This window comes from Clostridium sp. 10cd*, from assembly GCF_044336395.1.
In the GTDB taxonomy this organism is placed as follows: domain Bacteria; phylum Bacillota_I; class Bacilli_A; order Erysipelotrichales; family Erysipelotrichaceae; genus Clostridium_AQ; species Clostridium_AQ innocuum.
On sequence record NZ_CP172347.1, the window covers coordinates 3,454,986 to 3,916,358 of the forward strand.

Sequence of the window (461,373 nt, forward strand, 5' to 3'; positions counted from 1 at the left end):
CTGATCAACCTCATTCAGCTTCAGGCGGATCACCTCACGGACACCCTCTCTGTTCACAACTGCAGGTACGCCGATATACAGGCCCTTCTGTTGATATTCCCCTTCCTGATAAGCGGAAACGGTCAGAATGGCATTTTCATCGTCCAGAACAGCATGCACCAGACGGTTTAAGGAAAGCCCGATACCATAGAAAGTCGCCTTCTTGCGATTGATAATTTCATATGCCGCCTGCTGCACATTAGTATAGATGTCATGCAGGTCGGACAGCGGCTTTCCTTTTTCATCCAGCAGCTCCAGCAGTGATTTGCTTCCGACATAGGCATGTGTCCACGGAACAAAGCTGGAATCGCCATGCTCTCCCATGATATAGGCATGCATGTTGGAGCTGGATACATCCAGATACTCACTCATCATATAACGAAGGCGTGCCGTATCCAGAATCGTTCCGGAGCCGATGACACGCTCTTTTGGCAGACCGCTGACCTTCTGTGCGAGGTATGTCATGCCATCCACCGGATTGCTGGCAATGATCAGTATACCATCAAAGCCGCTTGCCATGATGCTTTCCACAACACTCTTCATAATTTTTGCGTTCTTCGCTGTCAGGTCCAGACGTGTTTCCTCCGGCTTCTGGGCAGCTCCTGCTGTAATCACCACAATACTCGCATCTCTGCAATCCGCATAATCTCCTGCATAGATTTCCATTTTACCTCTGGCATACGGCAAGCCGTGCTGCAGATCCATCGCCTCTCCGACTGCCTTTTCCTTTGCGACATCAAGCAGCACCAATTCGTCAATTCCTCCGGTGCTCAGAAAACTATATGCCATGCTCATACCGACAAAGCCGGTACCAACCAGTACGATTTTTCTTTTTTCACTCATTGTGAAGCCTCCTTTGCATGGGTTTTCACTATATGTTACCCATATCTAACCAAAATATACCACGCACTTGAAAAAAGTGAAAGAAAGATGACCGAAAAGCTGTACGACAGTAACCATGACGAACAAAAACCGGTATATGAAAAGACCGTATGGAATTTCCAATGGGTTTGCAGAGAATTTCAATTAAAGGAGAAATCCATACGATAGTAGCTTATCATCAGAATCTGAATCCTTCCTTTTGCATACACCCTAAGGTAAGAATAGAACCTTTCCTCAGGCATAATCAGTAGACAATTTATATTTGAACCATACATTTGTTCGTATCGCCTTCCTTTGATTACAAAAAAAAGATCAGAAGCTGCATACAGACTGCAGGCATCCAATCCTTCTTGTGACCGCATAGATTATGCGGTCATACTTAGCGAATCATCTGTTTTATTTTCTCAACATCCTCTTCACTGCCCTCACCATCGACCTTGTAAAGACAGGGAACATTGTATTTTTCTGAGATGATATCCCCCGCCCAGCCAAAGGTTGCGGCATGGCGCTCTCTGCTTCCTCCGGCTACAACCCCCTTTAAGCCGTCAGGGTTGTTTTCCAGGAAGCTCTCCACGATGTTTGGAACGACACCATTCCCATCCGTATAAGTAAATAGAATGTAATCACCCTTCACCGTTTCTGTACCGTTTTCTATTTTCATTGCGTCAATCGCAAGCTTTTCGATCAATTTCTCTGTTTTACCCATTCTGGATGCATATACATATGTCATACTGTGACCTCCTTGTTTATCTGCATAAATATTACCATAGGCTAACAATCAAAGCAACTCTCATGCCCCGCATTGTATATGCTTGAATATGAGAGCAGGTGTATGCATCGCTTTTCAGGATTACAGCTAGTTGCTTGTGCAGACCTTTTGCATATATCATGCCTGCAATTTCAAACCGCTTTATAGCTGCTTACTTTTCTTCTCTGTCTTCCTGCAATTCATACCTGTACTTTACATTGCCTGTACAATTACGGTATCCGTATGAAACCGCAGTACGATGAAGTATGCTTTTCCATTAGAAAAAAGGATTCCATACGATTACATCCGCATCCTATGAAATCCTTTGCATGATGTATTAAAAAAACAAAGGATAGTAGAAACATGGTTTTTATAGCTGCCTACAGATCATCCACCAGCGCACTGCTCTTCGCATAAGCGGAGGAGCGTGCTTCAAAAAAATCGGTTTTGATCAGATTGGCATTCGCATACATGGATACCCATTCCATGGATTTCGGTTCATTTTCAAAGCCGTCATACAAGGAACCGAAGCCAAGAGAATTGCTGCGAAGATTTCCCAAGTAATGAATGTAATCGGATACCATTTCCATTGTCAGTCCTTCGATATGATTTCCTATCACATACTCTCCCCAGCGAATCTCCTCCTCCACACCATGGCGAAGCATGTCCTTATATTCCTCAATCAGCTCTTCCGTAAACAGCTGCGGCTCCTCTTTTTGCAGCTCCAGAATCATAGAGCGAAACAACCATAGATGCGTATTTTCATCCCGGTTGATATAGCGGATTTCCTGTACGGAGCCCGGCATTTTTCCCATGCGTCCCAGATTATAGAAAAACATAAAGCCGGAATAAAAGTAAATACCCTCCAGTATATAATTCGCCATCATCGTTTTCATCAAATGTCTGCCGTCTCTATGTGTCTGGAAATCATTATACAGATCCCCGATGAATTTGTTTCGATTCAATAAACGCTCATCGTCCTTCCACTGGTACAGAATATCCGTGCGTTCCTGCGGTGAACAGATGGAATCCAGCATATAGCTGTAGCTCTGAGAGTGAACAGCCTCCTGAAAGGCCTGTATCGTCAGACACAGATTCACCTCATTGGCGGTTATATATTCCCCTACATTTGGCAGATTCGCTGTCTGAATGGAATCCAGAAAAATCAGAAAGGACAGGGTTTTGTCATATGCCGTTTTCTCTGCCTCACGCAGCCTGCGGTAGTCCTTTACATCCTGATTCAGGTTGATTTCCTCAGGAATCCAGAAATTGTTCATCGCCTGACGATACCAGTCGGATACCCAGGTATATTTCATGTTGTTAAAATCATTCAGATTGGTCGTATTGCCATTGATCATGCGGCGCTTTCCGACCTCGCAATCCCCGTGTTCATTAAACAGAGGCTTTCTTACTAAATCACTCATACATACTCCCTTCTAGGATGCGCAGGATTCGCATTCCTCTACTTCCAATGACTTGCTGCGAACATAATAAATCGTTTTTACACCATATTCCCATGCGTGAATATACAGCATCAGAACCTGGCGCAGGGTAAATTCATTGGTAATATACAGATTGACAGACTGTGCCTGGTCAATATGACGCTGCCGGATACCGGCCGAGCGCACCACCCATTCCTGATCGATCAGATGGGCATTCTTATACAGCCAGAAGGTTCTCGCATCCAAATCCGGTGCAACACGGGCAATCATACTGCCCTTTTTTTCTTCCAGAAAATATTTATTCATAATCGGATCCACACCGGCCGTTGTTCCTGCGATGATGGAGGTGGAGCTTGTCGGTGCGATTGCCATCAGCCATGCATTGCGCATTCCCTGCTCACGCACCTGCCGAAACAGCCGGCTCCATGCATCGGATGTATAGCCTCGCTTTGTGAAATAGGCACCGCTTTGCCAGTCACTTCCTGCAAACATGGAATAGCTGCCCTTTTCCCTAGCCAGTGCAGTGCTTGCCTGAATCGCATAGTAATTGATTTTTTCAAAAAGGGTATCCGCAAATTGCAGATGCTCCTCGGACTCAAACCGCAGATTCTGCTTAACCAGCATATGATGATAGCCGCTGACTCCCAAACCGATTGGGCGATATTTGCGGTTTGTGATTTTCGCATAGGGAATCGGATAATAATTCAGATCGATTACATTATCCAATGCGCGTACAATAACATGAATGATATGGGAAAGCTCTTCCTCGTTGTTTACATCAATATTCCCCAGCGACAGACTTGCCAGATTGCAGACGACAAAATCTCCCGGCTTACTTTCATTAACTACCACGCTCTCTCCGTCAATTTCCACAATGCGGCTTTCTTCCAGCTTTAGCGCCTTCATATTCTGTGCGATTTCTGTACAGAGATTGCTGCAGTAAATCATACCGGCATGTGCATTTGGATTCATACGGTTCACATGATCACGGTTAAAGGTAAACGGTGTACCGGTTTCCACTGCCGATTTCAGAATCAGACGTACCAGATCCTTCAGCACCATGGTGCGCTTGGGAACACGCGGGTCCTGCACACAGTCAAAGTAGCGCTCTTCCCATTCCTCACCATAGAAATCCTCCAGGTGATAGCCCTTGATTTTATGAATTTCATGCGGACACATCAGATACCAGGTCGCATTCAAATCCTCTTTTGCCATCTTCCAGAACAGGTCCGGATAACAGACAGCAGGAAACACATCATGTGCCTTCATGCGGTCATCCCCGTTATTGGTTCTCAGATTCAAAAACTCGGGAAGATCCTTGTGCCAGGCATCCAGATAGACAGCGACTGCCCCCTGACGAACCCCCAGCTGATCGACTGCGGTCGCCGTATCATTGACAAGCTTGATCCAGCGTATCACACCCCCGGCAGCTCCCTCAAAGCCGCGGATATCACTGCCGTTTGCACGAACCTTGCCAAAATACAGTCCCATTCCACCGCCGTATTTGGAAACCTGTGCGAAATTATCCACACTCTTATAAATATTGTTTAAGGTGTCCTCTACCGTATCGATGAAGCAGCTGGAAAGCTGATGATACGGCTTGCGGGCATTGGACATGGTCGGTGTTGCCATCGTTACCTGCAATTGAGAGAGAATATCATAGATCTGCTTCGCCCAGTACATGCGATTCTGTTCCGGCAGTGCCAGATGCATAGCGATACCCATGAACATTTCCTGCGGTGTTTCCAAAACCTCATGGGCATGGGAACACATCAGATACCGTTTTTTCACGAGCTCCAGACCGCTGTAGGTAAACAGGTAATCGCGCTCATCCTTCAGATATGCGCCCAGCTCATCAATCTCCGCATCACTGTATGCCTTCCGTATATAATCACCGTAATATCCCTGTTCTTCCAGATATTTCAGTTTTTTACTGAATACGGGAAGCTCCAGCTTTTGCATGCGGGCACTGATTTCCTCATGCAGCGCATAGGAAAGAAAGCGGGAAGCGATATATTCCCATTTGGGTGCCTCTTTACTGATTAACTCAACACTTGCCTTCATCAGCATATGCAGCCGCTCATCACTTTCCATATCCTCTTTCAAAAAGGAATGAAATTTCATGAGCAGATGACGCAGATCATAGCCCTCATCCGGATAACGCTGCTGAATATCCGCCAGTATGCTGTAAAGGTCTTCCTTTTGCAGTGCATGGACAAGATCCTGTACCACCTTCCTGGATTCCGTTCGCTTCTGACGATACAGAATATAGTTTTTTGCTTCTTTATAAAACTGATGCTGCATCAGTTCTTCTTCTACAAGATCCTGAACGACCTCTACACTCAGCATCGGCTTGTCTGCCGCTGCTGCTTTTGTTATGTCCTCAATAATTTCCTTAAGTACCGACTCTTCAATGAGCGTCCCGGTACTGCGGAATGCTTTTCTGATTGCCTGTGCAATCTTCTCTCCTTCAAATTCCTGAAGTTGTCCATCTCTTTTCTGTATCTTCATATACATACCACCTATCTTGTATTAGTATAGGTGGATTGTGACAGTTCACGCAACTTAAATGCCTAAGAAAAAACTGCCAGTTCCTGACAGTATTCCTGAACATAGCAGCTCATATTCCGTTTGCTTCATAAAACATCAGTTCTTTATTAAAAAATTCATCACCAGTGCTATCATGATTTCCTTTTCTTCCGGCTTAGATTCAGCAACCATCAGTGTGATGGCAACCAGTGCACTATCACTGATAATTTTTTCACCATTATGAAGCAAGGCATTATTCTTATTTAAAAATTCCAGAAACAATGCTGCTGCTATTCGTTTGCATCCATCAGCGAACGGATGGTCCTTAATAAGAAAGTATAAAAGGTTTGCCGCCTTTTCTTCAAGTGTTGGATAAACCTCCTGGCTGAATACATCCTGATATACAGCCGCCAATATACCGGCAACTTTTCCAGGCTCTTTTTCCACTCCGAACACATCCGAATCAAAGCTCATTTTGTCAATGAATTCTCTGCTTTCTTCATAAGTCAACTGATAAACACATTTGGTTCCATCCGGTTTTTTCAAGCTCTGGTGATCATAACTGTCAAGCAATTCCAAGGCTGCAGTGTATTCTTCAACCACCTGAAGAACCGAGTCTGCATCAATACCGGCGATTCCGGCAATAATGCCGGATTGCAGTCGTATTGTTTTATTTAAATATTGCAGCCTTTTCTCATTAACTGCATAGCCTTGAACCATGTAATCTTTTAGGATTCCATTTGCCCATTTTCTAAATTCAATACCGCGTTGTGATTTGACTCTATATCCTACTGATATGATGACATCAAGATTATAGTTGTCCACTTGATACGTTTTTCCGTCAGCGGCAGTTGTCGCATATTTTGCGACAACTGCTTCTTTGTCCAACTCTTTCTCTTTAAATATGTTATTGATATGTCTACCAATCGTTTTGATATCCCTGTCAAACAACATGGAAATCTGCATTCTGTTTAGCCAAACCGTGTTTTCTTCGGGACATACTGATACATCCAACTGTAATTCTCCATCTTTGAATACCACTACATTTAAATCACGATTCTTAAAGTTCTCTACCATTTTTTCACCTGATGCTATCTTGTCAGCATCTACCTTTCTATAATATTCTTTTCATCTGGAACAGCGACAGCAGACAGCAATCTGATTTCGTGTACTGCCTTATAATTTTCTTGAAACAGCATGGCATTATTTTTCTTTTTATATTTTGGACACAAGGCAGTGGGTAGTCGCTTTCATATTCAGAAAGAACCTCCTTGATAAGCAGAGAACAAAATTTATCCCTTTCCTATCATGTATCAACTTGATTATTTTTACAGCGTGATATGAAGTGAAATGTACAAAACCTTAAACTATGAAGCTCACATATTTTCCAATTATACTTATATTACAGATCAGCCTGCGAATAAACTCATGTCAAGGTTATAGTGTGTCAAGGCTCTTTGAATATTTCTTTATCCTACTTTACGAACTACCGGGTAATTCTCGGTAGTTTCTAATTTTATAAATTTTAACACGGTCCTCTTTTTTACTTTAAAATGAATCGTATAGCTTATATCCTCTCTTAAGATGTATTTTGTAATTGTAATTCATTCTACTCAACAAATAGCCCTCTGCATGTCCTTCAGCGGTGATATAACGTTCCATACGCAATATGAAAAAGAGATTTCAGAAATGACGGTATTCGGCATTCAAGAAATCTCTCTATCTATCACTTTTACATAAAATAAGAAGAGATACACAATTGCTGCTTTCCTATTTTTTCATCAACTGGTTGATTTTCATCTCATACGGAGTTCCCTTAAGATCCTTTGACGCCGCCTGCAGATGTTCCTTCTTTTTCTTTTCATCCTTCAAATAGCTGTACTGCAGCGCCAGCATATAATGGAACATACCCTTCTGCGCTTCCTGCAGCTCTTCATTCTTCAGCTGTTTCTCCATATCATCGATATAGCTGGTCTTTTCTTCCAGCAGAATATCATAGATGACCTGACACTCCTGAGTAATGCTCTCATCCGCAATCTTTTTCATACGCTCCAGCAATGTTTTACATTTCTTTTTGCTATCCTCGTCCAGATAGTAATAAAATGCTTTTATGACAACATCCAGCTCCTGCTTTTTATTCATCCGCATGCTCAGAATCAATTCAAAGCACTCTTCGATTTTTTTCTTATCCGCTTTCATGATATAGCCGTTTAAACGCATATATTCACGGTTGAACGGAGGATAGAAATACTTGCAGGGAAGAGAATCCAGAAGCTTGAAATACGCATTGAAATCACCCTGCTGCATATGCTTTAACAGCTTCTTCAAAATACTCTGCTTCCATACCTGCGTGCCGACAATCAGTACGATTGTAATAACGACGGCCAATATAATAATTTTATAGTCCATAGTACACCTCAGTTTTCATTAAGATTATTGTACTATATCTTGTCGCCTTTTTCACTTAAAATTTTCATTTTCTGCATAAAAATTAAAATTCCTATACAGCGATGTCTTTTTTGATTGCGGCTGAAAGCCTTGACAGCAGATACTGCATTCATGGCAGAGCATATAGTCATTCGTATGATAAAAGCATTTTGTATAAGCTCATGTAAAGTTACGAAGGCGAAGCGCATTGCTGACAACGCTCACTGAGCTGAACGCCATCGCAGCACCTGCGAATACCGGAGACAGCAGCGGTCCGCCAAACAGATGCAGCACACCGGCCGCAATCGGGATACCCAGCGTATTGTAGAAGAATGCCCAGAACAGATTCTGCTTGATATTGCGTATAACTGCCTTAGATAAACGGATTGCCGTCTCCACATCCTGAATATTATCCTTCACCAATACGATGTCAGCACTCTCCACCGCAACATCACTGCCGCTTCCGATGGCAATGCCGACCTCGCTTTGTGTCAGAGCGACTGCATCGTTGATGCCGTCCCCGACCATGGCAACGACTTTCCCCTGTGCCTGCAGCTTTTTGACCTCCTCCCCCTTTTGATCTGGAAGTACCTGTGCTATCACATGTTCGATTCCTGCGGCTTCCGCAATCGCTGCCGCTGTGATTTCATTATCGCCTGTCAGCATGACCACATCGATTTGCTGTTGACGAAGACGTCGTATGACATCTTTCGTCTGCGGCTTCAGCTGATCTGCAATGGCAATAATCCCATATATATGAGAAGACGTGCCGATCCATACGACTGTTTTTCCCTGCTGCAGCCAGGCCAGCTCCTGTGCGGCATATGCATCACAGGAAGCTCCTGCCAGCTCCAGAAAGGTGCGGCTTCCCGCATACCATGTCGTATCATCCCGAATACCGCTGAGACCGCGCCCGTTATGTGTTTCAATATGCGTTAACGCAGAACCGCTGATATTTTCTTCCCTCGCTTTTTCCAGAATAGCCGTTGCCAGCGGGTGACGGCTTCCTGCCTCCAGAGATGCCGCAATGGAAAGAAGCTTTTGCTCATCCTTGGCTGCGATATCGGTTACAACCGGCTTACCGATTGTCAGTGTTCCGGTTTTATCAAACACAATTGTATCAATACTGCTCGCTGTTTCCAGTGCCTCTCCACTCTTCATAAAGATACCGAACTGTGCCGCCTTTCCGGTTCCCACCATGATGGCGGTCGGTGTTGCCAGACCAAGCGCACACGGGCAGGCGATAACCAGCACACTGACAAAGATCGTCAGCGCAAAGGCAAAATCCTGTGTGGAAAGATACCAGAGCAGTGCTGCTACAAAGGCAATCGCCATAACCGTTGGCACGAAATACAGGGAAATCTTATCCGCAATACGTGCAATCGGCGCCTTTTTGCCCTGTGCCTCCTCGACCATACGGATGATTTTCGCAAGTGTGGTATCCTCCTCAACCGCATTGCATTCCATCACGATTCTGGCATCCAGTGCAATCGTCCCCTGGATCAATGCATCCCCCTGCTGCTTGGAAACCGGCATACTTTCCCCCGTCAGCATGCTTTCATCCACACTCGCATGTCCTTCCTTTAAGATACCGTCTACCGGAATATGCTCTCCCGGCTTTACCACAAGCAGATCACCGATCGTGATTTCCTCTGCCTGAATTTCCACCTCTTTCCCGTCTCTCAGCAATGTCGCATTGCTTGGACGCAGCTGCAGCAGTGCAGAAATCGCCCCTGTGGATTTCTTCTTCGAAATGCTTTCCAGATGCTTTCCAAACTGCACCAGCGCCACAACGACACCGGCAGATTCAAAATACAGGCTGTGAACGGCATGCAGATTGCCCTGCAGAATGGAAATCAGAGAATACAGGGAATACAGATAGGCGCTCCCTGTACCAACCGCCACCAGCGTATCCATATTGGGCGCCTTGTGGAATAATGCTGTAAACCCTCTGGTAAAGAAATGACGTCCCAGAAGGAGAATCACTGTCGCAAGAAGAAATTGGATGAGCGCAAAATGAAAGGGATGTGTGTCATAATGAATGATATCCGGCAGCGGCAGCCGGATATTGCCCAGCATATGCGACATACCGATATACAAAAGGATAAAGGCCAGAGCCAGGGTGGTATAAATTTTTATGGATGTAGAATCCTTTTTCACAGCTTCTTCCTTTCGCTCCACATGAAGCGTGCCGTGATACCCGGTATTCTGAATAATTGCCAGAATCTCCGACAGCTTGATTTTATGCGGGTCTGCTTCCACTGTTGCCGTATTTGTGACAAGGTTGATGCTGACAGCGGATATTCCTTCCGCTTTATTCAATGCATGCTCCAGCGCTGCGCTGCAGGACGAACAGGTCATTCCATCCACATCGATGCGATATGTCTTCTTCGCTTCCTCCAGCAGCGTGAAGCCGGCCTTTTTCACTGCCGCTGCCCACGCCTCGAAATTCTTTTTCGTAAATGTAATGCGCACGGTATTCATTACCAGATTCACACTCGCCTGCTCAATTTCCTCAAAGCGGTTCAATACCCGCTCTACAGCTGCACTGCAGGCGGCACAATGCATGCCCTCAACACGATAGGTCTGCTGCTTGGCAGCATCGCGCTCCTTCATATGAAAGCCGCCCTTTTCCACAGCCTGCATGGCCGCTTTTTCGTCAAAGCCGTCCGTGAAGCTGACCACCGCTTCTTCCATAACCAGATTTACGGAAGCATCCTCTACCGCCGGCTGACGCTTCAATATTTTTTCTACCGAGGCTGCACATGCTGAGCAGTGCATCCCTTCTATTCTATATGTCTTGTTCATAAGATTTTCCTTCCTTCTATTTCAGCAGTGCCGCAATTACAGCTTCGATTTCGCTGACCTTTTCCTCTGCATCCCTTTCTTCAATAGCAGTCAGTACACAGCTGTGCAAATGTCCGCTCAGAATATGCTGATTTGCTTTTTTCAGCAGAGCCGTCGATGCTGAAATCTGATTTGATATATCGATACAATAGCGTCCTTCTTCCATCATGCGAATGATACCATCCAGCTGACCGCGTGCAGTCTTTATCTTCTGAAGTGCTTTTTTACGTTCATCGTTCATCCTCTCACCTCCCCCAGGGGGTGCCCTGGTACATTCCTATTATAGTAGCTGCCTTTTCTGCTGTCAACTCCTATGCCTTTATGAATTCCTTTGTTGAAGAGGATGGCGGAATACCACCTGCTTATGTCCGCATGCCGCTTTCTGAGCGTAGCAATCAAGCGTTCCTGTATTCCTATTCCAATCACGCATCCTCTTTGAGCAGGCATTTAACAAGGATCCTATCTATGCTATCCTTTCATAAAATATGCATTATGAAATCTTACAATTTCAATATATTTCTATACTTTCACATGTCCTGCACACGATTGTACGATATAATAAAGACATGTGTGGAGGTTATCGACATGATTAAGAAAAAACTGTACATCCTTATGCTGAGCCTTTTGATCACGGCATCCCTTACTCCGGTATCAGCCAGTGAAAAGACGCTGCAGGATGATGGAACATATCACATTGTCAGTGTGGAAAAGGATGGTACCTATACAATCCTTGAGGACTGTGACACCTATGCCAGGGCAAAAGTTCTCTATACACTTCGTAAACGCAGCTATGACAATCTCGCAATCACCTATGGCAGCAGCTTCCTGAGTCTGGAGCAGGGCGTTGTGGAATTTGCGACAGCCAAAGACTGCACGCTGAACATTACCTACACAAATGATGAAAATGGTGAAGAGGGCTATACCAACGGCTGTTATGGCATTGACGCGGCATTTCTGGAATACAATCCCGGAACACAAAAGGTAAAGTTTCGTTTGTCCGGTGTTACCGGATGGGCAGATGCAGCCGATGTCACCATCTATCCGATTGAGCAGGTTCCCAATGTTTCCTCATTTACGGTAAAAAACAACACTCTGCAGCATCAGCTGAAATCCTCACTCGCAACCGCTGCCTATGACAATATCCTGCAGCTGGGAAACGCTCCGCAGCAGCTAAAGGAGGGCGTTACCTACTATAGCTATGATACCCATTATTTCTATGATGATTACGCTATGATGATCGAAGATTACCGAAACAGCAGCTTTTCTCATGCGGTGAATGCCAATGCCCCCTATTATAATTATTATCAGTATCTGAATCATCGATCCACCAGTGCCTATTCACAAAAGGATGTGGACCGGTATCTGAAGGATACGCTGGCTCTGCGTCATACAATAACCGGCTTTTACGATAAGGATAACTATATCCATGATGTTTTAACGCAATCTTTGCTTTTACAGGCGGAAGCTGCATTTTTCCAGTATCAGAATCAATTCGGGGCAAATGCGCTGATGATGCTTTCACTGGCGGAGAATGAAAGTGCTCTGGGAAGAAGCTATCTCGCCTACACCCGCAACAATCTGTTCGGACATGCTGCCTATGATTCCGCTGTTGAGGAAAATGCCTCCCGCTATGCCAGCACCTCAGGCAGCGTATACTCCCATGCCCTGCATTACCTGTCCAATGCGTATATGAATCCCAGCCAGTTTCAGTTTCACGGCGGCTTCTTCGGAAACAAGGCAGGCGGTATGAATGTATCTTACGCATCCGATCCCTACTGGGGAGAAAAAGCAGCCCAGTACTTTTATGAAATGGATCACGCCATGGGGGACAGGGATCACAACCGCTATGCGCTTGGTATCGTGAAAAATACCGGTGTTTCCATATATAAAAACGCTGATAAAAAAAGTGATGCCGTATACAGCATCAAAAAAGGCTATGATGCAGCCCTGATTCTGCTGGAAAAGCTGGAGAACAGGGATGGCGTCTGGTATCGGGTACAAAGCGACCCTTCCCTTGACAAAGAGCAGAAGCAGCAGGAAGGAAGCTACAATTTCAAAAACAGCTATGGCTTCGTGAAGGCAGAAGATGTTTCCACAGTGCTCAACAGCAAGCACATACAGGATAAAGCCTATGTGGATATCACCTTTGATGCGAACGGCGGAACATTTTATCCCAATGATAAGAAAATCACCCTGCAGGTGGAAACCGGAAAGACACCGGTGATCCAGGCACCGGTTAAGGATCATGCCCTCTTTTCTTCCTGGGATATACAGCTAAAGCCCGCAGGGGAACCGTTGACCTACAAGGCAACATACAGGGATGTCAAGCAGATTGTGCTGACACAGATGCCGCTTACCACCTATGATTTAAATGAATCCCTCGATGTCAGTGATGGCAGAATCCGCGTGGATTTTGCGGATGGTACAAGTAAGGAGGTTTCCATGACCACCGATATGGTGGAGGGCTTCTCCAGCAAAAAGACAGGAACCAAAACACTGAAGGTGACCTATGCCGGCTGTACGCTGAATTATGAAATCAGGGTATCCGACGAGCTGACGAAAAAGCAGGAAAACATGCAGCAGCGAGCTGCGGCAGTCATTAAGCTGTACGACGGGAAAACGGATTTAAACGAGGAGGCTCTGCAGGAGCTGGAGCAGCTCCGCAAGGATGTCACTGCATTCCCTCTCACACCGCTCGCAAATGAGCAGATCCGTCTTATCGACCGGATACTGCAGGAGAATCTGAAGCCCCGCTACAGTGTCATCATTAAGGATGACAGCCATGATCTGCAGGTATCCGGCTTATCCATGGCACGGATACAGGAAACCGGTTTCCTCAATACCTTCCTGCCAAAAACGATTGTCCTCAAGGTAAAGAATTCCATAGATGAGGAGCAGCAGGCACTTGCAAAAAAAGTAGCCCGGGCAAACGGAACCACTGTTGAAGAAACCTTCTCTATTGAAGGAACGGATGATTTCTCCTCCCTGAAGCTGAAGCAGGAGGCTGTCTTCTCTATCAAAAAGCCGAAGGACAGCAAAAACAAACGCTATCATATATATTATGTGGATGGGCAGGATGTCTATCAGATTCCCACCGAGCAAAGTAAAAGCCGCATCCGCTTTACAACGGAAAAGCTTGGCAGCTATGTTCTGGTATCCGCAAACCAGCGCAGCATACAGGAAGCAGACGATATTGCAGAGGTGAATACGATCGCCTTGAACGGAAAGAACTATATCCTTCGCTATGTCCTGTTGCCATGTCTGCTGCTGGCACTGCTTGTATGTCTGTTCCTCACACTCTTTGTATACCGCAGACGGCATCCGAATCTGCGTCTGAAAAAGCCGTGGAAGAAGGCAGGAACGGAAAAATCGCAGTACAAAAAAGATGAAGATGATATGCTGTAGGAAAGAAAACGGAAGAAATCACACGCCTCCTTGTGATTTCTTTTTTTTTGACATACAATACTATATGAGGTGATCATACATGAAACGTAACGAAATAGATTCACAGCTGACCTGGGATCTGCGCTTTCTCTTTGAAAATCAGGAGGCCTTTGAAGCTCAGTTTGCACTGGCACAAAAGGAAATCAAATTATTGCAGGCTGCACTCTCATCCCTTGCGGATGACAGAGCCAGCTTCATCAGCTTTATGGAGCATCAGGAAACACTGGAGCGCTATCTGGATAATCTTATCAGCTATGCTAAGATGAGCAGTGATGTCGACCCTGAAAATATGCAGAACCAGGAAAATCTGGCACGCAGCTATACCCTGTATCAGCAGGTGAATCAGGCATTATCCAATCTGCCTTTACTTCTGATTCAAAACAGGGAACAAATTGAGCAATGGCTGCTGGAGGATGACTGTCGGGACTTCCGCTACCCGATGGAAGAGGTATTCCATACGATTCCACACCGGCTGAATGAAGAACAGGAGGCTTTGCTTGCACAGGCGGGCGAGCTGATCCGCAATCCGCAGAAAACCTTTGAAAGCTTCCGTTTGCAGTTCGAGCCTGTTCTGGTGGATGGAAAAGAGGAATTCCTGAATGAAGGAACCTATCAGCAGTTCCTGAAAAACCGTGACCCAAGAGTACGTAAGGAAGCCTTTGAACATTTTTTCACCGCCTATAAAACCTATCAGAATGTATTTATGAATCTGTTGAGCGGGCATGCCAGGGGACAGATATTCGAAGCCGGATTACGCAATTTCTCCAATGCTCTGGAAGCCTCCCTGTTTGAAGACGGCGTTGACCGGTCGCTGTTTGACAAGGTGCTTTTCATGGCAAATGAAAAATACATCAATGGCATTCACCGTTACTTTGCGCTTCGCAAGCAGGTCAGCGGACTTGCTGTTCAGCATGTGTACGATATTCAGATACCACTGGTGGATGCGGTGGATATCACCTATTCCATCGATGAAAGCTTCGATATTCTCAAGCATGCCCTTGCACCGCTTGGCGAAGACTATGTGCAACTGCTGGATCAGGCAAGAGAGGAGCGCTGGATCGACTTTCTGCCATGTGCAGGTAAACAGGGTGGAGCATATTCCGGGGGGACCTATGATTCCCGCCCGTATGTACTGACCAATTTCACAAACGATTATCCTTCCCTGAGCACGCTGGCGCATGAGCTGGGACATTCCATGCACTCCTGGTATTCCCGTCACCATAACCGGCCAATGCTTTCTCAGTATACGATTTTTGTTGCCGAAGTGGCATCCACTGTGAATGAGATTCTGTTGAACCGTTATTTGCTGGATCACAGCGATAGTGAGGAAGAGAAAGCATATCTTCTTTCCAATCTGCTGAATCAGCTTGTCGGCACGCTATATCGGCAGCCGATGTACGCAGAATTCGAAAAGCAGCTGTATGCCATGCTGGAAAACAAAGAAGCAGTTTCCTCACAGAAGCTGACCTCCCTGTACATGGAGCTGTCCAGGCAGTATTACGGGGATGCTGTTGAGGTGGATGATCTGCAGCGCTATCATTGTTACTACATACCGCACTTTTATTTCAATTTCTATGTATATAAATATACCTTGGGTATGTCGGTGGCATTGAGCTTTGCGAAGAAGATACTTGCCGGAGATACAACGGAGTATCTGGAGTTTCTCACCAAGGGTGGCAGCGAGTCACCGCTGGATGAGCTGATCCATGCCGGTGTTGATCCGAGAGTGGACAGTGTCTACGACGATGCCTTCACCTTTTTCGAAAAAACACTGGATGAATTCAGTGAACTGATGAAGGTAAAACGATAATCCCTTTATAACAGGGCAACTATTGCAGGGAAGCCTTGATGTTCCCCTGCGGCTGTACCGATAGCTTAACAAATATTATCCATGTAGCTGAAAAAGAATGCAGAACCTTTGGATGGTAAGCGTCCGTAAGGATTTTGCATTCTTTTCTTTTACTGTATCGCTGTTCTATTTCTGCTTGCCTCTGCTTTGCTTTACTTTCTAAATATCGGTTCGATCTGCTGTTTAATCAAATCCATGCTGTCTTTTGCTTTAGGATCAAATCTGCACATGAGGGATACAACCAGTTGTTCTCCGGTATTCACATAAATAATGTTTCCTCCATCCCCCATTGCCGCAAATCCGTCTTTCTGCTCATCGATCCACCATAAATAGCCGTATGGCAGATTGCGTTTTTTCCAGCGGCTGTGCTCCTTTGTGCTTTCCTCAATCCAGTGCTTTGATACCAGCTGTTTTCCTTCCCATACACCGCCATTCAAATACAGCTGCCCGATATCTGCCATTTCCTTTGCCGATAACGCCAGTCCCCAGCCTGCGGATTGCAGTCCCTTTGCGTCTGCTGCCCAACCGCTGATGGAGGCTGACTGATTGAATGCCATCTGTTCTTCCTTATCTTTAAATATCAGTTCCTTTTCCACAGAAATTCGCAGCGGGACAAATAATTTCTCACGTGCAAAAGAAAGCACAGATTGCCCGGTTGTCTTTTGTAAAATACCAGTCAGGATATCCGGTCCAATCAGCGGTGTATAACGGAATTTCCCGCCCCTTCCCTTCAGCTGCTCCAGTGAAAACCGCAGCCAGTCATCACTTGTAAAATATTTTATATAGGGTGGAATTCTATATTTATATGCCGCTGTCATGGTGATGACATCCTCCAGTGTTACTTCACCCTTTGCATACTCTTTCTCCCGGGCTGCATACTCCGGAAAAAAATCCAGAACCCTTTGCGACACATCCGCAAGGTACCCTTCATCCATTGCGATTCCCAGCAATATGGATACAATACTTTTGGTCACGGAATACACATGCATTCTGCTTTCGGAAGTACATCCCTGAAAGTATGCTTCATACACGGACACACCGTTTTTTAATACATTCATCCCACAAATATTCTTGTAATTCCTGTTGATCAATGCTTCCATTTCTGTTATTTTCATCTGTTCCACGCAATTACCTCCGTAGTTTCTGCCTATATCTTACAGTTTTCCCTCAGGGGAAGGTCAAGGGGGATAATGCAGAAAGCTTCGGCGGCATAAATACAATGCTCATAGGGCTGGTATTTCGTTAGCATATCAACGAATCTCGCACGTTTTCTACTGATAAAAGCCTTATGAAGATATCCTTTTTTCGATTGTGCAGATTTCTTTTAGCTTATGCTTGCTTATCTACACAAGGCTTTAGTAGAACCATATTCTCATTCCAGATTCTCTTTTTGCATTGCTATGCTAAGGAAAAGATGTACAGTGTTTCCCCTCAACCCGTTTCACAAGACGCAGCAGCTTTTATCTGCTTATGAGCACAGAAAAGCCTGTGGTACACAGCAGTATACACACAGGCCTTCATTCATAATCTAAAGCAAAGAAATTTACATTTTTTCAGACTGTCTCAATATGAGAATTTCTCGTAGTATTCCATATCCTCAAGAACTGTGATATCCTCGATTGGGTTTTCATCCAGACGAAGCTCATACAGATTCTTCAGTCTGGTCAGCGGTGTCACATCTGTTACATAATTCGCCTTCAATGTCAGGGAGCTCAGATAGATGCATTCCTCCAGCGGAGACAAATCCATTACGCCATTGTGATCCAGCCGCAAAGAGCTTAAATTGATCAGCTTCTTCAGCGGTGAAAGATCTGTAATGACATTGTTGTATAAATCAATCGTACTCAGATTAGTTAAATCCTTTAATGGCGTCAGATCAGAAATATTGTTGTGGGAAAGCCCCAGACATTCCAGATTGATCATATCCTCAAGAGAATCAATACTGCGTATATCGTTGTTTCCGACATCCAGGGTTGTCATATGCTCACAGCCCTTTAAAACCTCGATATGCTTGATATGATTGTTGAAGACATTCAGCTCTACCAGATCCTTTGCATTCTTCAAAAAGTCGATGTCCTTCAGGAAACAGCAGCTGGCCTTGAAAAAGCGAAGCAGCTTCATTTCTTTTAAAATTTCCGTATGCTCCACACGGTTTTCACTGATATCCAGCTTCTCCATCCTGATCAGACCCTTCAGATTACGCAAATCACAAAGTCCGCTCTGCGTAGCACGAAGATCCTTTAAATTCTTCAGCTTCTTCAGGAATGAGAAATCCTTAATATGATCAAAGGAGATATCAAGGACCTCCAGATTCGGAAATTCCTCCAATATACTTAAATCACGCAAATATTCACAATTTGAAATATTCAGATTGCGCAGGGAATCCTTCATATACTGCAACGGAGATAAATCACAGAACAGATTGGTCGATACATCCAAAACCTCAATGTGCTTCAAATAGGTCAGATCGGCAATGTCATACAGCCACATCTTGTTCATATGAAGCTCCTTCAGCTCCTCCAGCATACCGAGAATGCTGAGCGGGAACGGTCCGTTTTCAATTCCGACATACAACTTCTTCAGCTTCTTGACATTTTCCAGATATACCAGATTGTCCACCTTGCTGCGTTCCAGATTCAATTCTTCCAGATTGATCATGCCGGCCAGTGCACTGATATCCATCGTATACAGGTTATTGCGTGAAATGTCCAGCCGCAGCAGCTGCCGGAATTCCCTCAGCGCCTGGATGTCACGCAGCATATTCTTGGACAGATTCAAAACTTCAATCTCCCGCAAATCACGGATCGGTGTCAGATCCTCAATGGCATTTCCGCAAAGGTCCAGATACTTCAGATTAACCGCATATTGCAGTCCTTCCAGAGAGATAATTCCACTGCTTCTGGCAGAGAGTGTCGTCAGCTCTTCCAGCTTTTTTTCTGTGATATCCGTTTCCTCGATCTGCAGGGTTCTGGCGATTGCAGCTCGCAGCATTTCATCCTGTATGATCATAAACATTCCTCCGTTTCTTTTCTTGTATGCCTATATTATACCCCAAAAGATTAAAATCTGAAACAGCTTACACAAAAAAACACGAATCATGAAAAAAGAGAAAAACAAATCCTTCCAATTCACGAAATAATGATTGACTTTCGGTTTTGAAAGTGATATTGTTTAAGAGTAATAAAAAGCAATAATTATGATTTCACAAGTCTGGAATTGTATTTATGTGTTTCAATGTACGAATATCCAGTTTTGTGATTTTTTTATACATTGGAGGGCTTCTTATTGACACACGTATAGGAGGTACTAAAATGAGTACAGGTAAAGTAAAATGGTTTAATGCAGAAAAAGGTTATGGATTCATCACTTCTGATGAAGGTAAGGACATCTTCGTTCATTACTCAAGCATCCAGAGCGACGGATTCCGTACACTGGAAGAAGGACAGGCTGTAAACTTCGACGTTGTTGAAAGCGATCGTGGACAGCAGGCTGCTAACGTAACTGTAGCGTAAGCAAAACCGTTCTTGGATCATGACCTCGTGCATGATCCTTTTTTTTGACTGTGCATATCCTGTACGGAAATGATACAATAGAAGAAAGGATGTGATGTCATGGATCGCTTAGAACTTATCCGTGAACAAACGGATGCCGTCATTCAAAAGCTTGTCAAGGAAGAGGAACGCAAATTTGCATATATCCACACGTACGGTGTTGCACAGGCTGCAGCCATGCTGGCCACTTTGCGAAAGCTGGATGTGGAGCTGTGCTGTATTGCCGCCATGCTGCATGATATAGCACTTTACGCCCAGAATTGTCCGCATCTGGGTCATGCACAGCGCAGTGCGGAATATGCGAAGCTGCTGCTGGAGAAGATGGAGGTATTCAGTGAAGAGGAAATCCGGATACTGACTCATGTTATATCGGTGCATTCCGATAAAATGAACCGGCATGACGGACCGATTTCAGAGCTGCTGAAGGATGCGGATGTTTTGCAGCATTATCTGTATAACCCGAAAATTGAGTTATCGGAAAAAGACAAGGTACGGCTGTTTTATCTGCTGGAGGATTTGAATTGTGCGCAGGTAGAAAAATAGCTGTCTATATCTGCAAGCAGATTACGCGTAAAAAGGAGTATTCACAGGGGATGTCCCTTGCATACTCCTTTTCCTTTTCTAATTTGCCCTAATTGTTCCGTTTTTAAGCTACAATTCTGTATTCAGGATAGCTGCGGCTTTCCTCATACTGCTGCTCTATAAGCTCACCTCTTTTTTTTCATTCTTTCGTCGGTAACAGATAGAGCATTTCTGCATGAGAGGAAAGGAGACAGCCATGGTATTCCCCAAAACAAGCATACTGATCCAGGTACCTTCGCGCAGCATTGTAAAATCCAGGGAAAACACAGCAACAAGCAGCAGACTGCAGGTGATGAAGACAGCATCTGCACCGCAGCGCAGAAAATTGAAGGGCTTTTTATATTTTTTTGAAATCACGACAATCAACTGTTCAAACGGCTGTTTCACAAGATCAGCAGCCATGGTAAGCGCAACACCAAAGGACACAAGGATCATCCCCGCTGCCAGAAACACCCATTGCATAGGATACGATACAGGGCGAATATCCGCAAGAAACGCTATATCATAGCAGGTGAGATTGATGATAATTCCCTGAATCCAGCACACCGGTAGCTGTAAAACCTGAAGCTTATCAAAGTCCTTCCGCTGTATCAGCAGCTGCAATAAAACACATAGCAGATAAAAGCACATAAGAAGTGTGCCGCTTTTCATACCACTGATAAGTGAAATACATTGCAGAAAGGCTGTCAATGCAGTTTGTCCAAGACCGGATTTCATCATGAATGAAAGTCCCAGAGCTACCCCTGTAACACCAAGCAGCATTTCTATGAATTGCTCTAATTACCAAGCGTTAGCCATATATGCCCGTAAGCTAATGAGGTATGAAATCGATATCCTCATCCGGACAGCTTTTCAGCATCGCATATACATGGGCACTGCTTTCCATTTCTTCAATAAGATCAAACGCATGATACACATCTTCTGCTCCTGCCATGATTCCGTGATGTTTCAACAGCAATATCCTCGGCTTCGTCCCTGTTTTATCCTTGAAATGAAAAAACAGTGCATCACTTCCCGGCGGTGCATACGCAACACATGGGATATTTCCTTTTGTTTGCATATACAGATAAGGTGTATATGCAAACAGGTTTTTGACATGAGATTCTGTATCTGTATAACAGGACAGTACGCTAGCATAGAAGCTGTGTGTGTGAATCACCGCCTTATATTCCTCGCTTTCCCGATACAATGCCAAATGCATGGGATATTCCTTGCTTGGCTTTCCATACAGAATTGTTCCCTGCATATCCACCTGTGCGAAATCTTCCTGTCGCAATCTTCCAAAGCAGCTTCCGCTCCTTGAAATATACATACGATGCTCATGGAGAAAGCTGATATTTCCTGTTGAGCCGCTAACCAGTCCTTTTTGAAACAAGGTATGCGCACTCCAGATAGCGGCATCCAGCTTTTCCTGTAATTCACTCATGTGTGTTTCCTCCAATCGCCTTGATGAAGAAATCCTCAGCACCGAAATTACCAGATTTCAGAATAAGAGTAAGGCGCTCATTCTTCAATGGAATCAGTTCAGGAACACCGGGATCAACACTTTTTCCGATATGAAATCCATCAAAGCCCAGCTGCTGTATGACAGCCCCGGAGGTTTCTCCGCCCGCAACTACGATACGTTCATATCCGAACGACAAAGCAGCACTGCTTATCTCCCCCATGATCTGTTCTATGCACTTCGATGCTTGATCGAAGGTTTCATCCTTTTTTAGCTCACGCATATCCTGTTCCACCGCATCACTGTATATCAGCACCGGCTGTGCCTGTTGGTTTGCATATGTCAGAATGTCTTGGGCGGTAAGCTCTTTATTCATCACACGGTTTGCATTTACAGGATAACAGCAGCCTTGATGCTTTCGAAAATACTCAATTTGACATCTGGTCGCAGCCGAGCAGCTTCCACATAGCAGAATCGTCCGCCCGTGCTTCCGTATCTGATTTTTTTCCGGATGCAGCAAAGCATCGTTCTCTAAGACATAGGGAAGCAGACCGGATCCCCCGGTAAGAACAGGCAGCTCCTTAAACGCTTCCGCTATCCGTATTCCATCCTGCTCTGTTTCATAATCCGGCACGATATAAAACCTCTCATATCTGCATTTCAACGCATGTATCGTTTGTTTCCATTCTCCCTCACAAAGCTCCTTCTGCCGCATAATAAAGCAGGGGTATTTGCTTTGCGGCTTCATCAGATTGGGGATATAGGAATCCCACATTGGATTCAAGGGATGATTTTTCAACGGACTATCACTTAATTTTTCACCATTGACGTACAAATTTCCATCCTTTACTATGCGCTGATTCACGGGTAAGGAGGGGCATAGAATTGTAAAGGGCTGTGCCAGATATTCCAATAAGAAATCAGCTACAACTCCGATATTCCCCTGAGGAGTGGAGTCAAAGGTTGAGCAGTATTTGAAATATATTCGTTCACATCCGTTTTCCTTTAGGAAATCAACAGCCTTTTTTACTTCCGCAACAGCTGCATGGGGAGTAACGCTCCTTGTTTTTAAAGCGATAACAGCCGCATCACACACCTGCAGCTCGTTTGGAACTGCGTTGTACATTATGGTTTCAGCACCGCTTTTTTCTAAAAAGCTGGCCGCATCCCCCGCACCTGTAAAATCGTCTGCGATAACACCGATTTTTATATTTTTCATTTCCATATATAGCTCCTTTTTCGGTAAGAGGATAAGTTCCCGTTTACAGGAAACAGTTCCCGGTTCAGGAACAACTTCCATACTGCGGGAACTGCTGTACGCTTCCTTTACCCCCAGGCCTTTCCAGCCTGATCAAACAATTCAACGTAATGAGCCAGACGATCCTTATACCCTTTTTTGAAGGCAGGTATCAGCTTCCATTTATCAAAATTCGGATCCTTGATGAAGTCTTCCAGCTCCTCTTTTCCTGCAACGATCAGCTCAGTAGCCAGATTAACCTTCTGAATTCCTGATCGAACTGCTTTTCTGAGATTCTCATCCCCCGTTCCACTTCCGCCATGCAGGACAAGCGGTGTTTCTCCACATGCTTCAACGAGCTGCTTTAATCGCTCGAAGTCAATATGTGGTGTTCCCGTGTAGCGTCCATGTGCGGTTCCTATGGCAACTGCCAGACAATCCACACCGGTTTCCTTGATAAAATCTGCCGCTTCTTTTGGAACGGTAAGATTATTTACTCCGTCTACAGCATAATTGTTTCCCATACCGACATGTCCCAGCTCGGCCTCAACACTGATTCCCAGCGGTCTGCACATTTTTACGACTTCCTTTGTCTGTTCCACATTTTCTTCATAGGATAAGCTGGAACGATCAACCATGATGGATGTAAACCCGGAATTGATAGCGAGCATAATATCCTCATAGGATTTTCCATGATCCAGATTGATTGCGACAGGTACTGACACCTTTTCTGCAAGATCCCGTATCATATGTATAAACCACGGAAGATCCGTATGAATAAACGCATTGACATCTACAATCATGGGAGCATGGTATTCCTCAGCTACCTCCAGCACGGCCCTTACCGTATCCTCACTTTGTACATTGGGGGCAGTAACACCATAGCCTCCTTTCTTTGCATGATCGAGTATTTCTTTCATTGTAACTAACATAATAAGCACCCTTACCTTTCGTTATCCTCTGGCCTGCAGTTATCACCCTGGCCATATATAAAGACGATTTCTACGCATCCACCTTCATCATAGTGGAAAGCATGCCATTCATTTTCCGGGATATGAAGAATCATCCCCTCCTCTAATGCAATGGTTCTTTGCAAATGATGCGCATCACTCCCCCAGGATACATACCCGTTTACCGATTTTGTGATGATCACGGTTTCCTCTGCATGTGCATGCGGCTCCATGATGCCATATTCTTTTCTGTATAACGCATATCCCACTGTCATTTTATCGCTGTCAAAGCAGCTGTTTTTACCAACTGCGCGTATCAGTCCACGTCCGCAAAGTGCATCCACGGTGATGCTATTTTTATTTATATACTCCATACAGACTCCTCGCTTTCCCTACTCATATCTCCTGCAGCTGCTTAAGACCCAATGGCAGACTCGTTACTATTTTCTCTCTGCCCTGCGTGATATACTGTATCGCATTCGCCATACTTGCCTGCGCCAGTACGATCACATCATATGTATTCCAGTGCTCCTGTATCACTTCTGCGATTTTTTGATCATGCCGTTCTCTGTCAATTTCATATAGTTCAAACACATCGGGTATCAGGATACAGGTGACACTTTGCTCCTGTGACTTCCGCTTGCTTCTAATCAAATCGGATGTCGGCTCCAGCGTACTTTTCACCGTTCCCAGAACGAGGATGTTATTTCCTGACTCCACCGCTTGATCTGCCATTGGCTCATCGATTTTATATAGCGGTATATCCAGAAGCTCTCTGGCGATATCCGCTGCTTTGCCAAGCGAAGAACAAGCCAGTAAAAGCGCATCGCTGCCATTGTTTTTCGCAATACATGTATATTGAATAAATCGCTCTATTACGGATGCACTCATTCTCCCGCTGCACTTTATATCGTTTAGTAAAGAATCATCCAACATGTTCACAATATCAAATTTATCTGGATACAGCTCCCGTATCATTGCGGGTATCGTAGTGGTTGTCGCAAGGGTGGTGTGCAGAATCGTCAATTTCTTTCGCATATAGATTTCCTCCTTTTCCCGTCATGAATACTTCATTTTGAAGTCTAAACGATATGCACCACAGCCATCATAAGGGAAAGAACAAAGATTCCGACCATGATCCAGTTGATATTTACATTTTTATCAAGCAGTTTTTTACAACCGAACGTCAGCAGGAGTGGAACAAGTCCTAAAAATAAGGTATCCAAGGAGGACTGTAATGCGACCGCTTCTCCACCAGGAATCGGAATGGAAATCGCTGTTGTAAATTTTACAGTAGATGCTGTCATTGCGCCAACCATAATCAGACCAAGTATACCGGCGCATTTTGTCAATATCTTTAGGGTACCATTCTGATACATATTCGTGATAAAGCTGGAACCGCTGATAAAGCCGACATATCCCAAAGAGAAGCGCAGTGCCATCGTACAGCCGTTATAAATCAGAAAGAAGAGAATCGGCCCAAGAATAGAACCCTGCAATGCAAAGCTGATACCAATTCCTGCCGCGATGACACGTACGACACTGAACAGCAGGGAATCTCCGATTCCTGCCAGCGGCCCCATAAGCGCTGCTTTGATTGCGACGATAGAGCTTGTATCAAAGTCATCTACTTCACTGTTTTCTTTTTCCATGGAGGCGACAAGTCCTGCCAGGAACGGATAGATAGCATTGGATACATTACAAAATTGAACATGACGGTAAAGTGCTTCTTTTTTCTTTTCCGGCTGATCTTTATAATAACGGTTCAGTGCCGGCATAATCTGCCACAAGAATCCGATTGCCATCTGTCTGGCCTGCCCGCCTACCCGTGAACAATGTGCATTTAGTGAGCGCCAGCAAATGGAGTTGATCATTTTCTTATCTTCTCTTGATAAATTATTTGTTAGTTTCATTGTAAGAAATCCTCCAGTTCCTCATTTGAATCATTTGTGTCAGCACATGCGATTGGGTGCTGTTTCATTCTATTGATTTCAAAATCACGCATGGCTGTCGCTACCACGATGACAATACCGATGACTGCAATCGCGATGATTGGCAGCTTCATATAGATAAACATAACGAAGCCGAGCAGATAATAAATACCGATTTCCTTTGTCCAGATCATTTTCATCAACAAAGCCAGACCAACTGCTGGAAGCAGCTGTCCGCAAACGGTAAGTCCGGTCATGACAACATCCGGGATGGAATCCACAAATGCTTCAACTGCATTATAGCCAACATATACACCGAAGAATACGATAGCAGCAAAGAACAGATTTTTAACCAGCCAAACGCCAAAATTCAAGTAGATGAGAAGTCCTCTTTCATTTCCCTCAAGTGCCCATTTATCCATTAAGGTTGTGAATACAGTCAGGAAAATATTATTTACAAACATCGTTACAAATCCCATCAGAATTCCGATAGGTACAGCAATCGTCAAGGCTGCCTCCGGATCCAGTGTGGCGTTGGTTGCGAAGGCTACCGCAAATACGGTTGCCGCAGAATGATCTGCTGATATCTGTCCACCGATATTGACAGACCCCATAAATACAGCCTCCAGTGTTGCCCCGATAATCAGCCCTTGTTGCAAATCCCCAAGCAAGAGTCCTGTAACCGCCCCGATAAAGATTGGTCTGTCTGACATGCTTTGACCAAACATCCAGTTTCCGGCATAACAGATGAAATAGGACAATGCAGATAATAAAGCGACGTTTAACATATTCAATTCCCTCCTTTAATTGTTTTCCAGCAGCTTTTTCACACTGATTTTAGGATTTGTCGGTATAACCCAGTGAATGGTTTCCATATCAAGCTTGGCGATTTCTTTCAATGCTTCCAATTCCTTTGGTGTACAGCCGACATCCGCATTCAGCTGCTTCTTTTCCGATGCTGCTTCAAAGCGTCCGACATTCGCTACATTTATCGATTCCACCTTGCAATTGGTAGCGATTTTCAAAGCATCCTGAATACTATTGGTTAAGACAAACATCTTAACAGTCTCAGATTTGGGATTATTAAACACCTTGATGGCATCATCAACACTGCGAATTAAAACCTTCACGCCATTTGGAGTTGCCATTTTCAATGTCATCTGCTGTACCTCGTTTTTTGCCGCCTGATCATTTGCCACTACCAGATGACTGGTAGCGAAATGCTTTGACCATACGACTGCTATCTGCCCATGAATCAAACGATCATCTACTCGAATTTGAATTATCATACGTTCCTCCTTAGATGCAGCTTTTATAAATCGCTGCTAAATCATTGCTGTTTAATACGCAGGGTGAATTGACAAGCAGCCGCTGTTGCTTTTCATACACGCTGACTGCCCATGTGTCACAAATCCCCTCATCGATCCCCAATGCTTTGAAATCCGGACATGGATAGATTTCAGTTAACAACTTTTGTAGTCCTGAAACAGAAGAAATATCTGCTGGCAGATCCTTCAAAGCATTTTCAAGCTTGTATAGTGGTATATTCTTTTTTTGATAGTATTGCAGAGTCTGTGCAAATACGGCATAGACTGCTTCTCCATGGGCAAGCTGACAGTTCGCACCCAAAGGAAAGGACAGTGCATGCATGGTGGCACATCCCGCTATACTGAAAGCGACTCCTGCCATATTGGCACAGATCAGACTTTTCTGCATATCCTGAGGGAGCTTCTTTGTTTTTCGTGTCTCCTGCAGATTTTCCACAATACCTGAAATCGCGCTTCTAGCATACATATCTGTATAGGGGTTTGCCTTGGGTGAAAGCAAAGCCTCAATCGCATGTGCCAATGCATCGATGGATGTGAGTGCAAATGTCTTATACGGCAGCGAGGTCAGCAGTTCTCCAATCAGAATCGCTTTATCCGGGAACAGTGCATCCATCTGCAGACCAAGCTTACTGTGCAGGGAAGGAAATTCCACAACGGAAACATTGGTTACCTCACTTCCGGTTCCACAGGTTGTCGGCAAAGCAATCAGCTCCCGCGTTTTGCGTACTTCTCTTTTATCGCTGTACAATTCCTGTACGGATCGGCCATCACCGAATACACAAAGCTTTGAAACATCAATCACAGTACCACCGCCGATTGCGATTATTCGCTCATATGGATACGCATTTGCTACTTTTAATATGTCATCCACCCATTCCTCTTTGGGCTCCTTCGTACCGTATGCATCCATATTCAGAAGAACAGCCTTTCCCAATGCATTTGTCTCTTTGATTTTTTTCATCTGGGAATTACTCGTGATTACCAAATCAGTTTCCTGCAGCTTTAAGTTCTTCAAACAGACATTCAGATCAGCTTCCTGATAGATTTCCCCTTTCATACGAAATAGCAGATGCAGCTTTGTCTCATGCGAAGAATTCATCCTCATCACCTTCCTTTGTCTCGCATGAGGACATCTTCACAAGCTGTAACTGACATTCCTTCAGCATGCTTTCCATTCGTTCAGCAGTTAAACTATCATCGGTCATAGCCGCTGATAAAACAATCGGCAGATTCATACCGGTAACGATCGGAATATCCTTTCCGCTTTCCATTACCATTGCACTAACCTGCTGATTCACACTTCCTCCATAGATATCCGTGAATATGATCGCTTTCCCCACTTCTGCAGAATCCACAAACCTCTGGAGCTGTTGCAGATAATCACTGGAAGTGTCTACATAAGCATCTACCGCAGCAATCATTTCTGATTGTCCCAGGAAAAACTCCAAGGTATCCTTTAATCCGGAAGCTAATCTGCCATGCGACGTTAATAAAATCCTTTTCATTTCATCACCTCTCGTCCACTTTATACATCTATATAACCACAACTTAACAACAATTTCAACATATTTTTAGTATTTTATTGTTATTTTTGTTATTTTTTATTTTCATATTTTGGATAAATTGGTATTATGAAGAATGAATTTGGTTATTTTATAGGTAAATTGTTGTTATTTTCATATCGGTTTGATATAATATACTCAGCAAATGCATAAATTTATATCATTTATAAGCTGGAGGGAAGGATTGCATATGATAAACAGCCAAAGAAAAAAAGAGATTATAGAGTATTTAAGTGATACAGATTACCGAACATTAAAGGATATAGCTGATAAATTTGCTATATCGATGAATACTGCACGAAGAGATATCAATGAATTAGCAGAGGAAAACCTGGTTAAGAAATTTTATGGCGGCGTCAGCCTGGCTAGGAAAAAGGACAGCACCTTTCAAAGCAGAATCGCCTCACATATCGAGGAAAAGCAAAGAATTGCGAAATACGCTGCAGCACTGGTGAATGATAATGACCTGCTGTACATTGATTCAGGATCCACCACTTCCTTGTTGACAGATTATCTGCACAGGGATTTTCATTTAACAATCGTTACAAACAACATCTATGTTATTACAAAGGTGATCGAGGTCGTGAACTGGGACTTGATTGTTGTAGGATCAAGATTGAAGCATTCTTCCTGTTCCCTCATAAACGTGTATGACTGGGATTATCTGAATTCTTTAAATGTAAATAAAGCTTTTCTAGCCACAACCGGATTAACCATACAGGGTGGTGCTACAAATCCGGATAATGCGGAAACAATTATTAAAACAAGCATGATGAAAAGAAGTCAGGAGAATTTTCTACTGACCGATTCATCCAAATTTGATCGAACTTCCTTAAGAACCTTCGCCAATATCGAGGACTTCGATAAAATTATCACATCCGGATCTGTACCAAAGCATTTTGTAGAATACTGCGCAGCTGGCAGCACACAGCTCATCATTGCATAAGGAGGAGCACCGTATGAACATAGGCTGCTGTATTGCCACAAAGGACATACCCCTGGCAAAGGAATTCGGATACGATTATGTTGAATTATCCGCAAAAGAAATTATGAAAATGGATACGGAGCTATGGAAACTAAAACGTAAGGAAATTTTGCATCCGGGTATTCCGGTATTGGGCCTCAGTGCTTTTGCAGATGAGCAGACGCCCTTGATTGGCCCATCCGCACAGGAGGAGGTCTGGAGTGCTTATTTGGATATATTATTGGAAAGAGCCTCACAGCTTCATATAAAAAACATCGGTATCGGCGCTCCAAAAGCCAGAATGATACCATCGGAGTATGATTATGGGCTTGCAACACGGGAAATGGAATATTTTCTATATACGGCGGCTAGGAAAGCAAGCTCCTATGATATCACGATATTGTATGAAGCGCTGCATCCGAAAGAATGTAATTTTGGTAATCATACGCAGGAGTGCTATCAAACTGTACAGCATATCCATTCACCAAATCTGAAGCTGGTATATGATGTATATCATGCGATAAACGCCGGTGAACAGTATGCAGACAGCCGTATGTGCTTTGATGAAATAAGACATGTTCATATCAATTCTTGGGATCAAGGACTGCAACGATATTTCTTATTTGAAAAGGATTTACCCTATGTAAAAGATCTCTGTGTATTTCTGCAATCCGTGGGATATGATAACACGATTTCCGTGGAAGCCTTTGATGCGGATTTCCCAGAAACAGGGGCTGCCTCGGTATCTATTATAAGGGAGGCGTTATACGAGGCAGAAATCAAACATCCATTATCCCGTACACCTTCTCTTTGATAGAGCTCACCTTTTTCTAGGTTCCTATAATTTTTTCATTCTCTGATGAGATATGAATACCGTATGCATCAATTTCTACGAAGAGTCAAGCATAGCAAGAAATGTATACTTATAAGGTGGTAAAGCGATCAGAGGATATTGTGTCTGTGCAGTGCTGTAAAACGAAGAAAGAAAAAGAATGATTTACATAGCAATACAGATATCTATGAAAAAAGGGTATTCCGCTCTATTGTCAATCGGCTGGAATACCTTTTTTTGCTCATAACTGGTAGGAAGCTGTTTTTTTTAGAATATTGCAGGGTTAACTGCGAATAGCCTGTGCGAAGGCTCTTTCTGACTTTCAAATCCTTCCTATATCTGTTGCAGTGCCTGTTCCCCATGTATCTGTGCCTTTTTCTGGCTGCGCAGCATACACCATATACTGACCACCAGTGTACTGCTTTCACATACAAGCGTTGCATACCAGATTCCTTCACCCTGAAACAGCTCCCCCATGATCCATATGGATGCCGCAATCAGCACAAAGCCGCGCAGCAGCGATATGGTAAAGGAATAGCCGCTTTTCTCCACAGCCGCAAAATAACCGCTGCATACGATATTATAGCCGATTACCAGATAGCACAGAGAATAAATGCGAAAGGCATGAACAGTATAGGTGAACAGCTCGGCTCGTGATGCATCAATGAAAATCGAAACAAGAGCCGGTGTCATAAACAGACAGATTGCCAGCGCCAGCATTGACATCGCAAACGTGGAGTACAGGGCATAGCGCAGGAATAAACGGCAGGTGTTTTCCTCCCGGCGCCCTCGGTAAAAGCTGACCAGTGGCTGCATCCCCTGTGATATTCCCGTAAAGGTCATCATGACAATATTGTAGATATACGTGATAACAGTATAGGTCACCACTCCGTTATCTCCGATATGCTTTAAAATTGCATGATTGAACAGAAAAATAATCGTACCGGCAGACAGCTCGGTGATAAAATCCGCAGTCCCGATGGGAATAATACGCTTGTAAACCGATAAGTCCATCGTTGTTTTACACCAGTGAATCGTCCCTCTTTTCCCAAGAAAATGAATGGTAAACACGGTAAATGTCAAAACCTGGGACAGACCGGTCGCAATCGCTGCTCCCCGAATCCCCATCCCCACATGCACGACCAGCACATAGTCCATGACGATATTCGTCACCGCACCAACCGTTACAGCCGCAGTTGCCAGCTTTGGGAATCCATCCGTTTTGACAAGCACCTCCATGGAATAGGATACGATAAAGAAAAACGTAAACCAGATCAGCACGCCAAGATAATCATGGACATAGGGCAATGTTACTTCACTGGCTCCCAGAAACAGGGCAAGTTCATTTTGAAATACCAGCGCCAGCAAAGTGATGATCAAGGCACAGACGGTCAGAAAAATCGTGTTCCTCGTGAATGTTTCATTTGCGCTTTTCATATTGTTTTCTCCACGGAAGATGGCTACAACTGTACTCGTTCCAACAGAGAAGAGAATGGAAAATGCAAAGATGAAATTGACATATGGCATGGAGATATTCACTGCGGAAAGTGCATGCTCGCCAACAAAACGAGCTACGTAAATACCGTCCACCATCGTATACAGATTGAAGACCAGCATGGATACCACGCTGGGAATTACAAATTTAAAAAACTGCTTTTTATGATTCATATTATAACCTCACTTGCATAGATATCATAAACCCTGGTATAATACCAGAGTCAAGAGGTAAATATGAAAACATACTATAAAATCAATGAAATTTCAAAATTATACAACATCGGACAGGATTCCCTGCGTTATTATGAAGAGCTTGGTATTCTTCATCCCATGCGGGACAAAAACAACTACCGCCAGTATACCACCAGTGATATTCATCGTCTGAATGTGATTCGCGATCTTCGTAATCTGGGGTTTTCCATGAAAAGTATTCAGGACTATCTGGAGAACCGAACCATCGCCAACAGTCTTTCCTTCATGGAGGAAGAAGAGCGCATCATCAATCAGAAGATTCAGGAGCTTTATCAGCTAAAGGTTGATATTCTGCATCGCAAGGCGTCACTAAAAGCGTGTCAGCAGCTGCCGATGGAGGCGATAGAGCTGATGCGCCTGCCTCAGCGCAAATGTGTAGCCTTAAAAACGGATGCTGTTCATGATGATGTGGAATATCAGCTGATGAAGCTATCAAAGGAATACGAAAAAAACATTTATACGATTGCAAATTTTAATACCGGCTTCTTTCTGGATGTATCTGATCGTGAACATATTCACGCTTCCTCTGTTTTCATTGCGGGGGAATCCCTGCAGGACTGGGAATTCACACTGCCTGCCGGAACCTATTTGAATCTTTATTATCAGGGTGCACGCGATAAAGCGCATGAGCATTTAAAAAGGATGCTGAAATACTGTGATGAAAACGGATATGCCATTGGACGCCATATTATGGAATTCTTCGTTATCGATACGCATGAGACCCGTGTGCAGGAGGAATATATCACGCAGCTGCAAATCGAATTGGAAAATATATAGATTATTGGTATAAAACTGTACAGGGCACACAGCTTTGTACGGCTTTTCTTATCGTCTTTTCCTTTAGCAGGTAATGTCATACAGGAAGAACTTCATCGGTGCCTGTTGTCCGGCCAGCTTCACAACCATCTCTATTTCTCCTCTTCGCTGCATTCCACGGTGCTCATAAAAGCCGTAATTACAGCTACTGTCTGTATATAGTAGATAAAAGCTTTGAATATTCTCCTGACGCATATAAGTAAGCGCAGCTGCATAGAGCTGTTTGCCGATTCCCAGACCACGCACAGCTTCATCCAGGACGAAGAATGACAATTCTCCACCATAGGTTTTCCCGCTACCGTCTAACAGCACCTGATCAACATTCCGAATCTTCCCGTAAAAGGAACAGATTTCTCTGCCTTCTCTTGTTATAAGCAGATGCACAATAGCAAGAAGGCTTTGCAGCTTCAGGGAAAACGGACAGCGGTGCTTCTGTATATGTATACCACAGGGCTTTCCGTCAACGATCGCCACGGCAGTGAAGGTCTGATTGGCTAGACAGGAGTACAAATATACATGTGCCAGTCTGGCTGCTGTTTCAGAAGAACAGAATGCATCATATTTCCAGGTTTTGCGTATCACATCCTCCAGAGCAAGTGCATCCTCCTCGTAAAATCTACGAATATCGACAGTTTTGTTCATGATGTTCACTTCTCCTTTATCCTTCATTCGATCAGGTGTAGAATCATCTTAAAGTATCCAGTAACTGTAAAGTCAAGAAGAAACATGCCGATTTTTTGTGTATTCGGACGGCTAGTATGCCACTTTAGCGCTAAGACTATTTCCAGATTCAGTTCTGAGACTTTCCACCTACTGTACACTATACACTGAATAGGAAAAGGAGGTGCCGAACGAATTTTTCGAGATACTCCTCCTTCCGATTATGATCAAGCTTTTACGGTGTTCTTGTCCTATTGTTTCTGCTGCTATGCTTCCGAGTGAAAAAGTAGTTCTTTCCTATGAATGAGGATAACTGAAACAGCTGTTTTTTTTACTATGTCGAATACTGGATATCTCATCTGATTTAGCGCTGTTTCATCGCTATACAAATCATGAAGAGATCACAAAGAAAAACAGCAGTCATGTACCGGCTGCTGTTTTCATTCATTTACGTATCATAGGGGCTCTGTTGCCCTTTATCGTATAAGAAAGCTTAGCAACTGCTTCCAGTGTTTCCTGCATACAGCTGCGTATATCCTCGCAAGCATAGCCCTGCTCTTCACATTCCGAAAGGAATTCTTCTATGACTTCCTCATAACGGTTTTTATGCTCAGTGTTGCGTTTTTTCCAGTTGATTCCGGCAAAGGCAGGTAGGATATTCCAGTTCACAGAAAGAATTCCCAGCTTCATCCATACTGCCAGAATAGGATAGCCTGGATAATGCTGCCAAACGGTCGCATTGTCATTGCTTGAAACCTCATCATCATGAAATCTGACAGTATACGTCTTTGCATAATCGCTGCTGTCAACAAGCGCCTCCTGCTCCTTCACTACAATACGGTCATCTGCCAATGCACTGTATGCCTCATATACCTTTGCTATCGGGGGTAGCTTTTCCACATCATCACCTTCTTTCTATTAGAATACCACGATATATACTGCCTATAAAGCAGTTTTCCACTTTCCCACATTGTTTTCCACATTTGGTGGAAAACTAAAAAAAGACCGATACCTGTGATGAAATACCGGTCTTGCAGCGATTTCCTTTCCATGAGGAAAGAAAGCATCTTTCTTTCCTATTCTTTATACATTCCCATACACCGCCATACCATACGATATCCGGCTGCCAGATACTGCATGATATGGAGGCTTCACCGTACAACGTATCTGAAAGAGGAGGGACGATTGCACTGAACGGCGTCTATGTGGAATGCCTGCACCCCGTAAGGGATGAAAGAACCTAAATAATTGTTTCTTCTGTTTCCTTATCGAAGAAATGAACCTTGCTAAGATCCATAGCCAGCTCGATATCCTCATGCGGTCTTGCTTCAATGCGGGCCGCTACCTTTGCCTCCAGACGCTGTTTTCCAAAGCGTCCGTGCAGGATAAACTCATGACCGAGCAATTCACTGACCTCAACATCGAACATGAAATGTGAGGTAGGATAGGTGTCCGCAACAATGCCTTCGCCATGCAGATCCTCCGGACGGATACCCATGACAACCTCTTTGCCGTCATACGGCTTCATAGCCTCGCGGAACATATCCGGCATTTCGATGCGCTGATCGTTACAGATAAACGCATTTCCCTGATAGGTTCCCTGCAGGAAGTTGGTCGCAGGTGCTCCCAGGAATCCTGCAACAAACATATTCTTCGGATTGTTGTAAATTTCCTTTGGTGTACCGATCTGCTGGATATAACCGGCCTTCATCACAACAATGCGATCCGCCATGGTCATCGCCTCTGTCTGATCATGGGTTACATAAATCGTTGTCGCATTGATGCGCTCATGCAGCTTGATGATTTCACTTCTCATCTGTACACGCAGCTTCGCATCCAGATTGGACAGTGGTTCATCCATCAGGAAAACCTTCGCATTGCGGACGATGGCACGCCCCAGCGCAACACGCTGACGCTGACCGCCGGATAATGCTTTCGGCTTACGATCCAGATAGTCTTCAATTTCCAGTATACGGGCAGCTTCCCGTACACGCTTGTCGATTTCTTCCTTCGGCGTCTTTTTCAGCTTCAGACCAAACGCCATATTATCATAAACACTCATATGCGGATACAATGCGTAGGACTGGAAGACCATGGCAATGTCACGATCCTTTGGTTCTACATCATTCATCAGCTTGTCATCGATATAAAATTCCCCGGCGGAGATATCCTCCAGTCCTGCAATCATACGCAGAGTTGTTGATTTTCCACATCCGGACGGACCTACGAATACAATGAACTCCTTATCCTTGATTTCCAGATTGAAATCAAAAACGGCCTGTACATTATTATCATAGATCTTATCTATATGTCTTAATGATAAATCTGCCATTTTACTTCCTCCTTCTTATTTGTACTTTCGATTGTATACATACAGCTCTGCGAGCAGTCCGGCCAGTCCGGCAATCTCCAATCCCAGATTTCCCAAACCAACGGTTTTCTGTCCGATGACGATCATGCCAAGGAACACAAAGAACAGAACTGCCATGATGATATTCTTCACAATATTGGTTTCCATTATTTCATCACCATCCATCGTATTTCCCCAGGCTGCAGTGTGACATGTTTGCAGTTACCTTCTCCGTCATACACACCGGTTTCCTGGATTTCATTTGTATTATTCAAAATCGCATACTGCTTTGACTGCGGATATGCGTGAACCTCACAATACAGGTTGTCCGCATACCATTTCTTGAATGCTTCCTCCTTGCATGCCGCATAATAGAGGGCACGCAGCAGGATTCTCGTATTCTGGGTGCTGTATGGAAGTCCTGCAATATATACACAGCGTCCTTTTCCATACGCATGGGCTGCCATGTTCACTTCGCCATCGTTATATGCGATGATTTCCGTATCCTCATACAGCGCATAGATATTCTTCATTCCTTCACCGAAATCCAGCGGCTCCACAACATCCTCTGTTATGAAGTGACTGTCTGCCGGTGTATGGAAATATTTGTCCGTATGCAGTGTGAAGCCAAGCTCCTTATCCACACCGAATGCATCTGCCAGCTGGAAGAAACGTCCGCCATGCTCACAGGCTGTCGGCTCTCCGATACCAACCAGACCATGTCCGCTGTATACCCATGCCCGCAGCATGCTAACCAGCATTTCATTTTTCCATATATCTCCACCGGAGAATGCCGTATTTGCATCTCCCGCATTGATGATAACATCAATATCCGCTGGAATGCCATGCTCCAGCAGCTCGTCAAAGCTGATAAAGGTAACATCCACACTGGCTCCGCTCAAGGATTCCAGCATTCCGTTATAGGAATAAATCTGTTTGCAGTACAGACCATGCGCCACCATATAGGCATGCCAGCTGCGCAGCGCTCCCCAGTGATTGAGTATGGCTACCTTCAATCCGCAGTATGGTGTCTGTTCATGGACGATATCATAAATCTGACGGAATTCCTCACATACCTTTTCGATGTATTCCACAAATTTCGGGAACTTGTAGGCAAGGCTTGGATAACCGCCATAACCGATACGGTCGATTGGCTTGCGCATGATGGCACGTCTGGCACTCAGCCAGTTGTCCACCGCTTCGATGACCGGATCATTTCCTTCATGGAAGGTATCCGGGAAGAAATACGGAAGGAATCGTCCTTCATGATATTTCACACCGGGTATATCGGAAATCAGACGAAGGGTTGCACCGCCGCCGACACTGCCGACCACGGCATCCAAACCGATGGAAGGAAAATATGCGCCATACGGCTCGGTACCGATCCAGTTATCACCGAGAAACATCATTGCTTCCTTGCCGGCTTCATGCACCAGATCCACCAGCTCTTTTGCTCGTTCGCTTACGAAGCGCTGTGTAAAATCGATATAATCACGGTATTCCTTTGTCGGAACACAGAACGTGGAGTTATAATAACCGTTTTGGACAAATACCTCCGGACGCAGGCGATAGCCCAACTCCTGTTCGAATGCCAGTATCGCTTCTGTCGATACGCTGGCACCATAGCCGCACCAGTCAACGAATTTTTCCTTCGCATGCTGATTGAAAATCAACGTGAAGTGATAGAAGAAGGTTGTGAATCGTACGATATCACAGCGCTTGTTTTCTTCCTCCTGCAGCCAGTGTTTCAAATATTCCACAACATAGTCCCTGCTGTAGGGCTTGCGTACATCAAACGGTATTTCATGAGGCTTGTCACCCCAGTCATTGGTGATGTGATTATACATCTGCGTCGGATCCCAGAGGATATAGGCCAGAAAGCTGACGGTATATTCATGGAACGGCTGTGCATGATGCACAATAACCGTATGATGCTTTTGATCCAGCTCCCAGTCATCTGCTGCAACCACAGCTCCGCTGGTACGGTCGATAACCTCCCACCACTGCTTGGGATCATGGTCATAATCCGGTGTAACCTGCTGATCGAAGTATTCCGCCGCAAATGCAATTCGAACATCTTCACCGGCTGCCAGTGTATATGCGCTCATCAGATAGATCTGCTGGCATTCCTCCATGTGCTGTTCAGCGAATTCATTATGTCCTCTGGCTACGAAATACGTGGTATATATCTTTGCATCCAGATTCCGGATTCCTTCATCAAGCTTTGTGCCGTCGCTGTCACGGATCGCATCCGCACCCCAGCGTTCCAGCAAATCCTTTGTTTCTTCCAGAAAATTGCTTTCTCCAGGCAATGTTACTCTGCCGAATGTTTTTTTCATAGTCGTGTAGCTCCTAATCTTTCAGACCTCCAAGGCTCATACCCTGGGTCAGTTTCTTCTGTACACAGATGTACAGAATCAATGTTGGTACCATAACGATAACAAGACCGGCATACATGACACCGTAATTCGCCTGTGAACGCTGATCCGCCATCAGGAATTTTAATCCGACAGCCAGTGTCGCATTGTCCTTATCCATCAAGGTGAACGCCATGATATATTCATTCCAGAATGCCAGGAACTGGAACAGAATAACGGTGATGATACTTGGTCTGGCCATGGGAATCATGATTTTCGTCATGGTTTTAAAATAGCCGCAGCCGTCAATCAGTGCTGCTTCCTCATACGCCTTCGGCAGCGTCTTGAAGTAGCCGCTCAGCAGATAAATCGTGAACGGAAGACTGGTAGCTGCATTCACCAGTGCCAGCATGACCTTATTATTCAGGAACACCTCCACACCGAGCAGCTGATCCGCCTGAAACAGCATCAGATAAATCGGCAGCACAATATAGTTTACATTGACAAACAGTCCTGCCATAAACAGGGCATTGAAGAACTTCTTGCCCTTGAACGGATATCTTGCCAGAACATAGGATGCAGGCAGTGCCAGCACCAGCAGGAAAATCAGACCGAGCACGGTGACAAATACGGAATTGATGAAATACTCTCCCATGCGGGCCTTTTCCATCGCATCAACGAAGTTACTCCAGAGAAACTGCGTCGGCATGGACCATGGATCGCCAACCAGATCCAGCTGTGATTTCACACTGGACAGAAATACCCAGGCAACCGGAACGATGATGCTGATGGCGAATACGATCATCGCCACGTAGACGAATATCTTATACCAGGCATGAGAGGACATTTTTTTCTTATTCATAGCTCACACCTCCTAGAATTCCAGAACATCACGTTCTGTGATTTTGTTCAGTAAACCGGACAGGGCGAAGGAGAAGATAAAGGTGATGACACCGATTGCCATACCATAGGAATAATTTCCTCCAAATGCCTTGTTGTACATATAATTCAGCGGTACTTCACTTCCAAGATCTCCATTCGTATTGATCTGAATGAACATGAAGCTTAGATTGATCGTGGAAATAACGAAGAAGGTCAGTGTCGTTCGGATATTGTTCCAGATCAGCGGTAATGTGATCATGAAGAACTGCTTTACCTTTCCTGCCCCTTCCAGAGCAGCCGCCTCATACAGATTTTCCGGAATGGAGGACATGCTGGCCATATACATAACCATGTAGTAGCCGATTGCCTGCCACACCAGTGCAAAGATGATGGAATACAATATGATACCGGAATCTCCCATCCACTGCTTCTGCAGCATACCGAGTCCGATCATTTCAAGGAAGCTGTTCAGCAGACCGTTATCCGGTGCATAAATTGCCGAGAAGATACCGGCAATAACAACAATACTTAAAATATTAGGAATGTAGAAGATGACACGGAAGAAGTTTTTCCCTTTGAATTCTTCTCTTGTCAGCAAGGTCGCAAACAGAACAGCAAGTACGACGGTAAACAGCGTCACCATCACAATGATCAGAATCATGTTCTGCATGGATTCAATAAAACGTGAATCGGTAAATAAAATTTTAAAGTTGTTCAATCCTACAAACGGGGCATCGCCGACGATTCCCGTTTTCCCGTACAGAGAGTAACGGAATACGTTGAAGGTAGGAATCACCATAAAGAGAATCACAAGAATAACGGCCGGTGCCAGACAGGCAAAGACAAATCTTCTCTGTGCTTTCTTTTTATTCATTACTTAACCCTCCTTTTCTAAAAAGCAGTGAGCGATTCGCTCACTGCTAGTTCAATAAATCATGCTCACAAATTTATTTTACTGGATGCTCACTAATCGTTTTCCAAGTTTTCACTAATTCACTGTTCCACTTTTCAGCAGTAGTCTTACCAGTATTGATATCATCAGCTGTGAAACATAATACCTTCTTCATGTCTACATCAGGGATAGCTGCAGAGTCAAATGGTGCAAATGCGCCGATAACTGCAGTAACATTCTCGTCATTGTATACATTGTACAGTTCTTTGTTAACGCCTGTCAGCTTATCTGTAATACCGTTAACAGGTACAACACAGTTATATTTCAGCATGATGTTTGCGCCTTCCTCAGAATAGATGAATTTCAGAAATGCTTTTGCGTCATCCTTGTTTTTAGCTTCAGAAGGAATCCAGCACTGCTCTGTAAAGGTCGTGATGGCTTTCTTTCCGTCTTTTGTCAGTGCAGGTACTGCGCTTACGCCCCATTTGAAGTCTTTTGGAGTTGTTTCTTCCATTTCAGCAACTACCCAGCTTCCGTTTGGCATAAACAGAGCCTTACCGTCGATAACAGCCTGCTGGTTCTTTGTGAATCCGTCTTTTACGTTTGCATTCGCAACCGTATTTGGTTCCATGTAATCTTTTACAAGACGTCCAATCGTATCGGTAACCATCTTACCTTCTTTTGAGTTCCAAGCCTCAGCATCATAGTTTAATAACTTACTCAGCAGCTCCTGTCCGCCGGCTTCCTGAATAACAGAAAGGATTGTGTTATCCAGATATCCTGCCTGTGCATAGGTAAACAGAGAAATCTTGCCTTCTTCTTTCAGCTGGTCACCAAGCTTGAACATATCATCCCAGGTCTGAGGAATTTCATATTTCTTTCCTTCGCCAACCAGGTTTGCATTGTAATATAAACCACCAGGTGTATACATGATTGGTGCCAGATAATTTTTGCCGTCACCATAGAACTGAGATACCGGGTTGTTTACGAAATCCGGATTGATGTTTTTCTTAACATTTTCATCTGCGAATACATCAGAGATGTCTTCCACCTTCTTGCTGTTCAGCTGCGTTTCTGTAAACTGGCTCTGCTGTCCCAGGTTGTAATAAACGATATCGGAATATTCCCCTTTGCTGTTTTCCTTGTTCAGAACTGCTGGTAAGTCCTTCTCAAAACGAAGCTCAATCTTGACATCTTTATTTTTTGCTTCGAATGCCTTCGCCATTTCCTTCCAAACTTCTTCACCGTTTCCTCCAGAGAACGCATCAAATTTAACGATACGTTTTTCGCCGTCACTGCCAGAAGATGCATCATCCTTCTTGCTGCTGCAGCCTGTAACAACGCTTGCGGCCATTAACCCTACACAAGCAAGTGCTACCATTTTTTTCATAATGAATTTCCTCCTTCATCTGGATATGTTTTCCATACCTAAATATTACTGAATGTAAGCGTTTTATGCAATGCATATATTGTTCTGTTTTTTATAGATATTGCTTTTCAAACAATAAAATGCAAGAAACTGTAAATCTTTTCAGAAATCACGTTTTTTACATTTCTTTACATTCAAAGACAACCATCATTATATAAGATAAATCGAAGAAAATAAATAGTATTCATACAGTTATTCTTCGATACAAACAAAAATACAAGAAATTTTAACAAGAAATACCAATTTACAAGAACTACATATAAATTAAATTCCTTTTTATTGATGCTGTATATGAAGTCAGTACTTATAAAATAGCTGTACATGATGAAAGAGCAGGCTAGCAACAATCAGAAATCAGGTGACAAATTGTTTGTCAGAAAACATACAGTCAGCAGGCTGCACAAAAGCATAGCCGCTTTTTCGCACGACATTCCACACCCTCCGGTTTCCATTTTTCCCATTTTTTATTTTTGTGTCAAAATCGTGCTATACTATAGATAGAGAGGAGGGATTTTCATGAAGTACGCCAGCTATCTCTATTATCTTCTATATCCGTATCTGATGCTGTTATCTCAATATCCTATTCATACCGCCTATAAGAACATGATGCAAACATATGATTTCACCGAGTACTATCTCGTCTTCAGCACTGTATTTCTTCTGACTGGTATCTCCGTATTCCTCCTGTATCACTGTTATCAAGCGATACAGCCCCGTATACGCTATGGAATTGAGCTTGTAAACCTCATTCTTTTCGGCTCGTACGTTTACAGCTTTTTCAGTGGGAATCAGCTTCTCCCGGTATTCTCCATCCTTCTGGTCAGTGACTTTGCTCGGGGATTGACCATGGTGTACGCCGGCTTTACTCTCTGTGATGTTATCAAAGGCGCCATTTCAAAAATTCATCCTGTTTCATAGTATTATCATACGGTATCCGCAGAGGATACCTTTTTCAACCTGCAGGTTTCTTGTCCAGTTTTTTCATATAATTGCCACAAAGAACGTTACACATTTCCTTTTTCCACTCTTTCCTATATAATGAACGTTAGAAGGTGAAATTATGAAACAGAATGTGAACGTACTATTGATTGTCTGTGATCAGTTTCGCGGGGATGCTTTATCCTTTGCGAACCATCCGGATGTTAAAACCCCTTATCTGGACTCCCTGGCTGCGGATGGTGTCTTTTTCTCCCATGCTTATTCAGCCACGCCAAGCTGTATCCCCGCACGGGCCGCCCTGATGACGGGAAGAAGTCAAAAGCGGCATGGACGCGTCGGTTATCTTGACGAGGTGGAGTGGCGTTATCAGCATTATATGGCTGAGGAATTTTCAAACAGCGGCTATCAGACGCAGTGCATAGGCAAGATGCATGTACATCCTCCAAGACTGACCTGCGGCTTTCAGAATCTGCAGCTCCACGACGGTTATCTGGGCTGTTATCGCAGCCTGAATATCCCGCACTGGATGCATCAGGATGTCAGTGATGATTATTTGCAGGATCTGCGCAATGTGCTGGGAGAAGATGCAGACATCAATACCAGCGGAGCGGAATGCAATTCCTGGGTAACGCATCCCTGGATTTATGAAGAGCGCCTGCATCCGACCAACTGGGTTGCAGATAAAAGTATTCGCTTTTTAAAAACACGGGATCGCACCCGGCCGTTTTTCCTCATGTCCTCCTTTGTTCGTCCGCATCAGCCATTAGATCCTCCTAAAGCATATTTTGATATGTATAAGGATAAAGAGCTGCGCTCACCGGCTAGCGGTGACTGGGATCCGCAAAACGGAGCAGGTGCGGCTGGCAGAATTTCAGACTCCATATACGGCTGCTGTGATGCTGCTATGCGAAAGGATGCCATGGCCGGCTACTATGCGGCAATCACCCATGTCGACCATCAGCTGGGCCGCATCCTGACTACGCTGAAGGAAGACGGCGTCTATGACGATACCATCATCCTGTTTACCAGTGATCACGGAGAGATGCTGTTTGACCATAATTTATGGCGCAAGGTCTTTCCATATGAAGGAAGCACCCATATTCCGTTCCTTGTGCATATCGGTAAGCATATAGCGGATATCGTACCACATACTATCAATGGCATTACGGAGCTGCGCGATGTCATGCCGACGCTGCTGGATCTGTGCGGGCTGCAAATCCCTGATACGGTGGATGGATGCTCTTTGAAAGGCTGTATCCTGCAGGAAGCCGAATCTGTGCGAAGCTATCTGCACGGAGAACACAGCTTTCACGATAAGCTCTCCAATCATTATATCGTCACTCAACAGGATAAATTTATCTGGTACAGTGAAACAGGCGAGGAACAGTATTTTGACCTGAGCCGGGATCCGCAGGAAACACACAACGCCATCCTGGATGAGGAGTATCAGTCACGTATAAGCGAGCTTCGTGGCATCCTCATTCAAACACTAGAGAATCGAGAGGAAGGGTTTAGCGACGGCACCAGACTGATCTGCCGCAAGGCACAGGACATTCTACAGAATGTGCATGATTACTAACCGCAGGAAACTGCGGTTTTTTTATGCCCTGGGCAACTTGCTGTTGATACATACAGCGGTATGATGGATAACGTGCTGCATATCTGTTTACCTTGAAGACCTCACCCTCATGATAAAGTCCAAGAGCCAAAGCAGCCACAATAAAAAAACAGGCGCGGCATGCATATGAATGGAAAGCACAGGCAGCCTCCTGTACAAAGCATGAGTAGACAAGAGTCGGGTATTCCATTGTACGGATAACAACCAAGAAGGTCTGCGCCGATATGGGTTCCTTCTTACTTTAGGTGTTGGAAAAGGGAGAATTCAACTTCTATTGATAATTACAATAGTGTTACATTCTCCCTGTTTTAAATTTACCCTCAATTGAGTAAGAACTTCGATATCATCACAGACATTTTCCAGCTTTCCTACGCATGAAAACTGAAGCACATGGTATCCGAGCGTTTCTACCGTCCTTTTTTCACCGGATTTTTCGGCTTGTAAATACGGAAGATAACTCCCTCTGCCATATTCTCTCCGACAACCTCATAGCCATTGGCACTGACAACCTTTGCCACAATCGACAGACCCAGACCGAATTTTCCGCCCTTTCCCATCTCATACGGCTTAAACAGCACCTTCAGGCGATCCTCATCCATACAAGGTCCGTCATTGGAAATGGTCAGACCCTCTTCCTCACTCAGATGGATATCAATCGTTGTTTTCGCATACCGCAATGCATTTTCAATAATATTCTCCACGACTACGCGCCACGGCTCTGCCAGTCCATCAAAGTAAACCTCCTCCAGATTTGTCAGGATCTGAATATCCGAGCGGATGAATCTGGTGTTCTGCACAACCGTTTCCACGATTTCCTCCATATTGGAGCCGATTCCCTCACAATCCTGAGAAATCAGATATTCCACGCGGTTCATGAACAGCAGGGAATGTACCTTCTGTTCCAGCCGGTCGGCATTTTCAATAATAACATCGACGCTTTTCTCCAGTGTATCATACGGATAAATACCGTCCTTAATACTTTCGCCGTAGCTTTTGATCGTCGCAATCGGTGTTTTCAGGTCATGGGAAATATTGTGAATCATTTCTTCCTTCGTCTTTTCCTGCTTGCGCAGCTCTTCCCGCATGCTTACAAGTGCATCCGCCAGTTCACCGATCTCATCCCGCCGGTTTACACGCAGGTCCGCATCCTTGCCAAGCTTGACACGTTCGATATAGTTTCGTATCTGATTCAGGGGGTGAATCAGCGTCAGTACCCACATCATCATAATGATGAAGAAGAAGCCGACAACTATCACCGTGATATAGACAACGCTGTTAATCAGTGAGTTCTCCAGCTTGCCCATATTGTCGCTGTACATCTTGCTAACCAGCAGCGGTCATCTGCCACCTTGTAAATACTGTAGTAGGAATCCCGATCTCCGCTGACCTTCTTCACGATCCCGTGATGAATCTTATCGCCTGCCGTATAACGGGCATTGATACTCAGAATGTCCTGTGCAATGGCTTTCCATTCGGAGCTGTTCAAATCCATATCCGAGGTGTTTTTACCTGCCAGCGTAACATGCGTGGCACCATCCAGCGTCTTATCCACCCGCACCATAAAAATATCGATACCGGCTGCGGAGTTGATCAGCTGGCGCTGTTCATCATTGGTACTATCACTCATAGCCCAGCTTTGCAGCGTCGAATCCAGAGTACCATACATCTGTTCACGTATCACGGTGGTCACATTGCCGTTGATGTAGACAAAGAAGAAGACCGCAAAAAATGTGACAAAGAAAAAGATTAGGGCAAACAGCTGCTGTGTCAGTGACAGCCGCTTGACAAATTCATTAAAACGCTTCATTATCCTAAACGGTATCCGTAACCGTAAATGGTATGAATGTTCAGATTCGGAAGCTTCTTACGCAGTCTTCGCAGCGTATCATCCACAACACGGTCACTTCCGAAATAATTTTCCTCCCATACACTGGTCAGAATCTTATCCCGGTTGAACGCCATTCCCTTGTTTTTGATAAACAGCATCAGCAGATCAAATTCCTTGGTTGTCAGATCGATTTCCACACCGTGATCAAACACCTTGCGCTGTTCCTCATCCAGCTCATAGCCGTCCACCATAATCCGGTTGTTGTCATCCTTATAGACGCGCTTGATGACATTGTTTACGCGCAGCACCAGCTCCTTTGGGGAAAAGGGCTTCGTGATATAGTCATCGCTTCCTTTTTCCAAACCGATGATACGGTCAAATTCCTTATCTCTGGCAGACATGAAAATAACAGGGATATCCCTCCCCTGAAGGCGGATTTCCTCAATCAGATCAAAACCGCTCTTGTCATCCAGCATGATATCCAGAATCCATAAATGCACATCATCATCCATTACATGCGCACTTGCTTCTTCATATGTATAATAAGAACGTACTTCATAGCCTTCCTTTTTTAAATACTGATTCACCAGGTCGTTGATGGCCTTTTCATCCTCGACAACGCAGATTACTTTCTTCATTAACATCACCTCATACCCCTATTTTAGACTAAATTATGTGAAAAAAAAAGCTATTTTTCAAAGTAGCTGCTTTTCACATGGATTTCTCACATTTGCCGCTGTGTTTCCACTCAATTTCCGACATTTCTCGACATTTCCCGGGAAACGTAAAAAGACTCCCCCAAAGGGAAGAGCCTTTCACACAATATGTTATAGTCCTTTTTCTTTAATGAAATCCACAATACGGTTTACATATTCCGCACACAGTGCATCGGTTTTGGCTTCCACCATAACGCGCACCAGCGGTTCTGTCCCACTAGGACGAACAAGGATTCTTCCCTCGTCACCAAGCTCCTGCGCTACTGCATCCACTGCCGCAAGCAGTTCCTTATCCTCCAGAGCGGCATGCTTGTCATGTACCGGCGTATTGATCAGCAGCTGCGGATAGATAAACAGATCTGCACACAGCTCCTTCAGGGATTTCTTTGTATCCACCATAATTTCCAGCAGCTTCATCGCAGTCAGAAGACCGTCTCCTGTATTCGCATGAGCATGAAAGATGATATGTCCGCTCTGCTCACCGCCGATGGAATAGTCATGCTCCTTCATACATTCAAACACATATTTGTCACCGACAGCCGTCTGCTCATATTTCAGACCCTTGGCCTTCAGTGCGTGATACAGACCAAGGTTGCTCATCACCGTGGTCACAACGACATCATCATGCAGAATTCCCTTATCGTACATATAGCAGCCGCAGATATACATCGTGTGGTCGCCATCAATCAGGTTTCCGTCCTCATCAACAGCAATCAGACGATCCGCATCTCCGTCAAAGGCAAAGCCGACATGGTAATTGCCTTCCTTCATCATACTCTGCAGCTCCTCGGGATGTGTGGAACCGCATTTGGTATTGATATTGATACCGTTTGGCGCAGAATGAATCACCTCAACGGTTGCCCCCAGCTCGCTTAAGGTTTCCGCAGCACAGCTTGTTGCACTTCCGTTGGCAAGGTCCAGCAGAATGTTCATGCCGGAAAGATCCATCGGAACAATTTCCTTCAGCCAGGATTCGTACAGCTCCAGACCTTCCTCCCATTCGATCACACTTCCGATTTTCTCATTGTGTGCAACTTCGATTGACACTTCGTTGTCGATATATTTCTCAACCTCCAGCTCAATCTCCGGATTCATTTTACAGCCGTCTCCATTAAACAGCTTAATACCATTGTCATGGAATGGATTATGACTGGCGGAAACCATGATTCCACAGTCGAAATGCTCCTTCTGAATCAGACAGGAAACCGCAGGAGTCGGGCAGACTCCCAGCAGATATACACTTGCTCCGCAGGATGTGGCACCAGCTGCCAGACCCATTTCAAACATATCGCTCGAAAGCCGTGTATCCTTTCCAATCAGAATTTTCGCATGACGGTTTTTTCCATAGTACCATCCCAGGTACTGTCCGATTTTTACCGCCATATCCAGTGTCAGCGTATCATTGGCGCGTCCTCTGGCACCATCTGTTCCAAAATATTTTCCCATATGTGTTACTCATCCTTTCCTATTCGTCGGCTACACTGCCTGTCGCAGTCACCTTAACACTACCATTCTTCAATACGTAGGTTGCCAGCTTGTTCTTGCCCTCTACGATCAAAGGCTGTTCATACGTACCTGCTTTCTCAATCTTTGAAAGATCGACATACACCTGCAGCTCCTCTTTCTTGATTTTGCTGATGATATCCTTCGCTCCCTTGACCGTTACATCTACACTGGAGGAGCTTCCCTGCGCAACCGTGAAATTCAGTCCGTCAATGCTGTTTTTAAAGGCAATCGGCACATCCCTGATGACCCGCTCCTTCGTATCCGTCAGCTTGATGGAGATGTTGGCAATATTGCTGGAAATCTTCGTTACACCGTTCGGCATAATGATCGGCATGGAAATCTCACGATCGCTCGTCAGTGTAGAGGCCGGTATGGTAATCGGTATCTCGTTAATGTTATCGAGCACAGACTGCTTCGCATAGATTGTCACATGATCCTTATCCAGCTTATAGGATTCTATTGATTTATCATTTGGAATCACACCGGTTGGATTCAGTGTGATCGGTACGTCTTTGCTTGGTTTGGTTACCTTGACACTGGCTTTCAGTGTATCCGGTATAATGTCCACCTTCATAAGGTTTCCATCTGCATCATATGCAACGATGTTCGCTTTGGTTTCAAAATCTGTTTTCACATCCTTATCCACCTTGATCAGTGCTTTTACAAATGCAATTTTATCCAGGGTATCGCTATCGGAGCGAACCAGAACCTCACCCTGCTGCAGCTGCGGTTCCCCCAGGTCATATATGGAATCCATCTGCTGGCGGTTGACGAAGTCATAGCCGACGGTAAAACGCCGTATGGATTTCTTTTTTATCGTAACAACGACGGTGGAAGGCTCCAGCACAACCTCCACACGCGCAGGCATCGCCTCCGTTGTCAGCTTCACCTCATGCGTGCCCTCGGTCAGATCGGTCATATTCGCTATCACCTTGAAATTCTTCTGCTGTTTAACGCTCTTGATATCCGTCAGATCTCCGATGATGCGCACCTTGACCGTCTCCGGCAGACCGCTTACCTCATAGGCCTGATTCGATAAGACCTGAGATACCGGAAATTCGCCCAGATCCTCAGCACTCTTCACATTCTCGAGAAAGTTCGCCCCCTGGGAATTAAAGGTCACGTAAAACAAAATAGCCAGTATCAGCGCAACGACCTTGCCGTGCTTCTGATTAAACAGCAGCTTATCCAGCCATCCGCTGATCCAGCGAAAGAACTTGCCGACCTTGATTTCCACATTTGCATAGGTTCTGGCAAACGTCTGACTCTTTTCGGCAATCGCCTTGGCCAGTTCGGTCTTACCTTCCGAGCTTAATTGTGTTTTCTTTTTTTTCTTTGCCATTAGGAATCTCTCCTTTCTTTAGCTTTCTCAGGAGTTTCTTCATCCTCATCCGCTTTCACATAATGCAGAACGATCGCCTCAGGTTCAATAACATCATTAAACAGATCACTTGCCATATTCGTCATAATGGTTTTCCCTGTTTGCTCTTTCGGCGGCTCCTTCTTCGGTTCTGCTTTTTTCTTACGGCGTGTTTTTTTCACAGGCTTCGTTTCCTCTGCCGCTTTTTGTGATTCCTCTTTTACAGCGGCAGCCGGCTTTTTCCTTACTGCCGTTTTTCGCTTCTTCGGCTTTGGTTCATCCGCTTCCGCAGCCGATTCTTCCTTCTTCTCCGAGTCGGTTACGATATTTTCAAACAGGGCGTCCAGCTTCTCATCCTGTTTCTGTGTGAGGTCCTCGATATGCAGTCGATCCACTTCCTGTTCAACGACAACAACATCCTTTTCCTTCTTATCCTGTTCTTCGCTCTTTTTCTTTTTTGTATAACGCTTGTCTGCCGCTTCCTTCTTTGTCCGCTTGTTTTTCCCCTTAAAGTAATGCGCAAATACGCCCGGCTTCTTACCGTCGTAAGGCGGCGGTGTGCTGACCTGCTCGGCAGGCTCCTCCTGATTGTCATGCACGGCAGTGCTTTGCTGCTTACAGACAACATTCATTAAGAATTCCCGCAGACTCGCTTCGGAAATTACGGTCAGCTTACCACCCTCCGCTATGGAAATATTACCTGTTTCCTCACTCACGACAATGGTGATGGAATCGGTGATTTCGCTGATTCCCACCGCAGCGCGATGTCTTGCTCCGTAGCTTGTCGGAAGCTCTCTGGTCGTTGGTGGAAAATAGGCAGCCGCACAGGCGATTTTCACACCCTGAATGATCACGGCACCATCATGCAGCGGCGTTCCGTATTGGAAAATGGAACAGAGCAGCTCGCTGGATACAACGGAATTCATCGGTGTCCCGGTTTTGATATAGTCACTGAGAGAATGTCCCTGTTCGATGGATATCAGGGCACCGGTCTTAGTCTTCGACATTTCCGCACAGGCCTTGACCAGCTCATCCACCAGATTTTCACGTTCATTGATCGTCAGCGTGGAAATACGGGAAAACACATTGGTTTTACCGATTTTCTCCAGAATACTACGAATTTCCGGCTGGAAGATAATGATGACCGCAACCACACCCCAATTCATGATGGAATCCGCAAGATTTGCGACGGTGTGAAGTCCCAGAAAGCTGGCAGCGGAACGTATAATGACTATGAGCAGTACCCCCTTGAATATCTGGATGGTACGCGAATTGTTTTTCACGATTTTCAGGCAGTAATAGACAAGTGCCCAGACACAGGCAATGTCCAGCAGCTGCTGAATCAATTCCCGTAAATTGTTCAAAGTGAAATAATTGAGCATAAAAACACTCCTCTCGTATTTTATATTATAGCACAAAGTGCTTCGTCTACCTATAGTTTTCTGATGTTGGTTAAGCCTTTCAGAAGCATTTTCCGTTCTGAAAGGCCCGTTTTTTATTGATATAAAAGAAGCTGGAATAAAAACAGAAAAATCTGATACGGAATGCATACTTCCTCGACACAACCTGACACCATCATACAGCCGCCTTATATTCCTGACTGTAAGAAAGACACAGGGCGCTCTCGATCGCATACCGTATCAGATACAGGATGTATCCTATACCATGTAGGAAAAACTGCTTTAAAATCATCAAGGAGGACTGCATCCCTCATGAAACTGGTACAGTGCTCTGTAGCATCATAATCCAAGGTGTAGCACACCTTCAGAAAGACACAGTTTACAATCCCTAAGCGCAACGCCGAAAAACCTGCAGCTACCTTCTGCCTCACCCGGTGGATTGCTGCATCGGACACCCCCAAAACTTATGATCCTCTGTGAAGCCCTCCGCTGCAAAACACGGTACCGCTGATTATCGGGCGCCATTTATTATGATCCTTAAGCTTTGCGTATCCACCAGAAAGCGTACCCTTTTTTCTTTGGATACATACTCCTGCTGTCATACATATTGACATGCAGCAATTCACGCATGGCTTGAGGTTGTGCAGCGTTACGCTTCCTCCTGCATCCCCCGATATAAACGAAACTGCTTTTCTAATAGAAAATGATAGGCAATCCAGGATAGAATACAGCTAATCGCCAGAAGCGCAAGCAGCCACAGTGGTATGGAAAGCATCCCTGTGGAAACATGAAAGCAGGAACTGAGTAGGTAGAGAACAAATTTGAAACCCACAGCTAAAACGCCATATGCGATCAAATATGTGTACCATGCGCCCAGAATACGATGAAAGCTGCGCCGGTTATGCCATTGTACTAGCACAGTGCTTCCTAGAATGAGCATGATATAAAACATGATGGTCTTCCATGACACAAACAGCATACCGTTTTTCACATATTCGCTCTCATCGATTCCGATTCCGATAACATCAAGCAGCGCCCACAATACCAAAAGGGAGGACAGCAGCCTCCACCAGCGCAGCAGCTTTTCCAGCCGTGTTTCCTGTACCGCATTCGCACAGACGGCATCACAAAATTTCTGATAATCGCCAAATGCCTCCTCTACCTTGAGTCCGCGCGTTTGACTTTCCAGTGCCATAGCCAGAATATCGTCTCGAATATCCCTTGCGACCAGCAGGGAAATGTCCTTACTGCTCAGATAGCGCAGCATATCCTGATATACGATCATGTATTCATGGTTGAGATTTGCTTTGTCGTTATATTCATTACCGGTCATCGTTCACACCTCCTTCAAACAGCTTGTCGATCGTTTTTGCCAGCTTACTCCATTCCGTATAAAAATCCCGAAGATACACGCGGCCTTCTGCTGTGATCTGATAATATTTGCGCCTGGGTCCCAGTGGAGAATCCCTTTTTTCCGCACGGATATAGTGCAGCTTTTCCAGCCGCAGCAAAATCGGATACAGCGTTCCTTCTGTGACATCAATCCAGCCGGCTTCCTTCATATTCATGAGGATTTCATAGCCATAGGTCATATGCTGTTCAATGATTTTCAGGATACAGCCCTCCAGACTCCCTCGCATGAGCTGTGTTTTATCGTACATGGACTCACCTCTACTTTACGACACAAGGTACTTCCTTCATCTATATTGTACCACAAGGTAGTGGAGAGTCAACAGGAATCGTGAAGGCAGAAGCATCTCTATGCATGCATATATGCATTCCTATTCCACTAGGAAAGTTACATATACATTTTCATAACCTACATATGGGTATTTAGCATAGGTACAAGTTTTATTGTCAAATTGAGAAATGCAGATCATACCGTCTTCCCCCTGCTATATTTTTACGCTGTAAAGGCAGAGATTGCACAGTATCAATCCTATAACATCATCCATAGTCCACAAAAAAAGAGCATATGAGATGCCCTTTCAGATGCAAGCAATTGTCTTATATATAATATAAAGAAAGCTCCTGCCGCTGTCTTCTTGTTACAGCTTCATCAGAAATGCAATGCATTCCTCAATACTGATAAACACATGCTCTGCCGGCTCCACGATTGCACTTCTTGCATGCATCATGGCACAGCCGTGAAATTCCTCAATCATGGGAATATCATTAAAGGAGTCTCCGATGGCATAGATGGCATCATGCTCCAGACCAAGATGCTGTTCGATGAAATACAGTCCCTCTGCCTTGGAAACACCCTCCGGCACGATATCCACACAGTTCACATTCACATAGGCAACAGCATAGCCCTTAAAGTTCGTATTGATGTAATGACTGATCTCCTCCGCAAGCATGGTGTCGTTCAGGGAAACAACCAGCTGGGATATCTTCCCGCGGTCCAATACCTCCTCCTCATGCTCGTTTGTATCCGGCATATTGCCGTATTTATGATCAATCTGATTCTCATCCACGGAAAATTTAAACCGGTGGAAGCCGTCATTGATAACATACGATACACAATCCAGGGTTTTGATATATGCGATGATATCCAGCGCCTTGTTGAAATCCATATACAGCACCTGCAGACGTTGAAAATCACGGTCATAGATCACACCGCCGTTATTTGCCACAATGAAATCAAATTCTATCTTATTTTTTTGAATCTCCGTCTGTATGGACTCCATACTTCTTCCCGTAACCAGACCGAACATGTTTCCCGCTGCACGAAATTCATGTATCGCATGGACATCATTTATATCAACCAGCTCCTCTGTTCGAAGAGTCCCATCATAATCACTAGCCAGAATTTTCATACGCATATCCTCCATCTACATTCATTTTACCAAGTTTCAATAAAAAAACAATGTTTATGTATAAGATTCATAAGCTTTTCCCATACTACTATCAGGAGGTGTTAGAAATGGCACAGAAGAAATACCGCCCAGGAATGAACTGCGAAAAAACCGGCAAATACACATGCTATGACAAAGATGGCAATGAAATGTACGGTGACGTAGACGTTGAAAAGGGCAGACGTTTTCCTCCTTCACAGGAAGAAGGATGCTACTACGAAGAACAGTAGTATCTGTTCGGCTCTGTAGAACTTATACAATGGTATAAGAAAAAAAATTCCCATTCTCTTTATGAGATTGTGGGAATTTTTTTATGTCTTCTTCTGCTCCGCATGAAGGGCTGCTTCTGCATCGGACTGTTTTGCGGACGTATCCTTTTTCGGCACATCCACCAGACGGTAGACTGCCCGTCCGTTTCTGACACCCAGCTGCAGCACCTTAATGATTTCCTGCTCGCCCTCTTTCAGCTTCACCAGGCAATATTTATCCTTCAACAGCTTTTCCGCCATGGGTAGGGTTACCTCTTTTTCAATCGACTGAAAAAAACGGTCCTCCTTCCACAAAGCGAATTTACAGCCGTTGCGATAATTCACACAGCCAAAGCCCTTGCTGTTTTCAACAATTTTATTCCCACAGACAGGACAGATACCGACCGCCTTGCGATCATCGTCGATTTCCACCTCACCGGATACACGAAGATGGGAGTAATCCTTTTTCAAATGCGGCACAAAGGCTTCCAGCACACTGTCCACCAGGGTTTTCACATCGGCATTGCCTTCCTTGATATCCTCCTGAATCACCCACCATTTTGCGGTCAGATCCGGCTTTTTGATCTCCTCCGGCAGCAGGTGGTAAAAGTCCTTTCCCAGCTGAGTAGAGATAATGTTTTTCCCCTTCATTTCCACATACCGGCGTTTGATCAGCGTCTCCACGATCTGTGAGCGGGTCGCACTTGTTCCGATCGATCCGTTCTCTCCCTTTTTATCCTTATCCTTCTTCTTCAGAATATCCTTGATTTCCTTATCCTGTACATATTTGGCAATACTGGTCATATCCCGGATCAGACTGGCTTGGGTATAGCGCTTCGGCGGATTGGTTTCCTTTTCCTGTAGTTCACTGCTTACCAGCTGTATCGGATAGGTGCCCTTCGGCAAATCGAAGCGGCTGTCATCCTCTTCCTCCTCCTGGCTGTCCTCCTTCTCCGGCGTAAAATATTTCTTATAGCCCTCATCCAGCACATAGGTACTGGTCGCTCGCAAATCCCCATATTCCGTTTTGATTATCGCACTCAGCTGCCGTTTACGAATCGGCGGCAGAAACTGCATGATGTAGTACCGGCAGATTTCCTCATACACCCTTCGCTCATCCGGAAGCAGCTGCGCGATATTGAAATCCGACATGGTTGGAATAATGGCATGATGTGCCGTCACATATTTGTCGTTAAAGCATTCGGAATGCAGCTTGTAATCCACCGGATACTGCTCATTCAGCTTGCTCATGACATGCGGCAGCACCTTGTCAGCCTCCTGAAAATGCTCTTCCTTTAAATACTGAGAGTCACTTCGATTATAGGTAATGGCCTGATAGCGGTCACGCAGTGTCTGGGTAATCTGGTCCGTTTTGCTCAGATCAAAGCCATATCTGGCATTCATATGTGCCTGCAGCTTCGCAAGGTTAAAGGGCAGCGGCGGCTTCACATCCATGAATTTCTCATCGATTTTCACCTTCTGATCCGGCTTGGCCATGATATCACGTTCCATATCCTCCATGATATTGCGATGCAGAATATGCTTTCCATCATCCAGCAGATCACTTTTCGGCTTCAGCTGAAAGCGGATGGATGTATCGGGCTCTGCGATATGTCCACCGGTATGCAGCTCATAATATTTCTGCTTCACATGATGATCAATGGCCTCATCACGCATGACGATCAATCCCAGCGTTGGACTCTGCACACGTCCCACGCTCATGCCTTTTCTTCGCAAAAGCAGGGAAAACAGGCGGGAATAATTGATTCCCACTACATAATCCGCAACTGCACGGGCATAGGCGCTTCTACCCACAGCACGCAGTTTTTCATCATTATCGATCAGATCATGAAAGGCCTTTTTGATATTTGCCGGCGTATTGTCATTGATATATACCCGTTTGACCGGCTTTTCATTTTGTGCGTAATCCAGAATTTCGTCAATCAGAAACTGTCCCTCATCATCCGGGTCACCTGCATGGATGATCTGGTCACACTCCTGCATCAGTGCCATAATCTGTTCCACACGGTCCTTTTTATTTCCATCGGGAACCAGCTTCCAGTTTTCAAAGCAGATCGGAAGATCCTCTTTTTTCCATTTTTTATATTTCCCATCATACTCATCCGGTTCACACAGGCGCAGAAGGTGTCCGTATGCCCAGGTGATAATGACATTCTGCTTACGTATGACGCCGCGGACTTCCTTACCGCTGCCGTCAATCGCAGCCGCAATCGCTCTACCCAGCTCCGGCTTTTCCGCAATGATCAAAGAACGCATCGAATTCCTCCTTTGCACGATCCTAAACAAATACATAGAATTATATCAGAATTCTCTGAAAATTTCTAATATTTTTCAAATCAGGGTGACTGGCAATGAGACGATAACCTGTACATAAAAGATAATCTGTATATATAATAAGAAAAGCAAGCAAGCTCATCAGCAATTCGTATGGAAAAGCAGCTGCTATCAGCAGGATATCTCCTGTAATCAGCGAACGTCATCTCCAGTATGCTACACTCCCTGTATACTTTGACAGCCTATGAAAGCTTACAGTGAGGTCATCGATAGTCTGTACTGACATCTCCTGTAACGAAAATCATATTTTTTTCTGTTTATACCTTTTAAAAGAAACTAAAAAAAAGGCACCTTGTGAAGCGAATCCCTTTCCTTTGACTGTTCAAGCTTTGGGGTTCATTTCATTGAGGTGCTTTTCGTTGCGTTATGCCTTTGCAGTAATCAAACGCGCATTGATAATGCCTTCCCGGCTGCGCAGTCGTTCCATCAGTTCTTCACTGACTTCATCATTGGTATCAAGGATCATATATGCATAATCCTTTTTCCCCTTATTTGCCATATTTTCGATATTCACACCGACATTGGCAAGTGCCGTGGTAATGGCACCGACCACATTCGGCACATTCTTATTGATAATGCAGATTCTGTATTTGCATTCCTGTGCAAGCTGCATATCCGGAAGATTCACAGAATGGGTAATATTTCCCGTTTCCAGATACTCCATGATTTCATTGGCAGCCATAACCGCACAGTTTTCTTCACTTTCCGGAGTGGAGGCCCCAAGGTGAGGAACTCCGATCACCTGTTCATATTGCAACAGCTCCTTTGTCGGGAAATCCGTTACATAGGCTGCAATCTTTCCTTCATCCATCGCCTTCATCATCGCCTCATCATCGATCAGACCGCCGCGTGCAAAATTCAGCACACGCACATCGCTCTTCATTGCCGCAATCGCTTCCGCATCAATGATATTTGCGGTTTTATCACTGAATGGAACGTGTACGGTTATATAATCGCATTCCTCAAAAATCTGCTTCAGATTCTGTACATGGTGCACCCTTGCCTTTAAGGTCCAGGCGGCTTTTACAGAGATGAACGGATCATATCCGAAAACCTCCATATCCATGGCGGCTGCGGCATTGGCAACCAGTACGCCAATCGCACCAAGTCCGATAACGCCCAGCTTTTTACCTGCAATTTCCGGACCGACAAAATTGCTTTTTCCTTTTTCCACAGCCTTGGAAATATCGTCACCCTCCAGAGTCTTGACCCATTCGATGCCCTTTGTAATCTTACGGGAGGACATCAGCAGTCCTGCCATTACCAGCTCCTTCACGGCATTGGCATTGGCCCCCGGCGTATTGAAAACGACAATTCCCTGTTCACTGCAGCGATCCAGCGGTATGTTGTTTACCCCTGCTCCGGCTCTGGCTATACATTTCAGATCGGCGGGAAATTCCACATCGTGCAGCTTCGCACTACGCACCATAATGGCATCATACGTGTCAAAATCCTCAGAAAATTCATATGCAATCGGATCAAACTGATTGATTCCGGCATCCGCAATTTTATTAAACAGCTTTATTTTCATAATTATCTCCCTTATTTATGTTCCTCTTCAAATTTTTTCATAAATGCAATCAGTGTCTGCACACCCTCCAGCGGCATGGCATTGTAGATAGATGCACGCATTCCGCCAACTGCACGGTGCCCCTTCAGATTGCTCATACCGGCTGCGGCACTTTCCTTGGCAAACAACGCATCCAGCTCTGCATTCGGTGCACGGAAGGTTACATTCATCAAAGAGCGATCCTCCCTGCGTACGGTGGTTGTATAGAAAGCACTGTTATCCAGATAGTCATACAGCAGCTTCGCCTTTTCTTCATTTCGCTTCTGCATGACCTCGAGTCCGCCCATTTGTTCAATCCATTCCAGCACCAGCCCCAAAATATAAATTGCATAGGTCGGCGGTGTGTTGTACATGGAATCCTTGTCGGCAAGGGGAGCATAGTCCATCATCACCGGTGTGAAATCCTTTGCATATCCGATCAAATCTTCACGAACGATTGCGACTGTCAGACCGGCACACCCCATATTTTTCTGTGCTCCGGCAAAAATGATGCCGAATTTGGATACATCCACCGGCTTGGACAGAATGTCACTGGACATATCGGCAACAATCGGCACACCGTTCGTTTCCGGAACATATTTCCATTCGGTACCGTAAATCGTATTGTTCGCACACAGATATACATAATCTGCATCCTTATTCAGCTGCAGCTCCTGCTGTGCGGGTATATAGGAATAATCCGCATCCTTGCTGGAGCCTGCAAGAACGATTTCCCCGTATTTTTTTGCTTCCGCATACGCCTTATTTGCAAAATATCCGGTCACGATATAATCTGCCGTACCCTTCTGCAGCAGATTCAGGGGAACCATGGAAAACTGAGAGGTTGCTCCTCCCTGCAGGAACAAAACCTTATAGTTATCCGGTATATTCATGATGGAACGCATTCGTTCCTGTGTTTTTGTAATTATCGCATCATAGGCTTTGGATCGATGACTCATTTCCATAACCGACATGCCACTTTCCTCGTAATTCAGCATCTGCGATTGCGCTTTTTTCAACACCTCCAGTGGCAGCATGGATGGACCAGCTGAAAAATTGTAAATTCTGTTTTCGGCCATAATCAGGCACCTTCCTTTCCTCTTATACTTCATCCAACAGCATGTTTTTCTGTTAGTAAGCACTATTATAGCACAAATGAAATAAAATGAAAGTTAAAATGAAAAATTGATGTAACATTTATGAAAGAGTTTTCTCAACGTAAACAAAACAAGTACATCTGTACACATATTAAAGACACCTGTTTTTCTTTCGCTCTTCTTTTATTCGTGGTATACTTACCTTACAGAAATTGGGAGATGAGAACATGCTGGATTTTCGTTTATATACATTCCTTACGCTGTCTGAAACATTAAATTATACGAAGGCTGCGGATATCTTATGCATTACACAGCCTGCGGTTTCGCAGCATATCAAATATATGGAAAAGGAATATGACTGCAAATTGTTTTTTTATGACGGAAAGCAGTTGAATCTGACGGCTCAGGGTAAGCTGCTGGCTGAGAAAGTGCGTACCATGGTTGCGGATGAGAAAATGATCCGCAGTCTGCTGAAGCAGAATCAGAAAACACCCGCCCTGCGCTTTGGTGCCACGCTGACGATTGGGGAGTTTATCCTGCCACAGCGCTTGAACAGCTTTCTCGCTGAGCATACGGAGACCTCTTTGTGCATGATTGTGGAAAACACAGCAACCCTTTTACAGATGCTGAACAGCGGGGATATCGGCTTCGCCTTTGTTGAGGGATATTTTCCAAAGCAGACCTATGACTGGAAGCTGCTGTCGCAGGAGCGCTATGTTGCGGTAAAAGGAAAGCATTATACCTTGCAAAAGGAGGTACGCTGTTTGAAGGATCTGGTGCAGGAAACACTGATTGTTCGGGAAGATGGCAGTGGTACCAGAGAAATACTGGAGCGCGGCATGCAGGAAATCAATTTATCCATTGCCTCCTTTCAGAGGGTGATTGAAATCGGCAATGTACAGGCTATCAAAACGCTCGTCAGAAACAATCAGGGAATCAGCTTTCTGTATGAAGCCGCCGCAAGAGAAGAGATAGAAAAAGGAGAACTGGAAGTGATCGACCTGTATGATTTCCATATTCTCCATGAATTTAATTACATTACACTGAAGGATTCGGTATTCAAGGAACAATATGACGCCTTCTTTGCATCTGTGTGCCGGCCATGATGATTGTCATGGCTTTTTTTATTTGAGTTTTTCATACTTGCTCAGCACCCTGACACCGTGCTTCGTTACCTGACAGAATTTTCATACCGTGACGGATATCCAGAAGCCAAAAGATCAGACTGCTCTGTGTGGTAAAACTGCGTAAACAAAGCGCGGTATAAGAAATTTCCCTGAAGATCTGCGGCTTATAACTGTAAAATGTGATGTGTCTGTGTCCCATTTCTAAAGCACACACAGCTTTCACTGTTTCACAGAAAAAGGGTGTCCCTGTACAGAATTCATCAATACGGAACACGCCTTTCCTTATCATTACGTTTTTAGTTGGTTCAAAGCATCCTTCAAAGCTATACAAACACCAGCTGTACCAGCACCATATAAAGCAGGGTTCCTCCGATGATACTGATCATATTATTGCGTTTCCACACATGAAGAAGTACGACACTCCCGATTCCCAGCAGCTCCGGCAGACCGTACGGATATTGAAAAAAACTCGTATTGCGTACACAGTAGACAATCAGACAGAGCATGATCGCCATAGGCAGCACATTCCCCAGATATACAATCTTCCGCGGGAGTGCTTCTGCGTTCTTGAATATCATAAAGGGAAGCGCACGTGTCAGAAAGGTGCAAACCGCCGCAACTGCGATAATCAGCAGGCTATCCGTAATACCTATCATGATGCATCCTCCTTTTTTTCCACCTTGTCCTGAAAGATGACAAGCAGAATGACCAGCAGTATGAGCGCCGGCAGCAGAAAGTTAGATAACTGAAACAGTGCAGTGGAAATGAGAATCGCGGCTATTGCGATATAGACAGCACCATGCTGCTTCGCTGCCAGCCACTGCTCCACAAAGATGACAGTAAACAAAGCCGTCATTGCAAAATCGATTCCCGTGGTATCAAAGGCGAGCAGAGAGCCGATGGTTGCACCGAGTACGGAACCTATTATCCAATACAGCTGATCAAATAACGATATACAGAACATCAGCTGTTTCCCCTCTCTGCTTTCCTTATTCGGAATTGCACACAATAAGGAATAGGTTTCATCTGTCAGGGAAAACATCATATACCAGCGTTTCTTTCCCATCGCCGGAAAGCTCTTCAGAAATGAAAGACCATAAAACAGCTGCCTTGCATTTACGGTAAGTGTGACCAGTGCTACCTCCACAAGTGAAAATCCGGCATGAAAGAATGTCAGTAAAACAAACTGCATACTTCCGGCATACACACTCAGACTGATCAAAAACGCCCAGAGCATGGAATAGCCCTGCTGCTGGCAGAGAATACCGAAAGCGATTCCGAGGAATACATAGCCGACCATCACAGGAAAGCTGAGCCGCAGTGCCTCCTTTGCTATTTTCATACAACATCACCCCTCAAAAGTTTTCTTATATTTTAGACGATTTCTCTTTCGCTTGCAATCCCCTATTCTTTTTACGGATATATCATAAGCATGCAGTCTGCTTATCTCCAGTCGACCGTCTTGCCGGGAACACTCTGACTGGATGGTAGCCAAATTATCACGAATCGTGTAAAGCATGGAAGCTGTATGCTTATGTATGCAGATTACATACCTGCCTTTGCATACACGTTACCGCTATGGCTTTAAGGACAGCTTTGAAGAGGGGATGGAAGAAGGAATCATAAAAGGTTTTAAGCAGAAAGTAGAGAGGAAGGGAAAAAGAGGAATCAAAAAAGGCAGATTGGAAGGCTCATGTTACTTTCGAAGCCGACAGTCGGAAACCAAGTTTCATGATATCCGCTTACCGCGGCTGTATACCTTACAGCAGAGCAGATTGAACAAATTTTCAGCCTTATGTTTACTGTCATAACTGGAGGAAATAAAAAATTAAATCAAAGCTTCAAGTAATCCATAATAACTTTATGTGAAAAACTGCTTTTATTAAATGATAGAGCATATAGATAAAAACAAAAAAACAAAGCTTCCTTGCAAGTGAAGGATTGCTTTGACTTTCAGGGATTCCCTTGGTAATCGATACGATTCCGTTTATCATTTTATCAAAAAAATCAAAAAAAGCATTGACAAGGCTATCTGCTGCATGATATATTTATTAAGCAATCGAGATGGGGTGTTAGCTCAGCTGGGAGAGCACCTGCTTTGCACGCAGGGGGTCATCGGTTCGATCCCGATACGCTCCACCATGATAGATCAGAAGAGATTCCTAACGGAATCTTTTTTTGTGCTTTGTTTAAATGGTATAAAAAAATAAGCCGATTCCACATTCTTCAGCAGGAGAAAATACGGGAATACGGCTTTTTTATTTCATCTTATATATACGATTTTGCGTACAGGCATCAAACAGAAGTACATATTCCCAGTCAATCCAGAACCGGATATTCTCCATGCGCTGATGGATATGGGAAGTATCTGACTTCATAATAACGACTCCCTCTTCATATTGGATATGATAATACACCTGCTCACCGGACTGTTCAACCAATACAATGCTGCCGCATATACCACCTGTTGATACCTCAATGACATGTTCACAACGCACCGCCAGTATTACGGAAAGATTTTTATCATCTGACAGCCATGGTATCTTCTGCTCATGAAAGAAAAGCTCCCCTTGTGCAAGGACTGCTGTAAACTGATTGATATCATATACACCTAAAAAAGAGGCAGTAAACAGATTGATTGGATTTTGATAAATGGCAATCGGATTTCCCATTTGCTGAATCTCTCCATCCTTCATAATAATCAGAATATCCGCCAGTGTCATTGCTTCCATTTGATCATGTGTTACATAGAGAAAGGTGGCACTGTTTTTCTGATACAGCTGCGCAATTTCAATTCGAAGCTGTGTCTTAAGTCTCGCATCCAGAGAACTCAGAGGCTCATCCATCAGAAACAACGATGGTTTTCTTATGAGTGCACGGGCAATCGCACAACGCTGTTTTTGCCCACCTGATAAATCACGCGCTTTGCGTTCCAGTAAGTCACAGATACCCAGCACTTCACATATCTGATAGACAGCTTCCTTTATATCCTGCTGCTTCATTCCGCTGTGAGCAAGACCGAAGGTTATGTTCTCCAAAACACTCATATGAGGAAACAATGCAGCTTCCTGAAATACCATGGAGATACTTCTCTGAGCAGGTGTTTTCTGATTGACAAGCTGATCATCAATATATATTTCTCCTGAATCCGGAGTCAGAAATCCTGCGACAAGCTGAAGCAATGTCGTTTTCCCACACCCGGATGGACCTGCAAGCACAATAAAGCTTTTTTCCGAGAGCTCGAGATGAAAATCGCGTACTGCCTTAATATCCCCATAGGATTTTGTTATATTTTTCAATAAGAGTTTACTCATGCACATCTCTCCATATTCCACATTAAGTGTAGCCGAAGAAAACAAAAAAAGCAACCTTGTCGAGCAAAGCTGCTGTTCTTGTAATCCCCCATTCGTATTGATTTTGTAAACAGTATCAGTTTATTTACTAAGAGTGTACATGAGAATAAACGGGCTTGGGGAAGACCATTTTCACAATCTCCATCAATACGATTCCCATATGATCACCGAAGTGATCCCCAGTGTCTCGAAGCCCACCCTCTTCAAGACACCTATATGTTACTAGAAATAGTGAATTTATACAATGGATTTCATGTAAGTTGACATTTAATAAAAATTTTGGCGATTATTACAGTTTTTCAAGAAAACCGTCAACTCGGGCTGTAAAAGAAAAAACTTCTTATGAAAAGAAGTAGTTTTCAACTTTAGACTCTAACATGTATGTTTCCACCAGAACCAGCTACATTAAGATTTGGTTTTGTTTCTAATCCGAACGCACATGCAAATAACAGACTTAAACCACATGCACCAGCTAAAATTACCTTTTTCATTTAATACACCTACAACAAAGTAGACCATATGCATATCATCATCGACATCCATATATTAAATGATTTAATAATTCTATTCAATGAAAAGGGAAACAGTTAACATAAAACTTTTTTTTGATCGATTAAATGCTTTTTTAGATAAAACCGTCAACTTCAATTTAAAATTTTTGCTGAATTCCTGTCTCAAAAACATGTAAAAGTTTATATTGATTCGTGTAATTTAGTAATTTCAGTAGCTCAAATCTAAATATCTCAATTAGTTCTTTATCATGTAAATACGGTAGAATTTTCTTTAAAATATAATTTTGCTTTATAAAAACCGGAGTATCTTCACTTAAAGTGAAATATTTAAACATACATTTCAAATCTATTGGGTATTTATCATACTCAAAGTTCTCGATGATAGGCATTTTAATAGGCCTTCCTAATCTATTTTGGCAATCTGCCATATAAATTAGATTAGTTAATGTATTGAATCCGTAAGTAAGCATTTTCTCATAATATACCAAAGATTTTGCATAATCTTTTATCATATGAAATATACATCCTATATTAGCATATACTTCACATATTTTAATTTTTGGTAAGTTACACTCAGATACTAACTCCTCAATCCTATTAAGATATTTTGAACTCCAATCTATATTCACATCTGTCAACATCACAATAGCATAATTATATGTATCTAATAACCTAATATGATTGGATTCTCTCATGAAATGGCTCTCTAAAGATTCAATTTCGTTTTTCATTTCTAAATACTTATTCTGTGTATAATAGTAATGCAGAAGATTTAGTCTTATACATGACAATTTAGCATCAGATAATTTTATGAATTCTATCTCTTCTATATATTCATTGTGGTTATTTATGCTATTACATTCAATTTTTGGAAACATTAAAATTCTTAATAGATCCATATATTTTAATTCAAACTGATAAAGAATACTTCTGTATTTCTGATATACAACATCATCAATATATCCATCCTTGAAATAATAATCTCTCAAATCATTTACAATTGATTCAACTTCTGAATAGTAAACATATTTATTAACTTCTTTTAATACACGTATCATTTTATCAGAAACTAATTCTATTTCATCAATATCATAAAATTCTATAGCTTTATATAATTTCATTAAAAGTCTATCTAGCACTTCATCTATAACAGGAAATTCGCCAAACTTCAAATCCAGCTTATCCAACAATTCAATATAAACATCCTCAGATCTGCTCAATCCGCCAGCTTCGATATTCTTTAACGTATTTATACTGCAAATGCCATCACAAAATTTCTTCAGAGTAAAACTATTTTGTGTATTACCCCGCCGTTCTTCTCTGTAAATGCCAATCAGTTTACCGATAACTGATAATCTATCTCTACTAACATTCATATATATCCCTGCCTTTAACTTCACTCTCTAGTAATGCTACTCATATATTATAGAGGTAATTTCCAATATTTGGAAGTTTAAATCACATAAATGTCACATTCTTACTTCTTTACTATAGTTTTTCACAGATTATCGTCAAAAAGATAGTAAATCGATGATGATTAAAGGTTAGCTAATGCCTCTTATCGCTTCTGTAATGTATGCAGAAAAAGAGCTGTGATGAAACAGCCCTTTAAAATATTGTAGGTATAGCTTTTTAGGATAGTTGTAGAGATTGCAAAATCGCAGGTCGAATATCATCTTCAACATCCAGCATATTCATGGCATCCACTGCACTGACATCGATTTTCTGCATTAGTTTTTTTACATATAGCAGTGTTGTTTCCACTTTGCCTTCAGCTTTTCCCTGTAATAAGCCTTTTTCCAGTCCTTGCTCCAACCCCTTTTCAATCCCTCTTTGTTCAATGAAATCGCTAAAGTTGCACATATCCATAACCTCCTTATCTATCTCCTTCTCCATTAGTATACCATACGTCTTTTGTAATTGTTCCTTTTTATCCTCTATAACGAGATTTTTTATAAACAAAATCTTTAACAGCTCCAGCAGTCTCTGCTTGTTCTCATCCTCCTGCTCTACCGCATTCGGAATATTCTGCGCTTTTCGTATGCCTTCCTTCTTTGGATACACCATGACTGCTGTGAGCAAGTCATAATCCTCCCTTGCGGCATGCCATATCATTGTTTCACATGTTTCCTGTATCCTATAGGTGTTAATGACATCATTCTTTTGATTGTTATGTCCGATACAGATCCAGATGGAACAGACCTTTTTGATCCTGTCATAATCCGAATGCTGAAATCCATTCTTTGGATGCTTCTGCTTTGCCATCAATCTACTGCAATAATACAAAGCACGCTTGATCAGAGGATAACCGGGATCATCCTTTGCCTGGCTTTCCAGATTGATGATCATGCGAACTTTCTTATCCGCAGGTGTGCTCTTATCGTCTTCCTTCTGCTTCATGGGGATTGTCGCCTCGAACTGAATGTCGTATTTGATCTGTGCCCCCGGTATGGCTTCATCCGTGACCTCAATCTGATGATCATCGATATATTCACAGTCTGCTGTGTTTATGGAAGACATTTCGATATAGGACGGTATGTCCGCCAGTGGAGTATCTGCGTATTCCGGAATACAGCCCTTCATCACATAGGCGAGAATCTGCTTGTTTGATAATAGCTTTTTACAGTACATGTCATATTTCTTTTTATTATCATAGCAGCTAATCATAGCTGCTGCTTCTGTTTTCATTTTTGTTGTCATAATCATATCCTTTCTTTCTCCTATTGCTATCTGTACTTTAAGGATATGATCTGGTGGTGCTCTTGTTCTGCTGTTGTTTTTATTAGCAAATAGAAGTATCTGCTGTTTCGTATCATACGCAGGAACGGATGCAACAAAAACAAGGCAGTCCTTACCGCCGACAAGCGGTGTTCAGCTGCTGTAAGCTATTTAATAACTGTAAGGAATGAATGAAAGCATAAGAAAAAACGCTTCTAGCAAGCGGTTGAGCTACTGAAAGGCCGGGACTTTTGCGGATAAATTAGATGTGAATGCAATGTATTATTTATATAGTTTCTCATAGACCGACCTCTCCTTTTTTTGTATTTACAGTGTAGCATAAATCCTGTCGGAAATACAGAAAATTCTATAAAATCTCTACGTCATAAAAGAAGTGAAAAGCTAGTTTTCTGCCTCTCTGTAAAAAAAGCACCCACCTGGATGCCAATATACGTTCGCAGTCTTGTTTTAACCATTCGCTTCATTTTTTACCAGAAAGATATGCAAATACTCCATCGGCTGTACAACCTTGGAAATGATACGGTATATATAACCGGCTTCCTCCAGACTGCCTTCCAGGGGAAGCCCCTGTGTTACAACTGCATTCATGCTTCTGTATGTCAATATATCATATAGAAAGCTGTTCTTTTCCTTCAGTAGCGAAATCATCTGCTTTGCCTGTTCGAAATCCTCCTCCTTCATAAGATAAAGAAATCGAATAAAACAGCAAAACGCATCATTCCTTCGATATTTATCAAGCAGCTCTCTGCAGGACTCCAGCTCCTCAAAATACAACGCAATGCTCATGAGATAGTGCCGCACCTGAAACAGATCCTCGGGATTCAGATTTAAAATCTCCTGAAACTGTCTTTGCGCCTTCCTCATATATCCGGCCTCGTACAAAGATGCCGCATAAGCGAACTTGATATGAAACAACGGCTTTGCTTCATCAAATTCAAAAAAATCAGATGCATCCCGCAGAAAAAAATCCTTTCCCAGATTCATAGTTGCCAGCTCCATGCCCTCTTTCAGCATACCGAGCTTTCTGTACATATTCTGTTCATTGATTCCCAGCACTAGGTAAGCCTCGATACAGTCTGTGCAAATCCCCAGCGCTTCTCTTGCAATCGTCTGTTTCTTTTGCGAGCTGCGGCAGTGATTGGCTTCCTCCAGCTTTTTCAGTGCGTCGCGATACGTATTCTGATTTGTATCCTTTACCGGATGTGTTTCATCCAGAAAGGCATCCAGTGTCATCTGGAAGGTAATGCCGATATCTGTTGTATCTGAAATATGATTCATATAGAGTCCCTCATCATTTCCCTTATTATATGCCAGTTCCCTATATTACTCAATGACTTTCGTTCGACTGTTTCAGATAATCTACTGCCCAGTAACTGTCAATTTCCTCAAACTGATTCTTTTGCGGCGGCAATTTCGAACAGATTGCATCATAGGATGTCTTCCATATTCCAATCACATCCTCTACTTCATCATGCTGTACATGAAACCAGACCGTATCTGTCTCCTGATCCTGATAGACGACATTCTTCGGCAGCCTTCCCTTTTTCTTCTCCCGCAGAATGATTTTTAATTTCAGTAGCTCCATCGCCCGATCATCCAGCTTATCCTCCAGCATTCTGATTTTCTCTGCGACCTGTGACGGATCGCAAAGGTAGCGGCGGATACAATTTTTTTCAGACTGAAAAATAGAAAAGTCCTTATCTGTCAAATCACTTTTTGGCTTAACCAGCAACACAAAGCGATGCTTTTTATCAACATATATCATCGTATGGAGAAAGGTATTGATTTTTCCACAGCTTGGGCAGGCTTTTTTAAAGAATACCCCCTCCAGCAGCTCCTTCCGAAACTGCGGCTCCATCTCCGGCATGATCAAGGTTTCACTCTTTTTATGTGTTTTGTAAAAGCAGCGGGGACAGGTAAGCTCCACCAATATAGATTTCATAATATCACCATATGTAACATTATACCTGTAAGCGGGCATATTGCAATAACAAAACACAGGAAGGATGATTGTTCCATTCTATAATAGCGCCAGCAATACGATATCAGTGCTCCTGTTCCGCTACCACATCCAAAAAGCTTCCTGACATCAAAAAGACAGAGCGACCGCCCTGTCCTGTTTATTAAATTTCTCTGGTTGCGTATTTCAGCCATTCCTTTTCCGCTTCATTCAGATAAGGAGAAACCTTGTCATACACCTCTTTGTGATATGCATTCAGCCACGCAATATCATAGCGCGTCATCAGATCAACGTCTAGCCCGTCCAGATCAAATGGTACGAATGTGATCGTTTCAAAATACATGAACTGTCCATATTCGTTTTTCTCACCTCTGCGTACCACCAGCTCATTTTCATGCCGGATACCATGGGAGCCTTCCACATAAACACCGGGCTCATTGGACTGGGTCATCCCCTCCTCCAGAACACAGCTGTCATTTCTTTCCGGTACCACTTTCCAGCGGAAGCCGTTTGGCCCCTCGTGTACATTCATCAGATGACCAACACCGTGCCCTGTTCCGCATTTATAATCAATTCCCATTTCCCATAACGGACCTCTTGCGAGAATATCCAGATTCATACCGCGGCAGCCTTCAAGAAATTTTGCCCTGCTCAGCTGAATCATGCCACGCAGTGCACATGTATAGTGTGTACGGATTTCATCGGAGATCGGTCCGAGGACAAAGGTTCTGGTGATATCTGTTGTGCCCTCCAGATACTGTCCTCCACTGTCAACCAGCAGCATCCCCTCCGGCTTCAGCTCGACATTGGTTTCCTCACTGGCACTGTAATGCATCATTGCGGCATGCTCCTTGTATGCGGAAATTGTAGAAAAGCTCAACCCCAGATTGTGTTCCTGTTTTCGACGCAGACTTTCCAGATAATCACTGGCACTGATTTCCGTAATTGTTTCCTTGCCGATGTTATTCTTTAGCCAGTACATGAATTTCGTCATGGCAACAGCATCCTTGATATGCGCCTTGCGATTATTCTCCAGCTCGATTTCATTTTTTCTTGCCTTCATCAGCTGAGAAGGATTCGGACAGTCTATGATGCGAATCTCCTTCTTCAGATTCTGTGTGATTGCATAGTTTACAACACCTGTATTCAGCATAACGCACGCATCTGCCGGAATGGTTTTCACAAACGCATAAATATCATCATATGCATGTACCGCTACAGCATTTTCCCTGAAGTTCACAAGCATCTGCTCATCCAGCTTATTCTCATCAATAAAGATATGGTTTTCATTGTGGGTGATTACCAGATAACACAGCATGACAGGGAAACAGCTGATATCCCAGCCGCGCATATTCATCATCCATGCGATATCATCCAGAGAGGTTACGATGTGATGTGTTGCGTTTTGTTCCTGCATTACTGTACGGATATCCGCCAGCTTATCCTTTGTGCTTTTTCCACTGTATGTCTCTTCCAGAAAGAAGCCTTTTTTCGTAGGCAGCGGCGGGCGGTCCTTCCAGATCATCCCGACAAGGTCTTCCTGTGCGGAAATAGTAACATCCTTGTCCTTCAGCTCCTCCATAATGTCATGTACAAGTCTGGTGTTCATGACACGTCCGTCAAAGCCAAACACACCGTTTTCCCTCATATGCTCACGGATATATGCAGGAATCTCAGGCACGCCTTCCTCTCCCTGCTTCATCAAATCAATCGTGCTGTCCTTCAGCTGATTTGCCGCCTGAATGAAATACCTTCCATCTGTCCATAGGGCAGCACAGTCCCTGCATACGATCAGTGTTCCTGCCGAACCGGTAAAGCCGGACATAAAGCTTCTCGCCTTAAAATGCTCTCCGACATATTCCGTTTCATGAAAATCGGATGTTGGAATCATGTATACGTCCATATTTCTTTCATTCATCAATGTTCTTAATTGTTTCAGTTTCTCTATTACCGTCATAAGTTCCTCCTTCAATCATCACTAGTAACCATTGTACTCCAAAAGAAGGAAATTGAATATAGATTTCACCTGAAAAATTATGGTTTGTTTCTCTGTTATCGTATGGTACGCATTAAAAGTTTGCCTGTTCCAGCTGTGCAGTGAGCTGGATCATGATTTCCCTGTCATTCAGCCTGTCAGCATCTCCCTGCATGATGATAACGATGGGATGTGCCCCCTTCAGCTGCATGCCGGTGTCGTATATTTTCGTATCCAGTGTGTCACTGACATCCTGTTTGGTTTGTGTATCATATGCCGTTACCTTCATATCCAGATATGTATTTTCAAGATTGGCAGTATCACCCTCCACATGAACACAGGTTGTGCCCTTGTAGGTCAGAATGCTGTTTAGCTTCTGCTTCATTTCCATATGCAAGGCATCGGTTGTGACCCGTATCCCCTCTTTCAGCGCGATACTGTTCTCCCATAAGCGAAACATTGAAAACGTAATCAACAGCACAGACAGCGCAGTCGCGATTCTTATATATACCATATCTCTTTTCATAGCCATATCCTCCCAAAAAAAACCAGTCATTTAGAGTATGACCGGTTTCTTATTTTTTATAGCTCAGGATATGAATTTTGTAGTATCTAGCATCCTTTACATCATAAATAGTATAGTTGAATTGCTGATGAGTTCCTGCAGGAATGCTGTCCTTTCCGGTTAAGAACCATTTATCAGTTTTTATCAGGTTCCTTTGTTCATCATACAGCTGAATTTCCGCTTTTACAAAACGCACTGCAAATTTGGTATCATTATGCAGCTCCCCATTCAAAACGCAATGTCCCTCCAACTCCTCAAATTCCACTGCATCCACATAGAGTGTTTTCTGTTTTTTCAGTACCTGCTCTTTCTCTGCCCATCTTGTGCGTATGGTCTTATTGAACAGCCAGATTACGGCAAGCTCTGCATATAACAAAATACCGAATTTGCTTTTCAGAAAGAGAAAGATTTTACCGATAAAGGGGATATGAAACACATAGGTTCCAACAATATCCTTGCGCAGTGTCTTATACATGTCCAGGTTATCCTTACCCTCTGCATTGGTGCGGTATATGGTATTTCCCTGGAAATCTTTTTCTGTTTTATTAAAATGATGTGTTAATAGAATATCGTCACCAAAGCGGTCTGCTTTAAAGGTAATGATATCACCTTTTTTCAAATGCAGTGGTTCTTCAGGATCAAGTACCTTCGTACACACAAGCGAGAAGGTGGGAATACGGGGCTCCATACTGTCCGTTAGTACAGCATATAGGCGATAGCCTGTAATCTGTGCTGTTTCCTCCGGATATTTTGCCATAAGAAAAGTATAGGCTGCCAGTAATAACACAACAACCACAAACACAATATTTGCAATGCGCTTGATTACGTTTCTCATATGCGATCCTACTTTCCTCATCTTCTATATTTTATAAGATTTTTGGAGGGGTGAAAAGATTTTTTTAAAAAAGCCGTCGAATGACGGCTGATTCTAATATTCTAAGCTGCGCTGTTATCAGGAGTTAATTCCGCAACAACTAAGATGTAAGCAGTTGTTGCAGTACCAGCTGTATTTTCAGTATCATTTGTAGTAGTTGCAGTAATTGTCGGTGTTATCTTGCCATTGGTGGCCTCAGAAAGCTTTTTCTCCGAATCTGTAACTGTGGTAGTAACCGATGATAAGTATCCCGTAGAAGTAGACGGATCTGAAACTTTAGCTGCATCATTAGCATGTGCAACTGTATCAAAAGCATATGCCGAAACCTTGATATTATAAGCAGTTGGATCAACACTATCTGGTATGTTCTTTACTTCTATTGTAGGTGTTGATGTGAACTTTGGATCTTCTCCTATTACTGCATTTGTTTCAGTAAAATTCGCTGCAGTAACTGTTGTCGTAACTCCTGCACGGAAATTCAACACCTCTGATGTTGCAGTACCTTTTGTCTGATCCCATGCAGCGAATGTTCCTGCGGATGTAGCGATAACAGCACCTGCTGTTAATAACGATAATAGTGTACTCTTTTTCATATAATTGTTCTCCTTTTCAATGGTTTTAAGAATAGGTAATATTTTTTGTTACCTTTTACACTATTATTGTAATCCTTTTGGGAAACTTTGTATAATACCAATAACCCGCAAGCCGGTTATGCATTTTAGGTATAGCTACATATCTGCATAGGTTTCATGAATAATATTAAGAAACACCTTTCCTGCTTCGCTCAGCACTTCGCGCTTTCTTCGGATGATAACAAAATACTTTTGAATATCACAGTTTCTGATGCGCATGCTGTGGATATGTGAATGCTTTAATTCCTCAATCTGCCATTTATTCCCCAGCATAAAGGCATCCGTATGATTCAGCATGTTGATAATCGCATGGTAGTTGCTCATTGTGATCGTTTTCTTAAAGCTGCTCAGCTGCACACCATCCATTGTCAACGACATATTCAGATTCGAGAAAAAATCATATGGCAGATGAATCAGTGTGAAATCCAGAAAATCCCTTGCCTCCTTCTCCTCCACCAGCTCATCCAGATTCTTCTCGTTGATATGAACGTACAGCGGTCCTTTTCCAAGAATATTCAATTCAATTTCCTTGGCATCCGCCATCTTACGATAAATACTCAATTGATAATCATTTAGAATCATGATTCCGATTTCCGACTTCATTTCACTGACATTGGCCAACACCTGCTCCGCCGTTGTTTCTACCATATGAATCTCTGTAGTTGCTGATTTCATATGCTTGTAAAATTGTAAAATCAAATCATCCCGTAGGAATACAGAATCCACGGATACCGTCAGCTTGCTATACAGCTTTACCTCACTGACATCCTTTAAACGCTCCAGCACCTGAAACTGCGAGAGGATTGACTGTGCATAATAGTACATCAGTCTACCGGTCGGTGTCAGCGTAACTCCGTTATTGCTGCGGATAATCAGCTCTTTCCCCATTTCTTACTCTAATGACTGTATACTTCTGCTCAGACTTGGCTGGCTGACAAACAGCTTCTCCGAAGCCTTGTTGATGCTTCCACTGTCGACCACTTCAACGAAGTAGCGTAATTGTTGGTTTTTCATCTCTCATTCTCCCTAATTGTGGACATTTATGCTCATTATTATGATAACATAAAAGACAGATTTCTACGTATGCAGATTCTGCCTTTTTCTGTAAAATTATTGTTTTGTATTCATAATATAGGAACCATTCGCTGTTGCGACCACCTTGCCGCTTTTCTTTGAGCGTGCAATAGCTCTGGTCTGTGACATTCTGCTTCCTGCATGATCACAAATTCCTTCCACCAGCAGCGTATCGCCACTGCTCACACCGCCAACATAGTTAACAGCCATTTGTATCGTTGGTGTAAACACTGCATTCCCGCTCACATACGATATACATCCCATCGTAATATCCAGTGCTGTCGCAATGATGCCTCCATGCAGATTTTCCGCCGGATTCATTTGCCAGTCTTTCACCGGAAAAGCCAGAACCACACTTTTTGTATGAAAATCCGCGGTTACCAGCTCCATATCCATCATGGAATTTATCGTACCTTCATCGCGTACTCTCTGCTTTACAAAATACTGAATACGTTCATGGAACTGTTTTTTATCCATATATATCACATCCTTACCTGCCTATTATACTCCTTACAGGAAAGAATTCACACAGTTTGCACAATGAAATCATTTCTGCTTCCAGTTCAATATCCGGATTTTGTAATCATAAACACCATATACTTCATAAGCTGTATAGGAAAATTCTCTTGTTTCTTCCGGCTGTAAAAAATCTCTGCCGCAAAGATACCATTTCATTGTCTTTATCACATTACGGAAATCATCATACAATTCAATTTCCGCTTTAATATACCGTACAGGAACAGGTGTTTTATTGATTACTCTGCCGGTTAATACAGCAAATCTGCTGCTGCAATCAAATTCCATATCTTTTAAAAGGATTCCCTGTTCTTCCTGCGTTTCCACAATTGGTGCTTCTTCCACCTTTGGTTTTTCTATTTCCTCAGGTTCAGGCATTTCCTCCTGCTCATCCGTCTGCCTGCTCTTGTTGATATCATATTTTCTGTTGAAGTCCGGATATTCCTGTTGTTCTGCTTCTACCCGCTGTGGTGCTTTCACACCGTGCAGCAGCTCCTGCACCTCTTTTCGGACTTCCTCCAGCAGTTCCTTATCTACACCGGCATCCGCAGTGTAAACATCATTTGCTGTTACCTGTTCTTCATGAGGTTCCTTCTCTGCAATTTCATCATTTTCCATCATTACTTCGTCTGGATCGCTGAATGGATCTTCTGTTTCCTCCGGATTTTCTTCTACCACAGGACATTGTCCTTCTTGCAGTGTTTCCTGTATACTGGTTACTATCGGTTCCAGAATACCGATTGCCTGAATATGCAGTTGATTGGCATTTGGTATTTTCTTTTCGAATTTTGTCGCACCGGAGTTATACAGTCCCTCTATATCCTTTTGCGTATCCTTCGGATACCGTACAACCTGTGGAACGACATGATGCGGTGTATCGATTACCGGATGCTCATTTAGTTGGTACTGCTCTTTTTTTTCTTTGACAGCTTACGCAGGACTTGCCGTAGCGGTATCCTGATCCGATTCCTCTTCGTTTGTATTGATTGCAATCAGTATATCCTGTAGCTCAGCCTGTGTAAATGTAGCTCCCCCCTCTCGCAGATCAATCGTTTGTTCTGGCTTTGATTTTCCAGAGGATGTATGCTGAACCAGAGACTCCTGCGTAATCTCTGATTTCTGTACATGCTTCCCCTGTGCATCCGGGTGCTCCTGGATTTCCTGCTGGATTTTCGTTGGGCCTGCCGGCTTCTGATGCTTCTGCTTGTACACAATCGGCAGCAGCTCCTCATCATCAGCCGCTTTCCTTTGTTCCACCGGTGCTGTTTTCAGTGCATGGCGCTTGCGTAAGCGCTGCTTTCCGGTCTGTTTCGGAATCTGCTGTTTTGAAGCCGTGCCTGCTTCTTGTAAAATACTGTCGGTAGCTGCCTGCTGTTTGGCTTTCGCAGTCTTATCTTCTGTTCCCTTTGCCTGTCTTGAAATATCTTCCTTTGGAGTCTTTAGCAGCGGCTTCTCTGCATCTGGCTTCACTTCCTGCCCGCGCGTATCCTCTTTCTTTTCATCCACGAAGCGTTGATCAGGATCCAAAGCATTCTTTTTCGCAGATACCTCTATACCCGCTTTTCCTTTTCGCTCCCGCAGCACACCCTTTATCAACAGCAGCATGGTGCTCAGTATACAAACGCCCAGCACCACGGCATACGTGATTTTTCCATAGCTGCTTTGCAGAAATTCATACACCCTGCCCATATACTTCATATGAAAGAGATAGGAGCCTACCAGATCCTCATGTCTGGTTTCATAGGTATCATAATAGCTGCTGTCAGGGGCCTGCGTAATGTAAAAGGTTTCCTGATTTCGAACTTCACTTTTCACAAACATATGCGTTAAGATAACCAATTCCCCAAACCGCTCTGCCCGAAAGCTGATCAGCGTGTTATTTTTTGGTTCCTCGTTATCTTTGAAGGTCTTTACAAAGATGAGAGAATCCTGTTCGATCGCTTTTTCCTTGTTTTTACCGGTAACCTGTATCATCCGGATATGCAGAAGATGCTCGCTCTGTTTTGGAACATAAATCAGAATCGTTACCAACAGTAAAAGTATTAGAAAAAAGCCTTCCAGAATCCATGACAGTTTTTGCTTCATATCGTATCCACTCCTGCTTGCACTGCTGTATTGTCTACCGTTATTCTATCATAGATTCCAGCTTATAAAACGCCCAGAAAGTCCTTATTTATAAGGTTTTTACAATTTCTTTCCGCAAATCTCAGCGTAAACATAACTTTGTGTTTTTATCTTAAGATTTACAAAAAAAAGCCTCCGACAAGCAGTCGCAAGGCAGCCTTAAGCAGCATTGTGCTCAGACTCAAAAATATCTTCATCCAGAAATACCATACGCGGTTCATGGCAGCTTTGCAATACATCCGGAATCCCCATTAAATCCACACCGCAGAAATGGGATGCAGCATGCAGTGCGGCGTTTCCTGTGAGGGGTACATACAGATAGGCTATACCGCAGCAGTAAGCGGATGCTATAAAGCCTCCCAGCTCTTTTAGTTGCTGATTCCCTATAATCAGCAGGCTGCTTTCCTTTTGACATCCGCTTTGATACAGGAATCGGACGATTGCCTCCAGATTATCAAAGGTCTTGATATGTGCTGTACCGGGAACAGTATAGCATGCAGCTTCAGGAAATTGCGCTGTGATGTCCTTTTTTATTTCCGCCGGTACATCGGATTCACAAAGAATCAAAAGCTTATCCGCTTTGATATAGGCGTTAAGTTGTTTTACGATTCCCCGGCAGTGATATACCTGCTGTTTTTCTGTTTGCATCCTGCTTCACCTGTTCTTTCTCTTTTCATTGATCAGCTTTGGGAAATAACCGCTGATACGCACATGATCGAAGAAGATCACAAAGGCCTGTTCATCACAGCCCTGCACCTGTTTTTTTAAATGACCGTATTGTCCTCTCGTAATTGCCACCATCATGACCTCCTTCCTGCGTCCGCTGTAGCCGCCTGTTCCATCCCAGACAGTAACACCACGCCCCACATCCAGGATCAGCTGCTGCTTCAGTTCATGATTTTCCGTGATAATCAAAGCAGCCGATTCTGCATTATCCTCGTGAATGCGATCCAGCACGAAGGACAGGATACAGCTGTGTACGATGGAATATAAGGCTACCTGACTGTCGTAAATGAGAAAACAGAGTAGATAAATCACCGTATTGACCAGCAGATAGATACTGCCGACACTTCCTTTTCCTGTTTTTGTCAGATACAGTCCGATGATGTCAATACCTCCGCCGCTCCCGCGCCCCTTGAAGAACAGCCGTGTACCATATGCACATAGAAAGGAGCCAAGCAGGACAGAGATAAAGACATCCTCAACCAGAGACGCTTTGGGCACCGGAATCAAAGACAAAAACAAAGATTCAAACAGTATGACGATTGCCGTATGCACGGCAAATGTTTTCGCCAGCACCCTGGCAGCGAGAATGATCATGAAGATATTCAGGATCAGATTTATAATCCCGGCGATATCAAAGGAAAGTCGATAGGGCAGGATATGGAGCAGCAGGTCCCTGAGCAGCTGGGCGATTCCTAAAAACCCGGCACTGTAGATATGCAGCGGAACCAGAAACACATTCATCGAGAAGGAAAACAGCAAAGCTCCGCTGATACAGTACAGCCAGTCCTGTGCTGTCTTCATACGATATAGCGCTGTACGCGATCACTCATTCCCACCGCGATTTCTCCTGCCGTCCCCTGTATGATTTGGCCAAGCAGATAGCTGCTGACTGCCCCGGTTCCATCATCACCACTCAAAAGCGCATATTCCCCGACCTGCACTGCTTCTATATCGGTCACATCCACCATAAACATATCCATGCATACCTTTCCAATCAAAGGTGCCGGCCTGCCATGTATGGAAACATAGCTCTGCGGGGACTGTGCGATACAGCGTCGGTAGCCATCCGCAAAGCCTGCCGCCAGCACTGCGATTCTGACAGGCTGTTTTGCGATAAATGCATGACCATAGCCCACCCCTTCTCCCGCTGCAATATCCCGCAGCAGGACGATTCTCGCTTTCCAGACAAGCACCTCCCGCAATGGTATCAAGCGCTGCTCCGAGGCTGAGGCAAGACCAAAGATATAGGCACCGACACGCACCATGTCCATATGCATATCTGGTGCATGTATCGCTGCCTTACTGTTGCATATATGACAGATGCCCGTATCGATTTTTCGTTCCTGCAACGCCCGGATGCAGCTTTGAAAGCGCTGAAACTGCAATTCGGTAAACGCCAGCTCCCTTTGATTGCTGCCGGCACCGTATACCAGATGGGTATACATCCCTGTTATTTCTATATTCGGAAGCGAAAACAGAGAAAGCAGCTGCTCCACGCAGTCTGCTGTAGAACTACAGCAGTCGATTCCCATGCGGTGAAAGCCGGTATCCAGCTTCAAATGCACGGCAGCCTTCAGGTTCATGCCTGCACAGCACTCGGAAATATGGGAAAGAAACGTTGCGGAAAAGGCACTAAGTGTGATGTTGTTTTCCGCAGCCAGACGTATTTCCTCATCCGATACATAGCCAAAAACAAGAATCGGCTTTTCTCCTGATACGCTTCGCACACGCAACGCCTCCTGCATGGTGGCTGTTCCATACCAGTCGCATAAATCGTCCATCGCCTGTACACACGGCTCGATTCCATGACCGTACGCATTCCCTTTTACGACTGCCATAAATCTCGTTCCTGCTGTGAGATGCCGCTTCAGCTGCATCACGTTTTCCCGAATTCGCGCTGTATGGATTTCTGCATAGGTTCGGCAGCTGATGTTTTCTTCCATACCTATTCGGCTTTGCCGCACTCCGCAATGATGGCGGCTTCATATGCTTTTTGCAGCTGCTTCAAAATCGGTCCCGGCTTTCCATCCCTGATCGTATGCCCGTCCACCTTTAAAACTGCACTGCATTCCGTATTCGTATCAGCGACAATGACCTCATCTGCGGCATACAGCTCATCCAGTGTAAAATTGCCTTCACGAAATGGTATCTGTTCCTGCTCACACAGTGCTTCCAGTATTTTCTTCGTCGTGCTGGGCAGAATATCCTCATTTTCAACATGTGTCAGTATACAGCCGTCCTGAACAATCAGGATTGAGCCGGATTTTTCTTCCGTGACAATACCGTCCTTTACCAGAATCGCCTTCCCTGCCCCTTTTCTCTTTGCCTCAGAGCGCGCCATGCAGTTTGGAATCAGATTCAGTGTTTTTACATGACAGTATTTCCAGCGGATATCCTCCACACTGATCGCAGTTGTTCCTGCCTGAATTTTCTCCACATTGCGGGGAGCATGTACCGCAAAGCCGGACAGCACCGGCCTTTGATCCTCACGCCCGGGATACAGATGGTTTCGGATGCCGTCATCCCCTCTTGTCAGCTGCATATACACATAACCGCTGTGCAGATCATTCTCCTCAACCAGCTGCTGAAAGAAGCCTTCGAATTCCTCCCTTGTATACTGCAGATTGAAATCAATGACATCCGCCCCCTGAAACAGACGGTCGAGATGCCGCTTTAGACCAAACAGCTTCCCATTGTATACACGGACGACCTCATACAGACCGTCTCCGAAGACATAGCCGCGGTCCTGCAGAGAAATGTGGATATCCTGCTCTTTGACCATAGCTCCCTTCCATAAATATCGTTCCCCGATTCCTTTTTTTCCTATTCCATTCATCCTTATATCCTTCTTTCTATTCCTTGCATGCCGAATAGCTTATTTTCCCGCTCAGCATCCCGTATGTTTCTTTGAACACCTCATCCATGTGCTCCTTCAGCTCATCAAAATTCATGAATTTACGGGAGGTCACAGCTTCCAGAAAAATCGGAAGGTTGATACCGTAAAAGCATTCCAGCTTTTTCTCTTTATACAGTCTGCCGATTGCCTTTGCTGTGACATTGCAGGGGGAGCCTCCCAGTAAATCTGTCAAAACGATCACACCGTCCCCTTCATCCGCCTGTTCGATTGCCTTGTATACCTTCTGTTCAAACTGTTCAATGCTGTCTCCGTGAAACAGTCCCAGATGTGCAACATTCCCGATATTTCCGACAATCAGCTTTCCGCTGCTGACAAAGGCTTCTGCCAGGGGTCCATGTGTGGCGAGTACCAGTCCTATCATACGACGTGTCCTCCCCTAGGCTGCGTCTTTGATTTCGATTCGCTTATCATCCGGTACGACTCGAATATAGACGTCCATGCCCTTGCTCTGCATAGCCTTGATGCTATTCATTTCTTCCTCATTCACCGCAATGTTGCGATACAGCTTTCGTCTGTCTGCCCGGGCACCGATTCCTCCGATTCCCACTTCCTGTATCGGAACACCCGCATCATGCAGATCCGCGAAAACCATCGGTGTTTTCGCAAGCAGGAAGATTCGTTCATCCTCACTGCCTGCTTCCTTGAGATAGGAGATGGCACTGCTTACGGAAAGCACCTCCAGCTCCAGACTGCTCGGCATTGCGGATTTCATGATCATTTTCATAAAGGAATCCTTTGCGGCCTTATCATCCACAATAATCACCTTGCTTGCTTTGGTATGCAAGACCCAGGCCGTCATGACCTGCCCGTGTACCAGCCGGTCATCAACGCGTGCATATACAATATTTTTCATACAATTATTCCTCTTCCTTCTGCAGACAGGCGATAAATGCCTCTGCGCGGTGCTGCAATTCCTCAAAGCGGCCTTCCTGAATCACACGCTTATCCATCAAGCGTCCGCTGATACCATAGCCGGTGCAGCCGACAGCCGCAAATTCTGCGATATTTTCCTCGGTGATTCCCGCAGTCGCAATGAATTTCACATGGGAAATAGGTCCCATCAGATCCTTAATGTAAGAGGCTGTCATTCTGGCAGCCGGAAACAGCTTAACATAATCCGCCCCGTATTCATGTGCATCCAGTACCTCGCTGGGGCTCAGTGCTCCCGGAATGGACAGCATGCCCAGCTCCTTTGTTTTACGAATGACCGCTTCATTGACATTCGGTGAAATGATATAGGCAGCCTTTGCCTGATAGGCAAGCTCCACCTGTGCAGGATTGACAACCGTCCCTGCCCCGATCGCCATACGGCCTCGAAAATGCTCCTCCAGCATGGTGATCGCATCCAGTGTTTCCTTATAATCCCTGCTTTTCTGATCAAAGGTGACCTCCGCCAGACGGATGCCGCCCTTATACAGTGCTTCCATCGTCTTGAGGAGGGTGTCACCATAGACACCCCTGCAAATCACGATAAGCTTATGCTCCTCCAGCATGGCTCGAATTGTATCCATATAAACTCCTTTCTTCGTTCATTTTAGAAGAATCCAATCAGCACACCGACAATAGCGATGGCAATCAGAATCAGTATGATCTTAGATGTTGAAAGCTTTTTCTGCAGCAGGAAGTAAGAGAGAAAGACAAAGCCAACCGGCAGTAAGCCCTTGAATATCGCATCGAAGATGGTTTCCTGCAGGACCATGTCCGAGCTTCCCAGATGCAGCACCGTGGAAGAAGTGACCGTTACCGTCGTGGCCTCAAGCCCTCCCAGGGTAATGGCTCCAACTGCCATAGCCAGCGTCATAAAGCGCTCCAGCTTTCCGCTCGCAAACAGACCGTTGACAGCTTCCTTTCCCTTTTTATAGGAGGTCTGGAACATCCAGTAGCAGGGCACCATGACATAGAGAACGGTAACGATCATATAGAAGATCGGACCGAAGAAGTTGCCGTCCATTCCCATACCAATCGCAATGGAGGCAACGATAGGGATTGCCGTTCCCTGGCGCAGAGCATCAAATACACCTGCCAGCGGTCCCATCAGTCCGGTTTTGATTGCACTGATGTCCTCGCCTTCAATCGGCAGCCCGTTCGCACGCTCCTCCTCAAGGGAGCATACCAGCCCCATGATGATGGAGCCGCCTTAATACCCGGCTGTATTAAAGAATTCCATGTGCCGCTGACATGCATTCACAAATTCTTCCTTATCATCGCCATACAGCCGCTTCAGCACCGGTCCCAGACAGCCCAGCACACCGGGCGTCTGCAGACGCTCGTAGCTCAGCGTTGCTTCTCCAAGCAGATGCCAGAGAAGAAAGCATTTATTTAAATCGGTCTTTGTCAGCTTTTTCTCAGTCTGTACGTTGGTATCTGTTATCTGACGTTCCATACTCTACACCTCTTCCTTTGCTCGGTTGAATTTGAGATCAGCATACAGGGATGCAATAATGAAGGCTACAACTGCGATGACAATCATTGGCACATTGCCGTAGATAGAAAGCACGAAGCCCAGCATAAACAGCTGAATAATATTCGGACGGTTGGACAGCAGCCGCAGGATGATCGCAATACCCATCGCCGGCAGTATCTGTCCGATTACGGTAAGAATCTGCATCGGCGTTCCCTTTAAGGCGTCCAGCACCTGTGTAGCGACATCTGTTCCGAAATACAGGATTCCGAAGACCGGTACCGCAGAGATACAGAAGGTTGCAATCTGTGCAAGTACAAATTGTACAAAGTAAATCTTTTTCATATCCCCCTGTGCGGCGGCACTGTCCACCATGTGTACGAATACGGAGTTGATGGTGCTTCGCAGATTCCATACGATGGTCCCGACAAGACCAAAGGATACGGCAATCGTAACTGCGACCTCCGGAGTGGCTCCGGTTGCTATAGCCAGAGATGTTCCGACAACCCCTGCAATGCCGGGATCGCTTGGAATTGCACCTCCGACATTCAGAAACCCAAGAACTACGGTATTGATCGTCGCACCGATGATCAGACCATTTTGCGGATCCCCCAGAATCAGACCGACGATGGTGCCGGATACGAGCGGCTGGCGAATGGATACGTGTACGATTCCTGTAAGCCAGGGTGGTGAGCACAGCGTCATATAATACAAAATTCCGATAAGCGCTGCCTGTAAAAAGTTAATTTCCATGTTTTTTCTCCTCTCATGTTGTTTGAAAACCTAGTAGCTACTGACTGTTTACACACATACTATAATCGCTCAAAAACCTCCCGTCAAATAACGCAAAAGCACAGTTTTTTTTACATTCGTGTCACTTAAAAGATAGAAAAAGACGGTGATATTTTCCAATATATGCAAATTATTCCGATATCCGCGTATGTGTGCTTTCATTACCCGCACAAACTATATCCGTGCTATAATAAGTGTGCAAGCAGACGGCATGCGTGCATTCTGCAGCCCGGAAATTCAGCACCAAAAAGTGGTGGAAGTGTGAAAGAAAATCAAATTTGTAAAAAGACAAGTAGCTTGAAACGTCTTTCATGCAATGCCTGTGTCCGCGTGCAAAACGCGGGGAGTGGAGGAAACTATGAAAAAAGCACCTCGAATGAAGGATATTCAAAACCTGATTGCCAGCTATACGGCAAACGGCATTACAGCACACACCTATGATTTCAGCAGCTGTAATGCGCATGACATCGCATTGATTCTGAAAATTGATCGAACCAATGTATCCCGTGTTCTCAATCAGCTGCATCGTGAAAACCGGCTCATCAAGCTGCAGGGACGCCCTACCCTGTATCTCGACGCCGGTGTCATTCACTCATTTTCTACAGAGCCGGTTCCGTATACACTGCCGGTGGGAAGAGATATTCAGGAATACCTGCATCAGGATAAGCCTGTGCGCGTGCGGGAGCACAGCAGCAGGCAAACGCTCACCTACACCGGTATTCATGCGAACGAATCTCTGCATTCCCTGTATCAGGAGCTGTTGGCGATTCTCATGTATCCCCAAGCCCTTCAAAGCTTGGCGCTTTGTGCCCCCTATGGAGAAGGCAAGCATCATTTTCTGAAATTTTTTATAGAAAAGGCGAAGGAGCTGCAGCTGCTTGGCAGGCATACACAAATACTGGAGCATGTGCTAAGCGATGCGGCAGATGAACAGAATCAGATTTATAACATGCATCCGGAGACCCCCGCCTTCCTCATTCTGGATGTACAATGCAGTGATATGCACATTGTACAGCAGGTGGCAGAAAAGCTGCAGAAGCAGCATGCCGCCTTACACAGCAGCTGGAAAGTATGTTACCTGTTTCATGATGCAAATGCGGATATCGCACAGCTGCAGCGGTTTATAGACTATCCGATGGTGTTTCCCAGCTATGAGATGCGTACGCTGAAGGAACGTCTGGAAATCATATTCGCCGAAATACAGCGGCAGTCCGATATTCTGAATCAAACCATCTGTCTGCATAAAAATGTAATCACCTGTATGGCACTTGCAGACAAAGCATATACCACACACATTTCCCTGCAGGAGCTGCGCCGTTCCATCATACGGGCACATTACAGCTTTATTCAGCGCAAGGCCAATGTCATCGATATCACCTTTGAGCATCTGTCCGATGGTATGCTGAACAGCATTCGGGATGTATCCTCCCGCTTTGCACAGCTGCACAGTATCCTCGATCTGTTTGACGGTGATGTGCTTTATTTCATACCGCAGACCTCCTGCCGCTTCTTTACCGCACTGCATCATGCCGTCCTGAATGAGCAGCATCTGATTGACAGCAACGATGATGAGCAGATCGTTTCCATCTGTAATTCCATGCTGAAAAAGACAGAGAAAATAGAGATCAATACAATTCGCTCCATCTTTGTGAAAGAGCTTTACGATCTGATGTTCCCGCTGCTGGCATCCACCCCGCTCAAGCAGAAGGAGACGATGATCTTCGTTTTATTTGAATATCTGCAAAATCTCATAACGGAATTAAAGAATAACACCTATACCCGCAGCTTTACACCGTCACACGGTCTTGGGACAAAGCGCACGGATGCTGTTACGGAGGATATCGCACAGATCATTCAATCCAAGATGGAGGTTGTACTGCCGCAGGATGAGCGCATTCTAATCAGCACCTACCTGCAGCTGGCCATTCAAAAGCTGGAGGCCAAAACTCCGATACTGTTTGTATGCCACGGGGAGGATATCGCCGCAAATTATGAAAAATACATACGCTCAGCCAATCTTTATGAAAACTGTCATTCGCTCGATTATTCCGAAGCTTGGCGAAGAAAGGAATTTCACCTCTTCCTCGATCACGTATGCGACAGGATCCAGCAGATCGATAATCATGAGACCCTGCTGCTGTTTAGCGATATCGCTCCGTTAACAGAGATTGGCGAACAGATCAGCAGCCGACTGCATATCGATGTACAAAGCTATGCCCCTATCTCGCTTCCGCTCATTCTCAATACCATATCCGCAATGAAGCACGGACATGCACAGGAATACTACAGCCAGCCGCAGACACCAAGCTTTCCTGCTTCCTCTCTCAGTGAGAATTCCCGAACACTGATTGACCGTATTTCCCGTCAGATACTCCAGCAGTCCCTGGTCTTTCTGGATGCGAACAAGGCTTCCTCCTCTTTGATGGTTGTCCTGTTAAATATTTTGAAAAAGCTGAAGCTCGGTTATAGTGATGAAATTACCATCCGTTTTATCATACACGGTGCATTCGTCATCGAGCGTGCCATCCGCAGCGATCCCCTGCCAAACAAAAAAAACACGGGAGATTATCAATTCCCATGCCGATGTGTACAATACGATCAGTCTTGAGCTGAATGAATTGAACAATATTTTCAACATCAGTATATCCAAAGCTGAAATTGCCACGATTACACAGATCTTTCTGGAATATATGTAATCAAAAAATCGTGCGCCCCGCTTCCGGCTTATACTTTCCTATTTCATATCACAAAAAAACGGACCGCTGCGCTATACCGGCAGTTGTCCGTTTTCTTTATGTATGGATGGAAAAATCAGGCAAGCTCAGCCTCGAGCTTTTCAATCCCCTTTGCAATACGCTTCAGGGTTTCCTCTTTTCCAAGGATATGAGCGATTTCAATGGCACCGCCAGGTGTAAACTGCTTTCCGGTGATGGCAGTACGAACCGGCCATAAAATCTGCCCGTTCTTCATTTCCATCTGCTTCGGTAAAGACAGCAGCAGCTCATGCAGATTTTCTTCGCTCGACCAGTCATTCAGCTCTGACAGGGCACTTTGTGCCGCCTGCAATGCCTTATATGCAATTTCATAGGTCGTCTTCATTTTCTTATGAATATACATGGCATTATCATATTCCGGCAGCTCGTCAATGAAATCCAGACTTTCCGGAATAGAGGTCAGAATATCACATCTTGGCTGCAGAATGCGTGCAACCGCCATAATATCCACCGGTCTGTGAACGGATTCCTCGATATACGGCTTTGCCAGCTCACAGAATGTTTCCGTGCTCATCGCGCGCAGATACATACCGTTCATCCATGTCAGCTTGTCAATATCAAAAATAGCCGGTGATTTGGAAATACGCTTAATATCAAACACCTTGATCAGCTCATCCAGTGTATAGATTTCCTGCTCTGTTTCCGGTGACCATCCAAGCAGAGCGATGTAATTCAGAATCGCTTCCGGAAGATACCCTTTCTTCACAAGGTCCTGAAAGCTGGCATCCCCGTTACGCTTACTCAGCTTGTGCTGTTCATCCTTCATAACCGGTGGAACATGCACATAGGTTGGAATATCCCAGCCGAAGGACTGATAGATCAGATTATATTTTGGAGTGGAGGACAGATACTCGTTTCCACGCACAACATGCGTGATACCCATCTGGTGATCATCCACGATATTGGCAAAATTATAGGTTGGATAGCCGTCGCTTTTCAGCAGCACGGATTCATCCAGAATACTGTTATCCACCTCAATGCGGCCATACACCTCATCATCAAAATACGTTTCTCCATCGTGACGAATCGTCTGACGCACAACATATTTTTCTCCCTTGGCAATACGTTCTCTGGCTTCTTCCACAGACACATGCTTGCATGGATCATCGTATTTGAAAGAGATTCCCAGACTTTCCGCCTCTTTTCTCTGCTTTTCTATTTCTTCCTCACCGCAGAAGCAGTAATGTGCGCCTCCCAGATCAACCAGCTGATCGGCATACTCCTTATACATCGGCAGTCGCTCAGACTGTACATACGGTCCGAAATCCCCTCCGATATCCGGTCCTTCATCATGATGCAAACCGACTTCCTTCATGGTATCGTATATGATTTCGACAGCGCCTTCCACGTAACGTTCCTGATCGGTATCCTCGATACGCAGAATAAAATCTCCGTCCTCATGCTTGGCAATCAGATATTCGAACAATGCTGTTCTCAGATTTCCGATGTGCATATACCCGGTAGGACTTGGTGCAAATCTTGTTCTTACTTTTTTCATACGGGCCTTCCTTTCCATTTATTGGTTTCTATATATAGCAGCAGCTTGGCATTTCCACACAGGGTGCTTCCCCGCAATAAAACAAAAAAGTCGCCGAAGCGACTCTCGTTTTTTATTGGCTGGGGTACTTGGATTCGAACCAAGGAAATGCCAGATTCAGAGTCTGGTGCCTTACCGCTTGGCTATACCCCAATCTCTCAGCGGCAACGACATTATTCTACTTGTTTTCCATGCTTTTGTCAATAGCTTATTTTAAAAAATTCAATTTTTTTCAGAAGACGGTCCCTATTCACCGATTTATAGTATAGAAAACAGCTTATATTAGGTAAAAAAACAAAACTATCGCATAGCAGTTGTCTCATACATAAAGAAGTCCCCTCTATGGTATCCTTAATTGATTTGTTATCTTTCGATAAATTGAAACAGGAGCTGCTCACCGAAAGGTTAAAAGCAGGAAAATGGCTAATCAAATACAGATATAGCACGAGATCGGTTTTCATGACTTGTATATATAGTAGAGCACTATCATCGCTAAATTGATAATACAATGCAAAAAGAATTACCTTTCCGCATGACATATCCTTATGCAAACAGCCGCTTGAAACGCATCCTCTGAAAAGCTATCCATAATATCTGTATAAGGAATCTAAAAAAAGACGATTATCAACGAATAGAGTATGCAGACTTTCTCAAAAGAGAAACCGATAAAATGCAGGAAAGCCATACTCGCATACGGTGTATATCACCCTGCTGGGTCTCTTGCATTTTGTTATCCTATTATATTTTACATTCTCCCTTTTCACGCGATGCTTGACAGCACTTCAAAATCGTGGGATAATTTTGACGAAATCGATGAGAGTAACTCACCTGAGGCTTAACCAGAGATTTGTGCATAGTACTACGCAGTAAATGAAGGAAGCAAGGAAGATATTTGTTTTCTAGATTAGGAGCGATTATGTTCGGATTGAAAAAGAAAAGCAGAAAAGTGGAATTGGTTTCACCGGTTAACGGAAAAATGATACGCTTACGTGATGTACCGGACCAAGTTTTTGCATCTGAAATGATGGGCCCTGGAGTTGCTTTTATTTCCAACGACGGAAACATATGTTCCCCATGTGATGGTGAATTGATGACTGTATTTCCCACAAAGCATGCGATTGGAATAAAGGCAGAGAATGGAGCCGAAATACTAATTCACTTTGGAATAGATACTGTCCAATTAGAAGGAAGTTGTTTCCATCAAAAGATAGATGCAGGAAACAAAGTAAAAAAAGGTGATTTGATTATAGAAGCTGATATCGAAGCAATCCTCGAGCAAGGGTATAGCATCGATACACCTATGATTATCACAAATGCAAATGAATTCCATGTTACGATTCATCAGGCTGATGCCGTTACTGTAAACACGGCTGCAGTCATATCGATAGAAAAGAAGTAGAGCATATGGAAGTTATAAAAAAGCTGGGAAATAACGCGGCTATATGCAGGGATCATAGTGGCAGAGAACTGATTGCGATCGGATTGGGCATTGGATTTCCAAAATGTCCTTATATCTTAGATGATTTGAGTAAAATTGACCGCACGTTTTATAACGTTGATGCGGAATATCTAAGTCTGTTTGAAGATATTGATTCAAAAATCTTTCGTATTTCTGCCGATGTTATTGATTTGGCAGTTACCATGCTCAGTGTTCCCTTAAAACAAAACGCTGTATTTGCATTGGCGGATCATTTAAACTTCGCTCTTGTTCGTCTGAAAAACGGAATGATATTTACAACACCGATAGCAAATGAATTAAGAGATTTGTATCCGGTAGAAGTAAAAATCGCAAAATATACGTTAAATTTATTACATAAAAATTTAAATGTACAATTACCGGAATCCGAAATATATGCAATTGCCATGAATATTATCAATTCTGAGGAGACCTACACACGGAATAATCAAATCAGCCTTACAGCAGAATTCATTCAGGAAATCGTGAAGATTATCGAAGGACAGATGAAGGTTTCGATTGATACAAATTCATTTAATTATTCCAGATTTGCTTCTCATATGCAGTATTTATTCAGAAGAAAAAGCCAGTACAGTGAAATCAGCAGCACCAATAAAAAATTATTTGAAGTTTTGAAAAAGGAATATCCAGATACCTTTGCCTGTGTGCTGTTGATCAAAGAAATGATATTTCATAAATTTAGCTGGAGTATTGAGGATGAAGAATCCTTATATTTAATACTCCATGTAAATCGATTGTGTTCCCATGAGGGTGTAACGAATGAGTCGGCATAACCTTTGCACAATATAAACATCATCTGATGCTTATCGTGTAAAGGTTTTTATTTTATAGAAAATCAGAGAGGATAAAACTATTATGAAAAAAGATAAAGCTTTAAAAATTGCAGAAAGTGTATTAGAACAAGTCGGTGGAAAACAAAACATTGCGAAGGTGTTGCATTGTCAAACACGTCTTCGCTTCAATCTAAAGGATGAAAGCATTGCAAATCATGAAAAAATAGAAGCGGTACAAGGTGTTTTAGGTGTTGTAAGAGCCGGTGGACAGGTACAAATCGTAATAGGTCCAGAGGTAAAGGATGTATATAACGAACTGTGTGAGCTGGGTGATTTTGATAACACGGACAGAGAACCTGTTTCTGCCGCAAAAGAAAAAATCACACTGAAATCTATCGGAAATGGAATTTTAGATGCTATTTCCGGAAGCATGGGACCTGCGATTCCAGCCATCGTCGCCTCCGCATTCTTTAAAATGCTGACAGCTATTTTAGGTCCAGAGCTGTTAAATGTCATTGGTGAAGGAAACGATCTGTATACATTATTCACCTTCGTGGGAGACGCTGCATTTTATTTCTTTCCGGTAATTGTCGGCTATACAAGTGCAAAAAAATTCAATCTAAATCCGGTAATGGGGATATTGATGGGCGCAATTTTGATACATCCGACATTTGTCGGTCTGGTGGGTAAACCATTTACTGTATACGGTATTCCCTGCAATGTTCAAAGCTATGCAAGCTCCATTGTTCCGATAATTTTATCAAACTGGGTAATGTCCTATATCGCTAAATTCTTCGATCGTATCGTTCCGGGGGCAATCCGTTCTGTATTTGCACCAGCACTGACAATCGCTGCCATGCTGCCGATTGCATTATGTGTCTTCGGTCCGGCAGGAGCATTCATCGGGCAATATGTAGTAGATGCATTATTCTCGTTGGAAGGAATTGCAGGATTCATCGGGATCGGATTGATTGCGGCATTGTATCCTGTTCTGGTAATGACCGGTATGCATATGGTACTGATTACAACATTATTTCAAATTTTTGCTACCTATGGAAGTGATGGATTCGCCGCAGTAGCTGTTTCCGTCTCCAGCTTCTCTATTATGGGGGTAGGAATCGGTGCTTTCTTCCGATTGAAAAATAAAGAACAAAAGGCACTTGCCCTGTCTTATGGGATAACCGCCATCGTCGCAGGGACCTCGGAGCCGACGATTTACGGTATCTGCACAAAATACAAAAAGCCATTTATCGGACTTTTGGCAGGTGGTTTCTTAGGTGGAGCATATGCCGGTTTAACCGGTGTTGTCGATGCGACACTGGTACCATCCTCCAATGTATTTGCAGCATTATGCTTTTTAGGAGGCTCTCAGGCAAATGTAATCAACGGTATCATCGCATGTGCAATCGCTTTTATATCAACCGCTTTATTCGTTTACTTTTTCGGATTTAATAAAAACGAAAAGGATATCCAACGTTAATATCAATGCGATTAGAGAAGGAACTTCTTCCTATAGCTCAGATACACAAAGGAGTGTTCTATGATAAATACAAGGCTTACATTACCGAGTGGTGCGTATGCTGATACGTATATTATGGATTCGGAAATCAATTATCGTGAATACAGAAAGCGACCTGCAATCCTTGTGGCACCGGGTGGCGCGTATGCCGTTCATGCGACAAAGGAAAGTGAACCGGTGGCTATTCAATTCATGCAAATGGGGTATCAGGTATTTGTTTTAAAATATTCGGTAGGCTCAGATCGCTCGCGACCGGAAAAAGGCATTATAAAATCCGCAGTATATCCGCTGCAAGCTGTTGAAATGCTGGAAGCTTTACATATTGTAAAAGAGCATGCCGATGAATGGAACATAGATAAAAACCGAATTTTCTTAATGGGATTTTCTGCAGGCGGACATGTGTGTGCGTCTTGTGGTGTACGATGGAATGACCCCGCAATCGTAAAGCAATTAAGCTTTCGCCCGAAAAAAGATGAACTGAAGGCAGCCGGAATTGTTTTAGGCTATCCGTTCCTGGTTCCGAATAGTGATGAATTTTTCAAAAAGCATCCTTTAAAAGCTGTCGAAAAGGTACAGCATATTATGAATTATGTTCTTTATCAATCAGATTTTCCATCACAGAAGGATGTCGAAAAAGTGAATTTGATAAATTATATTTCACAGGATACCGTACCGATGTTTCTCTGGCATTCCATTGATGATCCAGTCATTGATGCTGGAAATTCCACACGCTTTATTTCAAAGCTGTTGGAATATGGCATATCTGCGGAGTATCATTTATTTGGTCATGGCGAGCATGGAAAAGCATTGGAAAACAGTTTAACGCATAAAAGGGATGAGATGATCGATCATCATTTGAACAGTTGGATTTCTCTGGCAGATTATTGGATGAACAGGATAGGTGAAAAGTAAGATGAGAAAAGAAGACTATACGATTTTTGAATATCGAATGAGCAAAGAAATAAAATATGCTGATCTGATTTATAATGAAAAAATGAATGGTATATTCGAAAAAGTCTGTGTAAAAACAAAAACCGCAGGATATGTGGATATGTCGATTTATCGTCCCTTGAGTTGGGATGGGAAGCAGATTTTAAAGCCGGTATTTAACTTTCATGGTGGAGGCAATGTATTGGGATACTATGAGCAGGATGGAAAATATTGCCGTTTATTGGCGGATTTAACCGGCTGTGCTATCTTTAATGTAGACTATGTTGTTGCCCCGGAATTTAAATATCCAAAGCCTTTATTTTCCAGCTATGAAGCAATCGCTGAAATACGAAAACGCTGTGATGAAGTAAGGATTGATAAAGAGCATGTTGTCGTAATGGGACATAGTGCAGGCGGTTATATTTCCGCCTGCTTGACACTGATTGACCGAGACAGAAAAGAACTCGGTATCAAAGGAGCCATTTTAGATTATCCGCCATTGCGACAGGAAATCCGTGCAGAATTCAGAAAAGCGAAGGACCCTTCAAAGGCGATATCCGAAAATAGAATGCTGCAGTATATCAACTGGTATTATAATAGCTTTGATGAGCTGAATGATGAACTCGCCTCTCCCCTACTCGCTGATTTGCATGATTTGCCGAAAACCCTGATCCTGAGTGCGGAATACGATTCTTTAAAAAATGAAGAAAAGGCATATGCAGATAAAATGCAGAAGGCGGGAGGAGATGTAACCTATGTTGAATTTGCAAATTGCCGCCATGGCTTCACCCATGAATGGTTTGATGAATTTATGCCAGAGGAATCCGAAAAAGCATGGAATATGATGGCAGCATTTATCAGAGGGATAATGTAGAAGCATGGCGCAGAAGAACTTAAACTATCATGTAATGCCTCGAAGGGGCTGGCTGAATGATCCGAACGGCTTGGTTTATTTTAAAGGAAATTATCACATTTTCTACCAGGCAGATGAAAACAGTATGGATGGAAGTGTCAATAAAGCATGGGGTCATTATGCAACGAAGGATTTTCAAACATATACACGTCATGCTACGGCTGTTTCTCCGGATTCCAAATACGATAAGAACGGCGCATATTCAGGAAGTGCAATCATCAGAGATGACATACTGTATGTATTTTATACCGGTAATGTAAAATATGAGGGCCCCTATGATTTTATTCATGAGGGAAGAGAGCATAATGTAATGCGAGTGGAAAGCCGTGATGGAATAACCTTTGAACATAAAAAATGTTTACTGCGAAACAGTGACTTTCCAAAGGATTGTACAAGGCATGTCAGAGATCCCAAGCTGTTTATGAAGGATGGCCGCTATCATTTAATTTTAGGTGCAAGATTGAAAAATGACACCGGCTGTGTATTGGAGTATGTGAGTGATGATTTAGAATCATGGAAGTATGCTCATCGCTATGTACCGGCAAAAGATACAGGATTCATGATAGAATGTCCGGACTACCTGCAATTACAAGGAGAAGCATTCCTTTTATGCAGTCCGCAGGGTTTAAAAAAGCAGGGCTATGAATTTCATAATGTATATGATTGCGGATATTATAAAATCAGCAATCGGCAACTGATTGATTATCAGACACTTGATTATGGATTTGATTTTTACGCAGCGCAAACGTTTTACAACGCAGATCGTAATATACTGATTGCCTGGATTGGGATGCCGGATAATGCATATATCGATCGTTATGAAGCATGGAATCAGACCCTGACGATGCCCCGCTCCATTTTCTTTGATAAGCGAATCATCCAAAAGCCGATACAGGAAATCCTGGATTTGAGAACAGATAGGAAGCTGTATACGAATGATTTTGTAATCGGTAAATCCTGCAATATCGAATGGGATGCAGACTCCGATTTTTCGCTACAAATGAATGCGATACGCTGCGTGTATAGAAATCATAAATTCACACTGGATTTATCTGCATGCAGCTGCAATCGGCAGGAAAGATGCATTACGCCCATAGAAATCCGTCATGTTTCTGTATTCATTGATGAATCTGTATTGGAAATTTTCATCAATGAAGGTGAATACACAATGACCTCACGATTTTATGATGATGAGCACAGCTTACACGTAACAAGCGAGAATATAAAGCGATTTGTAACATACAACATGAGAGGATTCAATATACTATGAAAAAATTATTAGCAATCGGAGAAGCGTTGATTGATATGATTCCAAGCAATACAGGAAGAATTATGGATGTAGAAGGCTTTCAACCAAAAGTCGGAGGGGCACCGTTGAATGTATGCGGAGCATATACCGCATTAGGTGGAGAAAGCGCTATGATTACCATGCTTGGCAAGGATGCCTTTGGTGAAAAAATCATAAAGGAAATGCAACGATTCCATATTCATACAGAGTATATAAAACAAACGAATGCCGCAAATACATCTTTGGCATTTGTAGCCCTGGACGAACATGCAAATCGAGAGTTTTCATTTTATCGGAATATGGGTGCGGATATGCTTTTATCAGAGAAGGATATAGAGGAAAGCTGGTTTGAAGATTGCTATGGTTTGCATTTCTGTTCGGTTTCCCTTGGTGATTTCCCTATGAAAAAAGCTCATAATCGAGCATTGGAACTGGCAAAGAGGAAAAATCTACTTGTATCCTTTGATCCGAATGTCCGTCTTCCTTTATTCGACGATCACGAATATCTGAGAAGAACGATTCACGAATATATGCACTTTGCTGATATCTTAAAAATCAGTGATGAAGAGGTTTCCTTTATATTTGGAAGCGATCATATAGAAGAACATGTACAATATATATTTGATTCCGGTGTAAAATTACTGATTTACACTGCCGGAAAAGACGGTGCAGCTGCCTATACGAAATACAATACGGCATACGCGGATGGTATTGAGGTAAAAGCAGTTGATACCACCGGTGCAGGAGATGGTTTTATCGGATGTTTACTGTATCATCTATCCAAAGATGATATTCATGCTTCTGATTTGGATGGATTAAGCGAACACCAATTAAAAAGCTACTTGGATATGTGTAATAAATTTTGCAGTATTTCTGTAACAAAGGAAGGTGCTATCGCAAGCTATCCATCCCGGTAGGATTCACGTTAGGCTATCATCAAAAGCATCCTGTAAGCAAAACCCGCCCACACAGCGTTGTGTGTTTCTGTGGTATCTGTTTTACAGGATGCTTTTTACAATATACGAAAAGCCGATTCCATTGATAACGTACAGTTCTTTTCCATTGGAATTAGAAGGCTTTCACTATGCATGCTCATTTGCTTGAACATACTTTGCGCTGGATATAGCGGTACAAAATATGAACGCATCCTCCCTCTTTTCGCGAGGATGTGCTTTCATTTACTGACAGCTTGCAGATCGCAGTTGAATGACATGTTGACTATATGCTTTTTGACATATTCTTGGCAAGGTAAGGTTCTCATATGGGGTTCGTATCTTTGTGCAATCCCCATTAACAAATAAAACCACATTTCCATACTTTCGTACAGTTGTGTTTTCTGGTACAATAGCAGAAGATACAGGAGGGATCTCATGAAGATACTTGATTCTGAAATTCAGCGTTTTTTCAATACCAAAAACTGGAAGATCGCATTGCGTTACCATGATCAGGATGTTGTGGATGAAATTGTGATTAAGGAAAGCATTCCTGGCTTTCTATATGAAATAAATGCTGTCGTTAACGTGTACGGATACGAGAATCACTGCACCGTTCTGCTGAATAGTGCGGGTGAAATTCTGGATTTCTCCTGTGAATGTCCGTATTGCGAGCAGCAGGAGCTTGCCTGTGGACATATCGGTGTTGTCCTGCTGATTGTGTACGATCTAAAGCCGGAGTCCTTCCCCTTCACCTACAGCCCGCTGAACCAGAGGGAGGATGCCTTTCGCCGCTATCTGGAGCAGCAGATGCTGGAGCGCTCGCGTTCCTTTATCGACCGCTACGCCCGAAAGGATCTGGCGAAATTTCAGGCGAACACTCTTCTTGAGAAGGTACAGCTGCACGCTCATGCCGTATATGACCATGAGCTTACACTGGATTTTAAGATTGGTATTCAACGAAAATATGTCATACGCAGCATCAGCGGATTTCTTGATGCCATAGACAGGCAGCTGGAAGTTGATTACGGGCGCCAGCTGAAATTCACTCATCACATGCAGGCCTTTGATGAAGCTGCTCAGGCACAGATCAATTTTTTAAAGCAGTATGTCAAGGAGCATGAAACACAGTATTCCTATGGCTACGGCTCCAGCCGCAAGCAGATTACAATTGATTCAAAATCGATGGATGATTTTTATGAGCTTTACAGCAATGATGCCACGGAGTGCATCGATCTGCAGTTTGCGGATGAAGACCGGCAGGAAATCGGACTGCGCATCGATATGCAGGAGGACTTTTTTGTCATCACCACGCTGCTGTCCCTCGATCAGCTTCTGCGTGGAGAAAACCGCTGGTATTATATGGAAGACGGTGTTCTGCAGCGCTTTTCCTCGGTGCTGAGCGAACAGCTGCATGATATGCTGGAGGAGCTGCGTGAGGATCGTCAGATTCTGATACATAAGGATGATATGATCCGCTTCTGTACCTATGTCATTCCGGCAATACGGGAATACGTGCATTTTGAAGGTATTTCTCTGGATACCTTTATGCCGTATCCAATGGAGATTGACTGCTATGTCGATTTGGAGGATAACGGTGATATCTCCATCCGCCTGCTCTATCATTACGAGGACAGCCCCTCCCAGAATGCGTTTGCACCGCATGCCGATTCCTCTTTGGAGCTGGATCATATCCGCCAGTATATCGAAACCTATGCAACACGTCTGGATCCGGATTCCCATATAGCCTATATTGATGAGCATGCCGTATATGCACAGGCATTTGTCAAACAGGGGCTGGAATACCTGAATCAGATGTGCACTGTATATATCAGTGATGCGCTGAAGCAGATGGAGGCACCGAAAAAGGTACATATGAATGTTGGTGTCCGTATGAAAAACCGTCTGCTGGAGCTGGATGTCACGAGTGTGGATATTCCAAGAGATGAATTATACAGTGTTTTGCGTTCTTATCGTAAAAAGAAAAAATATCACCGACTCAAAAACGGCGACCTCATTTATCTGCAATCCGAGGGTCTGCAGGAAACCGACGAGCTGCTGCAGCAGCTGCATCTGACACCGCAGGATTTAAAAAATCATACCCTGCAGGTGGATACGTTCCATGCCTTTCAGCTGGATGATTTCGCAGAGCACAGCGATCATGTCGAGGTCATGCGGGGAACTGCCTTCCATACGATGATGGAACAGCTGCGCAGTGTGGAAGCCGGAGCCTATCCATTGAACCCGCATTATGATGCCATCCTGCGCGATTACCAGAAAACAGGCTACCAGTGGCTGAAAACAATGAGCGCCTATGGATTCGGCGGTATCCTCGCTGATGATATGGGTCTGGGAAAAACACTTCAGGTCATTGCATGGCTGGAAAGCATGCATCAGGATCATGATCTTCCCTGCTCCATCGTCATCTGCCCTGCCTCTTTGATTTACAACTGGAAGGATGAGATTCAGAAATTTGCCGTTGATCTGCGTGCCCTTTGCATACAGGGAACCAATACGCAGCGCCAGCAGAAAATCAGAGAGCTGCACGGATATGATGTCATCATCACCAGCTATGATTATCTGCGCAGAGATTATGAGCGCTATGACGGGCACACCTTTACCGCCATTCTGCTGGATGAAGCGCAGTATATCAAAAACCATACAACCAAAAATGCGATTGCAGTGAAGCAGCTGAAGGGCTCCTACCGGTTTGCATTAACCGGAACACCGATTGAAAATTCCCTTTCCGAGCTGTGGAGTATCTTTGATTTCCTAATGCCGGGTTATCTGTATAACTATCATCGCTTCCGTGAGCTGTTTGAACGTGAAATTATCAAAAACGGGAATGAGAAGGCACAGACACAGCTGAAGCGTATGGTGGAGCCGTTTATTCTGCGAAGGATCAAGAAGGATGTGCTGCAGGATCTTCCGGATAAGATGGAACAGGTATATTTTCAGGAATTCAATGCAGAGGAAAAGAAAATCTATTATGCCAATCTGGTATCCATCAATCAGGATTTACAAAAGAAAATGCAGATGGAGGAGGTTGATAAATTTCAGGTACTGGCCATGATGACCAGACTCCGGGAAATCTGCTGTGATGCGCGTTTGCTGTATGAAAATGTCACGCTGCCCTCTACCAAGCTTCGCGGCTGTATGGATCTGCTGCTAAACGCCCGAAACAGCGGCCGCCGTGTATTGCTGTTTTCCAGCTTCACCTCCATGCTGGAGCTGATTGAGGAACAGCTGAGTGTAGAAAATATACGGTATCTGAAGCTGACAGGGGAAACAAAAAAGGAGCTGCGGCATGCCTATGTGGAAAAATTTCAGAACGGGGAAGCTGACGTCTTCCTGATTTCATTAAAGGCAGGCGGCACCGGCTTGAATCTGACCAATGCAGAAATCGTCATTCATTATGACCCGTGGTGGAACCTTTCCGCCCAGAATCAGGCAACCGACCGCGCCTATCGCATCGGTCAGACGAAGGATGTACAGGTATATAAGCTGATTATGAAGGATACCATCGAGGAAAAGATCATGAAGCTGCAGGAGCGAAAGCATATCCTGAGCGACACCTTCATCAGCAGCAGTGAATCAAGCATTACCAGCATGAGCAAGGACGAAATCATGGATTTGTTTACGATGGAGCCCTTTGTACAGGAAGCGGATTTTGATGAAGCCTATGCCGATTAACATCCCTCCCTTCTTGCGGGTTCAGGAAAGCTTCCTTTATACAATAATACATATAGAAAATCAGACGGCTGTCAAAGCAGCCGTTTTTCTTTGCGGCATAAGCTCTGTTGAAGGCACGCCACCATAGATAATCTTATAGCGAATATAAAGCAAAGCGTATCTATCAGATGTTACAAACCGGTTATTCATGACCATGTCCCCTAATGCATCGTCAATACATACTGCAGGAACCATATCAGCCGTATTCATAGTATGCTCTGATTGGAACCACCGCTCCTTATAGCTCCTTCATCCCCCGGCAGGTAATTGCCGTATTCTTATCCGCTATTATGGAGTAACAAAAAGCTGTACAGATGAAGTATACAAGTGTATATCATCCATACAGCATTGACGGTATATAGAAAGCTTATGCGTGCTTCAGGAATGCCTTATAGCCCTTAGTCGCTTCCCAGATATCAATTTTGCTGGCAATCTCCCATGGTGCGTGCATATTGTGCAGTGCGATACCGCTGTCAATGACCTCCATGTTATACTGTGCCAGAATATAGGCGATTGTTCCTCCGCCGCCCTGGTCAACCTTACCAAGCTCTGCAGTCTGGAAGGTTACATTTTCAGAATCCATGATGTTTCTCAGCTCTGCCATATATTCAGCATTGGCATCATTGCAGCCACCCTTACCGCGGGAGCCTGTATATTTATTGAATACCAGACCATGTCCCATGAATGCAGAGTTTTTCTCTTCGTTTACTGCAGCATAATTCGGATCAAACGCAGCAGAAACATCACTGCTCAGCATCTTGGAATTTTTCAGTGCACGACGCACATTCAGCTCGCTGTACTCACCAAGACGATCCATAACCTCTGCCACGGTGTTTTCAAAGAAGCGGGAATGCTGACCGGTAGCACCGATGCTTCCGACCTCTTCCTTATCAACCAGCAGTGTCACAGCCGTGCGTTTAACGGATTCTGTTTCCAGCTGTGCCATCATAGAGGTATAGGCGCAGATGCGATCATCATGTCCGTATCCGGCCACCATACTGCGATCCAGACCGTAATCTCTTGCCTTTCCGGCAGGTACGACCTCGATTTCCGCAGATACAAAATCATCCTCTTCAAAATCATATTTTTCCTTCAGCAGCTTCAGAATGTTTGCCTTGACAGCATCCTTTTCCTCACCATCCAGCGGCATGCTTCCGATGGTTACATTCAGGTCTTCACCCTCGATGACGTTGCTTGCCTTTTTGCTCATCTGATCCGCTGACAGGTGTACCAGCAGATCGCTGATTCCTACGATTGGATCGCTGTCATCCTCACCGATATTCAGCTCGATAACCGTTCCGTCCTTCTTCACGACTACACCATGCAGCGCCAGCGGCAGGGTTACCCACTGATACTTTTTGATACCGCCGTAATAATGCGTATCCAGCATTGCGAATTCCTTATCCTCATACAAAGGATTCTGTTTGATATCCAGACGCGGAGAATCCACATGTGCTCCCAGAATATTGCATCCGGCAGCCATCGGCTCCTCACCGATCAGAAACAGTGCAATTCCCTTGCCCATATTGTTGGCATACACCTTATCACCGCTTTTCAGCGTTTCTTTGTTTTTGATGACATCCTCCAGATTGCGATATCCGTAGGTTTCCGCAATCCGGATACTTTCACTTACACATTCACGTTCAGTCTTGCAGTCGGAAATATATTTTTTATATCCTTCACAATATTCGAATACTTCCTTCAATCCTGCTTCATCATACTTTTTCCAAGCATTTTCTCTCATAGTCTACCTCCGTTGTTCACTGTCTTCTATTATAATTCGTATTCATGATAAAGACAACTCCAATACTGCCGATTTACCTTATCTTTCCAGAAGCTCGCGGGAAAGCTTCAGAATAGCCTCCTTGTTCAGGGAATTGTATATGCGTACCTCACCTGCGGCAGAGGAAGGCTTTCTGCAAACGCCTCGTTCCTGCAGCAGCTCCTGCACATGACGTGCAGTACCTGCATTGCCATCCACAAGTGCGATATGATCACCGATGAGATTTCGAAGCTGGCTGCGGTAGAACACAAAATGTGTACAGCCCAGGACAATGCTGTCCATGCGTTCCATATCGTAGGGCTTTAGGTATTCACGAAGCGCACTGTTTACCGCTGCTTCATCCTCCAGTCTGCCCGCCTCAACAAGCTCCACCAGCTTTGGACACGGTTGCCGGTAAATGGTATTATCTTCATCAAAGCGGGACATCAGCTGTTCAAACTTTTTTTCCTTCAGTGTAAACTGTGTTGCGAGTACAAGAACATGCTGCTGATGTCTGCCATCTACAGCGGGCTTTAATGCCGGTTCCATTCCGACAATCGGAAGATCGGGATACAGGGTGCGAAGCTCCTTCACACAGGCACTGGTTGCCGTATTGCAGGCAATGACAACGGCCTTGACACCCTGGCTGATAAAAAACGCACAGATGCTGCGACAACGCTTCGTTATTTCCTCTTTTGTTTTTACACCATAGGGAGCAAAGCTGGAATCACCGTAATAGAGGTAATCCTCCTGCGGCATAAGAGAACGCAGTTCCTTCAACACGCTGATTCCTCCCAGACCTGAGTCAAAGACACCAATCGCCTTGTCTATGCTGGACATATGTATCAACCTCCAAAATCATATACAATAAACATTATACCCTTTTTTTGGAAAGCTTGCATCTGTTTTGAAGAAAATCAGACACGTTTGCAAAGGAGTAACGATAGTCAGGTAGAACACGCTTCTTTCGGCATAGAGCCAGCCGGCAAACAGTTCATTGTATCAGCGGTTGTATGGAAAGAAAAAAGCAGCTGTATGCGATACAGTTAGAAAGACAGCCGCAAGGTGCTCTTACAAATAGAAACATTCCCGCACACAGAAACAGAACATATGAAAAAAGAAACCGGATAGTATTTTCAAAGCCATACCATCTTGGTTCCTTTATCCATAGAAATATTATGAAAGGAAAAACCAGACAGAGCGAGTGACATTTCCTTTTTACAGGAGCTTCATCAATGGAAGACAGCACCTATTCAATCTGACGATTCCTATCCTTACGCATACGCTGTACAGGGATGGGAAGGCCTCCAGACGAAATGTATGACAGCAAGCTTAAATTCATGATACTTTTCTTCATAAATAAGCAGTGCTGAATATCCTCCAGCATCAGGGCACGGCAAACACCAAGTCAATACGCTTTTATATTTTTCTTCATAATTGTTTAATCTGCAGTATATCCGCTTTCTATGATTATAGGTAGAGGCATGAACTAGCTATCTTTTTCACGTGTTCGCATCTCTTTCAAAGTGAACTACCGCCTTCTCCACCCTCTTATCCCAGATAAGCGGAATATAGCTTGTGTAAAGATATATGAATCGGTATAATGGACATATGAGGTGAGCATAAATGCTACAAATGACAAAACGACAGAAAAAACTGGTTGCATGTCTGCACAATCATCCCAGTGAATTCCGCAGAGCGGACGATTTAGCAAAGGATCTGCAGCTATCGCAGCGTACCATTCGCAATGAAATTCGGCAGATCAATGATCTGTTCGACGAACCGTTCATACTCTCCTGGAAGGGAAAAGGCTATCAATTAAATCCAAATAATCAGCTTCCAGACGACGTGATGGATGTAGAGTCTGATAGTGGCAGCCGAAAGTTTCATATTCTGAAGCAACTGCTTTCCTGCGATCAGGTGAATTACTATGAACTGGCAGATGCATACTACATCAGCGAATCAACGCTGGATAAAACCCTGCAGGAATTGAATCACATCATACATACACGATACGAAAACATTAGCATTCAGCGAATCAACAGTCAGGTACAGATAGACTGTGATGAGAAACAGAGAAGACTTGTATATTCCTGCTTCCTCGTTCATGAGATTCAGGAATATGATTTTGATATCCGCAATTACACAGGCTTCTTCAGCTCCTGCAATATTTTAGAATTAAAAAGCTACATCGTAAGCTTTAATCGAAAGCACCATCTGGGCATGCGGGATTTTGAGATTTTTTCATTTATTCTTCATATCGCTGTTATGATGGAACGCATTGCAAAGGGCTGGGACATCAATAACCCCAAAGAACAAGCAGAAGAAAAATCACAAAAGCTGGCTGAAGAATTTTACAAAGGCTTATATGAACAGCAGCATATCATCCTGTCCTCCTCGGAATTAAATTATCTAGCCTTGCTGTTTTCAGGGAAAATATCTCGGATTACATCAGAAAAAATTCAGGATTACGAACAGTTTATTGAGGATATTATAAGGGATATCAAGCAGATTTATGATATCGACCTGTCACAGAACGAATCCTTCCGTGACAGCCTGCTTGTTCACCTACTGGGTCTTGATGCACGTATAAAAACCAATTCCTTTTTAAGCAATCCTCTCATTCAGGATACAAAACAGCATTTTCCACTTTTATATGATATGAGTGTTTATGTAGCATCCCGTATACAGCAAAAATTTCATTGTGCGCTGATTGAGGATGAAATAGGTTATCTGACACTGCACCTCATGAATGCGGTAGAAAAAATCCAGCAGAAACTGACCAGAAAAATCATATTGATCACCTCTTTGGGCAGAGCACAAAATCAATATTTGATATCAAGGCTGACAAATGCTACCAGTCATTTTCTTATTGAGGTCATTCGATGTGTATCCATCTTTGAAACATCTCAGATTGACGAGCTTACAGCAGATCTAATCGTTTCAACCATGCCTATGAAGCTGCATACAGATATCCCGATATACACCTGCAGTAATTTCTTGCATGATGCGGAAATCGAACAGATTCTCATGCTGCTATCAAAGGAAGAACATCCCTCCAAGCGGTTGCAGCAGCTTGGACAGTTTTTTGATGAACAGCTCTTTTTTACAGAAATGGATTTTACCAGTGATCGGGATGTAATCCGTTTTTTATGCGACCGACTCATGGAAGCAGGCTGCTGTGATGAAGAATTCTATGACAAAGTCATAGAAAGAGAACGGATCGCCCCCACAGCATATGGGAACCTGTTCGCGATACCTCATCCCATTGAGAAATGTGCATTTCGCAATGCTATTGCCGTATGTACACTTAAGCATCCTATTGTATGGCAGAGTAAGAAGGTTCGTATCATTTTTCTATTCTCCTTATGTCCCGGGCATAATCGTGATTTCGAGGATATCTTTGAACAGCTGGTAAGTCTTCTCAATGATGTCAGCAACGTCAAGCTGCTGCTGCGTCAGACCACATTATCCGGCTTTCTGGATACCTTCAGCTCACTTTAGCTATTTGTTGTATAATAGTGAATCGTGTAACCTTCATCCAGATAACAGATGGAACTGCTGTGTAAATGTCTCATCAGCCATGGCACCATAGCCTTGCATCCCGCTATCTCACAGCCTGCGTGATTTACAACAATCATTGGAATATGCTGATCGATTGCATACTGTGCAGCATCATAATTGTTGATGCCGTCGTCACTAACGATGACCGCATCCGGATAAAATTCCAGAAGCTCATAAAGATTCGTTGCGGCGCCACATCCGATGGCAATTCGATGAATCTTTTTTTGTGGATCCCCAAACATATAAACTCCTTGTTCACCATCCTGACGTAAGACTTTAGCGACATGATGTGCCAGTGCCTCCGCAGTCATTTCAGGTATGGATGCCGCCTGATAGTAAGAGGATACAATACGCTCTTCAAATTTGAATCCAAGCCTGAAAGCCCATTGATCTGCAACGCCGTATTCCTTAATACAGTCCCACACATCATGACAGCGGTAAACGCTGATTCCATGCTCCTGCAATATCCTTTTCTTTTCTTCTGCCGCTTTGATTGCAGCTGTATGCATCTGTGTAGAGCATTGATAAAACGGATTTTCATGCGTTATGATGAAATTGACCTTTTGTTTCACTGCTGCCAGTATCGCGCCTTTGCTCGCTACCCAGCATATTCCGATTCGTCCCACTTCCTGCTGATCATCTCCAAACAGAAGATGATCTCTTGTTTTCATATTGCGGCGCACCCAGGTGCCCTCCTGTTCCAGCAGTGCTGTAACTTCACATATCTTCATAGCAATAGTCTCCTCTTCATAAATTTCAGATATCGAAAAAACACATCAGAGATGTGCTTTTCACATAGTTTTATTCTTCTGTTTCTTCCATGGCTTCCAAACGAACACACTGTTTTTCATGTGCCTTGAAGAACGGATAATACATGGCAATGTCAAGAATAATCAGAGCAATAATCAGGAACAGTGCACGAATATCCATCGTTGACAGAAATGCTCCCGGAAGGGATGGCATCTGCCACGAAAGCATGGCAAATGTTCTTCCTATGATGTTATACTTCATCAAGGTAAAAGCTATGACTGCATTCACTGTTGATGTCATAAGAAACGGTATGAGATAAAACGGATTCAGCATAATCGGCACACCGAAGATAATCGGTTCACCAATACCGAAGAAGGATGGGAGTATGCCAATACGCCCCACTGTTTTCAGCTGCTTTGATTTTGAGCGGACAAGCAGAATCGCTAATGCTAATAGAGAACCGCAGCCTCCGATAATGACGAAATATACCCAGAATGGTGTTGTAAATACATGTGGCAGAGCTTCTCCGGCAGCTTTCGCCGCTGCATTGATTGACAGATTTCCATCACGAATCGGTCCCAATACACCAGCTAAGGCAGCATCATGGATACCGAAAAACCAGAAGAAGTGTACCAGCAGGGTCATAATCACTGTAAACAGGAGACTGTCCGCTGCCTGGAAAGAAGGAGCCATCGCCCCGTATATAAACCCCGGAAAGGTTGTGTTAAACGCATGGAATACAGCATACACTGCCACATAGCATGAAATGATGATAAAGCCCGGTACCAGTGATGCAAATGTTTCAGATAATGATGCCGGTACGCTTGGCGGTAAGGTTATCCTTCCCCAATTATGGGAACGCATGAAATGGTATGCTTCTACTGTGAAAATCGCAATGATGATCGCCGGCAAGAGACCGCGCCCATCCATATAGGAAATCTCCGCAATCTTTCCATCCCAGCCTAATTGCTGCGGTGTTAGTACGAGCATTAGAAACCCACATACAGAAAGCATGGTAGGCATCAATACATCGTGCTTGAAATGCTTCGTCAGAAAATAGGTAATACCAATACATACATAAACCGCCATTCCCCCCAGTGTTAATGCGTTGATCCATGACAGCAGCGTAGCATTATCCTGTGCAAAGGATGCCCATGCCAGAAGAAAGCCGTTTGTTGTCTCCTCTGTAACCGGTGCTGCACCGATGACGGCAGCCACCCCACCCATCAGTGTAATCGGCATTAAGGAAATGAATGCATCACGTATTGCTTTTAAATGCCTTTGTGAACTTAACTTATTAGCCAGCGGCAGAATATGTTTTTCTATCTTCTCGTTAAATGTAGCGAAACTCATAACTGTTCTCCTCCTTCTATACATCAGTCTTTCAGTATTTTTTTGATTTCTTTATATACACCCTTGCCATCCATCATCCCGTAATGCTGTGGTGCAATGGCTTTAACCGGAACTGCTACCTGTGCTTCTATTGTCGGAATCTGATGACGAATCTGCGGACCCACCAGAATCAAATCCACTCCATCCATATAATTGATGAACTCTGCCTCCCCATAGGCATGAACCTCCATCGTACCTTCACTCGCCTCCTGAATACGTTTCGCCAGCATTCCTGTTGACATTCCCGCATTGCATACCAGCATAATCTTTTTCATAGTCTTTCCTCCCTGTCTCAGCTCTTTTGCTGCTCAATCATATTTTTAAACCAGTAATAGCTCTTCTTCGGTTTGCGCTGCAACCCGTTTTCAAAATCTACGGCAACCAGGCCATACCGCTTTTCACAACCATTCTTCCAGGAATACAAATCAAAGGAGCTCCATGCGAAATATCCGCGTACATCAGCACCGGCCTCCATCGCCTCATGCATTGCCTGCAAATGATCCTTCATAAAGGATATACGATAATCATCCTCCACTTGTTTCACTGTAACATCCTCATACATTCCGATTCCGTTTTCTGTAATATAGACAGGTAGATTGTATTTCTTCTTCACCTCAAGCAGACCATCCTTTAGTCCCTTTGGATAAATTTCAGTATCCCATTCCGTATAGGTACTGGCAGGATCATGCATAACCTGTTCAAACCAGCCTTTGACAATCACTTTGCTGCTTCCCTTTCCCTGCTTTCCGCTATTGTTCACAATAAAGGTGGTTTCTCCTTCTGTATACGGCTTGACCAGCGTACGCGAGTAATAATTCAATCCCAGGAAATCAACGGTGTAATCTTTGATAATCTGCAGTTGTGCGGGCTTTATCATTGAAAGATCATACGTTTTAGACAGCTCACTAAGCAAATCAACCGGAATTTCTCCTTTGGCGGCAGTATCCAGAATCCAGTTGTTGCAATAATTATCTGCATAGCGCATGGCGATCCTTGTATTTACCGTGTCATCGACCCCGTTCACCGGTGTAAAGCTGTGCACAATACCAATCGTTCCGGGATATTTTCCCTGACGGAATGCACGAACACCAAGTGCACTGGCATACATAACATGATAAGCCGCATGAATCATCGCCTGTGGATCCTGTCTGCATGGCGGATAATTACCAATTAAATAACCGCTTGCTATAAACCATTTCGGCTCATTGAACGTAACCCAATGATTTACCTTCTCATGAAAATTGTCAAAGCATACTCTGGCATAGGTTTCAAAGGCCTCACAAACTTCTTCATTCTGCCAGCCTCCGCAATCCTCCCAATACTGTGGAAGATCCCAATGATACAGTGTTACAAACGGTTCAATTCCATATGTATGACAGGCATCCAGCAGCCTGTGATAAAAAGCAATTCCTTTTTCGTTTATCTCACCTGCTTTATTTTTAATGATTCTAGGCCACGATAACGAAAAACGGTATGCATTCTGCCCGCCCTCTTTCATCATACGAATGTCCTCTTCAAACCGATGATAGTGATCACTTGCAATATCTCCGTTTTCCAGCCCTTCTTCATGCAGGTAATGATCCCACATAGATTCTGCTTTATCATCCAGATTCCATGCCCCCTCACATTGGTAGGAGGCACTCGCACCACCCCATAAAAATTTATCGCTCATAGTTTTCCATCCTCTCATATAACTCAATCAGCTCTCCACTCATCTCCACAGCGATGGAGGAGGAAGCAATGTGATCTTCTGCGTGAATCAGTAGAAGATTCATATCCAGCTCACCTTCCTGATTAGCCATGATGCGCAGCAGCTTCGCATGGAGCTTTTGTGCCTCCACCATTTCTTCTTTCGCTATGCTCAGCTTTTTTTCACCTTCCTTAAATGCATTGCTTTTTACAAGCTGTAATGCTTCATAGGCAGTGCTGCGCGCATTCCCGCTGTGTAATATCAGCTGAAAAGAATATTGCTCGGTATCAATCATCATAATCTCACTCCTTCTTTAACTGCCTTTATCTTACACCTTTATTTCATTCATTAAAAATTTACATTTGCCGCTGTGCAGCGGTAAATTCACAACCTATTTTAATAGCTGATTACAGATTACACGAAAGACATAAAAATACAGTTGACTTCCTTTCCAGAAAAAGGTAAAATTAAATTACAATTAAGAATCATTCTTAATTTAGTTATAGAGGAGATAAGCATATGAGTAAACATTTATCCATGGATGTACGGGTTCCAATCGAGGAAGGAAACCCGGCCATTCGCAGAATCGAAAGTCTTTGTATCAAATGCGGACAGTGCCGGGACGTATGTCAGAAACAGATTTCCGTCGGTCATCATTACGACCTTTTAAAAACCGGTGACACAGCTATCTGCATTCATTGCGGACAATGCGCCAATGTCTGCCCTACCGGTGCCATCACAGAAATTCAGGACTGGATGCAGGTACAGTCTGTCATTCAGGACAGCAGTAAAACCGTAATCGCCATCACATCGCCAAGTGTCCGCGTTTCTCTGGGAGAGGAATTCGGTATGCAGCCGGGAAGCTATGTAGAAAAGCAGATGGTAGGCAGTCTTCGTGCACTTGGATTCGATTATGTGTTTGATACCACCTTTGCCGCAGATTTAACAATCATGGAGGAGGCAAGTGAGTTAATTGAGCGTATACAGACGAAACAGCCGCTGCCGCAGTTTACCAGCTGCTGCCCTGCCTGGGTGAAATTTGCAGAAACCTATTACCCGGAGCTGCTGCCTAACATATCCACCAGCAAGTCCCCGATTTCCATGTTTGCGCCAACCGTCAAAACATGGTTTGCGGAGAAGGAAAGTCTGGATGCAGATGATATTTACGTTGTAGCCATCACGCCATGTACAGCGAAAAAGTTTGAAATCATGAGAGAGGAATTGAGTGATGCCGCAAATTATCTGGACCGCAAGCCAGGACAGGACTGCGACCGTGTCGTCACAACAAGGGAACTGGCGAGCTGGATGCGAGCGTGCAATCTGGATTTGGAAAGCGTAGAGGAAAGCGATTATGATTCTTTAATGCCAAGAGGAAGCGGTGCGGGCATTATCTTTGGAAACACCGGCGGTGTTATGGAAGCGGCGATTCGCAGCGCATATTATTTTCTGACAAAAAAGCAGCCGCAGGAAGATCTTCTCCAGCTGCAGGCTGTGCGTGGTTTAGAGGGTGTTAAAACGGCTGAACTGACGATTCAGGAGCTGCCTTTGAAGGTGGCGGTTGTTCATGGAACCGATCATGCCAGAAAATTTCTGCATCATATAAAAGAGAGCGGTGAGCATTTTGATTTTGTCGAGGTTATGACTTGTCCGGGCGGCTGTATTTCAGGCGGCGGACAGACAAAGCATATCGGCGAGGATATGGATACTGTTCGGAAGGCAAGAATTCAGTCCCTGTATGATAAGGACAGCACCATTACACTGCGCAACTCCCATGATAATCCGCATATACAACAGGTATATGAAGAGTTCTATGGAAAGCCGCTGAGTGACCTTGCTGAGGCTCTGCTGCATACAAATTATGAAGCAAGAAACGATTTACAGGAGGATCCATCCCGCTATGAAGCTATGTATCAAGCGGATGCACCTGTACAGGAGCCCGTCAAAGAGCAGGCTGCGGATGTACGCTATCGCTGTACCATCTGTGGTTATATCTATGAGGGCGATATCACGAAAGAAAGTGATGATTACAAATGTCCGATCTGTACAGTTCCAAAGGATATGTTTGAAAAGGTGGAGGATGCATCTGCACAGGAGCCCGTCAAAGAGCAGGCTGCGGATGTACGCTACCGCTGTACCATTTGTGGATATATCTATGAGGGCGATATCGCAAAAGAAAGCGATGATTACAAATGTCCAATCTGTACAGTTCCAAAGGATATGTTTGAAAAAGTATAATGTTTATTTGAGCGCAATACCTGTGCATTAACACAGGTATTGCTTTTTTTCGGTAAGGCGCAGAGTATTTATACACAAAAATCAAGCAGCTGATGTTGAATAATTCCAATGTATCTTATTTCAGAAGCTTCGTAATGACAAAAATCATTACGCGGGCATTCCCTGTTTCTTATCGAATATCCCTTGTCTACGCATATATAAATTTCTCTTTTAGGCATGCAGAAGAAGTATGCTTAAAATCAAAAAAAGGACACTCAGGTCCTTTTTGCTCACTTCAGAAGCATTCATTCAGTCATTCAACCTTTTCATATCCTTCAGTAGTTCTTCCAGCTTCTCTTCCATTGTATCATCCGAAAACTGGCAGGTACCGACAACACGGTGACCGCCACCGCCATATTTCAGCATCAATGCCCCGACATCAATCGTACAGGTTCTGTTCAGTATACTGTAGCCAACAGCTGCAGAACAGCCCTTCCCACCCTTACCGTTCACAATCCACACAGAGATATTGGCATCTGGATACAGACTGTAAATCAGAAATCGATTTCCGGTATAAATAGGATTTACACCTCGCAGATCTGAGATGATAATCCTGTTTTCGACGGTTGTATGTGCCTTCAACATGTCGATAAATTTATCGTTCTGGTCCCAATACAGTTCAATTCTCTCTCTGACATCTGCTTCTGCCATAATTTCATGGATATCCTTTGTCCTGCACCAGTCAATCATTTCTTCCATTAAAGCATAATTGCTGATTCTGAAATCATGAAACCGTCCCAAACCGGTACGGGGATCCATAATAAAACCGAGCAGAATCCAGTCATTGGGATGCAGCACCTCATCTATGCTTAGATTGGCGCTGTCCACCTTATCCACTGCTTCCAGTAAATCATCATATCCTGGAAACCGCTCTCTGCCACCATAATAATCATATATGATATGCGCACAGCTTGGAGATGTTCGACTCTCTCCCCTGTATTTTCCTTTGTATGCAGCATTACGTTCATCTTCACTGGAATGATGATCAAACCACAGACCGCAGCCTTCCACAAACGGTACGTTCGCAAGACAGTCCTCCCTCGTAACCTCAACCAGACCATCCTGCAAGTCCTTTGGATGTACAAATTCCAATGATCGATAACGCCTGCTTCCTTCAGAAACACGGCACACGCCAATCCATCGAAATCCGACCTTGTTAATAACCTCATGTGAGCTCCTCCTTTGATATATACCATCAGTTTACCACTTAAGATAGGCACAAACAAGAGAAACCCCTTACAACAAGGTCTTCTTTTCCGGAAACAAATCTTTTTCAGGAGATATGCTATCCTGATAGCATCTACATCGATTTCTGAAGGCGGGAACGATAAAAAAGCAGCAGGAGCATATCCTATAGATCCATGGATAAGCGGTTATTCTATCACCCACAGACTACCATGAGAATCTGCCTGTTAATATATAGAAGCTGTCCTCTTTTCCCCAGCATCAAAAGACAGCATCCGCGCTGTGCTGTCTTTTTGTGACATGAAATAATAAAGTTCTTATCTATATGAAGTCTTTATCAATCTCTTTTGTATATTCAATTTATTGTTTAACGGAAGTGCTCCAGCAGCATCTTCTCTGCCTCTGCACTCCACAATCCCCTGTTTTTCTTACATACAGCATCCAGCTCCTTAAAGAACGGATCCTGTTCTCCCAGCTTAGCGAAATCATCGATAGCCGTCATTGGCATATTGATGTGTGTGTAAACAAGCTTTTTACCACCGGGAACATCCGGCAGATTCTTTGTTGTTTCCACTACGGAATCCAAGCCTCCGACATGAGTGATCATGACCGCAGATTTGATCAGCCCCTGTGCCTCTTTTTCAATCGCTTCCTTCATATCATCAATCGTTCCACCGGTAGAACCGATAATTTTACTTCTGGAATAATGGCAGTCATACAGATTGATCATGGATGAGAATTTCATATCCGTCGGTCCGGCAAACAGATTCATACAGCCGTCATATGCCATGATACTGTTTCCCATTTCACAAACCGCACGGTTTGGAATATACACAAAGACATCATCATAGCCTTTTCCATCCGTCAGTGCCATGAGCTCCTTTACCTGATCCTGCATAGTGGCAGTATTTACGTATATAAGCTCCACTCCATGCGCTGCCGCTTCTTCCTCGCTGATGACTTCTCTTGCACGATTGATACGCTCATCATTGATTTCTGTAACAACGATACGCTTTGGTTTATTCTCAAAGGTAAGTCCATAGCTGATTGCCCCCAGTCCCATCGGTCCGCAGCCGCCAAGGATAATGATATTACCGCCTTTTTTGGTTCCCATCACATGCTGATAGGTGCCTGGTACCGTATGGTAATTGGTATGGTAGCCACCGATTACACAGCTGACAGGCTCTGCCACACTGCTTGCGAAATAGCCGTCCCCTTCAAATGTCCAAAGACATCCTGCTTCAATGATATCATTTGGGAAGATACAGTACTGCGTATCGCCACCGCACCACGCATAGGAATATCCCGGACTTTCCATCTGTCCCGGAATAGCCGGCTGCTGTGCAAACTTCTGACCCGGCTGAAAATTATCCTGCCATTTCTTTCCTACCTGCACAATATCCCCCGCAAACTCATGTCCGATAATAATCGGATGATCCGCCACATCATTGGGAACACGCTTATGATTGGCCCCCTGCTTTACTGTTTTCCATGTAGACATACAGATGCTGTCACTGACAACCTTTACCAGAATCTCATCATCCTTTATTTCCGGTAATTCAAATTCATCCAGACGGATATCATCAACGCCATACAGGCGTACTGCTTTTGTTTTCATATCAATTTTCCTCCAGTTTCTTGATTGTGACCTGCTTCATCAGCTTTTCGACAACTGCCTTTTCCGCAGGCTGTGTTCCCTTCGTCATAACAGCTCCCGCACTGCAGGCAACTGCCAGAGCGATCAGCTGTTCCATTGGAGTATCCTGTTCCAGCGCATAGGCGATGGCAGCCACCATCGCATCCCCTGCACCGACACTGGAATGTGCCTGAATGTGCAAAGCCTCTGCCTGATAGATTCCCTCATGACTCAGAAAGATACTGCCTTGCTTTCCCATGGATACGACAACAAGACGGCATTCCTCATTCAGCAGTGTTTTCGCGAGTGAAATCATTTCCTCATTCGAACAGTCCTGTGAAACACCAAAGTAGGTCGCAAGCTCGTATTTATTCGGTTTGATCACATACGGCTTTGCCTGTATCCCCTGGGCAAACAGCTCCCCATCCGCATCCAGTATCACACGGGCTCCCTGCTGCTTTACAAGTTCAATCAGCTCACGATAAATATCCTTACGAACCTGTGCAGATACATTTCCACTCAAAACCACGAAATCATTCGGATGCAGGAGCGACAGAATTTTATCCTTCAGCTGCTTGATTTCCGTTTCCGTGATAACAGGTCCTGCTTCATTTAATTCGGTAAGCTCCATTTCATGATCCAGTACCTTCAGATTGGTCCGTGTCATACCTTCCACCCATACAAAATCATTATCAATTGCAAGCCCGTTTAAAACCTTCCGGATATATTCACCGGCTGAGCCTGCCAGAAATCCTGTCGCAACACTTTTTCCCTGCAAAGCATATATGGTTTTGGATACATTGATGCCCTTCCCCCCCGCATCCTGCATAACATTGCGCAGTCGATTCAGTCCACCGGGAATCAGTTCATCCACCTCTGCTGTTTTATCAATTGCCGGATTAAAGGTTACCGTAAGTATCATGCCGCATCACCTGCCAGAATCTCATACACGGTATCAACATCGCCAGCGACAACCTTTTCGACCATTTCCATTTCTCCAAGCTTCTCTGCAATATTGGCAAGGATCGCCATATGATCATCATTTTTAGCGGCAATGCCAATCACAATCCGTACTCTGCCATCCGCCCACCTGATGCCATCCGGATAAATCATCACAGCAATCCCTGTCTTTTTAACACAGTCCTTTACCTCATATTCCCCATGGGGAATCGCAATGTCGTTTCCGATATAGGTTGTCAGTGAGTGATCGCGGTTCAGCATGCCCTGAATATAGCCTTCGTCGATATATCCCGCACCCTGTAACAGTTTTCCCATAGCCACGATGGCTTCATCACTGTTATCTGCACGGCAGTTAAGCAGAATGTTGCTCTTTTCCAGTATGTTGTTTTTCTTCTCTTCCTTTTTCTTTCTGAATATCATAATATCCTCCACTATGTTTTCGTATTCTTCATCGTTCATAAACCCCTGTACACTGTAGTAACGTACAGTAGGAAACTGCTTCTGTATCCGCTGTGCAAAGTTATGATGGGATATCAGAATTTCTGCATCCGGTGCCACTTCATCAATCGCACAGTTTTTCACACGGCAGCTGATGCCATGTGCCTTCAGCTTTTTCTGCAGCTGACCTGCGGCCATTGCGCTGCTTCCCATGCCTGCATCACATACAAAACAGATATGCAGGTCCTCCAGAGCCGCGCGTTCTTTATGTTTATGAAATAAGCCCATCACAGTCTCCTTTCTACCATGCAACCGCTGTATCCATGTACTCCATGATCAGCTGACTCAGTGCCTCTTCTATTCGTTCGATATCCTGTGTGCAGACGGCTTCCAGCAGCGTTTCAGATTCCACAAGACCTCTGGAGAACAGGGACAACAGCTCCTTCCGAACCCTGCCGGCCTGTGTATTCACAAGCATAACTACGGCAAATTTCAGATTCTCCGCCTCTGCGCTCCATGCATGCCTGGGATATTGAAGAAGAATTTCCATCGTATCCACTGCACTGGTTGCGGCATGCAGCAGGGCAAATTGCAAATCCTGCATAATCACCGGCCCCATGCTCTCACGCTTTTGTAGATCGGCACGTATCTGCTCAACTGCGGCTGCATTCTTTCCGATATATTCTGCACTTTCAATCAGGAGCTGGGACAGTGTGTCACTGTCGCTGATATGCAGCCGGATGTGGTCCAACAGAAGCAGACTTTCCTCACTGATGGTATGCAGCAGGCGCAGCTGTTCGCGAAATTCACTGACTGGCTGCACTGCTTTTTGAATCGGCTCACTCAGCTCCTGACGGCAGGTAAGTGCCGTTCGTATATTGTGAATATCCTGCTGATTCAGCAGCGGTGTTACGACAATCACTTCCCGGTCCGCAACATCCAGCGAGAAGGTGGAAACCAGCAGCTCTGCATCGTCATATGCATGGCGCTGGACATCCTCCATGGAAAATATCTGCAGCCTTACATCCGGATGAAAGCTTTTCTGAATACGCGCGGACAGCATGGCGCTGACACCGATTCCACTCGCACACACAACACCGATGGGAATCACACGGCGATGAATTGCGGTATGCTGCATACGCTCCAGTGATGCCCCGATATGCATGGTGATAAAGCCTGTTTCATCCGCACTGATTGACACGCCGCAGTAATTTTCAAGAACACGGCATGCCTGCTTCGTCTGTTCATATAATTCCCGGTATTCCGTTTGTATCTGCGAAAGCAGTGGATTATAGATGCGCAGATCATGCTGCAGACGGGTGATCGTCGGTGACAGATGTGTCAACAGCCCCTGAAAGAGCTCCTCATCCTCCAAAAGAAGATAGCGTTTTTCCTCATCATAGGTCTGCAGCATGGCATACAGAACATCGCGGAGCTGCCGTGCCGGTTCATCCTGCAGACTGTCGTATTCGACCCTGCTGATTTTAGCTCCCCGGATATGCAGTGCGATAAATGCAATTTCCACATCGGGTATATCGATATCAAATTCCAGCTCCAGAACATGTGCCATCTGCTGTGCCTGCTGATAGCTGGCATCCTCCTGCACCATGGCTACAACATCACCGCCATCCTTCAGCTCCTCGTTTTTCAGGATGCGTTCGATAGCAATCACCAGATGCATAATCAGACCGATATAGGATGCCTGTGCATAGCGGTCCAGATTCAGCTCATGCTGATTTGTTTGAAACACGTCCAGAATCCGCTTCAGAATATCCTGATTCAGCATATTCAGAATACCTGCGTCTTGATGGAGAAATATCTCGGTAAGCAGTGTCTGGGAATCCAGAAAATTCACACTTTCATAGCTTTCCTTGCTCTGTAAATCCTCCTGCAGAAGCTGTGTCATCGCTTTTCGCAGGACAGCCTCCTCCCCCTGAACACCCACACCGACGCCCGGCTTGCGAATCAGAGACAGATCATGCTGTCGAAACCACGGCTCTATACTGTCCAGATCATTGGATATGGTAGCTTCACTCACCTGAAACAATGCGCCGTAATGCAAAAGCTTTTGAACCTCATCACTTCGCAGCAGCTCGAATATCAAAAGGTGCTGGCGTTCCTCCTTATTCAGATACTGAATCTGCTCGGTATTCAGCTCCTGACGAAGCGCCTCCTTATCCTCATACGAGCCCTCCATATGAATCCCCATACCGGCCTTCGATACCAGACGGACATGATATTCCTTTAATTCATCATCGATATGCCGAAGCTCCCGAAAGATGGTTCTTGAGCTTGTTTTCAGCCGTTTGGCAAGCTCCTCCACCTTGACATACCCGTCTGTTTCTATGATTATTTGTAATATTTTCTTTAACCGTGACGAATAGATCATGCCCTTCGGATAGCTCATAGCAATCAATTCCTTTCTTATAACGGATATACTTGTCAGTGATATACCGGTGTTATATTATTTTGTAAGCTGTGCTACGATTTCATCGTACTCCTTCCCGCCCATGAAATTGGTGATTGGGAAGATCAAAGCGTTTGGACAACGGGTTTCAGCCCGCTCCACCAGGGATTTATGCGTAACAATAACCTGGGTATCCTTTGGAACATCATCCAGCGCGAAATGCTCAACCGTTACCTTCATTCCCGCCGCATTGAGCTTCTTTGTCAGGGTTGTTGCCCCCATGGCACTGCTTCCCATTCCGGCATCACATGCAAATACGATTTTGCTTACAGTACCCGCAGGCTTTGCACCCTTGGCTTCACTTTTCATGGAGCTGACGGCGGCACTTGCTTCTTCCAGGGCATTGTCGTCTGTGTTTTTATTACTGAATTTCAGGATGAAGGCTGCAATCACAAAGGATACGGCAGCTGCAACGATTACACTCAGAATCACACCGATATAGCTGTCCTTCGCACACATTCCCAAAATTGCGATGATGCTTCCCGGAGATGCGGCAGATACCAGACCGGAGTTGAAGATACTGTTGATAAAGACACCGGACATACCGCCTGCCATCACCGCCAGAACAGTCAGCGGATTCATCAGTACATAGGGGAAGTAAATTTCATGTATACCGCCAAGGAAATGAATGATGACTGCACTTGGCGCACTGCTTCTTGCAGCTCCCTTTCCAAAGAAGCTATAAGCAAGCAGCAGTCCCAAACCAGGACCCGGGTTAGCTTCAATCAGGAAGAAAATCGATTTTCCTGCTTCCGCAACCTGGTCCATTCCCAGTGGTGTGAAGACACCGTGATTGATTGCATTATTGAGGAATAAAATCTTCGCAGGCTCCACAAACAGAGACGTCAGCGGCAGAAGACTGCGTTTCACCAGGAAGTCAACACAGATTACCAGAACATCCTTGATACCGACACAAAGCGGTTCGATTGCAAGGCATCCGAAGACAGCAAGCAGTGCACCAAGAATTCCTGCCGAGAAGTTATTGACCAGCATTTCAAAGCCTGCCGGTATTTTCCCCGCAAACAAACCATCCACCTTCTTCATGAGCCAGCCGCCCAATGGACCGGCAATCATGGCACCGATAAACATCGGATCCTCTGTTCCCGCCAGAATACCGATGGCAGCGGCAGCTCCTACCACACCGCCCCGCACATCATAAACCATTTTACCTCCGGTATAGGCAATCAGTGTCGGCAGCAGGAAGCGCTGCATTGGCGCAACCATCTGTGCCAGTGTTTCATTCGGCATCCAGCCGGTTGGAATAAACAAAGCAGTGATAAATCCCCAGGCGATGAATACTGCGATGTTCGGCATGACCATTCCACTCAGGAAGCGGCCAAACCTCTGTACGTTTTCTTTCATAAATAGTTCCCTTCTTTCTGTAAACCTTTCCTCTTTACACTTACAGTATAAAAGGGGGAGAGGGGAAAAACAACGAAATGAAATTCATGTTTGGCACACCCTTGTATGACAATTTTTAACATTTTAAAATAAGCCTGTATTTACCGTGTTTTCATGAATTTTATTATAGTTATTATACTATGAAAACGCTATCCTGAATAGTATTGACAAGATAAACATGTTCCAACTTTATCACTTATTTACTACTGTCTGCAGTTCTTATATATACTTAAAACAACTAGATTTCTCCTAGATTGTTAAAAAAGACGCATTCCGCGTCTTTTCCAGATATGTAAGTTATCTTATATCATGCAATCGGTTCACTGTATACCCCAAGCTCTTCTCCGCTTTCCTGTACTATCTGCACATCCAGCTTCTTCATTTCATGATGAATAAAGAAGAAAATGATGACAGCACTCGTGATATCCGCAATCGGTCCGGCATACAGGATACCGTCCAGCCCGAAATGCAGCGGCAGAAGGAGAATCAGCGGTATCAGCAGTACGAGCTGTCGCAGAGAAGACAGTATGCTTGCCTTCATCGGCTGTCCGGTCGCCTGGAAATAGGAGGTGGAGGTTACCTGAAAGCCTGCGCAGAATACTCCCAGATCAAAGATACGCATCGCCTTGATTGCGAATTCTGTAAAATTGGCATCTGCACTACCAAACAGCATCAGAATGATATGCGGAATCAGCATAAACATCGCCCAGCCTACCGTTGTGACAGCTGTTGCGATATTGCTTGCGAGCCGATAGCATCGCTTGATACGCTTCGGCTGATTCGCTCCTCTGTTAAAGCCCAAAATCGGCTGTGCACCGATACCGATACCGATACAGATGGATACGATGATCATGGATATCTTCATGACGATGCCCATTGCGGAAAGTGCAACATCCCCAGTGACGCTTGTCTGATTTCCATAATATACCAGCGAATTATTCATGGCAATCTGCAGAATTGTCGAGGACAGCTGTGTGATACAGCTGGAGATTCCCAGAGAAAACGCCATTTTACAAATGGTTGGGTTCAACCGCGTATGTGTCAGACGCAGGCGCATATTTCCCTTTCGCGTAAAATAATACAGCAGGATTATTGTTGCGATAATCTGTGAGGTGATGGTCGCAATCGCAGCTCCCTGCACACCCCAGTGAAATACAAATATATAAATCGGGTCCAGAACACAGTTTAACAATGCCCCTGCGACCATGCTGTACATGGCAACATTCGGACTGCCATCACAACGCGCCATATTGCTGAGACCGATACCGAGCAGATTAAAAACCGTACCAAGCAGTATGATGCTCGCATAATCCTTCGCATACCCCATATTCTTCGGCGTTGCACCGAAAATTGTCAGAATCGGATCCAGAAAAACCAAACCGATCACGGTCAGTACAATCCCGATTCCCACCAGCAGAATAAATACATTTCCCAGTGTATTCTCCGCTTCCTCTTCCTTCTTTTCCCCCAGCTTGATTGCCGCATAGGCACTTCCGCCTGCCCCCAGCATGGTTCCTACCGCCAGTATAATCGTAACAATAGGAAATGCAACCGTTGTAGCCGCATTCCCCAGATAGCCTACTCCCTGTCCGATGAATATCTGATCCACGATATTATATACTGCATTCACCAGCATAGAAATCACAGACGGGATGGCAAATTTCATCAGCAGTCTGCCAATCGGCTGATATCCCAGCGGATTCTTTGTTCTTATTTCCTTCATGGTCTGTTCCATAATTCTGCACTCCCTTTCATCGTTTTATGTACGCTGCTGCATTTCCTGCAATTTCATCCAGCAGCCTTTCTGCCTGTTCCTTTTCATCCGCCTGCAGGGTACGGCAAAGGATTGCATTCCATTCCAGAAGCATACCTTGTATCACCGGTACCAGCTGCTCTCCCTGCCCTGTCAGGTACAGCTGCACGCTTCTTCGGTCACTGCTTCTTGTTTCCCGCCGCAGATAGCCGAGCTCCTCCAGCTTCTTTACGGCTCTGGCACAGGTTCCCTTATCGAAGCTTCCGGTTTCCGCCAGCTCAAACTGACTGATTCCCGGCTGTTCATAAATTCGCATCAGAAAAAACTGCTGGCCGCAGCCAATTTGATACGGCGCCAGCGTTTCATCGAAAAAGGCCTGTGAGCTGCGATATACGATGGAAGCATTTTTACTGATATGTGCCATTGTCCTACCTCTCATAAAAAACAACTACCTTAGTATAGCAGACAATAGTTGCGCATGCAACTATTTATATAAAATATTACCAATCCGATAAGCAGGGCTTTTCCACAAGCTGACACATGCCGAAAAAGAAAAAACCGCATGGCTTCATGCGGCTGATGCTGTCTGCTGTTCTCTTGCGATGACCTTGCGAATAAGCTTCAGAATATATCGCCCCGTCGCTACATCCTCATGATATGGTGAAAGATTGGGACGTATGATGTCCCTGGAAACATACCCGTATACCCTGGTATCATCCTTCAGCTTCACTTCAATGCAAACCCGAAGCTCCTGATTTTCACTTGCCAGGATCCCATTGATTGTAAACAGATTGGCAAGCTGAGATACCGAGCTTTTCTTGTAATACTGATTTTTCAATGAACAGCTGCTGATTTCCCGGTAGGGTATGACCTTCTCCTCATCCATCAGAAAACGTAACTGCTTATGCTCCTTATCAAATTGAATAACATCGCGAACAGTTTTACTGGGAGTAAATTTCGGATTCATCGCCTTCTCCTTTCCGGGTTTCCCCTTCCTACACCCTCATTATATTACTATTCTTATTTTTCTTCAATATCTTATTCAACATTTTGAAATTCTATTCAGCGCTTAGGTATCGCCTTAACCTGTTCATGTATAAGCAAAAAAAGAACAGACAAGCTCATAGACACTGAAGCACGATAAAATCACAGCCTGTCGGGTATGTCCGTGGCTGTGACTTCTTATCATAGATACTGTTTCATCCTCCCCTGCCGATCATTCACCGACAAACGGTAAAGGCCACTCTCCTATCCTCAGCTTTCGCTGTCCACACGGTCGAGTTCCTTATGTAAAAGCTGCAAAATATACGGATGACTTTCCTCATTTAAGGTCAGAAGGAACGCCATGTAGCGGCATTTCTGATACTGCTCACGCTCCATTACAAAGGTGTAGCCCATCCTGCACCTTGGATTGCAGTCATTTGGATCCAGCAGCCGTTTACATACTGAGGCCTTACGGATTTCCGTTTTCATTCTTCTTGGAAATGCATTTAAAAGCTCCTGAAACTCAGCGATATGATCTGCGAAAACTCGAAGCTTTATACCTGATTTACGTTGAACAAAGGTAGCCAGTGTTCTTTTCGTATCCTTACGTATATAGGAAACAACAAAACCGCTTTTGGCTGTCTTCATCTCAAGCCTGCATCCCCGCTTCATCAATTCTGAATGAATTTCCGAAACATGGCTCTGATAGCGGGGATCCACACGATCCACAAATAGATCAAATTCTCCACACATATATACTTCCTCCATTCGCCGCGTGCGGGCATGTTATCATGGATGCCATTTTAAATCGTCTTACCAATTTTGAAATACGCACCTCTGTTTCTCCATCCCACACAGCTTCATGCCTGCATACATCGTATCAGAAGCATGCTTTTCTGTCCTCTCTTTTTACGTTCATGAACTGCGAGCTGCTGATAACCATACCGATATCCGGATGCTGCCGATAGGGCAAAGCATCACCATAAGCAAAACATCAGGGAAGCAGAAAGTGATAGGAAACCGTTCTCCCTTTGCAGGTAACTGCACCGACAGCACACTGTATATTATGAAGTACTCTCTGCACGCTCCAAGGCAGAATGAATCATCCGTTTTCGCAATATTCCAAAAGCTGAAAGGCAACGTGTACGATCCGGATTCTTTCTTACGTTAGCGGGTTTACGAAAAGGAGAATTCAATTCCGATTGATACATACAATCGTATGGAATCCTCCATGTTTTGATTATACCCGCATTTGAGCATGAATCACTGCCTTTCGGTTACCGGCCTGTTTATGCTTTCTATGCTACGCCTTTGCACGGCACTTCTTCAGTAAACTTACAATTTCCCGAGCTGTACGCATGTCCTCATGATACTGCAGGGTACCTTTATCCACGATGTCCTCAGATACATGTACAAAAACAGACTGTCCCATCCGCACCTTCATACGAATACCTACGCGCACAAACTGCCTCCCTTCCGCATAGGTGGGAAACACCAGATTATGCGCAAGGGCTTTTTTCAGATTATGATGATACTCGCAGGATATACCGATCGTCTCCAAGTCCTTGTAATAGTATACCTGATCTCCCTCATCTAGCAGGAATCTCAGCTTTTTGTTGGTTTTATCAAACTCAACCACATCTTTCATCCGCTTACTGACAATAAATTCAGACATATGACCACATCCCTATCATCTTCATTATATAGTATTCAAGGGGCCTGTCAATGCTTTTCCTGTTACTTCTTGTTATCCTGTAATGTTTATGCTGTTCCTGTTACTTCTGTGTATTTTATATCTTGCGTATGATAGCTTCCCCTGTATATCGGTAAAGCTATTGTATGTTACAGTAAGTTTTCTAAACCGCTTTCTTTCATTACCTTTCGGCGTTTGTTCCTGCTTTTCCTTCGCCGCTTGTTCATGATTTTTTACACTGACATAATTTCACGAACATGCGTACAAGATATCAACCTGCCGGAAAGCCGCAGCAGCTCCTGCGTAAAACTGCTAGTCCTCTTCCATGATATCAACGATTTCACCGCGCAGAAGCTTGTTCATATTGCGGATAGCACACATTTTCCCGCACATGGTGCAGGTATCCTCACGCTCCGGTGCAGACTGGGCACGGTATGCTCTGGCCTTATCCGGATCCATTGCTAAAGCGAACATACGTTCCCAATCCAGATTACCGCGTGCTACAGCCATTTGATGGTCCCAATCCATAGCTCCCTTTACTCCCTTGGCGATATCCGCCGCGTGTGCAGCAATTTTACTTGCAATGATTCCTTCCTTAACATCATCGACATCAGGAAGAGACAAGTGCTCTGCCGGTGTCACATAGCATAAAAAGCTGGCTCCGTAGGCTGCCGCCATTGCACCGCCGATCGCCGCAGTGATATGATCATAGCCCGGTGCGACATCGGTAACAATTGGACCGAGCACATAAAACGGTGCCCCCTTGCAGATTGTTTTCTGCAGCTCCATATTCGCCTGAATCTGATGAAGCGGCATATGTCCCGGTCCCTCGATAATGACCTGCACATCCTGTGCCCATGCACGCTGCGTCAGTTCTCCCAGCGTAACAAGCTCCTCCATCTGTGCAATATCCCCGGCATCCTCCAAGCAGCCAGGGCGGCAGGCATCTCCGAGCGAAAGCGTGACATCGTGCTCTCTGCATATCCTTAAAACTTCATCAAAATACTCATAAAACGGATTTTCATTCCCGGTGATTTCCATCCAGGCAAACATGATGGAGCCACCGCGGGATACGATGTTCGTAATTCGCTTCTGTTGTTTGAAGCGCTGTGCAGTCTGCCTGTTGATTCCACAGTGAATTGTCATAAAATCAACACCGTCCTCTGCATGCATACGAAAGACATCCAGCCATTCCTGTGCAGTGATATCCCTCAATGCCTTATGGTAATATACCAGGGCATCATATATCGGCACGGTACCAAGAATTGCCGGGCATTCCGCAACCAGCTTTCTACGGAATGTCTGCGTATCGCCAAAGGAGCTTAAATCCATAATGGCCTCAGCTCCCATTTGCACGGCATGCCGTACCTTTTCCATCTCCATGTCCAAATCAAGACAATCTCTGCTCGTCCCCAGATTCACATTGATTTTTGTCTTCAGCATGCTTCCGATTCCATAGGATTTCCGGCATGTATGATGTCTGTTTGCCGGGATCACCACCTGTCCGGCAGCGACCAACCGGCAAACCTCTGCCTCCTCCATCTGTTCATAGGCAGCGACAGCCTTCATTTCCTCAGTGATGATATGCTGTCTGGCAGCATCCATTTGTGTAGTGTACATTGTGTTATCCTCCTATATGTAAAAAAAGCTGTACGCCCGCTACGGTGTCAGCTTCTATGATTTTTTCCGGATGATAACAGCATAAGCTTCCGTCCTGCTGTGCTTCCCTATAAAATCCCTACGCCGGCATTACCCGTATCAGGTTCCTTGGGTCCCGGATGATCTCCGATCTCAGCCATACGTAGGCACCCCATTTTTTGTACGAAAATATTACACCACAAAATGACGGGGCTGTCAATGCTAATTCTGCAATGGCTTTGCTTTGTGTATGCGATCATTTTCCAGAAAACAACAGATCGACGCAGCGGGAGGCATTCCCCGTTTGCATTGCCATACCATGAACAGCCTGTATAATCCGTGTTAGCCCAGTGCTTCCATAAATTGTTCGGTTTCCAGCACCTGCAGCTCCCCCTGTGCAACATACAAAACAGAATCAAACACCTCCTGTATAAACAGCCGGTCATGGGATACAGCCAGAATACAGCCTGGAAAGTCCTTCAGAATACGGCGTATGACAGGACTTGTCAGCGGAGACAGATTCCGTGTCGGCTCATCCAGCAGAAGGACATTGCAGCCCTGCTTAATGAACCGCAGCAGATACAGCTTCGCCTTTTGCCCTTCACTCAGCTGATATACGGAATGCTCCATCTCCTCTCTGGTGAACTTCATCCGTCCGAGCAATTCCCGCGCTCTTGTTATATCGTCCCTGTCACAGGCTTCCAGCAAAAATGTCACCGGTGTGTCCTTTGCTGAAAATGCTTCTGCATAATTCTGCGGCATATAGCCGAGACGAATATCCGTATGAGATTTCAATACTTTATGAATTTCCTTCATCAACAGACTTTTTCCACATCCGTTTTCACCGGCTATCACCGTCTTCTGTCTACCATAAAGTGTTATGTGAATATCCTGCAGAAGCGTACTTACGTCTGTTTTCAATTCCTCCAAATGAAACTCAAGGATACGTCGGCTTTTCGGAAAGCCTTCACACTGGAAGAAAACATCGATCGCCTCCTCCACGCTGTCCACATGCGCATAGCCCTCCTTCTCCAGCCTGCGATCCTGTGCCTTCAGATTTCTCATTTTTGTCTTTAGGGCAGCCGCATAAAACGGACTGCGCACCGTATCGTTCTGCGCATCATGCACCGCATTCATAAAGTCATTCAGCTTCTCTTTTTCCTGCGGTATTCCCGCCTCTGTGCGGATGCCTCCTGTGCTTCCTTTTTTAGCCGGCTGCACCTCTGCTTCACATATTCCTCATAATTCCCGTGAAAAATTGTATGACGGCATTGGGTTTTCTTATTCAGCTGCTCCAGATGCAGGATTACAGTTGCACACCTGCTCAGCAAAATTTCATCATGCGATATGAACAATACAGGAATGTGCAGATTTTTCAAAAAATCCTCCAGCCACTGTAAAGTTTGAATATCAAGATCATTGGTTGGCTCATCCAGCAGAAGCAGCTTTGGCTTACGCAGCATCAGCTTCAACAGCTGCAGCTTCACCTTCTCTCCACCGCTTAATGTTCCTATCCTCTGTTCTCCATACAAAAGTTCATTTTTTAAACCCAGCTGTGCGCACAGTGTTTCACAGCCCTGCAGATCATTGTATCGTTCCGGCTGGATTTCATCTTCACTTTTTTCCTTCAATAAATAATCAAAAAGAAAAGCATCCTCCCATTGACTGGAAAGCTGCTGTTCAAAATATCCGATTTCTTTATAATCTGTGTCAATTTCACCACTCACAGCTGCATAGTCTTCAATTAGATTTCGGTTATAAACCGCCTTTAGCAGTGTGGATTTTCCATTCCCTTCCTCGCCGATAATTCCTACCTTATCGTCATTTCCCAGGGAATAATTTAAATCGTTAATCAGTGTGTGATGTTTACTATCACGGATAGTAAGGTGCTTTAGAATAAGCATGAGCATCGCCTCCTTTTAAGCAGGCTGTAAGCAGATAATTGACACATACGAAAAAAGTTTATTTTAAACAGTTCGTTTGCTGGGTCTCTTATCTATTTGCTCATCTTCTCACTCTCCATTCCTCTCTATTCTACTATCGTATGAATTTACTGTCAAGCCCAAAAGTGATTTTCTCAGGACTAAATGAAAAAGTGTTTTGATTCTGTAACCCATATGATAGAAATGCCTTAGACTCTGAAAAAAAACATATAGATCATATGGTATGAACGCATTAAGGGATAAGGCCTTATGACACGGAAAGAAAAAGAGATTTCTTCAGCTGATTTCCCGGCTGTTCAAAATCCCGTTATTCTTCTTCAAAAAGATATCTGGTTTCAGGTATGTTATATTATTAAGCTATGCGCCTTTTTTCCCATTCTGCTTTTGTGACATACAGGATATGCTCTGTAAGTGTCTGCTGAATCAGTGGCCATTCCCTTACCTCACTGCGTAAATAATGGAAGCCGCATTTCTCCTGTACACGTTTGGATTTTTCATTACCGTCGAAATATCCGCACCATAATGTTTTTAACTGACAGTCCTCAAATCCAAAGCGCATAAGCTCCTTCACCGCTTCCGGTATCAGCCCCTGACCCCAGTACGGTTCTCCGATCCAATAGCCGATTTCTCCTTCATCATCCGCAATCGCCAGATTACTCTGCTTACCAATCATCAGTCCGATGCTTCCCACAGGCTCCATGGTTTCCTTCAGCACAACGGCAAAGGTATTCGGCGCAGACAGCACTGTCCGTATGATTTCCCGGCTGTTTTCCACACTATCATGCACCGGCCATCCCGCTTTGGGCCCGATGTTTGGATTTTTCGCATACCGATAGCAGCTTTCCGCATCCTCAACCTGCCATGGTCGAAGAATGAGTCGTTTTGTTTCCAGCATAATCTCCCTCTTTTCTGTAATTCTCTATATTATATCAAATATCCTTTTATTAGCAAGAAAAATAAGGCAATACAACAGCCCGCTGAAGTGAAAAGTTAAATTCCACTTTCAAAGTAGCCAAGTAGAAAAGACTCTTACACAACAATCTAGTTGAATTTACACTTACAATTGCATTTAGTCTTTCATATATCCTTTTTTATATCTATGATGAAGGTAACCGCTGGTTATTATCATACACATTACAAAGGGTGATGAATATGGCAACGAACAAAAACAAACATCTGACTCAGGACGATCGCAATGTCATCGCGATCGGCATCGTTAATGGTTCTTCTAAAAAAGCTATTGCTGATAATCTAGGCAAAGATAAATCTACGATAGGTAAGGAAATCCGTGCTCACCGTTATCTCTCTCATAAATCTACACTTTCTCTAGAATGTGAGAACTATGCTCACTGTAAGTTTAAGAGAAAGAATTGTACTGTCAACTGCCCTGATTATTCTAAGTTCCGCTGCAAACGCAGAGATCGTACTCCGGGAGCTTGTAATGGCTGTGAGAAACTGAAAAGCTGCCGCTTTGATAAATACCTCTATAAACCTACGATCGCCTATGAGGAATACCGTAGCGAACTCGTTGAGTCTCGAACCGGAATCAATCTGACCTCATCAGAAGCTGTAGAGCTAGGCAATACCATCAAGCCTCTTCTATTAAAAGGTCATTCACCTTATCAGATCATAGCTGCACATCCCGAACTTGGAATCAGTGAGAAGACACTCTACAACTATATTGAACAAGGTGTATTCGAATGTGTTGGCATTGCTAATATTGACCTTCGTATAAAAGTCAAAAGAAAAATGACCGCTAAGAAGAAGACGATCTATAAAAAACGACAAGACCGTAAATTCCTTGTTGGACGGCTTTACACAGATTACCAATCCTATGTTGAGTCTGAGGAAATCACTCACATTTTACAAATGGATACAGTCTACAATGACATTTCCAATGGACCGTTTATCCAGACTTTCAAATTCATCAAATATGGGCTCCTGTTTGCTGTATATCACGACACGAAGACTGCTGCAGATATGGTTGACGGACTAGCTGTTCTTGATTCCATCCTTGGAAAAAGCCTGTTTGAACAGGAAGCTCATATAACACTCACCGATCGCGGAGGTGAATTTACTGATGCTGAGCATATGGAAAAAAGAGACGATGGTACCAGAAGGACACGAGTCTTCTATTGCGACCCTATGCAGTCCGGGCAGAAAGGAAGCCTGGAAAATATGCATCGTGAATTACGTTATATATTACCTAACGAAGTAGACTTACGCAGTATCGGCCTGACCGATCAGACTTCCTTGAATGTAGCCATCTCACATATCAATTCCAGTGCCAAGGAACATTTGAATGGAAAATCCCCATTTGAGCTATGTGAGTTCATGTGTCCGGAATTAGCGCAGAAACTTTATGAATTTGGTCTACAGAAAATAGATAAGGACGAAGTGATACTTCGTCCAAGCGTATTGACTCATAAGTAACAAACAGATGATATAAAGAATGATAAGAGCAGCGGCAAAGAACAGTTATTTATAGTGTAACTATAAAATAGAAGTGGAATTTAGTTATACATAGGCATAATGGAGCCTATTTTCAGTGCGCTTATTCATTTTATCTATCATTCGCACAATGACCACTTTCTTCACATTTTTACTTACTTCTACCTATTTGAAACCCTTTCTAACGCTATATTTATGCTCTGTATAGACTTTTGTAGAAGAAAGTTCCACATTTTTTATTCGCCTTTTGAAAGTGGAATTTAACTTTTCACTTCAGCAATACAACAGCCCTTACGCATCCATCTGTATTATGTATTCATGCAAGAGATACCTTCCTATATTTTCAGATGACTTATAGGAAGAAATGAGCGGAAATAAGAATTTCCTTCAAGGGATATATTCAGATGTGGGATTCTTTTTCTATATTCAGCTTCATTTCCGCTATCAATTTTTCACTTCCTGCTTTGTTTAATCAGTACCTTTGTTTTAGGTGATTCCGAAGCCTATTAGCAGGGCTTGTTATCGCTCAGCGCTAACGCATGCAAAACAAGGATACACCTGCAGCTTCCATAAAATCGAGGAATTCAAAAGCCGGTGCCTTCTATCCTATATTGCCTGCATACGCTGCATATCTGTTACAGCATGTCCTGATGCCTGCTATTCTCTGAGAATTTCACGGGTATTAAAATCATTCAGACTGTGAAAATGAAGGCTCTCGTTTCGAAGCAGATAAGGAAAACCTATTGCGGTCTGTTTTTACTAGCAATTTGAATCCTGCAGCCTGCCATAAATATAAAGACATATTCCATTCCGCTGCTGAACAGCCCTTTGAAAAATGTCAAATATTCTCTTTAAACAATATATAAAGCATGCTTAATTAGTTTCCGTGCCGGTAGAATGTTTCCATTCCTCTATGGTAAGACTCATAATATGCCCGGTAAGTGTTTTTTGAAGCAACGGCCATTCTCTTACCTCTGACCCTGCATAATGAAAGCCGCATTTCTCCTGTACACGTCTGGAATTATGATTTCCTTCAAAGGAACCGCACCACAGTTTTTTCAAACAGCAGTCTTCAAAGGCATATCGTATCAGACATTGAACTGCCTCCGGAATAAATCCCTGTCCCCAGTACGGTTCCCCCAGCCAGTAGCCGATTTCACCCTCATCAGCTGCATTTGTCAGATTACACTGCTTTCCGATCATTAAACTGATATTGCCAATGGGCTCCATATTCTGCTTCAGCACAACGGCAAAGGTATTCGGTGCAGACAGCACAGTCCGTATGATTTCCCGGCTGTTTTCCACACTTTCATGCACCGGCCATCCCGCTTTGGGCCCGATGTTTGGATTTTTCGCATACCGATAGCAGCTTTCCGCATCCTCAACCTGCCATGGTCGAAGGATAAGTCGTTTTGTTTCCAGCATAATCTCCCTCTTTTCTATAATTCTCTATATTATACCAGATTCCTTTTTAATGACAAGCAATCGGCAGAAGGAACAGACACAGAAAGAGCTGCTATGAGAATTCATACCAAATAACAAAGCACACGTAACTTTGACATTCATAATATTCATTGGTAGCCTTTGTTTAATTGTATATTTCAAAAAATAGACAGCGGAAGATAAGGAGATTCTTACATAACCGTGGTAAATTCAAACTATGGAGAATTCAACATACTTATATTTATCAACAGAATTCATAGTCTCCCTTTGTAAATGCCTGAAAGTAAGAAAAATACGATAAGAACACCTGTTTGTTCAGATAAAGGAAGCTGCTACTTCAGCCGAAATTGCTCAATCCGTTCGATTGCAGAAATCAGGGCATTGCGAAAACCAAGACGCTCCAGCTCTGCAACTCCCTGAATCGTCGTTCCCTTCGGAGAGCTTACGCGATCCTTCAGCTGTCCCGGATGCTGTGGATGAACCAGTAGCTGCTTTGCAGTGCCAGCCATCATCTGCGCACAAAGCCGGTAAGCAGCCTCACGTCCAAGCCCATATGCCACTGCGCCATCCCCCAGCGCTTCTATAAACATGGCCGCAAAGGCAGGACCGCAGCCTGCCACGGTTGCACCAATTGTCATTTGATCACTTTCCAGCTTTTCTATGAAGGCAATCGCGGAGAAAAGCTGTTCAACGGCCACAGCCTCCTCTGTTTGCAGAGAATTCCTTTGTTCCCATAACATGACACCTTCACAAACGGATACCGGCATATTGGGGATCACGCTCAAATGTTGTGTATGTGGTGGAAGCAGTTGTTCATACGTTTCAAAGAACATACCGGCCGCAATAGAAACTACGGCTTTTCCCTGCAGGTGCTCTTTCACTGTGGAAATCGCCTCACTCATCTGTGCAGGCTTCACTGCGAGCAGGATGATGTCACACTGCCGTACCATATCAATTGCATGTTTGCATGCATGCATCCCACGCACTTCTGTATTTCTGCACAGCTTATCCCATTGCCTGGCACAGGCATACAGCTGCTCTCCCTTTACAATTCCACTCGCAAGCATTCCATCTGCCATGGCCTGTGCCATATTTCCAAATCCGATAAATCCTATGTTTTGTTTCAAATTCATCACCTCTGTATATCGTATGCAGAAAACGACAGCTGTGCACTGTCGTTTGGTAAATTCTGAATTTTATATCAGTTATTTCATCCACCGCTTCAGTGTTGGAAAATACTGCGTCATCATTTCCCGCGCTTTATCTTCACTCATCCCCGGATTTTCCTTAACCATGACAGGAACACAGAATTCAATCATTTCCTCCATTGTACAATCTGATGTAAATGCACCATGTTCATAACAGTATTTACAATAGTCCACAGACCTTGATCCGTCCTTTTCCGTTCCATATAACTCCTTTGTATCTCCCATTGGCATTCCACAGCACTGACAATATCTCTCTTCCATGATATGTCCTCCTTTATATGCCCACATGATATCATGAGAAATATGACAGCAGCCTGTCCTATTCCAAAAGAAATGACTCTATTTTTCTTTTTTCATATAGAAATTTGTCAACAGCTGTCCCTGCCGCTCCACCTGCTGTGCATAAATCAGCCGATAGCCACGCTGCAGGAAAAAATTCCTTGCCGTTATCGATGCATGCACTGAAAGAGTAGGTGATGAGGTTTCCGTTTCCAGCAAATCGCAAAGCATCGTGGCGATTCCCTGCTTCTGATGCTGATGGTGAACATAGAGGTGATCCAGATAACCGGTTTCATCCATATCCGCAAATCCTACCATTTTCTGATTGCTTGTGGCAACAAGAGTGGTATGCGCCAACAGCGCACTTTTCATTCGCTTCTCCTTGACACCCAGTACCCAGGCCGAAATCTGTTCAGTCGTATAATCCCTGCTGTTAATATTTCTCACGGTATCATAAAACAGCCGCAGCACCTCTGCAAAATCTTTTTCTTGAAATGTACGCAGCTTTACATGATTTCTGCTTTCCATACACTGACTCCTTTCTTATACCGGGCTGTATTGCACAGATTCAGCCTCATTTCAAATCTGTTATCTAATATGCATCCTTTTTTTATGGTATCTATCGGATATATTCAAAAGCTTAGCAGATTCTAATAGAAAAGTACAGGAGCCGATGCGAGGAAAAGGCATGCAAATATATAAAGAATCATGGAAAACATAGCAATCATAATTCTTATAAACGTATTGAATGCATTATTTCCTGTTCTGCCTTACATACTGCAATAGGAAAAACAGCAGTCCCATTCCTGCGATGATCAGGATATGATCCAGTGTATCGGTCGTATGTCCGCCATAGCTGTAGACAAGGCCAAACTGCTTTTTGAATGCAGTCAAATGCTCCGGCGGTATTGACTGAAAGGTTTTCGTTAAGACATCATCCATCATGATATTGCGAAACAACGCGGCACAATGACTCGGTGGAAACAGCGATATCACGGTTTGAAGCAGCTTGGGAAGTGCTCCTACCGGCACATAAATCCCCATGAGAAATCCGGATAGTGTGCCGATAATGGTCGTGACATTGCTGAAGGATGTTGCACTTTTAAAAAATGACATGAAGAAAAAAAGCATTGCCGTACAGGCCAGGATAGACAGCACCATGCATGCAAGCACCTTTAACAGTGCGGACAGTGTTAAGAAGGAGCCTCCATAAGCAACGATATAAAGCTCTCCGATTATCAACGTTACAACGGATACCAGAAATGTTATACATATGGTAGAGATGAGATAGGCACCGGTGACCTTCATTTGCGAAATGGGCGCAATATAAAAGTCATTGAGTATGGACCTGCTTTTATCCTCGATAATAATTCCAAGTACACTTAAAGAGGTTGTCAGCGAAACAATTCCCAGAGTTCCTGCCATGATCCAGGTATCACTCAGTTCTCTTGCCGTATCCGGGAAATCCTGCTTTAACGGCTGGATCATCATGTCACCTAGAAAGCATACATACAGTCCCAGTACAACAAATACTGCCATAAAGGAAAAAAATACCGAAGTCTTATCCTTGAAAAACAGCAGCATATTCCGTTTTATTAAAGAAATCATACCTGTTCCTCCTGAAGCATTTGCAGATAAAGTTCTTCAATATTACCGGGATGGTTTTCAAAGCGCTGAATATAGCGTTCGCAGAGGCGCAGGACAGACATCGTTTTCAGCATGCCTCCCGTGTGTATGCAGAGAGCCTCGTTTTGCTCATGAAATGGTATATGGTGTCGGTTTAGTTCTGCAATCAGCTGTGCTTTACTGGCCGGATAAAGCAGCAGCTGCTCTGCGGCATACTGTTTATGTACCTCCTTCATAGGCTTATCAAAGATGATGTTTCCCTGCTTGATAATGCATAAATGATCAGCAATTTCAGCCTCTTCCATATAATGTGTGGTCATAAATACGGTCATATGACGTTCCTTATGCAATGCGCTGATTGTGTCCCACAGCTGCTTTCTCGCCTTGGGGTCAAGACCGGTGCTCGGTTCATCCAATATGAGTATTTCCGGTTCCGGAATCAGTGCTCTGGCTATATCGCAGCGTCTTCGCTGACCGCCGGAAAGGGTTCCTACCGGCTGATGCATAATATCGTGCAGATCACATATGTCACATAGCTTCTGTACACGCCGGCACGCCTGTTTATACGGCAGATGATAGAGGGCACTGCGCAGAATCAGATTCTGTTTGACTGACAGCAACTCATCAAGGACACTGTTCTGAAAGACGATGCCGATACCTGATCGAATACGTTCATCCTCCTGTCCCAAGCGGAAGCCATTGATTATAACCGTCCCGCTGTCCTTTTTCAGCAAGGTGCTGAGAATGGAGATCGTTGTGGATTTTCCTGCGCCGTTTGGACCCAGAAAGGCAAAGATTTCCCCTTTATTCACCTGAAAGCTGATGTTTTTGACAACCGTTGTTCCCTGATAGGATTTACAGAGCTGCTCAACGCGGATACTTGTCTCCATGATATTCCCCCTTTACAAAATGCATGCTTCAGTGCAGTATATGCAAATCAAGAGGGAGATATTTCACAGAATACATGCGGTAACAGTGGTGTCTTAGGCTACATGAATTATCGACTATAACAGAGCAAGGAGAAAATTGCTGGTTTTCAGAACATCTTATCCATCAAATGGAAGACACAAGGTTCTGCAGGAGAAGAGAAAACGGCCTAAGTCCTTTATGTAAGTGACATAAGCCATGTTTTCCCATAACCGATTTTTAAAGACAGTCTAGGGGTACATAGATATATGGTCTTCTGCCTTTTACCACATGGATTTGCAATTACATGCAGTTCTCCACATATTCAATGCCATGCTCCTGGCACCATGCAATTGCCAGATTTCTGTAATAATCTGCCTGAAAATCATACCATTGCTTAGTAATTCCCCTTCTGTTTACCATATCCTTGAATCTTCGAAACGCTCCACGTCCCTGTATGACTTGTTCCAGTTTATCAGCATCTTCACCTTTTAATGTCTGAATAAACTCTTCCATAATATTATACTCATGGATTTCAAATTTTGTTGGAAGCCTAAAAAAACGCTCAGGGTTATCTTCAATTTCATTTTCCAACCCCTCATTATCCATACCGGTACTTAATTCATCAGCAAGCAGCACACTTTTTCCAGTTTCTAAATCTAAAAAAAAATGTAAAATTATCATCTGCCATTTCAATCGCTTCTATAATGGTACTTATATTAATCTTCATCTTGACATTCTCCTATTCCATTTTAAATGTGTTTTCTATTCTATATCGAGCATAACATAATTTTTTATTAAAATACAAATGAAAGCAGTATTTTTGAATAGACATAAATAAAAAAAAGCCTTTTTTATCAGGCTTTAACTCCACATACAGTAAAATAAAGGCCTTATACAACATGACAAAAGTATTTTCATTACATAATGGTGGAGTAAATTTATTCGTTAAAATTCACGGGGATTCTCCACTCGCATAGGCAAGCGATAATGTGTCCTACTCCACTATCCGTATTGATATGTTCCATGCCCTGATTTACAAGCATTATCGTGATTTCAATGTACTCAAAAATTACAATCTATTTTTGAAACAACCTATTTTCAAGCCTTTTTCACATGTTACTTCTGAACCCTTGACATCAAGACAACACTCTCAACGTGACTCGAACGATTAAAAGAGATAAGCAATGTGTATAGTAATCCCTTGTTGAAAATATTAGATTAAGCTTCACAAATATCATAGGTATATTATTTCTATCTGCTAATAATTCCGCTAAAAGTTGAAGATTTACCCATTATCGAGTAAAACTTTTTTAATATACAACTTCATCTTCTCTGATAATCGAATGGTATTTTTCAGAAATTTCATCAAAACAATCCTTACAAAGATCACCAGATAACACTCCATCTTCTTTATTGCTAAAAATATCATAATACTCGCTACACTCATCTAATACATCATAAAGACCATATAAATCATTTGTTTTCTTTAAACATCTAGCACATCTACATCCATCAAAACATCCAATCGCTTCATACGTATTTCCATCACAATAATGTACAGCATTTCTTGTGGTGTATAATAAATCTTTCGCAACACTAAATTCAAATTTCCCTTCATCATACAACTCTAATACCTTTTTAGACACTGAATTTAATCCATGCCCAATACTATGACAACTCATATTTTTAGCTCCTTATTTTTTTTATTATCACTAATCTAAATATATCATATTTTTTTATTTTACTACAATGCTTTATTATAAAACTGTATGATCTTCTTTGGTAAAGCATTTAGTTTTTTTCAAGTATACAAATTCTTTACTAATCTGAAATAAGGATAAACATCATTTTTCATTTATTACTTTCATTGATACTAAAAATTAGTTTATTTTCTAAACCTCTACTCTTCCAATATGTTCAAAGTCTTCATCAAAATTTCTACTATTTTTTTCTTGCGCAATAATTTCATTTACATCATTCTCTTTTAATGTTATTGAATAAGGGCATTTACCTCTTCCTTTATCCATTCTTGTTGCACATCTATAAACAATCTCACCTCTCTCAGTTCTTCTTCTATATGGTGCTCCACAATATCCACAAACAAGCACATTAGAATAAATCGACTTACTTCTGTATTGATTATGTCTTATTACTTTGTTTCCTTTTTCATCAAAAATACATCTTGATCTCATCTTCTTAAATTTTTGAACCTTTTCAAAATATTCTTTTGAAATCATGATTATTCTTAATATAGACTTTTTCGATTTGTCCAATATTTGCTTCCCTTTTCCCAGTCAAAGCATCTGATACAAATGTTTTTTGTTGAAATACATTTCCAATATATTTTTCATTTGATAGTAGATTGTTTATTGTTTTGCAATCCCATTTATCTTTTCCTGATGGTGATTTAATATTGAAATTTTCTAATAGTTCTTTTATTTGCTTCAAAGTTCTTCCTCTTAAATATTCATGAAGAATTCACTTTACTACATTGGCTTCTTTATCAAATATGGTTAATTCATTATTAATTTTTCTATATCCATACACTGTCTTCACAGGTAATTCACCTCGTTTCATCTTTACTCTCATGCCCTATTTCACATTTATACTTTTCGAAAGAGTCTGCTCTTGCTGTATCTATTTTCTCTTTATCAAAATACACATTATGTTTACGTAGTTCCCTCACATCTTTCAAAATATCCAATGTATTTCTTGCAAACTTACTAACTGATTTTGTAATAATGTAATCAAATTTGCCTTCTAATCCATCTTCGATCATTTTTTTATAGCTTGTTCTTCCATTCTTTCTTAACCCGCTTCTTCCAACATCGTAATACACTTCAACTTAATCGATTTCTATTACTTTATTAGAAAGTTCTTTAAAATATGCAATTTGAATATTTAAACTCGAACGTTGTTCTTCTACATTTTTACTTACTCTACAATATACTGCAATTCTTACTACTTCTTTCTTTTTATTTTTAACTGGTATCTTCTCTACATGTATCATTTTTTATTATCCTTATCACTCCAATCTTAACATATGAAAAAGATGCAAGTTATCATCAACAACTTACATCTCTATAAAACTGATTTAATTTTTTATCTTTTTCGCAACAGAACAATGGACTCAACATGGCTTGAGCGGGTAGTCTTGATAGCAATCTTGGAGCCTAACCGCTCATTATAGTGGGTAATAAGTCCACCAAATCCACTGATTATTAACGAACAAGTCAATGCCTAAATCCCTAGAAAATTCCTGTATTTCAGTAAATAGGTCAAAGGAGATTTATGGCTTTTTCATAGTTCTGGGCGTTCTCCAGTTAGCAATCGGTCAACAGCATTTGGGGAATTGAGGTCTGTTCATAGGGGAACCGGCAACTTAATTTCTATTGTTTCTTCAATAATTTAATGTCAAATTTACCGCCCAATGCCGCTGTGCCTATTCCGACCGCTGTCATTAAAACAAAACTTGCAGCACTAATGATCTTCCAGTTAAACTCTTTCTTTTCAGTGTCCTTCTTGTCAGCCATGCAAGCAGATTTCATTTCCTGCTCTCGTATCTCGGTATCTTTTTTATCTACCGCATGAAAAATTTCCATTTGGCGGTCAATAACATCCTTCTGTTGTTCTGGAGTCAAATTAGGATTATCAAGACACTTACTTAAATCTGCACGTACTTTATCAGCATATTCAATGAACTCTCTTCTGCTTTCAGATGCGGCATCAATTTCTTTATTTAAAATGGCATAAACCTGTTTAGTGCTTTCATCATCACTTGCAACAATTTTTTCAAGAATGCCTTGATACTCGACCATTGTCGCTTGAATTAATTTTGCCAGTTCGGGAAATTGAGCAAGTACCTGCTGTGCTACTTCTGGGCGAAGTTCGTTCAGTTTTGATGCATAACTTAATATATCAATTTTTGATAAATTTTTAAAATCTGTCCTATCCATAAGTGAGAGAACGTGTTTTTCATTGTTTGTATATTCCATCCTATTTTCTCCTAACTTCATATTAAGCATCCATAACCTTGAACTGTTCGAAATTACCGAACAGTTCAACGGAGCAGTTACTCAAATTTTCCGAACAACTTACTTTTGTTGTTTCCCTTTTTGTTCCAGTAACTTTATACTTTCCAAATAGTCCTTTTCCACACTGCTAAGTGTTTTTGCCTTATACTTTTTATACTCCGTCTTAGCCTTTTCCATCGCCTGTAAATGACTAACCGTGCCATTTCCAGTGAGAAGATTTTCTCCTGTAGAAGTCAAAATCCCGTCCAGATGCTTTGCCCAATCCTCCATTGTCATAGGCACTTCTCGTTCTGCCTGTCTTTCAGCAAAATCCAAATACCCCGAAACCAGTTGACCCATTGAACGCAGTTCTTTCTCATCCAAATAATTCTTTGCAATTTTCGCTTCCTTTAAAGTCGGTTGTTCTCCTGAAAATGACATCAATCCCATGAAGTCTTTTTCGGCATCCGCACGATGATAGATTACCTCTGCCGCTGTTTCTCCGGAAACAGCATAGTGAATTTTATTCTGCACTTTCTTAAAAAACTGAATAGAAACCTCTGCTTTGGGATCATAGTCAATGCTTGTTGCATAGATTTCTAATACCTGACGATAAAATACCTTTTCTGATGCCCGGATATCACGAATCCGTTCCAGCAGTTCTTTGAAATATCCGCCACCGCCCAGTTCCTTTAGGCGGTTATCATCCATTGTAAATCCCTTAATCATATATTCTTTCAAGCGTTCTGTTGCCCATCGTCTAAAATTAGTTGCAATGGAAGATTTTACTCTGTATCCAAGGGAAATAATCATATCAAGGTTGTAAAACGGCATCTCTCTTGCAACTTCACGATTTCCTTCTTTCCGAACTTGTCGGAATTTCCGACAGGTTGAATTTTCATCAAGCTCACCTTCATCATAAATATGTTTTATGTGTTCCACAACATTAGTACGAGATGTCCGAAATAAATCTGCCATCTGTTGCTGTGTAAGCCACACCGTTTCATCCTGGACTTTAACCTCAATATTTGTTAATCCATCATCAGACTGATATATAAGTATTTCTCCATAATTATCCACTGTGGTGTCCTCCTAATCCTCTCGCTTTACATAGGTTAGTTCAATATCATACCCAAGGGCTTCCAGCATTTGTACAAAGGTCTTGTTCACAACACCATCTTGCTTTTTGATGATGCGGTTGACATACGGGCTTGTTGTTTTAATCTTCTCTGCAAGCTGTGCCTGCGTCATACCGCTTTCTATACATTTTACTTTTACGTCTACTTCTATATTATTTTTCAGCATTTAAATCTCCTCTGTCTGCATTCCCTTTACTAAATTACACAAATCAGATAATTTATTATACCATACTTCTTTAGCTTTTTCAATGCATTCCAAAAAAGTATTATTTCGGGCTTGTTTTTTTAAATTATTACGATAACATTTATAAATTCATATTGTAAAACAACTTTAATTGTTCGATGGTATAGGTGTAATTCTGAACTTGAACCTATTTGACAAGGTGATAAAACTCTCTACAAATGCTTTTGCAGAACAAATTCTTCATATGCATAAAGTGACTATAAAATAAAACCATTTATTTCCAACAAAAAAGTCGCAGATTTTCTGGAGTATAAAAAATCTACGACTCTCTATTATTTGTGAATCACAATCTAATTTTAGCTATTTTCAACATCCTTCAAAATCTTACCCTCATCCGTTCTCCATTCGATATTTCCGTTTGCTGATGCACCAAGTACAAAAGCAGCTGAACTTGATGGCGATTTGAATAATATCTCGTTTTTAATAATACTATTCTCGTCTATATTATCCTTATTGTTTTTCCTCTCAGTTTTCACATAATCTGGGCAACTTGGAACAATATCTGCTCTAATTTTGCTACCAGCTAAAACAACAAAACCTTCACTAGTTAACTTGCCCTTTGCATCTGCACCGCTACGTCTTATATAAAAAATCTTATTATCGCTTTCTGCACTATCGCTATTTGGAGCAACCATTGTTTTAGAGTCTGTAAGGGGTTCAAACACCTTATGCCCGAGCGTACCCATAATTATTTTTGCATAATCAATGAATTCCTCGAGTTCGCTTTCCTTTTCCTCTGTAATGTTGCCGGGTGTAGGGTCATTACCATTTTTCACAACATAACGTTCTGTCTCTTTAGCTATATTTGTAAATCTATTTTCAAGATAGCTTATCTCTGTGGGTCCGAAAGAGTTATTTGAAGTGGTAAACACCACAGTTTCCGTCCAGTAATCTTTCTCAGGATTGCGTTTATGCTCTTGCAAGCGATATAGTATCCCTTCGCCATTTTTACGAACGCCAGCCTGTCCAATATAAACTACATTTTCACCTGTTTGATCAGATATACCAAAGAGAAAATACACACCACTTTGCGAAAGGTCATCACGTCCCTTACAGCTATCAAGCTTTGTTCGTGGGATTTTATAAGCAACTCCTGTCCAATTAGCAAGAGTGCATTTCATTCTGCCATTTGGTTCTCCATCCATCAAAAATAAATTTATACTTTTCCCTCGCATATCTTTTCAAACCTCTTTTCATCTATTCTCTTACATACGTTTTTGTGTCTCTGATTGCTGTCAATAATCCCACACACTCGCACTATGCCAGCAGTCCTAAACACTCACCAATCCATAATTGAATAATAAGTCATAGGGCAGATTACAAAATTCCACCAAGTCATTTCTGCAATCTCGCCCCGCTTTTAAAATTTACCGCTCGGTTGCTCACTACACCGACTTCTGATAAATGCCCATTTTATCGCTTTTTCGGCACTTTTTCTACTTGTTTCGGGTGAGCAAACAAACGCACTCAACATGATGCGTGAACGGAAACATATCCAGAGGCTGCACAATTTCTGTACGATACCCCTTCTCCTCCAGCAGCTTTAAATCCCTTGCCAGTGTCCCGGGATCACAGGACACATAAACAATCCGTTTTGGCTGCATCATCACCATACTGTCAATCGTCTGCGCATCACACCCCTTGCGCGGCGGATCTACCACAATCACATCCGGATGTGCCCCCTGCTCACACAGCTTTTTCGCATAGTCAGCCGCATCGCTGCACACAAACTCAATATTCGCAATGCCATTTAATGCCGCATTCTTTCTCGCATCACGAATCGCCTGCGGTACAATTTCAATTCCCGTCACATGTTTTGCCCGCTGTGCTAAAAACATAGAAATCGTCCCGACTCCACAATACAGATCCAGCACCGTTTCCTTTCCCGTAAGCTGTGCAAACTCCAGAGCCTTTCCATATAATATCTCCGTCTGTCTTGGATTCACCTGATAAAAGGACTTTGAGGATATGGAAAACTTCAAATCATGAATACTGTCAGTGATAGCACGCTCCCCAAACAGCAGCTGTTCCTTATCCCCCAAAATGACATTATCATCCCGCACATTCAGATTTAATATGACACTCTTCACAAACGGCAATGCCGCAGTCAGCTCCTGTACCATCTCCTTCCCATGTGGAATCTGAAAGGAACGCACAATCCAGACAACCATTACCTCATCACTGGAAAATGCATGCTTGATCAACAGATGACGAAACAGCTTCGCATTCTGATACTTCTCAAATAATTTACGCATTTCCTGTAATACCGCATTGATTCGTTCACTCTGAATCAGACACGTATCCGTATCAATGATGGCATTGGAATTGATACGATAAAAGCCAGTAACCGTTTTACCTTTCTCAACTCCGACCGGAATCTGCCCTTTGTTGCGATAATTGGTATAGCAATCCTGCATCCCCAGCACATCCCGCACCTCAATATCAAGGTGTGCTATCCGCTGCATCACATCCTGCACCTTCTGCTTCTTAAACCGCAGCTGCTCCGCATAGGACATATGCTGAAGCTGACAGCCTCCGCACTGCTTTGCAATCGGACAGGGTGGAGCAACACGCTGTGAGGATGTTTTACTTCTCTTCATCAGCCTGCCATAGCCAAATTTCTTTTTTGCCATCGTGACAACCAGCTCTCCCGCTTCCCCCTCCAGCATGCCTTTCACAAACAGCGGAAAGCCGTCTATCTTTACAACCCCGTGCCCGTCGTGCGTATATCCGCTGCAGACACCATATACCTGATCATTTCTCTTCATCTTCTCACCTCATTGAAAAAAGGGCAGGCCGCCCTTTTACTTGTTTTTCTTAGCTGCTTCTTCCTGCTGCTTTAACAGCTTTTCTGCGACGGATTTATTTTTCGGAGATGAAGGTGTAGAAACATTCGGCTTCTTCGCTGCCGCTGTCTTCGTCTTGATCTTATAAATCTGATCATCCGCAGAATGCTTGTCATCCGGAATGAAATTATAAACATGCACTTCCAGATCATACATCTTATCGGAATCGTTATTTGTAAAATACTTCTTGATAGGAAGAATATCATTCACCTTATCATAGGCTTCATTCATAATACTCTTCACCTTGGCACTGCTGGCATCATCCTTTGTATCAATATTGATACGCAAGGTAGCACTGATCAAATTGACTTCAACGCTTTCAACACCATCCAGCTTCATTGCGGACTTCACCTTGTCCAGCTGCTCTTCTGTTATGGCCGGATTCAGTGAATTGTCAAAACGGCTGCCGACCGTAGGACTTCCGCTGCTCTCCTTGGCACTCAGATAAATCCATCCAAGCAGCAGTACAGGAATCAGAATAACAATACCGGCAATCCAGTATAGTATCTTGCTCTTTCCGCCGCCTGCTTTTGTTTTTTTCTTCTTTTTACTCATGGGGTTCACTCCTGACTATATAGACAATGAGCATACTCCTTAGGAGTCATGCCTGATTACACGATTGTGTTTCTAGTATAGCACATTTACCAGTATAACACAAAACCGCGAGAATTACAGCGGGAATCTTCTTACGATTTCCTAAAATTGACAGCTTCACAGACAGGCTTTTTCAAAAGCTACCCTGCAATATATAAACCGGTGTTTCGCATAGCATCCGTGCCTTACGCTCGCAGGCCTCATCACCGGCTGGCGCAACAGAATGCTAGCGCTTTTTCAACTCCTCCTGAATCAGCTTATTCGTCATCGCCGGATTCGCCTGTCCCTTGCTGGCCTTCATTACCTGACCAATCAGGAAGCCGACAGCACGGTCCCTACCGTTTTTGAAGTCTTCAATGGATTGCGGGTTGTTATCCAGAACAGCGCTGACCATAGCAAGCAGCTCACTGCTGTCGCTCATCTGCTTCATACCCTTTTCTTCCACGACCTTCTTCGGATCCTTGCCCTGCATGATGTCCTCAAACACAATTTTTGCCTGCTTGCCGCTGATTTCACCGGCATCCACCATATTTACCATATCCGCAAGATGCTTTGGATTACACGGATTATCCACCAGCTTGATATTTGCCTTATTCAATGCAGCTGTAACCTCAACGATCACCCAGTTTGCTGCCTTCTTATAGTTCTTTGTATACTGACATACCTCATCGAAAAAGTTGCTCAGCTCACGATTGGCAACGAGTACATCAGCATCGTATTCCTTCAGTGCATAATCGTGCATATAGCGTGCCTTACGCTCATCCGGAAGCTCCTCCATATTATCCTGAATGTCTTTGATCCATGCCGCATCCAGACGAATCGGTGGAATATTCGGTTCCGGGAAGAACTTGTAGTCCACGTTTCCTTCCTTTTTCCGCATCAGAATCGTTGTTTTCTGCGTTTCATCATAACGACGGGTTGCCTGTACGACTTCCTCACCGTTTTCCAGCAGCTCCCTTTGACGTGCCACCTCTGCATCAATCGCCTTCTGTACATTGGAAATGGAATTCAGGTTCTTGACCTCGGTTTTGGTACCAAGAGCTTCACTGCCCTGCGGACGTATGGAAACATTGACATCACAGCGCATGCTTCCCTCTTCCATTTTAACATCACTGACTCCAAGGTAATACAGCATACTTCTCAGCTTTTCCACATAGGCAGCTGCCTCTGCCCCGTTTCGGATATCCGGTTCACTGACGATTTCCACCAGCGGTGTTCCCGCACGGTTGTAGTCTACCAGTGTCCCCGCATCGCTGTGAAACTGCTTAGCGGTATCCTCTTCCATATGAATACGGTTGATGCGGATATCCTTTTCCCCGTCATCCGTTTTAATGGTGATGACACCGTTGGAGCCAATCGGGTGAAACTGCTGGGTTATCTGGAAGCCCTTTGGAAGATCGGAATAATAATAGTTCTTGCGATCAAACTTCACCAGCGGATCGATTTCACACTTCAATGCCGTTGCGGCCAGAATTGCCAGACGCACAGCATCCTTATTTACACAGGGGAGTGTTCCGGGATGTCCCAGATCCACTTCATTTACACAGGTATTCGCTACCTCTCCAAAGGATGTCGGTGCCCCTGAGAACATTTTTGTTTTGGTTTTCAGCTCGCAGTGGATTTCAATCCCTATGACTGTTTCGTATTTCATGCGTCTACCTCCACATCATTACCTTTTAATCCTGTTTCCTCTTCAATCGCCAGTCCGATATTAAACAATGTCTGCTCATCAAATGCCTTCGCCGTCATATTGATACCGATCGGCATACCTTCCGCAAAGCCGGTCGGCATGGTCATGCTCGGATATCCGGAGAAGTTGCCCAGCACCATATGATTTTCAGCCACATTGTTATCTGCCCCAAGATGAGAATCCTTGGATTCCTCTGCCAGCGGCGCGATTGTTCCTGCAGCAGAGGCAATGACAACATCGCTGTTGGCAAGAACACGGTTCAGCTCCTCCACAATCAGGCGGCGAACCTTCTGCGCCTTGCGGAAGATCTTATCCTGATTTTCCACAAACAGAGAATAGCTTCCGATGACAAAACGCTTGCGTACATAGGAACAGAAGCCCTTTGTCCGGGTGTTGATCATGACATCCTCCACGTTTTCTCCAGCCTCACGCATACCAAAACGGATTCCATCCAGATTGGAATGGTTGGCTGTAGCCTCGGCATTCGCAATAATATAGTAGGTAGGCATCAGTGCCTTCATCAGCTTATCATCCATGCGCACATGTGTAACAGTAGCACCGCGTGCCTCCAGCTTCTTCATCAAAGCGTCAAAATTCTCACGGATTGCAGGATCCGCAACCGCCTCCTGTACATTATCCAAAACAGCAATGCGCTTTCCGCGAAGGTCATGATTCAGGTTAGCAGCATAGGCCTCCACTGCACGGTTGGATGAGGTCATGTCACGGTCATCGCGACCAGCCAGCACCTCCAGTGCAACCGCTGTATCCTGTACGGATGTGGTAAAATAACCCACATGATCCAGGCTGGATGCATACGGAATGATACCATAGCGGGAGATTCTTCCATAGGTTGGCTTCATGCCGATAATCCCCTGGTATGCGGCCGGCTTGCGCACACTGTCACCGGTATCCGTACCAATGGCAAACGGAACGACTCCAGCCGCTACAAGTGCTGCACTGCCGCCGCTGCTTCCTCCGGAAATTCTGCTTTCATCCCAGGCATTGTTAACTGGTCCTGTGTAGGCATTGCGGTTGGTTCCGCCCATGCCCAGCTCATCCATACTGGCCTTTGCTATTACAACTGCGCCTGCAGCTTGCAGCTTATCAACGATATGCGCATTGTATACCGGGATATAATTATCCAGAATGCGGGAGGATGCCGTGGTACGGATTCCCTTCGTATTCACGTTGTCCTTTAAAACAACTGGCATGCCATACATCGCTGCATCTGCGCCGATTGCTTCCAGCTCCTTCAGCTGCTCTTTCGGGTCTACAAAGGTAACAGCAGCATTTAAACGCGCCTGTGCTTCCTTCGCTTTTTCCAAAGCCTCGTAAACGCGGCCCTCCACGTCCTGCTTTCTCGCTCTTTCAAAATCCATTTTACTTCACCACCTTTGGCACATGTACATGCCCTGCTTTTGCACTTTTCACATTCAGAAGCGCGGCTTCCTGTGATATTACATTATCTACGCTGTCCTCACGCAGAAATGTCGTTTCTGCTTCAAACGGGTAGATCATTTCTTCAACACCCTCTGTATCAATGCCGTCCAGCAGCTCGATCTGCTGCAGCAAAACCTTAAATTCCTCCTGCAGCTCACTGACCTCTTCATCATTCAGATCAAACATGATGTCATGTGCCAGCTTCTTGAAATATTCTGCACTAAATTCTTCCATGATTGCCTCCATTCCTTCGCCTTGTGCGATTCAGGTTTCTGAAAAAGAGAATGCGTTTTGTTCAATACCGTCACATCTCTTTTCGATCTTCCCTTTTTTATTTATACCGTTGCATGAAAATCTTGAAAAGGCGTAGCAACAGTTCCTACGAAATTCATTTTATTCTTCTTTTCTATTTCCGGATTAATACAGCAGTGTCTGTGCAACCGTACTGCTGGTACCCTTGTTTCTCGTAATGGTGGCGACATCTACATCATCCGCCTTGACTACGACCGTGATTTTAAAATTATTGCTGGAAAAGATGGAAAGCCGCTCATCCAGCAGCTGCACCGCCGCAATGACCTCATCCGCACTCTTGGCATGCAGCTTCACATTGATGCGCAGATCTGTCAGCTCATTATCCATGAAATGACCTTTGCCGATCATGTCGATATCCTGTCCCAGAAAATCCTGAAAGCTCGCCTTGTAGCGGTCGAAATAGGTTGCGTTTGTCCCGTCCAGCTTGGTTGCCGTGCTTGTCGGAAACAATGCCCATTTCTCATTGATCGCCTTGAATTCCGCATTGGTCTTGGATTCAAAATAGGCTTCCTCAAAGTACGTTCCCGGCAGCGTCGCATCATCGCTGGAGGTATTATACAGCGCTACATAAATCGGTGTGTTGTTTCCGATTTCCGGCTTTGCCTTTCGCAGATAATTAACCAGCTTACGCGCACATTCCTCGCCATACAGCTTCATTTTATCGCTGTCGATGGTTGCCTCCTTTGGTTCCGTACCGATTTTATCATTGAATACGAGCGCCAGTGACAGCCCTTTCAGCTCCTTGTTCTGATACCAGTCATATTCAAAGATATCCAGCAGCAGCACATCATTGGCTGTTATTTTTTTATCCCCGTCATCGGTTGGAAATACATCACCCACTGCAGGATTTAAACCGTTTGCATTTTTCTTGCTCGTTCTCCCCAGCAGTCCGCTGTTATCCGCGGAGGCATCCAGTGTATTGTAATCCAGATATTTTCCACCCCGAAAGGCATACGTCTTACTGGAGAAATATTCCTTGGAAAGCTCCATCAGCCCTGTACCAATGGTCAGGGTATCACTCAGATTGGTTTGCATCTGGGCATGCTTCTGCCCCGCATCACTCACTGAAAACGGCAGCAGTGCAGAGTATTCCCCTTCGTTGATGGCCTTTGTTTCCTCACTGCTTTTATCATTGTCCGCCTTGTTTTTATCTTCCTTATTACAGCCGCCGAGTACCAGCATACAGCTGCAAAGAAGCAGAATCGGTACTGCTCTAGGTTTCCTGTTCATTTCCGTTCACCTCTTTCATAAAGGTATCCTCATCCATCGTCATGACACCGAGGGAATTCGCTTTGGTCAGCTTGCTGCCGGCCGCCTCGCCGTAAATGACAAGGTCGGTTTTTTTGGAAACAGAGCCGCTGACATTGGCCCCGAGAGATTCCAGCAACGCCTTGGCATCATTTCGTGTCATCTGCGTCAGCGTACCGGTCAGTACGATGGTTTTGCCGCTGAATGAGCTTTCCTGAATCTGCTCAGCCTCGGTATCCATCCGCAGGCCATAGCCCTTTAAATGGGCAATCAGCTCCATGTTCTTCGGCTCATGGAAAAAGGCGGTGATGCTCTCTGCCGTAATCTGTCCGATATCCTTGATTGCCACAAGCTCTTCCTCATTCGCTGCCATCAGTGCATCCATGCTCAGAAAATGCTTTGCCAGAACCTTTGCGGCTTTCTTGCCGACCTGGCGGATGCCCAGTCCATAGATCAGATCCTCCAGCGGATTCTGCTTGCTGTCCTCAATGGCATCCAGCAGCTTATCTACCGACTTTTCTTTAAAGCCCTCCAGATCGATCAGCTCCTGCCGATGCTCCTTCAGGCAGTATATATCTTCAATGGTATTCAAAAAGCCCTGCTTATGGAAAAATTCCACTTTCTTATCACCCAGTGTATCGATATCCATCGCATCCCGACTCGCAAAATGAATCATGCTTTCCACAACACGGGCGGGGCAGTCCTGATTGATGCAGTAATGGGCAGCTTCCTCAGGAAAGCGTACCAGCTCACTTCCGCAGATCGGGCAGTGCGTTGGAAAGTGGTAAACCGCCTGCGTATCGTTTCTTCGCTCAAGCAGCGGTCGAACGACCTCCGGTATGATATCTCCGGCCTTGCGTACCACGACATCATCATGAATACGGATGTCCTTTTCCTTAATCATATCCTCATTGTGCAGCTGTGCCGCCGATACCGTTGTACCCGCAACCCGCACCGGCTCCAGTACGGCATTCGGAGTAATACGTCCCGTTCTTCCAACCGTTACCACGATATCCAGCAGCTTTGTGATAACCTCTTCGGCAGGAAATTTATATGCAATCGCCCAGCGCGGCACCTTGACCGTGGAGCCCAGACGATTTTGTGCGTCCAGATCATCCACCTTGATGACCATACCGTCAATCGCGTAGGGCAGATCATTTCGCTGCTCTGTAATTTCTTCGATAAACTGCCACACCTCATCGATGCGCTCACACACCTTACGAAGCGGATTCACCCGCAGATGCATTTCACTCATCTTCTGCAGTGCCTCTTCATGGGAATGAATATCGTATTCCTGTGCATTCACAAAGTAATACCAGAAGGCATCCAGCTTACGCTTTGCCGCAACCGAGCTGTCCAGCTGACGGATACTTCCCGCCGCCGCATTTCGCGGATTCGCAAACAGTTCTTCCCCGTTCTTTTCCCGTTCCTCATTCAGCATCTGAAAGCTGGCATTGGGCATATACACCTCTCCGCGCACTTCCACCTCACCCTGTAGCGGGATATGCATCGGAATGGATGGGATTGTTTTGACATTGTGCGTAACATCCTCACCGACAACCCCATCTCCGCGGGTCAGTGCCTGTACAAAGCGCCCGTCGCGATAAATCAGGGACATGGCAAGTCCGTCAATTTTCAGCTCCACCACATAGCGTGCGTTTGGCACCACTTCCCGCACACGCTCGTCAAAGGCATGCAGATCCTCCAGATTGAAGGCATTGCCCAGACTCAGCATGGTGCGCTTATGCTCCACCTTCGTGAATGCATCCAGTACGACACCGCCAACGCGCTGCGTAATGGAATTGGGGTCGCGGTACTGTGGGAATTCATCCTCCAGTGCCACCAGCTCCTGATAATAGCGGTCATATTCCTGATCGCTTTTACTTGGCTGATCCAGTACGTAATATTCGTACGCCAGCCTGTCCAATATACTTCGTAATTCTAAAATCCTCTGCTGACTCATTAGAAACCTCCTATTTTTTCGATAAAGCCGGATGGTCGATCTTGATCTTTCGGATTCCGAATTTCTGTTCGAAGGCAATCGTTGCCAGCTGTTCCTCCAGCTTGATGACAACGCCGTCTCCGAAGCTTTCGTGATGAACCAGATCGCCTTTTCTTATTTTACCCTTTTTCTTAGGTTTCCTATCCTCATTTATGATTGGTGCTCCGTCAAATGAATCTGCAATGCGTACATCGCTTAATTTTCGCTCGGCCTGTCTTGCATAGCCGCTGCTTTCCTGAGGACGATGCTGTACCATGTCACTGCTGTGCATGGACAGAAAGTCACTGCCGCTGAAGGTATCGACATCGCTGGAAAATGTATTCCGCGGTTTTGCGCCGACATCCTCGATACAGTCCTCGGGAAGCTCCTTGATGAACCGGGAGGTTGTTTTGATTTTATCCAGTACATAGCTGTAGCCGTAGGAGTCGGATAAAAACAGCTGTTTTTTAGCCCGTGTAAAGGCAACATAGGCAAGACGGCGTTCTTCCTCCAGCGCCGGTTGTCCGCCTTCTCCCACAGAGCGTTCATTCGGGAAGATTCCCTCGCACAGGCTGTACACAAAGACATTATCAAATTCCAGACCCTTTGCGGCATGAATCGTCATCAGCTGTACAAAGTCCCCGTTCTCCTGTTCCTCCTTATCGGAATACAGGGAGATTTCCTGCAGGTATTCATTCAGGGTACCCTCCGGATGTGCTTCCACATAATCCGAGATATCCCCGATCAGTTCCTTGATATTTTCCAGACGCTCGATTTCCTTGTCTTCCCGCAGCATATCCAGATAACCGCTGTCCTCCAGCACCTTCTCCAGCAGCTGATCGATGCTGATAGTATCCACCAGCATGCGGCATTCCTCAATCATCGCAACAAACGCCTGTATGTTGGCTCTTGCCTTGCCCTTTCCGATTTCATATTCGCACAGGACATCATACATATTCGTTTCATCATGGTTTGCCTGCAGCTCGATGGTTTCCAGCGTCTTTGCACCGATTCCTCGCTTCGGAGAATTGATGACGCGCTTGACGGCAAGATTTTTGTACAGCGCCTTGGGATCCTGTTCATCAAAGGGAGCCAACAGACGCAGATAGCTTAAGGCATCCTTGATCTCCGCACGGTCATAGAAGCGCACACCTCCATAGATGCGATACGGAATATGGAAATCCAGCAGCACTTTTTCCAGACCTCTTGACAGAAAGTTGGAGCGATACAAAATCGCAATATCCCGATAGTCAACATGATCGTGATGCAGCGTCATGATTTTGCTGGCAACCCAGACCGGTTCGTTTGCATCATCCATAGCAGAGAAATGAATGATTTTATCCTCACTCTCCACACGGGTGAACAAATCCTTATCGATACGGTTGCGGTTATTCTTGATCAGTGCATTCGCACCGTTCAGAATCTGCTGGGTGGAACGGTAGTTCTCATTCAGCACAACGGTATGGCTGTCCGGAAAATCCCTTTCAAAATTCATAATGATATCCACCTGTGCACCACGCCAGGTATAAATCGTCTGATCGGGATCGCCGACCACGCACAGATAGCTGCCTTCCTTTACCAGCAGCTTGATGATGGCATACTGCAGATTATCGACATCCTGAAACTCATCGACATGCAGATACGTGAAGCGGCGCTGCCATTTTGCGCGTACCTCTTCCTTGCTTTTCAATATACGGTGGGCAAAAATCAGCAGATCATCGAAATCCAGCGCATACATTTCCTTCAGGCGCTTCTCGTAAAACTCGTAGACATCGGCCTTGATCTGTTCACCCGCCCATTTGCCGGCACCCGCCTTGGCTGTTGCGGCATCAATAAAATTCGTTTTGTTGTTGCTTATGTACGACAGCACACTGTTGTAGCTGTAGCTTTTGACATCGATATGCATCTGCTTGTAGGCATCCCGCAAAATGCTCTTTTGGTCATCCGCATCCAGAATCGTGAAATTCCTCGGATATCCCAGCTCCAGAATGTCCTCCCGCAACAGACGCACACAAAAGGAGTGAATGGTGGAAATCGTAACCGCCTTGGCTACATCTCCCAGCAGATTTTCCACTCGCTCTTTCATTTCTCTAGCCGCCTTATTCGTAAAGGTGATGGCTAATACTTTATTCGGATATACTCCGCAGTCATTGATCAGATATGCAATTCTGGTCGTTACCACCCGGGTCTTTCCACTTCCTGCCCCCGCAATGATCCGCAGGTGATGATCCACACACTGTACTGCCTCTAACTGATGCTCATTCAATTGATCTAAAAACGACACAACATCACCTCTTATTTACCTTCTCGACTATTATACTATACTTTGTCTTCCTTTTCTTTAGAAAACAACTTCAATTATAACCCAAAACGGCATGGTACTCTATAGTTATTACGAAATTTTCAGAAATCCGCCATAGTATTTTAAATTTGTTTATACTATAATGTAGACTGACTAACTGAGGTGTGATACATATGGCAAAACAAAAACCGAAACGATACTATACCCGCACGATTGACCTGCTGTTTCTGCTGGTGTTTCTGATTGTGGGAATCGTATCCTTTACCATAGCATTTACCTTTGGCATCCTTCCGGTGAAATGGACGATGGCAGCCGCAGGTATTCTGCTGATTCTGTTCCTTATATTATTTATGCTGTCCATGAAGAAGCTTCCCAAGTGGGCTGTGATCGTCAAGCGTCTGTTTATCCTTCTTTTGACGGTGGTTATCGGTACCGGGGGATATTTTCTGGATAAATCACGAAGCACGCTGCATAAGATGAGCAAAAATGCGGCAGGCTCCACCACGGAAATCTATGTGGTCGTGAAAAAGGGCAGCGGTATTGATTCCCTTTCCCAGCTGGAAGGCAAAACGATCGGCTATCAGAAGGGCGTCGATAAGAAAAATGCCGCCTATGCAAGGGAAAAGCTGGACAGCGAGGTTGGCAATACCACGCCCAAGGAAGAGCTGGATTATACAACGCTGTACAGCGATCTGAATCTGGAAACGGTGAATGCCTTTGTTATTTCCGATTCCTATTATGATATGTCCAAATCCAATATTGACGGCTTTGCGGACAGTGTGGATATCATTCAGACCTACAAAAAGAAAAATGATGCCGCCAGCGGTCCCGATATCGATGTCACAAAGGATACCTTCACCGTCTATCTGAGCGGACTTGATAATATGGGAAGTCCGGACCAGCAGACAAGAAGTGATACGAATCTGATTCTGATTGTCAATCCGAAGGCGAATCACATTGATATGGTGTCTCTGCCAAGAGACGGCTACATACCGAATGCCGCCTACGATTATAAAAACGACAAGCTGACGCATACCGGAAACGACGGGATTGAAAACAGTGTGGAAACGATACAGAACTTCTTCGGTATCCCGATTGATTACTATGCCCGTGTAAGCTTCAATTCCCTGATTGAAATTGTCGATACGATCGGCGGTATTGATGTGGATGTGGAAATTGACTTCTGTGAACAGGATGAAAATCGAAGCTTTAAGAAAGAGGACCTGATCTGTCTGAATAAGGGCAAGCAGCACTTAAACGGCAAGCAGGCGCTCGCCTATTCCCGGCACCGTAAGACCAAGGGCTATGACAATGCCGGAAGAGAGCGTGCACAGCAGCGCATTATCAAGGCAATCATCAATAAGCTGATCTCCGCAAACGGGTTAACCAAGGTGAATGATCTGATGGATATTGCACCGAATTACATTATCACCAATATGCCGGCAGAGAAGATTGCGGATTTTGTATCCGGTGAGCTGAATGAGCTGAAGCCATGGACGATTTCCTCCATCACCAGTGATAACGGTGTCTATGAAGACCTGTATGTGGCAAGTCTGGATCCGTCCCTTGGTGTAAGCAATGTGTATCTGTTCAGCCGGGATGAGGTGCATGCGGTTGTGAATGCCTATGATGCGGCACGCAGACAGCTGCAGATGAACAGCTTTACGTTTAATTTGAATGATCTGTATGCGAATACTCCGAAGATCAATACCTCGGAAAACATACGCTATGCGGATATGGCAGAGAATCCGCAGTAGACTTTTCAAGAGCTATACTGCTGAATGATAAGTAAAAGGATATATACCCTCTCATGTAGCTTGGTATATATCCTATTTTTGTGTCCTTTTTTTCCTGCATTACATACCCGGCACCGTGCAGTTTTTTATTTCTGACGATTGCTGCTTTATTGAATTCAATCTGCATAGACGAAGCCAACGCAAGCCTCCTGTATGCTTTTCATACGCGTGCCATGCAAATCCACAGCTCAATAAAACGGATAGATAGTTTGCGAAGAGTCTGCTGTGCAGCATCCGGCAGAATACAGACAGCACATAAACTCGTGGACAAATGTCCTTGAAAACGCTATCACAAATTGGCATAATGTCCATGGTCGTAAATATGTAAAGCGAGGTACAGACAATGCATGTAAGAGAAGAAATCAACGAAGCGTACGAGTATATCAGAAAGCGTACGCACTACACTCCCGCAATCGGAATCATTTTAGGGACCGGATATCATCAGCTTGCTGATATGATCGAACAACCTGAGCAGTACCGATATGCGGATATCCCCCATTTCCCGGTGCCCGGTGTCGCAGGACATGAAGGAACCCTGATCATCGGGAGAATACAGGGGAAAGAGGTGGTAGTCATGAAAGGAAGATGCCATTGCTATGAAGGCTATTCACCCAGCAGGGTAACACTTCCTGTTCGTGTCATGAAGCGTCTTGGTGTAGAAACCATCATCATTACAAACTGCAGCGGGCAGGCCGGTGAATCCGTAAAGGCACAGGATTTATTCGTCATTCGCAACCATCTGAATTTCTCCGGCTTCAATCCTTTGATCGGAGAAAATTTAGAGGAATACGGAGAGCGGTTTCCCGACCTTGCCTATCCATATGATCGAGACTGTATACAGCAGATAAAAGAGCTTGCAGCACAGGAACACATTGAACTGAAGGAAGGCGTTTATGCAATGTTTTCGGGGCCGAGCTATGAAACCGTCATGGAAACCTATATGGCGGCAAGACTGGGCGCCGATATTGTCGGAATGTCCACCATTCCGGAGGTTATCATCGCCAATCACTGCGGGATGAAGGTTTTAGCCTTATCCGGTGTTCCATGTCCGGCAGCCGCCTATTCCGATCAGGAAATCACACATGAACAGGTAATGGAGAATTGTCAGAGCATTTCTGACAAAGCGATGATTCTGATTGGAAGATTCATCAAAGAATTATAGGAGGAGCCCATATGAATATCATTAAGAAGTCAACCGAACTAACCAAAAGCCCGATTTTTGCCATACTATCCTGTCTGCTCTGCATCCTTGCAGGCTACAGCATAAAGTCCAGCCTCATTGAAATCTTCGCCTCGGTGATGGGCATTATCAATGTATGGCTGCTATCAAAGGAAAAAATTTCAAACTTCATATTTGGTATTATCACCGTGCTTGCATATTTGTATATCTATTATACAACAGGCTTATACGCACTGGCGATTCTGGCCTGCTTTCAGGTCATCTTCAATATCTATGGATGGTATTACTGGGGAAAGGGGGATGACGGCAACAGCACAAAAACATCCGGCTTAAACAGACAGGGGCAGCTTCTCTGGATTGCGATCATCCTACTTCTGTGGGCTGTATGGGGTTATGTGGAAATCAATATCCTGCATGCTCAGAATGCCATCCTGGACAGTCTGACAGCTATCCTTGGCTTTATCGCTCAATACTGGCTGAGCAGAAAGCTGTATGAAAACTGGATTTTATGGATTATAAGCAATCTTCTCTTCATGGTAATTTATGTCCTGAACGGCTATTTTATCATGCTGATTCTGGTGATTATTCAATTCATCCTCTCCATTGCCGGATTGATAGAATGGTACGAAAGCTATCTCGAGCAGGGCAGAAATAAAATCATGTTCTGATTCGCATGGAAATACTTATATAATCTGTGATATTATACATATGATACACGTTGGAGGTACGTATGAAACCTGATCTGACAACCTTTATAGCCGCCTGTCCTGCCGATATCCGCTCTCATTTTCAGGAACAGACCTATTCCTTTCAGGATAAGCTGATGGAACAGAATAAAAAAAGTGACTGCATCTACATCCTGTTGAACGGAATTGTAAAAAACTATCACTCTGAAATCAATGGAAATGTCTACATAGAGGATATTGATACCGGTGTGACGATTTACGGAGAGCTGGAGGCACTCATTGATAAAGAGACCGTCTCCACCGTGGAAGCCGTTACGGAATGCAGGGTGCTGAAGCTGGAAAATGCACAATTTCTAAAATGGCTGCGTGCAGATAATGCATTTACCTTATATATTACGACGTTGATTGCACAGAGGAATTACGATTGCAGTAAACGGGAAAGAGTAAATGCCTTTTACCCCCTGAAATACAGGATTATGTATATGATTTACAACACCCTGTGCAAAAAAGACCTCACGATCACCAAGGATCTTCTGGTAGAGGGAACGGGCTCCAATATACGCAGCATCAACAGGGTTGTGCATACATTGATCAGGGATGGGATTCTGGATTATAAATCGGGTATTATAACGGTTCATTCCATGGAACGCCTGGAGGAAGAAATAAAGCTTTACAGCTAACGCAGCACTTGTTCACGCGTTGGATGAAATCAAATGTGTTTCCTATCGCTTATGCATCGGATATGAATCAAACAGCTGCAGTGGATTTCTATCTGTCTGATGAAAGCTTTTCTGATTGATTTTTCAGTAAACATGGATTTCCTGACAGAAAGCTCCACCGTTGATTATCAAAACAGCTTTTCCATTGTCATAAGGATTTCCCGATAGGATGTTTTATGATAACCGGAAAGGATTGCTCTCAGGTGCAGCCTAGGCTGCACGTTTCGTAATGGCAGCTTTTCTTTTTTGAATATGTAAAAAGGCAGGACGAGAGCTGAGATTTGTAGTATACTGTACCTGCAAGCTATCAGATCGTTCTGCCCTGTTCTTTTACAGATGGATGACGTTGCCGCTTTCTGCGGATGCATGCACTGCGGCAGCGATTCTTGTCGCCTGTAAACCATCATACGCATTTGTCCGGAAGGAGCGCTGGTTTACGATGTCACTGACGAAGTCCTGCATCGGCTCCAGTCCAAAGCCGCTTGCATGATGTTCATCAAACTTCATGAAGATATAGTTTGGCAGACTTGCCTTTTTGTCAGTATAGGTTTTAACTCCCCGATAGGATTCATTCTTCAGATACTTGTGCTCCGTCACGATCACAAGCTGTCCGTCATTTGATTTCGGATACGTATTGGGAAGAATCCAGGAGTTTTCCACCGTCCAGCTGCTTCCATCCTGCATCGTCAGAATGGCCTGGATACTGTCATAGGTCTGATAGCCTTGCTTTTTTAGTACCTGTTTATTCCCGACTGCATACACGCTCTCCACCTCACTGCCGCTTACATAGCGAATCAGATCATAGCAGTGCACACCGAGAAACCAGGAGGGTGAGGATTGATCAGTCCAGGTAAACCAGTTCATAGGAACATCGATCACATCATCCAGTGACATATAGCCGCGGATGATGTTTTCTTTATCCATCAGGATTTCATCACGCATATTGTTATAGGCCGGATCCCAGCGTTTATGGAAGTCCACGGCAATCTGCACACCGTACTTCTCTGCCATGGCAATCAGTTCTTCACATTCTTCTACGGAGGTTGCCAGCGGTTTTTCAATCATCAGATATTTGATACCTGCCTCCATGGCAGCCCTTGCCGGTTCATAGTGATAAGGGTCCGGTGTCGCAATGCTGATAGCATCCAGCTTCTCTGCCGTAATCATTTCCTTGACATCTGCATAGCCTCTGATCTGATAGCGGTTTTGTGTGGCTGCTCTGCGCTCCTCGTTCAAATCACAGAACACCACCGTTTCCACATGCGGGTCACAACTATACGTACGGATATGATAATTACCGTAAATTCCGGCTCCTACCACTCCGATGTTAACTTTTTTCATACTACCTACCTCTTTCCTTTACCTATTGAGATACGAAATTTTATGTCGTTCATAACGCATCAGACAATCTCACTTTGCCTGTTTCATTTTTTAAATTCCATTATACTTTATACAGGGTTCACCTTATTCATAATACTTCGCTTCAAATGCCGCATCCTCTTTCGCATAATAGCGCTCGATAACCTTTCCGCCAAACAGTACTGCGATATCAATGATAATCAGGATGCCTGCACCGATCACCGGTGTCTGAGCCAGGACGGTCGGCAGCCAGATAAACATATTTCCAAGAGCCATGGTCGTTGCCTGCTGTCCGGCCTGTACATAGCTCAGTCCGGCATTGGAGGCGAGCTCCGTGAACAGCGGTGCTGCCCAGCTTGAAATCCACAGCACGATCGGAATAAAAATCAGGCTGGATATAATTGTTCTTTTACGGTTACCGCGGTGAACGATGGTCGCAAAGCACACATAGAAGGCCGCAAACGGTACCTCACCAAGGGGCAGCGTGGTATTGCCGGGAAGAATTGCCGCAAAGACCATGAAGACCGGAATCATCAGAAAGCCGACACTGATTGTCACAGGATGTCCGATGGTTACCGCAGAATCCAGTCCGATATACAGTTCTCTGTCCTTAAAATGTGTGGTGAAGAATTTCTTTGCCTGATTGGATATCGGAATCAGACCGTTGACGATCATTTTTACCATTGTCGGAAACAGCATCATGATCGCAGCTGTCTTCATCGTCACATCCGCAATCCCCTTGAAATCATAGCCGGCTACCACGCCGAACAGCAGTCCCATGATCAATCCCAGATAGATTGGCTGTCCCAGCACAGAGCCGATCACCTTTCCGATACCGTGCTCTCCACTCTCCTCTTCACTTTCCTTACGGTGCTTCAGATAGGGAATCCGGTCATATACCTTATCCAGCAGCATGAACAGCGGTGCACTTGCCGCCGCAAAGCCGTGTGGAATGGAGATGGCATCAATACCGATAATTTCCTGTGTGCGATGTGCCATGACATCTGCGACCTTCAGTCCCAGAATGGCATGTGTGACTCCTGCCAGGATTGCCAGCCAGTAGCTTCCGGTAAGGAGCTGAACAAAGCCTGCTGTTATAGCAAAATACCAGAAGTTGTAAATGTCGACATTCACTGTTTTGGTCAGCTTTAAAGCGACCAGAACGATATTGGTAATCAGAATGACGATAATCAGCGCAGCCCCAAGCAGACTTCCGAAGCCAACAGCTGCCGCCGGTGATCCGCCAACATCGATTGCGGTCAGATTCAGATTCAGCACCTTGACCATTTCATTGATGACCGGTGACAGGGAATCTGCCGTTAGGGTTGATACAATACTGACTCCGATGAGTCCGATTCCCACCGTTACCCCCGCTTTGATGGCCTTGGAAGGCTTCAGTCCGAAAATCAATCCGATGATGCACATCAGAATCGGTACAAATACATAACTTCCCAGGTCGACGATATACTGAATGATGTCTAATACTGTCTGCATAATTTTCTCTCCTGTTCTTATCCGCAAGCTACGCGAGAATATCCATAATCTGTTGCGTAACTGCTTCCTCATTGATGCCTGTCAGGTAGGCACTGCCGTGAACGAGCGGTGTTGTGAATTTCTTCTTTACCTTCATCGTCGTGATGATCAGATCCACCTGACCGTCATAGCCCTCTACCTCGTGCAGGGTGCATTGCATGATTTCACAGGAAATCCCATGCTCCTTCAGTTCCTCCTCCACCTTTTCACGAACCATGCTGGAGGTTGCCAGTCCTGCCCCGCAGGCGATTACAATTTTTTTCATACTCGTAGCCTCTCCTTTTCCTTATGATTTCTGTCCTTCTATAAATGCATTCAGCTGCCTGCATACCTCATCTGCATCATGCAGCTTCACAAGCCGGGTAAACAGCGTGTCATCCCCCAGCATCCGCATGATGGTCTGCAGCATTCCCAGCTGCTCATGGGCACTGCTGATTGCCATGAGAAACACCATGTCAACGTCAATTTCACTGTCCATATCCTCCATGTTGCAAAAGCGGATCGGCTGCTGCAGGATAGCCAGTGCGACATGATTGCCGCTGACTGCCGGATCAAAGGCATGTGGTATAGCGATTGCCGCACATTTGGTACGCAGCCCGGTTGGATATTCCTGCTCCCGCAGCAGCACCTTATCCGCATATGCCGCATCACTGCATCCATGTGTTTTCAGCTTGTCCGCCAGATAGCGGATGACCTCTTCCTTGTCCTTTACACATACATCCGTTTCAATCAGTTGCGGTATGAATTGAAATCCCATCTTCTCTCCCTCCCTTCGATTCCTTTGCCTGAAAACATTGAAACAGCTCCTGCGGCGTGTTGCTTTTCAGCAGGCTTCGCAGTGTTGTCTCATCCGTTACTACACTCGCCAGCATCTTCAGGATTCGCAGATGTGATTTTGAATCTACAGAAGCCAGAATCATCAACAAGCGGATCGGTATGCTTCCATCGTCAAAATATACCGGTTTTTTTAATGACAAAATGGAAATCTGATTTTTCCGCACGCCCTCCTCAGGTCTTGCGTGTGGAAGTATGATGTAGGGTCCGGCCATGAAGTAAGGTCCCCATGCCTCAATATTGCGAAGTATGGCGGCTGTATACTTCTCTTCCACAAAGCCGTTTTGAATCAATGGCTTCACTGCGGTTTCTATAGCGGATTTCCAGTCACAGGAGCGCTCCTGTATCTGAATGTTGTCAACGGACAGCACTTCTTCTTTCATTGCCTTCACCTCCATGCCTGAAAGATATGCATCTCTTTACAGGTTCATTATACAAATGACAGCGTATAGAAAAAAGTCCAACCTGACCGAACTTGAAAGTGCAAGTCGTTGGACTCTATTGGAATTAGGAAAATGCATGCAGCAGTGCCCTGCGTACCTCGGCTGCGCTTGTGCATACATCCAGCTGTGCAAGCAGCGTGCTGTTTCTGCTCAGCTGCAGGATTTCGTGCAGGACATTCAAATGCTTGTCATGAGCAGCATCCGATAGTACAAACAGATACCGCACTGCGGACACCTCATCAAGATATACATCCTCATGACAGATCAGAAGAGACAGTCCCAGACGGAATGCCCCGTGCTCCGGCTTCGCATGGGCTACGGCAACGGAATTCGCCAGCAGGATATACGGTCCGTACTCATCCACCAGATGGATCATTTCCTGTACATAGCTGTTTTGAATGACACCGCGGCTCAGCAGCGGTGCGGATGCCGTCTGAATCATCTCCTTCCAGGAATCCACCTGCTCCAGAACCTGTATATCCTCCTTTTGCAATATATCCAGCAGACCGAGCTGCTCTTTATCATGAATACCGACAAAGGAGTTTCCCCGGTTGAGATAGGCCAGAACATCCCGCTTCAGGGCGTCCATATCCGTTTCCTTCACATAGGAGGCGATGATGGAAAACAGACCGCCCAGCTTTTCATTGTTGATTTCATAGCAGTCGAAATTCAGCATCATCATGGAAGCGATTCGTGCCTTATCCTCTCTGCTTAAAATCGGATGCACCCGGATTACCGGCACCTCGCTTTGTACATCGATTGTCGATACAATGAAATCCACCTGCTGCTCATATTCCTGCACGTGCTCCAGACTCGCGGTATCCACAACCCGCACATTCGCATACAGCCCCTCGATTTCCCGCTTGAGAAGCATGGATGTGGAAATACCGCTGGGACAGACAATCAGAATACGGATTTCATCATAGCAGCGCACTCCCTGCTTCAGATGTCCGCCGAAGTGCATGGTCAGATAAGCGATTTCACTATCTATGATCGGCATCTGAAACAAATCCCTGAGGTCTTCGCATACCAGCTGTGTAATCATATAAATATCCTTGTACTGCTTCTGTATTTCATCGATCAGCGGGTTTACGACCTGGATGGAAAGACGGTTGTAATACATGGACAGCTTTAAATGCATATAGATGGAATTGATCAGGTCATTTTTATCATCAAAGGATACACATGCCGTACGCTCAAAGGTTTCCACAAGACGGCTGGATAATTCAAAGATGCGGATATCATGCTCATCATCCTGCGGACACAGCTCCCTGCTTGCCTTGGAGCCCAAAAGATGCAGTGCGAGATACAGCCGCTCATGCACATTCAGCTCCTGAAAATAACGGTCAATCAAATCCAGCTCCTGTGTTTCACACAGATCACGCAGCTCCATGAGAGAAAAATCATACTGCTCCGGTGAATCGCGGATAATGCTCAGCATACAGGCGATGGATAGCAGATTGTCCTGTCGGTATTCATGCTCACGCTCACTGGATATTTTCTGTAGTCTTCCATAATAATCGTCCACCAGCGCTGTGTCCAGAAAGGGCAATGCGTGATAATTCACCTCATCCAGCAGCTGCTTCAGAAAATACAGCAGAACCGCCCGCTTGTTGAATGCCTTTCCCTCGATGCCGTATCCGTTTTTCAAATCGATGCGCAGCTCCAGACCATAGGCTTTCAGCTGCTCCTTCACATTCTTCAAATCACTGAACACGGTATTGCGGCTGCATTTTAACAACTGCATGATATCCTCCACATGAATAACTGCTTTGGGATAGATCATATAGCAGATCAGAAAGCTGACACGCTGCTGAGGTGTCAGTACATCCGGCTGCAGCTGCCGCTTTTTCAGAAGGGCGGATAGCTGCTGCTTCTGCTCATCCAATAGAAAATAACCGACTCCCCGTTTGCACATCACAGGCTCCAGTGCATTCATCTGCAGCACCTCATTCGTTTTATTCACGATATAATACACACTTCGCCTTCCTGCATGCAAAAGCTGTGATATTTCATCCAACGCAATCGGTGTGCTTTGTTCCATAAGCAGCTGAATCAGCTGCAGCTGTTTTCCTGTAAACGGTATCATAACGAATCCCTCTTTCAATTCAAGTATCCTTATTCTATAATATTTGCGGCAAAAAATGCAAATCATTCCAAATTTTGCATGATTTATAGTTTATTTTCATAAAATTCATAAAACGTTCACATAGAGTAATTACAGGTAATCTGGAATTTCCGTACTTTTTATACTATAATGTAGATTATTGAGGTGTTTTCATGGAAAATAAAAAACTAAAACGCAGGAGCCTGATTATCGATATCATCATGCTCGCTGTATTTCTGATGGTAAGTATTGTATCCTTCTATATCGCCTACAGCTTCGGACTGCTCCCAATCAAGTGGGTTACCATAGCAGCAGCAATCTTCGGACTGCTGTTTCTGATTTTACTGCTACTCGCATTTAAACAGATGCCGACCTGGGGCTTAGTCATCAAGCGGCTGTTTTTGATTCTGCTTGTCGCAATTGTTGGCACCTTCGGCTATTTCATGGAGAAATCCCGTACGACCATCAACAAAATGAGTAAAACGACCAAGGTCAATGATGACGGTACGACAACCATTACCACAAACCTGTACCTGATTACATCAAAAACCAGCGGTATCAGGAGTGAGGCAGAGCTTGCGGATAAGATTATCGGATTTCAGAACGGAAGTGATGCAGATAACCTTTCCTTTGCCAAGACCTCGGTATCCAAGGACATCAGCTCCTATACTGCCAAAGAGGAAATGGATTATACGACACTCTATGATCAGATGGAGCAGGGAAATGTATCCGCAATGGCAATCTCTGAAACCTTCTACAATATGTCGAAAGCAAACATCAAGGATTTTGAGAAAAATGTACAGATTCTGAAAACCTATTCCAAAACCGATACCATTAAGACCAAGGAACAGAAGGACATTACCAAGCAGACCTTTACCGTTTACCTGAGCGGTCTGGACAGTACCGGTTCTCCGGATCAGCAGACGCGTACCGATACCAATCTGCTGCTGATTGTCAATCCGGTCGCAAATCATATCGATATGGTTTCCATACCAAGGGATGCGCTGGTACCCAATACGGCCCTGAACAATGCCAATGACAAGCTGACGCATACCGGCATCTATGGAATCGATACGAGTGTGGACACCATCTCACAGTTCTTCGGCATTCCGGTTGACTACTATGCACGTGTCAGCTTTAATTCCATGATTGAAATCGTCGATACGATCGGCGGTATTGACGTGGATGTGGAACTTGATTTCTGTGAGCAGGATGAAAACCGCAGCTTTAAAAAGGACGATCTGATCTGCCTGAAAAAGGGAGAGCAGCATCTGGATGGAAAGCAGGCGCTCGCTTATTCCCGTCACCGTAAAACCGAGGGCTATGACAACGCCGGAAGAGAACGTGCACAGCAGCGTATCATCAAGGCAATCATCAACAAACTGATTTCCCCGTCCGCACTTGGCTATGTCAATGATCTGCTGGATGTCGCTCCCAATTACGTGATTACCGATATGCCGGCAAACCAGATTACAAAATTTGTTTCCAGTGAGCTGGATAATATGAAGCCCTGGACAATTTCCAGTGTCATTTCCGATACCGGTGTCTATGATTCACAGCAGGTCGCAAGCCTGAATCCGCTGGAGGGACCATATGATGTATATCTCTTCAACAAGGATGAGGTACACGCTGTCGTCAATGCCTATGACGGCGCAAGCAACCAGCTGCAGATGGAGAGCTTTCATTTCAACATGGATGATCTCTACAGGGATACTCCGCCAATCAACGATGATCCTAATATCATCTGGGACACCATGGCAAGCACGCCGCACTAACAGCCATACGAAAACACCCTATGACAGGGTGTTTTTTATGATTTCTTATACTGCACGAGTTGTAGCTGTGAAGGATGGGAAGGATAAAAGACAGGACAATGGAATGAGGATGTGCCTTTTGGCATAGCCTGCAGGCAGTATAAAAAAACGCTCTTTAAAGGATACTCTGCCTCCTTTAAAAAGCGTGATCAGCCTATTCAGCTGTGCAGCTCATCGCTGATGGTAACACGATGCTTGATTCCCTGACACCATTCCTTCAGCATCGCGATATCCTGTTCATCACGCACAATGCACTCAAGAAACAAGGTGTCCTTTTCACAGTTTGCCTGTACAACCACGGTATAGTATTCATCCAGATTCTCCACAATTCCCTTGCAGATCACCGCTTCCTTTTCGAAGCTGAAGGCGTCCATGACATCGACCGGCTTCTCCAGCTTTTCCAGGAATGTCGGAATTTCCTTTTCGAAGGTATAGGCGTTTGCCTTGATCATCCATTTCCAGGGCTCCTTTGCATCCTTGTACGGTGCCATAAAATGCATCGTCTGTGTTGTCTCATCAAAGCTTTTTTCACTGCAGCCATGAGCAGGAATACTCCAGCTTCCGAAAGGATAGGAAACTACTCCGTTTCGATAGCCCAGATGCGCGATCTTCAGCTCATCCGCATGCTGAATCAGAATCTCACGGTGGATTGCCGTACAGATACTGCGATAGGCATCCATCGGCAGCGGAAGCAGGTCATCCTTCTCATACGCCGCCTCCAGATAATCCAGAATGCTGTTGGCAATCTTATCCGTATATTCATTCATAGAGCTGTATGCAAAGTAACATTCCTTCCACAGCAGCACCATGGCGCAGTTGCGATAATAGCGTGCAGTACGCTTTCGATCATTCCATACAAAGAAATCATCTGCCAAGTCCTCGACATCCCTTGTCTGAAAATCATCTCTGTGAATATAACCCAGCGGTGTGACGACAAAGCCCTCTCTGTAGACAGGGTGATAATACTCCTGCGGCCAGGAGATGCATAATTCCTTTTCCTCATCGATATGATCCAGAACATAGCCCTGTATATCCTTCAGCCAGCGGTAAAAGTACTTGTATTTCAAATTTTCAAAATTGCGGTCCGTATAATATCCCGTCGGATCGTTTACCTCCAGCGGAATCTGGGAACCGCTGATAATCTCATCAAAAACAGTGCAGACAAAAGCATGGAATCCGGGTCCTGCGACATTGGTCTGTGCCGCAATACTCACAAAGCGGTCCTCATAGCCGCATTCAATATACCCCTCCGGACAAATATCAATCATGACGGTGGCATCATAATCCTCCAGCTTCAGCTTTTTCTCATCGCATACCTGCTTTAGAAAAGCACTGAATGCCTCTTTGTCCGTTTCCTTTTCCAGCTGTCCTTCCAATACAATTTCAATAGACATTGTCAAAACCCCTTTCAAAAAGGAACTGATTTCTCAGTCCCTTATTCAACTGCCAATACACGATAGACATTTTTCATTTCCCCATCGTAGATGACATCTTTCTTGTAATTCTTTGTACGGTCATATTCATAATCCTGAATTTCGATAACGCTGATCGTCATGGACTTCTTCAGACTCTCCACTTCCGTTTCTGCATAGGTCAATGTCAGCTTGACATCGTATCCCCTGCAGGCAGAGCCGTTATAGGTAAAATCCTTGGCTTCTACAGCATCCACCTTATAACCGGATACCTCCGGCAGGCTTTTCTTCCCGTATTCGTTTACGATGGTCGGATAATTTCCATAGTAGTATGCCTGTGCAAACTCCATGAAGTTGCGGATCTTATCGCTTGGTATGAACTGCAGTCCGCCAAGATCCTGGGCATCCTCTTTGTTGGATAATGTAAAGAAATCAAATGCAAAGCTGACTGCTACCATGGTAGCTTCCTCTTTTCTGTCCTCGCTGGTAATTGCTTGCGACAGCTTGTTATACGCCTCGATTTGCGCCTGCGTTGGATTCAAGGGCTCCACATATAAATCATTGGCAACCATTTTCACTTCCGCCTTCTCTTCATTTTTCGCTGTTTCTTTTTTCTTGCTGCTGTCGTCAGAGCTGCATCCGCTAACCATAGTTACCGATAGGATTCCGACGCAGAGAAGTAATTTCTTTGCTATTTGATTCATACAGACCTCCACAAAACGTTTATTAGTATATCATAATTTTTCAGGAAAACCTATGCGTTTTGACAAATTTAATAATTTCTTCAGAATACATGCCGCCTCCCTGAGAAAGCCGGGCACTTCCGCCTCCCTTCAGGTGATAGGCATCCGCAATTTCTTTGAATACCTTTGCGGAATCAAAGTCCATATCCTTGTGAGAGGCTACGACTACATGAACATTGTCATATGTCTTTGCCACGAAGATGACCGCCTTTTTGTAATTCTCCGTTACATATTTTGCGACATCCGCTTCTGATTTCACATCAATATCATCAAAGAAATGGATGATGATATCCTCCTCGCTCTGTCCAAGCTCTTTTCCAAACATCTCATAATACTTCTGCTTCCAGACAACGATATCCCGATTCAGCTGACGTGTTTCATTGATTAAACGGTTGACACCGGTATTTACATAGAGGTGGGATACAGCCAGGGAACGGCTTGCTTCATCCAGCACCTTATAGCGTCTGGAAACGCAGTCAAGCAGCTGATCGCCGACCAGATATTTAATTTTATACCCCTTTGCTGTTTTTTCATACCCGCTGATGTACAGCATCTGCAGGTAGCGAAGGGATGGAACATGCATACAGCCGCACATATTGTAATCCAGTGCCCCAATGCGTACAACACGCAGATCATCGCGGTCAAGGTTTTTACCCTTGGCCATTTTGCTTGCCTCTACCCTTGTCGGATACTGTATACTGACTTCAAGATCATCGCGAATCAGACCATTGCACAGAACCTGCAGCTCAAATGCCATCTTATCGGTGAAATCCTCAAAGCTGAATTCAATATCATTTTCCTCATCCCCTACATGATGAGCCAGTGTCTCCACCTTATAAACATTGCCGAGAACCGCACTGATCAGATGCTGTGCCGTATGAATCTGACATTTACGGAAACGTTCATGCAGGTTCACACTCATAAAGACCGTACCCTCAAGTCGGGTATCCAGAAGGTGCCACATATGACCTTCCTCATATTTCAAATCCAGTACCATGTGCTCGTCGATCATACCGATATCACTGGCCATTCCGCCGCCTTCTTTATAAAAGATGGTATCCTTGCAGGCATGCCAGAAGAGGCCGTTATCTTCCCGGACTTCCAGAACCTTGGTGGAAAGCTCCGTTGTAAAGCAATTATCATACAGTTTGTTGATCATAAGTATCCTCCTTTTCCAGTGTATTTTCTTATATTCTACCACACTTTTATGTCTTTTTCTCAAGAAACTCATGTAACTAACACGTTATCTCATGATATAATGGTATGCGTCAGGAGTTGATGAAATGAATCAGGTAGCGAAACATTGGAAGGACTATGAATGCATCGATGCCGGCAGCGGGGAAAAGCTGGAGCGATGGAAGGATATCATACTGCGCCGCCCCGATCCGCAGGTGATCTGGCCGATGGAGGAAAACAGCATGTGGAATTCACCGCATGCACATTACCACCGTTCAAAAAGCGGTGGCGGTAGCTGGGAATATAAAAAGAAATTCAAGGATAGCTGGACGGTCTCATATGGCGATCTGCGCTTTAAGGTTTCTCCAACCGGATTCAAGCATACCGGCCTGTTCCCCGAGCAGGCTGCGAACTGGGACTGGATGATGGATACGATTCAAGGCAGCGGACGTGAGGATTTGCGTGTGCTGAATCTGTTCGCCTATACCGGCGGGGCAACCATGGCATGTGCCAGTGCGGGAGCGGCAGAGGTCGTACACGTTGATGCCAGCAAGGGTATGGTGAACTGGGCCAAGGAGAATATGATGCTCTCCCATCTGGAGAATCATAAAATACGGTTTATCGTGGATGATGTGCTGAAGTTTGTTGCCCGTGAAAAAAGAAGAGGCAGAACCTACCATGCTATTATCATGGATCCGCCAAGCTATGGCAGAGGACCGAATGGAGAAATATGGAAAATTGAGGAACAGTTGTATCCGCTGATCTCCGCATGTATGGAAATACTGGATGAGAACCCGCTGTTTTTCCTTGTGAATTCCTATACCACCGGATTTCCGCCAACTGTTTTATACAACCTGCTGCGTACCACCGTTGGTAAAAAGCACAGGGATGGTCAGATTGATGCCGGAGAAATCGGTCTGCCCATTACAGCCACAGACAGTGTGCTGCCATGCGGAATCTATGGAAAATGGGTTAGCAGTAAGCGATGAAAGCATTGTCAAAATACCATATGAATTACGTTTGCATGTTTATGAATAAAGGAATCCGAATTGCTATGTGTATACAATAGCTCTGGATTCCCTTTTTTTTATTATTTCAGTATCTTCCTGCGTCTTTTATCATTTGATAGTGTAAGCAAATCATGAGCAAAAAATGAAAAAAAGCAGATTGCATGGAATTACAATCCGCCTGTCTACTTCAGATAAGACTTCCAGATATTCAGCTCACGCTGAGCACTTTCATGGGAATCGGATGCATGGATCACGTTGTTCACCAGGCGTACAGCTGCAGATGCCTTTTCATAGCTGTCATCGCTGTATTTCCCGCGGATCGTATCTGCACCGGCATCCTGCGGATTGGTTTTCCCTGCAAGTGTCCGTGTAAGCGTGATAATATCGTCACTTCCCTCATAGCTGACCTCCATCGGCATGATGGTATGCGGTCCGTCATAATAAAAGGAATTAAAAAGTTTTCCCGGGAAATTAAAATCCTTACTCATGGAATCGATCACACCTGCGTAATGATCAATCAGCGTCTTCATAACACCCATTGTAACCGTAAGTGTACAGCTTTTCTCAATCACGAGTCCATGAGAGCGCAGCTCCCTAAGAACCTCCTGTGCATGTCCGCCTGCAAACGCATCCGGCTTCAGCATCAAAAATGTTTTCTGTTTCATAGTGACCTCCTGTTTTTCTTTAGTATACACCATTATTTCAGAAATTTGTATCCCCTTTCCTGCTTCCGTACAAAAGGATTACTGCTTGTGGATATACGTAATCATATCAGCGATGATTTCCACGCGGTTAAAGGGTGTGATCAGATAATAGCCATCGATATAGGGCCGCATTTCATCCATGGTTTTACAGCTGATATCTACTGCCAGTTTCTGTGCCTCCTTTCGCGTTGTTCCCTCATACATTGCGACGATTTCTTCATCCACTTCGATTCCGGAAATTTCATTGTTCATATACACCGCATTGCGATGGGATACAATCGGTAGAACACCGCCCAGAATATAGGCCTGCAGCTCTTTTCTTGCTCTTTTCAGATTGAAAAGGGCCTGTCGTGAATGTACCGGCTGTGTTAGAAAGCCTTCCATTCCCTGCGTGACCTTGCGCTTTGCTTTGGCAAGCTCAGCTTCGAAATTGACAGCGTTCAGATTCAGTGCTCCAAAAACCATAAAGGGACTGGTGAACATCGTTGCATTCAGATCACGGATATAGCCTGCCAGAATCTGCGAATTGAAATTGAAGACTCCCTTGACCTCCTGACGGTCCTCACTGGGAATTGGATCGCCTGTAACAACCAGTACATTGCGAATCCCTTCAATCTGCAGACCGAACAGCAGTGCCTTTGTCGCATTGATATTGCGGTCACGGCAGGTCATATGCGGTATGACATCCAGACCCAGCTCCCGATGCAGCTTGCAGGCAATCAGTGAGCTGTCAACACGGGCACGGGCAATCGGACAGTCCGCGATGGTTACAGCATCCACCCCGGCTTCCTTTAGAAACTCCACATGATTCATAAAGCGTTCAATTTCACAATTCGCCGGCGGATCGAATTCCACTGCTATGACCGGCTGCTTTCTCTGCAGCTTTCTGCGCAGGGGATTGTGATCCTCCTGTGGAATACGCTCTGTTTCCTGTACCGGCTGCTGCACCTTTTGTATGATCTTATGCTCCTGCAGAGCTTCCCTGGTCTTTTGAATGTATACCGGTGTTGTTCCACAGCAGCCTCCCAGCAGCCTTGCACCCTTTTGCCAGATTTCCCGCATTTCCTTTGCGAAGTATGTCGAGCTGTCTCTGAAATAGGTTCTGTTTGCCAGAATGGTCGGATATCCGGCATTTGGCATGATCAGAATCGGCTTTTGTGTTCGATCGATGGAATCCAGCAGTCGCTTCATATGCATCGGACCGCACACGCAGTTCAGACCGCAGGCATCCACATGCTCATCCGCAAGACAATCCTGCAGCAGACGACTCATTGCGATTCCCTGACGGCTGTATCCATCTGCTGTAACCGCAAAGGATACAATAATACAGGCCTGAGGACACTGTTCTTTGATATACGAGGTTACCGCATGCAGCTCCTGCGTATTCAGCAGCGTTTCAAACAGGAAGCAATCCGCCCCCTCCGCAAGAAACACATCCACGATTTGCTGATACTGCTGTGCCAGAGATACATTTTTCTGTTCCATGATCGGCCCGATATCCGCAAATACCTTCACCTTGTCTTTGGCTGCTTCCTTAGCTATGCGATAGCCCTCCTGAAGAATGCGCCGTATCATCTCCCAGCTGCATTCCAGATGCTGTTCATTCGCGGAAAAGGTGTTCGTCTTAATGGCATCCGCGCCTGCCTCAATATACTCCTGATGAATGGCCGCAACCCGCTTTGGATGGTTTAGATTTGCCATTTCACACGGCTTTTGATCCTCTGCATAGCGCTGTGCATAATATGTGCCAAAGGCCCCGTCAAACAGCATATATCCCTGAGTATTCAAATAGTTCTCAATCATCCCAGCACCTCCTTAGCGATGTCCGCGCTTTCCTTTGCATCCCTGGCATAATAGTCCGCATGAATCTGCTTTGCATAGTCGGCAGATACAACAGCTCCACCCACCATGATTTTACACTCATGCCCACTCTCATGCAGTGCCTGTATCGTTTCCTCCATGGATTTCAGTGTTGTAGTCATCAGCGCACTCAGCCCAATCAGACGTACCTGTTCCTTAATAGCGGTTTCCACCACAGTCTCCACCGGTACATCCTTTCCCAAATCAAATACCTGATAGCCGTAATTCTCCAGAACAACCTTGACGATATTCTTTCCGATATCATGGACATCCCCCTTGACCGTTGCCAGAATGATTTTCCCTTTGGATATGGATTCCAGTCCGCCTGCCTGCACGGAGCGGCGTATCTCTTCAAACGCACACTGCGATGCTGTTGCGGCATTGATCAGCTGCGGCAGATAGATTTCTTTTTTCTCATAGCGGGCACCGACCGCATCCAGTGCCGGTATCAGATGCTCATTAACTATCTGCAGCGGTTCTTTTTCTGACAAAAGCTTCGTACAGAGCTGCCGTGTTTCTTCCTTCAGCCCGCGCATGATGCTTTCTTCAATATTTATATGGACAGATTCAATATGCGGCTTTCCACCCTCCCGCTTCTGCTGTGCATATATGCGGATATACTCCTGCGAATCAACATCGATTCCCTGCAGGACACGGTAGCTGCGCACGGCATCCATCATCGCCGCCTGATTCGGATTCATGATCGGCATACTCAGTCCGGCCTGCATCGCCATCGTAAGAAAGCTCTGGTTCAACAGAATACGGGATGGAAGGCCAAAGGAAATATTGGATACACCCAGCACCGTATGTACACCGAGCTGTTCGCGAATCGCTGTTAAAGCCTGCAGGGTTTCTTTGGCACCGCTTTGCTGGGCGGAAACCGTCAGTGTCAGGCAGTCCAGAAAAACCCTCTCCTTTGCGATACCGTAGCGCTGAGCAGTTTCTACAATGCGTGTCCCGATTTCCAAACGCTTCTGTGCACATGCAGGGATACCGTCCTCATCCATGGTCAGTCCAACCACATTGGCACCGTATTTCTTCACCGCAGGCAGAATACTTTCCATAACCGCCGCTTCCCCATTCACGGAATTTACGATAGCAACACCGTTCACTGCGCGTAGGGCCGCGCGGATCACAGCCGGATCGGTGGAATCAATCTGCAAGGGAAGATCGATCACGGATTGCAGCTCCTTAATCACCTCCACCATCATTTCTTTCTCGTCGATACCCGGCAGTCCTACATTGACATCCAGAATATCGGCTCCTCCTTCCACCTCTTCCATGGCGATCGCGAGGATTTCATCCATACGATGCTCCTGCAGGGCAGCCTTCATGCGCTTATTTCCTGTCGGATTGATGCGCTCTCCAATTACATGCACATCCTGTATACGCAGACATTTGGTCGGTGTACAGGCATAAGAGCCAATGCGCCGCTTACGTTTTTCTACAGCGATTGTTTTTGGAAGTGTATTCTTCAGCTCCTGTATAAACTGAGGGGTCGTACCGCAGCAGCCGCCTACATAGGCAAGGGGAAGCTTTGTATATGGCAGCAGCATGCGTGCATAGGCGGCAGCATCAATGCTGTAGGTATTCGTTAACGGATCGGGTAGTCCGGCATTTGCCTTGATGATCAGCGGCAGATTTGTCATCGCTGCAAGCTCCTCAGCAATCGGAAGTATCTGATCCGGTCCAAGAGAGCAGTTGATTCCAATGGCATCCGCTCCCAGCCCCTCTGCACATAAGGCAAAGCTGGCCGTTGTACAGCCGGTAAAGGTTCGATGATCTGCCTCAAAGCTCATGGTCACAAAAACCGGAAGCTGTGTATGCTCCTTAGCTGCAAGAATAGCCGCCTTCACCTCATACAGATCACTCATGGTTTCAAATATAACCAGATCTGCACCTGCCTGTTCCCCTGCAACTACCTGCTGGCGGTACAGCTCATAGGCTTCCTCAAACGGAAGATAGCCATTTGGCTCAAGCAGCTCTCCGATTGGTCCGATATCCAGTGCAACCTGAACGCCGTTTCTTCGTTTCGCGGCTGATTTTGCCAGCTGTACCGCTCTTGTTATGACTTCCTCCACCGTATACTGTGACTTGCACAGCTTTTTGGCATTTGCTCCGAACGTATTTGTATAGATAATATCGCTGCCACTGTCAATATAAGCCGCATGCACATCTTCAATGATTTCCCCATGCTCCATCATGAACAGCTCCGGAGAAGCTCCGGCAGGCAGCCCTTTGTCCTGCAGCTGTGTACCCATGGCACCATCCAGAAACTGGATTTTATTTTCAATTTCCACAGAATTTCCCTCTCTTTCGATAGGCACACTGCTTCACCAGTTGGCAGTGCCCGCACCCGCGCAATACAGCGGGCTGTATCCGATCCGCAATGCCGATAATAGCGGTAACGCTTTTCATCGGTACCAGCAGACTGCTTTCATTCACATGAAGTCCAATACGCCGTTGTGCATCCAGCGCCTGAAGGAAGGATGCCTGCAGGGTGATCGGCAAATCACCATAACCGCATGAATAGCGGTCTGTCAGATAAGGATAGCTTTGCTGCAGCTCCTTTTGCAGATTATCGCAGACAGCCTCGATGGCTGCACTGGCGCAGCTGTCAAACAAAACAGCCTTCATCATATCCTGTACCTGCAGCTTTTTCATTTCCTTATCGATCCGTGAGCCAAGCGTTGCCGCCATGAATATACAGGCATGACTTTCCTTCAGCAAACGCTGTATGTCACTTCCTATAAACTGCACACCGCTATCCACAGGCTGCGCATCATGCAGTCCGAATACACGATATACGACACGCGGTTCACTGTATCGCAGAACCAGCTGTTTCATTTCCTTCAACACTGATCGCGTCTGTTCATCAGGATTGTTTTCCCCATACCCTAGAAAATGCAGGATTTCTTCTTCGCTGATATCTGTTAATTCCCTACGCATAAACCGCACCCTCCTTATAAATAAAAAAGCTCTCCCCCATAGGACGAAAGCTGTATTTCGTGTAACCACCTATTTCATATCCGCCACTGTCAGCGAATTCTCTTCAGTACGCCGGAAGCATCCGGTTATACCGCAGTGCTGTAACGGGCACTTTCCCGTCATGAACTCTGATTGCCCATGCAACTCCAAGACCATCTTCCTCAGGGCTTCCCTGTTTTCTTCCACCATATCCGAAAACTCTCTGTAAGCTTCACCCTGCATACTCTTCTCTTCCTTGTCTTTGATTTGTTACATTTTATCATGATAATGTTTTCACGTCAATGAAAACAAATGAAAAAAGCAGAGCAATCTGCCTATTTCTCCATAAACTCCCGAATCATATCCAGGCGGTTTTTTGTGTCCTCATATCCCAGATCAAACCAGCGTCCCAGCAGCTCTTTATCATGCGTATAGCGTGTAACCCCATAATCTGCACTTGGACGAAGAACAATTGCATTTCCCTGTTCCTCCAGCTCCTTTACAATCTGCCACTGCTTCTGATAATTGATATGGCGGATTTTCAGATTCTCACGGATTGTTTTATTCCCCGGATACATTAGCTTCGCCAGCTGAATCTGCCATCCAGGTGCCGGTTTACGCACATAATTTTCTTCCTTGGTGGAAATGAATACATGCTTCGTATTTCCCTGCCGAATGCTCTGCTCAATCGGAATCATATCAACAAGCCCGGCATCCATATACGTATGTCCGCGGAATTTATACGGCCGTGTAAGCAAAAACAGGGCACAGCTCGCCTGCATCAGAATCTGCTCTTCCGGATCAAAGTATTCCTTTGGAAAATATTCCACCTCATTGGTATCCATATTATATACACCGATATCCAGTAATGTTTTGTTGTTCATAAAGGCTTCATAGTCAAGGGGAGCATGCTTCTCGATGAATTTGCATACGTAACCGATGCCGAACACACCCTTTTCATGAATCAGAGGAGATACACCGATTGCACCTGATTCACATGCCGCATCCACTCCTGTGACACGTAGACGATCCTTCTGTTTTGCGACAAACGGCAGCAGAACCTCTGCACCGGCACTGATTCCAACGGTATATGGAAATTCAATATCATAGTCCAGAAAACACTGCAGAACTCCACAAGTATATGCAGCCTTTGTGCCTCCGCCTTCGCAAATCAAACCAATTTTTTCTGCCATTTTTCTACACCTCGCAGCCCTTTCATTATACTATGAGCTGACGGTAAGGTAAAGAAATAATTTACCTGTAACTGTAAATAAGACATTCAAAAGAAATCGTTTATCCGTCATTCTGTTTTCAGATGAAGCAGTGTGTAAAAGCCGATCAGAGCTTTATCCCACAGTGATATGCCGTGCTGATAAAGTCTTGCTAGCAATAAAACATTACATACTTCTGTTCCTGAACAGCTCGAATCAACAAATGCTCAGCCGTTCGCAAGCTCTCTGTTATGTAGCCTTTTTCATAAGCATCCTCTGTATACAGCTGCAGTGGAAACAGTTTTATCCATGCATAAATATTTTTTTCAACCTGAAGCTCATGCAGAAGCTCCCTTATTTCCTGCCATGAGCGTATGATCAGGTAGCGTCTGTCCAGCATATGGTCAGATATCTTTTCAGCGATAGGAAACTCTTGTATATCAATCAGGTGTTTATGAAAGGATTCTTCATGTAAAACCTGATGGCTGATATGTTCATCCTCCAGCTCCATCAACCGGTTTGCTATAACATCATCGATAATAAAAAGTGCACTTGTATTTTTCATGTTTCCTCACTTCCTTTTTTCCATTATATATATTCGAAAATTAGTTTTTGGTTAGATACACTGATATAAAAAGAAAACAGCCACATTCATGACTGTTTTCTAATCTTTATGAGCGAGCGGTTTCTGTATTGTTTTTGTTATCATCCAGTTCTTTCCACTTTCTGCCAAACAGAACGAAGATTACCTGTACGATTAGGAAGGCTGCCATAAGCAGTGTCCATCTGTCAACCAGAACCATCGCAAGTGTAATATCCTCCGTAAGGAAGAATGCTATTACAGAGACAACTGCTGTTATCGTGCTTGCCACACGCAGCCATTTTCTTCTCTTATAGCCTTTTGACTGTTCTTCATCATTTCTCATTGCGGAAGTTTTTTTCATCTTCCTCCTCTTCCTCCTTCTTCAGCTTGGATAACAGAAGGAACAGACCGAGAAGTACCGTACCACCGGCACAGATCAGATTGATCAATGCCCATTCATTCTGTGAGCCGCCGCCTTTCGGAGTTGGATTTTCCTGAACCTCTGTGCTTTCTCCACCCTGCGGCTTATCAGGATCATCTTCATTCACAATCGGTCCTAGATTCGGTGCCGGTGTCGGAGCTGGTGTCGGTATGACCGGTACGACGATTGGAGGAGTAATTGGATTCACAGGAGTCTGAGGAGCTGCTGGTGCTGCCGGTATCGGAGTACCTGGATTTTGTGGTGTTACTGCAGGAGGCGTAGGTGTTACCGGCGTTGGAAGTATCGGAGCTACAACCTCTGCAAAGCCTGCAGTAAATACGGTATCCTCAGTGAAATAGGTGTTTCTCATAGCGTCTGTATTCACATAAGCATTGCCATTTGCTGTCCAGCTCATAAAGCTGTACCCATCATTTGCAATAGCATCTACCAATGCCTGCGGTCTTACTGCTGCTGTTGTATCGTTACCCGGACGGGTAACATATTCTACGGTTGTTCCTGTAACGGAGCCATTGGTATCCGCAACATATGCAAAGCGTACCTGATATTTATCCGGTGTACCATCCGGTGTTGTATCCGGATTCGGCAATCCGCCTCTGGTATCCGCAGAATAGTATACGTTGACGGTTACATGCTCACTTTCAACGACCTTTGTATCTGCAACTGTAAACACATATCCCGGAATGCTGATTCTGTGGGCTTCACCATACAGATAGGTTCCATGCTCGATATCATTTACCGTTATAGCAGGCGCGAGTTCTTCCCCTGTATCCTCATTGAGGAAACGAACAGCTGCAGTATAGGTATTGATTGCATAATTGGCCGTGAATACAGCCCCTTCGCTTGTAATTTCCATCCCCTGCTTCGGAGTCTGCGGAGTCCAGTTTACAAAGTGATATCCACTGTTCGCTGTAGCAGTTGCAATCTGATTTTGTGTAAGTCTACCGGTTCCGTCCTCAGCATAATTTCCCTGCTTATCATAGAGAGTGACATATGTCTTGTTGAAGCTGACGGTTCCGTTTACTGCTGCGAATGAAACCTCTGCCTGATATTTATCCGGTACATTGTCAGGCTGCTCAGGATCCGTTGAATCTGAACCATGATGATCTTCTTCAAAGCTTGCGTAGAATACAGTATTACTATGGATAATATACGTACTTGGGTCATTGATTTCTATACCTTCAGGGTGATTTACATCCCTTACTATCCATTTATCAAACGCATAGTTCAAATTAGCCGTAGGCACTGGCATTGCAAATCCTGTGATATTGCCAATCCTTGTATTTGCAAGTATACCACTATATAAGGTAGTACCTGTAAGTGTACCATTTGTCTCTGCTACAAAGTTCACATTGTATGTTTCTTCCTTATAATCTGGCTTTCCGTTCCCATTGGTATCCTTTGCATAATAAACACGAATGATATTATTTGCTGCTTCTGTATCAATGGTTAAAGGATTATTTTTTACCTTATCCAAAGCATACGGACTTCCCCCATACGTTACAGAGACTTCCGGGTCCAGTGTAATCACTTCTTCAAATGCAGCTTTCTTTGTATCGGTTTTCCCTTTTACACCGTCGTAATAATATTCTATGCTGTAGTCATAGCTGCCCTTTGTAAATTCAGCAATGAAACTGGTATCCTCATTTAAATCCAGTTTCGTTGTCGGTGTTTTCGGAGACCATTTCAAGCTATTCTGATCATAGCCTCTTGCCGCTGTAGCTGTAGCTATCTGTTCGTCGCTTAGATGTCCGATTCCACCGTCTTTCACGGTTGCATATTTGCCATTCTTATACAGGCTTACGTAGAACATTTTATTTCCCGGTTCATTCTCATGTACCGCATCTATTGTTCCGTTTACTGCTTTATACATCACCTTTATCTGATACTTATCCGGAATCTGATCCTTGTTTTCATCCTTACTATAATAAACCTTTATGATATTCTTCTTATTATCCGTATCGACAGTCAGCGTATTGGCTTTTGTAAATGTAAAGTTTTCAATTGGAAGCTGACAGCTGGATCCTTCTATTATATCTCCAAATTTTGCATCCTTATATTCATCATCATGAATTTTCTTATTGCTATCCTCATCAAAATGCTGGATTGTATATTTCTGATCTGTTTTCTTCCATTGTGCATAAAGAGCTACCGAAGTTTTCACTGTAAATTTCGCATGTGCTGCATACCTGGTTCCTGATCCATCGTCAGCAATTCATGCAGCTTCCCCTCTTTTACATCATCCGCTGCGAGCCGGTTCCCCTCCAGGTCCTGATAATGAATCGTAGCAGTCGCTTTCGTATAGATATTGATTACCAGATTTTTTTCTGATTCCCCAACCTCTCTGTTATAAACAATGCTGTTATCAAATGCCTCGCCATTTACTGTGACCTGTTCAACTGCATAGTTCGCATTAGCTGTAATTTCAGTTTTCTCCGGATTGGTAGCTGAACCAAATGTCAGTACCCCTGACGTCTTTTCAGCGCCATCCACATGCACTGCGACATTTAACTTTGAAACTGCCTCAGGAATATCACCGCTTCCTGTCTCATATACAGCGATTGGCTTATTCTCTGTTGTAATCTGTACAAAATCATCTGCGTAAGCTATATCGTCATTTGCTACAATAGTAGTCATAGAGGATGGTACCAGCTGCAATGTCATTACGATAGCTAACAGCAACTTACTGAACCCTTTTTTCATATACATCCTCTCCTTTCTCTTATGGTGTATATAAAGTATTTCCCACTTTACACGATTAGTATAGAGCTGGAGGAGTTAGAATTTGGTTAGATTGCATCCTCGGACAAAAAAAGTTCAGCAGGCGCATGAACTCTTCATTTCTAATTTACTGATTTGTATTCTGTATATAATAGTGCAGTCGTTCCTTACGATTACGCACCTTTCCCTGAAAGCTCGAGGATACACGCTGTGCAATCCGATACGCACCATCCTCAAGCCGGCATGGCAGAAGGACAAGAAACTGATATCGATTCAACCTGGTGAACACATCCCCGCTTCTTAAAGAGCTTTGTATGGAGACTTTCGCCTTTTCCAGTAATTTCTCCAGACGTTTCTCATCATCCCCGTCTGCTTTAATTTCGAAAATGAATAGAAAATACCGTAGATTCTCGCGTACTGCATTTCGCATGGAAATTTCGTAAATATAATCAAATGCAGTATTATCACAGTATAATGCCCCTCTGGAAATTTCCTTGCTCTTATAATAGGAGGTGATACCCTCAATATTTTTCTTCTCTTCATTATTTCCGATGATATCGGAATACAGCTCTTTCATTTTTTCTGAAAGACTGATCGCATATTCGCTTACCAGCATCCTGGTAGAGGTCTGGTAGTATTCATATGCCGCAGCGTAATCGCCCTCACTGATCAGGGCCTGTATATAATAGAAATGGTTTTCTTCAACTGAGGGCTCCAGAGTGGCCGCCTTCAACGCAATGCTTTTTAATTCCGCATATTGCGCACTGCGAAGATAATACGCACACAGCTTATCCGTTACGGATAAAAATACATTACGGAAATATTCCACCTTCTGCATGAACCACAGCTGCTCCGTATCGTTATATAAACCGCCATCATACAAATCAATGATTATTCTCGCATGTACGGAAGTATTGTCGTCATAGCTGGCTGCCTTTTCAATTGCCGCAAATTCCTTCTCAAACAGGGATGTATCGACGATGGTTTCAACCTCCGGCTGAAAACGGTAACCACCCTTTTCTGTGTGTATAAATTCGATATCCTGGAACGTATGAATTTCCTTCAGCAGCTTACGCAGACGGAAGATGTTGAATTTCAGAGAACTCAGCGGATTATCACTGTTTTCCCAAAACAGCTCCATCAGAAAATCTCTGGAGACGTTATTTTGATCCTGCAGGATCAAAACTTCCAACAGGCTGAGAGACTGGCGGGACAGATAATCCCGCATATTGAACACTTCTCCACCATATTCAATCGTAAAGCCGTCAAACAGGTGGATATACATTTTACTGCTGTTCATGAAATTCCTCCTCATCTCATTTGTATAATTGCTGCTAAGTAAATCCATATTCCAACACATAGATTCCCTCTGAAAAAACCCTGCCTTATCATGCTACTGCAAAATCGGAAGAATGTCCACAATAAGGCAATGATATTTGTAAAAAAAGAAATTTAAAAGCTGCTTCCCGGGGTTGGATGAAGTCTTATTCTTATGCATACAGATACATATGCTTAATTTTCATTCAAAAAAGCGCTCACCGTTTTCTTTATGAATTTACTGATACCGATATGTGACAAAGCTTCTTTGATAATGATTTCAAATGGATAAAGTGGTCAAAGGCAGAGCCGTACATGCACATCCTGTATATTTATCGCTTAGTTAGGAACTCATTTCCTTCTACAGAAAGAAAAAGACCCTTAGGTCTTTTCTCTTTACATCATCGGTGAGAACAGATTTAAAATTGCCCGCATGATACGAATCGGAAGCCGGATCTGCCGGCATTCCTCCAGTGTTACCTGATGACTTTTTGAAAGTGTTTCAAGATAATCCCTTTTCACATCCATAACCACCTTGCTGCGATAGAACCATACACCGCATTCATAATGCAGGTAATAGGAACGATAGTCCATGTTCACCGTACCGACGATTGCCATTTTATCATCTACAACAAAGCTTTTTCCATGAACAAAGCCCGGTGTGTATTCATATATTTTTACACCACCCTCAATCAGATCCTTATAATTGGAGCGTGTTACTGCGAATACATACCATTTATCCGGAATATGCGGTACAAGAATACGAACATCAATTCCATTTTTCGCCGCCAGCAGCAGTGCTGTTTTCATCTCATTATCGATAACAAGATACGGAGTAGTCGCATATACATACCGGTTGGCACTGTTAATCATATTGATATGTGTATATTCTCCGACATTTTCCTCATCTGTCGGGGAATCGCTGTACGGCTGCACATAGCCGTCATTGTGAATATTCTCAAACACCTTGAAATCGGGCTTATAGGAAAATACATCATCCTTTTCCTTTTCATCATAATTCCAGAACTGCAGAAACATCAGCGTCAGATTCCATACAGCTTCTCCCCGAATCATGACACTGCAGTCCTTCCAGTGACCAAAGCGCTCTTTCTGATTGATATACTCATCTGCAAGATTGATTCCCCCGGTCATTCCCACCTTTCCGTCAATGACAAGGATTTTTCGATGATCCCGGTTATTCATCTGCATGGCAAGCCGCGGCTTGATCGGATTGAACACCTTTGCCTGAATACCAAGCCTTCTCAGTGTCAGATAGTAGTCCTGCGGAAGCGTTGTAATACAGCCCGCATCATCGTACATGACACGTACCTCCACACCCTGTTTCACCTTATCGATCAGAATGTCCAGAATGGTATCCCACATCACACCGGGGGCGATTATGAAGTATTCCATAAAAATGAAGCTTTCAGCCTTTTTCAGCTCCTCCACCATTGCCTTGAACTTCTCCTCACCTACCGGAAAGTAGGTTGTTTCCGTATGATTGTAGATGGGAAAGATTGCATTCTTCCATAAATAGTTGGCCTGCTTGTGTGCAAGCGGATCCTCTGCCTCCAGAGCCTCCATGATTTCTGTATTCTGCCAGGAAATTTCCTGATAGTTTTCCAGTGCCTCGCTGTCTCGCTTGCGCAGCTCCTTGGGAACCTTCTGTCCGCCAAACAGCAGATAGATCAGTCCTCCGAAGACAGGTACAGCCATGATCAGCAGCACCCAGGTCAGCTTATAGGTCGGATTGTCATTTTTATTGATGATGTAAATGCTCATGCAGAAGCTTAGGGCGATCAGAATAAAATAAATCGCCACAAAGTATTCGCTGAGCTTGAAGACGATACCGAAAAATACGAACAGCTGAATCAGAATCAGTATCGATACAATCAAAATTTTATTATGTAAAAGGGATAGTAGTTTACGAATCATGCAGCTCCCTCCTTCTTTTATTTCTGGTTATGCAGATATTCTTTCACCATGGTGATATTGCCGTCCAGTGTCTCCAACTCAATATCACGATCCTTGCCGGTACCGGTTCCAATGACACAGAGGCTTCCCGCATCATCCAGTTCACCGCAGGAAATGACAACAGCTTTTTTGAAATACGCCATGGCATTCTGTGTACGCATTTCCTCATTCAGCTTGATGACGTCGATGGATTTCTTTTTCGGATGATATTTGGCTATTTCATTTGCCAGCTTACGGTTCTGCGGATTGAAGCCGATCTGTACGACACTGCCCTTTGCGATGCAGTCCAGACAGATGAGCGTCGGATTCTTCCCCGCATTTGCCAGATCCTTTGCGGCTGCCTCTGCACCGATAAAACGCATCTTGTTCTTATCGGTAAACAGAAAGCCCACCTTTTTGCGCTCATCCCTGTTCAGTCCCTTTGCGATTTCAACAGCTGCGGCTATTGTCGCAGAATTCCGGTTATAATTATGGGCATTGTGAAAGCCGTGCATCATCCAGTACATCAGCATGACAGTCAGCAGGAATAACCCAAAGGATATCAGTGACGCCAGTCCCGTTGAAGTAATCAGCGGCTGCAACCCATACAGACCTCCGAAAATCAGCGCAAAGAACAGGAAGATCGGAACATAGGTTGCCACCATGGTCTTGTTTGCCGTCTTGGTGCCGTCAAAAGGAAAATACAGCACCTTTTTCCAAAACTTTCTTTCCGGTGTGTCATAAGGAACAACAATGACCGTCTTCATCTGCTTCATATTTCCATATAAATAATTATGCGCATGTGACAGCAGCTTTTTTCCTTCAATCATCGTGGGTTCATAACCAAGTGCGTGAAAATCCTGATGCAATGCTTCGATAAAACGCTTCTTCTGTCTTCGACTGAAACGTGTACCATATGTTTTTGTATATTTCTCCAATACTGTTTTATCCATATAAGCGCCTCCTGAAACTAATATTTTTATTATACTAGAAATAAGAGAAAAATTACAGTGAATCAGGGATATCCAACGAAAAAGAGGACACTTTTTCTCTGTATCCCCTTTCATTTCTGCTATTACAGAGGCGACTGCAATCTTTCGTGTATTCGGTTATTGCTTACCTGCCCACTGCAATTGCCTTACTCTAAATGACAGAGATGCAGCATGGAATTACTTGCTGTAACTAAGTATGCAGAAAAGCTCACATCATGGTGTGAGCTCTCTGTATATAATTATCTATCTTAGTTTTCAGATTTGCCTTGCTTCCTTCTTCGACGAAGAACAACAGCAGCACCTCCGGCGAGCAGCGTCAGCATACCGGCTGCGCCAGTTGATGTCGTATCTCCGGTATCCGGATGCTCAGCATCAGGCTTTGACGGCTCCTTCTGTCCATCCCCCTGTGGCTTCTCATCATCCCCAGCGGATACCGGCTGCAACTTACGATAGCTTTGCTGCAAGGCCTCATATGCTTTGGCTATAGCTGCTTCATCCGCTGACTCATTCGCCAGCACAGCCTCTGCCTGCCTGAGCGCCTTAACAAATGCCTCCCAGGAGGCTGCCGTATAGCTGTCCTTTTTAACAGTCTTCAGAATAGACACCAGGTTTTGCAGCTGATCTCTATTTGCTGTACCCTGTACGATTTCAAGTGCCAGAACCGCCTGCTTCAGATTCTTCAGTGCCGTATCCACCTCACTTTGTAAAGCTTTCTCATTTGCCAGCACCTTTTCTGCTGCGGCAATGGCTTTTTCAAGCGCGGCATAGCTGTTTGCAGTATAGCCTTCCGCTTTGATTTTCTTCGCAGATGCCACAAGCTCCTTCAAATCCCTCTTGTCAGCTGTTATCACTGCTTTTTCCAGCCCCTGCATCGCCTTTTCCAAAGCAGCAGCACAGCTGTTCACATCATCCTGCGTGGAAGTTTCATCTGCATACGCTGCAGCTGCACGATACCATGCCGCTTCAAACGCCTTCCAGCTATCCTTTGTATAGTCTTTCTCCACATAGGTTTTGGCCTGATCCAGAAGCTTCTGCAGTTCTTTTTTATCTGCCCTTACCGTGACCTTCACCTCTATGGTGTGCCCGGCTGCTTTTCCACGTAAGGTGTACACACCGGCTTTGTTTACATTCACATCCTCCAGATTCCATGTGATCGTCTCCAGCAATTCAACATCGTTATCGAGCTTGACACGAATCTGTTTCGGCAGCTGATCCTGTAATGTCTTATCACCAAATGCAATCGTTAGCGCCGGAATCTTCTCCATCAGGCTTACAACAGATGCACCCGGGTATTGTACATTTACGTTATTAAAGACCGTTGTTGAACGGAATGTCTGTACGCCGAGATAGCCATCCTGCATATCCACATTGCTTCGTTCCAAAATCTTTTCACCATCCAGCCAGTACTCCGATTTACCGGCACCGTCATACACAACCTTCAAATGCGCCTGTGTTGCTGCTTTGGATTTCTTTGCGGGAATCACTTTTGTCACATTCCAGATTTCACCGTTCTGGTTTTTAAACAGCTTGGCAATGGAACTGCCGTCATCCTTTCGCTCTATGTTTGCACAAAACCAGTCAGCTGACGGATTGTTTCTATCGCTGACACCGAATACGATACCTGCAGCCGTACCTTCCAGAATATGCATATCTGCTTCGTAAATAAACGGTTTGTCTTTGTAGATCCGGGTATCATGAATCAAAAAGCTGTCACCGCCGGTATTGGAGCCAATCACCCCATCTGCAGTTTTCGCCCAGATTCCTCCATCCAGATTCCAATCCGGAATATTGGAAGCAAAGCTGGATGTGAATAGTTTGATTTCCACTTCCCTTTCCAGACCCTGTGCACTGGCTTTGATTTTATAGGTTCCCTCCTTACTGCCGGAAACAACGATACTTCCCTTTTCTTCTTTCACCAGCTGTAATCCCGGATCAAGTGTCCAAACGACATCACCGCTTTCCATATTCGGATACATGTTGGTATCAACACGGAATTCCGTATGAACCTGTGCTTCCCGCGGTGCTGACAGATATAGCTGCGGTGCTTCCGATTCAGAGCCTGACTTGCCGGTATACATGGACTTCATATCATAAATCTTCAGCTGATCAATCGTAACATCTCCATCATCACAGAAGAATTCCATACCGATATTGCTGTTTTCCTGATACATAGCGGTAGAAATATTGGCCTCTCCATCGTTTCCAAACGCTTCCACAGCACCCTGATCGATGATGATACGCAGCTTAACCTTATTCCCATCCAGCGGTTTCAGGGTATAGGAGAAATTACCACTGTTTACATGATAGCCTGCATTTCTGCCATCCACATACATGTTTTGTGTTTCCCTGTTATATTTGAAAATCAGTTCCTTTCCATTTCCCTTGCGCAGCTTAAATCCGAATTCCTTTGCGGTTCCCAGCGTGAATTCCCCTTCCAGATCATAGCGGATGCCGGATACGCCTCGCAGAATATTGGCATCGGATGAGGAAACCTTTTTATTTTCTGTCTGATACAGTATATGCTTTGTATCTCTCAGCTTATCCACTTCCTCCACGACATTTGATGTAACGATATAGTTGCCGTCTGCGTCCTGCTTCAATCCGTACTCCTGTGGAAGAGACTGCAGTCCCTTATAGGTTTTGCCATCAAATTCTATGAAGTCCTGCAGCCAGCTGATTCCAATCTGACGGTTTTTTCCGGTACCGTCCCGATAGAATGTCATTGTTGCATATTTTCCAAAACCGCCCCATGGATTGGCATTGGAATCAATATCTATTTTATCTGATTCCGCAGTCCATTTATAAATTCCGTTTTCATCCGGTTTCATACTTCCCACCACATAGAATCCGGCACTTCCGTTATAAATCCATTTTGTTTCTCCTGTTCCGTTTACCTTTGCCGGAATCAATCCAGGACACTCCGAAAGAATCTGTTCTCCATTTTTGTATTTCAGCGGCTGCGACTTTTCCCAGTGAATCAGGTCATCGCTAACGTGAATCTGTGCTGCTCCCCCGGCTGTCACCATATACCATTTATCCTTGGCGTCCCCATCAATTTTAAACACCTTCGGATCACGGAAATCATTTCCGGAGAGCGTGTTTCCTTCATTTGGTATTACCGGATTCCCTGCATATTTCTGCCAGGTAACTCCATGGTCTTTACTGGATGCGATTCCCTGCGACTGTTTTCCTGTCTTTTCATCATGATATGTATAGATAGATACCAGCTTGGATTCTCCCGGCTTGTTGTTGAATAAGCCGGATGTGTTTTCACTATCCTCTACAGCGGAACCGGAGAAAATCAGACCGTGTTCATCAATCTGCAGACCCAGCGGCTGCTGTTCCCAGTGAACGAGATCCCTGGAACGGACATGTGCCTGCGACTGCTTGTAGAAGTTGTTGTTTGGCGAATACTGATAGAATAAATGCCAGTAGCCGTCGGTGGAATCATACACCATGCCGTTAGGATCATTCATAAAATTGATCTGCGGTGTCACATGGAACTGCGCGCGGTACGGCTGCTGTGCCAGCTCTTCTGTTGACAGCCATTTATTTACAGCAAAATTGATATTCTCAGAAAATCCGTCCTTTTCAATGGTAACTCCCATGTTCAGGAAATTCATATCAAAGTCCTCTGCTGTCAAGGTAAAGGTATCCGTAACCTTTTGCTTTTCCTTTGTCACCTTGTTGTTACGATCCTTCAGCGTAATGTAAACATCCCCGCTGGATTCCGGCTTTATCACGACACGATCCACTCCTGCCGGGATATCCATACCGTAGTTTTTCACATTCGGATCAAACGTTGGCGTAATCGTCACACCATTCGTTAATATTTTGAAATCACTCAGCTTCGCCTCTTCAACAGCAGGAAGCTCACTAGCGGCCTTGTGATTCAGATTCTGATATTCGATATTTCCATCCCATGTCAGCAGTCCGAGATAGGATTCCCCCTTATGACGGCTGTCCTTTTCACGCATGATTCCCTTTCCGTTGGCATAAACGTAGATGTCTTCACCAACGACGATTACCTTGATATCATAGGAGCCGTCTGCATTTGGCTCCACATCGCTCAAAGGAACCTCGGCAATACTGCCGCCTGTCGGAAATTCAAACAGCTTGAAAATATTATGTGTGTAATCCGCATTGATCACATAACATCCAGCCTGTGGATTATCGGGATTCTGTACACGGAACATCAGTGCCCCGGCACCCTTTTTATCCAGATTGTTGATGTTGGCGGAATACTCGAAGTTTTCTATTTTCGTATCGGAGATTGCAAAGTTATCACCGCTTCCCTGTGAGTGCATACCTTTTTCTGTGATTTTCCAGCTTCCCTGCAAACCTCGCAGATTTTCCAGTGTTGTATGGAATAAGCTATCATCCGCCCTCACGGTTCGATCTGTAAACTGAATATTGGATAGCTCTGCCTCTGTCTGAAAGGTTAACACTCCGATATATCCGCCGGCCCAATCATCCATATTTCCGCTCATCACATTTTCACTGCCGCCTTCACTGGTCACCTTGTAGGTAAAGTCCCCGTTTGCCTTTATATCCAAATCCAGATGTACCGTTTTTGTAGAATCATAGTCATTTAATACCTGCATGGGCTGATAATTATGATCCCCGGGCACTCGGAACATGCGCATTTTGTTTTCTCCCTCATGCCTGATGACATTTGCGGCTCTCCATGCCTTGCTGGGATCATTTCGGTCTCCCACACCGACCAGCAGTGCAGCGCATTGCGCATCACCGCTTTTGATTGTCAAATCTGCACTATAGTGAAAATCATCCGCAATTACCTTACTATCTTCACTCATTGCAAAATTGTCACCACCGGTATTATCCAGCATCACCTTGCCGCCCTCACTGCGAACATGATCCCCCTTGAAATTTGTCAATGAGACAGGCGCTGTTTCTTTTGTATCCTGCTCCTGATTCTTTGTTGAAGGTACCTGCTCCTCCTGCGGATCACCCGGAGCAGTTTCAGCCATTACATGAAAAGGTACTACATTGGTTACTGCCATGGAGCATGACAGTAAGGCTGTCAGCATTCTTGTCGTTTTTCTCGTCATACGATCTCTCCTTTTTTCATCCTTCAGACATCTTTTTGATGTTCTGTTTAAAGTATATCGAAAGAGAAAATGCCAACCCAGTGTATTTTGTAATCACTTACATTGACATTCGTTAAACTCTTTGTAGCTAATTCCTGCGTGGATCCTCCCATATCAGCAGGCATGCCGCAGTTTTGCCCCGCTTTGAAGATACCATATCGCCAGCTGCGTACGATCTCTGAGCTGCAGCTTCTCCAGAATGATACTTAGATAATTTCGTATCGTTCCCTCTGTAAAAATCATCTTTTCAGCGATTTCACGATTGGACATCCCCTTTGCTATGGCATTGATGATATCCCACTCCCGTGCACTCAGCTTCCTTACACACTGATTCACGCGCTTATGGTCCTGGTTCTCCATCTTCAGCCCTTTTTCAGTATGCATCATATGAATCATTTTTGCACCGACATACGGATTCAGAACACTGCCGCCCTCCATTGTGGTTTCGATGGCATATTTCAGCTCACCGAGTGAAACCCCTTTGAGGATATAACCGTTGGCACCATAGGCAAGTGCCTTCATTACATATTCATCATCAACAAAGGTTGTTAAAATCAGAACACGGACATTCGGATATTTCTCTTTCACGATACGTGTGCATTCCACACCGTCCATAACCGGCATACGAATATCCATCAGGATCATATCAACACGCTTTATCTCCAGATGCTGCAATACCTCTTCCCCATTTCCTACAACAGTAGTCACTGCAAACCCCTCGATAGAGTCCAGAATGATTTTCAGGCTCTCGCGAATTAACTGCTGATCCTCAGCTATCATAATCTTTGTCATGCTCTTTCCCTCTCGCTATCTCAAATAGTATACATTTATGTATAGCTTGTTTTTTAGGCAATATGGTCGTATAATGCACAAAAAAACAGCAAAAGCTGCTGTTTTGTACGTATTTCATAAAGTATAAGTAAATGAATACCTACGCCCAAACCGGTGATCCACTCCGGGTTATGAGCTACTGATTTTTCAATCATTCCACTGACAGCCATCACCGTTATAGGTAACACATCGGATACTTCCCTTTGTATATCCGATTGCTATCGCATACTCTCCTATGCTGTTTCGATCCAATACCTCCTTCCTTACTCATCAGGCATTACGGCGTATTATGTTTTATCACTTCCTATTTTAATGCGCTTAAAGGTAGACGTCAATTAACATTTGTAATCGGTTACAGAAGACAGCTTTATTTGCAGATGCTGCGTCATACTCCCATCACATATTCCATATACGAATCCGTGTATAAAAAACACCCGGCTGGGCTACCGGGTGCGTCTCATCATATTATAAGGTAATTTCTATCACATTTTCGAAAGGGTTATTATAAGCACGGACATAAACGAGCGGTTTCCCGCTCATACTACTGATTACTGACTCCACACGGATGATGGGAGTGTTCATCTTGATTTTCAGCAGATTCGCAAACTGAACCGGAACCAGCATGGGTATGAACTTTTGCGTAACACGTCCGTTTTTTACATAATCGTTCATATCCAGCAGATTTTTCAGATTTTTCATATCTGCATCGGATATCTGGTTTCGAATAAAGAAGATCTCCTCAACGCTGGTCGGCTTGGAATTGACGGTATTCAGCCGAACAACGCTCAACACCTGATCATCCTGATCGATTTCCAGTATCGGTGCAATGTCTGCGGCATCCTTTACATTAAAATACATGACGATGAACTCGCTGATTTCTTCCTGCAGCATTTCCGCAGCTGTATTCTTCTTCAGCAGCTTGCGGTCTGCGACAAAGGTTCCCTTGTTTTTATCGCGGTAGAGGAAACCCTCCTCAACAAGCTCATCGATTGCTTTACGCACAGTCATACGGCTCGCATCGAAGCGAACCGCCATGTCACGTTCTGAATCAATAGGTGAATTGGCAGTCTTATCTTCAATTTCCTGCATAATTAGGTCTTTGATTTTCCGATAGATAGGAGTTGCCATAGTTTCACCTCTTTCCTGATACTAGCGCATGAAGCCGAAGGATTTCCATGGTTTGATATAATCCAGCAGCATGTTCTCATCCTCCGGTATATGACCGATGACATTTTTTCTTCCATCATTCGGCATATCCTTCAACACAATATGCAATTCTCCTTTATAACGGGAATATTCATCATTTACAATGACGACATCACCACGTTTTAAATCTCTTGTATTCTTTGGCGGAACGCTTTCTTTAGCGTAGGTAACACGCGGCATGGTGCTTCTCGCCATATACTCGCTCATATCTCCACGAACAAAATGCGGGTGCTCGTAAAGGATCTTTTCTTCTGTCGGGTGAAGATCCGCTTCAAAATCAATCTTAAAGGTAAGCTTACCGGGATCAATTTTTGAAAGCGTAGAGAGCTCTTCCTCACTCGCATAAGCATTTGCGATGATGACATCATCCACCAGTCTTGTGGCAAACAAATGTCTTGCCTGCACATCGATTGGCAGGTCACGGTGTATTTCCAAAGTACACAGACCCTCATTCACCGGCCATGGGCCATAGGTTCCCTCTTCCTGAGAGGATACGAAGGCAGCGACTTTAATATTCAAATCCTTAATGTCCTGACTGCATTTTTCAAAATGCTCATAGCTGATTCCGCTGTAGCGCTGCGGATAAAAGTTATGACAGGTGATGATATTTTCCAGCTTTGGATAATGGCTCATAATATTGTCCAGATATTTCGTACCCAGACTTGCGTTGATTTCGATTTTCAAATTTTGTGGATTATAGGTCATCAAAGCTTCCTTCAATGAATCAAATCCTTCATCCAGACGAATACCGTCGGCATGCATCTCTGCGAAAAATGACAGATCATCATAAGAAACATGCAGCTTCTCAAATACAAACGGCGCAACATCCAGGATGACTTCCATTCCATAGGAATGTGCGTGGTCGATCAATTCTCTGAATTCCGCAAGGATTTCCTCGCGTTCCTTATCTACACTCAGCAGGCAGGTAAAGATTCGTTTGAATCCGTATTTTGCGGCAAGTGTCACATATGCTTTATCTTTCTCCAGAGTTGAATGCTCCGGATAAAGAGAAATTCCTAATCTAGCCATGATTAGCTCCTCCTTTGACAAGCAGCCAATACTATTACGATTCGGTTGCTTCTGACTTCTCTTTTGCTTCGTTCTGAATGTAGCTTTCCATGTTACGCAGCAGCTTAACTGCCTTCTTTTTTGCCCCGCGGTTATAGAAGAAGGACATGATTTTAAAATTCACGCTCTTCGCTCCGCTGGCTCCGGAAAAATCTTCCATATACGTTACACCGATATGATCTTCATCCAGCTGTTCAATTTCATAGGAAATTGTATTGATACCCTGACTGCTTTCGAATTTCGCCTTGTAATTCCGCGGAGCTTCAAAATCCGTAATCGTGACCTTGACCTTTCCTTCACGCTTCATCTTGTTTTTCATATCCTTCGTGTAGGAAAACCCTTTGTGAATCTGCTTCGGTCGAATATTCTTACCCGTTGATGCTGTGATATCGTATGCAATTGACTCTGCGATTTTATCGAAAAAAACATCCGCATTCACATACAATTTTTCTTCTACTTTGATCATGTGCTTCTCCTTTTATTTCTTTTTAACGTTCTTTTTGTCCTTGTATACCATAAAGGCTCCCAGACATAAAACAGTGACACCACAAATACAATACAATATTTTTTGTGAAAAGTCATTATAAGTTTGAGAATACATCATGATGATGCAGCCGATTGTTACAGCAAATAAGCCCCAGCGTGTCATAAATATCACCTTTTTCCTATGTTGTTCGCTTTTTTATTTTGTAGTTACCTGAAAGTACATTACGCTACCGATTGGTGTAGCCTTGATGGTTTTCTTGGCGATTGCACATGCCTTGTCAAGATCCTCTGTGTTTACGTGAAATGCAAGCTTGATTCCCGTTTTTCCCTCATATTTGAAGCTGACGCCTTCCTCCGTTGTCTTCTCCAGCAGATCAATAATAAATTCCTGATTTAATCCGCAACTGATGTATATCATTCTGTTCACCTCTTGTTTCCCTTATTTTTAATTACTTTTTGATTTCCTTATATAAATCCATGAATTCCTGAGACAGGATTTTAAATGCCTCCGCACTCATCAGCTGATCCTCAGCATGTGTCAGCAGCAGCGTCATCTGTGTGGCTTCCCCGCCGGCTTCCTGCTGAATCAGCTTTGCATGGGAATGGTGTCCCTCGGTGAAGGATTCATCCCCCTGCTTGATAAGCTCCTGTGCCTGCTCGAAATTTCCGGCTTTCGCTTCCTGAATGGCTTCGATGTAAAGTGAACGTGCCATTCCCACGCTAGAGATAATTTCAAAACAGATCAGTTCTAAACCTTCCATATTGTCCTCCTTATAGTAAGCAAGGGAAGAGTAAATATCCTCTTCCCTTTCTATTTACTTTTGTTGCTATAGTTTTTATTCTTCTACGTTGTTCATTCTGTTTGCAACGATAACAAACGGAATCCAGCAGAGCACTGCTACAACCAGGTTGATTGCGGCGATAACTCCGGCCATCAGACTACCACCTGTTGCCAGGATTGCATAGATTACTGGTGGAACTACCCAAGGTACTGTGATGAATACCGGTGGGATCAGTCCGGAAGCTGTTGCAAGATAAGCGATTGTTGCCAGAATAACCGGTGTAATCAGCCAAGGAATAAAGTAGATAGGGTTTAATACGATTGGCAGACCGAAGATAACCGGTTCGTTGATGTTGAAGCAGCCCATTGGCAGACTCAGTTTTGCTACTGCTCTTGCATCGTCTCTCTTGGAGAAGATCATGATGGCAATCAGCAGTGCAATGGTACATCCGGAGCCACCCATCCATACAAAGGCATCGAAGGAACCACGTGTCCATACGAACATTTGGTCAACAACATCATTCAGTGATTTTCCTGCAGCCATAGCAGTATTGTAGATGTTTGTATTGTCGTTCAGCAATGGAATATATCCACCGTCCAGAATTGGAGCCAGTACGTTTGGTCCGTGCAGACCGAAGAACCAGAATACCTGTACAGCAAATACAAGAATGATGATAGCGCCAAGACCCTGTGACAGGTTCTGGAATGGAATCTGCAGATACTGGTTGATCAGCTCAGGCAGACCGTTTCCTAAGAATTCTGTACATAAGAACTGAATGATACCTGCAGTGTAGATAGCGATGGTACCCGGAATAATTGCAGCGAATGCTTTGGATACTGCTGGTGGTACCTGCTCAGGCAGCTTGATGGTAACTTTCTTAATCATCAGTTTCGCATAAATGATAACAGAAACCAGACCGATAATCAATGCAGAGAACAGACCACCGGAGTTTGTCCAAGCATATGGCAGGAAGCCCCAGCCGGTAGCATTATTCAGTAATATAGCATCTTTCGTGTCATTCAACGCAACATCCAGTCCTGCACTCTTTAATGTGTTCAGTGCATCAACTGCAACATCAGGAAGCTGATAGTTGAAGGTAGCGCTCTGTGCTAAGATCGTAACGAAGGAAGCCAGTGCAACAAGACCTCCAGCAAGCGGGTTCACATCATAGGCCTTAGCCAGATGGTAACCGAAGGAAAATGCAAATGCAATGGCCAGCATTGCCAGTGTTCCCCACCATACATTTCCGTTGATTCCAATCAGCCACTGGAATGTTTCTGCAATATGCCAGTCCGGCAGATAATTGTTTGGCAGATCACGGAAGAATACGTTTAATAATGTAGCGACAGCACCTGCCATGGTAATTGGCATGATACCGATGAATCCATCACGAATCGCTACCAGATGTTTCTGAGAACCGATTTTCGCCGCAATCGGCACAAAATGTTTCTCCATCCACGCTGTGAATTTTTCCATTTTTCTTTCTCCTCCTAAAAATGAATTATTTTACACTGTCCGGTAAAAGGAGCCACCTGTTACCGATAGTGACAATGCCATTGTGAGGGATTTTACATCCCAAGAAGCTTTAACGCCTGTTCCAGAACCTTCGCTCCGTTCATGGTGCCGTATGCCTGCATGTCGATGACTGCAACCGGTTTTCCTCCTGCAATCGCCTTCATTTTGGATTCCAGGAAACGAACCTGAGGTCCCAGAAGCATAACGTCCATTTTTTCTACATTGTTGACAGCATCCGCATCACCGACAGCCCATATTTCTGCTTCGATTTTTTTCTCTGCCGCTGCTTCCTGCATTTTCTTAACCATCATACTGGTTGACATTCCTGCAGAGCATACAAGTAAGATATTTGTCATGAGTTTTACCCCTTTCTAGTGGTCTATACCACTTGGTACACTCATATGATACAACACCCCTTTAAATAATGCAAGCGTTTTCTTTCTAAATTTCTAATTTTTTCTGTTCAAACGCCGCAGACAATCTCTGAAAAAAGCAAATAACCCTTTATTTATCGCATTATTTCCACTTTTTATTTTTTAACACAATTTGTGATTGCTGTTGCAGTCTTGTGATATTTTTTTATGAAACCGCTTATTCTTATGGTTTATACCATGGTCCAAGTGGTCTAATCCACATGGTTTTAAGCTTATACCATATAGTACAAGGATGAAGATGTGGAAGCAGCGGACAAGCATAGCTGAAACGCACTTGTTTACAGCGCTTTTTCCCTGCACAGAGCAAAAAAAAGACAGCAGATCCAATACATGCCTTACCTGCTGTCCGTGAAAATCATCCTCTTGTCCATCCCTGCTGCTGTTAGCGCATATCCTTCCTATAAGTATCAGGAAGCCTGCTCGCCTTGTGTGAAATCAAAGAGAGCATTTTCATAATCCTTTACAAAATAACGGATATTTTTTCTTCCCCTGCAAATTACCGTATGGCCCTCCGCCTCCAGTTTTTCCTTCTGCGCACTCACACCTCCGGGATATTTGGCATTCAGCTCTCCGTTAGCCTTCAGCGTTCTCCAGTAGGGGGTTGGATCATCCCTTCGCTGAACACTTGCCCATGCCGCAATGGAAACGAAAATACCGGCAGTGATCGGCTCCGTAAAATCCGCATGACTCACTCGTGCGAAATAATCACGAAGCTCCCCGACAGTTGTCACCTTGCCGAAGGGTACTCTGCGCATAAGCGTGTCATAGTCGATAGGCGGTGCAAAATACATACGACTGCCTCCGTACTTTTTAATGCTTTCGGTATCTGTAATGATTTTCATCTTTGGCATATCCTTGCTGTCATGCAGCATAGCGTTGAAATCCTTTTTGTCTTCATTTGCCATGGTTGCCACCTCCTGCACTAAGCATAATACGTTTTCTTTCTGCATGCAATGAGACGGTTTCACAAATACAATACATAACGCTCCATGATTCATCCGTTATTGCATAGGGTGTAAACGATGAGCTTTTACAATGTCCCTGATTCATCCGCATTGGGTTCTGTTGTCCATTCCTTGTTAAAATCAGATCCGCTTATGATTCTTCGCTGCCCGTTTGACTTCAAAAGATACATATCTTCATCAGGATAATAACAGGTATCCTCCTGCTCTACCGTCCCTATGTCAAGTAGTATCAAATCGGTATCGCCAAAATTGTATATGGAATGCGCAATATTCTGTCCGGAGGGCTTTGCGAAAAAATCACCCTTTGTAACAGGACAGCTTTTATCATTCAGCCGCACAGTCCCATTTCCGGATAGAACAAGAAAGAACTCCTCCTGCTGGGAATGGCTGTGATACTTTGTGCTGAAGCTTTCCGGCGGAATTCGATCAATGTTCACATACAGCCGTTCGCTGCCTGCGGCTGCACCAATTGCTTTTGTAATGAGTCCATGCGTGTCCTGCGATATAAATTCCTCTGCTATTTGATCCATATGCTGTATCATTATTTTCCATTCTCCTTTATCTTACCGCCTATTCAGAAAGCGCTGTTTGCCGTCATTCTCCGTAACGGCAGAATCGCAGGCATGACATATGCCATCAGAACGAATGCAGAGCTGCTAAATCAGTCATTTTCCTTCCTATCCATGTATACAGACAGCCTTTGCTATGGCGATGTTCCACAGTCATATGATAACATCCCTGTCTTCTTCATGCAAATCCGATAATCCGTTTGCGCTGCTTTCATTGCTATGCAAAGAAAAAGATACAGACCTCACATAACGTGATTCTGCATCTTTCCCGCTGCTATTTCTCTAGGATATCCGTGCACATCTGATGCGCCATCGTCGTTAGAATGATACAGCAGCTCGTCGCTCCCGCATCCAGATAACCGCGGCTTCGCTCTCCCAGTCTTGCTGCTCTTCCAATCTTTGCCACAAGCTCCTTTGTGTGTTCCCTGCCTGCCTCGGCTCCCTCCTGCAGCGCACACAGACATGCCGCATAGCTTCTGCTTTCCTGCATCGCCTGCTCATATGCCCTTATCGCCGGTGCAAGGGTGTCGATCAGTGTTTTATCGCCTTCCTTTGCCCCTGCCAGCTCCTGCAGTCCCTGTAAGGCATCCTGCAGGGCTTTTAGGAATACCTCCTTTGTGAGCTTCTCTTCCTGTTTGCACGCTCTTGCAATTCTTGAAAACATCGTTCCGTAGATCGGACCCATGCTTCCTCCGATATCCATCACCAGCGTCCGCGAGATCGTCTTCATGCTCTCGGAAAAGCTCATATCCGCACGAAGCCGCTCCCTCGCCATCAGAAACCCCTTGTTCATATTGACTCCGTGATCCCCGTCTCCGATTGCACCGTCGATCTCACTCAGATATGCTGCATTCTCGTGGATCGCTTCACATATCGCTTCCGCTATCTTCACATTCTTCTCATTTCGGATATATTCCATCACGGTCTCCTCACCTGTGTCAGTCCCACACATGCACAATCCATATCCAGACATTCTTTCAATTCTTCATCCAGCTTCATCATCGTCAGCGTTACACCATTCATCTCCAGTGACGTGAAATAGTTCCCCACATACGAACGGTATACCCGGATACCTGCCTGCTGTAACAGCTCCTCCACCTCATGATAGAAGATATACTGCTCCATGACAGGCGTTGCCCCCAGACCGCTCACCAGTACCGCCACCTCATCCCCGCTTTGAAACGGTACATCGCGGATGACCATATCCACCATCTCCTGTGCCATCTGCTTCGCGGACCCCAGCGGTTTTACACATACGCCCGGCTCTCCGTGATGTCCGATTCCAAACTCCATCGTTCCCGGCTCGATCTGGAAGTTCGGCTTTCCGTTTGCCGGTATTGTACACGGTCCCAGTCCGACACCCACGCTTCTTGTATTCTCGATTGCCTTTTGTGCGGCAGAGATGACCGCATCCAGATCAGCTCCCTGTGCCGCTTTCGCTCCGCCGACCTTCCATAGAAAGATTTCCCCCGCCACACCTCTTCGCTTGGTGATGTCTTCCTTCGGCGCACTTGCCACATCGTCATTCGCCACTACGGTTCTTACCTCGATGTCATCATCCTCTGCAAGCTCCATCGCCATCTTCACGTTCATATTATCTCCGGCATAATTGCCATACAGCACTGCCACTCCCATGCCCTGATCCACCGCACGGATACTGTCATAGAAGCTCTTGGCTGTCGGTGAGGAAAAGATTTCCCCCACAGCGACCGCATCTGCCATATGTTCTCCGCAGTAGCCGATGAAGGCCGGTTTATGTCCGCTCCCTCCTCCGGTTACGATACCCACCTTTTTCTGTTTATTGAAGGAATTGCTGATGACGACTCTGGGATTTTCTTCATCCACATGGATGATATCCCGATGACATTTCGCAAATCCCTTCAGCATATCCTCTACGACCATGTTGGGATTATTGATGATTCTCTGCATTCCCTGCACCTCCTTATCTTCTGTATTCCTGTTCGATTTCCATGATACGTGCCACCTTTTCAGCACTGGCACCGCCGGCAAAGCTGCATTCCAGCCAGCGTTCCACCAGCAGCCTTGCATATTGCGCTGCTATGACTCTTGCTCCCATGCACAGCACCTGACAGTCATTGGATTTGATGCTGCGCTCCACAGAGAACAGATCATGTCCGACCGCCGCACGGATACCGGGAATCTTATTGGCAGTGATCGCCATACCGATACCGGTCCCGCACAGCAGGATACCGCGTTCACAGCTTCCATCCGTGATACATGCGCACAGCTTTTGCGCAATGTCCGGATACAGGGACGGCGCTTCATGATAGACCCCGATATCCTTCACCTCATGCCCCAGCTGTATGATAGTTTCCTTCATTGCTTCCTTCAGGCGGTATGCCGCCTCATCACATCCGATTACCAGCTTCATAAGTGCTCCTTTCCTCCCTGCGAGTTGCCCGCAAGTAACATCCGTTTATCTCAATATATCCTATCCTTTGCTCCTCTGCCGGATAGGAAGAAAAGCCGCAAGCGATTCACTCACGGCCTTCCCTGCCAGCTACAGCTTCGTGATTGCGAAAACCGTTTTTACCGGATGATTTTCAAAGTTCACCAGCTGATACTTCACTCCTGACGGGATAAAGAAGGTATCCTCCGGCTCCAGTACGAAGCTTTCCTCCAGATCGACCAGATTGACTGTTACCGGGCCCTCTACACAATACAGTGCCGCATCCCCTTCATGAATATCCGGATCGGAGCATCTTGGTCCATAGCCGCCTGCCGGCAGTATGAATTCCCCAAAGTGACCGTAATCATTGCTGGTGATGAAACGCATCAGCATCGGATGCTTGGTTCCATGCACATTGTTCAGCTTTTCAAAATCCCGGACCGCATAGACCGCACCGGTTTCTCTTGCTTCTTTGGGATCTACCGGCCATGCACCGATATCATCCGTACAGCCCTGACGGGAGATATCCTGAATCCTTCCACGCATATCCGGAAGTGTATCGTTGTTTGGTCCCTTATAGAACTTCGTTTCCTCATCGCTTGGAATCACAGCAGGCGGAATCGACTCACTCCATGCCTTCGGTGTGATGAAATACAGGATCCTTGCCTTCTGATCGGAGAAATTGTGACAGCAGTGCCATGCACCCTCCGGCATGAACAGCCCTTCTCCAGTTTCCAGATAAGCAAACTGTCCGTTTCCGCTTCGCTGTACGACCGGACCGTTCAGGATGTAATAGGATTCATCACCGGGATGGATATCCAGCGGTGCAAAGACACCGCCCGGACCCAGCTCATAGATACCGAGCATGAAGGTATCCGTCGTAACCATCGTAAAGGTATTGTCAGAGGTAAATGCATTGTTGGGTGGATACAGCGCTGTGGAATACTCGCTCTTGCGAATCAGCGTCGGTTTCTTATCCTCTACTTTAAAGGGGAAATTCCCCATGATATCAAATAGTTTTGCCATAGTCCTGTGTCCTTTCCTATTCTTCAGCTTCTACTGCAGGCTTACGCAGCAGGATCAGTAAAGCTGCACTGACTGCGCCGGCAATCAGAAGTGCTACAATAAACAGAAGTGCGTTATTCAATGCGAACAGTACAAACAAGCCGCCATGCGGTGCACGCATGGTCAATCCGAATACATAGGATAATGCACAGCCTACTGCGGAGCCTGCCATCAGAGAAGGAATCACCGTCAGTGGATTTGCGGCCGCAAACGGAATGGCGAATTCGGTGATCATACCGAATGCTCCGGCAAACAGACCGGGTACCGCTGCACGTTCCTCCTTTGTAAATTTGTTTTTTGCGACCAGTGCCGCAACCGCGATTGCCAGCGGAGGTGCCATACTGCCGATAAAGTTCGCTGCCATCGGCATGTAGTTTCCGGCATCCATAGCAGCAAGCGCGAAGGCATAGGCAACCTTATTGCAGGGACCACCCATATCAAAGGCAAGCATACAGCCCTGGATGATACCCAGCAGGACAAGATTTCCGGTTCCCAGAGAGTTCAGCATATCGGTTAAAGCCGTTGTTAATGCGGATAGCGGTGTACCAATAACGTATACCATGATCAAACCGATTGCCCCTACCCCGATGATTGGAATAATCAGTGTTGGCAGCAGTGATTTCAATGCCATCGGCAGATTGATTTTCTTTAACAGATTCACAAGGTAACCGGCAATGATACCTGCAATCAGGGCACCAAGGAAGCCGGACCCCTGCATATCCGCAAGTGCACCGCCGACCATACCGACAGCAATACCGGGCTTATCCGCAATGGAATAGGCGACATAGGCACCCAGAACCGGCACCATTAAGGCAAATGCCTTTTTTCCTAACCAGAAGATGGTTGAAGCGAAGTTCCCATATTCTTCCACGGAATTGGGAATGTCATAACCGCCAATGGCGAAGCCCAGAGCAATCAGTATTCCTCCGGCGATAACGAATGGCAGCATATAGCTAACACCTGTCAACAGTGCCCCTTTTATTTCACTAAGTTTTTCTTTCATGACTTTTTTCGTCCTCCTAAATAACATACTGTATGAATTATTTCAGTGTTTCGAAAATGATATCCGGCTTCTGAATCACCTGATGCGGTGTATGTCTGACAATCTTATCCTTATAAGCGTCAAAGCGTTCTGCCTTACTGATTCCCACGTCATTGGCAAAAACGATCAGGTCTGCCGTCTTGATATCCTTTTCCGAGAGCTTGTTTTCAATCCCTAAAGCTCCCTGCATCTCCACCTTGCACGCATACCCCTTCTTTTTGCATTCCTTTTTAATAGCCTCTGCGGCCATATACGTATGAGCGATGCCGGTTGCACAGGATGTAATTGCAACAATTTTCATAAAATTCACCTTCCTTTCCGTTCCCATTGTGTTCCTTACGCACAATTCGATTGCAGGGTATTGATAGCCTGAATGATTTCTTCATAGCTTTGTGCATGCTCCAGTACTTCGATAAATTCTTCATGCGTCAACAGCCCGGCCAGTGTGGCAAGCACCCGCAGATACTGATCTGAGCTTTGATTAGCGGCAATCGCCAGCATGAAGACATAGCGTACATCGCCCTCCTCATCATGGGAGCAATAGCGGAATGTCTGCTTGCAGCGGCAGAAGCCTATCCCCGGTTTTACTACAGCATCGCATTTGCCATGCGGCAGTGCAATCATGTTTCCCATATAGGTGGAACCCAGGGTTTCCCTTTCCTCCAGCGCTTTGATATATTGCTTTGCATCTGTCACGATACCGGCTGCCTCGAATTTTGCGGCCAGTGTTTCAAACATGGTTTCCTTATCCGTAAACGGCTCGACATCCAGCAGAACGGTATCCCTGATCAAAACCTTCGATAAATTTACTTCGTTCATAACGATTCCTCACCCCCGGTGCTACTTTCCGTTTTTGAATACAGTCAGTACTCCCTTTGCATATTCTTTCATAAAGCGGTAGCTTTCCTCTTCCACCTCATGCCAGAAGGCTTTTCCATCCCGTTCGTTCAGGTATTCCTGGATATGCCTGCTTGCGGCTGTTGCCATGTAGCTGTAATAGTTGACCTTGGAACAACCTGCTGTGATCGCTGCACGTACCTGCTCTTCGTCTACTCCGCTGCCTCCATGCATGACCACGCGCGTTTCCTTCGGCATTGCAGCACGGATTGCCTTCACTCTCTCGATATCCAGTAGCGGCGGTTCCGCATAGATGCCATGCGCTGTTCCAAAGCACACCGCCAGTGCATCCACACCGGTTTCTCTCGCAAATTCCGCTGCCTGCTGTGGGTCGGTGAAGGTCTTTTTGATGCTTTCATGTGTCCAGCCAATGCTTCCTCCATGAGAGTCTTCTTCCGTGCTAGTCATAATACCCAATTCAGCTTCCACTGTGATGTTTAAATCATGAGCAATTTTCGTAAATTCCTTCAGCTTTGCCATGTTTTCTTCAAACGGCAGCGCACTCAGATCATACATGATGCTGGAAAAGCCACAGCGGATCGCACGCATGACGAAGCTGTAATCACTGCCATGATCCAGATGCACACATACCGGCACCTTTGCCTGCTTTGCATACTCCACCATCTTTGGACCAATGCTTTCCATGGGAATCAGTGGATCATGTACCTGCGCATGGTCGATAATGATCGGCACATTCAGCTCCTCAGCCGCATCCACAACCGCACGCAGTGTTTCCATATTCGGTGTGTTGATACAGCCGATGGCATACCCCTTTTCTTCTGCTTCCTTCAAGATTTCTTTCATGTTCACTAACATTTTCTATATATCCTCCTTAATATGTCTGCTGTTTATACGCCCAGCCCGGCGGCAATACGCTTTAAATTGGCTAATCCCTGTACAGCCAGCTCTTCTCCGGTATCCGCAAATTTACGCCATATGGCACAGTTCGCATTCAGTTCTTCAAAGCTTGGATCAAAGGATTCAATGACACAGGGTCCCTCATATCCGATGTCATGTAATGCTGTGAAGAATTCCTCCCACGGTACCAGTCCCGTTCCCGGGATACCGCGGTTGTTTTCACATACATGCACATAGCCCAGATACGCTTTTCCACACACTTCGGCCGCTTCCCTATAGCTGGTCTCCTCGCGGATCATGTGGAAGCAGTCCAGATGCACTGCCATGTTTCCGGTGCCAACCGCCTTGCAATAGCGTACGCCCTCCTTTGCAGTATTGATGAAGTGGGTTTCAAAGCGATTCACCGGCTCCACGCATATTCGCAGCTGCGGATGTGTTTCCTTCGCATACCGGGCAGCTTCACGCATCGCTTCCACAGAATGGTTCCATTCCTCATCCGTCTTCGGTTTCCCGCTCAGACAGCCCCAGCCGGCATAATTCACACCGCCGAGGATGGTACTGCCTAATTCTTTGTTGATATCCACCAGTCTTTTGAGAGCCTCCACCCCGTTTTTACGGATTGCCTCATCCGGAGAAATCAAATTCGTCTTTGCGTCCAGAGTCGTTGTTGTGACAACCTCCAGCTTCGTCTTTGCCAGCTCTGCCTTTACCAAAGCAGTAGGAAAGGTTTCCGGATGGGCAATGGCGATATCGATGGTAGAAAAGCCCAGCTCCTCCGCCTTGGTGATGACCCACAAATCCTTCTCTGAAAACACTTCACTCCAGATAAAGGTATCTACTCCAAATCTCATCGTATTCCTCACTTTCTATGCGGTGATTCCACTCTGCTGCAGAATCTCCCAGATTTCCATTTCATCCCTTGCATTCTTCAAGGCCTTGATATTTGATCGATCATCAATGAATGCATAGAATTGCTGGAAAAAGTTATATACTTCGGACTGCGTATTGAAATCAATGGCCATTAAAAATACAATCTCAATACGATCCTCGTATGTCCAGTTCATCGGACGCTTTAAACGCATGACAACAATGCCGCTTTTTTTCACATATGTCTTATAGCCATGCGGTACTGCAATACTGTTTCCAATAGAAGTCGGTGTTGTCTTCTCCCGCTCCCATATCTTCTTCTCAAAACCTTTTTTCACATATCCTTTTTCATAGAGCAGCTGACAGCCTCTGGATATGACATCCTCCTTTCGCTTGGCATTCACATCACACAGAATCAGCTTCGGATCAAACAGCTGGAAGGCTTCATCCCGATCCGCTACTTCCACATTCTGCTTCTCTGTAATTGCCCGGCTTATCTTTTCAAGATCGTCATCGCTGATTTCGCGACTGACAAGCAGGACATTTTTCTTCAGCTCCAGCGGTACGGTCGTAATAATCAATTCAAATTTAGTAATGGAGCTTTCCTTTATATCCTCATAATGCAGAATCTTGCTGATGGCCAGATTTTCCACATTGCGCATTATTTTATTCGCCTGATACTTGGATGTATGGAAATCGGCTGCCGAGATAAACACGGCATTGACCGGATGATCCGATTCATCGATTGCATTGTTGATCAGCATGACGATATAGGCGATATCATCATCCGTGAAGCTGATTTTCAGGCAGGATTCCACTTCCTCGATCGTTGTCAGCGTAATACCGTACAGGCTGGGAAAACGATGCTTGATATCCTGACGGAAATCGTACCGTTTGGATATGGCGAAGGTCTCCTGCGCCTTCTTTTTCTGGATAAAGAGACTCACATCATGGACAAGTCCCTCACTGATCACAAAGCGCTTGTTGGCGACGATTGCTTTGAGATGCTCCAGAAACTCCCTGGTAATCGCATCAAAGTATTCCATATTGATTTCATCATCCAGTCCATGGTTGCTGAAGACGATGAACTGAGCCGCCATGCATCGGATTTCCAGTCCCAGATAGGCCTGCAGACCGTGAATTGCCGTATCAAACAGATTCTTAGCGGCGGTGTATTGATCGTTATTGACATTCAGCTTGTTCATGATATTCTTTTCCACAATAACATTGCCCTTGCGAACTCTGCGCAGCGTCACGGCAACATATTCCATAAGCTGCCAGTAGTCGGTATCCGTGAATGTCATTTCCAGATCATCCTCCACATCCTTTAACAGCTCCTGCAGATACAGGATATCGAAGTCGTCATACATTTCCAGAAAGTAGTTATAGAATTTTTCTGAAATGCGGTAATCCATTCCCTCCGGCACCTGTTCACTGCCATAGATTTCATTCATGAACTCCTTATTATTCTCCAGAATCGCCTGTCGGATATTAAACTCTCCACCCGCCACACCGATTCCCATATTGCGCTTCTTCACAATTTTTAAATCAAATTTTAACAGCCACTGCTCCAGCACCTCCAAATCCTTTGTAATAACGTTGCGTGCCACGTTCAGTTCCTCGGCAAACAGCTGGATCGTATAGCTGGAATTGTATTCAAACAAGACATCCAGTATATATTTTTTACGGTAATTATAGGATGAGGAATGATCACTGTTCTCCTGTAGCAGCTGTAAAACAGCTTTTCGCTGATGATCATCCGCAGATAACCAGACACCCTTACCGGGGATGGAATTCAATAGGACACCTGCCTTCTGCAGTGTCTTCTTTACATAATCCAGATTGTGCTTGATGCTGCTTCTCGAAACACCGATTTCATTCGCAATCACGGACGTGGTGATCGGTTCTTTTTGTTCCAGCAGCAGTCGTATGGTTTTTTCTGTCATCCGGTCAATCACGAACGATTCCTCCCTTCGTTGTATGCGGTTTCTTTTGCACCTTTATCTTACCGTAAACGATTCAGAATTGCTATGCTTCATAAATTCGCTTTGTGCACCATCTTGGTGCAAATTGAAAGCGTTATCAGCATTTGCACCATACTTGGTTCTTTTTGAAAAATATGCAAAAAAGACTTGTTTTACCGAGATTATTTAATTTCATAAAAAAAACAGCTGTTGGATAACAGCTGCAGCTTTACTAATGTCGACTTAACTGAAGCAGAAAAACGGACAAGCTTGAAATGAAAACCTATAGATAAGGCATTCCCTGTTGCCATTTCGTAGGTTTTCACTTTCGCAAAGGTTTTATGAAATGTCGTTTTACTTACTATCGATAAATTTAACCAGAAAAATCTTATTGCATAGGACGAAGACTTTGTTATGTAGGATGCACAAAGACAATGATAGTATCCTTACGTATTTGGCTTTATCAATTCCTTAACCGCTTTGGGAAGCATTCCATACAAACGCTTGCCTGTGTGGTTTTCTTAATAAAAGAATGCTCTTGTAATGATGGTGTTTTCCGCTTTTTCTGGATAAAATCATTTTTTCAGATGTACTTTTTTCTTATATACATCGCCGCTATGACGGTGCCTGCCCTCTGTTATGGAAAGGGAATCAAACAGCTAAAGGAGTTGAAGCTATTATCCCGTCAGACAGTGCTCATGCTAAATTCAAAAGGATCAATGTATCGAAAGAAACGATGTACCTGATCCCTTTTGCTTATGCTGATAAACCGCAGCTTCATGACTTCTTTGCGTTATTGTGTAAGCTTTTGTGTGATATACTGCTGTGTTTCTTCATCTGCGAATTTTATTAAATATTCGTAGTTGTGTGCGGAAATGTAATCTGTGATTCCGGCTGTATCCATTGTCTTTTTCAAAAGATGGGAATACAGTGTCTGGTCATCATGTAACAGAGCGCTGATTTCCAAAAAATAATAGTCCTTGTATTCCAGCGAAATCATATCAAATATCTCTTCTATCGAACTGCAGGCCTCTAGCTGTTGCTTTAAAGCCTCACTGCGATAATCCTCCACTGTCTTTCCTTCCTCTATCACGATATCTTGAAATGGAAATACCAGCTGCCGGTAGTCCTCCCGCTTTTTTCTGGCTTTTCCATATGTCAACAGATACTTCCATAAATATTCCTTATGTTTCTGTAAATCAAGCATGTTCTCACCTCGTTCTGTTATTATACAATATTTTATCGATATCAGGCAACGGTAAGAGCTGTCATTTTGATACATCCACTACCTTCTGCTGAAAATGGCTGTGTACTTTGGGACATGGAGCCCTGCCCCTGCACCATGAAAAGTCTCCCTGCTGATATATGCCATCTTCCTTTTTCTGTATCTCCGTGATATAATCAGAAAAACAAGGAGGCGTATTTATGGAGAAGAAACAATATGTCTGCCCGAAATGTGGTAACACACAATATGAAAGTGATCAATTTCAGGCAACAGGCGGTAATTTTTCAAAAATCTTCGATGTACAGAACAAGAAATTTATCACGGTTTCCTGCACTCGCTGCGGTTATACTGAGCTGTATAAACAGGAGACAGATGCCGGATGGAATATCCTCGATTTCTTTATAGGGAATTAGAAAAGCTGTAACGTATTGCTTTCACAGTAATCGCGTTACAGCTTTTTATATACAGTACTAATGCTTTTCAAGCTCCTCAAGCTTTCTGCCTATTTTGTGATACAGCCGCAAATATAAAATAAAAACCGCAAGTATCAAAAGCAGAATCACACCGGAAACCTGAATTCCTAATGTAGTAATGGAGGATGCATTTACACCCAGCCATAAAAAGGCGAGAAGCCCTATGATAAAAGCCGAACAAATGGCCAGCATGGTAAGCAACGACCTCCAGCTTGTCAAAAGTCGCTTATATAAAGCAATCCTTGACGTACGATCACTGAAAATCTCCGGTTTTGTGCCAGTTTCCATCTCTGTACGAAAGTAATTCCACACACCATTAAACTCGCCTTTTTCATGATAGATATTGTCCCATCCCGCCTCTTTGTAATTTTCCACATACTGGTCAGGGTCACGAATATCTTTTTCATAATATCCAAGGTGATAATAATAATTTTTCGGCGTATCTTTTTTAAATATGTATTGAATTCCGTTTTTCCTTACGAAATGAAGCCCCTTCTCTGACATGCTGTGCAGATACTCTGCTTCTTCATCCATATCGGAAACAAAAAACAGCTTATACTTTTTCACATTCTCAGCAGGAGCTGCGCTCACTGGCTTTTCTATTTCCTGCGTAGCTTGCTGTGGCTTGCCGTCCGCATCCGCTTTTAGCTCTTCCATCATTTTATCCAGACTGTCTGACGCAATCAGCTCTTCCTTATTTTCGTCATCCAAAGAAATCTGATCAAGTCCAGATTCCGGAGTTGTGCTTTGTTCTTTTTTTTCTTCACTCATGGCGTACCCTCCATTTCCTCTGTATCAATACCGTAATGCTATTGTTCTGTCAAAAACAGCTGAGCAAGCTTTGAAAATGTATCCACACTTGCTGCATAATCATCCGCTTCACCGAATCCAAAGGAAGCATAGATGAATGGTATCCCTGCCTTACAGCAGGATACCTGATCTGTCTTTGTATCACCGATATAAACAGGCTGCTGCAGGTGATTGCGTTCCACTATGGATTTCAGATTTTCAAACTTCGCTTTCCCAGTTCTTCCGGAGCATTCATAATCTCTGAAATATTTCTGAAGACCATGTACAGCAAACATTGCCTCAATATAACCATCCTGACAATTTGATACTATATACAATGGATACCGCGCTGACAGCTTTTCCAAAGTATCCTCAACATGGGGATACAGCCTACCGCCATGCTTTCGCAAATACTCACATTCGAATTCACAGCAGGTTTCGATAAGTCGCATCCGCTTTTCACAGGATAGCTCAGGAAACAGTCTTGCCGCGATATCCTCATTCAAAAGACCCATCACAGACGCAAGCATGTCTGCTGTTATAACTTTACCTTCGATTTTTTCCCGCTCCAGAATAACCGTATATGCTTCAGCGATTCTCTGCGTCGCATCCCAGAGTGTGCCGTCAACATCAAAAATAATTCCATCTGTTTTCATATGAACCTCTTCTATCAAACTGTAACCGTTAATTATCGTAGCATATTTTACAGAAAATGGCTACACTATTTCATGTATTCGCAGCAATCCGGATAAGAAAATTCGCATACCAGAAAAACTCATCATGGACTAGATCCATACGGATAATCGTATGCTCCTGCAGGGACAGCAGCTCCTGAGATAGCGGCTTCATAAGCAGAGTGTCCTTTCTGTGTGAAAATTGTCTTCCGTAATGCAGCGTTAAACGACTGCTTTTTATTTGAAAAGAACGCGGTCCCCATGTACTCGATTTCCCATAGGATGTTTTTTTATGCGCCAGCTGCCTGTTGAACATTTTCAAGGCTGTCTGATACAGCAACCAGCGACTGTGAACCTCAATCGCGTCGGAAAAGCATAAATCCGCATATCTAATGCTGGATGGGTGCTTGTGCAGCTGATGGATCAAATCCTGTAAATCTGTGTGATAGACCTCCTCATATGCAAGCAGATGCTCCTTTTGTTCTTTTGTTGCATGAAGTCTTATTTTAATCGTTCGATACATAACTGATTACCTCCTTTTACCCTTATATACGGATGGAAAAGGTGAAATTCCTAAAATTTATTAAATTTTTTTATTTCATTATTTTCATACCTTGCATATCTAGGAGATGATACGCATAGCAGTTATAACTCTTTTCTTTTACAGAGGTCCAGAAACTCATCATATGACATCTCCATATGATGGATAGCTGCGCTTATTTCTTCTCTCACTTCATTTTTCAGCGCATGAGGTTATGTGTGCTATACAGGATATGGGTATACATACTTATACAAATTTCTGTTTTGAAGGATGCAAAACCACGCAGTATCTACTTATGTATGCATATTCCTGAGCAACGATACGGCAGTTACTATTCAACTGTCTTAGACTGAGAAAACACGTGCACTACTAGAGATATCACCGTTGTTGCTATTGCCTGTATTTATATGATTACAGTATTTGAATATATTATGATGTGTGGACAATAGTAACTAACCGGGATGGGATATATGCACAAATTTAAAAATTAGGTATGGACTTTTAAAAACGATTATGATATACTTTTATGGCAGTGGAATAAAACGGTTTTATCTAACCACTTACTGCTGATCAGAGCTGGAGTAGTACTCAAGAGGCTGAAGAGGTGCCCCTGCTAAGGGTATAGGTCGGGAAACTGGCGCGAGAGTTCAAATCTCTCCTACTCCGCCATTAAAAAGTGAAACATCGCAATTGCGATGTTTTTTTATATACAGATCGTAGAAGAGAATTGAACACAGATTCTATGGTGTCGACTTAGGAGTAGGGCATAGGAAACGGTTAAGTGAACAGGCTATACTGTGAAACTCCAGGCATTCCAACAGCTGTGCATTCATTATGAAGCGCCCTATAGAAAAAGGAGGCTGGATAAATGATCATTACATGAAATTGATCAAAACCAAACCTCGTTTTCATAATATGGTTCCGTTTAAGAAAGAAATGTTTTTTGCGATCCCTGCTTCTGCTAATCCTCAAAAAGTACGGTGGAAAGATAACGTTCTGCAGTATCTGGCAAAAGAACAACAATTCGCTTTCCTGCAAACACATCCCGTTTCGCAAGCTGTAAGGCCGCATACATAGCTGCTCCACTGGAAATGCCGACTGCAATTCCCTCTTCCTGTGCAAGTTTTTTTGCTGTGGAAATAGCAGCTTCATCCTTGACCTGCACAATCTCATCTACAAGCTCTCCATGATAGTTTTTTGGTATAAATCCTGCACCGATTCCCTGAATTTTGTGCGGGCCTGCAGCTCCACCGGATAATACCGGAGAATTTTCAGGCTCCACAGCTACCATCCGGATATCCGCATTCTTTTCTTTCAGATAAGCTGCAACTCCACTGATTGTGCCACCGGTGCCGACGCCTGCGACAAATACATCAAGCTTTCCATCTGTATCTCTCCAGATTTCCTCTCCGGTATGAAGATAATGAGCGTTGGGATTGTCCGCGTTTTCAAATTGCTGAAGAATGATGGAATTCGGTATCTCCTTATGCAGCTCCTCAGCTTTGGCAATTGCTCCCGTCATCCCCTTACTTCCCTCAGTCAGTATCAGCTCAGCACCATATGCACGAATCATTTTCCTGCGCTCGACACTCATAGTTTCGGGAAGAACGATCATTAGGCGTATACCGAGAGCCGCCGCAGTCATCGCCAAACCGATACCTGTATTACCAGACGTCGGCTCAATCAGTACTGTGTCTTTGTCAAGCCTTCCTGCCTTTTTAGCCTCCATAATCATTTGATATGCAATGCGATCCTTTACACTTCCGCCAGGATTGAAAGCCTCTGTTTTCACCAGAATCTCTGCCTTTCCCTCTTTATTCAAACGATGAACCCTGATCAATGGCGTGCTGCCAATCAGTTCGGTTATGCTGTTATATATTTTCTCCATGTATTTGTTCTCCTTTTTCTTATCCATCTTCTTTTGTTATTTTATAGAAACTAAGGCGAGGTAATAACATCGTGTCGTATGATGAAACTTGTCAGCAATATGAATTTTCAGTTTCACGCTTCCATCTCCTATCATTTTACTGGGATTATATGTTATTTTCCTTTGATTGTCAATGCATAAGATTCAATATTCCTATAATTTTTGTATGATATGCTTGTCTTTTTGATATATATCAACTAAAATATAAGATAAGAATTGATGGGAGAGATATGATATGAAAATTTCTACAAAGGGCATATATGCACTGGAAGCCATGATTGAGCTGGCCTCAAGAAATACTGCATGTGTCAGTATTCGCGATATAGCTGATGCCAGAAACTGCTCGGTGAAATATCTGGAACAGATTTTCAAACAATTGAAAAAAGCACAGCTCCTGATAAGTATACGCGGCAAGGATGGCGGCTATCAGATTGCAAAGGATCCTGAAGAAATAACGGCAAAGGATATTATTCTGGCAGTTGAAGAGAAACTGGATCCTGTTGTATGTCTTTCCCATACATGTACTCGCTCCGGTATTTGTCGGACACAACCGGTGTGGATGGGTATGCAGGAACAAATCTACAAAGTCCTTGAGAGTAAGACACTGAAATATCTAACTGATATTTATAGAAATGAGGTGAGTGCATGAAGCTGTCAACAAAATCACGATATGCGGCAAGATGTTTAATTGATCTTGCTATATACGGTAAAGACCACCCGCTGTCAATTACAGAAATAGGTGCACGTGAGGAAATTTCCGAACGCTATCTGGAGCTGATCTTCGCAACATTGAAAAAAGCCGGGTTCATCGCAAGTGCCCGGGGAAGCCAGGGTGGCTATCAGCTGATACGTCCGATTGAAAGTATCACGATTTATGATATCATTGCGTTGATGGAAACCAATACAAGCATCGTCAACACACAGGATGAACGAGATCCAATGAAGAGAATACTGATGCGTGAGGTCTGGTCTTTGATTGATGACAATCTGAAAGCATACCTTTCTGACCTGACTATTGCGGAATTATCATTATCTTAAAGAGATGCACGCAGCTTCTTTTTTAAAAACTCCACCTTTCATAAAGATGGAGTTTTCGTACTGTATAAACAGCACATGAGATTCAAGTCCCTGGACGTTTCTTTATGAAGCTGCTATGCAGTCTCAGGTGCGCCCTCACCAATCCCTGAACAGTACCAATGGTATTCAGGGCAGACTCTCATTCAGAGAATCTCAGGTGCATGAAGAATATTCATAGCACCGACAACATCACGATGATGGTGAAAACCACAGCGGCAGGTATAGGTTCTTCCTTTCACGTTATTGATTTTTCCACAGGAAGGACAGCGCTTGCTGGTAAGTCTTGGATTCACGTAACGAATATGTATTCCTGCAAGCTTTGCTTTATACGCTATAAATTGCTGGAGACGCTGATAGGACCAGCAAATCTGTTCATGCTTTGAAAATTTTTTTTGTAAATGGTACAGCTTTTCCAGACAGATAATCTGGATTTTCTGTTCAATTGCAAAATTTACAATCTCACGCGCAAGGCAGTGATCGATATAGCGTTTGTAATCATTCAGACGATGGTACTGCTGTTTCTTTTTACCCTGCGTTCTCTTTATAAATTCATCTGCTCTTTTTCTGATCCTTCTTGTGTGATACCGGATTTCTCTGCCGTTCCCGACAAATCGGATTACACCATCGCAGGTATAACAAACTGCCGGACATCGCATACCAATATCAACTCCCATTTTTCTTTCCTCGTTCAGAATTCCGGCAGTATTCGGTGTATGAACACAAAGCAGCAGATAAGCGTAGAAATCGTGATGTATTTCTCTTATATCCGCTTTTACCAATTCCCCACTCCATAACCGCTTCCACTGCTGTTTATGTATTTCGGTTCTGATACGCAGTTCAGGAACAAGAAAGCTTTGGCCAAACATGAATACAATTGAATTCTTCTCAAGCTGCATAGATTTCGCCATACAGGAAAAACTGCTGGGATACACGGCCCTATGCTGCAGTCTGCGCTCCTCATACAGAGTCTTCGCATAGTGCAGTACCTGATTTTTGGAATAAAATGCGATATCTGAACTGACCCATTTATATGGTATAAATATGACACTTCCCAGCTTTTGATATCGTCTGATGATGCGCTCGACCTCGTCCTGAAAGCGCCTGCTGTATGCACGGAGTATCTGCTTTTCATCATGCGTGGCCTGTAACTGCAATTTAATGGTAAATACATGTAATTTTCCTCCTTTCACTATATACATACGATTAAAATTTTTAAAACTCCTAAAAAAAGGCAAAAAAAACCTATATAAGGCTAAAAAATATAAACTATCTGAACATTGAACGGTTAATGATACAGTAAATACAATTTTCAACAAATCTTGATCAATTTCTAAGTATCATAGCAGTCTAAGTTAAATATAATAGCAAATCTTAAACACGCATATAAGCTAACCTGTATGCACTGCTTCTCTTGAACGGTCCAGTCACTTTTCGATCTGCCTCCCGTCTCAACCATCAACGCGTTGAAATCGTGGGTTGGCTCGCACGTTTGTGGTTACCATGCCACACACAGTATACCGATCATGGGTTCGCTGTTTATATACACAGCCGGTTATGCATTCAGCTGAAAGCCTGCCATGGCGCAATCGGGTTCCCTCATCTGCTCCTGAAATTTGTTGGTCAAAAAGTTGGCAAACTTTTTGATAGCGAAAAAAAAGCCGAAATCTATCGGCTTTTATCATTCTATGGAGCAGATGAGGGGAATTGAACCCCCGTATCAGCCTTGGCAAGGCTGTGTTCTACCATTGAACTACATCTGCATAACTGGCGGTCCAGATGGGACTCGAACCCACGATCTCCTCCGTGACAGGGAGGCATGTTAACCACTACACCACTGGACCAGCATATTCAAACACATTTCAAAGATTTAAATGGCGGTCCAGATGGGACTCGAACCCACGATCTCCTCCGTGACAGGGAGGCATGTTAACCACTACACCACTGGACCTTCAGCTTGTATTACCACAATGCCTGTATATAATACCACGAAACTTCATTCTTGACAAGTAAAAAATGAAAAATTTATTGATTTCTTATCACTTTTTCCTATACCGATCATCGTCATCACTTCCTCAGCAATAATGAAAAAGAGATTCCAAAAAGGAACCCCTCATGTATTCATATACTCAGGCTTACCCGAATTGCCCGATTGATCTTTTCCAGTGTTTTTTCATCCAATGTACAGATCCACTGCCCCAATCTCTTCTTATCTATGGTACGCAGCTGCTCACAGAGGATCATAGAAACATAGCTCAGTGAATCATCACTAAATATGACGTGTGTGGGAATTGGCGGCTTTGACATCTTTTTTGAAATAGGAGCAACAATAATTGTTTTTGAATAGCGGTTACCTTTATCATTCTGCACGACAACAACCGGGCGAACGCCTCCCTGCTCGCTACCGACAACCGGAGAAAGATCTGCATAGTATACATCTCCTCTCCTTATCATTACTTCATCACAGCCACCTGCATGCTCATAATCACCTGCATCATTTCCTCCGGGCTCAGGTCATCAGAAAATACAGTGAACTCGACATTATCATACACCGCACTTAGATGGTTTCCATCATAGAATCCTACCACATCCAACGCATCCATCATTTCACCGGGCATAATCACAGTCTGCGTCTCCTTTACACTTTCCTTCTTTGTTTCCACAACCGTAAAATTCTTATCTCCCGTATACTCCAGAACATGCTTCGTCTGTCCGTTCGCATTCATACTGCTGATATTTTCAAGCTTGGCATCATACACCATAACCGGATATAAAGGCAAATCGGCAGCCGTTATTGCAGATGTAGCCTTTGACTTTTCCAGAACAGTCGGTGCCTTGAAATAATCATCCTTGATTTTTGCATTATAATCCGACTTTGTAAACACAATTTTAAGCTCAGATGTATTGTCCTTGTTATAAATCTGCAGCCACTTCAGCTTGGAATCCTTATCAAACATGATTTCCTCATGATCGAAGTTCTTATTATTTGGATAAGATACCTTGCTTGTCACAAGATAACCGCCCTTCTCCTCCTTAATCGCTGCATCCTTTCCCTTCACAATATCTGAAATTGACTGCAATAGATACGGTTTTGGAGAGTTCATCGGCCAGTCACCCTCAAACTTGAAAATCTGATTCAGACTTGGTGTTACTACAAAAACTCCAGCATCATTTCGAAGAATAATCTGTTCCTGATTCAACTCCTTATCCGTCAATGTCACCTTGAAAAAATCCTTATCGGCCTTCTTGTAACCGACCTCCACAGCATATGTCTTCACATCCTCACCCTTCGCAATTTCCATATTACCTTCCAGGATATAGGAATTCATATCAGACATCTTTTTCTCAAACTGCTTATCAAAGGATTTTGGTTTCATTGCGAAGATGAGTGCGATAGCCAGAACGACAATACCAACGCCTGCAATGATTTTTGATTTCATATTAAATCTCCCTCCTGCTCACCCTACTTTATGCCAGGATTTCCGGAATCATTCATAATTGAAGAATATTTTCATAAAGTAGAACAGGTGAAGAAAATGAAAAAAACACAAAAAATATGTCTCATCCTTACGATTCTATTCTGTCTGAACTATGCTTTATCCATGCTCTTGGGCTTTCACTATCTGACACAGTTGATAACCTCGATTCCATGGCTGGAAAAACTGATTGCGTTTGTAATCGGTGTATGTGCCTTTATTGACATTCTCGCATTCCGTCCTGAAGAATAGAATCGCGTTAGTTCGCCATCCCTTCAAAGGAATGCAAATGCTCATGTAAACCAAACATCAGACAAGCATGAAGACTCTATGTAATACAGATTATAGATTAAAAAAAACGATACCAAATAAAAAGCTCCGATTACAGCTTCGGAACTTTTCAGTAATTCTATGCAGGACTCTGTGCAGCTTCTTCCAGTTCAATGCCGGGATCTGCTGTCAGATCAAAATCACCGCGCACGCCATGCGTGTACGCAATATATCCTGCAACGGCAATCATTGCCGCATTATCTGTGCAGCAGGACAATGGAGGAATGATGAATTCAATATCCTTATATTTATCAGCAAGACCCTTTTCCACCTTTTCACGCAGACAGGAATTTGCGGCAACACCACCTGCAAGCACCATCTGAGCAGGATGATATTTTTGCAATGCATACTCCGCACGCTCCAGCAGGGCGCCAAACGCGGTTTCCTGATAGGATGCAGCCAAATCAGCAGCGGCAAAGGTTTCATTTTTTCGCTTACAGCGATCAATGAACTGCAATACACTGCTCTTCAGGCCACTAAAGGAAAAATCCATTGGATTCTCTGTTTTTGGTCTTGCCAGCTTATACATGGGCTTGCCTTCCTTAGCGATTCTATCCACATAAACACCACCTGGATACGGCAGTCCCAGCACTCGTCCTACCTTATCTCCAGCTTCACCAATAGCATCATCCTGTGTAGTGCCTAGGATTTCAAAGCTCCACTCATCCTTCATATAAACCAGCTCTGTATGTCCACCGGATACCACAAGTGCCAGCAATGGAAATTTCAAATCCGTAATCAGCCGATTTGCATATATATGTCCGGCTATATGATGAACCGGTACCAGTGGCTTATGAAATGCCCAGGCAAGCGTCTTAGCCGCCTGCACACCGATATGCAGACAGCCTACCAGACCCGGTCCCTGCGTAACAGCAACCGCATCAATGTCTTCCATCGCGACGTTCGCTTTATGCAATGCCTCCTCAATTACCATAGATATGTTTTCCACATGAATTCTGCTTGCAACCTCTGGAATAACACCACCAAATTCCTTATGTACATCAATCTGTGTTGCAACGACATTGGACAAAATCTCTTTTCCATCCGCTACAACCGCCACAGCTGTTTCATCACAACTGGATTCCACAGCCAGTATGAGTGTCTGTTTCATACCAAATTACCTCCCAGGGCTTTGCACATCACAATGGCGTCTTCGCCATTATCATTGTAATACCCTTTACGTATATTCACCTTCATAAACTCATAGGAATCATAAAGACAGCGCGCTGCTTCATTCGAGGGGCGCACCTCCAGCATGATTGTTTCACACTGTTCCTGCTCTGCCGATGCAATCATAAAATCCATCAGACAGCGGCTGTACCCTCTTCTCTGAAAAGAAGGATGTACAGCGATATTCGCCAGCTGACAGCACTCAAATGTTATCCAGAAATCAATGAAGCCAGCAATCTTTTGATTCTCTTCCAATACATAAAAATGACCAAATTCATTCTCATGCAGCTCGTAAAGAAACATTTCCTTTGTCCAGCGACTGCTGAAGCAAATCTCCTCAATCTGCATGATGCGCTCCAGATCCCTATCTGCAGCCTTGCGGATCATGGCTTTACCTTATATGCATCCGACTCCTTTAAATAACGCGGAGTTAATGTATGTACATTCTCAATTTTTCTATAAAACGGACGCAATGCGATGAAGTTTTCAAGAAACTTTGGTTCCTTCGCCTTTAGATCAATCAGCTCACAGTCTCCAAACAGCTGATAATCCGCTTGATTCAGAAGCAAACGAATTTCATCCAGTGTCAGAATTTGTTCCTCTTCAACAAATTTACCGCCCTGTAAAGCGCCTGTATAAGCACGCTGACTTCTTGCATCCAGCATGACAAATGCACGCTCATGAACTCCTGCATAAAGCTGCAGAGTGGAAACAGCGTATAGCGGTATATGCTTTCTGGTACATAAAACCTTCGCAACGCACATTGCTATCCGCACACCTGTATAGCTTCCCGGTCCGTCTGTGATCACAACTTCATCCACATCATCACTGTCCCAGCCGGCTTCCTTCATCAGGCGCATCAGCTCCGGAAATATGGTCTCCGATTGTCTCTTCCATGATAAATTAGCAGTGCCGCATATCATACGATCATTTTCATACAGACCGATAACCAGATACTTGTGCGCACTGTCCAAGCATAATGTTTTCATTATAACGCCTCCACAATTTTTTCATACACTTCGCCTTTTGGATCAAATGTAAACATTCGTTTTTCATCTTCCCCCTCTACTCTGGTAATATCGATGTGTAATCGCTCCCCTGGAAGCTGACTTTCAATAAAATGCGGCCATTCAATCACACATACACCATCATCCTCAAAATACTCCTCAAATCCGAGATCCTGAGTGATTCCCTCCAGCCGATAGGCATCAATATGGTAAACCGGCATGGAAGTACCCTGATATATTTTTAAAATAGTGAAGGTAGGCGAATTGATTGTTTTTTTAACACCAAGCCCCTTACCGAGATATTTTGTAAATGTTGTCTTACCGGCTCCCAGATCACCGCTTAATGTAATCAGCATTCCCGGTTTTATAAGAGAAGCTAATTTCAATCCAAGTTCTCCGGTTTCCTCCAGCGAACAGACAGGTATTTGTTTCATCGTTCTCACCTCTTATTTCTTCTGCAGTGCTTTCTTCCTCTGCTTCATTGCCCATTGCGATAGAGCATACAGTGATTTGTAAACAGGTAAATCAAACTCTCCGATAAATTCATTAATCGTTGGATTATAATTCGCCTTGAATTTGGTAAGACCGCCTTTCAAGCTGCCTTCGATTCCTCCCATATTACTCCAGCGACAGCCCTTTTCAAAGCTCCATGTCATACAGCTGTAAAAGCTGGCATAAGGTGCCATATAACGCTTATAGCGCTCATCCATTCCTGCATACAGTATTTCTGCAGTCGGTCCGAATTTTACACATAGCGCCCCGGAAACAACCGCAATATCTCCATCACGCTCCAGATTCTCCTGCAGCTCCTTTACCTCGCGACTAAGAGAGGCGTGAAGCTCTTCCAGTGTAAAGCGTTTTTTCTTCGCATTCTCCGGACATTTTGCCAAATCTCTTTCATTCTGCTCATATCGCTGCTTTGTATCCTCATACAGCTTGCGAAGCGGCAGCTTGGCCAGAAAGATGACGGCATCCTCACCGTAGATTTCCATAAGACGCTGAAAATATTCCTGATCCCGCAGATGAATATTTTTACGCTCCTCCGTACAATGCATAACCCTTGCAAAATCCTCTACACCATCCATATGATAAGGCAAAACCTCAATCATTTTCTTCTGAACCGTCTGTAATGCTTTCCTACAGCCTTTGGACAAGGTAGCATTAAAGTCATCACAGGCGTAAACATTGGCATGATAACGCGGCTGAATGGTATCATCAATATGCTTTGTGAATCCCTTAAATACAGCCCCCTGATCCTGCAGCATCTGTATCATAGCATCGATATGCTCATAATGGTTCTCATTTGCTTCTTTTATTGTATAATCGTTACAGTGGACAGCTGGATCAAAGGTAATAAACAGGCACCTGTACTTCCTTGCATAGCGCTTCAGCTCTTTCATGAGAAATGCCACAAGCGCAGTATTCGAAAAATCCAGAACCGGTCCACGTGGAATATAAAACATACTGAATCCCAGTGGCAGTGGCTTGATGAGAATCATGCAGCTTGCTACCAGCTGATTTTGATATTTTACACCCACAATTGTGTGCTTCCAGTTTTCCTTTACAAGACCCCAGCTGCTGGATTGCAGAAGATTGCATAATTTATGTTTGCTTACAAACGCATCATGCTCCTTTGCATCGACTTGTTCTATAAATTGATATTGCATACTACCTCCATAGAACTATTTGTTCTTTAATTTCTTATAAAGTGCATACGGCCCCTTTTGGATTGGCAGAATAAAATCACCAACCAGCTCTTCCACGACACCGTGAAAGCCTTTTTTAAACTCATAAACCCCATAATCCTGCGCATTCTTATCAAAATCGCCGGATAAGCCATAGAAATTATATTTGCGAATTCCATGCTTCAGAGCATACTGCAGCATATGCCACTGAATTGCATACGGCGCATTATATTTCTTAAAGGTATCATATGCGGCGCTGTAAAGGTAGACAAGCTCATCTTGCGACTGAATAAAAAACGACGTAGCCATCGGTATACAGGCTCCATGCTCCTGCTCCAAGGTATCCGCATCCTTATATTTCTTTTCATTCAATGCCAATGCTTCATCCAATACCTTTTTCTTCTTGATAAATTTCTTACTATTCGGCAGTTCTTCAAGCTTGGCGAGTATCTCTGCATGCTCTTTTTCCAGATCCTGCTTTTCCAAATCCAGCTTTCTACGGAAATCATTTAAATCGAGATATGCCAGGAGTAGCTTCGCATCCTCACCATAAGCAATCATTTGATTTCGGTAGAATTCCGGCTCACGCTCCGCAAATTCACAGCGCTGTGAGGTATGATGCATCATATCAAGAAAGATGTCCAGTTCATCGATAGACAATTCACGCACCTGTATTCCCTGCTTTAAGGTTTTATTCACTGACCAGCGTGTCTGTTGATGCATTTCCTTGAGGAGCGTATTCTCATCCTTGCCATCCAGGTATAAGGCAAACATCCAGCGAATCTCTGAAATCACCTGAAAATCCTTGGTAAAGCCCTGATGCTCATATCCTGAAGCAATCATATTGTCCACTACATAGGAATGATCAAAGCCATTTTCCACCAGCTCACCATCGATATCGCGCTCTTTATATAATACATTTGGGTCAACAACTAAATATAAGCCCTTTTTTTTCTTCAAATATGCGGCTAGCTCCTTCGTAAAAAAACGCAAAAGCTCCACGTTATGATAATCCATTAGAAATCCGCGTTGCGCATAGTAAAACCGGTACAGCTTCATTACCGGTATGGATGTTAATGGAGTTGCACAGATAACTTTATCCTGCTCCTTTACTCCAACGTACTCAACATCCCAATGATTGATTTTTTTTAAATCCATCGCCTTCAGCGAGTTCATAAAATCCCGATAGGGATGCTGATTCCGGAATGCTTCATATTCCTGAGGTGTCAACGTTGTAAACTCCAAAATTTCGTCCTCCTTTTCAAATCTATCGTAATCTGTAAGCATAATCTGTATGCATTTTCCTCATATCGTCAAAACAGTATTATTATACCACGTTTGTTGATGATTTTTTAAATTAAGGGTGAAATTTAAGAGAACTTTTCTGTTTTATAGATAAAGCACATATATTCGCCTGTGAAAGTAATAAAATGGATTCGTAGAGCATGCTTTCTATTTTCACAACCAGAAATAACCAGCTGTCTTATTCTTACTATACACTTATACTAAACACATATAGAGTCACACCTCAACTACTTATAAGTCTGAGATTTTGCAGGGTGTTAATGAAGGATACAGATTCATAAAATCAGATTTACTATATGTATTATTATGAATCTATGCAAAAAAAGACCCATCGTAAGATGAGTCAGATTACCTGGCAGCGTGCTATCTTCACTGGAGCCAGTCCAGATATTGTCGCCGCTGATATGCTTAACTTCTGTGTTCGGGATGAGAACAGGTGTGTCCACATCGCTATCGCCACCAGATCACTTTGAGGTCTACCCCTCAAAACTGAATAACAGTTGACAGTTTCTTTTTGTACCACCTGGTACGTGTGATTAAGTCCTCGACCTATTAGTATCAGTCAACTCCATGTATCGCTACACTTCCATCTCTGACCTATCCACCTCGTCGTCTTCAAGGGGTCTTACTTCGTTATACGAATGGGAGATCTCATCTTGGAGTAGGCTTCGCGCTTAGATGCTTTCAGCGCTTATCCCTTCCCTACTTAGCTACCCAGCTATGCTCCTGGCGGAACAACTGGTGCACCAGCGGTAGGTCCATCCCGGTCCTCTCGTACTAAGGACAGCTCTCCTCAGATCTCCAACGCCCACAACAGATAGGGACCGAACTGTCTCACGACGTTCTGAACCCAGCTCGCGTACCGCTTTAATGGGCGGACAGCCCAACCCTTGGAACCGAATTCAGCTCCAGGATGCGATGAGCCGACATCGAGGTGCCAAACCTCGCCGTCGATGTGAACTCTTGGGCGAGATCAGCCTGTTATCCCCAGGGTAGCTTTTATCCGTTGAGCGACGGCCCTTCCATTCGGCACCGCCGGATCACTAATCCCGACTTTCGTCCCTGTTCGACTTGTTTGTCTCACAGTCAAGCACGCTTCTGCATTTGCACTCGTCGATTGATTTCCATCCAATCTGAGCGTACCTTTGGGCGCCTCCGTTACTCTTTAGGAGGCGACCGCCCCAGTCAAACTGCCCACCTGACACGGTCCCTCACCCAGTTCATGGGTGCAGGTTAGAACTTCAATCAAACAAGAGTGGTATCCCAACAGCGGCTCTGACTACACTGGCGTGCAATCTTCTTCGCCTCCCACCTATCCTGTACATCTTTGATCAAAATTCAATATCAGGCTACAGTAAAGCTCCATGGGGTCTTTCCGTCTAGTTGCGGGTAACCTGCATTTTCACAGGTACTAAGATTTCACCGAGTCTGCTGCCGAGACAGCGCCCAAATCGTTACGCCTTTCGTGCGGGTCAGAACTTACCTGACAAGGAATTTCGCTACCTTAGGACCGTTATAGTTACGGCCGCCGTTCACTGGGGCTTCAATTCATTGCTTCTCCTTGCGGATGACAAATCCTCTTAACCTTCCAGCACCGGGCAGGCGTCACCCCCTATACTTCGTCTTGCGACTTTGCAGAGAGCTGTGTTTTAGTTAAACAGTCGCTTGGGCCTCTTCACTGCGGCTCTCTTTTAAAGAGCACTCCTTATCGCTAACTTACGGAGTCATTTTGCCGAGTTCCTTGGCAACAGTTCTCTCGCTCACCTCAGGATTCTCTCCTTGCCCACCTGTGTCGGTTTTGGTACGGGCCGCTATGGAATTATCACTAGAAACTTTTCTTGGAAGCTGGCATCATGTGCTTCAGTACTTGTCCGAGGACGTTCCCTTACCTGTCACATCTTACATCCCGCTGACGCATTTCACTGTCAGCCTGCTATATGCTTCGACCACAATCCATTCAGTGGCTCACACTAGCCTTCTCCGTCATTCCTTCATTTCCATCGCGGGTACAGGAATATCTGCCTGTTTTCCATCCACTACGCCTTTCGGCCTCGCGTTAGGTCCCGACTTACCCAGGGCGGACGAACCTTCCCCTGGAATCCTTGGGCTATCGGTGTGTAGGATTCTCACCTACATCTCGCTACTCACACCGGCATTCTCTCTTCCATGCTCTCCACCGCTCCTTACGGTACGGCTTCTACGTGCATGCAACGCTCCCCTACCACTCAACTCTGAAGTTGAATCCGCAGCTTCGGTAGTATGCTTAGCCCCGGTACATTTTCGGCGCAGGGTCACTCGACTAGTGAGCTGTTACGCACTCTTTGAAGGATGGCTGCTTCTGAGCCAACCTCCTAGTTGTCTGTGCATCCCCACATCCTTTTCCACTTAGCATACATTTTGGGACCTTAACTGGCGGTCTGGGCTGTTTCCCTTTTGACCATGGACCTTATCACCCACAGTCTGACTGCCGAGTATGTCTGCATGGCATTCGGAGTTTGATTATACTCAGTACCCCGGGATGGGGCCATCGTACATTCAGTGCTCTACCTCCATGCGACTCTACCTCGACGCTAGCCCTAAAGCTATTTCGGGGAGAACCAGCTATATCCGTGTTCGATTGGAATTTCTCCCCTAGCCACAACTCATCCGCCAACTTTTCAACGGGGGTCGGTTCGGTCCTCCATTCAGTTTCACCTGAACTTCAACCTGGTCATGGCTAGATCACACGGTTTCGGGTCTACATCATCGTACTGTCGCCCTATTAAGACTCGCTTTCGCTTCGGCTCCGTATCTTCTACTTAACCTCGCACGATAACGTAACTCGCCGGTTCATTCTACAAAAGGCACGCCATCACCCTTTAACGGGCTCTGACTTCTTGTAAGCATACGGTTTCAGGTTCTATTTCACTCCGCTCCCGCGGTTCTTTTCACCTTTCCCTCACGGTACTGGTTCACTATCGGTCACTTGGGTATATTTAGCCTTGACGGATGGTCCCGCCTGCTTCCGACAAGATTTCTCGTGTCTCGCCGTACTCAGGATACCACTAGGCTTCGCTAGACTTTCAGTTACGGGACTTGCACCCTCTCCGGTCGGCCTTTCAATGCCGTTCTCTTAGCCATGCTCTTGCCATTTCGTGGTCCTACAACCCCAGATCAAGATCTGGTTTGGGCTCCTCCGCGTTCGCTCGCCGCTACTTACGGAATCATTCTTATTTTCTTTTCCTCCGGATACTTAGATGTTTCAGTTCTCCGGGTACCTCCCTCATGAGCTATGTATTCACTCATGGGTGACAGCTCATTACTGCTGCCGGGTTTCCCCATTCGGATATCGACGGATCTTTGTGTACGTACCACTCCCCGTCGCGTTTCGCCGTTTGTTGCGTCCTTCTTCAGTTCCAAGTGCCTAGGCATCCACCGTACGCCCTTATTCACTTAATCACGATTAAGTTCTAAAGCGTTCTTTTCTTTGCTTAGGTTTTTGCTTGAGTTTTCTGTTTTGTTTAACTTTCTACTCGTGAATATCTATGTTGTTTACAACTTTCGTTATAGACCTTCATATGTCTTCTGTTATTCAGTTTTCAAAGATCGACTTCTTTTTCGTTTGGAAGATCAGTCTTCCAAAACTGAACAGGAAATGTTCGATAACTCTTCTTTTGTACTTTCTCCTTAGAAAGGAGGTGATCCATCCCCACGTTCCCGTAGGGATACCTTGTTACGACTTAACCCCAGTCATCGGTCCTACCTTCGACGGCTCACTCCTTACGGTTATGCCACCGGCTTCGGGTATTACTGACTCCCATGGTTTGACGGGCGGTGTGTACAAGGCCCGAGAACGTATTCACCGCAGCATGCTGATCTGCGATTACTAGCGATTCCGACTTCATGAAGTCGAGTTGCAGACTTCAATCCGAACTGAGACGACCTTTATGAGATTCGCTTCACATCACTGTGTCGCTGCTCTTTGTGGTCGCCATTGTAGTACGTGTGTAGCCCAGGCCATAAGGGGCATGATGATTTGACGTCATCCCCACCTTCCTCCGGTTTGTCACCGGCAGTCTCGCATGAGTCCCCAACTTGATGCTGGTAACATGCGACAAGGGTTGCGCTCGTTGCGGGACTTAACCCAACATCTCACGACACGAGCTGACGACAACCATGCACCACCTGTGTGATCCATAATTATCTCTCTATCTCTAGAGCCTTTGCATCCATGTCAAGGCCTGGTAAGGTTCTTCGCGTTGCTTCGAATTAAACCACATACTCCACCGCTTGTGCGGGCCCCCGTCAATTCCTTTGAGTTTCACACTTGCGTGCATACTCCCCAGGCGGAGAACTTATTGCGTTAACTGCAGCACTGAATTCCTCCAACACTTAGTTCTCATCGTTTACGGCGTGGACTACTAGGGTATCTAATCCTATTTGCTCCCCACGCTTTCGTGCCTCAGTGTCAGTTACAGACCAGGCGACCGCCTTCGCCACTGGTGTTCCTCCATATATCTACGCATTTTACCGCTACACATGGAATTCCATCGCCCTCTTCTGCACTCCAGCATACCAGTTTCCATAGCTTACAATGGTTGAGCCATTGCCTTTTACTACAGACTTAGTACGCCACCTACGCACCCTTTACGCCCAATGATTCCGGATAACGCTTGCCACCTACGTATTACCGCGGCTGCTGGCACGTAGTTAGCCGTGGCTTTCTGGTAAGCTACCGTCACTCCCATAGCATTTCCTCTATGATCCGTTCTTCACTTACAACAGAGCTTTACGATCCGAAGACCTTCTTCACTCACGCGGCATTGCTCGTTCAGGGTTCCCCCCATTGACGAAAATTCCCTACTGCTGCCTCCCGTAGGAGTTTGGGCCGTGTCTCAGTCCCAATGTGGCCGTTTACCCTCTCAGGCCGGCTACGCATCATCGCCTTGGTGGGCCGTTACCTCACCAACTAGCTAATGCGCCGCAGGTCCATCCATGTTCACGCCTTGATGGGCGCTTTAATATACTGAGCATGCGCTCTGTATACCTATCCGGTTTTAGCTACCGTTTCCAGCAGTTATCCCGGACACATGGGCAGGTTACCTACGTGTTACTCACCCGTTCGCCACTAAGTCTCTTTGGAAGCAAGCTTCCTAGAAACTTCGTTCGACTTGCATGTATTAGGCATGCCGCCAGCGTTCATCCTGAGCCAGGATCAAACTCTCCATTTGATTTAGCTCTAACGCATGACTTGCGTTTGAATTTCATTTTTGTTATCGTTATACCGAGAATATTGTTTTCTCAAATAATTGACGTTTCCTGTTCAGTTTTCAAAGACCGAAATTTCTATTTCGCGCGCCCTTGTTTCTCATCAGCGCTCGTATATAATACAACACATATCCCTGTGTGTCAACAGCTTTTTTTATTTTTTTGACTTTTTTGTTATATTTCTTTCATATACCGCATAGAAGCCTTATTTCATTCTTTTATCCTCATCCATATAGCGCAGGTATTTATCATACAATGCCGATATTTCCCGATGCTCAAATGGTGAATTTTGCAGACGGATATCCACCATCAGACGATCCAATCCGTGGTGGATTGCTTTATCCAGCTTTTGACTGTAGCCCATTTCCGCAGAATGCTCCTGATATTCATCCTCATCCAGCAGCGTAGTTTTCCCTGTTGGTGAAACCTTGACATCCAGATCATAATCAATATTCTTTATTGCTTCTCCGTCATACAGTGATGGAGATGCCAGATTGCAGTAATAATGGATACCCGATTTACGAATCATGCAGATGACATTGTACCACTTATCCGGATAAAAGAAGCAGATTGCCGGTTCTCTGGTCACCCACTTGCGTCCGTCCGATTCACTGACAAGTGTTTTATTGGTTACTGCAACAATACGCCGTTCATTCGCTTCGATAACATAACCCTTTGCCCAGGTTCTGTGAAGACTCCCATCATGCTTATAGCTCTGGATATATACATATTCTCTTTCTTGTATTTCCATGACGTCCTCCTGTGAGTATCTATTATAGCAGATAAAACCTTGAAAGCAAATGCATACAAGTGTAATTTTCCTACCATACTACTGTATGAAAGGAGATGTATGACTGATACATAGAGTCATACGAGTGAACACTATGCTGACACCAAAAGACGTATTGTATATGGAAGATATTCTGGATCAGACGCTTGTTTTGAATAAGCGTGTAGCCAATGATATCACAATGATTCAAAGTGAAGATGTTAAAACCTGTTTTGAGAACGTACAGGAAAAATTGAAGGAGCACTACCAGACATTACTGGCTATCCTGGAAAGTGAGGCAAAATAACATGGCTGATAAATCAAAGAGCTATGGCGATAAGGATATCGCTACCAACCTGCTTGTTACATTAAAGCATATGAAGGCGGAATTAAATACCTTTACACAGGAAGCAAGCAATGATGAGCTGTTTACAAAAATCGATGAGGTTTATACCTGTGTATCCACTCTGCAAAGAGATGTCTTCAATATGATGACAGCTCAGGGCTGGTATAAAATGACTGCTGAATCAGCAAAAAACATTTCCAAGGCTTATACGAAGTTTTCTAAAAGTGAAAGTGAGTTATCCTAATAGGAATGATTCACGCAATCACGCGTCATTGATAAAGCTGTAAATATAGGAAGAAATAATTTCTTACATGGAAATTTATTTCTTCTTTTTATTTATGCCTGTTACTTGAAGCGCTATGAGTTTCCATAGATAACTGCTTTTTCTTTTTATACTTTCATGATACGATATCTTATATATTAAGAGAGGTCGAATTATGAAAGAGAAAAAGTATGAATTGATTCTGCAGCAGCTGCAAGCCTTGCTGGAGGGAGAGCATGATATGATTGCAAACATGGCAAATATGGCAGCCTTATTATTCCATGAGCTTCCGGATTTGAATTGGGCGGGATTTTATCTTATGAAAAATAACGAGCTTGTTCTCGGTCCGTTTCAAGGCAAGGCAGCCTGTATGCATATCCCGTCAGGCAAAGGGGTTTGCGGAACCTGCGCGCTGCAACGCTGTACACAGCTGGTAGAAAATGTACACACCTTCCCCAGCCATATTGCCTGTGACAGTGCAAGCAACTCAGAAATCGTGGTACCATTGATAAAAGAAAACACCCTGCTGGGTGTTTTGGATGTAGATTCACCTATCCTAGCCAGATTCGATACCATAGATCAGCATTATCTGGAGCAGGCTGTAGCAATATTGCTTCAGTCTCTGTGAATATGGAAATAGGCCGTGGCTAGCGTAATAGCTTCTCTGGCAGAGAACATGCGGCAGCGTCCGTTCCCAATGTAAGAGGTTTTCACAACGCTTCGCTCTTCCATTGCTTCTCCGATTTCGGAGAAGCTTTTTGTATGATAATCCAGATCAAGCATATCCTTCCATATGGTCTGTTTATTATTTTCTATAGGAGCACTTACCAGACGGATGGGAAGCTGATCTCCCGAATAGCGGGCAAGATGAAACATGCTACAGCTTTCATATTCACAGCCGAGCAGTATGGTATATCCATTGAATTCCACAATTTTACCAAGTGGAGAATCCTTACTGAGTCCAAAATGCAAAGGGTGACGATCACAAATCAGCTTCGCATATTTGCCCCATGCCGCAAAGCTGTACAATGGATGATAGGAACGCACAACTCCTTCATTGCGAAGAAACTGTAGTGAAAGCGCATCCTGGGGCGCACTCAGTTTTCGATCAAACGGAAAAGAAGACGCACGCACATCATCCCAGTAAACACGTTCCACCGTTTTTTTCTGGCAGGATGGATCAAGCAGCTGAGGAGTAAAGGTTGGCATGACCAGTGTACCCTCATAGCCGACGGCATCGATCAGAGCTTCTATCAGCGCCTGCTCACCGCCAATTAAATAGCCCAGTCTCTGCAGGTCTGCCTGAACCAGAAGTACCATTCCCTTCTGTATCCCCAGTGACATGAGCTGCTGTACGATTTCCTCTTTTGAAGAAACCGTTGCAGTATCCTGATTTAATGTAGTAAATGCAGATCGTTCAGCCATTTTAACAAGTCCTTCTTTTCCAGATAACCTTCTTTGCTATTTTCAGGCAGCAGACTTCCCTGATAAAAGTAAAAGGTTGACGGCAGGCTTTGAATTTTTCCTGTCGTTATTTGCAGTTCTTCAACAGCCTGCTTGATGTCCGTATCTTCTTCGTTGGTATCCATCTTGAGATAATAGATTTCAAACGGTGTTTCTTCTTCTATCTCCTGTATCACTTTTTCATACTCATCACAGGAATAGCAGTTATCCGAGGTGATATACAGCATGAAGGAATTCTTTTTCGGATCCTGCAGTCTGACTAAAACTTCCTGAGGAGTCAGTTCAATCGGTTCTCCCTCATGATCTTTACCGCATCCCTGCAAGAAAAACATCATGCAAAACAGACAGAGCAGTACTTTCTTCATGAACAGCTACACCTCGCTTTCTGGTTTTATTTTACCACAGAATATGCATTCTCTGCTATTTTTTTCAGTAATCCACAGAAAAAGTCACCCTGCGATCGTTTTTGGTGGGGAAATGAATACGCAGAATGACTATCTGAAGTATAGCATACAATGAAGGATGAAAATAATCATTTGCTCAAGCTGCATTTTATTCAGCAGCTTTTGGTCTGCATCACTGCCCTGATCGTATGTGAGGTTTCATACGAATTCATCCCCCTATAAGCGGTTTATCAAATATATATGGTCATTCTTCATTGTTTTCATAAAAGCCCTACCGAAATCCATGCAGTGGAAATCCCTAGATCACCTCTGGAATTCCACAGAAGACTGGTTCAACACAAAGCTAAGCACTTTTTTCGTGATTTCTTTCGTCCTTTTTACTTTCAGGCATTAAAAAAGCCTTTATTTAAAGGCTTAACTTACTTTATGGTGCCGGTACCCAGAATTGAACTGAGCGCTGAGCATTACCATTGCTCTGTATTACCACTATACTATACCGGCAGGTATGCTTTATGATTGGAAAGCTATTATATTATAATAGGCATTGCCGATTTTTTCAACCATAAAACAAAATTTTTTAGTTTTTTTCCAGATACGCTTTCAGGTGTCGGTAAACTGCAGCAATCGGCAGCCCCATAACATTGAAATAATCTCCACGTAGTTCTCGCACAAACAGCTTCCCCATTCCCTGAATTCCATAGGCTCCAGCTTTATCATATGGCTCATTGCTGTCAAGATATCGCTCTAGCAGTTCTTCCTCAAGCTCATAGAAGGTCACGCTTGTTTTTTCATGAAAAAGCTCAGCTTTTCCTTTCCAAACAATAGCCACACCGCTGACAACCGTATGAGTTTTACCGCTTAGCTGCTTCAGCATACGATAGGCATCCTCCCGATTCTCCGGCTTGCCCATCATTTGATCTTTGAAGCACACCATCGTATCCGCACCAAGAACAACAGCCTCGGGGTGCTGTTCCCATACGGTAAGTGCCTTCTGTCTGGCTATCTGTTCGATTGCAGAAGCAATCGGCAGGGAACGGTCAAAATTTTCCTCACAATCCGCAGCAACAATATCAAAGGGATACGATAGGTCTTGTAACAGCTCCTGTCTTCTGGGAGAAGCGCTTGCAAGAATCAGACGTCTAGTCATGATGCAGTTCTCCATGAAGCTTATGAAGCTGATGTCTCAGGAAAAGATAGCAGAATACAAACAGCCCGATGAACCCGGTCGCAAACATACCCACGATACGAAATACCATCGAGGAAAAGAATTGTGCTGGAAACAAATTGATCATCAGGTCGGTTGCCGGATTCAGCAGCCACAGATCATTGCGGAATGCCAGCTTGTGGAAGGTAGTCCAAAATGCATCAAAATCAACATACGCCCAGCCTGCCAGCATTGCGAAAAACACCGCTGCCAATATCGCCGTTTTCATATAATTGATACTAAAAATCGTCAGCATTCCACTTTTCAAGCGTACCGCCATGTACACCAGAGAAAGCACAAGCAGAATGATCGCAACATTTCTCAACACCATGGCAAACCGGTACAGGTTGCGTACATCGACCATATGGGAGGATTCTCTCGCATTGAAAGCCTTGGTCTCCGTCCCCTTAACCGCTACGGTGACATCAATATTATCCCGACGGTCCTGCAGATAATCCAGCAGTGCATCCGTTGCCTTGTTGAGATCCTTCTCCGTCATCCCTAAAGACTGTGCAGTTTCCAGTGATGCATATTCCGTTTTATAAAAACCCTTATTGAAGCAATTTATGTTTATACTCGTAACCAGTAGAATCACGATTGTGCAGACAGCAGCAGTGTATGCCGCCAATGTCGTTAGTTTTTCTAACAGCTGTTTCATAGGATACTCCTTATATATTAAATGGCTTTTTATATCGTACCATATTTCAGAAAAAAAGAAAATCACCTTTTTTTAAAATCAGACATTTACAAAGCAAAGCACGCTGCTGTACACAGAGCAATTTCCCATACAGAAAGGAAACCATGGAGGATACTCCTGCAAGTACGAGTCTACTGTCACAGGATGGCTTTGTTCCCCCCTTATCCCAGCTAGTACATACAACATAGATTGAGAAAATAACCACAGCTCCTGATTCGGAACATCTATCGCCATGCAATAAAAAGCGTCAGCATGGAAAAAGCGGGATTCCCCGCTTTCTAATCATCCTGTGCAATGATTCTTATCCGCACATTCCGGTCACGTTATTCTACAGCAATCAGACGCAGATTGCTTACACCGCGGCAGCTGCGCAGACGCTCCAGTAGCTCATCGATGGATACCGCCATTTCGCATAAATCAAAGGACAGTACCACCGACGCCCACTCATGAATCGGAATATTCTGATTGATGGTCAATATATTGGCATTGACGCTCGACATCGTGTTCAGTACCTCTGACAAAATCCCTTTGTCATGATGCAGCATAAGAGATATCACAGCCTTTCGCTCACTCATTCCCTGAGCTGGCAGAAAAACATAGTCCTTATATTTATAATATGTTCCGCGGCTGATTCCGACACGCTTGACAGCCTCGCTCACCTGCTTTACCTCACCGTTTTGCAGCAGGGAGCGCGCTTCAATGACCTTGTCCAGCACATCCGGCAGAATCGTACTGTCTACAATATAGTATTTCTCCATCAGCATACCTCGCTTTGCACACCGTCATAGGTCGCACGCAGAATACGAGCATCCCAGGATGGATACTGATTCTTTATTTTTTCAACAAGCACACGGGCTGCCGCTTCCTCCTGGGTCAGAGCGATCATCGTCGATCCGCTTCCGGATATATACATGGTAATCATATCCGTTTCCCTGCACAGACTGCGGACATTCTCATATTCCATAATCAATTTCTTGCGGTAGGGCTCCTGCATCTGATCTGTGCAGGCTTTTCTCATAATCATGGCATTCCCGATTTCCATCGCCTTTGCCAATGCCGCACAGTGCCCCATCTGATAGACAGCGTCCCGATACCTCATGGTATCCGGTAAAACCTCCCGTGCCGCTTTGGTGCTTACCTCATAATCGGGAATCATTGTCACAAACAGCAAATCGCGTTTTACACCGTAACGAATCATATTCGGCTTCCCGTCTTCCATGAAGGAAACGCACAGACCGCCAAAGATGGCCGGAGCAATATTATCCGGATGTCCCTCCATCTGTGTCGCCAGATCAAAGAGCTCATAGCGGTTCATGCGGTTATGAAACAGGGCATTCGCTCCAGCAAGTCCTGCGACGATACAGGTTGCGCTGCTGCCAAGTCCTCTGGCATAGGGAATATCGGTATCCACGGTGATGCGGATTCCCGAAACGCTTTCCCCCATATACTGGAGCCCCTTTACAAATGCCTGATAAAACAGATTCTCTTCATTGCAGTAGGCTTCTTCACAGCCCGCAATTTCCAAGCCCTCTGCAATCACCTCAAAGGTCACGGTCGCAAAATCGTCAAGCGCCAGGCCAAGACAGTCATAGCCGACTCCCAGATTCGCACTTGTTGCCGGAACACGTACCTTAACCATGGAATATTTCCTCCCCGATGGTTTCCACAAAGGAAGGCATATCATCCTTATCAATCAGGTGGCTGTGCAAAATGTCCATTTTCGCAAGCTCTGCCAGCGGCTTCGGCATCGCAGAACCGCTTTTCTGCTGCAGCATTTCCATACAGGCAAACTCATCCTGGATTGTTTCATTAAACAAAGCCTCGTAAACAGCCGGTGCAAATTTGTATGGACTGGCTGTGGAAAGCAACACACATTTATGCATGGAATCCTCTTTTTCATAATCCTTCATCACCTTGTAGGCGATTGCCGTATGCGGATCCATAACATAACCGCTCTGTTCATAAAATTCACGCATACTCTGTGCACATGCCGCATCATCACAATAGCCGCCCGCAAAATCTTCACGGACAGAGGTGAAAATGTCCTCACGCACCTGATAGCGTCCTGTTGCTTCCAGCTCGTTCATTAGCTGTGCGATATAGTCAGCATCCTTGCCGCTCTTGTAGTAAAGCAGCCGCTCCAGGTTGCTGGAAATCAGTATATCCATACTCGGAGAGATGGTTTTATAGAACGGACGGTTTCGATCGTAGACACCGTCCTTTAAAAAGTCAAAGAGTACATTATTGGAATTGGATGCCACGATAAATTTGTTTACCGGCAAGCCCATCAGCTTGGCATAGTAACCGGCAAGCACATTCCCATAGTTTCCTGTCGGCACACAGAAATTCACTTTTTCCCCAAATGTGATTTCCTTTGTCCGTACCATTTCCTTATATGCATACACATAATATACAACCTGCGGAATCAGTCTACCGATATTGATGGAGTTCGCGCTGGATAAGGTGATACCCTTTTCCTTCAGCCGTGCAGACAGCTGTGCATTCTGAAAGATCCGCTTCACATTGGACTGGGCATCATCGAAGTTACCCCTGATGGCACAGACACAGGTATTGCTTCCTTTGGTGGTTATCATCTGCAGACGCTGAATATTGGATACACCCTCATCCGGATAGAAGACCGTGATTCCGGTACGCGGCACATCCAAAAAGCCCTCAAGGGCAGCCTTACCGGTGTCACCGCTGGTTGCGGTTAAAATCATGACATGTTCATCGGGATGCTGCTGCAGGGATTTGCTCATCAGCTGCGGAAGCATGCGTAGCCCCACATCCTTAAAGGCGCAGGTAGGACCATGAAACAGCTCCAGAATATTGGTGTTCCCCGCCTTATGAAGCGGCGTGATGTGTTCATCTCTGAATTTGCCCTTATAGGCATTTTCCACACAGTCCTTTACTTCTTCCTCGGTAAAATCCGGTAACAGCAGCTGCAGAACAGTTTCCGCCATCTGCTCATAGGTCATCTGCATCATATCCTGCAGCGGCAGACGCAGCGTATCCAGCGCATCATAGACAAACAGACCGCCATCCTCTGCAATTCCCTTTACGACCGCTTCCTTGGGTGTGCGCGCCAGCGCTTTGTTTCTCGTACTTGTATATATTTTCTCCATGTTCCAATCTCCTTCTTTTTCGTCTTGCAATTCTTTTTTTACTATGATACAATGTTCGCAATAAAAAAACAAGTGTTTTTGAAACAAAGACACAAAAATTTATTGAGGAGGAATTATATGAATATAGCAATACTCGGTTATGGAACCGTTGGCTCGGGAGTAAAGGAAATTATTGATCACGCGGTAACAAAAAGCACCAAACAGTTGCACGTATCCTATATACTGATTCGTAAGGGAAAAGCGAAAACACTTCCTTACATGTGTGATGATATCCAGACGATTTTACAGGATACTTCTGTGGATGTCATCGTGGAAACGATGGGTGGTCTTGAGCCTGCCCACACGTATATTCTGCAGGCATTGAAAAGCGGCAAGCATGTCGTTACAGCCAACAAAGCGGTAATCGCAGCTTATTTGAAGGAGTTCACAGATGTCGCAAGAGAGCACAATGTCCGCATTTACTATGAAGCAAGCACCGGAGGTGGAATTCCCTGGATTGAAGGACTGGCAAAGGCGATGCGAATCGATGAGGTTGACCGCATTCACGGTATTTTCAATGGTACCAGCAATTATATTCTGGATCACATGCAGCGCTACCATGCATCCTTTGAGGATATTCTGAAGGAAGCGCAGGAGCTGGGCTATGCGGAGGCAGACCCAAGCGCTGATATCGACGGCTATGATATCTGCAACAAGCTGCGTATTTCTGCCAGCCTTGCTTATGACTACCATGTTCCGGATACCTTCCCGGTTTTCGGCATCCGCAATATCACGAAGCAGGACGTATCGTATTTTTCATCTTTGGGCTATGCTGTACGTCTGATTGCCAAAACCCGGCGCAACGCCAACCGTTATGGCTGTGTTGTTGAGCCGGTGTTGTTTGAAGCCGGTTCTCTGGAAAGCAACACACAGGACAATTACAATCTGATTACCCTGCATGGGAAAACCATTGGAGATTTAAAGTTTTTCGGTCAGGGTGCCGGAAAGCTTCCGACTGCCAACGCCATTGTACAGGATCTGATTGACCTCAAGGAAGGCGTTTGTCACATGGATCCTTCCTTCACCAATACGATGAGCTATGATGAGACACTGTGTCTGCGTGATTATATCCTGCGTGCAGATGAGGCGGCACGTGATGAGCTGCAGGATTTCAGCTATGAGGTGAAAACCTTTGAAGGGCAGGAGTATCTGCATATTCAGAAGGCTGAGGTATATGAAATGCATCAGGTGATGGAACGGATGCTGAAGACAGATGTCCATGCCTTTATGGCCAGCATCTATGAAAGGGAGGATGACTAGCAGTATGATGAAAATAACAAAATTTGGCGGTTCGTCGGTTGCGAATGCACAGCAGTTCCGCAAGGTGAAGCATATCATTGAAAGCGATCCGGCCCGGCGCTTTGTCGTTGTCAGTGCATCCGGACGTGAGCATAAGAAGGATAATAAGGTGACCGATCTGCTGTATCTGATTGAGGCCCATTTAAAATACAGCGTCGATCATTTATCCCTGTTTCATCTGATAGAGGAGCGCTTTATTTCCATTAAGAATGATCTTGGGCTGAGCTATCCGATTGAGGAGGACCTCGCAAAGCTGAAAGGACAGCTGAATAAGACAATGTCCACGGATTATCTGGTTTCACGAGGAGAATATCTGACTGCTAAGCTGATGGCGGAGTATCTTGGCTTTCCATTTGTGGATGCAAAGGATATCATCACCTTCCGTTATGATGGGAAAATTGATTTTGATGCGACAAAGTACCGAATGGATAATACAATGAAGAAGCTGGACCGTTTTGTCATTCCCGGCTTCTATGGCGCACTGCCGGATGGTACCGTGCGTACAATGTCACGTGGTGGAAGTGATATTACGGGTTCAATTCTGGCGGATATTCTGAATGCGGATATGTATGAGAACTGGACAGATGTTTCCGGCATACTGATGGCTGACCCGAGAATTGTCCACCATCCAAAACGCATCAACACCATCACCTACTCCGAGTTGCGTGAGCTTTCCTATATGGGGGCAAGTGTTCTGCATGAGGAGGCGATTTTTCCGGTAAAGGAAAAAAACATCCCGATCAACATCCTGAATACCAATCATCCGGAGGAGGGTGGTACCATCATCGTGGAGAAAGATGATCATCCAAGCGAGCAGATGATTACCGGTATCGCAGGGAAGAAGAATTTCACCGTTATTGCCATTTATAAAAACCACATGTCGGATGAAGTCGGCATTATCCGCCGTGCGCTGGAAATCTGTGAGAATTACCGGATCAGCATCGAGCATATTCCAAGCGGGATCGATTCCTTCAGCATCGTTGTCAATTCCGAGGATGTGAAGGATATCATTTACGATATGGTGGGCGATATGAAGAAAGCCTGCAATGCCGATGAAATCAAAATTATCGATAATATTTCCCTGATTGCCACGGTTGGCCGTCAGATGATGTACCGTCCGGGAATCAGCGGGAAGCTGTTTGCTGTGCTGGGAAAGAATAATATCAATATTCGCATGATTGCTCAGGGGACGGATGAAATGAATATCATCGTCGGTGTGGAAAACAAGGATTACGAGAAGACAGTGGAAACCATCTACAACAATTTTGTCGTTTAGACACACCGCATGCTTCACAATTCGCGCATACAGAACATATAGATAGAATATGAGGAGAGAGTGAAATGAAAACATACAAGGTCGCAATACTCGGTGCCACCGGTGCTGTAGGTCAGGAAATGATAAAGATTTTAATGGAGCGCAGCTTCCCAATCCGTGAGCTGCATCTTTTGGCAAGTGCAAGAAGTGCAGGGAAGAAGCTTACCATTGCCGATAAGGAGTATATCGTTGAGGAAACGACAGAAAACAGCTTCGATGGCATGGATATCGTTTTAGGAGCTGCAGAAAATGATATTGCCGAAAAATATCTTCCGATTGCCGCAGAAAAAGGAGCGGTAGTTGTGGATAACAGCTCAGCTTTCCGTCTGGATGAGCAGGTACCGCTGATTATTCCGGAGGTGAATCCGCAGGCAGTACGTGAGCATCACGGCATCATTGCCAATCCAAACTGTGCAACGATTATCGCACTGGTTGCGCTGCAGCCGCTGCATGCATATGCAAATGCAAAGCGTATGGTCGTTTCCACATATCAGGCTGTCAGCGGTGCAGGCGTCAATGGAATACGTGAGCTGAATCAGCAGGTGGGTGCGCTGGCACATGGCAAGGAGATAGCAGTCAATACCTTCCAGTATCAGATTGCCTATAATCTCATTCCACAGATTGGCGGCTTCAACGAGGCCGGATACTCCAGCGAGGAAATGAAAATGCAGAACGAAGGACGCAAGATTATGAGTAATCCTGAGCTTTGTGTAAACTGTACCTGTGTGCGTGTTCCTGTGATTCGTTCCCATTCCGAATCTATCATGGTGGAGTTTGAGAAGGAAATCAGCGTGGAAAAGGCAAGGGAGCTGCTGCAGGGGGCACCGGGTGTCAAACTGGTGGATGAGCCGCAGAAGCAGGTATATCCGATGCCGCTGGATACCACTGATCAGGATCTGGTGTTTGTCGGTCGTATTCGTGAGGATATGAGCGGACATGCGAATGCATTAAGCTTCTGGTGCTGTGGAGATCAGGTTCGCAAGGGGGCCGCTACCAATGCGGTTCAGATTGCTGAGCTTGTCATTCAGGAAAAGGAAAAGCAGCAGGAATAAAGGAAAACTGTTCCTACTGATATGTAAAGCCGCAATAAAAATCTCAAATTCTTCCGTACACTGTGACAGAATTTGAGATTTTTTTGTTCGGCATTCCCCTGTACTTGTTCTTATAGGAAGGCTTCCTTCCATTCGCATTTTCGTATTTACCATGCGGTAAATATACGAAGCGGTATGCATGCAGTATCCATTGCTCTATACGTGCAATTCAATCGCCATCAACCTGCGGGTTTATCCGTTGCCGCATACAGGATGTTCTCTATACAGCGGTATGTGTCCTCGCATTGTTCCAGCATCGGCATGTGACAGGCATTTCTTATAAAATGAAACTGCAGCCGATTTACTGTTTCCCAATGTAGATTCAAATCCTGAATCCGATCGGCATACTCACAGATTCCGCGATCTCCATAGATCATATGTATCGGTACGGTAATATCCGTCAGCGGACTGTAATCAAACTGCTACTGCAGCTGCTTCGCCAGTGTATCCTGATACCATACGGCTTCCTTTGCCATCTCCTTTTGCAGCTTAGCACCCAGTGTTGTCATACTCTGCTTCATAACGAGATTACGATAAAAGGGCTCTGCCGGACATAAATTGCTCTCTATGCAAATAACGCATTTCACCGGCACACCAACATCATGTACCAGCTGCAGGGCAAGGATTCCGCCCATGCTGTGTCCGATTATAACATCAATATCCCTGGGAAGCTGTGACGCAATCCAGGAAGCCAAATCCATCACCTGAACTGCCTGTGACGTAACCTCATGCGGATACTCCATAAATAGCAAATCATGTTCTTTCAGGCAGGAAGCTGCCTGTTTCCAAAGCTTGGATGTACAATACAAGCCCTGTAGCATCAATATTCTCATGTTCCTTTTTCTCCTATAGACGAATGGAGAAATTTTCATATCGAAATTCCCCGCTGCCATGCCGAAGCAGACCTTTTTCCTGCAGTTCCTGCCATGCCTGTGCTGTCTCCTGAATCAGTGAAGGCCCCACTTCGATTGTATAATGGGCAGGCAGCAGGCGCTGAAGCGCTAGCGTTTGCAGCCTTTGTACCGATAGCAGGTATGCCTGTGGATCAGTGGACGGATAATCACAGTACAGAACTCCTTTATAGATAAGATCCCCGCAGTACAGCCATTCCCGTTCCAAATCAAAAAAACACATATGTCCAGGAGAATGCCCTGGTGTATGCAGGACACGAATATGACGACCGCCAAGATTCACGATATCCCCATCTCCTACAATGCCTGCATGCCCCTGCCATACAGTATAGGCGTTCAAATGAAAGTCCCCTGGAAAAGAACAGGGCTCTTTCATCAGCTGCTGCTTCACCACACCAAGCGGCAGTGGAAATTTTCCATTCAGCCAGGAATACTCCCGTTCATGAACCAGTACATCAGTATAGCTGCCATGGCTGCCGATATGGTCCCAATGCACATGGGTAGCAATTACAGTTACCGGTAATGCAGTCAGCTGATCTGTTATTTTGCGGATATCCGCGACTCCCAGACCACTGTCAATCAGCAAAGCCCTCTGCTTTCCGAGCAGCAGATAACAATTAGTTTTTTCATAATGCTTATGCTCTGAAATCACATAGGTTGTATCATCCAGCATTTCAACCTGAAACCAGTCCTTCATATATACACCTCCGCTTCCCATTCAGTATAACACTTACAGCATCAGCCGTAAAGCAAGGATCCTTTCACCTTTCTGTTTCCAGCTTGAAATAAATTTCGCATGTAACTGTAAACAGCAATATACAAAAGGAATCCATCAGCTGACAGAATATTTTCTACATTATGATGTGAGTCACCTCAGAAAGTAGAATAGAATAGTAAAAAAACCTGTATCCAGAAAACCGATATAGTTTCGGCATCCGTTTTACAGGCTACAGCTTTGCTTGATATCAGGCATTCTTCATTTCGTTTGCTACGGGCTCTGAAACAAACTCTTCTGCTTCCTCTTCCACCTCTTCTTCGATTACATCCTCAATACACAGACGAAGTGTACTTGTCAGATCATTGATTTTCTTCAGAACCTCACCGATTCCATAGGCCAAAAAAGCGAAGCCAAAGTAAGGTACACAGCCGGTGAAATACAAATTGAGAATATCTGTCAGCTGCAGTGTATATGTTGTTTTATAGCTTTCCACCGTCAGATACGCCTGATAGATTTCAAAAGCGGCAATTGCCAGGAAGATAACAGAGGCCACATAAAAGACGATACTTGCCTTGGAGATTTTCATTTCTTTTTTCGTTTTCATGATTTCAACCTTTCTTTACGTGTCCCTATTATCTACTATAAATGTGTGAATAATATGTGTACTATGTGAATTTTTGAAGAATTTTTCAGGTAAGCGTTCCCACCTATCATCAACGGATTCACTCTATGGTATCCCTGATTGTATCGTATTTCCTCAGTGAACCATACCGTTACTGATACAATTCTCTTATTTTTTTCAAAAACATCTGGATTATTCATGAAAAATATAGTATGATAAATAGGCATTTAGGAAACGCAGACGTGGTGGAATGGCAGACACGCTACTTTGAGGGGGTAGTGAGCGTATGCTCGTGTGAGTTCAAATCTCATCGTCTGCACCATTTTGATAAATAAGCCGGTAAATATCGGCTTTTTTATATGGTTCATAGTATGCAGATCATTATATTCGCTCTGTTTGAGACTGCTGCTGCCTTTTATATGAATAAAAATCAGGCATCGGTCTCAGTATCCCAGATCAACAGCCTGATTTTCAAACGCATTCGGGTATCTTCCCCGTTTCTTATTTTATTATATTTTCTGAACTCAAGACTAAGCTAGCGTCATATGTTTATACTTTCTCAGCCATGAGCAGCATGGATAACGGCAAGCCCATTGCATCATATACATCCGACAGTCCGATATCATAATCATATTCATTCAGCAGCTTTACACTCATACCGCTTTGTATGGTGCTGTTCACAAGCTCTGAAATGGAGTGTGAAAAGCTTGTGAATGTCTTAGATGCATAATCTCCGGAAATATACCCCATCCCATTGTTTTCAATCCATGGCTTAGCTGTGAAATATTTATGCTCCAGCAGCCTGACGACATCATCGCAATAGCAGTCCTCCCCCGGCAGAGGAAGCATATTCATAAGTGGATGAAAATCATGAATCAGCATAATGCCCTTCGGCTTTAGACAGTCGGACACCACCTGAAAAAGTGCGTTTACATCCTGAAACCAGGTAATTGCACCGATCGTAAACAGGATCACATCGAATTTCTGATGATATTCGCATCCTATATCCAGAATATTCATAGCGGAAAAGCTACATGGTACATGCAGCTGCTTTGCATGCATTTGCCCCTGTGCAATCAGATTTTCTGCAATATCAAAGCCGGTACCGACTGCCCCATAGTGACTGCTGATGGACAGCAGCTCCCTGCCGTTGCTGCAGCAAAACTGCGCAACATGTTTTCCAGCAAGATTCAGTTGATCAAGCTCAGCCTGTAACGAAGGCTGAATGTAATAAGCGGATGATGCCTGGAGGTTTTCAACGACTGCATCTCCCCAGCCATTGATTCTATTGTCGAACGCTTCCTCCCACGCTTCCTTGTTCTTTTCTATATAGCTCATGTTTTCTCTGTACTCTCTTTCCTATCATTATATTCATCTTATTTAGCCTCCTTTCCCAGTATGCAAGCATAACTGATTCCTTAAATTATATCATAAATCTGGAGCATACAGCCTGGTTTTCATAATTAGAGCTATAGCTGCAAACTCACCATACCTTCTATAATTTTATGCGTGTGATATAATTTTCTGAAATTTCTGCATGGAACTGGTGTTTTGCCAATACTGCAGCCCTTTCTGAACATAGGATAAAGTAGAAAACAGAGAAATCTGTTTTCTGAAGCTGCAGTGATAATTTCATTCCATGTTCATTCCTCATCCTGAATGATCGTTTTACCAAATCGTCTCCTCCCCTTATCATCGGATCAATTACGATTCGGGATTTCATCATTGATTCTACTCTTTCCCTTTCCAGAAGAAAAAGAATCCTAAACAAGAAAAATTCCTACTCCCTTATGGGGTAATCCAAAATTAGGAGAATTCAACACGAATGTATTTATCAATAGCATTTGCATCCTCCTACTTGCAAACACCCTGGAGTAAGAAAGAACAAAGGAAAAGCAGCCACTGTGAATAAGTGACTGCCTTTTCAATTATAGACTTTTGCGACGAAATATAATAACTGCCGCTGCCAGCTGAAGCAGGGTAGCAGTAACTGCACAGACTGCAGGCTTCAGAAATTCCTGCATCGTGATGCCATCGGTAAGATAAGACTGGTACTGTGACAAAAACACAAAGGGTGAATAATCTGCCACCGCAGCAAACATCGTTATCAGCACACAGAGCAGAAACAGGCAGCCGGCACACAGCAGACTTCCGGAAACAGTCCCCTTATACACGCCCCCCAGAATCATAGAGGCTGTCATCATCAAACCAAACAGCCATACCCCAGTCACAAGCGGAAACAGATGCGGCACGAGAGAGCTTTCCCAGAATACGAAATTGTACAGAAAGGTAATCAGGAATGAGCATCCCAGAGACAATGTCCACAAGCATGATATGGAAATAAATTTTGCGGCAAGAACGCTGTTGCGGGGCATCCCTTTTGCCAGCAGCGGTATCAGAACCCCCTTTCCGATTTCATTCGCCATTGAGGATGAGCACATAATAATGATTGCTATCAAGCCGATCTGCGCCGTATTTTTGAAGAACTGGAGCCAGGAATCAAGTACGACAGGCTGTGGAATCTCCATATGCATACCCTCCGGCAGAAATCCTGCGACCAGCTCCGGTAAATAACGTGCACTGACTGGATTCATAAATCCCAGTGCTGCAAATACAATCAATAATATGACAAGCTTATAGGAACGTACTGCCTCTAGCAGCTCCTTTTTCATAAACGCTGTGAATCCCTTCATTTTGTCACCTCCAGAAAATACTGTTCCAGAGTCGGACGCATACGCTCCAGCCTCTGCAGCCGCAGCCCCTGCGCATTTACAATAGCTAAAACCTGCTGCTGTGTTTCCATATGATCCGGCAACTGCACTGCATACGGATGTGTCTGTTGTACGGCAATGCCCCGCTTTCGCAATGCTTCCAGCAACAGCGAGCACTCCTCCTCACATTCAGTTTCCACATAAAGCGATGCAGTTCCCTTCATCTGCAGCAGCTCATGTAAATTTCCGCTTACGGCGATCTTTCCCTCATGCAGAATGGCGATGGAATCACAAATGCTTTCCACATCACTCAGGATATGTGTGGAAAACAATACCGTCGTTTTCTCTTTTGCCTTTTCCAGTATTGTCAGAATCTCCTTGCGACCCTGCGGATCCAGCGCCGATGTCGGCTCATCTGCTATCAGCAGCTTAGGCTCATTCAGCAGCCCCTGCGCAATCGCAAGGCGCTGCTTCATCCCTCTGGAAAACGTGGCACATCGTTTTTTTCCGGTCTCTGATAATCCCACCAGCTGTAAAAGCTCATCAATCCGTGTCTTTACCTTCTGCGCAGCAAGGCCGGATATCTCAGCACACAGCTGCAAATACTCCCATGCTGTCATAAAGCCGTAAAATTCAGGGACATCACTGACGTAGCCGATATAACGGTTCGTTCTGGTATTTCCAAAAACAACCGGCTCCTGCATAATATACAATTCCCCGGCATCCGCCTTTTCCAGACCGAGAATCGTTTTCATTGTCGTTGTTTTTCCCGCACCGTTTTTTCCTATAAACCCGAAGATACTGTGCTGCGGTACCGTTAAATCGATGCCCTGCAAAACCTTCTGCCTTCCGAAGGCTTTATGCAGGTTGCGTAGTGTTAATACATCCATTGCTACTGCTCCTCTCTGCCGATTACAAAATAGAGAATCGGCCCCAGAAACTGAAGAAACAAAATAACCGGTATCCAGATCCATTTGTTTCCAATCCTAACCTGTGGATGACGAATCAGATGAATCAATGCAAATATTGCCAGACCAAGCTCCAGCAGAATCAGCGGCAGTAATGCCGGCAGATATTCCATAAGTGTATCCATTATGCTCTCTCCTTTTCAGCCTTTAGCTTCTGCAAACAGGCCTGATAACGCGGTTCCCCCTTCAGAAAATCGAATACAGGCGGCTGCAGCTCCTGAATCAGCGAGTCCAGAATAACCCCGCCGTCTCTGGGAGCCTGTGTGCGCAGCTGTAAAGATTCCATCCAGGCTTCCACCTCTGTAAAATACGTATCTCTATGAATCTTCATATGGGCAAGATCGTAGCGGATAATCACGTCGATCAGCCGTTCCAGCATTCGCAGTGCGGACTCCTTATCCCTGCGCTGTGCATAGACCATGGCACAGGACATATAAACCATCGTGGAGGTGATGGTATGCAGTGCATCGATATGAAACAGCTTCAGCAATTCCAGCATACGGTGCATGGTCTCATCACACAGCTGCTCATCCTCTGTATTCATCATCATATAGTTGGCCATATCCTGTATTACGAACAACAGATGCTGATAGATGCAGATCTGAAAGATACGGCTGGATTGCTTTGGCTTTCCCAGCATCTGATAGCATGCCGCAATCATCTCGCTGTCCTGTGCGATCGGCTTTGCCTCTTCACCGAGAAGCTGCAATGCCTTTTGCGGCTGTCTGCTGGTAATCAAATAGGTTATTTTCAAAGAAATCGCATCCTTTACCAGACTGTTTTCCTCACTTTCCGCAATCACGCGGTCACACAGCTCCTCACTGCGCTTCATAACCAGTTCTGGTTTTTCATGCAGCATGTAGTGATTGAGATAAAGCCCTGCCATCTGGAGCAGGAAGGGAAAGCAGGAGTAATATTTGCGTATCAGCTCCTCACTGTGAGCATACGCATTGGCGCTGTCCCGGCTCCATTCAGCACTGAGCTGCAGATACAGCTTGTTTACAGCCTCCATACTCAGCTGCGGTTCATATCCGATCAGCTCATCCACACTGACATTAAACAAAGTGGCCAGCTGGGGCAGCAGCAGGATATCCGGCAGGGTCGTTTCGGTTTCCCACTTGGAAACACTGGATTTCGATACCCCCATATAGGCAGCCAGCTCTTCCTGCGTCATGTTCGCGTCTCTTCGCAGCGCGATAAGCTTTTTTCCAAGTCGAATCGTCGTCATTGTTCATTCCTTCTTTCTGCTTTTATTATATCGTTTCCCCGCAGAGTTACAATGGCATAAAACGCAACTTCAGGAAGAAATATTTCCCAGCAGGAAACAATATATGCCGGCAAAGCATACTTCTTAGTCTATTGGTTCATCTATATCAAATAGAATCCTTTCCAGACATATGCCATTCCCATTGACACATATGTGATCAGTCCTGAAATCATATAAGTATTACAAACGGCTCTCATAACATAAAAAAACAGCTTCTCAGGCTGAGGCTGCTTTACAGCTTTTATCTGAAGGTACAGATGTATTCTATGCTATGCATTTATGAGTGATGGATATAAAATATCCGTTTGCTTGGTCCTGTCTGAAAAAGGTTCAAGCAACTGAAAACACTACGTCCGGCTGATAACAGACAGACGCTTTCCAACACCTGCAAAAAAAGGGCACAAACGTATGATCGCGTCGTACCCTCCTCACAGCGTATTTATCCTCTAGTTAAGATAGGCGAATTCTGTTTTATAACGGCTTATAGCTCTTCCCCATTGGATGCAATCACTTTTTTATACCAGTAAAAGCTTTTCTTCGGTGTACGCTCATACGTACCGTTGCCATAATCATCCAAATCCACATATACAAAGCCGTATCGCTTGGAAAATTCTGATGTTGTCTGTGATACAAGATCAATCGGACACCATGCGGTAAATCCGAATACCTCTACCCCGTCACGAATTGCTTCCTTCACCTGTGTCAACTGCTTCTGCAGGAAATCAATTCGGTAATCATCGTGAACCATACCATCGGCTTCCACCTGATCATAGGCACCGAAGCCGCACTCGGAGATAAAGATCGGCAAATGATAACGGTCATACATGTGATTCAACGCAATACGCATACCGATTGGATCGATTGCCCAGTCCCACGCACTGTATTCCACATATTTGTTTTTCTCTGCCCCCATTAAATTGGAGGTATGCAGCTTTAAGGAATCACCGTTGTATCCTGATACAATACTGCTGTAATAGCTGAAGCTCATGAAATCAACAGTCCCCTTTTTCAATACCTCTTCATCTCCCTCCTGCATAGTAAGAACAACGTTATTCTGTTCAAAAAAGCGTTTCATATAGTATGGATATTCTCCCTTGCACTGCACATCCGGAAACAGTAAATCCATACCGGTATCAAAAAGCTGCTGCAGATTATCCTGTGGACTGCAGGTTTTCGGATAATACACCTGCTTGCTTTGCATATTCCCTACCTGCAATGTTTCATCAATTTCATGTGCTGCAAGAACACAGCGTTCTATTGTCATATTCTGCCGCAGGCATTTTCTTTCCCTCCTGCAGTATCTATATGGAATATTTGCAGGAGAGGAAAAGATACTGCCATGAGGAAAAGTAAGCTACAGCAACTACGGCTATATGTATATCCGATATACACGATACTGTGTATTTATTTACTATTATCCTATAAAACAAAAAAAGCGCTGATATAGAGCGCTTTTGTGCTTATCATGGTGCAGGAGAAGAGATTTGAACTCTCACGCGATTGCTCGCACTGCCGCCTGAAGACAGCGTGTCTGCCGTTCCACCACTCCTGCATGTTTTATGATGCTCAATTATAATACACTGAAAAAAATGATTTGTCTACCCCTAAATGGAAAAAAATCATTTTTTTACCTTACTTTCCCTGCAATGATTGCAAATGCTGGCAGGTATCCCATGTGTGCATGGAAGGACATATATTTTTCAAAACAAAAAAAAGACGCTGATATAGAGCGTCTGACTCAACAAATGGTGCAGGAGAAGAGATTTGAACTCTCACGCGATTGCTCGCACTGCCGCCTGAAGACAGCGTGTCTGCCGTTCCACCACTCCTGCATGATTGAGTGCCTTACAATAATACACTAAAATCTTTATTTTGTCTACCTTAAAAACATATTTTCCCTATGAAATTTCATTTCGTTTTTCCTTACTATGATGCCTCCCCCTTGTCTGCATCATCTTACCGGACGATTTTATATGCTTCATTACCATTTAAGCGCCAGTACCCTTTTAACCTGCGAATGCAATCACCATACGATAGCCGCTTATTCTCCAGTTTCTGCGTGTCTTTTATACAAGAAGACCTGTCTGCTTTTCTTTTATGAATTACCTAAATATTCAGAAATTTCAAGGAAAGACATCAAAGAAGTTGACAGACCATGCAGTTTCACAGATTCTGTACAAAAGAACAGCCTGTGGAATGCAAGCTGTTCCATATTTATTGCGATAAAGCAAGTTGTTGAAGCATTCTTATGTTTCCTGCACGTTTTTCTTCTTCGCCAGTACTGCCTGTATGAGCATCTGCATTCAAAGAAAGCCCTATGCCTTGCTCTATATCTGCCCGATATTTTAAAGAAGGATACACGATATCTCTATTGCTTTCAAATTTTGATGCCGATGGTTGACCAGTTTTACATATGAGAAAAGGTATATACCGTTTTCTGCTTATACGGATGCCGTGCATCATAAAATGGATGCACTTCGGCATTCCTGATATTTACACCGTTTGGCAGGTCCTGTGTTTCCAGCGCCAGAGCGATAAATGCCTCTCCCCTTCGATGATGATTCAATACAAGATTCTCATCATCAAAATAATTTGCACTATACAAAACCAGAGAAGGCGCATCAGTAGTCATATCCAGACGTCTTCCACTTCCTGCATGATATAAGGTGATGCCGTTAGGCCCCAGCAAAAACGGCGTATCATATGCTCTGGTATATTGAAACTCGGGATGGCCAAGCTCGTAGCGCTTTTGTATCGGTGTCAGATTCCGGAAATCAAAGGCACTTCCGGCTCCAATTTTCTCTTTTTCAAACGGATGTCCATCCGGATGAATTTTCAGTTTTTCCACACTGTCAATACGCAGGTCATGCTGCAATATGGATTCCCGCAAATTTCCCGACAGATTGAAATACATATGGGAAGTCATATTCATCAGCGATTTCTGCGGAGGTGTACCGTGATATTCTATTATCAGATTGTTTCCACTGAGCCGATACCATATATCATAGCGGTAGGTACCCTGTGGAAATCCGTCCATGTCATGACGGCATTCCAGATGAAAATGCAGTGCCTGTTCCTCCTCTTCAACATGAAACAACTGTCTGGATATACCACCCGTACCACCATGCAGATGATGACAGCCGTTATTGATTGAAAGCTGATGAACGGTGTTCTCCATCGAATAGCTGCCATAGGCGATTCTTCCTGCCACCGGTGCGACGACTGCATTCAGATACGGCCCCTGCTGTCGCTCATAGTCCATGATATCGGAAAAAGCAGCGACCACATTCTCCATATTGCCGCTTCGATCCGAGGTTTTCAACTCCGTAATCACAGCACCGAAATTCAAGGCTGTCATATGTATAGCCTCATTCTGAATTGTATATGCATAAACAGCACCTTGTGAAAATTCTGCAACCTTTTTTTTCATGATTTACTCCATTTCTTTTTCGCATATTGCGCAGACACAAATATAAAAGGACAACGCAGTGATATCCATGTGCATATTGCTGCATTGCACCTTCCTACACAATCGAAGCAAACATACAGTTCATAGACCCGCAGCCTTCAGTACCTGTTTCAAATGATGTTCCATATATGCATGCAGCAAAGGATGTCCCCAGGAATACAGTCAGATGTTTCTAAAAACTTTCCACCCCGTTTTACAGGACATTGCATTCTGTACCATTCCTCAGCAAAACGTAATCTCAGCTTTCACAGCTCCGCCAGTTTCCCTGCACCGTCACCAATGGATGCGATATAGAAATCCGGTTCATATCCGATTGCCTGTGTATACTCTCTGCGCACTGCAGCTGTGAAGTCCTCAATATCATCATTTCTGACAATTGCAATCGCACAGCCTCCAAATCCTGCTCCTGTCATCCGTGCCCCGATTGTCCCTGACTGGTTCCATGCACTTTCCACAAGCGTATCCAGTTCTATCCCGGTAACCTCATAATCATCACGCAGGGAGATATTAGAGGCATTCATCAAAGCACCAAATTCTTCAATATCGTTTTTTTCCAATGCCGCTATCGCTTTTTTCACACGTATGTTTTCCAGCACAGCATGACGGGCACGCTTTCTTTCCACCGGACTGGTGATGATGTGCTGCACCTTCTCAAATTCCGTTTCCTTCAGATCACATAAATTTTTAATCTTCACAACCGTTTGGAGCTGGGAAAGCGCATGCTCACACTCAGCACGTCGTTCGTTATACTTGGAATCCGTCAGTCCGCGCTGCTTGTTGGTATTCATGATAACAATACTAGCCTGTTTTAGCTGAACGGGTGCATAGGTATATTCCAATGTGCCGGTATCCAGTGCGATCGCATGATCCTTTTTCCCCATTCCGATGATAAACTGATCCATGATACCACAGTTCATGCCGACAAACTGATTCTCTGCTTTTTGCGACAGCTTGATAATATCCAGCTTACTGATGGGAAGCTGAAAGGTTTCTTTCAGAATTGTTCCAGTCAGTACCTCCAGCGATGCACTGGAGGAAAGCCCTGCCCCGTTTGGTATGTTGCCTTCAATCAGTATGTTTAAACCACATGGAATTTCAAAGCCTTCCTGCTGCAGGAAGTACAGGACGCCTTTTACATAATTCGCCCAGTCATCCTTTTTATCATAGTGCAGCGTTTGCAATGCAACGTCAATAATCCCTTTCTCTTTAAAATTATTGGAAAATAAACGCATACAGGAATCTGTTCGTTTCGAGACAACTGCATAGGTACCAAACGTGATGGCACATGGGAACACCATGCCGCCGTTATAGTCTGTATGCTCTCCAATCAGATTTACACGTCCCGGGGAAAAGAACAATGCCTCACCCGGTACCTCGAATATATCTGTAAATTCTTTAATCAATCGTTTTTTCATGAAGTATCCTCCTGATTTAGTCCCTGCTCAGATATACAGCCTTTTATGAGCAGGCATAGTGCTTTTTTATTGCTGAGAGACTCGCAGCACCACACCTATCTTGAAGTGTGAACAGCTTGCGCATATCCATGCTTCTGCAGCCAACAACGGAATTGTATCTGTTTGACAACATGCGCTGACCTTAGCTTTCATCAAAAGATGACCGCCTTGTCAAATCTGTTACGCCTGCTGCTGTGCAAAAGCATGAAAACGGTTACTCCTCATATACATCATAAGCTTTCCTAACCGCACAGACCTTAACTATCTTGATAAAAAACAGCATTATTTTAAGAATATCCCCTTATTTTCGATAACAAATGCGCAAAAAACAGGATTTTATAGTATGATAGATTATAATCATAATCAATACCGGAGGCAGATATGCAGATTATAACGGATGAAACAAAAAAAGAAATAAAGGCACATGGAAGTCACACATTCCCTTTGCTGGTCAGCTATGAGAAAATAACCGCTTACGATTCCGGTTCTTTTCTCTGGCACTGGCACCCGGAAATTGAAATGACACTGATTACCAGCGGAGAAATGCTGTACAGAATCAATCATCAGGAATACCATGTCAAAAAAGGGGATGCTTTGTTCTGCAATGCAAATGCCCTGCATGCGGGTACCATGTATCATGAGCAGGATTGCACCTATATTTCCGTAACCTTCGATTCCAGACTTCTGTCCGGATTTGAAGGGAGTCTGATACACAGGAAATATGTGAAGCCGCTTGTGAATGACCTCTCCCTTTCCTCCTTCTGTTTTAACGGCAGTGCACCATGGCATTCTGCTATTACTGCCGCTATTCAGCACATTGCTCTATACGATGAGGAAAAAGCGGATGCCTATGAACTGGCAATCCTGATGGAGCTTTATACGATATTAGAAACACTGCATCTCCATATGCATCCTGCACGCAAGCTTTCAACCTCTGATATGCTGAATTACGATAGAATCCGTACCATTCTGCTGTATGTGGAAAACAATTACAACTGCGAGCTCACCCTGCATGATATTGCAGGTCAGATTCATGTCTGTAAAAACGAATGCTGCAGAATCTTTAAGAGCTATATGCATCAGTCTCTATTTGAGTTTATTCTGGAATTTCGAATTGAGAAAAGTATCGGCTTTCTCATGAACGGCTCTTATTCCGTTTCGGAAATTTCGCAGCTGTCCGGATTCAATGACTCCAACTATTTCTCACGGGCGTTTAAAAAGCAGAAGGGATGCTCCCCTCTGCAATACAGGAAAAAAATGAAAACACAAGGCTGAAGCCTTCTGCCTTGGTTCATGTTTCTGCTCCCTTGACCATGTCCAATAAAAGAAAGCCAGAACCGATTTTATAATATTCTTACTTCTACGGATATTTCTCCGGATGAATACTGCTGTAGATCATTTTTTCAAAATCCTGAAAACCCGTACAGCTTCGTATGAGCGGCATCATAGCCGGTTCACTGAACAGAGAAATCAGGGATTCATAAATACTTCTGAATTCCCGCTTATCTGCTTTGTTTATCGCCAGCAAAAAGATAATATACACCGTATTGGACCCCCACTGAATTCCGTTTTTTGATATCGCTACAGCAATGCTTGTCTTCATGGCATCCATTTCAACCGCATGTGGAATTGCTATCCCCCCAAACGCGGTTGTTGCGGCATTTTCCCTTCGGCACACGTTATCATAAAAATCAGAGTTTACATACTTCTTTTCTGTCAGTGCTGCACATAAAAGTTGCAGGATCTGTTCCCTTGATGCAGTTGCCGGCTCATACAGAAACAGGTCTTTTTCAAAAAAGGTATGAAAATCAACACATAGCTTCTGATTCTTTTCCTCCTCCAGCTCTTTTGAAATAACAGACTGTATCCGATCGAACTGTGATGTAAGATTGATCGGAGATATTTGCACCACCTTTGAATTTGCGTAATATGCGTGCTGTGTTAGCGGAATTGTCGAGAACACGATTGCAATTCTTTGCTCCCGCAGCTTTTCCCTGCATTGGGTTTCATCCGTCACAGAGCCGATCAGATTCAGCTGATTACCAAAATTCATCATCATGGTATTTAAGATTCCCGATGCCATATCATGATAATCCGGGCATATCAAAATCGCCGGTATTTTATATATGTTTGCTGACTGCCTCTCTATCTCAGCACCGATATGAATCGCAAGAAATGCAGTTTCATCCTCATTCACCATAAAATGATAACGATCCATCAAATCCAGTGCAATATAAATAGCAATATCAAATACGATCGGACTATTGTTCTTAATCGCCTGCGTCATCGGATTCTTTGTGGACCGCCCTGTTTTTGCACGAAAGATCAGATTTTTCAGATGCAGGGCAAACGGTGTGATAAAGGTGTTTGCAGAAAGATCAATCATATACAGATTATCAATCATACGGACATACTCTCTTGTCAAGGCAAGCACATCCTCACCTACAGCATTTTTTAATGCTGTACCGGATACATCCAATGAAAAATTGGCATTTGCGCGAAACAGCATATACAGCTCAAAGTATTCATAATCATTAAATGCAATACCGAACCTTTGTTCGATCTGCTGCCTCAGGCTGCTCAAAAAAGCTTCCTCCTGTGGTGAAGTAAACGTGAAATCCGTCTGTCCGGAATCCAGCTCCTTTCCATTCAGCTCCCGATCAATCATAATCAGAAGATGCAAAAGCAGATTCAAGGCGGCAAAATCATTTAAATAATACGTATATTTTTTAAATGTCTGATATATGATTGTCTGCAGCGCATCAATATCTATACTGTCAAAATTTTTGCGCAGTAAATCAAGATTGATATAGCTGTTTTTCGCCTCTTCATTGATTACATAACTCATCAGTCTGCGTTTATCCTTCTCACTTCCCTGCATATAGACACAGTCATTTTCACAGGGAATGCGACGTGATAGGCGGAAAAGATTTTATTCATTTTATAGATTACGGTTTTGACTGTGGAGTAGCTCACACAAAGCATATCGCTAAGATCAAATACATTCAATCCAGAATGGTGATGCAGCATGAGCTGTTTAATGATATAAAAGGAGCGCTCCTCCTGTGTCTGCGGAATCTTTTGATCATCAAGAGCAGCCAATAAGGAGGACACCGTATTGGTATGCAGCTCATAGCCGTTGCGTGAAGATGCGATTATACTTTTCCCATACAGTCCGTTTATCTCATGGACGTAATTTTTTATCGAGCGAGGAGTAACCTTAAGCGCATTTGCAAGCTCCTTCCCGCTCATCGGCCGGTTATGAATAGATAAAAAACGAATCATTTCCAATTGTTTCTTATTCATATGTAAAACCTCCTGCTCATTTATTTCATTATAACAATTCCAACAGAAATTACAACTTTGCTTCTTCCTGTAAGGGGAAATCACATATTTCCCCCTGAAGGAAACATTCATACCTTCCCTCCTTTCCCCGTAAAGGAAAAAGACAGGTTGATGAAATCTATCAAATTCCGCATAATGTAGGTGTCAAGAAAAACGGAGGTGAAAAAATGGAAACCTTGAAAATACTGCTTTGCTGTGGTGCCGGTATGTCCAGCGGCTTCTTAGCAAGCAGCGCCAGAAAAACAGCGAAAAAGAAAAAGCTGAACGTAACGATTGAAGCACGCAGTGCTTCTGAGGCAAACGAGCTGCTCTCCACCATTGATGTTCTGCTGATCGGTCCGCATTATGCAAAAGAAATCAATAAGTTTCAAGAGCTTGCAAATCCGCATGGTGTTGCAGTTGCGTTGATACCGGAAGACATTTACGGTTCTCTCGACGGTGAGCGCCTGATCGCTTTTGCACAGACTTTAAAGAATTAAAAAAGCTAAGAGGGCAATCTTAGCTTCATGAGAAATCGCTTTGCATTAGATTTCTTCAGAAACAGCATACATCGATTCTGAAGAAATAGCAATAAAAACAGGAGGAAAGTTATGAATACATTCATGAATTGGCTGGCAGATTCCTTTGTGCCAAAATCAAACAAGATATTAAGCAAGCCCTGGATTTCCGCATTGGGCTCCACTATGCAGAAGGTAATTCCATTCATTTTAACAGGCTCCGTAATATTTCTATACAATGTGCTTGTGTCCTTTTTTCCATCACTGCCGGATCTGGGGCCGATCAGTGATTTCAGCTTTGGCATCATCTCCCTGATCGTTGCCTTTACAATTGCGAATCAGTGTATGGAAAAGCTGGGACATCCGAGTTATATGATCAACGCAGGTATCGCTTCCATCGGTGTTTTCCTGATGGTCGCAATCCCGATTGGTGAGGATGCCGACAGCATTTCCGCTCTGATGAATCATGTAAGTGCCAGCGGTATTGCAGTTGCCATGATTACAGGTCTGTTTACCTCTATCATCTTTCACCTATGGGCAAAGCTGCAGTTTCTGAAGGACAGCAGTATTCCGGATTTTGTTTCTACCTGGATCAATACAGTTGTACCAAACCTCATTTCATTAGGTGTCATCATGATCATGGTCAAGCTTATGGAGGTAAATGTGTACGCTGCCATTATATCAATCTTTACACCATTGATACAAATCGGTCAGACACTGCCCGGTCTGGTACTCATGTGTTTTACTCTGGCTTTCTTCTACACCCTGGGTATTTCAAGCTGGACCTTCAACGCCATCACAACACCGATTCTCATGGCCGGTGTGCAGGCCAACCTGGAGCAGATTGCTGCAGGACAGGCGGCAACACATATCGTCAGCCATACGACCTTCTGGTCTATCAGCTTTATCACAATGGGCGGCGTCTGTGCAACGCTGGCGCTCAATGTCCTCATGTGCTTTTCAAAATCAAAGCAGCTGAAAATGCTGGGAAAAGTTTTCCTTGTCCCTTCCATCTTCAACATCAATGAGCCGTTAATGTATGGCGCAAAGGTTGTCTTCAATCCTCTGCTGATGATCCCTGCATGGATCAATGCGATTGTCGGACCAGTCTATGTCTGGGTGATTATGAGCCTGGGCTTACTCAACATCCCTGCACAAATGATGGAAATCGGACAGGTACCTGCACCAATTTCTTCTGTCCTTGCAACACAGGATATCCGTGCTGTCTTATGGTGGATCATTTTATTCCTCATTTATGGAATGATCTGGTATCCGTTTTTCAAGGTATATGAGAAACAGAAATTAAAAGAAGAAACGACAGCAGCTGTCGAATAACAATACATACAATACGGAGGACTTCTTATGAACGAACAAAACGAACTGCTTACAGCAGCCATGCAGATTATACTGCATGCTGGGAATGCCCGTAATGCTGCTGACGAAGCATTGGAGGAAGCAAAGCGCTTTAATTTTCAGGAGGCTGCTTCACATTTACAGAAAGCTGAGGAAGCGATCACACTGGCACATAAGTCACAAACGGATATCATTCAAAAGGAAGCCGGTGGATATGGCTATGAACCAAGCCTGTTATTTGCCCATGCGCAGGATACCCTGATGACGATTAAGTCGGAGCTGCATTTAAGCAGGCAGCTGATTGATGTATTAAAAATCATAAAGAATAATAAATAAAGAAGTTTGCAGAAAGCACATGAATTGCATCACATACAAAGGGGAGCAGAAAGGATGCCCCTCTTTTTAAAATAGAATAGGAGAACAGAGTATGATTATAAAGCAACATGATAGTCACGATAAGTTTTTGTGGGGCGGAGCAGTTGCCGCCTGCCAGATTGAGGGAGCCTACGATGTGGATGGAAGAGGCTTATCCACCTCCGATTTGCGAGCCTATGATCCGAATTTAAAACGTGCCGATATAAAAAAAGAAGGCGGTGATACCCTGGCCGGTATCAAAGCTGCCATGCTGGATAGCATTAGTTATTTTCCTAAGCGCTACGGAATCGACTTCTATCATACATATAAGCAGGACCTTGCCCTGTTAAAGGAGCTTGGCCTGCAGGCATTTCGTACAAGTATTTCCTGGAGCCGCATCTTTCCAAAGGGGGATGAAAAGGAACCAAATGAGAAGGGGCTGCAGTTTTACGATCAGCTGATCGATGAGATTATAAAAAATGGCATGGAGCCGATCATAACGATGAGCCATTATGATTTCCCAATCCATCTCGTTACAGAATATGGAGGCTTTGCGAACCGCAAGGTTATTGATTTTTTCGTAAATTATGCAGGTGTTCTACTTCGCCGTTACAAAGGTAAGGTAAAATACTGGATTGTTAGTAATCAGGTAAATCTGGTACCTGCAGTTCAATTCGGTTCTCTGGGCATTTACGAGGATCAAAGTGAGCATATGGAGGAGCTGATGTATCAGGCAGTGCATCATCAATTTGTTGCAGGTGCCAGAGTGATACAGCTGGCAAGAGAAGTCGATCCTGATGCACACATGGGAACAATGGTGGCAGATGGCACCTTTTATCCGGCTACCTGCAAGCCGCAGGATGTGATTCTGACCATGAAAAAAAATCGGATGCAGTATTATTTTACAGATGTTCAGCTCCGAGGCGAATATCCCGGATATGCCCTGCGTTATTTCAAAGATAACGATATCCACCTGAACATACAGGAGCAGGATAAAAAGCTGTTAAAAACCTATACGATGGATTTCTTGGCAGTATCCTATTATTATTCCAAAATCGTTGATTCCGATAAAAATACCATGAAACCCTTTGACGGGGAACAAAATCCCTTTCTGAAGCCGACACCATGGGAATGGCGTGCTGATCCGCTGGGTCTATATAACTGTCTTTCACAATACTGGGATCGTTATGAAAAGCCTTTGATGATAGCGGAAAACGGCTTGGGAGCCTTGGATGTTGTTGAAGAGGATGGAGGAATACACGATACATACCGTATTGAATACCTCCGTCAGCATATCATACAGGTACAGGAATGCAGAAAGGATGGTGTTGATATTCTGGCATATCTGAGCTGGGCACCGATTGATATGGTATCCTCATCCAGTGCGGAGATGAGTAAGCGCTATGGTTATATCTATGTGGATCTGGATGATTATGGTAAAGGAAGCGGGAAACGATTGAAAAAGGATTCCTTCTATTGGTATCAGCATGTCATTAAGACAAACGGTAAAGAGCTGTAAATCGAAGGAAAGTTTATGGTTATTTGATTCAGCATCCTATGCTGCACAAGAATGTATCTGCTGCTTGCTATAAAACTTTTGCATCCTACAAAAGAAGGCTATCCCTGCATATGTTGAGCCACTCCATGTATTTCCCTTTTTCATACAGATCGTCCTCTCTTGACATTTTTTAGCTCAATGATATGATAAAGGAAAAAAATGGAAAGGTAGTGCTGTCATGAAATATTCTGCCGGTATGCTGGATTTGCTGGAGGCACTTACGCTACCCGAGCAGCCTGTTTTATTTCTGAAGCTGACGATACAGCCCCATATCTGTATGGAAAGATTAAAGGATGCAGTTAGTCAGTGTATAGCGTTTCTGCCCGAGCTTGCTTTACGCTATGATGAAAAGCATAACTGCTGGAGGAAACAGAAGGACGATACTTTTTCTATGATTCAGGAGGTTGAAGACTTTGACTTTTCAAGCTGGGACATTGAGCACCATGCACAGCTCTGCATACAGATTATACATAAAGAACAGCAGGACCTTGTATGCATCGGATACAGTCATATTCTGTGTGACGGGGATGGAGCTACACAAATCCTTCGCCTGCTGACAGCCTGTTATCGCCAGGAGACTGTCTCCTTTCAAAACTGCCGAACCCCCGAATCCCTTCCGATCATAAAGCTGAAAAAAATAAAAACCAAAAGAAGAAAAACAATTCCTGCCGCACTTCCTTTTGCTCCCCATCCCCTGCATACCAGCGAGCTGCATCAAAGCATTCCACGAAAGCTGTTACAGCAAATTTGTCCATCTGCCTGTACAGTGAACGATGTTCTGCTATGTGCCTATGCCCAGACACTGCACAGCATCTCCGCAGCGAATGCCGTGACAATTCCCTGTCCGGTAAATCTTCGTTCCTATCTGCAGAAAAAGCCAAGCTGGTCCATTGCAAATTTCGTTGGAGATTTTCAGGTAACACTGCATGGTCTGGATCATCGCGACTGGCGGGAGCTGCTTGCGGATGTCCATCAACAAATGCAGGAGGAAAAGGCACGCTGTTCTGACCTGCATACCATACAGCTGTTACATCCGATTATGAAGCACCTTCCTCTTGCCGTCACAAAAGCTGTCGCAAAAGCAGGCTTTCACTCACCGGAAATCTCCTACACAAATCTGGGAAAGATCGATGCGGCATCCATCTATTTTGACGACTGCACGATTACGCAGCTGTATCTTCTGGGCAGAGCCCGCATATACCCGTCCTTTCAGATATCAGTCTCTACATGGAAGGATACCTGTACCTTAGCCTGTCATGTCACAGGAGACACGTTACAGCTAATGCATGCACAGAAAATTCTTACAACCATGTGTAGACTGCTGCATACATATGCAGGACAACCCGTGTCCGAATCAAAAACAGAATGACCTCTGCCATTCTGTTTTTCTATATGCAACTACGTTTCCACTTCATTATCCCACACACGATCTGCTATGTAAAAGACCTGTATACGTACAGAGGTTTCTCAAGGACATATCCATAGCAAAGCAGACTGCCGCTGCAAGCATTAAGCTAAAACGTACATACAGCATGTTGTCCTTCCATCTCTGCCAATTGAAATACTGTCTTCTTCATCAAAACGAAATTGAGTCCTAAACAACTGAGAGTCGTATCACTTTTTGATAAATGTAATGATGACACAGCATGCCATGAATATGCCAGTAAGAAGCAGAATCCAATCGTTGTGTGTAAGCAGACTGCATACAGTTAATACAAATGCGGCTGCCATTATGATTCTGTAAAATACTTTCTCTTTCATTTTCAGCTTCCCTTTCTTTGATATATACAAACGGACTTGTCCATGCATCCGGGAGGTAACGCCTTATCACGGCAGGCCTGAGACGATTGTCTTTCCCTTGCATCGCCTCGTGTTTTAAGCCCTCATTCACGCCACTTCTTCCCTGCTACCTGCAAAGCATATTCTGCTTGATCATTTCCAATGCCCTTTCAAAAGGTACGCATGACGCATATCGGTTCTTCCAAATAAAATTATTGTAATAATCATAGGTTTTCTTTGCCGACATATAATCGTTATCCACCGTGCTGTTTGTGTAAGCAGGAACAATCATGTGAAATCCATGTTCAAATCCGCATATGATCGTTGCATTGATACAATACTCTGTCTGCAATCCTGCAATCATGATCGTATCCTCTCCTTTATCTCTTAAATATTCCGTCAGTCCTGTGTCTTTAAAAGCGCTGTTTACATTCTTATCAACTATTTTTTCTCCGCAAAGCGGCTTGAATTCATCGTATATGTCAAAGCCCTGTGCACCCTTTGTCAACGCATTTTCAGCACCATCATCGTGACGAACATACACCACCTCGACACCATGCCTTCTGGCTTGCGCTATCAATGTTTTTATGCGACTTTCAAGAAGCTGAAATTCATATAATGCTTCATTCATAATCATTGTCTGCGTATCCACAATCAAAAGTACCATTTGTTTTCTCCATTCTCTCATAAAGACCGTAATGGCCTTTTTTCCCTTAACCTGATTATTCCTCTGCTATTATGCATTCTCACGATTTCGTCCGGAGCGCCTGTAATACCATATAGCTGCCAGCATGGAAATCAGAAAGAAGATACCCGCATACAAAAAGGATAACCGTGGTCCCGCTGCATAGATAAATCCTGCGAACAATGCCCCTGCAATCATCCCCAGACTTTTCATCGCATTGTAAAAGCCCATGACCATGCTGCTGTGCTCAGCACTGGATGCCGAAGCACAAAGATCCTGCAGTAAAGGGATATAAATAGCATTTAATGCAAAGAAGATGATATTGATAAGGATAAACGGCAGAATATCCTCCAGCATCGTTATGGCGATCAGCGTGACACCGGCTCCTCCCAGCACATAGATGACAGATTTCTTAACGTTGGTTCTCTTCATGATCCATACACAGATCGTAGTATTGGCAAACAGCGATATAAAGCCGACCACGGCCTTCAGCATACCGTTATAAGAGGAATTGAAATGAAATTGATCCTTAATAAAATAATTGAAATTCTGATCATATGCCGTTGTTGCCGTTGAGGTCAGAAAAACCGCAAAGAATAAAACAGCGAATGTCAGCGTCATAAAGCGACGGGCATCCAGAAATGCCTGAAACGGATTTGCTTCCTTCCATATGCTGACAGACTTGCCTGTTACCTCCCTATCCTCTCGCAGACATATCGCAAACAGCATACCGCACAGAATGAGGACACCGCTTTGCAATGCAAAGGTCAACGGAATGGAAACGACACCGGCAAACCCGCCGATCAGATAGCCGAAAGCCGCAAATACGGTCGTGAAGGTAGCGGATAACGCCAGATAGCGCCCCCTGTTCTCCATTGTGCTTGTATGAATGATATAGGTCAGAAAGCTGACCATAATACCACCGACAAAGAATCCCGATAAAAGGCGGGCAAGCATAATGGTGGGAAGTGTTTTCATGATGGCAAACAGCAGCTGTCCGATGCCGTAGCCCACACAGCAGATACCCAGAACCCGGCGGCTTCCCATACGCGTGACCTGCTTTGCCCAGAAGGGAGAAAAAAGAAAATTGGTGAATGCCATACCGGCATACAGCATACCGAAGGAATAATCCGGTAGCTGAAGATTCTGAATGAGTGTCGGCGTAATCGGATGTGCAAAATTAGCAGCCAGACTCTCCAGAGCAACTGCGAAGAAAAACAGCTGCAAATGATATTTAGACAGAAATGATTTCATGGATGAATTGTTCATATATCGCTCCCACTTTCTACAACATGTCAAATCTTACTATGAATACGGTGGAAAATCAACTGAGAAACTACGTATGCTCATAAAAAACAGATGCCGGTTTCCAATGGAATGCATCTGCTTTTGCTTATTTCTGCTTAATATATTTCTGTTCAAACATAGAGACAGGAATCGGACGGTCGATTAAATACCCCTGCAGACCGTCACAGTCCAGCTGCTTTAAAATATCAAATTGCTCCTTTGTTTCAACTCCCTCCACAATCAGCTGCATCTGCAGATTGTGACAGATTTGAACAAGGGAGGATATCAGCATCTGTGAACGGCGGTTATTCTGCAAATCCTGCATCATACTGCGATCCAGCTTCAGCGTATCCAGCTGCGCATTGATAAATAAGGCCATATTGGAATAGCGTGCGCCGAAATCATCAATGGATATGGAATATCCCTGCCGTTTGATGCGCTCCATTATCATAATCAGAAATTCATTGTCCAGACTCTCGTCATTTTCTATGATTTCAATCTCCAGATACTGCTTGGGAACATTGTAGTTTCCCCAGATGCGTTCCAGTTCTCCCAGAAAATCCGCCATACGCAAGGTGTAGCGTGAAAAGTTCACACTCAGCGGTGTAAGTCTTCTGCCTTCCGCATGCCAGCGGCTGAGCAGTCTGCATACCTGTTCAAAAGCAAAGAAATCCAAGTACCGGATCGTGCGTGCCTCCTCCAGAGATGGAATAAACTCATTGGGCATAATCAGGGTACCCGTTTCATCGTGATAACGAATCAGTGCCTCTCCTCCGATAAGCTCCTTTCTGAAATTCACCTTCGGCTGCAGATACACCTCAAAGCGCTGATTTTCCAATGCCTGCATCAAGACGGAGCGGTCCGCAAGCTGCAAAACCGTATCGTTACAGCAGCGGTACCGGTTGGAATTTGGATTTTTCCGATAGAACTGCATTTTATCCTGATACATGTATTCATCTGCATCTGTTATCCTGGAGGATATATCCTGACAGGTGGATGTCCATATATGTCCGATTGCCCCCTTGCAATTCGCACTGCCGATGATTGCCTGCTTCAGAATTCCCACCTGCTCCAGAAATTCCTGTTCCTGCATTCCCTGAACAAACACAACGAATTCATCCCCGCCGATTCGATAGATGGCGCCGGTGTTAAACACCTTTTTCAATATGGATGCTCCTTCTGTCAGCACCTTATCTCCATAGGTATGTCCCAGATGGTCGTTGATATCCTTCAATCCGTTGATATCCATATAGACGATACCAAGGGGAATCTGCCTGCCATTGAGCTGATTCAGATCCTGAAGGTAGCGATTTCGATTATACACACCGGTTAGATCATCGTAATAGCTGTTATGCAGCAGGCGGTCGTTCAAATCCTTTTTCTCCATCGCCACACTCATGAAATAGCTGATGGTTTCCAGCATGGAGAAATTCCGCATATAGTCAGGTGCCGGATTATCCACACCGATAAATCCGATGCTTTTATTATTCTGAACGATCGGAGAAAGCGCAATGCTGTGTATATTCTGTACGTGCAGCACCTCATAGGTCTGTGGAAAGCTTTTCTGTATACGTTCCACATCCGGTATGGAAACATTTTTCCCCTGCTCGATAAAATCCTTCCAGATTGCGAGCAGCTCAACATCCATATTCTGACAGAATTCCATGGATGATTCCACACCATCGCTGCACCACTCATAGGTGTTGTTCATACATCCGTTCTGCAGCTCAAACACATAGGCGCGCTCTGCATGCATGAATTCACCGATTTCTTTCAACAGCTGATCCATATAGCTCTGCATATCATTGGATATATACATCAGACGGATACAGGACACGGTTTTCATTTCCATCTGCAGAGCCAGATTCAGACGCTCATGCTCCTGTTCCAGATTCTGACGAATCCTCATCATATCCTCAACATCGGTATAAACGACATAAACGACCGGTATGCCGTCGATCTGTTCTTCCGCAAAGGTACCGGTCATATGAATCCGCAGACAGCTCCCTCCTTTTACAGGAAGGCGGCAGAAGCATTCGTACTGCTGACTTTTGTTTCGATATGCATGCTCAACAATTTCCTTCAGCTTTTCAAAATCCTTTGGGGTCTGCTGAAAAAACAAGGTCGCGCTGTCATGAAACAGGATGTGATATTCCTCTTCACTGTATCCGCACATCGTATAAAACGTATCATTTGCCCATAATGTTGAAAACTCTTCATTGAGAAGATATTTACACACGCCGATGCGCATGGCACCGAGCTGGTTTTCCGTATCTTCCTTCCAAATTTGTGTATTCATTGTATCATCCTTTTTTTACTATCCCTTGCTTTTTTATAAAAAGCATACATCCGCATATGTAATCCATTACCGGAAGTCTTCCTATGCTTGTAACGTTTTGCGAAAGGCTTCCCTTCGGCCATGCTATCATCCATTCAGGTAGCTGATGAAATCCTTTTGATACAGGACATAATCAACTGAGGACTGCTGTCTTCCCAACTGATCTGTCCAGGAATTTTCATTCACCCGCACTCTGGTAAAGCCAAGCTGTTCATACACATGCTGTGCTCTTGTATTGGTAAGATTCACATACAGGATAATCCTGTGACAGCCTTGCTCATGAAAGAGGGAGGATATCAGCATACTCAACAGAACTTTTCCGATTCCCTTGTTCTGCCGGGAAGCATCGCATAGCTTAATGCCTATGGCGGCTGTTGCATCAGCTTTCCATCGCACACTCATTTCGCCAATCGCAATATCGTCCATTTCTATCATCAATAAGCGATGAGATGTATCGCAGTTTTTTATCGTTTCCGCAATTTCCTGCACCGTTTCCCCTGTACCGTTTGGAAATCCTGCATGTGCCATCACCCTGCCATCATTCCACCATTGTGCAAGCTGCCCGGCATCCTGCACTACAGCATCCCGTATGGTTAAGTTTTGATATCTAAGCAGCATATTCGTCCTCCAAGCAGTATATACGCTTATTACATGTGCAGGCATTTCTGCATACCGCTTTCATAGTGTCAGTTCTATTGTATACCGTTTTTTCCATAAAGGATACTTTTTTAAAAAATCTTTACAGAATTGCATTTATCCACGTTTCCAGAAGGCTCATCCAGCCTTCGCATTCCGGCTGCAGCTTCTCTCCGTCGGCTCGCTGACTCAGTCTGCCGGCTGTAGACAGGCCATGTGCACCTTTATCATACATATGAAATTCACACAGCACACCCTTCTTTACCAAGGCAGAGGCAAACAGCAGAGAATTTTGTACGGAAACCGTTGGATCGGTATAGGTATGCCACAGAAAGGTTCTGGGTACATCCTTATGTACCTGCAGCTCCAGTGATACATGGTTTCGCAGCTGCTCATCCTCCGCATGCTCCTGCAATAGATTTTGTATGCTTTCCTCATGTGCATAGGCACCGGCAGTGATAACGGGATAGCATAGAATCTGGGCAAACGGACGCAGGTCCGTTCTCTGAATATATTGTGTGATTATCGGCTGATTCCAGTTTATACCAAGACTCGCCGCAAGATGTCCCCCTGCTGAGCAGCCCATAAGAAAGATACGGTCCTGACGGATATTCCAAGCCGTGCAGTTATCCTTCAACAGCTGAAACGCCGCCGCAGCCTCAAGCAGTGCCCGGGGATAGGCAGCCGGAGCACAGGAATAACGAAGCACGGCTACCTGTAAGCCCATGGCATTTAACCGTATGGCAAGCGGTTCCGCCTCCCGATCGCTGGTATAGCGGTATGCACCGCCGGGCATCAGCAGCACTGCCGGACGCCTTGTGCTGTTCAACAGCTCCTTTGATGCATCCATAAAATACGTCTGCAGGACTGCTCCTGTTGCTTTTCCCTGCAGCTGTATCTGAATCGTTTCTGTACGCATACGCTCCTCCTATACAAAAAGCCGGATATCTCCAGCAGATATTTCTTTTATTTCCTGCTTCCCTTGCGATATCGTTCCTGATCGAGAAAGAACATCGTAAAGGTTGCCCGTGACAGCAAAACATCTTCGTCATTGAAAATAAAAACCTCGTAAACTCCGGTCGTTCTGCCGGCTGATATTTTCTGTGCGATTCCGATCAGCTTGCCGCCTCTTCCCGGCTTGATATAATTGATCGTACCGGACAAGGTAACGCTGTCCCGACCCGAGGTAAAGCTCGCTGCCCCGGCTGCGGTATCTGCGAGAGAATAGAGTGCACCACCGTGTACAAAGCCATGTACATTCAAAATCTGTTCATCAATGATCATCTCAACCTTCGCATAGCCTTCCTTCACCTCCACGACCTGCATATCGTTGCTTTGCAGATATTGAGAAGAGGAATTCAGGCGCTTCTTTAATTCATCCATTGTTTCCATGGGAAAGTCTCCTTTTTTACATAATACAATACCTTCTGTATGCTCATCATTATACCACGATGACCTGAAAAAGCGCAGCTATTTACAAGTCCGATAACAAAAAAACAGATGTTACTGAGTTATTTTTAAAAACAAGCAAAGCATACAGCAGGAAGCGCATGATTCATTATTGGAGAAGAAAATCCAATCATGCTCTATATACATGACAGTGCATCTGTTTTCGTCTTGCAGCGCCATGATCCGTGCGGTTACCTTCGGCATTTCATGTATCCGCATGCATTTCACCGAAAGGCATCTTCCTGCTGTTTTGAGAACAGCGAATTCCATCTCTGATTTTATTGTACCCTCTTCGCAGATCTCCGCCTTATGCGAAGTCTATTGACATCCGGAAAAATATCTGATAGTGTCTTACTGACAGGAGGTGATCCTATGCTGACAAAAGAACGCTTCTTTCGCATTCTGGAGCTACTCGATCATAAATCGTTCATTACAATACAGGAGCTGATGGAGGTTTTAAACGCAAGCAAATCCACAGTCAACCGCGATCTGATTGAGCTGGAAAAGCAGGGATTGATCCAACGGGAGCGCGGCGGTGCTATAAAAAAAGAAATGCCTGCGACACTCAGCAGTTATCGGGAGCTGCCCGTTATGGATAAAGAACATATTCACAGTGCGGAAAAGGATATGATCTGCGCACAGGCAGCCGCTATCGTAAAGGACGGGGATTGTGTGTATGTGGATTCCGGTACGACCCCCAGCTATCTGATTCCATATATTGCAGGTAAAAACATCAAGCTTGTCACCTCCAGCATTTATGCATTACGCAAGCTGCCTGCCTCCTTTCCCGGCGAGCTTTTTCTGATTGGCGGAAAATACGACATGCGTTATGATATGAGTGTCGGTTACCTTACAACCGAGCATATACGTAAATTCCATTTTGACCATGCCTTCTTCAGCGCAAGCGGCGTTGAGCTGGATTCTCAGGAGGTTCTGGCTATTGATTTCACAATAAGTGAAGTGAAAAGCACGGTACTGCAGCGCTCTCGCTCCTCCCATCTTCTGATTGACGATTCTAAGCTTTCCATACGGGCACTTTGTACATGGGCTGTGCTGTCTGATTTTCAGGATGTATACATCAATGCCTTTGAGTCCATGCGGGAAATGGAGCTGCCGCAGCATTTCATCATTTGTAAATAGAACTCATTGCAGTTCTTTTTTTTACGCTGTCATACAGCGGTAATACAGCTGCGGCACGACTGCTTTCACAATGTCTAACACCCTTGCAGCTGCTGCATAGTATACGCTAAAGGGGGAATGACGATGCATGTACTATCTGCCCTGCTGTTTGCCGTATCTGCGAATATCGACTGTCTTGCCATAGGTCTGTCCTATGGCATCCAGTCTGTAAAAATCGATGCTCGAAGCAATTTGATCATTGCAGTGATATCCACTGCGGGTACCCTGATCTCCATGCTTGCAGGAAAACCGCTGGCAGCACTCTGCTCAGCGGATACTGCCAACCGAATCGGAGCTGTCCTGCTGATGCTGATCGGGTGTTGGATTCTGTTTCAAAATCACCGGACACAGCAGAAAAGTCTGAAGGCATATGACCGTGATGCGTCCAGCAGAATCGACCAGAAGGAAGCGGTTGTTCTGGCATTTGCACTCACGATCAATAACATGGGACTGGGGATATCCGGAAGCATCACCGGACTGCCGATTCCTGTAACCTGCCTGTTTACCTTTCTATGCTCGCTGCTGTTTATCGCTGTATCGCAAATCGCAGGAAAAAGCTGCATAGCTTATTTTATTCATAAATATGCAAGAGATACAGCTGCGTGGATGATTATTCTGCTGGGAATTCTGGAATGCTGTATATAAAAAAGCCTGCGGGGTATCAGGGTTCTTACTTCAGGGTGTTTGCAAAAGGGAGAATGCAACCCTATTGATAAATACAATAGGGTTAAATCCTCCTGTTTTAAATTTACTCACCATCGCGTATGAATAAAATCAGCTTCGCATACTTTTTTTCATTATGAATGACAGCAGTGCCAACGAAGCAAATGCGCCCAGATACCAGACTGCCAGCACACGCAGCTGCTGTAATGCTGTATGCAGCAGCTCCTCCATCTGCACATAGGATATCCGCACAAGCAAAGGAAGTACATAGCTGATACACAAAAACAGCAAGGCCGCAAACAGGCAGCTGAGCGCTGCATTTCGAAAAGCACGATACCTCCCTGATGCAGAAACCAGCATGCTTACAAAGGATACCAGCATAGCTCCGCACAGAAGCCGGATCGTATCATTTTGCATACCGAACTGCACAAGCCGCACAGCCAGAAGGGCGGGTACGCTGAGGGATGCTCGTGTATCCTCAGCCAGTGCAGACAGACGGGTGTTCAGGTGCAGCTGACGGGTTAGAATCTGAAGCAGCAGCTTTTGCTGGGAGGCAGTTAGATTTATATTCTGAAACAGTGCCGTTTGCTCCTTTGAAAGCAGCTCTGAAAACTGTGCATCCAAATCCGGAAGCTGTGCTGTTTCATCCGCTACACATTGTATAAAGGTAAGTCCGGCAGTATCCAGAAAGGATGTCCAGTCTGCTTGCTTCTGAAGATTCTCCTGCAGCGTATCAAGCTGCTGCAGGATGGACTGCTCCAGAAGAAAACCGCCAGGTACCTGTTCCAGCGCATCCTTAAGCGGCTCTTTGATATCCAGATGGGAAACGACAAGCGCACTCATTCCCTGTTCCTTCACCTGCCGCAGGGTCACAGCTCCTCCCAAAAGCAATGCAGTGCAGAGAAACAGCAGTGTGCTGACCCATAAAAGAAGTCTTCTCATCCTGTCACCTCCCGGCGTTTTTTCCTGCCAGCTCCTATTTCGACTACTTCCTTCAGCTTCGGATAGGCGTATAAAAGAAACCGTTGGTAGCCGCACTGTGTTTCATTCATAAAAACACTGCGCAGACGTTTGCAGTTTCCGTGGCACATCGGCTGAAATGGACAGGCAGCACACAGCTGCGGCTCTTCCCTGTATGCAAACGCCTTCGCGCGGCTGCAATCGCGTGCCGCAAGCAGATCGGTATCCAGAACATTGCCGCAGTGATATTCATCCAGTACATAAAAATCACAGGGATACAAAGAGCCGTCGCTTTCCACAACATACTGAAACTGACACTCTCCCAGCATTCCGCAGGTACCTGGTGTTTTTCCCTGCAGGAGCAGCAGCAGGTTATCAAACAGGGCAACGCTTTGATACTGCTTGTTTTCCACATCCTGTATCCAGAGATCAAAATAGCTGCGGTAAAACTGATAGAACAGCTCCGGTGTCAGTGAATATGCACTCTGTTTTTCCTGCAAAGGGGCAAGGCAGGGAATCAGCTGTACATGGGAAAAGCCGTGCTCCTTATAAAAGGCAAACAGCTTCTTCGGCTCCCTGGCCAGCTGCCTGCTTAAAACGCTCAGAATATTGAAGTCTACATGATGTCTGCGTAACAGCTGTATGGCACGCATCACGTCCGCATACGTACCGGCATCCTTGCGTTTTCGATACAAATCATGCTGCTTTCGCCATCCGTCCAGAGATACGCCGACAAGAACATTGTGCTTATGAAAAAAGGAGCACCATGCCGCATTCAGCAGACAGCCGTTGGTCTGAATGGCATACCGCACATTCTGCTTTGGCTGGCGAAGCTGTTTTACGGCATCCGCAAACTGCTCATAGAAGGGCAATCCGGCAAGCAGCGGCTCTCCGCCCTGAAAGGCGAAGGTGATATCGGCATCCGCATCCGCAGCTTGAAACACCTTTTCCAGCAATGCCACAGCTACCTCATTGCGCATACGCCCGTAGTTCGCACTGCTTCGATTTTCTGCAATATCCTTATAGAAGCAATAGGTGCAGTTCAGCTGACAGCCTGCGGATACCGGCTTGACCAGAAATGATAACGTCTTCATATGCATCCCTTCTTTCCACCGCTAAGTATAGCATGTCTTTATAGTATATCACAAGACAGCTGCTGCTTTCACCTTGAAGCAAAGCCATGAATTTCTGCTTCGGTTCTCACTTTCGGACGCTTCCTGCATGGTACGATACAGACTTTTCATCTGATATTTATGGATACGGTGATGTACATGTGCTGTATGAATCATTCAATCCGCCTGGACAGGATGAAAAATTCTTTCGAATACATCACGCTTTCCTGCCCGACGGTATTTTTTTCGAGCATTCACCGCTCTTTCGCTCTGACATGCATACGAAAGCATCAAAAAAAGATTCTTTACTGACAGTGTGCAAGATCAAAAAGGGGAATGCAATACCACTGTAACTTATCAATGATATTTGAATATCCCTTTTTCAAACACCAGAACGTAAGGAAACCTCACAAAAAAAGCATCCTGCTTCTTTGTATACGCCTTGAAGCACAATGCTTATTGTCTGTTATATACATCTCTTTTTTGATGCCTATGCCTCTTCGTCTTCAAACGGATAGCGCATTCCCCACTGTCTGCGTACTTCATCCATCAGGGCTACTACATCACTGGATAGCTTCAGGGTGCTGTTGTTCGCTGTTGCGCTGACGGCAGCCTCCATATCCCGTAGCTCATATACCAGTGCATCACTGCGTGTTCCCGCATCCAGTGTTTCTGTCCAGCCATCTCTTGTATAGCGGATCTGAAGGCTGTCTGCTCTTGGATATTCACGGATTTCCAGATATCCCTCTTCTCCGGCAACAATACCTACCTTTGGCAGCTTGGCTCGCATGGTTAACGTAACCGTAGCCATTTCATCCAGTGAATTGCGCAGGATGAAACCGCTCATTTCATCCACACCTGTTTCAAAGGGAATCATATTCGTGAGAACGGTATCAGGCTGTGCATGCAGAAACCAGCGCACAAAGGATAACGCATAGGTACCGATATCCAAAAGGGCTCCTCCGGCAAGCTGCGGGGAAAAGAATCTGTTCGTGACATCGTATTCCTTACAGCTCCCAAAATTAACCTGTATCATTTTCAGCTTACCGATTGCGCCCTGCTCAACCAGCTCTTTTGCTTTGGCAAACACCGGCATGTGAAAAATCGTCATTGCCTCCATCAGAATCAGCTGCTTCTTTTGTGCCAGTGCCATTGCTTCCTGCAGCTGTCTGTGGTTTACTGTGATTGCCTTTTCGCAAAGTACATGCTTGCCATGCTGCAAAGCGCGCATCATATAGTCATAATGATAGGTATGCGGTGTTGCGATATAAATGATATCCACCTGCTCATCTGCAAGCAGGCTTTCAATATCGTAACAGTGCTCAACCGTATATGCACTTGCAAATGCCGTTACCTTCTCCATATGACGTCCAGCGACGGCATAAATCGTACCATGCTCCTTCATCAGCGCCTCGGCCATCTGCACGGCAATTGCACCCTGACCAAGAATACCCCAGTTCCATTTTTTCATATTCTCATCCCTTTCCTGTTCACATTTTAAATATCCGCAGCATGCTGTGGAATACACGCAATCTGTTATTTCTTATCAGACACTGCCTTTTTTCAATAGCTCAAAGCCCTGATCGCTAACAACCAGAATTGCGGTGACCTCTCTTGTCAGCAGGGATGTATCAACAACCCCCGCAATGCTTTTCAATGCATGATTCAGTTTCTTCGGATCCCCGACCTTATCAAACCATACATCCGCCAGTACATTGCCATGATCACTCATTACAGCACCGTACTTTCCTTCCCCATGCTTACAGACAAAGCGGCCTTGCAGCTCCTCCACTCTGCGTTTCACATAGGCTGTTGCATCCTCCAAAAGCTCCATGACAACCGGTACATGAAACTGCAGGGTGTCTGAAAGCTTGCTTTCATCAATCAGCAGCATATATTCCTCTGCCATATTGGCAATCAGCTTCTCCCGGACATGAATTCCGCCTCCGCTTTTCAGCGCATAAAATTGACGGTCTGCTTCATCACAGCCGTCAAAGGCGATATCCACATGGGATATCTGACGCAGCGGAAGAAGCGGCAGTCCCAGCTTTATACAAAGCGTTTCCGTTTCCAGAGACGGCGTTACGATTTGCACCTGCTTTCCGCTTTCCTTAACAAAGCGTGCAAGATGAGCGATCGTTGATCCCCCTCCCAAGCCGATTACCATGCCGTCCTGTATATATGCCAAGGCCTTTTGTGCACAACGTTTTTTCATAATGTTCTTATCTCCTTTTCCTGTATCTCAGGGCTTGTATCCCTCTGCCCTTAGCAGGCTTCCCGTTCCTTCAGCTGCACCAGCAGCTCTTCCACCGTTTCCCTGTCCGCAATTCCCTTGGAAAATGCACTGGCACTGCCACATGCTGTTCCATAACGCAGTGCCGCCGCATAGGACTGCTCACGCAAATAACCGTATAGAAAGCCCGCAACCATGGAATCACCGGCACCAACGGAATTAACAACCTTTCCCCTGCAGGCCGGTGCATGATAAACCTCCTGTGTTTCAGTGAGCAGTAAAGCTCCCTGCTCCGCCATGGATACCAGCACATTACGTGCACCCATCGCCTGCAGCTCCTTCGCATAGACAAGCAGATCCTCCCTGCTGGAAAGCTCTACCTCAAACATTTCCGCAAGCTCCTTATGATTGGGCTTGATCAGAAACGGATGATAGACAAGCGTGGACATCAGTGCTTCCTGCCTTGCATCCACACATACACGGATGCCGCTCCCCTGCAGATGCTGCATGATATCCGCATAGATATCCTGTGGAATACTGCAGGGTACATTCCCGGACAGCACCAGAATATCATCCTTTTTCAATCGATCCAGCTTTTTTATAAGCTGCTCCAGATGCGTATAGCGAATCTGCGGTCCCTGTCCGTTGATTTCACTTTCCTCCTGCGCATGCACCTTTACGTTGATTCTCGTAAAGCCCTGCTCCACCTTCAGAAAATCCGGCTGAATGCCCATGGCCGCAACCCCCTGTTCCAGTGCATCCCCTGTAAAGCCTGCGATAAAGCCCAATGCACAGGATTTCATCCCAAGCTGTGCCAGCATACTGGATACATTGATTCCCTTTCCCCCGAAGATCAGATCCTCCGCCTTGGTGCGCATAATTTCACCGGCTGTCAGCTCGTTTACTTCAACCACATAGTCAATTGAAGGATTTAATGTCACTGTATAGATCATTCTTCCACCTCGATAATATCCGCTTCCTCCAGATATTCCTTCTCCACACCCTTGCCTGTGATGATCGTCGCATCACTGATATCCGCCGTCGTGATAGAGGTACAGGTTCCGAATTTACCGGAATCCGCAAGCACATAGCACTTCTGCGCATGTTTCATCGCCTCCATCTTGACATACGCCTCATTGGTATCCGGTGTGGTAAAGCCGCTGTCCACCGTTATACCGTTGGTTCCGAAAAATGCCTTGTTGAAATTGTATTTCTGCAGGGAGGAAACAGCACCGAGACCTACCACCGCTTCCGTTTTGCTTTTCAGCTCACCGGCCAGCAGGAAGGTACGAAAGCCCTGCGCAGCCAGCCGTCTTCCATGCTCCAGCCCGTTTGTCACATAAATTGCTTCCTCTTCCTTCAGATATTCCACCATGTGCAGGGTTGTGCTCCCGGCATCGATATACACAAAGTCATGCGCCTGAATCAGCGATGCGGCATAGCGTGCAATCCGCTTTTTCTCTTCCACATGCTCCTCACTGCGCGCAGCCACCTCAGTTTCATATAACCCGTATTCCTTATGCAGCAGCGTTGCACCGCCATGTACCTTTTTCAGTTTTCCCATCTTATGCAGTGCCACCAGATCCCGCCGTATGGTGGATTCACTGATGGACAGTGCCTGTGTCAGTTCCAGAACCGTGACAGTTCTCTGCTTTTGCAGAATGGACAGAATTGCCGCAAAGCGTTCTTCAGCAAGCATCCTCATTCCTCCTCTTTGTTATAAGTATACGTTCTATAATCGCCATTGTCAATCACATTCAGTCAAATTATTGCAGGAATATTTGACCGATTATGAAAATATCTGCAGGTTTTCTTGTCTGTAGCCCGCAACAGACATTCGATAATCTCTGGTACATTTAGAAATATGACGCTGGAAAGGATAGACCGGGGCAGCATCCGCACTCAGTCGGTGTATAGGTAACGACAGAAAAAAGAAGCAATTCCCTATGCATGCCAGAGACTTTATTTCTTCATAATACAGCTTCTTCCATTCCCATAATCACACAAAACACATTGTATTCATCTATAAAGAAAGTACCTATAGCTTCAACCTGACCGCCAAAGTCAGACCTCTCTATAGGTACTTTTTTCATATTGCCTTTTTGGGAATGAGTCGAGAAGGAAAACGCAATCAACGCCTGTCGGTTGAGAGAATCTGCCTTACTTACATTTCCCACGATTATTTTCTGTTTTACGGATTACTCCTTGCTTATACCTTGGAAAGGATGAAGCGGCAGCTTCCCTTGATGGTCACCTTGCCCGTATTTGCACTGGCGAATACAGAATCTCCCTTGCGGATGCTCAGCATGGTATCATCACTTTCGATACTGCCCTCACCATCCACAATGACAAAGGACGCAAAGCTTTCCTCGTCCACCTTCACACTGCACTCTGTTTTCACATCATACACATAGGTTGTGAAATATTCGCAGGTAGCCATCATGGCACACTTGTAGGTACCGTAATCCTTCTCTTCACCAATCGGTTTGAAATCACTTTCCAGCGGTGTCAGATTGGAAACATCAATAGCCTTCTCAATGTGCAGCTCTCTCGGCTTTCCATCCTTACCTACGCGTCCGAAGTCATACACGCGATAGGTCGTATTGGAATTCTGCTGAATTTCACAGATTACAATTCCTTCACCGATTGCATGAATGGTTCCCGATTCAATGAAGAACACATCTCCCTTGTGTACCGGCACCTTCTTCAATACATCCAGAATGGTGTTGTCTTCAATGCGTGCCCGGAATTCATCCTTTGTAATTTCCTTATTCGTTCCATAATACAGACTGGCACCCTCTTCGGCATCCAGGATATACCACATCTCTGTTTTCCCATATTCCTTTTCCACACGCAGCGCATACTCATTGTCCGGGTGAACCTGTATGGACAGATTGCCTTTTGCATCGATAAATTTAATCAGAATCGGGAAAAATTCAAATGCGTTTCCTTTGGTGCCAAGTGCATCCTTTCCCAGCTTTTCCACATACTCACTCAGTGTCAGTCCCTTGTACTCTCCACTGTCCACAATACTCTGTCCGTCCTTGTGTGTGGATAACTCCCAGCTCTCCGCCACAATATCAAGATCGGTTTTCTTGTTGTAGTTTTCCTTTAATTTCGTTCCACCCCACAAATAATCCTTAAATGCAGGGAGCAGTCTTACCAATGCCATACTAAATTACCTCCAATTTCTTCAGGGCCTTATAAATCCCCTCTTCTTTTACGGTTCCGGTGACCATGCTTGCCACTGCGTCCAGTTTTGGATCATGCTTTCGCATCGCGACACCGTGCACCACACCAGCGAGCAGCTCTACATCGTTATCCCCATCTCCAAACGCGATCGTCGCGTCCATGGGAATGTGAAAATAATCGATAATCGCTCTGGCTCCTACCCCCTTGTGTATCGTCTTCTTTGCGATGTCAAAGGTATTGCAATTGCGGTGATAGGAACACAGATACGTTTTTTCCAGCTCTGCGCCGCTTGTTTCCAGCTGTTTTCGATTTGGGAATGTCAGTGTGATTTTTCCAATCCTGCCTCTGACATCCTCAAAGCCGCGGTATTTGACGAAGTTATCTTCCGGTATCTTAAAATTATCCATAAAATGCAGATATTCCGACTCTTTCAGATCCTTTACATAACAGAATTTCGTTCCCTCCAGTATATAATTGATAGATAAGCTATCCATATACTGAAGCAGAGACAGCAGTTCCTCATCAGAAAAAACATCGTTGTGGATTACCTTACCATGCACAGTTACATGCGCACCATTGCTTGTCACATAACCATCCAGATGCAGATCCTTCGCTCCGTTTGGAATATAGCTCAATGCTCTTCCGGTTGCCAGCACACACAGGTATCCCAAATCCTGCAGACGGCTGATCGCAGCTTTTGTCAACTGCGTAGGAACATAGATTTCATCTCTTTCATCTACCAGCGTTCCGTCATAATCGTACAATACGAGTCCTTTTACCATAATCATCCTCCGTACAGTTTAATTATAGGAGAAACAGGTTAGGATTGCAAACAGGAATCTCGACATTTCTGAAAGAAGAGGGGTTTGTTTGAGGGGAAACATGATGATCGCAGGACATGTTGTAAACTATGTTATATGAATGCTTTGTGTATGAAAACATTCGAATCTGTTTTCCTTACATTGTGACTGTTGCATAAGACTTAATGGATTTCGTATTCTAGACTGTCCCTCGTGAATTTACTAGACATTATAAAAAAATCCCTTACAATAAAGGTTGAATAGCTGGGAGGATTTATATGAACATAAAAGCAGTATTTTTTGACATTGACGGTACCTTTTACGACCATACGACCAATCGTGTGCTGCCATCCACAAAGGAAGCAGTACGAAAGCTGAAGGAACAGGGCATCAAGGTCGCCCTATGCAGTGGAAGACCCCTGCAGCTGGCAGCTGAATTACCGGTATTCGATGAATTCTGCTGGGATGGATTCATCGGTGGGAGCGGTATTAGTGTGTATGATGAAAACAGAGAGCTGATTTGGGAAAATGCATTTACAGAAGACCAGCTGAAAAAGCTGTTTGCGATAGCAGAGAAGCACGAGCTCCCCTTGTATGTGAATGGGGAGAAAACCTTTCTGACAAGACCACTGCCTGCCAAGAAAGAATTTGTTCTGGATCTGTTTCATTTGGGCGTACCGGAAATACGAAGCTGGAATCATGAACGCGTGGATGTGCTGAGCATTTTTGAAAACCGTGATTATGACTTCCGTATGTTTCAAACGGTGGAAAACATCAGAATGCAGCCGTCCTGTGACTACATCATGGATATTTTGAAAAAAGATACCTGCAAGGCGACCGGCATCAAACAGCTGATGGCTTACTGGGGGCTGGAAAATGAAGCATATATGGCGTTTGGTGACAGTATGAATGACTGTGAAATGCTGCAGGAGGCTGCCGTTGGTGTTGCCATGGGGAATGCCATGGATGCCGTAAAGGCCTATGCCGATCATATCTGCGGCAGCAGCGATACACCTGCTATCCATGACACCCTGCAGGCTTACGGACTCATTCACTAAAACAGGAGGCACAGGCTATGAAAATAAACGCTGTATTTTTTGATATCGACGGTACATTTTTCGATCATGTGAGCGGTATGGTGCTTCCGGAAACACTGACAGCCGTAAAAAAGCTAAGAGAAAACGGCTATAAGGTCTGTTTGTGCAGCGGCCGTGCCAAGGAAATGGCAGAGCAGCTGGGTGTTTTACAAATGACTGCATGGGATGGCTATGTCGGCGGTGCCGGAGTAAGTGTCTACAACGAACGTATGGAGCTGATCAGCGAGCATGCCTTTACCAGAGAACAGACGGCACGTATATTTGAGCTTGGCAGGCAGTATGATATCTGTATTCAGTCGCATGGAACGTATGAATTCATGACGAAGCCGCTGAATCCGTATGCCCGGCAAACCTTTGCGGAATTTCACTGCGAGGTTCCCGAGGTACGGGACTGGCACGATGAGCCTCTGGTCGCCATCAGCGCATATGAGAAAAAAGGCTTTGACTGGAGTATGTTTGATGATATTGAAGGTATTGAGCTGCAGCATCCCAATGACACCTGCGTAGACTTCATGCAATGCGGCATCAATAAAGCGACCGGGATTCGGGAGCTGATGGATTTCTGGGGTTTTCCACATGATTCCTACATGGCGTTCGGTGATTCTTTGAACGATATGGAAATGATACAGGAGGCAGCGTATGGAATTGTTATGGGAAATGGAAAGGATGCCTTGAAGCCGTATGCTGATCTGGTCATCGGTCCCAGCAATGAGCCGGGAATTTATCATACCCTCAAGGAGCTGCACATGATTGATTAGGATGAGGGAACTGTATTTTCAATTCTACAATACGGATAGAAAATCTGTATTCAAAGACAATATATGAAGAAAATCAGAGCTGTCAATGAAGGCTCTGATTTTTGTTTTTTATCAAAGAGAGAAACATCTGTTACAGGGTCTGCATATACGTGGTAAAGCCAAGGATCAGCACATTGAAGAATCCATGGAGTATAGCAAATCGTGTAAATAGAGAAATGATCCGGCAGCTTGATAATAAGTGCTGTAAACACTCCTCCAATCAGGAAGCTGGTAATCAGCTGCAGCCTGCAGAAAAGTAACGATATGGAAAGCATTTTCCCTATTGAATACAGGTCTTTTTCATGCAGGATTCAAATACTTCCATCCTGCTGCAAATAGCGGCGGATGTCCTGAATCTGCCGTCTGGTGTCATAATACCCCATCCAGTACAGACTGCCCAGCTTCTCCAAATCCGGCTCCAGTCTTCCCACGGTAACCGGCTGTGAAGGTGCGATGACATAGATACGTTTTTGCTCCTGCAGAATTTCCAGCGCCTCGCATTGCCGATTATAATTGGCATCCATTTCCTCCAGCGCTTTGATAAATTTCGGGTATGGCTTGTAGATCGTCTTTTCCAATGGCAGCTTTCGGGTGATGCTGTCCATTTTCTTACGATAGGACAGCGGTCGCGTCCGCACGACGATAATTTTTTTATAGCCCTCCCGCAAAGCCCAGTCAAAGGGAATTTTATCACTGCAGCCTCCGTCCAGATACGGATAGCCCTCCATCCATACCATTTTGGAAATAAACGGCATAGAGGCTGATGCCTGCACCGCCTGAAAGATATCGCGGCAGTGATCCTTTTCAAAATATGCCGGCTCTGCTGTTTCACAGTTGGTCGCAACAGCAATAAAGCGGCGGTCAAATTGAAAAAAACGTTTCTTATCAAACGGGTATTCCTGATCTGCCTGATGAAAGGCAAATGCAAAGCCAATCAGACCTTCCCCGTTTTGCAGTGCTTTTCTTCCCACATACCGCTTGTCATGGCGGTATTTCAAATTCATGCGGATTGATCTGCCAATCTGACCGGATACGTAATTCAATCCATTCATGGCTCCTGCGGATACACCGATCGTACAGCGCAGATTGATGTTTTCCAGCATGAGAGCATCCAACACGCCCTCACCATACAGTCCGCGAAATGCACCGCCCTCCAGAACAATGCAGCCTTCCTGTACCATTGTGGATGCATTCCCGTGCGGCAGCTGATGAAAGCCGGAATATATTTTGTTCATTCCATCACCTCTCACATTCCAATAATGAAGCAACTGCGTATCATGGCATTGGCACGGCTCATGGTTACAGTCATTCATTTGTTGGAATTTTACGTAAGCAATACTAGCACAACTCTATCCCATAGTCAAACGATAGGAAATGAAAAACCGAAAGCATCATCACCTTCGGTTCATTTCTAAAATAAATATCAAACAGAGAGCTTACAAAGCTGCCTTGTTTAATCGGAATACGGACACGAACATTTCATCATACAGGAGAATATGCTCTCCCATTCTTCCTGCGCTGACCACCTCATCACGCAGAATGCGAAGCCCCGGCTTTACTCTGATCATCAACTCTGTAATTTCCTCAATGGTCTTCTGTTTTTTGCTGTGAAAAACCAGCTCTTCTCTTCCGATTTCCAGAAAAGCCTGATATAGTTCTTCCGGATAATCGCCAAGCCAAACATTTGGATAGTGCATGAGCATATGCCATGCATCATCAATCTTGATTTCTTCTTCCATATCTCACTCTCCTTGCTATATTGTATTATAGAGTAGAGAAAATATACAGAAGAAGGCTAAGGTAAATTCTGGAATATGCTTATATACTTTGTCGCGCATTTCTCATAAATATAATTCTGTACAGCCGTTACTTATGTGTACAGAATTAGGAATAAATTAAATAAATGCAATTTTAATGGGATAAGCTCACAGTTCTGCCGCTGTCCCTGGGATAATACATGCGTCACATGGTTACCCGTTATATCCCTAGATAATGCAAGATAGCTTACAGCTTTTACATTCATGGACCAGTGCTTGTTTCATATTGAAATAGATACTCTTTATGTTTACTACCTGTGTATGCCGCTACTGGTCCATTATATCTTATATACAATTCTTCACCTTAATACTAATATCCCTGCTTTGATGGTTTCAACCTGCATCCGCAAGTACCACAGACTTTTTTAATTCCTGTTAAGCATTTAAACGGGGAGCTCATTCAATTCATACGCATAATTCAGCTTATCTTTTGTCCTGGATGAGCCTTGATTCTTATATCGTCCATAAATATAGCTTCTGATTTTTAAAATTCAAGGGAGATATTCGTCATTATTTAGCCTTAATTTTATGAAATACAGCCTATACGATACCAAAGAATGCTAATGCGATACTTAATGCAAATACACTAAGTAGAATCGTTGTTGTTTTTATTTTCTTTCCCAATAAGAAGTACATAATACCGAACATTGCCAAAGGTAATAAGCCTGGCATAATCTGATCAAGATAAGTCTGAAGCGGCTGTGCAAATTTACCACTACCTACCATTATTGGAAGTTGAAAGCTTACCAGTGAAGCTGTCATACATCCGATAACCATCAGACCTACAGCAGAAGCAATATAAGTAACATTATCCATGATACCTGAATTCAAAAACTGTTTAAAGAAATTAGTACCTAACTCATATCCTTTAAACAAGCATATATATCTTAAAGGAATGGTTGGTATATTAACGATTAGAAGGAATAATAATGGACCCAGAATACTGCCATTAGCAGAGAAAGAAATAGCAATACCTGCAGCGATGATACGTAAGGTACCCCAGATCAAAGAATCACCGATACCTGCTATAGGACCCATCAAGGAGGCTCGAACAGCACTGATCGAGGTTTCATCAAAGTCAGGGTTATTTGCATTTTCTTCTTCCATGGCTGTTAGAATTCCATATAATAATGTTGATAAATGTGGAGTAATCGCCATAAATTCCACATGTCTCTGTAATGCGCGGGCACGTTTTTCCGGATCATCCGCATACAGTTTCCCTACAACTCTTGACATCGTATAGGCAGACCCTAAGTTTTGCTGTCGCTCAAAATTCCAGACAGCATCCTGTCTCCAAGACCTCCAGAAAACTCCCATCAAATCTTTTCGATCTAATTTTTTAACATCACTAGAATTCGTTTTCATCACTTAATACCTCCTCTGAAATCTTATTATTATTTGTTTGTTTAATCGTCAAAATAACACCTACAATAACACATGCCATCAATGCTACGCCGAATACCGGTATTTCCAGATATGCCGATAACAGGAAGCCACCAAAGAAGAAAGCAGCGACATCTTTACTGATAATCATTCTAACTAACATGGCGAACCCGATTGCAGGAATAATGCCCGTAGCAATCTCCAATCCATGATTTATGAATGGCGGAATAGCAGCCACGATATCTTTAATTAACGGAGCACCTAAGTAGTAAGAAACAGCTATAATTGCAGATAAGGAAACAATTTCAAAAATCCATCCAATCGTCTCTGTTCTTTCAACACCGCGAGCATCTCCTGCAGCAGCACATTTATCTGCATGACCACAGAATACAGGGGAAGTAATAAGCACTCTGAGCCCAGTTTTAATCATCAGTACCAAAGTAGCAACCGGCACTGCTAAAGCCACCGCAGCACTTGGTTCTCCACCACTGTTAATAACGAAGCTTGTCCCAATAATAGCACCTGATACCATTTCCGGAGGACAGCTTGCTCCTACCGGGAATGCTCCCAACCAGATAAGCTCCAAGGTAGCTCCTGTCATGATTCCAGTTCTGATATCCCCCAAAACCAAACCAACTAGCGGAGCCATAACGATCGGCCTGTTCCACATGGTACTGCCCACTCCATCATGAGCGAAGCCAAAAGCAGCTACCAATGTAATCAATAATGTTTGTACTAATAAATCCATCTTTTCTTACCCTTTCCTTTCATTAAATAAGTGTCATTACATCTTGCTTTGAATCATCCGGAACCATACGAACTTCCAACTCAATACCTTTATCATTCAGTTTTTTCAGCAATTCAATCTCTTCATCATTGACAGAAAGTGCTTTGGAAATCTGACGTTTTCCTGCTTCATTTTTAATGCCGCCCAGATTGATTGAAGTAATTTTGTCATAACCAAAAGCTAATCTGGATACATCTTCAATGTTTTCACAAAGTATCATTAGATTATATTTGTCTGTAACTCCGGCATTTAATGCTTTGATAGAGTCATCTATGCTTTTCATGACCAATTTCACGCCATTAGGCTTTGACAATCTTAAAGCTGTCATTCTTAATTCATCTTTAACAACAGCATCACTGGCAATTAAAATGCAGTCAGTACTGATACTTTTTGTCCAGGTAAACACAACCTGTCCATGTAATAATCTATGGTCTACACGAACTAATACAATCATATCTTATTCTCCCTTTACTAAAGCATCTCTTACAGCAATCAATTTCTGTACATTCTTTTCATCGACAGTTCCTGTCGCAATATGAGTATCTTTGACCCAGCTTCCAACAATACCGCCATCTGCTACTGCAAATTGCTTGGTACAGTTTTCAGCTGTCAAGCCGGCACCTACGATTAACGGGAAATCGCCGATAATATCTCTGAATTCCTGAATTTTTTTCATGCTGGTTTCCTGACCGGTTTCATCCTGTGAAACCGCAATTGCATCACAGCGTGTCATAGCAGTTTTCAAATCTTCTTCCAGGCTTTTTCCGGATAAGTATGGTGTATGTTTAAAACGAACACCGCCGATGATATATCCGGGATATCTTGAACGATATAATTTGATGAATTCTGCAAAGCTGATGTCTTCACGCTCAATTAAATTACCTGCAATAGCATCAATCTGCACAAAGTGTGCTTCATATTTAATAGCTAATTCAAATGTCAAAGTGTTCTGGTATAAGCAATTAACTCCATAAATGTGATCTTTGTAGTTTTCCTGAAGATATTCTAAAACCGGAATCATATGATGATAGGTTCCAAAATAGTTTTCTACTAATACCGCATCAGCACCATTGTTGTAATACGTATCGATTTCCTGCTTAGCTATTTCAAATACTTCTTCATCTGTATTTCCTTTAAGATGTAACATTCCGATAATAGGTTTTTTCCAATTAAAAGCTTCTAAAAAATTTTTATTCATTTTATTTGTCCTCCTTTTAAAGTTCTTTTATGTTGCTACATGTGTTATTACAGAATAATAAGTTTAACATCCTTTACAATGATATTTAGGCAACTATCTTGTAAAGCTTCACAATTATCCCGTAGCCAGAAATTCTTTTTTCATGTCTCTCTCTCCTTCCTTTCCTAAAAATCTTCTTCTTCCTGTTTATCTATGCTCTTTCTACAGGTGATTCCTGTTTTAGCCTCATCCATAATATGTGCCATACGCTTCTCACTGACATCATCATGATCGCTCAGCAATACACTCAGCACCAGATTCAAATTCATACCCGACAGAACCGTTACATCGCCAAAGGCTGTCAGCTGCGATAAAGCCGTATGCACACTGCCTCCCAGAATATCAGCCAGTATGATCCATGCATCCCTGCTGTTTTCTATCTTCAAACGAAGCTGATCTGCATAATCCTGCGGATTCTGACCCGGATACAGGCAGAACACTTCCACACCCTTTGTAAGATCACCAATGATCATGGATGCGGAATGCAGCATACCCTTTGCCAGCTCACCATGTGATGCCAGAATTATGTTTGCCATATCTCTCATCTCCCTTCACTTTCTTACGTAGCAAAAAGCGTGCCAACTTAGCCTGCTCCATATAAAAAAACAAAATAACTGCTGCTTTCTGCAATTTTTCTTTCCAATCTCCCCTATAAGCTCTCTCAATATGATTCTTTTTGTGAGCTATAGCACATGAGTTTCTTTTCAAAATGTATATGTATCGACGCTATCCCGCTTTTTATCGACGCTAATCCAACAGGGAAGTGCTGTTATATAAAAAAACTCCATCATGCACACACTTTCCACCCCGGATACTGCAAACGCTCGATACCGATCGTGCATGTGAGTACCGTCTATGCTTCTGTGAAATATGCACATAAGCAGCTTCTCCTACATTTCATTATTTATAAATCGAAAGCCGTCGTATAAAGAGTGCTTTTTATGTCATGCTTTCCTGTATTATCAGGCTACTATGCGCTCTGGCTTTCGAATATCATCCTATATATAAAATGAAAGCCTTTAACACAGGGTATTCCTCCCGATATAAAGGCTTTCAATAACCGTCATCATGTTCCACATAATTGAATATATACCCGATTTCCTCAACCGGAATTTCCACACCGTAATACTCCTCCACGACACTGAATGCATGCTTCACACACTGAATGAAGGCAGCTTCCTGCTGTGCAAAATCCTCGATATCTGTAAAAATATCAATTTCTCTTCTTGTCACTAGGCGTTCAATCAGACAGCATATATGCACATACAGTCCGAAGCAGGTATTGTTGGTAAAGCGCAGTCCCAGCTCCAGCTGCAGCTTGTCAATCGCATCCGCAACATGCTCCAGAAGCTTGTTTGGATTGAGAATCGTCAGATTGTTCATAATATTTGACAAAGAAAAATTCTTCAGTATGTTTTGCTGGAAGGTCTTCATCTCCTCCTCCCGCATATAGTCCCGGAAATAGATGTTCAATGCATCCATTGTATCATTGATAATCAGGTCCTCGATCGGAATGAAACGGATTCCCTCAATATTGGGATTCAGCGTGCCTACAATGCAGATAACCTCATACGTGTCGAAAAAGGCGTCGTGCATCTGCTTCTCCAGCAAAGTATTATAATCATAGGTCAAAACCTGAATCGGAAAGTTATGCGGCAGGGAATCCGTCAGAATTGTTTTCAGCTTCTCTGCCGTACCGATCCCGCTGGCACAGGAGCATAAAATCACCTGCTCCTTTCTGCGATGCTCTACGATATGATAATGATATGCACTGTAGGTCTGCACGGCATCAAATATCTCCTGCATGCCGGTTCCCTGAATCATACCGTTTCCAATCTCAAGTGCCAGCTTGGTTGTCACATTGTTCATAATACCGATATTGGCATTCTGATTTTCTATCCCCTTATACAGGTCCTCCAAAGAGCCCATGTCCACCAATAGAAACAGTTCCTCAAAACGACCGATTTTGCTAAGATATCGGTTCAGACGCTCAATGATTTCCTGTGTCGTGACATGCAGCGGCATATCGATGGAATCAAAGACATAACGCCCCAGAAATTTGTTCACGGCATCCGCAAGAGAACTGGCGGTGGAAAAGCCATGTGCGATGATGATACCGATCCGCTTGTTCAAATCCTGCATACGATTCAGCAGCTTCAGGTGCAGGCACAAAATCACCGAAATCATATCCTCAAATTTCAAATCCAGGTTATTTTCAAGATGCTCACGGATTTCCCCTGCAATCGCATATTCTCTGGCAAGCTTCTGCTTCAGAAATTTCTGCAGAGCTGCCATCTGCTTGCGGTTCGCCTCCTGCCAGTTGCCAAGCTCCAGTGTATTCTGCATACAATCCGCAATACATGCCGTAATGGCGATCAGGTCATTGTTCACATACTTGAAGCCATAGCGCAGAGACAGCATATCGAAGATATTCGAAACAATCCCCTGAACATACTCATTTCCCGATAATGCTGCACTGCTTCGCAGCATCGTGGTCTCCTGATAGGAATGCATCGCTTTCCCTGCTTCATCAAGACAGACAGGAAACTCATGCGGTGCCTGAAATGCCGCAAGGATATGCTCCAGCAGCTGAATGATGGGGCGCTCCTTCGATACAAAGCTTTTCAGTTCATGAACAGGAATCATACGCTGACTTTCTCTGGACACCGATTTCCCGCTATCCTTTCTTTCCCGCAGCTTCTCCGGAAGATTGAATGCACGGATTTCCAGAATACTGCTTTTTTGATCGGATGCAAATAATGCATTTACACAGCTTGCCTGTATCGCATTCTTTAATTCTCCGATGTTTCCTTCGCATTCACAGCTTAACAGCAGACGGTATACAAGCGATGATATATGAATCGACTTATGAATACGCTTTTCCTCATCCTGAAATATGGAATGAATCAGCTGCAGCCGCTCGTGAGAGCCGCGCTCCGCAAGGGATGGGACAGTGACAATCATTGGAATCCTTCGCAGCAGTGTTTTTAAAAGGACCTCCTGCGGCTTCTCCGTAGTCGCAAATATCAGACGGACACTGGATGTATACCATTTTTCATTATCGCCAACCATATGATAGATGCCTTTATCCATAAACAGAAACAGCTTTTCCTGGCATTCCGCCTTCAGACAATGCACCTCATCCAAAAACAGAACACCGCCCTCTGCCAGCTTGATCAAACCGGGATTATCCCTGTCAGCTCCGGTAAACGCCCCTTTTTTGTGACCAAACAGGTTGGCAGTCAGCAGCTCCGGATTGTTCGCATATTCACTGCAGTTTACAATCAGAAAATTTCTATCCTCCGCTATCAGTCCCTGATTTATTGCATACTCATACATAAGCTGCGCCAGAAAGCTTTTTCCGGTTCCTGTCGGTCCATACAGCAGAAGTGGAAGACCGGAGGGCGGATAGGATATCGTCGCCTTACACTGATTTACCAGCGAAGCCAGACTTTCATCATAGCCAATCAGCTTCTCAAAATCCTGCGGCTGATGCGGCTGCAGCGCTTTTTGAAATTCCTCAAGGGAAATGAATTCACGCTGATGCAGTGAAACACCATACATATCCTCTATCGTATCCCCGTCATAAAAAACGACCGGTCTGGTATTGATTTTAAGCAGACGTCCTTCGGCAAACAGCTGATTGAGATACTGTGAAACCATATTGCGGCTCAGCTGCAGCTGTTCACTGATATACAGCGAGTTCCCCTGATCGCTCAATTCAAGCTTTGTAGCCTCCACCACATAGGCATATACCTTTTCCAACATACTGTTACCAACTCCCTTTCCTTATGATAAGTGTATAGGGCAAAGATTTGAAAGTCAATGTGGAAACTTATGGAAACGTGCAAATGTTGGCACGCTTTTTGCTAGGTTATAAAAAAGAGTGATAGAGGTGATGATATGACACAATTCCTGCAGCAGAATCAGACCATGAAGCAGACACACATCCTGACACACAAGAATCAGCAGGCATTAAAGATTTTGAAGATGGACAGCCGGGAATTGCTGGAGCTGATTTCCGAATGTGTACAGCAGAATCCGTTTCTTGATTTCCATCCCAGTGCACAGGGTGACGATTATCTTTTGCAAAATGCGATACAACGACCGTCCTTACAGGAGGATCTGTATATGCAGCTGCACACGCTGCGTGAGCCCTATGATGAAGCTATCTGCGCCTATCTGATTGAATCGCTGGATGAACACGGCTTTTTAAGCGGCTCTGTTTCCACATATTGTGAGGACCTGCAAATTGATGAGGAGACATTGCTGAGTCAGCTTCGCATCCTGCAGAGTTTTGAGCCCTGTGGAATTGCGGCACGCAGTATTCGCGAAGCCCTGATTCTGCAATGCAGGAAAACCCGTAATACCATGGGAGAACAAATCCTTTCAGAATATGCACAGGAGCTTGCTGAGGGTGATTTAGCGGCAATCGCAGGAGGGATGCAGCTGAGCGTCAGGGAGGTAAAGGAGGTCATTGCTTCCCTGCGCACCTGTAATCCGGATCCCTGTGCAGCGTACGCAAAAGAACACGTGGAGACGATATTGCCAGAGGTAGAAAACTGTGTACAGGACCAGCAGCTTCAAATCGTACCCATGCGCTATGGCGCTACGCTTGTGCAGGAGCAGTATGTGCAGGCAATCGAACAAAATGAGCAGCTGAAAGCCTATTTCCGTGAGGCGAATCTGCTGTTTGAAACACTGAATCGCAGAAATGCCACGCTGTTACTGATCATGAATGAGCTTGTTAGCATACAGAAGCATCATTTTCTGTTTGGGGATGAGCTGCAATCCTGCACGCTGCAGCAACTGGCAGATCAACTCGGTCTGCATGTTTCAACCGTATCACGAGCCTTACAGCACAAATACTACCTTTTTCACGGGGAATGCTATCCAATCCGCAGCCTGCTGCGTACAGCCACTGCACAGGGTGACAGCAGTGATGCGGTACAGCGGGCAATCACAGAAATCCTGCGCCATGAGGATCCCTCACATCCGTTCTCCGATCAGCAGCTCGTCATCAAGCTGAGGACGATGGATATCAGCGTATCACGCAGGACCGTCACCAAATATCGTAAGCTTCTGCATATTCCAAGCAGTACACACAGAAAGCATACATAAAAAAAGAAAAAGCGGCAACACTTTACAGCAGAGGTGTCGCTATGAAAAAAACAAATACAGGCCATGCACAGGAGCAGCCTTTGAACTGCTGTGTCATGACCATGGGAATCAAGCATGCAGAACAGCTTGTGCTGCTGTTTGGAAAAACGCGGGTGATGCAGCTTATGAATCAGCTTTCTGAACAGGCACAGCACCTGCTTCCCAAAAGAGCGCAGATTGCACAGCTTTTAGATTACCGTCTGCTTTTTCTGCTGCCGTCCTATACACGACTGGATGCGCTGCGTCTGGTATATGATCTGGATGACTGCTGTGATGCAATCGCGCAGCAGCTGTATGCGGCACGGCTTGCTTTATCGTTCGGCATCTGCCTGCCGTATACCTCGGATACCCTGGAGGATGCAATACAGTGTGCGGAATACTGCCGCCTTCATGATCGGGACTGCGAGCGGTTTTCCACATCCTATGCCTTTTATTCCAGACAGGCCAAGGAACAGCTGCATCACCGCTACCAGCTGGAACAAAAAATTCTAAACGCCCTGCACCGACAGGAATTCGAGCTGTTTCTACAGCCGAAAGTCAATACAAAGACCCGGCAGGTCGTTGGTGCAGAGGCACTGCTTCGCTGGATTCATAACGGCGTCTGTATACCCCTGCAGGAATTTCTTCCTGTCGCAGATCAGAATACCTGCATCCGACTGCTGGACACCTATATGTTTGAACGCGTCTGTCAGCTTCTTGCACAGCGCCATGCACAGGGAGAGCCGCTCCTTCCTATCAGTATTAACGTATCCAAAGCTTCCTTTGAGGACGGACACTACTATCTTGGAGAAATCCTCGATATCTGTAAACGCTATGGTGTTGATCCTTCCTTGCTGGAGCTGGAGCTGCATGAGGATATTCCCTTTGAACATAAAGAGCAGGTACAGATGTTTGTGTTGAGACTGAAGGGGGCTGGACTGCGTTGTTCCCTGGATGATTTTGGAAGCTCCCGCTGCAACCTGCATGTCCTGAGCTGGATCGATGTGGATATGGTAAAGCTGGATCATTCCTTTTTTGCCGGTCCATGGAACAGCCGCCAGCAGATACTCTTACAGCACATCATCCCTATGCTGCACAGGCTTCACATCCCCATACTTGCGGAAGGTGTGGAAACACAGGAGCAGGTACAGTTTCTCACAGACCTGCACTGCACGCTGATTCAGGGCTTTTATTACTCCCCACCGGTTTCTGTTCATCAATTCTTCCAAGAAAATGAAATTATCGAGTAATTCACTGCTGAAAGCACATTCTGGCAATACGCAATAATCCAAAGAACGAAACGGCATCGATTCATGCTATCACATATACAGAGTTGCACATATAAGTATTGGCAATTTCACGGTTTATCCATTTAGACAGGAAAACCACAGAAATGTAAAAAGGAAGCACATGTCTGCCGCTAAGCGTACAGACCCTGCTTCCTTTTATTTAATTGAAATGCATTCAACTCTTACTTGTCAGAATGCTGACCTGTATGTCTCCCTGCTTACAGCTTGTCCAGCTGTTCCCCGATAATCCTCCAGGCGGTCTCATTGTCCTTTGCAAAGGTTTCGGCATTCGCATGAAAATTCACCGGCATACTTCCCATATACGCCGTAAAGCCGAGACGCTGATACATGGAAATTGCTACATAGCTGTTCGTCTGTGTCGTCAGATACAGAGGATGCTCACAATGCAGACTGCTGTACAGCTGAATCGTTTTCAGCATCAATGACTTCGCAAGTCCCTTTCTCTGATGCCGTTCATCAACACCAACCCAGTGCACCCGCATACGGTGCTCTCCGAAATGATATCCCTCCCAGACGGAGGATGTACCTGCAAGCTGTCCGTTTTCATCAACCACCAGAATCATATTCTGCTGAAGCTCCTTTGGTTGAGCTTCGAAGGTTTCTTCAAAATAACGTCTGCCCGCCTCCATGCTATCCAGCTGACCAAGCGATACATGCAATGCAATCCAGGCCTCCTTATAGGAAGGCTCATAGGGGTGAAAGGAATACCCCTGTGCCAGTGGGATATCCGTGATCACCGGTGGCTGTGTCAATACCATCAGCACCGGATAATAGGGAATACGCTTATCTAAGGTTGTCATAGGTTCCTCCATTCTCATACGCTGCATGCGTACGATTCTCGCATGTATAGCGTTATGCATTGACTGCTTTACAAATTATCATCCCTTATCCTGAAAAAAGGATGCGAAGCAATCGCACCCTTATCCAAGCTCAATAGAGTAGGAATAACGCTCTCCCGGATAATAGGAAATCGTATACTCCAGAACGTTGCCTTCATGATCATAGGATACACGTTCTCTAATTAGCAGCGGATCGCCTTTTTTAATATCCAGCTTCTCCGCTTCTTCTTTTCGGGCCGTTATCGCCTTGAAATTCTCACGCGTTTTCACCGGCTTGCGGATATTCAGCTCATCCAGCAGCGCATACATGCTCCCTGTATATTTTTCATCCTCCAGCGGCAGATTTCTGTCTCTGGAAAAATAACTGACAAAATACACAATCGGCACATCATCCCCGGTCCGCACACGATCCAGCCGATACACCAGATCACCCTTTTTGCATCCAAAGATATCCGCCACATGCCGGTCTGCCTTTACAAGCTCGATATGTGCCCAGCGTGTCCCCGGCTGTATACCGCGCTCCAGCATTTCATTTGTGAAGCTTTTGATACCTGCAAGCTGCTCTTCAATTTTATTTTGAAACAGAACTCTGGTTCCCTTGCCGCGGGCACGCTCAACGAGCCCTTCACTCTCCAGCTGTGCGATTGCCTGACGCGCAGTAATTCTGGATACATGAAAGATTTCCTGCAGCTGTGCTTCACTCGGTAAAGAATCACCAGGTGCATATTCCTTTGATAAAATCTTATCCTTGATGATCTTCTTTATCTGTATATATAACGGAACGGCTCCCTTGCCAAAATCCAGCTTTTCCATGAAGTCACCTCCATGTAACTATTATATCATGTATGCGTATATTTTAGGAGTTATTTCTTACGTAAGCCTTCATAATTCCGATTTTGCTGCCGACAGACTCTCCATAAGGACGAATCGTATATTTACCGGTGCTTGCCGGAACAATGAAGGTTTCCGCATAATGGACAACAAACGGTTCGAATTTTCCTTCTTCACTTTCCACAACAGCTTCTCTTCCTTCCACAAGATTCAGCATGTTGACGGTACCGGCGGTATCATGATGGGTGATGGTTTCTGTCCAGTATCTTCTTGTTTCGATGAATTCCAGCTCATGCAGACCTGTGTGTTCTTCCACATAGTCCTCTGTGCGCTTCACCTCATGAATTGCATTTACAAGGTTTTCCTCACACCATTTTGTCGTACGGTCCCACTGAATAACCTCTTTACCATGCTCCACATGTACCGGTCTCGGGCGGCCATCCAGACCAACGCGTCCCCAGTCCCACAGCTTGAAGGTAAAGATATACGGAGTTGCACTGATTTCCAGCACCATCGCCTCACTACCGGAGCAGTGGCAGGTACCGGCAGGAATCAGGAAGTGGTCATGCTTCTTCGCAGGGAACTTATTGATGTATTTCTCTGCATCAAATTCAATTTCCCCTTTGTTTGCACGGCGTAAATCCTCAATCATCTGCTTTTGATCCACACCGTCCTTCAGACCCAGATATACACAGGCACCCTCTCCGGCATCCAGCATATAGTAGCTTTCATCCTGTGTATACTGCATACCAAACTGCTTTTTGATATATTCTGTCAGCGGATGTACCTGCAGACTCAGATTCTGTCCGCCCATGGTGTCCAGGAAGTCAAAACGGATCGGGAATTCCGCACCGAAGCGTGCATAAACCTGATCACCAAGCAGCGGCTTTGGCTGATACAGCACCAGATCCATTGCCGGAATCTCCACGACAGCATCTGCAAATTCCAGATACAGGGAGTTTTCCTCCGGTACACCGTCAAAGCTCCATGCGAAATTGGATTTTTCACGGTCAAGATCACAGACCTCCTTCATCCACTGTCCACCCCATACACCCGGGTCGAAATACGGAACGGTACGGAACGGCTGCTGTGCAATCTGCTTCAATGCATCGCGCAGTGCAGTACCAGGAATCATTTTCGGATCATTTGCCTTATTGGTATCAATCAGCCAGTCGATATCCTCAAACACTGACATCTTGTGCTTATCGGCAATCCGCCATTCAATGAAGAATCCGCGCTTATTCTTACGCAGCGGGTCTTCGTCATAATTGCTGCACTTATAATTTCCCATACCCGCACGATAACGCATCTGAATTTCCCAGCGTGCCATATCGAAATACACCAGCTTATCGCCAGGATGTACCAGTGATGCTCCAAAGCCGTACACGATTACGAGACCATCGGCTTTTTCCACCTGCTGTTTCGCAGCCTCCAACTTCTCCATATCAATAAAATCAGAAACCTCTCCATAATACATCTTGCCGAATACACGGTCATCGGTTAGGATATACTTCAGCTGCTCTGTAATTGTTTTTTCTTCCTTGAATACATCAATCATATTGATCAGCACGGAAGGCTCCAGCTTTTTCAGCTCTGTAAGGATTTCCTCATCCCGTACCCCCGGATACACATCACATGTGATGACATACTTTCCGGATGGGATTTCCTTTTTCAACGTATCCAGAATATTGTTGTAGCCGACAACAGCAGCGTGCTCATGTCCTTTGATTTTTGTTGATGGAAATTTGTTGTAATTGCTTTTCATCTCTAGTCCTCTACTTTCTCAAAACGAAGGGTTCCTTCTTCTTTATATACGCGATATCCAAACGGCTGACGTTCAACTGCGGCATAATCATGGCCTGCATCACATGGCCAGCAGGCACCGATTTTCATCGGCTCCTCACCGGTATTGATCAGCCGGTGTGCAAGATGTCCGTCAATATGGTGAAGAGAGCCGGGATAGGTTTTTTCTGCCCAGGTTGTCCCATCCTCATCCATCAGCATCAGCAATCCTTCTCCGGCAATGCAGAAATAAAATTCCACACATTTCCGGTTTTCATGCCAGTGTCCGCGGGTCATATTGCATTCGCCGTTTACCAGTACGGGATACAATACAGTCAGCCCCCAGTTCAGATTGCCTGCGCGTTTGTCATCCCCCTGTGTATAGTGATATACCTCATACATCAGCGTATCATCCGCAAGTGCAGATTCTGTACGATAGAAGCCTTTCGCATCCTGATACAGCTTGACGGAGGTGTTTACCTCACTGCCTCTGATTACATCCTGAAAATCATGAATGACTTTTGGTTCAATGACGTTCATTTATGAAATTCCTCCCATTCCTTTTCCTTCAGCTGCGGTCTTGATACAAACAGAAAGCGATCCGGGTCTTCAATAAACTGCGTATAGATCGGCTTGCCCGGCTCCAGATCAAATTGCGGATAGTCGTGTGCAGCTATCACGTGCAGCTTTGCATTTTTGTAGGCAGGATTTATTTCCCAGGTAATATTACCAGCCTCTACGACCGGAAAATAGGCAATTCCATGATGGGCACGCACTTCCTCATAATCAAAGCCGAAATCCCGAACACACCATGCACCGAAGGTCAGCGACTTTTCCACATTGGCGTTGATGGTGGCATGCACCCAGCCCGGTGGAACGATGACAACTTCCCCTGCTTTCGCATGGACTGCGTAACAGTTTCCCGCATCGTCCTTTCCATATTCCTGCATATAGATAAAGGCTTCACCGTCCCATATCTCATACACCTCGCAGGTTGAAGACTGGCAGGACGGGGATATTGCGTGAATATGCCCCTGGGAACGAACCGGTTCCTTTCCAAGGGTTCCCTTTGCATAGGTCACAGCACCATACAGCAGATTGCGTTCTGTAATCGCTGTGTGATCCTGCTTTCTTCCTACATCCATAACAATGCTGTAAAGAATTTCAGGACCTGTACAGGATGGATCCTGCAGGGAGGAGCGGATTGCTTCCAGCGTTCTTTTTTCCGGCTTCGGACCAAACACGTCCGGTCCATAGACAAATTCCATATCCTTCTCTCTGCTTTCGATATCAAAGCCAGGATAGAATTCCATATAACCACCTCCTAGTTGTTATATCATTATGTCATTTACACCTGTATTGTATCCTGTTTCCCTTCTTCTGTCAACCGCTAAAAAGAAAAAAAGCAGGCAAAATTTGCATCCCTTTGCATACTGCTCACAATTCATCTGAAAAGAAAAAACCGTCACCTGAATGACAGTTAATTCTCTCTGCGAATCAATCGCATCTTAAACTTATTACGATCTCCGCGGTACTCCGCAATCGAATATTCCACTGGCTCATCCTGCTGTGTATAGGCAACCGTTTCCACATGCATCAGGACGCCGTCCTCCTCCATATTCAGAATCGTACGCTCCCGCTGACCCGCTTTTCTTGCCTCTACAGTACGATCGACATAGGCAACCTCAGTCTGATATTTCTGTGAGAAGATATCATATAAGGAAGACTGTTCGAAATCCTCCAGCTCGATATCCAAAAAGTGCTCATACGGTACAAAGGTATTGACCAGAACCATCTCCTCATGATCTGCATAACGAAGGCGCTGGAGGTGAAATACCCGTTTGCTTTTCGGATAAATCTCCACACACTCCTCCGGCAGCTCAATCACCTCACTGACGATCACTCTGGTGGATGGGGTCAGATGAAGACTGCGCATTTCCTCATCAAAGCTTCCCAGCTTCTGAAAGAAGTAGCCTTCAATTTTCGGACGTGACACAAAGGTCCCCTTTGCTTTATGCCGTGTGATGTAGCCTTCATTGATCAGTTCGGAAAAGGCCTGCCGCACAGTTGGACGCGAAATATCCAGCAGCTCACAGAACTCCGCTTCGGTCGGCAGCTTGTCCCCGGCCTGAAAAATCCCCTGCTTCAGCAGCTCCACCAGCTGTGTCTTCAGCTGAAAATATAAGGGCACCGGTGATGCCTTACTGATTGTAAACTGTTTTGCGATTCGCTCATCCATAATTGTCCGACTCCTTTTCACAATATCTTAATTATAACGGATTGACTTCTGTTTGACAACTTAAGTTCGTAATGTTATAATGTAATTACATTAAAGGAGGGTATTATATGGATATCATCAATACACTAACAGAAAAATCACTCGCCAAATATTTCGATCACACCTTTTTAAAGGCATATGCGACAAGAGCAGACTTTGAAAAGCTATGTAAGGAAGCTAGGGAGCTGGGTACTGCAATGGTCGCAATCAACTCCGCACAGGTACGCGTTTGCAAAGAGCTGCTGAAGGGATGCGATGTGCATGTGGGTGCTGCAATTTCCTTCCCGCTGGGACAGACTGTTTTGGAAATCAAGGTGGAGGAAACAAAAAAAGCAATACAGGATGGATCTGATGAAATTGATTATGTCATCAATATCGGTGAAGCAAAGATGGGACACTGGGACTATATTGAAGAGGAAATGCGTCAGATTACAGAAATCTGTCGTGCGCATAAGGTTATCAGTAAGGTCATCTTTGAAAACTGCTATCTGGAAAAGGAAGAAATTAAAAAGCTGGCGGAAATCGCAAAAAAGGTGAAGCCGGATTATATCAAAACAAGTACAGGCTTTGGAACCGGCGGAGCTACGCTGGAGGATGTTCGTTTGATGAAGGAAACAGTCGGGGATGATGTAAAGGTCAAGGCTGCCGGAGGTGTGCGTGACTGGGAAACCTGCAAGGCTATGATTGAGGCAGGTGCTGAACGAATCGGTACCAGCAGCTCCATTGCTATTCTGGAAGGCTTCCGAAACGAAAGAGGTCAGCAGAAATGAAAACAATGGTGATTACAGGAGGTAACGGATTTATCGCATCTCTGGTAAAAGAGGCTATGCAAAGCACCATGGAGATCATCCCACTTACAAGAAAAGAGCTGGATTTAGGGGAAACTGCTGCTGTTCGCAGCTGGTTTAACACCCATGATTACGATTATGTTTTTCATACCGGAGCTATGGCACAGACAGCGGACTGTGAAAATCATCCGGAGCTGACACACCGCATCAATGTGGACGGTACGAAGGAAATCGCCAAGGCCTGTAAAGAGAAGAATGCCCGCTTGATTTTTATCAGTACCGAGCAATGCTTCAATGGCAAAACTGAGGAGGGACCGTTCACAGAGGATACACCGTTATGCTCGGTTACGGCATACGGCAATCACAAGGCGGAATGCGAAGCCTTTATAACCTCCGTGCTGGAGGACTACATCATACTGCGCTTTTCCTGGATGCTTGGCATGAGTCGTCCGGGAATCAAGGCATCACCGAACATTATTCGTAACGTTATGAATGCCATGTTCTATCAGACACCTGCTAAATTTACGGTGAACGAGATTCGAGGAATGACGTATGCACAAAAGCTGGCGGATGTATTTGATAAAATTATCGAGCTGCCTTCCGGTATCTATCATGTATCCGATACCAACACGCATAACACCTATGAGTCCGCTAAAATCGTAGCACAGAAGCTGGGATTCACACAGGAACAGATCGATGCCTGCATCCTTCCGAATCATGAGCGGTATGCAGATCGCTTCCGGGATTATCGTCTGGATACTCAAAAGCTGAAAGCACATGGAATTGATTTTGGTACCTTTGAAGAAAATGTGGATGCCTGTCTGAAGGATTTCGGCTGGCTGAAATAACACGAAAAAGAATATCCTGTTTTTGTTGACAGGATATTTTTTATCAGCATACATAGAAATATAATCCGTCAAATCAGAATATACCAAAGAGTGCACTTACGAACCGCATAGGTAATCTTATCAGATTGCCTTTTTTTCCATACGATCAAAGCGTTGATTCCATAATCCCCTTCACACTCTTTAGGCGGAAATAAATAGATAACATTTTTTCTATAAACCAGCTTAATGTCTATATATAGATACTATATTATCCGTTTTCATATGATCTAATTCAACCTAATAAAATCAATAGATCAGCATTTTCCCTTCCGAATTTAAACAGCTTTATGCTTAATTACAGCAAATCACTGCCTGCTATACCTTTTCTTCCTACCTTCCAGTTTCTAATGACGATTATCACTACAATTTTCATCTGAAAATGATATAATAGACTGGTAGTATATGGAGGAATGATTATGAAAATAGCATATCTGATGCATTCAGACCGGAAATACGATGAGGTTGTAGAAACGATCAATCAGCTTACCAAACAAGGGGATCACGTTTTTATCATGATAAATGATGATGATCTCAGAGAGCAGGTTCAATTTGTGTACATGGATTATTCCAGAGTACATATTTCCCACACACAGGAATTCGCTCAGGAAGGCGATATGTCAATGGCAAGGGGTACACTGATTCAAATGAAGGAAGCTGTTCAGATAGGCTTTGATTATTATATCAATTTGAATGATGGTATGATGCCGATAAAAACGAGGGAGGAAATTACCGCATTTCTGGAAGAACAGAATGGTAAGGATTTCTATTATGTGGAAACATCTGAGAAAGAGGAGCCTGCGCTGCGTAAAAAGACTTTAAAGTATTATCCCTTCACAAATCTTCTGGCCTTTCCCAGAGGAAAAGCGACACGTGCTATTACCAGAGGCTTTGGAAGCTTACTGTATGCTTTGCACATCCGCAGAACTCTGGATGATGTCATTCAAATTGGCAGTCCCTGGTTTATGCTGACGCATACCAGTGCACAGATCCTTGCAGATAATTTTGACTATTGCTCCACGACATTCAAATTATCCTGGTATGCCGAGGAAATGTATATCCCTATGATGCTGGATAAGTTTGGAAATAAATGTGTTGAGCATGTAAATAATGATTATCGTGTTGTAGGAAACGGAAAATGGGAACGCAGTCAAAACACACGCACAACAACACAGGAGGCGATTGACCGATATCCGGAGGCACTGTTTGCGGGTGCTATTCTCGTAGATGAAGATTTCACTCTATATGAAAAATATTTCGATATATATAATGCTAATTTAGAAACGGAAGAATAACTGATCATCGGTTATTCTTTTTTTTCTTAGCTTAACTGTTAAAAAAGTTAATTATTCCATTTTTCTGCTAAAAATGCAATAATCAACACAAATTCTAATTAATAATCTATAATTAGTTTAGAAGGAGGGTAATGGAAAGGAGGGAAGTAATCTCATTATTATATTCTCATAATCCTCTGTTTCGTTCAATGGCATATATCAAGTGAGGTGAGAAAAATGAAAAAGATTTTTAGAATTTTTACACTAGCATGCTTCTTAGTTTTATTAAATTTAGCCTTTGTACCAGCAACTCATGCCTTTACAGATGATGTTAGAGATAATGAGAAAATTATCACTGTATTTGCGAATTTGGATAATCAAATTGAGGTTAATAGTGTAGTTCAAAATGCATTTGATTCATATAATGCTGATATTGTAAGGGTTCTAGATATCAGAAATCAATATAATCTATTAGCTGCTGATGAAGGATGGGTAACAAATAGTGCCCAATATTATTATGGCGATATGATTCATGGGTCAAAAGGAACTATAAAATGCTATGTTGTACAAACATCTAAGCCCTCAGTTTCTTCATGTAGTGGTTCTGTATATGTAGCTGGCAATGGTGTGAAATTTGTCTCTAAATCGATAAGCAATAATAATTCATTAAGCGCCAGATTAAACTGGACTATTCGCTTAGAGGCTTCAAGTGGATCCATTCCGACTACCAAATCACATTCTGTAGGTCTTTACAGCTAAGGTTATGATTTAAACACTCGAATATAATATTAACCCATTCTGGAAAAAAAAGCCATGGCAACTTTGTAAAATCGTGTCATAGCTTTTTTTGTTTACTAATATATTTATTGTTTATATAAAACTATACAAACAAACTCTATATTTACTTATCTTAAATCAATACGTTTTTTAAAACCCTTTCAATTCATCAATCATTGCTAAAACATGCTTCTTCCCATTACGGAAGCTCATGAAGGACATAATGGTGAATCCACCAGATAGAATTGCACCAACCAGAGCAATCCATTTAACTACATTTCGGACTGTATCACTGATATCCGGTAAAATAGGATCTTTCATGCCGGTAAATCCCCAGACACAAAGGCCTGCAGTCACAAGGAAAATAATCCCTCCAACCTTGACCCAGCTTCCGAGCCGTCGTACCAGTATATTTTCAGACTGTATTTTCTGTTTCAATGCATCCTTCTCTGATTTCTTCATCACTTATACCTCCTGTTATAAAGAAATCATCCCCACTTGGGAGGCAGGGATGATATTTCTATTTTTTTGTTGATTAGTAAGACAGATTTGGATCGAAGAATCCAACAAGAACACCGACGATAGCTACAACAACCATCAGCAGCATAATTTTGATTGGACTAATTGCTTTCTTAGCCATTAACCACCAGCAGCCCAGTACGAACAGCAGAGTCAATACGCCAGGGAATGCGCCATCCAGTTTTTCCTGCAGTAATACAGGTACTTCCTGAGTTCCTGTAACCTTTTCGATTACTTTGGAACCTTCAATAACCATTTCTGTTTTATTCTGAATAGAAGTTGTCAGCTGTACAGAAGTAGTAATAGATACCCAAGTACCAGCCATAGCACCAACGATTACCTGACCCATAACGATTACGGATTCACGTAATGCAGTTGCCTGCTCACCAACGATAACTTCTACAGCAGAACCACCAAGTTCATAACCTTTGTTATAGATCCATTTCTGGAAGAAGATACTAGTCACGTTCCATACAACGATATAGAACAGAGGACCAATAATGGATCCGCCTTCCGCAAGACCTAATGCAATACCTAATAAAACTGGAATATACGTACCAACGATCAGAGAGTCACCGATACCAGCCAGAGGACCCATCAGACCTGCACGAATACCATTGATCATTTCATCATCGATTTCTTCAGCACCGTTTGCACGAGCTTCTTCAAGACCAGCGGTAATACCAACTACGATAGAACCAATCTGAGGCTCTGTGTTGAAGAATGGATAATATGTCTGCAGCTTTTCAGCCTGTTCATCTTTTGTTTCATATAATTCCTGGATAATTGGTAACATGGACCACATGTAACCGAATGTCTGCATGTGCTCATGAGAGAAGCAAGTCAGGTTACCATAGAACCAACGCCAGAAAGAACTATTTAATGACTTTTTCGATACCTTTTTCATAATTAAATGTCCTCCTCATCATCGTCAATTCCTGCAGGACCTGCTGCAGCTCTGTTTCTAATCATTGTCATCTGGTAGTTAATCAATGCAAATACAGCACCAACTGCAGTTGCAGCGATCAGTGTCAGGTGCATAGAACCTGCCAGTGTGAAACCAAATAAGAAGAAGATCAGGTCAGTTGCCTTGTTTACAACGGATTTCAGCAGGATTGCGATTCCGACTGCAGGCAGCAAGCTACCTAATGTAAACAGGGATTTCATATACCAGGAACCCATAGGCAGTGCTTCCTTGAACTGGTCAACAGCATCTGCACCATAATAAACAATCAGCATAACTGGGATGAAGGAAATCAGTAAGTGAGAGATAAGAGGGAAAATAACTTCAACCTTACCGACAATACTGAAATCTTTCTTGTCCAGACGAGCCCATCCAATGTGCTGCCAAACAAGGTTCATCATCGCAGTTCCGTAGAACTGTACAGTACCTACAGTACCAACCATAGCACCTAAAGCACCTGCAAGACCGCTTGCTTCAGAACCACCAAGGTCAAGACCCTGAGATTTTGCAAGAGCCCAAGCCAGAGGGATACCAATGTAAGAAACGGCACGTAAATCCGCTGCTACGGTACCACCTGGAGTTACCAGCGCGATATAAATAATCTGCATAGGGACTGCAATCTGAATACATCCCTTAACGTCACCAAGGATCAACCCTACAAATACGGATGCGATCAATGGTCTGTTCAATGTGTAGTTACCAACTGTAGTACCTAAACATGCAATTGTGGAGGCCGCACAACAACTCATAAGACCGAGTAAAGCAGCCTGTACCCAAGAAATCATAAATTCATCTCCTTTTCCTTTTTGAATTTATCTAATCTAATTCGAACACAAATCTCCCAATTTATTAGTATCCGAATTTAGATCTGAATTTTGGCCAGGAACCGATAGCAGTTTCTTCCAGCAGTGCAAAGAATACATCGTAACCAGCGTTTGTCATCGCTTCGCATGCTTCTGCTTCTTCCTGTGTGATGGACTGGTTCTGTCCCAGCTTGGTAGCGCCCGGACGGTCGTTGCAAGGTCCGATAACAACACGTTTTACATCACTTGGTACAAACTTGTTGTCAACCAGCAGCTCTTTCATGTCAACCGGATTCTTCGTAATCAGGAAGTATCGCTTGTTGCTGTCAAGCACCGTCTGTGCCTTCTCAAGGAAGTGTTCCTTTGTCCATACAAATACTTTTTTGTCCGTGGATGCTACGAATGACTGTTTCAGAACAGGTGTGGTAGCAGCCTTGTCGTTTACTGCGATAATACCGTCACAAGGATATTCCTTGGACCAGCGTGTGATGATCTGACCGTGAATGATACGATCGTCAACTCGTACAAAACTAATCATGATTTATGTCCTCCTTAGATTAAATTCCGATGTTTAAATATCGTCTTCCGCGTCATCGCTCTCTACCTTGAATTCGGTAAGACCGGCATGACCCTCGCTCAGCAGCGTTTCTTTCAACAGCTCTGCATCGTCAAAATTATCTTTCATCAATACGGCGGTGATTGCCAGCGGCATATTCATACCTGCAATCACTAATGTGTTTGGCATCAGGCCTTTTTCATCAAGAACAGCCAGTGCGTTGGTGAATGGAGATCCACTCAGAATGTCTGCCAGCAGAATAACACTGTCGTCTGCATTCAGCGGCTCAACCAGTGTTCTGAAGTTAGCTGCAAATTCATCAGCACTCATATCTGCCTTCAGACTTGTACTCAGGACATCGTCACGTTCCCCTGTCATCATTTTGACAGCGGAATGCAATCCCGGTGCAAATTCACCATGACTTACCATAATCACGTATTTCATTTGTCGTCCTCCTTTTTTTCACGGACACAGAACAAAACTACGGTGTGAAAGGCCAAAAAAATATTTTGGCTTCCCTACCAAATCCTTTTTCTTACCTGCCTTATGCATTTACCTATACTTAACAGTACAGATGATAATCGTGGAAAATCATCTGTTTTTTTATGCTTTTGCATAGAAAACAGGGATTTTTCAGCATGTCTCATAAGGTATACGTTTTGAAACACCAGACCATACCAGCTCTGTCTGTGTTATGGCAGCTTTCACATTTCGAAGTGACCAGCTTTCGTTGAAATGTAATCGCTTACCTCCGCTATTTACATTGTAATCTTACACCACGTTCCTCGTAATTTCAACTGTTTTGATAAATTTTTCTCACATAATTACAAATGTAATCACACATTTTAACCAAAATGTCCTATCTGAAATAGAAAAAAACGCATATTTACAGCTATTTTTAGCAGTATACACGTTTTTATGTGAATATTGTGTGAAAAATTTATCTTACAAAACTTACCAGAATACGTGCCTTCCCACAGATTTCAATGTCCGCACAGCCCGCCGGTACGAAAATATTCTCAGTAAATGCAAATGGAAGCTCTTCTCCCTGATAGCGAAGGACACAGTCTGCGGAAACATTGCTCAGACAGTAAAAGCGCTTTTCATCCTGCGGCAGCACGTAGCTTCCCGCAACATCCACCAGGCGCACACTGAATTCCCGCCGGTCAACCAGCAGCTTCTCCTGTGTGGTATCCGCATCCGTAAAAGGTGTTGCCACTTTATTACAGTGCAGTCCGAAATCTGCGACATCAAAGCTTTTATCGATATGCAGCTCTCGCTCCCTGCCATTCGCATCCTGACGATGATAATCATAAAACCGATAGGTCGTATTGGAATTCTGTCCAATCTCGAGTGCGAGAATGCCTTTTCCCAGTGCATGCAGCATACCGGCATCAATGCATACGAAATCACCGGCCTCCACCTCGACCTTGCGCACATAATCCTCCACCTGATCATTTTCGACAGCAGCTTTGATCACCGCTGCATCCGACGCAGTCGTTCCGGCCACCAGCGTAGCTCCCTTATCTGCTTCCAGAATATACCAGGATTCTGTTTTCCCTTCATCGTTTTCATGCGCTCTTGCATATTCGTCATACGGATGTACCTGAATGGATAAATCCTCTCTGGCGTCCAGATATGCAAGGCGAAGCATCTGATGCAGCTGTTTTTCTCCCAGTATAGATTGCGGATTCGCCTGAATCACCTCATCCAGCGTTTTCCCTGCATATTCTCCATTCAAGATAACATTTTTTGCATATGGATGGGCACTGATCTCCCAGCAGGTGCCCATCCCTTTTTCTTCCATACCGCGCATGGTTGTCAGACGGTCGTTTGCCCATATTGTTTTGTCATATATAGGCTTTAACTTCATAGGATACATACGATCTACCTCTTTTCTTATTCCTTTTTCAAACAGATTATACAATGGAACCTATCAAAAATCAACAAATTGTAATTACATTATAACATTTTTTAAGAATTTATTTGAAGCCGATTGCAAGTATATTGTTATAATGTTATAATATTGTCAGGGAGGTGAGCTTATGTACACATCTGTAATTACTGACCAGATTGATGAAGATCTGGAAACCGCCTTACGTATAGCCAAGCTTTATGGTTATACGCACATAGAGCTGCATAATGTATTTGGGAAAAGTATTGAAGAGTGCAGCCTAAAGGAAATCAACACCATTCGCACCTTGCTGGATACCTATGAACTCAAGGTTTCCTGTATCGCCAGTACCGTCTTCTTTCTGTGTCCGCTGATGGAGAACGATAAAGTAAGTCTGTTTAATCCGGCATTTCATGCGATTGAAGGGGATGTCCCTACACATCTTCGCTATTTGAAAAATGCATGCCGCATTGCTAAAAAGCTGAACTGTCCAAGGGTACGCATCTTTCCTTTCCGCTTTCCGGATAACCGGCCGCCTGCCTATGGCACACAGGAGCATATCGCTCTGATTATGAAAAATGTCCGGCAGGCTGTGCAGATTGCGGAGGAGGAGCATGTGACGCTGGTGCTGGAAAACTGTCCGTATTCCCACCTTCCTAAGGGTCATATGAGCATTCAGATCGTGAAGGCCATAAAAAGTGACTATCTCAAGCTGCTATGGGATCCGGCAAACAGCTACCGTGCCTATAAGGAAAATGTCCCTGCGGAGTATCTGACCTTTTCACTCGAGGAGGAGCTGCATTATATCTATCCTTGGATCGATCACATCCATATTAAGGATTATGCATACAATGCCGCACTGGAAAAGCCGTTTCAGCATGTTGCCTTCGACATGGGAGATATCGACTTCATGATGATTTTTTCCAATCTGCGAAAATACGGATATGAGAATGCCGTATCGCTGGAAGCAGAAACCGATTATAATGAAACACTCAAGAGTATGAAACGCATGCAGGACTGGGTTACATTGTCCGATAATACCTGATGCCTAAAAAAACCTGTTTTCCTTACGCAGAGCAAGCTGCCTTGAGGAACAGGTTTTTTATAAGAAATATTTAAGTATACAAAAGCGCAGATAAAACCCGCCCTTTTCAGAAGCGGGTTACTTTTATCATCAACTCATCAGCATCTGAATGCCTAAGAAAATAAGCAGGATTATGATAGGAAGCCCCAGCAGAATGACATAGGCGAAATTCACCTTATGCACGACCTTGTTCCAGTTTTTCTCTACGAAATAATACCGGTCATCATCGGTTTTCATAATGACATCGGTTTCCATCAGATTGGCGATGGTGTATGCAATCACCGAGGTGGACAGTCGAAGATTTTTAAATGCATCGTATCCAACGGCCGTATCCGGTGTGAGCGCGTAATGCTTTTTCAGAACATCCATAACCATCCTCGCCGATGTCTGTCCTGTTGTTGTTTTTTTCTTAGCCATAAAAACACTCCTTTAAGTTATTTACTATGTTGTTTGTACTCTATTCTATAACAAAAGTCACAGCTTCTGCAACACTTTTTACAACATGTGCAGCTTCCCTGCGCACTTCCTGTGCTGCCGAAGCCATACAGAAGCTGGCTTCCACCTCATGAAACAGTGGAATATCGTTGGCACCATCCCCGATGAATGCGACCTCCTCCTGTGACAGCTTCCAATACTCCAGTGCCTGTAAAAAGGATTTTCCCTTATCGATTCCCTTACGGGTGATTTCGATGTAATCAAAGGATGTCGGCAGGATTTCATAGGCATCCTGAAATTGCCTGCGCAGAATCGGCAGCCAGGTATCCCGGCGTTCCTGTGTATACGTATGGATACTGATTTTCACCACCGGCTCCTGCTTCTCCTTCAAATATCGCAACAGATCCCGATCAGCAATATCACCGAGGTAGGCAAGCTGCTCTCTTACCTCGTTCCAGTGCTCCGGTGCATACTGCTCCCTCATAAAGAAGAAGGTGCTTTGCTCATTGCAGACAAAGGGATTGATCTCATCCACATGATCCTTTAAAAACTCCATAATGCGTACTGCATCCCCGGCTTCAATGTGCTCCTCCATGACCTTCTTATCATGAATCCAGTAGATCCACCGTTATTTCCGATAATCATATCCACAGCAAGTCTATAACGGCTAATCAACTTCTGACAGAAGCCGTAATCCCGCCCGGTTACAATACCAAAAGCAATGCCGCGCTCTGCCAGCGTATGAATCGCCTGCACATCCTGCTGTTGTATGTTGCCATGTACATCGATCAGCGTTCCATCCAGATCACTCAGAAACAGCTTCATCATCACACACCCTGTCAATCAATCCATAATGTAAAAGTGCCTGTGCAATTCCGTTTCTGCTGCACAGCCCGCTCACATAATCCGCTGCTTCCTTCACAGCCTCTCTGGCATCCCCCATCGCAACGCCGATGCCACATGCTTTTATCATTTCCAGATCGTTGTAATCATCCCCGAAGCTGATCACATCCTGCATGCTCCAGCCCATCGCTTCACATATATGCGATACGCCCGTTGCCTTGTCATGGGCACCGTTGATATCGTAAAAGCAGGTATCAAACGGTGTAAACAAAAACTGCGGGAAGCGCTGTTTCATCATTTCCAGATCAGCATCCTCTATTTTAGCGACAGCTGCCAGGGGCATGGTATCCTGCAGATAGCCCTCGGATTCCCGCTCATCCACCAGAATATCCAGTCGTCCCAGAAAATTCTGCAGCATATTGGCAATCCGCTTATAGCCGTGATAGCAGTGTGCCGCATCCTGACACTGAAACATCAATGCATTATCCGTCTTTTTAAAGGCATGGATCAGACTTCGTGTTTCCTCCATGGAAAAGCTGTAATGATAGAGCACCTCATGCTGTGCATTGCGCACAAATGCGCCGTTGCTGCAGACGAAGTAATCAAAGCTCACCTGCTCCAGCAGACTCTGTTCCATAGCAAAAGGAGGTCTGCCACTGGCGATTGCCAACTTCACTCCCTTCCTTGACAGCTCATTCAGAGCATGGACACACGATGCAGGAACCCTGCGGTTCCCTTTCGTTACCAGAGTACCGTCAACATCAAATACCGCTAGTTTAATCATAGCTTCCTCCTCCAGATTTCTTTATTTATTTTTATTCTTCTTGCGTTTCTTCCATTCCAGAAAGCATTCATGCAGATAGACACCCATCTTTTTGGATACCACAACATGCTGGCGCTCCGTTGTCAGAATATCAATATTTTTGATAATGGATTTCATAGGATCCATTGACAGAATGGAGCGAAAGCGATAATGCGCTTTTTCATATACAAAGCCGTCATCATCCACGATTGCCCGCCGCTTCACGATGGAATCCAGTGCCATTCCCGCACAGATAATCGCCATCAATGCGAGCGCAAAGCAGACATACAACTCATCCTTTGTATTCTTTTCCATCACAAAGATACCAATGATGCCAATGACAGAAAAGCCCAGGAAAAAAATCATATACGGCAGATACTGATTCACCATGGTATAGCCGTCCTTATGCTTCTTCAGATATTCCTTTCTCACCTTCTGATTGGCAAGAAACAGGCGCACATTCTGTACGGTCAGATAAATTCCGTAGCACAGAACTGCGGCACAGATAATATAATCCATTGTATCAAATTTACTCATATGAACTCTCCTCACATTTCTAATTCGTATTATACACTATTTTTTCACAGAAATTAAGGAGCAGGTGATAACCGGTTACATTTGTTAATCCAGACGTTTGTATAAAATACCAAGTCCCAGCGGTACAAATCCACTCAGACCGATCAGCGCCAGTGTCAAATCGGCACCCAGGGAGGATACCATCGCTCCGGCAATCACCGGGGTGATCAGCAGGGAAAGTCCCACATAAAAGGCAGAAGCGATCGTCTGCCCGCTGCTTCGCAGATGAATCGGTGTTGTATCATCCACCAGTGTTTTGCTGGTAATCATGATCAGCGGATAGGTAATACACTGCATCAGCGTCACCACGATCATCATTTCCGGACTCTGTACAACGGCATAGCCCAGAAAGCGGATGATATACATAAAGGTACCAAACATCATCAGCTTATAATCACCGAATTTCTTCAACAGCCAGGTTCCCGCAAAAAACAGCGGCAGCTCGGTAAAGGCCTGAATGCTCCATCTGGCACCGACCATGCCCTCCTTTGCGCCCAGCGCCATCATTTTATCCACCGTCGTGTAGATATCCGCAGTCGCTATCACATTGATAAACAGAAAAATCAGAACCACGACAACATATTTCTTATCCAGCAGCAGCTCCTTTAAATCCGTTGCATGAATCCCGCCGCTTTTTTCCACCTTGACCGCATCCTGCATGAACATTGTCAGTACGATGTTTAAAACCGCAAGACCCGCAAACACATACCCCAGAGCCGGATAGCCGTAATGCTCGACAACCAGAGCACCGATTGGACTGCCAATCATCCAGCCAATCGCCCCGAACGCACGTATCGGGCCAAAATTATTGCGGCAGGTTTCACTTGTCTCCAATGTCCAGGTATCCTGTACAGCCAGCGTGGTACGAAACATACCGCCTACCAGAGATATAAAAATCAGATGCAGAAAGAAATTCCGCTGTGTCACCTGATACATCACCAGCGTGGATAGCACAAAGACAATCAGACAGAGGTTAAAGAATTTCTTATCCGTTTTGTACTTATCGCATAAATAACCGATAAAAAACTGCGTGATAATAGCCACAACAGCCGTCCCGGACAAAATGATACCGCGCTCTACAACATCATAGCCGACATATTCCAGAAAGGTCTGCATATAGCCGTAAGGCAATACGAAAGCGATATAAGACAGAAAGTAGAACAGGCACAGCATGGCCACGTTTTTCTTTTGACTTCGCATAGTTATTCTCCCTTTTATAGAAAAGGACCGGCGAATCTGCATCCGCCAGCCCGCATTGATGGCGTTTTCCCATCAGATATTTTCTTATCCTGTACCCGCGTCTTGCGACGGACGACAGCCGAAGCGCTTTGGAATGGTCAGTTCCCTGTACAGGCTTTCACGATTATCCGTTTGTTGAATTATTCCATATTGGCATGTCTTCCAAACATCGTATCGGAATCCTTGCCTCTTCGCTCCATCAGCATCATAACAGCAATATCCATGAAGATTCCCTCGCTTTGTTCAAACAGAGATCCCATTGGCTGAATGGATTTGATATCCCCCTGCTTTGCACTTTTCGGTGAAGGTGCGCTGATTTCGATAACGACATCCGCCATACCGGCGATGCTGGAGTTAGGATTGATGGTGATGAGTGCTACCCGTGCTCCCATTTCCTTTGCTTTCGCAGCATGGTTGACAAGTGATTTTGTCTCTCCGCTGCCACTGCATACCACCAATACGCCGCCTTCCTTGATATTCGGTGTACACGTTTCCCCAACGACATAGGAAGCCACTCCCATATGCATCAGGCGCATGGCAAAGCCCTTTACCTGAAAGCCGCTCCTTCCTGCTCCGGCACAGAATACCTCGTCTGCCTCATCGATCAGCTCTACGAATTTTTCTGCCTGTTCCTCATCAATGGCGGTCAGTGTGTGTGTAAGCTCCTGCACTACGATTGCTGCATATTCTTTATTGTTCATCAACCTGTCCTCCTATTTCAGATGCTGCTTCATCTCTTTTGCGGCAGCTGCACGGTCTTCTGCATTGCAGATGGCACCGCCGACAACGACAACCGCAGCACCCTCGGATGCAATCGCATCAATGGTCGCAAGCTTCACACCGCCGGCAACCGCAGATTTCGCATGGGTAATCACACGGTTGACGATCATCAGCTCATCCAGCGGATTCTTTCCGGTCTGCTGTACATCAAATGCCGTATGTACACAGATATAATCCACACCCATGGCATCAATTTCCTTTGCTCTTGTTTCCAAATCCTTTACCGCGATCATATCGATCATAATTTTTCCATTGTATTTCTTTGCGGCTTTCACAGCCCCCAGAATGGTTTCATCGTTGCTCGCTCCCAAAACAGTAACGATATCCGCACCGGCTTTAAATGCTGTTTCCGCCTCCAGTTCTCCTGCATCCATGATTTTCGCATCTGCCAGAATTTCAATTTCCGGGAAATGCTGCTTAAACTCTCTCACCGGGCGCATGCCCTCCTCAATGATAAACGGTGTTCCCACCTCTGCAATATCAACGCTGCCTCTTGTTTCTTGCAGCAGGGTCATGCATTCCTCCAGTGTCAGTGTATCCAATGCCAGCTGTAATTTCATAATCCTAGTTCTCCTTTACCATAATCAGTTGTTTGACCTCACTCACGCAGTCCTGCTGCCCTTCCTGCAGCTCGTTGGTAATCATGACATCATAGTCTGAAAACTTGGCGAACTGATAGGTGGCTGTCTTTGTGAATTTACTGGAATCACAAAGCAGGATGTTCTTTCTGGAATGCGCCAGAATATGACGGTTTACCTCCGCATGCTCCATGGAAAAGGTCATCGGACCATCCATATCCATAAAGCCGTCGCATCCCATAAACGCAATGTCAATACGAACCGTATCAATGACATTGGTGGCGTAATATCCGACAAGCGCACGTCCTTTTTTCTGAAGCTTTCCCCCGGTCATAATCAGATCCAGCCCGCTGTCACAGATGATATCCGCAATCGGCAGGGAATTGGTCAGTACCGTGATGTTCTTCTTCAGACGCAGCAGCTTCGCCAGCTGCAGACAGGTGCTGCCTGGATCCATGTAGACAATGGCATCATCCTCGATAAATTCCAGTGCCTTACGGGCTATCAGCTGTTTTTCCAGCGTATGCTCCTGCAGCTTTACATCAAAGGGCAGCTGATAATAGGCATTGCGAACGACTGCACTTCCATGCTTCTTTGTCAGCACGCCGCGTTCCTCCAGCACCTTGAGATCCTTACGTATCGTTTCCGTTGTCACATCCAGCTGCCGGGCGAGCTCTCCGACCCGTACTCTGCCTTCTCCCAAAACTCGCTGATACAGCGCGTTTCGTCTGGCTTCACTTGCTTTCGACATGTCGCTTCACCACCTTTGCACATGGTTAGTGTACGTTTTTCTTTGCCTATCGTCAATCTGATTTCGCAGTTTTCCAAAAAAAGAAGCATAAAAAATTGGTTTTAAGACGAAATACTGCGAAAAATCGCAAAGTTTTGGTTTTTAGTATTTGAAACATATTCTTTTTTGTTGACTGTGCTATAATACTCTTGGTTTAAAGGAGGAAATCGCATGAATTCTTTTGACTTACATATGCATTCCTGTTACAGCAACGATGGTGAATTTACACCACAGGAGCTGATTCATATGGCTGAGGAAGCCCATTTAACAACGATTGCACTGAGTGATCACAACACGCCGAAAGGAATTGCGGAGATGGTCCGTCTGGCAGAGGCAAAGGGCATCCGCGTAATTCCCGCCATGGAATTTGATACGCTGTTTGAGGAGCTGGAGGTACACGTGCTCGGCTACGGCATCGACTATGAGCAGCCTTATTTTCAAAGCCTTTTTAATGCTTTAAGTGAACGAAAAAAAGCCGTGCAGATAAAACGTGTGGAAAAAATCAGGGAAGTCTTTGACCTAGATATCGATCCCGCTGCGCTTTTAAAGCGATATGCAGGTAAAAATCCGTTTCCTGCAATTGTGCACCATATCATGGAACAGTATAAGGATAAGAAAGAGTTTGCGGATTATCAGCCCGGAGGCAGACGCTGTGAGCCTCAGCCGGTGAATTTCTACTGGGATATGTGCAGTGCCGGAAAGCCCTGCTATGTCCGTGTGGAATATCCATCCCTGAAGGACACCGTACAGCGCATTCACGATGCCGGGGGTATTGCCGTACTGGCACACCCATGGCTGAACTTCTATCAAAAGGAGGAACGTCTGCAAAAAGCACTGGATGAGGGAATCGATGGAATCGAGGCCTACAGCAATTATCATGAAGCAAAGCATAACCGCTATTATGATACCTATTGCCGCCGGCATGGTGTCCTGATGACCTGCGGCAGTGATTTTCATGGGAAGATGAAGCCGAAAATTCGAATGGGAGAATACGGCTACGAGAAGGATGACGGGGAGGACATCCTGCAGGCTTTTTTAAAGCGGCTGGCAAAATAAAAGAGCATATATATAAAAGCCAATGCTCACAGGAATGCGAAGCTATCCTGTAGACATCGGCTTTTTCTACGCAAAAAATGAATCGAAAAGGCGTCTTTCCGCCATGCAAGGTAAGGCTGCGGCGGTTTCCTTATTCGGCGAAGCCTCTGCCAAAACCGTGAGGCTTATCAAACAGCAGCTTCATTCTAGGAATTCAAAGCAGCGGTTACGGTTTCCTTCAGCTGCGTATCCTTAATTTATTTAACAGCTCACACAGCATTTCACGCTCCTTTTGTGACCGCTGACGGATATGATGGATAAACCGGCTCTGCCACTCCTGCTCCTGCTCGATCTCCCTCAAATCGGCATCATCCAGCTTCCATGCCTCATGAAAATTACCACCGGCAGGATGCAGCAGCTTTAACAGGACAGCGATTTCCTCCAGTGACATCTGTTCATAATACGCATCATACTCCTCATTCATAAAAACAGCATTCTCCAACAGATCGATCAGGTCATAGGCACTGATCTTCTGGGAGCGTACATACTGAATTTTGTCCTGCAGGCAGGCATATTTCTCCACCTCCTCCAGCAGCGCCAGAAACGTTTCCTCATCTACTCCCTGTGTCAGGTCGATGACGAAACGATCATCTACTGCTTCCTCATATACAAGCAGAGCATAAGCATCTTCTGTGAAGACCTGTAGCTGCGCCTGCAGCTGTTCTTCAAACAGTGTGAGATAGTCTGCCACGCTTTTCCCCATACGGACAGCGATTGCATGATTGACCTGCCCAACAGCCTCCTGCAGTGAACAATGCCGCAGCAGCGCCCGCAGACGCTTTACATCCTGCTCTGCCAGCAAAAGCGAGGGCTGCTGAAACAGCATGAGGGATGCAAAGCACTGATACCAGAGCAGCTCACAAAGATTCAAGCCTAAATATTCCACAGTCACTCCCTTTTGCAGTTCATAGCGTCGGAGAAATTCCGGCAGCTCTTCACGAAAGTATTCGCAAAAGGTATGCTCCAGTGCAAAGCGTTCCATATAATACAGGACAAGATCCATCCCATCGAGGTGATACATATCATGAAACAGAGGAATCCCGTCCACCAGCGGATAGTCCAGATCCTCTGTGGTGTGACTGTAGTATAAAATCCCCTCATAGGTGCTCAGCTGCTCGAGATAGTGCGGTATCTGTTCATCCATCACACTGTTGTAGCGCTCATTGCAAAACGGCAGACGGTTTCTGCGCAGCTGATTCAACAGGTTTCTTGTCTGCTGCTCCTTATTCTGTAAAACAAGCAGACCGCGTTCAAAGCATGCATCTATTTCCAGTTCCTGCAAAGACCGTTCTTCCATCTCCTCCAGTCCCTGTAAAACCACATAGCTGATGGTGTTTAAAATACGTTTATGATCCGCCATGCTCAAAGAGGTGCTCTGCTTATGGTTGAGCAAAAGGACAAGCTCCTGCGCCAGCTGTTCGCACTGCTTTAACAGATATTCCCTGCGCTTTTTTGTGATTTCTCCTGCCTCCTGTGCATGCTGCAGCAAGACATACAGCGAATCGCGAACACGCTGTTTTCCAACAATATATCCCATACACTACTCCTCCTGTGACCTTTTCACTCGCTGTAAAATACGCAAAGCGAGCTGCCGGCTGATTTCACCGTGATAAAGAAGATACTCTTCATACAGTATTTCACACAGCTCCTCATCCGATACCTGCCAGCTTATATGACTGCGCACATGGTAATACAGCCAGATCGACTGTTTTAAGTGCAGCATATATGTTGGAAGTGCCATGTAGGGAGATTTTAAAAACGGCCCCAGTATGTCGAACAGACGGTCCTCTTTTGTTTCCACCCATCGATACTGTCGCAATGCCAGCTGCTGTGATTGATACAATTCCTGCATCTGCTCCTTACGCAGCTCCAGTCCGATGCAGGCAAGCTCCCTTCTAAGACCGCTTTCCCCTTCCTGTAATACCTCCAGTATGTTCTGCCTTCTCATTTTGCATACCTCCTTATCCGTGTCTAATAGATATATCACGGACACTGTTTGCATACAAGACTGGAAAAACCGGCCCATTTGTGGTATGATATAGACAGAAAAACTGTGAAAGCATACGATTCGGTATGCTTTTTTCATGTCGTCCCCTTGCTATCGAATACAGCCCATCAAATTCCATTCTTCCAAGTCTGTAGCTTCTCTCATACGGGTGAAAATTAAAGCTGCATTCGAATGATTACATAAAGCCTTACATTTTTGTGATAGTGGAATACAATTGAATATGATATAATGTACATGCTGTTGGGAAGGTGCGAAACATTATGAAGCAAATACCGAATATACTGTCCGCAGTCAGGATCTTACTGTCATTTCTGCTGCTGGCTCTGACAAAGGATACAACCTTGTTTCTGATTGTCTATTTCATCATAGGAATCAGCGATGTCCTGGACGGATGGCTCGCCAGGTCCCTGCATGTGCAGAGTGAGCTGGGTGCCCGTCTTGATTCTATCGGTGATCTGGCATTCTACTGCATTTCACTATACATCGTTTTCTTTCAGATGAATTTGAAAATCATGAATCTGATTTCCATGCTGGTGCTGTGTGTCTTCGTACTGAAGCTTGCGGCGCTGCTGCTGACAAGATGGAAGCATCATATCTGGGCGAGTATGCACACCATAGGCAATAAGCTGACCGGGTTGCTGCTGTTTCTGCTCGTTCCGCTTTGCGTGGTAACCAAAAGTCTGCCGCTGATTCCGGTTGCACTGGTCATCGCCTGTTCCTACTTAGCTACCTTTGAGGAAATGCTGCTGATTTTGTCACGAAACACGTATGATATCAATACGAAATCATTATTAAAAAAATAGGAAGCCGATCTGCAGCTCCAACGCAGATTATCCGGTAAGAAGAAGGTTTGAAGCCATAAAGCATTCTCTTCCTGTCTCATCCGAAAGGATCTGCCTGTACGAATACAGGCTTTTTTTCTGCAGATGCTAAATGCCTGCGCACGCTGTTCAGTGTCTATAAAAAACGGATTCCCCACCCTTATCGGCAGAGAATCCGCTGTTTATACTTCCTCGCTGTTTCCTTCTTCCTGCATAAGAACCAGCTGTACTTTATGGATTCGCTTGTACTTTACTTCCTTCACCTGGAATTTGATATGGTTCCAGATAACCTCACGTTCCTCTCCGTCCTCTGGTATCTGTCCAATCAGATCCAGCAGAAATCCGGATATGGTTTCATGATTGTCATTTTCAAGCTGCAGTCCAAGCTCCTCATTGATATCATCTATCGGCATGCCGCCGTCCAGCACGTACGTATGCTCGTCAAGCTTTTCAATCTGCGCTTCATCATCCTCATCGTACTCATCCTCGATATCTCCCATAATTTCCTCAACAAGGTCCTCCATGGTTACGATACCGCTGAAGCCTCCATATTCATCAATCAAAATGGCTATATGCTGATGCTTGCTCTGCATCTCCCGAAACAGATCGTCAATGTTTTTGCTTTCCAGCACAAAGAACGGCTTGCGCAGGATGCGCGATATATCCACATGCTCGAAGCCGTTTTTCCTTGCCTCGACTACAAAATCCTTGATGTTCAGGATGCCGATGATATTGTCGATGGAATCCCGGTAAACCGGAATACGGCTGTAGCGCATTTCCATCAGCTCATCCAGATATTCACTCTGAGGATCATCAATATCGATGCAGAATACATCCGGTCTCGGAGTCATCACCTCTTCTGCCAGAATATCATCGAAGGCGAATACGCTGTCGATCATATCAGCTTCATCCTCATCGAAGAGACCGCTCTCCTGCCCGCTTTCCACCATGGAACGAATTTCCTCACGGGAAAGAGATTCTTCAACATTTTCATCCTTCATGCCGAACAGACGGAGTACAAACCGTGTTGACCAGGATAAAATTTTGATGAAGGGCGATGCGATTTTTGAAATAATGAGAATCGGCTTTGCGCAGAACATGGAATAGGCTTCCGCATTCTGCAGAGCGATCCGCTTGGGAACAAGCTCTCCGAAAATCAATGTCACGAAGGATAACAGGATGGTAACCACCACCATGGAGATCGTTTCTCCATAAGGAATGGCCCAGGCCTCCAGAACAGCACCAAGGCGTACGGATATACCGGTTGCGGCACTGGCGGAGTTGAAGAAGCCGGCAAGAGTGATTGCCACCTGAATGGTGGATAAGAAGCTGGTAGGCTCCTGAAGAAGCTTTTCCACAAGCATTGCCTTGCGGTTTCCCTCCTCCACCTTGCGGTGAATCCTGTTTTTGTTAACGGATACGATGGCCATTTCACTCGCCGCGAAATAGGCGTTGATCAGTGTCAGTATGACAATCAGCAGCAGCTGCAGTGTAATGGAAGATTGCGCGGGGTCTGCGTCCATAAAATAATATCTCTCCTTTTCTATTATGAATTTGATTGCTATTGTATCAGAGGTTGTGGCATATGTAAAGAGCCAGCACCAGATGGAATTGTAAATTTTTTATAAATCCGGAATACCTGAACACAGGCTTGTCCTTTTCTGCAGGCACGGCGGAAGGAATCAAAAGCTCTCTGCGATATCTTTACTCAGCCCTTCAACAATCTGAACTGCCAGTTCAACAGCATGCTCATAGTCCTGATAAGCCAGAATCCCATAGGAGGAATGTGCATAGCGAACCGGTACACCGATGACGATTGTTGGAATGCCGAATTGTGCCGTATGTGTAATACCGCCATTGGTACCTCCCCCTTTTCGTACACTCTCCTGAACCGGAATGTCATTTGCATGGGCAAGCTCTAAAGCAAAGCGTTGAAATCTTGGGGATGTAATCATGGAACGGTCGAAATGCCGCAGCATCGGTCCCTTTTTCAAGGCACTTTGAATCATATATTCCTCTTCGAAGCTGTCATCTGCAGGGCATCCTTCAAAACAAATCACAACATCGGGCTTCACGTTGTTCATCACACAGGTCATACCGCGTTCGCCAACCTCCTCCTGGGAGGACAGGGTTGCACTGACGGTATTCGTGAGTGTACGTCCATGCAGTCGACAGAGTGTTTCCACAACGGCGGCACATCCGATACGATTATCAAATGCCTTTCCCATAAACGTTTTATGCTCTTCGTCATAGGTACAGGTAACATCAGGAACGATCGGTGCACCAATACCGATGCGGAAGGATTCCTGTACCTCCTGTGCACTCGTCGCACCGACATCAATCAATACATCGGCAAAATCCAGAGCCTTTCCCTGCTCGGAAGCATTCATAAAGTGTACCGGCTTGCTGCAGACAATCCCCGGAATCAGTTTGCCGTCTCTGTTTTTAATGAGCACCTTATTCGCAATGATGTTCTTCACATCCCAGCCGCCCAGCGGCAGAAACCGCAGGAGCCCGTTGCTTTTCACCGCCTGAACGATGAACCCTACCTCATCACTGTGCGCATCCAGCATGATATTTACACCACCCTGACTGTTTCCCTTCAAATTCATATACAGATTGCGCATATGGTCCTCTTTACACGTACAGATTTCACGTACCTCTTCCTGTGCATACGCAACTACAGCATCTTCAAAACCGCTGGGTCCAAAGGCATCCGAAAATTTTCTGATTCTATCAATTTGTTTCATATCGTATTCTCATCCTCTTTTCTATTCCCTATTATAGCAGAGAATGCGAAAGAGTTCATCCGGAACTCCTATTCTTCTTCAGCTTCTTCTGTCTCCAGACCAAATGATTTCGGATAGAAAGGCAGCTGCAGAGCCTTGCAGACAGCCATCGCCCATTCCCGGAACCACCAGCCGTTCGCGGTTATAACATTCCCGTCCTGCACATAGCCGTGAAGCTCGGGATGCTTTTTCTGCTCCTTCATATCAAGCAATCCCTTCATCTGCCCAGCACTGAGCTCCACCGAGGTACAGGCACCGCCCGCCATGAAGCATTCCCGATCAACGGAAGCAACATAGCGCCGTTCCTTCATAATGCCGGCATTCACCAGAATCATGGGAGCACAGGAAATCGCCGCAATCAGCTTCCCTGCTTTATCAAAGGAGCGAATCAAAGATAACAGCTCCTCGTCTGCCAGAATCCAGTCACTGCTGTCATCCTTTGCTCCGATACCGGTTAAAACCAGCACATCATAATCCTCCGCACAAATCGTTCCCCAGGTATATTCGCCAAGAGCAAGGAAGCCCTCCTCCGCACGCACCGGTTTCAATGTCTTGGCTATGTAGTCGATCTGACAATCGGCCAAAGCAAGGGATTCCAGCAAAACACTAAATTCGAAATTACAAAAACCGTCGTATAAACAAACTGCTGCTTTCATATACAGTCCTCCTATAAAAAAACCTTCTGCACCTGTTCAAACAGGATTCGAAGGCTCTATAAATTCACACTAAAAAAGCTATGGAAAAAAATTTTGGCAGCGTCATGTGAAAAAGAGTCTGTAATCCATTGGTGAACAGGCGTACATCTGTATGTCTGATTCAAAAAACCGTCTGGATTATTTGCTCACTTCACATCACCTCTTGCGTTCATTATACAGAAGGAGAACGCAAATCGCAAGCGCTCACAGTAAAACACCGCTCAGCGCCAATGAAACAAATCACATAGAATGCATTGCACGTAACGTGTTGCTTCATCCATCGAACAGCGTCAACTGCATGGTAATCCGCGGCGATACTGTCTATTCGTTGATTAATTTTCCAAGCTCTTAGTATAACGCATCCGCTGCATATCGTACGTCAAAACGAACGTCAGCATGTTCCTGAAAATAAAAAAACCCCGATATCTACGGGGTTACCTGTTATCATGGCGCCTTAAACAGGACTTGAACCTGTGACCTGCCGGTTAACAGCCGGATGCTCTACCAACTGAGCTATTAAGGCGTTTCTTAAGTGCTTAAATATAATATCATAAGATTTTGTGTTTGGCAAGAAAAAATAGCAAATTTTTTAGGATTTTTTTAGGATTTTTTATGGTTTTATTTCTGTCCACAGCCATGCGGATGAAAGCGGAAGCCCTGCCATGGCAAGTTATCCTGAATTTAGATTATATTTATAACCGAATGATTCCGGCTACTGTATCCGCATCCTCCTATGAAAAGCAATTTAGAGAAGCAGCTTCCAAAGGATTCAGCGTTCTTCAAATAGCAAAAAACAGCGGTTTCCCGCTGTTAATATCCACCGTCACTAGTTTCTTTCTGCATCAGCTTCACACCGGCACTTGTACCGATACGATCTGCTCCGGCTTCCACCATTTTCTCCATATCCTCATAGCAGCGTACTCCTCCGGCTGCTTTCACCAGACAACGCCCCTTCACGGTATCCTTCATCAGCTTGACATCCTCAGGTGTGGCTCCGCTTGTTGAGAACCCGGTTGATGTTTTAACAAATGCAGCACCGGCTTCCACACAAAGCTCGCATGCTTTTACGATTTCTTCCTTTGTCAGCAGACAATTTTCCAGAATGACCTTGACACAGTTACCTTCAGCTGCTTCCACAACAGCTTTTACATCAGCGCGTACCGCATCGTAATGTCCGGCCTTCATTTCTCCGATATTCAAAACCATATCGATTTCCTTAGCGCCGTCTGCAATAGCAGCAGCTGTTTCAAAAGCCTTGGCTTTGGTACTCATAGCTCCCAGCGGGAAGCCTACCACGGTACAAACCTTAACGTCTGTTCCCTTCAGCAGCTCTGCACATGCTGATACCCAGTAGCTGTTAACACATACGCTTGCAAAATCATATTCCTTCGCTTCTGCACACAGTGTTTCAATTTTGTCATACGTAGCATCTGCTTTCAGCAGTGTATGATCGATATACTTGTTCATTTCCATAAAATAACCTCCTGCATTATCTTTCCAATGTACTTTTAGTATATCATGGAACCCATAGAATATGAAGTTCATTTCTCTTCATCACTAGTTACAATTCCTGGTCTTCCTGAATGCCTTCATGATATCTGCGCATCCAATAGACGCGAACAAAGGGGTCCTTCAGAAAATACTGCAGCATACGATACAGCAAAAGGTAGCGCAGCAGCTCCGTTACAATAAGGATTCCCCAGGAAAGCAGCTGATAGTTCTGCGTCTGAAACACATCGGCAAGCTGCGGAAGGGTGAAAAGCAGCCGCAGCAGCTCCATCCCCCACATAACGGGTATAATCCATCGGCTCCATGGCTTATAGAGAAACAGTGATACCGCCGGAAGAGACCAGATCAAGGCGGAAAACAGAGAAGCCAGCAGCAAGGTTCGCTGCATAAACTGCATCCCTTCATGATCGCTGCTGTAATATCGGAAAACAAACATGAGAAGATACAGCAGAACCAGCATACCATACTGATATAGCAGCAAGGCAACAGAGCAGGCGCGGATACGGTTTCTTGCCCGTATATCCAGCCGATGATCATGCTGTATATGCTCCTTCTGTGAAAAATTGACCGGGCTCATCGCTTTTCCCTGCATTTCATTGTCCGCTTCCGTGCTATGCGGTTTCCATATGTAGATTATCTGCGAATTTCTTTGCAGGCTCCACGACATATACAATGCCAAAGCTACTTTCCCCGCCACCATAAGGGTAAATACGATTCGCAGAAGGGAATTCTCCTTTGCGATATCAATTCGAAACAGCGCAGGCAGCTCATACAGCGTATAGAGATTTACAAGAGACAGCACCTGAAATAACAGCCTCCCCAGCCTGCGGCAGCTCCACAGCATACGAATCACCGCAAGCCATACCAGCAAAGCAACACTGCGAAACAGGAAATTGCGCAGAAAAGCTATATGAACATCCTCCAGCATCAGCTTCAGCAGAAAATAGGAAAATACCATATAAGCAATTAAAAATATAGAAAACAGCACCAGTAGCATTCGCAGACGGCGAACACAGGCTCTGCGCTGTTTTTTACGTTCCCGCAGATTTTCTTCTCTCATCGATATCATCACCTGTCCTTATTATACAGGAAAAGCATACCATTTGCACAGCACATAAGCAGTGTGACGTACACAAGTTGTAAAGGGAAGAAAGGGCTGCTGTCATCTATACCAATATAACCTTTTGTGTAATCTTTCAAAATATAAAAAAAAGCAGGACATCCTGTAAAGCAATCGGGATGCACCTGCTGTTTGTTTTCAACATATAGCCAGCTTTCGTAAACGTATTTCTGTATCGGAAGATACTATTTTTTAAACGGAAAATCCTCGATATCCGAAGGATTCACAAAGGTTGGATTCGGTTTGTCAAAATAATTGGATGTATCCAGATCCCAGGCATTATGGGTATCCCCTTCTCCAAAATCCTTCATTTCCGTATGCGTCGTTAGAATATGCAGCAGATTCCGTAAGGTATCCATCGCTTTTTTCGCACTGTCCAGCAGATAGGAAAAGGCTTCATCCGCACCATCATCCTGAATATAGCGAATCAGCTCCTCATATATATGAATCTGTTCTTCCTCATACTGCATATCCCGCATCACTGCAGCAGTTAAATCATTGTTCACATGGTGCTGTTCCTCTTCTGATTCCGGCTGACAGCTACAGTGCTTCTCCTGCGTATGGCACGGCTTGATAAATTCAAAAACAGGTGTATCATCGTTTGATTCATCATAATAACGATCATCCTCCCCATGCATTTGATGAATAATACAGCTGAGTACCTCCATATCACTGATCTGTCGTGCACCCAGTCGCATAAAAATATCATGGAAGGTTGGGTTGTTGATCATGAAGCTCTGTCGTATATAGACTGCCGCCTGCTTCAAACCGCTGCTGCAGCCCTTCAGCTGGCGATCCAGCAAAAGGTAGTATTTCATATCCGGTCGCGTAATCCGCACCTCAAAGGGCAGTTTTGTATCATAAATAAACATATGCATACCTCCAATTTCTACCGTTAGTATGGAAGCTTTTCCCTGGATTATGCTATAATATGAAGCATAAAAAGGAAGGTACGTTTATGAAAGAAATCAAATTGCATACAAAGCTAACCAAAAAGATCACAGTGGAAGAAAGCATGCTGGCCTCCCATGTTGGCAGCGGAATTGTAGATGTCTATGCGACACCGATGATGATTGCGCTTATGGAGAATACCGCTGCAGCCTGTCTGAATCAGTTTCTGGAGGAAGGAGAAACCAGCGTCGGCGTTATGATGCGGACAACTCACGATGCAGCAACTCCTGCTGGTATGACGGTAACGGCTGAAGTGGAAATCACAGCTGTAGACCGCAAAAAGGTTTCCTTTCACATCATTGCTAGAGATGAGAGGGATTTGATCGGTACAGCAGACCACGATCGCTTCATAGTAAAAAAAGAAGCCTTTGAAGCAAAGGCGCTAAGCAAGCTGGAGAATTCATAAATACATGTGCAGCCGCCGTTCAAGATTCTTTCCCGTTTGTGGGTAAGCTTAAAACAGGGAGACTTCAACTCGATTGTATTCATCAATAGAAGTTGAAGTCTCCCTTTTGCATACCCCCTAACGTAAGGAGGACCCCCGTTAAAGCAGCTGCTTTTTCTATATCTGCCTGCCGTTGTGATGATGGTATTGACACAGGCAGCCCCTTCCTGAACAGCAAACCCTGTGAACGGGATACAGAACCATATGTACATGTATGAATAAGCGAATGCAGATGATTTTGAAGGCACTGTTTTGGGCTTTCGCTTATCGTCAGTAAACGCCGGACAATTTCTTCCTGCATGCCTTTGTGCACATACAAGTCTGTATCAGCCAATTGCTCTAAGATAGAGAAGCTTCCACCGTTTCCTGAGAGGAGATGAATGCAGCAGCTTTCCTGCCTGCTTATGTGCGTAGCCGTAAACAAGCTCTGCCTCCTGCCTTGTCATCGCATGCGGGGAATATAAGGCTTTCTCACACAGGGCGCGTATAGTCTTCGGCAGGCTTTCATGCTTCATAAAGCTGATCAGATAACGATAGCTGTAATTTATCGCCTTTTTTGCATCCCGCTGCAGACACTGTCTTTCTCTGTAGGCAATACGCAGTCGTCGTTGAAGCACACAAATCAACACCGGCAAAGCTATCAGTAAGGCTGCAAGACCAACCTTGGCAAAGCCTGCAGGCGTATCGCCTTGCTCCTTTTCGATTTGTTGATTCTCCGCAGCGTTCCCCGTTTTCCTGTCTGTCTGCTTTTTTGGTGTTTCCGTCTTTGCTGTCGTCGTGCCGCCCTGCTCCTGTCCCTGCACAGTTGTTTGGGAGGACGGCTTGCTTTCACTCTCAAAGCCCGGTGTCACCTCAACCGGAATCCACCCTTTTTCCGAATCGAAAATTTCCACCCATGCATGTGCACTTTCATCCGGTACCTCCATACTGCCGCCACTCATAGCTCCGGCCTGAAAGGAAAAGCCTTCCGCATAACGTGCAGGTATCCCCATATAACGAAACAGCATAACTGCCGTGGTCGCATAATGCACGCAATAGCCCTTCTTATTCTCCGTCAGAAAAAATTCTACAAAATCCCGGTCATCCGGGGTTCTTCCGGGCTTCAGTGTATAGCTGGTCGTTTCTCTTAAGTATTCCTGTATGGTCGTCTGAATATCATATGTCAGATGTTCACCCGTTAGGGAGGTGAGCTTTTTAAAAGGCTTACGTTCATCAAACAGCCTTTTTAGATTGGCGGGAATCTGGAGATAGTGCTCCTTGACAAAGGCGGGATATGCATCTGCTTTCACAGTGGAATCACCATTTATGGTCGTACTGGATAATGCATAGGCAGTATATCGCATGGTATCATCATGCTCCAGACGGTAAGCGTCATACCACGGTTTTGTTTCCGGCAAAGCCTCCTTCATCAGATACGGTGTCAGGGCATAGCGTTTGGATGCGCGATGATCCTCTATCTCCAGATGCATCAAAGCCCCTGTTTTTTGCAAAATCTGTGTAAAGGCGGGATTTTTCTTATCAAGCCACGTATCCACATCCTTCCAGTCATAGGATTTCAGAGCTGCATAGCTGGATTCCGGCAGCGACTGCCAGCGATTATCCTCATACAGCGCGCCGCTGTAGCTTTTCAGGTAGATGGTGCCGCGTGCATCCTCAGATCGCACAACCAGCTGCGTTGCACCGGTGTAATACCGATTTGCCGCCTTTCCCAGATCCACCTCTCCCTCATCTTCCCCGGCATGGGTTAGGAAATAGGCAAGCTCATCCACACGCTGCAGCAACCGCTCACGGAGCGAACCGCTGGTGCTTCGCATTTCATAGGTATCCGGCAGCGAGGTAAAAAAGGTAAGCAGCACGCAGATCACGCTTAATCCGAAAGCACTCAGCCGTACATATCCCCCATGTCCGTTTGTCACTCCTTTTCGTGAGAGAAGCAGCATAAACCAGAATATGATAAGCGAAACGGCAAACAGCCAGGGAATCGGTGTCTGATAAAGCAGTGTAAAAAACACCGGGAGAAAGGAGAGCATAAATAACGCAAAATAACGACGCGTATTCCAGAAGGTCAGCATACCGCAAAACAGCCATATGCTCGCATACAGCAGCAGCCAGGTCAGCGAAAGCCGGTACAGCATGGCAGTATCGGTTACATCGTAGGGATAGAACACATAGCCGCTGGCATCGTGATACACCTCAGTGATAATATTATAGGCGATATGAGCCCCCTCCTGCAGCAGTGAAAAGCTGAGTACCCCAAGCAGAAGCATGCCTCCTGCCAGTATCAGTATCACCTTTTTCCTGCGGCGAAGCAGCAGACGGTTATACACAACTACAGCAAAAAGCAGAACCGGTATGTACAGCATCCAGAGAACTGCATCCCAAAAAGGAAAGGCGAACAGAAACACACCGAGAGAGGAAAGCATTCCCATCAAAAGCAACAGCGCGGGTATCACTTGTTTTTTCATATACCGGCCTCCTGTTCGAAAAGAGCCGCAAATGCCTCGTCCAGATACAGGGCATCCTGCGAATCGCGGGATACTTCACAAAAGCGCGGCATGGATAGCAGTTTTCGTAAAAAGCCTTCCATATCCTGAGGACCTTGCAGCTCTGCCGTCTGTCTTCCACCTGCTGTCCGCCAGCGAATACGAACAAGATCCTGCGGACTTGCTTTCCGACAGATTCCACAGGCGATTGCCAGAAGGCGCTCACAGATTTTCTGCTCCTGTGGAAAACAAAGATGAAGCAGTACAACGGCAGATTCCTCCTTCTGAAATTCACGTACCATCGTTTTCTGCAACCGATAGCTTGCCTTATAGTGAATCCGGCGCACAGGCTCTCCCTCATGGTGCTCCTTCAGCTCATAATCACTGCTGAAAACACCGGTGAGACTCTGGCGGGCTTCCTGCAGGAGGTTTGTATACTGCACTTGCGTAACCGTACAGGGCTGCGGGAAACAAAAGGTCGTTACCTCCTTGTCCCATGATTGGGTTTTGCGAAACAGTCCGAGAAGATCCCTGGTCTGGATGGAGGTCAGCTGCAGCTCATACTTTCCACTTCCCAGCTTCGGTATTTGCAATTTCTGTTCCCTGTGCTTCACTTCCAGAGAAATCGTTTCGCTGCTTTCATAAAAGCAATTCTTCCACGATCCCTGTATCCGAATACCACTGCATACAAGCAGGGGAAGACTGGTTGGCATATGAATTACACAGCCCTTTTTACTCGTTTTCAGCTGCAGCTTCAGGAACCGGTTTCCGGCGATAAACAGAAGCAGGCTGAGTAGAGGAAGCATAAGCAGCACACGCAGCAGGAGATAATACAGATACCCGTCAATGCTTATCCATGCCAGAGCATCCAGAAGCAGCAGAAGCAGATAGGCGAGCCAGGAACGGATCATAGCCCCTTCCTTCTTGTGTGCGGTGGCTGTATATGGTGCAGGAGCTGTGTCAGCGCATCCTTTGCCGCTGCGGCATCTATGCTGTGTGATGGCTGCATGAGAATACGATGGGCGATGGTATCCACAAAGACATTCTGAATATCCTCCGGTACCACATAATCACGCCCCTGCAAAAGAGCACAGGCCTTGGACATGTCAAGCAGAGCTACCCCTGCTCTTGGACTCGCTCCCCGATAAATGCGCTGATTGTTTCTTGTCGCCTGCAGCAGCTGAATGATGTAATGATAAAGGGAATCGTGTACAAACACCTCCCTGCAGGCCTTCTGCATTTCCAGAATCTGGGTGCGCTGCGCGACACACTGCACACGATAGCTTTGCGGATTCTGCTTACGCTTGAGGATTTCAATTTCATCATGCTCCTGCGGATAACCGATTTCCAGGCGGATCATGAAACGGTCCAGCTGACTCTCCGGGAGCTGCTGTGTTCCTGCAGAGCCGTAAGGATTTTGTGTCGCAATCACCAGAAACGGCTGTTCCAGCGTCATGGTTATCCCGTCCACGCTGACACTGCCCTCTTCCATTACCTCCAGTAAGGCTGCCTGTGTACGGGAGGAGGTACGATTGATTTCATCAGCGAGAAACAGATTGGTAAAAACTGCCCCCTTGCGTATCTGTGTCTTACCCGTCTGCGGATCAATCACACTAAAGCCGGTAACATCTGCCGGTAATACATCCACTGTAAATTGCATTCTCCGGCAATCCAGCTGCATCGCATCCGCAAACGCTCGTGCGATTGTTGTTTTCCCCACCCCCGGCATATCCTCCATCAGAATATGACCATTGGCCAGTATTGCCATCAGGATTTTTTCCAGCAGCTCATCCTTTCCGATCACTGCCTTTTTCACTTCCTGTAATATTCGTTCACTCGTTCTCATCCGTTCTCCCTTCAAGTATTCAGCCATCCTACTTTTACCTATTAAAAACACATAACTACCTTTATTGTATACAATGATGTGCACTTTAGGTCAACAAAAGATTTCTTAACTTTTTATGAAGATTGCACTTTCACTGTCCCCTGCTTCAGGGATTTAACCGAAAAAAAGCAGCCAAGGCATTTCCACCTGCTTCCGGCTGCAAAGTTAAAGCTATTTGAATTCCCGACGCATGCACACAAGGTCTTCCTCCTGCATTCCCAGCTGACGCAGAGTGACTTCCTTTTTGTTTGGACAGGCTAACGGCTGAATCATATAGGAGCAAAGCGTACAATATCCGGATGATTCGCTACGACGGATACATGCATACCCGCATTTGCGAATACAGTTCTCATCCACCCACAGTGCCAGCTGATCCAACGCATTGGTCGCTATGAGATTGGCTTGTTCCTGCGGTATACCCGCATCGAGGAGATAGCGGAACAGGATATCTGCATAGGTCAGAATATATTCCATAAGAAAAAAGTTTTCTGCATTGTTCTTCTGCATACGCTTCGGCCACAGAGGAAGCTTGATATGATTTCTGATATAGCGTTCCTCCTCCACATGCTTGCGCGGATTTTTCAGGCATTCATGCGGACATTCGGCACATTTATATAAAAATTCCCCCATTGTTTTCAACAGCTGAAATTTAAAGGTGGCAAAATCTACCGTCACTTTAAATTCCTGCTCGATTTTAGGAAACGCATCCGCACACATAGTCAGTGCAGCATCCACGGTTTCCGCTTCAAATACACCCAGCTTTGTGATTGGCTGCGGCAAAAACATCATCAGATCCCTGCTGTTCACATATTTCATTTTTCATCACCATGCCTTATGGTACACTATTTTCAGACAAAAAGAAATACAGTTGAAATATTTTCCCTTACTTTATCGTATACCGGATAGAAGGAGGCGAAGATCATGAAATCTATGTTCCTCATATTTTATATGCTTATAAATTCCATGGGCGGCTATCTTTTTCAACAGACAGCAGTAGAGACTGCCTACCCGGATATCGCCAGAAGGTGCCCGGATCTTACATTGCATGATACCAATGATCTCGTAGACGGAAGTGGCTGGATATCCTTTTTAAAGGGATTGGATACTGTTTCTTTATCAACGATACGCATAAAGGATGCGAGGGATTCCACGCAGGATTTTCTGATACGCTATGATGCATTAGGAAAAAGCTATACGCTGACAAGGCAGGATGACAGCGAACATGCCGTCACCTACAGCCATTTGATTCGCATGGACGGACAGCGCATAGCGGATATGCAGCTTGACGATATGTGCATCTGTTTTGCGAATAATCCAGCAGAATACTGGTACTGGTATCTTTGTGATGATGTAAATATAAAGCCTCAGGACATCTTCCGGGAGCCGAATTCAACAAAAGCGCAGTTATTGTTTACCGTGAAAAAGACCTGAGAACAAGCAATCTGCATCGTACAGGCATCCTCATTCAGATACAAGCATGCCGTGTATAATAAAAAAGGATTCCGACCGTTAGGATTGGAATCCTTCAATATGTTATCATGGTGGAGCGTATCGGGATCGAACCGATGACCCCCTGCGTGCAAAGCAGGTGCTCTCCCAGCTGAGCTAACACCCCATGTATATTGAAATTCGATGGTGGGCCTGAATGGACTTGAACCAACGACCTCACCCTTATCAGGGGTGCGCTCTAACCACCTGAGCTACAGGCCCGTTTCCATCGAATGCTCATATATAATACCACTACTTTTTTCGTGTGTCAACAAGGTTTTTATCATTTTTTCACAAGCTTTTAAGAGATTTTATATGCTAAAGACACAAAGCTGATAATTTTACGAAGCCGCAAGTTCTTATACCGCTTCCTATATGAATATCGTCATGTATACTCTCGGTTATTGCTTTTTATGTCTGTATCACAAACTGCGTCTAAAGATCTGCGATAAAACATTGACAGGCACAGGAAAGCCGGATCAAATTACGTAAAGTCTGAACACACTCATATTTCCTCTTTCTGAATTATCTCGATTTCTCAAACATGATAATTCAACGCACGGGAAGTGAAAAACTTACCTGTTACAGCACAGCTCGCATGGTATGTTCGTATGCCGGCAACAGGAGCTTTTGCAATCGAAGCTCCATTCCCTTTATATAAAACTCTTTACGTATTTCACTGATGATTTCTATACCGTTATCTGCATTGGGAATAGCATAAATGAAAGCAGTTATCGCATCCATATGCCTCTGTATCTGTGGAACGACACGCTTTACTGCATTATGAATATCTTTATCTTCAAGCTTCAATAGCGCACCGAACTGCAGTGCCTTTCCGTCGATATTATATCCGGTGACTGTGCTGATTGCACTGCTGAGAATCCTATCTTCATTCTTCAACATGTCGTTTATTTTCTCATCGGAAATCTTCGTGGAAAAAGAAGCACCGTTATCAAATACAGGCGCCAGCGCTAAACTGCCATCGGAATATCGCAGGATACCCCAGTTTCCGCTATTGCGATCATTATTATTTATCAGCCCGTCGATCATGACACAATCCCAGAACCTCTCTGACATTCCATCAATCATATACAATAGGGAATTATAGTTCAGATGTGCCTTTACCGCGTGAAGACTTGTACTGCCAACACTGTTGCTATCGGTTACTGTATCTTCCAGAATTGCCTCCAGTTCTTTATTGTAATAGTTTTTGATTTCTCTGAATTCCTGTAATCGAACATGTGAATCCGTAAAATCCTTACATGCAACAACCAGTTTGTTATCCTTTGTCCCTAATTTGGTTTCATGTACAGGATAGCCAAGAATCTGATAAATATGACTGCCTATATACTCAGATAACGGAGAGGTTGTATAAGAAATTTCCGTTTTTCTCATTCCCTTTGTAGATTTAGGAAATTTCAGAATCCAGTCCTCCCCCTGATAAATGATTCCAAGCTTACTGCCAGCCATCCCACCATAGGCTTTGTTATTTTCCTGACACTCGTTAAAATCGATCAAATACATGTGTTTATCCTCCACGATATCTTTGACATAGGATATCCCTCTGTTTGCTGGTCATTTCTTTATTGATAACAAATTCTTTTGTAATATTCTCAATGAATCCACATCTGTCAAAGTATGACCAGTCTTCCTTCCGATCCATTTCCTCCAGCTCATCCACCAGCTCCTGAATCATGGAAGGCAAAGCAAAATCAATTTTGACTGAATCGTTGATCCAGTGATAGCTTTTATCCATTTAATCACACCCTTTTACCAACTGTATTATAGCATGCATTGTTTTCACAACGCCATACGATCATTCAGAAACGCAAAAAGTCGGTTTGTATTCCTGTAATCAGTCAAACACTCATAAAAGATCCAACCATGTATCTTCCAGTTTATCCTAACAGAGAACTGACCTTTCTAACGTAAACCTGCGATACCGATATCACCTGCCTGACTGTCATTTTCGTACAACAAAACAAGCCTTGGAAGGAAGCAAAAGCTGGTCATCACGCTTTGCTATGCTTCATATTATTCATTTCAATTAGTATTTTAAAATCTTTTTCTCTAAAGAAAAGCGATGATTATATTTTTCAAGTTTAAACCTGAATCATCATCGCTTTTTATGAGCTTTGGTCAACGCAGTGAACAGTATATGCCTGAAACACGAAATGTAAACATGGATAACACGGAAATCAGAACAAAATAAAAAACAGGTTATACATCTCTCAAAACCTTTAATTAAGGTCTTTTTTAACCGTTCGGCGAAATGTAAATAACCTGATCATGTTATATGGTGGAGCGTATCGGGATCGAACCGATGACCCCCTGCGTGCAAGGCAGGTGCTCTCCCAGCTGAGCTAACACCCCATGTATATTGAAATTCGATGGTGGGCCTGAATGGACTTGAACCAACGACCTCACCCTTATCAGGGGTGCGCTCTAACCACCTGAGCTACAGGCCCATTTCCATCGAATGCCTGTAAATAATACCACAAGTAAAACATGATGTCAACATATTTTTAATTTTTTTATCACAAAAAGCCGTCAAGTCGAAATGCTCTCTGTTTTCCACAAGCCACACCGGTGAGATCAAAGCCGGATTTGTGCTATGATAGGGTACATAACAATGATTACAGGAGGAACCAGCATGGACTATACAGAAGCATTTGAGCAGATCGATATTTTCAGAATCCATTTAATCGAGGAAGAAAAAAGTACATTGACCGTACAAAAATACATCCGGGATATTACAAGACTCTTTGCCTACCTTTCTTCTGAAAAGACTCTGACGAAGCAGTGTATTATAAAGTATAAGGAGGAGCTGATGAAATCCTATACCTCGGTAAGCATCAACAGCATGCTTGTTGCAATTAACTGTTTTTTCACCTTTATCAATCAGCCCGGATATCGGGTAAAGCTATTGAAAATACAGAAAAGAACCTGTATTGAGAAAGAGAGAGAGCTGACTAAGAAAGACTATGCCAGACTTTTAAAAGCAGCGCAGGATACCCATAATGAGCGTATGTATCTGCTGCTTCAAACCATATGCGCGACCGGAATCCGTGTATCTGAGCATCGATTCATTACTGTGGAAGCTGTAAAAAGCAGAAAGGCAGCCGTGCAGAATAAAGGTAAGCTCCGCTATATATTCTTTCCATCCAGACTGCGTAAACAGCTGCTGGCATACTGTAAAAGAAAAAAGATAACATCCGGCAGTGTTTTCGTCACGAATTCCGGAAGACCGCTGGATCGCAGCAATATCTGGAAAGCGATGAAAAAGCTGTGTCTCCATGCCAATGTCAGCAACAACAAGGTTTTTCCGCATAATCTGCGGCATTTGTTCGCCTTCACCTTCTACAGTATGGAAAAGGATGTGGTTCGACTGGCGGATATCCTCGGGCACTCCTCCATTGAGACCACCAGGGTGTATACGATGACCAGCTTTCAGGAATATGAGAAGACACTGTCCCGCATGGATCTGGTACGCCTCTGTTGAAAAATACCACATAATATGCATTATGTGGTAGCACTCATATTCTGCTTACAGGTATATTTTACCATATATTCTTACATAACTGAGGAAGATATCATCAGCTATTCATCTTTTTTTCTTAAACAGATCATTTGCCCAGCTGACCGTTTCCCTGCCTTTAATTGCAGTCCTGCCTCCTGCACACTAACAATGTCCTGTACTACATAATGCATATTATGTGGTACAGGGCTTTTCTGTTCACGATGTGTATCTTGATTTTTGCACAGGAAAGGAAGCACATGAGAAAAACATTTTTTTATCTGACCAAAATTATCCTTTGTACAGGACTATTTCTGTTTGTGATACATTGCCTATTTATGCGGCAAACACAGGGTCTTTGCTCAGCCATTACAGTTTTCATGGAACCGCAGGACAGACAGGAGCGTTGTCTGCTGCAGATTGAAGTACGAGGCAGCGGTACTCTGTTCGACGGCAAAGCGCACCATCGAAACAGCAGTGAACGATATGCGCTCTTTAAAGGAAAGCGAAGAACCTTTCACCTTTATGCAGATCAGAAGAACTATGCCATACAAATCCGGTTGAATAACAAAGATATAACCGATAGCGTTCACAACGGGAACATCTCTATCAGGAGCTCATCCAAGGTTCAGCAGCTCGTTCTGTATGTTTCATAAGATAAGTTCTGTACAGGCTGTAATCAAGGCAAAGCCGGCTATAAACGCATCCTACAGCAGCACATACAGCGCTCCTTTGCCCTGTCCTACAGATTACGGCTGCTATGAAGCAGTCATTCTATTCGCCATAAACTGTACACCCGCCTATACAGCAGCTTTCAAATCACATTCTCATTCGGTTATCGGTATTCTCACGACAGGAAATTGAAATATTCCAGTATACTGTCATACAGCGTCTGCGCCACCTTTTGCTGATATTCATCGGTGATAAGCTTCGCACGATCCTCTGCATTCGATAGAAATCCGCACTCTACAAGAGAACCGATCTTCTGCGCATTATTCAGAATATAATAATCTCCCGGCTTGCTTGTCATCTTCGTCTGCGTCAGTGCGCGGAAATGCTTCTGCACAATGTCCGCAAATACCTTGGATACCTCATTCTTTGGAGCATAAAAGGCCTGAGCCCCCTTTACACTTGTGTTAGGATAGGAATTCAAATGGATGCTGATGAACAGATCCGTCTTGTCCTGATTGATCAGTTCGATACGCTTTTTCATATCCTCGCGTTTGCGGTTCGAAGCACCTTCGCTTGCCAGATCATAGGCACCGTCACGGGTCATCGTCACATGGGCACCGCCTTCCTCCAGTAGCTTCTTCAACTTCTGTGCAATTTTCAGATTGATTTCCTGTTCCTTCGCTTCGTTGCTGCGAGCACCGTCATCCTTTCCCCCATGTCCGGGATCCAATACGATTTCCACACCATCCAGTGCATGGAAGGCACGTTTCGCGGAAACGGAGGTAATGTGCGACAGACAGAAGGATGCTGCCAGTATGGTACAAAGCAGTCCTGCACCCAGCAGGTATTTTTTTCTTTTCATCATCTTCACCTTTTCAAGTATATGTAATGTTAATCACAAAAATATCACAGTCATGAAATATTTCTGTAATTCGCGCCGGCACAGACAGGCGATTGACCCGATACCACGGACATTTGCGGCATACGCTGTAAAGGAGGTGATATTATCACTACAGGATATGTCATGGTTGAAACCATGGAGGAAACCGCACAGCCCATTCCCAATGCGCAGATCAGTGTCTTTCGACGGGATGAGCGCGGATCTATATTTATCATGGAATGCAGTACAGATGAATTCGGTAAAACACAACGTATTGAATTGGATGCTCCGGATAGCTCGCATTCAACAGACATTCACTCACTGACACGCCCGTATGGTCAGTATGATATTCACGTTGCCAAAGAAGGCTACGATACAGAAGTCCGCAACGGTGTACAGATATTTGCAGAAACCGATTCAACGCTGACCGTTATCATGCAAAATTCCGGGGTACGGAGTGTAAGCAATACCATCGATATCGGTGAGCATCAGCTTCATGAGGGAGGAGGATGTCGCTCATGCTAGAAGAAATCATCCTTCCCACGACGATTACCGTTCATCTGGGAAGACCGACAGCCAGTGCACAGAATGTTACCATTGGCTTTGTCGATTATATCAAGAATGTCGCATCCAGTGAAATCTATCCGACATGGCCGTATGAAGCTTTGCGGGCAAATATCTGGTGTCAGATGTCCCTTGCCCTAAACCGTATTTACACGGAATGGTATCGAAGCAGAGGGTATTCCTTTGATATCACCAATTCCACAGCCTTTGATCAGGCATTTGTTCCCGGTCGTAATATCTATGATAATATCGCTGCGGTTGTGGATGAGGTTATGGGAGATTATCTGAAAAAACCGTTTTACAGGGAGCCGTATTATGCGGAATATTGCGATGGAAAAAGAGCTCAGTGTCCGGGGCTGAAGCAGTGGGGAACACTCGATCTGGCAAATCGCGGATATGATTCCTATGGCATCATCCGATATTATTACGGTGATCAAATGCAATTTCTGGAAACAGATAACTGGCAGCCGTACACCCCTTCCTATCCCGGCTATGCCCTGCGGCTTGGAAGCAGCGGTCAGCCGGTGTTTATCATTCAGGAGCTGTTGAACGGAATCGCTGTCAATTATCCCAACATTCCGTTAATCTATCCACCCGATGCTGTTTTCGGACCGCAAACAGAGAGTGCGGTAAGAGCCTTTCAGCGGCAGTTTGACCTTACCGTAGATGGGATTGTCGGGCAGTCCACCTGGTATCAGATTTCCCGAATTTATGTCGCAGTCCGCAAGCTGGCGGAGCTGGGAAGTCTTGGCAGATTGGAAGGTTATTTTACCGGTTTATGGACCGGAAAGGTGCTGCGTCAGGGGGATGTCGGCATCGAAGTGCAACAGCTGCAGTATTTCCTTTCCATTATCTCAGAAAGCTATCCATCCATTCCATCTGTAACCGTTGACAGCCGCTTCGGACCAGGACTGGATCGCGCCGTACGTGCCTATCAGCGGGAATTCGGTCTGGCCGTAGATGGACTCGTCGGACGTTATACATGGAATTCCATCTATGAAACCTATGCAGCAATCGTAGGTTGACAAAGCCATTCCCGTAAAAGGAATGGCTTTCCCGTAATTTTAAAGCAGTCACTGTATTTTTAAATTGTTCCGGATACAGCAGGCAGCCTTTAAAGAAATACTGCATGAAGAAAGCTAAAGATGTGTATATCGTATCACACCAGTATTTGCACACTGCTAAAAATCGCAGAACACAAACCTCCATGTCCGTACTGAGTGACCTGTATCGAAATTATGAAAAAGCTGAAGCAGAGGAGATGGAGCGATACATGAGCTGATTTAACCTTTCATGTACGTGAAAGGTATTTACAGAATACTACACGTATGATTTTACCATGCCTCTTACGCAGATCAGGGTACGCATATAAAAAGCTGAAAAACCGAAAGTAGTAAATTCCTATGATCCGACTGCTTCCGCCTTGCTATTACAGCCCTGTCAATTACCCTTGACTGCGTCACCCCCCTTTACACTTTGAGAGTCCTTTTTTCTAGAAGCCTTTCCAAAAGAAAAGAGACAGCCCGGTGTCGGCTATCCCTATATATCGTTTTATGATTGCTTTAGAATTCTTTGTTTTTCATAACACGACAGCTGATGCGGTAGGATATCGCAAGCAGCACTACCGAGAATATCCCTGCAGCACCTCCGATCTGCATCATATTCATTGTACTCATAGATGCCAGAACAGCATCCAGATCTACCTGCAGTATTTCAAGAAGCTTTATGACTCCCATACTTCCCAGCACGGCAACACCAACGGTAAGCAGCAATGCTACTCTCCCCCGTTCTCCGCCGAATTTCAGCTGTACAGGGATCATGACAGCCGCAAACAGAAGGACGATGCAAATATATAGCAGATCAATCGGCAGCCAGTCCATGACGCTTATCTGCGGATTGCGAATAGTAATGAGAATTCCCGACAGTACCACCGAAAGCAGCCATGCACCGCCTCCAACTAAAATAGAGAATACATATTTTTCCTTCACATAGGACGTTCTGGAAAAAGGCATGGAAAACAGAAAGGCATAGCCGTTGTCATATTCGTCATAGCTGATCGTACTCAGCACAAACATAGAAGCGATCATTGTGAAATAGCTGACAACGAAGGTTGATTCAAATTCAGCAAACAACATGGCTGCCGCTATAAATATCATGATAAAGAAGAAATTCTTCTGATTTTTCATCAGCTTGAAGTCCTTAATCAATAAACCTTTCATATCTGTTCACCTCGTATCATCATCATAATCACATCATCAATGGACCCTTTTTCCACAGTAAGCTGCGGATAGTTTTCCATATAAAACTGTTTTTGGCTGGTCAGTACAGCATAGCCATAGGGTTCCTTGCGCCGGCGCAGCAAATAGCGCTTATCCAAATCCGCATACTGCCGTTCATCCATCTTCAGCAAAGCGTAATCACTCAGCAACACATCTGTATCCTCATGCATAACAATCTTTCCCTCATGAATCATATACAGATCATCACACAGTCCCTCCAGATCGGAAGAGATATGGGAGCTAACCAGCATACAGGCATCCTCATGCTGTTCCATGTACTCCCGAAGCAAATCCAGCAGTTCATCCCTTGCGACCACATCCAGACCGGCTGTCGGTTCATCAAGAATAAGCACCTTCGCATGATGGGAAAGAGCAATCAATGCCTTTAGCTTGGCCTTCATTCCGGTTGAAAAATCCCGAATCTGTTTATCCATCGGCAACGCAAATCTCTGGCACTGTCGCAGAAATTCCGCTTTTTCAAATTTCGTGTACATATTGTCCATTACGGGAAGGATATCCTTGATATTCAGATATCCACTGAAGCCGGAATCAGATAATACGACACCCACATATTCTTTTTCCTCCGGTGTCAGCTCCTGTACAGGCTTTCCCAATACCTCAATTTCCCCGCCATCAATGGAAATCAATCCCAGAATGGCTTTAAAGGTTGTGCTTTTACCAGCACCATTTTGCCCGATCAGCGCACTGATCTGTCCGCTTTTCAGCTCCAGCGAACAGTGCAGAGAAAAGGCACCGTAGTTTTTCACAACATTTTGCAGTTTCAGCATATTCATTCCTCCAATAGCAGATGGAACAGTTCCAGCAGGTCGCTGTCCTCCATCCCGCAGCTTCTGCCTTTTTGAATGGCCTTGTCCAAATCGGCTTCGATTTCCTTCTTATGTTCCTCCATCACCAGGGCCCTGTTCAGTCCGGCTACATAGGTGCCCTTGCCATGAACAGTAACCGCAAATCCTTCAGCCTCCAGATTATCGTACGCTTTCTTGACTGTCAGAGCGGATATTTTCAGTTCCTTGGATAGAGAACGAACAGATGGCAGAATATCGCCTTCCTCCAGCTCCTCGCTCAGGATCATAGCCTTTATTTGCTCTACTACCTGTTCATAAATCGGAGTCATAGAAGAGTTGTTAATAATGATTTTCATAAGATACCTCCTCTGTTCACAAACAGTATATAACAGTATATAACTGTTGTCAACTGTTATATACTGTTTATCATAAAAACTTTAAGTTAGGCTATCCTCACATTTTGATAATAGAAGCTATCTACACCGTAGATAAAACAGAGGATATAAGCTTGAGGTTCCACCTGCTTCAGATGGTCAGAGAAAACGGTAAAAAGATTGCAACAACAAATCAGCTGAAAAACGGGTGATTTGTTGTATTGCATGTTTTAAATCAGTGCATATGCCGGAAAAACTGAGGTATTTTACTCCGATATCTATAGGAATTGCTTTTATGGGGTGCATATCTCATAGACCCGCGATAACAGTAAGCCTCATTACCAGTACGATACCCTTTATGTATGTATCACTTCCAACCAACATTCCAACATCCGTGCTTCCATCTGATAATCCATGGCACAGTGTATTCCACCGATCGTGTGCTTTTTTATCTTTTGTATGATTAGAAAAAGCAACACCATAAAAAAGGGAACCGAGGGACACTATGATAGAGAAATGCTGCGTGCATGCCTGATATGTAGAAAAGACAGACCACGTACCGTATACACCGCATATGGTCTGCCTTTGTATTTTCCTGAATCTTAAACCGGATATGTTGCAGCACAGAGAATACCACCTTTAACAGTGAATCATAGACAATGCCGTGAACACAGTCTTAAGCTGTATGTCTGCCTTGTTTTTCCTGAGATGAATCTGCCTGTAGTCAGACAAGCTGTGCCGGGCGATTGCCTCTTATTTCCACCTCCGGATTCAGGCTTATGCATACAGCCTTGCGATTGTCTCTTACTTTCATTACCGGATTCAGACTTATGCATAAAGCCTTGCGAGAGCTTCATACACGTTTATCGCATCCAGAATGTGATATGGCTTTGTTGTAGCAGAACCAGACGCATGAGCGCTGACAAACAACCACGTTTCCTCATGGATACGTGCCTGTGTGGCAAGACATAGACCGGCTTTCTTTGTATATCCGGTCTTCCCGCCCAAAATATCATCCTGTGACAACTCGTTTTGATCCATGGTCATCCGCATAGTGGAATAGATGGTCATTCCTTCCGGATGCATATTGCTGGGAGCCATAACGTAGTTGGTTGCATGAAAAGCCTCTGCAAATTTAGGAAGCTTTAATGCCTCGTCCAGTATCCATGCAATATCACGGACGCTGCTCACATGCCCGGCTTCATCAAGTCCTGTACAGTTTTGAAATCTGGTTTGCTTCAGCTTCAGTTTTTCAGCCTGCGCATTCATTTCGGCAACAAATGCGTCCTCACTGCCATACAGTGAAATGGCCAGGGTCATACATGCATCAGCGCCGCTTGGCAGTAATGCTCCATAAATCAAATCCTCATAGGTCACCTCCTCATCCGGTAAAAAACCGGCCATTGACGCCTGCTCCTTTTCCAGCTGCGGGAATATGGAGGCTGGAATACGTACGGTTTTCTGCAAATCATCAATATGCTGCAATGCCGTATATACCGTCATAAGCTTGGTTAAGGATGCCGGAGCAATCGCTTCTTCTTCCCTTTCCTTCAGCATCACCTTGCTATCCTTTTGCCGGATAAGGATATAATTCTTACTGTATAATTCGCTGCTTATCTTGATCGGCTGCTCTTCTGTGTTTCTGATTTGAAGATTCACCTTATCCTCCTTGGAAATCATCGGTCGTAAATAACAGACAAGACTTGTAATCAGTACACCAGCCAGCAGCAGTTTTTTAAATCGTTTCATCGTATCAGCTCCTTCATGACTCTATTGAACCATGAATTGCACAGATAGTTGAAAACACAGACTTAGCACTTACTTAATTATCACTTAACTCCTTGCGTTGCTTGTTTGTTCACTTCGCATACGCTGAAAGGCTTCAGGCAAAGGCACATGCTGAAGTTGATTAGAATGAGGTCAAAAGCAAGTACTTCCATATAAAAAAATTACAAGCGCGGTAAACATAAACATCGCAGCACCCACACAGCGGATGCCCTTTTTCAGTCTGAAATCCATGTTATCCGTAAATTGAAACAGCATAATCAGCCAGCGTATTCTGTTTCGTTTATCAAATAGTCTTCTCCAATCTTATCCGCAGCAAAAACGCATTCACTGCATAACAGCTTTCTCGTCGAAAAAAAAACACCCGCAGGTGCTTTCATCATAAACCAAGAGCATTGGTTACAGTTTGTAGCCTTGTACATTCTCTGCCTCCAGATGCAGCACATCAATCATGCTGACTGCAGCTCTGTATCCGTTGCGGGCATGGGAAGCTTTATATAGAAAACTGTTTCCTCCATATTACTGTCCGCATAAATGCTGCCTCCGTGGGCCTCGACGATTTCCTTTGCGATTGCAAGACCAAGACCGGCTCCACCGGATGCTGTGGATCTGGCCTTATCCAGTCGGAAGAATTTTTCGAAAATCATCTCCAGCTTCTGTTCTGGAATTTCATCCCCCTGATTGTGGAATTCCAGCAGGATATGCTCTGCTTCCTGTTTGACTGCTACCCGTATCACGGTATTGGGATAGCTATAGGAAATAGCGTTTTTCAATACATTATTGAAAGCTCTGGCAAGCTTATCCGCATCACCGTAGCAAACAGAGCCCTCTGCAATATCCAGCTTCAGCTCCTTATGCTGTGCAAGCAGAGTCGGATAGAACTGCTCCTTTAGCTGTTCCAGCAGAAAATCCAACGCAATCCTCCCTCTTGAAACAACGATATCATGAAGATTAAAGCGCGTTATATCAAAAAATTCATCAATCAGCTGTTCCAGTCGTTCCGCCTTATCAAGGGTGATACGGATGTAGGTATCCCGCTGTGCTTTTGGAACATCCGATACATCGTTCAATAGGTTCAGATACCCGATGACTGAAGCCAGCGGTGTCTTCATGTCATGGGCCAGATACGATATCAAATCATGCTTCTGACGTGTCTGTTTCTCCAGCATTGCCAGCTGCTTCTGTTCCTTTGCTCGAATCTGCAGCAGAAGTGCCTCTATATTACCAAAGCCCTCCGGAAGATAAAAATCGCGATCCTCCAAAAACTGATGCAGGGCCGTTTCCATCGCCTTTTCTATCTCTGCCCTGTGCTTCATAGCGACACGGCTGCTTTGTGTCCGCACGCAGACAATACAAATTACAACAACCAGTGCCGTCAGCAAAAAAAACAGCTGCTTGATTCGATACCAGTTGGGAGAAAGATACTGATGCAGGATACCTGTCGTATCCGTATATTCTTCCATATAGAAAAACTGTTCGGACAAAAATTCCCGCAGCATACCGTTGCCCAGCAGATCCGCAGCGATATAAACTCCAGCGACCACTGCGATTGCTGCAAGCAGTATCCATACAGTGCGTTTCATAGTGTTTCTCCCAGCTTATAGCCCACACCCCAGACATTTTGTATATAGCGCGGGTGTTCTCCGCGATCCTTCATCTTTTCACGGATATGCCGGATATGTACCATCAGGGTATTGTTGCTGGATGAGAGATATTCCTCCTGCCAGATTGCGGTGTACAACTCCCTTGCACTGACAACCTTTCCCTGACGCTCACACAGATACCATAAAAGACGAAATTCAATCGGTGTAAGATTCAGGTCTTTCTCATTCAACCTGCATATATGCTGTTCCTGATTCATGACAAGTCCCAGATAACTTAGCTCCTTTGCCTTCTGCTGAACATTATAGCGCTTGTATCTTCTAAGCTGCGCCTTGACGCGGGCAATCAGCTCCAGCGGCTGAAACGGCTTAGTCATATAATCATCAGCCCCGATCATCAATCCATTGATTTTATCAATATCCTGCTCCTTCGCTGTCAGCATGATAATGGGCCATGTGTAGTTCTGACGAATGGTCCTACAAATGCTAAAGCCATCCATATCCGGAAGCATGACATCCAATATGGCCAGATCGTAGGAACGTGTCCGTATATTCTGCAGAGCCTGTGTCCCTGTATAGCATACATCCACCTTATAATTTTCATTTTTTAAATAAATTTCCACAAGCCCGGCAATTTCCTTTTCATCATCCACTACCAGTATATTCATGTCCATTCCTCCTGTACTTCATCTGTCAATCATACTGCTTGCGTTATCCATGCATGATGCTTTCCGCAATCCTTCACACACATTATACCAGAGCCTATGGAAAGACTTCCTTACATTTCACTTAATTCCAGGAAACAGTATATGCAAACCGTCAATATCATTCACAGAGGCTGAAATTTCACAATATCTTCCAGATTCTGCAGGTATTCTTCAAATAAAAGAGCACATGAAAAGCCGTATCCAGTACGGCCTTTACAGATGACCAAGAATACGGCTTTTTCATGTAGGATGCTGTATAATTGTCTTTCTCCATACCGCCTTTTTCTTGCAAAGCAATTATGAACGTTGTAATACTGTCAGTTACGGTTTTTATGAAAGAGCAATTGCTGGTTAATAGGATGCAGTATACGTAAAGGTAAAGTCATCTCCATCCTTAATTTTCAGACTGCTTGCAGCATCACAGCTTCCGGCAGCCTTGCAGGATTCGTTATTCTCGGATTCATACAGCCACCATGGCCCCTTATTAAAGTCCTTGGTTTCCACACCCTTCATAGCCATAATGGTTTTTCCATATTGCCCGTCTTCCATTACTACATTCAAATCCTTCGCCTTTTCCAGAAAGTCCGCAAGTGTTTCGACCTTCCCCTCTACACTCACATCCCCACTGAATAGTTCCTTTTTGTTAACCTCGTCCTGAATCGTGATTTTAAGCGTTGTTTTTTCCGTATTGTCACTTACAGGCTCTTTCTTTTCACTTTCCTTTGAAGAGCATCCGCCAACAAGCAGCATGGCAGATACCAATAAAATTTTACATAGCTTTCCCATTTTGCAATCTCCTTTCCATATGGTTTAAAACAGCTGCTATCGGTTTATAACAGATGGCACAAAGCGCCATGGACATAAAGCCCTGAATAAGAGAGGTCTTTAATCCCATAAGAATATAAATCGCTGTTATTTTTCCCGAAATCAGCATAAACGGCAGCTGTACCAGCTGACCTGTCAAAAATGACAGAAAGCCACAGGTGAATACCAGTGCGAAGAAATGTCTGTTTAAGAATTTCCTGCTGCAGCCTACGAACAGACTGTACAGCGGATAAATCAGACAATACATCATCGACCATGGGGCTACCCCCTGGGTACTCAGATTGAGTATGGTAAACACCACTGCACCCAGAACAGCCTGCCTTGTCTGAAATGTCATCGCAAATACCACAATGGTAAATGTAATGCATTCCAGATATAGAATGAATGAAAATGATGTAAACACGACAGCTTCAATCGAAGCGATAACGGCTATGAAGCAAAGCTCTCTTGCCTTCATACATAGGACCTGCTAATAAATTCTCTTTCCCTTATACCGTCCTGTGCATTCTCATACAGGCACATCATGAAAAAGGTATTGGATAGCAGATTCATAAAATCAAACAGGATGGCTTCCACCGGCTTTCCCTCACACTGTATCTGATGCATGATGCGGATAACAGCCTTGACTTCTGCACGCAGCACATGCAGATGGCTGGCACCAATACAGCCGTCGGGCAGGACAAAACGATCCATCTCAATATGGTAACGTGCATAGAAGGTATTCAGCTTTTTCAGTTCAGCCTCCCCTATGGCACACGCTCCCCGGATGGATCCATTGGCGTGATAGATCATTTCCATCAGTTGAAGGAGGTCCTCCTGCGGAATATGACGGATGTGGTGTCTTGCCACGGATAGCATGGATGCCAGACGATCCGTTGCTATCTCATAATCGCACAGGTGACTTTTTTCCTTCAGAAAAGGATATGCACAATATTCAACACTCATTTTTTCACCCTCACTTTCTTAACGACAGCGGGCAGAAAACATATAAAAAAACTATATTCTCCACACCCAGCAGAAAACTCTGTTTGCATAACAGGCAAGTCTCCCGGCTTAATTTCATCCTACTCTTCACCTTCTCATACCAGATTGGTACAATGGTTTCTGAATTTCGTCCATATCACGGTTGCTGGGGCAGCTGAAGATGTTCGCTTCCATTCCTTGTTCGGTATTTTCATACACCTGTTATGCTTTTTTTCATTCATTCGCTCTTAATTATAAAGGCAACGCGTTCTTCTGTCTATAGTAAATACTGCTTTCCATCTTCCCATTGTTGTCATATCTGTCAGCTGCCTGAGTTTCCGGCAGGTAAGAAAAAACATCCCTGTTTAAGAGATGCGATTTCATCTATTCCTCATCAGCGTAAATCCTGTAACTATGCATGCCCTTTTTGGAGTTATACATGGAGGTGTCGACCTTTTGAAACAGCTCCTGATAGGTACTGCCGTGCTCCGGAAAATAAGTGACACCAATGCTGAGCGTGATGTGCTGTGTAAAGGGAAACTGCCTTTGTTCATCCTCCCAGTGCTCACGAAATTGTGCGAGAATGTGTTCCAGCATGCAGTTGTCCAAATGTCGGGGGCAGTAAACAAGAAATTCATCCCCGCCAATCCTTGACACGATATCCTTTGAAAAGGTTTTTTGCAAAGCCTGTGCAAGCGTAATTAGAATCCGGTCTCCCACAGGATGACCATATGTGTCATTATAAAATTTAAAGTGGTCAACATCCATCATTAGAATTGTTCCCTGCTTCCCGTTACGCAGTTGTTCTTCAATCTGTTTTTCGCAGTAATAGCGATTTGTAAGCTTCGTTAAATAATCATGATGGGAGTAATATAGGACTGCCTTGTTGCTTTCCTGCAATTCTCTTGTTTTCTGTGCGATTTTCTCGCGCAGCTGCTCATTGCTCTGTTCAATCAGGCGCTTAGGAAAAAATTCATCGCTGCACTGGTTGATATCCGGTACAGACTGATGTACATGGAGAAGCTCCCAGCCGGACGGCGTATACTGCAAAATAATCGTAAAACGAAAGTGCAGCTCATAATTGATTCGATCTCTTGCATCCTCATTCACATCGAGTTCTCCGTATACCATATATACATTGTCACTTAACTGTCTGGCCTGGTATGCTTCCTGCTCGATGACAAAGGTGCCGTTCCACTGTTTTTCTTCTCTCTCCAGTAATACAGCAAATTCCTATAACGAGTGTGAAACCTCGTGCTTACCGGTTCCTATCACACTGATTTGCGGACTGAAATATCCGCCGGGTATCTCATAGGAGCGTTCCTCCAGATACTGATGCCAGAGATGATGGCAGAACTGCTTTGCATCCGCTGTATGATTCATAATATCATCCTTCTTTATTTGGTTATCTTTATTATACACATTTTCCCTATATCCGTCTCCATATTACAAAGGTAAACTTTTATAAAATAATGGAATCCTTATCACCACAGGATCAACCGTATTCGAGAATGGCCATATATAGCATCAGGAGAGGCAAAAGGACGGATGAAGCCAAATCTTTGCCACCTTTGTTTTCGTGTGATGCCTGAAAGCCCTCAGGGAACCTGCAGACTATTCAGCGCTTACGGATGTCCCTTGGGAACAAGCAGGTATGACAGCATTATACTGATCATCACTTATTTGAAAAACAAATACTGCCCATTCAGAATAAATTACAGCAAAAGGCAAGGTTTTTTTCAATTCATTATATCAGTATACCGTCACAATGATCCAGCTCGTGCTGAATAATCTGTGCACAAAAGCCCTCATAGGTTTTAATTTTCTTTTTCCCACAGCAATCCATGTAGGATACCTTGATTTTCTCATATCGTAAGGCTTTCTTCTGTGTACTATGGCAGAGACATCCTTCCTCGGCAGTATAGCGCTTATCTCCGGTTTTTATTATCACAGGATTCAGCATTGATACATAGCTTCCGCCATCCTGAAATACGATGATACGTTTCAGAACACCTATCATATTTGCTGCCATCCCGACACAATGATCCGCATGTGCCTGCAATGTATCCTGCAGATCCTGAACCGTCTGCAGATCATCCAGCGTAGCAGCCTCACAACGACGGCTGAGCAAAAATGTATCCTTCACAATTTCCTTGATCATATAGTTTCCTCCGATTTCATTTCAGTTTTTCATCCGTATGTATTATCGCAGAAACAGCACACATTGGCAAATGCATCACAGGTAAATGCAACAAAAAATAGCTGCATCTTTCAACATTTGCATAGGAAAGTGAATAGGTCTTGTTTCCTGGTAGAAAAAACACTAAGATAGAGTGTAGATACAAGGGAGGCGGCAGTATGCAGAATATGCAGCATTATTATGATTTTTCCGGACAGAAATTCGGATATCCTCTGAGCTTGAGCATTAACAGTTTTAAGCGACAGGTTTTCTCCAGACAATCGAGTCTGGAAATTTCGTATGTATTAAAGGGTGCCTACGAAGCAGTTACAGAGCATTTTACAGCAGGTATTAAGGAACATGAACTGGTGATTGTTGCGCCAAACGATATTCACATGATCCGACAGATGGATAATGATAAAAGCGTTATCCTTACTTTGCATATTGATTTTTCCCGATTCTCTGCAGGCATGTGCGGAAATATAGAGGAAGCCTTTGAATCCATGATCTGTACACGATCGAAAAATTACCGGCTGCTGTGCAGGCTGCGAAACAAAATAGGAGAACTGGTCCGGATGCTGCTACGGGGAGAAAGCAGTATGTTTCAGATGAACGCCATCATGATGGAGCTTGTCTACATTGCCAGCAATCATCGGCAGTATCCGGTAGAGCGGCTTCCTCTGCAATCTGTCCATCATGAAAACTATATGAAGGCGATTCAATACATTGACTGCCATTTTTCAAGTGAACTGCATTTGGAGGATGTCGCTAAAACACTGTCCTTCAGTGTTTCCTACACATCAAAGCTGTTTAAAAAATATACCGGTATCTCCTTTGTCAAATATCTCGCATATGTCAGAATCCGGGCTTCTTTGGAGGCCTTGCTGGAGGGTAAGGATTCCATAGAGCAGATCGCGGCTGACTGCGGAATGCCGAATTCCAAATCCTATACTGCCGCATTCCGTGAATTATACGGCATTGTACCCAGTGACTATCGCAAGAAATTCACACAAAACATTAAAATGAATGAAAATCATAAAGAACAGAGTATGAGCTTTGATATTGAACAAAAAGAACTACTGGAGCATCTTATAGCAGATACACAGGAGGTTTTATATGAAAATGACGGTATAAAAATCACGCAGCAGGAAGGTCATATCCAATGCCGAATTCAGCATGAGCTGATTACAAAAACAACAATAACACAGACAGATGAGGAGCTTGTAATGGAGGTTATTCGCAAATAGCTTTCCAGCAGCCTCCTTTTTTTGTCTTTTTCTAACTCATCAAATGTAAAAACACAACAAAATATGCCGGATATCATCAATGCATGGCAGCGATTACTATTCTGATTCGTGATAAAATATCAGTAAAGGAGATGTTAAAATGAACACCTATCATCATTTATTTTCACCAATTAAAGTAGGGCATACAACCATCAAAAATCGTGTGTTTATGCCTCCGATTTCTACAAATCTGGCAGATAAGGGCTATATTACGGATGAGCTTATACAGCATTATGAGGCCAGAGCCAAGGGAGGTGTCGGACTGATTGTTACCGAGGTGACAACTGTGGAGCCTACCTACATCTATCTGCCCGGGGATATGTCGATTCACGATGATTCCTTTATCCCCGGGTGGAAGAAGCTAACAGATGCAGTGCATCAGTATGGTGCCAAGATCCTTCCACAGCTGTTTCACCCTGCCTATATGGCATTCCCTATTCCAGGCACACCACGTCTGATTGCCCCTTCCAATGTGGGACCTTCCTATGCAAAAGAAGCTCCCCGTCCGGTTACAATTGAAGAGCTGAAGGTTATCATACGCCAGTTTGGAGAAGCAGCCCTTCGTGTTAAGCAGGCAGGGGGTGACGGTGTGGAAATTCACGCTGCACATGCGCATGGTCTTCTTGGCGGTTTTCTGACACCGCTTTACAACAAACGCTGTGATGAATATGGGGGAGATATCAATGGAAGATTGAAGCTTACACTGGAGGTTGTTGAAGAAGTTCGGAGTGTATGCGGCCCTGATTTCATCATCGATGTGAGAATCTCGGGAGATGAATATAGTGATGGCGGATTGAACCTCGATGATATGATTTATGTTTCCAAGCAGCTGGAGACACATGGGGCAGATATGCTGCATGTATCCGGCGGCACTACCATTAAGCGCGGCAGTGCAATTCCTGCGGCAGGGACAAAGCCTGGAGTGCATGCTCATCTGTCTCAGGAAATAAAAAAACACGTAAATATTCCAGTCGCAACAGTAGGTCGGATTACAGAACCCTGGATTGCGGATGAGCTCATAGCCAATGGAAAAGCAGATATATGCATGATCGGTCGTGCCAACCTGTGTGATCCTGATTTTGCCAATAAAGCAAAATGCGGAAAGGACGATGATATCCGTCCGTGCATTGGCTGTCTGCGCTGTTTAAATGGAATTATGTTTGGCAAACGGGTAGCCTGTACGGTAAATCCATCCTTTGAGCTGGAAAATGAAGACACGCTTAAGCCTGCCGAGGTTAAGAAAAAAATTCTGGTCATTGGTGGAGGGCCTGCTGGTATGGAGGCAGCTTTTGTGGCGAAAAGAAAAGGTCATCATGTCATTCTGTGTGAACAAAGTGATGCGCTGGGAGGATTGATGAAGCTGGCAGCAGTACCTATTGCCAAGCAGGATCTCAGCAGAGTTATTAAATATATGGCACGCCGCCTTATGCAGGCAGGTGTTGAAGTACGCCTGAATTGCAAAGTTGAGAAAGCAATGCTGCAAGGAGAATTTGCTGATTATGAGGTGATTGCCTCCAATGGTGCCGTTCCATCAATTATAAAAGCCTTTACCGGGTTCAAGCAGTGGGCTACCGCCGATGATATTCTGGCAGGAAACGCATTCCCCGGTAAAAACATTGTCATCCTGGGAGGCGGCTCTGTAGGATGTGAAACCGCTGATTATCTTGCTCCCCTAGTTTATGACCGTTATCCAAGAGATCGGGTGATAACTGTTTTGGAAATGACGAAAGATATCATGGTAGCTGAATCCGGTCCCGGCCGCAGTCTGCTCGTACAGCGTATGCTGAAAAAGCATGTAAATCTGATTTGTGAAGCCACGGTGGAAAAGGTTGAAAAGGATAAAATTTATTATACAAAAAATGGTAGGACGGAATGCATAGATGATGCTGATACACTGATTTTTGCAGTTGGCTACCATAGTGATCCAACCTTGAAGCTTCTGTTAGAGGAATGCGGTATGACCTATCACATGATTGGAGATGCAAATCATACAGGGACCATCAAGGATGCTATTCATGATGGCTATGAAACAGCACGCAGCATCTGACATCAAGGAATATCAGTAGCCTGAATAGCTTTGAGACATTGGAGTTGCTTCTGACATCGTTTATAGTTTGTTATTTTCGATACGTACAAAAGACTGCCCGCACCAAATCAATTCTGATTTCTGTGTACAGTCTTTTTTCTACCTGTATCCACGCTAAATTTTTTTATTTCCACTTCTGCATTTGTAATCAGGAAACCTTTTCATTGAATAATCGTTTATATATCCATTCTGAATGAAATCATTTTCAAATCCTTTGCCTCTTTTACTCCAGCATATTCCAGCTGACTGCGAACCTCTTCCAGTACAAGATAGAACAGATATTTCATCTCACTCACATATAACTGCCCATCCCTTGTTTTCATGGCATATCGAAGCACATCAAAGGTATGACAAAATATCGACTGATATCTCTCTTTATCCAAATGGCAAATAAACGGATAAACCCATAGAATATGCTGTTTTAGCTCTTCAAAAATGCTCTTTAGGCTTTCCTGCTTATTTACATCCATGATAGAATCACAATACTCACAAATTAGTCTCACCCAATTTATACTTGTGATTTCTGTATTTGATAATGCTTGTTGGAGTTGTTCATGGCGTTGCACCATACTTGTAAAAGACATAGTGGTAAATGCCTGGCAAGTTAACTGTAAAATCTGAAGACACTGCATACCTTCAATCACACGTTCTCTGACACCGTTGTCTTCCAGCATCTCATGAATTCTGTTTTCCTCACATTGAATTACTTTCATTCCCTTACCGCCAATAGGCTGTATAACACCGGTCGCCTGAAGAATTGACATAGCCCGTCGCAGAGTCGGTTCACTCACCTGATAAATCTCGCAAAGATCCAAAACCCGTGGAAGGCGACTCTCTACCGGATATATCTGGTAAATGATATCCTTCAATAAACTGCTTGCAATATTATAAATCTGCCGTGGCCGTCCACGATATATATTCCAGCGAAAGCTTACCTTACGCTCAGGTTTTCGCTGTGGAAGCTTAGCATAGCACTCCTGTGTTTTTCTGGAATCATCCACAAAGTATTTTTTCGTTATTTCATATATATCCTGATGAGTCAGCTGCTTTTGATGTATTGCATCAATAAATGCGTGTACCTTCGTAGTATCACTATGCGCACGAATTCCCTGCAACACCATAGAATCCTTTATTTTTTCATAAAAAGACAGTCTTCCAAATATTGCGACCTCCATATAAAGACAGCAAACCAGCGGATTTCCAAATACAGAGAGGACCGTTTCCACAAACGCCACGACTGTACGTTCACCCTGCATCTGATCAATACTTTTATGAATTGCGGCATATTGTTCCTCTTTAAGCAAACACAAAGCCTGGGTAAACAAATCAGGAAGCAAAATATTGCGTATCTCACACAAATCCTGTACTGCATATTTTCTTTCCAGAAAAAACTGAATGCAGTTCTCTCTACACTCCTCTTCGTTAAGTCCCAGTGTAAGACGTGAATGCCTGCCACGTGACATCTCTATGTAGTGATGTTCCTCCAGGAGCTTAAAGGCATGAATGACGGGACGCCTGGAAACCTGAAATCGTTCAGCAAACTGTGAAATAGTTGGGAGCTTTTCTCCCTGACGGAAAATCCCAAAGCGGATTGCTTCTTCAATATAATTATAGATCCACTCATGCAGACTCATTTCTTCTTTCATCCAATCATCCTCCTTAACGCTTATTCATCCTTATCTTATCACACCATTTACCTTGCAACAAATGCTTTTATGAAAAAATCAGCTGTTTAGCGCTCGGCATGTATGCCTTGCAGCTCCTTCAGTTACAAGGATACGAATTTTAAAAAATGAATATATGTTTATGACTCCGTTCGCAGGTTAGTAATGATATCATTCTTACAAACACTCATATAAAAAAACTATGGAGATATTTATCAAGACTTACTTTGCAGACTCCTCAACACCTCTTGATTCCTAGAAATTTTCTGAAATTTTATAGGCTCCTTTGTAGGCTTATGATATCCCTGCAATTGCCTGTTATTAGAATTTAATCAAAAATTCCTGCTCGATAACCATTATGATGAATTTGCACTCTCAACCGATATATGCTCAATCTGTGAAGGAAAAGCAGAAGAAATAAGAATCTGCTGCAGAGATTATTTGTGCTTCAGTGTATAAATTTCCTGCCTCTGCACATGTTTGCTGAAAAGAGATTATATAGGCATGTCTGAAACCGCTCATTTATCTTTTAGAAACAGCTCAACGTGATTTCTTTTTAAAACAGCAGCTGCCATTTCAGTTCTTTCTTACTTCTGGGTGGCAAAGTGGATGTTTCAAATTCATTGATGCATTAGAGTTGAATTATCCTTTATTTCTTACCGTTGAGTAATCCCCTTAGTCCCAACTGATATTTTTTAGATTCTCCGCCTGAATTTCAATGATATCACGAAAGTGTATCACCTTATCCACAATCTGAATAATGTGCAAATATTCAGGATCAAATTTAGACACCAACCCTTTCACTTCTACATATTCCTGCTGATCATAATAAACAATTTTAACCATTTGACCCTTTTGAATCTGCTGTAATTTACGATCCAATACCTCACAGGCATCCGAAGAAAGCTGCTTTTTGTCAACTACCACGCGTTCCTTACATTTCAAGTAATCACGAAAGCCTTTCAAAGAATCAAAGGGCAAGAATAATTTCGCACGACTCGTATGATTCTGTTTATTCTGCATTGTGACCACCTACAAGCTTATTGCGAGATATTGCAGTTGCCTTATTCAGGAGATTCATCCCCTTTATCACAGCATTTTTTCCGAATTTGTGTTTGATATTAAGTAAAGTAAGCTGTAGTTTCTTCTCTTTTTCCAGAGCATTGAAATCTGTGAATAAATCATATGTCTCATACATTTCATCAACTACATTTCCAAAGCTGATAGACAGCATATGTACCAGCTCCTGACGATTTACTGTTTCCCTATACAGTTCAATAAATGCATTACGCAGATATGCATACGAGTTAGTTACATTGGATAATTTTCTGGAGCCTCCGGTTGCCTTTACATTTCTTGCTGAGTAACCGATATACAGACCGATATGATCCGTTACCCGGTGAGATTCCACAAGATTCTGTACATTTAGCTCAACCATCTCCTTCAGGACCAGCAATGCCTCTTCATAATTATAATCCTCAAATAAAATCTGACTGTTTGACAATGAGTTGCTTTTTGATTTATATGCCTTTATTTCCTTGATGGTCGTCGGTTCCCTGCCCCATGCATGATCGATCAGATATTCTGCATTCACACCAAACTCCCGATAGAGAATTCGCTCATCCATATGTGCAATATCATACATATCAGCCACACTGTACTTTTCCAGCCTCTTGGAAATTCCACGTCCAACCTGCCAAAAGTCAGATACAGGCTTATGATGCCAAAGCGTCTCTCTATACAATTGCTCGTCAAGTACCCCCATGTTATCCTTCGCATGCTTAGCAGTTATATCCAATGCAATTTTAGCAAGGTAAAGATTTGTACCAATACCTACTGTTGCCGTAATACCGGTTGTTGTGTAGATATCTTGCAATATCATACGGGCAAGCTCCTTTGCACTGACACTGTACATCTGCAGATATTCGCTAACATCCAGAAATGCTTCATCTATAGAATACACATGAATATCCTCTCTGGATATATATTTTAAGTATATCCCATAAATATCAGCAGAATACTGCATATACAAATTCATTCGCGGCATGGCAGTGATATAGGAGATATTATCCGGTATTTCAAAAATTCTGCACCGGTTATGAACTCCCTGTTCTTTCATTTTCGGTGATACTGCCAGACAGAGCGCACCTTTACCTCTGGAGGGGTCTGCGACAACCAGATTAACTGCAAACGGATCGAGCTTGCGCTCCACACATTCAACAGAAGCAAAGAATGTTTTTAAATCAATGCATAGATAAGCCTTCATCATATCTCCACCTCTTCATCTGCGATTATACTACCATAAGTTGCATTTATCAATATAAAATGCAACTTTTTAATGCAAATTTTTTATTTTTTAAGAATTTAATGAAATTTCTTGCAACTTTTGTTATTCTAATTTATAATGATGAAAAGAGGTGAGTCATTATGCAGCTAAAAGATTTATTAAATGAATATAAATGCCGGATGAGTGTTACCAATGACTATATAGCAGAGCATGTCGGCGTCAATAAATCAACGGTTTCACGGTGGATGAAGGGTGAGACTAAGGTCATGAAGCCTGCTGTTATTGAAAAGCTTTCTTATCTGCTGGGGACAGATGTAGAATCCTTATTAAAGAATTCTGACAGATTTGAAAAGCCGCTGCTTGGAACAGCAAAGGCCGGATATGGATTATTTGCAGAAGAAAACTTGGCAGGCTATGAGGAGGTATCAAAGAGCGATTATTATCGGGGCGATTATTTTCTTCGCGTCTGCGGTGACTCCATGACAGGTGCTCATATACATGATCAGGATCTTATCTATGTAAAGCAGTGTGATGATGTAAAAAGTGGTACTATCGCTGTTATCCTGATTGGAAATACAGAGGTGACCGTAAAACGCATTATAAAAAAAGAACCTTTCCTCATTCTGGAGGCAGCCAATCCCACAGTGCCTGCCCGCTACTTTACGCAGGAGGAAGTGAGAGATCTCCCTGTAAAAATTATTGGAAAAGTTCTTTACAGCCGCTCTGATATCGCCTGATTGAAAAGTATTTCAATGCATTCGAGGCAGTGTGGTTTTTTCTGCCTTATCTTCGTTTATATATCAAATCTGTAATGCCGTTATACGATTTAGAGGCAGCAAGCTTTAATTTCAAAATTGTTTTTCGCCCTTGAAATAATGGTATACCGCTGCCTAATATAATCGGAATCACAGAGATATGATAAGTATCAATTATATTCTGTTCAATTAAGGGCTGAATAATATCTGCACCACCGCATATCCAAATATCTTTTCCTTCCTGCCTTTTCATATGCAGTATACTTTCACATATGTCTCCCTGAATGAAATGGATATTTTCCTTACCGATCAATTTCCGATGTGTAAATATATAGCTTTCCAAATGTTCATAAAGCCAACGTTCTGGTGAAAGCTCCGTAATTATTTGATGATAGGTATTCCAGCCCATTATCACGGTATCCACATCCTGTATGAATTCCTGATAAGACACCATATCATCCTGTTCAGTTTCCTGTCCCTGCAGCCAGTCAACAGATCCATCCTTTTTTGCTATATATCCATCAAGACTCATCGCTATAAACAACGTTACATTTCTCATAGTATCTCTTCTCCTTTGCATCAGCATAACATAATACTATCATTCTGTAACAGGAGTATGCCCTTTTGATAATCAATTATACAAGAGATATGTTTATCCAATAGCTGCCTCATAATGGAAAAGAGTGCATTACAATGCCAGCGATTTGCTACAGCTACATTTCAGGATGTCGTTTCTGAATATACAGAAAAGCAAAAACAGACAGAATGGCGTCATCATCCACTCTATCTGTTTGCTATAATCTGTAATGTAATTCACACATTTACTTGGTGTGTATCAGCTTTCATTAAGGAAATAATGTCCATAAGCATCTGCCGCGATAATAGCCGCATACACCTTATCCGGAGTGACCTCAAACGGCATATTATGCAGTGTATCATTTTCCGCACATGCTGCCTTCGCTACTGCCATTATTTTCTCTTTTGTGATTTCAGCAGCACCAAGCTCCTCCAGTGTAACAGGTAATCCAAGCTCAATACAGAATTCTATGATTTCCTGCAGCTCAGCAGCTTCAACATTTTCTAAAACCAGCTGTGCAATGGTGCCAAATGCAACCTTCTCGCCATGATACATATGGTGGCATTCCTCCAATACAGTCAGACCATTATGAATCGCATGAGCTCCTGCAAGACCAGCGCTCTCGAAGCCAATGCCGCTAAGCAACGTATTAGCCTCTATAATCTTTTCAACAGCAGGAGTACACACGCCTGCTTCCAAAGCAAGCTTCGCCTTCACACCTTCCTCCATTAAAGTTTCAAAGCACAGCTTTGCAAGTGCCATAGCAGCTCCGGTAACCTTACCGCCTGCGCAGCTCACCGCATCACTCTGCTCACATGCCCGCGCTTCAAAATAGGTTGCAAGAGCATCCCCCATCCCAGCTACAGTAAGTCTTACAGGAGATTTTGCAATGATATCTGTATCCATCAGGACCAGATTCGGATTAGCAGGTAAAAAGAGATATTCTTCAAAAACCCCTTCATCTGTATAGATTACGGAAAGTGCACTGCATGGAGCATCTGTTGACGCTATGGTTGGACAAATCAAAACAGCAGTTTTTTCATAATGTGCAACCGCCTTGGCTGTATCAAAGATTTTTCCTCCACCGATACCTATCACAAGATTACATGTGTTTTTCTTCATAACTCCACGTAACCGCTCTATTTCATGTTTTGAACATTCTCCATGAAAATAATCAAAAATAAACGTACAGCCTGTTCCAGCAAAGCTGTTTTCAATATCCTTTCCAATTCTGCGATATCCGCCCTCACTGATCAAAATCAGTGCTTTCGTTCCATACCCTTCTGCGTATACTCCCAGTTTTTTCATTTCACCAGCACCCTGTACATATTTTCCAGGGCTAATTAAAACCTTTGCCATGTTACCACCATCCTTTTCTATGGCAATTCATTTCTTTATATATTGTAAGATAGCGTTTTCACAAAGTCAATGAATCTTCTGTAAAAAACATTGGCCCTATCTGTTTTCACAAGACATGCTGATCGAACAGGTATTCCAGTCTCATTATAAAAATCAGACAGTTTCATATAAAAGCAATATGTAAATGATGTCTTGCATCTTCATTTGTCATTATCCGTAAATGAACATCAATGTAATACGGTTAAGCAACTTGTCTCATAGTAAATCATCAAGCTACAGATGATATCGTCTTAAAATTACGAGAAGGCACAGCTATATGAAATCATGCTATAAGATGTTATCTGCTTCAAAAACAGAATAACCCTATTGACTCTACCATTAGGGGAGACTATATAATGAGTATTGATATTTATCATGAACTAGCAAAGGAGTTATAAATGAAAAAACAAGACAGCATAGTGATTCGAGGACTGAATCAAAATAACCTGAAGCATGTATCTCTTACCATACCTAAAGACAAAATTGTTGTATTCACGGGAGTATCCGGCTCTGGAAAATCCAGCATTGTATTTGATACAATTGCTGCAGAGAGTCAACGCCAGATGAACGAGACTTATACTGCTTTCATACGAGGACGCCTTCCTAAATTCGAAAAGCCTAAAGTAGATCACATCGATCATTTGAGTGCCTCAGTTATTATCGATCAAAGCAGACTACAGGGGAATGTCAGATCAACCGTTGGCACCATCAGTGATCTTTACTCTGCTATGCGACTGCTATTCTCGCGAATAGGCTCCCCCTATATAGGAAGCGCCTCCTGTTTCTCCTTCAACGATCCAAGTGGAATGTGTCCGGAGTGCTCAGGGCTTGGAAAAGTTATTGAACTGGATATATGTAAAGCACTAGATCCCGAGAAATCATGGAAGGAGGGAATGGTCGATCTTCCTGCCTTCCATCCTGGTAACTGGTATTATCGACAGTACACAGAATCCGGTTTGTTTGATCTTGAAAAGCCGCTTAAAAATTATAGCGAACAGGAATACAATCTTCTTTTATACGGAGCCTACAAACGTGGAGACAAACGGTTGAATAAACGTGTTGAAGGTATTCACAATCATTTTTCAAGACTTCTTATCAACCGGGACCATTCGGGTTCCTCTGAGGTTTCAAAAAAACGTTTAGAAGAGATGATACAGGAAAAAGAATGCCCACTTTGTCATGGTAAGCGATTAAATGAGCATGCTTTGTCCTGTAAAATCAACGGATTTACAATTGCTGATCTTTGTGACATGGAGTTTCTGAAGTTACGGGATGTTATCAGTGGAATAAAGGATGCAAGAGTAACCACAATCATAGAGGCTCTAACATCATCTCTAAGCCGTATGATTGATATCGGGCTTCCATATCTGAGCATGAACAGAGAATCCTCCACACTATCAGGGGGTGAAGCACAGAGACTGAAGCTGGTTCGTTATATGGGGAGCTCCTTGACAGGTTTAACCTATATATTTGATGAGCCAAGCACAGGCATGCATCCAAGAGATGTATACAGAATGACAGATTTGCTTCGCAAGCTGAGAGACAGAGGAAATACAGTTCTGGTAGTAGAACACGATAAGGATGTCATCAGAATAGCAGATGAAATAATAGATGTAGGCCCACTGGCAGGAAGAAATGGAGGGAGGATTATGTTTCAGGGAAGCTATGAGCAGCTTTTATGTTCAGATACACGAACCGGTCATGCAATGCGTGAGCAAATCAGGATAAAAAATCAGCCCAGAATCCCAACTGAATATCTTTCCATAAATAACGCATCACTACACAATCTGAAGCATGTCTCTGTGGATATTCCTCTGCATATTCTTACAGTGGTGAGTGGCGTGGCAGGTTCAGGAAAAAGCTCCCTTATCCGTGATGTCTTTGCAAAGCAATACGAAGACCGTGTAGTCCTCGTGGATCAGACGCCAATAACTGCAACCGGCCGGTCTACACCGGCAACCTTCCTGGATTTCAGTAATGATATCAGAAAGCTGATGGCAAATGAACATCACATTGATGTCGGTATGTTTTCCTTCAACAGCAAAGGAGCATGTCCGCATTGCCATGGAAAGGGAATTGTTGTTACAGAGCTCGTATTTATGGACCCTGTAACAACCGTATGCGAAATGTGCGAAGGAAAACGCTACAGCGAGGAGGCATTATCTTATGAGTACCGTGGACATAACATAGCCGACATTATGGAATTAACCGTTGAAGATGCATTGGAATTCTTCAATGACAAGCCAAAGATTTTCAGAAAACTGCGCACCCTGCACGAGGTAGGTTTATCCTATCTGTCACTCGGACAACCACTTTCAACACTTTCCGGTGGTGAGCGTCAGAGAATTAAGCTTGCAAAGCATCTTAAAAATAAAGGAAATATTTTTATACTGGATGAGCCAACTACTGGTCTTCATGCATCCGATATCAAAAGTATCATGAAACTGCTGGAAGGCTTTGTAGAACGAGGTAATACAGTTATCATTATCGAGCATAATCTGGATGTGATGAAGCAGGCAGATTATATCATAGATATCGGACCGGATGGCGGTACTGCAGGTGGAGAGGTTGTTTTCATGGGGACACCAAAGCAAATGCTTGAACAGGCTGACACTATAACTGCACACTATTTAAGAAAATCCTGTTATGAAGTAACACAGCAATAGCCTTTCGAATGTACAAAGCAAGAGCAAGCGTCAAACACGGTAAAATAGAAAAAACAACCTTCTTTTTCAGAACCCCCTTTTGCATTGAATACATTCAAACAACCATAAGCATGGAGAAACCTCTTGGTAACCAAGCAGAATACCTATGATACTTAAGAAAAGCGACATAACATAGACTGGAGGTGAAGAATATGCTGAAGATGCTGGAGGATACTGGGATTACAGGTCCTACCGGGCCTACAGGTCCCACTGGACCGACAGGTCCGCGAGGTATTACAGGAAGCACAGGAGCAAACGGCGCTACAGGTATCAGTGGTGCGACGGGGCCTACTGGTGCTAATGGAAGTACAGGTCCTACCGGAGCACGAGGTGCAACAGGACCAAATGGTGCAACGGGCGAAACAGGACCGAAAGGCACAACCGGTGCGACAGGGTTAACAGGAGCGACAGGAATCAGCGGTGCGACGGGGCCTACTGGCGCGAACGGAACAGCAGGACCAACAGGTTCCAGAGGCAATACAGGACCAACAGGAGCAACTGGAAACACCGGTATACAGGGAGCTACCGGAGCTACGGGAGAGAATGGAGCAACGGGGGCTACAGGGGCAAGTGGTGAACCTGGTTTACCAGGAGCGAGCGGACCTACAGGTGCAACCGGAAACACAGGACCGACTGGAAGTGATGGAGCGACAGGTGCAACCGGAGAAACCGGGGCAGCAGGCAGCACAGGCGCGACAGGCGCAACGGGCGCGGATGGCGTTAGCGGGCCCACAGGGGCAACCGGCAATACAGGTCCTACTGGGGCCATTGGTGTTACAGGACCGATTGGAGCAACCGGACAAAACGGAGAAGCAGGACCGACAGGTCCTGCTGGCAATACCGGAGTTACGGGTGCCACCGGGGATACAGGTCCTACGGGAAATACCGGAGCGACTGGCAATGATGGAAATACTGGAGCAACCGGAGCGACCGGCAATACAGGAGCTGATGGCATACAGGGATCTACAGGTCCCATCGGGCCCACAGGTTCAACCGGAGCAACTGGAATAACCGGAGCGACCGGGATAAGTGGTATAACAGGCGCAGACGGAGCTACAGGTCCTACCGGGGCCACAGGCAGCACAGGCGCGAACGGCATCACAGGACCGACAGGTGCAACCGGCAGCACGGGAGCTACAGGACTTTCCGGCATACTGGGTGCCACAGGAGCGACCGGTAATACAGGAGCCAATGGAAGCACGGGACCGACTGGTCCAACGGGAGCTACAGGCTCTATCGGTAATACCGGGGCAACTGGTACTAACGGAGTCACAGGCGCAACCGGACCACAGGGTAATACCGGTGTAACCGGAGCCAATGGAATTGCCGGACCAACAGGAGCAACCGGTAGCACGGGGGCGACCGCAACAGCGCAAAATGGACAATTTTCTGTCAATGCATCGTCCATATCCAGCAACTCTCTCATTACATTTTCTACTGCATTTATCAACGGAACAACTATTTCAGCAGCAAGTACAACTGCAATCAATCTGAGTGCCGGACATGTCTATCAGGTTTCTTTTTTGGTAAAAGCATCTGTAACTGTAGCAGGTGCAATCGGTGTTACACCTCAGCTAAACGGTGTTTCCCAAACAGGCTTTGCGACAAGCGCCAACGCTACATTAACGGCACCAACAGTAAGTGTCAGCGGAACATTTCTTGTAAATACGCTGATTAGTGCAGATGTTCAGGTCTCTTTCCTATATACATCTTCACTGCTTGCAAACTCTCCATCTGGTGTCTTCAGTATTTTACAGATACAGTAGCTTTACCAAATTCATTGCTATTATAAAACTCCCGGACACTGTGCATGTTGACAGCAGTCCGGGAGTATTTATACAGTAAATAAATTTACAATGAAAACAGGTGTGCCAAAATCGCGATAACCTCGCCCAGCATGGTTGACATAATCAGCATGGGTAGTCCAGATTTCTTGTCCTCCTTGGATACGATGATAATCATGGGAAGAGCCAGTATTCCGCCAATCAGCCCTCCCTTTATCCACCATACCACATGAAACAACTCTGTATTCAATATGATAAACGGCAAGGTGAAATAAAATACAAATGCCGATGCTATTGAATACTTATCCAGCTTCATTTTCACCATGGGCAGAATATCTACTGCCCCGACTGCAATACCTAACATACAGGTTATAAAAAATTTGTCCATACATCCTCCTTATTTTCCTACATCTTATTAGACGGTAAATTTCTTTTATTGTGACAGTCTTTCATCAATTTATTTCACCGGCTTCAGAATTTTCATTTTACTTATTCAGCAATTATGAAAAAGGATGAAAAAGTCAGAATCTTTCACACAGGAAAAGGTTCCTGTTCTATTGTGTTTTCAATAGATCAGAAACCTTTTTCCTGCCCTACTTATGGTTTCAGACAAATCAAATTGCTGCTCTTTACTTATCTCTCACTGCTTTGAGAAGCTCATCCTTTTTCTCCAGAATATAGGCAGCCGCTGTACATGCAGGACAATCGCAGTATAGCGCTCCCTGCTGTTTGATTTCCTTTGCATGCTCCGCTACCTGAACTGCCTTCTCTTCACCAAATATCTGCTTTCCCTGATTTGATTCTGCCAGCGCAATCAAATCCTGAATAGTGACAATATCTTCCTCCAGTTCTTTCATATACGCCTGAGTTACCTCCTCAATGCGCTGTGTGCCTACCGCATCAAGCCATGTCTGAGCCGCAGCCCTTGCTTCTGCACTGCAAGTAACAGAATTCATAAGCTCCTTTGTTTTTTCTGTGATAGCATTCATCAATTCTTGTTTCATAACAATACCCTCTTTCCTATGTATACCTTCATTATACATGCTTCCTTTGCGAATGTCATTTTCCAAGTTTAAAAATCTAATTATTCTGTCAGGCTTCTTCTATAAGAATACCTCACCATATATAGAACCCGCCACTTTTCAAATAAGGCCAAAGTCATTGTTCTGCATATAAATTAACCGTTGTAATGAGAACACACACATTGGCATGAAAACTTACGTGCTCCTGCGAACTTCCACAGATAGCATCCCTGTAAGGTCCTTTCATTTTTTTAATTCTAATTCTACATCACTAACATAAAACGATAGTAATCTAACCGTATCGATCTGTATTCAATAGTTCGCATTCTAAAAAAATTATGTTATAATACTTCCATGTCAAATTTTAAACTCAGGCTTTTAATCTATTTCGCAACGATTTCTGCGAGTACGCTGTTAATTTCAAATTTAGCAGCAGTAAAGCTATGGAATTTTTTTGGTATTGCAGTTGATGGAGGTGTCGTAGTATTTCCGATCACTTATATTATCGGAGATTTGATTGTTGAATTTTATGGAAAAAAGATTGCCAAAAATATTATTCTAGCTGGTTTCTTTATTAATATACTTGCGATTATCGTGTTTTATATAGTAATCGCGCTTCCTCCTTATGAAGGATGGACAATGCAAGCTGCTATGGCAAGTGTTTTGGGATTTACTCCCCGCATTATTATCGGTTCGCTGACAGCATATGTTTGTTCAAATTTCCTGAACAATTATATATTCACAAGATTAAAAAACGGAAACGGATTTTTCGCTTCCAGCTTTATCGCGCGTGCGCTGGGCTCTTCAGCCTTTGCGCATATTATTGATTGTGTCATATTTGAGACAATTGCATTTATCGGCGTCCTTACTTTTCAGGAGTTTCTTGCACAGGCAGTATTCGCCTATGTTCTGGGAATCGGCTTTGAAATTGTATTCTCACCGATAGAAGCATTCATAGCAAACTTATTAAGAGGTAAGATAACAGATGACAAACTATAAAAATAACAATACATTCAGCTTTGAAATAATAAAGCGGATACCAGGCAAGCTTGGCCGTGCCGGTATTATTCATACACCCCATGGGGATATCAAGACACCGGCATTTATGAGTGTTGGTACAAAGGGTGAAGTGAAATTTGTATCTATGGAGGATTTGTACCTGATACAGGCGCAGGCTATGCTGAGTAACGGATACCACTTGCGTAATGCCTCCTTTGAAATTGCTGAAAACGGCGGACTTGCGTCATGGTCCGGCTGGAACGGACCTACACTGACAGATTCCGGAGGTTTTCAGGTTATGTCTCTGGGATCCGGTATGGGAAAAGTAGTCAGTATGAAGCGGGAAAATGATGTCATAAACACAGATCCCAAAGATCGACTTGCACATGTTACAGAGGATGGTGTCAGATTCCATGACCCGTTTACAGATCAGGAGGATTTTATCGGACCTGAGGAATCCATGCAAATCCAATGCCGAATCGGTGCTGATATTCATATGGCCTATGATGAGCTGACATCCCTTGCGGACAGTTATGAATATAATGTTGAGGCTTTGGCCCGTACAGAGCGCTGGGCAATCCGTAGTATAAATGAACACAAAAAGCACTGTGATGATCTTGGATATCATCAGTCACTTTATGGTGTTCTACAGGGTGGACGCTGGGAGGACCTGCGCCGCTCAACCGCTAAAAGATTTGCTGAAATGGATTTTGATGGTTATGGTCTCGGCGGTGCTTTTCTAAAGGAAAGCCTTGGTGACATATTGCGCTGGTGCTGTGAAGAGCTTCCGGAAACCAAGCCGCGGCATCTGCTTGGTCTTTCCCATCCTGACGATATTCTGATTGGTACAGAAATGGGTGCAGATACCTTTGATTGTGTTGCGCCAACCCGTGAAGCAAGGCATGGAAAGCTGTATACAAAGCATGGCCCTATCAAGCTGTCAAAGTTTACAGACAGTCCGCTTCTGCTGGATGAGAACTGTGACTGCCCAACCTGTCAAGCCGGATGGACGCGCGGAGAGCTTCGTGCATTGTGGAAATCCGGAAGCACAGAGGGTAAGCACAAATATTTCAACCTTGCTACTCTGCATAATCTACGCTTTATTATTCGCCTTACAGAGAATACAAGACAGGCAATTCTGGAGGATCGGTTTGCGGAATTCAAGGAAGCTTTCTTAAAATGCTATTATCCGCAAAGCGAAAAATAAACGAAAAGGACTATATGCGAATCATTAATGAGACCGTATATAATCCTTTTTTTTCTGCTCTGAAAACTCAAATATGCAGGCGTCTGTATTTCTACTGCACTACTCATAAAGCCACATATTGTTTCTACAATTCATGTATACAGCATGCTTGTAAGCTTACTCCCAATATAACAATAGCTTTAATAAATGCTTGATTGTATCCGTCATCACCTCATCCGTATACAGAAAGCTTTTCTGAACCTTACGCATACATAAACACATGTGTGTCGGCTTAAAGCAGTAGCAGCCAGTTAGACCATAGCATAGATTATCTCTCCAAAGCAATTACTTTAGGTGAACCTACTGTAAGTTCTATAAGGGCATACAGCATTGGTAGTATATAATCCAGATACACTGTCATTTCGCAGTCTCCAGAGGAAATCTGTCAATCACAGAGCTGTACCTTTTTTCGGAATAAACAGCCTCTTCATATCTGCCCCCTCCAGTGTAAGCAATTTGATTTTCACATCAATTCCTCCTGCATAGCCAGTTAAGCTGCCGTTTGTGCCAACTACACGATGACATGGGATGATAATGGATATCGGGTTATGACCAACAGCACCGCCGACTGCCTGTGCAGACATCTTCGGCTGACCTGTGACAACTGCCATTTTTCTTGCAATATCCCCATAGGTCACCACCTCTCCGTACGGAATCTGACATAAAAGCTTCCACACATTCTGTCGAAATTCTCCACCTTTTGGTAAAAGCGGAAGATTCTCAATCAAAGGTCTTTCACCCGCAAAGTATTTATCCAGCCAAGCTTTAGCGGATAGGAAAACAGGAATATTCTCCCTCGTGATGCATTTTTCAGTCAGTGTGCCGCCATAATATTTCTGACCCTCTAACCATAAACCGATTATGTTATCACCATCTGAAGCCAATGTTATTTTTCCAACGGGCGAAAAATAAGTCGCTTTGTAAAGCATAAGAGTCCTCCCTTCTTATAATTACCACACCATTCACAGACAGGCATATGCGAAAAGCACATTTTTATATGTGTGAATCCATTCCCCTATATAACTGCTTTCATTGTATCGCCACATAAATATCGATTTCTGTATCCGCATCAGCATAACCGTGAAACCGCTCATCATACAGCTCAAAAGAATCTCTGGAAGCAAGCACCTCTTTTGTTGAAAGAATCCATGTTCCCCAGATATAATTAATTGTCTGTGACAGCGTTTGTAAACCACCATGATGGGTAAATACTGCATAACGTCCTTTTTGAATCTTACGGCGCACAAAAGTGTCCGAAATCATATCTGCGGCATTCATCTCGAACCCCAATACCTCATGAAACTGCATATCCTCATGAATCATGTAATGGGTCAGATTGTCACAGGATTCATAAACGCCAAATCTTCTGCGATTTCTGTATTGCTCCGGAAGCAGCTTGTAAAATGCTTCCCAATGCTCCTTCAGCTCATCCTGATGCAGTGATACTTCGTTACGGATACCTGCAATTTCAATTTCAGGAAGCTCAACAAATTTTGGATGAACATTTATATGCTCCATCAGATGTGTTATTTTTTCATCATTCAGACGCTGCTTTCCTGAGGCAAATGTATGAATACGATTGCTTCGATATGTTGATGGATTCACTTTATATACACTTTTAAATGCACGGCTGAAAGCTTCAGCTGATTCAAAATTATTATCAAGCGCAATCGTAATAATCTTTTCATCTGTGTAAAGAAGCTTTTGCGCAGCATTTGCCAATCTGCGCTTCTTAATATAATTTCCTATACTTTCTCCTAATACCGCAATAAACTGACGATTCAAATGATAATAGGAATAACCGGTAACCTTAGAGACCTCTTCTACACTCAACGCTTCATTTAAATGCTGCTCTATATAAATCACTGCCTGCTCCAGCACTTTTTTATAGTCCATAAGCTGCTCCTTTACAGAGGAATCCATTCAAATATATCCTTCTAATCTGTTTCAACAGCAAGAGCAATGTCCCTTTGCTCCTCCTGTATATCATCTAAAGAATAGCATCTCCAAGTATTTCTTGCAAGACCACCCCAGCATAATTCAATAGTATTGTCAAAAGGGGACAAGATCATACTTTTAGTTGTGCCAAAGCTTTCCCTGTAGTGATGAAAGCACAACCCCTCAGGATAATCGGATAACAGCATTTCCTTTAAGGTATTTCGTGTGATATCCGTTTTATTGGATAATTTCCCTTCGATATATTGATACCGTCGCACGCTGTGCTTAAAGGCACCAGATTCCAAATGCTTATAATCGTCTAAAACCGCATGATTTGTTGTGAATAGCAGTGCTTCCTCAGTCGTGATGCAGCGAATCGCCTTCATACCCGCATAGGTTTGAATCAGAGCGGCATGTTCTTCCTTGTCAAAAATAATCATATTCATGTGAAAGGCAATTGGCATATCCTTTATATACGATAATGCTTCCTGCACATTACGGCAGTTTTCCAAAAGAGCTCTAACAACAATCCAGTATTGCAGTCCCTCTATACAGGGCGTTTTCATATATGGCAAATCCACAACTGGCATACCACAGGAGGTCATGGTGACAGCAAGACCATATTCATTTATGCCATCATCTCGCCCGGCGGCCAGAATAGAGGTTCCCATATGCGTGTATTTTCCCGTAACAGAGGTTTTTATCAAAGTGAAATCCTCAATTTCATCGGAGAACTCAAAATTGCGTGCAAGTAGAGGCTTTTTTTCCTTTGTGATTGAGAAACATACCGCGATTTGTGAACAATTCGGTACCAGATGTGTCATATGATAGAAATATAAATCCTTGGGCTCAACATGAAGTGCATCTGCAATTCCTTTCAATTCATCACATAATCCCGGACACCAGATATCCAATAGACTATTTATTTTTTCTAATCTATTCTGATTCATTTTGTTATTGTGAGATACACACTTTCTCCGCCAAACAGTGTCTTTAGAAATTACGTCTCCAAGACGAAATCCGATTTCATAGCTTGAACCGGTTAGATATAAGGTGCGTGCTGTTGCTTTTGTATACTTCATATAATCCCTTCCTTTTCAGAACTTTCTTATAGGAATAGTTTAGCAGTATTCTTATTTTTATGCATGATATTTTATGCTATTCTTCGTTTAAAGGTATTCCTTGATTTGTGATGATTAGCAACTGCGTTTTTTAAGATGGAACGAGCTAATGATGAGGCTACTGCATAATTGAATCTTATACCACAGGATACGCAAAAACTCTGCGCAGGCATGCTATCTAACTAGAACCTCCATATCACGCACACACACTCATGCAAACAACAAAAAACCCCATAAAAATGGGGCTTTTGTGAGCACACGTAAGTGTACGTGAGCATAGAAAACAAGTGCTTTCTATCTCTTTGAGAACTGAGGAGCACGACGTGCCGCTTTCAGACCGTATTTCTTACGCTCTTTCATACGGGAATCACGTGTTACAAATCCTGCTGCTTTCAGTGCAGGACGATAATCAGCACTAGCTTCCATTAAAGCACGTGTGATACCGTGACGCATTGCACCAGCCTGACCTGTATAACCTCCACCTTGAACGTTGATTTTAATATCAAACTGACCTAAAGTTTCTGTTAATTCAAGTGGTGAACGAACAACCATACGTAAAGTTTCCAGTGGCAAATACTCGTCTAATGTTTTCCCATTAACAGAGATGTTACCACTACCCGGAGTCATAAAGACACGAGCAACAGAAGTTTTACGGCGTCCTGTACCATTGTAAGTTACTGTATTTTTCTTAGCTGCCATTTCTTATTCCTCCTAACCTTTGATTTTCAGCTCTACTGGTTTCTGAGCTGTGTGTGGATGTTCACTACCTTCGTAAACAAACAGGTGTCTACGCATTTTGTCACCCAGTTTTGTGTGAGGTAACATACCGTAAATAGCTCTTTCGACCCATTCAACCGTATAGTTGTCCTTCATGACACGTGCAGTACGTGTACGAAGTCCTCCTGCATAACCAGAGTGGTTGTAGTATTTTTTAGTGTCCAGCTTGTTTCCTGTAAGCTCGATTTTGTCAGCGTTTGTTACGATAACGAAATCACCACAGTCCACGTTTGGTGTGTAAGTAGGTTTGTGTTTTCCTCTTAATACTGATGCTACTTCTGTAGCTAAACGACCTAATGTCTTACCTGTTCCGTCAACAACGTACCAAGTACGTTCAACTTCAGCAGGTTTTGCAAATGTTGTTTGGCGCATGTTGATATCCTCCTATGTAGTTTCCGGGGCTACAAGGGCATAAGTGCCTAACTAATAGTTTATATTCAAACCGGCTGTAAGTCAACATTTATTTTTCTTTTTTTATCAAAAAATCCATCCTGTACTGCAAAATGTAAATGGAGTTATCAAAACAATGCTATACCTATCATAAACCCAATCCAGCAAGCATAGAAAATGACAGCCAATGCTAGCTTTCTACATTTTGACAATTACTTAGAATAGTAATATTCAAAGCTGTGTATTCTCCAATATACTTAATCGTCTTTTTCATACGTTTCGCAGCCTGACAAATCCCTGAGTTCTTCAGTCTTTTTTTCTTATCCTAAAGCTATTTCCTTCAAAGGAAGAAATCATTGTATTTACTCGTGTGGTTATACATCGTTGCCAATCTTTGTAAAGCTGCGATATTCCTGATAAAAAACAGAAGCCCACCTAAGTTAGCGTTCTTCTGTTTCTTATGTTAATTAAGCCTCATCCAGTATCTGCACACAGATTCCCAGCGTACCCGGACCGGTATGCACGCCCAGTACAGGAGATACCTGTTTCATGATAAATACATCAGTACCCGGAAGCTTTTTCATAATGCAGTCACGAATCTCCTCTGCCATCTCCTGTGCATCCCCGTGCATAATAGCAACATTGTATCGCTTATGTCCCTGCGCAAAATCCAAAGCAAGCTCCTTTGTCTTGGTGATTGACTGCTTTCTTCCGCGAACCTTTGCGACCGTATAATAAATTCCCTCATCATTACAGGAGATGATCGGCTTCAGATTCAAGGCATTACCAAACAGCGATGCGACCAGACCGATTCTTCCACCCTTTTGCAGGTATTCCAGAGTCTTCACTACAAAGAAAACTTTGCATTGATCAATACCGCGCATCAGCTTGGCTTTTATTTCATCAAAGGACAATCCGTCCTCAATATAGCGGGCTGCCTGAATGGCATGAAATCCGCCGCCAATCGATATGTTTTTCGTATCCATGATGAATACTTCCATATCCTCCAGCTGATCCGCAATCAGATGAATCATATTATTCGTTCCGCTCAGACCGCTGGACAGTGTGATTGCAATTACCTTTTGAAAGCCGTCCGCTCGAATCTGGTCAAAAATTTCTGTTATACGCTCTCCGCTTGGCAGCGAGGTCTTCGGAACCTCCCTTTCCAAGCCCTGATATACCTGCTCCGGTGTAATATCAACACCATCGAGGTATTCCGCATCCTTATATACTACCTTTAACGGGATGACATACATATGGTACTGCTCTACAAATGTCTGCGGGACATCACAGCAGGTATCGACGAGGACAGCAATTTTTTCTTTGTTCATAGGGTTACCTCCGTTTTCTAAAGAATAAAACTAAGCATTCAAATTACATTTACAGTATAACATAATCAAAGTAATTGTACAATCTAGTTTCAATAACTATACAACTGATTTCGTAATACCGTAAAGCCTTCAAAAAAAAAGGTATCCCGTTTTCATGAGATACCTGATTATTCTAAATCAATCCAATTCAAACTGTCCTGTGTATAACTGATAATACCTTCCCTTATCCTCCAGCAGTTCATCATGACTTCCGCGCTCAATGATTTCTCCATGATCCAGAACCATAATTGCATTGGAATTACGCACAGTGGACAGGCGGTGTGCAATCACAAAAACCGTTCGATTTTCCATCAGCCGGTCCATCCCCTTTTCAATCAGCTTCTCTGTACGTGTATCGATCGAGCTGGTTGCCTCATCCAGAATCAGAACCGGCGGATTAGCGATTGCCGCTCTTGCGATAGCAAGCAGCTGCCGCTGGCCCTGAGAAAGATTGGCTCCATCCCCGCTCAGCATCGTGTCATAGCCGTTTGGAAGACGCTTAATGAAGCTGTGTGCATTGGCAAGCTTTGCCGCGTTGATCACATCATCCATATCCGCATGCAAATTACCATAGCGAATATTATCCGCTATCGTTCCGGTAAATAAATGTGTATCCTGCAATACGATGGAAATGGAACGACGCAGGTCATCCTTGTGTATCAGCTTGACATCGATACCGTCATAGGTGATGCTGCCGCTTTCAATGTCGTAAAACCGATTGATCAGATTGGTGATTGTCGTTTTTCCTGCACCGGTGCTGCCGACAAATGCAATCTTCTGCCCCGGCTTTGCATACAGATTGATTCCCTTCAGAATTGTGACCCCTGGTTCATAGCCGAAAACGACATCATGAAAGCGCACATCCCCGCGCAGCTCCACAAGCTCTACACTGCCGTCCTCATGCGGATGCCGCCATGCCCAGTGCCCGGTATATTCCTGACATTCCTGCAATCTGCCGGTTTCCAGCTTTCGAACACGGGTCAGGGTAACACGGCCTTCATCCACCTCCTCGCATTCCTCCATCATTCCAAAGATACGCTCCGCTCCGGCCATTGCGGCCAGTATGAAGTTCAGCTGCTGGGTAAACTGATTGATAGGCAGCGCTGTCTGGCGTACATACACCAGATAGGAAGCAAGTGCCCCCAGTCCGATTTCTCCACCAATCGCAAAGAATCCACCGATACATGCGACAATGGCATAATTGAAATAGGAAATGCTGACAACCGTTGGAATCGTTCTGCCGGAATAGGTCAATGCCTCCGTACTCGCCCTGCGCAGACGTTCATTGCGACGTTCAAATTCCTCATAATTTTTCTGTTCATGGTTAAATACCTTAACCACCTTGACACCGTCAACCATCTCCTCAATAAAGCCGTTCAGCTTTCCCATGGCGGCCTGCTGATGTGAAAAATAGTATTTGCTCTTTTTACTGAAATATTGAATCATCAGATACATGATAACCATGAAGAACATAACAATCAGTGACAGCTTCCAGTTCAGCAGAAGGATGGCAAGCAGTGTTCCGGTAATCATGACAAAGCTTTGAATCAGATTATCAAAGCAGTTGTTCAAGGCATCCTGTACCGTATCCAGATCATTGGTAAAATGACTCATGACATCCCCGTGTGTGTTGGTATCGAAGAAGCGAAGGGGGAGCTTTTGCATCTTGGAAAACAAATCCTCCCGAATTTCCTTAACAATGCTCTGCGCCGTATGTGTCATCAGCTGTTTGTATACCGCTGTGCATAAAACTCCTCCTGCATATATAAGTCCCATGAACAGAACCGCCCGCACAAGTCCGTCATAGTCATGAGGAAGAATGTAATTATCAATCAATGGATTCAGCAGATAGGTGCCGTACAGGTTTGCCCCGGCACTGGCAATGACCAGTACACCCACAAGCAGCAGTGCAAATTTATGATTACCCAGATAACGCAGAAAGGTACGTATGGTTTTCTTCATATTCTTCGGCTTTTTGCCTGTAATCTGTTTAGCCATTATAAACCAGCTCCTTCCTGTTGGGAATAGTAAATATCCTGATAGATCGGATCCGATGCAAGCAGCGTATCATGCGTACCGATGGCATGTATTTTCCCATCGTCCAGAATAACGATCTGATCCGCATGCTGAATCGAGGTGACACGCTGTGCGATAATGATTTTCGTTGTATCCTTCAGGGATGCCAGACCTTCCCGGATACTGGCCTCTGTAGCGGTATCGACGGCACTGGTGGAATCATCGAAAATCAGTACCTTCGGACGCTTCAGCAATGCCCGTGCAATACAAAGACGCTGCTTCTGTCCACCGGAAACATTGACACCGCCCTGTCCAAGGTCAGTATCATAGCCCTTGGGAAAGCTGCTGATAAACTCGTCCACGCATGCGATACGGCATGCCCATGCTATATCTGCATCACTGGCCTGTGCGTCACCCCATAACAGATTCTCACGAATCGTCCCGCTGAACAGCGTATTCTTCTGCAGTACCATTCCTACGGCATCACGCAGATGCTCCACCGGATACTCTCGAACATTTCTCCCATCAATGCGAATTTCACCGTCGCTGACATCATAAAGTCGTGGAATCAGCTGTACAAGCGTGGTTTTCGCAGAACCGGTACCACCGAGAATACCGACCGTGCTGCCTTTTTCAATGTGCAGCGTTATATCACTCAAAACGAATTCCTCTGCCTCCTCCCTGTACTTGAAATACACATGATCAAACGCGATATCCCCATGCTGCACAGACGCTGTTGCCTGTGGCAGATCACGGATATCCACCTCCTCGTCCAGCACCTCAAGAATACGCTCACCGCTGGCAATGGATCTTGTCAGCATCAAAAAGACATTGCTGATCATCATCAGAGAATTCAAAATCTGCAATACATAGCTCAGAAATCCGGTCAGCTCTCCCACCTTCATCGTACCGGCAAAAATCATATTCCCGCCGAACCAGATGATACAGACAACCGTGGTATACATAACCAGCTGAAACAGCGGCAGATTCCATACAGAGGTGCGAAATGCGCGTTCACTTGCTGAGCGCAGACTGTCATTGACCTCTTCGAATTTTTCTTCTTCATAGGTACCGCGAACATAGGATTTCACAACGCGGATTGCATTCAGATTTTCCTGTACGATGGTATTTACCTTATCGATGGATGCCTGCATCAGCCGATACAGCGGCCCCACCCTTCGCACGATTACAAACAGCGCTATTCCTAAAACGGGAATCGCAATCAAAAAGACGACGGCAAGCTGGGCATTGATGGTGAAGGTCAGCACCAGTGCGGTCAGCAGCATAACAGGGGATCGTACGATCGGACGAACTCCGTTACTGATTGCTGTCTGCAAAATCGTCACATCACTCGTCAGTCTGGTTATCAGCGAGGATGTGGAAAAATGATCCGTATTCGCAAAGGAAAAGCTCTGCACCTTCGCAAACTCATCCTTTCTCAGCTCTGCACCAAAGCCCTGTCCGGCGGTTGCGGCATATCGGGCATATAGTATCCCAAGCACCAGAGCAATCAATGCACAGGCAATCATCTGCGCTCCCTTTATAAGGATGTAATCCTTATCCGCATTCGCAACACCGATATCAATGATATCCGCCATGATGATCGGTATAATCAATTCAAATACTGTTTCCGCAACAACGCAGAAGCAGCTGATTGCCAGATATTTTTTATATCGGCTCATATAGGGCCACATTCGTTTCAACATCTGTTTTCCTCCTTTTTTCCTTCCTTCATGATCAATCCAGCTGTTTACCAGTCAGATTATGATACATTCTACCCAGATATTCCCGGAACTGTTCCTTTTCCTGTTCACTAAAGCCCTGTAAGGACTCGGCTTCCACCTGATGACAATGTGTTTCCCAAGCCGCCAGTGCCTGTTCTCCCTTAGGCAGTATCTGCATGGACAAAGCCCGCTTATTTGTTTCCACAACGTGGCGCTTCAGCATGTTCTGTTCCTCCAGATTATTGAGAATCCGGGATACAGTCGCACATTCCACATCACAGGCTGCAGCGATTTCCTTCAGCATGCAGTTGCGATTCGCTGCCACATAGCGCAAAACCTTTGGCTGTCCGGGAGATAATCCGAATTCCTGCATATTTTGACGGATTCTGTTTCTCTGTGCATGAAATGTTTTAAACATCATAAAGTGAAATGCAGTTTTCATAGTGCCACCTCCATAATTAGCATCCTAATTATTAGCAACCTAACTATACTGCCCAAACGATCATCTGTCAATAAGTCTTATCTCTGTTTTACAAATGGCACGAGCTAAAATTGCAGGTTGCCTTACATGCCTTTATCCCCCTGCATGTTGCACACAGGTATCCTTTTTCATCCAATGTTGATTTTCAATCACTATGAAATACCAGCTGGCTATTCCTCTAACATTCTCCCTTAAGTGTATTCTGCTTTGATAGCGCAGCTGTGTGCAATGACCTTTTCTTATCAGCTCAGGATTCTCCGCCTCCGCTTCTTTTATGTGCCTGTTTCCGGATGGCTTACCTCATAAAATATCAGAAAGAGGTCCCGATTGCGATGGTTGCATAGCTGTATATCCTGTAGGATATACCCCATCGTACAGCTTACACGCGCAATCACCACTTCAGAAGGAAAACATTCCTCAAACCGTCACTAAGGATTGCCCTTGATGCACATGCACAGTACAAATCATCACCACTCATAACATTTTCCCCTTTCCTTTTGTTTTCCTTTTTGAAAGGACTTTCTCAAATAAAAATGAAAGCCCCATATCAAAGGGCCATATGATGTTCAGGTTATTTCGGTGTCCAATAGCACCATTCAGGAGGATGCTGAATATCCTTTCAGACACGAGGCTATAAAGGTGAATATTCAATAGAGCGCATGCTTTGGTTGTCCTGATAAGCATGCTAAAAAGGAATCGACTTCATTTGAATGAAATTGATTCCTTATATAATACCAGTATATACTTTACAGTAAACGCCTCTTCTTCCAGATTATCCAACAGTATTGAGTATTCCACAATAGGAGGCATCTGTCACATACATTGCGGCTATCCTTTTACTGTCCTCTGTATCTGTGTATTCCCTCAAAAACCTCTCCACCCGGCGATACCCTGCCTCATAATCTTTCCTCACCTAAGACCTTCCTCTTAGCAAAGTTACCTAAATCCGAAATTTTTTATAAATGTCATCGTACTGCAACCGAATAGAGAATCCGCCTTCTAAGGTATTCTCCGAATTCCACACATGAGCAGAGCGTTCAGGAGCAGCATGAAAGATATCGCATGAATCAGCGTATTGCGCTTAATAGTCGGATGCTGTATCCGTCAAATCAGACAAAGGACTGGGAGCTGCTCCGCTAAGCTTACTGCTTCTTCTGCTTGTGTCTTGGACCCTGCACCGCCATGCGGTATCCGTAATACGTAATCAGGAAATATGTCCCATAAATCAGCAGGACGATACCCGCAGTCATCAGATTTGTTTTCCACATATTCTGCAGTCCAAACAGGAAGGAGAAGGCACCGGATACCACAGGAACACCGACCATAGCATGCACAATGGCAAGGCTGAGCGGCAGCATAAAATATATGGCAATCTGTCCCAGAATGGAATGATCTATCATCCTTTGCGGTGTACCGATTTTACGCAGGATGTCGTAGTTCGATTTGCTGTCATCCGCATCACTCAGCTGCTGAAGTGCCAGAACAGCTGCACTGGAGACAAGGAATACAATGCCCAGATACAGGCCGATGTAAACAAAGAGCATACCGGAGCCGAGAGAGTTTTCCCTGACCTCATCCCGTGTGATTCCGGAATACCGGTAATCCTGCATTCCTGTCTGCCTGGCATAATCCGTGATATTTTTTTCAACCCGCGCTTGATATGCGGAAACCTGCGCCTCCCTGGCAAGATCGATATTCCAGTAGGTCCTGACGGGTGCTTTGGATTGTACAACCGCATCCGGTACAACGACTGCCAGCATGATTTCCGGCATGGGACTGGTGCAGAGAAAGCTGGAGGTTTCCCGGGCGTTTACCAGCTTGAGCTTGTGACCATATACGGATATCGTCTTATGCGCATCACCGACGGCAGTGAGAGCATCCAGAATATCTTCCTTTGCGCTAATGAAGAATGCTTCTTTGTTATGAATGGATACGGGCTTATTTCCCTGTGATTCCATAGCTTTATTGTAGTCGCTCACGGATATATATTCCAAAGGTGCACCGGCATACAGCTTACCGGTATCATAGTCTTCCATAAGCGGAAGAATCGCCTTCAGTGTATCCCTGTCGGTATACACATTCACCCTGTTCCAGCGTTTGGCCTTTTGCACGTTCAGCAGCTGCTTCATAGCTTCTTCGCTTATATTTTCGTCCTGCATGTACGTATACATATACGGTGTCGTCTGATCCACACTGTCAACCAGGCTGTGATGCAGTGAAAAGCCGCAGGACAATGCACCGATAGCAAGCAGCAGCATGAGACAGACGATTCCCATAGAGGTACTTGCAGAGCTGATTTTCGCGTTGATCTGCCGCAAAACAACCATATGCAGGTTGCGGTAATAGGTACGCTTGCTGAGACGGATAAACTGTAACAGAAAGCCGGACAGAGACATAAAGAACAGGATTGTCCCGATACCGCCAATCACCAGAATCGGTACAAGCATGACAGCAAATGTCTGCAGCGAGGATGTTGCCAGATAATAGGCCGTTGCAAGCAGCGTCAGAGAAATCAGCAGAACAAGCACGGACATCCATGGTCTGCGGATTCTTGCCTTTTCCATCTTCTTTTTTGATTGCAGCAGATCAATCAGCTTCACCTTTGCGATCACTCTGGTATTCAACAGCATGATAATAACGAATATCACCGTAAAGGATATACTTGTTGTTATTGCACTCGGTATGGAAAATATTACACGAAAGCTCATCGATACCTGCAGCATTCCAGCGCTGAAGATTCCCAGCAGCTGGGAGCATAGCGCACCCAGCAACAGACCGCTCAGCAGAGAAAGAAATCCGACTGCCATTGTTTCATATACAAGAATTCTGGAGATATCCCGTTTCGGCATTCCCAGCAGCATATAAATTCCAAACTCCTGCTTCCTTCTGCGAATCAGAAAGTTATTCGCATACAGAATCAAAAAAGCCAAAACGATTGCGACAAACACAGACAGTACATTCATAAACTGTCCGACCGTCTTCAGTACGGTTGACTGCGACGTACTCAGATTCAATACCTGCTCCTGAGAGGAAAAGGAATTGAAGGTGTAAAACAGACATACGGAAAACATCAGTGTCATAAAGTAGACAAAATAATCCTTATAGCTTTTCTTTACATTTCGTAAAGCCAATTTTGAAAATTTCATAGCAGCACCTCATCTCTACAGAAATTATAGAAAATTTCACAGAAGTGTGCCATGGATGTCCCTTACATTCACCTTTCATAATTGTAATACAGCAAGCCATCTTTGTAATTTTTCTAATGGATTTTCCCTTTATCCGTGTTTATACGCTTGCCCGGAGGCAGTTGATAGCGCCTGTAAACAGTGGAAAAGTATGCGATGCCGCTATGGTTGCTTCTTACATCAAAAAAAGGGCCCAGATTCACCGTTTGAACGATGTATCAGCCCCTGTTCTTGATCATGATCCAGCTTATTGAGATCCATGTAGTCCATGCCATTTCTTTATTTACATGAAACACATATCACCATATGATTATAATAAATAATTATTCTCACGATCCGCAATTTGCAAGGTAACCAGCTGATAGGTGGCATATCCCTGGATAACCAGCGGCTCCTGTTCGCATAGCGCTTCCGCTTCCTCACGACTGTCTGTTTTCAGAATATACATGCCAGCCATTCCCGGATATCCCTTGAACACACCGCAGATTTCCAATTTTCCCGCATCATCCAGTCCTCTTATGTTTTCCACATGCTCCGTAACAGCCTTCTTTGTCATTCTGTTGTAGGTCTTGCTTTTTTTAAGCATCATCATGTATCTGTATTTTTCCATTCGCCTTCTCCTTTAGCCTTTGTAAAGACATTTATATCCTAAGTTTATTTCATACAGCTTGCATCAGCAGCACATGTGTATCCCGGGCACTGGGTTATCCCGTATGGATAGTCAGATAGCCGATAATATCCTCAAATTCAATATGTCTTGCTTCAAAAAATCTTCCGTTATAATATAAAGCAAGATGGTTCTTTGGTTTATCCCGTACCGTAACGATACAGCATTTGGGAAATGCAAAGGCCTTTCCTCTTGTGTAGGTCATCCTATCCTCATGAGATATACCAAAATAATGCAATGCCTCCATCACTCTCGATAAGGAACACTGCCATGGCTTCGTCTGCATGAAGTCGATAACCTCTTCTATAGGAAGACCGCTGAGCATAGCGATACAGATTTGCCCGCAATATCCCGGTTTCGGATATACCACCTCCTGTATATGATCTATTTTTCGTACAGGATGGTCTGTTGTATAGGGACCGTTCTTGTTAATTCTGGTTAATTCACGGATGATTTCAAACGAAACAGGTAGCTCACCTCGCTGTTAAGCTGCTGTACAACAGCCTTCGATACCGGTATAAAATAAGTGCCTGCCCCTTTGGAAATCAGCTTGCATTCAAACACAGTATCTTCCACCGTTACCCTTACAGGGAGCATCCCCTTTTGATTACATGTCTCCCAGACATTGAAGGGGATCCTTATAAAATACCGGTTTCCCTGTCTGTATAGGTTTTCTGTGAATGTATATATCATACGTGTAATCTCCTCATACAGCCTCAATGGCTGATCGTTGCAATACTTTCTAATTTTTTTGTATGACAGCGTCCTCCTGACAGGAAATCGGGAAATCCTGCCCTGTCCTCAAGCATACCGGCTTACAGTCTCGTAAACAACCTGAGACTTCATTATCAGGAAGCTTTTTTCTCGGCTGCGTGCAGCATTCATTCCATCCTTTTTGCATATAAATCATAATTGACCTGCCACTCCCCGTCTTGCTGTACCATAATATCCTGCCAGTGGAAGTGATTTTCTGCAATCTTTGCAAACACCCACTTTCTGTGCTCGTCTTCGAGACTGGAAAGAACAATCCTGTCTTCCTGCTTTCTCGCCTCAAAGCGCATGATTCTTCCGGTATAGCCATAGGCAATTTCCCATGTACGGGTAGCCGGATTATACATGCGAAGCGTTGTCCCGTATTCAAAGTGCGGCAATACAATCACATCCTGCACTGCCATTCCTTCCAGCACCCGGGAAAAATGCCATTCCCCTTTTCGCACTGCGCCTGTTGCATTGTCCACGTAATCGATGTACCAGCTGCCAATCAGCATTCCGAAGAAATCATCCTCCTTGGGAATTGCTGCGTTTCTTTCGCTGCTTGCAAGGGCTTCATAGAAATCCTTCATATAACATCCTCCTCTGGTTTCACATTATTCATTTCTATGAACAGGACATCACACTACAAATATTTCAAAGTGTGTTCTCCTTCAGACGTTGTTTTCCTTTACTTGTGCGTCCAGCAGCGGCTGATACATCATCATTGCGTGGTTTTCAGCAACCAGCTGCTCCTCCAGAAGCGTTCCCTCCTTTGACAGCATCAGACGGTAGAGCTGATTATGACGACTGTAGCCGCCCCACCATTCCCTACGCATTTCATGATTGCGCTCAACAATTTCATAGCGTACCTGCAGAGGATGCAGCATTCTCCATTCTCCATGCAGATGAGTCTTTCCCACATGAAGCCGCAGCTGAAAGGGCTGATCGTCGGATTGCTGATCATCAGGTCACCATAGGGATAAAAGCAGGTGGCCCCGCTGCCGAAGGGCTGTGTGCGATTGGCATCCGGGAACACATCATACCCATGACGGTGGCGCTCCACAACCTGTAGCGGTGTATGTATCGTAATCCAGAACAGCAGGTTGGACAGCTGGCACAGCCCGCCGCCGATTCCGTATACAATTGTTCCATCCTTCAGCATCATGCCTTTCTTATAGCCCTTGGATGCCGACGGTTTCCCTATTGTTTTCCAATAGCTCAGCGTTTCCTGCGGATAGACGATGATACCGTCCAGCTTCTCCACCGCTAGGCGAAGGTTCACAATTTTATTCTCCTGATAAACCTCCTCTTCCTTTGTCAGATTTCACTTCAGCAGACTTTTATGCTGAAAGCAGACATTGGGATAGTCCTCACTTCCGTGTCCGCTGGCAAACTGCCGTTTTGATGTATACCATCCAATATATCTGCGCCACGTATAATACCAGCCTCCCAGCATCAGCCGAATATCCGAACGCTTCTTTGTACGCAGATCCTCCTGTTTCTTTTTCATAGCACCACTCCTTTTCCTTCTATACGATTACCCTTTTTACTTTATTTCAGTCTGCTCAATCATCGTAAGCAGTTTTCAGAAAATAGCCTGCAGAAGTGCATGAAAAATACCAATCACGGCAATACCGCACAAAACCCCGCTCACAAATCTTCGCACATTCGTCGATGGAAGAACATCTGCCGCCTGAAGTCCCCAGTCAATCAGCATACTCAGCATAAACAGACCGTAAACAGCAAGCGGCAGCGTTACAGAAAACATCCACAGCAGAATGCCAAAGCCATACCCGAGATACAGTCCGCTGCATCTTGCACATACGGGACACTGATAGCCGTGAATAAAGAAGCTGCGCTCTGCTTTCTGATGGCAGGAACGGGAAAACAGATGCATCAGGGAGAGCCAGATGTCATCCGGATTCATCGATTAAATCTGGTACCGCAGTCATTGCAGATACAGATGGTTCTTCTGCGCTCGCCATCGGCACAGCACAGTCCGCACAGCATCCCGATCGGACCAAAACAGATAGCCCCAAGAATGCCGCTTGGCAGATTGTAGCTTTCATTGTTTCGCTCCTCGATGATGCGCAGATTCCTGCTGCCGCACGATGGACAGCAAACATGATCATAATTCCGATACATATAGATACCTGCCTTTCTGATTTTATTATACTATAGGAAAGCAAGCTGTGCGCATCAATGTGTTTTCCATCATGAATTTCATTTTTATTGAAAATAGGAGCAAACTGTTTCTACATATATACGGTTCACACGCAATGCTTACTTCCATACAAGACTGGTCCGCTCTTTCTTCATAAGGTATAGAAAAAAGGAAGCCGAATTTCTATTTTGCAGAAAGGAATCCCTCTGCCGAATCCGGCTTCCTAAGCATCTATTTACAGATGGCTTTTGAGCTGTTTTTTTTATACTTCTTCCTGTCTCATTTCCGAGTCGGGGATGGCTATGTTTTCTTTCTGACTCCATTTCTGAACGGTGGAAACCCGCTGGCCGTTTTTCTCATCCGTTGTCGCAATCAGCGTCGCATCCGCAACCTTGCTCAGATTGGATATCTTATCCGTCGGTGTTACGATAATTGCCTGAAAGCCGAGTGACTTCAACAGGTAAATGCATTCCTCGATTCGCTCATTATCCATTTTATCGAAGGCCTCATCAAAGATTGCCAGCTGCAGACCGTCGTTTCCTGCATCATATACGCTGAACAGCGATACCAGTACAGCGACATAAAACGGTGTCTGTGTTTCTCCACCGGAGCTGGAGCCGATCGTGGCACGCAGCGAGTTTCCGTTTTCCAGAATATCAAATTTCAGATAGGTGGTGAAGCGGGAAAGCAGCTGAACCTCTTTTTGCAGCTCCTGATACTTTTTGGGGTCCTGCATGGAGGATAAGGAAGAAATTTTATCAAACAGCTCATGAATCAGCTCCTCATTTTCCTCATACACCTTCGTGTTCAACAGATTGTGCCCGTTTAATTCCTTGTTGGTGATCAGATTGTAATACTCACGGTAATCCTCATTGCAGGTACACACAAATTCATAGCTGGAGCGGCCGAATTTATGCCTGCGGATAGAGCGGTTCAACCGGTCAATCTGCATTCGCACATTTTCGATTTTACTATTGAGCGCACTAAAGAAATTATTCTGGAAGCACTCATATGCCTTCTGCTGTGCGAGGCGGCATTTATCGATATAGTCCTCAACAATATTATCCGAATGCTTTTCATATTCCCGCTCATAATCATCGCATAAAAAATTCGGGTTGAGGGCAATGCGGAAGGTATCATTGTAATGTGTTTTTTTCGTTATCAGCTCCAGCTTGGAAATTTCAACACGGCTGTTCAGCTCCCGCAGTGCTTCCTCCAGCTGTTTCTGTTTCCTGCGGATACCGTCTGCCGTGGTGATTGCCCCGATTGTGTCCGGTATGCCTTGCTCGGGCTTTTTCGCTTCCTTAACCTGCTGCTGAAGCTCCTGTATACGTGCATTGCAAAGCTTCATATCCCCTTCCAGCTGACGGCGCCGGCTTTCCTGTTCCACCTGCAGCATATACAGTTCGTTTTTCTTTTTCTTTGCCTCATCCAGTTTTTGATCCAGCAGCAGAAGCTCCTGCAGGGATTCCGGTGTCTGAGCGTCACGCAGCTCTTTGATCTTTTGTTCCAGCTGCTCCACCTCTTTGGCCTTGCACAGTCCATCCTCCAGCTGACGGATAAAGTCATCACTGATAACGGTTTGCAGCTGTACCGCCTGCAATGTCCTTGTGACTGTTTCCAGCTTGCGGCAGGTGGAGGTGAGCTTTTGCTGGCGGATAATCAGCTCCTGCAGCTGCTTTTCTATGGAATCGGCACCGATAAAGGGTACCTTATACAATTCCGGATTCATATGCGACACTGCATAGCCGCTGTATAGCATACAGTCGCTGGTGATGCTTACCGGATAGCTTCGCAGTGTCTCCTCCGCTTCACAGCATACGACTCTGCCCAGCAGATATTCCACATAGGGGCGCACATCCTCGCGTTCCACCTGCACGCAGTCATACAGTGTTTTTGCATCGGGACGTTTCCCCGGCTTTGCCTTTGCGATATCCACAATGGAATAGGTATGAATCTTTTTTTCTTCCTTAATGGAGCGGTAAATGCGATAGGCATCCATGAAATATTCTGCCTCAACCACCAGATTCAGCTTCTGGTTATGGATGTAGCCTTCGATCGCATTTGTCCACGCCTCCTCCTGAATGCTGAACAGGTCTGCGAGTATGCATACCTCTACCGGTTTTCCCACCTGCTGATAAAGCCGTTCCTCCAGCTCCTGCTTTAAAACGAGCAGCTTTTTCGGATATGTCTTTTTCCCGGCTTCCAGCGCACGGCGATTTGCCGCTAGCACCTCCTGCTCCTCCCTGCATGTCTGCAGACTGTTTTGCATGGTTTGGCGCACCGTGGACAGGGTATTCTCGATGTCTCTCATCTGTCGCTGAATATCCATATAGGCTTCCATGTTAAACGCAGCCAGCTGCTGTGCCGCATGCACGGACCTTTGTATAGCCAGCTTGATTCCGGACAGATCGAAGTCCTCCAGCTGCAAGCCGTCATAATCCTCGATTTCCTCCAGCTGCTCTATCTGTTCCTTCAGAAATTCTCCCTTCGTAACCAGCTGCTGCTGAACGGCGGTCGTATCTCTTTGCAGGGTGTTTCGCTGCTCCAGATGCGCCTGTATCTTTCGTTCCAGAATATCTGCCGCATTATCCCTGCGTGCATCCCGTAAGGCTTCCATGTTCTGTTCCAGCAGTGCCCGCTGCTCCTCGGTTTCCCTTGATTCCTTTGTCAGCTTCTGATAGCTCTTTGTATATACCTCATATTGCGCGGCTGCCTCATCATGTTCCACCAGCATACCGTGATATACAGCTGCCTTTTGCTCCACACGCAAGTTCGCAACACGCTCCTGTTCCCCGCATATATCCGTATACTGTTCATGGATCAGGGAAAGCTGGGCCTTTTTCTGCTGTACCGTTTCCAGCTGTTCCTTCATCTGCCGGTAATCCTGAATTTCCTCCTGCATCTCTTCGAGATTCAGGTCTTCTTCCTCCTGACAGATATTTTTTACGATGAATTCGGAAATATTCATCATCGGTGTGTATGCAACTGCCATTTTAAAGACATCGAAAAACCGCTGGTCCTTGATCAGCATGCGCTGACGGAAATAGTTTTTGTAATCCATATGTGTGGTAAAGGAACGGCAGCTGCGATCCTGAAAGCTGGCCAGCAGCTTCTTCATACGACGGATATTGAATACCGTTCCCTCATCCGTAAAGCAATGCCCGGGAATCGGCTGATTCATCATATAGTAGCAATGCTCCATGTCCCCCCGCGTAGGCCCGTTTACGTCAAATACGATACCAAAGCAGTAAATTCTATGCTGTTCATCCTCAAATTCCATACACAGATGTGAGCTGAACATCCCTTTATCACGCTTAAAGGTACCATCCTTGTATTTGCCCTTCAGATATCCCATCAGATCACGGGTTGTTTTATCATTTGCGGATTTATTGAAAATGGAATTGTCGGTTCGACCAAGAATAACCAGCTGCATGGCATCAATCAGCGCTGACTTTCCCTCTCCGGTTTTACCGCTCAGAAAGACGATATCCTCAAAGCTCAGGATCGTCTTCTCGTAATACAGCCAGTTGACCAGCAGCATTTTCTTCAGCTTCATCGTCTTCCTCTCCTTCCTCATTACGCAGCTTCATCAGAATTTCCTCCACCCGCTTCGGTGTGAGAACACAGGTGATATAAGGCAGTACCCAGATCAGCTCCTCATCCCCCTGTGTGTATTTCTGAAGAATATTCAGTCTTTGCAGGGACTGTAATGCCGCATGGATGTATTGCATCGAAGGCCTTACGCTTACCATCGCATGCACATCCACCAGCAGCTGCAGCAGCTCATTGACAGAAATACGTATGGTGAGAGATGCATCCAGCTCCAGCATTTTCTCCTCATAATAATTACGCAGAATCAGCAGAAGCTGCGTTTCCAGCTTTGTCAGACGATAGCGGCAGCTACAGTCCTCCCGCTCATTGACCAGATAAATCATCCCCATATAAGATGAACGCTCCCTGCACAGCAGCCATCCCGCATAGCGGAGATATTCCTCAAAGCAGTCCCAGTGATCATGGATAAACACATAGTCTGCATTTCGTTCCTTTTTCTCAAACTGTCTGATTTTCGCATACTGGTAAATGCAGTTTTCTGCCAGTAATATATTGACGATCCGTCCGAATTCCTCGCGGTCCTTCAGATCCAGTTGTTCTACCTTCATTTTGTTACCTTCCTTTTAATCAACAGATTGGGATAATGGAAATCCCCTTCTGTAATCCCTTCCGTCTGATTCGGAATCAGGGTTGCCTGCACATCCATTTTGCGGTCTCTTCCATATACATACACCAGAATGGAGCGGATATAGTCATCCATATCCTTCACCCCGATATCCTTCAGCTTTCCTACCGCTTCCCCATGCAGCTTCTCTGCATAGTAAGCCGATATGCTTTCACGGGTAAAGCGAGCGTAGCGGTCAAAGCCAATGCGCTTTTCAAGCTCCTCCTGATTCTGGGTGCTCTCTTCAAAGGTGAAGGTCATCACTTCCCGCTCATCCCTACGCCTGCGTCGTTCAAAGGTGTACACCTCATCACGCTCCATGTAGCGGGTCTGCTGGATATTGATGGATTCACTGATCTGCTCACACACTCTCTGCGGCTCTTCCTTCATATGATGGATCAGTTCCACCAGCTTTCCCTTTAACCCCTGATCACTGTTGCACAGATACATAATTTTCTGCTTTGCCAGTCTGCGGTAACCCGCGTCGCTGTCCACCAGCTGGGCAGTCAGCGTTTCCACGATATTCAAATCATTGTACATGGCATACAGCATTTCCTCGATATGCTTTTTTGCCGTATCACGGCTGGCAACACGATAGTGACTTACCGCACTGTCTACAATTTTCTCCTTGACTGCTTCCTCCTGCAGAAGGGTTTCCAAAATACCTGCGACCGGGTTTTTAAACCGTTTTAAGCTGTCCTCCACAAGAGTTGGAAAAACATAGCCCTCCACAATATCACCATAATAAACATCAAAGAAATCATGATAGATTTTCGTTGATGCCTTTTTCACCTGAATCGCATAATAATCCCGTATTCTGGCATTGGTCTGTTCCAGTGTCAGAATCAGCTCCTTGAAATCGGCATAGGCATTACGGATATGCTGATAGCTGTCTTCTATTTTCACGGGATCATCCATATCCTTCAGGGAGGCATGGATGCGAATCAGATAGCCGATCTGTTCCCGTTCCTTGATAATATCATTCACGAAGGAGATGAACACCCGGCTGTGATAGGGCAGAGACACCATTTTTTTCATCGTATCCATATGCAGATCGACATTGATCCAGGTATGCTTCTCAAACAGCCGTAACAGAAACTGGATATCCCGGTCATAAACATCCTTCTCACTGCGCAGCTCATTCTCGATATCGCTGTATTCCGCTTCCTCCTGAAAGTCGATTTCATATTTTTTATCCTGCACATAATCTTCCAGTAAATCCTGAAGCAGGGCACGCTCCATACTCATGGTCTGATTGCGATAAATGCAGTCATGAATCTGCAGAAGCAGATCCACATAAATATCCCGGTTCTTCGATACCAGTATGGTAAAGAAGGATGGATCCATTTTCTCAAATAAGGACATGCAAGCCCACCTTTCAAACATTCGTTCCTTTATTTTACTATAAGCGAGGTAAAATATCCATGACTTTAGTGTATCGCAGAAAAGAAAAACAGCAGCTCCCTTCAAAAGGAAGGCAACTGCTGTGAAATGCTGCACATAACTATTTTTCAAATGTCATCCTATGTGGGACCAGGTCTGTCCGGCATCCTGCTTATGCACTGCTCTGGGACGCATGCAGCAGTATCCAAAATATGAGGTTGCGGATATATCAAACACCTCTTCCACCGATTGTATACCCGTTTCCCTGCATCTGTGAGTGTCTTTTTTCAGCTTCTATTCCACCGATTTCAGGGATTCCACCATCGGTATTTTTTTCAGCTTGCGATACATTACCAGATTCACAATGATGGCGAACACCATCGTGATTGCCACGGAATACAGGAAGGAAAGCTTTTCGATATTTCTTCCGAACATCACCGTATCCAGCTCTGCCAGCGACATAATCAAGGAGTGCAGGACGATTCCCAGCACCAGCCCTGCCAGCGCACCGATCAGTGTCAGAAAAATATTCTCTCTGTATACATAGGCACTGACCTCCTTGTCATAAAAGCCCAGTACCTTAATGGTCGCAATCTCACGCAGTCTCTCCGATATATTGACATTCGTCAGATTGTAAAGTACGACAAATGCCAGCAGTCCGGCTGAGATAATCAGTACAACAACAATGAAGGAAAGGGATGCAATCGTATCCTGGAAGGATGCTGCAATTCCGGAATAGAAGGATACAGAATCAATGGTATCCTTTTTCATAAAGGCATTTCCCAGCGCCTGTTCATCCTTTTCACTGCTGTCCCGCATGATGGCAAACATGCCGGTACTTTGCGGTGTCTTGTGATAGACACTCTTATAATAGGAGGGTGTCATATATACGATATGCCCCACATAGTTCTCTGTGACAGCCGCAATTTTCACATCCTTCTTTACACCGTCCCCATTGTCAATCGGGAAAGTATCGCCGACCTTCAGATGTTTATCCTTGGCGATTTTCTCTGTGATAACTGCTCCGTCATTGTTTAAGCTGATCGCTTCATTGGAGCCGCGCTGACGCAGGGAGATATACGTATGCAGGCTTTCCACATCCTGAGGAACATACAGGTCGATTCCCTTATCCTCCCCCTCATCCGCATAGAAGCCGTGATATACCGCCATAGCAGTGGCAGACTTCACACGGGAGTCCTTTTGCAGCTCGTTCAATTCCTGTTCCTTCTGGCTGAGCGTATCCTCACCTTTATATGTCATGGTGACATCAAATTTGAAGATATCCCCATACTGCTTCACCGCAATTTCCCCGATGGAATCCTGAATACCAAAGCCGGCTACCAGCAGGGCACTGCAGCCGCTGATTCCAATCACCGTCATGAGGAAACGCTTTTTATAGCGAAAGATATTCCGCGCGGTCACCTTGTAAATAAAATTGAATCGCTTCCATATAAATGGAATACGCTCCAGTAAAATCTTCTTACCGTTTTTCGGAGCCTTGGGACGCATGAGGAGGGCCGGCGTTTCCACCAGTTCCTTATAACAGGCCGCAAGTGCTGCAGCTACCGTTATCACGGAGGCAAGCCCGATGGCAAGGGCCGCCAGTCCGATATCCGCCTGCAGCTGAACATCCGGCAGTGTATACATAATTCCCCAGGCATTGAATATCACTGTCGGGAAGACAATCATGCCAATTACTGCCCCGCAGATTCCACCAAGGATACTGGCAATCGCCGCATAGGCTACAAATTTCATCGCGATATCCGGCTTGGAATATCCCAGTGCCTTCAGGGTACCGATTTCCTGACGTTCTTCATCGACCATACGGGTCATCGTCGTCAGACATACCAGAGCCGCAACAAGGAAGAAGAACAGCGGAAACACCTTGGCGATTGCTCCCATGCGGTCCGCAGCACTTCCATAATCCATATAGGAGTAATGCGAATGGCGGTCCAGTACATACCATTTCGGCGTTTCCATGCTGTTGATGTCTTCCTCTGACCGATCCAGCTTTTCCTTTGCCTCCTGCAGCTTGGCAGCACCGTCCCTTTCCTGCTTCTCAAGCTCCAGCTTTCCCAGCGCGATTTCCTTTTGTCCGTTTGTTATCTTATCTTGTGCGGCCGCACTTTCCTGCTGTGCGCTCACTCTGGCGGATGCCAGCTGCTGCTTTCCCGTCTCAATCTGCTGCTGGGCAGTCGCAATCTGGGTTTCGAGTGCATGCAGCTGAGAGGCTGCCATGGTTACCATTTCCTGCATTGTTGATATCTGTGCTTCCAGCATCGTTAATGCAGGAGAAGCAACCTGCCGCGAGGTTTCCAGTGCCGCCTTTTTCTCCTGCAGCAGCTGTTTATCCAGCTCTGTTAGATTCGGATCCTGCAGCTGCGTATCCACTTTGGCAAGTTCCTCATCCAGTGAGGACAGCTTTGCTTTGGCTTCCGCTATCTGCTTTTGTATCTGCGGCAGATTGTCATCCAGCTTTTTCTGCTGCGCGTCCAGATAGCTTTTCGCACTGGAGTACTGAGATTTCAGCTGGGACAGGGTCTGTTCACTCTGCTGCAGCTGTGCTTCCTTTTCCTGTATGGTTCTTTCCGCACTGCTTTTCTCTGCATTCAGGGTGGCCTGTCCAACAAGCAGTTCATCTTTTGCATTCTCCAGCTTGTCCTTGGCATTTTTTATTTCTGTCTCATATTTCTTTTTATTCTTCTCATATTCCTTACGACCGGCTTCCACCTTGGCAAGGGCTTCCTTTTTGATATCGTCAAAGCGCTCCTGTGCACGCTCCTCTCCCAGTGCTGTGATTGTGGTCTTTTTGGGATCGATGATATCGAAATAAGCATCCGCATAGGAGTTGGGCTTCTTTGCGCCGTCAACCGTCACATACACCTCCGTATAATAGGAGGATTTGAAGTTGGTATCCGGAATCACCGCATAATTATCAATACTGCCGCTGCCGATGGCGGAGCTGCCCTTTTCATAGGACAGATAATACGGCATCGTTACCTCTCCGACGATTTTATAGGTTGAGCGCTTTAATGACGCATCCAGTTTTTCGTCCGTACCGCTCGCAAAGGTTATCATTTCTCCGATTCTGGAATCTGCTCCCTTGATGTTGGTGTATTCGATGACGCATTCATCCGCTTTCCGGGGAAGCCGCCCCTTGATCAGCCGCATCTGATTGATATAGTTTTCATCCTCTGCCTTCGCATTCATCGGATAAGACAGCAGCTTGTAGACACGCTGCTGATTGTTATGCGTATTGAGTACATCCATGCTGTAGCTGCCATACACGCCGGCCACTCCATCCACCTGACGGATAGCGGAAACATCCTCCTTTGTCATGCCGATGGTCGACATAATCTTCAGATCCATGAAATTATAGTCATCAAAATAAGTATCCGCAGTATTTTTCATCACCGGTACACTGTCCCGTACTCCGGCGAAGAAGGCGACTCCGATGCCGACGATGGCAAAGATGGAAAAGAAGCGACCGAAGGATTTGCGGATTTCCCGCAGGGTATCTTTCAGAAGGGCTTTCTTTTTCATATCAGTATTCAATCCTTTCTACCGGTAAAGGATGCTCATTGATCGTGATGCTGTCAATTTTTCCGTTTCGTACCTTGATTACCTTATCTCCCATGGCAGTCAATGCCAGATTGTGTGTAATCACTACAACACTGACTCCGCGCTGCCGGCAGGTATCCTGCAAAAGCTTCAAAATCTGTTTTCCGGTATTGTAATCCAGTGCCCCTGTCGGCTCATCACACAGCAAAAGCTTCGGATTTTTGGCAAGTGCGCGGGCAATTGCCACACGCTGCTGTTCTCCACCGGACAGCTGTGCCGGGAAATTGGAGGCACGCTCCTTCAGTCCGACAGCTTCAATCGTTTCATCGATATCCAGCGGCTGCTTACAAATCTGAGTGGCCAGCTCCACATTTTCCTTTACAGTCAGATTCTGCACAAGATTATAAAACTGAAAAACAAACCCAATATCATAGCGCCGGTACGTTGTCAGCTGCTTGGCATTAAATTTACTGATTTCAGTTCCATCCACAAAAATATTGCCGCTTGTTGAGGAGTCCATGCCGCCAAGAATATTCAGTATTGTGCTTTTACCGGCACCGCTGGCTCCTGCAATTACTACAAACTCCCCTTTATCAATGGTAAAATCCACACCGGCAAGTGCCTGGATTTCCACTTCCCCCATTTTATATATCTTTTTCACATTCTGAAATTCAATATAAGCGCTCATACCGGTTCCTTCTTTCTGTGCTTTTCTATATTATACTAGAAATATATCGGAGAAGACAGCCATTTTCCATAAAAGCTGATGCAAAGTTTTCGCTGATGATACATTCATCCCCAAAGGGCACCTGGTGGACAAGTGCGAGGAAAGGCAGAAGGATGATGCGGTGAGGTAAAGTGCAGCGATCATGCAGATGAAAGAGACACGTTCCCTCCGTATAACAACGCTGAAAACAGAGAATAGGGTCTTGACGGATGCGCTATCTTGTTTTACAATATAGCTGTAACTTGTATAACAAGATAGTGAGGAGGTGACGCCATGCTGCCAAGTCAGATGATGAAGGGTATTCTGGATAACTGTATCCTGATCGTGATTGCACAGGAGGATACCTATGGGTATGATATTTCGCAAAAGCTGAAGAGCTACGGATTTTCCAATATATCGGAGGGTACGATTTATCCGCTGCTTCTTCGACTGGAGAAAAACGGATGTATCAACAGTGAATTTCGCAAATCGGCTTACGGCCCCAATCGAAAATACTATACCATTACAAAAGCCGGTCATCTGGAAATACAGGATTTTATGAAGCATTGGAAGGAATTGCAGCAGGGTGTTGCCGCTGTGATGGGAGGATATGCATATGAATCGTAACATGCGAATGCTGCACAAAGAAAATAATCGTCTGGATAAGACTTTATGTGAAGATTACCAAAGGCTTATGACAGATATCGTATGTTATCTGCGAGGTGCCGATATCAGTGAGCTGCAGCAGGAAAAGGTCCGCTATGATTTGACACTGATGCTGCTGGAGGCACAGCAGCGCAATGCACCTCTGGATGAGGTGTTTCCCGAGGATTACAAGGCATTCTGTGACACGGTTATCAAAGAGCTGCCGCCGCGCTCACAGCTGGAAAAGCTGCGGGAGCGTTTGCAGATTGTCTTTCTCCTGATTGCCATTCTGGGCGTTATCAATCTGTTTCTTTCAAAGGACGGCCTTCATGCATTGCTGCAGCTCGATATACAAAGCACCTATCCGCTTTCCTTATCAACACTGCTGCTGGATATCCTGCTGGGCATAAGCGCCGTATGCATTGTGCAGTGGATTTGCCGCAGCAGCTTTGAAAACGACGATAAGGCAGTAAAACGGCGGTTGCTGCTCCTGTGGCTGTTTACATTATGCATCAGTGTTGGCTGTATGCTGCTGTTTCAGAATATCATCGTGCTGCGAATTCCGGTATGGCTGTTTGTACTGTTTTGCTTCAGCTCCTATCTGCTGTATCTGGCTCTTGCGTTTTGCAGCTGTAAGGATGTGGCTTCATGATTCTCGAAGAACTGGCCCTATATGCAGACTGTTCTCTATGCAGGGGACTTTGCTGCAGAGCACTTTATTTTTCAAAGCTGGATGGTTTTCCGCAGGATAAGCCTTGCGGTGTATCCTGCAGCTATTTATGCAGCGATCATACCTGCAAAATTCATCATGAGCTGAAGCAGAAGGGCATGAAGGGCTGTCTTGGCTACGACTGCCTGGGTGCGGGACAATTTGCCGTTCAAAAGAATGTACCTGCGGACCAGGATATGTTTGCAGTATACAGAAAGCTGTTTTCCCTGCATCAGATGCTCTGGTATCTCGGGGAAGCACTGCTGCAGAAGGAAACTGCTTCCTTCCATGGAGAATTGCAGGTGCTGATTCAAACACTGGACACGGTACGCAGACAGCCCTGGAGAAAGGTACTTACCGCTGATATCGACTCCCTGCATGAGCAGACCAACCGCCTGTTAAAAAAGACGATGCAGCAAAAGCAGCTTCGGCATCCTTATCCTCATAAGCATCCAATGGGAAAGCGGTTCACCAATAAAAGACTGCGAAGCACGGATTTCAGTATGAAGTCTCTGCTTGCCGCTGATTTGTCAGGCTGCGACCTGCAGGGCTCCTGTTTTCTGGGAAGTGATATGCGGGACTGCCGCATTGCCGGCAGTGATTTGCGTAATTGTTTCTTTCTGACCCAGATGCAGCTGAACACCGCCATCGGTGACAGCTTGACAAGGCTCCCCAATCACCTGCACATACCCGCCCACTGGAACACGGTATCATAAAGCGGATGGCGTCAAGAAGGAAAGCCGATGCCTGATAAAACGTTTTTCGCACCTTGCCCTGTTATCTTTCTTTGGACATGCGGAGATGCTTTTATAAATGGCAAACAGGAAGTCTGCTTCATCCTGAACGGATATGTTCCGTACCCGGATGTTCACATGACTTCCTGTTTTTTTATCTGATTTCCATAAAAGCTGCAGGCAGCATGGCAGCCTGCCATCTACCGCAAAAGCTCCTCCAGTTTCTCGGGATGCATCGGTTTTCCAAAATAATAGCCTTGAATATCGTCCAGTCCCATGGTTTTTACCTTCTCATATTCCGCCTTTGTCTCCACACCCTCCAGCAGAACACGAATATTCACATCATGGCACAATCTGACAACAAACTGAATAAAGGTCGCATCAAATTCACTGTTTAAAATATCCTTAATGAAAATCCGGTCGATTTTCACAATATCCGCAGGGGAATTTTTCAAAACACCGAGAGAGGAGTATCCGGTTCCAAAATCATCCATGGCGATACGCACACCGATGCTTCGTATCTCCTGAAAGATCGCCTGCAGCTCCTCACTGCTTTTCACCATATAGCTCTCCGTCATTTCCACAATGATATTGCGGCTGGGAACATGGCACTTCTTCAGCGTTTCCTTCATGAATGTGATGAATCCTTCCTCATACAGCTGCAGGTAGGATAAATTCACACTGACACAGAAATCCGGACACTTTTTCAGCCACGCTGCACATTGCCTGAGGGCTGTTTCAAATATCCATTTACCGATGGTGAGTATCATCCCGCTCTTTTCCAGCAAGGGAATGAACACCACAGGCGATACATTGCCATACATGCTGCTGTGCCATCTGGCCAGTGCCTCCGCAGCGATTATACGGCCGCTGTCTGCCTCCACCTGCGGCTGATACTGCAGGGAAAAGCCTTCGAAATCATGTTCCATGCTGTAACGCAGCTGTTCCAGCATATCCAGCTCCTGCAGCTCTGTTTCCGACATTTTCTTCTCATAGAACGTCAGTCTGTTCTTACCATTGCGCTTGCTTGCCTCCAGTGCATAACCGACGTTCTTCGTCAGTGACATCATATCATCGCCATCCTTTGGAAAGCAGGCACAGCCGGCAGAAATCGTGCAGTGGTATTTCTTTCCGTTCAGAATGCGCTGATGCCCCAGCTCCTGCTGGAGCCTGTGATAAAAGCCGGCAATCTCGTTGGAATCGGTACAGCTCCTGAGAAGAACGATAAATTCATCACCATCATTGCGGTACAGCCTTGCATATTCCGGAAGAACAGACTGGATGATCTGCGCCGTCTTGGCCAGCACCTCATCTCCAAACTGGTGATTGTACAGCTTGTTGATGCTGGAAAAACCATCCAGATCCAGGATCATCATGAAGAAATGCTCCTCCTTGGCAACCATCATCTGCAGCGTATCCTCCAGCTCATATTTGTTAAACTGACCGCTCAGATAATCGATTTTATTCTTACGTCCCAGATTGGTGATAATGCCGGCAAACAAAACCGGCTGTCCATCCTCATCCCGCTCCACATGACCGCGGCATCTGAGCCACACCCACTCGCCTCTGCAGTTTCTGGCACGATACTCCACATTGTGAAAATCCACACGGCCATCGGCAATTTCCTGATTCCCTTCCAGAAATATCTTCTGGTCTGCCTCATGAATTCTTGCGCCCCATACATTGGCAGCATCATGCACGATTTCCGATGGGAGATCAAATTCCTCAACCATGGCACGGGAATATCGGAAGCAGGAAGGGTCCTCCTTCATATTGCATACATAGATATAATCATCGCTGCTCTGCATCAGGGCACTCAGCAGCAGATCCTTATCATAGGAAAACTGGCGCACCTCCTCACTTTCATGGTAAGGGCGCAGCGCAAAGGCTTTTCTTGACTGCTCCAGATGATAGCGGCGTTTTGACAGATACATTTCATCATCTGCACGCATAATGATTTTTTTCACTGACAGCTCCATATCCGCCATGATCTGTGTAATTCCGAAGCAGAAGCCCATGGTATAGGGAAACTCCCTGCTTTCTTCCTCCAGTTCATTCAGAATTTGATCCAGCAGGTTGCGTACCTCTTTTTTGGAAAGCTGTTGAAAAACAAGGAGAAACTCATCACCGCCCAGACGGATTGCGAAATCCCCGGTCTGCAGACTGCTGCGAGTTTTTCCGCTACCCTTTGCAGGATCCGATCCCCTCCTGATGTCCACAGCGTTTGTTTATGGTATCCAGATCATTGATATCCAGAAGGACCGCAAGAAAGGAGGTACTCTGCGCTTTGGCTGTACGGATACAGGAATCCAGCAGCTCCTCCCCTGCCTCCTTATTCCACAGAGCAGTGAGATGATCATGCTGTATGTCCGCCTTACTGTTTGCCTTGCCTTTGCTTTGCATAGACGTCACCACCTTTTTGTTTCTTCTTTCATTGTACAACAAAAAGATGACGAAACAAATCAAAAACTGAGAATTCTGCCATATACTAGAAAGAAAACCGGCAGAGTAGGAACCTCACTTAATTTCTTACAATTTATGGAAGGTTCTTTGTAAAGGTAAAACCGGCATGGAAATGCTTACCTGACCATGGTAAAATAGAAACATAAAATGAGGAGGTGCTTGCTTTATGACAGATAAAAAGAAACTCTGGGGGATCGCCGGTATCGTTGCGGCAGTTGCAATCGTTGCGGTTGCGGCGTATTTCTTATTCAGCGGCGGTTCAAAGCCGGAGTCCGTATTGCTTTCCTATACTGATCTTTTGAAAGAAGGCAAATACAAGGACATGTATTCCCTGATCAGCAGCGACGCGAAAAAGAAATGGAAGGAAGAAGATTTTATTACGCGAAACAAAAATATTTATGAGGGGATCGACGCATCTGATTTCTCGATGGAAATCAAAGACAGTTCGGATACAGGGGATGACGGAAGCGAAATCAGCTATCATGTTCGTATGAAGAGTGCAGCCGGAACCATTGATTTTGACAATAAGGCGACGGTGGTTAAGGAAGATGGTGATTACCGTATTGTATGGGACAGCACGCAGATATTTCCGCAGCTGCATGATTCGGATAAGGTGAATGTGTCCGTTACCGAGGGGGAAAGAGGATCGATTCTTGACCGGAACGGAAAAGCACTGGCACAGCAGGGAAGTGTATTTCAGGTTGGCCTGATAGCAGGAAAGCTGGGAAATGAGGCGGATACGGTTTCTGCCATGGCCAGAGTTCTGGATGTCAGTGAGGACAGTATCAAAAAAGCACTGTCAGCCTCCTGGGTACAGGATGATATGTTTGTACCAATCAAAACGATCACGGCAGCGAAGCGTGCGGAAATCATTGAGGGGCTTCGAAAAATTGACGGTGCCTTTGTACAGGAAACCACCGGACGCGTGTATCCGTATGGCGAAATGACAGCGCATATCACCGGATATGTGCAGAATGTCACCGCTGAGGATTTGGAAAAGCATAAGAAGGAAGGCTATACCGCAACCAGTATCATCGGTAAGAGCGGTCTGGAAAGTATTTATGAAAGCAAGCTGAGGGCAGTCAGCGGCTGTAAGATCATCATTTTGGATGAAAATGGTGATCTGAAGGATACCGTTGCCGAACAGAAGGCCAGAAACGGTCAGGATATTCGTACGACCATTGATATCGAAGCACAGCGCTCCGCATACAATCAGCTGAAGAAGGATGCAGGAAGTGCGGTAATCATAAATTCCCATACCGGTGAGGTTCTGGCAATGGTCAGTACACCGGCTTATGATCCCAATGATTTCGCAATGGGCATGGATAGCAAAACATGGGACTCCCTGAACAGCAACAAGCAGAAGCCGCTGTTGAACCGCTTTGTTTCCACCTATTGTCCGGGTTCTACCTTTAAGGCGATTACCGGAGCCATCGCTCTGGATTCCAAGACGATCACAGCGGAAACCACCTTTGAAAAAACAGACAAGTGGCAGAAGGATTCCAGCTGGGGAAAGAATTATGTAACGACGACGCAGTCCTATGCAGAGCCAAGCAATCTGAAAAATGCCTATATCTATTCCGATAATATCTTCTTTGCACAGGTAGCGGATAAGATCGGTGCAGAGACATACACCAGCTATCTCGATAAAATCGGATTCCGCAAGCAGATGGATTTTCCGTTCACAGTTGCGAAGTCCACGTATGGGGATGAGCTGGAGAATGCACAGAAGCTTGCGGCAACCGGCTATGGACAGGGTGATCTGCTGGTATCCCCGCTTCATCTGACGGCCCTGTATACCGCCTATGTCAATGACGGCAGCATCCTGCAGCCATATCTGGTATATGAGGATGGAAAAGCAAAAACCATGGTGAAGAACGCGTACAGCGCAGCTACTGCGAAAACAGTGTTTGAAGACCTGCAGGCTTCCATGTCCGGATATGGGGATAACCCTACCAAAGCAGCCGGGAAAACCGGTACTGCACAGGTGAATCACGGGGAACAGGAAATCGGCTGGCTGAGTGCAGTCAATGATAACATAGCGGTTACCGTTATGATTGATGATACCAAGGATATTGGTGAAAGCCATTATGTCATACCGAAGGTGCAGAGTATTTTAAACGAGGTTAAATAGTACGTGTGAGGTATCCGGTGTTGACCGGATACCTTTTTGGACTTGCAGAAGCTTATGACTACAGCATTGTTTTTTTGCACTACTCTGTTCATTCCTGAAAGAACACGGTATAATACAGAGGTAGACGGAGGTGGAAATATGGCATTTCGCATTGTACACTGTAATATCAATGTAACTGATTTGAATAAAAGCATCGCCTTTTATGAGCAGGCACTGGGACTGCAGGTCGCCAGAAAGCTGGAGGCGGAGGATGGAAGCTTCACGCTTTGTTATTTGCAGGATGATACCGGCAGCTTTCAGATTGAGCTGACCTGGCTCAAAGATCATCCGCAGCCCTATGAGCTGGGCGAGAATGAGAGTCATATCGCTTTTGCAACAGATGATTTTGAGGCAGCGCACAGACTGCATGAGGAGATGGGCTGTATCTGCTTTGAGAACAAAGAGATGGGAATTTATTTTATTCATGATCCGGATGACTACTGGCTGGAGGTTGTTCCGGCATAGGAACTTGTTTGGATATACGTAAACATCTGCATTTTTTTGCAGGTGTTTTTATATGCGGTTATCGATGAATTCCCGGTTGTTTTTCAGTGAATCCCCTGAACAGAGCCGCACGGTGACCGCTCTTTTATTGACACAGACAGGCGATATTTCTTCCTTTCATCATAGAGGTATCCTTTAAAGAAAGAATAAGTTCATAAAGCCATAAAATTTTAGGAGTTTACCCCTTTTCATACGGAATTGCAGATGGAGGATGCGGCAGTCTATCTTCTGGAATGCGATACGTAGGATGCTGTAAAAGCCAGGCTTACGAATACAACGTCTGCATAATGAACATATGAAAAAGCTGAGTCCTGTATCGGCTTCAGCTTTTTAGATAGTGCGATTCTTTGTACAGTGAACGTGAAGCCTACTCTTTGCTTTCATAAATGGAAGCAGCGCAGATCAGCTGACACCGGATCATTTTTCTGTTGCCAGGTTTTTAAAGGGCTGTGTAGGCAGAGCCCCCTGCAAACATAAGCATTTTGCCGGTAGCACTGTATACCTGCTTTCAGTTCCTGAAAGAGTATATGCATGTATGATCATTTCCATATCATATGGTGTGTCATTTGCAAAGCACATTTCTACAAATTTTCATTTTGCATGAGTATCTACTGTCGTGCTCTTTTTCTTTTTGCGGATACTGCCGCCATACCTGCACCGGATGTCAATAAGGTAACCAGCAGCAGACCCGTGGAAGTCGCATCCGCTGTATTTGGCGCTTCCTCCTGATTCGTTTGCGTGGATGCTTCCTGCTTCTTATCACCTATGGTAAACTTTGTTTCTGCATAATTTCCGTCATGATACGTAAAACGTACCGTGTAGCTTCCCTTTTCCAGCGTATTCAGATACTCCGGCTTCAGGGTTAACACCGTGCTTCCGGATGTGAGTGTATAGTAATCACTACTGAGTGCACTGCCGTTGATAAAAATACCATACAGATCTCTCAGCTCTCCGGAACAGATCAGCTCCAGGGGCTTATTGCTTCCCATGATATAGGTTTGGTTTCCTTTCGTGATCACAGGTGTTTTCGTTCTAGCTTGGATAAGCCATGTACTGCCGGCAGGATCAACCTTCAGGATTCCGTTATTGGAATTGGTGATGTATTGATCTTCTATCATGATATCAATGGAAGCATTGCTTAATTCCGTCGGTTTTCCACAGAATTTTATTTGCATTCTCGTATCGCCTTTTGCTACTCCATCCGCTGCAATCACCCGCATTCCTTTTGGTAAAGAGTAAAACCAGGAGGAAATATCGCTGCCCTTTGCCAGTTTATGGAAGGCTGCATTTGTCAACGTAATCGTGCTGTAGCTTGCAATTTCTTCATTTACATAACCGGTAACTTTGATCCTATCCAGCGTTCCTCTTGCCTCGGTAGAAGCTGCTGTACCATAAACCTCAATCGTGGTGTCTTTATGAATATTCATGATACTGAGGGTATACATCGTTTTCTCATCGGCAAATGATCTCATGGCACGCTTTTCACCATCGATGACAGCATACGGCACGGATTCAAATGCTGTTTTCTCATCTGCATTCAGTGTAAGAATTACATTATCCAGTGGGGTGACTCCTTCATTTTTTTCCAATGTGGCAGTTGCATTTTTTAAGTTATCAGTATTCAGAATCAATTTGGAAGAAGTCAGTACGACTGCTTCCCCCTTCACTGAAATCATGTAGGAATCAGTGACATCGCCGTATATAGAGACGTCATAGTTATAAACCATGGCGGTACTATCACTTTTCCTTCGTATTGTTACGTTGCTGTTATCGCTACGAGCAAGCGGACTGTCCGTAAAGTAATATCCGTCCTTCGCTCTGACAGTCAGGGTAAGCTTACCATCGGCTTCTGTCTTTAAGGTTGCGTCCGCATTTTTCAATGCCGTTGTGTCCAGTGATGCCGCAGGTGCTGCCTTCTCCTGTGCTGTAAGCGGTGTCTCGGCACTCACTTCATCCGCATGGATGCTTACACCCCCGCTCATCATGAACAGCATGGCCAGCGCCATACAGGATGCTCCTGTTCTTTCCAACAATCTTCTTTTCATATCCTTGTCCTTTCCGACAGCTACTCGCTGTCTGATCGCATCTGTTTTCCGTATCAGGTGTTGTATGAAGCTACAGTCTGCTCAGCGCTCTTCTTTATTTATATAGAACTGCAATACCGGCAGCGGAAACCGTAAATGTGCAAAGCAGCATTCCAGCGGAAGTCGCAGCTGCTGTATTCGGTGCAGCGGCATTCGTTTTTTCATTTGGTGTCACAGCCTTTTTATCATTTTCCACCCGGATGGATGCCTTGCGCTCATGTCTTCATCCGCCTTTATCGAGTCCCCTGTATGCTCCTGTTCCTATGTTGTGCCTTTTGCCCCCTCATCCGCCTGTACCGGATTGTCATTTGCATGAAGCAGTGACATCGTACTCAGCAGCATACCGGCCGCCATGGCATATCCGCTACTCTTTTCATAAAAGCCCTCATACATGGTTTCTCCTCTCTTAGAAAAACGATGACGCTTTTGACATCACAGTTCCCCATGTGAATGTTTAAATGCAACATACCCTGATAAAATTCTATATATATCATAATATCTCAGAAGAATAATAGCGATACAGCACGCCCTTTCTTGAACAAATCTTGAACAATTTATCACACAGAAGTCACGTTTTGCCAATATAAAGTACGTCTGCATGCATATCCTGAAAAATCCGCTTCATCATAAGAAGAGATGGATTCTTTCGAATCATTGCCGTGCGGCTGTATCACCGAAGAACAGACAGGTAAACATTCCTTGTGCAAACATCTTGAAAATTTAGTGTTCTGGTCCTATAATGTACAGGAAAAGCGAGGTTCTATGAAAAAACTAACACTGGAAAACTGGCAGGAGCTGCAGCCGTATATTGCACTTGCCGATTATCATGAATACAATTCCAATACCGTGACAATGCTGATGTGGACCAGCATGTATGAGGTCTATTTTGAAACTTATCCCGACTATGCCATCGCCTATACCTGTATGCCGCACCGTGAACCGGTCTGGCTGATGCCATATTGCACAAGGGATCATCGTTTTGAGGCTGTTCATTCGATCCGCACCTATTCTCAGAAGCATGGAATCGCCTTTGAAATTCATTCCATGACCAAGGAATTTAAAAACTGGCTGGTGGATACCTATCCGATGGAATTCCTTATATGGGACTGCTATGACGCAAGAGATTATGTCTATGACCGCAGGCAGCAGGAAACATTGTCCGGTAAAAAAATGCAAAAGCGCAGAAATCACTTCCACGCCTTTTTAAAGCAGTATGAAGGACGCTTTGTTTACCGGCAGCTTGATGAAAGCACCAGAGAGGATGTCTATGCCTTTCTGCGCTACTGGCAGTCCTTCAAGGATGTGGATGACAGCATATCCGCCGAGGATACCGGAATTCATCTTTTGCTGGAGCATATAAAGGAGCTTCCGATCGAGGGCGGCTGTATCTATATTGACGGCAGACTGGAAGCATTTAACATTGCATCACGGCTGTCGAAGGATATGATTCAGATTCATGTGGAAAAAGCGAACCGTGAAATTCGCGGTCTGTATATCGCAATTCTAAAGCTGTATCTGGAAACACTGGAGGAGGACATCGTGTATGTCAACCGCGAGGATGATATGGGACTGCCCAAGCTGCGAAAGGCAAAGACGGATATGCAGCCGGTATGTAAAATTCAGAAATTCGGAAGCGCACATCAGGCGCTGAAAATACAGCAGGCAGATGCTGCCTGGACAAGGAAAATCCGCTCCCTGTGGGAACAGCAGTTTCAGGAGGAAACGGCAGAAAGCACCCAGTTTTATTTTGAGCGCCTCTACCGTGAGGAAAACTGCCTTCTGCTGGTCAGTGAGGAGGAGCTGATCTGCATGCTGCAGCTTCGCCCCATGACAATCGTTCTGGATGGAAAGGATGTCCGTGTACCGTTTGTTGTAGGAGTCGCCACCAATCCGGAGTATGAAGGCTGCGGCTATATGGGGATGCTGCTGCGGTATGCCTTAAAGACGGTACAAGGGAAGGCTCCGTTTGTATTACTACAGGCTTATAACTGGGATTTGTACAAGAGCTTCGGATTTATTGAGCAGTATCAACGGGTTCGCTGGAAGCTGAAAAAACAGAGTGACGCTGCCGACGGCGGCACATGGAAACAGGTAGAGGATGCACAGGATCTCTTAACCCTGTATCTGTACTTCTGTGAACAGAAAAACGGCTGGCGGCGACGTGATCTGGCATATTATAAGAATCAGTTTCTTCCCAATGCGGCAATCTGGAATCAGAAAATCCGCGTCTATTGGGAGGATAATCAGCCAAGGGGATACATCGTACAGGAGGATTCAGCACAGGAGCTCCATATTCGTGAGTGCATCTATGCGGATGAGGAAGCCCTGCAGCATATGATGCGGTATTTGGCACAGGAAGAAAAAACGGTTTATGTCGATCTGGATACAGAGGCACAGGTGGAGGGCCGCAGGAAGCCGGAAACCTGTATGATGGTAAAACAGCTTGACAAGCAGACATTTCCACAGGATTGCCTGTTTATTCGGGAGGAATTGTAAACAAGCTGCCTATGCCCTTATTATGAATGCAGAATGACTTATCTCCTCGATCTGACACTGTGCCTGCCGGAAGCCAGCAGTGCAGGAAGCCGGACAATCTGTGCACATAATTACATAGGCTTTTGAAAAAACAGCAGAATTGCTGTTCATCTGAAGAAAAAGGAAATCTCAAGCCAGCCTTTATACGGCATGGAAAGGGATTTCCTATTTTTTTGCTTACAGTCTGATTTTCTTACGCTTCCTTTAATAATTCTTTCAGCTTTTCCACAGCCTCCGCAAAGCTACGCACAAAATATCCGTGCTTTAGGATTGCACCCAGAACATAATGGTTCATCCCCATCGTCGGTACTGCATAGCAGTTGGCAGACTGCAGACGGATATCACTGTTGATACCGATAATAATTTTGGTATCCGATTTGATTGCGATTCCCAGCTCCACCATGACACCGGCATCCTCATTTGTCAAATCCGCTATGAAGATATCACACGCTTCCACAGCCTGTGTATCTCCCTCATAAATCATTTCCGGTGTCGGCAGGGATTGCTTGTTTTCGTTAAACGGCTGATCGATCGGATTGAAAATATCCAGCTCTGGAAATTCTCTTCGTAACATGACCCCTTCCGCTTTACGCTGGGCAACCTCTGCCTCATTAAACAGCGACCCTGCTACATAAACCTTTAACATCTGCATCACTCCTCATCTTTTCAAACTGCATTATACTATAGGATGCAGCTGTCCGTAAACGAAAACACCTTCCTGTTTTCTGCGTGACTGCCGCCTCATAACTGCTATAAAATTGCTCATAGCATTCCACTATCTGCCTTTTTTTGTGTATTGTGCTGTTTTATGTTAGCTGTACCGCTGTCAGCTGCTTTCTTCTAAAAAGTATATGGCAAATATGCGCAGTTGCTTATTCCTCCTGCTTTTTTTATACTATATACAGGTCATGACCTACTGCCTGGATTTTCCGCACGGACGCCGTCTCCTTCCTTTTACACGTGTGGAAAACCCGGCAGTTCAGCAGTGTTCAGGACTCTATTTTGCAGAAAATATGTTTCTTTTGGACTTCCTATGTATATCCTGTATATTTTTTCATCAGCATATGTAAAAAAGTGCGCAAATTGCATAAAACCTATAAGAAACATGATACAATAATTTAAAGGAAGGTGGTATTGTATGAAAGGCTATCAGCTGAAAATCACCCTGAAGGGTACATCGCCTCCCGTGTGGCGCCGTATCTGGATTCCGGCAGATATGACATTCCGAAATCTGCATGAGGCGATTCAATATTTATTTGGATGGATGGATTATCATTTATACGATTTTGAAATTGCCCGGGAGCATGTGAAGATCCTGTGCGATGATGGAGAAGCCTTTGAATTTGAAAGAGATACGGTTTTTAAGGATATGGATACCCCGCTGCATACCTATCTGAAAGAAAAGATGAAGCTTGTATATACCTACGATTATGGAGATAACTGGGAACATGTCATTCTGGTTGAAAAGCAGAGTGAGGAGGCACAGTCCCAGATAAAGCTTCTGAAATGGAAGCAGGATAATCTTGCGGAGGATGCCGGAAATGTGGACGGCTATCAGGAAATCGTTGCGAAAGCGGCAGATGAAACAAACGAAGAGCATGAGAAAATGAAAAACTGGCTGGAAATGCAGCATATTCCCTTTGATGAGGAAATGGTGAGGGAGGATCTTGCCTCCATCACGCAGGAGGATATGTATTTCACATTGAGTCCGGAAGCCGGAATGGTTCTTAATGAAGCACTTGCCGCATTCATCGACCAGCTGGACAAGATGGAGCTTTGCGGTATGAGTCTGATAACAGCAGATGATCAGGAAACAAAAAAGGTGCTTGTAATCGCTCAGTATGAGGAAGGCTATAATATGCAGCTGTACGAGAATGAGACGGATTATATGCGTGGCGTGGAAAGTACACCTGAGCTGCCCGGCTATAATCTGTATGCCAACGGTGTAAGCATCATCTGTCTGGATCAGGGCTTTCAAAGGGGAGATGGCTGGGTAAGCGAGGATGGAACCTGTATTGTCAAAATCATGCAGACAGGCTATCTTCCTATGGATCCGGATGATGAGGCGGCTTATGAAATTGCGAATGACCTGCACGATTTTCTGGATATCCTGCAGTCCTGCGGCCACCGCAACCTGCCGGATTACAACGAGGGGCGAATGCTGTCGGGTATATGGAAAAAGGATGGCACGCTGGATATCAGTTATCCGGAAATCCGAATGCTGAATGAAAGCATCACACTGCATTTGCAACCGGATCAGGCTGCTCTGCTGAACAGGAAGAAAAAAACGATCAGGGAGCTGCAGGTCGATCTGATTGCGGATTTGTTAGAAACAGTAGCAGATATCCGCCTGCCCCTGTATCTGACTCTTGAAAATGAAGATTATCAGCTGAAAATACCGCTGGATGATGAGAGCTATCGCGGTTTTGAGGAGATGAGCAGAAGTGTCGTATCCTTACTCTGTGGATTTATGGAAGAGTATGGAAGGATTACCACACTCATCGTTAATAATGATAATATGGCACAGATGCTCAGCGGACTGTGTGAGGATTTATCAATAAAGCTGCGCATTGAAGACTTTATGAGTGAGGCACAAAAGCTCATGATGGAGGAGGACCTGCACCACGACTTTGAAATGCTGAATACGCTGGCAGGTATGAGTGAGGAGGAATTTTATCAGTTTCTCGATCAGCTCGATGAACACCAGCTGGAAGGCTTCAGTCAAATGATTGAGCAGTACATGGACAAATACGGACTGGACAGTGAGCATGACAGCCCGCTGCCGAAATTAAAAGCAAAAAAGCACTTCGATGCCTGAGTATTCTGTACGCAGAAGTCCTGTGACTGTCGAGAACAGAAGAAATGAAGCCAAGCCTTTTGATAAGAACAGAACAGTAAAAACGGAAAGCTGTATACATAGCATACGGCGCCTGCTCTTCTTATGCAATGCATAAGGTATCTTTCAGAGTGTTGAAAGACATACAATTGTCACAAGAGTCTTATCCATTTGGTTATCATAAAGATTACATAAAAGGATCAATTCCATCGCTTTTATGAAAAGAAAACGATGAATCTGATCCTTTTTGCTATGCATGAGCTGTATCTTTTCCATCTTTAAGCAAGGATTCATAATCAGAGTGCTTGCTTTGCTGTTCCTATAAGATAATAAGACACCTCATGTTTGCTTTCCTACGCTGTGACTGCAAATATTGTTCAAGATAAGGCATTGAAGAAAGAAAAGAAGGAACACACCGATGTTCAAATGCGCATACCATAAGCACTTTTTTCATGCTCGCGCTCAGCTTCCAACCGGCATTTGCATGTCATCATCTGTTTGAGAATTGTTTAAAACTTGAAGCTCTCATTATAGTAATCCTGCAGCTGCTTTTGATATTGCTGTGGGGTCACATTACAGATTTCACGAAAATCATGAATGAAATGTGCCTGATCATAAAAGCCGCACTGCTGGGCAATGGCAGTCAAAGTAAGCTTTTGTTCCTTCAAAAGACTAACAGCCTGATTGATGCGCTGTATTTTCTGTATGGTTTTCATACTGCAGCCAAGGCGCTGCTGTACCAGACGCTGCAGATGCCGGCGGCTGTAGCCGAAGCTGTCCATTACATCGGCGATACGCGTCTTAGCGGAAAGTCCCTGCATAAGAGCTGCCATTGCATCATCCTGTTTGTTCATCATGGAGAGAAAAATGGTATCGAGCTGCTGAAAAAAGGACGCTTCCCCTTCTGCCTTGTCATAGGCTTCCATAATCAATGCATGACATCGGTGATTCACCTGCTTCAGCTCGATGCGCATATCACGATACGGATATTGGTCTGCCAAGAACAACGCATGGGAGCCCGAGGGACGAAATTCCACAAAATACTGAACCTGATCCTCCCCCTCCTCTTTCCAGACGGTCACCATTCTGGTTGTCGGTCCCCAGTATTTTAAATCCAAACCGCTATCCTGCTTCATATTCATGACAATACAGCCGCTGATATCCGGAACCAGATGCAGCTGCTCGGTTATCATGTAGTGGCTGTGGCAAATCGTATAGTGTGCAATATATGGTCGCAGCAGGGGGTGCGGCAACAGATACGTATGCGTATCCGTTTTCCACAGACAATCCTGAATATCCTGCTTCAACTTCATACTATTTTTCAATATACTGTATCGCGATACAGTCCAGACCCGTATGCGCCGCAATTACGGCACTGATGGTATTGATTCTGATTTCTAGGCGGCTGTTTCTCTCCAACAGCTGTCTGCGGATATCCTCCGCTTTTTCCAAACAGTCGGAATGAATCACATACACATAGCCTTCTCTGCCTGCCAGCTTTTCACTAATCGTATCCACAGCATGAGCAGCTGCCTTTTTCTCTGTACGCACCTTTTCCAATACGTCGATTTTTCCCTGTGTGGAGGGATCGATGATAAGCACAGGCTTGATTTTCAAAAGACTAGCCGCTGCGGCTGCCAGCGGGGTCAACCGGCCTCCCCGTTTCAGATGCTGAATATCATTCGGCAGAATCAATGTTCCGCTCGTCCTGATCAGCTTACTCAAAAGCTCGCTGATTTCGGCACCGCTTTTTCCTTCATCTGCATATCGTTTTGCCAGCAGTGCTTCATGTCCCTGCAGATCACAGGTTGTAAAATCCTCGATATGAATGACTGGTATACCAATCTCTCTTGCCATTACCTGAATGGTGTTGAAGGTCGATGAAAGACCGGATGATAAGGGAACCGATACGATTTCTTCATAGCCCTGTTCCTTGATTGTACGTAGTGTAGCCTCGATAACACTGCCCACCGGCATACTCGTTTTCGGAGTATGCTGTTTACGCAAAGCTTCATATAATTCTTCCGTACTGATATCCACACCATCCTGATATGAGTGTTCCTCATCAATTACCTGTAATGGTAGAAGGAATATCCCATGCTCCTGTGCCTGCTGAATCGTCATAGCACTTCCGCTGTCCGTTAATATTGCTGTTTTCATATCCTGACACCTCTTTCATAAACTTACTTATTCATAACACACTCCTATTTTACACCAAATTACTCGGAAATGAAAATTAAAGTTTGTTTTGGTCTGTGAAAGAGAAAGCATATAAGCTTCTTAACTAAAAATTTCATGAAATCGTGTAGTTTCTATAAGAAATTATCACACACCGAATGCTGTTCATTTGTTTCGACACAATTCTTCTGTGTACTTTACTGCTTTCATACATACACACTTTAGCGAATTCTTCTGTTATCGTCTTTTCCTGCAGCTTGTTCTACTGCACACTCATGACCACTGTGTATTTTTCTGTCATTTTGACAATCACTCTCGCTTGTCTTATGATATGTACGTGAGATAGCAATCACGTTCGATCAAAGTGTTTTATTATCTGTGGTGGAAAGGAGTACAGATATTCCTTATATCTGATAGTGAAGCAGCATGAAATATTTATGGAAGGGTTCCTTTGTGGACAAGGAGGATATCCACATCGATCTGCATGATCGCGGGTATCAGTTTGGAGATGGTATCTACGAGGTAACACATGTTTACAATGGTGTGCTATTCGCACTGGATGAGCATATCGACAGATTGATAAACAGCGCTGCCTTTATCGAATTAAATTTGCGGCATACAAAGGATGAAATCGCTGCATTCTGTAGAGGACTTGTAGAACAGAATCACATCGAAAACGGGTATATTTACCTGCAGGTAACACGTGGTGATGGAACGCTGCGCAATCATGGATTCTCCATGTATGAGGAGCAGCAGCCGGTATTCTGCGGTTTTGCGCAAAGCAGTACACGCAGTGAAGAAAAGATGGTCAAGGGGGCTGATGCGATAACAGTGGAGGATCGCCGTTCTCTTATGTGTAATGTGAAGTCACTGAATCTGCTGCCAAACTGTCTGGCCAAGCATGCAGCACAAAAAAAAGGTGTCAGCAAGGCAATCATGGTGCGTGACAATATCGTTACAGAGGAAAAGTCCGGCAATATCTTCATCGTAAAGGATGGCATAGTTCTTACTCATCCCAATGGCGGAAAAATTCTTCCGGGTATTACGAAACAGCTGATCATCGAGCTTCTCCATCAGCACAATATTCCGGTATGGGAAAAGGAATTTAGCGAGGAAGAGCTGCTGCATGCGGATGAGGTCATGGTAACCGATACCAACAGTGAAATTGTTCCTGTTATCAAAGTCAATGATATCATTATCGGGAATGGTGCACGCGGTGAAATAACCAAAAAAATCCAAATGCTCTACAAATCCCTAATTGAAGAGAAATGTGGTAAACTGTAAGTATGTAATCACTACGGGGAAGAAACGAAGCAATGTTTCTTCCTTTTTTCCATCTGGAGGGTTTATGAAAAAATCAAGAAGAAGTCAGCTTCTGCAGCATATTGCAGAAATCACATCCATCGCTATTGCGAATAAAGAATATACTGGTATCAATACCGACGCCTTTACCATCAGTCTCGATCTGAATCTTGACCGTGCTAATGTCAGTCGTATGCTGAATGATCTGTGGCGGGAAAATATTCTTATCAAAATACAGGGACGCCCCACCTTTTATCTGCACCGTAAAACACTGCTGAAGCGCTATCCCAATTCCTATATACCAGCGCTCATACCTAAAAATGAAGAGCTTGCCACTTATCTGGAGCACTCGCTTGTACTCTCTCAGGAAACAGCGAAGGAAGCATTTACCAGTTGCATTGGGCATTCCATTCGGGAGAGTATGTATCCCATCATTGAGGACATCAAGGTCTTTCTCACCTATCCACAGACCATGCGCTCCATCATGATCTGCGGTCCGCACAAAAGCGGAAAGCATCATCTATTACGCTGTATCATGCAATATCTGAAAATTGACACAGAACAGCTACTTCATATTGACTGCGCAGCAATCGCGTTAGGAAAGCTGACAATTTCTGACATTATGCAGCGAATCGATACAAGCCTTGATCAGGAAAAAAGCAACATCATCCTGTTTGAAAACCTGGATGCACTCACGGAACTCCCTGCAAGCATTACGACGATGGAAACCTTGCTCCGCTTTTATCAGCGAATGGCAGAGAGCAATGAGCTGAACCTGCTATTTCTTGCCGTGACTGCAATGAATGAACACTTTCTACAGCTGCAAAAGCTGTTTCAGAAGGTATATGAGCTCCCTGATTTGAATAGCAGAACATTAAAGGAAAAGTATGAGTTTGTGTTGCATTTTATGCAAAATGAAGCAGATGCAATCGGTAAGACGATTTCTCTATCCTCCTCCATTCTAAATTGCTTTGCGACTGCATGCTATCCGGGGAATCTACAGAATCTGAAGCAGGAACTGCGACACGCCCTTTCCTATGCATACATACAATCCTCACAACAGCAGGAAACCTTTATCACTATTGATTATCAGCATCTCTCAGATGAACTGCTTGCCAGTATCCGCAATGTATCCGATATACTTCCCATCATAGAAAGCATTACCTCCACACTGCAGGAAAAAAATCACTTTCTGATTCCGGAGACAGAATGTATTCCCCTGCAAAAGCTGCTGCACAGCTGTATTCAGGAGGATGGTATCCTGCAGGCATTCACACACCGGGAGCCAAGACTGTCCGAATACTGTAAGCAGGAGCTGCGCAATGCCGCAAAGCTGGAAATCAATCAGCTGTATTCACTGTCATTACAGAAGATACGGGACTGCATACAGCAGGTTTTGGATAAACATGCCTTCACAATACAGGAAAAGCAGCTGGATAAGCTGTGCATACGTATAAACAATCTATTTTCCATATTGAAGCATCACTCCTATTCCACCGCGTTCGTCCCCGATATGGATATGCAGGATACTGCTATACAATTGCTTTGTGAGGAAATATGTGAAGCATTAAAACAAACCTTTGATAGAAAGCTTCCGGATATGGAGCAGTTGTTCATGTATTGTTATCTGTTGTATTCCAGAGAGCATCACATAAAGGGCAGCATCGCTGTTTTGGTTGCCTGTCAGTGTGAGGGAATTGCTGAAAAATATGCCACCCATGTAAATACTATGAAGTATCAGGTGAAATGCCGGTACATTGATGAAACTGGTACAGCATCCACAAGAAATCTGACAGCCTTTCTCAGTACCGTTGTGGATAAGGTAAGGGAAATTGATGAGGGAAGCGGTGTTGTCATCATTACCGATTTTAATCCTCTGCTTGATTTTGATTCCGAAATTCGCAGCAGTACAGATATCGAAACGGTAACGCTTTCCCCAACCTCACTGCCGCTTCTGATTCAGGTGATGAATATGGTGAACAATCCATCTATACAGCTGGAGGATATACGGAATTATGACTATGGAACCGCCCTGCAGATACCGCAGAGCGATTCGACAGGCTATGGTATTGAGATACAGAAAACGCTGGATGATGTAGCGGACAAAATTCTATCAGAATCTCTTGTATTCCTGAATCCGAAGAAAGCTACAATGGCATTGTTTCGAGTATTGATGAAAATTTATGAGGATCTCGGACTAAATTATACTGATGAAATATCCATCCGTTTTATTTTCCACAGTGCGTTTATGATTGAGCGTGTAATTCGTAGAGAACCGTTGATCTATAAAAATACAAACAGTATCATTTCCACAAACCGTGAGGTTTATACTTCCATTGACCGCAACATGGAGCTGGTGAATGATGTATTCGGTATCAGCATTCCATCCAGTGAAATTGCACGACTTTCTGAAATTTTTGTTGATCTTATCAATGGTTGTGAACAGGAGGAATGTAGGACAGGCATTGATTGATACCAGGCAAAGCCATCATAATCATCTCATATCGCAATGCACTTATTGTTTCGATATCAACTATCATAGATCATTCTAAGGCGATTCCTGATAAGCACCAGTAAAAGGCTGATCCTGAAAAGTCAGCCTTTTATCTTCTATTTCTGTTCGTATCATCACGTTTTAAATACGTTTTTTATTACTACCAACACATGATAAATGTTTCCTTATTGCAGGTACTGCAGACCGCTTCTGCTTGATTCTTAACCTTAATACCGTATAGGCAGCATATTTTTTAAAATCAATGCAGCATAATCAAACGCAGGTACTACATGGAAAACAGGATGCATCTCTGCACCCTGTTTTCATTTTCTATAAATATCAATAATGCGGCGTATTTCCGCTGCATTATTCGCGATTTCCGCTTGTGTCCCATTTGTAAGCAAGCCACCGAAGCCTACACAGGAAATCCCGTTTTCCAGCCACTCCTCTAAATTATCAAGACTTGCACCGCCACTTGCCATTAACGGCATTTCCGGAATCGGTGTTTGAATGATTTTCGCAAGCTGCGGCCCATAGAAATTGGAAATCGGAAAGGCCTTGATATAGGAGGCACCAACCTCTAACGCCTCCAGCATCTCTGTAATGGTCGTACAGCCTGGTGCGTATGGTATCTGATAGCGATTGCACATACGCGCGACCTCTCTGCTGAAATTCGGAGCAATGACGAATTTCGCTCCTGCCAGAATTGCCATACGGCAGGTTTCCGCATCCAGTATTGTTCCGGCTCCGACTAGCATAGTCTTTCCAAATTCATGATTCAGTGCCGCAATGACATCTCCTGCATTGGGGAGTGTATAGCTGATTTCCATCACATCAACACCACCCTGCAAACAGCCTCTTGCAATTTCCTTTCCCCGTTCAATACTCTCTGTACGAACGATTGCCATAGCACCGCATGCCTCCATACGGTTCACTATATCTGCTTTAAACATATTACATCTCTCCTTCCTGCACATAGTACTGCAGCATTTCCCGAATTTCAGCCAATACAGCCTCATTCGGCATAATGATTGGTTTTCTGCATTCTCCAGCCGCTATTCCAGCCATATTCATAGTAGCCTTTAATACCGACGGTATACTCCCCAGCTTCAACACCTTACGCAAAGGCTCGATCTTTTCCTGCATCATCTGTGCCTCTGCCAGCTTTCCTTGTTCAAAATATCTAATGATAGCCACATCAATATCGGTTAGCAGATTACTGGTAGCCGCCACTGCCCCCTTTGCCCCCAGCTTCAATGCCTTTAGTATCAGGGAATCACTCCCACTGAGGACGGCAAATTCCATCTCCCTTGTAAGCTCTATATACTGTTTAATCTGTTCGATATTACCACTGCTGTCCTTAATTCCGACAATATTATCATGACACGCAAGTGCTGCTGCGGTTTGCGGTTCAATATTGTTTCCTGTATTTTTAGGAATATTATAAAGTATAATCGGTATGTTAACAGCATCTGCGACCGCTTCATAATGCTGTAATAGCTCCTGCTGGCTCAGCGGTACAAGAAACGGTGTAATTACACTGAGTGCAGTAATACCCGTCTGTTGCAAAGCCTGCGATAGCTCGATAACCTCCTGTGTGGAATTGCCGCCGCTTCCTGCATACACAGGAACTCTGCAATCAGCATATTCTACCACCATTGCGGCTAGCTTTACTTTCTCTTCTCTGCTTAAAACATGAAATTCACCGTTTGTTCCCAATATAAATATTCCATTAACCCCCTTTTGAATGAGACGTTCCACCAGCCCGCGTACCGCTTCCTCATCAATACTGCCATTTCTCATCGGTGTGACCATTGCAGTTATCAATCCTTTAACTGTCATTGCTGTTCCTCCCTTCGTGTGCGTTCACCAAGACTTCCTCCCGGATGCCATTTTAAATAATCCTTTCCGGTGATATTTTTACGATATTGCAGCAGAACGCTGAGACTCTGCAGCACAAGCAGCTCTACCAAAATACTGGCTCTCGGCGGTTTATTAAGACGATCGCCTTCCTGCTCCACATGAGCATACAGCTGTGCATCACTGTTTGCATACAGCCAGGAATCAGTATTTCCACAGACTGCAATGATTACGGCACGATTTTGCTTCAGCGTCGTTACCGTCTGCTTCAGTTCCGCAGTATTCCCGGAATTGCTGATGACGATGACCACATCCTGCTCGGCCACCTGACCGGCACTTCCATGAACCGCCTCTGTACCATCCAGAAAATAAGCCGGTGTGCCGGTTGACGAGAGCAGAGATGCAGCATAGCCTGCAAGATGCGCAGGCTTTCCGATTCCCGTCACATGAATACGACAGCCTTTCTGTTCCGCTTCCTGAATGAGATTTCCAGCCATTTCCAGCTGCTTCATATCATATGCTTTCACCGCCTCGTGCAGTTGCGCCTCCGCAAGCCGCATAAAGCTTTGTATTTCTTTTATATGCTCCATACTTCCTCCTTTTTATACAATCTGTTTCCGAAAGTTTCCATATACCTGAATTTGTGAGCTGACGATTACAAACGCTTCCGGATCTGTTGTCTGAATCAGCTTCACCATATTCTGCATCTGATCCCTTGTCACGACACTGAGAAGGATTTCCTTCTCGGCCTTTGTATATGCACCAAAGCCGTTCCAGCAGGTGATTCCGCGCTCACTGTAAGCAAGCAGACGCTGACGCAAAAGAGCACTGTTCTCTGTAAAAATCATCAGCTCAACCTCAATATTTCTTTTATGGATACGATCCACGGCAAACGACAGCAGTGTAGAGTGGATCATAGAATACACAGCTGTTTGGAAATCATAAAATAGTAAACAGAGCAGATAGACGGATGTATTCACCAACATATAAATACTGCCAACGCTTCCCTTGTTGCTCTGGGAAAGATAAATACCAATCACGTCAATGCCTCCTCCGCTTCCCTTTCCATTAAAGATCATCACTGTACCAATCGCACATAAGACAGAGCCCACAATGACAGCAACCAGCGGATCCTGCAGGAGCAGCTCACGCTGCACAGGTATCAAAGATAGCATCAGGCTCTGCACAGCAATCGTCAGCAGCGTCATTACGGCAAAGCGCCTGGATACATAATGAAAGGCAAACAAAAAAATGAGAATATTTAAAAGAAAATTGATGATACCGGCAATATCAAAGGGAAACTGCATACCGCTGCATACCGTTATGAAATCTCTGAGCAGCTGAGCAATCCCCATGAAACCCGCACTATACACCTGTACAGGTATCAAAAATATATTCAACGATATTGCAAACAATACTGAACCCAGCAAAACCTGCAGGATATCCTTAACAGTTTCCTTCGTCATGTACATAAACCCGTTGAACGCGTTTCCCCATTCCACAGGTAACCTCCACCGCCGTTCCACCGGTTTCCCGTCCAAGCAAATTGGCACTGATGCGCTGTGTTCCCTCACTGCCCAACACTGTAATGGTATCATTCACCCTAACATCTGGGATATCAGTGATATCGACCATCATAACATCCATACAAATTTTACCAAGAATACGTGTGCGTTTACCGTGTACTAATACATACACCTGATCCGAAGCATACAGACACCGGGAATATCCGTCCGCAAAGCCCAGTGATACAACAGCGATGCGCATTGGCTGTGGGGTGATAAAGGTTCTGCCATAGCCGATGCCTTCTCCCTGCTTTACATCACGTATTGCATAGATGCGTGCTTTCCAGTTGACAATCGGTTCCAGCTTCAGATATTCGATATCCGCATCCGATCCCAGTCCATACAGATACAGTCCCACCCGCACCATATCCAGATGCATTTCCGGATTGGTGAGCGTTGCCTTGGAATTGCAGCAGTGACGAATACCGGGATCTATATGATCTTCTTCAAGACGATGCAACATATCACAGAACAGCTGATACTGCCGAGCAAGAAAGGCTTCATCCTGCAATGCTTTACTGCCGGCAGTTGAAAAATGTGTGTAAATGCCGGTAATCTGTAGCTGTGGCAGTTCATATAATGTCCGCACTTCTTTGTAGGCCTCTGTAATACGCTCCTCCTCGCATGCGATCCCCAAGCGATGAAAGCCGGTATCCAGCTTGATATGCATAGACAGGCGAAGCTTTTTCTGTTCACACAGCTCTGCAATATGCAGAGCATATGAATAGGATAGAGCACTGCAGGTGATATTCTTCTGTGCTGCCTCCTCTATATTGCTGTCATCAAGAAAGCCGAATACCAGAATGGGAGTTGTGATGCCCTGATCACGCAGCTCTCTGGCCTCATAAAAGGATGCTACCGCAAACCAGTCACTCATATCCTCGATTGCTTTTGCGATACGGACTGCCCCGTGTCCATAGCCATCAGCCTTCAGCACAGCTAACAGCTTGGTATCCTTTGAAAGCAGAGCTCTTACTTTTCTTGTATTTTCTTTCAGCTGTTGCAGATTCACCTCTGCATAGGTGCGATAAGGTAATACCTTCATATATTGTTCACGTATGAAGCATGTAAGATACGCCTCATACCTCTCCTTTCCTTCGCCTTTTTGAAAAAATGGATCAATGCTGTGCATAGACCCAAATTACATTAGAATATTCCAATCAGTACACCGAGCGCACATACAGCAGCCAGAATCAGTATGATTTTTACTGCGGATACCTTTTTGTTAAGAAGATATACAGAGAGCAGAACCATACTCAATGGCAGTATGTTTTTTAATATCACATCCAGCACATCCGCCTGCAAGGCAATCTTGCTTCCCTTCCCCAGAACAAATTCAAGCGGTGAGCTCAGCGTAACATAGCTGGCAGCCAGTGCCCCAAGTGTAATTCCACCCAATGTGGAGGTCATAGTTGTAATCCAGTTCAGCTTACCACTGGAGAAAATTTCCTGAATACCTTCTTTTCCTGTATGATAAGATTTCTTAAGGAGCCAGATGGCAAACGGCCAAACGATCGCTACCAGAATACCCTCTAAAAGGAAAGGCGCAATCAGATTACCTGTCTGACCGATACTGATACAAAAGGCAGTAACGATTGGCGCAATGGTACCGGCACGAACGGAATCTCCCAAGCCTGCCAGCGGTCCCATCAGACCTGTTTTTAAAGAATTGATTGCTTCATCGCTGATAGGTGCTCCATTGGCACGCTCCTCCTCCAGCGCCAGTGTAATACCGTGAATCGCAAGACCGCAATAAGGCTCAGAGTTATAAAATTGCATATGCCGCTTACAGGCAGCTGTCAGCTCTTCCGGATTATCCCCATACAGCTTCACCAGCACCGGAGATATGGCATAGAAGAAACCGGGAGCCTGCAGCCGCTCATAGCTGACACTCGCTTCCTGAAAAAACACCCATCTCCACCAGACCTTCATGAGGTCTTTATTGGTAATTCTCTTTTCCTGTTTTACTTCATTCCTTATTTCTTCCATGATTATTCACCTGTCCTTTTTGAAGATAGATCCGTATAGAAATAGGCAATGATGATTGCAAACAATGCTACAACGATCATTGAGAATCCCTGATAGGTCACCATCAGGAAACCCAGCAGAAAGAATAGAATAACCGATTTCTTGGACATCAGCATACGCAATGTCATCCCGATACCAACAGCAGGCAGCACACCCCCGATGACCTCCAGCATATGAAGTGGCATACCGGATAGTGAATCAATTGCGGTTTTTGCAACATCTGCACCAAAGTATACGACCAGTGCCACCGGAATGGTCATCAAAAACGCAGTCGTAATCTGTGGCGGCCATACATGCAGAAAGTTCATCCGTTTCACATCACCGGTTTCTGCTGCCTTATCCATCATGTGAACAAAGATACAGTTTTTCGTCATGTGTACCGTCCAAAGCAGATTTCCCAAAAGACCTATCGGTACCGCCATGGATACTGCAACCTCCGGAGAAGCACCACTGGCAAGAGCCAGAGCTGTGCCCACGATACCTGCAAGCGCAGAGTCAGTCGGCATCGTACTGCCGACCATGATCACGCCGATAAACGGAAGATTGATAGCAGAACCGATGATCAAGCCCTGCACAGGATCCCCCATAATCAAACCGACAATCGCCCCGTTTACCAGCGGCTGACGGACATAATTCCCCATGAATGCTGTCAGCCATGGCGTACCACTCTGACACAGGAAGTATAAAAACCCAATCAGAATCGCCTGAATTACATTTATATGCATACGTATTCCTTACGGCTGTTAGCTATACAGTATACAGCCGTTTCTCCTTTCGTTTCAAATAATTTATTGTATTAAAGATATTTCCCTAAATCCTCAGCCTTTTCCGTAGGAACGACCTGTACCTTCATCATCAGCTCCATCTTTCGAAGCTCTCGAAAAACCTCACGTTCCTCATCAGAAGCGGCAATATTTTTATAAAGCTTGCTTCTTCCGGCTTTCATCCCCATACCCCCGACATTGAGATATTCCAGCTTTACGCCGTTGTTCAGCAAAGTCAGAATTACCTGCGGTGTTTTGACCAGAATCAGAATTTTCTCCCCTTTTCCATCCTCCTTTAGATAGGCTGCAGCATCTGTATCATTGAATACCTTCAGGGAAATCGTTGATGGTATTAGTGATTTCATCATCATGACCACAAAGGTATCCTTGCAAAGCTCGTTGTCGATAATAACAACCTCATTGGCATCACACTGCTTCAGCCAGGCAGTCATGACCTGTCCGTGTATCAGACGGTCATCAATTCTTGCAAATACAATTTGTTTCATAATTCTTCTCCTTTACGTTGTGCGAATTCTTCCATTCCCACGATTGACTTACAGCAGCGTGTCCAGAGGAATCCCTTTTTCTTCCGGAACAATCTGTATTTTTACCGATATACCGCTGTGACAAAGCTTTTTTAATACTTCCAGTTCTTCATCCGATGCACATATATTCTTGTATAGTACCTTTCGGTTTTCCCTTGCCCCCATACCGCCGATGATGATTTCATGAAGCTCGATGCCTCCCTCCAGCAACAGATAAAAGGTTTGCGGATATTTTGCCAGTAAAACAAGTCCGGCACCGTCATAATCTCGTAGATATGCAATTCCTGCTTTTGTATCCAGCACCTGTATCTGAATACCTCTTGGTACCACCATAGTGATAAAGGAACGGATGAAGGTGTCGTGATAGGTTTCATCATCGATAATCAGAATATTTTTTGATTTTACAAAGCGTACCCAGGATGTCATCACCTGGCCGTGAATCAGTCTGTCATCAATTCGTGCCAATAGAATATTGCTCATAACGCTTCTCCTTTTACTGAATCATATCAGTATTAGAAACCTTGGCGAATTCTTCGAAAAACTCCTGAATTCCTTCCTTTCCGGCATTCTGTGCCATACGACTGATTGCATCAAGACCAAGGTCCTGCATGCGTCCGCTTAAGGCTTCCAGAATCATTGGCAGATTAGCGCCTGACATAATTCGGTATTCATGTTTTCCCTGCAGAGCGCGATAGCTCATTGTTGCCTGGTTATAAGGACTTGCCAGCAGCAGATCACAGAATACGACCACACCGTCACCATCATCCAGCTCGACGATTTTATCAGTGAGTTCTTTTCCGAAGACATCGATGCTGGTTTCGTGCAGAATGGAAATCGTATCAATACGTTCCTGTTTTCCCGCAATCAGCTCAATGCTGTCAAGAATTCCTCTGGCAAAGCCTCCATGGGTTGCAATTAAAAATCCAACCATGCTTCCTCCTGACTAAAGTAATCAATTACTTTGTATATTCCTATGTGTTCTATAGCACGATGCAAGATAGCAAGCGTCCGATCAAGAAAGCGATTACATCTGCTACACTCATAGTTTAATCATCTCCTTTTCCGCTGTCAAACTGCTCAGCTTTTACACAAAAATGGAATGTGTGGTCGTGAAAGTACTGTTATTTTTGCATGCATTTTATCATCCGTAATTACTGTGTAATCATAATACAGGTAAAGGACACATAAAGAAAACAGAGGAACACATATCTTCTTCATGTGTGTGCTTTAACAGGAAGCAATCTACACTATTTTTCTTTTCAAAAAGCAAAAGTCTGCAAAAAAAAACGGGAAATTCCCGTCGCATTCTATGATTTATTATCTAACCTTATATTCTGATGAAACCGATCCGGCAGCTCTTCTGCCTCATGTGCTTCCTGCAGCATTTCCACATATGCCGCAAAGGCTCGTTCAGCAGACTGATAGATACCGCTCTTTCGGATGATATTCGCCGGGTATGCCCCCTCGATCAGCCAGTATTCATTCCCTGTATCACTCTCCAGAAACCATACCTCGCTATCGCCCGCTTCATCCGCAAAGCTTTCCACATACATGATGCTCTCCACAGTCTCCGGCTTCAAAATCCCTTCCGCATAGCTGCGCAGCTGTTCCTTCTTCACTGTTTCATTCATAAACGCTTCCCTCTTTCCTTAGTTTCTGTTATCTTATGATCTCTGCTTATGCCAGATACTGCAATGCATATCCCACAAAGACAGCCAGTGACAGCAGCATGGCATCCTCATCAATATCAAACTGTGCATGATGATGCGGCATTCCGGTATGACACGATTGAGAATTTCTGGAGCCGATAAACGCATAACAGCCCGGCACATGTGCCAGATAATCGGCAAAATCATCCGCCTGCATCATTTTCTCCTGATTATGAATTACCCTATCCTTACCAACCACTGCCTGTGCAACCGGTGTGAGTTCTTCAACTACCTGATAGTCATTGATCAGGGGTGCCGCAAAATCCCGGAATTCCACCTGAGCACTACCACCGTATAAGGAAGCTGTCTGCTGTGCAATCTCACATACCCGCTGATTGATATTGGCTCTTGTCCGGGATGAGAAGCTGCGTGTTGTCCCCTCCAGCAGCGCTTCCTTTGCCACAATATTATACTGCGTTCCGGCATGCAGCGTACCGATTCCGACAACCGCAGTATCCAGCGGAGACAGGGAACGCGATACGATGGACTGCAGATTTATCACGATTTGTGATGCGATATACAGCGCATCAACGCCCTTTTGCGGAGTGGACACATGTGCCCCTTTTCCCTGCACAACGATACGGAAATAATCACAGCTTGCATTGATTGGTCCCGGTGTCAGAGAGATTGTCCCGACATCCAGACTGCTGCACATATGGGCTCCAAAGATACGATCGCCCCATCCAGACATCCTTCCCCGATAAAGGTGCGTGCCCCCTGGCCGATTTCCTCTCCCGGCTGAAAAAAGAAACGGATTTCACCGGCGAATTCATGCCTTCGCTCCTGCAGCAGCTTCACCGCATGCAGCAGTACCGCTGTATGGGCATCATGGCCGCACGCATGTGCATACCCGGAATTCACACTGCGATAGCTTTTATCCAGCAAATCCTCCATGGACAAAGCGTCCATATCCGCACGCAAAACAAGAACCTTTCCACTTCCTTTTTCTCCGCTTATGCTGGCAAAAACCCCGGTTTCTCTGATTCGGCGGTGTGCAACGCCAATCCGCGTCAGCTCCTCCTCTATTTTTGCGGCTGTCTCATATTCCTTCATGCTTGGCTCCGGATGCATATGAAACCAGCGGCGAAGTGCAATCAAAGACTTCTGCTCTTTTTTTATCCACGTATCTATCTGCATACCTGCCTCCTGTAATCCTTTGTTTTCTGTCATTTAATCGACTGTCGAACGAGCTTCCGGCTGTTCTGTACAGCGAAGAAGCCGTCTTGCGTGATAAAGCTTATCGGAGTTCTTTTCCTTCTGAATTATAAACGTATGATGGAAAAATGGCAAGTCGTGATTCTGCACAAGCGCATCAAACAATACTGTGTCTTTTCCTATACGCTCGCGTAGCAAAGGCTTCCGCAGGAGCTTTTATTCCACAATGCCAGCTAAACATGCCGTGTGCAACATGGCTTTCCACACGTAAAGCCAAAGCAGCGAACGCATAAAAAAACGATTTATATTTGTATAATTACGCAGGAATGTTAAAATAAAGAAAAGGATGATTATCATGAAAAAACAGCTACGCACGTATCCTAAACCATACATCTATACCCTGTATTCACCACATGCACCGCATGAGGCGCTTCTCTTTTACAAACGGGACCGCCGGAAACAGCATTCCCGGTGAAAACTACGATTATGAGCAGGATACGCCCCTTTTTTATGATTGTTCTCATCATCCTGAGCTCCTCATTCTTCCTTTCCTTTATCAACCGCTATGATAACAAATATTACAATGTACAGGCTCCAGTAAAAAACGGACAGCTTTTAAGCAATCAGCTGAGGCTAAAGGATAATGCACTGTATTCTCTGGTGGATAACTGGCTGTTTTATCCACACATCTACCGCAATGCAACAACCAATCAGGATGCCAGAGGTGTCTATACCTACCTTGGCCAGTACCCGGATTTCTCCATGCGTGATGCTTCACGCTCCCCTTACGGTGTATCCAGCTATCAGCTGAGCATTCCGGCGACAGAAAGCGGACAGACGATATCCATCTATTTTCCTGAAATCGATATTGCCTCTGAAATATGGCTGGATGATACACTGGTTGCTTCCAATGGCAATGTGAAAACAGCTCCCATCAAGGCCCGCATACAAAATACCGTCATTACCTTTTCCACAGAAAAAACACATACTCTTTATGTCATTGCGGCAAACGACACGCATTATTACAGCGGTATGTATTATCCATGCATATTATCCACCCCGCAGGGGATACAGAGCATGATTCTGCGAAAAGTCTTATTTTACGGATTCCTTGTATTTTCCTCTTTAAGCATTGGATTGTATTCCCTGAATTTATGGATCAGAAACCGCAGAGACAGCGTTTCCCGTTGCTTTGCGACAGCCACCCTTGCCTTTTCTCTGTTTGCATCCAGAGAGCTTCTCCGTATGTCTGGAATCTCTCATGTGACCATATTTTATGCCTTCATGGACGCGGCTTATTTTCTTATGATGTATAAGATTCTGGAAATCAATACCCTGCTTTCTCCTTTATCGAAGAAAAATCTGATTACCAGAGGAATGCGACTGCTTTCCATCGGTATGTGTATCCTGCCCTTTGCCAACCTGTTTATGCTCGGCAAAAATGCGGATGCCCTGCTTGCATATGGCTGGATCGTAGACGGCTTTAAATACATCAGTGTGCTTTATATTTTGTATACCACGCTGTATGGAAGCCGATACCGACGCATGGAGCTATGGCTGCTGGGAGCGAATACCTTTTATATTTTCGGTATTCTCTACACGCTGCTTGGCGCAAATCTCTTTGAACCCCTTTGCTATGGATGGCCGAATGACTATTTTTCCTTTTTCATTGTACTGTCTCTGGCAGCCCTCATGATTCAGCGCAGTGAACAGATGGCAAGGGAAAACGAACGGCTGACAATTCATTTACAGGAAACCGTAGAACAGCGAACGGAACAGCTGCACACACTGTTAAGTGAAAGAAAGGCCATGCTGGCAGAATTTGCCCATGATCTGAAAGCTCCCCTCAGCAGTATGCAATCCTTTATCGAGCTGATCCGTATGCAGGATACCCTGATTGATGATGAGGTTGATGGGTATTTAAAAATACTGGAACGAAAGGGAGCTGAATTACAAAATCGAATGACCGTCCTACAGAAATTCTCCTCTATGGATAAGGGGAGTCAGGATAAGCATGTTCTCGATCTGACACAGTTTCTGAAGCAGTTTCATGATTTTAACAAGGCAGATTGTGATGCGGCGGGAATCTACTTTCTGTATCTCTCTGCCAGGGAGCCCTGTCCTGTATTTGCGGATGAGAAGCAGCTAACGCGTTCGCTTGAAAACCTGCTGTACAATGCCTTATCCTTCACGGAGATGGAAGGAACCATCACCCTGTCCCTTTCCACAGAGGACAGCAATGCGCATATCGTTGTGGAGGATACCGGCTGTGGAATTGCACCGGACAGACAGGAACAGATTTTCCACAAGGGTGTATCTCTGCGGGAGGATTCCACAGAGCGCGGTCTTGGTCTTTACATCACCAAAAGTATAATTGCCGAGCATAACGGCTCCATCTGGGTGGAGTCTGACGGTGAGCACGGCTCTGCCTTTCATATCCTGCTTCCGCTTGCCTACAGCAACCTTCAAGAATCTGTCAAACCATAAGGCAGAGACTGGGTATGTGTGACTTTTCTGTTATAATAAAGTCAACATTTGAAGAATGATTACAATACACAGAAAGGAATGAACGCATATGAAATGGTACGAAAAGCAGAAAAAGCTGTATACACAGAATCAGGAGGAACAAAAAAACACCCCTTTTGGGGACCGTGCATCTATAAGGGGGAACGACGCAGTCGACCATGCAGCTTTATCGGCTGCTGTGCAGGAGTCTTTAAAGAGTCAAAACGAGCAGCTGCAAACCGGAAAAAACGATGAGGCAGAGAGTTTTAAAAGCAAAGAAACCACGGTTATTCAGGAGCACACAACCTTACAGGGAGATATGAATACGGAAGACAATATCACCATACATGGTGTTTTCATTGGAAATATCAGCTGTGGCGGCGATCTAACGATCAGCGGCAGCGTGAAGGGAAATATAAGCTGTAAGAATGCTGTTATACAGCAGGCCAAAATAGAAGGGGATATCGTGTGTGATACACATCTTGAAATCAGTCAGGGCTCCTGTGTCCACGGCAATGTGAACGCCAAGCAAATACTCTGCGGCGGTCAGATCATCGGGGATACCCGAATCGAGGGGAAATCCCAGTTTCTGGCGTCCTCTGCGATTTCCGGTGACATTCAGACGCAGAGTCTGGAGGTGGAATGCGGCGCCGTGCTGCAGGGAAATCTTCAGGTACAAGCTTCCTGTTCTGCTTAACCATGACCCGGCTCATAATCGTTAAGCAGACAGGATTATCTATCGGAAACAACAGCTGACATGAAGTCATAAAGCGACTGCCCTGCCTATCGTAAAACGTAAGCCGTCATCACGTATCAGCCTGAGGCTAGTACATACAGCGTAGCAATCAAAGCTCGTAAAAGACACGATGTTTTTTCATCCTGAAACAGGTGGTTCCACGAACTTATAGCCCTTGCCCCAGACGGTCTGAATAAACATATGATCCGCCCAGGCCTCCTCCAGCTTTTTACGAAGATTGGCGATATGTACCTGCACTGTATGTGTGGAATTCATATCCGGCATCTTCCATACCCGCTGGTAGATTTCCGATATGGTATACACATGCTCCGGTGTCTGTGCCAGCAGTACCAGGATATCAAATTCCGACATGGTTAACGGAACCCTGTTATCCTGAATCTGTATGGTTCTGGCATCCAGATTGATCCGGAGTGGGAAAAAATTCAAAATCTTCTGTCTGGAGGGTATTTGATAATACTGCCGTATCCTTGCCTGTATGCGAAGATACAGCTCTTCCAGAGAAAACGGTTTGGTAATATAATCATCCGCTCCCATCAGAAATCCATTCTTCAAATCCTCCTGTGAGGAAAGATTCGTCAAAAACACGATGGGTACAGAGCTGAAGCTGCGTATTTTCCGACACAGATCAAACCCGCTTTCCCCCTTAAGAAGCACATCCAGAACGATACAGTCTATCGTTTCCTGTTTCAGCACCCGAAGACCCTGTGAACCGCCGGTGGCAGTAAATACATCCTCATTGTTCTTCTGCAGATACTGCTCTGCAGCAAACAGTACATCTTTATCATCATCAATGATAAGAATCTTACTCATGATCCATCCTCCATGTCATTCTTATTGTATATTGTATCAGAAAAGTGAATGACAAAACATGGAAAACCGGATGGCTTGAAACTTTCTTGAACATTTAGGAAATTCGAAAAAAGGCTTTGGCATTGTCATAGAATACCTTTTGAAGTGCTTCTTCATCCAGACCGCTGACGATCACCTTCTGCATTTCCACGGACGGATGATGAAACGGGCCATCAGTGCCGAACAGGATACGATCTGCACCGACACTCTCGTATGCCTCTTTGATTTTTGTATGCATCGGCATACCGCTCATTTCCAGATACAGATTCGCATAGCGACGAGCCATTTTCAGGCTTGCGTCGATATACACACCGTGTCCGTGTCCCATATGAATCATCATCACCTTGACATTGGGAAAGCGCTCTGCGAGAAGCGCAATACTCCAGGGAAGGGAATAGGGAGGATGTCCGCAGTGAATACAGACAGGAACCTGATAGTGCTCTGCCATCTCCATGACAGGATCAACACATACATCGTCCGCCACAAAGGCATGCCTGAGCGGATTCAGCTTTACTGCCTGAAAGCCTTTCTCCAGATACTGCATCAGCAGCTGTGTGCAGTTTTCCTTGAGCGGGTTAACATACACAGCACCAGCAAAACGATCCGGCCATTCGCTGATTGCCCGGTATACGGCCTCATTATTCTGGGAACAGATAACCGTTTTCTCAATCTCATACATATCCATCAGCTCGAGAAGCTGTTGTGGAGTCGCCGCTACATTTGCCCAGCCGCCGATTTCACCGATATGCGCATGTGCATCTATTTTTTTCATATACGTTTCTCCTCAAAAAATGAAAGCATCTCCGTGCGGGACAGCATCGCAGATAGTACCGTAAAAAGGACGAGTCCGATGACTGTCTGCATACAGATTCTCGCAACAGAGGCGATTGCAGGTACAACCCCGGTCAGGGGTATTTTAACAAGTGTATAAGCAATAATCTGAAAAACGCCTCCCGTTCCCGCTGCAATCAGTCTGTTTTTTAATCGTGATTTCTCCAGTAAAAGTCCCATGATCCAGCCCATGGCATATTTTATAATAAAGGTTGGCAGCACCCAGACAGCGGCACCGCTCAGCAAATCGGATAAAGCACCACCAAGGCCGCCGGCCAACGCCCCCTGTTTTCTCCCCAGAACCATCACCCCCAGAAAAATCATACAGTCCCCCATATGCGTGTACCCTCCGGTTGCCGGATTGGGTATCTTTATAATATAGGTTGCGGTAAATATCAAAGCTGTCATAAGTGCTGTCATTGCCAGCTCCTTTGTCTTTTCATGCTGCATACAAGCTCTCCTCTCTATGAAATTGTATACATTCTACCATTAAACTGTATATTGAAAAATGAACAGTTTTACGAAAATAAAAGATAACAGTTTTATTAGCATAAGAGATGGATTTGTTTGCATTCGATAAAAGCTATCCACTCATTAAGGGCAGCTGTTTTCAATATGTTTCATCAATGGGAAAAGCATGCACATTTCCTTACAGTATAAGCATATAAGGTAATTGTGTTTGAAATCACACCACGATTGTATGATTCTTGTCAGAGAATGCACGATTTACACCGTATATGAAAAAGCGATTTCCCATTGCATCAAGAGAAGGAAATCGCCTTTCATTATTTTTTACAGCTGAACATTTTCTTATTTAAAGAATTCGTTATTTTCAATGAAATTTATAAATGCCCTGCACTGCTCTGCCAGAAAGGGCTCGCTTTCTTTTAAAACCAGTTTCCCATCTGTCACCTGTTCCAGTGCATTTGGTATCGTAAGCCGCGGCACATTCATAACCCTCATATTGAGAAAGCTCAACAGGGTGACCAACTGATCCTGTGCAATCAGCGTACCGGACATGCCGGGTGTAATACCGCTTACGGCTGCCGGCTTTCCATTTAAAACCCGCTTCTGTGCTTCATCCGGACGAGACATCCAATCCAGAAAATTTTTTAATACCCCGGAAATGCCATGATTGTATTCCGGTGAAAAGAACCATATGCCATCCGCCTCCTGAAGCTGCGCACGCAGGCGCTGTACAGCAGCAGGTGCCGGAAACTCAATATCCTCATTCATAAAAGGTAGATCCTGATAATCGAGTATTTCAAATACAAGCTCGTCACCGCAAAGAGCTGCGGCTGCTTCTGCCAGCTGACGGTTCAGGGATGCTTTGCGAAGAGAACCGACCACAGCTGCAATTTTTATTTTTTTCATAAGCTGCCTTCTTTCTATATCTGTATTCTAGTCCTGCGTGATGGAAAGTACAAGATATATGCCTGAAATCCTTTTATTCTCGCTTCAGTATATGCGATGATTTTATTTTTATGCGTATACCTCAAATATGACATAGCATTGTCATATTATGTCTGATACAATGGAGTCAGAAAGGAGGGATCGCATGCAGATACAGAGAATGTTTGAAATCGTCTATATCCTTTTACAGAAACGAAGAGTAACTGCCAAGGAGCTCGCAGAGCATTTTGAAGTCAGCACGCGTACGATTTACCGTGATCTTGACGCACTTTCCATGGCGGGAATACCGCTGTACACCAATAAGGGACATCAGGGTGGTATATTTTTGATGGAGGATTATGTACTCCACCGTTCCATGTTCAGTGAAGAGGAACAGCAAAAGCTGATGGCTGCATTGCAAAGCTATCATATTGCAGACCCGCAGGATGTGGATTCCCTGCTTACAAAATTAAGCTCCACCTTTTCCGCAAAGCTGACCAACTGGATTGATGTTGACTTTGTGGACTGGGGATCCGACCACAGTGCCAATCGCAAATTCCTTCTGTTGAAGGATGCGATTCTTGATAAACAGAGGATACAGTTTTCCTACCATTCCTCCTATGGCGCCAGCACTACAAGAACGGTTGAACCATTGCAGCTGCTGTTTAAGGGGTCCGCATGGTATCGATCGGCTACTGTACAGGAAAACAGGCACAGCGTTATTTCAAGCTGAACCGCATGGAGAACCTGTATAACACAAAGGAACATTTTGAGCGGGAGCTGGATACATCCAGTCTGCCGCATGATCAGAATGAATATAAGAAGGATTTGATCCATCTGGTTCTGGAAATGAAGGAAAATGTCGCCTATCGCATCTTCGATGAATATGATTCCTCCTGCTTCCGGCGAAGAGAGGATGGAAGCTTTCTTGTTACCATTGATTTTCCAAAAAGCGAATGGATATACGGGTATCTCATGTCCTTTGGAGATTCCCTACGCATCCTGGAGCCTGTGGATATACGGGATGAGGTTATCAATAGAATGCGACATGCAGTCAAGCAGTATGAGTAATATGACATACTGATGTCCTATATGGTGTGATAGGATATAGAAAAAGGAGATGGAAGCGATGGAAAAGAATATAAAGCTTGACTATAAGAAAAAGTATAAGGACCTCTATCAGCCGAAAACCACGGGTATGCTGATCGATATAGCGGCAATTCCCTTTCTGATGGTGGATGGAAAAGGAAATCCGAATGAGGAGGATGGTGATTACAGCAAGGCGATGCAGTTGCTTTACGGTATCACCTTCACGATCAAAATGAGCAGAAAGGGGACTAAGGCTCTGGAGGGCTATCACGATTATGTGGTGCCGCCGCTGGAGGGACTGTGGGAAATGAAGGGAATCAAGGGAATGGATTATTCCCGTAAGGAGGATTTCCTGTGGACATCCATGCTCCGCCTTCCAGAATATGTAACGGAGGATGTGTTCGCATGGGCATGTGAGGAGTTTCATAAAAAGCACCCGGAGGCAGATATCAACCGCGTACGTATGGAATGGTATGAGGAGGGGCTCTGCGCACAAATACTGCACAAGGGCTCCTATGATGAGGAACCGGCATCCCTAAAGAAGCTGCATACCTTTATTGAAGAAAACGGCTGCTGTGTGGATATCGGCTCAACTGCAGCCAGCGGACAGCTTAGAAAGCATCACGAAATCTATCTGGGAGATCCGAGAAAGTGCAAGCCGGAAAATCTGAAAACGGTATTGCGCATACCGGTAAGAAAACGATAACGGAAACCATCCGTAAAGGAGAAAAAGAGCATGGAATATATACAGCTGACACAGGAAAATTTACAGAAGGAGCATATCTGCTGCAGTATGACAGAGAAAAAAGGGGATCACAGCGTCACGGATAAAAAGGCTTGGCTGAAGGAACGCATGGAGGAGGGGCTTGTATTTTATAAGGCCGATGTACGCGGTAAGGTTTTTATTGAATATATACCTGCTCAAGCCGCATGGTTCCCTATTCAGGCAGACAACTGGATGCACATCAACTGTCTGTGGGTTTCCGGAAGCTTTAAGGGCTGCGGCTATTCCGATGAGTTGCTGGAGCACTGCATTGCAGATGCCAAAGCGAAGGGAATGCATGGTCTTACGATTTTATCAGGAAAAAAGAAGCTGCCCTATTTGAGCGATCCCTCGTATCTGAAATATAAAGGCTTCATCCCTGCTGATGAAGCAGGTGAGTATGTTTTGATGCATCTGCCGTTTCATGCGGGTGGAGAGAAGCCGCGCTTTGCGGATGGTGTATTGCGACCTCAGCATCCGGAAAACACCTTTGTATTGTATTATACCGATCAATGTCCGTTTGCCAGTCAGTATGCGCTCAAATTCGCGGAATGGATGAACAACTGGGAACAGTCCTGTGTTGTTCATCATATAACCACACGGGAAGCTGCCCAGAGCTGTCCGGGACCGGTGAGCGGCTATGCGCTGTTTTATGGAAATACGTATCTGACAAATGAAATCCAGTCGGAGAAAAAGGCTGAAAAGCTTTGGAAAACCTATGGAAGCAAGACTGTGCAGGCTGGATGATATCTTCCTGGTAGGCTGTGAAACAAAACTGGGAACATCCCTGAGCAGAAATGCCGGCATTTCCATGGCATTCTGGAAAAGGTTTAATGAACAGCTGAAAATGTATCATGTGAAGCAGGGAAAGCAGTTTGTGAAATATGCCCTTACCCGGCGCGGATCACAGGGTCTGACCTATGCATGTGCTGTTCCCAGTGCACAGCTGTATCCGGATCACTTTCAGATTTACCGTATTCCCAAAGGGGAGTATCTGTGCGTGGAGCATCATGGTGATATGGCAAAGCTTCCGGAAACCATCGATAGAATATTCAAGCAGGAGCTGAAGGACAGACAGCTGACACCTGCAAAGGGAGCGCTTGTTTATTTCGAAAAGTATGATGAGCGGTTTCACTACCGTCAGGACGCTTCGGTTATTGAGCTATATATTCCACTCGCAGGAAATGCATGCAAGCCCATGGAGGAGATTGAGGCGAAGACAATTTTACAGGGGGGCGGAAATACCATCGGGCAGTTTTCCTGGTTTGGTATGGATTTTAATATGAATCTGTATAAGGGCTGCAATCACGGCTGTATCTATTGCGATTCCAGAAGCAGCTGCTATCAGGTACAGGAATTTGACCGTGTACGGAAAAAGAAGAATGAGCTGCTTATTCTGGAGCGTCAGTTAAAGGGTAAACGGAAAAAAGGAGTGATAGGCATCGGAGCCATGTCGGATACCTATAACCCTTTTGAAAAGCAGCAGGAAATTACAAGAGGTGCATTACAGCTGATCGACCGCTATGGCTACGGTGTGGGAATCGATACCAAAAGCACCCTGGTGCTCCGTGATCTGGATTTGCTGGCACGCATTGCCTCACATAATCCTGTTATCATCAAGCTGACAATCACCTGTGCGGATGATGCTCTGGGAAAGATGATTGAACCGTATGCCCCAAGCTCAAGTGAACGCTTTCTGGCATTGGAGGAATTGCACAGGGCCGGTATCTATGCGGGGATTTTGATGATGCCCATTCTTCCCTTCATCAATGACACACCGGAAAACATCACCGGTATCGTCGAGCTTGCGGCAAAGCATCATGCGAAATTTATCTACCCTGCATTTGGCATGACTCTGCGGGATAATCAGAGGGATTATTACTACTATCAGCTGGATCATTATTTCCCGGGAAAACGCAGACTGTATGAACAGCGCTATCATAATGTTTACAGCTGTGATTCTCCACATGCCGCAAAGCTGTATAAGCTGTTTCAGACAGAGTGTCGAAAATACGGTATCCGCTACCGTATGAATGATATAATCCGAGGTTATAAAAAGCAGCAGGTTCATCAGGGGCAGCTGAAGCTGTAGAGCGATAGATGCTTTCCTCCTGCGAATTGAGCAATAAGAGAATTTCATCAGCTCCCTCTATGTCCCCGACGATTGAAATACATGGACAAAGGGAAAACGAATGCTTGAAAAAGAAGATGGGAGGTATTTATGAAGCGACCGGAATTATCAAGAGCCTTAACACCGGAACAGTTTCAGGAAAACTATTATCTAAAGGAGGAGCTGCAGGCGTTTTTAAAGGCATGCGGTGTATCTGCATCCGGCAGCAAGGCTGATTTAAACGAACGTATCCTTCAGATATTACATGGAAATGCGATATGTTCTGCCGTAAAGCAAAGAAAAGTAAAAAACAACCGCACAGACACGCTGTGTCCCGATTCCATCATTGAGAAAGATCTTGTTTGTTCACAGAAGCACAGAGCATTTTTCAAATCTGTGATTGGCAGTAAGTTTTCCTTCCATGTGGAATTTCAGGACTGGCTGAAAACTCACGCAGGACAGACATATCAGGATGCCGTGGATGCATGGTATGCCATACAGGAACAGAAGAAGCATAAAAAAAACTGTTATCAGTCCGCAGTTTGAATACAACACATATATTCGAGCCTTCTTTGCGGATAATCCGGGGCGTTCTTTAAAGGAATCTATCATGTGCTGGAATCATCGAAAAGCCATACCGGGACCGCACGTATATCAAAAAGAGGATCTTCTGGTTTTAAATGAGCAGGAAGATGAAAGATAGCCTAGTTTCATATAAATGCATTTCTGCAATTGCAGTTATGCGTTTTTTCTTTGATGCAGTTATGTTCGACATAAGGCTTACACCCTTTTATTAAATAAGCACATTATTCTCAAAAACTGAGAAATACAGTATATGATACTTATCATAAAAGCATGTAAATTTGATACCAACCTTCTTTATCTCAAAAGACTTTGTATGTAGAATCATGTATATATTAAATTTTCCAAATAAAAAGGATACCTTACGATACCCTATATATACTGATTTTCCTTATGCTACATAGCCGCTATCAGCACCAGCTTATCGATTGATATCCGTAATTTTCACAACACGCGTACCAACACGCTGGGCAAAGCCTTCATCATGTGTAATGATGAGAATCGCCATTTCTTTGCTTAAGTCTTTGATAATGGAGGTCACGGAAGCAATGGATTCCACATCCAGCGCACTGGTTGGTTCATCAAAGCACAGAACAGAGGGCTGCAGCATGCAGGCACGGGCTATCGCCACCCGCTGTTTCTGTCCACCGCTCAGAGTAGAGGGATAGGCATGCAGCTTATCACTGATCTGCAGCCGTTCCAGTAATTTCTCTGCCTTTTGAACCGCATCCTCTTTACTCATCAGCTTATGATAAACGGGTGCCTCAATCAGATTCTGAAGTACATTGCGATGCGGAAACAGCTGGTAGTTCTGAAACACCATGCCGACCTCCTTGCGCAGCGCCTTTTTTGTTTCCTTATCCGCGTAGACACTCCTTCCGTTTTCCTCTTTCAGAAGGTAGCTGTCATTGATGAGAATTTCTCCGCTGTCAGCGGTTTCCAGATCACAGAGACAGCGTAGCAGTGTTGTCTTTCCACTTCCACTCAATCCCATTAAAACAACGATTTCCCTTTCCTTCACATCCAGATCGACATTGCGAAGCACCTGATTATCGTGAAAGGATTTGCATAGATTTTGAATTTGTATACTCATACGGCCACCTCTACTTATAATAGTTCAGCCGTTTTTCCAGATAATTCAATCCGCGGGAAATCGGCATATTCAAGACCAGATAAATCATACCAACATAAATGAAAGGAAGTCCTGTCGCATAGGTACCGGCTGCGATTTTGGCATAACGCAGCAGCTCGTCGATTCCCAGAATGGAAACCAGACAGGTATCCTTCAACAGCGTCAGGCTCTCATTGATAAAGGAAGGAATACAGTTGCGCAGCGCCTGTGGAAGCAGGATATGCAGAAACGTATAGGAGTTGGAATAGCCGAGAAGCTTGGCTGCCTCCTTTTGTCCCTCATCAATGGATTGTATGCCACCACGCAGAATTTCTGTGAAATATGCGGTATAGTTCAGAAGAAATGCCAGTATAGCTGCTGTTGTCCGATCCAGACGGATGCCCAGATAAGGAAGACCGAAATAGACGAACATCAGCTGCAGAAGCAGCGGTGTACCTCTCATGATATAAATATAGAAACGAACGATGGTAGAGACAACCGCATTCCTTGACAGTCTGACATAGACCATGGGAAGTGCCAGAACAAAGGAGCCGACCAGCGTTACCACCCAGAAGAACAGGGTGATCTTCAGCCCTTCTACAAAGGCCGGAAGCAGCTGTATAAAGAAGTCCATAGCTTATTTAAACCAGGTATCCTTGATGTTATCGAAGGTTCCATCGTCCTTTAATTCCTGCATTGCCTTGTTGATATGTTTGCACAGCTCTGTATCATCCTTGCGCATTCCGATTGCATATTCCTCTGTACCGAAGTTTTCATCCAGTACCACATAGTTCACTCCGTTATCCTGCTGCTTCATATAGTAACGCGCCAGAGTCTCATCTACAACGATGGCATCGCTTCTTCCGGATTCCAAATCCATGAAACAGTCATTGTTGGTATCAAACTGGGTCGGCTTGCCATCCTTTAAGCCTGCGACAAAGTCCTTATCCTTCATGACCGCATCATACGCACTGGAATTTTTCTGAACCGACAAGGTTTTATCCTTAATGTCCGCCTTTGTCTTGATTCCCGTCTTATCCGTTGTGATAATTATCTGACGGTTTTCCATATATGGATCAGAGAACAGCACCTGCTTTTTACGCTCCTCCGTGATGGAATATCCGTTCCAGATCAAATCGATATTCCCGGACTCCAGCTCTGTTTCCTTTAAATCCCAGTCAATGTTTTGAAACTCAACCTTCTTACCGATTTTCTTTGAAACGGCTTCTGCCAGCTCCACATCAAAGCCGACCAGCTTCCCATCCTTTTTAAATCCCATTGGCGCAAAGGTATCATCTATACCAATGGTCAGTACCTCCTTGTCATCCCCCTTTGCTGTATCTGATCCACAGGCAGTTAAAGTGAGTGTGCACAGCAGTGCGAGCATTGTTAAAGCTATCCTTTTCATACATTTTTCCTCCTCAATTTCAAGCGTCTGATGAAAAAAAGCTTCCATCCTCCGGATTTTGTCCAGAGGACGAAAGCTGTTGCTTACGTGGTTCCACCTCAATTTATCAGCTCCTTGCGGAAACTGACCTCAGTAAGTGATGATCATGCTCATCGTCATGGAAGCATCACTTTGATCGGTAACGGAATCAACCGGCAGACACTACTGTTGTTTCGCATCTGCAGCTCCAAGACGTGTTCCACAGCCAACTCATGATTCCCTTCTCAGCAAACGGGAACTCTCTTTCATGCCTGGACATGTGTACTATTTCTTTTCATCGCTTGTACTGTAGTTACAGTATACGGGATGAAAAATGAAATGTCAATGCATTTTGTAAGAAAATGTAAGAATGCGGTATCTCAATGAAATACATCAGAAAGTATTGAAAGAAAATGTAAAATTATATATTCTGCGATTCCTGCACCTGCCGCTTATAAATACAGGTCCCCTCCTTCCAGGTTTCCAGCACCTGAATATTTCGTATCTCCTCCACCGGAATTTCCAGCGGATTTTGATCAAGGACGGCAAAGTCCGCCAGCTTACCTGCTTCCAGCGTTCCCTTTTGATCCTCCTCATGGTACTGCCAAGCCGCATACTGCGTGATCGCACGCAGGGCCTCATAAACATCAATACGTTCCTTTTCCCCGAGAAGCACTCCGTTTTTTGTACGGCGAACAGCGGCACACCATACGGATTCCATCAGATTCGGTGCGATAACGGGAGTATCGGTATGCAGGGTGAACACAAGTCCAAGCTGCAACGCATCCCGCAATGGAGAAATCAGCGAAGCCCGCTGTACTCCGAAGTTTTCAATATGCACATCTCCCCAGTGCCATACATGTGCCGCAAAGAAGGAAGGAATCATTTGCAGCGGCTTCATCCGTTCCAGCTGTTCCTTTTGCACTAGCTGTGCGTGAATCATGACAGGACGTAAGGTATCCTTAGCATCCAGCTCTCTTACAACCTTTTCAAACTGTGTCAGATACTGCTCAGCTGCTGCATCACCATTGCAGTGTGCGAGAAGCTGCTGATGCTCCAGCAGACTTTTGCGAATACAGGCAGCCACTTCCTCATCACTCATCGTTCCATATCCGTAATAGTTGGCATCCCCCTGATAAGGTGTTTGCATCCATGCAGTTCGTCCCTGTGGAGAGCCGTCAAGAAACATCTTATATCCACCGATGCGAAAATGCTTATGATACTGCACTCCCTTTGGCTTGCTTTCCTTTCGCAGTGCCTCACTGTCCCGGATTCCCACATAGCCGACCACATCCTGTTTCAATATATTACGAGCTGCGGCCTCTTTCAATATGGCATATACCGCCGCATTCATCATCCCGTCCTGTATGGTGGTAATTCCATAGCTGGCATATAGCTGCAAAGCATCCTCCAGCAGCCGCATCATCTCCTCCATGGATGGCATCGGCACATGATGCAGAAATGATGTAAAGGCATTTTCCTCCATATAGCCGTTCAGCATACCATCCGTATTTCGTCCATATCTGCCGCCATCCGGATCGGGTGCATCAGGGGGGATATTGGCCAGCTGCATTGCTGTATATGATGCAACACCCATATGGGAGGATGCATGAGTAATCACGATTGGCCGCCTGCCGACAGCCTTTAGGACATCGGCATCCGGATGCCGGCGCTCCTTAAGCAGCGTATGATCATAGCCGACACCACTCACCCAGTCCTGCTCCTTCAAATGATGCTGCTGTATGAAATCAGTAAGTATGTGCTGAATATCCGCAAAGCTTCTTGCACTGCTTACATCCGCCTGACGGAATGTATTCGCACAGGATACCAGATGGCTGTGAGCATCTATGATTCCCGGGATGATGACTCTGCCGCCCATATCCACACAATCTGCGGCTTTATATTCTTCCGGTATGTGATCACCGATGTAAACAATGCTCCCCTGTTCGATGCACATACAGGATGCTGTTTGTCTGTCCTTCATAGTGAGTATACGTGCATTTAAGATCTGTATCATAAAAACACCTCCTGCTTATAGTGTACCACACGGTATGGATTTCATGAAATCCGGTTTGCCGGCGTAATTGATTCCCCTATGCAATTTATCCTTGGTTCACAGCACTGCCTGCTTTTTCTTAGTCTGCCCTGCCTAACCAGGAACACCACCAAGTCCTTTTCATGCAACACCAACCACAGAAAGCTTTCTCTGTTAACAGGTCTTTATGCGTCCCCTCCCTTTCCTATCCGTATTGTTTCCATATACCCTACAAATGCAGATAACCTCCACGATATGGAAACAGTCTGAAAGCATATGAACTTTATATTTATCGTTCATCTTCCTGTTTATCAAATTATCTTTCTCAATTCCTATGCCGAGTACACTAGAAAATGGATTGATGCCTATCAGATGAGAAATGAGGAAGGCGAGATGGAAAGTAAGCGAAGCCTGATGAGGAGGATTTACATTTATCTCCCGGAGATAAATGAAATTGTTAAGCGCAAGGGATTCGGGAAGCTGAATGACTTTGAACAATTATGCTAGGTTCTACCCTTCGGGTACCTGTTTAAAAACAATGATGAAGATGGTATATTAAAAACAGAGGAAAGGCTGGTGAAGAAGGTTATACCCAAAAGACACCAAGTGGAAACGTACAGAAAATTTCATGATGCAGAAGATCTCCGGTCGATAGGGATGGCAACGCAGATACAGGAGCAGCGCGAAAAAAATGCTATTTTGGATAGTTTTGAAGATGGTGTTGAACAGGGAATTAAACAAGGCGTTGAACAGAGAAAAAAGAGGTGAAAGATTGCTGTTAAATCGACTAATGAAAAGTAAATATCATCAAGACTGCTCAACATGGCTATGCTCTTTATCAATGGAACAGCTCGATCTTGTATCCAATTTATTATACACCTGTGATACCTTACAGAAACTGAAAAATCAGCTTGCTGTTCACAAATAATACATATAAAGTACACAATAAAACTGTTTCAAATTCAGGTTCCTTCTTACTTCAGGGTGTATGCAACAAGAGACTTCCACTATTGTATTTATCAATAGAAGTTAAAGTCTCCCTGTTTTGAGTTTACCCACATTCGAGAAAGAACCCAAATTCATAAAAACAGTTTTTCGACAGTTGCATATAGAAAATAATTGGTGTCTGCTATTTTTATCAAGGTATAAAGCCTGCATAAATAGAACAGATGTTCGCGGCACTTAATATTCATTTGTTACATGTTCTTTATCAGCATTATTTTCATTTATATTGAAAGAAAATGAAAATAGTTTTGAAAATCTATTGACAAATCATGTAAATCAGCTTTATAATCAAGACTATACATTCGATTGATTCAGGAAGAGTAACAGAACCCTCGGATCCAAAGAGAGCTGATGACGGTGGAAATTCAGCGTGAAGAGATCTTGTGAATGGCCCTGAAGAGAAGCATCGGCGAAAAGTGATGAGTAGCTGATGACGCAATTCCCGCGTTATCTGAGGAAGCAGACATGTTGGTGTTTGTATAAGAGTGTTTTGCATTTGTCTTTTCGCAAAACGTATAGGTGGCTAAACGAAGATCCTTCGTCCTATGATACAGGGCGGAGGTTTTTATTTTTATTCTCACTCTTATACAGTAGCAGGAAAGGAAAATAGAATGGAAAATACAGAAGCAATTCTCTACTGTCACAGCAGACGATGGCGCAGCTTTTAACAGCCGCCTATGCAGAGGACAGGAGGAACCCTATGATCTATCCCGATTTACAAACTGTGCGTATTTACGCAGACACATATACACGAATTCCCGTTTACACAGCACTGGATTATGAAACAGACGATATGCTTGATCTGTATGCAGCGCTGCGGGGACCCTATTCATTTTTTCTGGAAAGCGGTGTTCTGAACTCGTATGGCCGCTATTCCATCATCGCTTTACCCTGTAGGAAACGCCTGGTAAGCAGAGGTGGAACTACAGCTCTCATTCAATACGATGAAACAATACAGCTGGATGGAAATCCACTGGACATCCTAAAGAAAGAAATGCAGGAATGTGCTCCCATCTATCCGGAGCTGCCGGTATTTACAGGAGGAGCAATCGGTCATTTCAATTATGATATGATTCGCTTATTTGAAGCCATTCAGGATAACCGGCTTCCCTCTCTAAAGCTTCCCCTGATGCAGTTTGCATTTGTGGAAGAGCTGCTGGTGCTTGATCATGAACAGCACCGGCTGTATGTCATTGTGAATATGCAGACACAAAACGGATGTCTGGACAACGCCTATGACAAAGCGGTTCAACGTATTTACGAGCTGCGGGCTTTCCTGTCACACAGAAAGCCGTATAGTGGAAAGCCACTTGCAAGGCGAACCGTCACAAGCTCCATGAATAAGCAGCAATTCATGGCTAACGTGGAACAGGCGCAGAAGCACATACAGGAAGGCGATATCTTTCAGGTTGTACTGAGTCAGCGTATGGAGGCTTCGTATACAGAGGATCCATTGGATGCGTATGTTCAGCTTCGTTCACTGGGGAAAAGCCCCTATATGTATTATCTTGATTTTGATGAATATGTCATTGCCGGTGTTTCACCGGAGCTGCTGTTAAAGGGTCGCGGACGTTCCATTATGACGATGCCGATTGCCGGCACCCGTCCCAGAGGAGCTGATGAACAGGAGGATCTGAAAGCAGCACAATCCCTGCTGGAGGATCCCAAGGAGAATGCAGAGCACAGCATGCTCATTGATTTAGGACGGAACGATATCGGCAGGGTATCGGATATCGGCAGTGTTCAGGTTCGGCATATGAAGCAGGTGCAGCGTTATTCCCATGTCATGCATATGACGAGCGAGGTACACGGGCGGCTGAAGGAAAGCTGTGATATCTATGACGCACTCGCCAGTGTCCTACCGGCAGGAACTCTGTCCGGTGCGCCGAAAATCAGTGCAATGAATATCATTGAACAGCTGGAGCCGGTAAAACGGGAAATTTACGGTGGGGCTATCGGCTTCTTAGGCTACAATAAACAATTTGATGCCTGTATCACCATCCGTACCTTTGTCTTTCATAAACATAAGGTCTATTTACAGGCAGGAGCCGGAATCGTAAAGGATTCCGTACCGGAAAAGGAATATGAGGAAACGCTGCATAAAGCTAAAGCCATGCTTCGTGCAGTACACGGTGAGGTGACGGTATGATTGTAATCATCGATAACTATGATTCCTTTACCTACAATCTCTATCAGGCAGTTGCCGTATATGCGCAAGATGTCATCGTATTGCGAAATGATGCTGTTGATGCCTCTATGCTGCAAAAGCTGAAGCCGACTGCTCTCGTGTTTTCACCGGGGGCAGGTCATCCCCATGCTGCCGGAAATATGGAATCTATCATTCAGCAGTGTTACAGGGATATTCCCATGCTGGGAATCTGTCTGGGGCATCAGGCCATAGCTGAGGTATTTTCTTCCAGAATCACCTATGCAAGGGTGATTCGGCACGGTGAGTGCGATGCAATCACGCAAACAGCACCCTGCGCGCTGTTCGATGGTCTTTCCACCACATTTTTGGCAGCCCGCTATCATTCTCTGGTTGTTGAACAGCCGGGTGAGGAGCTCATCGTAACTGCTGAAAGCAGCACAAAGGAAATCATGGCGATTCAGCATCACCGCTATCCTGTATACGGCATTCAGTTTCATCCGGAATCGATTCTGACACCGGACGGTATGCGAATTATTGAGAATTTTATAACGAAAGCGAGGAGCTATGTATGTTAAAGGAATATATTAAAAAGGTCAGTGAACACCATGATCTGACAACAGAGGAAATGAAAACTGCCATGAATATCATTATGGATGGCAGAGCAAGCAGTGAACAGGTCAGCGCATTTCTGATCGCAATGAAGATGAAAAAGGAAAGTCCTGCGGAAATCGCAGCAGCGTCCAGGGTCATGGTAAGCAAGGCGACACCGCTTCCAACCGATGTGAAAGGTATTGTCGATATCGTAGGCACCGGTGGTGACTGTCTGAATACCTTTAATATTTCCACCACCTCCTCCTTTGTATTGTGCGGTGCAGGACTGGCAGTTGCCAAGCATGGAAACCGCGGCGTATCGAGTAAAAGCGGAAGTGCGGATACCCTGGAGGCACTGCATGTCAACATCACCCTTCCGCCAAAGGAAGCAGCCTATCTGCTGGAGAAGGTCGGCATCACCTTTCTGTTTGCCCAGACCTATCATGAAAGCATGCGGCATGTCGGCCCGATCCGCAGACAGCTTGGATTAAAGACAATGTTTAATATTCTCGGACCCCTGACGAATCCGGCACATCCCGATACCTATGTCATCGGTGCCTACAATGAGGAAATGGCAGATGTCATGATTCATGTCTATCAGGAAATGGGTGTTAAACAGGCAGTGGTTGTGCATGGGAACTGCGGTATGGATGAGGTTTCCATGACCGGAGATACCCTTGTACATGAGTTAAAGGACAATCAGATTTGTACGTATACGATTTCTCCGGAGCAATTCGGCAGAAAGCGCTGTCAGCTGCAGGAGCTTGTCGGCGGAGACAGTGTGGAAAACGCCAAAATTCTCATGGATATTTTACAGGGAGAGCACAGTGCCAAACGGGATGCCGTTTTACTGAACAGCGGCCTTGCCCTGTATATCAGTGGACGTGCTGACACCATGGAAGACGGAATCAGGCTGGCTGAGCAGAGTATCGACAGCGGACAGGCGCTGGCGAAATTCAGGATGTTTCAACAGCTGTCACAGGAGGTAGGTGCATGATACTGGATACGATCATAGAAAAGAAAAAAACTACACTGGAGGAGGAGCTGATGCGGATGCTTCCAAGAGAACAGGGTAAGATCGCCAAGCAGATGAAGCTGTATGATTCATTATTCGTTATCGGAGAAATAAAAAAAGCAAGTCCCAGCAAGGGTGTCATTGTAGAGGATTTCAGCGCTGCGCGCTTTGCGAATGCGTATGATGAGGCAGGTATCAATGCCATCTCCATACTGACAGAACGCAATTTCTTTCAGGGCGGCTTGGAAAATATAGAAATTGCCCGTTCCGTGAGCGATCTTCCTATTCTGCGCAAGGATTTCATTATGGATGCCCGCGAGGTTGTGCAGACAAAGCGTATTGGCGCAAACATGATGCTGCTGATTGTGGCTATGCTGGAGGATGCAACCCTGCGTGAATTCTATCAGCTGGCACGCTTTCTCGATCTGGAGTGTATCGTGGAGGTACACAATGAAAAGGAGCTGGAGCGGGCATTGCAGCTGCAGCCGGAAATCATCGGTATCAATAACCGCGACCTGCATACCTTTGCAGTATCTCTGGAAACAACAAAGCGTCTAGCTTCCAGAATTCCTGCGGATATCAGCATCGTTTCCGAAAGTGGAATTTTCACCCATGAGGATATGGAGTATGTAAGAAAAGCAGGTGCAGATGCTGTTTTAATCGGAGAGAGCTTCATGCGCTGTCCGGATATCCGTACCCACCTGCAGGAGCTGAAGTATGGCAGTTGTAAAGCTGTGCGGTATTAAAAGCGAAGAGGATGCGGCACTGATGAATGAGGTGAAGCCGGACTATGTCGGCTTTGTATTCGCTCCCGGAAAGCACCAGATATCCGCAGCCTCCGCCTGCAGGCTTTCAAATATCATCCGATACAGCAGGCTTGTCGGTGTTTTTGTGAATGAACAGCCTGCCGTCATAGCTAAAATTGCCAAGCAGACAGGTCTGGATGTTATTCAGCTGCACGGAGATGAAAGCGATGCGGATATCCGGCAGCTGAAAAAAAGCTGCAATTGTGAAATATGGAAGGCTCTGCGTATCGGTCAAATCAAGGATATGGATGCTGCAGCGTTTCCGCATGCGGATCGTCTGCTTGTGGACAGCTATGTACAGGGCCTGCGCGGAGGAAGCGGAAAGCGGATCGCTATGGAATTGTTACAGAAGCTGGACGTGTCCAGACTCATCATTGCCGGTGGAATCTGCAGGGATAACGTAAAGGAAATTCTGGCATTGCAGCCTTACGGCATTGATGTCTCCAGTGCACTGGAGACCAATGGCAAAAAGGATAAGGAAAAAGTGCGCACGTTTATGAAGCAGCTGAAGGGTTGAACAGAAGCAGACCAAGCACTGTAAAGGAATACTGCAATGGCGTGCATTTTACAAGATAGATGCCCGTAAAAAGCGGGAGATGGGAGGCAGTATGACAAAAGGAATGTATGGAGCGTTTGGCGGACAATATGCGCCGGAAACACTCATGATTGCTCTGGAGGAGCTGGAGAATGCCTATGAGCAGGTAAAGGATGATGCGGATTTCCAGCAGGAGCTTCAGTTTTATTTAAGGGAATATGCGAACCGTCCTTCTCTGCTGTATTATGCAAGGAAGATGAGCGAGGAACTGGGCGGTGCAAAGATATATTTGAAGCGGGAGGATCTGAATCATACCGGTGCGCACAAGATCAATAATGTGCTGGGGCAGGCATTGCTGGCAAAACGAATGGGAAAAACGAAAATCATTGCGGAGACGGGTGCCGGGCAGCATGGGGTTGCCTCCGCAACAGCGGCGGCTCTTTTCGGTATGGAATGTGAGGTGTTCATGGGGGTTGAGGACATGCGCAGACAGTCGCTGAATGTATTCAAGATGGAGCTGCTGGGGGCAACGGTTACCGGGGTATCCAGCGGCACTGGCACCTTGAAGGATGCCTGCAATGAGGCCATGCGTGCATGGGCTTCCCGCTGTGATGATACCTTTTATGTTCTGGGCTCCGCTGTCGGACCTCATCCGTATCCGATGATTGTCCGTGATTTTCAGAAAATCATTTCAGAGGAAATGAAGGAACAGTGTCTGGAAAAGGAAGGTCGTCTGCCGGATGCGGTCATCGCCTGTGTGGGCGGCGGCAGCAATGCTATCGGTACCTTTTATGATTTTCTGAAGGATGAGGATGTTGCCCTGATCGGATGTGAGGCGGCGGGAAAAGGGATCCATACCGAACAGCATGCCGCAACCATTGCACGCGGCAGTGTCGGTGTCCTGCATGGCATGAAATCACTGTTTCTACAGGATGATGACGGTCAGATCATGCCGGTGTATTCCATTTCCGCAGGACTGGATTATCCCGGAATCGGACCGGAGCATGCCGACCTTGCCCAAAGCGGGCGCGTGCAATATGTGCCAGTCACAGATGATGAAGCGGTTGCGGCTTTTCTGTATCTGACAAAAACAGAGGGCATCATACCGGCAATTGAAAGCAGTCATGCGCTGGCCTATGCCATGAAGCTTGCCCCGACCATGTCAAAGGACAGCATACTCGCAGTCACCCTGTCCGGACGTGGTGACAAGGATGTAAAAAGTATTGCGGAATATCTGGAGGTGGACATTCATGAATAGAATCGATGCAGTATTCAAGAGATTGAAGCAGGAACAAAAAACGGCCTTCATCGGCTTTCTGACAGCAGGTGATCCGGATATTCCCACATGTATGGAATGTGTGAAGCAGCTGGAACAAAACGGCTGTGATATCATTGAAATCGGAATCCCCTTTTCCGATCCGATTGCGGAGGGACCTGTCATTCAGGAGGCAAGTCTTCGCGCCTTACAGAATGATATCACAACAGAGACTGTTATGCGTATGGTGTCGAACATTCGCGAGTTCTCCCAGATTCCTCTTGTTTTCCTCCTGTATTACAACCAAATCTTCAAATATGGGGCAAACCGGTTTCTCAGAGAAAGCGAAGCTGCCGGTATTGATGCGCTGATCATTCCCGATCTTCCCATGGAGCACCGTGAGGAATTAAAGCCGCTTGCGGATGCACATCATATACAGCTGATTTCCCTGGTAACACCTGTTTCCAGTGTCCGTAAGAAAAGCATTGCAGAACAAAGTGAAGGCTTTCTGTATTGCGTGACATCCCTTGGTGTAACCGGCGAGCGAACGGAATTTCAGGCGGATTTGAAGGCATTTCTAAACGAGCTTTCCGCTTACAGCAATACGCCAAAGGCACTTGGCTTCGGTATTTCCACTCCACAGCAGATTACCGAGATGAAGTCCTATGCGGACGGTGTGATTGTCGGCAGTGCCATTGTGCGGCAGATCGGGCGACTGGCGAAGCAGGAAATCACGCTGGAAGAGATCGGCAGCTTTGTGAAAACACTTGCGGATGCGGCACATGCCTAGAAAGGGACAATGCGTCCTTTTTTTGTACCGATTGCAACGAACGCTTCACCACTTCTACAGATGTACCTCCTATACCAGCCACCTTCTTCAGCTCCCGTAAACCGGCGGCTTCTCTGCCCTGTCGTAATGATTTTTCAGCTAAGCACTAACAGAATACATGCAGAAGCAAAAATGCATCGTTTATTTTCGCTTTATGGCAGTATTCTCTGTGCCTTGGGATAAAAAAAACCCTTATTTCAAACAATAGATTTGTTTCATCCGACTGCCTGTGAATAAGGGATTTTTTACAGTATGAATTTCATAGTTCCTTTCTCGATTATGGATAAACTCAAAACAGGAGATTCAACATTATTGTATTTGTCAATAGTAGTTGAAATCTCCCTTTTGCATACACCCTAATGTTAGAAAGAACCTTTACATCATGTTATTTGCTTTTTCTTTCATCTTTAAAAACCGTTTTTTCTGCCTGTTCCTTGATAGTTTCCAGATTTGTTTTATACTGCTTGAATTTCTCAAGTGCCATCGCATCCGTCTTTTCATCCTCATAAAGGTAAATTGAATCAACATTTATCATATCAGATTCCTCAGACAGATCCGTTTCCTTTGCAGAGCTGATACCGGTGATCTTCACATCGTAATAATCTGTATTCTTTTCTGTGGAATACTTGCTATCCTCTGTAACCTTTGTGCGATAAACATAATGTGCTGTACCGGTATGATCATAGGAACGATATTCATAATACACACCGATCAGCGCGACATGTTCAACAGTTACCTTGGTTGAAGAGAAAAAAGATGTGCTTCTGTCTTTTATATAGGCTTCCAATGCTGCTTTTGCCGCTGCCTCGAATTTATCAGAGCTTGCCTTTGGAATCTCTGCGAAGGTTTTATATACGATTTCCAATCCCTCTACCTTTACCTTCTTCTCTGGATTTTCCACCTTTACTTTACAGCTGTCTGCGGTAGCCTGACTGTATTCAGCTTTCAAAACTGCATCATCGCCGTTTTTCAGTTCGCCATCCTTTTCCACCTTATAGGTAACATCGCTCATAAACATACGGATATCCTCGTTTGTATGATCATAATCCGGATTACAATTGATATCCGCCGTTCCTTCACCGGATACGCCTTCAAAGGTAACGGTACAAGCAGAGGTCAAATCAATCGGTGTCTTCTTTACACTCTGATAAATACTGAATCCAGCAATACAAACGATAACGACTGCCGCCGCAATACCGCCTATGATTGTATTCCGTCTGCCTTTTTCCGTCTTGTAATATGCCTTGCATTTCTCAGAAAGCTTAAGAGCATGATCCTGGGCTGCTGCAGATGCCTTTGATACAGCCTCTCCGGCAGCTTTTGCGCCCTCACTTAAATCCTTCATTGCCTCCTCGGCTTCTACCTGCTCATTCCTTTTCACAAACAGGATATAGATACTGATTCCTGCTGCTGCAATTTGTGCAAGCACCATGATGACGAGCATGATTCCCTTGTTATCCATACTGCCGGAATACGCCATCGCGGCTGTGAAATCACCACTTGCCAAAGCATGTACAGCCCGTATTGCCGAAAAGCAGAAAAGCCCCATCAGCAATGCAGCACCATTGCAGCCAAGCAAAAGCTTTCCCATAAATGAAGCATCCTTCAGATAACCGATTCGAAACGCATATCCTCCAACCAGTATTACAAGGATGACAAAATCGATGTAATACAGCACACACAGACTGCGTAAGGAAGACAATGCACTTGATAATCCGGATAAGCTGTCCAGTCCCTGTCCCGCTGTGAGGTAAATAATCAGCATAATTACTGCCAGAATACCTCCCGCAATACTACCATACATCAGATATTTTCTTGTTGCATACTTTTTTAACAATTCCATTTCATTCCCCTTTCAAACAGCAAAAAAGCTATTCATGTAAATTATTATATCACACAATATCACATTGTTTAAAAAAACATATACATTTTATGAATAACCGCCGCTTATTTTTCAAGATTCAAATCGCTTGACATCTGTATCGGAGAAGTTCATAATGAACGGTGTTCAAGTTGGAGGTGGTTTATGAACAAGGTTGTTACCTCAAAAGAGGAGCTTCTGGATACTGCCAGACAGATTGTATTTCAAGAAGGCATTGATCAGCTCAGTATCCGGGTACTTGCTAAAAAACTGAATATTTCCGTTGGTGCTGTTTACAACTACTTCCCGTCAAAGTCCGACCTGCTGCTTGCCATTGTGGAAAGCTTCTGGAAAGGAATTTTTCACAAGGATATCTGCATTCTCAGTGAAACACTACCCTTTGCGGATTTCTATGAGGTTGTATATCATCGGCTTGCAGAGCATATGGAGGATTTCTTTTCCGTACTGCTGGGTCAGCTGGATATATTACGCAATACTGAAAAAGAGCGTGGAAAGCTGATGGAGGAACGTTATCAGCAGCATATCCGCGAGGGTTTCCTTTATGCCCTGCAGCAGGATTGCGATATCCCTGAGCATATCTGGAATGCTACCTTCACAAAGGCTGCCTTCATCGATTTTCTGATGGAGCATATGATGAATGATTTATCGCACCAAAGAAGGAGCTGTACCTTTACAAAGGAGCTTATCTGCCGGCTGCTTCAGGTAACGCACGGAACAACTACTCACGGCACAAAATAAACCATGTTCATATAATAAGGAGGAAGACACATGCAGGCTGTTATGGAAACTGCTTTTGATATTTTATATTTATGCACCGTATGTATACTGGGAATCACCATGATACGAAAGGCAAGAGGAAACCGTATGCTTTTCTTATTTGGCATCATGGCGGTAACCCTCGGGCTGGGAGACGCCTTTCATCTTATCCCCAGAGCCTATGCATTATGCACTGACGGACTTGCGGCTCACACGGCAGCATTGGGAATCGGAAAATTTATCACATCCATTACGATGACCATTTTCTACCTGCTGCTGTTTCGCATATGGGAGCTGCGTTATAACAGACACCGTCCCCTGCTTCGCACAGGTATGTATCTGCTTGCCTTGCTCCGCATGGCACTCTGCTTCTTTCCGCAGAATGCATGGACAAGTCCGAATGCACCGCTTAGCTGGGGTATCCTTAGAAATGTGCCGTTTGCATTGATGGGACTTTGGATCATCGTGCTGTTTTATCAGCAGGCAAAGCAGAAGGAGGATTTCGTTTTCAAATACATGTGGCTTGCCATCACACTGAGTTTTCTGTTTTACATTCCGGTCGTCTTATGGGCTGATACCCTGCCAATGATTGGAATGCTGATGATTCCCAAGACACTCGCCTATGTATGGGTTGTATGGATGGGATATCAACTGATGAAAAAGGAGCTGAATTATTTATGAAAAAAACAATCAATCTTGCATTTTTATATGCGATTCTCGCCATGATTGGCGGAGTCTTTTATCGAGAATTTACAAAGCTGAGCGGCTTTGATGGACGCACGGCATTATCCTTTGTGCACACCCATTTGTTTCTGCTGGGAATGGTTATGTTTCTGATTGTCACCTTTTGTATCAAGCTGTTTGCCATTCAGGAATCAAAGAAGTACAGGGCGTTTATCATCGTATATAATATCGGTGTTCTTCTGACCTCCCTGATGCTGGCGGTCCGTGGTGTTCTTCAGGTAAATGGCAGCACACTGACTTCTGCGGCAAACGGTATAATTTCCGGCTTTGCAGGTATTGGACACATTCTGGTTGGTATCGGTATGATTCTCCTCTTCCTAATGCTGAAGGAGAAGGTGAAGGAATAATGCACGTAGCGAAGAAATATCTGCTTCTGACAGCAGGCATTGTATGGGCAGCCGCAGGCTTCAATATTGTCAGGATCGGATGGCTGAGTACCAGCTATATGAGCATAGCAACTGCTGCTACCGCGGTTATCACCTTCCTGATTTTCTACCATATGATTTTTAAAAAGCTGATTCATAAGCATACAGAGCGCATTCTTGCCAATACAGAAGATCGTATGCATATCCTGCGCTTCTTTGATGCAAAATCCTATATTATCATGATCTGTATGATGAGCTTTGGTATTGCCCTGCGTGCATCGCATCTTTGGCCGGATGTATGTATCAAGTCCTTCTATACCGGTCTTGGCTGCGCACTGCTTGCGGCCGGAATCGGCTTCATACGACAGTATGTAAAAACCAGTACCTTCCGATTGCATGCGAATTAGTCAAAACGATACAGCCTGTTTTGCACAGCACTACAAAAAAGAAGAGAATTCAAATTTTACGTAAGGTATCTTTGAATTCTCTTTTTCATTTGTAATTGCTTTTTCTGGACAACCAGTTGTTTTATGCTTAACGGCTTTCTATTCCATCTTTTTTATTACACAGGTTTTCTTGTAGAAGGCGATGCCGTACCCGAGAATGTCGGTATAGCCCTTTCTGTGCAGACCCTCGATATACTGCTTTTCTTTTATCTGCTGTATTGCCAGCTCTGCACTCTTTTCCACATCCTCTTCACGCTTTGCCACCTTTAATTCAAACAGCAGTCCTCTGTTCTTGTTATACGCCGGTAGAACTGCAAGGTCGCGCCTCGTGGCGCGCAGTGCGCACCTTCCAAATCCCGATTCCTGATTGGAAACAATGCGATAGCTGCCCTTCCCCTGCAGCATGCCGTTTAGAAATCCATGATAATACACTCATCATAGTCAAAATAGCTCATAGATTGAAATAATACGGTATTCAGAATTTCATTCGCTTCTTCCACATGCTCCTGCAGAAGTGCTTCCAGAAACGATGCCTGGTAGCTTCTGATCTGCTGCTTAAACCATTCTTCAAAAATGGTCGTGTAGATGTACTGTATTTCTTTATTGGGAATCATAAGCTGATAGGTGTTTGTGTCCGTTTTGCTTATAGCCTTCAGATAGCCGGTAAACAACAGAAAGCTGTATAAATTGTCTGTATCATCCAGTTCCCGATACGTCAGCTCCGGTTTGATTGTTTTTTCAATCATGCCGCCGCTGGGCAAGATGTCAAAATCCTGTTTCATTTCCGTATTCCCCTGCTGTATGAAACGATATATCACATCATTACCACTCGTATTTGCCCAGAAGGATTCAGGTTCATCATCCTTCTGAATGATTTTTTTTTACATACATCAATACACTCCAGGGATTAGGCTCTGCCCACTAGTAGTGTAAATATCCTGATTACCACATCGATAACCATCGCGCCACGGGCGGGCACGCCTACCATTCCTTCACAGTATGTTCAATCTTTCTAAGCTCATAGTCATTCAGTAGACACATCACTTCTTCAGGTGTAAAGCCAAAATCTGAACTGGACTGTTTGTCAAAAACAGAATAGACATTAAAATTATTAAGACCTGTAAAAATCGATTCTTTTGCAATCCTCAGACAGCCTGTTAATACCCCTTTTTCCAAGGCATCGTTTGTTTTTAATGCAGCACTGAAAACATTTCTTAAAAATTCCGCCATTTGATTATAATAGCCATGCAGATAGGCACTTTGCAAGGGTACATCGCGCCATGGGCGGGCAGCGCCTATTCGTCAATCAACAGGATAACGTTTTGATGATAATGCTGTTGAAGACACTCGCAAAGGAATTTCATCGCTGTCTGCAGGCTGACTTCATTCTTTGTTCCCATATAATATGCAGTCAGCAGTTCCTTGTCGATTGCATTGATCTGTTCACTTTCCAGTAATTCCTGATTTCGGCGGATGATATCACGAATGAAAATACTATACATTTCCAATTGCTTTTCGAAGGTGGTTTGCTTCATTTCCTTTAAAGAAATCATGATGACGGGATATTTGTTTAGATGCTCAACAGCATCACATCTGTTCATTATGTTTAAGCCGTTAAAGAGATAGGCGTTTTCTTTTTGCTTAATGGAAAAGAAGTAGTACAGCGCGCCTGGGCGGGCAGCGCCTACTCATATTCAGTGTCTTACCAAACCGGCGCGGTCTTGTATATAGGATCACCTTTTCCTCCAGAACATTTTTGATAAACATTGTTTTATCCACATAGTAATACTCTTTTTCTATCAGTTCTTTAAAGTCCTCGATTCCTATCGGCAAGCGCTTCATGATCATCAACTCCTTGTTTTTATTATACCATGTCCCCTGTTTTACACAAAAAGATTTCGCCATGATGCCAGCTAAGGAATGCTTGCTCCTTATTAAGATAGAAGAGTATGAACAAGGGTGCTTATCATACAGCTACTTTTGTCTGGTATGTCCTCCTTTATTTACGATATACAAATACATAACAGTTCCAACAAATATAATCCAGCCATACCCCATACTATAGTCATATACAGCATGGAGTAAGTTAGGAATCCATAACGTTTTAGATTCCTCAAATACATAAATAAAGCCATATCCGATAAACAAACCAAATCCTATATTCGATATGCAATCTGTCAGAAATACAGACAGATCACCACCAACCACTACCGTTGGATATACGGCATGTGTGATTCCCCAGAGTAAACTGCTCAATACAATTGCCAAAGCTGTATTCTCTTTTTTCATTATGGAATACATCACACCCCGATACAAATACTCCTCTGAAAACCCGATGATGATTAAATCCTGTATAAACAGATAGAAGCCAGGCATGTTAAATTGCTGATGTACAACAAAAAAAACACAATACATAATGCATAATAACAATAACAGATACGTATGTCTGATTCTGAAAAGCGAACCTGTATCCTTTCGAAATACAAGTAAGCAGATAATCGGGAGCAGCATCACCGCTATCATTTGTGTAATTACTGATGATATGGATAAAACACGCAGATCAACACCTGCCACTTTTGCAATATACAAAACAACATATAGGATCCCTATTTCCAAGCAGCCAATTATAAACGCCGTTCATATGTTTTTCATTATTCACCTCATAACAGTAATTCCTGCTGGTGTTCTCACCTAATGCAGGCTATCATTCTAAAATAATCAAGCAAGCGGGAAAATCGTATGAATGGCCAGCCGATGCGCTTCCTTTTGCGCAAACACGGTACCCTGCATTCCCTCGCACAGCTCCTTTACAATAGCAAGCCCAAGACCTGTATCTCTGCCGCTACCACCATTGTCCTTTGTATAAAAGCGTTCAAAAATCGCCTTTGCATCTACATCATCCACAAGGTCATTCTCAAACACAAGCTCGCATGTGTTGTCTGTTCGTTTTGCAGAGATAACAAAGGTCCCAAAGCCGTGACGCAGTACATTGACACACAGATTATGCAGCATTCGCTTCAGATATACCGGATCACCTGTCAGCATTGTCATAGGATCGACCTCCAGTTGAACCTGCAGCTCCTGCTGTTTGAAATCCTTATAATAATGCAGCAGTACTTCACTCAGCATATCATAGATACGAATCGGCTCCGGATGAAACTCAATGCTGGCACTGCTCAGACGGGTATACAAAAACAGCTCCTCCAGTAAATCCTGCAGATATGTCATACGTGCCCGGATCACCTGAAAGCAATGCTGCCGTTCAACTTCGCCCTCTGCCGTTTCCAGCATTTGCAGATACCCGCTGATGCTTGTCAGTGGAGTGCGGATATCATGTGATATATTGGTTATCAGATGTTTAAAATTATGGTCCATCCGCATCGCCTTCACACTTTCCTGCATATAATATTCCCGCAGCTTCTGCATTTCCTCGCATAGTGCCTTCATCTGCGGATCCATGGATGCTGAATAAAACCGGAAGGTGCTATGCTCCCGGTTGGTGTAGGTCAGCTGTTCTCTGATACAGCGGACATTTTTATGCTGAAGGAAGAGAAGCAGTAAAAGGAACAGACACAGCAATCCCAATACAAGCACGATAATTTCCAGCATATTGTTCCCTCTCTTCCTTATTTCAAATCTTTTTTCCGCAGCAGTACATAACTGCCTATATTATACAGGATTGCACTGGTAATTGCCACCATAGCAGCCCGGCTGTAGAATACAGCGTCCCAGGAATACGGCAGCTGACCGGATATCGCATACAGAATATAATCCGTATACTCCACCTTCAGTAATGACATAATCCCGGCATGCAGCATAAATACCGTCATACTGCCATAGCCTACAGACACCAGAATAGCAAGCACTTTGCTTCCGGTCGCATGAATGAGCAGATTCAGAAAGGATGCAATTACAGTCAGAATCAGCATCTGCATCAGGGAATAGCATATAAACTGCAGGATGGAGAAGGAGGCAAAGGAATCCTGCTGCCACAGATTTTCCACTACAACCATGACAATGATCACAGCCCAGTATATAAACGCGGTGATAAATGAAAACACAAAGCGTTCCAGCAACAGCAGCTCCTTACGGTGCATCATCGGATAGATATTCTTCACGAAGCCGCTGGCATATTCCTCACAGAAAAACAGAGACAGAAAAATCAGTACCGCTATCTGATAAAAAGAGCTTTTAGGAAAGTAATAAAGAAAATCAACAAGTGTATCCTTCCCCTGATGAAAGGTCGCAAACGGTGTATTGTTCTGCAACCCCACAGCAGTTGTCAGCCATAAATACAACAGCAGCATAACGGTCATCGAAATATAAAAGGACTTCTGCCGCACCATACGATATAAATCCATTTTCAGATTATTCCACATGTTCTTCTCCCTCCTTCAGGAAATAGGCTTCCAAATCCTGATGATGATCCTCCATGCCATAAAGTGCCACATCATGCAGTACCAGCTGTCGTGCGATATGGGAGGGGTCCTCATAATGATCATACAGACGCAGAATCCCCTTTGGCAGCACCTCATAGGTTTGAACAAAGCATGTTTCCTCCAGGATAACACTTGCCTTTTTCACATCATCCACCCGCAGCTGAAAGCAGTCCCTGCAGCGGTCCAGCAATTCCTCTTTTGTGAACTGCTCAATAATTTTACCAGAACGAATCACAACGAAATCCGTAGCAACCTTATCCAGCTCCGCCAGCATATGGGAGCTGATCAGGATACTCATGCCGCGTTCCTCCTGCAGACGCTTCAGCAGATCACGCATATCGCAGATTCCCTGCGGATCGAGGCCGTTTGTCGGCTCATCCAGAATCAGCAGCTCGGGATCCCCCAGCAATGCCATCGCAATTCCCAGACGCTGCTTCATTCCCATAGAGAAATCGCCTGCCTTTTTCTTTCCTGTAGTCGAGAGTGAGCAAAGCTTTAAAAGCTCTGTTATCAGCTCATGGCTGCAGCACCCAAGCATAAGTGCCTTCATTTTCAGATTATCATACGCATTCAACGCCGGATACAGTCCCGCATGTTCTATCAGCGTCCCTACACGCCGGAATACAAACGGATCCTCACCGGGATGCTTGCCAAACAGCTTCAATTCCCCCTGTGTTTCATGCAGCAAACCGCTCATCAGCTTCATAAGCGTGGACTTTCCTGCACCGTTTGGTCCGATCAGACCGGTAATCGATCCTTTTTTCATATGAAAAGATACCTGATCTACTGCTGTGAAATTATGAAATTTCTTTGTCAGGGCCTTCGTTTCTACGATCCATTCCTTCATATTATCATTCCTTCCTTGTACATGAAGATTATAGCAAATGAAGTTTCAGAAACTGTCTGGAAAAGGTTAAGAAAGAATAAAGAAAAGGACCTTAGTCCTTCCATTTGAATCCGATGCCCCATATCGTTTCAATATATTCCTGTTTCGAAACTGCATGCAGCTTGCTTCGGATATTACTGATGTGAACATTGATGGTCTTGTCATCTCCCAGATAATCATCTTCCCATGCATATTCATAGATTTCCTTTTTCGTACGTGCCCGTTTTACATCCCGCATCAGCAGCTCCAGAATCCTGTATTCATGTCTTGTCAGACGAATTTTCATCCCCTGAATTTCCAGATGACAGAAATCCGGCAGAAGAACAACACCGTCTACAGCAATGGCATGCTCCTGCTTCGGCATTCGTTTGCGCAGCTGAACCTGAATTCTGGCCTTCAGCTCCTTTAAATCAAACGGCTTGCACAAATAATCATCGGCACCCTCATTCAGCAGAGCCACGCGGTCGTCGATTCCATCCTTTGCGGATAGCACGATAACCGGAAGCTGCTTTTGCTTCAGCTCTCTGAGAAGCTGTTCTCCACTGACTCCCGGCAGCATCAAATCAAGCAGTACAAGCGATACTTCGGTGTGCTGCAAAATCAGACGTGCCTCTGTTCCGGAATATGCGTCCACACAGATATAGTCCTTTTCCAAATATTCATCGATCATATTGTGGATGGTTTCGTCATCCTCCACAATCAATATATGTTCTTCACTCACAGCTTTGTAAAGTCCTTTAAGGGCAGTGTGTCGGTTATCTTCATGCCAAGGCCCGAAAGCAGCGCAATGCCTTCCTCACGATATGTATCTGTCTCCAGTGCAGCCGGCTCATGGGCATCAACTCCGATGATCGCCGTATTGCCAACCTCTGCCGCAGTCTTCCAGAAATCAATATGCGGATACTGCATGGTATGCATGATGTCATTATAGGCAGCACCTGCCAGATTGTATTCTAGTGGTATATGTAATTCCTTTGCAGCCTGACACAGACGTATCGATTCGCGCTTTGCGATTTCATCAAACACACGACGGCCCCGCATGAACAGATCCGGATGACACAGGTAGGAATATAGATTGGTCTTCATCCCGGCGATGGCTTCATCCACATAGGCGATCAGCCATGCCTCCTCCTCACATGCGGTCCCAAAGTACACGCGTTCCTCATCCGTTTTAAAATAATGATTACCGAAAATGATATAGTCAAGCTTTTTGTCAATCAGAAACTGCTTCAGCCAATCGATATATTTGGGGAAATATTCGCATTCCAAACCGATTTTAATGGATATGCGATCCTTATATTTCTCTTTTAAAGATGAAACGGAGGCATAGTAGTCATCGAACTTCGACAACGGCATCCGCATATTCGCCACAAAATCGCTGTCATATTTCCATGGGGAATGATCGGAAAATCCAATTTCCTCATAACCGTTTTTTATGGCACTTATTACATATTCCTCATCCCTGCCTGAGGCATGCATACAGCGCCGGGTATGCATGTGATAATTTGTTTTACGCATAGCTGCTCCCTTCTTTTCTCAACAGGTATACTATACCACAAGTTAAGAGGGAATAACAAAAAACCGACTGTATTTTATGCTTTTACATGCAATACATATAGCCGGCTTGCAAGTTTTGAAGTAGGCTGCCGTACAAACAACAGCCTGATTTCTACATTTTTCCTTTGCCCTGTAAAGTGCCTGTTCACTTCGTTCATACACATCATGAAAGCAGACCTGTGCATGTTCAACAAGACAGCAGTCTATGCTTATGGTCAGCGTTTTCTGCAGCTGTGGCAGGCGGATGGTGCGAATACGCTCGAGCAGGGTATCTATAACATGCTGCAGCTGTGCCTCATCCTGTATCCCGTTCAGATATATGCTGAACTCCTCCCCACCGATTCGTCCGGCAATATCACCCGGGCGCAGCACATTTTATATTTCATGCCTAAACTCAAAGCTTGCTGCAGATACCTTTTCCGTGAAGGTATCGTAAAAGCAGTTTCTATTCCGTAAAGATATAGAAAAAAAGGTCAAGCCTATCATTTTTTAAACACGATACCCTCGACCTTTTCATTACACTGTTTTGCTTATATGACCACAGGTAAGACAATTTCCGATAACCACTTAATTAAAGTAAACGAGTTCGTCATCCAGCGGCAGCACCTCGGTCAGCTGTTTTACATATAGAACCGGGACATCTCCCTGATATTCCTCATCAAATTCGACCGCAATCTGCGCCGTAATGCTGACCCAGTCCTTCGGTATCAGATTACTTGCATGCTCATAATGACACAGCAGCCCGATCAGTGAGGTATCATCTGCGCAACAGACCATGGCATAGCGTCCAAAGACAAATGCATTCGGTATTCCATCCACATGCGTTGCGATGACCTTTCCTTTCAGCTCTACGCTTTTTCCCTCATATTTACGGGGATGCTCGAGAGCGTCCATATACCACAGACCGTAATCGCCGTCCGCTATGCGTATTACATCCGCATGTAGATTAAACGGCATTTCGTCATCGCCAAGCTCCACGATCTGCCCATCTCTTGTCTCATAAATCAGCTGCGCACCCTTATTGATTGCTTTTATATTGTTTCTCAGATACAGCTTTTTCGTTGTTTCATCACAACGATTAAAGATAATCGTTTCCGAATGCAGCAGCTGATCGTAAATCAGGGAGCGCATATTATTCAGATAAACTTCAAACGTGGAGGCATCCACAGTAGAAAGAATTTGAACCAGCAGCCAGTCAAAGGGATATTCTACATCCATAAAGCTATTTAAATTCCAGGTTCCGTTAAATTCAATCATCACTCGGTCAGGTTCAATCAGACTGTCACATTTCTTTAAAAACTCATAGCTCATCGCCGCTTCATTATCCACAGTAACCAGTGCGGTATTTGTTTTTGTCAGAAAATCATCATCGTAGTCTTCCATACCTTCTTCACAGGCGAGCAGCAGTGTGCGCTCTCCAGTATTGAATCCTGTATCAAGCAGTGTTTCCTTAATCAGTGTTGTTTTACCGCTTTCCAGAAATCCGGTAAACAGATATACAGGTACTGTCATAGCCTTCTCCTATTCCGCATGAAACAGCTCTTTCAGCTTATCTTCTTCAAGCTTGGAGCCGATGACACAAAATCTTCCGGTATAGGTTGGCTGCCCTTTTCGAATTTCATATTCTTCCGGAACCAGATCAAAATACAGCCATTCCTTACTTTCAGTTTTCAGCATTCCCTTAGCACGCAGGATGATACCGTATTCCTCACTATTGGAGAGTTTCTCCAGAATTTGGCGAAGCTCCTCTTCCCCATAGGTGCGTACGGTTTCCATTCCCCAGCTGGTAAACACCTCATCCGCATGATGATGGTGATGATCATGATGATGCCCACAGCTGCAGCTTTCCCCATGCTCGTGATGATGGCCATGGTCGTGACTGCATTCCTCACCATGCTCATGATGGTGGTCATGGTGCTGATGGCATGTCGGACAGATGTCCGCTTCCTCCAGCAACTCCTTTTCCAGTGATTTCTTTTGCTCCATTGCCTCCAGAATCTGTTCTCCGTTCAGCTCATCCCATGGTGTCGTTATCATGGTCGCATGTGCATTATGCCCTCTTATATCATGGATTACACTTTGCAGCTTTTCCTCACTCAGATTCTGCGTACGGCTTAAAATAATCGTATTGGCATATTCAATTTGATTGTTGAAAAACTCACCGAAGTTTTTCATATACATGCGACATTTCTGTGCATCCGCAACCGTCGTAAAGCTGTTCATACAAATTTCGGCTTCTTCCGCCACTCCCTGTACCGCTTTTATTACATCCGACAGCTTGCCGACACCGCTAGGCTCTATGATGATCCTTTCCGGATGATATTCCGCAAGCACCTTCTTCAATGCCTCGGAAAAATCACCAACCAGAGAACAGCAGATACAACCGGAATTCATTTCCCGGATTTCTATTCCTGCATCCTCCAGAAAACCACCGTCAATACCGATTTCACCAAATTCATTTTCAATCAGAACAATCTTTTCCTTATGTAATACATCCTTGATCAGCTTCTTGAGCAGCGTTGTTTTTCCAGCTCCCAGAAAGCCGGAGATAATATCGATTTTCGTCATTCCAATAACCTTCTTTCCTGTTCCTTTGCAGTATTCCCAACGTCTGTTAGTATAACACCAGGATGCGAAACTTTCAAATACAAAACCATCCTCCTCGTAATGCTGAAAGGAAATGCTAACTCCATCTTTGCCCTTCCTTATCATAAAGACCATATTCCATGACAATTGGAACTATACTCTTTATCAGCTGATTCTTATCGGTACAAAAGGCATCCGCGTTCCCAGTCAAAATATTTAATGATGGCTCTGTCATTTTTACTATCCTATTATTTGAAGCAGCATCTTATAGAATTAGCATCACGACCTTTCCTATATATTAAAACCCCTGCATTTGCATACGCAGAAGCAGGGTGTTTCCATGATTTTCTTATGTAAGGAACCTCCAGCTATAAATACCCTCAGGATTCTTTATATTCCTCGTCGATGCCCTCCCAGCATTCCGCATGCCGGATTCCCAGCTTTTGCGGTTCAAACAACGGGTCCTTCCCCTGCTTTTTCTGCTTCGTGTAATCCTTCAAAGCAAGGAAAGCAACATTGCCCAGCAGAAGAATCACCAGGATGTTTTCTATCGCCATAAAGCCCATCAAAACATCGGCCAAATCCCATATGGTGGAAAAATCCGCCTGTGCCCCGAAAAAGATTACGGCAACCGTAAGCAATCGGAATACAAGAAGTGCCTTCTTATCGTTGATGATAAATTTCAAATTGCTTTCCGCATAGCAGTAATTGCCAATCAGGGAGGAAAAGGCAAACAGGATAATGGAAATCGTTATGAAATGAATACCCCAGGTTCCTACCTCTGCGGAAACCGCTGTCTGCACATACGGCATTCCCGTCAGTCCGTCCCGAATACCGAAATTCAGCAGCATGAACGCTGTTGTCGAGCAGATGAGGATCGTATCTATAAAAACGGATATTGTCTGTACAAGCCCCTGTTTAACCGGATGGGACACATCTGCTGTTGCTCCGGCATTTGGTGCAGACCCCATACCCGCTTCATTGGAAAACAGTCCGCGCTTGATGCCATACATAACACAGGAACCTGCAAAGCCTCCGAAGATAGCCTGCAGATCAAAGGCTTCCTGAAATATCTGTGCAAATATTGCCGGCAGTCCGCTGATATTGGCTATCGTTATGTAAAGTCCCAGCAGAATATACAACACTGCCATGATGGGAACAATCGTAGAGCTGATGATACCGATGCGATGAACACCTCCGAAGATGACCGCTGCGGTAGCACCCGCAAGAACAAGACCTACCAGCATAGAGGCAGTCTGTGTATCCGTTACATAATACTCCAGAGCACTGCTTACATTATATGCCTGCAATCCGTTAAAACCGAAGATGAAGCAGGCAATCAGCAATACCGCAAACAGAATACCGAGCCATCTCTTATGCAATGCCTTCTCTATATAATATGCAGGACCTCCGCGAAACTGATCACCATCACGCTCCTTGTAGATCTGTGCCAGCGTGGATTCCACAAAGGCACTGGCACCTCCAATGAGTGCAATCACCCACATCCAGAAGATAGAGCCTGCTCCTCCTGCAGCTAGAGCGGTTGCGACACCGGCGATATTACCGGTTCCTACACGGGAGGCCGTTGATATCATAAGTGCCTGAAAAGAGGATACACCGTCATGGTGATGTGCCTTCTCCCCAAGCAGACGAAGTGCCTCCCCCAGCATGCGAAACTGTACAAAGCCTTTCCGTATACTGAAATACAGTCCTGCTGCGACCAGCAGAATGATCAATATATTACTGTATAAAAATGTGTTTAGATTTCCTAATAGTTCCTGAATGAAATTCACGCATTCACTTCCTTTCTTCTTATCGTACCCCGCATCCATCGCCTCATTCGCTGAAAAGCCCAAATAAAAACACGTTATCGGCGTGTTTAGAATGGAAATACCCGTACAAGTATACCATACTTATGTGAAAATTGAAATCCTAGAATTTTAGTGATATATGATTGTATGTCGCAAAACCTTTTCCATCGTGTTATACTTATACATATAAAATAACATTGAAAAAAAAGGAGACACACATGAAATATCCGGTATTGCGAACCAGGTTTTTACCTAATTTATATAAGCATTGTAAAAAAGTACAGGTGCTTCATGTCAGCTATGAGGACCGGGGCTTTCTTTCACAGGATGAACAGCGCGGTATCTGGCTGCAGGATACCAGAGAAAAGCTCTACGAACAGATTGAAGGCAACTTTACGACCTGTCAGGCCACAAGAATATTCTCTCTCCATAAGGAAACCTTTATCATTTTCAAGGATAATCTGACAAAGAAGCTCTTAATAGAATTTCTGGAAAATCTACTCACCGAAATCAGCTATTACTGTGAAGAACAGGTGCAGTTCCGTTACCAGCTTCTCACTGCTGTATTGTTTCAGGATGGCTGTGAGCCGAGAATGACCATGGCGAATAAGCTTGGCAGGGATATTGAAGACAGTGACGAAATCAACCAAAGCACCGTCCTTCTCAAGCCGGGCAGGCCGCCAAGAGGCAAGTATTTCAAAAGCTGGAAGGATTATGAAAAGCAGATTAACGAGCGGAAGGCTGTACACAGCCCTATCGAAAAGCCGCTGCCTCAAAAGGAAGCACCCGTTGATACAGGTGATTATATGTATTACATTTAGGAGTCATTCAGTATATGGTGTCCAGAAAAGCGATGAAAGCATCGCTTTTTTACCATTTGATAAACTATCACTTCTGTCACCTTTTCTAATTTATTCTTTCATCGTGCTATAATAGAACAGGAGGTATGTTCTCATGTCTGTATATCTGATTCCCCTGCAGTCAGCACTGCTGCTGTTTCCATTTCTTGCGGCAATTATCACGCTGCCTTATATCATTATTCAATATCGAAAATACGGATCGATACTACCGATTCGTGTTCTGATCGTGTATTCCTTTATATTTTATCTGCTGTGTGCATATTTTCTCGTTCTGCTTCCCCTGCCGCCAATGGAAGAAGTAGCTAGCTATACAAAGCCGATTATGCAGCTGATTCCATTTGCCTCTTTAAAAGAGTTCACCATGAACAGCTCCCTAATCTGGAATGATCCCGCCACCTATCTGACAGCATTGAATGAGCCGAGTCTGTATCTGATCATCTTCAACATTCTGCTTACCGTTCCCTTCGGTGTTTATCTTCGCTACTATTTTCAATGCAGCTGGAAAAAGACTCTGCTGTTTACCTTTCTTCTGACCTTATCCTTCGAATGTCTGCAGCTGAGTGCACTGTTCGGTTACTATCCACGCCCTTACCGTCTGTTTGATGTTGACGATCTGATTACCAATACACTGGGCGGCATGCTGGGATATGCAATCACACCGGTATTTGCTCATTTTCTCGTTTCACGAAGCCGTATGGATGAAAAAGCATATGACCGCGGTAGAAGCGTATCCCCACTGCGCAGAGCACTGGCATTTTTCTTTGATAACCTCATCATCCTGTTGACAACAGCCATCATCACTGCACTGATTCTG

At 44.5% G+C, this 461,373-nt stretch carries 437 protein-coding genes, 15 tRNA genes, 3 rRNA genes, 4 pseudogenes, 2 riboswitches and 2 other annotated features (2 of these 463 running past the window's edge); of the genes and pseudogenes, 106 read left to right on the forward strand and 353 right to left on the reverse strand.

Going from position 1 to position 461,373, the window contains the following annotated elements; translation table 11 throughout:
- The 8 genes from ACG3M1_RS17240 to ACG3M1_RS17275 form a co-directional block, all read right to left on the reverse strand.
- Positions 1–882, reverse strand: the 5' portion of a protein-coding gene (locus ACG3M1_RS17240; RefSeq protein ID WP_002609540.1) for an L-lactate dehydrogenase. 69 nt of this gene lie to the left of the window's left edge; only the first 882 of its 951 coding nucleotides appear in the window; it begins with the start codon at positions 880–882; its stop codon lies off the left edge, out of view.
- 418 nt (positions 883–1,300) lie between these two features.
- Positions 1,301–1,651: a class Ib ribonucleoside-diphosphate reductase assembly flavoprotein NrdI gene (locus ACG3M1_RS17245; RefSeq protein ID WP_008816840.1), complete on the reverse strand. Its 351-nt coding sequence runs from the start codon at positions 1,649–1,651 to the stop codon at positions 1,301–1,303.
- A gap of 398 nt (positions 1,652–2,049) precedes the next feature.
- Complete coding sequence (locus ACG3M1_RS17250; protein ID WP_008816841.1) at positions 2,050–3,093, reverse strand: ribonucleotide-diphosphate reductase subunit beta; 1,044 nt, start codon at positions 3,091–3,093, stop codon at positions 2,050–2,052.
- A gap of 12 nt (positions 3,094–3,105) precedes the next feature.
- Positions 3,106–5,622, reverse strand: a complete 2,517-nt coding sequence (locus tag ACG3M1_RS17255; RefSeq protein ID WP_009270879.1) for a ribonucleoside-diphosphate reductase subunit alpha — start codon at positions 5,620–5,622, stop codon at positions 3,106–3,108.
- A gap of 135 nt (positions 5,623–5,757) precedes the next feature.
- Positions 5,758–6,717, reverse strand: coding sequence for a RhuM family protein (rhuM, locus tag ACG3M1_RS17260; RefSeq protein WP_008816843.1), 960 nt, complete (start codon positions 6,715–6,717; stop codon positions 5,758–5,760).
- A gap of 693 nt (positions 6,718–7,410) precedes the next feature.
- Entirely contained in the window at positions 7,411–8,049 is a 639-nt protein-coding gene (locus ACG3M1_RS17265; RefSeq protein WP_008816844.1) for a hypothetical protein, read from the reverse strand.
- A gap of 198 nt (positions 8,050–8,247) precedes the next feature.
- A complete protein-coding gene (locus ACG3M1_RS17270) occupies positions 8,248–10,875 on the reverse strand; it encodes a heavy metal translocating P-type ATPase (RefSeq protein ID WP_008816845.1) in 2,628 nt (875 codons plus the stop codon).
- Positions 10,876–10,891: 16 nt separating this feature from the next.
- Complete coding sequence (locus ACG3M1_RS17275) at positions 10,892–11,155, reverse strand: metal-sensing transcriptional repressor (protein WP_008816846.1); 264 nt, start codon at positions 11,153–11,155, stop codon at positions 10,892–10,894.
- A 344-nt stretch (positions 11,156–11,499) separates the two neighbouring features.
- Here ACG3M1_RS17275 and ACG3M1_RS17280 point away from each other — a divergent pair, with 344 nt between their 5' ends.
- Positions 11,500–14,319 carry a glucosaminidase domain-containing protein gene (locus ACG3M1_RS17280; RefSeq protein ID WP_257269621.1) on the forward strand — a complete coding sequence of 940 codons (2,820 nt, stop codon included), beginning with the start codon at positions 11,500–11,502 and terminating at the stop codon, positions 14,317–14,319.
- 79 nt (positions 14,320–14,398) lie between these two features.
- Positions 14,399–16,168 carry an oligoendopeptidase F gene (gene pepF / locus ACG3M1_RS17285; protein WP_216881319.1) on the forward strand — a complete coding sequence of 590 codons (1,770 nt, stop codon included), beginning with the start codon at positions 14,399–14,401 and terminating at the stop codon, positions 16,166–16,168.
- Positions 16,169–16,359: 191 nt separating this feature from the next.
- Here pepF and ACG3M1_RS17290 read toward each other — a convergent pair whose 3' ends face one another.
- Both ACG3M1_RS17290 and ACG3M1_RS17295 read right to left on the reverse strand, forming a co-directional pair.
- Positions 16,360–17,331 (reverse strand): serine hydrolase domain-containing protein, encoded by a 972-nt coding sequence (locus ACG3M1_RS17290; protein ID WP_161129008.1) that lies wholly within the window; start codon positions 17,329–17,331, stop codon positions 16,360–16,362.
- 439 nt (positions 17,332–17,770) lie between these two features.
- Complete coding sequence (locus tag ACG3M1_RS17295) at positions 17,771–19,216, reverse strand: leucine-rich repeat domain-containing protein (protein ID WP_008816850.1); 1,446 nt, start codon at positions 19,214–19,216, stop codon at positions 17,771–17,773.
- 302 nt (positions 19,217–19,518) lie between these two features.
- On the opposite strand from ACG3M1_RS17295, the gene ACG3M1_RS17300 reads away from it, so the two are divergent.
- The gene (locus tag ACG3M1_RS17300) at positions 19,519–19,719 is read left to right on the forward strand and encodes a cold-shock protein (protein WP_002609517.1); all 201 of its coding nucleotides are present in this window, start codon (positions 19,519–19,521) and stop codon (positions 19,717–19,719) included.
- 99 nt (positions 19,720–19,818) lie between these two features.
- Positions 19,819–20,301, forward strand: a complete 483-nt coding sequence (locus ACG3M1_RS17305; RefSeq protein WP_002609515.1) for an HD domain-containing protein — start codon at positions 19,819–19,821, stop codon at positions 20,299–20,301.
- A 156-nt stretch (positions 20,302–20,457) separates the two neighbouring features.
- Here the strand turns inward: ACG3M1_RS17305 and ACG3M1_RS17310 are convergent, their stop codons facing one another.
- The 11 genes from ACG3M1_RS17310 to ACG3M1_RS17360 form a co-directional block, all read right to left on the reverse strand.
- Complete coding sequence (locus tag ACG3M1_RS17310) at positions 20,458–21,102, reverse strand: hypothetical protein (RefSeq protein ID WP_009588618.1); 645 nt, start codon at positions 21,100–21,102, stop codon at positions 20,458–20,460.
- A gap of 49 nt (positions 21,103–21,151) precedes the next feature.
- Complete coding sequence (locus tag ACG3M1_RS17315) at positions 21,152–21,766, reverse strand: class II aldolase/adducin family protein (RefSeq protein WP_009588639.1); 615 nt, start codon at positions 21,764–21,766, stop codon at positions 21,152–21,154.
- Positions 21,759–23,009 carry a 3-oxo-tetronate kinase gene (otnK, locus tag ACG3M1_RS17320; protein ID WP_161129010.1) on the reverse strand — a complete coding sequence of 417 codons (1,251 nt, stop codon included), beginning with the start codon at positions 23,007–23,009 and terminating at the stop codon, positions 21,759–21,761. Before otnK ends, ACG3M1_RS17315 begins: the two co-directional genes overlap by 8 nt.
- Before the next feature lie 101 nt (positions 23,010–23,110).
- Positions 23,111–23,953 (reverse strand): class II fructose-bisphosphate aldolase, encoded by an 843-nt coding sequence (locus tag ACG3M1_RS17325; RefSeq protein WP_002609507.1) that lies wholly within the window; start codon positions 23,951–23,953, stop codon positions 23,111–23,113.
- Positions 23,954–23,964: 11 nt separating this feature from the next.
- Positions 23,965–24,345, reverse strand: coding sequence for a cupin domain-containing protein (locus tag ACG3M1_RS17330; RefSeq protein ID WP_055200322.1), 381 nt, complete (start codon positions 24,343–24,345; stop codon positions 23,965–23,967).
- Between the two features lie 22 nt (positions 24,346–24,367).
- Complete coding sequence (locus ACG3M1_RS17335; protein WP_055200320.1) at positions 24,368–25,009, reverse strand: aspartate/glutamate racemase family protein; 642 nt, start codon at positions 25,007–25,009, stop codon at positions 24,368–24,370.
- 44 nt (positions 25,010–25,053) lie between these two features.
- Positions 25,054–25,884 carry a PTS system mannose/fructose/sorbose family transporter subunit IID gene (locus tag ACG3M1_RS17340; RefSeq protein WP_008816857.1) on the reverse strand — a complete coding sequence of 277 codons (831 nt, stop codon included), beginning with the start codon at positions 25,882–25,884 and terminating at the stop codon, positions 25,054–25,056.
- Positions 25,881–26,690, reverse strand: a complete 810-nt coding sequence (locus tag ACG3M1_RS17345) for a PTS sugar transporter subunit IIC (protein ID WP_008816858.1) — start codon at positions 26,688–26,690, stop codon at positions 25,881–25,883. The genes ACG3M1_RS17340 and ACG3M1_RS17345 overlap by 4 nt, the downstream gene beginning before the upstream one ends.
- 15 nt (positions 26,691–26,705) lie before the next feature.
- Positions 26,706–27,191, reverse strand: a complete 486-nt coding sequence (locus ACG3M1_RS17350) for a PTS system mannose/fructose/N-acetylgalactosamine-transporter subunit IIB (protein ID WP_044906975.1) — start codon at positions 27,189–27,191, stop codon at positions 26,706–26,708.
- A gap of 10 nt (positions 27,192–27,201) precedes the next feature.
- Positions 27,202–28,329, reverse strand: a complete 1,128-nt coding sequence (locus ACG3M1_RS17355) for a 4-hydroxybutyrate dehydrogenase (RefSeq protein WP_257322222.1) — start codon at positions 28,327–28,329, stop codon at positions 27,202–27,204.
- The gene (locus ACG3M1_RS17360) at positions 28,313–28,735 is read right to left on the reverse strand and encodes a PTS sugar transporter subunit IIA (RefSeq protein WP_009270894.1); all 423 of its coding nucleotides are present in this window, start codon (positions 28,733–28,735) and stop codon (positions 28,313–28,315) included. Before ACG3M1_RS17360 ends, ACG3M1_RS17355 begins: the two co-directional genes overlap by 17 nt.
- Before the next feature lie 247 nt (positions 28,736–28,982).
- On the opposite strand from ACG3M1_RS17360, the gene ACG3M1_RS17365 reads away from it, so the two are divergent.
- On the forward strand, positions 28,983–29,738 hold the full coding sequence (locus ACG3M1_RS17365; RefSeq protein ID WP_008816862.1) for a DeoR/GlpR family DNA-binding transcription regulator: 756 nt from the start codon (positions 28,983–28,985) through the stop codon (positions 29,736–29,738).
- 13 nt (positions 29,739–29,751) lie between these two features.
- On the forward strand, positions 29,752–30,570 hold the full coding sequence (locus ACG3M1_RS17370; RefSeq protein WP_008816863.1) for a sugar phosphate isomerase/epimerase family protein: 819 nt from the start codon (positions 29,752–29,754) through the stop codon (positions 30,568–30,570).
- A gap of 351 nt (positions 30,571–30,921) precedes the next feature.
- Here ACG3M1_RS17370 and ACG3M1_RS17375 read toward each other — a convergent pair whose 3' ends face one another.
- Positions 30,922–32,256 (reverse strand): MATE family efflux transporter, encoded by a 1,335-nt coding sequence (locus ACG3M1_RS17375; protein ID WP_008816864.1) that lies wholly within the window; start codon positions 32,254–32,256, stop codon positions 30,922–30,924.
- 63 nt (positions 32,257–32,319) lie between these two features.
- Here ACG3M1_RS17375 and ACG3M1_RS17380 point away from each other — a divergent pair, with 63 nt between their 5' ends.
- The gene (locus ACG3M1_RS17380; RefSeq protein WP_009270896.1) at positions 32,320–33,114 is read left to right on the forward strand and encodes a MerR family transcriptional regulator; all 795 of its coding nucleotides are present in this window, start codon (positions 32,320–32,322) and stop codon (positions 33,112–33,114) included.
- A gap of 63 nt (positions 33,115–33,177) precedes the next feature.
- Here ACG3M1_RS17380 and ACG3M1_RS17385 read toward each other — a convergent pair whose 3' ends face one another.
- The 8 genes from ACG3M1_RS17385 to ACG3M1_RS17420 all read right to left on the reverse strand — a co-directional run bounded on the left by ACG3M1_RS17385 (position 33,178) and on the right by ACG3M1_RS17420 (position 41,684).
- Positions 33,178–33,795 (reverse strand): GNAT family N-acetyltransferase, encoded by a 618-nt coding sequence (locus ACG3M1_RS17385; protein ID WP_008816866.1) that lies wholly within the window; start codon positions 33,793–33,795, stop codon positions 33,178–33,180.
- A 462-nt stretch (positions 33,796–34,257) separates the two neighbouring features.
- Positions 34,258–34,713, reverse strand: a complete 456-nt coding sequence (locus ACG3M1_RS17390; RefSeq protein ID WP_008816867.1) for a hypothetical protein — start codon at positions 34,711–34,713, stop codon at positions 34,258–34,260.
- A 340-nt stretch (positions 34,714–35,053) separates the two neighbouring features.
- The gene (locus ACG3M1_RS17395) at positions 35,054–36,145 is read right to left on the reverse strand and encodes an ABC transporter ATP-binding protein (RefSeq protein ID WP_009270898.1); all 1,092 of its coding nucleotides are present in this window, start codon (positions 36,143–36,145) and stop codon (positions 35,054–35,056) included.
- Between the two features lie 15 nt (positions 36,146–36,160).
- Complete coding sequence (locus tag ACG3M1_RS17400; RefSeq protein ID WP_002609472.1) at positions 36,161–36,331, reverse strand: DUF6903 family protein; 171 nt, start codon at positions 36,329–36,331, stop codon at positions 36,161–36,163.
- Positions 36,331–38,502, reverse strand: a complete 2,172-nt coding sequence (gene gnpA / locus ACG3M1_RS17405) for a 1,3-beta-galactosyl-N-acetylhexosamine phosphorylase (RefSeq protein ID WP_009270899.1) — start codon at positions 38,500–38,502, stop codon at positions 36,331–36,333. Before gnpA ends, ACG3M1_RS17400 begins: the two co-directional genes overlap by 1 nt.
- Positions 38,503–38,515: 13 nt before the next feature.
- A complete protein-coding gene (locus ACG3M1_RS17410; protein WP_002609469.1) occupies positions 38,516–39,382 on the reverse strand; it encodes a carbohydrate ABC transporter permease in 867 nt (288 codons plus the stop codon).
- 12 nt (positions 39,383–39,394) lie between these two features.
- Positions 39,395–40,276, reverse strand: coding sequence for a carbohydrate ABC transporter permease (locus ACG3M1_RS17415; protein ID WP_002609468.1), 882 nt, complete (start codon positions 40,274–40,276; stop codon positions 39,395–39,397).
- 73 nt (positions 40,277–40,349) lie between these two features.
- Complete coding sequence (locus tag ACG3M1_RS17420; RefSeq protein WP_008816870.1) at positions 40,350–41,684, reverse strand: carbohydrate ABC transporter substrate-binding protein; 1,335 nt, start codon at positions 41,682–41,684, stop codon at positions 40,350–40,352.
- A 555-nt stretch (positions 41,685–42,239) separates the two neighbouring features.
- Here ACG3M1_RS17420 and ACG3M1_RS17425 point away from each other — a divergent pair.
- Entirely contained in the window at positions 42,240–42,641 is a 402-nt protein-coding gene (locus ACG3M1_RS17425; RefSeq protein WP_008816871.1) for a hypothetical protein, read from the forward strand.
- Between the two features lie 142 nt (positions 42,642–42,783).
- Positions 42,784–44,241, forward strand: coding sequence for an arylsulfatase (locus tag ACG3M1_RS17430; RefSeq protein WP_008816872.1), 1,458 nt, complete (start codon positions 42,784–42,786; stop codon positions 44,239–44,241).
- Between the two features lie 446 nt (positions 44,242–44,687).
- On the opposite strand, the gene ACG3M1_RS17435 is transcribed toward ACG3M1_RS17430, so the two are convergent.
- The 9 genes from ACG3M1_RS17435 to ACG3M1_RS17475 all read right to left on the reverse strand — a co-directional run bounded on the left by ACG3M1_RS17435 (position 44,688) and on the right by ACG3M1_RS17475 (position 53,909).
- Positions 44,688–45,599: a histidine kinase dimerization/phospho-acceptor domain-containing protein gene (locus tag ACG3M1_RS17435; protein ID WP_395814353.1), complete on the reverse strand. Its 912-nt coding sequence runs from the start codon at positions 45,597–45,599 to the stop codon at positions 44,688–44,690.
- Positions 45,560–46,087 (reverse strand): hypothetical protein, encoded by a 528-nt coding sequence (locus ACG3M1_RS17440; protein WP_395814356.1) that lies wholly within the window; start codon positions 46,085–46,087, stop codon positions 45,560–45,562. Before ACG3M1_RS17440 ends, ACG3M1_RS17435 begins: the two co-directional genes overlap by 40 nt.
- The gene (locus ACG3M1_RS17445; RefSeq protein ID WP_002609458.1) at positions 46,087–46,746 is read right to left on the reverse strand and encodes a response regulator transcription factor; all 660 of its coding nucleotides are present in this window, start codon (positions 46,744–46,746) and stop codon (positions 46,087–46,089) included. Before ACG3M1_RS17445 ends, ACG3M1_RS17440 begins: the two co-directional genes overlap by 1 nt.
- Positions 46,747–46,935: 189 nt before the next feature.
- Positions 46,936–48,270: a phosphoglucosamine mutase gene (gene glmM / locus ACG3M1_RS17450; protein ID WP_009588565.1), complete on the reverse strand. Its 1,335-nt coding sequence runs from the start codon at positions 48,268–48,270 to the stop codon at positions 46,936–46,938.
- A 19-nt stretch (positions 48,271–48,289) separates the two neighbouring features.
- Entirely contained in the window at positions 48,290–49,672 is a 1,383-nt protein-coding gene (locus ACG3M1_RS17455) for a CdaR family protein (protein WP_002609444.1), read from the reverse strand.
- Positions 49,672–51,072, reverse strand: a complete 1,401-nt coding sequence (gene cdaA, locus ACG3M1_RS17460; protein WP_008816875.1) for a diadenylate cyclase CdaA — start codon at positions 51,070–51,072, stop codon at positions 49,672–49,674. The genes ACG3M1_RS17455 and cdaA overlap by 1 nt, the downstream gene beginning before the upstream one ends.
- Positions 51,073–51,739: 667 nt before the next feature.
- Entirely contained in the window at positions 51,740–52,423 is a 684-nt protein-coding gene (locus tag ACG3M1_RS17465) for a hypothetical protein (RefSeq protein ID WP_008816876.1), read from the reverse strand.
- The gene (locus ACG3M1_RS17470; RefSeq protein WP_008816877.1) at positions 52,413–52,751 is read right to left on the reverse strand and encodes a PadR family transcriptional regulator; all 339 of its coding nucleotides are present in this window, start codon (positions 52,749–52,751) and stop codon (positions 52,413–52,415) included. The genes ACG3M1_RS17465 and ACG3M1_RS17470 overlap by 11 nt, the downstream gene beginning before the upstream one ends.
- Positions 52,752–53,138: 387 nt before the next feature.
- Positions 53,139–53,909, reverse strand: coding sequence for an HAD-IIB family hydrolase (locus tag ACG3M1_RS17475; RefSeq protein ID WP_002609439.1), 771 nt, complete (start codon positions 53,907–53,909; stop codon positions 53,139–53,141).
- A 107-nt stretch (positions 53,910–54,016) separates the two neighbouring features.
- Between ACG3M1_RS17475 and ACG3M1_RS17480 the strand changes: the two genes are divergently transcribed.
- Positions 54,017–54,178, forward strand: coding sequence for a hypothetical protein (locus tag ACG3M1_RS17480; protein ID WP_008816879.1), 162 nt, complete (start codon positions 54,017–54,019; stop codon positions 54,176–54,178).
- An 81-nt stretch (positions 54,179–54,259) separates the two neighbouring features.
- On the opposite strand, the gene ACG3M1_RS17485 is transcribed toward ACG3M1_RS17480, so the two are convergent.
- From ACG3M1_RS17485 to serC, 3 genes are all read right to left on the reverse strand, one after another.
- Positions 54,260–56,473: a DNA topoisomerase gene (locus ACG3M1_RS17485; RefSeq protein ID WP_008816880.1), complete on the reverse strand. Its 2,214-nt coding sequence runs from the start codon at positions 56,471–56,473 to the stop codon at positions 54,260–54,262.
- A gap of 442 nt (positions 56,474–56,915) precedes the next feature.
- A complete protein-coding gene (locus tag ACG3M1_RS17490; protein ID WP_008816881.1) occupies positions 56,916–58,082 on the reverse strand; it encodes a phosphoglycerate dehydrogenase in 1,167 nt (388 codons plus the stop codon).
- 11 nt (positions 58,083–58,093) lie between these two features.
- Positions 58,094–59,179 (reverse strand): 3-phosphoserine/phosphohydroxythreonine transaminase, encoded by a 1,086-nt coding sequence (gene serC, locus ACG3M1_RS17495; RefSeq protein WP_008816882.1) that lies wholly within the window; start codon positions 59,177–59,179, stop codon positions 58,094–58,096.
- 245 nt (positions 59,180–59,424) lie between these two features.
- On the opposite strand from serC, the gene ACG3M1_RS17500 reads away from it, so the two are divergent.
- Complete coding sequence (locus ACG3M1_RS17500) at positions 59,425–60,303, forward strand: LysR family transcriptional regulator (RefSeq protein WP_054344390.1); 879 nt, start codon at positions 59,425–59,427, stop codon at positions 60,301–60,303.
- A 344-nt stretch (positions 60,304–60,647) separates the two neighbouring features.
- Here the strand turns inward: ACG3M1_RS17500 and ACG3M1_RS17505 are convergent, their stop codons facing one another.
- Both ACG3M1_RS17505 and ACG3M1_RS17510 read right to left on the reverse strand, forming a co-directional pair.
- Complete coding sequence (locus ACG3M1_RS17505) at positions 60,648–60,980, reverse strand: branched-chain amino acid transporter permease (RefSeq protein WP_002609431.1); 333 nt, start codon at positions 60,978–60,980, stop codon at positions 60,648–60,650.
- Positions 60,977–61,666: an AzlC family ABC transporter permease gene (locus ACG3M1_RS17510; RefSeq protein WP_009588646.1), complete on the reverse strand. Its 690-nt coding sequence runs from the start codon at positions 61,664–61,666 to the stop codon at positions 60,977–60,979. The genes ACG3M1_RS17505 and ACG3M1_RS17510 overlap by 4 nt, the downstream gene beginning before the upstream one ends.
- A gap of 724 nt (positions 61,667–62,390) precedes the next feature.
- Here ACG3M1_RS17510 and ACG3M1_RS17515 point away from each other — a divergent pair.
- Positions 62,391–62,466, forward strand: a tRNA-Ala gene (locus ACG3M1_RS17515).
- Between the two features lie 116 nt (positions 62,467–62,582).
- On the opposite strand, the gene ACG3M1_RS17520 is transcribed toward ACG3M1_RS17515, so the two are convergent.
- The 23 genes and pseudogenes from ACG3M1_RS17520 to ACG3M1_RS17630 all read right to left on the reverse strand — a co-directional run bounded on the left by ACG3M1_RS17520 (position 62,583) and on the right by ACG3M1_RS17630 (position 83,445).
- A complete protein-coding gene (locus tag ACG3M1_RS17520; RefSeq protein WP_009270904.1) occupies positions 62,583–63,638 on the reverse strand; it encodes an ABC transporter ATP-binding protein in 1,056 nt (351 codons plus the stop codon).
- A gap of 688 nt (positions 63,639–64,326) precedes the next feature.
- A complete protein-coding gene (locus tag ACG3M1_RS17525; RefSeq protein ID WP_022300460.1) occupies positions 64,327–65,565 on the reverse strand; it encodes a hypothetical protein in 1,239 nt (412 codons plus the stop codon).
- Between the two features lie 256 nt (positions 65,566–65,821).
- Entirely contained in the window at positions 65,822–66,895 is a 1,074-nt protein-coding gene (locus tag ACG3M1_RS17530) for a hypothetical protein (RefSeq protein WP_055200318.1), read from the reverse strand.
- A 480-nt stretch (positions 66,896–67,375) separates the two neighbouring features.
- A complete protein-coding gene (locus tag ACG3M1_RS17535) occupies positions 67,376–68,206 on the reverse strand; it encodes a hypothetical protein (RefSeq protein ID WP_008818893.1) in 831 nt (276 codons plus the stop codon).
- Positions 68,207–68,255: 49 nt separating this feature from the next.
- A complete protein-coding gene (locus ACG3M1_RS17540; RefSeq protein ID WP_233105191.1) occupies positions 68,256–68,870 on the reverse strand; it encodes a CpXC domain-containing protein in 615 nt (204 codons plus the stop codon).
- A 181-nt stretch (positions 68,871–69,051) separates the two neighbouring features.
- Positions 69,052–70,845, reverse strand: a complete 1,794-nt coding sequence (locus ACG3M1_RS17545) for an aminopeptidase P family protein (RefSeq protein ID WP_022300209.1) — start codon at positions 70,843–70,845, stop codon at positions 69,052–69,054.
- 112 nt (positions 70,846–70,957) lie between these two features.
- Positions 70,958–71,389: a hypothetical protein gene (locus ACG3M1_RS17550; protein ID WP_008818890.1), complete on the reverse strand. Its 432-nt coding sequence runs from the start codon at positions 71,387–71,389 to the stop codon at positions 70,958–70,960.
- 49 nt (positions 71,390–71,438) lie between these two features.
- On the reverse strand, positions 71,439–72,263 hold the full coding sequence (locus ACG3M1_RS17555) for a signal peptidase I (protein ID WP_008818889.1): 825 nt from the start codon (positions 72,261–72,263) through the stop codon (positions 71,439–71,441).
- 101 nt (positions 72,264–72,364) lie between these two features.
- On the reverse strand, positions 72,365–72,895 hold the full coding sequence (locus ACG3M1_RS17560) for a hypothetical protein (RefSeq protein ID WP_008818888.1): 531 nt from the start codon (positions 72,893–72,895) through the stop codon (positions 72,365–72,367).
- A 135-nt stretch (positions 72,896–73,030) separates the two neighbouring features.
- A complete protein-coding gene (locus tag ACG3M1_RS17565; RefSeq protein ID WP_022300210.1) occupies positions 73,031–73,822 on the reverse strand; it encodes a LysR substrate-binding domain-containing protein in 792 nt (263 codons plus the stop codon).
- Positions 73,823–73,825: 3 nt separating this feature from the next.
- The gene (locus ACG3M1_RS17570) at positions 73,826–73,948 is read right to left on the reverse strand and encodes a LysR family transcriptional regulator (RefSeq protein ID WP_009270908.1); all 123 of its coding nucleotides are present in this window, start codon (positions 73,946–73,948) and stop codon (positions 73,826–73,828) included.
- Between the two features lie 96 nt (positions 73,949–74,044).
- Positions 74,045–74,485, reverse strand: coding sequence for a PaaI family thioesterase (locus tag ACG3M1_RS17575; RefSeq protein ID WP_008818885.1), 441 nt, complete (start codon positions 74,483–74,485; stop codon positions 74,045–74,047).
- 69 nt (positions 74,486–74,554) lie between these two features.
- Positions 74,555–75,202, reverse strand: a complete 648-nt coding sequence (locus tag ACG3M1_RS17580; protein ID WP_009270909.1) for a hypothetical protein — start codon at positions 75,200–75,202, stop codon at positions 74,555–74,557.
- 252 nt (positions 75,203–75,454) lie between these two features.
- Positions 75,455–76,609, reverse strand: coding sequence for a hypothetical protein (locus ACG3M1_RS17585; protein WP_008818883.1), 1,155 nt, complete (start codon positions 76,607–76,609; stop codon positions 75,455–75,457).
- Positions 76,610–76,807: 198 nt separating this feature from the next.
- Complete coding sequence (locus tag ACG3M1_RS17590; RefSeq protein WP_008818882.1) at positions 76,808–77,296, reverse strand: hypothetical protein; 489 nt, start codon at positions 77,294–77,296, stop codon at positions 76,808–76,810.
- A 6-nt stretch (positions 77,297–77,302) separates the two neighbouring features.
- Positions 77,303–78,175 (reverse strand): YitT family protein, encoded by an 873-nt coding sequence (locus ACG3M1_RS17595; RefSeq protein ID WP_009270910.1) that lies wholly within the window; start codon positions 78,173–78,175, stop codon positions 77,303–77,305.
- The gene (gene alr, locus ACG3M1_RS17600; protein WP_395814359.1) at positions 78,172–79,317 is read right to left on the reverse strand and encodes an alanine racemase; all 1,146 of its coding nucleotides are present in this window, start codon (positions 79,315–79,317) and stop codon (positions 78,172–78,174) included. Before alr (ACG3M1_RS17600) ends, ACG3M1_RS17595 begins: the two co-directional genes overlap by 4 nt.
- A 2-nt stretch (positions 79,318–79,319) precedes the next feature.
- Complete coding sequence (gene dat / locus ACG3M1_RS17605) at positions 79,320–80,210, reverse strand: D-amino-acid transaminase (protein WP_008818878.1); 891 nt, start codon at positions 80,208–80,210, stop codon at positions 79,320–79,322.
- A gap of 16 nt (positions 80,211–80,226) precedes the next feature.
- Complete coding sequence (locus ACG3M1_RS17610; protein ID WP_002609408.1) at positions 80,227–80,652, reverse strand: PTS sugar transporter subunit IIA; 426 nt, start codon at positions 80,650–80,652, stop codon at positions 80,227–80,229.
- Positions 80,653–80,667: 15 nt separating this feature from the next.
- Positions 80,668–81,144, reverse strand: coding sequence for a PTS system mannose/fructose/N-acetylgalactosamine-transporter subunit IIB (locus tag ACG3M1_RS17615; RefSeq protein WP_002609406.1), 477 nt, complete (start codon positions 81,142–81,144; stop codon positions 80,668–80,670).
- 4 nt (positions 81,145–81,148) lie between these two features.
- A complete protein-coding gene (locus ACG3M1_RS17620; RefSeq protein WP_009270914.1) occupies positions 81,149–81,802 on the reverse strand; it encodes a bifunctional 4-hydroxy-2-oxoglutarate aldolase/2-dehydro-3-deoxy-phosphogluconate aldolase in 654 nt (217 codons plus the stop codon).
- A gap of 23 nt (positions 81,803–81,825) precedes the next feature.
- Positions 81,826–82,674: pseudogene (locus ACG3M1_RS17625) on the reverse strand (PTS system mannose/fructose/sorbose family transporter subunit IID).
- A gap of 3 nt (positions 82,675–82,677) precedes the next feature.
- Complete coding sequence (locus tag ACG3M1_RS17630; RefSeq protein ID WP_002609399.1) at positions 82,678–83,445, reverse strand: PTS mannose/fructose/sorbose/N-acetylgalactosamine transporter subunit IIC; 768 nt, start codon at positions 83,443–83,445, stop codon at positions 82,678–82,680.
- A 397-nt stretch (positions 83,446–83,842) separates the two neighbouring features.
- Here ACG3M1_RS17630 and ACG3M1_RS17635 point away from each other — a divergent pair, with 397 nt between their 5' ends.
- Complete coding sequence (locus tag ACG3M1_RS17635) at positions 83,843–86,092, forward strand: hypothetical protein (protein WP_009588627.1); 2,250 nt, start codon at positions 83,843–83,845, stop codon at positions 86,090–86,092.
- Between the two features lie 203 nt (positions 86,093–86,295).
- Here ACG3M1_RS17635 and gltX read toward each other — a convergent pair whose 3' ends face one another.
- Together gltX and ACG3M1_RS17645 are read right to left on the reverse strand one after the other, a co-directional pair.
- Positions 86,296–87,756, reverse strand: a complete 1,461-nt coding sequence (gene gltX / locus ACG3M1_RS17640; RefSeq protein WP_002609395.1) for a glutamate--tRNA ligase — start codon at positions 87,754–87,756, stop codon at positions 86,296–86,298.
- Positions 87,757–87,872: 116 nt separating this feature from the next.
- Positions 87,873–87,948 (reverse strand) — tRNA-Gln (locus tag ACG3M1_RS17645).
- 763 nt (positions 87,949–88,711) lie between these two features.
- Here ACG3M1_RS17645 and ACG3M1_RS17650 point away from each other — a divergent pair.
- The 8 genes from ACG3M1_RS17650 to ACG3M1_RS17685 all read left to right on the forward strand — a co-directional run bounded on the left by ACG3M1_RS17650 (position 88,712) and on the right by ACG3M1_RS17685 (position 99,320).
- The gene (locus ACG3M1_RS17650; RefSeq protein ID WP_008818873.1) at positions 88,712–89,194 is read left to right on the forward strand and encodes a PTS sugar transporter subunit IIA; all 483 of its coding nucleotides are present in this window, start codon (positions 88,712–88,714) and stop codon (positions 89,192–89,194) included.
- Positions 89,195–89,199: 5 nt separating this feature from the next.
- The gene (locus ACG3M1_RS17655) at positions 89,200–90,045 is read left to right on the forward strand and encodes a PRD domain-containing protein (RefSeq protein WP_395814362.1); all 846 of its coding nucleotides are present in this window, start codon (positions 89,200–89,202) and stop codon (positions 90,043–90,045) included.
- An 82-nt stretch (positions 90,046–90,127) separates the two neighbouring features.
- The gene (locus ACG3M1_RS17660) at positions 90,128–91,525 is read left to right on the forward strand and encodes a PTS transporter subunit EIIC (RefSeq protein WP_009270918.1); all 1,398 of its coding nucleotides are present in this window, start codon (positions 90,128–90,130) and stop codon (positions 91,523–91,525) included.
- A 60-nt stretch (positions 91,526–91,585) separates the two neighbouring features.
- Positions 91,586–92,476 (forward strand): alpha/beta hydrolase, encoded by an 891-nt coding sequence (locus tag ACG3M1_RS17665; RefSeq protein ID WP_008818870.1) that lies wholly within the window; start codon positions 91,586–91,588, stop codon positions 92,474–92,476.
- A gap of 1 nt (position 92,477) precedes the next feature.
- Positions 92,478–93,368 (forward strand): alpha/beta hydrolase, encoded by an 891-nt coding sequence (locus tag ACG3M1_RS17670; protein ID WP_008818869.1) that lies wholly within the window; start codon positions 92,478–92,480, stop codon positions 93,366–93,368.
- Positions 93,369–93,372: 4 nt separating this feature from the next.
- A complete protein-coding gene (locus ACG3M1_RS17675; protein ID WP_008818868.1) occupies positions 93,373–94,677 on the forward strand; it encodes a glycoside hydrolase family 32 protein in 1,305 nt (434 codons plus the stop codon).
- Positions 94,674–95,612 (forward strand): carbohydrate kinase family protein, encoded by a 939-nt coding sequence (locus tag ACG3M1_RS17680; RefSeq protein WP_008818867.1) that lies wholly within the window; start codon positions 94,674–94,676, stop codon positions 95,610–95,612. The genes ACG3M1_RS17675 and ACG3M1_RS17680 overlap by 4 nt, the downstream gene beginning before the upstream one ends.
- Positions 95,613–96,065: 453 nt before the next feature.
- Entirely contained in the window at positions 96,066–99,320 is a 3,255-nt protein-coding gene (locus tag ACG3M1_RS17685) for an SNF2-related protein (RefSeq protein WP_395814365.1), read from the forward strand.
- Between the two features lie 60 nt (positions 99,321–99,380).
- On the opposite strand, the gene ACG3M1_RS17690 is transcribed toward ACG3M1_RS17685, so the two are convergent.
- From ACG3M1_RS17690 to murI, 3 genes are all read right to left on the reverse strand, one after another.
- The gene (locus ACG3M1_RS17690; protein ID WP_009587734.1) at positions 99,381–99,569 is read right to left on the reverse strand and encodes a hypothetical protein; all 189 of its coding nucleotides are present in this window, start codon (positions 99,567–99,569) and stop codon (positions 99,381–99,383) included.
- Between the two features lie 157 nt (positions 99,570–99,726).
- Positions 99,727–101,103 (reverse strand): aminopeptidase, encoded by a 1,377-nt coding sequence (locus tag ACG3M1_RS17695; RefSeq protein ID WP_002607516.1) that lies wholly within the window; start codon positions 101,101–101,103, stop codon positions 99,727–99,729.
- 78 nt (positions 101,104–101,181) lie between these two features.
- Positions 101,182–101,961 (reverse strand): glutamate racemase, encoded by a 780-nt coding sequence (gene murI, locus ACG3M1_RS17700; RefSeq protein WP_008818865.1) that lies wholly within the window; start codon positions 101,959–101,961, stop codon positions 101,182–101,184.
- Between the two features lie 786 nt (positions 101,962–102,747).
- Here murI and ACG3M1_RS17705 point away from each other — a divergent pair.
- Entirely contained in the window at positions 102,748–104,625 is a 1,878-nt protein-coding gene (locus ACG3M1_RS17705) for a BglG family transcription antiterminator (protein ID WP_008818864.1), read from the forward strand.
- Here the strand turns inward: ACG3M1_RS17705 and ACG3M1_RS17710 are convergent.
- The 5 genes from ACG3M1_RS17710 to ACG3M1_RS17730 all read right to left on the reverse strand — a co-directional run bounded on the left by ACG3M1_RS17710 (position 104,622) and on the right by ACG3M1_RS17730 (position 108,815).
- The gene (locus ACG3M1_RS17710; protein WP_008818863.1) at positions 104,622–105,416 is read right to left on the reverse strand and encodes a Nif3-like dinuclear metal center hexameric protein; all 795 of its coding nucleotides are present in this window, start codon (positions 105,414–105,416) and stop codon (positions 104,622–104,624) included. The two genes, ACG3M1_RS17705 and ACG3M1_RS17710, sit on opposite strands and share 4 nt — an antisense overlap.
- A gap of 70 nt (positions 105,417–105,486) precedes the next feature.
- Positions 105,487–106,788, reverse strand: coding sequence for a PTS sugar transporter subunit IIC (locus tag ACG3M1_RS17715; protein ID WP_002607520.1), 1,302 nt, complete (start codon positions 106,786–106,788; stop codon positions 105,487–105,489).
- 23 nt (positions 106,789–106,811) lie between these two features.
- Positions 106,812–107,102 (reverse strand): PTS sugar transporter subunit IIB, encoded by a 291-nt coding sequence (locus ACG3M1_RS17720; protein WP_002607521.1) that lies wholly within the window; start codon positions 107,100–107,102, stop codon positions 106,812–106,814.
- A 17-nt stretch (positions 107,103–107,119) separates the two neighbouring features.
- Positions 107,120–108,499, reverse strand: a complete 1,380-nt coding sequence (locus tag ACG3M1_RS17725; RefSeq protein ID WP_002607522.1) for a glycoside hydrolase family 1 protein — start codon at positions 108,497–108,499, stop codon at positions 107,120–107,122.
- Positions 108,489–108,815 (reverse strand): PTS lactose/cellobiose transporter subunit IIA, encoded by a 327-nt coding sequence (locus ACG3M1_RS17730; protein WP_002607523.1) that lies wholly within the window; start codon positions 108,813–108,815, stop codon positions 108,489–108,491. The genes ACG3M1_RS17725 and ACG3M1_RS17730 overlap by 11 nt, the downstream gene beginning before the upstream one ends.
- A gap of 221 nt (positions 108,816–109,036) precedes the next feature.
- On the opposite strand from ACG3M1_RS17730, the gene ACG3M1_RS17735 reads away from it, so the two are divergent.
- Complete coding sequence (locus ACG3M1_RS17735) at positions 109,037–110,752, forward strand: [FeFe] hydrogenase, group A (RefSeq protein ID WP_008818861.1); 1,716 nt, start codon at positions 109,037–109,039, stop codon at positions 110,750–110,752.
- Positions 110,753–111,040: 288 nt separating this feature from the next.
- Here ACG3M1_RS17735 and ACG3M1_RS17740 read toward each other — a convergent pair.
- From ACG3M1_RS17740 to ACG3M1_RS17810, 15 genes and pseudogenes are all read right to left on the reverse strand, one after another.
- Positions 111,041–111,960 (reverse strand): annotated as a pseudogene (locus tag ACG3M1_RS17740) (exopolyphosphatase).
- A 383-nt stretch (positions 111,961–112,343) separates the two neighbouring features.
- A complete protein-coding gene (locus ACG3M1_RS17745; protein WP_008818859.1) occupies positions 112,344–113,594 on the reverse strand; it encodes a zinc-binding dehydrogenase in 1,251 nt (416 codons plus the stop codon).
- 1 nt (position 113,595) lies between these two features.
- Positions 113,596–114,534, reverse strand: coding sequence for a 1-phosphofructokinase (gene pfkB, locus ACG3M1_RS17750; protein WP_008818858.1), 939 nt, complete (start codon positions 114,532–114,534; stop codon positions 113,596–113,598).
- A complete protein-coding gene (locus tag ACG3M1_RS17755; RefSeq protein WP_021419648.1) occupies positions 114,531–115,298 on the reverse strand; it encodes a PTS sugar transporter subunit IIA in 768 nt (255 codons plus the stop codon). Before ACG3M1_RS17755 ends, pfkB (ACG3M1_RS17750) begins: the two co-directional genes overlap by 4 nt.
- Before the next feature lie 13 nt (positions 115,299–115,311).
- Entirely contained in the window at positions 115,312–117,417 is a 2,106-nt protein-coding gene (locus tag ACG3M1_RS17760; protein ID WP_074748450.1) for a BglG family transcription antiterminator, read from the reverse strand.
- Positions 117,418–117,474: 57 nt separating this feature from the next.
- Positions 117,475–118,839: a PTS mannitol transporter subunit IICB gene (locus ACG3M1_RS17765; RefSeq protein ID WP_008818855.1), complete on the reverse strand. Its 1,365-nt coding sequence runs from the start codon at positions 118,837–118,839 to the stop codon at positions 117,475–117,477.
- A 346-nt stretch (positions 118,840–119,185) separates the two neighbouring features.
- Entirely contained in the window at positions 119,186–120,613 is a 1,428-nt protein-coding gene (locus ACG3M1_RS17770; protein WP_008818854.1) for an MATE family efflux transporter, read from the reverse strand.
- 16 nt (positions 120,614–120,629) lie between these two features.
- Positions 120,630–121,055: a MarR family winged helix-turn-helix transcriptional regulator gene (locus ACG3M1_RS17775; RefSeq protein ID WP_008818853.1), complete on the reverse strand. Its 426-nt coding sequence runs from the start codon at positions 121,053–121,055 to the stop codon at positions 120,630–120,632.
- 144 nt (positions 121,056–121,199) lie between these two features.
- Positions 121,200–121,598, reverse strand: coding sequence for a hypothetical protein (locus ACG3M1_RS17780; RefSeq protein WP_008818852.1), 399 nt, complete (start codon positions 121,596–121,598; stop codon positions 121,200–121,202).
- A gap of 287 nt (positions 121,599–121,885) precedes the next feature.
- On the reverse strand, positions 121,886–122,368 hold the full coding sequence (locus tag ACG3M1_RS17785) for a hypothetical protein (protein ID WP_008818851.1): 483 nt from the start codon (positions 122,366–122,368) through the stop codon (positions 121,886–121,888).
- Positions 122,369–122,918: 550 nt separating this feature from the next.
- Positions 122,919–123,290: a hypothetical protein gene (locus ACG3M1_RS17790; protein WP_008818850.1), complete on the reverse strand. Its 372-nt coding sequence runs from the start codon at positions 123,288–123,290 to the stop codon at positions 122,919–122,921.
- 330 nt (positions 123,291–123,620) lie between these two features.
- A complete protein-coding gene (gene thiC / locus ACG3M1_RS17795) occupies positions 123,621–124,928 on the reverse strand; it encodes a phosphomethylpyrimidine synthase ThiC (protein WP_008818849.1) in 1,308 nt (435 codons plus the stop codon).
- 98 nt (positions 124,929–125,026) lie between these two features.
- A riboswitch (TPP riboswitch) is annotated at positions 125,027–125,131 on the reverse strand.
- A gap of 157 nt (positions 125,132–125,288) precedes the next feature.
- Complete coding sequence (locus ACG3M1_RS17800; protein ID WP_395814368.1) at positions 125,289–126,167, reverse strand: ATP-binding cassette domain-containing protein; 879 nt, start codon at positions 126,165–126,167, stop codon at positions 125,289–125,291.
- On the reverse strand, positions 126,092–126,850 hold the full coding sequence (locus ACG3M1_RS17805; RefSeq protein ID WP_395814371.1) for an ATP-binding cassette domain-containing protein: 759 nt from the start codon (positions 126,848–126,850) through the stop codon (positions 126,092–126,094). Before ACG3M1_RS17805 ends, ACG3M1_RS17800 begins: the two co-directional genes overlap by 76 nt.
- Before the next feature lie 391 nt (positions 126,851–127,241).
- Positions 127,242–127,784: a GNAT family N-acetyltransferase gene (locus ACG3M1_RS17810; protein WP_009270929.1), complete on the reverse strand. Its 543-nt coding sequence runs from the start codon at positions 127,782–127,784 to the stop codon at positions 127,242–127,244.
- A 257-nt stretch (positions 127,785–128,041) separates the two neighbouring features.
- Here ACG3M1_RS17810 and ACG3M1_RS17815 point away from each other — a divergent pair, with 257 nt between their 5' ends.
- The gene (locus ACG3M1_RS17815) at positions 128,042–129,322 is read left to right on the forward strand and encodes a helix-turn-helix domain-containing protein (protein WP_008729262.1); all 1,281 of its coding nucleotides are present in this window, start codon (positions 128,042–128,044) and stop codon (positions 129,320–129,322) included.
- 891 nt (positions 129,323–130,213) lie between these two features.
- On the opposite strand, the gene ACG3M1_RS17820 is transcribed toward ACG3M1_RS17815, so the two are convergent.
- From ACG3M1_RS17820 to ACG3M1_RS17935, 24 genes are all read right to left on the reverse strand, one after another.
- Positions 130,214–130,765, reverse strand: coding sequence for a GNAT family N-acetyltransferase (locus tag ACG3M1_RS17820; protein ID WP_008818846.1), 552 nt, complete (start codon positions 130,763–130,765; stop codon positions 130,214–130,216).
- Positions 130,766–131,115: 350 nt separating this feature from the next.
- Positions 131,116–131,916 carry a pyrroline-5-carboxylate reductase gene (gene proC / locus ACG3M1_RS17825; protein WP_074748453.1) on the reverse strand — a complete coding sequence of 267 codons (801 nt, stop codon included), beginning with the start codon at positions 131,914–131,916 and terminating at the stop codon, positions 131,116–131,118.
- A 72-nt stretch (positions 131,917–131,988) separates the two neighbouring features.
- Positions 131,989–132,252: a zinc ribbon domain-containing protein gene (locus ACG3M1_RS17830; RefSeq protein ID WP_008818844.1), complete on the reverse strand. Its 264-nt coding sequence runs from the start codon at positions 132,250–132,252 to the stop codon at positions 131,989–131,991.
- Positions 132,253–132,330: 78 nt separating this feature from the next.
- Positions 132,331–132,798 (reverse strand): GNAT family N-acetyltransferase, encoded by a 468-nt coding sequence (locus tag ACG3M1_RS17835; protein WP_008818843.1) that lies wholly within the window; start codon positions 132,796–132,798, stop codon positions 132,331–132,333.
- Positions 132,799–133,023: 225 nt separating this feature from the next.
- Positions 133,024–133,878 carry an ABC transporter permease gene (locus tag ACG3M1_RS17840; RefSeq protein WP_008818842.1) on the reverse strand — a complete coding sequence of 285 codons (855 nt, stop codon included), beginning with the start codon at positions 133,876–133,878 and terminating at the stop codon, positions 133,024–133,026.
- Positions 133,875–134,786 (reverse strand): ABC transporter ATP-binding protein, encoded by a 912-nt coding sequence (locus tag ACG3M1_RS17845; RefSeq protein WP_008818841.1) that lies wholly within the window; start codon positions 134,784–134,786, stop codon positions 133,875–133,877. Before ACG3M1_RS17845 ends, ACG3M1_RS17840 begins: the two co-directional genes overlap by 4 nt.
- A gap of 319 nt (positions 134,787–135,105) precedes the next feature.
- Positions 135,106–135,486 carry a UPF0158 family protein gene (locus ACG3M1_RS17850; RefSeq protein WP_395814374.1) on the reverse strand — a complete coding sequence of 127 codons (381 nt, stop codon included), beginning with the start codon at positions 135,484–135,486 and terminating at the stop codon, positions 135,106–135,108.
- Between the two features lie 629 nt (positions 135,487–136,115).
- Positions 136,116–136,487, reverse strand: a complete 372-nt coding sequence (locus tag ACG3M1_RS17855) for a hypothetical protein (protein ID WP_008818840.1) — start codon at positions 136,485–136,487, stop codon at positions 136,116–136,118.
- Positions 136,488–136,697: 210 nt separating this feature from the next.
- Entirely contained in the window at positions 136,698–137,042 is a 345-nt protein-coding gene (locus ACG3M1_RS17860) for a zinc ribbon domain-containing protein (protein ID WP_082420118.1), read from the reverse strand.
- On the reverse strand, positions 137,020–137,253 hold the full coding sequence (locus ACG3M1_RS17865) for a recombinase family protein (protein WP_009587747.1): 234 nt from the start codon (positions 137,251–137,253) through the stop codon (positions 137,020–137,022). Before ACG3M1_RS17865 ends, ACG3M1_RS17860 begins: the two co-directional genes overlap by 23 nt.
- A 115-nt stretch (positions 137,254–137,368) precedes the next feature.
- A complete protein-coding gene (locus ACG3M1_RS17870; RefSeq protein ID WP_008818839.1) occupies positions 137,369–137,644 on the reverse strand; it encodes a recombinase family protein in 276 nt (91 codons plus the stop codon).
- 6 nt (positions 137,645–137,650) lie between these two features.
- The gene (locus ACG3M1_RS17875; RefSeq protein ID WP_008818838.1) at positions 137,651–137,815 is read right to left on the reverse strand and encodes a hypothetical protein; all 165 of its coding nucleotides are present in this window, start codon (positions 137,813–137,815) and stop codon (positions 137,651–137,653) included.
- A gap of 379 nt (positions 137,816–138,194) precedes the next feature.
- The gene (locus ACG3M1_RS17880) at positions 138,195–138,800 is read right to left on the reverse strand and encodes a hypothetical protein (RefSeq protein ID WP_008818837.1); all 606 of its coding nucleotides are present in this window, start codon (positions 138,798–138,800) and stop codon (positions 138,195–138,197) included.
- A gap of 99 nt (positions 138,801–138,899) precedes the next feature.
- A complete protein-coding gene (locus ACG3M1_RS17885) occupies positions 138,900–139,898 on the reverse strand; it encodes a virulence RhuM family protein (RefSeq protein ID WP_008818836.1) in 999 nt (332 codons plus the stop codon).
- 12 nt (positions 139,899–139,910) lie between these two features.
- On the reverse strand, positions 139,911–140,123 hold the full coding sequence (locus ACG3M1_RS17890) for a helix-turn-helix domain-containing protein (RefSeq protein ID WP_008818835.1): 213 nt from the start codon (positions 140,121–140,123) through the stop codon (positions 139,911–139,913).
- Positions 140,124–140,497: 374 nt separating this feature from the next.
- On the reverse strand, positions 140,498–141,376 hold the full coding sequence (locus tag ACG3M1_RS17895) for a GIY-YIG nuclease family protein (protein ID WP_008818834.1): 879 nt from the start codon (positions 141,374–141,376) through the stop codon (positions 140,498–140,500).
- 261 nt (positions 141,377–141,637) lie between these two features.
- Positions 141,638–142,969 carry a 23S rRNA (uracil(1939)-C(5))-methyltransferase RlmD gene (gene rlmD / locus ACG3M1_RS17900; RefSeq protein ID WP_008818833.1) on the reverse strand — a complete coding sequence of 444 codons (1,332 nt, stop codon included), beginning with the start codon at positions 142,967–142,969 and terminating at the stop codon, positions 141,638–141,640.
- A 36-nt stretch (positions 142,970–143,005) separates the two neighbouring features.
- Entirely contained in the window at positions 143,006–143,602 is a 597-nt protein-coding gene (locus tag ACG3M1_RS17905; RefSeq protein ID WP_002607584.1) for a hypothetical protein, read from the reverse strand.
- A 265-nt stretch (positions 143,603–143,867) separates the two neighbouring features.
- A complete protein-coding gene (gatB, locus tag ACG3M1_RS17910; RefSeq protein ID WP_142419882.1) occupies positions 143,868–145,292 on the reverse strand; it encodes an Asp-tRNA(Asn)/Glu-tRNA(Gln) amidotransferase subunit GatB in 1,425 nt (474 codons plus the stop codon).
- Positions 145,289–146,710 carry an amidase family protein gene (locus ACG3M1_RS17915; protein ID WP_002607586.1) on the reverse strand — a complete coding sequence of 474 codons (1,422 nt, stop codon included), beginning with the start codon at positions 146,708–146,710 and terminating at the stop codon, positions 145,289–145,291. The genes gatB and ACG3M1_RS17915 overlap by 4 nt, the downstream gene beginning before the upstream one ends.
- Before the next feature lies 1 nt (position 146,711).
- On the reverse strand, positions 146,712–147,005 hold the full coding sequence (gatC, locus tag ACG3M1_RS17920; protein ID WP_002607587.1) for an Asp-tRNA(Asn)/Glu-tRNA(Gln) amidotransferase subunit GatC: 294 nt from the start codon (positions 147,003–147,005) through the stop codon (positions 146,712–146,714).
- 183 nt (positions 147,006–147,188) lie between these two features.
- A complete protein-coding gene (locus ACG3M1_RS17925) occupies positions 147,189–148,313 on the reverse strand; it encodes a CamS family sex pheromone protein (protein ID WP_008728486.1) in 1,125 nt (374 codons plus the stop codon).
- On the reverse strand, positions 148,297–150,294 hold the full coding sequence (ligA, locus tag ACG3M1_RS17930; RefSeq protein ID WP_009270933.1) for an NAD-dependent DNA ligase LigA: 1,998 nt from the start codon (positions 150,292–150,294) through the stop codon (positions 148,297–148,299). The genes ACG3M1_RS17925 and ligA overlap by 17 nt, the downstream gene beginning before the upstream one ends.
- A gap of 10 nt (positions 150,295–150,304) precedes the next feature.
- The gene (locus tag ACG3M1_RS17935; protein WP_008818829.1) at positions 150,305–152,596 is read right to left on the reverse strand and encodes an ATP-dependent helicase; all 2,292 of its coding nucleotides are present in this window, start codon (positions 152,594–152,596) and stop codon (positions 150,305–150,307) included.
- 191 nt (positions 152,597–152,787) lie between these two features.
- Here ACG3M1_RS17935 and ACG3M1_RS17940 point away from each other — a divergent pair, with 191 nt between their 5' ends.
- The 4 genes from ACG3M1_RS17940 to ACG3M1_RS17955 all read left to right on the forward strand — a co-directional run bounded on the left by ACG3M1_RS17940 (position 152,788) and on the right by ACG3M1_RS17955 (position 156,956).
- Positions 152,788–154,371 (forward strand): LCP family protein, encoded by a 1,584-nt coding sequence (locus tag ACG3M1_RS17940; protein ID WP_395814377.1) that lies wholly within the window; start codon positions 152,788–152,790, stop codon positions 154,369–154,371.
- Positions 154,372–154,753: 382 nt separating this feature from the next.
- Complete coding sequence (locus ACG3M1_RS17945; protein ID WP_008818827.1) at positions 154,754–155,572, forward strand: purine-nucleoside phosphorylase; 819 nt, start codon at positions 154,754–154,756, stop codon at positions 155,570–155,572.
- A gap of 11 nt (positions 155,573–155,583) precedes the next feature.
- Positions 155,584–156,258 (forward strand): nicotinamide riboside transporter PnuC, encoded by a 675-nt coding sequence (gene pnuC, locus ACG3M1_RS17950; RefSeq protein WP_008818826.1) that lies wholly within the window; start codon positions 155,584–155,586, stop codon positions 156,256–156,258.
- Positions 156,259–156,320: 62 nt separating this feature from the next.
- Positions 156,321–156,956, forward strand: coding sequence for a Crp/Fnr family transcriptional regulator (locus ACG3M1_RS17955; protein WP_008818825.1), 636 nt, complete (start codon positions 156,321–156,323; stop codon positions 156,954–156,956).
- A 369-nt stretch (positions 156,957–157,325) separates the two neighbouring features.
- On the opposite strand, the gene ACG3M1_RS17960 is transcribed toward ACG3M1_RS17955, so the two are convergent.
- The 6 genes from ACG3M1_RS17960 to ACG3M1_RS17985 all read right to left on the reverse strand — a co-directional run bounded on the left by ACG3M1_RS17960 (position 157,326) and on the right by ACG3M1_RS17985 (position 163,253).
- A complete protein-coding gene (locus ACG3M1_RS17960) occupies positions 157,326–158,336 on the reverse strand; it encodes a Gfo/Idh/MocA family protein (protein ID WP_008818824.1) in 1,011 nt (336 codons plus the stop codon).
- Between the two features lie 123 nt (positions 158,337–158,459).
- Positions 158,460–159,848, reverse strand: a complete 1,389-nt coding sequence (locus ACG3M1_RS17965; RefSeq protein ID WP_008818823.1) for a PTS galactitol transporter subunit IIC — start codon at positions 159,846–159,848, stop codon at positions 158,460–158,462.
- 28 nt (positions 159,849–159,876) lie between these two features.
- On the reverse strand, positions 159,877–160,152 hold the full coding sequence (locus tag ACG3M1_RS17970) for a PTS sugar transporter subunit IIB (protein ID WP_008818822.1): 276 nt from the start codon (positions 160,150–160,152) through the stop codon (positions 159,877–159,879).
- 21 nt (positions 160,153–160,173) lie between these two features.
- The gene (locus tag ACG3M1_RS17975; protein WP_008818821.1) at positions 160,174–160,644 is read right to left on the reverse strand and encodes a PTS sugar transporter subunit IIA; all 471 of its coding nucleotides are present in this window, start codon (positions 160,642–160,644) and stop codon (positions 160,174–160,176) included.
- Entirely contained in the window at positions 160,613–161,104 is a 492-nt protein-coding gene (locus ACG3M1_RS17980; protein WP_008818820.1) for a PTS sugar transporter subunit IIA, read from the reverse strand. The genes ACG3M1_RS17975 and ACG3M1_RS17980 overlap by 32 nt, the downstream gene beginning before the upstream one ends.
- Before the next feature lie 124 nt (positions 161,105–161,228).
- On the reverse strand, positions 161,229–163,253 hold the full coding sequence (locus tag ACG3M1_RS17985) for a BglG family transcription antiterminator (protein WP_009270935.1): 2,025 nt from the start codon (positions 163,251–163,253) through the stop codon (positions 161,229–161,231).
- A 191-nt stretch (positions 163,254–163,444) separates the two neighbouring features.
- On the opposite strand from ACG3M1_RS17985, the gene ACG3M1_RS17990 reads away from it, so the two are divergent.
- Positions 163,445–165,046, forward strand: coding sequence for an LCP family protein (locus ACG3M1_RS17990; protein WP_009270936.1), 1,602 nt, complete (start codon positions 163,445–163,447; stop codon positions 165,044–165,046).
- Between the two features lie 197 nt (positions 165,047–165,243).
- Here the strand turns inward: ACG3M1_RS17990 and ACG3M1_RS17995 are convergent, their stop codons facing one another.
- Genes ACG3M1_RS17995 through ACG3M1_RS18005 form a run of 3 tightly spaced genes read right to left on the reverse strand, consistent with a single transcriptional unit; the run spans position 165,244 to position 168,399 of the window.
- Complete coding sequence (locus ACG3M1_RS17995) at positions 165,244–166,479, reverse strand: hypothetical protein (protein ID WP_100933698.1); 1,236 nt, start codon at positions 166,477–166,479, stop codon at positions 165,244–165,246.
- A gap of 41 nt (positions 166,480–166,520) precedes the next feature.
- Positions 166,521–167,201 (reverse strand): hypothetical protein, encoded by a 681-nt coding sequence (locus ACG3M1_RS18000; protein WP_002607607.1) that lies wholly within the window; start codon positions 167,199–167,201, stop codon positions 166,521–166,523.
- 40 nt (positions 167,202–167,241) lie between these two features.
- Complete coding sequence (locus tag ACG3M1_RS18005; RefSeq protein WP_008818816.1) at positions 167,242–168,399, reverse strand: DHHA1 domain-containing protein; 1,158 nt, start codon at positions 168,397–168,399, stop codon at positions 167,242–167,244.
- A 124-nt stretch (positions 168,400–168,523) separates the two neighbouring features.
- Between ACG3M1_RS18005 and ACG3M1_RS18010 the strand changes: the two genes are divergently transcribed.
- Entirely contained in the window at positions 168,524–169,405 is an 882-nt protein-coding gene (locus ACG3M1_RS18010) for a class I SAM-dependent methyltransferase (protein ID WP_008818815.1), read from the forward strand.
- Positions 169,406–169,608: 203 nt separating this feature from the next.
- On the opposite strand, the gene ACG3M1_RS18015 is transcribed toward ACG3M1_RS18010, so the two are convergent.
- The 34 genes from ACG3M1_RS18015 to ACG3M1_RS18180 all read right to left on the reverse strand — a co-directional run bounded on the left by ACG3M1_RS18015 (position 169,609) and on the right by ACG3M1_RS18180 (position 207,450).
- Positions 169,609–170,091 (reverse strand): nucleoside-diphosphate kinase, encoded by a 483-nt coding sequence (locus tag ACG3M1_RS18015; protein ID WP_008818814.1) that lies wholly within the window; start codon positions 170,089–170,091, stop codon positions 169,609–169,611.
- Positions 170,092–170,169: 78 nt separating this feature from the next.
- On the reverse strand, positions 170,170–171,933 hold the full coding sequence (locus ACG3M1_RS18020; RefSeq protein ID WP_008818813.1) for a bifunctional homocysteine S-methyltransferase/methylenetetrahydrofolate reductase: 1,764 nt from the start codon (positions 171,931–171,933) through the stop codon (positions 170,170–170,172).
- A complete protein-coding gene (locus tag ACG3M1_RS18025) occupies positions 171,930–174,290 on the reverse strand; it encodes a homocysteine S-methyltransferase family protein (RefSeq protein WP_009270939.1) in 2,361 nt (786 codons plus the stop codon). The genes ACG3M1_RS18020 and ACG3M1_RS18025 overlap by 4 nt, the downstream gene beginning before the upstream one ends.
- The gene (locus ACG3M1_RS18030; RefSeq protein WP_054344183.1) at positions 174,280–174,939 is read right to left on the reverse strand and encodes a vitamin B12 dependent-methionine synthase activation domain-containing protein; all 660 of its coding nucleotides are present in this window, start codon (positions 174,937–174,939) and stop codon (positions 174,280–174,282) included. Before ACG3M1_RS18030 ends, ACG3M1_RS18025 begins: the two co-directional genes overlap by 11 nt.
- 36 nt (positions 174,940–174,975) lie before the next feature.
- Positions 174,976–175,223: a binding site (T-box leader), on the reverse strand.
- Positions 175,224–175,292: 69 nt separating this feature from the next.
- On the reverse strand, positions 175,293–176,150 hold the full coding sequence (locus ACG3M1_RS18035) for a patatin-like phospholipase family protein (RefSeq protein WP_008818809.1): 858 nt from the start codon (positions 176,148–176,150) through the stop codon (positions 175,293–175,295).
- Positions 176,151–176,340: 190 nt separating this feature from the next.
- Positions 176,341–176,733 (reverse strand): hypothetical protein, encoded by a 393-nt coding sequence (locus ACG3M1_RS18040; protein WP_021419898.1) that lies wholly within the window; start codon positions 176,731–176,733, stop codon positions 176,341–176,343.
- 106 nt (positions 176,734–176,839) lie between these two features.
- A complete protein-coding gene (locus ACG3M1_RS18045; protein WP_009270940.1) occupies positions 176,840–177,112 on the reverse strand; it encodes a hypothetical protein in 273 nt (90 codons plus the stop codon).
- Entirely contained in the window at positions 177,084–179,354 is a 2,271-nt protein-coding gene (locus ACG3M1_RS18050; protein WP_395814381.1) for an InlB B-repeat-containing protein, read from the reverse strand. Before ACG3M1_RS18050 ends, ACG3M1_RS18045 begins: the two co-directional genes overlap by 29 nt.
- A complete protein-coding gene (locus tag ACG3M1_RS18055) occupies positions 179,351–179,893 on the reverse strand; it encodes a hypothetical protein (protein ID WP_008818806.1) in 543 nt (180 codons plus the stop codon). Before ACG3M1_RS18055 ends, ACG3M1_RS18050 begins: the two co-directional genes overlap by 4 nt.
- Positions 179,894–180,038: 145 nt before the next feature.
- On the reverse strand, positions 180,039–181,211 hold the full coding sequence (locus tag ACG3M1_RS18060; protein WP_008818805.1) for a BTAD domain-containing putative transcriptional regulator: 1,173 nt from the start codon (positions 181,209–181,211) through the stop codon (positions 180,039–180,041).
- A gap of 413 nt (positions 181,212–181,624) precedes the next feature.
- A complete protein-coding gene (gene cls, locus ACG3M1_RS18065) occupies positions 181,625–183,163 on the reverse strand; it encodes a cardiolipin synthase (protein WP_009270944.1) in 1,539 nt (512 codons plus the stop codon).
- A 17-nt stretch (positions 183,164–183,180) separates the two neighbouring features.
- Positions 183,181–184,134: a hypothetical protein gene (locus ACG3M1_RS18070; RefSeq protein ID WP_009270945.1), complete on the reverse strand. Its 954-nt coding sequence runs from the start codon at positions 184,132–184,134 to the stop codon at positions 183,181–183,183.
- A gap of 287 nt (positions 184,135–184,421) precedes the next feature.
- On the reverse strand, positions 184,422–189,245 hold the full coding sequence (locus tag ACG3M1_RS18075) for a GH32 C-terminal domain-containing protein (RefSeq protein WP_395814384.1): 4,824 nt from the start codon (positions 189,243–189,245) through the stop codon (positions 184,422–184,424).
- Positions 189,246–189,398: 153 nt separating this feature from the next.
- Complete coding sequence (locus ACG3M1_RS18080; RefSeq protein ID WP_008818800.1) at positions 189,399–190,076, reverse strand: response regulator transcription factor; 678 nt, start codon at positions 190,074–190,076, stop codon at positions 189,399–189,401.
- A gap of 504 nt (positions 190,077–190,580) precedes the next feature.
- Positions 190,581–191,243 (reverse strand): GntR family transcriptional regulator, encoded by a 663-nt coding sequence (locus ACG3M1_RS18085; RefSeq protein WP_021421150.1) that lies wholly within the window; start codon positions 191,241–191,243, stop codon positions 190,581–190,583.
- A gap of 21 nt (positions 191,244–191,264) precedes the next feature.
- A complete protein-coding gene (locus ACG3M1_RS18090) occupies positions 191,265–192,350 on the reverse strand; it encodes a DUF871 domain-containing protein (RefSeq protein WP_009587680.1) in 1,086 nt (361 codons plus the stop codon).
- 34 nt (positions 192,351–192,384) lie between these two features.
- Positions 192,385–192,855 (reverse strand): DUF3284 domain-containing protein, encoded by a 471-nt coding sequence (locus tag ACG3M1_RS18095; protein WP_021421149.1) that lies wholly within the window; start codon positions 192,853–192,855, stop codon positions 192,385–192,387.
- A 216-nt stretch (positions 192,856–193,071) separates the two neighbouring features.
- Positions 193,072–193,293: a hypothetical protein gene (locus ACG3M1_RS18100; RefSeq protein WP_008818795.1), complete on the reverse strand. Its 222-nt coding sequence runs from the start codon at positions 193,291–193,293 to the stop codon at positions 193,072–193,074.
- A 31-nt stretch (positions 193,294–193,324) separates the two neighbouring features.
- The gene (locus ACG3M1_RS18105; protein WP_009587753.1) at positions 193,325–193,636 is read right to left on the reverse strand and encodes a PTS lactose/cellobiose transporter subunit IIA; all 312 of its coding nucleotides are present in this window, start codon (positions 193,634–193,636) and stop codon (positions 193,325–193,327) included.
- A gap of 75 nt (positions 193,637–193,711) precedes the next feature.
- Entirely contained in the window at positions 193,712–195,133 is a 1,422-nt protein-coding gene (locus ACG3M1_RS18110) for a PTS sugar transporter subunit IIC (RefSeq protein ID WP_002607634.1), read from the reverse strand.
- Between the two features lie 92 nt (positions 195,134–195,225).
- Positions 195,226–195,528: a PTS sugar transporter subunit IIB gene (locus ACG3M1_RS18115; protein ID WP_008818792.1), complete on the reverse strand. Its 303-nt coding sequence runs from the start codon at positions 195,526–195,528 to the stop codon at positions 195,226–195,228.
- Between the two features lie 485 nt (positions 195,529–196,013).
- On the reverse strand, positions 196,014–196,511 hold the full coding sequence (locus ACG3M1_RS18120; RefSeq protein WP_009270948.1) for an MGMT family protein: 498 nt from the start codon (positions 196,509–196,511) through the stop codon (positions 196,014–196,016).
- Between the two features lie 125 nt (positions 196,512–196,636).
- Positions 196,637–197,113 (reverse strand): cupin domain-containing protein, encoded by a 477-nt coding sequence (locus tag ACG3M1_RS18125; RefSeq protein ID WP_009587719.1) that lies wholly within the window; start codon positions 197,111–197,113, stop codon positions 196,637–196,639.
- A gap of 301 nt (positions 197,114–197,414) precedes the next feature.
- Positions 197,415–198,059 (reverse strand): dihydroxyacetone kinase subunit DhaL, encoded by a 645-nt coding sequence (gene dhaL, locus ACG3M1_RS18130; protein ID WP_395814387.1) that lies wholly within the window; start codon positions 198,057–198,059, stop codon positions 197,415–197,417.
- The gene (locus tag ACG3M1_RS18135) at positions 198,059–199,069 is read right to left on the reverse strand and encodes a dihydroxyacetone kinase subunit DhaK (RefSeq protein WP_100933701.1); all 1,011 of its coding nucleotides are present in this window, start codon (positions 199,067–199,069) and stop codon (positions 198,059–198,061) included. Before ACG3M1_RS18135 ends, dhaL begins: the two co-directional genes overlap by 1 nt.
- 13 nt (positions 199,070–199,082) lie before the next feature.
- The gene (locus ACG3M1_RS18140; protein ID WP_008818787.1) at positions 199,083–199,532 is read right to left on the reverse strand and encodes an RpiB/LacA/LacB family sugar-phosphate isomerase; all 450 of its coding nucleotides are present in this window, start codon (positions 199,530–199,532) and stop codon (positions 199,083–199,085) included.
- 129 nt (positions 199,533–199,661) lie between these two features.
- Positions 199,662–200,576 (reverse strand): cupin domain-containing protein, encoded by a 915-nt coding sequence (locus ACG3M1_RS18145; protein ID WP_161129425.1) that lies wholly within the window; start codon positions 200,574–200,576, stop codon positions 199,662–199,664.
- Between the two features lie 16 nt (positions 200,577–200,592).
- On the reverse strand, positions 200,593–201,618 hold the full coding sequence (locus ACG3M1_RS18150; protein WP_008818785.1) for a PTS fructose transporter subunit IIC: 1,026 nt from the start codon (positions 201,616–201,618) through the stop codon (positions 200,593–200,595).
- A gap of 37 nt (positions 201,619–201,655) precedes the next feature.
- Complete coding sequence (locus ACG3M1_RS18155; protein ID WP_035303171.1) at positions 201,656–201,958, reverse strand: PTS fructose transporter subunit IIB; 303 nt, start codon at positions 201,956–201,958, stop codon at positions 201,656–201,658.
- A gap of 35 nt (positions 201,959–201,993) precedes the next feature.
- On the reverse strand, positions 201,994–202,476 hold the full coding sequence (locus ACG3M1_RS18160) for a PTS sugar transporter subunit IIA (protein WP_002607644.1): 483 nt from the start codon (positions 202,474–202,476) through the stop codon (positions 201,994–201,996).
- A gap of 21 nt (positions 202,477–202,497) precedes the next feature.
- Positions 202,498–203,370, reverse strand: coding sequence for a class II fructose-bisphosphate aldolase (locus ACG3M1_RS18165; RefSeq protein ID WP_008818784.1), 873 nt, complete (start codon positions 203,368–203,370; stop codon positions 202,498–202,500).
- A 32-nt stretch (positions 203,371–203,402) separates the two neighbouring features.
- A complete protein-coding gene (locus ACG3M1_RS18170) occupies positions 203,403–204,263 on the reverse strand; it encodes a sugar phosphate isomerase/epimerase family protein (RefSeq protein ID WP_054344189.1) in 861 nt (286 codons plus the stop codon).
- Positions 204,264–204,278: 15 nt separating this feature from the next.
- A complete protein-coding gene (locus ACG3M1_RS18175) occupies positions 204,279–206,237 on the reverse strand; it encodes a BglG family transcription antiterminator (protein WP_002607647.1) in 1,959 nt (652 codons plus the stop codon).
- Between the two features lie 799 nt (positions 206,238–207,036).
- Positions 207,037–207,450, reverse strand: a complete 414-nt coding sequence (locus tag ACG3M1_RS18180) for a hypothetical protein (protein ID WP_009587743.1) — start codon at positions 207,448–207,450, stop codon at positions 207,037–207,039.
- Between the two features lie 218 nt (positions 207,451–207,668).
- On the opposite strand from ACG3M1_RS18180, the gene ACG3M1_RS18185 reads away from it, so the two are divergent.
- Positions 207,669–207,881, forward strand: a complete 213-nt coding sequence (locus ACG3M1_RS18185; protein WP_002607649.1) for a zinc ribbon domain-containing protein — start codon at positions 207,669–207,671, stop codon at positions 207,879–207,881.
- A 57-nt stretch (positions 207,882–207,938) separates the two neighbouring features.
- Here ACG3M1_RS18185 and ACG3M1_RS18190 read toward each other — a convergent pair whose 3' ends face one another.
- The 3 genes from ACG3M1_RS18190 to ACG3M1_RS18200 all read right to left on the reverse strand — a co-directional run bounded on the left by ACG3M1_RS18190 (position 207,939) and on the right by ACG3M1_RS18200 (position 209,927).
- A complete protein-coding gene (locus ACG3M1_RS18190; protein WP_242409242.1) occupies positions 207,939–208,712 on the reverse strand; it encodes a DUF2812 domain-containing protein in 774 nt (257 codons plus the stop codon).
- Positions 208,713–208,750: 38 nt separating this feature from the next.
- Positions 208,751–209,386, reverse strand: coding sequence for an HAD family hydrolase (locus ACG3M1_RS18195; protein WP_008818778.1), 636 nt, complete (start codon positions 209,384–209,386; stop codon positions 208,751–208,753).
- Between the two features lie 70 nt (positions 209,387–209,456).
- The gene (locus tag ACG3M1_RS18200) at positions 209,457–209,927 is read right to left on the reverse strand and encodes a hypothetical protein (protein WP_008818777.1); all 471 of its coding nucleotides are present in this window, start codon (positions 209,925–209,927) and stop codon (positions 209,457–209,459) included.
- Positions 209,928–210,523: 596 nt separating this feature from the next.
- Between ACG3M1_RS18200 and ACG3M1_RS18205 the strand changes: the two genes are divergently transcribed.
- Positions 210,524–210,614: transfer RNA gene (locus ACG3M1_RS18205), tRNA-Ser, on the forward strand.
- Positions 210,615–210,906: 292 nt separating this feature from the next.
- Here ACG3M1_RS18205 and cysK read toward each other — a convergent pair.
- Positions 210,907–211,833 (reverse strand): cysteine synthase A, encoded by a 927-nt coding sequence (gene cysK / locus ACG3M1_RS18210; RefSeq protein ID WP_008818776.1) that lies wholly within the window; start codon positions 211,831–211,833, stop codon positions 210,907–210,909.
- A gap of 274 nt (positions 211,834–212,107) precedes the next feature.
- Between cysK and ACG3M1_RS18215 the strand changes: the two genes are divergently transcribed.
- Positions 212,108–212,521, forward strand: a complete 414-nt coding sequence (locus tag ACG3M1_RS18215; protein WP_009270950.1) for an RrF2 family transcriptional regulator — start codon at positions 212,108–212,110, stop codon at positions 212,519–212,521.
- Complete coding sequence (locus tag ACG3M1_RS18220) at positions 212,518–212,910, forward strand: RrF2 family transcriptional regulator (RefSeq protein WP_008818775.1); 393 nt, start codon at positions 212,518–212,520, stop codon at positions 212,908–212,910. Before ACG3M1_RS18215 ends, ACG3M1_RS18220 begins: the two co-directional genes overlap by 4 nt.
- A 182-nt stretch (positions 212,911–213,092) precedes the next feature.
- Here the strand turns inward: ACG3M1_RS18220 and ACG3M1_RS18225 are convergent, their stop codons facing one another.
- The 6 genes from ACG3M1_RS18225 to ACG3M1_RS18250 form a co-directional block, all read right to left on the reverse strand.
- Positions 213,093–214,148 (reverse strand): RNA-guided endonuclease InsQ/TnpB family protein, encoded by a 1,056-nt coding sequence (locus ACG3M1_RS18225; RefSeq protein ID WP_395814390.1) that lies wholly within the window; start codon positions 214,146–214,148, stop codon positions 213,093–213,095.
- A gap of 487 nt (positions 214,149–214,635) precedes the next feature.
- Positions 214,636–214,709: transfer RNA gene (locus ACG3M1_RS18230), tRNA-Gly, on the reverse strand.
- 5 nt (positions 214,710–214,714) lie between these two features.
- Positions 214,715–214,790 (reverse strand) — tRNA-Asp (locus tag ACG3M1_RS18235).
- 31 nt (positions 214,791–214,821) lie between these two features.
- Positions 214,822–214,897, reverse strand: a tRNA-Asp gene (locus tag ACG3M1_RS18240).
- Positions 214,898–215,067: 170 nt separating this feature from the next.
- Entirely contained in the window at positions 215,068–215,400 is a 333-nt protein-coding gene (locus ACG3M1_RS18245; RefSeq protein ID WP_002607657.1) for a type II toxin-antitoxin system PemK/MazF family toxin, read from the reverse strand.
- On the reverse strand, positions 215,400–216,386 hold the full coding sequence (locus tag ACG3M1_RS18250) for a LolA family protein (protein ID WP_002607658.1): 987 nt from the start codon (positions 216,384–216,386) through the stop codon (positions 215,400–215,402). The genes ACG3M1_RS18245 and ACG3M1_RS18250 overlap by 1 nt, the downstream gene beginning before the upstream one ends.
- A 96-nt stretch (positions 216,387–216,482) precedes the next feature.
- On the opposite strand from ACG3M1_RS18250, the gene ACG3M1_RS18255 reads away from it, so the two are divergent.
- Positions 216,483–216,674 (forward strand): DUF378 domain-containing protein, encoded by a 192-nt coding sequence (locus ACG3M1_RS18255; RefSeq protein ID WP_008818772.1) that lies wholly within the window; start codon positions 216,483–216,485, stop codon positions 216,672–216,674.
- Between the two features lie 157 nt (positions 216,675–216,831).
- On the opposite strand, the gene tsaD is transcribed toward ACG3M1_RS18255, so the two are convergent.
- The 10 genes from tsaD to ACG3M1_RS18305 form a co-directional block, all read right to left on the reverse strand.
- Positions 216,832–217,863 carry a tRNA (adenosine(37)-N6)-threonylcarbamoyltransferase complex transferase subunit TsaD gene (gene tsaD / locus ACG3M1_RS18260; RefSeq protein ID WP_008818771.1) on the reverse strand — a complete coding sequence of 344 codons (1,032 nt, stop codon included), beginning with the start codon at positions 217,861–217,863 and terminating at the stop codon, positions 216,832–216,834.
- Positions 217,860–218,309, reverse strand: coding sequence for a ribosomal protein S18-alanine N-acetyltransferase (rimI, locus tag ACG3M1_RS18265; RefSeq protein ID WP_008818770.1), 450 nt, complete (start codon positions 218,307–218,309; stop codon positions 217,860–217,862). The genes tsaD and rimI overlap by 4 nt, the downstream gene beginning before the upstream one ends.
- Positions 218,306–218,911 carry a tRNA (adenosine(37)-N6)-threonylcarbamoyltransferase complex dimerization subunit type 1 TsaB gene (gene tsaB / locus ACG3M1_RS18270; RefSeq protein ID WP_008818769.1) on the reverse strand — a complete coding sequence of 202 codons (606 nt, stop codon included), beginning with the start codon at positions 218,909–218,911 and terminating at the stop codon, positions 218,306–218,308. The genes rimI and tsaB overlap by 4 nt, the downstream gene beginning before the upstream one ends.
- Positions 218,911–219,363, reverse strand: a complete 453-nt coding sequence (gene tsaE / locus ACG3M1_RS18275) for a tRNA (adenosine(37)-N6)-threonylcarbamoyltransferase complex ATPase subunit type 1 TsaE (RefSeq protein WP_008818768.1) — start codon at positions 219,361–219,363, stop codon at positions 218,911–218,913. Before tsaE ends, tsaB begins: the two co-directional genes overlap by 1 nt.
- Before the next feature lie 12 nt (positions 219,364–219,375).
- The gene (locus ACG3M1_RS18280; protein WP_008818767.1) at positions 219,376–220,596 is read right to left on the reverse strand and encodes a peptidoglycan bridge formation glycyltransferase FemA/FemB family protein; all 1,221 of its coding nucleotides are present in this window, start codon (positions 220,594–220,596) and stop codon (positions 219,376–219,378) included.
- A 15-nt stretch (positions 220,597–220,611) separates the two neighbouring features.
- Positions 220,612–221,859, reverse strand: coding sequence for an aminoacyltransferase (locus ACG3M1_RS18285; protein WP_224727414.1), 1,248 nt, complete (start codon positions 221,857–221,859; stop codon positions 220,612–220,614).
- A 410-nt stretch (positions 221,860–222,269) separates the two neighbouring features.
- Positions 222,270–222,383 (reverse strand): 5S ribosomal RNA (gene rrf / locus ACG3M1_RS18290).
- Positions 222,384–222,451: 68 nt separating this feature from the next.
- Positions 222,452–225,357: ribosomal RNA gene (locus ACG3M1_RS18295) — 23S ribosomal RNA — on the reverse strand.
- 232 nt (positions 225,358–225,589) lie between these two features.
- Positions 225,590–227,129 (reverse strand): 16S ribosomal RNA (locus tag ACG3M1_RS18300).
- The 16S, 23S and 5S rRNA genes sit together here, the layout of an rRNA operon.
- A gap of 242 nt (positions 227,130–227,371) precedes the next feature.
- Positions 227,372–227,917: a DUF402 domain-containing protein gene (locus tag ACG3M1_RS18305; protein ID WP_002607666.1), complete on the reverse strand. Its 546-nt coding sequence runs from the start codon at positions 227,915–227,917 to the stop codon at positions 227,372–227,374.
- 133 nt (positions 227,918–228,050) lie between these two features.
- On the opposite strand from ACG3M1_RS18305, the gene ACG3M1_RS18310 reads away from it, so the two are divergent.
- The 3 genes from ACG3M1_RS18310 to ACG3M1_RS18320 all read left to right on the forward strand — a co-directional run bounded on the left by ACG3M1_RS18310 (position 228,051) and on the right by ACG3M1_RS18320 (position 229,171).
- Positions 228,051–228,242, forward strand: a complete 192-nt coding sequence (locus ACG3M1_RS18310; RefSeq protein WP_002607667.1) for a hypothetical protein — start codon at positions 228,051–228,053, stop codon at positions 228,240–228,242.
- A 1-nt stretch (position 228,243) separates the two neighbouring features.
- Positions 228,244–228,525, forward strand: a complete 282-nt coding sequence (locus ACG3M1_RS18315; protein ID WP_008818765.1) for a spore coat protein — start codon at positions 228,244–228,246, stop codon at positions 228,523–228,525.
- A 193-nt stretch (positions 228,526–228,718) separates the two neighbouring features.
- Positions 228,719–229,171: a GAF domain-containing protein gene (locus ACG3M1_RS18320; RefSeq protein WP_008818764.1), complete on the forward strand. Its 453-nt coding sequence runs from the start codon at positions 228,719–228,721 to the stop codon at positions 229,169–229,171.
- Here ACG3M1_RS18320 and ACG3M1_RS18325 read toward each other — a convergent pair.
- The 8 genes from ACG3M1_RS18325 to thrC all read right to left on the reverse strand — a co-directional run bounded on the left by ACG3M1_RS18325 (position 229,159) and on the right by thrC (position 235,437).
- On the reverse strand, positions 229,159–229,968 hold the full coding sequence (locus ACG3M1_RS18325; RefSeq protein ID WP_008818763.1) for an aminoglycoside N(3)-acetyltransferase: 810 nt from the start codon (positions 229,966–229,968) through the stop codon (positions 229,159–229,161). The two genes, ACG3M1_RS18320 and ACG3M1_RS18325, sit on opposite strands and share 13 nt — an antisense overlap.
- A complete protein-coding gene (locus ACG3M1_RS18330) occupies positions 229,938–230,372 on the reverse strand; it encodes a thioredoxin fold domain-containing protein (RefSeq protein ID WP_008818762.1) in 435 nt (144 codons plus the stop codon). Before ACG3M1_RS18330 ends, ACG3M1_RS18325 begins: the two co-directional genes overlap by 31 nt.
- A gap of 466 nt (positions 230,373–230,838) precedes the next feature.
- Positions 230,839–230,912: transfer RNA gene (locus tag ACG3M1_RS18335), tRNA-Thr, on the reverse strand.
- A gap of 76 nt (positions 230,913–230,988) precedes the next feature.
- A complete protein-coding gene (locus ACG3M1_RS18340) occupies positions 230,989–231,558 on the reverse strand; it encodes a Maf family protein (protein WP_008818745.1) in 570 nt (189 codons plus the stop codon).
- Complete coding sequence (locus ACG3M1_RS18345; protein ID WP_008818744.1) at positions 231,551–232,273, reverse strand: TIGR01906 family membrane protein; 723 nt, start codon at positions 232,271–232,273, stop codon at positions 231,551–231,553. The genes ACG3M1_RS18340 and ACG3M1_RS18345 overlap by 8 nt, the downstream gene beginning before the upstream one ends.
- 362 nt (positions 232,274–232,635) lie before the next feature.
- On the reverse strand, positions 232,636–233,070 hold the full coding sequence (locus ACG3M1_RS18350; RefSeq protein WP_002607733.1) for an ACT domain-containing protein: 435 nt from the start codon (positions 233,068–233,070) through the stop codon (positions 232,636–232,638).
- The gene (gene thrB, locus ACG3M1_RS18355; RefSeq protein ID WP_054343756.1) at positions 233,070–233,951 is read right to left on the reverse strand and encodes a homoserine kinase; all 882 of its coding nucleotides are present in this window, start codon (positions 233,949–233,951) and stop codon (positions 233,070–233,072) included. Before thrB ends, ACG3M1_RS18350 begins: the two co-directional genes overlap by 1 nt.
- Positions 233,944–235,437 carry a threonine synthase gene (gene thrC, locus ACG3M1_RS18360; protein ID WP_009270478.1) on the reverse strand — a complete coding sequence of 498 codons (1,494 nt, stop codon included), beginning with the start codon at positions 235,435–235,437 and terminating at the stop codon, positions 233,944–233,946. The genes thrB and thrC overlap by 8 nt, the downstream gene beginning before the upstream one ends.
- 117 nt (positions 235,438–235,554) lie before the next feature.
- On the opposite strand from thrC, the gene ACG3M1_RS18365 reads away from it, so the two are divergent.
- The 3 genes from ACG3M1_RS18365 to ACG3M1_RS18375 all read left to right on the forward strand — a co-directional run bounded on the left by ACG3M1_RS18365 (position 235,555) and on the right by ACG3M1_RS18375 (position 239,142).
- Positions 235,555–236,736, forward strand: a complete 1,182-nt coding sequence (locus ACG3M1_RS18365; RefSeq protein ID WP_009588858.1) for a homoserine dehydrogenase — start codon at positions 235,555–235,557, stop codon at positions 236,734–236,736.
- A gap of 4 nt (positions 236,737–236,740) precedes the next feature.
- The gene (locus tag ACG3M1_RS18370; protein ID WP_002607737.1) at positions 236,741–238,051 is read left to right on the forward strand and encodes an aspartate kinase; all 1,311 of its coding nucleotides are present in this window, start codon (positions 236,741–236,743) and stop codon (positions 238,049–238,051) included.
- Positions 238,052–238,116: 65 nt separating this feature from the next.
- Positions 238,117–239,142, forward strand: a complete 1,026-nt coding sequence (locus ACG3M1_RS18375) for an aspartate-semialdehyde dehydrogenase (RefSeq protein WP_008818740.1) — start codon at positions 238,117–238,119, stop codon at positions 239,140–239,142.
- A 218-nt stretch (positions 239,143–239,360) separates the two neighbouring features.
- Here ACG3M1_RS18375 and ACG3M1_RS18380 read toward each other — a convergent pair whose 3' ends face one another.
- From ACG3M1_RS18380 to ACG3M1_RS18395, 4 genes are all read right to left on the reverse strand, one after another.
- Complete coding sequence (locus tag ACG3M1_RS18380; protein ID WP_021420062.1) at positions 239,361–239,558, reverse strand: hypothetical protein; 198 nt, start codon at positions 239,556–239,558, stop codon at positions 239,361–239,363.
- 45 nt (positions 239,559–239,603) lie between these two features.
- Positions 239,604–240,014, reverse strand: coding sequence for an esterase/lipase family protein (locus ACG3M1_RS18385; protein WP_009588814.1), 411 nt, complete (start codon positions 240,012–240,014; stop codon positions 239,604–239,606).
- A gap of 13 nt (positions 240,015–240,027) precedes the next feature.
- Positions 240,028–240,789: an MBL fold metallo-hydrolase gene (locus tag ACG3M1_RS18390; protein WP_242410404.1), complete on the reverse strand. Its 762-nt coding sequence runs from the start codon at positions 240,787–240,789 to the stop codon at positions 240,028–240,030.
- 268 nt (positions 240,790–241,057) lie between these two features.
- Positions 241,058–241,414 (reverse strand): hypothetical protein, encoded by a 357-nt coding sequence (locus ACG3M1_RS18395; protein WP_002607741.1) that lies wholly within the window; start codon positions 241,412–241,414, stop codon positions 241,058–241,060.
- A gap of 254 nt (positions 241,415–241,668) precedes the next feature.
- Here ACG3M1_RS18395 and ACG3M1_RS18400 point away from each other — a divergent pair.
- Positions 241,669–241,754 (forward strand) — tRNA-Leu (locus ACG3M1_RS18400).
- 227 nt (positions 241,755–241,981) lie between these two features.
- On the opposite strand, the gene ACG3M1_RS18405 is transcribed toward ACG3M1_RS18400, so the two are convergent.
- The 10 genes from ACG3M1_RS18405 to ACG3M1_RS18450 form a co-directional block, all read right to left on the reverse strand.
- Complete coding sequence (locus ACG3M1_RS18405; RefSeq protein ID WP_008818736.1) at positions 241,982–242,770, reverse strand: class I SAM-dependent methyltransferase; 789 nt, start codon at positions 242,768–242,770, stop codon at positions 241,982–241,984.
- Positions 242,771–243,360: 590 nt separating this feature from the next.
- A complete protein-coding gene (locus tag ACG3M1_RS18410) occupies positions 243,361–244,125 on the reverse strand; it encodes an ABC transporter permease (protein WP_008818735.1) in 765 nt (254 codons plus the stop codon).
- On the reverse strand, positions 244,122–245,033 hold the full coding sequence (locus tag ACG3M1_RS18415; protein ID WP_008818734.1) for an ABC transporter ATP-binding protein: 912 nt from the start codon (positions 245,031–245,033) through the stop codon (positions 244,122–244,124). The genes ACG3M1_RS18410 and ACG3M1_RS18415 overlap by 4 nt, the downstream gene beginning before the upstream one ends.
- A gap of 2 nt (positions 245,034–245,035) precedes the next feature.
- Positions 245,036–245,236, reverse strand: coding sequence for a PLD nuclease N-terminal domain-containing protein (locus ACG3M1_RS18420; protein WP_008818733.1), 201 nt, complete (start codon positions 245,234–245,236; stop codon positions 245,036–245,038).
- Positions 245,236–246,339: a helix-turn-helix domain-containing protein gene (locus ACG3M1_RS18425; protein WP_009270487.1), complete on the reverse strand. Its 1,104-nt coding sequence runs from the start codon at positions 246,337–246,339 to the stop codon at positions 245,236–245,238. The genes ACG3M1_RS18420 and ACG3M1_RS18425 overlap by 1 nt, the downstream gene beginning before the upstream one ends.
- Positions 246,340–246,859: 520 nt before the next feature.
- The gene (locus tag ACG3M1_RS18430) at positions 246,860–247,642 is read right to left on the reverse strand and encodes a glycoside hydrolase family 1 protein (RefSeq protein WP_008818731.1); all 783 of its coding nucleotides are present in this window, start codon (positions 247,640–247,642) and stop codon (positions 246,860–246,862) included.
- 202 nt (positions 247,643–247,844) lie between these two features.
- A tRNA-Leu gene (locus tag ACG3M1_RS18435) sits at positions 247,845–247,930 on the reverse strand.
- 194 nt (positions 247,931–248,124) lie between these two features.
- Positions 248,125–248,210, reverse strand: a tRNA-Leu gene (locus ACG3M1_RS18440).
- Positions 248,211–248,785: 575 nt separating this feature from the next.
- Complete coding sequence (locus tag ACG3M1_RS18445) at positions 248,786–249,808, reverse strand: aldose epimerase (RefSeq protein ID WP_161129373.1); 1,023 nt, start codon at positions 249,806–249,808, stop codon at positions 248,786–248,788.
- 284 nt (positions 249,809–250,092) lie between these two features.
- Complete coding sequence (locus ACG3M1_RS18450) at positions 250,093–251,262, reverse strand: galactokinase (RefSeq protein WP_395814393.1); 1,170 nt, start codon at positions 251,260–251,262, stop codon at positions 250,093–250,095.
- Between the two features lie 420 nt (positions 251,263–251,682).
- Here ACG3M1_RS18450 and ACG3M1_RS18455 point away from each other — a divergent pair, with 420 nt between their 5' ends.
- On the forward strand, positions 251,683–252,576 hold the full coding sequence (locus ACG3M1_RS18455) for a helix-turn-helix transcriptional regulator (RefSeq protein ID WP_008818728.1): 894 nt from the start codon (positions 251,683–251,685) through the stop codon (positions 252,574–252,576).
- Positions 252,577–252,661: 85 nt separating this feature from the next.
- Here the strand turns inward: ACG3M1_RS18455 and ACG3M1_RS18460 are convergent, their stop codons facing one another.
- Together ACG3M1_RS18460 and ACG3M1_RS18465 are read right to left on the reverse strand one after the other, a co-directional pair.
- Entirely contained in the window at positions 252,662–254,182 is a 1,521-nt protein-coding gene (locus ACG3M1_RS18460; protein ID WP_008818727.1) for a BglG family transcription antiterminator, read from the reverse strand.
- Positions 254,149–254,607, reverse strand: coding sequence for an HTH domain-containing protein (locus ACG3M1_RS18465; RefSeq protein WP_008818726.1), 459 nt, complete (start codon positions 254,605–254,607; stop codon positions 254,149–254,151). The genes ACG3M1_RS18460 and ACG3M1_RS18465 overlap by 34 nt, the downstream gene beginning before the upstream one ends.
- A gap of 206 nt (positions 254,608–254,813) precedes the next feature.
- Between ACG3M1_RS18465 and ACG3M1_RS18470 the strand changes: the two genes are divergently transcribed.
- From ACG3M1_RS18470 to ACG3M1_RS18490, 5 genes are all read left to right on the forward strand, one after another.
- Positions 254,814–255,125, forward strand: coding sequence for a PTS sugar transporter subunit IIB (locus ACG3M1_RS18470; RefSeq protein WP_008818725.1), 312 nt, complete (start codon positions 254,814–254,816; stop codon positions 255,123–255,125).
- A gap of 111 nt (positions 255,126–255,236) precedes the next feature.
- Positions 255,237–256,478 (forward strand): PTS sugar transporter subunit IIC, encoded by a 1,242-nt coding sequence (locus ACG3M1_RS18475; protein ID WP_154410725.1) that lies wholly within the window; start codon positions 255,237–255,239, stop codon positions 256,476–256,478.
- Between the two features lie 27 nt (positions 256,479–256,505).
- On the forward strand, positions 256,506–256,832 hold the full coding sequence (locus tag ACG3M1_RS18480; protein ID WP_008818723.1) for a PTS lactose/cellobiose transporter subunit IIA: 327 nt from the start codon (positions 256,506–256,508) through the stop codon (positions 256,830–256,832).
- Positions 256,833–256,923: 91 nt separating this feature from the next.
- Positions 256,924–258,369: a glycoside hydrolase family 1 protein gene (locus ACG3M1_RS18485; protein WP_008818722.1), complete on the forward strand. Its 1,446-nt coding sequence runs from the start codon at positions 256,924–256,926 to the stop codon at positions 258,367–258,369.
- Positions 258,370–258,586: 217 nt separating this feature from the next.
- Positions 258,587–259,777 (forward strand): hypothetical protein, encoded by a 1,191-nt coding sequence (locus tag ACG3M1_RS18490; RefSeq protein WP_008818721.1) that lies wholly within the window; start codon positions 258,587–258,589, stop codon positions 259,775–259,777.
- Positions 259,778–260,022: 245 nt separating this feature from the next.
- On the opposite strand, the gene ACG3M1_RS18495 is transcribed toward ACG3M1_RS18490, so the two are convergent.
- From ACG3M1_RS18495 to ACG3M1_RS18525, 7 genes are all read right to left on the reverse strand, one after another.
- The gene (locus ACG3M1_RS18495) at positions 260,023–260,169 is read right to left on the reverse strand and encodes a hypothetical protein (protein WP_154410724.1); all 147 of its coding nucleotides are present in this window, start codon (positions 260,167–260,169) and stop codon (positions 260,023–260,025) included.
- A gap of 145 nt (positions 260,170–260,314) precedes the next feature.
- Positions 260,315–260,854, reverse strand: coding sequence for a cysteine hydrolase family protein (locus ACG3M1_RS18500; protein ID WP_008818720.1), 540 nt, complete (start codon positions 260,852–260,854; stop codon positions 260,315–260,317).
- Positions 260,855–260,923: 69 nt separating this feature from the next.
- Complete coding sequence (locus ACG3M1_RS18505; protein WP_009270496.1) at positions 260,924–262,141, reverse strand: MFS transporter; 1,218 nt, start codon at positions 262,139–262,141, stop codon at positions 260,924–260,926.
- Between the two features lie 124 nt (positions 262,142–262,265).
- Positions 262,266–264,458, reverse strand: coding sequence for a bifunctional diguanylate cyclase/phosphodiesterase (locus ACG3M1_RS18510; protein ID WP_009270497.1), 2,193 nt, complete (start codon positions 264,456–264,458; stop codon positions 262,266–262,268).
- 126 nt (positions 264,459–264,584) lie between these two features.
- Positions 264,585–265,115, reverse strand: coding sequence for a GNAT family N-acetyltransferase (locus ACG3M1_RS18515; RefSeq protein WP_008818717.1), 531 nt, complete (start codon positions 265,113–265,115; stop codon positions 264,585–264,587).
- 121 nt (positions 265,116–265,236) lie between these two features.
- A complete protein-coding gene (locus ACG3M1_RS18520) occupies positions 265,237–266,052 on the reverse strand; it encodes an alpha/beta hydrolase (protein ID WP_002607758.1) in 816 nt (271 codons plus the stop codon).
- 47 nt (positions 266,053–266,099) lie between these two features.
- Positions 266,100–266,525: a PaaI family thioesterase gene (locus tag ACG3M1_RS18525; protein WP_008818716.1), complete on the reverse strand. Its 426-nt coding sequence runs from the start codon at positions 266,523–266,525 to the stop codon at positions 266,100–266,102.
- Between the two features lie 429 nt (positions 266,526–266,954).
- Between ACG3M1_RS18525 and ACG3M1_RS18530 the strand changes: the two genes are divergently transcribed.
- Positions 266,955–267,722, forward strand: a complete 768-nt coding sequence (locus tag ACG3M1_RS18530) for a DeoR/GlpR family DNA-binding transcription regulator (RefSeq protein WP_009270498.1) — start codon at positions 266,955–266,957, stop codon at positions 267,720–267,722.
- A gap of 123 nt (positions 267,723–267,845) precedes the next feature.
- A complete protein-coding gene (locus ACG3M1_RS18535; protein WP_009270499.1) occupies positions 267,846–268,406 on the forward strand; it encodes a manganese efflux pump in 561 nt (186 codons plus the stop codon).
- 129 nt (positions 268,407–268,535) lie between these two features.
- Here ACG3M1_RS18535 and ACG3M1_RS18540 read toward each other — a convergent pair whose 3' ends face one another.
- From ACG3M1_RS18540 to ACG3M1_RS18585, 10 genes are all read right to left on the reverse strand, one after another.
- Complete coding sequence (locus tag ACG3M1_RS18540) at positions 268,536–269,366, reverse strand: hypothetical protein (protein WP_009270500.1); 831 nt, start codon at positions 269,364–269,366, stop codon at positions 268,536–268,538.
- Positions 269,363–270,478, reverse strand: a complete 1,116-nt coding sequence (locus ACG3M1_RS18545) for a radical SAM/SPASM domain-containing protein (protein ID WP_008818712.1) — start codon at positions 270,476–270,478, stop codon at positions 269,363–269,365. The genes ACG3M1_RS18540 and ACG3M1_RS18545 overlap by 4 nt, the downstream gene beginning before the upstream one ends.
- A 48-nt stretch (positions 270,479–270,526) precedes the next feature.
- Entirely contained in the window at positions 270,527–270,673 is a 147-nt protein-coding gene (locus tag ACG3M1_RS18550; protein WP_008818711.1) for a hypothetical protein, read from the reverse strand.
- A gap of 313 nt (positions 270,674–270,986) precedes the next feature.
- Positions 270,987–271,967 carry a Gfo/Idh/MocA family protein gene (locus ACG3M1_RS18555; protein ID WP_009270501.1) on the reverse strand — a complete coding sequence of 327 codons (981 nt, stop codon included), beginning with the start codon at positions 271,965–271,967 and terminating at the stop codon, positions 270,987–270,989.
- A gap of 75 nt (positions 271,968–272,042) precedes the next feature.
- Positions 272,043–272,711: a ribose 5-phosphate isomerase A gene (gene rpiA, locus ACG3M1_RS18560; RefSeq protein ID WP_008818709.1), complete on the reverse strand. Its 669-nt coding sequence runs from the start codon at positions 272,709–272,711 to the stop codon at positions 272,043–272,045.
- 50 nt (positions 272,712–272,761) lie between these two features.
- A complete protein-coding gene (gene pfkB / locus ACG3M1_RS18565) occupies positions 272,762–273,682 on the reverse strand; it encodes a 1-phosphofructokinase (protein WP_009270502.1) in 921 nt (306 codons plus the stop codon).
- Positions 273,679–274,428 (reverse strand): DeoR/GlpR family DNA-binding transcription regulator, encoded by a 750-nt coding sequence (locus tag ACG3M1_RS18570; RefSeq protein ID WP_002607767.1) that lies wholly within the window; start codon positions 274,426–274,428, stop codon positions 273,679–273,681. The genes pfkB (ACG3M1_RS18565) and ACG3M1_RS18570 overlap by 4 nt, the downstream gene beginning before the upstream one ends.
- Positions 274,429–274,699: 271 nt before the next feature.
- Positions 274,700–274,906 carry a hypothetical protein gene (locus tag ACG3M1_RS18575; protein ID WP_040014084.1) on the reverse strand — a complete coding sequence of 69 codons (207 nt, stop codon included), beginning with the start codon at positions 274,904–274,906 and terminating at the stop codon, positions 274,700–274,702.
- A gap of 32 nt (positions 274,907–274,938) precedes the next feature.
- Complete coding sequence (locus ACG3M1_RS18580) at positions 274,939–275,901, reverse strand: type I phosphomannose isomerase catalytic subunit (RefSeq protein ID WP_008818707.1); 963 nt, start codon at positions 275,899–275,901, stop codon at positions 274,939–274,941.
- A gap of 1 nt (position 275,902) precedes the next feature.
- Positions 275,903–276,703, reverse strand: a complete 801-nt coding sequence (locus tag ACG3M1_RS18585) for a Cof-type HAD-IIB family hydrolase (protein ID WP_008818706.1) — start codon at positions 276,701–276,703, stop codon at positions 275,903–275,905.
- Positions 276,704–276,999: 296 nt separating this feature from the next.
- Here ACG3M1_RS18585 and ACG3M1_RS18590 point away from each other — a divergent pair, with 296 nt between their 5' ends.
- Together ACG3M1_RS18590 and ACG3M1_RS18595 are read left to right on the forward strand one after the other, a co-directional pair.
- Entirely contained in the window at positions 277,000–277,779 is a 780-nt protein-coding gene (locus tag ACG3M1_RS18590; protein ID WP_002607776.1) for an HAD family hydrolase, read from the forward strand.
- Positions 277,780–277,796: 17 nt separating this feature from the next.
- On the forward strand, positions 277,797–278,576 hold the full coding sequence (locus tag ACG3M1_RS18595) for an HAD family hydrolase (protein ID WP_008818704.1): 780 nt from the start codon (positions 277,797–277,799) through the stop codon (positions 278,574–278,576).
- Positions 278,577–278,926: 350 nt separating this feature from the next.
- Here ACG3M1_RS18595 and ACG3M1_RS18600 read toward each other — a convergent pair whose 3' ends face one another.
- The 8 genes from ACG3M1_RS18600 to ACG3M1_RS18635 all read right to left on the reverse strand — a co-directional run bounded on the left by ACG3M1_RS18600 (position 278,927) and on the right by ACG3M1_RS18635 (position 287,607).
- A complete protein-coding gene (locus ACG3M1_RS18600) occupies positions 278,927–279,850 on the reverse strand; it encodes a patatin-like phospholipase family protein (RefSeq protein ID WP_008818702.1) in 924 nt (307 codons plus the stop codon).
- 201 nt (positions 279,851–280,051) lie between these two features.
- The gene (locus tag ACG3M1_RS18605; RefSeq protein ID WP_002607780.1) at positions 280,052–280,354 is read right to left on the reverse strand and encodes a hypothetical protein; all 303 of its coding nucleotides are present in this window, start codon (positions 280,352–280,354) and stop codon (positions 280,052–280,054) included.
- 618 nt (positions 280,355–280,972) lie between these two features.
- Positions 280,973–281,797, reverse strand: coding sequence for a PTS system mannose/fructose/sorbose family transporter subunit IID (locus ACG3M1_RS18610; protein WP_002607781.1), 825 nt, complete (start codon positions 281,795–281,797; stop codon positions 280,973–280,975).
- Positions 281,781–282,563 (reverse strand): PTS mannose/fructose/sorbose/N-acetylgalactosamine transporter subunit IIC, encoded by a 783-nt coding sequence (locus ACG3M1_RS18615; RefSeq protein WP_002607782.1) that lies wholly within the window; start codon positions 282,561–282,563, stop codon positions 281,781–281,783. Before ACG3M1_RS18615 ends, ACG3M1_RS18610 begins: the two co-directional genes overlap by 17 nt.
- Before the next feature lie 22 nt (positions 282,564–282,585).
- Positions 282,586–283,056: a PTS sugar transporter subunit IIB gene (locus tag ACG3M1_RS18620; RefSeq protein ID WP_002607783.1), complete on the reverse strand. Its 471-nt coding sequence runs from the start codon at positions 283,054–283,056 to the stop codon at positions 282,586–282,588.
- 3 nt (positions 283,057–283,059) lie between these two features.
- On the reverse strand, positions 283,060–283,800 hold the full coding sequence (locus ACG3M1_RS18625; RefSeq protein WP_008818701.1) for a BtpA/SgcQ family protein: 741 nt from the start codon (positions 283,798–283,800) through the stop codon (positions 283,060–283,062).
- Between the two features lie 164 nt (positions 283,801–283,964).
- The gene (locus ACG3M1_RS18630; protein WP_009270507.1) at positions 283,965–284,375 is read right to left on the reverse strand and encodes a PTS sugar transporter subunit IIA; all 411 of its coding nucleotides are present in this window, start codon (positions 284,373–284,375) and stop codon (positions 283,965–283,967) included.
- A 517-nt stretch (positions 284,376–284,892) separates the two neighbouring features.
- Complete coding sequence (locus ACG3M1_RS18635) at positions 284,893–287,607, reverse strand: sigma 54-interacting transcriptional regulator (RefSeq protein ID WP_009270508.1); 2,715 nt, start codon at positions 287,605–287,607, stop codon at positions 284,893–284,895.
- A gap of 135 nt (positions 287,608–287,742) precedes the next feature.
- On the opposite strand from ACG3M1_RS18635, the gene ACG3M1_RS18640 reads away from it, so the two are divergent.
- Together ACG3M1_RS18640 and ACG3M1_RS18645 are read left to right on the forward strand one after the other, a co-directional pair.
- A complete protein-coding gene (locus ACG3M1_RS18640; RefSeq protein WP_009270509.1) occupies positions 287,743–288,960 on the forward strand; it encodes an RNA polymerase factor sigma-54 in 1,218 nt (405 codons plus the stop codon).
- A 41-nt stretch (positions 288,961–289,001) separates the two neighbouring features.
- Entirely contained in the window at positions 289,002–290,228 is a 1,227-nt protein-coding gene (locus ACG3M1_RS18645; protein WP_022300687.1) for an EAL domain-containing protein, read from the forward strand.
- A 257-nt stretch (positions 290,229–290,485) separates the two neighbouring features.
- On the opposite strand, the gene ACG3M1_RS18650 is transcribed toward ACG3M1_RS18645, so the two are convergent.
- From ACG3M1_RS18650 to ACG3M1_RS18675, 6 genes are all read right to left on the reverse strand, one after another.
- The gene (locus ACG3M1_RS18650; RefSeq protein ID WP_009270511.1) at positions 290,486–291,088 is read right to left on the reverse strand and encodes a GNAT family N-acetyltransferase; all 603 of its coding nucleotides are present in this window, start codon (positions 291,086–291,088) and stop codon (positions 290,486–290,488) included.
- Positions 291,089–291,208: 120 nt separating this feature from the next.
- Positions 291,209–291,940 carry a GntR family transcriptional regulator gene (locus tag ACG3M1_RS18655; RefSeq protein WP_008728976.1) on the reverse strand — a complete coding sequence of 244 codons (732 nt, stop codon included), beginning with the start codon at positions 291,938–291,940 and terminating at the stop codon, positions 291,209–291,211.
- A gap of 43 nt (positions 291,941–291,983) precedes the next feature.
- Positions 291,984–293,723: a class I mannose-6-phosphate isomerase gene (locus ACG3M1_RS18660; RefSeq protein ID WP_002607791.1), complete on the reverse strand. Its 1,740-nt coding sequence runs from the start codon at positions 293,721–293,723 to the stop codon at positions 291,984–291,986.
- A gap of 2 nt (positions 293,724–293,725) precedes the next feature.
- Positions 293,726–294,280 carry a glucose-6-phosphate isomerase family protein gene (locus ACG3M1_RS18665; protein WP_002607792.1) on the reverse strand — a complete coding sequence of 185 codons (555 nt, stop codon included), beginning with the start codon at positions 294,278–294,280 and terminating at the stop codon, positions 293,726–293,728.
- Positions 294,277–295,053 (reverse strand): glucose-6-phosphate isomerase family protein, encoded by a 777-nt coding sequence (locus ACG3M1_RS18670; RefSeq protein ID WP_009270513.1) that lies wholly within the window; start codon positions 295,051–295,053, stop codon positions 294,277–294,279. Before ACG3M1_RS18670 ends, ACG3M1_RS18665 begins: the two co-directional genes overlap by 4 nt.
- Before the next feature lie 167 nt (positions 295,054–295,220).
- Positions 295,221–295,979, reverse strand: coding sequence for a GntR family transcriptional regulator (locus tag ACG3M1_RS18675; protein ID WP_008818691.1), 759 nt, complete (start codon positions 295,977–295,979; stop codon positions 295,221–295,223).
- A gap of 107 nt (positions 295,980–296,086) precedes the next feature.
- Here ACG3M1_RS18675 and deoC (ACG3M1_RS18680) point away from each other — a divergent pair, with 107 nt between their 5' ends.
- The 4 genes from deoC (ACG3M1_RS18680) to ACG3M1_RS18695 all read left to right on the forward strand — a co-directional run bounded on the left by deoC (ACG3M1_RS18680) (position 296,087) and on the right by ACG3M1_RS18695 (position 299,723).
- Complete coding sequence (gene deoC, locus ACG3M1_RS18680; RefSeq protein ID WP_009270514.1) at positions 296,087–296,788, forward strand: deoxyribose-phosphate aldolase; 702 nt, start codon at positions 296,087–296,089, stop codon at positions 296,786–296,788.
- Entirely contained in the window at positions 296,785–297,654 is an 870-nt protein-coding gene (locus ACG3M1_RS18685; protein WP_009270515.1) for an SDR family oxidoreductase, read from the forward strand. Before deoC (ACG3M1_RS18680) ends, ACG3M1_RS18685 begins: the two co-directional genes overlap by 4 nt.
- A gap of 455 nt (positions 297,655–298,109) precedes the next feature.
- Positions 298,110–298,985, forward strand: coding sequence for a beta-1,6-N-acetylglucosaminyltransferase (locus ACG3M1_RS18690; RefSeq protein WP_009270516.1), 876 nt, complete (start codon positions 298,110–298,112; stop codon positions 298,983–298,985).
- A gap of 216 nt (positions 298,986–299,201) precedes the next feature.
- Entirely contained in the window at positions 299,202–299,723 is a 522-nt protein-coding gene (locus tag ACG3M1_RS18695) for a hypothetical protein (protein ID WP_009270517.1), read from the forward strand.
- A 168-nt stretch (positions 299,724–299,891) separates the two neighbouring features.
- On the opposite strand, the gene ACG3M1_RS18700 is transcribed toward ACG3M1_RS18695, so the two are convergent.
- The 6 genes from ACG3M1_RS18700 to ACG3M1_RS18725 form a co-directional block, all read right to left on the reverse strand.
- Complete coding sequence (locus tag ACG3M1_RS18700) at positions 299,892–300,203, reverse strand: hypothetical protein (protein WP_002611076.1); 312 nt, start codon at positions 300,201–300,203, stop codon at positions 299,892–299,894.
- A 73-nt stretch (positions 300,204–300,276) separates the two neighbouring features.
- Positions 300,277–301,167, reverse strand: a complete 891-nt coding sequence (locus ACG3M1_RS18705; RefSeq protein ID WP_002611078.1) for a PTS system mannose/fructose/sorbose family transporter subunit IID — start codon at positions 301,165–301,167, stop codon at positions 300,277–300,279.
- A 2-nt stretch (positions 301,168–301,169) separates the two neighbouring features.
- Positions 301,170–302,009 (reverse strand): PTS mannose/fructose/sorbose/N-acetylgalactosamine transporter subunit IIC, encoded by an 840-nt coding sequence (locus ACG3M1_RS18710; RefSeq protein ID WP_008818686.1) that lies wholly within the window; start codon positions 302,007–302,009, stop codon positions 301,170–301,172.
- Between the two features lie 64 nt (positions 302,010–302,073).
- Positions 302,074–302,565, reverse strand: coding sequence for a PTS system mannose/fructose/N-acetylgalactosamine-transporter subunit IIB (locus ACG3M1_RS18715; protein WP_002611082.1), 492 nt, complete (start codon positions 302,563–302,565; stop codon positions 302,074–302,076).
- A 33-nt stretch (positions 302,566–302,598) separates the two neighbouring features.
- The gene (locus ACG3M1_RS18720) at positions 302,599–303,027 is read right to left on the reverse strand and encodes a PTS sugar transporter subunit IIA (protein WP_002611084.1); all 429 of its coding nucleotides are present in this window, start codon (positions 303,025–303,027) and stop codon (positions 302,599–302,601) included.
- 496 nt (positions 303,028–303,523) lie between these two features.
- A complete protein-coding gene (locus tag ACG3M1_RS18725; protein ID WP_009270518.1) occupies positions 303,524–304,465 on the reverse strand; it encodes a type I phosphomannose isomerase catalytic subunit in 942 nt (313 codons plus the stop codon).
- 163 nt (positions 304,466–304,628) lie between these two features.
- On the opposite strand from ACG3M1_RS18725, the gene ACG3M1_RS18730 reads away from it, so the two are divergent.
- The gene (locus ACG3M1_RS18730) at positions 304,629–305,522 is read left to right on the forward strand and encodes a sugar phosphate isomerase/epimerase family protein (protein WP_009270519.1); all 894 of its coding nucleotides are present in this window, start codon (positions 304,629–304,631) and stop codon (positions 305,520–305,522) included.
- Positions 305,523–305,651: 129 nt separating this feature from the next.
- Here ACG3M1_RS18730 and ACG3M1_RS18735 read toward each other — a convergent pair whose 3' ends face one another.
- The 9 genes from ACG3M1_RS18735 to ACG3M1_RS18775 all read right to left on the reverse strand — a co-directional run bounded on the left by ACG3M1_RS18735 (position 305,652) and on the right by ACG3M1_RS18775 (position 311,565).
- Positions 305,652–305,978 (reverse strand): hypothetical protein, encoded by a 327-nt coding sequence (locus tag ACG3M1_RS18735; protein ID WP_395814396.1) that lies wholly within the window; start codon positions 305,976–305,978, stop codon positions 305,652–305,654.
- A 40-nt stretch (positions 305,979–306,018) separates the two neighbouring features.
- Positions 306,019–306,591, reverse strand: coding sequence for an HAD hydrolase family protein (locus ACG3M1_RS18740; RefSeq protein WP_395814399.1), 573 nt, complete (start codon positions 306,589–306,591; stop codon positions 306,019–306,021).
- The gene (locus ACG3M1_RS18745) at positions 306,540–306,824 is read right to left on the reverse strand and encodes an HAD family hydrolase (RefSeq protein ID WP_395814402.1); all 285 of its coding nucleotides are present in this window, start codon (positions 306,822–306,824) and stop codon (positions 306,540–306,542) included. The genes ACG3M1_RS18740 and ACG3M1_RS18745 overlap by 52 nt, the downstream gene beginning before the upstream one ends.
- On the reverse strand, positions 306,802–307,623 hold the full coding sequence (locus ACG3M1_RS18750) for a Cof-type HAD-IIB family hydrolase (RefSeq protein ID WP_009270521.1): 822 nt from the start codon (positions 307,621–307,623) through the stop codon (positions 306,802–306,804). Before ACG3M1_RS18750 ends, ACG3M1_RS18745 begins: the two co-directional genes overlap by 23 nt.
- Positions 307,624–307,644: 21 nt before the next feature.
- Positions 307,645–308,178 carry a hypothetical protein gene (locus ACG3M1_RS18755; protein ID WP_009270522.1) on the reverse strand — a complete coding sequence of 178 codons (534 nt, stop codon included), beginning with the start codon at positions 308,176–308,178 and terminating at the stop codon, positions 307,645–307,647.
- An 84-nt stretch (positions 308,179–308,262) separates the two neighbouring features.
- Positions 308,263–309,417: an MFS transporter gene (locus ACG3M1_RS18760; protein WP_009270523.1), complete on the reverse strand. Its 1,155-nt coding sequence runs from the start codon at positions 309,415–309,417 to the stop codon at positions 308,263–308,265.
- Positions 309,418–309,596: 179 nt separating this feature from the next.
- Positions 309,597–310,157: a 6-phospho-3-hexuloisomerase gene (hxlB, locus tag ACG3M1_RS18765; protein WP_009270524.1), complete on the reverse strand. Its 561-nt coding sequence runs from the start codon at positions 310,155–310,157 to the stop codon at positions 309,597–309,599.
- A 12-nt stretch (positions 310,158–310,169) separates the two neighbouring features.
- Positions 310,170–310,796, reverse strand: coding sequence for a 3-hexulose-6-phosphate synthase (hxlA, locus tag ACG3M1_RS18770; RefSeq protein ID WP_009270525.1), 627 nt, complete (start codon positions 310,794–310,796; stop codon positions 310,170–310,172).
- A gap of 4 nt (positions 310,797–310,800) precedes the next feature.
- Complete coding sequence (locus tag ACG3M1_RS18775) at positions 310,801–311,565, reverse strand: DeoR/GlpR family DNA-binding transcription regulator (protein ID WP_002611099.1); 765 nt, start codon at positions 311,563–311,565, stop codon at positions 310,801–310,803.
- Positions 311,566–311,775: 210 nt separating this feature from the next.
- Between ACG3M1_RS18775 and ACG3M1_RS18780 the strand changes: the two genes are divergently transcribed.
- The gene (locus ACG3M1_RS18780; RefSeq protein WP_009270526.1) at positions 311,776–312,660 is read left to right on the forward strand and encodes a PHP domain-containing protein; all 885 of its coding nucleotides are present in this window, start codon (positions 311,776–311,778) and stop codon (positions 312,658–312,660) included.
- Between the two features lie 217 nt (positions 312,661–312,877).
- Here the strand turns inward: ACG3M1_RS18780 and ACG3M1_RS18785 are convergent, their stop codons facing one another.
- Both ACG3M1_RS18785 and ACG3M1_RS18790 read right to left on the reverse strand, forming a co-directional pair.
- Positions 312,878–314,236, reverse strand: coding sequence for a DUF6179 domain-containing protein (locus ACG3M1_RS18785; RefSeq protein WP_009270527.1), 1,359 nt, complete (start codon positions 314,234–314,236; stop codon positions 312,878–312,880).
- 3 nt (positions 314,237–314,239) lie between these two features.
- Complete coding sequence (locus ACG3M1_RS18790; RefSeq protein WP_008818680.1) at positions 314,240–314,647, reverse strand: DUF6323 family protein; 408 nt, start codon at positions 314,645–314,647, stop codon at positions 314,240–314,242.
- A gap of 320 nt (positions 314,648–314,967) precedes the next feature.
- Between ACG3M1_RS18790 and ACG3M1_RS18795 the strand changes: the two genes are divergently transcribed.
- Positions 314,968–315,510 carry a CDP-alcohol phosphatidyltransferase family protein gene (locus ACG3M1_RS18795; RefSeq protein WP_008818679.1) on the forward strand — a complete coding sequence of 181 codons (543 nt, stop codon included), beginning with the start codon at positions 314,968–314,970 and terminating at the stop codon, positions 315,508–315,510.
- A gap of 200 nt (positions 315,511–315,710) precedes the next feature.
- Here the strand turns inward: ACG3M1_RS18795 and ACG3M1_RS18800 are convergent, their stop codons facing one another.
- From ACG3M1_RS18800 to ACG3M1_RS18830, 7 genes are all read right to left on the reverse strand, one after another.
- A complete protein-coding gene (locus ACG3M1_RS18800; protein ID WP_009270528.1) occupies positions 315,711–317,051 on the reverse strand; it encodes a hemolysin family protein in 1,341 nt (446 codons plus the stop codon).
- A gap of 159 nt (positions 317,052–317,210) precedes the next feature.
- On the reverse strand, positions 317,211–318,278 hold the full coding sequence (locus ACG3M1_RS18805) for a M42 family metallopeptidase (RefSeq protein ID WP_008818677.1): 1,068 nt from the start codon (positions 318,276–318,278) through the stop codon (positions 317,211–317,213).
- A gap of 68 nt (positions 318,279–318,346) precedes the next feature.
- Positions 318,347–318,973 carry a DJ-1/PfpI family protein gene (locus ACG3M1_RS18810; protein WP_008818676.1) on the reverse strand — a complete coding sequence of 209 codons (627 nt, stop codon included), beginning with the start codon at positions 318,971–318,973 and terminating at the stop codon, positions 318,347–318,349.
- A 486-nt stretch (positions 318,974–319,459) separates the two neighbouring features.
- Positions 319,460–319,535 (reverse strand) — tRNA-Asn (locus ACG3M1_RS18815).
- 287 nt (positions 319,536–319,822) lie between these two features.
- Positions 319,823–320,485 (reverse strand): deoxyribose-phosphate aldolase, encoded by a 663-nt coding sequence (gene deoC, locus ACG3M1_RS18820; protein ID WP_002611115.1) that lies wholly within the window; start codon positions 320,483–320,485, stop codon positions 319,823–319,825.
- 88 nt (positions 320,486–320,573) lie between these two features.
- Positions 320,574–321,581 (reverse strand): hypothetical protein, encoded by a 1,008-nt coding sequence (locus tag ACG3M1_RS18825; RefSeq protein ID WP_242410398.1) that lies wholly within the window; start codon positions 321,579–321,581, stop codon positions 320,574–320,576.
- A 245-nt stretch (positions 321,582–321,826) separates the two neighbouring features.
- Positions 321,827–322,513: a manganese catalase family protein gene (locus ACG3M1_RS18830; protein WP_022300683.1), complete on the reverse strand. Its 687-nt coding sequence runs from the start codon at positions 322,511–322,513 to the stop codon at positions 321,827–321,829.
- Positions 322,514–322,599: 86 nt separating this feature from the next.
- Here ACG3M1_RS18830 and ACG3M1_RS18835 point away from each other — a divergent pair, with 86 nt between their 5' ends.
- Entirely contained in the window at positions 322,600–322,998 is a 399-nt protein-coding gene (locus tag ACG3M1_RS18835; protein WP_002611121.1) for a thioesterase family protein, read from the forward strand.
- A gap of 365 nt (positions 322,999–323,363) precedes the next feature.
- Here the strand turns inward: ACG3M1_RS18835 and ACG3M1_RS18840 are convergent, their stop codons facing one another.
- From ACG3M1_RS18840 to ACG3M1_RS18855, 4 genes are all read right to left on the reverse strand, one after another.
- The gene (locus ACG3M1_RS18840) at positions 323,364–325,502 is read right to left on the reverse strand and encodes a transglutaminase domain-containing protein (protein ID WP_395814405.1); all 2,139 of its coding nucleotides are present in this window, start codon (positions 325,500–325,502) and stop codon (positions 323,364–323,366) included.
- Positions 325,499–326,431, reverse strand: coding sequence for a DUF58 domain-containing protein (locus ACG3M1_RS18845; protein ID WP_008818672.1), 933 nt, complete (start codon positions 326,429–326,431; stop codon positions 325,499–325,501). Before ACG3M1_RS18845 ends, ACG3M1_RS18840 begins: the two co-directional genes overlap by 4 nt.
- A complete protein-coding gene (locus ACG3M1_RS18850) occupies positions 326,428–327,366 on the reverse strand; it encodes an AAA family ATPase (protein ID WP_008818671.1) in 939 nt (312 codons plus the stop codon). Before ACG3M1_RS18850 ends, ACG3M1_RS18845 begins: the two co-directional genes overlap by 4 nt.
- Positions 327,367–327,576: 210 nt before the next feature.
- A complete protein-coding gene (locus ACG3M1_RS18855) occupies positions 327,577–328,221 on the reverse strand; it encodes a hypothetical protein (protein WP_009588792.1) in 645 nt (214 codons plus the stop codon).
- A 105-nt stretch (positions 328,222–328,326) separates the two neighbouring features.
- Here ACG3M1_RS18855 and ACG3M1_RS18860 point away from each other — a divergent pair, with 105 nt between their 5' ends.
- Positions 328,327–328,836, forward strand: coding sequence for a hypothetical protein (locus ACG3M1_RS18860; protein ID WP_008818670.1), 510 nt, complete (start codon positions 328,327–328,329; stop codon positions 328,834–328,836).
- 108 nt (positions 328,837–328,944) lie between these two features.
- Here the strand turns inward: ACG3M1_RS18860 and ACG3M1_RS18865 are convergent.
- The 6 genes from ACG3M1_RS18865 to ACG3M1_RS18890 form a co-directional block, all read right to left on the reverse strand.
- Positions 328,945–329,020, reverse strand: a tRNA-Ala gene (locus ACG3M1_RS18865).
- Positions 329,021–329,038: 18 nt separating this feature from the next.
- Positions 329,039–329,115 (reverse strand) — tRNA-Ile (locus ACG3M1_RS18870).
- Between the two features lie 360 nt (positions 329,116–329,475).
- Positions 329,476–330,417, reverse strand: a complete 942-nt coding sequence (locus tag ACG3M1_RS18875; protein ID WP_009270533.1) for a HipA domain-containing protein — start codon at positions 330,415–330,417, stop codon at positions 329,476–329,478.
- Positions 330,418–330,421: 4 nt separating this feature from the next.
- Positions 330,422–330,649 (reverse strand): hypothetical protein, encoded by a 228-nt coding sequence (locus tag ACG3M1_RS18880; protein WP_002605743.1) that lies wholly within the window; start codon positions 330,647–330,649, stop codon positions 330,422–330,424.
- Positions 330,650–331,190: 541 nt separating this feature from the next.
- Positions 331,191–331,266: transfer RNA gene (locus tag ACG3M1_RS18885), tRNA-Ala, on the reverse strand.
- 18 nt (positions 331,267–331,284) lie between these two features.
- A tRNA-Ile gene (locus ACG3M1_RS18890) sits at positions 331,285–331,361 on the reverse strand.
- Between the two features lie 185 nt (positions 331,362–331,546).
- On the opposite strand from ACG3M1_RS18890, the gene ACG3M1_RS18895 reads away from it, so the two are divergent.
- Both ACG3M1_RS18895 and ACG3M1_RS18900 read left to right on the forward strand, forming a co-directional pair.
- On the forward strand, positions 331,547–332,395 hold the full coding sequence (locus ACG3M1_RS18895; protein WP_008818668.1) for a tyrosine-type recombinase/integrase: 849 nt from the start codon (positions 331,547–331,549) through the stop codon (positions 332,393–332,395).
- Between the two features lie 275 nt (positions 332,396–332,670).
- Positions 332,671–333,066, forward strand: coding sequence for a hypothetical protein (locus tag ACG3M1_RS18900; protein ID WP_008818667.1), 396 nt, complete (start codon positions 332,671–332,673; stop codon positions 333,064–333,066).
- 191 nt (positions 333,067–333,257) lie between these two features.
- Here the strand turns inward: ACG3M1_RS18900 and ACG3M1_RS18905 are convergent, their stop codons facing one another.
- On the reverse strand, positions 333,258–333,947 hold the full coding sequence (locus tag ACG3M1_RS18905) for an N-acetylmuramoyl-L-alanine amidase (RefSeq protein ID WP_002605746.1): 690 nt from the start codon (positions 333,945–333,947) through the stop codon (positions 333,258–333,260).
- Positions 333,948–334,106: 159 nt separating this feature from the next.
- On the opposite strand from ACG3M1_RS18905, the gene ACG3M1_RS18910 reads away from it, so the two are divergent.
- From ACG3M1_RS18910 to ACG3M1_RS18920, 3 genes are all read left to right on the forward strand, one after another.
- Positions 334,107–334,487 (forward strand): carboxypeptidase-like regulatory domain-containing protein, encoded by a 381-nt coding sequence (locus tag ACG3M1_RS18910; RefSeq protein WP_008818666.1) that lies wholly within the window; start codon positions 334,107–334,109, stop codon positions 334,485–334,487.
- On the forward strand, positions 334,481–335,551 hold the full coding sequence (locus tag ACG3M1_RS18915) for a peptidoglycan-binding protein (protein WP_008818665.1): 1,071 nt from the start codon (positions 334,481–334,483) through the stop codon (positions 335,549–335,551). The genes ACG3M1_RS18910 and ACG3M1_RS18915 overlap by 7 nt, the downstream gene beginning before the upstream one ends.
- 104 nt (positions 335,552–335,655) lie before the next feature.
- Positions 335,656–335,808 (forward strand): hypothetical protein, encoded by a 153-nt coding sequence (locus tag ACG3M1_RS18920; RefSeq protein WP_009588891.1) that lies wholly within the window; start codon positions 335,656–335,658, stop codon positions 335,806–335,808.
- 280 nt (positions 335,809–336,088) lie between these two features.
- On the opposite strand, the gene ACG3M1_RS18925 is transcribed toward ACG3M1_RS18920, so the two are convergent.
- From ACG3M1_RS18925 to ACG3M1_RS18980, 12 genes are all read right to left on the reverse strand, one after another.
- The gene (locus ACG3M1_RS18925; RefSeq protein WP_009270534.1) at positions 336,089–336,745 is read right to left on the reverse strand and encodes an ABC-2 transporter permease; all 657 of its coding nucleotides are present in this window, start codon (positions 336,743–336,745) and stop codon (positions 336,089–336,091) included.
- A complete protein-coding gene (locus ACG3M1_RS18930; protein ID WP_008818663.1) occupies positions 336,742–337,593 on the reverse strand; it encodes an ABC transporter ATP-binding protein in 852 nt (283 codons plus the stop codon). The genes ACG3M1_RS18925 and ACG3M1_RS18930 overlap by 4 nt, the downstream gene beginning before the upstream one ends.
- Positions 337,594–337,595: 2 nt before the next feature.
- Entirely contained in the window at positions 337,596–337,967 is a 372-nt protein-coding gene (locus tag ACG3M1_RS18935; RefSeq protein WP_002605751.1) for a GntR family transcriptional regulator, read from the reverse strand.
- Between the two features lie 846 nt (positions 337,968–338,813).
- Positions 338,814–339,734, reverse strand: a complete 921-nt coding sequence (locus ACG3M1_RS18940; protein ID WP_395814409.1) for a D-alanyl-D-alanine carboxypeptidase family protein — start codon at positions 339,732–339,734, stop codon at positions 338,814–338,816.
- A gap of 485 nt (positions 339,735–340,219) precedes the next feature.
- Positions 340,220–341,353, reverse strand: coding sequence for a sensor histidine kinase (locus ACG3M1_RS18945; RefSeq protein ID WP_009270535.1), 1,134 nt, complete (start codon positions 341,351–341,353; stop codon positions 340,220–340,222).
- Complete coding sequence (gene vanR, locus ACG3M1_RS18950) at positions 341,350–342,045, reverse strand: VanR-ABDEGLN family response regulator transcription factor (RefSeq protein WP_009588790.1); 696 nt, start codon at positions 342,043–342,045, stop codon at positions 341,350–341,352. Before vanR ends, ACG3M1_RS18945 begins: the two co-directional genes overlap by 4 nt.
- Positions 342,046–342,429: 384 nt before the next feature.
- Positions 342,430–342,864, reverse strand: a complete 435-nt coding sequence (locus ACG3M1_RS18955; protein WP_008818659.1) for a DUF4430 domain-containing protein — start codon at positions 342,862–342,864, stop codon at positions 342,430–342,432.
- The gene (locus ACG3M1_RS18960; protein WP_008818658.1) at positions 342,848–343,360 is read right to left on the reverse strand and encodes a hypothetical protein; all 513 of its coding nucleotides are present in this window, start codon (positions 343,358–343,360) and stop codon (positions 342,848–342,850) included. The genes ACG3M1_RS18955 and ACG3M1_RS18960 overlap by 17 nt, the downstream gene beginning before the upstream one ends.
- Positions 343,357–343,848: an ATP:cob(I)alamin adenosyltransferase gene (locus ACG3M1_RS18965; protein WP_008818657.1), complete on the reverse strand. Its 492-nt coding sequence runs from the start codon at positions 343,846–343,848 to the stop codon at positions 343,357–343,359. Before ACG3M1_RS18965 ends, ACG3M1_RS18960 begins: the two co-directional genes overlap by 4 nt.
- A 75-nt stretch (positions 343,849–343,923) precedes the next feature.
- Positions 343,924–344,104: riboswitch (cobalamin riboswitch) on the reverse strand.
- A gap of 146 nt (positions 344,105–344,250) precedes the next feature.
- On the reverse strand, positions 344,251–345,084 hold the full coding sequence (locus tag ACG3M1_RS18970; RefSeq protein WP_224721009.1) for a diguanylate cyclase domain-containing protein: 834 nt from the start codon (positions 345,082–345,084) through the stop codon (positions 344,251–344,253).
- A 15-nt stretch (positions 345,085–345,099) separates the two neighbouring features.
- Entirely contained in the window at positions 345,100–345,249 is a 150-nt protein-coding gene (locus ACG3M1_RS18975; RefSeq protein ID WP_008818655.1) for a hypothetical protein, read from the reverse strand.
- A gap of 364 nt (positions 345,250–345,613) precedes the next feature.
- Positions 345,614–346,027: a peptide deformylase gene (locus ACG3M1_RS18980; RefSeq protein WP_008818654.1), complete on the reverse strand. Its 414-nt coding sequence runs from the start codon at positions 346,025–346,027 to the stop codon at positions 345,614–345,616.
- Positions 346,028–346,224: 197 nt separating this feature from the next.
- Here ACG3M1_RS18980 and ACG3M1_RS18985 point away from each other — a divergent pair, with 197 nt between their 5' ends.
- A complete protein-coding gene (locus ACG3M1_RS18985; RefSeq protein ID WP_008818653.1) occupies positions 346,225–347,292 on the forward strand; it encodes a helix-turn-helix transcriptional regulator in 1,068 nt (355 codons plus the stop codon).
- Positions 347,293–347,431: 139 nt separating this feature from the next.
- Positions 347,432–349,378, forward strand: a complete 1,947-nt coding sequence (locus ACG3M1_RS18990) for an FAD-dependent oxidoreductase (RefSeq protein WP_008818652.1) — start codon at positions 347,432–347,434, stop codon at positions 349,376–349,378.
- A gap of 215 nt (positions 349,379–349,593) precedes the next feature.
- Here the strand turns inward: ACG3M1_RS18990 and ACG3M1_RS18995 are convergent, their stop codons facing one another.
- From ACG3M1_RS18995 to ACG3M1_RS19005, 3 genes are all read right to left on the reverse strand, one after another.
- Positions 349,594–351,063 carry a GntR family transcriptional regulator gene (locus ACG3M1_RS18995; protein WP_008818651.1) on the reverse strand — a complete coding sequence of 490 codons (1,470 nt, stop codon included), beginning with the start codon at positions 351,061–351,063 and terminating at the stop codon, positions 349,594–349,596.
- A 693-nt stretch (positions 351,064–351,756) separates the two neighbouring features.
- Entirely contained in the window at positions 351,757–352,104 is a 348-nt protein-coding gene (locus ACG3M1_RS19000; RefSeq protein ID WP_008818650.1) for a YolD-like family protein, read from the reverse strand.
- Positions 352,094–353,350, reverse strand: coding sequence for a DNA repair protein (locus ACG3M1_RS19005; RefSeq protein ID WP_009270542.1), 1,257 nt, complete (start codon positions 353,348–353,350; stop codon positions 352,094–352,096). The genes ACG3M1_RS19000 and ACG3M1_RS19005 overlap by 11 nt, the downstream gene beginning before the upstream one ends.
- Positions 353,351–353,508: 158 nt before the next feature.
- On the opposite strand from ACG3M1_RS19005, the gene ACG3M1_RS19010 reads away from it, so the two are divergent.
- Positions 353,509–354,105: a LexA family protein gene (locus ACG3M1_RS19010; protein WP_002605765.1), complete on the forward strand. Its 597-nt coding sequence runs from the start codon at positions 353,509–353,511 to the stop codon at positions 354,103–354,105.
- Positions 354,106–354,151: 46 nt separating this feature from the next.
- On the opposite strand, the gene ACG3M1_RS19015 is transcribed toward ACG3M1_RS19010, so the two are convergent.
- A complete protein-coding gene (locus tag ACG3M1_RS19015) occupies positions 354,152–354,682 on the reverse strand; it encodes a dihydrofolate reductase family protein (RefSeq protein WP_008818648.1) in 531 nt (176 codons plus the stop codon).
- Between the two features lie 276 nt (positions 354,683–354,958).
- Positions 354,959–356,059: a glycerol dehydrogenase gene (locus tag ACG3M1_RS19020; protein WP_002605767.1), complete on the reverse strand. Its 1,101-nt coding sequence runs from the start codon at positions 356,057–356,059 to the stop codon at positions 354,959–354,961.
- A 437-nt stretch (positions 356,060–356,496) separates the two neighbouring features.
- On the opposite strand from ACG3M1_RS19020, the gene ACG3M1_RS19025 reads away from it, so the two are divergent.
- Both ACG3M1_RS19025 and ACG3M1_RS19030 read left to right on the forward strand, forming a co-directional pair.
- Positions 356,497–358,764 (forward strand): ATP-binding cassette domain-containing protein, encoded by a 2,268-nt coding sequence (locus tag ACG3M1_RS19025; RefSeq protein WP_008818647.1) that lies wholly within the window; start codon positions 356,497–356,499, stop codon positions 358,762–358,764.
- A 191-nt stretch (positions 358,765–358,955) separates the two neighbouring features.
- Positions 358,956–360,569, forward strand: a complete 1,614-nt coding sequence (locus ACG3M1_RS19030) for a collagen-like protein (protein WP_008818646.1) — start codon at positions 358,956–358,958, stop codon at positions 360,567–360,569.
- A gap of 85 nt (positions 360,570–360,654) precedes the next feature.
- Here the strand turns inward: ACG3M1_RS19030 and ACG3M1_RS19035 are convergent, their stop codons facing one another.
- Entirely contained in the window at positions 360,655–360,975 is a 321-nt protein-coding gene (locus ACG3M1_RS19035; protein WP_008818645.1) for a hypothetical protein, read from the reverse strand.
- A gap of 241 nt (positions 360,976–361,216) precedes the next feature.
- Positions 361,217–361,591 carry a hypothetical protein gene (locus tag ACG3M1_RS19040; protein ID WP_008818644.1) on the reverse strand — a complete coding sequence of 125 codons (375 nt, stop codon included), beginning with the start codon at positions 361,589–361,591 and terminating at the stop codon, positions 361,217–361,219.
- A gap of 372 nt (positions 361,592–361,963) precedes the next feature.
- Here ACG3M1_RS19040 and ACG3M1_RS19045 point away from each other — a divergent pair, with 372 nt between their 5' ends.
- Together ACG3M1_RS19045 and tgt are read left to right on the forward strand one after the other, a co-directional pair.
- Positions 361,964–362,608, forward strand: coding sequence for a queuosine precursor transporter (locus tag ACG3M1_RS19045; RefSeq protein ID WP_008818643.1), 645 nt, complete (start codon positions 361,964–361,966; stop codon positions 362,606–362,608).
- On the forward strand, positions 362,595–363,815 hold the full coding sequence (tgt, locus tag ACG3M1_RS19050) for a tRNA guanosine(34) transglycosylase Tgt (RefSeq protein ID WP_002605773.1): 1,221 nt from the start codon (positions 362,595–362,597) through the stop codon (positions 363,813–363,815). The genes ACG3M1_RS19045 and tgt overlap by 14 nt, the downstream gene beginning before the upstream one ends.
- Before the next feature lie 428 nt (positions 363,816–364,243).
- Here tgt and ACG3M1_RS19055 read toward each other — a convergent pair whose 3' ends face one another.
- From ACG3M1_RS19055 to ACG3M1_RS19170, 24 genes are all read right to left on the reverse strand, one after another.
- Positions 364,244–364,783, reverse strand: coding sequence for a methylated-DNA--[protein]-cysteine S-methyltransferase (locus tag ACG3M1_RS19055; RefSeq protein WP_008818642.1), 540 nt, complete (start codon positions 364,781–364,783; stop codon positions 364,244–364,246).
- Positions 364,784–364,883: 100 nt separating this feature from the next.
- Positions 364,884–365,750, reverse strand: coding sequence for an AraC family transcriptional regulator (locus tag ACG3M1_RS19060; protein WP_036745291.1), 867 nt, complete (start codon positions 365,748–365,750; stop codon positions 364,884–364,886).
- Between the two features lie 41 nt (positions 365,751–365,791).
- On the reverse strand, positions 365,792–366,874 hold the full coding sequence (locus ACG3M1_RS19065; RefSeq protein ID WP_008818640.1) for a C45 family autoproteolytic acyltransferase/hydolase: 1,083 nt from the start codon (positions 366,872–366,874) through the stop codon (positions 365,792–365,794).
- A gap of 333 nt (positions 366,875–367,207) precedes the next feature.
- Positions 367,208–367,612, reverse strand: a complete 405-nt coding sequence (gene rpsI / locus ACG3M1_RS19070; RefSeq protein ID WP_002605777.1) for a 30S ribosomal protein S9 — start codon at positions 367,610–367,612, stop codon at positions 367,208–367,210.
- Between the two features lie 12 nt (positions 367,613–367,624).
- Positions 367,625–368,062 carry a 50S ribosomal protein L13 gene (gene rplM / locus ACG3M1_RS19075; protein WP_002605778.1) on the reverse strand — a complete coding sequence of 146 codons (438 nt, stop codon included), beginning with the start codon at positions 368,060–368,062 and terminating at the stop codon, positions 367,625–367,627.
- Positions 368,063–368,547: 485 nt separating this feature from the next.
- Complete coding sequence (locus ACG3M1_RS19080) at positions 368,548–369,411, reverse strand: DegV family protein (protein WP_002605779.1); 864 nt, start codon at positions 369,409–369,411, stop codon at positions 368,548–368,550.
- A 177-nt stretch (positions 369,412–369,588) separates the two neighbouring features.
- On the reverse strand, positions 369,589–371,448 hold the full coding sequence (locus tag ACG3M1_RS19085) for an ABC transporter ATP-binding protein (RefSeq protein WP_395814412.1): 1,860 nt from the start codon (positions 371,446–371,448) through the stop codon (positions 369,589–369,591).
- The gene (locus ACG3M1_RS19090) at positions 371,448–373,172 is read right to left on the reverse strand and encodes an ABC transporter ATP-binding protein (protein WP_009270547.1); all 1,725 of its coding nucleotides are present in this window, start codon (positions 373,170–373,172) and stop codon (positions 371,448–371,450) included. Before ACG3M1_RS19090 ends, ACG3M1_RS19085 begins: the two co-directional genes overlap by 1 nt.
- Positions 373,173–373,203: 31 nt before the next feature.
- Complete coding sequence (locus ACG3M1_RS19095; RefSeq protein ID WP_008816725.1) at positions 373,204–373,632, reverse strand: MarR family winged helix-turn-helix transcriptional regulator; 429 nt, start codon at positions 373,630–373,632, stop codon at positions 373,204–373,206.
- A gap of 811 nt (positions 373,633–374,443) precedes the next feature.
- Positions 374,444–374,584, reverse strand: coding sequence for a hypothetical protein (locus tag ACG3M1_RS19100; RefSeq protein WP_009588799.1), 141 nt, complete (start codon positions 374,582–374,584; stop codon positions 374,444–374,446).
- A gap of 229 nt (positions 374,585–374,813) precedes the next feature.
- The gene (locus ACG3M1_RS19105) at positions 374,814–376,817 is read right to left on the reverse strand and encodes an FtsX-like permease family protein (RefSeq protein WP_008816724.1); all 2,004 of its coding nucleotides are present in this window, start codon (positions 376,815–376,817) and stop codon (positions 374,814–374,816) included.
- Positions 376,818–377,166: 349 nt separating this feature from the next.
- A complete protein-coding gene (locus ACG3M1_RS19110) occupies positions 377,167–377,466 on the reverse strand; it encodes a YciI family protein (RefSeq protein ID WP_002605784.1) in 300 nt (99 codons plus the stop codon).
- 94 nt (positions 377,467–377,560) lie between these two features.
- Positions 377,561–377,893 carry a hypothetical protein gene (locus ACG3M1_RS19115; protein ID WP_021420717.1) on the reverse strand — a complete coding sequence of 111 codons (333 nt, stop codon included), beginning with the start codon at positions 377,891–377,893 and terminating at the stop codon, positions 377,561–377,563.
- Between the two features lie 68 nt (positions 377,894–377,961).
- Positions 377,962–378,216 carry a DUF1905 domain-containing protein gene (locus ACG3M1_RS19120; RefSeq protein ID WP_008816722.1) on the reverse strand — a complete coding sequence of 85 codons (255 nt, stop codon included), beginning with the start codon at positions 378,214–378,216 and terminating at the stop codon, positions 377,962–377,964.
- 188 nt (positions 378,217–378,404) lie between these two features.
- Positions 378,405–378,866, reverse strand: a complete 462-nt coding sequence (locus tag ACG3M1_RS19125; RefSeq protein WP_008816721.1) for a hypothetical protein — start codon at positions 378,864–378,866, stop codon at positions 378,405–378,407.
- Positions 378,867–379,057: 191 nt separating this feature from the next.
- Positions 379,058–379,558 carry a VanW family protein gene (locus ACG3M1_RS19130; protein ID WP_395814415.1) on the reverse strand — a complete coding sequence of 167 codons (501 nt, stop codon included), beginning with the start codon at positions 379,556–379,558 and terminating at the stop codon, positions 379,058–379,060.
- 42 nt (positions 379,559–379,600) lie between these two features.
- Positions 379,601–379,786 carry a hypothetical protein gene (locus ACG3M1_RS19135; RefSeq protein ID WP_008816719.1) on the reverse strand — a complete coding sequence of 62 codons (186 nt, stop codon included), beginning with the start codon at positions 379,784–379,786 and terminating at the stop codon, positions 379,601–379,603.
- A gap of 75 nt (positions 379,787–379,861) precedes the next feature.
- Entirely contained in the window at positions 379,862–380,203 is a 342-nt protein-coding gene (locus tag ACG3M1_RS19140; RefSeq protein ID WP_002605789.1) for a DUF2085 domain-containing protein, read from the reverse strand.
- Positions 380,200–380,421, reverse strand: coding sequence for a hypothetical protein (locus tag ACG3M1_RS19145; protein ID WP_065532179.1), 222 nt, complete (start codon positions 380,419–380,421; stop codon positions 380,200–380,202). Before ACG3M1_RS19145 ends, ACG3M1_RS19140 begins: the two co-directional genes overlap by 4 nt.
- A 281-nt stretch (positions 380,422–380,702) precedes the next feature.
- On the reverse strand, positions 380,703–383,999 hold the full coding sequence (locus ACG3M1_RS19150; protein WP_395814418.1) for an ATP-binding protein: 3,297 nt from the start codon (positions 383,997–383,999) through the stop codon (positions 380,703–380,705).
- Complete coding sequence (locus ACG3M1_RS19155; RefSeq protein WP_009270551.1) at positions 383,935–384,603, reverse strand: DUF4194 domain-containing protein; 669 nt, start codon at positions 384,601–384,603, stop codon at positions 383,935–383,937. Before ACG3M1_RS19155 ends, ACG3M1_RS19150 begins: the two co-directional genes overlap by 65 nt.
- Positions 384,600–386,024, reverse strand: coding sequence for a Wadjet anti-phage system protein JetA family protein (locus tag ACG3M1_RS19160; protein ID WP_002605793.1), 1,425 nt, complete (start codon positions 386,022–386,024; stop codon positions 384,600–384,602). Before ACG3M1_RS19160 ends, ACG3M1_RS19155 begins: the two co-directional genes overlap by 4 nt.
- A gap of 312 nt (positions 386,025–386,336) precedes the next feature.
- Positions 386,337–389,585 (reverse strand): ABC transporter permease, encoded by a 3,249-nt coding sequence (locus tag ACG3M1_RS19165; RefSeq protein ID WP_008816715.1) that lies wholly within the window; start codon positions 389,583–389,585, stop codon positions 386,337–386,339.
- A gap of 1 nt (position 389,586) precedes the next feature.
- Positions 389,587–390,291 carry an ABC transporter ATP-binding protein gene (locus ACG3M1_RS19170; RefSeq protein ID WP_002605795.1) on the reverse strand — a complete coding sequence of 235 codons (705 nt, stop codon included), beginning with the start codon at positions 390,289–390,291 and terminating at the stop codon, positions 389,587–389,589.
- A 312-nt stretch (positions 390,292–390,603) separates the two neighbouring features.
- On the opposite strand from ACG3M1_RS19170, the gene ACG3M1_RS19175 reads away from it, so the two are divergent.
- Genes ACG3M1_RS19175 through ACG3M1_RS19185 form a run of 3 tightly spaced genes read left to right on the forward strand, consistent with a single transcriptional unit; the run spans position 390,604 to position 392,379 of the window.
- Positions 390,604–390,936 (forward strand): PadR family transcriptional regulator, encoded by a 333-nt coding sequence (locus tag ACG3M1_RS19175; RefSeq protein WP_008816714.1) that lies wholly within the window; start codon positions 390,604–390,606, stop codon positions 390,934–390,936.
- On the forward strand, positions 390,926–391,606 hold the full coding sequence (locus ACG3M1_RS19180; protein WP_008816713.1) for a hypothetical protein: 681 nt from the start codon (positions 390,926–390,928) through the stop codon (positions 391,604–391,606). Before ACG3M1_RS19175 ends, ACG3M1_RS19180 begins: the two co-directional genes overlap by 11 nt.
- Positions 391,603–392,379, forward strand: a complete 777-nt coding sequence (locus tag ACG3M1_RS19185) for a pentapeptide repeat-containing protein (RefSeq protein WP_008816712.1) — start codon at positions 391,603–391,605, stop codon at positions 392,377–392,379. The genes ACG3M1_RS19180 and ACG3M1_RS19185 overlap by 4 nt, the downstream gene beginning before the upstream one ends.
- A gap of 218 nt (positions 392,380–392,597) precedes the next feature.
- Here the strand turns inward: ACG3M1_RS19185 and ACG3M1_RS19190 are convergent, their stop codons facing one another.
- Together ACG3M1_RS19190 and ACG3M1_RS19195 are read right to left on the reverse strand one after the other, a co-directional pair.
- Positions 392,598–394,616 (reverse strand): EAL domain-containing protein, encoded by a 2,019-nt coding sequence (locus tag ACG3M1_RS19190; RefSeq protein ID WP_021420720.1) that lies wholly within the window; start codon positions 394,614–394,616, stop codon positions 392,598–392,600.
- Entirely contained in the window at positions 394,579–394,800 is a 222-nt protein-coding gene (locus tag ACG3M1_RS19195) for a GGDEF domain-containing protein (RefSeq protein ID WP_008816709.1), read from the reverse strand. The genes ACG3M1_RS19190 and ACG3M1_RS19195 overlap by 38 nt, the downstream gene beginning before the upstream one ends.
- A 226-nt stretch (positions 394,801–395,026) precedes the next feature.
- On the opposite strand from ACG3M1_RS19195, the gene ACG3M1_RS19200 reads away from it, so the two are divergent.
- Together ACG3M1_RS19200 and ACG3M1_RS19205 are read left to right on the forward strand one after the other, a co-directional pair.
- Positions 395,027–396,994: a penicillin-binding transpeptidase domain-containing protein gene (locus ACG3M1_RS19200; RefSeq protein ID WP_008816708.1), complete on the forward strand. Its 1,968-nt coding sequence runs from the start codon at positions 395,027–395,029 to the stop codon at positions 396,992–396,994.
- A gap of 138 nt (positions 396,995–397,132) precedes the next feature.
- Positions 397,133–397,498: a VOC family protein gene (locus ACG3M1_RS19205; protein WP_008816707.1), complete on the forward strand. Its 366-nt coding sequence runs from the start codon at positions 397,133–397,135 to the stop codon at positions 397,496–397,498.
- A gap of 647 nt (positions 397,499–398,145) precedes the next feature.
- On the opposite strand, the gene ACG3M1_RS19210 is transcribed toward ACG3M1_RS19205, so the two are convergent.
- From ACG3M1_RS19210 to ACG3M1_RS19220, 3 genes are all read right to left on the reverse strand, one after another.
- On the reverse strand, positions 398,146–399,582 hold the full coding sequence (locus ACG3M1_RS19210; RefSeq protein ID WP_224721004.1) for a hypothetical protein: 1,437 nt from the start codon (positions 399,580–399,582) through the stop codon (positions 398,146–398,148).
- 81 nt (positions 399,583–399,663) lie between these two features.
- Positions 399,664–399,786: a hypothetical protein gene (locus ACG3M1_RS19215; protein ID WP_256292708.1), complete on the reverse strand. Its 123-nt coding sequence runs from the start codon at positions 399,784–399,786 to the stop codon at positions 399,664–399,666.
- A gap of 96 nt (positions 399,787–399,882) precedes the next feature.
- Positions 399,883–400,014, reverse strand: a complete 132-nt coding sequence (locus ACG3M1_RS19220) for a hypothetical protein (RefSeq protein ID WP_008816705.1) — start codon at positions 400,012–400,014, stop codon at positions 399,883–399,885.
- A gap of 369 nt (positions 400,015–400,383) precedes the next feature.
- Between ACG3M1_RS19220 and ACG3M1_RS19225 the strand changes: the two genes are divergently transcribed.
- Positions 400,384–402,117 carry a GNAT family N-acetyltransferase gene (locus ACG3M1_RS19225; protein ID WP_008816704.1) on the forward strand — a complete coding sequence of 578 codons (1,734 nt, stop codon included), beginning with the start codon at positions 400,384–400,386 and terminating at the stop codon, positions 402,115–402,117.
- 232 nt (positions 402,118–402,349) lie between these two features.
- Here the strand turns inward: ACG3M1_RS19225 and ACG3M1_RS19230 are convergent, their stop codons facing one another.
- A complete protein-coding gene (locus ACG3M1_RS19230; RefSeq protein WP_008816703.1) occupies positions 402,350–402,802 on the reverse strand; it encodes a nucleoside 2-deoxyribosyltransferase in 453 nt (150 codons plus the stop codon).
- A gap of 492 nt (positions 402,803–403,294) precedes the next feature.
- On the opposite strand from ACG3M1_RS19230, the gene ACG3M1_RS19235 reads away from it, so the two are divergent.
- Positions 403,295–404,974, forward strand: a complete 1,680-nt coding sequence (locus ACG3M1_RS19235) for a plasmid pRiA4b ORF-3 family protein (protein WP_008816702.1) — start codon at positions 403,295–403,297, stop codon at positions 404,972–404,974.
- A 527-nt stretch (positions 404,975–405,501) separates the two neighbouring features.
- Here the strand turns inward: ACG3M1_RS19235 and ACG3M1_RS19240 are convergent.
- On the reverse strand, positions 405,502–406,305 hold the full coding sequence (locus tag ACG3M1_RS19240) for a helix-turn-helix domain-containing protein (protein ID WP_008816701.1): 804 nt from the start codon (positions 406,303–406,305) through the stop codon (positions 405,502–405,504).
- Between the two features lies 1 nt (position 406,306).
- Positions 406,307–407,152 carry a DegV family protein gene (locus ACG3M1_RS19245; protein WP_009270562.1) on the reverse strand — a complete coding sequence of 282 codons (846 nt, stop codon included), beginning with the start codon at positions 407,150–407,152 and terminating at the stop codon, positions 406,307–406,309.
- Between the two features lie 444 nt (positions 407,153–407,596).
- Between ACG3M1_RS19245 and dat (ACG3M1_RS19250) the strand changes: the two genes are divergently transcribed.
- Both dat (ACG3M1_RS19250) and ACG3M1_RS19255 read left to right on the forward strand, forming a co-directional pair.
- A complete protein-coding gene (gene dat, locus ACG3M1_RS19250) occupies positions 407,597–408,454 on the forward strand; it encodes a D-amino-acid transaminase (protein ID WP_002605809.1) in 858 nt (285 codons plus the stop codon).
- Between the two features lie 64 nt (positions 408,455–408,518).
- Complete coding sequence (locus ACG3M1_RS19255) at positions 408,519–410,945, forward strand: PRD domain-containing protein (protein ID WP_100933769.1); 2,427 nt, start codon at positions 408,519–408,521, stop codon at positions 410,943–410,945.
- A gap of 344 nt (positions 410,946–411,289) precedes the next feature.
- Here ACG3M1_RS19255 and ACG3M1_RS19260 read toward each other — a convergent pair whose 3' ends face one another.
- From ACG3M1_RS19260 to ACG3M1_RS19320, 13 genes are all read right to left on the reverse strand, one after another.
- A complete protein-coding gene (locus ACG3M1_RS19260) occupies positions 411,290–411,919 on the reverse strand; it encodes a ketohydroxyglutarate aldolase (RefSeq protein ID WP_009270564.1) in 630 nt (209 codons plus the stop codon).
- 1 nt (position 411,920) lies between these two features.
- A complete protein-coding gene (gene dapA, locus ACG3M1_RS19265) occupies positions 411,921–412,808 on the reverse strand; it encodes a 4-hydroxy-tetrahydrodipicolinate synthase (RefSeq protein WP_008816697.1) in 888 nt (295 codons plus the stop codon).
- Positions 412,805–413,416 carry an SIS domain-containing protein gene (locus ACG3M1_RS19270; RefSeq protein ID WP_002605813.1) on the reverse strand — a complete coding sequence of 204 codons (612 nt, stop codon included), beginning with the start codon at positions 413,414–413,416 and terminating at the stop codon, positions 412,805–412,807. The genes dapA and ACG3M1_RS19270 overlap by 4 nt, the downstream gene beginning before the upstream one ends.
- 12 nt (positions 413,417–413,428) lie before the next feature.
- The gene (locus ACG3M1_RS19275) at positions 413,429–414,328 is read right to left on the reverse strand and encodes a YitT family protein (protein WP_008816696.1); all 900 of its coding nucleotides are present in this window, start codon (positions 414,326–414,328) and stop codon (positions 413,429–413,431) included.
- Positions 414,273–415,436, reverse strand: coding sequence for an alanine racemase (gene alr, locus ACG3M1_RS19280; protein ID WP_224721005.1), 1,164 nt, complete (start codon positions 415,434–415,436; stop codon positions 414,273–414,275). The genes ACG3M1_RS19275 and alr (ACG3M1_RS19280) overlap by 56 nt, the downstream gene beginning before the upstream one ends.
- Positions 415,437–415,537: 101 nt before the next feature.
- On the reverse strand, positions 415,538–416,380 hold the full coding sequence (locus ACG3M1_RS19285; RefSeq protein WP_009270565.1) for a PTS system mannose/fructose/sorbose family transporter subunit IID: 843 nt from the start codon (positions 416,378–416,380) through the stop codon (positions 415,538–415,540).
- Positions 416,381–416,382: 2 nt separating this feature from the next.
- Positions 416,383–417,144: a PTS mannose/fructose/sorbose/N-acetylgalactosamine transporter subunit IIC gene (locus tag ACG3M1_RS19290; protein ID WP_002605817.1), complete on the reverse strand. Its 762-nt coding sequence runs from the start codon at positions 417,142–417,144 to the stop codon at positions 416,383–416,385.
- Between the two features lie 71 nt (positions 417,145–417,215).
- Complete coding sequence (locus ACG3M1_RS19295) at positions 417,216–417,689, reverse strand: PTS system mannose/fructose/N-acetylgalactosamine-transporter subunit IIB (RefSeq protein ID WP_002605818.1); 474 nt, start codon at positions 417,687–417,689, stop codon at positions 417,216–417,218.
- Between the two features lie 48 nt (positions 417,690–417,737).
- Complete coding sequence (locus ACG3M1_RS19300) at positions 417,738–418,208, reverse strand: PTS system mannose/fructose/N-acetylgalactosamine-transporter subunit IIB (RefSeq protein ID WP_002605819.1); 471 nt, start codon at positions 418,206–418,208, stop codon at positions 417,738–417,740.
- A gap of 13 nt (positions 418,209–418,221) precedes the next feature.
- Complete coding sequence (locus tag ACG3M1_RS19305) at positions 418,222–418,659, reverse strand: PTS sugar transporter subunit IIA (RefSeq protein ID WP_002605820.1); 438 nt, start codon at positions 418,657–418,659, stop codon at positions 418,222–418,224.
- A 376-nt stretch (positions 418,660–419,035) separates the two neighbouring features.
- Complete coding sequence (locus ACG3M1_RS19310; RefSeq protein WP_395814421.1) at positions 419,036–419,359, reverse strand: hypothetical protein; 324 nt, start codon at positions 419,357–419,359, stop codon at positions 419,036–419,038.
- A gap of 46 nt (positions 419,360–419,405) precedes the next feature.
- A complete protein-coding gene (locus tag ACG3M1_RS19315; protein WP_395814424.1) occupies positions 419,406–420,092 on the reverse strand; it encodes a M20 metallopeptidase family protein in 687 nt (228 codons plus the stop codon).
- On the reverse strand, positions 420,056–420,574 hold the full coding sequence (locus ACG3M1_RS19320; protein WP_395814426.1) for a M20 metallopeptidase family protein: 519 nt from the start codon (positions 420,572–420,574) through the stop codon (positions 420,056–420,058). The genes ACG3M1_RS19315 and ACG3M1_RS19320 overlap by 37 nt, the downstream gene beginning before the upstream one ends.
- Positions 420,575–421,078: 504 nt before the next feature.
- On the opposite strand from ACG3M1_RS19320, the gene ACG3M1_RS19325 reads away from it, so the two are divergent.
- Together ACG3M1_RS19325 and ACG3M1_RS19330 are read left to right on the forward strand one after the other, a co-directional pair.
- Positions 421,079–423,079, forward strand: a complete 2,001-nt coding sequence (locus ACG3M1_RS19325) for a sensor histidine kinase (protein WP_395814428.1) — start codon at positions 421,079–421,081, stop codon at positions 423,077–423,079.
- A gap of 88 nt (positions 423,080–423,167) precedes the next feature.
- Complete coding sequence (locus ACG3M1_RS19330; protein WP_395814431.1) at positions 423,168–423,794, forward strand: bactofilin family protein; 627 nt, start codon at positions 423,168–423,170, stop codon at positions 423,792–423,794.
- 177 nt (positions 423,795–423,971) lie between these two features.
- Here the strand turns inward: ACG3M1_RS19330 and ACG3M1_RS19335 are convergent, their stop codons facing one another.
- From ACG3M1_RS19335 to ACG3M1_RS19350, 4 genes are all read right to left on the reverse strand, one after another.
- Entirely contained in the window at positions 423,972–424,664 is a 693-nt protein-coding gene (locus tag ACG3M1_RS19335) for a response regulator transcription factor (protein WP_002605825.1), read from the reverse strand.
- A gap of 94 nt (positions 424,665–424,758) precedes the next feature.
- A complete protein-coding gene (locus ACG3M1_RS19340) occupies positions 424,759–425,475 on the reverse strand; it encodes an amidohydrolase family protein (RefSeq protein WP_257278191.1) in 717 nt (238 codons plus the stop codon).
- Positions 425,472–425,984: an ECF transporter S component gene (locus ACG3M1_RS19345; protein WP_002605827.1), complete on the reverse strand. Its 513-nt coding sequence runs from the start codon at positions 425,982–425,984 to the stop codon at positions 425,472–425,474. Before ACG3M1_RS19345 ends, ACG3M1_RS19340 begins: the two co-directional genes overlap by 4 nt.
- Before the next feature lie 360 nt (positions 425,985–426,344).
- Complete coding sequence (locus tag ACG3M1_RS19350; RefSeq protein ID WP_002605828.1) at positions 426,345–426,908, reverse strand: NADPH-dependent FMN reductase; 564 nt, start codon at positions 426,906–426,908, stop codon at positions 426,345–426,347.
- A 199-nt stretch (positions 426,909–427,107) separates the two neighbouring features.
- Here ACG3M1_RS19350 and ACG3M1_RS19355 point away from each other — a divergent pair.
- From ACG3M1_RS19355 to ACG3M1_RS19375, 5 genes and pseudogenes are all read left to right on the forward strand, one after another.
- A pseudogene (locus tag ACG3M1_RS19355) lies at positions 427,108–427,997 on the forward strand (helix-turn-helix transcriptional regulator).
- A 58-nt stretch (positions 427,998–428,055) separates the two neighbouring features.
- The gene (locus tag ACG3M1_RS19360; protein ID WP_002605830.1) at positions 428,056–428,721 is read left to right on the forward strand and encodes a GyrI-like domain-containing protein; all 666 of its coding nucleotides are present in this window, start codon (positions 428,056–428,058) and stop codon (positions 428,719–428,721) included.
- Positions 428,722–428,751: 30 nt separating this feature from the next.
- A complete protein-coding gene (locus tag ACG3M1_RS19365; protein WP_002605831.1) occupies positions 428,752–429,525 on the forward strand; it encodes a GNAT family N-acetyltransferase in 774 nt (257 codons plus the stop codon).
- On the forward strand, positions 429,497–430,870 hold the full coding sequence (locus tag ACG3M1_RS19370) for an effector binding domain-containing protein (RefSeq protein ID WP_002605832.1): 1,374 nt from the start codon (positions 429,497–429,499) through the stop codon (positions 430,868–430,870). Before ACG3M1_RS19365 ends, ACG3M1_RS19370 begins: the two co-directional genes overlap by 29 nt.
- A 129-nt stretch (positions 430,871–430,999) precedes the next feature.
- Complete coding sequence (locus tag ACG3M1_RS19375) at positions 431,000–431,434, forward strand: DUF6434 domain-containing protein (protein WP_395814435.1); 435 nt, start codon at positions 431,000–431,002, stop codon at positions 431,432–431,434.
- A 457-nt stretch (positions 431,435–431,891) separates the two neighbouring features.
- Here ACG3M1_RS19375 and ACG3M1_RS19380 read toward each other — a convergent pair whose 3' ends face one another.
- The 4 genes from ACG3M1_RS19380 to ACG3M1_RS19395 all read right to left on the reverse strand — a co-directional run bounded on the left by ACG3M1_RS19380 (position 431,892) and on the right by ACG3M1_RS19395 (position 436,024).
- Positions 431,892–432,563 (reverse strand): amino acid ABC transporter ATP-binding protein, encoded by a 672-nt coding sequence (locus ACG3M1_RS19380; RefSeq protein ID WP_002605834.1) that lies wholly within the window; start codon positions 432,561–432,563, stop codon positions 431,892–431,894.
- A 10-nt stretch (positions 432,564–432,573) separates the two neighbouring features.
- Complete coding sequence (locus ACG3M1_RS19385; RefSeq protein WP_002605835.1) at positions 432,574–433,215, reverse strand: amino acid ABC transporter permease; 642 nt, start codon at positions 433,213–433,215, stop codon at positions 432,574–432,576.
- A gap of 3 nt (positions 433,216–433,218) precedes the next feature.
- The gene (locus ACG3M1_RS19390) at positions 433,219–433,989 is read right to left on the reverse strand and encodes an amino acid ABC transporter substrate-binding protein (RefSeq protein WP_002605836.1); all 771 of its coding nucleotides are present in this window, start codon (positions 433,987–433,989) and stop codon (positions 433,219–433,221) included.
- A 62-nt stretch (positions 433,990–434,051) separates the two neighbouring features.
- Positions 434,052–434,315 (reverse strand) — a binding site (T-box leader).
- 113 nt (positions 434,316–434,428) lie between these two features.
- A complete protein-coding gene (locus ACG3M1_RS19395) occupies positions 434,429–436,024 on the reverse strand; it encodes an amidohydrolase (protein WP_002605837.1) in 1,596 nt (531 codons plus the stop codon).
- A 294-nt stretch (positions 436,025–436,318) separates the two neighbouring features.
- Here ACG3M1_RS19395 and ACG3M1_RS19400 point away from each other — a divergent pair, with 294 nt between their 5' ends.
- The 9 genes from ACG3M1_RS19400 to trpA all read left to right on the forward strand — a co-directional run bounded on the left by ACG3M1_RS19400 (position 436,319) and on the right by trpA (position 444,188).
- Positions 436,319–436,549: a hypothetical protein gene (locus ACG3M1_RS19400; RefSeq protein WP_217780181.1), complete on the forward strand. Its 231-nt coding sequence runs from the start codon at positions 436,319–436,321 to the stop codon at positions 436,547–436,549.
- A 69-nt stretch (positions 436,550–436,618) separates the two neighbouring features.
- Positions 436,619–436,810 carry a hypothetical protein gene (locus ACG3M1_RS19405; RefSeq protein WP_002605839.1) on the forward strand — a complete coding sequence of 64 codons (192 nt, stop codon included), beginning with the start codon at positions 436,619–436,621 and terminating at the stop codon, positions 436,808–436,810.
- 937 nt (positions 436,811–437,747) lie between these two features.
- Positions 437,748–439,196, forward strand: a complete 1,449-nt coding sequence (locus ACG3M1_RS19410) for an anthranilate synthase component I family protein (RefSeq protein WP_395814438.1) — start codon at positions 437,748–437,750, stop codon at positions 439,194–439,196.
- On the forward strand, positions 439,193–439,771 hold the full coding sequence (locus tag ACG3M1_RS19415) for an anthranilate synthase component II (protein ID WP_002605841.1): 579 nt from the start codon (positions 439,193–439,195) through the stop codon (positions 439,769–439,771). The genes ACG3M1_RS19410 and ACG3M1_RS19415 overlap by 4 nt, the downstream gene beginning before the upstream one ends.
- Entirely contained in the window at positions 439,765–440,784 is a 1,020-nt protein-coding gene (gene trpD / locus ACG3M1_RS19420) for an anthranilate phosphoribosyltransferase (RefSeq protein ID WP_002605842.1), read from the forward strand. The genes ACG3M1_RS19415 and trpD overlap by 7 nt, the downstream gene beginning before the upstream one ends.
- Positions 440,781–441,548: an indole-3-glycerol phosphate synthase TrpC gene (gene trpC, locus ACG3M1_RS19425; RefSeq protein WP_002605843.1), complete on the forward strand. Its 768-nt coding sequence runs from the start codon at positions 440,781–440,783 to the stop codon at positions 441,546–441,548. Before trpD ends, trpC begins: the two co-directional genes overlap by 4 nt.
- Entirely contained in the window at positions 441,520–442,125 is a 606-nt protein-coding gene (locus ACG3M1_RS19430) for a phosphoribosylanthranilate isomerase (protein ID WP_002605844.1), read from the forward strand. Before trpC ends, ACG3M1_RS19430 begins: the two co-directional genes overlap by 29 nt.
- A 91-nt stretch (positions 442,126–442,216) precedes the next feature.
- The gene (gene trpB / locus ACG3M1_RS19435) at positions 442,217–443,401 is read left to right on the forward strand and encodes a tryptophan synthase subunit beta (RefSeq protein ID WP_002605845.1); all 1,185 of its coding nucleotides are present in this window, start codon (positions 442,217–442,219) and stop codon (positions 443,399–443,401) included.
- Complete coding sequence (trpA, locus tag ACG3M1_RS19440; RefSeq protein ID WP_373143908.1) at positions 443,394–444,188, forward strand: tryptophan synthase subunit alpha; 795 nt, start codon at positions 443,394–443,396, stop codon at positions 444,186–444,188. Before trpB ends, trpA begins: the two co-directional genes overlap by 8 nt.
- Before the next feature lie 424 nt (positions 444,189–444,612).
- On the opposite strand, the gene ACG3M1_RS19445 is transcribed toward trpA, so the two are convergent.
- A complete protein-coding gene (locus tag ACG3M1_RS19445) occupies positions 444,613–446,070 on the reverse strand; it encodes a hypothetical protein (RefSeq protein WP_002605847.1) in 1,458 nt (485 codons plus the stop codon).
- 183 nt (positions 446,071–446,253) lie between these two features.
- Between ACG3M1_RS19445 and ACG3M1_RS19450 the strand changes: the two genes are divergently transcribed.
- From ACG3M1_RS19450 to ACG3M1_RS19465, 4 genes are read left to right on the forward strand one after another with little or no spacing between them, the layout of a single operon-like run.
- Positions 446,254–446,847, forward strand: coding sequence for a TetR/AcrR family transcriptional regulator (locus ACG3M1_RS19450; RefSeq protein ID WP_002605848.1), 594 nt, complete (start codon positions 446,254–446,256; stop codon positions 446,845–446,847).
- Positions 446,848–446,877: 30 nt separating this feature from the next.
- Positions 446,878–447,546, forward strand: a complete 669-nt coding sequence (locus ACG3M1_RS19455; RefSeq protein ID WP_002605849.1) for a hypothetical protein — start codon at positions 446,878–446,880, stop codon at positions 447,544–447,546.
- Entirely contained in the window at positions 447,543–447,956 is a 414-nt protein-coding gene (locus ACG3M1_RS19460) for a DUF2871 domain-containing protein (protein ID WP_257327522.1), read from the forward strand. The genes ACG3M1_RS19455 and ACG3M1_RS19460 overlap by 4 nt, the downstream gene beginning before the upstream one ends.
- Positions 447,956–448,381 (forward strand): hypothetical protein, encoded by a 426-nt coding sequence (locus ACG3M1_RS19465; RefSeq protein ID WP_002605851.1) that lies wholly within the window; start codon positions 447,956–447,958, stop codon positions 448,379–448,381. The genes ACG3M1_RS19460 and ACG3M1_RS19465 overlap by 1 nt, the downstream gene beginning before the upstream one ends.
- A gap of 138 nt (positions 448,382–448,519) precedes the next feature.
- On the opposite strand, the pseudogene ACG3M1_RS22855 reads toward ACG3M1_RS19465, so the two are convergent.
- The 11 genes and pseudogenes from ACG3M1_RS22855 to ACG3M1_RS19540 form a co-directional block, all read right to left on the reverse strand.
- A pseudogene (locus ACG3M1_RS22855) lies at positions 448,520–450,262 on the reverse strand (AAA family ATPase).
- 132 nt (positions 450,263–450,394) lie between these two features.
- Entirely contained in the window at positions 450,395–450,943 is a 549-nt protein-coding gene (locus tag ACG3M1_RS19495; protein WP_395815470.1) for a CPBP family intramembrane glutamic endopeptidase, read from the reverse strand.
- A 195-nt stretch (positions 450,944–451,138) separates the two neighbouring features.
- Positions 451,139–452,029: a sensor histidine kinase gene (locus tag ACG3M1_RS19500; RefSeq protein WP_395814448.1), complete on the reverse strand. Its 891-nt coding sequence runs from the start codon at positions 452,027–452,029 to the stop codon at positions 451,139–451,141.
- 17 nt (positions 452,030–452,046) lie between these two features.
- Complete coding sequence (locus ACG3M1_RS19505; RefSeq protein WP_002605857.1) at positions 452,047–452,799, reverse strand: ABC transporter permease; 753 nt, start codon at positions 452,797–452,799, stop codon at positions 452,047–452,049.
- Positions 452,789–453,706: an ATP-binding cassette domain-containing protein gene (locus ACG3M1_RS19510; protein ID WP_002605858.1), complete on the reverse strand. Its 918-nt coding sequence runs from the start codon at positions 453,704–453,706 to the stop codon at positions 452,789–452,791. The genes ACG3M1_RS19505 and ACG3M1_RS19510 overlap by 11 nt, the downstream gene beginning before the upstream one ends.
- Before the next feature lie 91 nt (positions 453,707–453,797).
- Positions 453,798–454,466 carry a response regulator transcription factor gene (locus tag ACG3M1_RS19515; protein WP_002605859.1) on the reverse strand — a complete coding sequence of 223 codons (669 nt, stop codon included), beginning with the start codon at positions 454,464–454,466 and terminating at the stop codon, positions 453,798–453,800.
- Positions 454,463–455,263 (reverse strand): histidinol-phosphatase, encoded by an 801-nt coding sequence (locus tag ACG3M1_RS19520; RefSeq protein WP_257366114.1) that lies wholly within the window; start codon positions 455,261–455,263, stop codon positions 454,463–454,465. Before ACG3M1_RS19520 ends, ACG3M1_RS19515 begins: the two co-directional genes overlap by 4 nt.
- Before the next feature lie 42 nt (positions 455,264–455,305).
- A complete protein-coding gene (locus ACG3M1_RS19525; protein WP_002605861.1) occupies positions 455,306–455,674 on the reverse strand; it encodes a diguanylate cyclase domain-containing protein in 369 nt (122 codons plus the stop codon).
- A gap of 195 nt (positions 455,675–455,869) precedes the next feature.
- On the reverse strand, positions 455,870–456,814 hold the full coding sequence (locus ACG3M1_RS19530) for a GTP-binding protein (RefSeq protein ID WP_257376472.1): 945 nt from the start codon (positions 456,812–456,814) through the stop codon (positions 455,870–455,872).
- A 9-nt stretch (positions 456,815–456,823) separates the two neighbouring features.
- Positions 456,824–457,870: a CobW family GTP-binding protein gene (locus ACG3M1_RS19535; protein WP_395814451.1), complete on the reverse strand. Its 1,047-nt coding sequence runs from the start codon at positions 457,868–457,870 to the stop codon at positions 456,824–456,826.
- Positions 457,871–458,268: 398 nt separating this feature from the next.
- Positions 458,269–459,681 (reverse strand): alanine/glycine:cation symporter family protein, encoded by a 1,413-nt coding sequence (locus tag ACG3M1_RS19540; RefSeq protein WP_395814454.1) that lies wholly within the window; start codon positions 459,679–459,681, stop codon positions 458,269–458,271.
- A 236-nt stretch (positions 459,682–459,917) separates the two neighbouring features.
- Here ACG3M1_RS19540 and ACG3M1_RS19545 point away from each other — a divergent pair, with 236 nt between their 5' ends.
- Together ACG3M1_RS19545 and ACG3M1_RS19550 are read left to right on the forward strand one after the other, a co-directional pair.
- Positions 459,918–460,520, forward strand: coding sequence for a hypothetical protein (locus ACG3M1_RS19545; RefSeq protein ID WP_395814457.1), 603 nt, complete (start codon positions 459,918–459,920; stop codon positions 460,518–460,520).
- A 133-nt stretch (positions 460,521–460,653) separates the two neighbouring features.
- Positions 460,654–461,373, forward strand: the 5' portion of a protein-coding gene (locus ACG3M1_RS19550; RefSeq protein WP_395814460.1) for a VanZ family protein. The gene runs 498 nt beyond the window's last position; only the first 720 of its 1,218 coding nucleotides appear in the window; the start codon lies at positions 460,654–460,656; its stop codon lies beyond the right edge, outside the window.

Bases quoted from the DNA above. Each gene is read 5' to 3' on its own strand.
- ACG3M1_RS18980 (WP_008818654.1), bottom strand. From the start codon at position 346,027: ATGATCAAGGAAATTGTGAAGGATACATTTTTGCTCAGCCGTCGTTGT.
- ACG3M1_RS17790 (WP_008818850.1), bottom strand. From the start codon at position 123,290: ATGTCTGAATTTATTGTCAGTAAGCGGATGAAAGATGTGGTTGAGTTT.
- ACG3M1_RS17410 (WP_002609469.1), bottom strand. From the start codon at position 39,382: ATGAATAAGAAAAAAATGTCCTCTCATGCCTGGTATAAGATATTCGTC.
- ACG3M1_RS19245 (WP_009270562.1), bottom strand. From the start codon at position 407,152: ATGAAAACAGCAATATTAACGGACAGCGGAAGTGCTATGACGATTCAG.
- ACG3M1_RS17310 (WP_009588618.1), bottom strand. From the start codon at position 21,102: ATGCTGCTTGGTGTTACAGGGGTAGCTCTGGGACTTTCATTCATGATG.
- ACG3M1_RS18035 (WP_008818809.1), bottom strand. From the start codon at position 176,150: ATGGCAGAAAAAATTGGTTTGATTTGCGAAGGCGGAGGCACAAAGGCT.
- ACG3M1_RS19305 (WP_002605820.1), bottom strand. From the start codon at position 418,659: ATGGTTGGATTTTTAATTGCAACCCATGGAGGCTTTGCCAGAGGAATT.
- ACG3M1_RS18755 (WP_009270522.1), bottom strand. From the start codon at position 308,178: ATGAGTAAATTTGATACAATGGATTATATTATCTGTGCCGCAGTTCTG.
- ACG3M1_RS17945 (WP_008818827.1), top strand. From the start codon at position 154,754: ATGCATGTAAGAGAAGAAATCAACGAAGCGTACGAGTATATCAGAAAG.
- ACG3M1_RS17880 (WP_008818837.1), bottom strand. From the start codon at position 138,800: ATGGAATATACAAACAATGAAAAACACGTTCTCTCACTTATGGATAGG.
- ACG3M1_RS18465 (WP_008818726.1), bottom strand. From the start codon at position 254,607: ATGAATAAGAAACAATTGGAAATGATTCGTTTTTTATCTATTCATAAC.
- ACG3M1_RS19390 (WP_002605836.1), bottom strand. From the start codon at position 433,989: ATGAAAAGGATAGCTTTAACAATGCTCGCACTGCTGTGCACACTCACT.
- ACG3M1_RS19505 (WP_002605857.1), bottom strand. From the start codon at position 452,799: ATGTGGAATAATCTGAAAATGGATTTATATCGTATGGTGCGGCAGAAG.
- trpB (WP_002605845.1), top strand. From the start codon at position 442,217: ATGACAAAAGGAATGTATGGAGCGTTTGGCGGACAATATGCGCCGGAA.
- ACG3M1_RS19230 (WP_008816703.1), bottom strand. From the start codon at position 402,802: ATGTTAAAGGTTTATGTAGCAGGGTCGCTGTTTAATGAGGCAGAGGTT.
- dat (WP_008818878.1), bottom strand. From the start codon at position 80,210: ATGAATGGAATAGGAAAAAAAGGAATCGGGGAACGATATTTATGGAAG.
- thrC (WP_009270478.1), bottom strand. From the start codon at position 235,437: ATGGAGAAAATATATACAAGTACGAGAAACAAAGCGCTGGCGCGCACA.
- ACG3M1_RS18635 (WP_009270508.1), bottom strand. From the start codon at position 287,607: ATGTTGGAAAAGGTATATGCCTATGTGGTGGAGGCTACAAAGCTTGAA.
- ACG3M1_RS19240 (WP_008816701.1), bottom strand. From the start codon at position 406,305: ATGAAGTTGAAGCAGGATATTCAGGATTGTCTGTGGAAAACGGATACG.
- ACG3M1_RS17250 (WP_008816841.1), bottom strand. From the start codon at position 3,093: ATGAGTGATTTAGTAAGAAAGCCTCTGTTTAATGAACACGGGGATTGC.
- ACG3M1_RS17730 (WP_002607523.1), bottom strand. From the start codon at position 108,815: ATGATGATTGATACCGAGCAATATTCTTTTCAGCTGATATTACACAGC.
- ACG3M1_RS17370 (WP_008816863.1), top strand. From the start codon at position 29,752: ATGAACATAGGCTGCTGTATTGCCACAAAGGACATACCCCTGGCAAAG.
- ACG3M1_RS18060 (WP_008818805.1), bottom strand. From the start codon at position 181,211: ATGAACAGCAGTAAAATGTATATCCACCTGTTTGACGGCTTTACGATT.
- ACG3M1_RS19370 (WP_002605832.1), top strand. From the start codon at position 429,497: ATGGAAGCAAGACTGTGCAGGCTGGATGATATCTTCCTGGTAGGCTGT.
- ACG3M1_RS17840 (WP_008818842.1), bottom strand. From the start codon at position 133,878: ATGATTTCTTTAATAAAACGGAATATGCTGCTGTTTTTCAAGGATAAG.
- ACG3M1_RS19200 (WP_008816708.1), top strand. From the start codon at position 395,027: ATGACAGATAAAAAGAAACTCTGGGGGATCGCCGGTATCGTTGCGGCA.
- ACG3M1_RS18165 (WP_008818784.1), bottom strand. From the start codon at position 203,370: ATGTTAGTGAACATGAAAGAAATCTTGAAGGAAGCAGAAGAAAAGGGG.
- ACG3M1_RS17585 (WP_008818883.1), bottom strand. From the start codon at position 76,609: ATGAAGCAAAAACTGTCATGGATTCTGGAAGGCTTTTTTCTAATACTT.
- ACG3M1_RS17835 (WP_008818843.1), bottom strand. From the start codon at position 132,798: ATGGAAAGCAGAAATCATGTAAAGCTGCGTACATTTCAAGAAAAAGAT.
- gatC (WP_002607587.1), bottom strand. From the start codon at position 147,005: ATGGAAGAATTTAGTGCAGAATATTTCAAGAAGCTGGCACATGACATC.
- ACG3M1_RS19155 (WP_009270551.1), bottom strand. From the start codon at position 384,603: ATGAAGGTAGAACAACTGGATCTGAAGGACCGCGAGGAATTCGGACGG.
- ACG3M1_RS17610 (WP_002609408.1), bottom strand. From the start codon at position 80,652: ATGATAGGACTGGTACTCGCCACACATGGACCCCTGGCAGAAGCCTTT.
- ACG3M1_RS19110 (WP_002605784.1), bottom strand. From the start codon at position 377,466: ATGGAAAAATACAGATACATGATGATGCTTAAAAAAAGCAAGACCTAC.
- ACG3M1_RS17890 (WP_008818835.1), bottom strand. From the start codon at position 140,123: ATGCTGAAAAATAATATAGAAGTAGACGTAAAAGTAAAATGTATAGAA.
- ACG3M1_RS18840 (WP_395814405.1), bottom strand. From the start codon at position 325,502: ATGAAAAAACAAGTGATACCCGCGCTGTTGCTTTTGATGGGAATGCTT.
- ACG3M1_RS18825 (WP_242410398.1), bottom strand. From the start codon at position 321,581: ATGAGAGAAGAAAATCTGCGGGAACGTAAAAAACAGCGCAGAGCCTGT.
- ACG3M1_RS17300 (WP_002609517.1), top strand. From the start codon at position 19,519: ATGAGTACAGGTAAAGTAAAATGGTTTAATGCAGAAAAAGGTTATGGA.
- gnpA (WP_009270899.1), bottom strand. From the start codon at position 38,502: ATGAAAAAAACATTCGGCAGAGTAACATTGCCTGGAGAAAGCAATTTT.
- ACG3M1_RS18550 (WP_008818711.1), bottom strand. From the start codon at position 270,673: ATGATTCATACAGCACATGTACATCACCGTATCCATAAATATCAGATG.
- ACG3M1_RS19360 (WP_002605830.1), top strand. From the start codon at position 428,056: ATGGAAAAGAATATAAAGCTTGACTATAAGAAAAAGTATAAGGACCTC.
- ACG3M1_RS18155 (WP_035303171.1), bottom strand. From the start codon at position 201,958: ATGAAAATTGTTGCAATTACATCCTGTGCAACCGGCATCGCTCATACG.
- ACG3M1_RS18630 (WP_009270507.1), bottom strand. From the start codon at position 284,375: ATGGCAAACATAATTCTGGCATCACATGGTGAGCTGGCAAAGGGTATG.
- ACG3M1_RS17375 (WP_008816864.1), bottom strand. From the start codon at position 32,256: ATGAATCATAAAAAGCAGTTTTTTAAATTTGTAATTCCCAGCGTGGTA.
- ACG3M1_RS17440 (WP_395814356.1), bottom strand. From the start codon at position 46,087: ATGAAGCGTTTTAATGAATTTGTCAAGCGGCTGTCACTGACACAGCAG.
- ACG3M1_RS17805 (WP_395814371.1), bottom strand. From the start codon at position 126,850: ATGCTTATTCTAAAGCACCTTACTATCCGTGATAGTAAACATCACACA.
- ACG3M1_RS18535 (WP_009270499.1), top strand. From the start codon at position 267,846: ATGCATGTACTATCTGCCCTGCTGTTTGCCGTATCTGCGAATATCGAC.
- ACG3M1_RS18915 (WP_008818665.1), top strand. From the start codon at position 334,481: ATGCTAGAAGAAATCATCCTTCCCACGACGATTACCGTTCATCTGGGA.
- ACG3M1_RS18225 (WP_395814390.1), bottom strand. From the start codon at position 214,148: ATGTATATAGTGAAAGGAGGAAAATTACATGTATTTACCATTAAATTG.
- ACG3M1_RS18530 (WP_009270498.1), top strand. From the start codon at position 266,955: ATGCTGACAAAAGAACGCTTCTTTCGCATTCTGGAGCTACTCGATCAT.
- ACG3M1_RS18720 (WP_002611084.1), bottom strand. From the start codon at position 303,027: ATGAAATACGTGATTATGGTAAGTCATGGTGAATTTGCACCGGGATTG.
- ACG3M1_RS18090 (WP_009587680.1), bottom strand. From the start codon at position 192,350: ATGGCTAGATTAGGAATTTCTCTTTATCCGGAGCATTCAACTCTGGAG.
- ACG3M1_RS19095 (WP_008816725.1), bottom strand. From the start codon at position 373,632: ATGAAAACTGCATTTCACTTTATGATGTTTAAAACATTTCATGCACAG.
- ACG3M1_RS18390 (WP_242410404.1), bottom strand. From the start codon at position 240,789: ATGAAGGACTGGTTTCAGGTTGAAATGCTGGATGATACAACCTATGTG.
- ACG3M1_RS17660 (WP_009270918.1), top strand. From the start codon at position 90,128: ATGAAAAAAGATAAAGCTTTAAAAATTGCAGAAAGTGTATTAGAACAA.
- ACG3M1_RS17355 (WP_257322222.1), bottom strand. From the start codon at position 28,329: ATGAATTCTTCGCATGAGACAAAGCTGCATCTGCTATTTCGTATGAAA.
- ACG3M1_RS19510 (WP_002605858.1), bottom strand. From the start codon at position 453,706: ATGAAGGAATGGATCGTAGAAACGAAGGCCCTGACAAAGAAATTTCAT.
- ACG3M1_RS17335 (WP_055200320.1), bottom strand. From the start codon at position 25,009: ATGCGAAAGAAATTGACGATTCTGCACACCACCCTTGCGACAACCACT.
- ACG3M1_RS19125 (WP_008816721.1), bottom strand. From the start codon at position 378,866: ATGAAGGATTTCTATGAAGCCCTTGCAAGCAGCGAAAGAAACGCAGCA.
- cdaA (WP_008816875.1), bottom strand. From the start codon at position 51,072: ATGCTCAATTATTTCACTTTGAACAATTTACGGGAATTGATTCAGCAG.
- ACG3M1_RS18185 (WP_002607649.1), top strand. From the start codon at position 207,669: ATGGAGAAGAAACAATATGTCTGCCCGAAATGTGGTAACACACAATAT.
- ACG3M1_RS17690 (WP_009587734.1), bottom strand. From the start codon at position 99,569: ATGAATACGGCTGATATGGTTCCTGCAGTATGTATTGACGATGCATTA.
- ACG3M1_RS17465 (WP_008816876.1), bottom strand. From the start codon at position 52,423: ATGACCGGTAATGAATATAACGACAAAGCAAATCTCAACCATGAATAC.
- ACG3M1_RS17565 (WP_022300210.1), bottom strand. From the start codon at position 73,822: ATGGGGAAAGAGCTGATTATCCGCAGCAATAACGGAGTTACGCTGACA.
- ACG3M1_RS17675 (WP_008818868.1), top strand. From the start codon at position 93,373: ATGGCGCAGAAGAACTTAAACTATCATGTAATGCCTCGAAGGGGCTGG.
- pnuC (WP_008818826.1), top strand. From the start codon at position 155,584: ATGAATATCATTAAGAAGTCAACCGAACTAACCAAAAGCCCGATTTTT.
- ACG3M1_RS18790 (WP_008818680.1), bottom strand. From the start codon at position 314,647: ATGAGAAGGCAGAACATACTGGAGGTATTACAGGAAGGGGAAAGCGGT.
- ACG3M1_RS18145 (WP_161129425.1), bottom strand. From the start codon at position 200,576: ATGGCAAAACTATTTGATATCATGGGGAATTTCCCCTTTAAAGTAGAG.
- ACG3M1_RS18325 (WP_008818763.1), bottom strand. From the start codon at position 229,968: ATGGCTGAACGATCTGCATTTACTACATTAAATCAGGATACTGCAACG.
- ACG3M1_RS18935 (WP_002605751.1), bottom strand. From the start codon at position 337,967: ATGAAAATCATTATTAACAACTCTTCTATGACTCCGATTTATGAACAG.
- ACG3M1_RS19465 (WP_002605851.1), top strand. From the start codon at position 447,956: ATGCACGTAGCGAAGAAATATCTGCTTCTGACAGCAGGCATTGTATGG.
- ACG3M1_RS18375 (WP_008818740.1), top strand. From the start codon at position 238,117: ATGAAAACATACAAGGTCGCAATACTCGGTGCCACCGGTGCTGTAGGT.
- ACG3M1_RS19400 (WP_217780181.1), top strand. From the start codon at position 436,319: ATGAACTTTATATTTATCGTTCATCTTCCTGTTTATCAAATTATCTTT.
- ACG3M1_RS19450 (WP_002605848.1), top strand. From the start codon at position 446,254: ATGAACAAGGTTGTTACCTCAAAAGAGGAGCTTCTGGATACTGCCAGA.
- ACG3M1_RS19430 (WP_002605844.1), top strand. From the start codon at position 441,520: ATGGCAGTTGTAAAGCTGTGCGGTATTAAAAGCGAAGAGGATGCGGCA.
- ACG3M1_RS17535 (WP_008818893.1), bottom strand. From the start codon at position 68,206: ATGAATCATATTTCAGATACAACAGATATCGGCATTACCTTCCAGATG.
- ACG3M1_RS18460 (WP_008818727.1), bottom strand. From the start codon at position 254,182: ATGCAGGGAAGTGAGAAGGATAAACGCAGACTGATGAGTTATGTAATC.
- ACG3M1_RS18495 (WP_154410724.1), bottom strand. From the start codon at position 260,169: ATGAAAGAGAAAGTATTTTACAGAATCATAATGGCAGCCGCATTTGTA.
- rpiA (WP_008818709.1), bottom strand. From the start codon at position 272,711: ATGAAAAAACGTTGTGCACAAAAGGCCTTGGCATATATACAGGACGGC.
- ACG3M1_RS17860 (WP_082420118.1), bottom strand. From the start codon at position 137,042: ATGATTTCAAAAGAATATTTTGAAAAGGTTCAAAAATTTAAGAAGATG.
- ACG3M1_RS17265 (WP_008816844.1), bottom strand. From the start codon at position 8,049: ATGGACTATAAAATTATTATATTGGCCGTCGTTATTACAATCGTACTG.
- ACG3M1_RS18850 (WP_008818671.1), bottom strand. From the start codon at position 327,366: ATGAGAACGAGTGAACGAATATTACAGGAAGTGAAAAAGGCAGTGATC.
- ACG3M1_RS17815 (WP_008729262.1), top strand. From the start codon at position 128,042: ATGGCAACGAACAAAAACAAACATCTGACTCAGGACGATCGCAATGTC.
- ACG3M1_RS19015 (WP_008818648.1), bottom strand. From the start codon at position 354,682: ATGAGAAATGTAACGTTGTTTATAGCGATGAGTCTTGATGGATATATA.
- ACG3M1_RS18105 (WP_009587753.1), bottom strand. From the start codon at position 193,636: ATGGAAGGTTTAGAACTGATCTGTTTTGAAATTATCTCTAGCGTGGGA.
- ACG3M1_RS18730 (WP_009270519.1), top strand. From the start codon at position 304,629: ATGTACACATCTGTAATTACTGACCAGATTGATGAAGATCTGGAAACC.
- ACG3M1_RS17360 (WP_009270894.1), bottom strand. From the start codon at position 28,735: ATGAAAAGGATTTTATTAACGTCGCATGGCAGATTAGCTTCCGGATTA.
- deoC (WP_002611115.1), bottom strand. From the start codon at position 320,485: ATGGAAATGAACAAGTATATCGATCATACACTGCTGAAAGCAGATGCT.
- ACG3M1_RS18965 (WP_008818657.1), bottom strand. From the start codon at position 343,848: ATGAGTGTTGAATATTGTGCATATCCTTTTCTGAAGGAAAAAAGTCAC.
- ACG3M1_RS19165 (WP_008816715.1), bottom strand. From the start codon at position 389,585: ATGAAAAAGAAAGCCCTTCTGAAAGATACCCTGCGGGAAATCCGCAAA.
- ACG3M1_RS18975 (WP_008818655.1), bottom strand. From the start codon at position 345,249: ATGAATCATACAGCGGATGCAAAGCAGTTCTGCCATCATCTCTGGCAT.
- ACG3M1_RS18860 (WP_008818670.1), top strand. From the start codon at position 328,327: ATGAAATCTATGTTCCTCATATTTTATATGCTTATAAATTCCATGGGC.
- ACG3M1_RS18745 (WP_395814402.1), bottom strand. From the start codon at position 306,824: ATGATGAAGCTGTTTCTGAGTGATCTGGATGGAACGCTGATCGATGTA.
- ACG3M1_RS17970 (WP_008818822.1), bottom strand. From the start codon at position 160,152: ATGAAAAAAATTGTAATCGCCTGCGGGGCAGGACTGGCAACCTCCAGC.
- hxlA (WP_009270525.1), bottom strand. From the start codon at position 310,796: ATGAAATTACAGCTGGCATTGGATACACTGACACTGGAGGAATGCATG.
- ACG3M1_RS18595 (WP_008818704.1), top strand. From the start codon at position 277,797: ATGAAAATAAACGCTGTATTTTTTGATATCGACGGTACATTTTTCGAT.
- ACG3M1_RS19235 (WP_008816702.1), top strand. From the start codon at position 403,295: ATGAAAGGCTATCAGCTGAAAATCACCCTGAAGGGTACATCGCCTCCC.
- ACG3M1_RS19020 (WP_002605767.1), bottom strand. From the start codon at position 356,059: ATGGCAAAGGTTTTAATTAGCCCTGGAAAATATGTACAGGGTGCTGGT.
- ACG3M1_RS17655 (WP_395814362.1), top strand. From the start codon at position 89,200: ATGGAAGTTATAAAAAAGCTGGGAAATAACGCGGCTATATGCAGGGAT.
- ACG3M1_RS18200 (WP_008818777.1), bottom strand. From the start codon at position 209,927: ATGTATCGAACGATTAAAATAAGACTTCATGCAACAAAAGAACAAAAG.
- ACG3M1_RS18940 (WP_395814409.1), bottom strand. From the start codon at position 339,734: ATGAAACGATTTAAAAAACTGCTGCTGGCTGGTGTACTGATTACAAGT.
- thrB (WP_054343756.1), bottom strand. From the start codon at position 233,951: ATGGTTAAGGTACGTGTTCCGGCAACAAGTGCGAATCTGGGAGTCGGC.
- ACG3M1_RS17670 (WP_008818869.1), top strand. From the start codon at position 92,478: ATGAGAAAAGAAGACTATACGATTTTTGAATATCGAATGAGCAAAGAA.
- ACG3M1_RS17680 (WP_008818867.1), top strand. From the start codon at position 94,674: ATGAAAAAATTATTAGCAATCGGAGAAGCGTTGATTGATATGATTCCA.
- ACG3M1_RS18500 (WP_008818720.1), bottom strand. From the start codon at position 260,854: ATGGTACTTTTGATTGTGGATACGCAGACAATGATTATGAATGAAGCA.
- ACG3M1_RS18095 (WP_021421149.1), bottom strand. From the start codon at position 192,855: ATGATCAAAGTAGAAGAAAAATTGTATGTGAATGCGGATGTTTTTTTC.
- rhuM (WP_008816843.1), bottom strand. From the start codon at position 6,717: ATGGTAGAGAACTTTAAGAATCGTGATTTAAATGTAGTGGTATTCAAA.
- ACG3M1_RS18365 (WP_009588858.1), top strand. From the start codon at position 235,555: ATGAATATAGCAATACTCGGTTATGGAACCGTTGGCTCGGGAGTAAAG.
- ACG3M1_RS19030 (WP_008818646.1), top strand. From the start codon at position 358,956: ATGCTGAAGATGCTGGAGGATACTGGGATTACAGGTCCTACCGGGCCT.
- ACG3M1_RS17735 (WP_008818861.1), top strand. From the start codon at position 109,037: ATGAGTAAACATTTATCCATGGATGTACGGGTTCCAATCGAGGAAGGA.
- ACG3M1_RS19340 (WP_257278191.1), bottom strand. From the start codon at position 425,475: ATGAAAAAAATAGATGCACATGCGCATATCGGTGAAATCGGCGGCTGG.
- ACG3M1_RS17435 (WP_395814353.1), bottom strand. From the start codon at position 45,599: ATGTACAGCGACAATATGGGCAAGCTGGAGAACTCACTGATTAACAGC.
- ACG3M1_RS18425 (WP_009270487.1), bottom strand. From the start codon at position 246,339: ATGACGACGATTCGACTTGGAAAAAAGCTTATCGCGCTGCGAAGAGAC.
- ACG3M1_RS19320 (WP_395814426.1), bottom strand. From the start codon at position 420,574: ATGCAGATAGATACGTGGATAAAAAAAGAGCAGAAGTCTTTGATTGCA.
- ACG3M1_RS17365 (WP_008816862.1), top strand. From the start codon at position 28,983: ATGATAAACAGCCAAAGAAAAAAAGAGATTATAGAGTATTTAAGTGAT.
- ACG3M1_RS17775 (WP_008818853.1), bottom strand. From the start codon at position 121,055: ATGGCACATATCAGTAAAAATGCTTCCATCGTATATCGCAGCTCACAG.
- ACG3M1_RS18875 (WP_009270533.1), bottom strand. From the start codon at position 330,417: ATGTATTTGATCGATTTTAACGAGTGTCAGGAAAATAACAAAGCCTAT.
- ACG3M1_RS17855 (WP_008818840.1), bottom strand. From the start codon at position 136,487: ATGAGTTGTCATAGTATTGGGCATGGATTAAATTCAGTGTCTAAAAAG.
- ACG3M1_RS17315 (WP_009588639.1), bottom strand. From the start codon at position 21,766: ATGAGTGAATTACAGGAAAAGCTGGATGCCGCTATCTGGAGTGCGCAT.
- ACG3M1_RS18650 (WP_009270511.1), bottom strand. From the start codon at position 291,088: ATGACAACCTTAGATAAGCGTATTCCCTATTATCCGGTGCTGATGGTA.
- ACG3M1_RS17665 (WP_008818870.1), top strand. From the start codon at position 91,586: ATGATAAATACAAGGCTTACATTACCGAGTGGTGCGTATGCTGATACG.
- ACG3M1_RS17960 (WP_008818824.1), bottom strand. From the start codon at position 158,336: ATGAAAAAAGTTAACATCGGAGTGGTAGGAGCCGGAATTTACGGTAAT.
- ACG3M1_RS19295 (WP_002605818.1), bottom strand. From the start codon at position 417,689: ATGAAACAAATTGTATTTGCAAGAATTGATGACCGTCTGATACACGGA.
- ACG3M1_RS18005 (WP_008818816.1), bottom strand. From the start codon at position 168,399: ATGATCAACAAACTGTATGATAATTGCTTTACAACGGAGCTTTCCACC.
- rlmD (WP_008818833.1), bottom strand. From the start codon at position 142,969: ATGAAGAGAAATGATCAGGTATATGGTGTCTGCAGCGGATATACGCAC.
- ACG3M1_RS18445 (WP_161129373.1), bottom strand. From the start codon at position 249,808: ATGAAAAAAAAGGTTGCAGAATTTTCACAAGGTGCTGTTTATGCATAT.
- ACG3M1_RS19205 (WP_008816707.1), top strand. From the start codon at position 397,133: ATGGCATTTCGCATTGTACACTGTAATATCAATGTAACTGATTTGAAT.
- ACG3M1_RS18830 (WP_022300683.1), bottom strand. From the start codon at position 322,513: ATGTTTATTTATGATACAAAACTGCCCTTTGAGGTGCGGATTACGCGA.
- pfkB (WP_009270502.1), bottom strand. From the start codon at position 273,682: ATGATCTATACAGTGACATTAAATCCTTCAATTGACTATGTGGTTGAA.
- ACG3M1_RS17550 (WP_008818890.1), bottom strand. From the start codon at position 71,389: ATGAAAAGAGATATGGTATATATAAGAATCGCGACTGCGCTGTCTGTG.
- ACG3M1_RS18515 (WP_008818717.1), bottom strand. From the start codon at position 265,115: ATGCTGCTTAGATATCAAAACTTAACCATACGGGATGCTGTAGTGCAG.
- ACG3M1_RS19120 (WP_008816722.1), bottom strand. From the start codon at position 378,216: ATGATATATACATTCACAGAAAACCTATACAGACAGGGAAACCGGTAT.
- ACG3M1_RS17245 (WP_008816840.1), bottom strand. From the start codon at position 1,651: ATGACATATGTATATGCATCCAGAATGGGTAAAACAGAGAAATTGATC.
- ACG3M1_RS18810 (WP_008818676.1), bottom strand. From the start codon at position 318,973: ATGAAAGCAGCAGTTTGTTTATACGACGGTTTTTGTAATTTCGAATTT.
- ACG3M1_RS18485 (WP_008818722.1), top strand. From the start codon at position 256,924: ATGATTATAAAGCAACATGATAGTCACGATAAGTTTTTGTGGGGCGGA.
- ACG3M1_RS18150 (WP_008818785.1), bottom strand. From the start codon at position 201,618: ATGAAAGAAAAACTTAGTGAAATAAAAGGGGCACTGTTGACAGGTGTT.
- ACG3M1_RS18675 (WP_008818691.1), bottom strand. From the start codon at position 295,979: ATGGATGAGCGAATCGCAAAACAGTTTACAATCAGTAAGGCATCACCG.
- ACG3M1_RS18195 (WP_008818778.1), bottom strand. From the start codon at position 209,386: ATGAAAACAGATGGAATTATTTTTGATGTTGACGGCACACTCTGGGAT.
- ACG3M1_RS18740 (WP_395814399.1), bottom strand. From the start codon at position 306,591: ATGGAGGAGCACATTGAAGCCGGGGATGCAGTACGCATTATGGAGTTT.
- ACG3M1_RS17990 (WP_009270936.1), top strand. From the start codon at position 163,445: ATGGAAAATAAAAAACTAAAACGCAGGAGCCTGATTATCGATATCATC.
- ACG3M1_RS17810 (WP_009270929.1), bottom strand. From the start codon at position 127,784: ATGCTGGAAACAAAACGACTCATTCTTCGACCATGGCAGGTTGAGGAT.
- ACG3M1_RS18665 (WP_002607792.1), bottom strand. From the start codon at position 294,280: ATGAACGTCATTGAACCAAAAGTCATTCATGATTTTCAGGATGTAATC.
- ACG3M1_RS19270 (WP_002605813.1), bottom strand. From the start codon at position 413,416: ATGGAGCATATAAAAGAAATACAAAGCTTTATGCGGCTTGCGGAGGCG.
- ACG3M1_RS18020 (WP_008818813.1), bottom strand. From the start codon at position 171,933: ATGATTGAGAACTATTTGAATACTCAGGGATATATGCTGTTTGACGGG.
- ACG3M1_RS19175 (WP_008816714.1), top strand. From the start codon at position 390,604: ATGCTGCCAAGTCAGATGATGAAGGGTATTCTGGATAACTGTATCCTG.
- ACG3M1_RS18905 (WP_002605746.1), bottom strand. From the start codon at position 333,947: ATGATGAAAAGAAAAAAATACCTGCTGGGTGCAGGACTGCTTTGTACC.
- ACG3M1_RS17745 (WP_008818859.1), bottom strand. From the start codon at position 113,594: ATGAAAACAAAAGCAGTACGCCTGTATGGCGTTGATGATATCCGTCTG.
- ACG3M1_RS18470 (WP_008818725.1), top strand. From the start codon at position 254,814: ATGGAAACCTTGAAAATACTGCTTTGCTGTGGTGCCGGTATGTCCAGC.
- ACG3M1_RS17295 (WP_008816850.1), bottom strand. From the start codon at position 19,216: ATGATCATACAGGATGAAATGCTGCGAGCTGCAATCGCCAGAACCCTG.
- ACG3M1_RS18080 (WP_008818800.1), bottom strand. From the start codon at position 190,076: ATGACAAAGATTATGATAGCTGAGGATCAGCAGTTAATTCGCGAGAGC.
- ACG3M1_RS19005 (WP_009270542.1), bottom strand. From the start codon at position 353,350: ATGATGAAGGCTTATCTATGCATTGATTTAAAAACATTCTTTGCTTCT.
- ACG3M1_RS19310 (WP_395814421.1), bottom strand. From the start codon at position 419,359: ATGAATGAAACAGTGAAGAAGGAACAGCTGCGCAGCTATGCGGAAGGG.
- ACG3M1_RS18545 (WP_008818712.1), bottom strand. From the start codon at position 270,478: ATGAAGACGTTATCATTTCTGGTCAAGCCGGTATCCGCAGGCTGTCAG.
- ACG3M1_RS17760 (WP_074748450.1), bottom strand. From the start codon at position 117,417: ATGAGCTATCCGAAGGGCATGATCTATTCGTCACGGTTAAAGAAAATA.
- thiC (WP_008818849.1), bottom strand. From the start codon at position 124,928: ATGTACACTACACAAATGGATGCTGCCAGACAGCATATCATCACTGAG.
- ACG3M1_RS19135 (WP_008816719.1), bottom strand. From the start codon at position 379,786: ATGAAAAAGAAACAGGAGGATCTGCGTACAAAGAAGCGTTCGGATATT.
- ACG3M1_RS18960 (WP_008818658.1), bottom strand. From the start codon at position 343,360: ATGAAGGCAAGAGAGCTTTGCTTCATAGCCGTTATCGCTTCGATTGAA.
- ACG3M1_RS19365 (WP_002605831.1), top strand. From the start codon at position 428,752: ATGGAATATATACAGCTGACACAGGAAAATTTACAGAAGGAGCATATC.
- ACG3M1_RS18735 (WP_395814396.1), bottom strand. From the start codon at position 305,978: ATGGCTAAGAAAAAAACAACAACAGGACAGACATCGGCGAGGATGGTT.
- ACG3M1_RS18725 (WP_009270518.1), bottom strand. From the start codon at position 304,465: ATGTATCCTATGAAGTTAAAGCCTATATATGACAAAACAATATGGGCA.
- ACG3M1_RS19345 (WP_002605827.1), bottom strand. From the start codon at position 425,984: ATGCAGCATGAAAAGACAAAGGAGCTGGCAATGACAGCACTTATGACA.
- ACG3M1_RS18525 (WP_008818716.1), bottom strand. From the start codon at position 266,525: ATGGAAACAATGGATGAATTAAAGAAGCGCCTGAATTCCTCTTCTCAA.
- ACG3M1_RS17980 (WP_008818820.1), bottom strand. From the start codon at position 161,104: ATGAAAGAAGAAGTGCTGTCCGTTGACAACATTCAGATACAGGAGCGC.
- ACG3M1_RS19350 (WP_002605828.1), bottom strand. From the start codon at position 426,908: ATGAAAAAAATAAAAATTGCAGCTGTGGTCGGTTCTCTTCGCAAAGCA.
- ACG3M1_RS18990 (WP_008818652.1), top strand. From the start codon at position 347,432: ATGAACACCTATCATCATTTATTTTCACCAATTAAAGTAGGGCATACA.
- cysK (WP_008818776.1), bottom strand. From the start codon at position 211,833: ATGGAGAAAATATATAACAGCATAACCGAACTGATTGGCAGCACGCCA.
- ACG3M1_RS18645 (WP_022300687.1), top strand. From the start codon at position 289,002: ATGAAAAAAACAAATACAGGCCATGCACAGGAGCAGCCTTTGAACTGC.
- ACG3M1_RS19290 (WP_002605817.1), bottom strand. From the start codon at position 417,144: ATGCATATAAATGTAATTCAGGCGATTCTGATTGGGTTTTTATACTTC.
- trpC (WP_002605843.1), top strand. From the start codon at position 440,781: ATGATACTGGATACGATCATAGAAAAGAAAAAAACTACACTGGAGGAG.
- ACG3M1_RS17975 (WP_008818821.1), bottom strand. From the start codon at position 160,644: ATGGGATTTCAATTCATACCGCAACTGATTGAAACGGATGTATGTGTA.
- ACG3M1_RS17940 (WP_395814377.1), top strand. From the start codon at position 152,788: ATGGCAAAACAAAAACCGAAACGATACTATACCCGCACGATTGACCTG.
- ACG3M1_RS17560 (WP_008818888.1), bottom strand. From the start codon at position 72,895: ATGAAAAAGAGTACACTATTATCGTTATTAACAGCAGGTGCTGTTATC.
- ACG3M1_RS19395 (WP_002605837.1), bottom strand. From the start codon at position 436,024: ATGATACAGATCTTAAATGCACGTATACTCACTATGAAGGACAGACAA.
- ACG3M1_RS18370 (WP_002607737.1), top strand. From the start codon at position 236,741: ATGATGAAAATAACAAAATTTGGCGGTTCGTCGGTTGCGAATGCACAG.
- ACG3M1_RS17425 (WP_008816871.1), top strand. From the start codon at position 42,240: ATGAAGTACGCCAGCTATCTCTATTATCTTCTATATCCGTATCTGATG.
- ACG3M1_RS19455 (WP_002605849.1), top strand. From the start codon at position 446,878: ATGCAGGCTGTTATGGAAACTGCTTTTGATATTTTATATTTATGCACC.
- ACG3M1_RS18995 (WP_008818651.1), bottom strand. From the start codon at position 351,063: ATGAAAGAAGAAATGAGTCTGCATGAGTGGATCTATAATTATATTGAA.
- ACG3M1_RS17965 (WP_008818823.1), bottom strand. From the start codon at position 159,848: ATGCAGACAGTATTAGACATCATTCAGTATATCGTCGACCTGGGAAGT.
- ACG3M1_RS17710 (WP_008818863.1), bottom strand. From the start codon at position 105,416: ATGAAGATATGTGAAGTTACAGCACTGCTGGAACAGGAGGGCACCTGG.
- ACG3M1_RS17995 (WP_100933698.1), bottom strand. From the start codon at position 166,479: ATGTCTATTGAAATTGTATTGGAAGGACAGCTGGAAAAGGAAACGGAC.
- ACG3M1_RS18945 (WP_009270535.1), bottom strand. From the start codon at position 341,353: ATGAAACGCACTGTATGGATACTGCTTGCAGCAATCGCAGTGGTCGCT.
- ACG3M1_RS17505 (WP_002609431.1), bottom strand. From the start codon at position 60,980: ATGATAGGTATTACGGATAGCCTGCTGATTATCGCAGTTGCGGCGGTT.
- ACG3M1_RS17470 (WP_008816877.1), bottom strand. From the start codon at position 52,751: ATGTACGATAAAACACAGCTCATGCGAGGGAGTCTGGAGGGCTGTATC.
- pepF (WP_216881319.1), top strand. From the start codon at position 14,399: ATGAAACGTAACGAAATAGATTCACAGCTGACCTGGGATCTGCGCTTT.
- ACG3M1_RS19375 (WP_395814435.1), top strand. From the start codon at position 431,000: ATGAAGCGACCGGAATTATCAAGAGCCTTAACACCGGAACAGTTTCAG.
- ACG3M1_RS17525 (WP_022300460.1), bottom strand. From the start codon at position 65,565: ATGAATGTTAGTAGAGATAGATTATCAGTTATCGGTAAACTGATTGGC.
- ACG3M1_RS18715 (WP_002611082.1), bottom strand. From the start codon at position 302,565: ATGATTAGTTTTGTACGAGTTGACGATCGTATCATTCACGGTCAGATC.
- ACG3M1_RS18555 (WP_009270501.1), bottom strand. From the start codon at position 271,967: ATGAAAAAATGGAACTGGGGTATTCTTGGTCAGGGTGCAATTGCCGTG.
- ACG3M1_RS18450 (WP_395814393.1), bottom strand. From the start codon at position 251,262: ATGAAAAAACGATTGATTAAAGAATTTACAGATATATTCGAGGTACCG.
- ACG3M1_RS18330 (WP_008818762.1), bottom strand. From the start codon at position 230,372: ATGAAGAAAGTACTGCTCTGTCTGTTTTGCATGATGTTTTTCTTGCAG.
- ACG3M1_RS18430 (WP_008818731.1), bottom strand. From the start codon at position 247,642: ATGACAATAGAACGCTGTGTTCTTGCAGCACATGAAATTGATGAAACA.
- ACG3M1_RS19385 (WP_002605835.1), bottom strand. From the start codon at position 433,215: ATGGACTTCTTTATACAGCTGCTTCCGGCCTTTGTAGAAGGGCTGAAG.
- ACG3M1_RS19090 (WP_009270547.1), bottom strand. From the start codon at position 373,172: ATGTTGAAACGAATGTGGCCCTATATGAGCCGATATAAAAAATATCTG.
- ACG3M1_RS17520 (WP_009270904.1), bottom strand. From the start codon at position 63,638: ATGAGTAAACTCTTATTGAAAAATATAACAAAATCCTATGGGGATATT.
- ACG3M1_RS19160 (WP_002605793.1), bottom strand. From the start codon at position 386,024: ATGTCCTTATTTGAGAAAATGGATCCATCCTTCTTTACCATACTGGTA.
- ACG3M1_RS18075 (WP_395814384.1), bottom strand. From the start codon at position 189,245: ATGACGAGAAAAACGACAAGAATGCTGACAGCCTTACTGTCATGCTCC.
- ACG3M1_RS17415 (WP_002609468.1), bottom strand. From the start codon at position 40,276: ATGAATAAAAAGAAAGCACAGAGAAGATTTGTCTTTGCCTGTCTGGCA.
- ACG3M1_RS18420 (WP_008818733.1), bottom strand. From the start codon at position 245,236: ATGGATACACTTATGGAATATCTGCCGGCATTACTGCCGCTGATTCTG.
- ACG3M1_RS17305 (WP_002609515.1), top strand. From the start codon at position 19,819: ATGGATCGCTTAGAACTTATCCGTGAACAAACGGATGCCGTCATTCAA.
- ACG3M1_RS18925 (WP_009270534.1), bottom strand. From the start codon at position 336,745: ATGAAAGGTTTATTGATTAAGGACTTCAAGCTGATGAAAAATCAGAAG.
- ACG3M1_RS17400 (WP_002609472.1), bottom strand. From the start codon at position 36,331: ATGGAAACCAATATTGTGAAGAATATCATCATGGCAGTTCTGTTCTTT.
- ACG3M1_RS18305 (WP_002607666.1), bottom strand. From the start codon at position 227,917: ATGGAAATACAAGAAAGAGAATATGTATATATCCAGAGCTATAAGCAT.
- ACG3M1_RS18710 (WP_008818686.1), bottom strand. From the start codon at position 302,009: ATGATTTCTTGGGTACAGGCTGCTTTACTCGGTCTTATGAGTTGTTGT.
- ACG3M1_RS17455 (WP_002609444.1), bottom strand. From the start codon at position 49,672: ATGGCAAAGAAAAAAAAGAAAACACAATTAAGCTCGGAAGGTAAGACC.
- ACG3M1_RS17895 (WP_008818834.1), bottom strand. From the start codon at position 141,376: ATGCGAGGGAAAAGTATAAATTTATTTTTGATGGATGGAGAACCAAAT.
- ACG3M1_RS19260 (WP_009270564.1), bottom strand. From the start codon at position 411,919: ATGTTTAAAGCAGATATAGTGAACCGTATGGAGGCATGCGGTGCTATG.
- ACG3M1_RS19060 (WP_036745291.1), bottom strand. From the start codon at position 365,750: ATGGACTATAAAAAAGTGCTGGAGCAGGCAGTGATTTATATAGAGCAG.
- ACG3M1_RS18385 (WP_009588814.1), bottom strand. From the start codon at position 240,014: ATGAGAATATTGATGCTACAGGGCTTGTATTGTACATCCAAGCTTTGG.
- ACG3M1_RS18775 (WP_002611099.1), bottom strand. From the start codon at position 311,565: ATGTCGAAAGCAAGTGAAGCCAGACGAAACGCGCTGTATCAGCGAGTT.
- ACG3M1_RS18695 (WP_009270517.1), top strand. From the start codon at position 299,202: ATGAAAAAGATTTTTAGAATTTTTACACTAGCATGCTTCTTAGTTTTA.
- ACG3M1_RS17770 (WP_008818854.1), bottom strand. From the start codon at position 120,613: ATGGAACAGACCATGAAGGAAATAAGAACAAAGAATCCGCTGGGATAT.
- ACG3M1_RS19080 (WP_002605779.1), bottom strand. From the start codon at position 369,411: ATGAACAAAGAAAAAATTGCTGTCCTCGTCGATACCTGCTGTGATGTC.
- ACG3M1_RS17705 (WP_008818864.1), top strand. From the start codon at position 102,748: ATGCTACAAATGACAAAACGACAGAAAAAACTGGTTGCATGTCTGCAC.
- ACG3M1_RS19055 (WP_008818642.1), bottom strand. From the start codon at position 364,783: ATGCTTTACAAAGCGACTTATTTTTCGCCCGTTGGAAAAATAACATTG.
- ACG3M1_RS17555 (WP_008818889.1), bottom strand. From the start codon at position 72,263: ATGAGAAACGTAATCAAGCGCATTGCAAATATTGTGTTTGTGGTTGTT.
- alr (WP_224721005.1), bottom strand. From the start codon at position 415,436: ATGAAGGTATTACCTTATCGCACCTATGCAGAGGTGAATCTGCAACAG.
- ACG3M1_RS19065 (WP_008818640.1), bottom strand. From the start codon at position 366,874: ATGAAGTATACAAAAGCAACAGCACGCACCTTATATCTAACCGGTTCA.
- trpA (WP_373143908.1), top strand. From the start codon at position 443,394: ATGAATAGAATCGATGCAGTATTCAAGAGATTGAAGCAGGAACAAAAA.
- ACG3M1_RS17615 (WP_002609406.1), bottom strand. From the start codon at position 81,144: ATGAAAAATATTGTATATGCACGCGTTGATGACCGGCTGGTACACGGG.
- ACG3M1_RS19520 (WP_257366114.1), bottom strand. From the start codon at position 455,263: ATGCGTAAAACAAATTATCACATGCATACCCGGCGCTGTATGCATGCC.
- ACG3M1_RS19150 (WP_395814418.1), bottom strand. From the start codon at position 383,999: ATGAAGCTGAAGAAAATGCTGCTGGTCAACTGGCTGTATTACGAGAAG.
- ACG3M1_RS18245 (WP_002607657.1), bottom strand. From the start codon at position 215,400: ATGATAAGGAGAGGAGATGTATACTATGCAGATCTTTCTCCGGTTGTC.
- ACG3M1_RS19000 (WP_008818650.1), bottom strand. From the start codon at position 352,104: ATGCAGAATAAACAGAATCATACGAGTCGTGCGAAATTATTCTTGCCC.
- ACG3M1_RS17500 (WP_054344390.1), top strand. From the start codon at position 59,425: ATGCTGGATTTTCGTTTATATACATTCCTTACGCTGTCTGAAACATTA.
- cls (WP_009270944.1), bottom strand. From the start codon at position 183,163: ATGATTCGTAAACTACTATCCCTTTTACATAATAAAATTTTGATTGTA.
- ACG3M1_RS17510 (WP_009588646.1), bottom strand. From the start codon at position 61,666: ATGAAAATAGCAAAGGAGGCACTGCGGCTCAGCTTTCCTGTGATGGTC.
- ACG3M1_RS18505 (WP_009270496.1), bottom strand. From the start codon at position 262,141: ATGAACAATTCATCCATGAAATCATTTCTGTCTAAATATCATTTGCAG.
- ACG3M1_RS18780 (WP_009270526.1), top strand. From the start codon at position 311,776: ATGAATTCTTTTGACTTACATATGCATTCCTGTTACAGCAACGATGGT.
- ACG3M1_RS19255 (WP_100933769.1), top strand. From the start codon at position 408,519: ATGAAAAAATCAAGAAGAAGTCAGCTTCTGCAGCATATTGCAGAAATC.
- rplM (WP_002605778.1), bottom strand. From the start codon at position 368,062: ATGCGCCAAACAACATTTGCAAAACCTGCTGAAGTTGAACGTACTTGG.
- ACG3M1_RS18910 (WP_008818666.1), top strand. From the start codon at position 334,107: ATGGTTGAAACCATGGAGGAAACCGCACAGCCCATTCCCAATGCGCAG.
- dat (WP_002605809.1), top strand. From the start codon at position 407,597: ATGAAATATTTATGGAAGGGTTCCTTTGTGGACAAGGAGGATATCCAC.
- ACG3M1_RS19045 (WP_008818643.1), top strand. From the start codon at position 361,964: ATGTCAAATTTTAAACTCAGGCTTTTAATCTATTTCGCAACGATTTCT.
- ACG3M1_RS19325 (WP_395814428.1), top strand. From the start codon at position 421,079: ATGAGCAGGATACGCCCCTTTTTTATGATTGTTCTCATCATCCTGAGC.
- ACG3M1_RS17590 (WP_008818882.1), bottom strand. From the start codon at position 77,296: ATGCAAACAGAAAAACAGCAGGTATATCACTGCCGGGGAATCGTAAAA.
- ACG3M1_RS17765 (WP_008818855.1), bottom strand. From the start codon at position 118,839: ATGAAAGAAAACGTACAGAGGTTTGGCCGCTTCCTGAGTGGAATGGTC.
- murI (WP_008818865.1), bottom strand. From the start codon at position 101,961: ATGTCCAGCATAGACAAGGCGATTGGTGTCTTTGACTCAGGTCTGGGA.
- ACG3M1_RS18000 (WP_002607607.1), bottom strand. From the start codon at position 167,201: ATGAATCAAATAGCAAAGAAATTACTTCTCTGCGTCGGAATCCTATCG.
- ACG3M1_RS17715 (WP_002607520.1), bottom strand. From the start codon at position 106,788: ATGAGTTTCGCTACATTTAACGAGAAGATAGAAAAACATATTCTGCCG.
- ACG3M1_RS17255 (WP_009270879.1), bottom strand. From the start codon at position 5,622: ATGAAGATACAGAAAAGAGATGGACAACTTCAGGAATTTGAAGGAGAG.
- tgt (WP_002605773.1), top strand. From the start codon at position 362,595: ATGACAAACTATAAAAATAACAATACATTCAGCTTTGAAATAATAAAG.
- ACG3M1_RS19215 (WP_256292708.1), bottom strand. From the start codon at position 399,786: ATGAAAAAACGAATGCCGCTGCACCGAATACAGCAGCTGCGACTTCCG.
- ACG3M1_RS18985 (WP_008818653.1), top strand. From the start codon at position 346,225: ATGCAGAATATGCAGCATTATTATGATTTTTCCGGACAGAAATTCGGA.
- ACG3M1_RS19180 (WP_008816713.1), top strand. From the start codon at position 390,926: ATGAATCGTAACATGCGAATGCTGCACAAAGAAAATAATCGTCTGGAT.
- ACG3M1_RS18010 (WP_008818815.1), top strand. From the start codon at position 168,524: ATGAATCAGGTAGCGAAACATTGGAAGGACTATGAATGCATCGATGCC.
- ACG3M1_RS17280 (WP_257269621.1), top strand. From the start codon at position 11,500: ATGATTAAGAAAAAACTGTACATCCTTATGCTGAGCCTTTTGATCACG.
- gatB (WP_142419882.1), bottom strand. From the start codon at position 145,292: ATGAAATACGAAACAGTCATAGGGATTGAAATCCACTGCGAGCTGAAA.
- ACG3M1_RS17475 (WP_002609439.1), bottom strand. From the start codon at position 53,909: ATGAAAATTCTGGCTAGTGATTATGATGGGACTCTTCGAACAGAGGAG.
- ACG3M1_RS17330 (WP_055200322.1), bottom strand. From the start codon at position 24,345: ATGGAGTATATAAATAAAAATAGCATCACCGTGGATGCACTTTGCGGA.
- ACG3M1_RS18845 (WP_008818672.1), bottom strand. From the start codon at position 326,431: ATGATCCGTTCCTGGCTCGCCTATCTGCTTCTGCTGCTTCTGGATGCT.
- ACG3M1_RS19285 (WP_009270565.1), bottom strand. From the start codon at position 416,380: ATGGAAGAAATAAGGAATGAAGTAAAACAGGAAAAGAGAATTACCAAT.
- ACG3M1_RS18160 (WP_002607644.1), bottom strand. From the start codon at position 202,476: ATGAACGAAGTAAATTTATCGAAGGTTTTGATCAGGGATACCGTTCTG.
- ACG3M1_RS18510 (WP_009270497.1), bottom strand. From the start codon at position 264,458: ATGAATACACAAATTTGGAAGGAAGATACGGAAAACCAGCTCGGTGCC.
- proC (WP_074748453.1), bottom strand. From the start codon at position 131,916: ATGAATTTGAAACAAAACATAGGATTTATCGGATTTGGAAATATGGCA.
- ACG3M1_RS18670 (WP_009270513.1), bottom strand. From the start codon at position 295,053: ATGGAATTCTATCCTGGCTTTGATATCGAAAGCAGAGAGAAGGATATG.
- ACG3M1_RS19530 (WP_257376472.1), bottom strand. From the start codon at position 456,814: ATGACAGTACCTGTATATCTGTTTACCGGATTTCTGGAAAGCGGTAAA.
- ACG3M1_RS19300 (WP_002605819.1), bottom strand. From the start codon at position 418,208: ATGAGCAATATTCTATTGGCACGAATTGATGACAGACTGATTCACGGC.
- ACG3M1_RS17635 (WP_009588627.1), top strand. From the start codon at position 83,843: ATGAAAAAAGCACCTCGAATGAAGGATATTCAAAACCTGATTGCCAGC.
- ACG3M1_RS19035 (WP_008818645.1), bottom strand. From the start codon at position 360,975: ATGGACAAATTTTTTATAACCTGTATGTTAGGTATTGCAGTCGGGGCA.
- ACG3M1_RS17925 (WP_008728486.1), bottom strand. From the start codon at position 148,313: ATGAACAGGAAACCTAGAGCAGTACCGATTCTGCTTCTTTGCAGCTGT.
- otnK (WP_161129010.1), bottom strand. From the start codon at position 23,009: ATGGAAATGAAAAATATAAAAATCGGTGTTATCGCAGACGATTTTACA.
- ACG3M1_RS18785 (WP_009270527.1), bottom strand. From the start codon at position 314,236: ATGGGATATATTGTTGGAAAACAGCGTGTTCGCGATTCGCTGTATGTC.
- hxlB (WP_009270524.1), bottom strand. From the start codon at position 310,157: ATGAACAATAAAGAATATGCAGCAATCGTAGTGCAGGAGCTTACACAC.
- ACG3M1_RS17830 (WP_008818844.1), bottom strand. From the start codon at position 132,252: ATGGAAGAGAGATATTGTCAGTGCTGTGGAATGCCAATGGGAGATACA.
- ACG3M1_RS18880 (WP_002605743.1), bottom strand. From the start codon at position 330,649: ATGGATAAAAGCTATCACTGGATCAACGATTCAGTCAAAATTGATTTT.
- ACG3M1_RS18345 (WP_008818744.1), bottom strand. From the start codon at position 232,273: ATGAAACAGCTGTTAGAAAAACTAACGACATTGGCGGCATACACTGCT.
- ACG3M1_RS18895 (WP_008818668.1), top strand. From the start codon at position 331,547: ATGGACTATACAGAAGCATTTGAGCAGATCGATATTTTCAGAATCCAT.
- ACG3M1_RS17620 (WP_009270914.1), bottom strand. From the start codon at position 81,802: ATGGATACAATTCGAGCCATGCTGGAGGAGCATAAGCTTATCGTGATT.
- ACG3M1_RS18085 (WP_021421150.1), bottom strand. From the start codon at position 191,243: ATGGCAACTCCTATCTATCGGAAAATCAAAGACCTAATTATGCAGGAA.
- vanR (WP_009588790.1), bottom strand. From the start codon at position 342,045: ATGGACATGAATATACTGGTAGTGGATGATGAAAAGGAAATTGCCGGG.
- ACG3M1_RS17850 (WP_395814374.1), bottom strand. From the start codon at position 135,486: ATGATAATTTTACATTTTTTTTTAGATTTAGAAACTGGAAAAAGTGTG.
- ACG3M1_RS19460 (WP_257327522.1), top strand. From the start codon at position 447,543: ATGAAAAAAACAATCAATCTTGCATTTTTATATGCGATTCTCGCCATG.
- ACG3M1_RS18190 (WP_242409242.1), bottom strand. From the start codon at position 208,712: ATGAGTGAAGAAAAAAAAGAACAAAGCACAACTCCGGAATCTGGACTT.
- ACG3M1_RS18115 (WP_008818792.1), bottom strand. From the start codon at position 195,528: ATGACAAATATCTTACTTGTATGCTCTGCAGGAATGTCAACCAGTATG.
- ACG3M1_RS17685 (WP_395814365.1), top strand. From the start codon at position 96,066: ATGAAGATACTTGATTCTGAAATTCAGCGTTTTTTCAATACCAAAAAC.
- ACG3M1_RS18215 (WP_009270950.1), top strand. From the start codon at position 212,108: ATGAAAATTTCTACAAAGGGCATATATGCACTGGAAGCCATGATTGAG.
- ACG3M1_RS18350 (WP_002607733.1), bottom strand. From the start codon at position 233,070: ATGGAGAAATACTATATTGTAGACAGTACGATTCTGCCGGATGTGCTG.
- ACG3M1_RS18580 (WP_008818707.1), bottom strand. From the start codon at position 275,901: ATGGCATTGGTAAGACTGCTCCCTGCATTTAAGGATTATTTGTGGGGT.
- ACG3M1_RS17820 (WP_008818846.1), bottom strand. From the start codon at position 130,765: ATGCTGGAAACAAAACGACTTATCCTTCGACCATGGCAGGTTGAGGAT.
- ACG3M1_RS19220 (WP_008816705.1), bottom strand. From the start codon at position 400,014: ATGTATGAGGGCTTTTATGAAAAGAGTAGCGGATATGCCATGGCGGCC.
- ACG3M1_RS18320 (WP_008818764.1), top strand. From the start codon at position 228,719: ATGAAAGAGAAAAAGTATGAATTGATTCTGCAGCAGCTGCAAGCCTTG.
- ACG3M1_RS18405 (WP_008818736.1), bottom strand. From the start codon at position 242,770: ATGAGCTATATAGAAAAGAACAAGGAAGCGTGGGAGGAAGCGTTCGAC.
- ACG3M1_RS18930 (WP_008818663.1), bottom strand. From the start codon at position 337,593: ATGCTGAAACTGCAAAATGTTGTGAAAAACTACGGTGCCTTTTCTCTG.
- ACG3M1_RS19335 (WP_002605825.1), bottom strand. From the start codon at position 424,664: ATGAGTAAGATTCTTATCATTGATGATGATAAAGATGTACTGTTTGCT.
- tsaB (WP_008818769.1), bottom strand. From the start codon at position 218,911: ATGAAAACATTATGCTTGGACAGTGCGCACAAGTATCTGGTTATCGGT.
- ACG3M1_RS19380 (WP_002605834.1), bottom strand. From the start codon at position 432,563: ATGAGTATACAAATTCAAAATCTATGCAAATCCTTTCACGATAATCAG.
- ACG3M1_RS17545 (WP_022300209.1), bottom strand. From the start codon at position 70,845: ATGACGGTAATAGAGAAACTGAAACAATTAAGAACATTGATGAATGAA.
- ACG3M1_RS18480 (WP_008818723.1), top strand. From the start codon at position 256,506: ATGAACGAACAAAACGAACTGCTTACAGCAGCCATGCAGATTATACTG.
- ACG3M1_RS18620 (WP_002607783.1), bottom strand. From the start codon at position 283,056: ATGATTGTATTAGTTCGTGTAGACCATAGATTATTACATGGACAGGTT.
- ACG3M1_RS17575 (WP_008818885.1), bottom strand. From the start codon at position 74,485: ATGGATAAAAAACAGTTCCATGAACGTATTCAGTATTTTGTAAAGCAG.
- deoC (WP_009270514.1), top strand. From the start codon at position 296,087: ATGGATATCATCAATACACTAACAGAAAAATCACTCGCCAAATATTTC.
- ACG3M1_RS19535 (WP_395814451.1), bottom strand. From the start codon at position 457,870: ATGACGAAAATCGATATTATCTCCGGCTTTCTGGGAGCTGGAAAAACA.
- alr (WP_395814359.1), bottom strand. From the start codon at position 79,317: ATGGAAGAAAACATCAGCTGCCGAACCTATGCAGAAATCCATACAGCG.
- ACG3M1_RS17785 (WP_008818851.1), bottom strand. From the start codon at position 122,368: ATGTGTGGAGAATTTGATCTATTTGTGGATCGTGTGGATCCCCGCTAT.
- ACG3M1_RS18140 (WP_008818787.1), bottom strand. From the start codon at position 199,532: ATGAAGCTGGTAATCGGATGTGATGAGGCGGCATACCGCCTGAAGGAA.
- ACG3M1_RS18660 (WP_002607791.1), bottom strand. From the start codon at position 293,723: ATGAAAAGCAATTACAACAAATTTCCATCAACAAAAATCAAAGGACAT.
- ACG3M1_RS19170 (WP_002605795.1), bottom strand. From the start codon at position 390,291: ATGAGCGCTTATATTGAATTTCAGAATGTGAAAAAGATATATAAAATG.
- ACG3M1_RS17780 (WP_008818852.1), bottom strand. From the start codon at position 121,598: ATGAATCCGAAATTTACTCCCAGTAAAACTGTTCGCGATGTTATTCAA.
- ACG3M1_RS17445 (WP_002609458.1), bottom strand. From the start codon at position 46,746: ATGAAGAAAGTAATCTGCGTTGTCGAGGATGAAAAGGCCATCAACGAC.
- ACG3M1_RS18795 (WP_008818679.1), top strand. From the start codon at position 314,968: ATGAAGCAAATACCGAATATACTGTCCGCAGTCAGGATCTTACTGTCA.
- ACG3M1_RS18955 (WP_008818659.1), bottom strand. From the start codon at position 342,864: ATGGGAAAGCTATGTAAAATTTTATTGGTATCTGCCATGCTGCTTGTT.
- ACG3M1_RS18705 (WP_002611078.1), bottom strand. From the start codon at position 301,167: ATGAAAAAGGTATCGAAAAAGTCATTAAATAGTTCTTTCTGGCGTTGG.
- ACG3M1_RS17480 (WP_008816879.1), top strand. From the start codon at position 54,017: ATGGCACAGAAGAAATACCGCCCAGGAATGAACTGCGAAAAAACCGGC.
- tsaD (WP_008818771.1), bottom strand. From the start codon at position 217,863: ATGAAACAGACACTCATACTGGCTGTGGAATCCAGTTGTGATGAAACA.
- ACG3M1_RS18800 (WP_009270528.1), bottom strand. From the start codon at position 317,051: ATGGACGCAGACCCCGCGCAATCTTCCATTACACTGCAGCTGCTGCTG.
- ACG3M1_RS18410 (WP_008818735.1), bottom strand. From the start codon at position 244,125: ATGAAGGGATTCACAGCGTTTATGAAAAAGGAGCTGCTAGAGGCAGTA.
- ACG3M1_RS18045 (WP_009270940.1), bottom strand. From the start codon at position 177,112: ATGAAAAAAACTTCCGCAATGAGAAATGATGAAGAACAGTCAAAAGGC.
- ACG3M1_RS17845 (WP_008818841.1), bottom strand. From the start codon at position 134,786: ATGGAGACAAGTATCCGCGTTGAGCAGCTCTGTAAATCCTATCAGGGA.
- ACG3M1_RS18125 (WP_009587719.1), bottom strand. From the start codon at position 197,113: ATGATACAGCATATGGATCAAATAGCAGAGGAATTTATATCGCAGGAC.
- ACG3M1_RS17595 (WP_009270910.1), bottom strand. From the start codon at position 78,175: ATGAAGACAGCACAGGACTGGCTGTACTGTATCAGCGGAGCTTTGCTG.
- rpsI (WP_002605777.1), bottom strand. From the start codon at position 367,612: ATGGCAGCTAAGAAAAATACAGTAACTTACAATGGTACAGGACGCCGT.
- dhaL (WP_395814387.1), bottom strand. From the start codon at position 198,059: ATGGAATATATCCGAAATGAGAAGAATGTGAAGATAGCGGAAGCGATA.
- ACG3M1_RS17385 (WP_008816866.1), bottom strand. From the start codon at position 33,795: ATGAACAAAACTGTCGATATTCGTAGATTTTACGAGGAGGATGCACTT.
- ACG3M1_RS17725 (WP_002607522.1), bottom strand. From the start codon at position 108,499: ATGAGCGATAAATTTTTATGGGGTGGTGCGAGTGCCTCCTACCAATGT.
- ACG3M1_RS17395 (WP_009270898.1), bottom strand. From the start codon at position 36,145: ATGGCAGATTTATCATTAAGACATATAGATAAGATCTATGATAATAAT.
- ACG3M1_RS18835 (WP_002611121.1), top strand. From the start codon at position 322,600: ATGAAAGAAATCAAATTGCATACAAAGCTAACCAAAAAGATCACAGTG.
- ACG3M1_RS19195 (WP_008816709.1), bottom strand. From the start codon at position 394,800: ATGCAAAGCAAAGGCAAGGCAAACAGTAAGGCGGACATACAGCATGAT.
- serC (WP_008816882.1), bottom strand. From the start codon at position 59,179: ATGGCCGAAAACAGAATTTACAATTTTTCAGCTGGTCCATCCATGCTG.
- glmM (WP_009588565.1), bottom strand. From the start codon at position 48,270: ATGGGAAAATATTTTGGAACAGATGGTGCCAGAGGACGCGCCAATGAT.
- pfkB (WP_008818858.1), bottom strand. From the start codon at position 114,534: ATGATACTTACGGTAACCTTTAATCCGGCAATTGATAAAACAGCAGAG.
- ACG3M1_RS18655 (WP_008728976.1), bottom strand. From the start codon at position 291,940: ATGGAAAAGCTGGATTTTGGCAAGGGAGCCGTTCCGTTATATATACAG.
- ACG3M1_RS19145 (WP_065532179.1), bottom strand. From the start codon at position 380,421: ATGTATCGGAATTATGATCATGTTTGCTGTCCATCGTGCGGCAGCAGG.
- ACG3M1_RS18255 (WP_008818772.1), top strand. From the start codon at position 216,483: ATGAAAAAAACACAAAAAATATGTCTCATCCTTACGATTCTATTCTGT.
- ACG3M1_RS17485 (WP_008816880.1), bottom strand. From the start codon at position 56,473: ATGCGTTCTTTGATCATTGCGGAAAAGCCGGAGCTGGGTAGAGCGATT.
- ACG3M1_RS18395 (WP_002607741.1), bottom strand. From the start codon at position 241,414: ATGAAAACGAAAAAAGAAATGAAAATCTCCAAGGCAAGTATCGTCTTT.
- ACG3M1_RS19415 (WP_002605841.1), top strand. From the start codon at position 439,193: ATGATTGTAATCATCGATAACTATGATTCCTTTACCTACAATCTCTAT.
- ACG3M1_RS17420 (WP_008816870.1), bottom strand. From the start codon at position 41,684: ATGAAAAAAATGGTAGCACTTGCTTGTGTAGGGTTAATGGCCGCAAGC.
- gltX (WP_002609395.1), bottom strand. From the start codon at position 87,756: ATGAAAAAAGTAAGAACAAGATTTGCACCAAGTCCTACCGGGTATATG.
- ACG3M1_RS18055 (WP_008818806.1), bottom strand. From the start codon at position 179,893: ATGAAAAAAGGGTTCAGTAAGTTGCTGTTAGCTATCGTAATGACATTG.
- ACG3M1_RS17325 (WP_002609507.1), bottom strand. From the start codon at position 23,953: ATGTTAGTTACAATGAAAGAAATACTCGATCATGCAAAGAAAGGAGGC.
- ACG3M1_RS18540 (WP_009270500.1), bottom strand. From the start codon at position 269,366: ATGAGAAGACTTCTTTTATGGGTCAGCACACTGCTGTTTCTCTGCACT.
- ACG3M1_RS18610 (WP_002607781.1), bottom strand. From the start codon at position 281,797: ATGAAAACGAATTCTAGTGATGTTAAAAAATTAGATCGAAAAGATTTG.
- ACG3M1_RS18135 (WP_100933701.1), bottom strand. From the start codon at position 199,069: ATGCAGAGAATCATCAATAATCCCAACATGGTCGTAGAGGATATGCTG.
- ACG3M1_RS18030 (WP_054344183.1), bottom strand. From the start codon at position 174,939: ATGCGTAGGGAATTAACAGATATCAGCGAAGAAGAAATCCTGCATTTT.
- ACG3M1_RS18685 (WP_009270515.1), top strand. From the start codon at position 296,785: ATGAAAACAATGGTGATTACAGGAGGTAACGGATTTATCGCATCTCTG.
- ACG3M1_RS19140 (WP_002605789.1), bottom strand. From the start codon at position 380,203: ATGAATCCGGATGACATCTGGCTCTCCCTGATGCATCTGTTTTCCCGT.
- ACG3M1_RS18180 (WP_009587743.1), bottom strand. From the start codon at position 207,450: ATGCTTGATTTACAGAAACATAAGGAATATTTATGGAAGTATCTGTTG.
- ACG3M1_RS18455 (WP_008818728.1), top strand. From the start codon at position 251,683: ATGCAGATTATAACGGATGAAACAAAAAAAGAAATAAAGGCACATGGA.
- ACG3M1_RS17380 (WP_009270896.1), top strand. From the start codon at position 32,320: ATGAAAACATACTATAAAATCAATGAAATTTCAAAATTATACAACATC.
- ACG3M1_RS18380 (WP_021420062.1), bottom strand. From the start codon at position 239,558: ATGATCTATGGAGATCGCGGAATCTGTGAGTATGCCGATCGGATTCAG.
- ACG3M1_RS19445 (WP_002605847.1), bottom strand. From the start codon at position 446,070: ATGGAATTGTTAAAAAAGTATGCAACAAGAAAATATCTGATGTATGGT.
- ACG3M1_RS17915 (WP_002607586.1), bottom strand. From the start codon at position 146,710: ATGGATTTTGAAAGAGCGAGAAAGCAGGACGTGGAGGGCCGCGTTTAC.
- ACG3M1_RS18855 (WP_009588792.1), bottom strand. From the start codon at position 328,221: ATGAAATATGTGAACAGCAGGGATCTGATGATGTTTTTGCCGCAGCCA.
- ACG3M1_RS17530 (WP_055200318.1), bottom strand. From the start codon at position 66,895: ATGATTATGACAACAAAAATGAAAACAGAAGCAGCAGCTATGATTAGC.
- ACG3M1_RS17275 (WP_008816846.1), bottom strand. From the start codon at position 11,155: ATGAACGATGAACGTAAAAAAGCACTTCAGAAGATAAAGACTGCACGC.
- ACG3M1_RS17630 (WP_002609399.1), bottom strand. From the start codon at position 83,445: ATGGAAATTAACTTTTTACAGGCAGCGCTTATCGGAATTTTGTATTAT.
- ACG3M1_RS18415 (WP_008818734.1), bottom strand. From the start codon at position 245,033: ATGGATGTATTAACACTACGCAACCTGCATAAAGCCTTCGGAAGGCAG.
- ACG3M1_RS17755 (WP_021419648.1), bottom strand. From the start codon at position 115,298: ATGGGCTTATTTCATAAACATAAAGAACGCGCGGCTCTGGAGGACCTG.
- ACG3M1_RS19010 (WP_002605765.1), top strand. From the start codon at position 353,509: ATGCAGCTAAAAGATTTATTAAATGAATATAAATGCCGGATGAGTGTT.
- ACG3M1_RS18600 (WP_008818702.1), bottom strand. From the start codon at position 279,850: ATGAACAAAATATATTCCGGCTTTCATCAGCTGCCGCACGGGAATGCA.
- ACG3M1_RS17570 (WP_009270908.1), bottom strand. From the start codon at position 73,948: ATGAAAAACCAACAATTACGCTACTTCGTTGAAGTGGTCGACAGTGGA.
- ACG3M1_RS19025 (WP_008818647.1), top strand. From the start codon at position 356,497: ATGAAAAAACAAGACAGCATAGTGATTCGAGGACTGAATCAAAATAAC.
- ACG3M1_RS18310 (WP_002607667.1), top strand. From the start codon at position 228,051: ATGCTGACACCAAAAGACGTATTGTATATGGAAGATATTCTGGATCAG.
- ACG3M1_RS19410 (WP_395814438.1), top strand. From the start codon at position 437,748: ATGATCTATCCCGATTTACAAACTGTGCGTATTTACGCAGACACATAT.
- ACG3M1_RS18760 (WP_009270523.1), bottom strand. From the start codon at position 309,417: ATGCGAAGTCAAAAGAAAAACGTGGCCATGCTGTGCCTGTTCTACTTT.
- ACG3M1_RS18605 (WP_002607780.1), bottom strand. From the start codon at position 280,354: ATGGAAGAAGAAATCAAGATTGATGATGCATGGCATATGCTCATGCAC.
- ACG3M1_RS18040 (WP_021419898.1), bottom strand. From the start codon at position 176,733: ATGAAAAATACAAGTGCACTTTTTATTATCGATGATGTTATAGCAAAC.
- ACG3M1_RS17875 (WP_008818838.1), bottom strand. From the start codon at position 137,815: ATGATACATGTAGAGAAGATACCAGTTAAAAATAAAAAGAAAGAAGTA.
- ACG3M1_RS18110 (WP_002607634.1), bottom strand. From the start codon at position 195,133: ATGGAAAAATTCACAGCGTGGATGGAGAAACATTTTGTGCCGATTGCG.
- rimI (WP_008818770.1), bottom strand. From the start codon at position 218,309: ATGATCCGCAAGGCTGCAGATAGGGATCTGGAGCGCATCATGCAGATT.
- ACG3M1_RS17695 (WP_002607516.1), bottom strand. From the start codon at position 101,103: ATGAGAGAAAATGCTTGGAAAAAGTATGATGAAGCAGGATTGAAGGAA.
- ACG3M1_RS17540 (WP_233105191.1), bottom strand. From the start codon at position 68,870: ATGAAATCTATATTGGTGGAGCTTACCTGTCCCCGCTGCTTTTACAAA.
- ACG3M1_RS19545 (WP_395814457.1), top strand. From the start codon at position 459,918: ATGAAATATCCGGTATTGCGAACCAGGTTTTTACCTAATTTATATAAG.
- ACG3M1_RS17985 (WP_009270935.1), bottom strand. From the start codon at position 163,253: ATGATACCGTTTACAGGAAAACAGCTGCAGCTGATTCAGCTGCTTATG.
- ACG3M1_RS17650 (WP_008818873.1), top strand. From the start codon at position 88,712: ATGTTCGGATTGAAAAAGAAAAGCAGAAAAGTGGAATTGGTTTCACCG.
- ACG3M1_RS19085 (WP_395814412.1), bottom strand. From the start codon at position 371,448: ATGGCTAAACAGATTACAGGCAAAAAGCCGAAGAATATGAAGAAAACC.
- ACG3M1_RS18805 (WP_008818677.1), bottom strand. From the start codon at position 318,278: ATGAAACAAATTGATAGAATCAGAAAATTTTCGGATGCCTTTGGACCC.
- ACG3M1_RS19225 (WP_008816704.1), top strand. From the start codon at position 400,384: ATGAAAAAACTAACACTGGAAAACTGGCAGGAGCTGCAGCCGTATATT.
- ACG3M1_RS18640 (WP_009270509.1), top strand. From the start codon at position 287,743: ATGACACAATTCCTGCAGCAGAATCAGACCATGAAGCAGACACACATC.
- ACG3M1_RS18220 (WP_008818775.1), top strand. From the start codon at position 212,518: ATGAAGCTGTCAACAAAATCACGATATGCGGCAAGATGTTTAATTGAT.
- ACG3M1_RS17430 (WP_008816872.1), top strand. From the start codon at position 42,784: ATGAAACAGAATGTGAACGTACTATTGATTGTCTGTGATCAGTTTCGC.
- tsaE (WP_008818768.1), bottom strand. From the start codon at position 219,363: ATGAAACAAATACCTGTCTGTTCGCTGGAGGAAACCGGAGAACTTGGA.
- ACG3M1_RS18590 (WP_002607776.1), top strand. From the start codon at position 277,000: ATGAACATAAAAGCAGTATTTTTTGACATTGACGGTACCTTTTACGAC.
- ACG3M1_RS17905 (WP_002607584.1), bottom strand. From the start codon at position 143,602: ATGAGTAAAAAGAAGAAAAAAACAAAAGCAGGCGGCGGAAAGAGCAAG.
- dapA (WP_008816697.1), bottom strand. From the start codon at position 412,808: ATGACAGTTAAAGGATTGATAACTGCAATGGTCACACCGATGAGAAAT.
- ACG3M1_RS18700 (WP_002611076.1), bottom strand. From the start codon at position 300,203: ATGAAGAAATCAGAGAAGGATGCATTGAAACAGAAAATACAGTCTGAA.
- ACG3M1_RS18070 (WP_009270945.1), bottom strand. From the start codon at position 184,134: ATGGATAAAACAGTATTGGAGAAATATACAAAAACATATGGTACACGT.
- ACG3M1_RS19040 (WP_008818644.1), bottom strand. From the start codon at position 361,591: ATGAAACAAGAATTGATGAATGCTATCACAGAAAAAACAAAGGAGCTT.
- ACG3M1_RS19105 (WP_008816724.1), bottom strand. From the start codon at position 376,817: ATGAAATTTTCAAAATTGGCTTTACGAAATGTAAAGAAAAGCTATAAG.
- ACG3M1_RS18920 (WP_009588891.1), top strand. From the start codon at position 335,656: ATGAAGAAAGCTAAAGATGTGTATATCGTATCACACCAGTATTTGCAC.
- ACG3M1_RS17490 (WP_008816881.1), bottom strand. From the start codon at position 58,082: ATGAAAATAAAGCTGTTTAATAAAATTGCGGATGCCGGAATCAATCAG.
- ACG3M1_RS17345 (WP_008816858.1), bottom strand. From the start codon at position 26,690: ATGTTAAACGTCGCTTTATTATCTGCATTGTCCTATTTCATCTGTTAT.
- ACG3M1_RS17270 (WP_008816845.1), bottom strand. From the start codon at position 10,875: ATGAACAAGACATATAGAATAGAAGGGATGCACTGCTCAGCATGTGCA.
- ACG3M1_RS19330 (WP_395814431.1), top strand. From the start codon at position 423,168: ATGAAATGGTACGAAAAGCAGAAAAAGCTGTATACACAGAATCAGGAG.
- ACG3M1_RS18750 (WP_009270521.1), bottom strand. From the start codon at position 307,623: ATGATTAAACTAGCGGTATTTGATGTTGACGGTACTCTGGTAACGAAA.
- ACG3M1_RS19185 (WP_008816712.1), top strand. From the start codon at position 391,603: ATGATTCTCGAAGAACTGGCCCTATATGCAGACTGTTCTCTATGCAGG.
- ACG3M1_RS18615 (WP_002607782.1), bottom strand. From the start codon at position 282,563: ATGGATTTATTAGTACAAACATTATTGATTACATTGGTAGCTGCTTTT.
- ACG3M1_RS18625 (WP_008818701.1), bottom strand. From the start codon at position 283,800: ATGAATAAAAATTTTTTAGAAGCTTTTAATTGGAAAAAACCTATTATC.
- ACG3M1_RS19500 (WP_395814448.1), bottom strand. From the start codon at position 452,029: ATGCTGGAAATTATCGTGCTTGTATTGGGATTGCTGTGTCTGTTCCTT.
- ACG3M1_RS17955 (WP_008818825.1), top strand. From the start codon at position 156,321: ATGAAACCTGATCTGACAACCTTTATAGCCGCCTGTCCTGCCGATATC.
- ACG3M1_RS18280 (WP_008818767.1), bottom strand. From the start codon at position 220,596: ATGCAATATCAATTTATAGAACAAGTCGATGCAAAGGAGCATGATGCG.
- trpD (WP_002605842.1), top strand. From the start codon at position 439,765: ATGTTAAAGGAATATATTAAAAAGGTCAGTGAACACCATGATCTGACA.
- ACG3M1_RS18120 (WP_009270948.1), bottom strand. From the start codon at position 196,511: ATGGCAAATGAAGACAAAAAGGATTTCAACGCTATGCTGCATGACAGC.
- ACG3M1_RS18250 (WP_002607658.1), bottom strand. From the start codon at position 216,386: ATGAAATCAAAAATCATTGCAGGCGTTGGTATTGTCGTTCTGGCTATC.
- ligA (WP_009270933.1), bottom strand. From the start codon at position 150,294: ATGAGTCAGCAGAGGATTTTAGAATTACGAAGTATATTGGACAGGCTG.
- ACG3M1_RS17350 (WP_044906975.1), bottom strand. From the start codon at position 27,191: ATGATAATTCAAATTCGAGTAGATGATCGTTTGATTCATGGGCAGATA.
- ACG3M1_RS18100 (WP_008818795.1), bottom strand. From the start codon at position 193,293: ATGATATACATCAGTTGCGGATTAAATCAGGAATTTATTATTGATCTG.
- ACG3M1_RS18520 (WP_002607758.1), bottom strand. From the start codon at position 266,052: ATGCGTACAGAAACGATTCAGATACAGCTGCAGGGAAAAGCAACAGGA.
- ACG3M1_RS18570 (WP_002607767.1), bottom strand. From the start codon at position 274,428: ATGCTTGCTGAAGAACGCTTTGCGGCAATTCTGTCCATTCTGCAAAAG.
- ACG3M1_RS18015 (WP_008818814.1), bottom strand. From the start codon at position 170,091: ATGAAACAGAAAACATTTTTGATGCTGAAGCCGGATGCGTTTGCAGGC.
- ACG3M1_RS17340 (WP_008816857.1), bottom strand. From the start codon at position 25,884: ATGAAACTAACAAATAATTTATCAAGAGAAGATAAGAAAATGATCAAC.
- ACG3M1_RS18475 (WP_154410725.1), top strand. From the start codon at position 255,237: ATGAATACATTCATGAATTGGCTGGCAGATTCCTTTGTGCCAAAATCA.
- ACG3M1_RS18690 (WP_009270516.1), top strand. From the start codon at position 298,110: ATGAAAATAGCATATCTGATGCATTCAGACCGGAAATACGATGAGGTT.
- ACG3M1_RS18490 (WP_008818721.1), top strand. From the start codon at position 258,587: ATGAAATATTCTGCCGGTATGCTGGATTTGCTGGAGGCACTTACGCTA.
- ACG3M1_RS18900 (WP_008818667.1), top strand. From the start codon at position 332,671: ATGAGAAAAACATTTTTTTATCTGACCAAAATTATCCTTTGTACAGGA.
- ACG3M1_RS18340 (WP_008818745.1), bottom strand. From the start codon at position 231,558: ATGACTAGACGTCTGATTCTTGCAAGCGCTTCTCCCAGAAGACAGGAG.
- ACG3M1_RS19495 (WP_395815470.1), bottom strand. From the start codon at position 450,943: ATGATAGCGGTGATGCTGCTCCCGATTATCTGCTTACTTGTATTTCGA.
- ACG3M1_RS19315 (WP_395814424.1), bottom strand. From the start codon at position 420,092: ATGTGCAGCAGTCTGGATGTCGGGACAATCTCTCTGACACCGGGACCA.
- ACG3M1_RS18315 (WP_008818765.1), top strand. From the start codon at position 228,244: ATGGCTGATAAATCAAAGAGCTATGGCGATAAGGATATCGCTACCAAC.
- ACG3M1_RS18585 (WP_008818706.1), bottom strand. From the start codon at position 276,703: ATGGTAAAAGGACTCGTATTGTACGATTATGACGGAACGCTGGTAGAT.
- ACG3M1_RS19210 (WP_224721004.1), bottom strand. From the start codon at position 399,582: ATGAAAAGAAGATTGTTGGAAAGAACAGGAGCATCCTGTATGGCGCTG.
- ACG3M1_RS18170 (WP_054344189.1), bottom strand. From the start codon at position 204,263: ATGAGATTTGGAGTAGATACCTTTATCTGGAGTGAAGTGTTTTCAGAG.
- ACG3M1_RS17720 (WP_002607521.1), bottom strand. From the start codon at position 107,102: ATGAAAAAGATTATGCTGGTATGCAATGCGGGAATGTCAACAGGAATG.